We start from the raw sequence: 461,373 nt of genomic DNA, 5'->3' as shown, positions 1-461,373 counted from the left end.
GAGCTTGCAGGATTAGCCGGAGACTATGTTTAAAAAACTTCGTGGCATGTTTTCTAATGACCTGTCCATTGACTTGGGTACCGCCAATACCCTGATTTATGTTAAAGGCCAGGGCATCGTTCTTGATGAACCATCAGTGGTTGCGATCCGTCAGGATCGTGCCGGAGCAACTAAAAGTGTGGCCGCTGTCGGTCATGAAGCCAAGCAGATGCTGGGCAGGACTCCGGGAAATATCGCGGCAATCCGTCCAATGAAAGACGGGGTTATCGCAGATTTCTACGTCACTGAGAAAATGCTGCAGCATTTCATCAAGCAGGTTCACGACAACAGTCTGTTACGTCCAAGCCCACGAGTTCTTGTTGCTGTTCCTTGCGGTTCTACTCAGGTGGAGCGTCGTGCTATCCGTGAATCGGCGCAAGGTGCCGGTGCTCGTGAAGTGTACCTGATTGACGAGCCAATGGCGGCGGCAATCGGTGCGGGTATGCCTGTATCTGAAGCAACCGGTTCGATGGTGATCGATATCGGTGGCGGTACTACAGAAGTGGCCGTTATCTCGCTGAACGGTGTGGTTTACTCATCGTCTGTCCGCATCGGTGGTGACCGTTTCGATGAAGCCATTATCAATTATGTGCGCCGTAACTACGGTAGCCTGATTGGTGAAGCAACGGCTGAGCGTATCAAACACGAAATCGGCTCGGCGTACCCGGGTGATGAAGTGCGTGAAATTGAAGTGCGCGGTCGTAACCTGGCTGAAGGTGTACCTCGCAGCTTTACGCTGAACTCGAATGAAATTCTGGAAGCCCTGCAAGAGCCTCTTACAGGTATCGTTTCTGCGGTGATGGTTGCCCTTGAGCAATGTCCGCCGGAACTGGCTTCAGACATTTCTGAGCGCGGTATGGTACTGACTGGTGGTGGTGCGCTGCTGCGTGACCTTGACCGTCTGCTGACTGAAGAAACCGGTATTCCTGTTGTGGTTGCCGATGAGCCGTTAACATGTGTTGCCCGTGGGGGCGGTAAGGCTCTTGAAATGATCGACATGCACGGTGGCGATCTCTTCAGCGAAGATTAATGCCCGTTCGGGCATGTCAACAAACAGGTTATAGCGTTACATGAAACCTATCTTTGGCAGGGGGCCTTCCCTGCAACTGCGCCTGTTTCTTGCCATTTTACTGTCGGTTGGCTTAATGCTGGCCGACAGTCGTCTTGATGCTTTTGCCAATGTCCGCTATTTGCTTAACTCTGCGATTGCACCGCTGCAATACGCGGCCAATCTGCCCAGAGAGCTGTTGGGTGGGCTGTCAGGCCAACTGAGCTCTCATCAGCGTTTGCTGGCAGAAAACAAAGCGTTACAGCGGGATCTGCTGGTTCAGCAAAGTGATGTACTGCTGCTCGAGCAACTGAAGCAAGAAAACCAGCGTTTGCGGGAGTTGCTTGGCTCGCCGTTTGTTCGTGATGAAAAGAAGCTGATTGCCGAAGTGATGGCGGTTGACTCGGACCCTTACAGTCATCAGGTGATGATTGATAAAGGCCGGGTGGACGGTGTATATGAAGGCCAGCCGGTGATCAACGAAAAAGGGATCGTCGGTCAGGTTGCATACGTAGGTGCCCATAATAGCCGGGTGCTGCTGCTGATTGACCCCACTCACGCCATTCCGGTTCAGGTGGTGCGCAACGACATTCGGGTTATTGCCTCCGGCAGTGGCCAAATCGATCAAATCCAGTTGGAACATGTGCCGAGCAGCACCGACATCGAGGTCGGGGATCTGCTGGTCAGCTCCGGGCTGGGCGGTCGCTATCCGGAAGGGTATCCGGTTGGCCGTGTCACGGAATTCTCATTCGACAACAAACGGCCGTTTGCGCAGATCAAAGCCCGCCCGACGGTGCAGTTTGATCGCCTGCGCTACTTACTGCTGGTCTGGCCGACGCCGCGCGAAACCTTGACTGAAGGAGAATTCGACATTGGTAAACAGTAGAGCCAATGGCCGGCTGTGGATATGGCTGTCTTTTATTGTTGCCCTGATCTTGCAGGCTGCACCGTGGCCGGGGGAGCTGGAGCCGTTTCGTCCGTCCTGGGTGATCCTGATTACCTTTTACTGGGTACTGGCGTTGCCGCACCGGGTCAACGTCGGCACTGCACTGGTGCTGGGCTTGCTATGGGACCTGATGCTGGGCTCCACGCTCGGGGTTCGTGGCCTGATGATGGCCGTGCTGTGCTATATCGTCGCGCTGAATTTTCAGGTTCTGCGTAACCTGTCGCTCTGGCAACAGGCGATGGTGGTGGCGCTGCTGACGCTGGGCGGGAAACTGGTGGAATTCTGGGCCGAATATCTGGTCTCTGTAGTGGCGTTTGAACCGGACCGGCTTTGGTCTGTGTTGCTGAACTTCCTGCTGTGGCCATGGCTGTTCTTATTGCTGCGACGCATGCGTCGTAAGCTCTCAATTCGTTGATTTAGTTTCCCATTACGATCTGTTCAGTGCTAGTGTGTAACCATATCCATCGAGCCTGCCTGAACAGATCGCATTGATTTATCTGACTAAACCATAGACCGAAACGAAAGACCGAAAAATCAAAAAAGATTGCTAACATGTCGACACCGCAACTGTATTTAGCTTCCGGCTCACCTCGCCGTCAGGAACTTCTCACTCAACTGGGCTACCGCTTTGAGCGTGTGATTGTTGATGTGGAAGAGCAGCACCAATCTGGGGAATCACCCGCTGAGTATGTCTGCCGTTTGTCGCTGGACAAGGCGATGGCTGGCGTTGCAGAAGCCGCCCAACCTTTGCCGGTACTGGGGGCGGATACGATTGTGGTGGTGGATGACACCATTCTGGAAAAGCCGCGTGATATTGACGACGCAAAGCGGATGTTGGCACTGTTGTCAGGCCGCAAGCATCAGGTCATGACTGCGGTGACACTGGCAACCGCGCTGCGTCAGCAAACCCGTCTGGTGGTGACGGACGTCTGGTTCAAGCCATTGTCGGAGCAGGAAATAGAGGCCTATTGGGCCAGCGGTGAGCCACAGGATAAAGCAGGAAGTTATGGCATTCAGGGAATTGGCGGCAAATTTGTCGAACGCATCGATGGCAGTTATTACGCTGTGGTGGGGTTACCCTTGATGGAAACCGACATCATGGTTCAAGAGTTTTTAAGCTTAGCATTGTAGAGGCAACCATGAGCACAGAGCTGCTGATTAACGTCACGCCCAGCGAAACCCGCGTGGCAATGATTGAGGCGGGCGTCCTGCAGGAAGTCCATATCGAGCGTGAATCCAAGCGCGGAATTGTCGGTAATATTTATAAAGGCCGGGTCAGCCGGGTTCTGCCCGGGATGCAGGCGGCTTTTGTGGATATCGGGCTGGATAAAGCCGCGTTCCTGCATGCCTCCGACATTGTGCCGCATACTGAGTGTGTCGCGGAAAACGAAAAGCAGCAGTTTCAGGTGCGTGATATTTCTGAACTGGTCCGTCAGGGCCAGGATCTGGTGGTGCAGGTGGTGAAAGATCCGCTGGGCACCAAAGGCGCCCGCCTGACCACCGATGTCACCTTGCCTTCCCGTTACCTGGTGTTTATGCCGGGGGCCAGCCACGTTGGTGTCTCGCAGCGTATCGAAAGTGAAGATGAGCGCGAGCGCCTGAAGTCGATTGTCAGCGAATATTGTGATGAGCTGGGCGGTTTTATCATCCGTACCGCCGCCGAAGGGGCCACCAATGAAGAGATGGCTCAGGATGCGGCCTTCCTTAAGCATCTGTGGCGCAAAGTGCTGGAACGCCGGGCCAAGTACAAGCCAAAATCTATGCTCTACGGTGAGCTGGGACTGGCTCAGCGTATCCTGCGTGACTTTGTCGGCACGGAGCTGGACTCGATTCTGGTGGATTCCCGCCTTGGCTATGAAAAGCTGAAGGAGTTTACTGACGAGTTCGTGCCTGAGCTGAGCGACAAGCTGGAATACTATGCCGGTGAGCAGCCGATTTTCGATCTGTATGACACTGAAAACGAGATTCAGCGCTCGCTGGACCGCAAGGTAGAGCTGAAATCAGGCGGCTACCTGATTATCGACCAGACCGAAGCCATGACTACCATCGATATCAATACCGGTGCGTTTGTAGGGCGTCGTAATCTGGAAGAGACCATTTTCAATACCAACATTGAAGCGACCAAAGCGATTGCCCGTCAGCTGCGCCTGCGCAACCTGGGCGGAATTATTATCATCGACTTTATCGATATGGCGCTGGAAGACCATCGCCGCCGAGTCCTGGTGGCGTTGGAGCAGGCGTTGTCCTATGACCGGGTGAAAACCAATATCAACGGCTTCACGCAGTTGGGGCTGGTGGAAATGACCCGTAAGCGGACCCGTGAGAGTATCGAGCATGTGCTGTGCGATACCTGCCCGACCTGCGAAGGACGCGGCACGGTGAAAACGGTCGAAAGCGTGTGTTACGAGATCCTGCGTGAAATCACCCGGGTCAACCGTGCCTACGACGCCGATCGCTTTGTGGTGTATGTGTCTCCGGCGGTCGCCGAAGCGCTGGCGGGGGATGAATATCACGCACTGGCTGAGCTGGAAGTGTTCATTGGCAAGCAGGTGAAGATCAAGGCGGAACCACTGTATGTCCAAGAGCAATTTGACGTCGTCATGATGTAAACGAGGCGTTTGAGTGATCCCGCTTTCTGTTCGCCTGGCGCGGAGTATCATGTGGCTGGTGCTGGTAATACTGGTGCTGGCCGCTTTTGCTATCAGTGGCCTGCGTTTTGTGCTGCCTCATTTGAATGAGTATCGCGAGCCCATTCGGCAATGGGTGTCAGCCCAGGCCGGCATGCGGATCGAGTTTGACCACGTTGAAGGGCAATGGCGGAGCCTAGCACCGTCGCTGGTGTTGCAGAAGGTTAGTGTTAACTTACCTGATGAGCCCGATTCCGTGGTGAAAATGGGCGACATTTCTCTTCAACTGGATATGCTGGGCTCGGTCATGGCATTGAGCCCGGTATTCAGTGACATGCGCATTGACCGCATGAGCCTAGATCTGACCGCTCTGGGCAATCTGTCTGCGCCCGCTGCGGGCGACAACAGCAAACTGGCCACCATTTCCCGTCTAGAAGACATTCTCTTCGTGCAGCTGGGGCAGTTTTCACTGCGCAATTCTGACATCACCATCATGTCTCCGGCCGATGAGCGAATGACGCTGGCTATCCAGGAGCTCAAGTGGGTGGCGAACAGCAAAGAGCGCCGTGCCGAAGGCATTGTCAGCGTGCGTGACACCCATTTCAGCCAGATGCAAGTGATGGCTAACCTGTCAGCAGCCCACTCGCTGCGCGATCTGACTGGCCAGGTGTATGTGCAGACCCGCAACCTGTCGATGACGCCTTGGCTCAACAAGGTGCTGTTGCAGGAAGGCAAAATTCTCAGCAGTAATTTAAATACCCAGGCCTGGCTGACGCTGCAGGAAGGGCAGCTGAAACAGGCTCGGGTAAAACTGGACGACAGCTACCTGCGCTGGCAAAAAGGTGACACGAAACACCGTTTCCGGGTGCGCAAAGGACTGGTGGATCTGAAACCTTATCCTCAGGCTGATGGCCGGGCTGGCTGGCGCCTTGATACCGACCAATTTGTGTTCCAGACGGATAAGCAGCAATGGCCAGCCTTTGACCTTGCCGCAATCTGGCAGCCTGACGGCTGGCAACTGGCACTGAACCAACTGTCACTCACCCAGCTGCGGCCTTTCCTGGACTTTCTGCCGCCGGATTTTGCCGGTACCGAAGTGCTCACTGCGCTGCAACCCGGTGGTCTGGTGCAAAACCTGCGTATTGCTGCGACAGCCCAGAATTCCCCCCGTTTTTCTTTCTCGCTGACCGATTACACGATGAACCAGTGGGAGTTGCTTCCGGGTGTCCATAACCTTCACGCTGACGTGGCCGGGGATTTGGGCGGCGGAAAAGCCGTGCTGTCACTGCAAGATGATGACCTGCCATACGGGAATGTCTTTCAGGCACCGTTGAACATCGGGCAAGGAGAGGTAACCGCCTATTGGCAAGTGGGCAAAGACGGCTGGCGTTTGTGGAGTGACCATCTGAAGGTTTCGAACCCGCATCTTGAAGCCGCGGGTCAATTCCGGTTGGACTTTCCGGCCAATGCGCCGGCTTGGTTGTCATTTTACGGGGAAGCGACGGCTAAGCGGGCTGGCGAAACCTGGCGCTACCTGCCTACGCTGGCACTGGGCGATGCCCTGACCGATTACCTGTCAGCCGCGATCCGGGGTGGGCAGGCAAAAGATGCGCAGCTGCTCTGGTATGGCGAGCTGGCAGATTTCCCGTATGCCGATCATAACGGGGTGTTTCAGGCCAAGGTTCCGCTGCGCAACGGCAAATTCAGTTTTGACACCGCCTGGCCGGAGCTGACAGATCTGACGCTGGATTTACTGTTTGAAAATGACTGGATGTACCTTGATGCCAGCCAGGCCCACACCATGGGAGCGAGAGCCTCCCGGGTCAGCGGCGCGGCAGAGCTGAGTGACAAGGGACACCTGAAGCTGGCCATTGATGTGGCGGCTGATGGCGAGCAGGTCCGGGATTATATGCTGGCCACTCCGCTGGTGGATTCCGTGGGGGCGGCGTTGACCACGGTACAGGTGAGCGGGCCGGTAACGTCGAGTTTTCAGCTCGATATCCCCTTTGATGGCAGTGATGTGCGCGCCTGGGGTAAGGCATCGCTGGCTGACAATCAGGTCATGCTGGATGCGCCGCCTATTCCGCTCGAGCGGGTCAGCGGGGATGTTCAGTTTGACAATGACATCGTGCAGGGCAAAAACCTGACCGCGACCATGCTGGGCCAACCGGTGACGCTGGGCTTTGACGGCCATAGTGTAGCCAAAGGATATCGGGTTGATGTGAATTTTGGCGGTGACTGGGACATAGCATCGCTGCGTAAAGCCGTTCCTCATCCGTTGCTCGACCAGGTATCCGGCACCAGCCGCTGGGACGGAAAAGTCGGTGTCGATTTGCATGACACCGGGTTTGATTATCAGGTGGGCCTGACCGCCGGGCTGGGTCGAATCACCAGTACGCTTCCGTACCCGCTTGGTCACCCGTCCTTGAAAAGCCCGTCTCAGAAAAATCCGTCTCAGAAAAATCTGACCCTGAGCGCTCGGGGGAATCAGCAAAGCCTGACCGGGACGCTGAAAATGCAAGACGCCGCTTATCAGGCGCGCATCAAACTGCAACCGCAGAAAGTGAGTATTGCGGCCAGCGAGCTGGTGGTGGGCCGCGCGCCGATGCCACCGCTAAAAAATGGCGAACATGGCGTCACAGTGATGGCCGATCACTTTGATGCTGACCGCTGGATTGCCCTGCTGGATACGGCGTCCACTTCGGGCAGCTCAAAACCGGCTGTGTCAGCCACTGTCGCAACTACTGCGAAAACCACAACTGGGACAACCACTGCTGCGAAAACCACTGCTGCTACAAGCCTCGCCACCGGCACGGCCACGGCACCACCCAGCAATCAGACTGCCAGTGTCGCTACGCCGGTCAATCAGGTGCCTGTAAAGACTGCCACCGCAAGTGCGGCGTCTGGCAATGGGATGCCTGAGCTGCCGGTGCCAAATCGAGTAACGGCAGAGATTAAACAGCTTACGCTCGGCACGCTGGACTGGAACCGGGTTAGCCTGACGGCGCTGCGTCAGCAAGCGGCTCAAGCGTTAAGTAAACAGTCAGGTCAACCGCCAGCGAAACCGTCGGCTAGAGGGGCGGCGATGAATGAGTGGCAGGTGACGGTCGACAGCCGAGAGCTGAAAGGGAAGGCCGTGTGGCCGACAGGCCAACCAATCCGGCTGGATCTGGATGAATTCCACCTGAATCTGCCGATACTGGCTGAAGATGCTGCTTCGAGCGAAGTGCCTTCGTCCGGAGAGCTACTGACCGCGTCCGCAAACGCGCCAGCGACAGTGAAGCCCCGGCAACCTTATCAGCCGCAGCCAGTGATTCCGACGGCAACGGCGCTGGATCGCCGTCTGATGGCCAGTATTCCGGAAGTCGACTTGACTCTGCGTGATGGCTGGCTGCAGGGGTATCGTTTGGGCAAAGTGTCCGGCCAGCTGCGCCGCGGAAAAAACATGCTGGAGCTGGTGAATTTCACCATTGATTCCGGTACCACGACCCTGAATCTGGATGGCCACTGGAGCTTGCGGGGAGCCCGCAATGAAACCCAGCTGGCTTTTGATATTGATGGCAAGAACAGTTCGGATCTGATGGGGCGCTTCGGGATCTCCGGCGGTATTCAGGGGGCGGAGTTCAGCACCTATGCCTCGATTCAGTGGCAGGGCGCGCCGTGGTCCATGCACCGGGAGACCCTGAGCGGGGAAGTGAAATCAGAAACCGGGCAAGGGGTGATCAGTGATATCGGCGGTGCCGGTAGGTTACTCGGCCTGTTCAGCTTAGATTCCATCATCCGCAAGATGAAATTGGACTTCTCCGGCATTTTCGATGACGGGCTGGCCTTTAACTATATTCGCGGTACCGGTCGCATCGAAAATGGCCTGTTTACGACGTCAGACATCAGAATGGAAGCGTTGGCCGGGGATATGTTTATTCAAGGAAGTGCTAATCTTGTCAAAGAGACCGTTGATGCCAAAGTGAAGTTTATTCCGGACTTCACCTCAGGCATTCCGGTGCTGACTGCCTTTGCGGTCGCCCCACAGACAGCGCTGTATGTTTTTGCCATATCCACGGCTCTCTCACCGGTTCTGGATGTCTTTACCCAGGTGAACTATGTCGTTCAGGGACCAATTGATGCACCACTGGTGACTGAGCAGTCTCGTTTTACCGGCGAATATAAAGTGCCGGAGGCAGTAAAAAGCCAGGAAAACCAATAATCAGCAATGGAAAAGCGGCAGAGCCGGAAACGTTGGGCTCTGGTGTCAGGAAGGAGAAAATGATGGCAAAGATTGGCGTGGTACAGATGAACTCGGGAGCGGATCCCGAGCAGAACCTCAAACATCTGGAACGCAAACTCAAGGGGCTGCAACTGCAGGGAGCCAAGCTGGTGGTGACACCGGAGAACTGCCTTGTTTTCGGCACACGTGAGGATTATCACCGCCATGCAGAGCCACTCGGGCAAGGCCCGATACAAGAGACGGTCGCGGCGCTGGCCAAGCGACTGGGACTATGGGTACTGATTGGCTCTATGCCGGTTCGCCAGTCGGACGGCTCGATTACCACCACCGCAATTCTGTTTGATGATCAGGGTGAGATTCGCGGCCATTACGACAAGCTGCATATGTTTGATGTGGAAGTCGCGGATTCGCACCACAGCTACCGTGAATCCGCCACGTTTCGTCCCGGTCAGGACGTGAAAGTGATAGCGACCCCGTTTGGTAACATCGGTATGTCGATCTGTTATGATATCCGGTTTCCGCAGCTTTACAGTGCCTTGCGTGAGCAGGGGGCCGACATTATTGTCGTGCCGGCAGCGTTCACCAAGGTGACAGGCAGGGCCCACTGGGAACTGTTGCTGCGTGCCCGGGCGATTGAGACCCAGTGTTGGGTAGTTGCACCGGCGCAATGGGGAGAGCACAATGAGTCACGGGAAACCTGGGGCCATTCCATGGTTGTGGATCCCTGGGGGCAAGTGGTTGCCTGCCAGCCTGAGGGAACCGGGGTCTTGCTGACAGAAATTGATCTGTCCCTGAATCAGACTGTAAGAACAAACATGCCGCTGGCTGAACATGCCAGATTCAGTGTTCAGCCGCGTGACAACTGATCGGTAACGGCCGGTCGGTAACGAAGACAAGAGCAGAGTAAATGACGCTGGAAATTGTAGAAAACACCATGCTGGCCCAGTCCGGGCTAAGCCGTGACGATCTCAACCGCACACTGGGGCTGATTGCCACCCGTGATGTGGATTATGCCGATATTTTTTTCCAGTCATGCTGGCATGAATCCCTGATCCTTGAAGACAGCATTATCAAGGACGGCTCCTTTAACATTGACCGCGGGGTCGGTGTCCGGGCGGTATCGGGTGAGAAAACCGGTTTCGCTTATGCTGACCAGATTGACGAGATTGCGCTGAAGCAGAGCGCTAAGGCAGCCCGTGGCATTACCCGCAATGGCGGCAACGGGAAAGTGCAGGCGTTTTCACCAATGTCAGCCTCCGGCATTTATGCCCCGATTAATCCGTTGGACAGCCTGGATAAACACCAGAAAATTGCCCTGCTGAAAGAAATCGACACTTACATTCGTCACAAAGAGCCACTGGTCAAAGAAGTGTCCGTCAGTATCAACGGCGTGTACGAGCAGGTGCTGGTCGCCGCGCTGGACGGTACTTATGCCGCAGATGTTCGTCCGTTGGTACGTCTGTCGATCAGCGTGCTGATTGAAAAAGACGGCAAGCGTGAGCATGGCAGCGCCGGTGGCGGTGGCCGCTTTGGCTATGAATATTTTCTGACCGAACAGGACGGCAAATCCATTGCGCTGCAATATGCTGATGAAGCCATTCGCCAGGCGCTGATCAACGTGGACGCTGATCCGGCACCGGCTGGCACCATGCCGGTCGTACTGGGTGCGGGCTGGCCGGGCGTGCTGCTGCATGAGGCGGTGGGACATGGCCTGGAAGGTGATTTTAACCGTAAAGGCTCGTCCATGTTCTCTGGTCAGATGGGGCAACAGGTGACCTCCAGCCTGTGTACGATTGTGGATGACGGCACATTGGAAAACCGCCGTGGCTCCCTGAATATTGACGATGAAGGTGTCGCCAGTCAGTACAACGTGCTGGTGGAAAACGGCAAGCTCAAAGGCTACATGCAGGATAAGCTCAATGCCCGTCTGATGGGTGTGGCACCAACCGGTAACGGCCGTCGTGAGTCCTATGCGCATCTGCCGATGCCGCGAATGACGAACACTTACATGCTGCCGGGTGAACACTCGCCGGAAGAAATCATTGCCAGCGTTAAGAAAGGCATTTATGCCCCGAATTTTGGCGGTGGCCAGGTAGACATTACTTCCGGGAAGTTTGTGTTCTCGGCTTCAGAAGCGTATCTGATTGAAAACGGTAAAATAACCCGACCTATCAAGGGCGCAACCCTGATTGGCAGCGGCATTGAAGCGATGCAGCAGGTGTCAATGGTGGGGAATGATCTTGAGATTGACCGCGGGGTAGGCGTGTGCGGCAAAGCCGGACAGAGTGTGCCGGTTGGCGTGGGCCAGCCAACCCTGAAACTGGAGTCCATGACTGTCGGCGGTACCCAGTAAAACCGGGTGGCGACAGAAAGAAAAATGCCAGCATGATGCTGGCATTTTTTTGGGTTCTTCCCGCTCCGGTCAGGAGGACGGGCAGCGCCTGATCAGTCTTTAAGGTACAGCTCTTTCAGGTACTGGAAAATTTCGCGGTAAGCTTTGGCTGGCTTTTCCTGCTCTTTTTCCTTCTTCGCCTGGCGAACCAGCTGACGCAGACGCTGGCGGTCCGCATTCGGGTGATCGGCCATGATCTCATTGATCATGCTGTCGCCCTGAGCGATCAGATCGTCGCGTCTGTTCTCTAGCTTATGTAGCTGGGCAGTCGACTGCGCGTGCTTGTTACGCAGTTTATCCAGAGCAATCTGGATCGGTTCGATGTCAACCTGACGCATCATTTTACCGATGAACTGCAGCTGACGACGGCGGGCTTCGTTTTTGAAGCGCTGGGCATCTTTCACAGCAGCACGCATGTCATCATCCAACGGGATTTTGGCCAGCGCGTTTGGTTTCAGGTCAACCAGCTCTTCCCCGAGCTTTTGCAGCGCTTCCATGTCGCGTTTCATCTCGGTTTTGCTAACCCAGATGATTTCTTCTTCCTCTTCCCATGGGGCTTTTTGATTTTTACGGCTCATAACAGGCTCATCATCAATTCATTTGGGATTTATTTTACCAGTTTAATCATGATTTGGGGCGCAAATTCGCGCGTGCCAGTGTTATCCTAAGAGTAATACGATTATCACGAATCTTCACTGGCTCTCTTGGTGTGATTTGCCGGACCGCAGTTCTGGGGCGGCAAATTGGTGGCGGGAAAGGCGGCGGAGCTTCTCCATAAAATGATGACAGACGTCTGGCGGCGGGCAGTGATGGCCGGGGCAGCCAGTATCGAGACGATAACAATGATGGACGTGAAAGAACAGGTGGCTCAACAGCGCGTTGAGCTGGAAGCCGCTGTTGCCAGGGCTTTGGAGCTGGCTGGCCAGCAGGCTGACGCGGCAGAAGTCGCGATCAATAAGACGACCGGGATCAGTGTCTCGACCCGTTTGTGTGAAGTTGAAAACGTTGAGTTCAACAGTGACGGCGCTCTGGGGATCACAGTGTATCGCGGCCAGCGTAAGGGCAGTGCGTCGACTTCGGATCTGAGTGAAAAAGCGATTGCCCAGACTGTGGCTGCTGCACTGGATATTGCTCGCTATACCTCGGAAGACCCGTATGCAGGTCCGGGGCCGGTCGAGCTGATGGCCAAGAACATTCCTGATTTGGATCTGTTCCACCCGGATGAGCCGGAGCCGGATCATGCCGCGGAAATCGCCGCCCGTGCCGAGCAGGCCGCGCTGGATTTTGACCCTCGCATCAAACAGAGTGACGGGGCCAGTTACGACAGCCATTACGGTATCCGGGTTTACGGGAACAGCCACGGTATGCTGGCAAGCTATGCCTCCAGCCGCCACAGCACCAGTTGCTGCGTGATTGCCCAGGGTAAAAACGGCGATATGGAGCGCGATTACAGCTATACCACATCTCGCCGGGTCAGTGACCTGTGGACGCCGGAAAAAGTCGGAGAGCTGGCAGCCAAGCGGACGGTTGAGCGTGTTGACCCGCGTAAGCTGTCGACCCGCGAAGCACCGGTGATGTTTGCTGCCGATGTTGCGACGGGGCTGTTTGGTCATCTGGTGATGGCGATCAGTGGCTCGAACCTGTACCGCAAGTCTTCTTTCCTGCTGGATAAGCTGGACGAGCAGATTTTTCCGGAGTGGCTGTCTATCAGCGAGCGCCCGCATATCCTGCGTGGTATGGCGAGTACCCCGTTCGACAGTGAAGGTCTGGCGACGTATGACCGTGAAATCATCGAGCAGGGCATTTTAAAAACGTACCTGATGACCAGCTATGCTGCCCGTAAACTGGGACGTCAGCCAACCGGCCATGCTGGCGGGATCCACAACTGGCTGGTTAACTCGACCGGCGAGAGTTTTGAAGCACTGCTTAAAAAGATGGATCGCGGCCTGCTGGTGACTGAGCTGATGGGTCAGGGAGTGAATGTGGTGACTGGGGACTATTCCCGTGGTGCTGCCGGTTTCTGGGTGGAGAATGGACAAATCCAGTATCCGGTCAGTGAGATCACGATCGCCGGTAACCTTAAAGACATGATGATGAACATGGTGGCGATTGGTACGGATACAGAAACCCGCAGCCAGATCCAGACGGGATCGATTCTGCTGGATACCATGAAGATTGCCGGTGAGTAATCACGTCACTGATGATTGCGTCTGAAAAAAAAGCGAGAGCCTGGCTCTCGCTTTTTTGTGTGTGAGTGTGTCTGTTTTCTCTGGTGAGAGGTAGCGTGAACGTGAAATGGTTACTGCTTTGATTACACCAGAAAAACCGTAGCCAGCCCCAGAAACACGGACAGGCCGACAATATCGGTGATGGTCGTCAGCGCCATCCCGCCCGCTAGTGCCGGGTCGATTTTCATCTTCTTTAGCATGATGGGGATACACACGCCGGCAATCCCGGCAACCAGCAGGTTGGTCATCATCGCACTGGCGATAATGGCGCCGAGTAATAAGTTGCCTTTCCACAGTACGACCACGCCGCCGATGATCAGGGCCCAGAGAATCCCGTTCAGCAGGCCAACCCGGGCTTCTTTACTGAGCAGCCAGCGGGTGTTGGTGTCACCGATGTGCCCTACGGCCAGACCACGGATCACCAGTGCCACGGTCTGATTGCCCGCAACACCGCCCATGGACGGCACTATGGTCATCAAAATCGCAATGGCAGCCATCTGTTCAAGGGTATCTTCAAACATGTTGGAAACAGAGGCGGCAGCCAGCGCTGCGAGAACATTGACACCCAGCCAGATGCTGCGGCGTTTGGCGGATTTAATGACCGGGGCAAAGGTATCTTCGTCATCATCCATACCGGCCATGCTCATCATCGAGTGCTCGGCATCTTCTCGGATGATATCGACCACGTCATCGATGGTAATCCGCCCGACCAGCTGATTATTGCTATCCACAACAGGCGCTGACAGCCAGTTACGGCGCTCAAACAGGTTCGCGACTTCGCCATCGTCCATATCGACCGGGATCGCTTCGTCGGCATCGTCCATCACATCGTGGATTTCGATATCCGGCTGTGTGGTGATCAGGGTGGCAAGCGACAAGTGACCAATCAGTTTGTCATCCTGGTCAACAACGTACAGGGCGTCGGTAGCTTCCGGCAGCTCACCTTTCATGCGCAGGTAACGCAGTACCACGTCAGCCGTGACATCGCCGCGGATGGTGATGAAGTCGGTACTCATCATGCCGCCGGCGGTTTCTTCCGGATAAGCCAGGGCTTTCTCGACCCGATGACGATCCATCGCGTCCATCTGGGCCAGTACTTTTTGGTATTTGTCATCAGGTAGGCTACGCAGGACGTAGGCGACGTCATCGCTCTCCATGCCCTCTGTCACGGCGGCCAGTTTATCTGGTGCCATCTGGGCGACGATCCCGTCTTTGACGTCCTCAGACAGCTCGTCGAGGATTTCCCCTTGATCTTCCGGGTCGGTCAGTTGCCAGAGGACCTGACGTTCTTTGGGGGGAGAGGCTTCCAGCAGGTGAGCGATGTCTTCCGGCTCCATGTCCTGCAGCAGACGGCGGACATGGACAAACATGCCGTTTTCGAGGGCCTGATTGACTTCCTGAAGAGTTTGGTGCGTGTTGTCTTGTTCTATGACATCGGCCATTACTTGCGATACCTCTAATGACTCAGATGCGAAATACCGTCGCTAGTCGTACGTATGTATTACTGTGAGGTATAACACGATGCAATAAGTTGAATTTTAACGCAATAGATGGGCCGTTGTCTCATCAGATCTGATAAATCAGCACAAGGTCAGCTTTCTTCGTCAAATCCGGACTCAATCAGTTCGCTGACCGCCGTTAATGCCTGCTCGGCATCGGCTCCTTCAGCGCTGACCTGCACTCTTTGTCCCTGAGCCGATTCCAACATCAGTAACCCCATGACACTGTCGGCCGTGGCGTCTTTCTCGCCATTGCTGATGGTAATTACGGATTCAAAGCTCTGAGCCAGCTCAACCAGTTTGATGGCCGCCCGGGCATGAAGGCCCAGGCGGTTTTTGATAAAGAGTTCCCGTGACAGTAAGCTCATGACTTACTTTCCAGTGTTCGGTGGCGAACCTGCACCTGATGGCCTTCGTAGCGGAAATGCTCGGCCAGTTTCTGCGCCACATAGACTGAGCGGTGCTGACCGCCGGTACAGCCGATGGCCACGGTGAGGTAGCTGCGGTTATTCTTTTCCAGCATTGGCAGCCAGGTTTCAATGAAATTGCGGATCTGGTTGATCAGCTGATTCACTTCGGGATGACTGGCAAGGTATTCCTTGACGCCCTGATCCAGACCGGTCAGTGGTTTCAGCTCCGGAATCCAGTGAGGATTTGGCAGAAAACGAACGTCGAAGACGAAGTCGGCATCGGTCGGCAGGCCGTGCTTGAAGCCAAACGACTCGAACACCATGATGAGCTCGCGGGCATCGCGACCCAGCACCCGGGAGCGTACCGTTTCACTCAGGTCATGAATGGACTTGCTGGTGGTATCTATCACCAGGTCGGCCCGTTCTTTGATGGGGGTCAGCAGAGCGCTTTCTGACTGAATCGCTTGTTCCAGACTCATGTTATCGCGCGAAAGCGGATGCAGGCGGCGGGTCTCGCTGTACCGTTTGACCAGCGCCTTATCGTCCGCATCCAGAAAGATGACATTGACGTCGACATCTTCACTCAGCGAGTCGAGGGTATTGCGGATATCTTCCGGCTCGGCGGGCAGGTTACGGACATCGATACTGACCGCGACATTCTGCTGACGGCCTTCCAGCGTTTCCACAAATTGCGGCAACAGGCTGACCGGCAGGTTATCGACACAGTAGTACCCGAGATCTTCCAGTACCCGAAGGGCGATGGATTTACCTGAGCCCGAGCGGCCACTGACGACCATTAGCATCATGGCTGGCATTCCTTAACAGTCTGGGTGAGTGTGATCCTCATTATGAATCACGGGTAAGGATTTGATAAAGCTCTTCGTCGCTTTTTGCGGTACGAAGCTGCTTACAAATCTGCTTGTCGCTCAGTTTTTCTGCAATACAGGAAAGGGTTTTGAGGTGCTCTTTACACTGGGCATCAGGGACCAACAGGGCAAATAGCAAATCGACCGGCTGATTGTCGATGGCATCAAATTGGATGGCGTCCTGGCATTGGATCAGGACAGCGATGGCTTGATCGCTATTGCTGATTCGACCGTGAGGGATGGCGATTCCGTTACCTATCCCGGTACTGCCCATTTTTTCCCGGTTTAGCATACACTCAAAAAGTGGTTGCGGGTTCTGATCCAGATGACGGGCAGCGATTTCACTGATGATTTCCAGAGCGCGTTTCTTGCTGGAGCAAGGGACTGCACTTTTAGTGCAGTCCAGGCTCAATACGTTACTCAGTTGCATGATTCAGTGGCTATTGAGTTTATCTTTGTGTTTGTTTAGTTGACGCACCAGTTTATCAGTTAATGCATCGATAGCGGCATACATATTTTCCGAATCCGCTTTAGCGTGGATTTCCCCCGCGTTAATGTGCAACGTTGCTTCGGCGATTTGCTGAAGCTTTTCGACATTCAAGACCACATGCACATTATTAATTTTATCGAAAAACCGCTCTAGCTTATCGAACTTCGTCTCCACGTAATCACGCATGGCTGGAGTAATTTCAACATGGTGCCCAGTTAGATTAATTTGCATAGACATCTTCCTTCTGTTGTCGCCTGTTAGAGCAGACGTTTTCGCTGATTAGAAGGCGGAATACCCAGTGACTCACGGTATTTGGCGATAGTCCGTCTCGCCACCATGATGCCTTGTTCCGCCAATAATGTCGCTATTTTACTGTCACTCAGCGGTTTGGCCTGGTTTTCGGCCGCGACCAGCTTTTTCACCAGAGCGCGAATTGCAGTGGACGAACATTCGCCACCGTTATCGGTACTGACGTGACTGGAGAAGAAGTATTTCAGTTCGAAAATCCCGCGAGGGGTATGCATGTACTTTTGGGTGGTTACCCGAGAGATTGTCGATTCGTGCATATCAACCGCCAATGCAATGTCATTGAGCACCATTGGCTTCATGGCTTCTTCGCCATATTCAAAGAAGTCCTGCTGGTGTTCAACAATGCAACGAGCGACTTTCAATAACGTTTCGTTCCGGCTTTCGAGGCTTTTGATCAGCCACTTGGCGTCTTGCAAATGGGTACGGATAAACTGGCTGTCTGCCGTATTGCGCGCACTTTTGCTCAGCGCGGCATATTGTTCGTTGACGCGGATGCGCGGGACACTGTCCGGGTTGATGGTCACGACCCATTTGCCGCTGTCTTTGAAGACCGAGACATCCGGCACCACGTATTCGGTTTCGGAGGCCACTACGCGGTTGCCCGGACGCGGGTCTAGCCCGTGGATCAGTTGCATAACCTGCTTGAGTTCGGCTTCCTTCAGCTTGGTGTCGCGCATCAACTGGCGAAAATCGCGGTTGGCAAGCAAATCGATATAGTCGGTCAGCAGCATGCGCGCTTCTTTGAGCCATGGGGTGGCCGGATCGAAGGTTGCCAGCTGCAGCATCAGGCATTCCTGCAGGTTACGGGAGGCCACGCCCAGCGGGTCAAATTGCTGGATGCGCTTGAGCACGGCTTCGACCTCGTCCAGCTCGACTTCTTCGTCGCCCAGACTTTCCAGAATTTCTTCGGTAGAGCAGGTCAGGTAGCCTTTCTCGTCAATGGCATCAATGATCGCGGTGGCGATAGTCCGGTCCGTTTCGCTAAATGGCGTCAGCTGAACCTGCCACATCAGGTAGTCCTGCAGGCTTTCGGTGGTTTCGCCCTGGTAAACCGGCATGTCATCATCCATAGCCAGGCCGGTGTTGCCGGTGCTGGCGCTGTAGACATCGTCCCAGGTGGTATCAACCGGCAGATCTTCCGGCATTTCCCGTTGTTCAATGACATCGGAGGTATCATATGCGTCCGCATCGTGCTCGCCCAGCTCATTGTCGCTGTCTGCACTCTCTGAGGCGTCCGTTTTGCTGTTGCCGTCCATGTCCTTCGGCTCCGTGTCGCCATTGAGGGAATCATGTCCGGTCTCATCCAGCTCCAGCAGCGGGTTGGCATCCAGTGCCTCTTGGATTTCCTGCTGGAGATCCAGGGTGGATAACTGCAGCAGGCGAATCGCTTGCTGAAGTTGCGGCGTCATTGCCAATTGTTGGCCGAGTTTTAGCTGGAGCGAGGTTTTCATAGATTCATATGTACCTTGTTGTTATCGTTGGTGTTCGCTTTAAGGCGCCGGGTGAGAAACGTCCTCTTTCACCGTGGCGCTCGCGTCTGGTACGTCCTTACTTCTAACTATAGACGGAACTGGTCGCCCAGATAGACCCGTTTCACATGTTCATCGTTGAGTACTTGTGTCGGGGTGCCATGGGCAATCAAACGCCCCTGACTAACGATATAAGCCTGCTCACACACATCCAGGGTTTCCCGGACATTATGGTCGGTGATCAGTACCCCAAGCCCGCGATCCCGCAGGTGTTCAATAATCTTTTTGATGTCGATCACTGAAATCGGATCGACCCCGGCAAACGGTTCATCCAGCAGGATGAACTTCGGGTTGGCCGCCAGTGCCCGGGCTATTTCGACCCGGCGGCGTTCCCCCCCGGACAGGGCCATGCCAAGGCTGTTGCGAATATGCTGGATATTGAATTCATCCAGCAGTTCTTCCAGCTTGTCCTGACGCTCTGCCTTGTTGAGATCGGCGCGGGTTTGCAGAACCGCCATCAGGTTGTCATGGACAGAAAGGCGGCGGAAAATCGAGGCTTCCTGCGGCAGGTAACCGATACCCATTCGGGAGCGGTTGTGCATCGGCTGCAGGCTGATATCCGTCCCGTCAATGGTAATACTGCCTTCATCACGGGCCACCAGGCCCACAATCATGTAAAACGAGGTGGTTTTACCGGCACCATTTGGCCCAAGCAGGCCGACGATCTTGCCGGACTCTACTTGCAGGCTGACGTCCGAGACCACTTTGCGGCCGTTATAACTTTTTGCCAGATGCTCTGCTTTCAATACTGCCATATCGGGCTTACTTCTTACTCTTGTTCAGCTGGTTAGGCTGCAAAATGGTGGTGACACGTTTCTTCTCGCCACTTTCTGCGACCAGCTTCTGCTCGTCAATCTTGTAGCTGATCATCTTGCCCTGAATCTCGCTGCCTTCCTGAACCAGAACGGCGTCGTCAGTCATCCTCAGGTATTCGGTGTCAGTTTCATAGCGCATTTTTTTCGCCGCGCCGTCAATCGGTTTACCGTTGTCCATCAACTGGTGGAACGTGGCCGGATTGCCGTAGGCATCGATGGTCTCTTTACCTTCCTGACCGTTTGGCCGGGTCACAACAATTCGGTCCGCACGGATATCAATGCTGCCCTGGCGAAGGACCACACTGCCGGTAAAGGTGACGATATTCTTTTGTATATCAAGCTCTTGTTTTTCAGAGTTGATATAGATTGGCTGCTCTGTATCGTTGCTCAGGGCCCAGCTTGGGCTGCTGAGGCAGAGACATAGCAAAGTCGTCAATTTATAAAGCTTCATATCTACCTTTTACGTTCTTCAGTAAGGTGGCGATGCTACGGTCCATGTTACCTTGCAAACCCGTTCCTTCATTCTGGAAGGCGTCACCGGTAATGGTGACATGGTCTGGGGTATCGAAATCTTTGCTGACCAAATCCAGGCGCAGGGTCTCTGTCTGGATCACCTTGATCGCGGATGCGGGCAACAGGTTAAAAATGCGTACGTTGCCGGTCATTTGCAAGACGTGGTCTTTGTCCAGACGGGCCTCGCTGGCGCTGATCCGCCACTCGGTCTCTGTGCCTTCACGATAGACCCAAAGTACCGGTTCGACAAAATTGGTATTACCGCTCTGGCTGAAATGCTCCAGGTAGCTGGCATCAATCTGGTAACTGCGCTGGCCGGACTCGTTATAGGTGGTGTTTACCACTGCGCTGCCGGTGAACAGCGGCTTTTCGGCATCCGGAGTAACCTGTACGTCTTCCTGCCAGTGTTTATCCAGCAGGTAGTAGCCGGCCCAGCCGCAAACAACCAGCAGTGCTACATACAGCAGCCGTTGTAAGGTCATATACTCAAGCCTTTATGTTTATCTAATTCCCCTTTGGCTTCAAGGATAAGGTCGCACACTTCCCGTACGGCCCCATTGCCACCCGGGATGCGGGTGACAAAATCTGCGCGGCGGGCCAGCAACGGGTGGCCATCAGCCACACAGACGGACAAGCCGACTTTTTCCATGACCGGCCAGTCGATCAGATCGTCACCGATATAGGCGGTGTGAGCCGGGTCAATGCCAAGATTGGCGTGGATATCCTCGTACGCCGCCAGTTTGTTATCCTGCCCCTGATAGACATGGCGGATACCCAGCGCCCGCATACGGTTTTCCACAATGGCTGATTTGCGGCCGGTGATAATGGCCACTTCAATCCCGGCATTCATCAAGGATTTAATGCCATAGCCATCTCGGGTATGGAACGTTTTCAGCTCTTCGCCGTCGTTGCCCATATAAATGCGGCCGTCGGAAAAGACCCCGTCCACATCACAAATCAGCAACCGGATGTGCTGTGCACGCTCAAACAGGCCGGCGTCCACCGGGCCGTAAAGGGTATCTACCTGCATCACATCACCCCGGCTTTTAGCAGGTCGTGCATGTTGAGCGCTCCCACTAATTTACCTGCATCTGTTACCAGCAGGCCATTGATTTTTCTGTCTTCCATCATTTTCAGCCCTTCGGCTGCCAGCACGTCGGCGGAAATGGTGGCCGGATTTCGGGTCATCACATCGCCAATTGTGGTGTTATGGATGTCAATGCGCTTATCCAGAAGACGGCGCAGGTCACCATCGGTGAAAATGCCGCTTAGCTGCTGATTACTATCAATGATAGCCGTCATTCCCAGCCCCTTGCGAGAGACTTCCAGCAGGGCGTCTTTGATGCTGGCTTCCTCATATACCATCGGCAGCAGATCCCCGGTGTGCATGACATCGCTGATTCGCATCAGCAGTTTTCGGCCCAGAGCGCCACCCGGGTGGGAGAGGGCAAAATCATCAGCCGTAAAACCACGGGCTTCCATCAGGGAAATAGCCAGTGCGTCGCCCATCGCCAGTGTGGCGGTGGTGCTGGATGTGGGAGCCAGATTCAGCGGACAGGCCTCTTTGGCCACCGTGATCTGCAGATGGATCTGCGACAGTTTGGCCATACTGGATTCCGGTTTCCCGGTCATGCTGATCAGCGGGATGCCCAGACGTTTGATTACCGGCAGCAGCGTCAGAATTTCCTGCGCTTCACCGGAGTTGGAAATGGCCAGCACCACATCCCCTTTTTCGATCATCCCCAGATCGCCATGACTGGCTTCCCCTGGGTGCACAAAAAAGGCCGGGGTTCCCGTGCTCGCCAGCGTGGCGGCAATTTTGTTCCCGATGTGGCCGGATTTGCCCATCCCCATCACAATCACTTTCCCGCTGGCGGCGGCGATCAGTTCGCAGGCGCGGGTGAAATCCCCATTAATATATTGGGTCAGTGTGTGCAGGGCGTCGGCTTCAATTTCTATTACTCTGCGGCCAATGGCGCAGTAATCAAACGTTTCAGACATATCTTGGCTCTCCGTTAAGCCCCCAGATTATAAAATAGATAACCTTGATAGGCGACAAAGCATACCAGCAGAATCAATCCTTCCACACGATTGATTCGACGGCGTTTTCCAAGAGCCATCACAACCAGTAATACAGAAATACCCAGCATGACGTAATAGTCACGCCCCATCGCCAGCGGGCTGAGCTGCGACGGGTTCAGCAGGCCCGGCAGACCCATGACCGCCAGGATGTTAAACACGTTGGAGCCAATGATGTTACCGACCGCCATGTCATCTTCGCCTTTAAACAGGCTGGCAATAGAGGCGGCTAGCTCCGGCAGGCTGGTACCCACGGCAATGATCGTCAGGCCGATCACCAGATCGCTCATGCCGAAGTGCTTGGCAATGATGACGGCGGAATCAACCAGCATACTGGCGGCGTAAGGCAGCAGCAGCAGACCGACTACGGTCCAGATCCCGGCTGCCATGTTACTGACACCCTGCGGGATTTCGGATTCTTGCTCATCAACCAGTGGATCGCCCGTTTCTTTGGCGCTGCGGCTGATTTTTAGCATCGCCAGCAGGAAAATCACGAACAGCGCGATCAGCAGTACACCTTCCATGAAGCCCAGGTGGCTGTCCCACAACAGCAGGCCCGCTACTAGTGTGACACCCATCATCAGCGGCAGTTCACGACGAATGATCGCAGAACTGATCGACAGCGGCTTGATGAGGGCGGTCAGACCCAGAATCAGAGCGATGTTGGCAATGTTGGAACCCAGTACGTTACCGACTGCGGTATCGGTTTTGCCTTCCAGTGCCGCAGTTGCTGAAACCATCATTTCTGGGGCGGATGAACCCATGGCCAGGATTGTCATACCAATGACCAAAGGGGTAACCCCCAGATTTTTTGCAAGCGCCGCAGCGCCAAAAACAAGTCGATCTGCACTCCATACCAGTAACGCCAGACCAATACAGAGCAACACGATGGCTTCGAGCATTGTTATCCCTTTTATCTTCAGATAGTGGATTTAACCGCCGTACCATGTCGGGCTGGCAACGACGGAAGTGTAATAGTGTGAATTGTTTAAAGGGCTAATTTTGACGGTTCAGGCTGTAAAAAGAAAGCAAAAGGCGAGATAAATTAGTCTGACTTGGCGGAATTGGACGGGGACTATCCGTACGTGACAAAAGCTGACAAATTCGACACAAAATAGGGCGGAAAATAGACGGTTTTCCGTTATTATTGCGTCCTAAAGGAGCGAGAAATAACAGACTTCTAACAGTTATTTCCTTGAGTTGGTTGCATAATCTTCCTATCATCAAGGCAACATTCAGGTAATATCTTAAATATTTCATTCTATACAAATACATCGGTTTGCGGCGAATAGGGCGGCAGACCAGTATGGCTTTTGCGCCAAATTAGGGTAGCTATGAAGCAAACTGAATCGCTGGTATCAATCCGGCATATGACTTTTTCCCGCGGCGAGCGAAAGATTTTTGACGATGTCTCGCTGGATGTACCCAAGGGAAAAATAACGGCGATCATGGGGCCGTCGGGGATCGGTAAAACCACCCTGTTGCGCCTGATTGGCGGCCAAATTCTGCCAGATAGCGGGGATATCTGGTTTGAAGGCTGGAATATCCCGACGCTGGGTCGTCAGGAACTGTACCAGGCACGAAACAAGATGAGCATGCTGTTTCAGTCCGGTGCGCTGTTCACGGATATGACGGTGTTTGATAATGTGGCGTTCCCGCTGCGTGAACACACGGATTTGCCGGATGACCTGCTGCGTACGCTGGTGCTGCTGAAACTCGAGGCCGTGGGCCTGCGAGGCGCGGCACAGCTGATGCCAGCAGAGCTGTCTGGCGGGATGGCACGGCGTGCCGCACTGGCAAGAGCGATCGCGCTGGATCCCGACCTGATCATGTATGATGAGCCTTTTGTCGGCCAGGACCCTATCAACATGGGGGTGCTGGTGAAGCTGATTCGGGATCTGAATCAGGCGCTGGATATCACCTCGGTGATTGTGACTCACGATGTCCATGAAGTGATGGGGATCGCTGACCATGTTTACCTGCTGTCGGGCGGTAAGATTATTGGTCAGGGCTCGCCTTCCGAACTGCAGCACAATGCTGATCCTAGGATTCGCCAGTTTCTGGACGGCAAGGCGGATGGTCCGGTGCCGTTTAAGTTCCCTGCGGGTGCAATAGAAGATGAATTGTTTGATGTTAATAGTAAGGGGCGCTAACACATGATTGCGGATTTTGTCGCGCGTCAGGGGCGTCTCGCACTGGATAAATGCCAGACCCTGGGACGAGCCTCGCTCATTTTGTACGGGGCGCTGGTCAGCCAGCCGCAGCCGGGGAAAATGTTCCCGCTGCTGCTGCGCCAACTGTACTCCGTCGGGGTGCTGTCGGTCGCGATTATTCTGGTTTCCGGCCTGTTTATCGGGATGGTACTGAGCCTGCAGGGCTACATTGTCCTGGTGGATTTCGGGGCAGAGACCAATCTGGGGCAAATGGTGGCACTGTCGCTGTTGCGGGAACTCGGGCCGGTAGTGACAGCCTTGCTGTTCGCGGGCCGGGCGGGATCGGCGCTGACGGCGGAAATTGGCCTGATGAAAGCCACCGAGCAGTTGTCCAGCATGGAAATGATGGCCGTTGACCCGCTGCGCCGGGTGATTGCGCCGCGCTTCTGGGCTGGGGTGATCTCAATGCCGCTGCTGGCGATGCTGTTCTGTGCCGTGGGCATCTGGGGCGGCCAGCTGGTAGGGGTCGACTGGAAAGGGATCGACCACGGCAGCTTCTGGTCGGTCATGCAATCGTCAGTGGATTTGGGCTACGACATTGGTAACAGCCTGATCAAATCACTGGTGTTCGCGATCACAGTGACCTGGATAGCGGTATTTAACGGGTACGATGCCGTACCTACTTCGGCGGGAATCAGCCGGGCCACGACCCGCACTGTGGTGAATTCATCACTGGCGGTACTTGGATTGGATTTTGTATTGACGGCTCTGATGTTCGGTAGCTAGGGCGAAACGGGAAATTTCTGATGCAGCAAACAAGAAAACTAGAATTATGGGTAGGTAGCTTTGTCCTGGCGGGCATTGCTGCCATCCTGGTGCTGATTTTTAAAGTCGCGGATGTGCAGAACATCGGCGGCAATGAGACTTACACCCTGAAGGCGAATTTTGACAATATCGGCGGGCTGAAAGTCCGCTCACCGATCAAAGTGGGCGGTGTGACCGTAGGTAAGATTACCAGCATCACGCTGGATACCGAGAGTTACCTGCCGGTAGTGACAATGGCGATTGAGAAAAAATACGGCTACTTTCCGGAGACCAGTTCGGCGTCAATTCTGACATCCGGTTTGCTGGGTGAGCAATATCTGGGGATTTCTCCTGGGTTTGTGGATGACGACGTTGCCATGCTGCAGGACGGTGATCTGATTGAAGACACCAAGTCTGCACTGGTACTGGAAGATATGATCGGCCAGGTGCTGTACAGCATCGGCGGTGACAGTAAATAAGAGGACAGGCTAATGAAATGGTTGAAATACGCATTCTTTTTGCTGGTGAGCTTGCCAATGGTCAGCCAGGCAGCCGTGGATCTGAAAGATCCGTACCGCATGATTGATCAGGTCTCACAGAAGACATTTAGCCGACTGAAGTCGGAGCAAAACCAAATTCAGCGCAACCCGGAGTTGCTGCGCCGAGTGGTGCGCGAGGAATTACTGCCATACGTGAATACCCGTTATGCAGCATACAAAGTGCTAGGTCCGCACCTGAAACAAACGTCACCGTCACAGCGTGACAGCTTTGTGTCTGCGTTCTCTGACTACCTGGTTGCGTCTTACGCGCAAGTACTGACTCAGTACACTAATCAGGATATTCAGGTTGAATCGGCCAAGTCAGTACCGGCTAACCGTAATATCGTATCGGTTCGCGTCGATATTCTGGACACCAAACGTCCACCAATCCGCCTGGATTTTAAACTGCGTAAAAACAATAAAACCGGTGAGTGGCAGGGCTATGACATGGTGGCCGAAGGGGTCAGCATGATCTCAACCAAGCAGAGCGAGTGGAGCGGACAGCTGCGCAGCGAAGGGGTAGAGGCCGTCACTAAATCACTGCGTGACCTGGCTGCCAAGCCAATTCGCCGCGAGGCCGAAAAACAATGAGTAAGCCCAAGATTGAGTGGCGAGTTCAGGAAAATGGGTATTACTGCTTGTCAGGGGCGTTGGAACGTGACACAGTTCCCGCCTTTTGGCAGCGAAGACAAGAGTGGATGCCGCGTGATGGCTCGGTCACTATCGATCTGAAAGCGGTCAGCCGGGTGGACTCCGCAGGCATGGTTATGCTGTTGCATGTCAATCAAGTGCTCAGCCAGAAAGGGACTGAGCTAAAACTATTAAATGTGCCGGAACAGCTGATGACGCTGTTGCGCCTGAGCCACGTTGAATCAATGTTCGCTGCTTGCTTGGCGTGAGTAGTAAAGAGGATAGCTTGTGGAAATCTCTGAAATCAAAAACATCCTGGAAAATGCCGTAGAGCTGGATGAAGTCATCGTGAAAGGCGATGGCAGCCACTATGAAGTGATTGCAGTTGGCGCCCTGTTCGAAGGCATGAGCCGAGTGAAAAAACAGCAGACTATTTATGGTCCGCTGATGGGACATATCGCGACCAATGCAATTCACGCCCTGAGTATTAAAACGTACACACCGGAAGAGTGGGCGCGAGACAAAAAGTTAATGTCGCTGTCCTAAGAGGTAAATGATGCAGAAGTTTCGAATCCAGGGCGGTGGCCCACTGAGCGGCGAAGTCTCCATTTCTGGTGCTAAGAATGCAGCATTGCCTATTTTGTTCGCCTCCCTGCTGGCCGAAGAGCCGGTAGAAGTGGCGAATGTGCCAAAACTGCGTGATATTGATACCACCATGGAGCTGCTGAGCCGACTGGGTGCGAAAGTCACCCGTAATGGTTCTGTCCATGTTGATGCCGGCCCGGTAAACGAATTTTGCGCGCCTTATGATCTGGTGAAAACCATGCGCGCGTCTATCTGGGCATTGGGCCCGCTGGTCGCTCGCTTTGGTCAGGGACAGGTTTCCTTGCCGGGCGGTTGTGCCATTGGTGCCCGTCCTGTGGATTTGCATATCCACGGTCTGGAGCAGCTGGGTGCAACCATCGCGCTGGAAGAAGGGTACGTGAAGGCGTCGGTTGACGGTCGCCTGAAAGGTGCTCACATTGTCATGGATAAAGTCAGTGTTGGCGCGACCGTGACTATCATGTCTGCGGCGACGCTGGCTGAAGGGACGACCGTGATTGAAAACGCAGCCCGTGAGCCAGAAATTGTCGATACGGCGATGTTCCTGAATACACTGGGTGCGAAAATCACTGGTGCTGGCTCTGACACCATCACCATCGAAGGTGTGGAACGTCTGGGCGGGGGCTATCACAAAGTTGTGGCTGACCGTATTGAAACCGGGACATTCCTGGTAGCAGCAGCGGTTTCCGGCGGCAAAATTGTGTGTCGTAACACTAAGCCTGCGTTGCTGGAAGCGGCACTGGCGAAGCTGGAAGAGGCGGGAGCCGCCATTGAAACCGGTGACGACTGGATCAGCCTGGATATGACCGACCGTGAGCTGAAAGCCGTGAATATCCGTACTGCGCCGCACCCGGGTTTCCCGACAGATATGCAGGCTCAGTTCTCATTGTTGAATCTGGTTGCCAAAGGTACCGGGATCATCACCGAGACCATTTTCGAAAACCGTTTCATGCACATCCCGGAACTGATTCGTATGGGAGCAAAAGCGGAAATCGAAGGTAACACCGTGATTTGCGGCGATACCAAAGGTCTGAGCGGCGCTCAAGTGATGGCGACTGACCTGCGCGCATCAGCCAGTCTGGTGATTGCCGGCAGCATCGCGAAAGGTGAGACGATTGTGGATCGTATCTACCATATCGACCGCGGCTACGAGCATATCGAAGATAAGTTCCGCGCGCTGGGTATGAATATCGAGCGCTTCAGCGAGTAATCTCTCTGAAAGTGACCCAACAAAAAGCGAGAGCCAAGGCTCTCGCTTTTTTTATGGGGAATGCTTTGAGTGGCGACCAGATCAGTAATCCTGCGGGTCATCCCCAATCAGCACACTGAGCTTGGTTGGTTGACCATTTCGCAGCACGGTCATTTCCACCCGGGTTCCTGGGCGTAACTCGGTCACAATATCCAGCACATTACGGCGGTCAGTCACCGGCTTGCCGTCTATCTCCACCAAAATATCTTGCACCTGGAAGCCGGCTTTGGCTGCCGGGCCATTCGGGTCCATGCCCATTACAATGATGCCGCTAATCTGGTCTGCATCGTACAGGCGAGCCATCACCGGGTTGATATCTCTGGCTTCTAGACCGATATAACCGCGAATTACCCGGCCATCCGCAATCAGCTTGTTCATGATCTTATGGGTCAGCTCATACGGAATCGCGAAAGAGATCCCATAGGTTTCGATATCGGTCGCTTGTTGGAAAGAGGCGGTATTAATACCAACCAGCTCGCCGCGCGTATTGACCAGCGCGCCGCCGGAGTTCCCCTCGTTGATGGCGGCATCCGTTTGCAGGAAGTCCTGCCGACCATAGAAGCTCATGCCGGAACGCCCGGTGGCAGAAATGATGCCGTAGGTGGTGGTCTGGCCGAGGTTGTAAGGGTTACCGATAGCCAGAACCACATCCCCTACCGCGGGTTGGTAATCGGTGCTGAGCGGAATGACCGGTAGATTCTCGGCCTGAATTTTCAGTACCGCCAGATCTGTGCGCTTGTCTTTACCAATGAGCTGGGCAGTCAGAATGCGTCCGTCCTGAAGGGCTACAATTACCTGATCGGCTTCCGCGACGACATGATAGTTCGTCACGATATAGCCTTTATCGCTCATGATGACGCCGGAACCCAGTCCCTGCGTGCTGAGCTGAAGGCGATCGTTGGCGTTATACCGGCGGTTGTAAATATTGACGACAGCAGGAGATGCTCGCCGGACAGCGTAGTTGAAGGATACCTGAGTTTGATCATGCTGTGCCGGAACCAGAACCTGAGGGGTTTCTAGCATCTGGGTTCGAAGATCAGGAAAAACGGCCAGCAGAGCTGCGGCCGTGACCACACCAAGCAGAATGGATCGGCTAAAAAAAGCCAGCATGTATGCTCCCCTGAACACGAAACGGCAAACTTAGCCGATGAGAGTATCACTACCTCAGTGAGATACCAAATTTCGATGTTATTTTGTTGAATATAGCGGTAATTGCCGTAGGCGCAAAGCAGCCGGACACTGCCGGCTGCTTGGGATGTTGCGAGGGGAGGGAATCAGCGGATGATCAGATACAGGATGTTGTCACCGCGTTTGACTTCAAGCGCCATGACACCAGCGCTGCGGTCAAGCGCTTTACGCAGTTCACCCAGGTTACGGATGGCCTGACGATTCACGCCCAGGATAATATCCCCTTCCTTCAGACCGTAACGTGCCGCCAGCGAATTGGCCTGCAGGCTGGTAACTTTCACGCCTTTCACACCATCGTCGGCGGTGGTGTTGGCAAATTCAGCCCCGGCAAGATTCTGGTGCAGGTTGTCCGCCTTCACTTTATTCAGTGACGCTTCCTGAAGGGTCACGTTGACGCTTTGTTCTTTACCGTCGCGCACGATACCCAGGCTCACTTCTTTACCTGCGCCTAAGGTTGCAATTTTTGCTCTCAGCTCGGCAAAGCTGCGGATCTTCTTACCGTTGACCGTAGTGATGATATCCCCGGCTTTGAGTCCGGCTTTGGCCGCCGCAGAATCCGGCATTACCTGATTCACGAAGGCGCCGTAATTTGTGTCATAGCCGAACGCTTCGGCCAGCTCAGCGGTCAGTTCGCCCCCCTGAACTCCCAGAACACCACGTTTGACTTCGCCGTATTCAAGAATTTGCTGGGTCAGGTTCTTGACCATGTTGACCGGAATGGCAAAGCCAATCCCGACGTTGCCGCCGTTAGGGCCTAGAATGGCGGTGTTGATACCTACCAGTTCGCCGTTCAGGTTGACCAGTGCGCCACCGGAGTTACCGCTGTTAATGGCGGCATCGGTCTGAATGAAGTTTTCGAAGTTTTCGATATTCAGACCACTGCGGCCCAACGCTGAAATAATACCGGAGGTGACCGTCTGGCCGAGGCCGAATGGGTTACCGATCGCAACGGCAAAGTCACCGACCCGCAGTTTGTCGGAATCCGCCAGTTTGATTTCAGTCAGGTCGTCGGTTTTCTTGAGTTTCAACAGGGCAATGTCAGACATTTCGTCACTGCCAATCAGTTCGGCAGCCACTTCGCGGCCATCATGCAGCTGCACCATGATTTTATCGGCACCGCCGATCACATGGTGGTTCGTAACCACATAGCCTTTATCCGCATTAATAATGACCCCGGAGCCCAGGCCGCGGAACGGACGCTCACGAATTTGCTCTTCCGGAAAGTCCGGGCCAAAGAAGAAGCGGAATGTTTCCGGAAGGCGTTGCTTCGAAACCTGCTTGCCTTCGACAGCAATACTGACAACGGCAGGGGTCACTTGCTCAAGCATCGGGGCGAGGCTTGGCAATTGTTGGCTATTCACCGATTGAGGAAGGGCGGCAGACGCAGTTACAGGAGAAAGAACAGAACTGATGCCTAGTGCCAGAGCACTTAATACAAGCAAAGGTTTTTTCATTATCACTAAACTCCGATTTTCAAGTCCAATGGCAGGCATGGGCCTATTGTGTTGATATGCCTGCTTTATCTCAGACTTGAAAATCAGTGTTTAGTTCCTGAGAAAATGATTAGCCGGCTTTGGGCGCCTCAACCACTGGCTCAGGGATGTCTTTCAATAGGCCACTCGCACCGTTGGCGTAATCGCGAGGCTGATCTTGCGGAGCCTCCACGTTTTTTACGGCTTCCAGCGTGCTGATGCGGCGGGCAAACGGATTATCCTGCTCCGGCAAGTTCGGCATTAGCTCTGTCGAGGTTTTCGCCATATGCTCGTACAGCTTGCTGTAGTCTTTCGCCAGGTTATCCAGCAACTCAGAGCTTTGGGCGAAGTGATCAACCAGCTCCTGACGAAACTGCTCGAGTTCGTATTTTGATTTGTCGAGCTCTTTTTTCAGCTCCTTCTGATTTTTAAGACTCTTGGTGCCCAGGCGAGCCGCAAAAGCCCCGACTGCCGCACCGGCGATAAAGATAAGAAGCGCGTAAATCCAAGCCATGAAGTACTCCTTTTGACTTAAGTAGCAGGGCCGCGACGGGTCTGGCAGGTTACATTGTTCCTGCAGTCTTGGAACATCGTGACACCGTTTATAACTGGCCGTTGTATAACAAAAAGATTAATTGGCGCTGAATCGTGACCAAGTTAATCAGATTCGTATAGATACTATACATGGTCACGCGCTGGCATGGTACTATCTCGGTCACTGAAGGGAGATGATTAGGTCTAGTTAGAAGGATGACGCCGCTACAAAAATACCAGGAAGATCTTAAACGGGACGACTTTATGGCTGACCCGGCTCAGGCAATGGCCGTTCGTCACCTTGATGATCTTTATCACCGGCTGCTTAAGCCGAAACCGGTCGCAGAACGAACCATGATGGATCGGGTGCTGCGCCGCTCACCGCCGCCTCCGCCGCCTGAAAAAGGGCTTTATTTCTGGGGTGGGGTTGGTCGTGGTAAAACCTATCTGGTGGACACGTTTTATGACTGTCTGCCGACCCAGCGCAAGATGCGGGTTCACTTCCATCGCTTTATGCAGCGGGTTCATGATGAATTGAGAACCCTGGAGCAGCAGGCCGACCCGCTGCAGGTTGTGGCCGATCGGTTCAAGCAAGAAGCTGACCTGATTTGCTTTGACGAATTCTTCGTCTCAGATATTACCGATGCCATGTTGCTTGGCACCCTGTTTGAAGCCCTGTTTAAACGCGGTATTACGCTGGTGGCCACCTCTAACATTCCACCTGATGAGCTGTACCGAAATGGCTTGCAGCGCGCGCGCTTCCTGCCGGCCATTGCCCTGATCAAAGCGAACTGCGAGGTGGTGAATGTCGATTCCGGGGTGGATTATCGGTTACGTACCCTGGAGCAGGCCGAAATCTACCATGCTCCGCTTGATGCGGCGGCCGAGCAGAATATGCTGCGGTATTTCGAACAGCTGAGTGTGGCACCACGTTTCAGTGGCAAGAACATTGAAATTAATCATCGGACGTTGCCGACGTTGCATGAGGCGGAAGGGGTCGTGCATTTTAATTTTGCCACTCTGTGTCAGACCGCGCGCAGCCAGGCCGATTACATGGAGTTGGCCCGGCTTTACCATACGGTTTTACTGTCTGAGGTAAAACAAATGGGTGAGGCAGAAAGTGATGCCGCACGGCGCTTTATCGCCCTGGTCGACGAGTTCTATGAACGTAACGTCAAATTGATCATTTCTGCCGAAGTAAACTGGGAAAACCTGTATCAGGGACAACGCCTTGCATTTGAGTATAAACGCTGTTGCTCACGGCTTGTCGAGATGCAAAGTCACGACTATCTGGCTCGTCCTCACCTTGCCTGATGTGGGGCTTTTCCTGCCGTAAAACAGGGGAAATCCCGAAGTAAAATGGTGAATTTGAGGCAAAAATGCTCAGAGAGAAAAAATCGCAATTTTTTTTCAAAAAAAGGTGATTTTTTCTCCACCCTTCCCTATAATCTTGCGACCCACCGTACCTGTAACGGCAAAAGCCGGGAGTGCCAACCACTCGAAGGGGTGATGACTGGGCTCTGTACAGAGATGGAGCAATATGCTCCAGTGAAGTGAAACTATTTAATTTTGGGTAAGAATTAGCATGAAAACTTTCGTTGCTAAACCAGAAACTGTAAAACGTGACTGGTATGTTGTAGACGCTGAAGGTAAAACACTAGGCCGTCTTGCAACTGAAATCGCATCTCGTCTACGTGGCAAGCACAAGCCTGAGTACACTCCACACGTTGACACTGGTGACTACATCGTAGTTATCAATGCTGAGAAAGTTGCGGTAACTGGTGCTAAGCGCACTGACAAGATGTACCACCACCACACTGGCTACATCGGTGGTCTGAAGTCAATCAGCTTCGACAAGCTGATCGCTAAGAAACCAGAAATGGTTATCGAAATTGCTGTTAAAGGCATGCTTCCTAAGGGTCCTCTAGGCCGTGCAATGTACCGTAAGCTGAAAGTTTACGCTGGTGCTGAGCACAACCACGCTGCACAGCAGCCTAAAGTTCTAGACATCTAATTGGGGAAGATGACAATGGCAGAGAATCAATACTACGGCACTGGCCGTCGCAAAAGCTCAGCTGCTCGCGTTTTCATTAAGCCGGGTACTGGTAACATCGTAATCAACAAGCGTAGCATCGAAGAATACTTCGGTCGCGAAACTGCTCGCATGGTTGTTCGTCAGCCACTTGAGCTTGTTGAAATGACAGAGAAACTTGACCTGTACATCACTGTTAAAGGTGGTGGTATCACTGGTCAATCAGGTGCGATCCGTCACGGTATCACTCGCGCTCTGATGGAATACGATGAGACTCTACGTCCTGCTCTACGTGCAGCTGGTTACGTTACTCGTGACGCACGTCGCGTTGAACGTAAGAAAGTTGGTCTGCGTAAAGCACGTCGCCGTCCACAGTTCTCTAAGCGTTAATTTCAACGCTCCAGATTTTATCTGGTTTCTGTGGTCAAAAAGCTCAGCCTTCGGGTTGGGCTTTTTTTATATCTCAAAGCTTTCCCGCCTCCGCTATCACTCTTATCAGTAATAACCAGATATTTGTTTTAGGAATGTGTTAGCTTGGTCACACCTAAGCAACAAACTTATCTGAATCAGATAATTATCAACCTAGTTTTTTGTTTGGTTGAAACCCGGAAATTTCCCATATAACAGCAATTTGCATGATGGCAAGTAACAAAAAGAACATACCTCTCACATTTGTTGCGAAAAGGTAGCTTTATCTTGTCATAAAGTAGGGTTTTCTTTATCATTTGGCGTGATAAGCAACAGCTTTAAAATGAATTAATTCTGCCGCTTGGGCAGGAGTAACTGTTGTTTCTTTCCGTTGAAAGTTAGCCGTAAGCTCCAGGGACGCAAAAGGACATAATAATAATCCAGAGCGGGAGCACATGGGAGAATGTTGGATGAGCAATGCGCCAGTAAGTAACGGCCGACGCCGCTTCCTGACTGCGACGACTTCGGTTGTTGGAGGCTTAGGTGCAGTCGCTGTAGCCGTGCCTTTTATCAAATCATGGAACCCGAGCGCGAAAGCAAAAGCCGCCGGTGCGCCAGTTGAAGTTGATATCAGCAAGTTGGAAGTAGGCCAGATGGTTCGCGTCGAGTGGCGTGGTAAACCTGTCTGGGTTGTCCGCCGTAGCGATGCGATTTTGAAAGAATTGGGTGGCCATGACGGCCAGCTGCGTGACCCTTCATCAGAAGAGCCACAGCAGCCGATGTATGCCCAGAATGAATATCGTTCTGTTAAGCCTGAAATTTTTATAGCCGTAGGTATCTGTACCCACCTTGGCTGTTCCCCTACCTATCTGCCAGACAGCTTCAGTGAGCAGGTCAGTGGTGTGTCGGCAGGTTTCTTCTGCCCGTGTCACGGCTCGAAGTTTGACATGGCGGGTCGTGTCTTTGCTGGGGTTCCGGCACCACTAAACCTGGTTGTGCCGCCTCACACGTTCCTGGACGACAACACCATTCTGGTTGGTGAAGATGGGGAGACTGCCTAATGGAAGCCTTACTCGGTTGGATTGAAAAACGTCTGCCTGCGATGAATGCTTATCGCAAGCATATGTCTGAATACCCGATGCCGAAGAACTTTAACTTCTGGTATATCTTCGGTTCGTTGGCAATGCTGGTACTGGTTAACCAGCTACTGACGGGTATCTGGCTAACCATGAACTACGTACCTTCTGGTGATGGTGCGTTTGCGTCTGTTGAATACATCATGCGTGATGTGGAATATGGCTGGTTGCTGCGTTATATGCACTCAACCGGTGCTTCAGCATTCTTCATCGTGGTGTACCTGCACATGTTCCGTGGGCTGATCTACGGTTCTTACCAGAAACCACGTGAGCTGCTGTGGTTGTTCGGTATGCTGATCTTCTTGGTACTGATGGCTGAAGCCTTCATGGGCTACCTGCTGCCATGGGGTCAGATGTCATACTGGGGTGCTCAGGTAATCATCTCGCTGTTTGGTGCTATTCCTGTTATTGGTGATGACCTGACATTGTGGATCCGTGGTGACTACGTTATCTCGGGCGCTACACTGAACCGCTTCTTTGCCCTGCACGTGATCGCTCTGCCGATTGTTCTGCTGCTTCTGATTGTGCTGCACATTCTGGCTCTGCACGAAGTTGGTTCGAACAACCCGGACGGTATCGAGACCAAACTGCCGAAAGGCAGCAAAGGCGAAGATTACAAAACGCAGTTCAAGTTCCACGAGTACTACACCAAGAAATACGACATCATCGACTCTATCCCGTTCCACCCTTATGGTACGGTGAAAGATCTGGTTGGTGTGGCGGTGTTTGCATTCCTGTTCAGCTACGTGATCTTCTTCAACCCGGAAATGGGCGGCTACTTCCTTGAGCCACCTAACTTTGAAGCGGCGAACCCGCTGAAGACTCCTGAGCACATTGCTCCGGTTTGGTACTTCACACCGTTCTACGCCATCCTGCGTGCGGTTCCGGATAAGCTGCTGGGTGTTATCGCAATGGGTGCGTCGATTGTTGCGCTGTTCCTGTTGCCATGGCTGGATCGTTGTAAAGTTCGTTCGTACCGTTACCGTAGCAAGCTGCACTTGGGGAACATTGTTCAGTTCACCATCTGTTTCATTGCTCTGGGAATTCTGGGTGCTCTGCCTGCCACGCCGGTGTATACACTGATGGCACAGATCTTCAGCTTCGGCTACTTCATGTTCTTCGTCCTGCTGTTCTTCTACAGCAAGAACGAAGCAACTAAGCCATTACCAGAGAGGGTAACATTCAAATGAAAAAGTTGATTGTCATGTTATTTGCCCTGCTGCCATCTCTGGCTATGGCAGCGGGTCCTGCAGTACCACTGGATGCAGCCAATAACGATCTGAGCGATAAAGCATCGCTGCAGAACGGGGCTCGTACGTTCATGAACTATTGTTTTGGCTGTCACGCCACGCAGTACCAGCGTTATGAGCGTGTCGCGACCGATCTGGGTATTCCGGCAGAGTTGATGAAAGAGAACCTGATCTTCGATCCTAATGCGAAGATTGGTGATCTGATGACCAACGCGATTCCAACGGAATATGCGGCGGCATCATTCGGTGCGCCGGCACCAGACCTGACAATGGTTGCCCGTGTCCGTGGCGCTGATTGGATCTACACCTACCTGCGTTCATTCTACGCGGACCCAAGCCGTCCGTTTGGCGTGAACAACGTTGTCTTCCCAAGTGTTGGTATGCCGCACGTTCTTGAAGAGCTGCAGGGTGTGCCAAGCAAGGTTTACGAGACGCGTCTGGTTGACGGTAAAGAAGTTCAGGAATTCGTTGGTATTGAGGCTGATGGCAGCGGTGAACTGAATAAAGAAGAGTATGATGCAGTGGTTCGCGATCTGGTGAACTTCCTGGCGTACTCTGCTGAACCGATGAAACTGGAACGTCAGCGTATGGGTTACTGGGTGATGGGCTTCATCGTCGTATTCTTTGTACTAACCTTACTGTTGAAGAAAGAATATTGGCGTGATGTCCACTGATCGGGTAATCTAGTGGGTTAGAATCTCGCAATGGGGGCAGAGGCCCCCGTTGCTTTTTGTGTATTGCTATAATACTGGAGGGGTTAATGGCTGTTGCTGCCAATAAACGCTCTGTGATGACTCTGTATTCTGATGCTTCTGACATCTACAGCCATCAGGTGCGTATCGTACTCGCGGAAAAAGGTGTGAGTGTTGAAATTGAGCTGGTTGATCCAAACAACCTGCCGGAAGATCTGCTTGACCTGAATCCGTACAACTCCGTGCCGACCCTGGTTGATCGTGAGCTTGCTCTGTATCAGGCAAGTATCATTATGGAGTATCTGGATGAGCGTTTCCCTCATCCGCCGCTGATGCCTGTATATCCGGTTGCCCGTGGTAACAGCCGCTTGATGATGTACCGTATCGAGCGTAACTGGTACAGCCTGGCTGACAAGATTAAGGGCGGCTCTGCCGACGAAGCTGACAAAGCTCGTAAGCAGCTGCGTGAAGAGCTTCTGGCTCTGGCACCAGTGTTTGCTGAATTCCCGTACTTCATGAGCGAAGAGTTCAGCCTGGTCGATTGCTACCTGGCTCCACTATTGTGGCGTCTGCCTGAAATGGGCATCGAACTGGCTGGTGCCGGTGCGAAGGAAGTGAAAGCGTACATGACCCGTGTGTTTGAACGTGATTCATTCCTGGCTTCTCTTACCGAAGTTGAGCGTGAAATGCGCCTGGCTGGTAAATAATGGATATGGATCGCATGACGCCACGCCGTCCGTATATTCTTCGGGCGTTTTACGACTGGTTGGTGGATAACGATTTGACCCCGCATTTGGTGGTTGATGCGACCCAGCCTGGCGTGCAAGTTCCGATGGAATTCGTGAGCGATGGTCAGATCGTGCTGAATATTGCCCCGCGTGCGGTAGGCAATCTGGAACTGGGCAACGAGGCGATCAGCTTCAATGCTCGTTTCAGCGGTCGTCCTCATTCGGTCATTGTTCCACTGTACGCAGCACTGGCAATCTATGCCCGTGAAAATGGTGCAGGGACGATGTTCGAGCCAGAACCGGCTTATATGGCTGACATTGAAGAGCTGGATGACATCGAGCTTGAAGATGATGCGCCGATGGCATTAAGTTCTGTTGAGGTTGATGAAGAGCCTGAGCTGGTGAGTGAGTCAGATTCTAATGATGAGCCGCCTCGACCTCGTGGTCGCCCAAGCCTTCGTGTCGTCAAATAACGCGAAACCAATCCACAAAAAACGCAGCTCAGGCTGCGTTTTTTTATATATGTGTTTTGGGATGGGCGCTGAACCAAACTGCCGGGCAGGGAGAATATCCGCGGTTTATTGCGGCGGGTACTCAAAGACTTTCACGACCTTTTTCACGCCAGATACATTGCGCGCGATTTCGGCGGCCACATTTCCCTGCTCTGGGGTGACATAACCCAGCAGGTACACTTCCTGCCCCGCGGTATACACCTGGATGGTTGCATCGCGAAGTTTCTTGCTGCCAATGAGCTGAGTTTTGACTTTGGTGGTCAGCCAACTGTCTTGGCTGACTTCGCTCAGAGCGGCAGGCGGACGAATTTGCAACTGGTTAAAGACGGTTTTCACCCGTTTGAATTCGCGAACCTTACTTTCCAGTTGCTGGCTGGTGGCCTGATCCGCGGCCTGACCAATCAACAGTACCTTGCCATCTACCGCGATGGCATTGGCTCGTACTTGTTCGCGAAACGGCGGCTTGTTAACCAATCCGCCGATTTCCATCTCAATCTGTTGGTCATACCATTGTTGCGTAGTGGTACGGGTATCTGCCGGGTTGGTCAGGGCGCACGCCTGAAGAGCCAGTGACAAACACGCAATGAACAGGAGGCGACGCTTCATGAATATATCTCCCCTCATTAGGCTTCGTGATGAGGGAACAGGACTTTATCAATCAGATCGCACAGGCAGTGTACGGCCAGCAAGTGGCCTTCCTGGATGCGTGCGGTACGCTGGGAAGGAATGCGGATTTCAACATCCTGCGGGCCAAGTAGGCCGGCCATTTCACCGCCATCCATACCGGTGAGGGCTACAATGGTCATGTCACGGGTCAGGGCCGCTTCCATCGCTTTGATGATGTTTTTGCTGTTACCGCTGGTAGAAATCACCAGCAGGATGTCGCCGCCTTGTCCCAGTGCTCGTACCTGTTTGGAGAAGATTTCATCCTGGTGGTAGTCGTTTGCGACAGCGGTCAGGGTTGTGGTATCTGCGGTCAGGGCAAGGGCTGGCAAACTCGGACGCTCAGTTTCAAAACGGTTGATCAGGCAAGAAGCAAAATGCTGGGCGTTCGCTGCTGACCCGCCGTTGCCACAGCAGAGGATTTTGTTACCGTTAAGCAGGCTCTGGACCATGAGCTGGGCCGCTTGAGACAGCGCGTCGGGCAGAGCCTCGGCGGCGGCAATCTGGGTTTGGATGCTTTCGGTAAAACTTTCTTTGATGCTTTCTAGCATGGATCAACCTTCAACTAGGATGTTGGTAAACCATTCGATTTGCGGTGGGGTTCCTTCCAATGACACCACGTCAAACCGAAACTCAGTATGCTCAATGGCATGGCCCTGTTGTTGGAGCCAGAACAGCGCGGCGCGTTTGATTCGCTGTTGCTTGCGCCAGTTTACCGCTTCTGCGGCCGAACCGTAATGGTTGTGTTGCCGGAATTTGACTTCAATGAAGACCCAGCAGTGACGATCGCGCATGATCAGATCGATTTCACCGCCCCGACACTGGAAATTCCGGGCAACGGCAACGAGGCCATGGCGACGCAGATGCGTCTCAGCCATGACCTCGTAGGTTTTGCCTTGCTGGCGTTTATTGAACAGGTTCAATGCCTTCGCCAGAGAAGACGCCCCAGCTCAGCTCGCGCTGGACGACACACTGATCATTCAGGCTCAGCTGGCCGGTATGACCGGTAATGGAGTAGTGTTCAACTACCCGCATCTGAGGCAGTTCAGTGATCATCTTGTACGCATCCATTCCGAACGCGTGTAGGCGCATATCTGTATTGCTGGCGTTAGGCCACTGTGTTTCAAACTGGCTCATGAACCCCGGGTCCGCATTGACCAGCATCGGGATATCGCTGAACTCGACGCCTTTAATGTCCATGTGGCTGATATTGCGATCCGGGTAGCTGCGTGAGCTGGCGTACAGCTTCGGCGGTGTCACGCCCGGGTCGACGGCCACATCCACAAACGGCTTCAGCAGCTTCAGCTCGTTGACATTGCCGATCACATACACGGCATCGGTATCACGACGGCTGCGGGATTCGCTTTGGGTATCGCTACCCAAGATTTGCTCCATCTGACGGATACGGGCTTTGCTGTCATTCTGACCAAACACTTCCGTCATGACCTGTTGGATGTTTTTGCGCGAGCTAAACTGGCGGGAGGTCGGGGTGTGACCGGTCAACTGTTCCCATTGCTTAACAAAGGCATCACTGACCCGGCGGCCATAGCTGTTCGCGGGTGCCAGGACGATAGGGAACTGGTGGCCATTGGCAAACAGATGCTTGGCTGCTTGTTCTGCTTCCTGCTCCGGTGACAGCGAGAAATAACAGGTGTTGGCTTGGCTTACGCTGCCGGCATCCGGTTCGTTCAGGGCCAGTTGCGGGATCTGATCGCTGTTCATGCGCTGGAATTCCGTGATCTTCTCTTTGCGCAGCGGACCAATCACCAGCTCAACATTGTTTTGCTTCAGCTTCGCCAGAATGGCTGGCATTGGCTCGGCATCGGTATCGTACAGGGTCAGCTCGGTGTTGGCATCGCGGCCGGAATCGTCCAGCATCGCGTTAAGGAAGCCGTCACGCACCGCTTTCCCGGACTGCTCGAAGCGACCACTAAGTGGCAACAACAGTGCCACATTGTTCAGCTGGGTGATCTCCAGTGACATGATGGCCGTCAGATCGGCAGGCAGGTACTGGTTAGCCGGGTGGTACGGATTTTTGGCCAGCCAATCTTCAACCATGGTTTTCAGTTTGGCCGGGCGTTGCCCATACGTGTTTTTCAGTACGGCCAGCTGTACCCAGCCGCGCAGCACCTCTTCGTTGCTGCCCAGAGACAGTGACTGCAGTTGGCTGTTACTGTAATGGCTTAGATCCTGCCACAGGTTCTGCCAGTTCGCTTGTTTTTGCTCGGCGATCAGCAATTGATCCAGAGCCGTGCGCTCACGGGCCGCCAGCAGATACTGGTTGGTTTGCCCAAGCAGTTCGGCGCGCAGCATGTGATAGCGCAGGTACTGGCTGTCAGCCAGCGTCCACCATGGCTGGAAGTTCAGGGTATCCAGCGCTGCCTGAGGCTGGCCTTGCTGGTAGCGCAGTGTCGCGTTGGCTAGCTGCCATTCCGCCATCTGAACCGGATCCAGGTTCATGCGGCTCAGTCGGTTAGACTGCTGCTCGGCCTGTTCCCAGCGACCTTCTTTAATGAATGCTTTTAAGGCAAGGATGTGCCAGTTGATACTGGTGGCACCTTCGGTAGATTCGGCTTTAATCAGATAATTGGCCGCGGTATCGGTAGCAGCGACAGTGATATCCGTGCCCACGACCTGTTGCTGATTAGGCGCACTACAGCCAGCTAGGATGACAGCAAGGGCTACAGGGGCTAACAGTCGTGATACACTTTTACGCTTATGGGTAAAATTGATCATTGAATTCATTCAACTATGACAAATTACTCTCTATATTAATTGCAGATGAGATCTTAAACAAATGAGTGAGACCAATTCATGCACGGTAGATGCCGCAACTTTGTACATCGTACCTACACCCATCGGTAATCTGGCAGATATTACACAGCGTGCATTGGACGTGCTGGCCAAGGTGGACTTGATTGCTGCGGAGGATACTCGCCATACATCACGCCTGCTGACCCATTTTTCGATCTCGACCCGCACCTTCGCGCTTCACGATCACAACGAACAGCAGAAAGCTGACTTCCTAATCGAAAAACTTCAGGCAGGTAACAGCATTGCATTGGTTTCTGATGCCGGTACGCCGCTGATCAGCGATCCAGGATATCATCTTGTCAATCGTTGTCGTCAGGCGGGTGTTAAAGTTGTTCCGCTTCCGGGACCTTGTGCGGTGATTACTGCACTCAGTGCTGCCGGTCTGCCTTCAGACCGATTCAGCTTCGAAGGCTTTTTGCCACCGAAAAGCAAGGGCCGTCGGGATTGTTTTCAGGCGTTGGCTGAGGACGAACGCACTCTAATTTTCTATGAATCACCACACCGTATTATGGAATCGCTGGCTGATATGTTGGCGGTACTGGGGCCGGAGCGGGATGTTGTCCTGGCGCGTGAGCTGACCAAAACCTACGAGACCATCCACGGCGCGCCGCTGGCGGAGCTGATTGAGTGGCTGAAGCTGGATAGTAACCGCATTCGTGGTGAGATGGTGCTGCTGGTGGCCGGTCATCGGGCAGAGAAAAATGCGCTGCCGGCCGAAGCGTTGCGTACTTTGGCGCTGTTGGTCAAGGAACTGCCGCTGAAAAAAGCCTCGGCACTGGCGGCGGAAATCCACGGTGTGAAGAAAAACGCGCTGTATAAGTGGGGGCTGGAAAATCTGGAGTAACCGGTGCGCGTTGCTGGCTTTTTAAGCGTTATCACGTCGGGCAGGATATTTCACTGGTAACCGCGTGCCAACTTCTATACAATCGCTCGCCTGAGTTGGCCAGGTAATCGCTGCTTCGTTGATGTCCTTAGGGAGACTGACGAGGGGGAGGAAAGTCCGGGCTCCATAGGGCAGGGTGCCAGATAACGTCTGGGGGGCGCAAGCCTACGACCAGTGCAGCAGAGAGCAAACCGCCGATGGCCCATTCTTCGGAATGGTGCACAGGTAAGGGTGAAAGGGTGCGGTAAGAGCGCACCGCGCGGCTAGTAATAGTTCGTGGCACGGTAAACTCCACCCGGAGCAAGACCAAATAGGTCCCCAGTGGCGTGGCCCGCGTTGGGGACGGGTAGGTTGCTTGAGCCTGTGAGCGATTGCAGGCCTAGAGGAATGATTACCACCGCGCAAGCGGTACAGAACCCGGCTTATCGGCCAACTCACCTCTTTCCGCATAAAAGGTGATGAGAGACGCCTCCTGGCATGTCCCTCATCACCTTTTGTCGTTTATGCCTCCCCGTTGCCTGTCTGGCAAAGCATTCTGAGGTCATTGAAAATTATCAATTGATTGTCAGAAAACGAGACCTTGGCTTGACATCTTTTTTGCCAAATACGTACACTTTGCGATGGGAATTTGCAGTAAATGCTTTTAAAACAGTGTTTTAATTGCTTAACTGAATGAATTCCTTCACGAATCAAATTTATCCCGCAGACGTCACCAGTCACGCTGACGTACGGGCAGCTTTTTAAGAGCCAATTAAATTATTATGTCTGAACAGTTTGAGCACGTTTCCGTGCTGTTGCACGAGTCTGTAGATGGCCTGGCGATTAAGCCTGATGGTATCTACATTGACGGCACGTTTGGTCGTGGCGGTCACAGCCGGTTAATTCTTTCACAGCTCGGAGAAAACGGGCGTCTGTACAGTATTGACCGTGATCCCCAGGCTATCGCTGAGGCTCAAAAAATTGATGACCCGCGTTTTACTATTATCCATGGCCCGTTTTCTGGCATGGAAAAATACATGGTTGAGCGTGATCTGATTGGCCGCATTGACGGCGTGCTGCTGGATCTTGGTGTCTCTTCGCCGCAGCTTGATGATGCCGAGCGCGGCTTCAGCTTTATGCGTGACGGCCCGCTGGACATGCGGATGGATCCAACATCCGGTATTTCGGCCGCTGATTGGCTGGCGACAGCGGAAGCGGACGACATTGCCTGGGTTCTGAAAGAGTTTGGTGAAGAGCGTTTCGCCAAGCGTATTGCCCGTGGCATTGTGGCGCACCGTGAAAATCCGGAGAACGAGCCACTGACCCGTACCACTCAGCTGGCCCGCTTGATTGCTGAAGTGTCGCCGTTTAAAGACAAGCATAAGCACCCGGCGACCCGTAGCTTCCAGGCCATCCGTATCTACATCAACAGCGAGCTGGAAGAAATCGAGACCGCGCTGAATGGCGCGCTGCAGGTGCTGGCTCCGGGTGGTCGTCTGTCCGTGATCAGCTTCCATTCGCTGGAAGACCGCATGGTGAAGCGTTTCATCCGTAAGCAGAGCAAAGGGCCGGAAGTGCCTGCTGGTCTGCCGCTGACCGATGAGCAAATCAAGGCGCTGGGCTCGGCGAAGCTGAAAGCGGTAGGTAATGCAATTAAACCATCGAATACCGAAATTAACGTGAACGCCCGTTCACGCAGTTCGGTTCTGCGTTTGGCTGAGCGTCTATGAAGTCTGCGCCGGAACCGACAGACAATCTGGCCCGCCTGATTGGGCGGGACCTACTCTCTGTAGGACGGTTTCCGCTGTTCCTGCTGGTTCTGGTGCTGATTTCTGCATTGGGGGTTGTTCTGATCACCCATCATTCCCGTCAGTTAATTGCCGAACAGGAGCAACTGTTGATCGAGCGTGATCAGCTGGATATTGAATGGCGTAACCAGATCCTGGAGGAGAACTCCCTTGCCGAACACAGCCGGATTGAACGGCTGGCTGAAAAGGACATGGAAATGAAACGCCCATCCCGTGATAACGAAGTCATTGTTCACGAATGAAGTTGATGAAGAATATCAAGCGCGATAATACGCCCAATCAACGTCGACAAAAAGCGCCACCGGCTTTTATCCCGTGGCGCTTTGGCGTTATTTGCGGCTTTGTAGTACTTGCGCTCGGGGCACTGATTGCCCGTGCCGCTTATATTCAAGTCCTGGATCCCGGCAAGCTGATCCAGGAAGGCGACATGCGCTCACTGCGAGTGAAGGCGCTGCCGTCAGCCCGAGGCATTATTTCGGATCGCAACGGTGAACCGCTGGCGGTCAGTGTGCCGGTTCAGGCGGTGTGGGCCGATCCGGTTCAGATTTTCAAAAACGGTGGCCTGGCTCAGGTGGATCGCTGGCACGCGCTGGCGGATGTGTTGGGGCTCGATCGTAAAGCGCTGCTCAATCGCCTGGAGCAAAATCAATCCCGCCGTTTTATCTACCTTCAGCGTCAGGTCAGTCCGGCCATGGCGGCATATGTCAATAAACTTAAACTGCCAGGCATTGGCCTGAAAGACGAATCCCGTCGCTTTTATCCTTCCGGCGAAGTCAGCGCGCACCTGATCGGGGTGACCGGTATCGACAGTCATGGCCTGGAAGGGGTTGAGCGTACCTACGACGGCTGGCTGACCGGTGAGCCGGGACGGCGCACCGTGCGTAAAGACCGTTACGGCCGGGTAGTGGAAAATATCTCTCTGAAACAGCGTGAACCGGGTAAACCGCTGAGTTTGAGCATTGATCAGCGCCTGCAGGCGGTGGCCTATCGTGCCGTGAAGCAGGCCGTTGCGGATTATCAGGCGACCTCAGCCACTGTCATTATGGCGGATGTCCGGACCGGGGAAATTTTGGCGATGGTGAATGCCCCGTCTTATAACCCGAATAATCGCGATCAGCTGCAAAGCTTCCGAATGCGTAACCGCTCCATAACCGATGCGATGGAGCCGGGTTCAACAATTAAGCCCTTTGTGGTTCTGGCCGCCCTGGAAAATGGGGTGGCGGATGAAAATACAATAATCGACACCGGCAACGGCCTGATGCAAATCGGGGGCAGCCGGGTGCGAGATGTGTCCCAGGTTGGTAAGGCGGATCTGGCGCAAATCCTGAAAAAGTCCAGTAACATCGGCGTCAGTAAATTGTCGCTGGCGATGCCGGTGGATGCGGTGCTGGGCATGTACAGCGGAGTCGGGCTGGGGGATGCTTCCGGCATCAACCTGATTGGCGAAGCGCAGGGCTTTTTCCCTGACCGCCGCCGCTGGTCTGATTTCGAACGTGCCACGTTGTCATTTGGCTACGGCATTTCGACGACCCCGATCCAGTTGCTGCGGGCGTATGCCACTCTTGGAGGGATGGGGGTCAACCGTCCGCTGTCAATCCTGAAGACTGAGCAGGTGATCCCGGGGCGTCAGGTTGCCTCGGTGGAAAACACCCGCAAGCTGCTCAATATGCTGGAAACCGTTACGCAGAAAGGTGGTAGTGCCTTCCGCGCGGGTGTGCCCGGCTATCGGGTTGGGGCAAAAACCGGTACGGCGAAAAAAGCCGTGGCGGGCGGATACAGTGATGAATACATCGCAATGACAGCCGGCCTGGCGCCGATCAGCAACCCGCGTCTGGCGATGGTTGTGGTGGTTAACGAGCCCCAGGGCGACAAATACTATGGCGGTCTGGTCGCCGCACCGATTTTCGCGGAAGTGATGGAAAGCGCCCTGCAAATTTTGAATATCCCGCCTGACGCGGGAACCCGAGAAGAATTAAAAGTAGTAAGTCACAGGGGCAAAACGCATGCCGGAACTTAATCAGAATACTTCAGTTGGCGCCTTGGTTGCGCCGTGGCGTGATGCCCTCTCGTTACCGGAGCGCCTGGCGGCGTTGACGGTCACGGGAATGACTCTGGACAGCCGCAAGGTTCAGGCCGGTGATCTTTTTGTCGCGGTCAACGGACACCAGGTGGATGGTCGGCGTTTTATCTCATCGGCCATTGAATCCGGCGCTGCGGCAGTGCTGGCTGAAGCCGACGATGGCAACCCGGCGCTGTGCTGGCAGGATGAGGTGGCGGTTATTGCGCTGCCGGAGCTGGGCCAGAAGCTGTCGGCGATTGCCAAGCAGTTTTACGGCGCGCCGGATCAGGCTCTGGAGCTGATCGCGGTGACCGGAACCAACGGGAAAACCACCATCAGCCAGTTACTGGCGCAGTGGGCACAGTTACTGGGCCACACCAGTGGCGTGATGGGAACCACCGGTAACGGGCTGCTGGCGAACATTCAGCCAGCCGCCAATACCACGGGCAGCGCGCTGGACATTCCTTGTGAGCTGGCGACGATGCACCGTCAGGGCGCAGATTATGTGGCGATGGAAGTGTCCTCACACGGTCTGGTTCAGGGGAGGGTGAAGGCGCTGCAGTTTGCGGCCAGCATTTTTACCAATCTGAGCCGGGATCACCTGGATTACCACGGTGACATGGCAAGCTATGCGGCGGCGAAGCAGACCCTCTTTACTGAGCACCACAGCGGGGTTGCGGTCATTAACGCTGACGATGAGGTAGGCCGTCAGTGGCTGGCAGGATTGCCTGATGCTGTTGCCGTGGCCACTGATGCTGCCGGTGTGGCGGAACATTCTGGCCCTAAACTGTGGCTGGATGAGGTGGCGTACAGCACCCAGGGCGTTAAGATTGCGTTTGACTCCAGCTGGGGAGCCGGACAGTTTGAGGCTCCGCTGGTCGGGGCGTTCAATGTGATGAACCTGATGCTGGCACTGGCCACGTTGCTGGCTACCGGGCGTGATAAAGCTGCGCTGCTGGCTGCCGCACCGCAATTGCGTGCCGTGACCGGGCGGATGGAAGTTTTTCAAGCGGCTGACAAACCTATGATGGTTGTTGATTATGCTCACACCCCCGATGCGCTGGAAAAAGCGCTGCAGGCACTGCGCGTACACTGTGAAGGCCGCTTGTGGTGTATTTTCGGCTGTGGCGGCGATCGCGACAGCGGCAAGCGCCCAATGATGGCAGCTGTGGCGGAGAAGATGGCTGATCGGATTGTGCTGACTGACGATAATCCGCGCTCTGAATCGCCGGTACAAATCGTGGAAGACATGCTGGCCGGGCTGGCACAGCCAGCGCAGGCGATAGTGGTTCATGACCGCCGTGCTGCCTGTGAGTGGGCACTTACCCAAGCCGGGGCTGACGACATCATTCTGGTGGCGGGAAAAGGCCACGAAGATTACCAGATTCTTGCGGATCGGACGATTCATTACTCTGACCGTGAAACCGTACAGGCGTTACTGGAGGCACACGCATGATAAATGTTCAACTTTCCCAGCTGGCCGAAGTGCTCGATGCTGAGTTGGTCGGTGAGGATATGGTTATCAGTGCGGTGTCGACCGATACTCGCCAAATCGGGGCAGACACCTTGTTTGTCGCCCTGATTGGCGAACGTTTTGACGCTCATGATTTTGCGCAGAATGCCTGTGAACAAGGGGCTAAGGCATTGCTGGTAAGCAAACACTTACCGATTGCCTTGCCTCAGCTGATTGTGGCAGACACACATGCGGCACTGGGCCAGCTGGGCGCCTGGCTCAAAGCCCTGATGGAGCGCGAGTACGGGTTACAGACTGTGGCCCTGACCGGCAGCTGTGGGAAAACCACCGTGAAAGAGATGACGGCAGCCATTCTGGCGGAAAAAGGCAAGGTGCTGGCGACCGGTGGCAATTTTAATAATGACATCGGCGTCCCTCTGACCTTATTGCGTTTGGAACCTCAGCATGAATATGCGGTCATTGAACTGGGTGCAAACCATCAGGGTGAGATTGCCTACACCACTGATTTGGTGAAACCGCAGGTCGCGCTGATTAACAATCTGGCCGCAGCGCATCTTGAAGGGTTCGGCTCGCTGCAGGGCGTGGCCAAAGCCAAGGGTGAGATTTTCCAGGGGCTGGCAACCGGTGAAGCCGGTACTGCCATCATTAACCTGGACTCCAACGATCGTACATTGTGGCAGCCGCTTCTGGACGGGCATCCGGTGATGACTTTCTCTGCAACCCGAGAGGATGCGGACTATTACGCCACTGATATAAATATTAACAATTTGGGGCGTGCTTGTTTTACAATGCGCACCCCCGCCGGGGAGTTCCCGGTGTCGCTGACGCTGGCAGGGGAGCATAACGTTGCCAATGCTCTCGCCGCCGCGGCGCTGGCCATGGCGCTGGGCGCCACGCCTGCACAGGTTCAGGCCGGACTCGGCCAGGTGGCAAACGTCAAAGGCCGGGTGGATATCACCGAGCCGCGAACCAATCTGCGGCTGATTGATGATACCTACAATGCCAGTGTGGCCTCAGTGAAGGCGGCGATTGACCTGCTGGCCGGTTTTGCCGGACAGCGCTGGTTTGTACTGGGGGATATGGCTGAGCTGGGTGATGACAGCGCTGCTCTGCACCGGGAAGTGGGTGAGTATGCGCAAGGCAAAGCACTGGATCAGGTGCTGACCTTCGGCGTTGCCAGTGAAGTCGTGAGCTCGCTCAACGGCGGCAAACATTTTAATAACAAGACAGCATTGATTGAGACGCTGAAACAGCAACTCGAACCATTGCTCAATGACGATAACATCCAAGTGACAGTGCTGGCGAAAGGGGCTCGCAGCTCCCGCATGGAAGAGGTAATTGTCGCACTGCAGGACAACAAAGAATGATTTACTGGTTAGCCGAATTACTAGAACCCACGTTTCCATTTTTTCGACTATTTGAATACCTGACGTTCCGGGCCATCATCAGCATCCTGACGGCTCTGGTGATTTCGCTGTGGATGGGGCCACGTCTGATTGCCCGTCTTCAGATGCTGCAAATTGGTCAGGTGGTTCGCCACGACGGTCCGGAGTCTCACTTTAGCAAGCGTGGTACGCCGACCATGGGCGGGATCATGATCCTGGCCGCGATTACGATCACAGTAATGCTGTGGACGGATCTGAGCAACCCGTATGTCTGGGCCGTGCTGACGGTCATGCTGGGCTACGGGGCTGTTGGCTTTGTGGATGACTACCGCAAAGTGGTACGCAAGAATACGGACGGTCTGATCGCCCGCTGGAAATACTTTTGGCAGTCAGTGATCGCGCTGGGTGTGGCGTTTGCCTTGTATGTACATGGTAAAGACACGGTGGCGACTCAGCTGGTGGTGCCATTCCTCAAAGACGTGATGCCACAATTGGGGCTGTTCTATATCGTCTTTACCTATTTTGTGATTGTCGGTACCAGTAACGCCGTTAACCTGACCGATGGTCTGGACGGCCTGGCTATTATGCCAACGGTTATGGTGGCCAGCGGCATGGCGTTTATCGCCTGGGCAACCGGCAACGTGAATTTCGCGAACTATCTGCATATTCCTTACCTGAAAGATGCTAGTGAACTGGTGGTCGTCTGTACTGCGATAGTCGGAGCCGGACTAGGCTTTTTGTGGTTCAACACCTACCCGGCACAGGTCTTTATGGGCGATGTCGGCTCTCTGGCACTGGGCGGTGCGCTGGGTACAATTGCGGTGCTGGTGCGTCAGGAACTGCTGCTGGTACTGATGGGCGGTGTGTTCGTGATGGAGACCGTTTCGGTGATCCTCCAGGTAGGCTCGTACAAACTGCGTGGCCAGCGTATTTTCCGCATGGCCCCGATTCACCACCATTATGAATTGAAAGGCTGGCCGGAGCCGCGAGTGATCGTCCGTTTCTGGATCATCACCCTGATGCTGGTTCTGATCGCGCTGGCAACACTGAAGGTACGATAAATGAAAGGCTTGGAAGGCGTACAAAATGTTGTGGTAATTGGCCTGGGGATGACCGGTTTGTCGGTTGTGAACCACTTATGCCGATTGGCGCAGCCGTTGGATATCAAAGTGATTGATACCCGGGAGACGCCTCCGGGCCGAGAGCAGCTGCCACCAACCGTTGCGCTGTGCAGTGGTGAGTGGCAGATGGACTGGCTACTGGCCGCCGATTTGATTGTGGCCAGCCCGGGGATTGCCCTGGCAACGCCGGAGTTGGTGCAGGCCGCACAGGCTGGCATTGACATTGTCGGCGACATTGAGCTGTTTGCCCGGGCGGTTACCAAGCCGGTGGTTGGGATTACCGGCTCTAACGGCAAAAGTACGGTAACCAGTCTGGTCGGTGAAATGGCGAAGGAAGCCGGTATGAATGTCGGCGTCGGAGGCAACATCGGCTTTGCAGCGCTCGATATGCTGGCCGAAGATCATGACGTCTATGTTCTGGAGCTGTCCAGCTTCCAGCTCGAAACTACTGCTTCGTTGCCGCTCAAAGCCGCGGTCTACCTCAACCTTTCTGAAGATCATATGGATCGCTACACCGGGCTGGATGATTACAGCCTGGCAAAAATGCGTATCTTCCGTCATGCCGAACTGGCAGTGTATAACCGCAATGATCTGGCAACCCGTCCGGAATTTGCAGGCCCGATGACCAGCTTTGGTCTGGATGCCGGTCCATATGGGCTGGTCGAGTTGGATGGCCGGGAGTGGCTGGCGGTGAACGGTGATGCTGTGATGCCAAGTGATGAGATTGCGCTGGTGGGCCGTCACAATGTCGCCAACAGTCTGGCGGCACTGGCGCTGGCCGATGCCTTGGGCGTCGATCGTGGCGCTGCCTGCCGAACACTGCGTCGTTATACCGGACTGGCACACCGTTGCCAGTTGGTTGCCGAGCAGCACGGCGTGAAGTGGGTCAATGACTCCAAAGCCACTAACTTGGCGAGCACGGTCGCGGCCCTGAGTGGTCTCACCCTGCAGGGCAAGTTGCATCTGCTGATGGGCGGGGATGGCAAAGGCGCTGATTTCTCTGAGCTGGCGCCCGTACTGGCGGCGCTGAACGTTCAGCTGTACTGCTTTGGTCGCGACGGCCACCTGATGGCTGAGCAGGTATCAGGTGCGGTGCAGGTTGAAACGATGGCACAGGCCATGACAATGGCTGCCGCTTCAGCAGCCTCTGGCGATATGGTGCTGTTGTCTCCTGCCTGCGCCAGCTTTGATCAGTTTGCCAATTTCATGGCGCGCGGTGAGGCGTTTGCCGCACTGGCCGGTGAGCTACAGCATCAGGTCGGTGGGGCTGGATAATGCTGGGCGTACTGAGAGACAGTGTGGAGTCGCTGTTTGACTGGCTGACCCGACCGGCCGCACAAAGCAGTTACGATCGTCAGCTGGTGTGGATTGCGCTCTCTTTGATGGTAACCGGTCTGGTGATGGTGACTTCCGCCTCGGTGCCGGTGGCGACCCGCCTGACGGACATGCCGTTTTATTTCGCCCTGCGCCATGCATTCTTTTTGGCCGGGGCTCTTGTGATCGCTGGCTTCGTGGTCATGGTGCCGCTGGAAAAGTGGCGGCAGTACAGCGTACCGATGCTGATCACCTCGTTGGTGCTGCTGGTGGTTGTGTTGCTGATTGGCCGTTCGGTCAATGGTGCTTCCCGCTGGATCCCGCTCGGGATCTTTAATTTGCAGCCAGCCGAAGTGGCCAAGCTGTCTCTGTTTCTGTTTTTGTCCGGCTATCTGGTTCGTCAGTATGAGCAGGTACGTGAAAGCTTTCGTGGCTTTCTAAAGCCGCTGGTCGTACTGGGCGTGCTGGGCGTGCTGCTGCTGGCGCAGCCTGACCTCGGCTCCTTCGTCGTGATGTTTGTTACGACAGTTGGCATGCTCTTTATTGCCGGGGCCAAGTTGTGGCAGTTCATTGCCATGCTGGTGATGGCGATTGGCGGCATCGGCCTGTTGATCCTGCTGGAACCTTACCGGATGCGCCGGGTAACGTCGTTTCTTGACCCGTGGGAAGACCCGTTTGGCAGTGGTTACCAGCTGACGCAGTCACTGATGGCGTTTGGCCGCGGTGACTGGCTGGGACAAGGGCTGGGGAACTCCATTCAGAAGCTCGAATACCTGCCGGAAGCTCACACGGACTTTGTATTTGCGGTATTGGCGGAAGAAGTTGGCCTGATTGGCGTGACAGTCGTCCTGCTCCTGATTTTTGCTCTGGTGTTCAAATCACTGATCATTGGCCGCCGTTGTCTGCAGACCGGGCAACTGTTTGGCGGTTTCCTGGCGTTTGGTTTTGCCTTCTGGTTTGCGTTCCAGACGCTGGTTAACGTGGGGGCTGCTGCCGGTATGGTACCGACCAAAGGTCTGACCCTGCCGCTGATCAGTTACGGTGGCTCCAGTCTATTTATTATGGCAACCGCTGTTGCCATCCTGATCCGGATTGACTTTGAGCAGCGCCTGGCTGCCCGTTATGCCCCGGATCCTGAAAAAGAAGATACAGAGAATGAACAAGAATAAACGCTTGCTGGTGATGGCTGGCGGAACCGGTGGCCATGTATTTCCCGGGCTGGCGGTAGCCAAGAAGCTGCAACAGGAAGGCTGGGAAATTCGCTGGCTGGGTACCGCGGATCGTATGGAAGCGGATCTGGTGCCGAAACACGGTATTGATATCGATTTTATTAAAGTCAAAGGCCTGCGCGGACAAGGGATCCTGTGTTTGCTGTCGGCGCCGTTTAAAATCGTCGGGGCGATTCTGCAGGCCAGACAATACATCAAAGCCTGGCAGCCGGATGCGGTGTTGGGCATGGGTGGTTACGTGAGTGGCCCGGGCGGCGTGGCAGCCTGGCTGTCGGGCGTACCGGTGATTTTGCATGAGCAGAATGCCGTGGCCGGGCTGACAAACCAGTGGCTGTCCCATATTGCCAGTGGCGTGCTACAGGCGTTCCCGGGAGCGTTTAAAGGGCGTGATGTTGTCGGTAACCCGGTGCGCGAAGATGTGACGGTGCTGCCAGCGCCGGCAGTACGTTTTGCGGAGCGCCAGGGGCCAGTGCGTATCCTGGTGATGGGGGGAAGTCAGGGGGCACGTATCCTGAATCAGACTCTTCCTCAGGTGGCAGGGATTCTGGGTGATAAAGTCACTATCTGGCATCAGGCCGGTAAAGGGGCGCAGGCCGAAACCCAGGAGGCCTATGAAGCTAACACCACGGTGCCACATAAAGTAACCGAGTTTATCGACGATGTGGCCGCGGCTTACGCCTGGGCCGATTTGGTGGTATGTCGCTCCGGTGCACTGACAGTCTCTGAGCTGTCAGCGGCGGGACTGGGGGCCATCTTTATTCCGTTCATGCACAAGGACCGCCAGCAGGCGCTGAATGCCGACCATTTGGTAGCCTGCGGTGCCGCAAAAATGATTGAGCAGCCGGATCTGACCGTTCAGGGGCTGGCTGATGAGATTGCACAACTAGACCGTAGTCAGCTGACGGCGATGGCCGAGGCGGCACGGAATGCAGCGATTCTTGACGCGGATGTCCGTGTCGCAGAAGTGATTAAATCGCTGGCAAAACAATAACAAGACGAGACAAAGTGATGAGTAAACTGGATAACCAGCAGCTAGCTAAAATTCGTACCATGGTACCAGAGATGCGCCGCGTAGAGCGTATTCACTTTGTTGGTATCGGCGGCGCCGGAATGAGCGGAATCGCTGAAGTACTGGTTAATGAAGGCTATCGGGTCAGCGGTTCTGATCTGGCGCCGAATGCGGTGACAGAGCGGCTGACCAGCAAGGGTGCTGAGATCTTTTTTGGTCATCAGGCATCAAATGTTCAGGGCGCGAGTGTGGTGGTGGTGTCGACCGCAATCCGTCAGGACAACCCAGAGTTAGTTGCAGCCCGTGAGCAGCGTATTCCGGTGGTGCGCCGTGCCGAAATGCTGGCCGAGCTGATGCGCTATCGCCATGGGATTGCAATTGCGGGAACGCACGGCAAAACCACAACGACGGCCTTGGTCACTCAGATTTATTCTGAAGCGGGGCTGGATCCGACGTTCGTCAACGGCGGTCTGGTGAAAAGCGCAGGAACCAATGCCCGTTTGGGTTGCAGCCGTTACCTGATTGCTGAGGCGGATGAAAGCGACGCGTCTTTCTTGCACCTGCAGCCGATGGTTTGTGTTGTGACGAACATTGAAGCGGACCACATGGATACCTATGGTGGTGACTTTGAAGTTCTGAAGCAGACGTTTATTGATTTCCTGCATAATCTGCCGTTCTACGGGCTGGCTGTAATGTGCATTGACGATCCTGTGGTTCGTGAACTGCTGCCGCGGGTCGGCCGTCCGGTGATCACGTACGGTTTCTCAGAAGATGCTGATGTTCGCCTGGTGGATTACACGCAAACGGGTCAGCAAGGCCACTTCTCGATTCTGCGCAAAGGCAAGCCTGCACTGAAAGTTACCCTGAATATTCCGGGGAAACACAATGCGCTGAATGCAACAGCGGCAGTGGCTGTTGCCAGTGAAGAAGGCGTAGAGGAAGATGCCATCATTCGTGCATTGGTAGAATTCCAGGGCACCGGTCGTCGTTTCGACCATTTGGGTGAGTTTGAAACCGGTAACGGCAACGTCATGCTGGTGGATGATTATGGTCATCACCCGAGCGAAGTGGATGTCACCATCAAAGCTGCGCGGGCCGGTTGGGCGGATAAGCGCCTGGTGATGGTGTTCCAGCCACACCGTTACAGCCGTACCCGTGACTTGTATGAAGATTTCGCCAATGTGCTGGAGCAGGTTGATGTTCTGGTAATGCTGGATGTCTATTCTGCCGGGGAAGCACCGATTGCCGGAGCGGATGGGCGCTCTCTGTGCCGCACTATTCGCGGGCGCGGCAAAATTGATCCGATTTTTGTGCCCAACGGTGAAGCATTGCCGTCAGCGTTGGCCAATATTCTACAAAATGATGATTTAGTTCTGACACAAGGCGCCGGTGATGTTGGCAAAATTGCACGCCAACTTGCTGAAATGAAACTGAATATTGACATGATGCGTCAGAAGTAGTCAGCGGAGGCGCAAGTCTGGCGTAAATCTTGCCTGAGTATCAGGTTCAGTGATGTTTGCCGTGATGTTTGCCGTAAAAAGCTGTGCAATAGGTCTCTTAAGTGTCTTATTGCTATCAGTAATTGCAAGGAATCATGAGACAAGTGTTGGAGTGCCAGAGCTTGCTCGGTATAATCTGTCAACTTTGCTCGCAAGATGCGGTCTGATTTAGAGCGGTTTAGGCTGCCAGTTCCGTATCTTGCCGGTAAATGTCGGCTATTAGGGTTTTGAATGTATGGCTGATACGGTTTTAAATCGCATACCGCTACCTTCCCCTGTGGCCAGAAAACACTGGGGTGGGTTGGCTTTTTTTCTTTTTGTCATCAGCTTTATTGTCTGGCTGTTCAGTGCCGCAATAGACTGGATGACCGATGCCAACCGGTTGCCATTATCGCAGCTCATTATTCAGGGGGAGCTGCATTACCTGACGCCGGATGATGTCCGAAACGGAATACTCCAGCTTGACAGTCTGGGCAGCTTCATGACGCAGGATGTGGATGATATTCAGCATACGCTGGAAGCCATGCCCTGGGTAGCCAGAGCGGCAGTCCGCAAGCAGTGGCCGGATACGGTGAAAGTGTATCTGGTTGAACAGGAGCCCGCGGCCTTTTGGGATGATGAGTTTCTGCTGAATACGTCTGGTGACGTATTTTATGCCCCGAAAGAGCAGGCCGGACAGGCGTTTGTCGCGCTATCCGGACCGGAAGACAGCAGCCGACAGGTATTGGCTGCGTTGCATGAAATGCAACCCAGATTACAGCGAGCCGGCTTTGAAATTGCTAGGCTGGTATTGAACGAACGTCGTGCCTGGCGCGTGTGGTTAACCAACGGCATCAGGCTCGAATTAGGGCGCAAGGAAAGAATGGAGCGGCTGGAACGTTTCATTACCTTGTTCCCGGAGATAGAGCAGCAGGGAAAGGCCATCGAGTACGTAGACTTGCGCTATGACACCGGGGCTGCTGTAGGCTGGACTACAGATCCAGAGTAAGCGAAACCAAATGGGACGGCATCGCCGCTTTCTGTTTGGCTTGGTAGAACTATAAGAGCGTGCGCTAATGACGAAGGCAGCAGATAAAAAACTGATAGTGGGCTTGGATATTGGTACATCCAAAGTCTGTGCTTTAGTCGGGGAAGTGTTGCCGGATGGTGAAGTAAACGTCATCGGTGAGGGTAGCAGTCCTTCTGGCGGAATGGACAAAGGCGGCGTGAACGATCTTGAGTCCGTCGTAAAATCGGTTCAGAGCGCTGTTTACAAGGCCGAACTGATGGCTGACTGCCAGATTTCCTCGGTTTTCCTGTCTTTATCAGGTAAGCATATTCGTTGCCAGACAGAAGAAGGTATGGTGCCGATTTCTGATAAAGAGGTGACACAAGACGACGTTGATAATGTTATACATACAGCGAAGTCAGTAAAAATTAGTGATGAACATAAAGTTTTGCATGTTATTCCTCAGGAATTTGCTATTGATTACCAAGAGGGGATAAAAAATCCTGTTGGTTTATCAGGGGTGCGCATGGAAGCCAGTGTTCATCTAATCACTTGCCATAACGACATGGCGCGCAACATCGTGAAAGCGGTTGAGCGCTGTGATCTGAAAGTCGATCAGCTGATATTCTCTGGTCTGGCTGCCAGTTATGCTGTTCTGACACCGGACGAGCGCGAGCTCGGCGTGTGTGTCGTGGACATCGGTGGCGGTACAATGGATATCGCGGTCTGGACCGGTGGCGCACTGCGCCATGCTGCCGTCATCCCGTATGCCGGCAATGTGGTGACCAGCGATATTGCTTATGCCTTTGGTACACCGCTCGGTGATGCGGAAGAAATCAAGGTCAAATATGGTTGTGCACTGAGTGAAATGGTCAGCAAAGATGCGAAGGTCGATGTACCGAGCGTCGGCGGACGGCCTTCACGTAGTCTGCAGAGCCAGACATTGGCGGAAGTGATCGAGCCTCGTTACAGCGAATTGCTGGGGCTGGTGAATCAGAAGCTAATCGAAGTACAAGAACAACTGCGTAATGCGGGCGTCAAGCACCAACTGGCAGCAGGTATTGTCCTGACCGGTGGTGCGGCTCAAATGGAAGGGCTGGTTGAATGTGCCGAACGGGTATTCAGCAATCAGGTCCGGGTAGGATTGCCGCTGGATGTGACTGGACTGACAGAACATGTCCAATCACCGCATTACGCGACAGCAGTCGGTCTGCTGCATTACGGAAAGGATAGTCAGACATTTGACGATAGTGAACTGGAGCCGAAACGGTCTGTCTCCAGTATTTTCACTAGAATAAGTGGTTGGCTTAAAAAAGAATTTTAAAACCTGATGCGAACAGGATGAACGGAGAGAACACATGTTTGAACCGATGATGGAAATGTCTGACGAGGCAGTAATTAAGGTCATTGGCGTTGGCGGCGGTGGCGGTAACGCTGTCGATCACATGGTACGTGAATCTATTGAAGGCGTTGAGTTCATCAGTGTAAACACTGACGCTCAGGCACTTCGTAAAAGCAGTGTCAGCACTGTAATTCAGATTGGCGGCGCGATCACTAAAGGTCTGGGTGCCGGTGCCAACCCACAGGTTGGCCGTGATTCGGCGCTGGAAGATCGTGAAGCAATCAAAGCTGAGCTGGAAGGTTCGGACATGATTTTCATCGCTGCCGGTATGGGCGGCGGTACCGGTACCGGTGCGGCCCCGATTATTGCGGAAGTCGCGAAAGAGCTGGGTATTCTGACGGTTGCTGTAGTTACCAAGCCATTCAGCTTCGAAGGTAAAAAGCGTATGGCTTTTGCCGAGCAAGGTATCGAAGAACTGTCTAAGCACGTTGACTCGCTGATCACGATTCCGAATGAGAAGCTGCTGAAAGTGCTGGGCCGTGGCATCACTCTGCTGGACGCTTTTGCGAAAGCGAACGACGTGTTGAAAAACGCGGTACAGGGTATTGCCGAGCTGATTACTCGCCCGGGCATGATCAACGTCGACTTTGCAGACGTACGTACAGTGATGTCTGAAATGGGTCACGCGATGATGGGTAGCGGCGTTGCGACCGGTGATGACCGTGCAGAAGAAGCCGCTGAAATGGCGATTTCCAGCCCACTGCTGGAAGATATCGACCTGGCGGGTGCTCGTGGCGTACTGGTTAACATCACCGCGGGTATGGACATGCGTCTGGATGAGTTTGAAACCGTTGGTAACACCGTCAAGGCATTTGCTTCTGACAACGCGACCGTGGTTATCGGTACATCACTGGATCCGGAAATGTCTGACGAGCTGCGTGTAACAGTAGTGGCAACGGGTATTGGTAAAGACACCAAGCCTGATATCACTCTGGTTACAACCAGCAAACCAGCACCAGCAGTTGCACAGGAAAAAACGGTTCAGCCTACGCCTGTGATGGAAGACACGAAGCCAGCTCCGCTGACTCAGTCTGCCCCAGCCGCTGAAGGTAACGCTCAGGCAGCAGCGAAAGCTAAACCACAAGCGGACCACGACTACCTGGACATCCCGGCGTTTTTGCGCAAGCAAGCAGACTAATTGCTTAGCTGTTGCAAATTATTTGGGAAACAGGTAACAAAGTGGTATGATGTCTGTCCTTGTCCTATTTTTGAACAAGGATAAGGGCCGACATTAGGCATTTAAACAGTTGAGAAACGCAGATGATCAGACAACGTACATTGAAAAGCATTGTCCAAACGACCGGGGTGGGTTTGCACTCTGGACGTAAAGTCACGCTGATCCTTCGTCCTGCTGCGGCAAACACCGGTGTGATTTATCGTCGTACGGACTTGAATCCACCTGTTGATTTTCCAGCGAACGCCGACTCAGTGCGCGATACAATGTTATGCACCGCTCTGGTGAACGAAGAAGGTGTGCGTATCTCGACTGTGGAACACCTGAATGCCGCATTGGCAGGTATGGGTATCGATAACGTGATTATCGAAGTGGATGCGCCGGAAATTCCTATTATGGACGGCAGTGCCAGCCCGTTTATTTACCTGCTGCAATCAGCCGGTATTGAGACGCTGAATGCGCCTAAGCGCTTCCTGCGTCTTAAGAAAACTGTTCGCGTCGAAGATGGTGACAAATGGACCGAGCTGCGTCCATACAACGGCTTCCGCCTGGATTTCACTATCGAGTTTAACCATCCGGCGATTGATGCGGATCAGCAGCGTTTGGTTCTGGACTTCTCAAGCCAGTCATTTGTAAAAGATATCAGCCGCGCACGGACCTTTGGTTTCATGCGTGATATCGAGTACTTACAGTCACAGAACCTGTGTCTGGGTGGTAGCTTTGATAATGCCATCGTACTGGATGATTACCGTATCCTGAATGATGACGGCTTACGTTTCGACAATGAACTCGTGACTCACAAAGTACTGGACGCCATTGGTGACCTGTACATGTGCGGCCACAACATCATTGGTGAGATGGTGGCTTATAAATCAGGCCACGCGCTAAACAACAAATTGCTGCGTGCTGTTCTGGCTGACCAGGAAGCTTTTGAATGGTCGACCTTCGATAATGAACAGCAGGTGCCTGTTACTTTTGCCCAGCCGGGCATGGTACTTGCTTGATACCCAATCAGATTGAAAAACGCCGGACTCTGTCCGGCGTTTTGCTTTTCTGGCTTCGTGAATCTTGCCTCGAGAAATACTTTACTATTTTCGGCAATAGCCACTCTCAGTATTCGCTTCTTTAAGCAATAGCTACTTTAAACAATAGCTACTTATGCCGTGTTATTTTGAACGATTTCGGGCTTCAGCCATAGCGGCGATACGTTCCAGCCGGGCCTTAATTTTATCGGGGGCATCTGCTGCGGTTTGACGCAGGTAACCTGCTGCCTTATCCGAGATGGGCTTGCGAACGATATCCGGGGTCTTTTCTGACGGTGCCGGAGCGACCGCAGCTAAAGCCGGATTGACCCGAATGTCAATTTGACTGAGATTCGGGAGTAGTTTTTCCCGGAGCTTCTGCATCAGCGTATTGCGCTCGTAGTTCAGGCGCATTGACCAGGCCGCTGAGGCCGTTTCAATAATCAGGACTCCCTGGCGGTAGTTACTGACTCGACAGTGTTCAGCACAGTTCAGGTGTGCCTTCACCGCTTTATCCAGCTTACTCAAGGCGATAGCACGCTGCTGAATATTCCCCATCTGGCTGTTGTCCAGCAAAGTCGCGGGTGTTTGAGGGCGGTGATCACGCATGTCTGGCAATTCCTGGCTCTGAATTAGGGGATAAGTTCTAATTTTTCGGATATGGTAAACATCGCCGGGGGATTTGCCATAGGCGACACTGTCAATATGGCTTATTATATCAGGCTTGGGAACCTAATGAATAACACGACATAACTGTCTTGTGGCTCCCAAAATGAACACCGGTGAGCGGAAAATGTGGGTATTTTACGGTTTCGACTTGAAATGGCGGAGATAGGCCACAATATCTTTCTTAACCACTATTTTCCGGTCGGCTTGTTTCGCCACTTGTGTGGTGGATTGAAACGGGACAGGGACGAAGACGTTCAGGCCATGACCTCGATTCCGTCTGGTAGTATCCCGGTGAAATATTCAGATTGAGTCATCAGCCCGACCTACTGGCTGACATAACAAAGAGAAAACGGCAACGCCATGTTATCAAAACTACTGACTAAAGTTATCGGTAGCCGTAACGACCGCACACTGCGTCGTATGCGCAAAATCGTTGACCAAATTAACAAGCTTGAACCGCAATTTGAAAGCTTACAAGACGAAGAACTGAAAGCCAAAACGGTTGAGTTCCGTGAGCGTTTGGATCAGGGCGAAAACCTGGATCAGCTGTTGCCAGAAGCGTTTGCCACGGTTCGTGAAGCGTCGAAGCGTGTGTTTGGCATGCGCCATTTCGATGTTCAGCTGATTGGCGGTATGGTACTGAATAACTGCCAGATCGCAGAAATGCGTACGGGTGAAGGTAAAACGCTGACGGCGACGTTGCCGGCTTACCTGAATGCACTGACCGGTAAAGGTGTGCATATCGTTACGGTGAACGACTACCTGGCTGCCCGTGACGCCGAAACCAACCGACCACTGTTTGAATTCCTGGGGATGACCGTTGGGGTGAACATCCCGAATATGCCTCCGCATGCGAAGAAAGAAGCGTACGCGGCAGACGTACTGTATGGTACCAACAACGAATTCGGTTTTGACTACCTGCGTGACAACATGGCTTTCCGCCCGGAAGACCGTGTACAGCGTGAGCGTTTCTTTGCGGTTGTCGATGAAGTCGACTCCATCCTGATCGATGAAGCCCGTACCCCGCTGATTATTTCTGGTCCGGCTGAAGACAGCTCTGAGCTGTACATTAAGATCAATGCTCTGATTCCTCAGTTGGTGAAGCAGGACAAAGAAGATAGCGAAGAATACCGTGGCGAAGGCCACTATACGGTTGATGAAAAATCCAAGCAGACTTACCTGACGGAGAACGGTCAGGAATTTGTGGAAGAGCTGCTTAAACAAAACGGTATGATGGACGAGGACGATACATTGTACTCGCCAGCCAACATCAGCCTGCTTCACCATGTGAATGCCGCATTGCGTGCCCATGTGCTGTTTGAGCGTGACGTCGACTACATCGTGAAAGACGGCGAAGTGATCATCGTTGATGAGCACACAGGCCGTACGATGCCGGGCCGTCGCTGGTCTGAAGGCTTGCACCAGGCTGTTGAAGCCAAAGAGGGTGTGAAAATTCAAAATGAAAACCAGACTCTGGCTTCTATCACTTTCCAGAACTACTTCCGCCTGTATGAGAAGCTGTCAGGTATGACAGGTACTGCGGATACTGAAGCCTTTGAATTCCAGACAATCTACGGTCTGGAAACCGTGGTTATCCCAACCAACAAGCCGATGGTTCGTGATGACATGGGTGATTTGGTTTACATGACAGAACGTGAAAAGTTCGCGGCGATCAGTGAAGACATCAAAGCGCGCGTCAGCAAAGGTCAGCCGGTGCTGGTGGGTACCGTCTCGATTGAAAAATCAGAAATGCTGTCAAACGCCCTGAAAAAAGAAGGGATTAAGCATCAGGTTCTGAATGCGAAATTCCATGAAATGGAAGCTGAAATTGTGGCGCAGGCGGGTAAAGCCGGTGCGGTGACAATTGCTACCAACATGGCGGGCCGTGGTACGGATATCGTGCTGGGCGGCTCCTGGCAGAGCGAAGTGGCGAAGCTGGATAACCCGACAGAAGAACAAATTGCCGGCGTGAAGGCCCAGTGGAAAGAAGCCCACGATGCGGTACTGGCAGCCGGTGGCCTGCACATTATTGGTACAGAGCGTCACGAATCCCGTCGTATTGATAACCAGCTGCGCGGCCGTTCAGGTCGTCAGGGTGACCCGGGTTCCTCGCGTTTCTACCTGTCGATGGAAGATGGCCTGATGCGTATCTTCGCGTCTGAGCGTGTTTCCGGGATGATGAAGAAACTGGGCATGGAAGAAGGCGAGGCCATTGAGCACCCATGGGTGACGAAGGCGATCGAAAACGCCCAGCGTAAAGTAGAAAGCCGTAACTTCGACATCCGTAAACAGCTGCTGGAATTCGATGATGTGGCTAATGATCAGCGTAAAGTCGTTTACGAACTGCGTGACGAGCTGATGAATGCCGAAGACATCAGCGATATGATCGAGCAGAACCGTGAGGATGTGCTGCAGGCTGTGATTGACGAGTTTATCCCGCCTCAGTCTCTGGAAGAAATGTGGAATATTGCGGGCCTGGAAGAGCGCCTGAAGAACGATTTCGATCTTGAACTGCCGATTCAGGAGTGGCTGGACAGCGAAGAGAAGCTGTACGAAGAAGCGCTGCGTGAACGTATTGTCGAGAAAGCGGTGGAAGTTTACCGTCACAAAGAAGAAGTGGTTGGCGCGCCTGTGCTGCGTAACTTCGAGAAGACGGTCATGCTACAAAATCTGGACATGCTGTGGAAAGAGCACCTGGCTGCCATGGATCACCTGCGTCAGGGTATCCACCTTCGTGGTTATGCACAGAAAAACCCGAAACAGGAATATAAGCGTGAATCGTTTGAGCTGTTTGAGGGCATGCTGGAAAGCCTGAAGTCTGATGTGATTGCCATCCTGAGTAAGGTTCGCGTCCAGCAGCAAGAAGAAGTCGAGCGAATGGAAGCGGAGCGTCGTCGTCAGGCCGAAGAACTGGCCCGCCGTCAGCAGTTCCAGCATCAGGAAGCCGAAAACCAGGTGGCGGACGAGAGCCATGAAGATGGTGTTCCACACCGTGCTGAGCGTAAGGTAGGTCGTAATGAACCTTGTCCTTGCGGTTCAGGTAAGAAATACAAACAGTGTCACGGTAAAATCAGCTAACAACTGACCGTGTTATAGAATAAAAGGCCGCCAACGCGGCCTTTTGTTTATGCGCACAATGAGGCAAGATAACACAGAGACGCAGCATTACCGTTTGATGATAGGGTGAAGAGTGGATAAAAAACGCGTGTGGATCTCTGCGGGGATCATTCTAAATGACAGTAAAGATTCGGTCTTTATAACCCGACGTCCGGCCAAGGCGCACAAAGGCGGCTTCTGGGAGTTTGCCGGCGGCAAAGTCGAGCAGGGCGAAACGGCAGAGCAGGCGGTGATTCGTGAATTGCATGAAGAAGTCGGCATTGAAGCGACGGCCCTGGAGCATTTCATGGCTCTTGAGCATGACTATCCGGAAAAGGCGTTGAAATTTGATTTCTTTCTGGTGACTGCGTTTGAAGGGGAAGCCTTTGGTAAAGAAGGTCAGCCCGGGGAATGGGTCGCTCTCTCAAACTTGCGTGACTATACCTTTCCGGAAGCCAATGAGGTGGTTCTGGACAAACTGATGGGTCTGTAGTGCTGCTGGTTATAAGCGTATGACAGAGCCTATGCTCGGTGTTCTGTGGATTGAGATACGATAAGGCCCGGCGAGATGCCGGGCCTTATGCTGTCAGTATCCCATGTCTTCTGACCAGCCATCAGAATCGGACATGTCCGGAGCGCCGGGAATGGATTTTTCCTCGTCCGCCCACTCACCCAAATCAATCAGTTGGCAGCGCTTGGAGCAAAAAGGTCGGAATGGGCTTTGCTCTCCCCATACCACGTCGGTGCGACAAGTCGGGCACTTGACCACGGTGAGATCAGATTGGGTGGATTTGGCTTGTGTCATGGTGAACCTCAGCATATCGCCAGTTTAAACTCGAGCAATTCCGCGATGCCGGTTCCTTCCTCAAAAGGTAGGAAGCGAACAGCAAAGCGGCTGCGATGGCCCGATATCATAGGGTATACCCCATGGCTTGAGCAAATATCAATCCTCAGCATGTTAGCCGCTTCGGCGTCATGCTGGAAGAAGCCGCCCCGAGCGACCTGCGGGCGGAATTGCCCTGACTCCCTGATCAGCTTTAGCCACAAGTGCAGCGCCACGCTCAGTTCGCTGATGTGATTGAGCCAGTTTTGCATATTGCTTTGTTTGTGCGCCAGCGGCAGGTGCAGCCAGTGATGCAGTGTCGGCAAGTCAAAGCTGCAGCTCCCGCCGGGAATTGACAGGCGCTGTTTAATACTGCTCAAGAAGCGATCTTCACGCAGCTCCTGCCCCAGCCGGGTGGCTGTCAGCAGTTGATGGTGAGCAAGATCCAGCTTATCCAGCAGCTCCAGCAGTGCGTTTTGGTCCACTCCGTCAATGTTCAGCCACTGCTTGAGTTTACCGCGTTGTTTTTCTAGATCTTTGGCCAGCTCTGATTTCAGCTGTATTTGATCCAGGATTTCCAGCATATCAAACAGGGCACGAAAAAAGATCTGATGTTGCCAGGGGTCAGTAAGCTGGCTGGCATGCGTCATTTGGCGGATCAGGTATTCCAGCCGCAGGTAGATCCGGACTTTCTCGCTGAGAGGGTGTTCATAGCGAATCATTTGCATATCGACTTACCCAAAAATGTTCGGTTAATTTGATGCCGCCGGAGACTGGCTTAATGTCAGGTAATAGGCGTGCAGTTCCGCCACTTTTTGTTGCAGGCTCTCTGCGTCACCGTTATTGGAAATCACATCATCGGCAGCGGCCAGACGCTGCTCCCGGGTTGCCTGTGAAGCCAGGATTTTACGGACCTGCTCTGCTGCAACATTGTCGCGTTGCTGTGTACGTTGGACCTGTACCGATTCATCCACATCCACCACCAACAGACGATCTGTCATGGTTTGCAGGTTATTTTCCACCATCAGGGGGATGACCAACAAGCAGTAGGCGGATGTCGTCTTTTCAATGTCGGCTTTCATCTTTTCCCGAATCATCGGGTGCAGCAGATCGTTGAGCCATTGTTTGAGTGAGTGGTCATTGAAGATGGCCTCTCGCAGCTTACTGCGGTTGAGAGAACCATCTGTCAGTAAGATGTCAGATCCCAGTTTGTCAGCGATAGCCTGAAGGCCGGGCGTTCCCGGTTCCACGACTTCCCGGGCAATAACATCAGCATCAATAATATCAATATGGTAGGCGGCAAACAGATTGGCAACGGTTGTTTTACCGCTGCCGATGCCGCCAGTCAGGCCAATCACCATGGTCATAGCATTACATTCCCAGATATGAAGTCAGGTACCAGTTGAGCAGTGGCTCACCCCACAAGATGGCTATCCAGCCTGCAATCGCCAGATAGGGGCCAAATGAAAACGGTGTTTGGCTGTCGGAACGCTGCACCCGCATCAGAATGATGCCGCAGATTGCCCCAACCAAAGAAGAAAGCAGTACGACAAAAGGCAGCAGTTGCCAGCCAAGCCAGGCTCCCAGTGCGGCGAGAAGTTTAAAATCCCCGTAGCCCATTCCTTCTTTGCCGGTCAGCAGCTTAAACGTCCAGTACAGGCTCCACAGCGACAGGTAGCCCGCCATGGCACCGATGACGGCATCGGTCAGGCTGACTGGCGAAAAGCCAAGCAGCGCCATCAGCAAGCCAGCCCACATCAACGGCAGCGTAATTTGATCCGGTAGCAGCATTTTGTCAATGTCGATAAACGTCAGGGCAATCAATGCAAAGCTGAAAAAGATAACGGCAAGCGCCCATTCAGAGTGCGGTAGCGTCAGCGCCACTGTCGTAGCAATGGCGGCAGTAAACAGCTCGACCAGCGGGTAACGGATGCTGATTTTTGCCTGGCAATTCTTGCAGCGCCCCTTGAGCAGCAGCCAGCTGACAACCGGGATATTTTCCCACATGCTGATGGGATGCTGGCAATGTGGACAGCGCGAGCGGGGAATGCTGAGGTTGAATGGGCCGGTTTCTTGAATAGAACCAAATTCCGGAAAACACTCGGCGCAGTCGGCTTTCCACTGCCGCTCCATCATGATAGGTAGGCGATAAATGACGACATTCAGGAAACTGCCGACAAGCAGTCCAAAAACAGCCGCAAAAACAGGAAAAAGCCAAGGATAGAGGATCAGCAGTTCCATGAAAACATTCTCATATCAGTCAATGGGATTATTGTAGGGGATTCGCAGTTCGGATCATAGCGGTCGCTGGAGGAGTGAGTCACAATGGTGCTCGCGTGCCGCGAAACGCCAGACCCGTACAGCGCAAAGTGATGTCAATAAAAGCTAAGCAAAGGCAAATGGGGCAAAGGTAATGAGGCAGAAGCAACAGCTTGTGGCAGAAAGCAGGGAAAGCTGATTTGGCCATGGCTTTCCCTCTCCCTTTCAGTTGTGTATAACAAGCCCACAGGTACTCAATCCACAGCTGCCCAATCCACAACTACCCAATCACACTCATCAGTTTGAATATCGGCATATACATGGCTACGAGTAATCCGCCAACAACCGTTCCCAGGAAAATAATGATCAGGGGCTCAAGAATTTTTCCCAAGTTGTCGACGGTATTATCGACATCATCTTCATAAAACATCGCCATTTTATTGAGCATATCGTCCAGAGAGCCGGACTCCTCGCCAATCATCGTCATTTGCAGCATGAGTTCAGGAAATACATCGCTCTGGCGTAACGCAATATGCAAAGGCATGCCTGAAGCTGTGCTGCTGTGGGCCTCCATCGCGGCTTTTTCGATATACAGGTTACCGGCAGTTTTTGCCGCGGACTGTAACCCGCTGAGCAATGGGATACCTGCACTGAAAGTGGTTGCGAGGGTGCGGGCAAACCTTGCGACTGTGGCTTTCAGTAATACCTCGCCAATCACCGGAATCTTGAGCATAGAGCGGTGCCAGCGATAGCGCAAAGGGGCAGAACGCTGGTAGCTGTAACGTAACGTGATAAATCCCAGCAACATCAGGATGGCCAGGTATTTCCCGGAATCAACCAACCAGTCAGAAGCCGCAATGACCTGACGGGTAAACCACGGCAACTCTGCACCAAAGCTATTGAAAATACCAGCGAACTGCGGAATGACAAACAGCAGCATCATGACCGTTACGCCGACGGCTGTCAGCGTGACGATGGATGGATAGATCATGGCTTTGATGACTTTTTTACGCATGGCTTCATTTTTTTCCCGATAGGTCGCGATCCGGTCAAATACCTGGCCCAAATGGCCGGTTTGTTCGCCGGTGCTGACAAGGTCGCAATAGAAGGTATCAAACAGTGGGGAGCTGTTTCGCATCGCCCGGGCGAGAGAGGAGCCAGACTCGACCTGGACGGATACCTGGGTCAGTGTGGCGCGTGCTTCTGCTTTGTGATGGCTGTCGGCCATGAGCTTGAGCGCCTGAACGACGGGAACGCCGGCGTTGATCATGGTCGCCAGTTGACGGGTAATGGTCGTAACATCGGTTGGCTTCAGCTGATTTTTTAGTTTACTGAACGTAGACGGGTTACGATGGCGAATTTTTTTTACCTGGATCATCTGCTCTGTGAGCTTGGCCCTGACTTCCTGATCCTGGAAACCAAGGATCACCCCGGAGAGCTTTTTGCCTGACGGGTTAACTCCCCGCCAGTGGTAGTAACGGATTTTTCCGGCTTGCGCCATGGTAAGGTCCCTCAGATGGTTCAATCGGTCTGACGCAATCAGGCCCGGTGGTCTTAACTAAAGTGCAGTACGCGTTGTAACTCTTTTAAACTGGTGATGCCTTCGCATAGCTTCTCGATACCTGACTGTTGCAGGGTTCTCATGCCTTGCCGACAGGCAATGTCTTCCAGCTCCAGTGTATTGGCTCCTGCCATTAAGGCTTCGGCGAGCTCTCGTGAAAAGGGCATGACCTCGTAGATACCGACCCGTCCCAGATAGCCTTTGTTACACTCATCACACCCTGTTGGGCTGGCTTTGAAAATGGTGGCATTGTCGGGAATCGCGAGGGTATCTCTGATAAAACGATCCGGGTCATCAGGCTGCTTGCAATGTCCGCAAAGGCGGCGGGCCAGCCGCTGAGCAATGATCAGGCTCAATGACGATGCCAGGTTGAAGTTCTCGATCCCCATATTGGTCAGGCGGGTAATGGTTTCTGCCGCCGAGTTGGTGTGCAGTGTCGACAACACCAGGTGGCCAGTCTGAGCTGCTTTCACGGCAATAGAGCCGGTTTCCAGATCCCTGATTTCCCCGACCATGACGACATCCGGATCTTGGCGCAAGAATGAGCGCAGTGCTTCGGCAAACCCAAGCCCGACGGTTGGGCGAATCTGTACCTGATTTATGCCCGGCAGGTTAATTTCCACCGGGTCTTCGGCGGTGGAGATATTGCGTTCCTCGGTGTTCAGGATCTTGAGGCCGGTATACAGGGAGACAGTTTTGCCACTGCCCGTCGGTCCGGTCATCAGAATCATGCCCTGAGGGCGCTGAAGGGCACTCATGTATGCGGCTTTTTGGGGCTCGGTATAACCCAAAATATCGATATCCAGATTGGCACTGGAGCTGTCAAGAATCCGCAGCACCACCTTTTCACCCCACAGGGTCGGCAGTGTGGAAACCCGCAAATCCACGGCCACATTTTCGGACAATTTGAGCTTGATCCGGCCATCCTGAGGCTGGCGCCGCTCGGCAATATTGAGCCTGGACATGACCTTCAGCCGGGTGGATAAGCGACGGGACAAATTGGCCGGTGGGGAGGCGTGCAGATGCAAAATCCCGTCGCAGCGAAAACGGATCCGATAGCTCTCTTCATAGGGTTCAAAATGGATATCGGAAGCGCTTTTACGCAGGGCGTCCAGCAGCACCTGGTTGATATAGCGGGTTACCGGGGCGTTATCACTGGTGAGATCTGTGGCGTTGTCAGCCAGTTCAGTGTCGGTCAGATCCACCAGCTCCATCAGATCCGCATCACTGACACTGCGCTGTGTTTTGTTGGAGCCAGCCCCTTTAATGTCACTGCCGTATACCCGGCGGATCGCCGCTTCCAGCTGCTTATGATCCAGCAATAGCGGCTCAATGTTTTTGCCGGTGGCAAAGCGGAACTCATCCAGCACATCAATGCGGGTTGGATCGCTCAGGCCAATAAAAATACTGATGTCCGTGTTGTACAGCGGCAGCACTTTGTGGCGTAACACCAGATCCCGTAGGTTTAGGCTTTTGCAACATTCCGTGTAATCGTACTGATGGACATCAACCAAAGGCAGGGCGAACAGCTGTTCCAGTTGCCGGGCCAGTTCGGCGCTGCCGATGATGCCCAGTTGTAACAGTGCAGAGGGCACCGAAATGCCCTCTGACTGAACCTGATCCACCACTTGTTGTTGCTCCACCAGACTGAGCAGGTCTGCCTGATGAAGGATGGAGGCTAGGTTGGTGTGCATTAGTTACCTGAACAGTCAATACTACGGCCAGCGGCTGTACAGCCAGTACCTGCTAAGTTCCAATCGACAACACCATTGGCAATAGTAGGAGTTAAGGTGACTACTAAGTTGGTACCAGCGCCATCATTTCCTGTTGAAGTAACCGTAATCACGCCATCGGCAGTTGCAACGCCATCGACAAAAGCAATTGTTGCACCGTCGTTACCTGCGCCTACATCAGCAGGAATATCGTTACTTGAACCATTACAGCCGGTCAGGGTGCCTAGATCTTGAGCACATAACGCAACAGCTGTTTTAAAACCTGTTACACCAGCTACAGCTCCAGCAACACGGGTACGCTGGGTATAGTCAGAGTAAGCCGGGATCGCGAAGGCTGAGATAATCCCGATAATCGCCACCACAATCATCAGTTCAATCAGCGTAAAGCCGTTTTGTTTTTTCATTTCTGTTTCCTTTCAAAATAAAGAGATGCAAATAAGCCCAAATAATTGGTGGAGCGAGGATATGCCGATTGCGCAACGTGCTGAATTGGCTACAAATGATTGCTCGGCCCAGTCGAAAAAAAATTCAGGAGACTTGCATGGTTTTCAGTGGCTTTGCGAGTGAGTAGACGTAATGTCATTGGGGATTTTGTCAGTGAGGGATAGGGGATCGGCTCAGCGGCATTTTTATCCGGAAATACAGGACTTGGGCTTTGCCTGGTCAACAAGGTAAAACCGGGTGGGAGAGGTGAGAAAATGGTATGTGGAATAGAGGGTGCACAAAAGCGCAGGGAAAGGGTGTATTGGTGTGGATATGGTCACGGGCTGCTTATCTGAACAAGCTGCTCAAACAAGTTATTCACACAGGTAAAGCAAAAAAGGCAGCGGATACTGCCTTTTTGTATGAACAGATTATGAAGAGTTACGCTGTATTATTTGAAACGCATTGACAAGTCCAGTGCCTTCAGGTGCTTGGTCAGTGCGCCGACCGAGATATAGTCCACGCCGGTTTCAGCATATTCCCGGATGGTGTCGAGCGTGATATTGCCGGAGTTTTCCAGTGCCGCACGGCCGGCGTTGAGCTTGACAGCGTCACGCATCATGTCAGTGGTAAAATTGTCGAGCATGATGATGTCTGCACCGGCATCAATGGCTTGTTGCAGTTCATCCAGGCTTTCGGTTTCCACTTCAACCGGTTTACCGGGAGCCAACTGCTTGGCGGTTTCTATCGCCTGACGAATCCCGCCACAGGCGATGATGTGGTTTTCTTTGATCAGGTAGGCATCAAACACCCCGATACGGTGGTTAAAGCCGCCGCCGCAGGTCACGGCGTATTTCAGGGCGCTGCGCAGGCCCGGAATGGTCTTGCGGGTATCCAACAGGCGGCATCCGGTGCCTTCAAGTTGCTTGGCATACGCTGCCACTGTGGTCGCACAGCCAGACAACGTCTGAATAAAATTCATGGCGTTGCGTTCACCGGTGAGCAGAATGCGCGATGGTCCGCGCAGGGTGCAAAGCGTCTGATTTGGCTCTACCTTATCGCCGTCCTGGACATGCCAGGTAATGTCCACTTCGCCACCCAGTTGTTTAAATACCTCGTCCGCCCACAGTTGGCCGCAGAAAATACCGTGTTCACGGGTAATGATAGTGGCTTCGCCCTGGCTATCGACCGGGATCAGATTGGCGGTGATGTCGCGGTTCGGATCAACCTCGCCACCGAGATCTTCTCTGAGGGTATCGGCGACCATGCGGGTAATTTCGGTCGGAAGCTGTTGCTTGAGGTAGTTCAGGCGCGACGCGCTGTCGTGCATCTTTTCCATTTGAGTCATCACACGTCCATACAAGTGAGCATATATTGGGCAAAGCGAAAGCACGGTTCTGGGCGGCTTTCGGGGCCGTCTGGGCTGGCCGACGGTCACATAAGGATCATACCTTGGCTTTTCCGGAGATCCTAGGAGGGAGATCGGAGTTCTGGTGTTCGCTTTGTCGCTAAGCCAATTTGGGCAGTAAAAAAATGCTTCATCTATATATAAAGAAGAATAAGCCAGGTGCTTGACCTGACGGCAGTTCACGCTACCCTTGCGACATTATGGTAAACCGGGATCGCACAGATGCTCACGATTAACGCACAACACTGGCTGGAAGGTGTCCGGCATGTTCCTTCTCCCTTTCATGATCCGCGTCCGGATCCGGCAGATATTTCGCTGCTGGTGGTGCACAACATCAGTTTGCCGCCGGGGCAGTTTGATGGTCCGTACATTGAGCAATTGTTTACAGGGACGTTAAATCCGACAGATCATCCCTATTTTGAAGCAATTTCAGGCATTCGTGTTTCGGCCCACTGTTTAATTCGGCGTAACGGCGATATCATCCAGTTCGTTCCCTTCGACAGCAGGGCCTGGCATGCCGGAGTATCCCAGTTTGCCGGACGCGATAAGTGCAATGACTACTCGATTGGTATTGAGTTGGAAGGAACCGACAATCTGCCTTATACCCAGGTTCAGTACGACGTTCTGGCCGAGTTAACACGGGTTTTATTAAACCGCTATCCGCGATTGGACAGCCAGCGCATCACCGGGCATGAGTTTATTGCTCCGGGACGGAAAACCGATCCGGGGTTGGCGTTTGACTGGTTGGCTTATCGACAAAAGCTGCAAGCCGACATTGAATCGTGAAATGGATATGAAGTGGCGAGATTGTGACCGATCAAATTGGTCAGACCATTGATTTTTTTCTTGCCGCTCCTTGCCCACAAGTCAGTTGACGACTATTTTTCATCTTGTTTTAACAAGTTTTCATATCTTGAAATTTTTGTTAAATCCCCCTTCGTTCTATGATTTCCATCAAGTTGTCGGTGGACATCTTCAATTATTTCTGTAAACTTTGCTGCTATCGTTAAATTGGTAATACCAATTGTCCGAACACAGACTGTCCAGAAGCGCGATAAGTACTCAGAAGAAATAATAAAAAAATGACTTATAAACGAATTCGCCAGCCCAAACTGTCTGATGCGATCGAGCAAGAGCTTGAGCATCTGATCCTCGAGGGCATTCTGTCTCCGGGACAGCAGCTCCCCCCTGAGCGTGAGCTGGCTAAGCAATTCGATGTTTCTCGCCCGTCTGTTCGTGAAGCTATTCAGCGTCTTGAAGCCAAACATTTACTGACGCGTCGCCAGGGCGGCGGCACATTTGTAACGGAAAAACTGTGGCAGAGCTTTTCCGAGCCGTTGTTGGATCTCTTGTCCGCCCATCCTGAAACCCAGCTAGACTTGCTGGAGTCTCGCCACGCCCTTGAAGGACTGGCTGCGTATTATGCAGCCCTGCGAGGCACCGAAGAAGATTTTACCCGTATCCGCGACTGCCACGGTCGGATACAGGACGCTCAGCAGCAAGGTGATTTACCGGCAGAAGCTGCCGCTGTTATGCAGTACCTGATTGCGGTCACCGAGTCCGCACACAACGTGGTTCTGCTTCATATCATCCGTAGCCTTGCCCCATTGCTAGAGCAAAACGTATTACAAAACTTTGAGCTCCTGAACCGTCGCCCTGAGGTGGTGGAAAAGGTGCGAAATCATCGAGCCAACATTGTCCAAGCGATTGTTTCTGGCGAGCCGGAGCAGGCCCGAGAAGCATCGCATGCACACCTGGCTTATATCGAGGAAACCTTGTTGGATTTATCGCGTGAAGATAGCAGACGTGAACGCTCTCTTCGTCGTATTCAACAACGCAAGGATGGGCTGGATTAGTACCCCTCATATAAGCCTGGGGCGCTAGTGAACAGTCGCGACATTGTTAGTTTTGTAGATTATCAACGAAAGGATAGATCGCATGTCTGAAGTCATGAAAAATGACGTGGACGCACTAGAAACTCAAGAGTGGCTTGAAGCTCTTGAATCAGTCGTTCGTGAAGAAGGTGTAGAACGTGCCCAGTACCTGCTTGAGCAAGTAATGGAAAAAGCGCGTCTTGATGGCGTAGATATGCCAACTGGCATCACTACTAACTACATCAACACCATCCCTGCCGCACAGGAACCAGCATATCCTGGTGACACGACTCTTGAGCGTCGTATCCGTGCTATTATCCGCTGGAACGCAGTAATGATCGTACTGCGCGCGTCTAAGAAAGACCTAGACCTGGGTGGCCACATGGCATCATTCCAGTCTGCGGCAGCGTTCTACGAGACCGGTTTCAACCACTTCTTCCGTGCGCCAAATGCGAAGGACGGCGGTGACCTGGTTTACTACCAAGGCCACATCTCTCCGGGTATCTATGCACGTGCCTTCGTTGAAGGTCGTCTGACTGAAGACCAACTGGACAACTTCCGTCAGGAAGTCGACGGTAAAGGTATTCCTTCATACCCTCACCCTAAACTGATGCCTGAATTCTGGCAGTTCCCGACCGTATCTATGGGTCTGGGTCCAATCTCTGCTATCTACCAAGCTCGCTTCCTGAAGTACCTGGATGGCCGTGGCATGAAAGATACGTCTGAGCAGCGCGTGTACGCGTTCCTGGGTGATGGTGAGATGGATGAGCCAGAATCACGTGGTGCGATTTCTTTCGCTGCGCGTGAGAAACTGGACAACCTGTGCTTCCTGATCAACTGTAACCTGCAGCGTCTGGACGGCCCGGTAATGGGTAACGGCAAGATCATCCAAGAGCTGGAAGGCCTGTTCAAAGGTGCTGGCTGGAACGTTGTTAAAGTTATCTGGGGTAACAACTGGGATTCTCTGCTGGCGAAAGATACCACTGGTAAACTGCTGCAGCTGATGAACGAAACCATCGACGGTGACTACCAGACGTTCAAGTCGAAAGACGGCGCTTACGTTCGTGAGCACTTCTTCGGTAAGTACCCAGAAACTGCTGCTCTGGTTGCAGACATGACTGATGACGAGATCTTCGCGCTGAAGCGTGGTGGTCACGAAACATCTAAGATCTTCGCTGCGTACCAGAATGCGAAAGAAACCAAAGGCAAGCCAACTGTAATCCTGGCCAAGACCGTTAAAGGTTACGGCATGGGTGACGCTGCCGAAGGTAAGAACATTGCGCACCAGGTTAAGAAGATGGACATGACTCATGTTCTGCACCTGCGTGATCGCCTGGGTCTGCAAGACCTGATCTCTGACGAAGATGTGAAAGCTCTGCCGTACCTGAAGCTTGAAGAAGGTTCAAAAGAGTACGAATACCTGCACGCACGTCGTCAGGCTCTGCACGGCTACACGCCACAACGTCTGCCTAACTTCACTCAAGAATTCATCGTTCCTGAGCTGGAAGAATTCAAACCTCTGCTGGAAGAGCAGAAGCGTGAAATTTCTTCAACTATGGCTTACGTTCGTGCACTGAACATCCTGCTGAAGAACAAGAACATTGGTAAGAACATTGTTCCTATCATTGCTGACGAAGCGCGTACTTTCGGTATGGAAGGTCTGTTCCGTCAAATCGGTATCTACAACCCACACGGCCAGACGTACACGCCTGAAGACCGTGGCGTTGTGTCTTACTACAAAGAAGACACTGCGGGTCAGGTACTGCAGGAAGGTATCAACGAACTGGGTGCGATGTCATCTTGGGTTGCAGCAGCAACTTCATACTCGACAAACGACCTGCCAATGATTCCGTTCTACATCTACTACTCTATGTTCGGCTTCCAGCGTGTTGGCGATATGGCGTGGATGGCGGGCGACCAGCAAGCACGTGGTTTCCTACTGGGTGCAACAGCCGGTCGTACTACGCTGAACGGTGAAGGTCTGCAGCACGAAGACGGTCACTCGCACATCATGGCGGGCACGGTTCCTAACTGTATCTCTTACGACCCAACATTTGCTTACGAAGTTGCGGTAATCATGCAAGACGGTATCCGTCGCATGTACGGCGAACAAGAGAACGTGTTCTACTACCTGACGCTGATGAACGAGAACTACGAGATGCCAGCAATGCCAGAAGGCGCTGAAGAAGGCATCCGTAAGGGTATCTACAAGCTTGAGTCTTACGCGGGCGACAAGTCTAAAGTTCAGCTGATGAGCTCTGGTACGATCATGAACGAAGTCCGTAAAGCTGCTCAGATCCTGAGCGAAGAATACGGCATCGCTTCTGACGTTTACTCAGTAACCTCGTTCAACGAACTGACTCGTGACGGCCAGGATGCAGAGCGTTTCAACATGCTGCACCCAGAAGCAGAGCAGAAAGTACCTTACATCCAAACTGTAATGGGTACTGAGCCTGCAATCGCTGCGACTGACTACATGAAGAACTACGCTGACCAAGTTCGCGCATTCATCCCAGCTGAATCTTACAAGGTTCTGGGTACAGACGGTTTCGGTCGTTCTGACAGCCGTGCGAACCTGCGTCGTCACTTCGAAGTTAACGCTGGCTACGTAGTTGTTGCTGCACTGACTGAACTGGCTAAGCGTGGTGATGTTGAGAAATCTGTGATTGTTGAAGCAATCAAGAAATTCGACATCGACGCTGACAAGATCAACCCGCTATACGCGTAAGAGGCATAGAAACAATGGCAATCGAAATTAATGTACCTGACATCGGTGCGGATGAGGTTGAAGTAACTGAAATCCTTGTAAGCGTTGGCGACAAGGTTGAAGAAGAGCAGTCTCTGATCACTGTAGAAGGCGATAAAGCTTCTATGGAAGTGCCAGCTTCTCAGGCGGGTATCGTTAAAGAAATCAAAGTTGCAGAAGGCGACAAGGTTTCTACCGGTTCTCTAATCATGATTTTCGAAGCCGAGGGTGCAGCAGCGGCTGCACCTGCTCCTGCGGCAGAGGCAGCTCCAGCAGCTGCATCTGCTCCAGCAGCAGCGGCTCCTGCTACTTCTGAACTGAAAGAAGTTCACGTACCGGATATCGGTGGCGACGAAGTAGAAGTGACTGAAATCATGGTTGCTATCGGTGACAGCATCGAAGAAGAGCAGTCACTGATCACTGTGGAAGGCGACAAAGCGTCTATGGAAGTACCAGCACCTTTCGCTGGCGTTCTGAAAGACATCAAAGTAGCGGCTGGTGACAAAGTGTCTACTGGCTCTCTGATCATGGTCTTCGAAGTAGCAGGTTCAGGTGCTCCGGCAGCGGCTCCTGCAGCAGTTGAAGCTCCAGCAGCAGTGCCTGCGGCAGCAGCTGATAAAGAAGTTAACATTCCAGATATCGGTGGCGACGAAGTAGAAGTGACTGAAATCATGGTTGCAGTTGGCGACATGGTGGAAGAAGAGCAATCTCTGATCACAGTGGAAGGCGACAAAGCTTCTATGGAAGTTCCTGCTCCATTCGCAGGTAAAGTAAAAGAAATCAAGATCGCAGCGGGTGACAAAGTGTCTACCGGCTCTCTGATCATGGTCTTCGAAGTAGCGGGCGCAGCGCCTGCGCCAGTTGCAGCAGCTCCGGCGGCAGCAGCACCTGCTCCGGCAGCGGCGCCAGCGGCAGCGCAAGTAGCGGCTCCGGCAGCGAGTGATTTCGTTGAGAACAACGAATATTCACACGCTTCTCCGGTTGTTCGTCGTCTGGCTCGTGAATTCGGCGTTAACCTGGCGAAGGTGAAAGGTACTGGTCGTAAGAACCGTATCCTGAAAGAAGACGTACAGAACTTCGTGAAAGACGCGCTGAAACGTCTTGAGTCTGGTGCTGCGGCATCTGGCAAAGGCGACGGTGCAGGTCTGGGTCTGCTGCCTTGGCCGAAAGTTGACTTCAGCAAGTTCGGTGAAACTGAAGTTAAACCACTGTCTCGCATTAAGAAGATCTCTGGTGCGAACCTGGCACGTAACTGGGTAATGATCCCTCACGTGACTCAGTGGGATAACGCAGACATCACTGAGCTGGAAGCATTCCGTAAAGAGCAGAATGCTATCGAAGCGAAGAATGACTCTGGCATGAAGATCACTCCACTTGTGTTCATCATGAAAGCGGCTGCTAAAGCACTGGAAGCGTTCCCGTCGTTCAACTCTTCTCTGTCTGAAGACGGTGAGAGCCTGATTCTGAAGAAATACGTGAACATCGGTATCGCAGTAGACACGCCAAACGGCCTAGTTGTTCCTGTCTTCAAAGACGTGAACAAGAAAGGTATCTACGAGCTGTCTGAAGAGCTGATGGTTGTGTCTAAGAAAGCACGTGCCGGCAAACTGACTGCTGCTGACATGCAGGGCGGCTGTTTCACCATCTCTAGCCTGGGTGGCCTGGGTGGTACTGCGTTTACTCCAATCGTAAACGCGCCAGAAGTAGCAATCCTGGGTGTATCTAAGTCTGAAATGAAGCCTGTGTGGAATGGTAAAGACTTCACTCCACGCCTGCAGCTGCCACTGTCTCTGTCATACGACCACCGTGTGATCGATGGTGCTGAAGGTGCACGCTTCATCACTTACCTGAACGGTTGTCTGTCTGACATTCGCCGTCTGGTGCTTTAAGGTATCCAATCGCAACGTCCATGCCTGCAACAGCAGGCATGGATTCTGTTGTGTAGCTCACAGGCTCCGGGAATTTACTTTTCAGTTTGTTAACACCTCTGTAAAATCGTTGGCCAGCTGAAACAAAAAGAAGAACATACCCGATAGCCTGAAAGGGATAAAAGACTTACAACGAGGTCATGATGAGTAAAGAAATTAAAGCCCAGGTAGTGGTGTTGGGTTCAGGCCCTGCTGGTTACTCTGCGGCGTTCCGTTGCGCTGACTTAGGTCTGGACACGGTACTAATCGAAAAATACAGCACCCTGGGTGGTGTATGTCTGAACGTGGGTTGTATCCCATCTAAAGCTCTGCTTCACGTAGCGAAAGTTATCGAAGAAGCTAAAGCGATGGCCGACCACGGCGTAGTATTCGGTGAGCCTCAAACCGACATCAACAAAATCCGTGTTTGGAAAGAAAAGGTTATCAACCAGCTGACTGGCGGTCTTGGCGGTATGGCTAAGATGCGTAAAGTTAACGTTGTTAACGGTTACGGTAAGTTCACTGGCCCTAACTCTATTCTGGTTGAAGGTGCTGACGGTGAGCAAACTACCGTTAACTTCGACAACGCGATCGTTGCTGCGGGTTCTCGTCCAATCGAGCTGCCATTCATCCCGCACGAAGACCCACGTATCTGGGACTCAACTGACGCACTGGAACTGAAAGAAGTTCCTGAAAAACTGCTGGTTATGGGCGGCGGTATCATCGGCCTGGAAATGGGTACGGTTTACCACGCACTGGGTTCTCAGATCGACGTTGTTGAGATGTTCGATCAAGTTATCCCTGCAGCGGATAAAGATATCGTTAAAGTCTTCACTAAGCGCATTCAGAAGAAATTCAACCTGATGCTGGAAACGAAAGTGACCGCGGTTGAAGCGAAAGAAGACGGTATCTACGTGTCAATGGAAGGCAAGAAAGCACCTGCTGAGCCTGTACGTTACGACGCGGTTCTGGTTGCAATCGGCCGTGTACCAAACGGTAAGCTGATTGACGCTGAGAAAGCGGGTATCGAAGTTGACGAGCGTGGCTTCATCAACGTTGATAAGCAAATGCGTACCAACGTTCCTCACATCCACGCTATCGGCGACATCGTAGGTCAGCCAATGCTGGCTCACAAAGGTGTGCATGAAGGTCACGTAGCGGCTGAAGTTATCTCTGGTAAGAAGCACTACTTCGATCCTAAAGTGATTCCTTCAATTGCATACACTGAGCCAGAAGTGGCATGGGTTGGTCTGACTGAGAAAGAAGCAAAAGCACAGGGCATCAACTACGAAGTAGCGACGTTCCCATGGGCAGCTTCTGGCCGTGCAATCGCTTCTGACTGTGCTGACGGTATGACGAAGATGATCTTCGACAAAGACACTCACCGTGTGATTGGTGGTGCAATCGTTGGTACTAACGGTGGTGAACTGCTGGGTGAAATCGGTCTGGCGATCGAGATGGGTTGTGATGCCGAAGATATCGCGCTGACTATCCACGCTCACCCAACACTGCACGAATCTGTTGGTCTGGCTGCTGAAGTGTTCGAAGGTTCGATCACTGACCTGCCTAACCCGAAAGCAGTGAAGAAGAAAAAATAATTGTCGTCTCGGAATCACTTCCGCTACGAATTGCTGAAAGCGCCCCTCGGGGCGCTTTTTTTATGTCTGAGATCTTCCGGTTAAACCGATAGCACGCATTGTGGTCTCAAGGTTTTAAGCCAACCAGGTCTCAAGTCAACAAAGTCTCAAGCAAACAAGGTTTCAAGCCAAAACGAGCTGTATTTCACATTGGGCTCTCTCTGGGCCGGTGCTGGCTAAAATTTGAACCATGTCACACAGTGGTACGATGAGAATGTCTTCCGATCTGCTGAAAACGAGATTTTGATATTATGCAGAACGGTGTTATGCAGGCACATTCTGTCACAGCGTCTCAGATTGGCAGGCTGCATATCACCGACTGACTGTATTGACCCTTATTTTGAACCTGCTGTTAAGCATGGAATCCATCGCCAATGACCCGAACCCTGCGATTACAACCACTGTTTCTCTTACGCTCATTGCTGGCTGCGCCAGTCCGTTCACTCGCTGGGTGTAAGTGGGCCACTTGCATGTTCGTGACCTGTTTGCTGACGACCTGTTTGTTGGCAACTCAGGCTGTACAGGCGGCGGTCCCCAACCTGGCGGCGTCTCAGGAAAGGCCGAAGATCGGTCTGGTATTGGGGGGCGGGGGGGCCAAAGGGGCTGCCCATATCGGTGTGCTGAAAGCGTTGGAAGAAATGCAGATCCCGGTCGATTACATTGCCGGGACCAGTATGGGCGCCTACGTGGGGGGACTGTATGCCACCGGCATGAGTGCCGACGAAATCGAGTCGCTGCTTAACACCGTCAACTGGGATAAAGGCTACAAGGACAGGGTTGAGCGCAGCGAGCGGCGGGTCAGGGAGAAGCAGCAGGAAGATCGATTCCAGATCAGCAGTGAAATCGGTTTTGACTGGTGGGAGATCAAAGCGCCGAAAGGGTTTGTACAGGGCCAGACCATGGGAGAGATCCTGCGCTCGACGTCCGGCAACCTGCCGGTCTTTGACAGCTTTGATCAGCTGCCGATTCCGTTCCGTGCGGTGGCGACGGATATTGAGCATTTGGTGCCAGTCGTGCTGGATCACGGCGATCTGGCGGCCGCCATGCAGGCCAGTATGTCGATTCCGGGCCTACTGCCGCCGATGGCACTCAATGATCGGCTGTTAGTGGATGGCGGTATTACCAATAACCTGCCGATTCAGGTGGTACGTGAGATGGGGGCTGACATCATCATTGCGGTGGATATCAGTAATGAATTTCGCCAGCGGGATGAGCTGGACAGCTACTTTTCGGTGATGGATCAGCTGACCGACTACATGGTACGTGATAACGCCAACCGGCAGATCGAGACCCTGACTGATAAGGATGTACTGATCCGGCCGAATATCAAAGGGATCCGGACTGCCGACTTTGCTCAAATGCCGTTAGCGTTTGAGCGCGGCTATATTGAGACCAAAGCCCAGTCAACTAAACTCAGCGCGTTGGGGCGTTCGACCTGGTATCAGCGCTATATCGATCATAAACAGAAACGCCGGCGTCACATGCAATATCTCGACGAGCTCAGCGTGGAAGAAATCCGTCTGGTTAACAACAGCGCTTATTCGGACGATGTGTTGCTGGACAGGCTTGAGTTGGAAGCCGGCTCGCAGATTACGTCGGAACAGCTATCGTCGAGTATTCGCAGCCTGTATGCCCTGGATCGGTTTGAGCGTATCGATTACCACATCGAAAATGATGACGGCCACAATGCAATTTTTCTGAATGTCCGGGAAAAAAGCTGGGGACCTAACTTCATCGATTTGCGCTTCGCGCTGGAGGATGATTTTGAAAGTAATACCGATTTCTCTATTGGGGCGGCATTTAATGTGACCGGCTTGAGCCGGGCGGGGGCTGAATGGCGGACCGAGCTGGAATACGGCTCTGACAAGCGTATTGCCACCGAATTCTACCTGCCGTTCTATCAGAATCAGGACTGGTTCAGCCTGCTTTCGGCGGAGTACAAGATTGCGGATAAAAACGTGCGCCTGTTTTTCGGCGAAGAGCCGGAGCTGGAATTTATTGATAACTTCCTGCCTGCTACTTATACCGATGTGACTCTGGATGCCTCGTTTGGCTGGCAGCCTCAACTGTGGCAGGAGTTTCGGGTGGGGATGCGGTACATTACCGGTGAAACCGAGTACATCGGGTTTCCTGATGCCGGCCGGGATAAGCGGGAGAACAGGGTGGGATACCTGCATTACAGTCTGGATACTCTGGATAACCTGATGCTGCCGTCAACGGGGAATCTGCTGGAAATTGAACTGGCGGCGTCAGACGACAACATCCGCAACTTCGGCATTGAGTATAATGGTACCTCGATTCATCTGGATGCTTCCTGGAAAGGGGCGTACACGTTCGGACGCCACACCCTGATGGGGAAAGCGGAATACGGCAGGGTCGATTCGGATCTTGAATTGCGTCTGGATCCCAAAGAGCTGGGCGGTTTTTTAAACCTGTCCGGTATTCCGAAGAACAGCCTGACGGGCAACAACAAGCTTTTCACCGCCGGGATATACCGTTATCACCTGACGGATCAGGACTTTGGGTTGTTTAAATCGTCGATATATCTGGGCGGCTCCATGGAATACGGCGGGGTATACAACAACACCAGCCTGAGTATCAGCGATCTGCCGCTGTATTTTGCCGGCAGTGCATTCACCGGGATGACCACCCCGATTGGCCCGTTGATCCTGGCATATGGGCAGACCGAACAAAATAACAAGACCTTCTACGTCTTTTTTGGCGGGGCATTGTAGGTGGATTTTGAGAATACCCTCGATATTTATTCGAAATTTGTGAATGTTGTAAAAAACGGGCTGATTTTAATTTTACGTTAAAACTGGTATGCTGAGCGGACGGTTTTGGTCTCCCTTGACGAAAATTGAGGCAGCTACTGTCTGGTCTGCACAGCACCCGTCGCCTCATTGTAGCGTTCGAGAGATCAATCACTTCCAAGGATGTTCGGTCAGTGCGGCCGAACCAACAATGAGGAATATGTCGTGCTTGAAGCCTACCGTAAACACGTCGAAGAACGTGCCGCTGAAGGAGTGGTGCCTAAGCCCCTGGATGCTGAGCAGGTTGCCGCTCTGGTTGAACTACTGAAAAACCCGCCAGCAGGCGAAGAAGCGTTCTTGCTGGATCTTCTTGAAAACCGCATTCCGCCGGGGGTTGACGAAGCAGCATACGTGAAAGCCGGCTTCCTGGCCGCGGTAGCGAAAGGGGAAGCCCAGTCACCGCTGGTCAGCAAGGAAAAAGCGGCAGAGTTGCTGGGCACCATGCAAGGTGGCTACAACATCGAGCCTCTGGTTTCTCTGCTGGACGATGCCGAGCTGGCTCCGATCGCCGTTAAAGCTCTGTCTCACACACTGCTGATGTTTGATTCTTTCTACGATGTGGAAGAGAAAGCCAAAGCCGGTAACGAAGCGGCGAAGCAGGTGATCCAGTCGTGGGCGGATGCCGAATGGTTCCTGTCTAAGCCTGAACTGGCTGAAAAAATCACCCTGACAGTGTTCAAAGTAACCGGTGAAACCAACACCGATGACCTGTCTCCAGCCCCTGATGCCTGGTCGCGTCCGGATATCCCGCTACACGCCCTGGCGATGCTGAAAAACGAACGTGAAGGGATCACACCGGATCTGCCGGGAACGGTCGGCCCAATCAAACAAATCGAAGCCCTGAAAGAAAAAGGTCACCAGCTGGTTTATGTTGGTGATGTTGTGGGTACCGGTTCATCACGTAAATCGGCGACCAACTCCGTCCTGTGGTTCATGGGTGAAGATATTCCGCATGTACCAAACAAGCGTGCCGGTGGTTTCGTACTGGGCGGCAAGATTGCTCCAATCTTCTTTAACACCATGGAAGATGCCGGTGCATTACCGGTTGAGCTGGATGTGTCCAAGCTGAGCATGGGCGATGTTATTGATGTGTACCCACATAAAGGCGAAGTGCGTCGTCATGACAGCGATGAAGTGGTTTCCACCTTCAAGCTGAAAACCGATGTACTGCTGGACGAAGTCCGTGCCGGCGGCCGTATTCCTCTGATCATCGGTCGTGGTCTGACTGACCGTGCGCGTCAGGCGCTGGGTCTGCCGACATCTGACGTGTTCCGCCGTCCTGCGGGTGTTGCTGACAGCGGTAAAGGTTACACCCTGGCTCAGAAAATGGTTGGTAAAGCCTGTGGCGTGGAAGGTATCCGCCCTGGCACTTACTGTGAGCCTAAGATGACGACCGTTGGTTCTCAGGATACCACGGGCCCAATGACCCGCGATGAGCTGAAAGACCTGGCGTGCCTTGGTTTCTCGGCTGATCTGGTGATGCAATCATTCTGTCACACGTCGGCGTATCCGAAGCCGGTTGACGTGAACACGCACCACACCCTGCCTGATTTCATCATGAACCGTGCCGGTGTCTCACTGCGTCCGGGTGACGGCGTGATCCACTCATGGCTGAACCGTATGCTGCTGCCAGATACCGTCGGTACGGGCGGTGACTCGCACACCCGCTTCCCGCTGGGTATTTCGTTCCCGGCCGGTTCTGGTCTGGTGGCGTTCGCGGCAGCGACTGGCGTTATGCCACTGGATATGCCGGAATCTATCCTGGTGCGTTTCAAGGGCGAAATGAAGCCGGGCATCACCCTGCGTGACCTGGTACATGCGATTCCTTACTACGCGATTCAGCAGGGTCTGCTGACGGTTGAGAAATCTGGCAAGATCAACGAATTCTCTGGTCGTATCCTGGAAATCGAAGGTGTTGAACACCTGACCGTTGAGCAGGCGTTCGAGCTGTCTGATGCCTCTGCAGAGCGTAGTGCTGCGGGCTGTACTGTGAAGCTGTCTGAAGATTCAATTGCCCAGTACCTGAAGTCAAACATCACCATGCTGAAGTGGATGATTTCTGAAGGCTACGGCGATGTACGTACCATCGAGCGTCGTATCAAGGCGATGGAAGCGTGGCTGGAAAATCCAGAGCTGATGAGAGCGGACAACGATGCAGAATATGCTCACGTGATCGAAATCGATTTGGCGGAAATCAACGAGCCAATTCTGTGTGCACCTAACGATCCGGATGACGCGCGTCTGCTGTCTGATGTACAAGGTACAGAAATTGATGAAGTCTTCATCGGTTCTTGTATGACTAACATCGGTCACTTCCGTGCGGCCGGTAAACTGCTGGATAAATTCAAAGGCCAGCTGGAAACCCGTCTGTGGGTGGCTCCGCCAACGAAGATGGACCGCGATCAGCTGACTGAAGAAGGCTACTACGGCATCTTCGGTCGTGCCGGGGTTCGTATTGAAACTCCGGGATGTTCACTGTGTATGGGTAACCAGGCTCGCGTGGCTGACAAAGCAACGGTTATGTCGACTTCTACCCGTAACTTCCCGAACCGTCTGGGTACGGGCGCGAATGTCTTCCTGGCTTCGGCTGAGCTGTCTGCGGTTGGCGCTATTCTGGGCCGCATTCCTACGGTTGAGGAGTACATGGAATACGCGAAACAGATCGATGCCACGGCAGCCGATACGTATCGCTACCTGAACTTCCACCTGATGGAGCAGTACACCAAAAAAGCGGACACGGTTATTTTCCAAGAGCCGGCATAAGCACTGCTTTGAATCATCATTAGCAAAACGCCTCCAGACGGAGGCGTTTTTTATGGCTGATTGCTGCACCTGAATCCTGTCGGAGTCAGGCACCTCTGGACTCAGGCCGAAAACTGGCGGGCCAGAGCAAGTGATGCCGCGACATTGCGCGCCGTCTGACGTACGTTGAACGCGGCTTCCTGCAGGGCTTCAGATAAAGGCATCGCTCGCGGTACCACACTAAACACTGCATCAATACCGTGCTGGTGGACCACATGGCAGTCCGGTGCGACGCAACCGGCAATCCCGATAACCGGCAGCTGATACTGCTTGGCGATCCGGGCAACCCCCATCGGGGTTTTACCGTGAATGGTCTGGCTGTCGATACGCCCTTCACCGGTGATCACCAGATCTGCATCTTGCACTGCGGCTTCCAGTCCGGCTGCTTCAGTGACGATCTCAATCCCCGGACGCAGGCTGGCATTCAGCAGACCCATCAGCGCCGCGCCCAGTCCTCCGGCGGCACCGGCTCCCGGGATATTTTTCACGTCACGTCCAAGTTGTGAATGGATGACTGCGGCATAGTGCGCCAGATTGGCATCCAGCTGTGCCACCATCTCTGGTGTAGCCCCTTTCTGCGGACCAAACACGGCTGAGGCGCCTTTGAGCCCGCACAGCGGGTTATCGACATCGCAGGCCACTTCCAGTTTCACTTGTGCCAGACGCGGGTCGACTTTTTGGGTATCGATTCGGTTCAGGGTTGCCAGTTCGCCACCGCCGAACCCCAGGCTGCGGTTGTCGGCATCCAGCAGCTGAAAGCCGAGTGCCTGGGCCATCCCAATCCCGCCATCATTGGTGGCACTGCCGCCAATCCCGATAATGATGTGCTCGACGCCGCGATCCAGCGCCGCGGTGATCAGTTCACCGGTGCCGTAGGTCGTGGTCAGCAGGGGATTGCGCTGATCCGGCGCGACCAGGTGCAGGCCGGATGCCGCCGCCATTTCAATCACCGCGGTTCGGCCATCGCCCAGCAGGCCATAAAACGCTGAAACCGGTTCGCCTAACGGTCCGGTGACCGTGTGCTCGACGATGGTGCCCTGGGTCGCGTCGACCAGTGACTGAACCGTCCCTTCGCCACCATCGGCCATCGGCAGCTTCAGGTACTGTGCATCAGGCCAGATGTCCTTGAATCCTGCTTCAATGGCATCAGCGACTTCCATCGCGGTCATGCTTTCTTTATAAGAATCAGGGGCAATCACAATTTTCATACATTTATCCTTACACGAAGAAACCGAAGACACCGAAAATCAGGGTCGACACAAAAGCAATGATCAGACCTACCGCAGATTCGTAAGGGATCAGCTTCAGTCGTTCTTTAATGTCCATGTGCAGCGCGCCGCCGGTGGCGTGGAAGAAGCTGCCATGCGGCATGTGATCCATCACCGTGGCACCGGCGTGGATCATGGCTGCGCCAGCCAGAGCAGGCACACCCAGCTCCAGGATGGTATGGCTGAACACGCCAGCTGCGACCGCGGTACCAGCGGTCGTGGAGGCGGTGGCCAGTGACATCAGGGCACCCGAGATTGGCGCCAGCAGGTACGACGGCAGACCGGAAGCCGTCAAGACATCAATCAGACCTCCTTTCAGCCCGGAGTTAGCGATGATCCCTGCCAGGGTTCCGGTACCGAGCAGCATCACGGCGACCGGCGCCATGCGCGTCAGGCCGGAGACGGCAAAATGGTTGGTATCGCGAAAACGGCCCATGGCCAGAGCGCCCATCAGGCCACCCAGCGGCAGGGCAATCAGCGGATCGACCTGAATCCCGGCCAGCGGACGCAGCGCCAGCAGGGCAATGGCGACCAACGGAGCCACGATGGCGGCACCAAAGCCTGGAAGACGGCTGTGATCAACGGCAACCACTTCGTGCTCTTGTACTTTACTGCCGCGGTTCACCAGTTTTTTGGCGATCAGGTAGGCGACTGCCATGCCGCACAGACCGGGAATCACCCCGGCAGCCATCACGGATGTCAGCGGCACGTTGAAGGCATCGGCCGCGGCAATTGCATTCGGGTTCGGCGACATCACGTTACCGGCTTTGCCGCCACCGACCATGGCCAGCAGGATCGCCATCTTGGACAGATCGGCCCGGCGGGCAATTGCCAGGGCAATCGGTGCCACGGTGATCACCGCCACATCCACAAACACCCCCACGGCGGTCAGGATCATGGTTGCCACTGCCAGCGCCAGCAGGGCACGGGTTTCCCCCACTTTTTTCACGATGGTTTCGGCAATTGAGGTTGCCGCACCGGATTCAATCAGCACCCCGGCCAGCACCCCGGCCGCGAGAATACGCAGGACGGCGGTCACAATGCCCTGGGCACCGCCAATCATCAGGCCGACGGTGTCGCTCAGCGAAACACCACCAATCACCCCGCCGACCAGTGCACCTATGATCATGCCGTAAGCGGGCGGGACTTTTCTTAATATCAGGAATATCGCGACGACCAGTGCCGCTAATGCCCCGAGGGTAGAGACTTCTGCCATGTTTTGTTCCACGTAAAATTATAAAAAGAAATTATCAGCAGGCAGGAATGTACTGCGGGGCGGCAGGTTTGGCTTTAGGCGAGATGACAAAAAAGCCTGCCGAGAGAAAGGTTGATTTGTGCAGATGCACAAAATCAGAGTTTTTCGGGGAGACAGGTCACCGCCAGGTATAGCCGGGTCTTGTCATTTATATTGTTGATTTTTAATTGAGTTATCTGTTCTATCCGCTCCAGGCGATAACGTAGGGTGTTACGATGAATATGAAGGGTTTGGCAGATTTGCGCCAAATCACAATTCTGAGCAAAAAATGCCTGCAGGGTTCGCATCAGGACACCCCGCGGATCCTGACTGCGCAGTGCCTGTATTGGCTGCATCAGTTGTTCATGACGCCAGCTGTCCTGTTTCAGGCCGCTAAGCAGGACTTGCAGGATATGATCCTGATAGAACACAACTCGGGTGGTATCCAAGGCCGCTGCCGGAGTAGCATCGAGCGTGGCTTCGAGGGTCGCTTTGGCGGTCTGGTACGAGCGGGATAATCCCTGCAGACCCGGAAAATAGTCACCAATGGCAATCCGTATGGAAAACTGGCGTTCTCTGGCAACCTGACGCATCAGCTTGTCGAGCCGTTTCTGAGTCCGGGCTTTCGACCAGCCATCAGAGGTCAGGGTGATGGGTTTCAGTACCACGATTTCATTATGGGAAACGGAGACGATGCCGACCAGGTTATCCCGTTCCGGGTGCTCCAGCAGGTGAACCATCCGTTGCAGGTGTTCCAGCGATAGGCTGGCACCTTCTGCGGGCAGCACTTTGACGATGGCGGCGACGCGGGGCTGATCCAGATCCAGTGCCAGTTTCTGGGCGATGGACAGGCGCTGGGACTCACTCAGTTCGGTGCCGTTGATCAGTTGCAGCACCAGCTCTTCACGGTGGCGCTGGTTCCATTGTACCTGCGCCATCAGGGCTTCCTGCTCGATGATCAGCTCGGCAGTCATTTTGACCAGCTCACCGTAGTTGCGCACTTTGTCGGGCTCGCCGGAGATCCCCACCACGCCGATCACCCGGTGCTGAAACACGATCGGCAGGTTGATACCGGGTTTGACGCCCTTGAGTTGCTGCGCAGTCCCCGGATCGATCTCAACCACCCGATTTTCATTGATGGCAAGGATTGCACCCTCATGGCGTTGGTTCAGGCGGGTCGGATCGCCGGACCCGATGATCCGGCCATACTCATCCATCACGTTGACAGAGTAGCGAATGATTTTCATCGCCCGCTCGACAATTTGACGGGCCAGTGTGGCATTGAGTTGCATTTCTGAATCAGATCCTGACAATGTGCGCTCCGGCGTGCGGCTGTCTGTGACAGTGCAGCCATCTTATTGGTCGCCAGTGTATCACCAAGATGAACGAATGAGTGAAAGAGGATAGCTATGGATTACGAGTTTAAGAAAAATACCCTGGATGGTAGCTATCATGCCAACTTCTCAATGGGCCACGAGGCGCTGGGGCGCTGGCTGACGGAGGAGGTGGGCAAGAACTTCGCACTGATGGACGAGGTGGTGTCCCAGCTTGGTGCACTAAAAAACAGCACCCGGGAATGGCGGCGGATTGGTGAGGAGCTGACCCTCAGCCTGCAGGAAAATGAAGCGCTGATTCAGGCTAACTACCTGTTTTCTGAAGACGATACTGAGCTGGAAGAAAACATGGATTTTTATGATGAAGAAGCCGTAGCCATCTGCGGATTTGAAGATTTTGAGCAGGTTCTGCAAGCCTGGCGTGCATTTGTGACCCGTTTTTAGGTCATTATGCTGTTCTAAGAGCAAATTTGCTTCGTTTTAGTGAAAGGGCTGCACCCAATTGGTGCGGCCCTTTTTGCATTTTGGCGCGGATATTTATCAAGTTAATGAAAATTAAGAAATAAAAAAATTGGCACAGTGCTTGTTTATTCATCAGTGGTGACTGAGAAGGAATTCTGAATTGAGGAGCAGGCAATGAAAATAATTAGCGCAATCATTAAACCGTTCAAGCTCGATGATGTTCGTGAAGCACTGGCTGATGTCGGCGTCGAAGGGATGACGGTCTCGGAAGTGAAAGGGTTCGGGCGGCAGAAGGGCCACACCGAACTGTACCGTGGCGCGGAATACCAGGTCGACTTTCTGCCAAAGGTAAAGCTGGAGATCGCGACTCAGGCTGACAACATGGAAGCCATTATTGAGGCGATCACCAAGGCGGCCCAGACCGGCAAGATTGGCGACGGCAAGATTTTTGTGTACGACCTGGAGCATGCGGTTCGCATCCGTACCGGGGAAACTGATTTAGAAGCCTTATAACAAACAGGATTGAAGTAGGGGACAAAGATTATGGAATTATCAACTACCGTTACCGAGCTGCGTTATGCGCTCGACACCTTTTTCTTCTTAATGTCAGGTGCCCTTGTGATGTGGATGGCCGCCGGGTTTGCCATGCTGGAAGCAGGGCTGGTGCGGTCGAAAAACACCACCGAAATCCTGACCAAGAACTTCTGTCTGTACGCGATTGCCTGCACCATGTACCTGATTGTCGGTTACAACATGATGTATGTCGACAACGGGGAAGGTGGCTGGCTGCCTACGTTCGGCACATTGATCGGCACGCAGGCGGACGGAGCTGATCACTCGCTGGAATCGGATTTCTTCTTCCAGGTGGTGTTTGTCGCGACGGCGATGTCGGTGGTATCCGGTGCCGTTGCTGAACGCATGAAGCTGTGGTCGTTCCTCATTTTCTCAGTCATTCTGACGGCCTTTATCTATCCAATGGAAGGGTACTGGACCTGGGGCGGTGGCTTCCTGTCTGAAGCCGGTTTCAGCGACTTTGCCGGCTCTGGCATCGTCCACATGGCGGGTGCGGCTGCAGCGCTGGCCGGGGTACTGCTGCTGGGCGCTCGTAAGGGGAAATACGGTAAGAACGGCGAGATCTACCCGATCCCGGGTTCTAATATGCCGCTGGCGACAGTAGGGACCTTCATCCTGTGGTTCGGCTGGTTTGGTTTTAACGGCGGTTCACAGCTGATGTTGTCTGACTTTGAAAACGCCACCGCTGTCGGGAAAATTTTCCTCAACACCAATGCCGCGGCGGCCGCGGGGGCGATTGCGGCACTGGCGGTGTGTAAAACCACGTGGGGCAAAGCGGATTTAACCATGATTCTCAATGGGGCGCTGGCTGGCTTGGTTGCCATCACGGCAGACCCGCTGTCACCGTCACCAATGGCGGCAGTGATTATCGGGGTAGTGGCTGGTTCACTGGTGGTATTTAGCATCATTGGTCTGGATAAAGTGAAAATCGATGACCCGGTAGGAGCGATTTCGGTCCACGGTGTGTGTGGCTTCTTTGGCCTGATGGCGGTGCCATTTAGTAATGCCGATGCCAGCTTTGGTTCACAGTTGCTGGGCGCGGCGGTGATTTTCGGTTGGGTATTTGCGACCAGTCTGGGTGTCTGGGCGGCACTGAAATACACCGTGGGCATTCGCGTGACCGAAGAAGAAGAGCTGGCAGGGATGGACGTACACGATTGTGGTATTGATGCCTACCCAGAGTTTGTCAGTGTGAAATAGTTAACATATATATAGATCACAACTTTACAAAAAACGCTGCCAATAAGGCAGCGTTTTTTTATCTCAACGGCAATGACGCATTGTATTGATGAACTGCTACAGTATAATTGAGCGAAACTGATAACTGTTATCATTCTATTTTGCGTTTAAGGGAAGTAAAAATGAAAAAGCTGTTGGCATCGGCAATTCTATTGGGTCTGGCTGCTCCTCAGGCGGCAATGGCGGCGGAAGAAGTGAACGTTTATTCTTACCGTCAACCTTTCCTGGTTGAACCTATGTTCAAAGAGTTCACTGCAGAGACCGGTATCAAAGTAAACGTGAAGTTTGCAAAAGAAGGTCTGGCAGAGAAACTGCAGCAGGAAGGCGAATACAGCCCGGCCGATGTCCTTCTGACAACAGATATCAGCCGTCTGGTTGAACTGGCTGACAAGAAGCTGGTTCAGTCCGTTGACAGCAAAGTGATTGAGCAAAATGTTCCGGCTCAGTTCCGTGATAATGAAGACGAGTGGTTTGCGCTGACTATGCGTGCACGTAACGTGTATTCGTCTCGTGACCGTGTGGGCAAACTGCCAGCGGAATTTGATTACAAAGATCTGGCCAAGCCGGAGTGGAAAGGCAAGATCTGTACGCGTTCAGGTAAGCACCCTTACAACATCTCGCTGGTTTCTTCGATGATTGCTCACTACGGTGAAGCAGAAACGAAAACCTGGCTGGAAGGCGTGAAAGCGAACCTGGCTCGTAAGCCACAAGGCAACGACCGTGCGCAAGTTAAAGCGGTGAAAGAAGGTCTGTGTGACCTGGCAATCGGTAACAGCTACTACCTGGGTAACATGCTGAACGATGAGAGCCAGAAAGCATGGGCAGAGTCGGTATACATCAACTTCCCAGGCCAGCAAGCAAACGGCACACACGTAAACGTGAGTGGCATGGCAATGGCTAAATACGCGCCAAACAAAGCTAACGCGCAGAAGCTGATGGAATTCCTGACAGGCGACAAAGCCCAGCACATGTATGCAGAAGTGAACTACGAATACCCGGTTAAAGAAGGCGTAGAGCGCTCTGAGCTGGTAGCTTCATGGGGGGACTTCAAGTCCGATACGCTGTCACTGGAAAAAGTGGCTGAATACCACACTGCCGCCATCAAGCTGATGGACGAAGTGAAATTCGACCTGTAATACACCAAAAAATGGGGCCACAGGCCCCATTTTTGTTTAAGGATCGGGGAGCAGACAATCGGGCTTGATGTTGGAAAACGAATGAAAAATCCTTAGATCCTTGTACTTTTTCCAATGACTTGTGGTAGCTTCACTTCCCTACTCAGAGAAAGGATTTATCAGGCTCTGACAGTGGTATGGCGTCGTACCAGGGTTAAGTTGCAAAAGGTACTAAGTTGTAAGCAATGAAAGAAAGATATCTTTGTTGGCAAACCAGTGGCTGGGTGTTTTCCCTGCTGCTGGTTTTGCCTATTCTGGCCATTTTTTACACCGCAGCCGGTGAGAGCGATGAAGTCTTCTCTCACCTGATGGACACGGTGATGGCCACCTATACCACTAATACCTTCCTGCTGGTGGTCAGTACCAGCGTGCTGGCCTTGCTGTTTGGCTTGCCTGCGGCCTGGATCATGGCGATGTGCCGGATTCCGGGGGAGCGGGTGCTGCAGTGGGCGATGGTACTGCCTCTCGCCATGCCGGGCTACATTGTCGGGTACATCTACACGGACTGGCTGGACTATGCCGGGCCGGTGCAGATTATGCTGCGTGACTGGTTTGGCTGGCAGAATTACCAGGACTACTGGTTTCCGGATATCCGCTCACTGGGCGGTGCCAGTCTGGTACTGGCTCTGGTGTTGTATCCCTACATTTATCTTCTGGCCCGGGCAGCGTTTATGGAGCAGAGCACCAGCTTGCTGCAATCAGCCCGTCTGCTGCGCTGCTCACCGTGGGAAAGTTTCCGCCGTATTTCTTTGCCATTGGCTCGCCCGTCCATTGCGGTCAGCCTGTCGCTGGTGGCCATGGAAACTCTGGGGGACTTTGGTACGGTCAGCTATTTTGCCGTGAACACGTTGACCACCGCGGTTTACGATACCTGGCTGGGTTACTCCAACCTCAATGCTGCCGCGAAAATTTCCGCCATTATGCTGCTGGCGATCTTCCTGCTGATCAGTGCCGAACGGTTCAGTCGGCGTAAGCAGAAGCTGTTCCAGCAGGAGTTTGAACACGGTGATGACATTCGTTACCCGCTCAACGGCGTGAAAAAGTGGGCAGCGGTGATTTGGTGCTGGGGACTGGTCGCTTTTGCCTTCGTCCTGCCGCTGCTGCAACTGAGCTATTACGCCTGGCATTACTTTGCTGCAAGCTGGACGCCGGAATTTCAGCAATACGGTCTGAACAGCCTGAAAGTGTCGTTGATGGCAGCGGCTGTTGCCGTCGTATTGGCCTTGATCTTTAACTTTTACCGCCGTCTTGACGGGCGCCGTACCACGGTTGTGCCGTCGCGGATTTCCTCGCTGGGGTATGCGGTGCCGGGTACCGTGCTGGCAATTGGGGTGATGATTCCGCTGACGGGGGCTGACCACTTGCTTAATGATACGACAATCGCGCTCGGTTTAGGGCGTCCTGGGCTGGTGTTCTCCGGCACCATGTTTGCCATTATTTTTGCCTTTGTGGTGCGTTTTGCTGCGGTGGCTGTCGGCAGTATTGAAAGCAGCCTGGCCAAGATTCCGCCGTCACTGGATATGGCTTCCAAGACTATGGGGTATGCCTCGATACAGATGCTGCGTCGGGTTCACCTGCCGCTGATCCGCCGCGGTTGCCTGATTGCCGGTCTGTTGGTGTTCATTGAGTCGATGAAAGAGCTCAATGCCGCGCTGCTGTTGCGCCCGTTTAATTTTGAGACGCTGGCAACCTACGTATTCAATTTCGCGTCTGATGAGCAGCTGGAGATGGCCGCTCTGCCGGCGATACTACTGGTCATTGTTGGCCTGATCCCACTGGTGATGGTTAACCGTTCTTTGGAGCAGAAACACTGATGAGTCATGCATTATCCGTAACCAACCTGACCTGTAAGTACAATGGCCAGGCCGTGCTGGAGAATCTGTCGCTGCCGGTTCAGGACAACGAAATTGTGTGTCTGCTGGGGGCCAGTGGCTGTGGCAAGACGACCCTGCTCAAAGCTATTGCCGGTCTGCTGCCGCTCGACAGCGGTGAGATTCACATTAACGGCCGGGTGATCGCTGATGGCAAAACCTGGCTGCCGCCGGAGAAGCGTAACATCGGTATGATCTTCCAGGATTACGCCCTGTTTCCGCATCTGACGGTGGCGGAGAACATCGCCTTCGGCCTGAGAAACTGGGACAAAGCCCGGGTTCAGAGCAAGGTGCAGGACATGCTGGAACTGGTGCACCTGAGCGGACTGGATGACCGCTATCCGCATCAGCTGTCAGGTGGTCAGCAACAACGGGTGGCGATTGCCCGGGCCCTGGCGTGCGAACCGGATCTGATCCTGCTGGATGAACCGTTTTCAAATATTGATACCCAGGTGCGCTACAGCCTGATCCGTGAAATTCGCCGGATTTTTAAAGCGCAGGGTGTGACAGCTATTTTCGTGACCCACAGCCGCGAGGAAGCGTTTGTGTTTGCCGATCGGATGGCGGTGATGAACCACGGTGTGATCGAGCAGTTTGGTTCTGCCACGGAGCTGTATTACCGACCGAGCAGCCGATTTGTGGCGGAGTTTCTCGGAACCGGTACCTATCTGCCGGTGACCATGGGGAATGACAAAACGCTGGCCACCCCGTTTGGCCCGATTAATGTCGGCAGCCCGATCATGATGGAAGCGGGCAGCAGCAACGTGGAATGGCTGCTGCGCCCTCAGAATCTGAAGGTGATACCGGCAGCAGAAGGGGCCGGGGTGATCATTGATCAGCTGTTTATGGGAGACAGCTGCCGGTATACCGTCGATTATCAGGGACACCACCTGATGGTCTACTCTCACCTGATTCTGCAGATGGGTGAGCGGGTAGAGGTCAGTGTTGAGCCTCATGAGCCGGTGGTGTTTGCTTCTGCCTGCTAGCGCAGGGTTTTTGATACTGAACCTGGTGCAGCGGCTTAGTACTGGATTATGCCGAGCAGCAGGACAGAGATAGCTGTTGGCGCTAAATAATCAGGCCGGCATATTGCCGGCCTGATTGGTTTGGATTATTTTTCCAAGAGTGCCTGGATATGCAGGGTGGCTTTTTCCTGCATTGCATCGCGATCCGGATTAATATTGGTCTGCAGGTACAGCACGTAGCACAGGCCCTGAAACTGCCAGGCACGCTCCTGGCCAGACAGGGCACCGTCAATCTTCGCGGCTTCAAACTGTTCAGAGATGAAGGCAAAATTCTGTTGGTTGTTACTGACAAACTGTGGCCAGATCTCGTCGCGAACTGAAGTGCTCCACTCGAACCAGACTTTGACCCAGTCCTGCTGCTCGATCACTTCGTCGATCAGTCGATGGGAGATCTGAGTCAGTTGCGCCTGGAACGGCTGGTCGTTGTCAAACGACTCGGCCAGCATGGACTTGAAGCATTGTTCCACTTGTCCCAGTACTTCTTCAACCAGTGCTTCGCGGGTAGGAAAGTAATTGAATACCGTCGCGACCGAGACATTCGCCATTTCCGCAATATCAGCGTGCCCGGCACGACCGATGCCGCGACGGGCGAAAACGTCCATAGCAAAGTTGAGTAGTTGTTCCTTCCTTTTTTCCGGTGACAGGCGTGTTCTGGTTTTTTTTAGGATGGTATCCATATCACTGATTCCCTAGCTCCAAAGTATTTGTTTTGGTTATCATTTGTTCTTGCGGGATAACTTTACAGGAGCAATCGGTTGTATTCAAACCAGTTTTTAATCAATGTGTATCATATCATTGACAGGGCGGATAAAATAACCATTACAATTGAAGGAATGCTAGAATAGGCGTCCGTTTTACCGCAAGCCGACAGCCGACGAAGACGGTCGGACTGATGGAGAATAAAATGAAACACACTATTGAAGTAATGATTTCTGAGCAGGACGTTCAGGCACGTGTTAAAGAGCTAGGAAAGCAGATCACAGAACACTATAAAGATTCAGAAAACCTGGTAATGGTTGGCCTGTTGCGCGGCTCCTTTGTGTTCATGGCTGACCTGGCCCGTGCCATTGAACTGCCGCATGAAGTCGACTTCATGACCGCATCAAGCTATGGCAACACCATGGAAAGCAGCCGTGATGTACGTATCCTGAAAGATCTGGATGACGACATCAAAGGTAAGGATGTCCTGCTGATCGAAGATATTATCGATACAGGTAATACGCTGAACAAAGTGTGTGAAATCCTGGCGCTGCGTGAGCCAAACTCTATCCGTATCTGTACCCTGCTGGACAAGCCTGAACGTCGCGAAGTGAAGGTAGATGTCGCTTGGATCGGTTTTGAGATTCCTGACGAGTTCGTGGTCGGTGTGGGTATCGACTACGCCCAGAAATACCGCCACCTGCCGTTTATCGGCAAAGTGGTGCCGCAGGACGGCGAATAACCAATAGGAAAAAGCGACTGATTTCAGTCGCTTTTTCTTTATGGCATCAATTTACTTGTGGGTGTTGCCCGGCAGGATTTCTGCCATGGCTGCCTGATACGCCACTTCCAGGCTCTCGCGGCTGGTCGCTGTCACGCCCAGGTTCCGCAGCTTGCCGTCACCGATACCATAAATCCAGCCGTGCAGTTTCACCTGCTGACCGCGCTCCCAGGCACTCTGCATAATGGTCGAGTTACCCAGGTTGTAGACCTGACTGGCGACGTTAATTTCGCATAGCTTGTTGTCCCACTCTTCGCGAGGCAGCTGGCCCAGGTCTGAGCGATACTTCATGAACAGGTCGCGGATGTGTAGCAGCCAGTTGTTGATCAGGCCCAGCTGAGGATTATCAATCGCGGCACTGACCCCACCACAGCCGTAGTGGCCGCAGACAATCACGTGGCGAACTTTCAGCACGTCTACGGCGTACTGTACAACCGAGAGACAGTTGAGATCGGTGTGGATGACCTGGTTTGCCACGTTACGGTGGACAAACAGTTCACCTGAGTTGAGGCCGGTCAGGCGTTCTGCAGGAACTCGGCTGTCTGCACAGCCAATCCATAGGTATTCCGGGTGCTGGGCTTTGGCGAGATGAGAAAAAAACTCCGGGTTTTCATCCTTAATGTTCTCTGACCAAGCCAGGTTATTTGCAAATAGCTGTTTGATATCTGCCATTGTTGTGCCTTTCTCTGATACATTCGTATACCCGCAACGGCGGTGCCATTGCGTCTGGTGTCATATGGTATGGGTTACCATTCACATATCTGTCAGCACTGTAGCAATACTGGCAGATATACGAACCCGGCATCACTATACACAAGTTAACAACTTATCAAATCGGAGTAGTTATCCGACGAAAGTTTCTAACATAAAGATCGCATTTTATGAACGCATTGGAAATAAAAAATTTAAGCAAAACCTACAAGGGTGGTGTTAACGCCCTGAAAGATATGAGCTTATGTGTCGAAGAAGGTGATTTTTTCGCACTACTGGGGCCAAATGGTGCTGGTAAATCAACCACAATCGGGATTATCAGCTCTTTAGTCAATAAGAGCGCCGGGGAGGTTAAAGTCTTCGGCTATGACTTAGATACTCAGTTGGTGGACGCCAAGCGTCAGCTCGGTCTGGTGCCGCAGGAATTCAACTTTAACCAGTTTGAGACCGTGGAGCAGATCGTGGTCAATCAGGCCGGGTACTACGGTGTACCGCGTCTACTGGCCAAAGAGCGGGCCCGTAAATACCTCAGTCAGCTCGACCTGTGGGAAAAACGCAACGAGCGTGCCCGTAACCTGTCAGGCGGGATGAAACGCCGTCTGATGATTGCCAGGGCGCTGATGCATGAGCCAAGACTGCTGATTCTCGATGAGCCGACGGCCGGTGTTGATATCGAGCTGCGCCGCTCAATGTGGGCGTTCCTGCGCGAGATTAACCGTCAGGGCGTCACGATTATCCTGACCACGCACTACCTGGAAGAAGCGGAGATGCTGTGCCGCAATATCGGTATCATCAACCACGGTGAATTGATTGAGCACACCTCGATGAAAGCTTTGCTGAGCAAGCTGGAAATGGAAACCTTCATTCTGGATATCAAGCTCAACGGCAATCATCCCGAGCTGGAAGGGGTGAACTGGCGGCTGCCGGACAACCATACCCTGGAGGTGGAGATCAACCGGGGATCGAGCCTGAATCAGGTGTTTGTCCAGCTGACCCGTCAGGGGATCGATGTGATATCAATGCGTAACAAGGCCAACCGCCTGGAAGAGCTGTTTGTGACGCTGGTATCGAACAGTAAGCGAGCCAAACAAGGAGAGCAGGCATGAACCCGATTTACTGGATTGCTTTTAAAAGCCTGATCACCAAAGAAGTGAGCCGCTTTGCCCGGATCTGGATCCAGACCATGGTGCCGCCGGCGATCACCATGACCCTGTATTTCATTATTTTCGGTAACCTGATCGGGAGCCGGATCGGGGAGATGGGCGGTTTCAGCTACATGGAATATATCGTACCGGGACTGATCATGATGTCGGTGATCACCAACTCGTATTCGAACGTCGCTTCGTCGTTTTTCAGTGCCAAGTTCCAGCACAACATTGAAGAGCTGCTGGTGGCGCCGGTGCCGAACTATGTGATCATCGCCGGTTACGTGGGCGGCGGGGTACTGCGTGGACTGGGCGTCGGATTCATTGTTTCCGTGGTGTCGTTGCTGTTTGTCGACTTGCAGATTGCGCATCTGGGCATTGTGGTGGCGACGGTGGTGATGACCTCGGTGGTTTTCTCGCTCGGCGGCCTGATCAATGCGGTGTTTGCCAAGACATTTGATGACATCAGCATCATTCCGACTTTCGTGCTGACGCCGCTGACCTACCTGGGCGGGGTGTTTTATTCGCTGAGTCTGTTACCGGAATTCTGGCAGGGCGTGTCGAAGCTGAACCCGATTGTCTACATGGTCAATGCGTTCCGCTATGGCTTCTTAGGTGTGTCGGATGTGGGTATCGGGACGTCGTTTGCGGTGCTGGGACTGTTCACGGCGATCCTGTACGGGATCTGCTATTACCTGATCTCCCGTGGGATCGGTCTGCGCTCATAATCGACCCGTCACGTTGTAGCCCTTCTTGCGGCAAATAATGACGACAAATTAGGTATAAAAAATCCCGGCACAGGCCGGGATTTTTTGTTTTTCGTCTCACTCGTTGCGGATACCTGCGGTGGAGATCGGTGCAGGATTTATTCTTCGGTCGCTGCTGTTGGCGGGTTCAGATCCACAACCTGATTATCGATCAGGCGGGCTTTACCAAGGAACGCCGACATCAGGATCACCGCTTGCTGTGATTCGTCGCTGACCGGTAGCAGAGAGGCGGCGTCGCGAATGTAGATTTCATCCGGCTGCAGACCGGCGGCACGCAACTGATCATTAGCATCCATCACCAGCTCGGCATAGTCGTTACGACCACCGCGCATCTGGCTGCTGATCCAGCGCATGGTGCGGGCAAGGACCGGGGCACGCTGACGTTCGTCAACGGTCAGGTAACCGTTGCGGGATGACATGGCCAGGCCGTCCATTTCGCGTACGGTCGGTACGCCAATGATCTCGATGTCCATCGCCATATCGGCCACCATCTGGCGGATTAGTGCCAGCTGTTGATAATCTTTTTCGCCGAAACAGGCGACATCCGGCTGAACAATGTTGAACAGCTTGGTCACTACGGTGGACACCCCACGGAAGTGGCTCGGGCGCAGGGCACCCTCCAGCATGGTCGACAGGCCCGGTACGTCCACGAGCGTGTGGCGATCCAGTCCTTGCGGGTACATGATGTCCGGGGTCGGAGTAAAGACCAGATCAACGCCTTCGCTGTTCAGCTTGGCCAGATCGTCATCCATGGTGCGCGGATAATTGTTCAGGTCATCGGCTTTATCAAACTGCATCGGATTGACAAAAATGCTGACCACAACCACATCGGCGACTTCGCGGGCTTTGCGAACCAGAGTCAGGTGGCCATCATGCAGGTTGCCCATGGTTGGCACGAAAGCAATCCGGCGGCCTTCACGGCGCCAGACGCGAATCTGCTCGCGGATTGGGGCAATCTCAGCGAATGTTTGCATCTTTATTCCTTATTCAAAGGTATGTTCTGGGCCAGGGAAGGTTCCGGCCTCAACATCTTCTAGATATTTAGTGACGGCTGCGCGCATGTCGCCGGTTTCTGCCAGATAGTTCTTGGAGAAACGTGGCATATAGTTTGCGGAAATCCCAAACATGTCGTGCATGACCAGAATCTGGCCATCGGTAACATTACCGGCACCAATGCCGATAACCGGGACTTCAACGGCTTTGGTGATACGTTCTGCCAGACTGGCAGGTACACACTCCAGCAAAATGATCTGCGCACCGGCATTTTTCAGCAGAATAGCATCTTTCACCATCTGCTCAGCGTGGTCGGAATCACGTCCCTGCACTTTGTAACCGCCAAAAATATTGACGGATTGCGGCGTCAGGCCAAGGTGCGCACAAACCGGTACGGCGCGCTCAGTCAGTTTGCTGACCGTTTCTGCCAGCCAGGCTCCGCCTTCCAGTTTCACCATGTTTGCCCCGGCACGCATCAGGGTAGCCGCGTTTTCACACGCTTGCTCTGGCGTGCTGTAGCTCATGAACGGCATGTCAGCCATCAGCAGCGAATTCGGGCTGCCGGCACGGACGCAGCGGGTGTGGTACGCCACATCGTCAACGCTGACTGGCAGGGTGTCAGGTTTACCCTGCAGCACCATCCCCAGCGAGTCACCGACCAGCATGACCGGCACGCCCTGTCCTTCGAACAGTTGGGCGAAGCTGGCGTCATAGGCGGTGACGGAGGCAAATTTACGACCTTCTTTCTTCCATTTCATCAGGTCGTTAATCGTGATCTTTTTCATTTTCTCTCCCTCTGGTGCCTGAACGTCGGGATCAGTTAGACCAAACGGTCAAACCGTTGCGATCGACCTCAGCCAGCAAGGATTGCAGGCGGGTGTGATCGGGCAAAATCAGTTCAGGCGCAATTTCTGCAAGTGGGTATAAGACAAACTCACGCACCTTCATGCCATAGTGAGGCACGGTCAGGCGTTCACACTGATGGATCAGATCGCCATACAGTATGATGTCGAGATCCAGCGTGCGGGGTCCCCAGCGCTCGGCTTTACGGACCCGGCCATGTTCCTGCTCGATGGCCTGCGTGCAGTCCAGCAGTGCCAGCGGCGCCAGTTCGGTGTCTACAGCGACCACGGCATTGATGTAATCCGGTTGATCCTGCGGGCCCATCGGGGCGCTGCTGTACAGGGACGAAACCGCCACCACCGTCAGATCCGGATGCTGTTGCAGGGCATCAATCGCACGGCGAGCCTGGCTGACGGGATCAGCCAGGTTGCTGCCAATGGCAATGTAGGCGCGGATCATGACGATTTGGCCTGTGGTTTCTTACGGCGCACCGGACGACGACGGCGACGGCGGGTCGTTGCACTTCCGCCATCGTTGATGATCTGCACCATCTTGTTGCGTTGGTTGCGATCGCCCTGTTGGAACTCGTCCCACCATTGGGCCAGTTCGGTCACTTCCGGTCCTTCGAAATGCCCTCGCATTTCCAGGAAGTCGAAAGCCGCGCGGAATTTCGGATGTTCCATCATCTTGAACGCACGTTTGCCGGTACGGCGGCTTAAGCGCATCTGTTGCTGCCAGATATCCCGGATCGTGGTGGTGAAACGACGCGGAATCGCGATGTTTTTCACCTGCTCGTCAAGAATATCGTTGGCCGCCACCATGAAGGCGTCGTAGTAGCCCAGGCCGCTGGCAAATGCAATTTCCTCGGCACGGGTCATGGCCGGGTACCATAGCATAGCTGCGTACATGAAGGCCGGGTTGACCCGCTTGCCTTCCTCGATTCGGGCGTCGGTTGCTGCCAGAATATGCTCAAGCATTTTCTCGGTCAGGCTGCTCTCGTCTTCGGTAAAGTGCTCCGCCAGCAACGGAAAGAGTTGCTGGAACAGGTTGTACTGACGCAGCAGCTTATAAGTTGCCAGACCATTGCCGGATTGAAGCAGCTTGAGGCTTTCTTCAAACAGGCGGGCCGCCGGAATATCCTGAAGCAGGCTTGCCAGCAGCTTGATCGGCTTGGCGGTCTCCGGCTCGATGGTCATATCCAGCTTGGCGGCGAAACGCACGGCACGCAGCATCCGTACCGGGTCTTCGCGGTAACGGGTTTCCGGATCACCAATCAGACGGATCACGCGATTGTCGAGATCTTCAACACCGTGGGCATAGTCTGCTACGGTGAAGTCCTGAATATTGTAATACAGGGCGTTGATGGTGAAGTCACGACGCTCGGCGTCTTCCTCGATGGTGCCGTAGACGTTATCACGCAGCAGCATGCCTTCCTGGCTTTGCGCCGAGATCTGCTTCTTGTCGTTCAGCGGCTGGGTATCAGCGTGGTGGCCCCTGAATGTGGCGACTTCAATGACATCGCGGCCAAACAGGATGTGGGCCAGACGAAAACGACGGCCAATCAGGCGGCAGTTACGAAACAGCTGCTTGATTTCTTCCGGAGTGGCATTGGTGGCAATGTCAAAATCTTTGGGTTGTTTTCCTAACAGGAGATCGCGAACCCCGCCTCCCACCAGATACGCGTCGTAACCGGCTTTGTTTAGGCGGTAAAGGACTTTCAGCGCATTTTCGCTGATATCTTTACGTGAAATACCGTGCTCTTGGCGCTGATAAACTTGCAAAGCGAGTTCCTCGGTGTCGAGCGTACTACTATCGCGATTCAATACCTTACGGCAAAAGCTGGCGACTCGATTAAAGATAATACACCTCATTTATGTGGTTCGGATTCGATAAACGGCCGCTTATGATATATCACGGCAAGGAATTTTAGAATCCTATGACCTGTTTCGTCTGTTTTACCCGCAGATAGGGCTGATGTCGGCCAACATTCAGGCTGGTTGAATCCTGGTTTGTGCTCAGTTCTGCAGCGCCGCTCCGGATTTCTCGGCCCGGATGAAAGAAGTAGACCTAGTGGCCGGAGAGATGGCCCACCGGGCGGCGGCAACTTCCGGAGCGAGCACTACGGGATGCCCGCTTCGTGACGCAGAGTGATCGCCGTGGTGCGGGGGAGCTGTTCGACCTGCCAGTGTTGTGTTCCCCAGCGCAGAATCTCGTCCAGCGAGCAGGCGGCCAGATCGGCCGGCGGCTGCAGGCCGAGAAAACGCATTGCGGCGAGCAGGGCCGGTTTCGGGGCGGCCTTGTCGATCGCTGGCGCGTGATTCTGTTTTGACAGCTTGTTGCCGTTATCGGTTACCGCCAGCGGCAGGTGCAGGTAGCGGACTTCCGGTTGCCCCAGCAGGCGGTACAGACCAATTTGGCGGCCGGTCGGCTCTATCAGATCTGCGCCACGGACAATTTCTGTTACGCCCTGCTCAATATCATCCAGTACCACAGCCAGGTTATAGGCGTACAACCCGTCGCGGCGGCGGATAATAAAATCTTCCTCTGCCAGTGCCTGAGGGATGGACATGGTGCCATGGAGCTGGTCGGTAAAAGAGGTGACCGGTTGATCAACCCGGATCCTCACTGCGCTATCCTGAGCCGACAGCCGTTTATCACGGCAGGTGCCGGGGTAAAAACCACCGGCTTCTTTAATTTGCTTACGGCTACACTGGCAGTAATAGGCCTGCCCGTCGGCCAGCCAGGTATCAATCCAGTGCTGATAGGCCGCATAGCGGGTACTCTGGTACATCACCTCACCGTCCCAGTGCAGGCCGTAGGCATCGAGCGTACGCAGAATATCGTCTGCGGCACCGGGCATTTCGCGCGGCGGATCGACATCTTCCATCCTGACCAGCCAGGTGCCCTGGTGAGAGCGGGCCTGCAGGTAGCTGCCGAGCGCGGCAATCAGTGAACCGAAATGCAGCGGACCGGACGGTGAGGGCGCAAAGCGGCCAATGTAATGTTCGAGTGTACTCATAAGCAAATCAGTGAAATGAAAGAGGGAGCGTCTGCTCCCTCTTCGGTAGAATGGTGTGGTTTAGGGGATTAGCCTGCCATCTGTTTTTCTTTGATTTCTGCCAGTGTCTTGCAGTCGATGCAAAGTTCTGCTGTTGGGCGAGCTTCCAGGCGACGGATGCCGATCTCAACACCACAAGAATCACAAAAACCAAAGTCATCGTCTTCGATGCGTTGCAGCGTTTTTTCGATCTTTTTGATCAGCTTACGCTCGCGGTCGCGGTTACGAAGCTCCAGGCTAAACTCTTCTTCCTGGGCTGCACGGTCAACAGGATCTGGGAAGTTTGCTGCTTCATCCTGCATGTGGTTTACGGTGCGGCCAACTTCTTCGCGTAGCTGGTTGCGCCAAGCTTCAAGAATTTTACGGAAGTGAGCCAGTTGCGCTTCACCCATATATTCTTCGCCAGCTTTTTCCTGGTAAGGCTCAACCCCAGCAATAGCCAGGATGCCCAGCGATTTTTTAACTTTGCTCTCTGGCATATAGCATCTCCTAATATACCTACATTAACCGTCACTGGTTAATTTGGGGCGGTATCTATAGCAGAAAGGGTGTGGAGTGGCAATTGCTGCATATATTCAATTTTATACCAATGTGAAGAAAGCATCACTTTGGGAAAACTAGCGATTGAATTTTATGCAGTGGCCCAGATAGAGCTCTTCCTGGGTCAATACCGCTTTGTAACACAGGATCTCTACGCCTGCCCTTTCTGCTTCCCGGATTAATGAAAAATAGTCCGGGTCTATATGGTGCGCCGCCGAAACATTTTCAATCCCTGAATGCAAAATTGCGAAAAAAAGTATGGCACGCTTTCCGCTTTCTGCTATTTCCTTGAGCTCTCTCAGGTGTTTTTGTCCCCGAGTTGTGACGGCATCCGGAAAATAGCCTCGACCATCCTGCAGCAGGGTCACGCTTTTTACTTCAATGTAGCAGTCGGGCTTACTTTCGTCCTGAAGAAGCACGTCTATCCTGCTGTTTTCGCTACCATACTTGACTTCGGTGCGAAGTGAGGAATAACCGGTCAATTCTGTGACGATCCCCTTGTTTATCGCCTCAACCACTAATCGGTTAGCCTGCGCGGTATTGACGCAGATGGTGTGGCCGGCTGCGGTTTCACTGAGTTCCCAGCTGCAAGGGTACTTGCGCTTGGGATTATCCGAGGTGGAGTACCAGACGCGGTTGCCCGGCTCGGCGCAGCCGGTCATGGCCCCGGTGTTGGCGCAATGAATGGTGGTGACTGACCCGTCAGGCAATTCAATATCGGCCAGAAAGCGCTTATAGCGCTTAATCAGCGTGGCGGGTTGCAGCGCCGGGGAAAACTTCATGCGGTGTCCTTTGTCGTGTTGTGTTGGGTGGTTCGGGGCCCTGGCTCTAATCTGGGGCTCAGATCTGGGATTCAGTTCAGGCACTCAACTCAGAGACTCTGTAAAGCTATGGGGACAGCGGCCATTGCCGAAGGCAGCGGTACACAACCCCCTGGCGGCCAGGCTGGCTGACAGACTGGGAAATATACAGGCCAAAGTGAGCAAAATGAAAGTGCAGCGGCGAGATTGCCGGAAAAGGCGCTGGTCTGACCGGAACCGATTTGGCCAGTGTCAGGTGGGGGCGGTAGGGCCGTTCTTCCTGTGGAATCCCGCATCCGAGAGCCATATCGCGCAGCAGGGTGGCCAGCAGCGGCAAGTCCGGAGGGGGCGTTTCCGGCGCCAGCCAGATCACCTTGCTGCGCTTCCAGTAACCGAGTTGATCAAACCCGATGGAAAAAGGCGCGACGGTCGGCAGGTGAGCGGCAGCGTCCAGCAGCTGATCCCGTTGGTTAGCGGTGACGTTGCCCAAAAAAGCCAGAGTCACGTGGAGATTCTCGGGTGGCACGGTGCGGCCATAGTGCCGACACTGGCTCACCAATTGGCAGAGGCGGTGGAAATCGGCGGTGTCGTGACGCAGGCCAAGGGCAAAAAACAGGCGCTGTTTTTTCTCTTTCATAGCAGTCATGTACAATAGCTCAGCGTAAATTGAATATGACACAAGGTGTTTCCATTGTCACAGCTGCCTATCGATGAAGTGCTGACTCCGCTGCTGGATAAGCTGGGTTCCAGCTCTCAACTGATCCTCAAAGCCCCGCCGGGGGCGGGTAAATCAACCCGCCTGCCGCTGGTGCTGCTGCAACAAAAGGTGGTGCCAGGGCGGATTGTGATGCTTGAACCTCGCCGCCTGGCGGCCCGCAACATTGCGACGTACCTGGCCAGACAGCTGGGGGAAAAGGTCGGCGAGACCATCGGGCTGCGGGTACGCGGAGAAACGCTGATCAGTCGGCAGACCCGGCTGGAAATTGTGACAGAAGGGGTGATGACCCGGATGCTGCAGCAGGATCCGGAACTGGACGGCATCGATCTGCTGATTTTCGATGAATTCCATGAGCGCAGCATTCATGCTGATACCGCGCTGGCACTGGCGCTGGAAGTGCAGGAAGCGTTGCGTGACGATCTTAAACTGCTGGTGATGTCGGCGACCCTTGATGAAGCGGCACTGTGCAGCCTGCTGCCTGCTGCCGGTTACCTTGAATCGGCTGGCCGCTGTTTTCCGGTGGCCTATCGCTATCAGCGCCTGACAGACAACAGCCACTGGCTGGATGAGGCAGCCAAAGCCATTCTGCGTTTACTGGCCCAAGAGCCGGGTTCGATGCTGGTTTTCCTGCCCGGCGCCGGGGAAATCCGTCGTCTGACCGAACAATTAGCGCATTCGCTAGCGACTCAGGCCGGGAGTGTGGGGGAGGTGGAGCTGTGTCCTTTATACGGTCAGCTGTCACCGGCACAGCAGCAGCAGGCCATCAGCCCGGCCCCGCCGGGCAAGCGTAAAGTGGTGCTGGCCACCAATATCGCGGAGACCAGCTTGACCATCGAAGGGATCCGGCTGGTGGTGGATGCCGGGCTGGAGCGGATTGCTCGCTGGGATCCGAAAACCGGCATCAGTCGGTTGGAGTCGGTTCGTATTGCCCGTTCATCGGCCGAGCAGCGGGCGGGGCGGGCCGGTCGTCTGGAGCCGGGGATCTGCCTGCGTCTTTACAGCGAAGAGCTGTTGGCACGGCAGCCTGCGACACCTCAGCCGGAAATTTTGCGGGCTGACCTGACTGCGCTGGCCATGGAGCTGGCACAGTGGGGATGCCAGTCTGCGACCGAGCTGCGTTGGCTCGATGTACCGCCGGATACCGCGTTGCAGCAAAGCCGCCGCCTGCTGACCCTGCTGGGAGCGCTGGATGAGCGAGGACAGCTGACGGACATCGGCCGGGCTATTCAGGCGCTGGGCGCGGATCCGCGCCATGCGGCGATACTGGTGATGGCGCGGGATCAGGGGCGCGAGGCGATGGCGACAGCGGTGATGCTGGTCGCGTTGCTGGAAGACCCGCCGCGGGGGATGGATAATCCGGATCTGCATTTTCAGCTCAACCTGATGGAAAACGGCAAGTTACCACGCAGCCAGGCTTACCTGCAGCGTGCCCGGCAGCATCTCGCTAAACTGGGGGCGCAGAATGTGCCGTTACAGGTGGCCGGAACATGGCTGGCACCGCTGATGGCGGCCGGTTTTCCGGATCGCATTGCGCTTTCCAGAGGACGAGACAGCCGCTACCAGCTGGCAAACGGGCAAGGGGCGATGCTCCTGCCGGATGAACCGTTGGCGGACAATGAGCTGCTGGTGGTTGCCGATATCGTGAAGACCCGTCAGGGAGACAGCCGGATATTCTCGGCGGTGGCGGCGGAGCTGCATGCCCTGCGGGATGTCTTACCGCACCTGTTCGCTGAGCGGGAATGGCTGGACTGGGATGATCGGAAAGGTCGGCTGACGGCGGAGAAGCAACTGTGTTGCGGCAAGCTGGTCTTGTCTCGTCAGCTGATGGGCGAGCCTGATCCGGCCAAAGCCAGCGAAGCGCTGCTCAATGCCGTGGTCCGAAAAGGACTGGCGGTGCTGCCGTGGTCTGATAAAGCAGTCAACCTGCTTGAGCGGGCGCGTTGTGCCGCGGAATGGCTGCCGGAGCTGGCGCTGCCGGCCATGGATGATGACAGCCTGCTGGCTGATGCCGCGGACTGGCTGCAGCCGTATATGAACGGTATGACAAGCCTGAAAGCGCTGGAAAAGCTGGATGTGCTGGCGGCCTTGGAGGCCCGGCTGGGCTGGGACAAGGCGCAGGCGCTGGATGCGGCATTGCCGACCCATTACCAGGTACCGACCGGCTCGCGCTACGCCATTCGTTACCAGCAGGGCCAACACCCTGTACTGGCAGTCAAACTGCAGGAAATGTTCGGGGAAAAAAGCTCTCCGCTGATCGCCAACGGGAAAGTGGCGCTGGTGCTGGAATTGCTTTCTCCGGCCCAACGTCCGTTACAGATTACCCGGGATCTGGCCGCATTCTGGCAGGGATCCTACCGGGAAGTACAGAAAGAGATGAAAGGGCGCTATCCGAAGCATCCGTGGCCGGATGATCCTGCGAATCACGCCCCGACTCGTAAAACTAAAAAATACATGTAGATAAGATAATAATGATGAAAATGTTGCCTGTCCGCCAAGCGGCACCAGCTTCCCAGAGACCCGAATCGGGCAAAGGGGACGGGAAAAGAGGGGACGGGAAAAAAGCCCCTGTTCGCCGCAAGTCGACCACGGCGAAAAAGCGCCCGACGAAGACTACGCGGAAGCGCAAAAGCACCAAGAAATCACCGGGATCGGGCTTGCCGTCCTGGCTGAAATGGCTGCTGGCGTTTGGGGTCAAAGTTGCGATTGCGGTCCTCGCCGTGCTGGTAGTGGTCGGGATTTATCTCGATACCATTGTCCGCGATAAGTTCGAGGGCCAGCTCTGGAACCTGCCTGCCGTAGTCTACGGGCGGGTGCTGGACCTGCAGCCGGGCCAGGCGATTTCGCTCAATGAAGTGCGGCGCGAGCTGGATTTGTTGCAGTACCATAAGGTGCGAACACCGCAGCGAATCGGCGAGTACTCATCGTCGTCTACCCGGATTGAACTGATCCGCCGCCCGTTTGAGTTTGATGACGGCCCAGAAGGGGCGCGTCACATCATGCTGACTTTTGACGGCAACGAGCTCAAGCAGATCGAAGAAGCCGAGACCAAGCGTGCGCTGGGCTTTCTGCGGATCGAGCCGAAAATGCTGGGAATGCTCGGGACCAATGAAGCAGAACAGCGGATGTTCATGCCGCGCGAGCAGTTCCCGGAAGTGCTGGTGGATGCCCTGCTGGTAACAGAAGATCGCGACTTTTATCACCACGACGGCGTTTCTCCGCTGGCGATCATCCGGGCCATGGCGGTGAACCTGCGTGCTGGCCGGACCGTGCAGGGTGGCAGTACCCTGACTCAGCAGCTGGCTAAGAATATCTTCCTGACCCGTGAGCGAACCCTGTGGCGTAAGCTCAGCGAGGCCTATATCGCGGTGATTATCGATTACCGCTACAGCAAAGATCGTATCCTCGAAGCGTACCTGAATGAAATCTACCTGGGCCAGAACGGCTCACAGGAAGTGCACGGATTTGCGCTTGGGGCACGCCTGTACTTTGGCCGTCCGCTGCAGGAGTTGCGTATCGATCAGCAGGCACTGCTGGTGGCGATGGCAAAAGGGCCATCTTATTACAACCCGTGGCGTAATCCGGAGCGGGCCCGCCAGCGCCGGGATCTGGTTCTGCGCCTGATGATGGACAATGGGATCCTCGACGGCGCTCAGTATGAACAGGCCGCTTCCCGTCCGCTTGATGTGCAGGACAGGCCGATGATTTCCAGTCGCCAGCCTGCATATTTCCAGCAGTTGCAGCGTGAACTGCAGGATAAGGTCGGTGATAAATTTACCCCGGGCGTGGGGCTGCGGGTATTCAGTACCCTGGATCCTCTGTCTCAGCAGGAAGCGGAACAGTCAGTGCTCAGCATGGTGCCGCAGCTGAGCAAGAAGGCCGGGCTCAGTGTTGAGACGGCTCTGGTGGCAGCTGATCGCCACAGCGGGGAAATCCGTGCCATGATTGGTGGCAGCCGACCGGGTTATGCCGGATTTAACCGGGCACTGGATGCCAGCCGTCAGATTGGCTCGCTGGTGAAACCGGCAGTTTACCTTGCGGCGTTACGCCATCCGGAAAAGTTCTCACTGGCGACCACGATTGATGACAAGCCGATTGCCCTCAAGGGCAGCAATGGTAACCAGTGGAAGCCGCGCAATTATGACCGCCGCTTCCGGGGGGAAGTGCCGCTTTATTACGCTCTGGCCAAGTCGCTCAATGTGCCGACGGTCAATCTCGGGATGAAGGTCGGACTGGATGAAGTGATCGATACCATGGTCGAGCTGGGCGTCAAGCGGGATGAAATTCCCCGTCTGCCGTCGATTCTGCTGGGCGCGTTCACTCTGTCGCCGCTGGAAGTGACCCAGATGTACCAGTCGGTTGCCAGTGGCGGTCGCCGTGCTGAGCTGACTGCGCTGCGCAGTGTGGTGGATCTCAATGGCAGCGTCCTGTACCGGGCGATTCCCAAAGCGCGTCAGGCGGTGCCGGAGCAGGCAGCGTGGCTGACGACGTATGGCATGAAGAATGTTGTGTCACAAGGTACCGCACGATTCCTTCAGCCGCAGTTTGGCTGGGCGGCCCTGGCCGGTAAGACCGGGACGACAGACAAGGCGCGTGACAGCTGGTATGTCGGGATCGACGGACGGGAAGTGGTGACGGTGTGGATGGGACGCGATGATAACAAACCGGTCAACCTGACTGGCTCGGCCGGTGCCCTGCGTCTGTACAGTGACTACCTGCAACGGCGTCAGCCTGAGCCGCTGCGTCTGGCCTGGCCGCAGAAGCTGACAACAGCCAAGTTTAATCAGCTGCCAAATGGCACACTGGTGCGCGACTGTGGCGGCAAGCACTCTTTGCCGATGTGGGACAAGGACGGTTCGGTGAAAGCATACTGTGACCGGAAGCAACCGGCTGGCTGGATTAAAGACATGTTCAGCTGGTAGCGCTTTGTCGAGTACCCGACTGCAAAAGCAGACTGCAGCAAAAGGATCCTGAAGTAAAAGGATCCTGCAGAAAAGGGATTCGCTTACTCGTTCCCACTTCGAAATCCCCCGGTTACCGGGGGATTTTTTTATCCATGCGGTAACGATCAGTCGTCCGGGTCGAAATAATAGGAAATTCGCACCCGCGGGTTGAGGTAGGTATAGATCTTTTCCGGCAGTTTGTTCGGGGCGATTGCCTGCTCAATCCGCAGATCACTGCCTTCCAGCTCAATAATCGGGGCTTCATTGGATGGAACGGTCGGATCGTACAGCAGCACATTGGGGTACAGCAGGCTGTCCGTGTTCACGGAAATCACCAGCCCCAGCTGCTGATTCGACAACTGTACCACGCTGCCGGGAGGATAAACGCCAAGTAGGCGGATCAGCAAAGCCAGATAGTCATTGTTGTACGCCTCTTTCTTGTGTTTAAACAAGTAGGAGAGGGCGCTGTACGGAATTCTGGCTCGGGCCGGGTCCTGCGGGTGGCAAAGATTGTCATACGCGTTCACCACGGCGACCAGCTGCGCCATCGGCGTAATCTGATCGCCTTGCAACTGCTTGGGATAACCACTGCCGTCCAGCAGTTCATGATGCTGAGCAAGAATCGATTTAGCGTCTTCCGGAAAGTCTGCAGTCAGGTTGGCCAGATCGGTGCTGTAGCGGGTGTGCATCCGCAGATAGTTTTCTTCCGGCTCGGTCAATGGCGTGGTTTTGCGCAGGATTGCCGTCGGAATTTTCAGTTTACCCATGTCGTGGAATAGCGCACCCATGGCAATGGTTTTGATATCTTCGTGCGCCATGCCACACGAACGTGCCAGCATCATCGACAGAACGGCCACGTTCAGTGAATGGCAGTAGATATCCTCGTTCTCCTTGCCTTCATTCATCAGGTGCAGTGCCACGTTGTCGGATTCCAGCAAGGCATCGACCATTTCCTCTACCAGCATTTCAGCTTCGCGAATTGCGGTGACCGGGCGGCTTTTGATTTTGCCGGTGATCGAGCGCAGCTGCGCCATGGAGCGATTGAAGTTTTTCTCGCAACGTTGCAGCTTGCGTTTGTAATTCTTCAGCCGGGCGATGCGTCCTTGTTTCTCTTGCCAGAGCTTTTCGGCCTGTTGTTCGAGAAACTTGCTTTCCTGTGAGCTGATGACTTCCTGTTCGGTTTCCGGTTCCAGAGGCGGATTGTCACTTTTTTCCGGGATCAGGTAGACATAGCGGATACCCAGATTCCGGATCAGGCGAATCTGCTGTTGGTCTTTGATTTTGAAGTGATTCAGCAGAAAAGGATGGTCTGTCCATTGCAAGGGGAGCTTAACATATAGACCTTCGGTTAAGCGCTCTACTGAAAGTTTGATACTGGCCATATGTCAGCTCAACCTGTTGTTTTTATTCTTACTCATGAGGTCGTCCAAGACCTGAAACACAAATCCAGACACAGTGCATGGCGGTGGTCTGGGAAAAATACCGGCCGGTTAAGTAACTGACTGGTAATAGAGGCTTTTTATTGTAACCATAATTGAGTAAACACCCAATATGAAAGGCGGAGAGTAGTGAACAACAGGCGAAAAAAAACCTCATCATGTGATGAGGTTTCAAAGATGGTGCCGACTACCGGAATCGAACTGGTGACCTACTGATTACAAGTCAGTTGCTCTACCTACTGAGCTAAGTCGGCAATTTATTCTTATTATTCGAGATTAAGCGGTGAAGCTTAAACTGAAAGTGGCTCCCCCTGCTGGACTTGAACCAGCGACATACGGATTAACAGTCCGCCGTTCTACCGACTGAACTAAGGGGGAATTGTTTGCTATCGGACGCGATAATTACGCATCTGATGAAATATGGTGCCTCGAGGCGGAATCGAACCACCGACACGAGGATTTTCAATCCTCTGCTCTACCGACTGAGCTATCGAGGCAAAAGTAAAGCGTTGCTTTACTTTGCAAATAATGGTGCCGACTACCGGAATCGAACTGGTGACCTACTGATTACAAGTCAGTTGCTCTACCTACTGAGCTAAGTCGGCACACGTTATTTTTTGTCCATCAGGGTAAACCTGATTGGAAATTTGGCTCCCCCTGCTGGACTTGAACCAGCGACATACGGATTAACAGTCCGCCGTTCTACCGACTGAACTAAGGGGGAATTGTTTGCTATCGGACGCGATAATCACGCATCTGATGAAATATGGTGCCTCGAGGCGGAATCGAACCACCGACACGAGGATTTTCAATCCTCTGCTCTACCGACTGAGCTATCGAGGCAAAAGTAAAGCGTTGCTTTACTTTGCAAATAATGGTGCCGACTACCGGAATCGAACTGGTGACCTACTGATTACAAGTCAGTTGCTCTACCTACTGAGCTAAGTCGGCACACGTTATTTTTTGTCCATCAGGGTAAACCTGATTGGAAATTTGGCTCCCCCTGCTGGACTTGAACCAGCGACATACGGATTAACAGTCCGCCGTTCTACCGACTGAACTAAGGGGGAATCAACTTTTTACGTTATGTTGCTACCAGAGCACCACAATCAGAATTCATGGTGCCTCGAGGCGGAATCGAACCACCGACACGAGGATTTTCAATCCTCTGCTCTACCGACTGAGCTATCGAGGCAACGGGGCGCATTAAATAGTTTTTGCCGCTGTGCGTCAATGGTTTTTTCTGAAATCCAAACCAAAGTGGCTTTTTTTGTTCTGATTGCTGTGTTTTTAAACTTTTCGCCGTCAGGACGGTGCTCTGTGATACGCAATTCTTGCCGTTTCAGGTGTTACCAAGGGCGCGGGTTTCCCGCTCAAGCGCCCGGGAAAGAGCAGGACGTCGGCTGACATACTGGCGGTATTTTTCTAGCTTCAGAGGCAGTTTCTGATCAAATTTGACGGCCCAGTTGAGGGTGTGTGCCAACAGAATATCGGCGACGGTAGGGAAATGGCCAAATAAGTACCCCTGCTCCGGGATTCGTGCCTCGGCCGTTTGCAGGGCTTTCTTGAATTCCCAGCTGGCGACGGGGAGCATTTCCGGCAGGCGGATCGATTCCGGCAGGGCAAAACGGTGTTTTCCCATGGACCACAGCGGCTGCTCCAGTTCGGTAATGATAAAGCTGGTCCATTCATGGTGAGTGGCGGACTCAGCCGTGCCGGGCTCTGGCAGCCAGTGATGGCCATAACGCTCGGCCAGGTAAAAGCAAATGGCGGCCGATTCCGTGACCACGGTATCGCCGTCAATCAGACAGGGGACTTTCCCTTGCGGGTTGAGTGCCAGAAACTGGCTGGAGCGGTGCTCGCTTTTATTAAAGTCAACCAGATGGTACTGCCAGTCGACACCCAGTTCTTCCAGTAGCCAGGAAACACGTAGTGAGCGAGTACGGGGATAGCCATAGAGTGTAATCATTCGTCATCCTTGAAACGTGACCAGGGGATGTCATTAAAGTTAGCTCAAAAAACACCGCCCGGCAGTGCCGGGCGGGAGGCTTATTGTTGTTGCCATGGGCCGCCTGAGGTGGGCTGATCCCCCTGCGTCCACCATCTGGCTTTATAGGACTGGCCGGAAAAGGTCACGATGGTACCTGCCTGATAGGCTTGACCGGTCTGCCACGCCGGGATGCTGTCGTTGTGTTGGGCTTCCCACACGGTTGACTGACCGGGTTGTTCGCCTTTGGTCCACCATTTGGCCACATATGTCACCCCCTCATACACCACGCTATCACCGGTATTGTAGACACGGCTGGCTTCCCAGGTCGTTGTCTCGCCCGGCAGTGTTGGCGGGATCGGCTCTTCAGCCTTCACCTCCAGCCGGAAGGTGTAACCGGACTGCTGGAGGTACACCTGATTGGCATACAGATCGGCAGGATCAAAGGCGATCGTGCGGTCTGTGCCCTCGCGACCGATCCGACCACTGTCACTGGCGTGGCGATTAACGATGTCTGCCAGAGCGGCTGCCCACACTGCTTCATCCTGATTTGCCACTGTAATTGCCATTTTTTCAAAGAGTTGCTCTTGGCCTTGGGCATTGAAGATGCGGAACCACACGGTATCACCAGCACTGGCATCGGTGGTGGCTTTCAACAGCGGACCGGCTGATGTCCAGATTGGTGCGGGCACTTCCGGCTGGGCTGGTCCTTCACCAAATGAGATATCACTGCAGTTATAGAAGCCTTCACCGGCCGGGTCATGGCGTTGCCAGCGGGAATAAAGCACGGCATCGCCCTGACGGTCTGTCGGCAGGGTAATGGTGATTTCATAGTATTTCAGGCCGTTGATCGTGGTCACCGGGACATCACCGGCCTGATCGACCAGCGTCAGATCGGCCCAGGTCAGTGGCTGGCTGGCAGCATCAAAGCCGGGTTTGGTGAGGTAAAACTGCCAAAAACTGGGGTTGTGCGGGGTTTCTGCACGGTAGCGAAGGGTCAGCTGACCATGAGTGTCGAGGGTTATCGGGGTTTTTTGCCAGTCAGGGGAGGGAATGTCCATCCCGGCTTTTTTCTTGTCGGCGGCTGAACACAGGCTGCCGTCAGGAATGGCCAGTTCGACGGCGGCCTGATTCTGATAGTCAGAGACCAGACGGGCGAACTCCGGCTGCTGGACGAAGGGATACCAGCCCGACTGAATAAAAGCCGCGCGGCAGGCAGCATTTGGGATCTGGGAACCGTCACTGGCTCCCCAGTATCCGCCGTCCAAATGGCAGACGTGCTGACGGGCCGGGGGATATTCCATGTAACCGTGGCTAAAGGCTTGTGGGGCAATGCTGAGCGCGAGCAGGCCTGCGGTACTGGCCAGCCCGAGAGAATTGAGTTTGCGCATGACGATCTCCGTTGTAGTTGCTCAAGGTGTGAGGGCAAGGTGTCACTGTGTGGATGTCGCTCAATATGTGTGTGCTTGCAATGAGAAGGGACAGGGTTTGCGGTCGGCTTCTAGGCCGGAAATGAATGTTTTCATCAGCCTCACCGGAAATGAGATGCGCCTTCGGATGTTTTCGTGTGTTTTTTAGCCATGTGGTAAAGGGATGTTCACCTTGTTGCGTGATCAACATCACAAAATGTCGTTATCACAATCAGGTTGATGATATTGATAATTGATCTCATTTTCATTTGGTCGCATGATTGCGGCCACTTTACGGGTAGAATTTTGCTCTGCCTTTTCTTCTCTGGCCGGATAGTGCTGTGTTAAATGAACGCCTAAGTCTCATTTAAGACTGGATTTTTGCGGCGTTTGGTTTTTGTCTCTGGCGAGTTCGAACGCAATCGCGATGGAAATGAGCGCTTTGTTTGCTGAATGCCGGGGTTGGTTGCGGTGCGTTGCCATGGTCATGAGCATGGCCATAGCCAAGTGGTGTGGTGGTGTGGTGGTGAAAATGAAAACCGGAATGCGGACGTTGATTGGAATGCTGATCATTGTCGGCTGCGTGCAGGTAAAGGCCGCAGATTCTGATGTTCGCGTTGTGACGGATACGACAGGCACAATACCCCTGAAAGGCGGGCCAGCAGACCCCACCTACCAGTGGCTGCGTGATGACAGTCGCCAGTCGCTGGCGGTGCGTCATTTTCTGGAGCAGGAGAACAGGCATACCGAGCAGGTTTTGCTGGAGCAGGCGAGTCTGGAGCAGACGTTGCTGACCGAATGGCAAGCCAGAACTAAACAGCCTGCGGAGCAGCCGTGGAGCCTACAAGGCCGTTTTGAATACCGCCTGGAGGTGGGGCATGCGATTGTGCGCCGGGAGGTGGGTTCCGCGCAGGCGCCACAAATTCTGGTGGATCTGGCGCAACGTGCGGCTACATCGGCGTATTACCAGCTTGGCAACTGGTCGGTCAGTCCGGACCATCGTTATGTGGCATTGGCTGAGGACCGGCGCGGCGATCGTCACCACAGGATCACGCTGCTGGATACCCATACCGCACGGATGATCGACACACCGCTACAGCAGGCGGCGACGGATCTGGTCTGGGCCAGTGACAGCCGGTCTTTATATTGGATCGCAAACGAGCGTGAGACCTACCGACCTTATCGTGTGATGCGCTGGGATCTGGGGACAAAGCAACAGCAGGAAGTGTATCGTGAGCAGGATCCTGCCTGGCTGGTGTCGCTATACCATACCAGCGACACCGGTTTGGCGATCATTCAAAGCAACAGTCATAACGCCAGTGAACAGTTTCTGTTGGATCTGACTACTGGCCACCGTGGTACGTCGCTGCGTCCGCGTCAGGCCGGGATGGAATACTACGCAGATGTGCGCCACGGTCGCATGTACCTGTCGAGTAACTTGCACGGCGAGTTTGCCTTGTATCAGCGCAAGCTGGAATCAGTCACCCTCAACAGGAATGACGGAGATGAAGAGTCGGCCGGACCGACCGCCCAGGACTGGCAGCTTATCTGGCAGCCCGCGGTCGGTGAAGAGATCCGCAACTGGTATCTCTACCCGCAGCACATTGTGATCGAGACAGCCGTGCAGCAACACCATGATGTGGTGGTGCTGGATTATCAGGGGCGGGTGTGTTTTCGGCAGCGTATTACGCCGGAAGGCGGCGTGGCTTGGGTGTCAGGCAGCAAAACTCCGCACGATACCAAAGTGTGGATCCGCCGTATGTCGCTGTCTCAGCCCGCGCAATGGCTGACGCTGGATCTGGCCAGTGTGTCGCGGCCAGTGGTTCCGGGAGAGTCGGCGCCGCAACTGCGCCTCGAAGCTGAAGACCATTATGCCGGGCTTGATCCCCGTCTGTATCACAGTGAGCAGATCGTGGTGCACCATGCTGGTGTCGCCGTGCCTGTCTCGCTGGTTTATCGGGCGGATGCCCTCACACCGACCTCCGCAGTTGTGTTGTACGGGTACGGCGCTTACGGAACGCCGATGCGGCCATATTTTATGCCACAGATTCTTAGCCTGCTGGATCGCGGTATGGTTTATGCCATCGCTCATGTACGAGGCGGCGGTTATCTCGGAGAAGAGTGGTATCGGCAGGGGCGTGGCACCCTCAAACAGAATGGCATTGATGATTTTCGCGCGGTGGCCCAGACACTACGGCATTACCAGGCTGGTCGGCAACGTCCGGTTCTGGCAATCGGCGGCAGTGCCGGTGGCACACTGGTGGCGGCCGCATTGAACCAGGCTCCGGCGCTGTTCCGTGCAGCGGTACTTCAGGTGCCTTTCCTGGATGTGGTCGCGACCATGTCGGATCCGGCTTTGCCGCTGACCCGACAGGAATACGCCGAGTGGGGCAACCCGGCCGATCCTGAGCAACGCCGTGCCATGCAGGCGTACAGTCCGCTCGACAACATTAAGCCGCAGGCGTATACGCCGATGCTGGTCAGTGCCGGGCTGTATGACAGTCAGGTGCCGTACTGGGAAGCGGCCAGATGGGTCGCCAGAGTTCGCGAGCTGAGCCTGACGAAAGCGCATTATCTGCTGAGTACCAACATGCAGGGCGGGCACCAGCAGGACAGCCGTAAGGCGGCCGGCCAGCAGGCGCGGGAGTATGCCTTTTTGATCCGTCAGGCGGCAAAAGCCGCGCCACACACTCAGTAAAACACATTTATCCCTTTATTTGCTTATCTGGCTGCCTTGGCAGCCGGAGGGGGCTGTTTTGTCCCATTTTCTGTTTATCCACGATATTGAATTCACCTGGAGAACCACCATGCAGTTGAAGCCTGTCCCTCTGGCTCTGATGTCGATTTTTGGCTTGTCAGGCCCGGTTATCGCCGCCGGGGACGTTGTTGAGATCGCCCCTGTGATCGTTACCGCCAATAAAATTGAGCAGCCGCTGTCGCAAACACAGGGGTCAGTCGCTGTGCTGACCAGTCAGGACATTGAGCGGGAAGGCGCCACTGAGCTGTATGACGCGCTCAGCAATGAGCCGGGAGTGAGCGTAACCGGGGGAGCCGGCCGACCGCAGAACATCGTGATCCGCGGTATGACGGGGAACCGGATTGCGGTGGTGAAAGACGGTGTGCGGGTCGCCGACGGCTATGGCGCAAATGACATTAACGATGTCGCCGGTCGCAACAGTTTCGATCTGGGCGATATCCGGCAGGTGGAAGTGGTCAAAGGGGCGGGCTCATCTTTGTACGGCTCGGGCGCGATCGGCGGTGTGGTTGTCCTGACGTCCAAATCACCGCAGGACTATCTGGGCAAAGAGGACGGTTACCTCAGTGCTGAGGCCGGTTTTGCCGGGATCAGCGACAAGTACACCACCACGGTCACGGCAGCCAAGCGTCTGGGCGACACGGAGCACCTGGCGCGGGTCAGTTACTGGAACGGCAACGAAACCAAAAATTTTGCTGAGGATCTGTACCTGCGTGATATCGAGGGGTACAGCGCGGCGTTGACCAGCGAATGGTTCATGACGGATGCCTGGCTGCTGACCGGAAAGATCAACGTGTTCCGCGAAGAGATGATCCGTAACGAAGGGATCCCGCCGGTTCAGGAAGACGGCAATGGCTGGTATTCCAAGTCTTTCCACGAAGAAGCCGTGACACGGTCAGTGGAAGGTCGGATGGGCGCTGAATGGGAAGGTGACAGCCTGCTCGCGGATACTGCGGCTTTCAACATCTATTACCGCCGGACCGAGAGTCGGGATGATCTGGACGTTGCAATGAGCCGCCAGAGCCAAGATCTGGAGTATAAACGTCGTCTGAATGATTCCCGTCAGTTTACCGATACCCTTTACGGTAGTTCGGCGACGATGCAGAAGCAGTTTGAGACCGGTGCGGTCAGGCACAATCTGGCATGGGGGGTAGAGCTGGAGTGGCTGGAGCATGAACGCCCGATCAATAAGACCGTGAGTGACTCGAATGGCGTCAATACCAAAGTGTACAGCCCATTTGCGGGAGCCACGACGCAGCGGGGCGGTGCGTATCTGCATGACGTGATCGAGCTGGGCCAGTGGCGTGTTACCCCCGGTCTGCGCGTTGACTATCAACGGGTAACGGCAACGGATGCCAAGGATATCGGTGGTTTCTCGCTGCATGATGCGACCAGCAGCGAGGTCTCTCCAAGCCTGTCAGTCGGATACCTGTGGACCGACACTTTCAACACCTACCTGAGCTATACCCATGGCTTCCGGGCGCCATCGTATGACAAAGCCTACGGTTACGTGCCGCATTTCAGCAGTGGCCTGAACAACTTCGTCATTATCCCTAACGCCGATCTGAAGGCGGAAACCAGCGATAACCTTGAGCTGGGGGCGAAATACGATGACGGTGTGCTGTCGTTGTATGGCGCGGTGTTTTATTCCCGTTTCGATGATTTCATCGGCCATAAGACCGTCAACTGGGATGATGAACTGAAAGCATCACAGGTGCAGTACGTCAATCTGGATGGAGTGAAAACCTATGGTGCCGAGCTGATGGCCGGTTACTGGTTTAACAACCACTATCAGTTGGTGAGCAAGCTGGGGATTGTAGATGGGGAAGATGATAACGGTGAGCCGATCCGTTCGCTGACTCCTCTGGAAGGCAATACCCAGCTGAATTATCACAGCGACAAGCTGGATGCATTCGTGCGGGCGAATTATTCCGGCGCCATGAGCCGGACACCGACCTGTCAGGACAGCGCTAAGGTGGAACAGGAGTGCGCCACCACGTCCGGCTGGCTGACTATGGATCTGGGTGTCGGGTATCACTTCACGCCGGATTTGCGAGTCAACCTGACCGTGCACAACGTGCTGGACGATGAATATACCCGATACCAGGATGTGGCAGGCCTCGCCAAGAGCAACACGCTCTATTCCTCTGAACCAGGGCGCTATTTCAACGTAAATGCCCGATACAGTTTCTAGGAGATGCCGTGATGAGAACCTTTTTCCTTGCGGCAGCCGTTGCCGCCAGTTACCCGGCCTGGGCCAATGACGCTCAACCGCACCTGATTTACCCGACAGAGACGCCGGTCATTCTCAATGCAGAAGATGCCCTGCGTCTGGCACAGAGCCGTTTTCCCCACACGGAAACCCTGGTGCATCGCTACACCCGCACCAGCCTGCTGGGGACTCATTATAACTTTGTACAGCACAACAGCGCCGATCAGCCATGCGTTGGCGCCCTTGTTGTCACCACTGATCAACAAGGGCAGCTGTACCGGATTTTCAACAACCTGATTGACGATCCGGACGGCTGTGAACTGAATCTGCCGTTGCTGCCACGAGCACATCAGCTGGTGGCACCGCCGACCGGAGAGCCGGTGACGGCCTCAATGCGGGTGTTCGATCCGGATCCGCGTACTGCAACCGGTCAGGCCCTTGAAGCGCAAGCAAGCAGCTCTGCGGATGAGGAAAGCCAGGGCAACCTGGAAGGGATCGCGATCCCGGCGCACGCCTACCATCAGGCTGACGGGGTCGAGGTGACCCAGCGGGACGGCAGGCTGTATCTTGCCAACAGCCGGGTGATAGCCGTTGACCTGACGGAGCTAGCCGGCGAGGCGCAGACGCCGCTGCAAGGGCTGATCTCGGTTACTGAGAATGAAGATTTCCTGTTTAACCGTGAACAGGCGGCATTTCGTGACGTTAATGCTTTCTTTCATCTTGATCACTCGCTGCAGTATCTGAATGAGCTCGGTTTTAGCGGGGAGAGGGCGCTGTTTAGCGCGCCGCTGAAAGTGGATGCTCAGGGGGAATCGGGCAACAGCTCGACCTACCTGACGGATATCGGCGTCCTGACGATGGGGATCGGCGGGATCCCGGACAGTGAAGACGCGGATATTGTGCTGCATGAGCTGGGCCACGCGATCAACCATCAGCTAGTGCCGGACTGGAAAGACGGTGACAGTGACGGGATGGGCGAAGGATTCGGGGATTACTGGGCCGGTGCTTACAGCTTCTGGGCCCAGCGCGATCGGGCTGACAAGTTTGAACTGGATGTGTTTGCCAACTGGGACGGGTTGTCTGGTGTGCTCAAATCGCAGCGCTCACTCAACGATCAGGAGGCCCGTTATTTTCCGGCGTTTGATTATCGAGCCCATGTCTCGGTAATGGGGACGCTGAGCGATCAGCTGTGGTCAACGCCTCTGTTCCAGGCCCTGAAGCAAGCTGTGGCGCAGTACGGTGAACCCGCATTCGATGAGTTTAACCGGATTGTGCTCGAAGGAATGGCGGGCATGGGATACGGCGTGAAGATGTATGACCTGGCGCAATCGACCGTGGACGCTGCCAACCGCCTGTATCCGGGAAAAGCCTACGCCCGTTTGCTGAGCGCGCAATTTCAGTATCACCAAATCCTGCAAGATGACGTGGTTGTCGCGCAGCGCTCCACACTACTGAGCAGCGAGGAGGGGCACACGGCGGTGTTGCCGGTGTCACTGGCAAACGTCAGCGGGCAGCCATTGGTCAGCTACCGCGCCGAGTTGTCGCTACCTTCGCTTGGCTGGCGGCAGGTGATTGAGCGGGAACATATTCCGACGGATGCGAGCGAGGCGCTGGCACTGGATATCCCGCTGCCAGTCGGGTTGCGGTGTGGCAGCCCTCTGGTGCTGGACGCCGAGATCAGGGTCAGCAAAAACGCCGATCAGCAACCTCTAAACCTGCACCAGCAGCTCTCGTTTATTTATGGGCAACCTGTCTTTGCCTTGCCGCTGCAGACACTTAATCGGCCTCTGACCGATGCCCGGCTGTCAGCGCAACACGACAAGTTACTGCTGGGCGAAGATTTCTTTGTCATGACGGTTCCGATGACGGTACCAGGGGAAAGCAGCGTGGTTGACGACCACTTTGCGATTTATCTGGATCTCGCCCACCCGCAGTTTGCCGATCTGAAAGTGGTGGTGCGAACCCCGTCGGGACGCAGCCTCACGCTGTTGGATTATCAGCGCAAGCCTGTTGCTCAGCATGAACAGCTTTACACCCTGGCCAATACCCCGGAGCTGGAGAACTGGCTGGGCGAGCCGCTGAGCGGCAACTGGACGCTGGAGGTGACCGATCGGGTTGCCGGTCACCAGGGGCAGATTCACCGCTGGGGGATTGGACCTGTAACCACGTTCCGCTGCCCGGAAGCGGACAAAAAAGAAAGTAAAGAGCCCACACCGTCAGTATCGGGCTTCTCCGGTGGCAGTGTCGGACTGTACAGCCTGCTGGCTGGCCTGGTTCTGGCCGGGGTACGACGCAAGGCCAGACATCATCGATAACGACAGAGAGATTTTTATGAAAACAATGCAATTTGCGTTACTGCCGGTTGCCATCACCTTCGCCCTGGCGGGATGTGGTGGTTCGGGTGGTGGCAGCAGTGATGACAGCAACCAGAGCGGGAAAGATCATGGCGCGCCGACCTACGAGGTAGCCGGTGTGCTGCCATCGGCGGTGCTATCAGCACCGTTCACCGCTTGTGCGGATTTCAACCGCAACTGGGAGTGCGACAGTAACGAGCCAACTGTCCGTTCGGAACAACCGACGTTTACGCTGGTAAGCACAGATATCAAAGTGAAAGCTTCACCGCTGCTGGTGAAGGCAACTATGAACCAGGCCACGGACCATGCCGGAGCGGCGGTGCTGCTGGTTACTCCGGCGGTGGGTGAGCGGCAGTCTAATCCGGTGAACGGCATTACAACCCTGGTAATGGGCGAGATGCTGATGGGCAGTCACAAAGAGCAGGCCATCGCCTCGGTGGCTGCCAGTCTCACCGCGTTGGGGCTGACGCCACCGGCTGATTTACTCGGAAACAGCGATGATGCGGCATTGGCGGAACTGGATGAGCAGCTGGTGACGGTGCTGGCGAAAATGGCGATGCGTACGGAGCCTTACGACAAACTGGTCGGCAATGTGGCCAAGGGGCTGGCGATGTACGGCCGGGATATTCTGGCCGGTACTCTGACTGATGCGCAGTATGACGAGCTGGCGAGGCTGGGGGTTACTGCCGGTCAGGCCCTTAATGATACCGGTTTGAGCCGGCATTTGAATCTGGCGACGGGGCAGATGACCGCAGAACCGGATCCGGGGGCGCCGGGACAGGATGCCAGTTATGGTCTGGATGTGACGGATGGCGGTTTTCAGTTCACCAAGCTGGACAGCAAGGGTCAGCCATTGCCCGTCAGCAGTACAACCTGGCAGTGCGTCAGAGATGAGCGTACCGGACTGATCTGGGAGCATAAAGCTGATGACGCACGTTCCTACCGCGATAAAAACCGGATGTTTGCGTTTGAGACCGCCAGCCATCAACCGCACCAGAAAGAGATCGCGGCGGCTTCATGTCAGACCGATGGTGTGAGTGTGTGTACAACGCAGGAATATGTCACCCGGCTGAATCAAGACAACGTCTGTGGTAAGAGCAACTGGCGCCTGCCCACGCTCAACGAGCAGTACGACCTGCTGGATTTTGGTGAAACGGCGAAGGATGAACACGGTAACGTATACGGCCTGGACGTGGCCTATTTTGATGATCTGGTAACAGGGGCTGGTGATTTGCCGTACAGCATTTACTGGTCAGCAACAACCATTCACTCCGATCCGTCTTATACCAGTGGCAGGCAGATTCCGTTGTTATCGCAAATGTCCCTGATAGAAGACCAGACAATGCTGGGGGATATCAATGCTGGCTACTCAGTGTGTGACGCTGGCCAGACGGATGATGAATGCTCGTCGCCGACTGTGATTCTGGCTCGTATGGTTGCTCAATAGGAAATTGAATATGATGAAGAAAACGTTGATTGTACTGTCCTCTTTCCTCGCTGTCGCCGGACAGGCCAGTGCAGCCATGCAGTCTTGTTATACCGATGAGCCGGGGAGTGCGGCAGATATCCGTTTTCAGGATAACCGCAATGGTACGGTAACCGATTTAAAAACCCGCCTGGTTTGGCGTCGTTGCTTGGTTGGCACCACCTGGAATCAGGCAGACCAACGCTGTGAAGGCGAACCGACCGGATTTAAATGGAAAGCGGCGTTGTTCCATACTGAATACAATGAGCGAAATACTCAGTATGGCGGTTTGAATAACTGGCGTATCCCCAATATCAAAGAACTGGTTAGCCTGCGTGAAGTGGCCTGTATTGCACCGGCGGTCAACCTCAAGGCGTTCCCAAGTTTTATCAATACAGATAATGATAAGTGGGATCCCAAGCGAACCGTATGGTCAGCAACGCCGAATCAGACGAGTCAGGAAATTGCCACATTTGGCCTAAGTGAGGGGCTGGTGGTGCACTACGGTTTTCAGGATCATGAACTGGGTGTGTTGTTGGTCAGCGATGGGCAATAAAGACGGGCAATAAACAACGAATAAGCCGCAGCAATACGCTGCGGTTTTTTTGTTCTCTGGCGTTGGCTCTCTTTCGCCATTTATATTTATGATTTCTAGGCTTCTTTCTTGAGGCATCTTTTTCTGGGTTATTCAATTGTGTGGAGACGGCTGCAACTGAGGAGGAGAGATGGGCAGAAGTGAGGATATCACTGAGTGGTTGTTAACAGGCATAAAAAAAGCCTCGTCCGAAGACAAGGCTTTTTAAAGTGGCTCCCCCTGCTGGACTTGAACCAGCGACATACGGATTAACAGTCCGCCGTTCTACCGACTGAACTAAGGGGGAATTGTTTGCTATCGGACGCAATAATCACGCATCTGATGAAATATGGTGCCTCGAGGCGGAATCGAACCACCGACACGAGGATTTTCAATCCTCTGCTCTACCGACTGAGCTATCGAGGCAAAAGTAAAGCATTGCTTTACTTTGCAAATAATGGTGCCGACTACCGGAATCGAACTGGTGACCTACTGATTACAAGTCAGTTGCTCTACCTACTGAGCTAAGTCGGCACACGTTATTTTTTGTCCATCAGGATAAACCTGAGTGGAAATTTGGCTCCCCCTGCTGGACTTGAACCAGCGACATACGGATTAACAGTCCGCCGTTCTACCGACTGAACTAAGGGGGAATTGTTTGCTATCGGACGCGATAATTACGCATCTGATGAAATATGGTGCCTCGAGGCGGAATCGAACCACCGACACGAGGATTTTCAATCCTCTGCTCTACCGACTGAGCTATCGAGGCAAAAGTAAAGCGTTGCTTTACTTTGCAAATAATGGTGCCGACTACCGGAATCGAACTGGTGACCTACTGATTACAAGTCAGTTGCTCTACCTACTGAGCTAAGTCGGCACACGTTATTTTTTGTCCATCAGGGTAAACCTGATTGGAAATTTGGCTCCCCCTGCTGGACTTGAACCAGCGACATACGGATTAACAGTCCGCCGTTCTACCGACTGAACTAAGGGGGAATCAACTTTTTACGTTATGTTTAAGAGTTGAATCAGCGAAAGGATTGGCTGCTCGAGGCGACTGAATCGAATCACACGATCAACTTTTTACGTTATGTTGCTACCAGAGCACCATAATCAAAATTCATGGTGCCTCGAGGCGGAATCGAACCACCGACACGAGGATTTTCAATCCTCTGCTCTACCGACTGAGCTATCGAGGCAACGGAGCGCTATTAAACGGGTTTTCACTCTTTTCGTCAACCTCTTTTTCAGAAATTTTTGTGTTTATGTTTCGTTTGGTTGTTTTCTGAACGTTGTGGCCGATTTGTTGCTATTTCCTTGTCTATTAATCAAATTTTTCCCTGATTGAACTCTTTCTGAAAGCGCGTCACTTTCTGTAAATACCGCCTGGCTTCGGCTTTGGGATGCTTGTTGGTCAGTGCCCAATAAACCTGATTGGGTTGCAGGCGGTTTAAGTCGTTCATCGCCCGTTGCCGATCGCGGTGGAACGTATTTAAGACGCCGCCGGTACCACCGTTATAGGCGGAAATCATGCTGTAATGGAGCGACAGGGGATCGTTGACCGCTTTCAGGTACCGGGTTTTCAGCAGGTAAAAATAGGCCGTGCCGGTATCAATGTTTTTCGCCGGATCAAACAAATAGGCCGGGGTGGGTTTGCCCGATTTGTTCTTGACCAGCTTGAAGACATCAGCGCCTGCGGTATTCGGTACAACCTGCATCAGGCCATAAGCATTGGCATGGCTGACAGCATAGGGGTTGAAACTGCTCTCCGTTTTGATGATGGCGTAGATCAGATCTTCGGCAATGCCATAGCGGCGAGAGGCATCGCGAACTATGCTCGCGTACTTGTAACCGCGCTGATTGACGTGATCCGCGACCATCGGAATTTCCACATAGTAGACCTGATGAAAGCGCTCGGATCGTTTCTGCAGTTTGGCGTCGATCAGGTAGTCAGCAAACCGGTTCGCGCGCCAGCTCCATTCGATCGGTTTGCCTTCCTGATCGAGGATCTGGCCATAAAGGAATGGTTTTCCGTGCAGATCAATGGCGGAATCGGAGTACAGATCGACCCCGGCAGGATCATCCGGAGTCAGCAGGGTCGTCGCAATAGCGTCTTTCAGATGGCGGGTCGGATCTGTTTTGGCCACGGTTTCGACGATCACCACGCCGCGTTCAAAATCGACATGGGCCCGGCTCTGGTAGCCGTCGGTATATTTGACGTACTGACGCTTACTGGCGATGAGTGAATCATTGTCACCCCAATGGCGTTTGACCTGGCCACTGAACGAGTTGATCAAGCGGTCCAGAGCCGCCTCGTCCTTGGTGAACTGGCCGGGCAGCGGAGCCAGATTTTTAGCAAACCGGTTTGTGGTGGTGTAGTCGACGTCGTAAATTTTCTCGACAAACTCCCGGCTACAGCCGCTTAACAGCAGGACAGACAGAATTAGCGCGCGTACTTTCATGACACCCTGAAAATAAAAATGGCACCATTTGGAGATGCAAATGATGCCATTATCAATATGTTAGCGATGTTTGGCGAGCGAAAATGCCCGCCAAGGGCTTCAAATGTGACGCGATTTACTCGCTTGGCGGAGTGTAACCGTCGATGATCACATCCTGGCCTTCAAACAGAAACTTCACCATCTCAGTTTCCAGCAGCTTACGGTGCTCCGGATCCATCATGTTCAGCTTCTTCTCGTTGATCAGCATAGTTTGCTTGCCTTGCCACTCGGCCCAGGCTTCTTTCGAGATGTTGTCGAAAATACGCTTGCCCAGTTCGCCCGGGTACAGTTGGAAATCCAGGCCATCCGCTTCTTTCTTCAGGCGGGCGCAAAATACAGTACGGCTCATCGGGAAGCTCCTTAGTTAAATCTTTTTGAATTCGTCGCTCTTTATACCAGAGTGCAGCGACAGCATCTAGTTTTGCTGCCTGAGCTCGTAGCGCAGGCTTTCCAGGATCTGTTGCACCGGTGCCGCCAAGCCGATTTCGGCGGGTTGATTCAGGTTATACCACTGGCCGTGATACGCTTCGCTGACCATGTCAGGCAGTTGCGACAGGTGCATGCGAACCGGGACGATATCCAGGTGATAGTGACTGAAAGTGTGGCGGAAAGCGTGCAGTTGCTCGCTGGCACTGATCAGCGTGGTTTGCTGGCCTAAGCGCTGATCGACGATCTCATTCAGCTCATCGCTGTCATGCTGCGGGAAACACCACAACCCGCCCCAGATACCCGCCGGCGGACGTTTCTCCAGCCATACCTGTTCGCCATGCTGAAGAATGGCAAACCAGGCCTGTTTTTCAGGCAGGGTCTTCTTGGGCTTTTTGCCCGGAAAATCAGCCTGACGTCCCTGAACTTTAGCCTGACAAAGGTGCGCGACCGGGCACAGCTCACATTTGGGCTTGCTGCGGGTACAAATCATCGCCCCCATGTCCATCATCGCCTGGTTATAGCGTTCGACACCCGCCGCCGGGGTGTTGGCTTCCGCAATTTCCCACAGGCGATTCTCAACCGGTTTTTTGCCCGGCCAGCCTTCTACCGCGTAACAGCGGGCGAGGGTGCGCTTGACATTGCCATCAAGGATCGGATGGTGCTGCTTGAGTGACAGTGACAACACGGCCCCGGCGGTAGAGCGTCCGACACCGGGAAGTGCCATCACCTCTTCCAGCGTGGTCGGGAATTGGCCCTGATGGTGGTCAACGATATGCTTTGCGGCTTTGTGCAGGTTACGCGCCCGGGCGTAGTAGCCCAGCCCCGTCCACAGGTGCAGCACTTCGTCCTGCTCTGCCGCCGCCAGATCGGCTACCGTCGGGAAGCGTTCGAGAAAGCGTTCAAAATAGGGAATGACCGTCGCTACCTGAGTCTGCTGGAGCATAATCTCCGACAGCCACACTTTATACGGGGTTTTATTCTGTTGCCAGGGCAGGGTCTTCCGGCCGAATTTGTCATACCACGTTAAAATGGCATCTGAGAAGGTTTTGGTCACAGTTTCAAGCTCACTTTACTGACAGGCATGTTGGTCTGCCTTATTTTGAGCGTGATTGCACCACAAAGTCAGGTCGGCCGCAAACGATAGACTTGCACTTGCGCGATATCTTTGGATAATGCCGACGCTTAGTTTCTTTTCAGTTCTAGTGTAGGTATTACGATGAGCAAAGTTTCAAAAACCTCAGGCGAAGTCACCGTGTCTGAATTTAACGAAGACGGCAAGCTGATACGCAAAGTTCGTAGCTTTGTTCGTCGTGAAGGTCGACTGACAAAAGGGCAGGAGACGGCGCTGGAAACCAACTGGTCAGCAATGGGTATTGATTTTGCCAAGCAAATGCTGGACTGGAAAGAAGTCTACCACCGTGAAGCGCCAGTTGTACTGGAGATCGGTTTTGGTATGGGCGCATCGCTGGTAGAAATGGCGAAGAACGCACCGGAAAAGAACTTCATCGGCATTGAAGTGCACAGCCCGGGCGTGGGCGCATGCCTGATGGGTGCAGAAGAAGCGGGTCTGACTAACCTGCGCGTGATGTGTCACGATGCAGTAGAAGTGTTTGATTACATGATTCCGGACGGCAGCCTGGATACCGTTCAGCTGTTCTTCCCTGACCCATGGCACAAAGCTCGTCACCACAAGCGTCGTATCGTTCAGCCTGAGTTCGTTGAAATGGTGCGTAAAAAGCTGAAAATTGGTGGCATCTTCCACATGGCGACGGACTGGGAAAACTATGCCGAGCATATGGTGGAAGTGATGAACGTTGCGCCGGGTTACCGCAATACGGCAACCGATGGCGATTACATTCCGCGCCCGGAAGACCGCCCGCTGACCAAATTTGAAGCCCGTGGCCACCGTCTGGGTCACGGTGTGTGGGATATGAAGTTCGCGCGCACCGAATAAGCCGTAGAATGCTATTCCCGCCCGATAGTAGCGGGCGTACAATGATGAAAGAAGCCAACCTCGGGTTGGCTTTTTTAGCCTTGGAGAACCTGTAATGAAGCCTACTGAGCAGTTGCTTGATGAAATTCTGGATGAAGTTCGGCCGTTGATTGGTCAGGGGAAGGTGGCGGATTATATTCCGGCGCTGGCCGAGGTACCGGCGAATAAGCTGGGCATCGCGGTGTGTTATAACGACGGGGAAATTATCCAGGCAGGCGACAGTGAAGAAGGTTTTTCAATTCAGTCAATCTCTAAGGTGCTGAGCCTGACGCTGGCCATGACCCTGTACGAGCCGGAGGAAATCTGGCGCCGGGTCGGTAAAGAGCCGTCCGGTCATGCGTTTAACTCCATGATTCAGCTGGAGCTGGAAAACGGCATTCCGCGTAATCCTTTCATTAATGCTGGTGCCCTGGTGGTGTCGGATTTGCTGCACAGCCGCTTGTCGGCGCCACAATACCGCATGTTGGAGCTGGTACGCAGCCTGGCGCAGAACCCCTGCATTGTGTACGACAAGGTGGTGGCCAATTCGGAGATGCAGCACAGCGATCGCAACGCTTCGATTGCCTATCTGATGCGCTCGTTTGGTAACTTTGACAATGAAGTGATGCCGGTACTGACCAATTATTTCAGTTATTGTGCGCTGAAGATGAGTTGTGTCGATCTGGCGCGAACGTTCAGCTATCTTGCCAACAAAGGGCTTCCTTTAGGCGCAAAAAAAACGATCATCACCCAGACTCAGAGTAAGCAGATCAATGCGCTGCTGGCGACCTGTGGGCTGTACGACGGCGCAGGTGAGTTTGCGTACCGGGTCGGGATGCCGGGCAAATCCGGGGTCGGCGGCGGGATCATTGCGGTGGTGCCGGGCGAGATGACGATTGCTGTATGGTCGCCGGAGCTGGACCCATCCGGCAACTCGCTGGCCGGAACGGCGGCACTGGAGCTTCTGGCTGAACGGATTGGCCGTTCTATTTTCTGAGTTCAGTCACCTTGGCTGAACCTGTTTGGGGGATGCCTATGCTGTGTCTGAAACACGTCTGTTGTTCTGTTAACCAGCCTGAAAACCTGCGGCATGGACTGTCGCGCCGCGGGTTCTGTCTTTATCCTGTTTTCTCAGTTTTTGCATCGACTTTGGGCTCTTTCGGCCGCTGTGCTGAATTGCGTCCTGCTGCGGATGTAAGAGCTGGCTTGGCTGTGGTATCGCTGGTACTGGCTTTGTTTTCTGTTCCTGCAACGGCTCAGGGCGCAGAGGCGCTGGAAGACAGTCGCCAACCTGCTCTGAAGAGCAAGGTTGAGGACAAGAGCAACCCCCCGCTTTGTCAGTTGCAGTGGCACAATCCCGTTAGCCTGCAGGACGACAACCTGACTCTCGAACTGGGTGGGGAAACCTTCAAGATCACATCCACTGGCCAGCTCTATTTTGGTATCCATCCGGTTAAACTGAATCCGCAGCAAACGACGGTACTGGCTGAGTATCACCGACTGATGCAGGATGATTTGCCGTTTGTTCTGTCACATTCGCAGCTGATAGACGACGAGCTGTGCACGCGGATAGCGGCCAGACAAGCCAAAGAAGGGGAAATTCAGTCACTGATTCCGGCGCTCAGGCGCTGGCAGAGTGTTTCGCTCGGGGAGTAACAGAGCGGGTATTGCAGCTGAGCACACGCATCAGCTGCAATGATCCAGAGAAAAGTCCCTGAAAGGGATTACGCGTCGTCTTCGTCGTCGACAAAAGCGGCGAGCAGATCATTGAGGAACAGTTTTCCTTGTTCCGTGATTTGCCAGCTGTCGCCGTGATCCGCCAGATAGTTTTTCTCCAGCGCCCACTCAATCGGTCCGGCAATGCTTGCCAGCGGCAGGCCGGTTCGCTCCACGTAATCTTGTTTCGGGCACGCTTCAAGCAGCCGGAAACGGTTCATAAAGAACTCAAAGGGACGCTCGCCGGCGGCAACCTGAGTCTCCTGATCCAGGTATGGCTTGGCCTGATTCAGGTAGCCGCGCGGGTGCTTCACCTTGACCGTACGGGTAATCGTGCCGTCAGGGAAACTGATCTTCCCGTGGGCCCCACAGCCAATCCCCAGATAGTCACCAAAGCGCCAGTAATTGAGGTTGTGGCGGCATTGCACGCCCGGCTTGCTGTAGCCGGAAATCTCATATTGCACATAGCCAGCTTCGCGCAGCAACTCATGGCCCTGCTCGAAGATATCCCACAGATCATCATCATCCGGCAGTACCGGAGGCTTGGAGTAGAACAGGGTGTTCGGCTCAATGGTCAGCTGATACCACGACAGGTGCGGCGGGTTGAGTGCGATCGCCTGGCGCAGATCCGACAGGGCGTCTTCGACACTCTGATCCGGCAGGCCGTGCATCAAATCGATGTTGAAGCTGTTGAGCCCGGCCTCTTCGGCCAGCCCTGCCGCCCGAATGGCTTCCTGGCTGCCGTGAATGCGACCCAGGCGTTTGAGCTTCTCATCCTGAAAACTCTGCACCCCGATAGAAATGCGGTTGACCCCCGCTTGGCGGTAGGCCGTAAACCGTCCGGCTTCCACCGTCCCCGGGTTGGCTTCCATGGTGATTTCAATGTCGTCACTGAACGGAATGCGCGCTTTAACCGCCTCAAGTAACCGGCCGATTTCAGCCGGTGCGATCAGGCTTGGCGTGCCGCCACCAATGAAGATTGAGTGCAGCGGGCGCGTGCTGTTCTCCAGCCCGTACGCGGCCAGATCTGTGTCCAGATCGTCGATCAGGGCGTCGATGTAATCCAGCTCCGGAATGTCAGCCTTGAGGGCGTGGGAGTTGAAATCACAGTACGGGCATTTCTGCACACACCATGGAATGTGGATGTACAGGCTCAGTGGCGGTGGAACAAGCATAGCGTCAGGCATCCTTCAGGGCAGCGAACAGCTTCGACAGAGCCTGGCCGCGGTGCGAAAGTTGTTTCTTGCGTGCCGGAGCCAGCTCGGCTGAGGAGCACTGATCTTCCGGTACCCAGAAAATCGGGTCGTAGCCAAAACCGTTTTCGCCGCGGGTCTCGGTCAGGATGCTGCCTTCCCAGGTTCCGTGGCAAACCAGCGGTGTTGGGTCGTCAGCGTGACGCATCATGACCAGCACGCAATGGAAACGGGCGGTGCGCTGCTCTTCCGGCACGCCGTCCATTGCTGCGAGCAGCTTTTGCAGGTTGTCTTCATCAGAGGCCTCTTCTCCGGCAAAGCGCGCGGAGTAGATCCCCGGTGCACCCTGCAGGAAGTCGACTTCCAGGCCAGAGTCGTCGGCAATAGCCGGCAGGCCGGTTTCTTTGGCAGCGTGACGAGCCTTGATAATGGCATTTTCGATAAAGGTGGTGCCGGTTTCAGCGACTGATGACACGTTGTAATCGCTCTGGGCAACAACATCAAAACCAAAGTCTGCCAGCAGGCTGGCCATTTCTCTGACTTTGCCCTGATTCCCGGTAGCCAGTACCAATTTGCTCATCACAGTTCCTCGCAAGGGTTGAAAGAGGCGCTATCTTATCTTACTGCCCGGAAATTGAAAGGGGCCGTTGCGGCCCCTGTCGTGGATGTGGTTCAGTCAACAAAGAAGGTTTGCTGGAAGGCCAGGTTGCCGCTGGCGCCAGTGGCATGAATTTCAATCGAGAAATTAAAGCTTTCCTCGTTGGCGTGCTTGATTTCCGCGATGTAGTAAATGGCCTCGCCCTCGCGCACTTCGCGGAAAGAGAGATTTTTCACGCTGCCCAGTAGGTTTTTGGCAGTCCCGCTCAGGACGGCCTGAACCGCGGGTTTACCCGGCTGGCTGCTGTCGAGCACGGTAATGTTGATGACGGCAGAGTAGCGGCTGCGCTGAATCTTGTAAGTGCTGGCGATATCCGGTGTGAGGAAGGTGGAAGGAAAGCTGGAGTAATGCACTTCCAGATTACGGATTTGCTTGGTTTGTTCGGCACTGGCTGGCAGGGCAGTGAGTAGAGAGGCCAGTAAAAGTGCCATCAGGCTGAAAAATCGAGTCATATTATTATCCTTCTTGAACGCCACAGGTGGGAACCGAACCCTACCAGCCATGTGGGCATGTGTCCTTTAGTATAGTTGAGATAGCAGTCAGCCCGGCGCCGAAACGGCCGCCGGGCTGACTGGATAAGCAGTGTTACAGCAGGGTGGTGATGGTGTCGGGGATTTCTCGTGGCGCTTCAATCAGCACCTGCTTATGGCGTCCGAGTTCCCCTTTCTCGATAACGACCTGTCCCTTGGCGACGCGGAACAACTTGGCCAGGTACTTGGTCAGGTGGGCGTTGGCCTTACCATCAACCGGTGGTGCTGTAATGGCCACTTTCAGCTCGTCGCCGTGCAGGCCAACCAGCTGATCGCGGCTGGCTTTCGGCTGAATATACAACCGAAGCCGCAAATCATCACCACTGCGTGTTACTGCCTGCGTGGTCATAGTTGGTACCAGATTGGCCCCACCATGTCACCAATCAGCATATTGGCGAACTGCAGACCGATAAACAGAATCAGTACACTTAGATCCAGGCCGCCCATCGACGGAATCACCCGGCGAATCGGTGCGGTCATTGGTTCTGTCAGCTGGTGCATGACGTATTCGATCGGGCTGCGGCCCTGGCTTACCCAGCTCAGGATTGCGCGTAGCAGCAATACCCAGAACACCAGGCCACCGGCTGCTTTAAGGAGCGACAGCGCGCCGACCCACAGGTATTCGGGGGTCAGGAGCAGACCACCGCCGAGCACCAACTGGAGCACCACAAATTTCGCCATACTCAGGAGATAAGCCAGCAGCAGGGTTGCCATATCCAGCGAGCCGATAGACGGGATCAGGCGGCGCAGCGGGCCGACAATCGGCTGAGTTGCTTTCACGATGAACTGGGAAAACGGGTTATAGAAGTCCGCTCGTACCCACTGAAGCCAGATACGCAGCAGGACCACCATGATAAAGAGGTCGAACAGAGTACTGACGAGAAAACCAAGTGCATTCATAATTTACTAAACCTTAAAATAGCTTTTCCATCTCTTGGGCGCGGGCTACCGCAGCACGCATTGCTTTGGCTACGGTATCACTAAGCTGCTCTTCATTAAATGTGCGGATTGCTTCCGCCGTGGTGCCGCCTTTTGACGTCACCTGCTCACGCAGGGTCGACAGTTCAATATCCGGATTCGCGACGACCATTTCAGCGGCGCCCAGGGCTGCTTGCTGAACCAGCAGGCGGGCTTGCTCAGAACTGAACCCTTGCTTGACGGCTTCAGCCTGCATCGCTTCCATGAACAGGAAGAAATAAGCCGGTGCACTGCCTGCAGCAGCAATAATACCGTTGATTGCTGATTCTTGCTCTACCCAACAGATCTCACCGACAGCTTTCATTAAGTTACCGGCAAATTGGCGATCGTTCGGATTCAGATCCGGTGAGGCGTACAGGCCGCTCATGCCTTTGCCGATCAAAGACGGCGTGTTTGGCATCACACGGACCAGATTCAGACGGGTGGCCAGCATCTCATTGAGACGTGCTGCGCTGATCCCGGCGGCGATCGATATCACCAGCTTGCCGGAAAAGTCGAGGATCTGAAGTGGGCGGCAGACATCTTCCATCAGCTGCGGTTTCACGGCCAGAACAATCACGTCGGCCTCAGAAGCCGCCTGCAGGTTATTGTCAGTGGTGTGAATTCCATAATCGCGGGCCAGCGGCTCACGTCGCTCAGGGCTGGGTGCTGTCGCGGTGATTTTCTCCGGTGCGTAACCGCTAACCACCAGACCGGCAATGATAGAGCGGGCCATGTTACCGGCGCCGATAAAAGCAATGGTGCGTTGTTCCATGTTCATTCCTTATGAGGGTGCTGGACCGGGAAGGGTAAAACGGGTGTCCTTCCTGGACGAATTATACCTAGATTGTTTCTGATACGGTTTGCGGATGCGACGGCGTGTGACCTTTGTCCTTTCCCGTTTGGCTGACGGTGCCGCTTGGCATCTGCTGTTCCATCCTTTGTTTGCATCAGAGCTTGCGGGAACACGTTCCTTTCAGCCGTTTTTGTCTGTGGCGTTTCACAGTAAAACGCCACAGTCAGGGCGTTACTGGGACGTCTTCTCGCCGTAGTCACGAGCGCCGAAAATGGCGGTACCGATACGCACTATGGTACTGCCGGCCGCCACGGCGGCGTCCAGATCGCCGCTCATTCCCATCGACAGGGTATCCATCTGCGGATGGCGCGTTTTCAGGGTCTGCATGGCATCCGCCAGGCTCTGGAACGCAGTCAACTGGCTGTCATAGTCATCCGCTTTTTCCGGAATCGACATCAGACCGCGCAGCACCAGATTCGGCATGGCGGCCACTTCATCGGCCAGGGCGGCCAGTTCAGCAAAGGCCAGGCCGGACTTCGTGGTTTCACCGCTGGTGTTAACCTGCAGCAGGACATTCAGCGGAGCCATGTCAGCCGGGCGTTGTTCACTCAGGCGGCGGGCAATTTTGGCGCGATCGACGGAATGGACCCAGTCAAAATGCTCGGCAATCGGCCGGGTTTTGTTGGACTGAATCGGCCCGATGAAATGCCAGCTCAGTGCCGCTGCGTTCTCGCTATCGGCAAAATGCTGAATTTTTTCAACACCTTCCTGGACATAGTTTTCACCAAATGCCCGCTGACCGGCGGCAATGGCTTCTTCGATTGCGGCAATAGGTTTGGTTTTGCTTACCGCCAGCAGTTGCACGGAATCGACTGGTCGACCGCATTTTTCTGCCGCCAGGCCAATCTGAGAGATGACCTGTTCAATGTTTTGTTTGATACTACTCATAATTGATTCTGTTGGGAAAATTTATGGATATCACCGAACTACTGGACTTTAGTGTAAAGCATAATGCCTCGGATCTGCACCTCTCTGCGGGAGTTCCGCCGATGATTCGGGTAGATGGCGATGTTCGTAAACTGAGCTTGCCATCACTGGAGCACAGTGAAGTACACCGCTTGGTGTTTGACATTATGAACGATGCCCAGCGGCGCGAGTTTGAAGAAAAGCTCGAAGTCGATTTCTCGTTCGAGCTGCCGGACGTCGGGCGGTTTCGTGTGAATGCCTTTCATCAGTCACGGGGATGCGCAGCGGTTTTCCGAACCATCCCGGTGCATGTGCCGACACTGGAATCACTGAAAGTGCCGGACATATTCTATCAGATCGCCCAATGCCAGCGCGGGCTGGTGCTGGTTACCGGGGCAACCGGCTCCGGTAAATCCACCACGATTGCTGCGCTGGTCGATTACATCAATGAAAACTATAACCGCCATATCCTGACGATTGAAGATCCGGTGGAGTTTGTTCACCACGGCAAACGTTGCCTGATTAACCAGCGTGAAGTACACCGCGATACCCACAGTTTCCACAATGCACTGCGATCTTCCCTGCGTGAAGACCCGGATGTGATTGTGGTGGGGGAATTGCGCGATCAGGAAACCATCAGTCTGGCGCTGACCGCGGCAGAAACCGGCCACCTTGTGCTGGGCACTCTGCACACCAGCTCGGCGGCCAAAACCGTCGATCGGATCATTGATGTCTTCCCGGGGAACGACAAGGCGATGGTGCGTTCTATGTTGTCTGAGTCGCTGCGGGCGGTGGTATCGCAGAGCCTGCTTAAATGTACCAGCGGAGGCCGAATTGCGGCTCATGAAGTCATGATGGCGACCCCGGCTATCCGTAACCTGATCCGCGAAGACAAAGTGGCCCAGATGTATTCCATGATCCAGACCGGCTCATCCGTCGGGATGCAGACCATGGAGCAAAGTGTCCGGATGCTGGTGGCTCAGGGGCAGGTTGAGGCGGAAGAAGGACGCCGGGTCGTCGACAACGCGTTTGCGCAGTTTTAATCATTTCGTTTCCCGGGAGGGGATATGACATTACAGGATGCGCTGAATGAAATGGTCAGCAGCAAAGCCTCCGATTTGTACATCACGGTGGAAGCGCCATGTCTGCTGAAAATCGACGGTAACCTGCACCCGCTGGGGCAGGCGCTGGATCGCCCGGCGATTGACCGGATGTTCAGCGAAGCCATGGACGATGCGTTGTATCAGGAGTTTTGTGCCACTAAAGAAGCAAACTTTGCGCTGGTACGCGGCGAGTATCGGTTCCGGGTCAGTGCCTTCTGGCAGCGGGAACTGCCGGGCATGGTGATCCGGCGGATTGAAACCGATATCCCTGACATTTTTGCCCTTAACTTGCCGATGGACATGCAGAAGATGGCACTGGCGAAACGGGGGCTGGTGCTGGTGGTCGGGGCGACCGGCTCGGGCAAATCTACGTCACTGGCGGCGATGACCGGCTACCGTAATGCCAACCGTAGCGGTCACATTCTGACGGTGGAAGATCCGATTGAGTTCGTGCACAAGCACAATAAGTGCATCGTGACCCAGCGCGAAGTCGGCCTGGATACGGAGAGCTACGAGGTGGCGCTGAAGAACTCGCTGCGCCAGGCTCCTGACATGATTCTGATTGGCGAAATCCGGACCCGGGAAACCATGGAATATGCCATGAACTTTGCCGAAACCGGGCACCTGTGTATGGCGACCTTGCATGCCAATAATGCCAACCAGGCGTTGGAGCGTATTCTCCATCTGGTTCCGAAAGAGCGGCGGGATCAGTTTCTGTTCGATTTATCACTGAACCTGAAATGTATTCTGGCTCAGCAGCTGATCCCGGATGCCCACGGTATGGGACGGCACGGTGCCTTTGAGCTGTTGATCAACACGCCACGGGTTGCGGATCTGATCCGTCGGGGTGAGCTGCACGAAATCAAGGACACCATGGCGAAATCAGCCCAGTCGGGGATGATGACGTTTGATCAGTCTCTGTATGACCTCTATAGCGCCGGCAAGATCACGGAGCAGGACGCTTTGCACCATGCCGATTCGGCCAACGATCTGCGACTGATGATTAAAGTCGGCAACAAACATCATCAGGCAAACAGCAGCTTGGATGGGGTCACGATCGATATGGACTGAGTCGGTATTAAAAAGCTTACTATGTGCAAAAAGCTTTAGGGTTACTATGATCCTAAAGCTTTTTTTATTGCCATGATGTTTTTAATTATCTGATTTTAAAGATTTTGTGTTGTTTTTTATTTTGGCTGTACAGCTTGTGGAGCTTTTGGGTTCCTGTAGTCAAAAAGCTGTACAGGCTGATCAGGCCGCAGAACACGCGGGATCAGGATGATCGGTGCAGATCCATTTTTTCGCTGTGTGGCTAGAGGGTGAGCAAAGTGAGAAAAGCTGTACACTGGGGTTTGTGCTCGATCAACCCGCGTTTGAGATTGAACATCAAAGACGAGTATTTGAAGACGAGCTGACTGTTGCGATTAGGCTGAGACTGGGTGAGTAACCATTTGGGTAGGGCGTAATCTGGGAGTGAGAGAAGTGGTGGCCGCTGAGCGCAGCGATAACAAACAGGCCCTGATGGGCCTGCAGATAGTCAGTGTTAGCGGGGAGTGCGAAAGCAGAATGCGGGGATTAGCCGTACTGTTGTTCAAACCAGCTTTCGAGGATCACGACCGCTGACTGAGAGTCGATATTTCCTTTGCTCAGGTTACGATAGCCGCCACGATCGAACAGATCCGAGCGGGCTTCAGCGGTGCTCAGGCGCTCATCGTGTAACTCGACCTGGCAACCGAATCGGCCGTGCAGGCGGTTAGCAAATTTTTTCGCGCGCGGTGTAATGGCTTCCAGTTCGCCACCGTGCATATCCAGCGGCAGGCCGACGACCACTAAATCCGGTTGCCACTCCTTGAGCAGCTTTTCAATGTCATCCCAATTAGGGATGCCGTCGCGAGCCTTTAGAGCTGCCAATGGATTGGCAGTACCGGTCAGTTCCTGGCCGATAGCCACACCGATGCTTTTGGTGCCGTAGTCAAATGCTAAAACAGTACGAGACTGGCTCATGCATGTCCTTTATCTGTCGAGAGGTGAGTAGAGGTAATGCCCAGTTTGGCAATGGCTTTATTCCAGCGCTCATGAATCGGGGTGTTAAATACCAGATCCGGATCGGCTTCAATGGTCAGCCAGGAGTTGTCAGCCAGCTCTTGTTCCAGCTGACCGGCATCCCAACCGGCATAGCCGAGGGCAACCAGAAAGTTGTCCGGCGATTCGCGGGTACCCAGCAGCGACAGGATGTCTTTGGAGGTCGTGACGGACACCTGATCGGTAATGTTTATGCTGGAGCTGAGATCGTCGCCAATCCGGTTGTGCAACACGAAGCCACGGTCAGCCGCGACCGGACCGCCGTTGAAAACCGGTTGTTCCAGGCTGGCCGGGTTCTGAACAGGCAGCTCGCGGTCAATGTCAATTTGTTCAAGCATGTTGCCCACGGAAATCTCAATAGGCAGGTTGATCACAATCCCCATCGCGCCTTCATCGTTATGCTCGCAGATATACACGACGCTGCCTTTGAAGTTTGGATCCTGTAGTTGGGGCATCGCAACCAGAAAGTGATTGGTCAAATTCATTGGAGTACCTATTACTTAAGCTGCTTCTTTAAAGTATGCCGAGTAATTGACAGAAATGGTATTTAAATGACGAGGTGAGAGCCGGCCTCACGCAGCCCGTGGGCTGCGTGGGAGTGCGAAAAGGAGGAGCTTATGCCTGGTTCAGGCGGCGCTCAATCGCATCCATCAGTTTGCCGGTGATGGAGATATCAAAGGCCGCTTCGATTTCTCGAATACAGGTCGGGCTGGTCACGTTGATTTCTGTCAGCTTGTCGCCAATCACGTCCAGACCGACAAAGATCAGGCCTTTTTCTTTCAGCACCGGTGCAACGGTTTCCGCAATCTTGCGGTCTGTGTCGCTGATTGGACGTGGTTCGCCACGACCACCGGCGGCCAGGTTGCCACGGGTTTCGCCTTCGGCTGGAATACGCGCCAAGCAGTATGGCATTGGCTCACCGTCAACCACCAGAATACGCTTGTCACCGTTACTGATGTCAGGCACGAAAGTCTGCGCCATGCAGTAGTTCTGACCGTGGTTGGTCAAGGTTTCGATGATCACCGACACGTTCGGGTCATTTTTCATGACGCGGAAGATGGATGAGCCACCCATGCCGTCCAGCGGTTTCAGGATCACGTCACCGTGCTCCTGCTGGAATGCACGAATCTTGTCGGCGCGACGGGTTACAATGGTGGTCGGGGTTAGTTCCGGGAACCAAGCGGTGAACAGCTTTTCGTTGCAGTCACGCAGGCTTTGCGGTTTGTTGACAACCAGTGTGCCTTGTTCTTCTGCTCGCTCCAGAATGTAGGTCGCGTAAATGTATTCGGTATCGAACGGCGGATCTTTACGCATCAGTACCACATCCAGCTCAGACAGGGCAATTTCCTGCTCGCCGTGGAATTCGAACCAGCCGTTCGGATCTTCTTTCAGGCTAACCACACGGGTACGGGCAATGGCCTTGCCTTGTTCCAGCGACAGGTCGTTCATTTCCATGTAGTGGATTTCCCAGCCGCGGCGCTGGGCTTCCAACATCATGGCAAAGCTGGAATCTTTCTTAATGTTGATGGACTCGATAGGGTCCATCACGATACCCAGTTTGATCATTGGTTTCTCCTAAGTTTGTCTTCCCGAGGGTTAGCCGAGATCGCCGAAGCGAACCTGCAGGGCTGTAATGGCGGTCATGGCAGCCGTTTCAGTGCGCAGGACACGAGGACCCAGCAGGATTTCATCAAATTGGTAGGTTTCTGTCATGCTGATTTCTTCAGCGGACAGACCGCCTTCCGGACCAATCAGCAGGCGTACCTTACTGACAGGTGCTGGCAGGGTGTTAATTGAGTAACTGGCTCGTGGGTGCAGGTTCAGCTTCAGGCCGTCGTACGGCTCGCTGCACCAGTCTTCCAGTTTCATGATCGGGCGGATTTCCGGCACGCGGTTACGGCCGCACTGCTCGCAGGCGCTGATGGCGATCTTCTGCCATTGCTGCAATTTTTTATCGAAGCGATCGGCGTTAAGTTTGACGCCGCAACGTTCAGAAATCAGCGGGGTAATCGTGTTGACCCCCAGCTCGACAGATTTCTGAATCGTAAATTCCATTTTTTCACCACGAGAAATCACTTGGCCGAGGTGGATATCCAGCGGGGATTCCACGCTGTTTTCACGACGTTCCTGAATGTCGACTTCCACACTTTTCTTGCTGGCGTTACTGATAATGGCTGGAAACTCAGCATTGCTGCCATCAAACAGCAGGACTTCCTGGCCAACTTGCATGCGCATGACCCGGCCAACGTGGTTGGCGGCTTCTTCACTGAGCATGATGATACCTGAAGCCGGCAGGGTTTCAGGGTGATAAATTCGTGGGATTCTCATGGCTGATTGGTCATCGTTTTCATCTAGTCTGGCAGCATTATACGAAGGATTGCTGCCTCATGGTACAGAGATGGATGCCGTGCCTCGGAAAAACAAGGGCAAAGTGGATTTGTTTTTGTTGTCCGCCATCTCCCGTGCCATCAGCAGGAAAAAAGGCCAGTGTATTCACGACGCTGGCCCTGATGCGGTTTTTCGACTCGCCAAAGGCGGTTTCAGTCTCGCTGAGCGCTGGCGGAGCGGGCGGTTACAGTCCTTTTGCCTGACACAACGGCTGAACGTAAGGGTTGTGGTTACTCTGGATTTTGGCAATTCGACGGTCGCGTTCACATTCCCATTCGGTCACGGCGTACTGTCGGTTCCAGGCTTCCATCAACTGGCGCTGCTGGCGGGACAGACGGAACGGGTAGGTGTCACTCATATAGAGATAAGTGCGGGCAATCGGCCCCCGACTGGCTGGTGGTGGATCGGCTCGTTTCTGGCTGAAGTCCACCTTCATCTCACACTGGCCGTAATTGGCGCCGTTGGTACCGTTCCAGGGCATAAAGCTGAAGTTGGAACGGTCACCGTTCACTTCGCCGATTGCCGGAGTCAGGTTATGCAGATCGGCTTCCATCCGGCGGAACTGGGCGCTGCTCTGGCAGGCTTTGCGGCCGCCTTCTTGCCAGCACTGAAGCTGGTGGCCAAATTGCCAGGCCGGCACCACGTGTTCCCATTCGATACGGTTTGCCCGGTTGGGTTGTTTGCGGACTTCATAGCCGCAGCTGGCTAGATCCGGAATCCCTTTTTTGCCCTGCCAGGTGATGTCACAGCCGCAGTAAAAGCTGACCGGATGATCCTGATAAATGCCGATAGCCAGTTTTTTGGCTTGGCTGAATGAGGTTGGATGGGCTGCCAGTGCGGAAACTGGCGCAAGCAGGCTGATCAGCAGCCAGGAAGAGGGACGACGCATGCCTTTCCTTATTCTGAAAATGAGGGCGACAAGCCTATCATCTGGCTGATTTTTTGGAACTACTTCACAGTAAGTTTTGTGTTATTTACATTCGGCAATAGCAATAGCAATAGCAATAGCAGCAGGGGGGCTGAGTGGCAGAACATCCGCGGTGGTTTGTATACCTACGCTTATCGGAATTACGGAATAACCGGAAGGGATAGCTTAATGCTGTCACAGACGGCTTTTGACACCAGGTGTGATAACGACAACTTTTCAGCTCAGGCGCAGTTGGCTGCCGCATCGGCGACAGTGATATACCGCCTGACCGCGGACGATTTTGTTGTGGCGGCGAACGGTCATCTGGTGCTCGCTGCACTGACAGCGGTAGATAAAAGTCTGCCCCTGCAAGGAAGAAATATCAAAGCTGTGTGTGGTGCGGGGGGCAACGCCAAACACGTTGTGCATGACGCCTTGCCATTCCCGGCCATGCGGACGGACCCGGCCAAACAGCTTAAAGACCACCAGATGAGCCACTTCGTGCGGAACGACTTCATCAAGAAAAGCCTGTGGATTTTCAGCCAGCAGCACAGGGTTAAACCTGACTTCCCAACCCTGTAACCTCGCACTTCCTGCGATTTTTCCCCGTTGTTTGAAATTGACGACGGGCAGGGGGAAATGCTGGTTAAGGTGCCGGTTGGCCTGATGGATACAGGACTCGACCTTGGCGATCACCGTTTGCTGTAATGGGGTCATAACAATGGGCTATTAGGCGGTGTGCGTTAACGAATCTACGCGGGAGTATAGGGGAGAGGATAACAAAAAAGGAAGCCTAAGCTTCCTTTTCGTATCTTTCCTGTGTCGGAGACTGCTGGCTCCGGAGTGACATGCTTATTTGATGTTTGCGAACTCGCGCAGCATCTCAGCTTTGTCAGTTTTTTCCCATGGGAATTCTTCACGACCGAAGTGGCCGTAAGCCGCCGTTTTCTTGTACATTGGCTTCAGCAAATCCAGCATTTCGATCAGGCCGTATGGGCGCAGGTCGAAGTGTTGACGTACTGCTTCAACGATGATGTCGTGAGCCACTTTCTCAGTACCGAACGTTTCGACCATGATCGATGTTGGATCTGCGACACCGATAGCGTAAGACAGCTGGATTTCACAACGGTCAGCCATGCCGGCCGCAACGATGTTCTTCGCCACATAACGAGCCGCGTAAGCTGCAGAACGGTCAACTTTCGATGGATCTTTACCAGAGAATGCGCCGCCACCGTGACGAGCTGCACCGCCGTAGGTATCAACGATGATCTTACGACCAGTCAGACCACAGTCACCCATTGGACCACCGATAACGAAACGGCCGGTTGGGTTAATGAAGTATTTGGTGTCTTTCGTCAGCCACTCGCTTGGCAGAACCGGCTTGATGATTTCTTCCATCACCGCTTCCTGCAGCACTGGCAGTTCGATGCTGTCACAGTGTTGAGTTGACAGAACAACGGCATCAATACCCACGATTTTGCCTTGGTCGTAGGCAAAAGTGACTTGGCTTTTTGCATCCGGACGAAGCCATGGCAGGGCGCCGTTTTTACGCACTTTCGCCTGACGCTCTACCAGACGGTGGGCGTAAGTAACCGGTGCTGGCATCAGCACGTCAGTTTCGTTACAGGCATAGCCAAACATGATGCCCTGGTCGCCAGCACCCAGTTCACGTGGGTCTTCACGGTCAACACCCTGGTTGATATCCGGAGACTGTTTGCCGATTGCGCTCAGAACGGCACATGAGTTTGCATCGAAGCCCATGTCAGAGTGAACGTAGCCGATTTCACGTACGGTATCACGGGTCAGTTCTTCGATATCAACCCAAGCAGACGTTGTGATTTCACCAGCAACCATTACCATGCCGGTTTTTACGTAAGTCTCACACGCAACACGTGCTTTTGGATCTTGTTCTAAGATCGCATCCAATACTGCATCCGAAATCTGATCGGCAATTTTATCTGGATGGCCTTCTGACACAGACTCAGAAGTAAACAGGTGCTTCGCCATGAGCGCTCCCACAAAGTAATGTTAAAAATGGATGATGTTGGGCTCTATACCGCAGGTTGGAGATTGACATCGTATAAGGATGTACGTTCGTATGTATAGAGCTACCTCCGTCTAGACGTCTATGATACCTCTGCTCGCCGTAGAAAATCAACAATACGAAGGGTATGGGTTTGCGTTTATTCGCAGGCAAACGTTTCCGTGTTTAGGGTGAAATTACAGGTGGTTGGCCATTAGTATCGCCCATTTTGTTGATATTCGTGTTTATTTTGGCAGGAAATCGTTTGCAGATAGCCGCCAGACTTTGCGACAATACATGCCCGCCGAATACCGGTTAGTCTGGTTACCCTAAAACCAGGCTACTCCATCATAACGTCTACGAATTTCTGGAGCAGACATGTCTTCTCGTAAAGAACTTGCCAATGCAATCCGCGCCCTGAGTATGGATGGTGTGCAACAAGCTAACTCTGGCCACCCGGGTGCCCCAATGGGGATGGCTGATATTGCTGAAGTCCTGTGGCGTGGCCACCTGAACCACAACCCTCAGAACCCTCAGTGGGCTGATCGCGACCGTTTCGTCCTGTCGAACGGCCACGGCTCGATGCTGATTTACTCTCTGCTTCACCTGACCGGTTACGATCTGTCTATCGATGATCTGAAAAACTTCCGTCAGCTGCACTCGAAAACCCCGGGTCACCCTGAGTACGGTTACGCACCGGGTATCGAAACGACGACTGGTCCGCTGGGTCAGGGCATCACCAACGCCGTAGGTATGGCGATTGCGGAAAAAGCACTGGCTGCGCAGTTCAACAAAGACGGCCATGACATCGTTGACCACTTCACCTACGTGTTCATGGGCGACGGCTGTCTGATGGAAGGCATCTCTCACGAAGCGTGCTCACTGGCCGGTACTCTGGGGCTGGGCAAACTGATCGCATTCTGGGATGACAACGGCATCTCTATCGACGGTCACGTGGAAGGCTGGTTCTCCGACGACACACCAAAACGTTTTGAAGCATACGGCTGGCACGTTATTCCAGCGGTTGACGGTCACGATTCTGACGCGATCAACGCGGCAATCGAAGCGGCGAAAGCCGACCCTCGTCCAACCCTAATTTGTACTAAGACCATCATCGGTTTCGGCTCACCAAACAAAGCAGGCTCACACGACTGTCACGGTGCACCACTGGGCCACGACGAAATCGCGGCTGCCCGTGAATTCCTGGGCTGGAACCACGGTCCGTTTGAAATCCCGGCAGACATCTACGCTGAGTGGGATGCAAAAGAAGCGGGCGCTGCCAAAGAAGCAACCTGGAACGACAAGTTCGCGGCGTACCAAGCGGCTTACCCTGAGCTGGCTGCCGAGTACAAGCGCCGTGTCAACGGTGAGCTGCCAGCGAACTGGGAAGAAGCGACCAGCGCAATCATTGCTGAGCTGCAAGCCAACCCAGCGAACATCGCATCCCGTAAAGCGTCTCAAAACGCGCTGGAAGCGTTCGGTAAACTGCTGCCGGAATTCATGGGCGGTTCTGCAGACCTGGCACCGTCTAACCTGACCATGTGGTCTGGCTCGAAGTCTCTGGAAGCGGGTGACTTCTCGGGTAACTACATCCATTACGGTGTACGTGAATTCGGCATGACTGCGATCATCAACGGTATCGCCCTGCACGGCGGTTTCGTGCCTTACGGTGCCACCTTCCTGATGTTCATGGAATACGCCCGTAACGCAATGCGCATGGCCGCTCTGATGAAAATTCAGAACATCCAAGTGTACACGCACGACTCTATTGGTCTGGGTGAAGACGGCCCGACGCACCAGCCGGTTGAGCAAATGGCGTCTCTGCGCCTGACGCCGAACATGAGCACATGGCGTCCGTGTGACCAGGTTGAATCTGCGGTTGCCTGGAAACTGGCTATCGAGCGTAAAGACGCGCCATCAGCGCTGATCTTCTCGCGTCAGAACCTGGCGCAGCAAGAGCGCTCTGAGGTTCAGGTGGCTGACATCGCGAAGGGTGGTTACATCCTGAAAGATTGTGCCGGCAAACCTGAGCTGATCCTGATCGCGACCGGCTCTGAAGTGGAGCTGGCTGTGAACGCAGCAGCGGAACTGACTGCCGAAGGCAAGCTGGTTCGCGTGGTCTCTATGCCATCGACTGACACGTTCGACAAGCAAGACGCGGCATACCGCGAAGCGGTGCTGCCATCTGACGTGACAGCACGTATCGCTATCGAAGCGGGAATCGCAGATTTCTGGTACAAATACGTCGGTTTCGACGGCCGCATCATCGGTATGACCAGCTTCGGTGAATCTGCACCGGCTGGCCAACTGTTCGAAATGTTCGGCTTTACCACTGAGAATGTCGTCAGCACAGCGAAAGAGCTACTGGCGTAATTTAGCGGGTAAATATACGGTGGCTTAAGGGCTACAGTATTTATTTCGAAGGATGAAAAAAAGACCTCTTCACGAGGTCTTTTTTTATATGAATTGAGATCTCACTCACAGTGGATTGTGTTGAAAAAGTCATCACGCCAAGCGTGGGAATTATCTTAACGTTTTGTTTTATTTTGGGTTTGTAAGTCAGGGTGATGCCCTTCACAATTATCGTGATTCTCACAATCGCTTGGTATACACTAACCCCGCTTAATAATTTTGTAGCACGGATATGACACTAAGAGTCGCAATTAATGGATTTGGCCGTATCGGACGCAGTGTGCTTCGCGCCCTGTATGAAAGCGGCAAACACCACCACATTCAAGTCGTGGCAGTCAACGAGTTAGCTGAGCCTGAAGCCATGGCTCATTTGCTGCAGTATGACACCAGCCATGGCCGCTTCCATAAGTCTGTCAGCCATGACCAGGAGCATCTGTTCATCGGCGGGGCGGATAATCAGGATCAAATCCGGATCCTGCACCAAAGCGACATCCACTTGCTGCCTTGGAAAGACTTAGCCATTGATATCGTGCTGGACTGTACCGGCATCTTTGGCTCCCGAAGCGACGGCGAAGCCCATATCAAAGCTGGCGCGAGAAAAGTCCTGTTTTCCCACCCTGCTGCAAACGACATCGACAATACAATCATATACGGTGTTAACCACCAGACCCTGACCGCCGACGACCTGATTGTGTCCAACGGTTCCTGTACCACCAACTGTATTGTCCCGGTTATTAAAGTGCTGGATGAAGCCTTTGGCATTGAGTCCGGCACCATTACCACCATTCACTCGGCGATGAATGACCAGCAGGTCATCGACGCCTACCACACTGACTTACGTCGTACCCGAGCTGCCAGCCAGTCAATTATCCCCGTTGATACTAAACTTCATCTGGGCATCGGTCGTATCTTTCCGGAATTTTCTGACAAATTTGAAGCTATTTCTGTGCGTGTACCGACAATTAACGTCACAGCGATGGATTTAAGTGTCACCGTGAAAACAAATGTGAAAGTTAATGACGTAAATCAATCACTGGCAGAAGCGTCTCGTTGTACATTAGACGGTATTGTGGACTATACCGAAGCGCCCCTTGTCTCCATTGACTTCAACCACGATCCACACAGTGCGATCGTTGACGGGACGCAAACTCGGGTCAGTAACCAGCATTTAATCAAGTTGCTGATCTGGTGCGATAATGAATGGGGATTTGCCAACCGGATGCTTGATACCGCGTTGGCAATGCAGGCGGTTGATGACAGCCGTGCTGCCTGTAACACAACTGAGCAGTAAGAATTAGCGGGCCTGGCAGTGACGCCGGGCCGACAAAAACTTTGACTTTAAATTAATCACTGTTGAGAGGACAAACCATGTCTGTAATCAAGATGACTGATCTGGACCTTGCAGGTAAACGCGTATTCATTCGTGCGGACCTGAACGTGCCAGTAAAAGACGGTAAAGTAACTTCAGATGCGCGTATCCTGGCATCTCTGCCAACGATCAAGCACTGCCTGGAAGCGGGTGCCAAAGTAATGGTTACTTCTCACCTGGGTCGTCCGACTGAAGGCGAATACGCTGACGAGTTCTCTCTACAACCAGTAGTGAACTACCTGAACGACGCTCTGGATTGCGAAGTGAAGCTGGTAAAAGACTACCTGGACGGCGTGGAACTGAACGCTGGTGAACTGGTTGTTCTGGAAAACGTTCGCTTTAACAAAGGCGAAAAGAAAAACGAAGAAGAACTGTCTAAGAAATACGCCGCACTGTGTGACGTATTCGTGATGGATGCATTCGGTACAGCTCACCGCGCACAAGCGTCTACTCACGGTGTAGGTATGCACGCACCGGTTGCTTGTGCGGGTCCTCTGCTGGCTAACGAACTGGAAGCGCTGGGTAAAGCGATGGACAAACCGGCTCGTCCGATGGTCGCTATCGTTGGTGGTTCTAAAGTTTCGACTAAACTGACAGTACTTGAGTCACTGTCTAAAATTGCCGACCAACTGGTTGTGGGTGGCGGTATCGCTAACACCTTTATTGCGGCGGCTGGCTACAATGTAGGTAAGTCTCTGTACGAAGCTGATCTGGTTGATACAGCGAAGAAACTGATGGATGAGTGCGCAATTCCGGTTGCTACTGACGTGGCATGTGCAAAAGCCTTCGACGAGAATGCGGAAGCAGAAATCAAACACGTTTCTGAAGTACAAGACGACGACATGATCTTCGACCTAGGCCCTGAATCAACAGAAGCGCTGGCGAAAATCCTGAAAGACGCGAAAACTATCCTGTGGAATGGTCCGGTTGGCGTTTTCGAGTTCAAGAATTTCGAAGCGGGTACGAAAGGCATCTCTGAAGCGATTGCTGCGTCTGACGGTTTCTCTGTTGCAGGTGGCGGTGATACGCTGGCTGCCATCGACAAATTCGGCATCAAAGCTGACGTATCTTACATCTCTACTGGTGGTGGTGCGTTCCTTGAGTTCGTTGAAGGCAAAAAACTACCAGCAGTTGCTATGCTGGAAGAGCGTGCTAAAGCTTAATCAAACAGGGCGGGAGCGTATGGCTCCCGCGCTTTAATTGTTTGTTAACAAGGTGCCGTTTTTGTAGAATACGGCGGTAGCAAACGATTGCAAAGATTTCCATTTATACAGACAACAAGGCAAATAGGACTATTGTTATGTCTAAGATCTTCGATTTCGTAAAACCTGGTGTGATTTCTGGCGACGACGTACAGAAAGTATTTGAAGTTGCAAAAGAAAACCAGTTTGCACTTCCAGCGGTAAACGTAGTTAACACTGACTCTATCAACGCTGTACTGGAAGCGGCTGCGAACGTTAAAGCTCCAGTTATCGTTCAGTTCTCTAACGGCGGTGCTGCATTCTTCGCTGGTAAAGGTCTGAAACTAGAAGGTCAGGAAGCACAAATCAAAGGTGCGGTTGCTGGCGCGAAATACGTACACGCTATCGCTGAATCTTACGGTGTGCCTGTTATTCTGCACACTGACCACGCAGCGAAGAAACTGCTGCCATGGATCGACGGTCTGCTGGATGCGGGTGAAGAGTACTTCGCTCAAACTGGTAAGCCTCTGTTCTCTTCTCACATGATCGACCTGTCTGAAGAGTCTCTGGAAGAAAACATCGAAATCTGTGCGAAGTACCTTGAGCGCATGGCGAAGATGAACATGACTCTGGAAATCGAACTGGGTTGTACTGGTGGTGAAGAAGACGGCGTAGACAACTCTGACATGGATCAGTCTGAGCTGTACACTTCTCCAGAAGACGTTGCTTACGCTTACGAAAAACTGAGCGCAATCAGCCACCGTTTCACTATCGCAGCATCTTTCGGTAACGTACACGGCGTTTACAAACCAGGTAACGTTGTTCTGACTCCGACCATCCTGCGTGACTCTCAAGCTTACTGCTCTGAGAAATTCGGTCTGCCAACTAACACGCTGAACTTCGTATTCCACGGTGGTTCAGGCTCTACACTGGAAGAAATTCGTGAGTCTATCTCTTACGGTGTAATCAAAATGAACATCGATACTGATACTCAGTGGGCAACTTGGGACGGCGTTCGTAAATACGAAGCGGATAACCACGATTACCTGCAAGGTCAAATCGGTAACCCAACAGGTGAAGACGCGCCGAACAAGAAATACTACGACCCACGCGTATGGCTGCGTGCTGGTCAGGCTTCTATGGTTAAGCGTCTGGAGCAAGCGTTCTCTGACCTGAACGCGATCGACGTACTGTAATCTGTCGTTCTTTCTCCAAAGATTTAAAAAGCCCGCAATCGCGGGCTTTTTTATATCGTCAAAAAAATGACGTGATCTATGTCATATTTTTGTTGGTCTTTTTTGCACCCGCAGGTATTATCGCGGCACGGCGATACTTGGGAATGACTAACCAATTCAATGAAATCACTGTTATAGTGGTAGTTGCATAAGTCATTTATCTGAGTACTGCACGATAATAATTATGCTCCCGGACGATGTGGTATCGCAACGGGAACCACGTAGATAACCTATTTAGCAGAGTAAGATACGTATGAGTGAAAGTGTCGCAAATAGTGTCGTAGAGACGATTACGGATAACGATTTAACTAATGGTGTGCTGAATGCTGGTACATGGATTTCTGATAACCAGGATTTGCTGATTCAGTATGGGGTTAACCTTTTATCTGCCCTGCTGATCCTGTTTATCGGTAACATTATTACTAAAACTATCGCCAATGGCGTAGCGCGCATGCTGCGTAAAAAGCAGATGGACGATGCAGTGGTGGAGTTCCTGCATTCACTGGTTCGTTACCTGCTGTTTGTGATCGTACTGATTGCCGCTCTTGGCCGTGTTGGCGTTCAAACGGCGTCTGTGGTTGCTGTTATCGGTGCCGCGGGTCTGGCCGTTGGTCTGGCCCTGCAAGGTTCTCTGTCTAACTTTGCGGCTGGTGTGCTGATTGTTGCTTTCCGCCCGTTCAAATCTGGTGACTACGTAGAAGTCGGCGGTGTGGCTGGTTCGGTAGAATCCATTCAGGTGTTCTCTACGGTTCTGAAAACGCCAGACAACAAGATGGTTGTGGTTCCTAACGCATCGGTGATCGGTGGCCCAATCACAAACTACTCACGTCATGAGACCCGCCGTATCGACTACGTGATCGGTGTGTCGTACAAGTCTGATCTGAAGAAAACCAAAGCGGTTCTGGAGCGAGTGGTTGCTGCTGAAGCGCGCGTTCTGAAAGACCCAGCGCCAACCATCGGTGTGGTAGCACTGGCTGACTCTTCCGTTAACTTCGTGGTACGTCCATGGGTGAAAACGTCTGATTACTGGGGCGTGTACTTCGACCTTTTGCAAGCGATCAAAGAAGAGCTGGACAAAGAAGGTATCGAGATCCCATTCCCACAAATGGATGTTCACCTGAACAAGATCGAAAAGTAATCACCGATTTGGTATTACTGACTGATTAAAAAAAGAAAATGGAGCCGATTGGCTCCATTTTTTATGGCGGGTGCTGTGCGGCTGAGTTATGCGCTGTGCACCTCAGGCAGCGGGATCACTGTGTTCGGCAGGGCCGCCAGCAGCGTATCAAGGTCCGCACTGGCAAAGGCGAAAGTAAACTCCGGTTTGCCCGGGGTATACATCAGCTCAGGGTGCTGATACAGCACCGGGTCGACCAGCAGGGTAATCTCTTCGGGCAAGCCGAACGGGCAGACTGCACCTGGCACACAACCTATCGCGGCAGCCATTTCATCATGGGTGCACACGGATACCCGTTTCCCCAGCGCTTGTTTGACTAGCTTACTGTCCAAGCGGCTGTCTTTATGTGTCAGGAGCAGGCTGTGGCCGCCTCCCTTCATTTTCATAAACAGACTTTTGGTGGGTGCCGCTGTCCAGCCCAGCTCATCGGCCAGTCTGGCATCTGTCTCATAATCCAGTACCGGTTCGTGTTCCCATGCCTGATAAGCAATCCCAGTATGGCGGAACAGCGCCAGGTTACTCTGGTAAATTGTGTCTACGTTTTTCCCTAAAGCTAAAATTTCCTGCTGCATAAAGACTACCCCAATGTTTTTGTCCAGAGTTCCTGGCTGAGATGGAATGCAATGAAGAACATCATACCGGCAACGGCCAGATCGATTCCGCGCTTGACCTTTGGTTGGGACAGTGTGGGCCCGAGCTTGGCAGCGCCGATGGAAAGGGTATAGAACCAGACGAAAGATGCCATGATCGTACCCAGGGCAAACGCGATTCTGTCATGTCCTTCAAACTGACCGCCAATCGACCCGAGAATCACCACGGTATCCAGGTACATGTGCGGGTTCAGCACTGTCACAGCCAGGGCGCCGAGAATAACGGCACGTCGACCACGCGCCAGTACCTGCGTCGAGGCTTCCTCGGCGGATGCTGAACGCAGCGCGCTGCTGAGTGACAAAGCGCCGTAAAAAGTCAGAAACAGAATACCGCCAATGGTGACACAGGTCAGCAGGGTTTCATTGCTGGACAGCAGGGCACCGCCGCCGAAAATGCCCAGGCTGATGAACAGGGTATCAAGCAGACTGCAGATCGTCGCCGTGGTCAGGTGATGGTTACGCTTTATTCCCTGATTCAGAACAAACGCGTTTTGCGCACCAATCGGGATGATCATCGAAGCGCCCAGTCCAAATCCTTGCAGTAAAACCCAGATACTCATTGTTTTGCGATTCCTGTCATTATTACAAACACCGAGTGGGCTTTGCCCACGTGATGGCGTGGTGAAAAAGATGGAGGCAGCATACAATCGCCATATAGCCTGGGTACAACTAATAATATTTATTGATTATTAGAGTTTCTAATAATAGTGGGCGCGGTGTGCTGAGCTTGAGAGTGTCAGCCTGTAGGTCTGCCGCCAAGGCTGGACCGCAATGGAGAAACTCAGTAACGCAGACACCGCGCTGAAGTCGACCACCCAGCCGGAACGACAGGAGAAAGGAATGCGGGGACTGGATTATCGCTGGATTGAAGCACTGGATGCGGTGATTGCTCAGCGCGGGTTTGAACGGGCCGCTGAGCATTTGTGCATCACCCAGTCAGCGGTCTCGCAACGGGTGAAACAGCTGGAAAAACTGATGGCTCAACCAATGCTGGTGCGGGGACAGCCCCCAAGAGCCACCCCGGCCGGTCAGAAAATGCTGGGCTTATACCGCCGGGTTCGCTTGCTGGAGCAGGAGCTGCTGCCGGCGCTGGCGACCGATGCTGACGATCAGCCGATGTCGGTTGCCATCGCCACGAATGCAGACAGTCTGGCGACCTGGCTGCTACCGGCACTGAGCCCTCTACTGAAGTCGCGTCGCATTGAGCTGAATTTGCTGGTGGAAGATGAGGCCCGAACGCTGGATAAACTACGCAGCGGTGAAGTGGTCGGGGCGCTCAGTATGGAAAGCCGCCCGCTGCCGGGATGCGTCGCTGAGTACCTGGGGCGGGTTGACTATCTGTGCGTAGCCAGCCCTGAATTTGCCGCCCGGTATTTTGCTGCCGGGGTAAGTCGTGACAGCCTGCTGGCGGCTCCCGGCGTGACCTTTGACCAGCATGATGATATGCATGAGCAGTTCGTCCATCAGCATTTTAACCTGCCGCCGGGCAGTGTGATGAAGCATACCGTCCGTTCGTCGGAGGCCTTTGTACGGCTGGCGCTGGAAGGGATTGCGTTCTGCCTGATCCCCCGAGTGCAGATAGAGCAGGAGCTGGCGCAGGGGGTGTTGGTAAACCTGACCCCCGAGATAATGCTCAGTCGACGGATGTACTGGCATCACTGGGCACTGGAGAGTGGGGTACTGGCCGAGCTGACCCGGCAGCTGACGGAGTATGCCCGGCGTATACTGCCGCAATAGCGGCTGTGCAGGACGATCGTTAGTGATAAATAAAACAATGTACAAAAAAATTCACTCGAATGGGAATTTTTTGTGGTGACGTGTTGTCGAAAGGATATATTTCGTAAAACGAACAGGAAATCACGATGAAAAAACCACTAGTTGCTGCAATGCTGGGTATGAGTTTGATGGGGATGAGCGGCGTGGCATCTGCCAACGTTTCGGTTCCTCACCTACAAACCACCGGTCACGGTGAAGTGACGGCACAGCCGGATATGGCCGTTTTTTCTGTCGCGGTGGAAGAGCTGCGTCCGACAGCTAAAGCAGCCAAAGAGGCCGTAGATAAAGCGGTAACCGCATTTGTGGATCGCCTGCTGAAAGAAGGTCTGGATCGCAGCCAGATCCAGAGCGCCAATATTAATCTGCAGCCGCAGTACCATTATCCGAAAGACCAAGAGCCAGAACTGAAAGGCTACCGTGCCAGCCGTTACATCACGGTCACCGTGAACTCACTGGATAAGCTGAATACCTATCTCGACAATGCGTTGGGCGACGGCATCAATCGCATCAATAATATCGAGCTGAAAGTCAGCAATGAAAAAGAGTATCAAGATCAGGCGCGTCAGGCTGCGGTGAAAGATGCGATGGAAAAAGCCAAGTCTCTGGCTGATGGATTTGGCGAGAAGCTGGATGGCGTTTGGCAGATTAACTACCAGACCAGCTACCCGCGTCCAGTGATGATGCGCATGGCGATGGATGCTCCGGCAATGGAAAAATCCATGGGCTATCAGGATACTCAGATCGTGATCCGCGATCAGGTGGATGTCACCTTTAAGCTTCAGGATTAATTACGTTGCTGACATGCTGCTAAAGCGGGGCTGAAATGCAAAACACGGAGTGATGGCTGACGGACTCTGCGTCGTCAGGTAACAGAATCAAAAAGCGAGAGGCTGGCCTCTCGCTTTTTTGTTTCAATCGCTTGTCGGACGGGGCTGGTTGTCGCGTTTATCCCCGTCACGCAACTCAGTCTCAGTGACTTAGTGCAGGATACGGGCGCGGATTGTGCCGTCGATCGCTTTCAGTTTCGTCAAGGCTTCTTCTGCGCGCTCGGTTTCGACATCAATTACCACGTAGCCGATTTCCGGCCCGGTTTGCAGGTACTGCGCGGCAATGTTGATGCCGTCTGAAGCAAAGATCGTCGTGATCTGGTTCAGGATACCCGGACGGTTTTCGTGAATGTGCAGCAGGCGCGAGCAGTTGCGGTGTTCAGGCAGCGATACTTCCGGGAAGCCAACGGCCGACAGGGTCGAACCATTGTCTGAGTATTTCGCCATCTTACCGGCAACTTCGATACCGATATTGGCCTGGGCTTCCTGAGTGGAACCGCCGATGTGCGGCGTCAGCAGTACGTTGTCAAATTTGCTCAGTGGCGTTTCGAACGGATCGTTGTTGGTCTTCGGCTCTACCGGGAAGACGTCGATCGCCGCACCAGCCAGGTGGCTGCTTTCCAGCGCAGAGCACAGCGCGTCGATGTCGACAACGGTGCCGCGAGCAGCATTGATAAAGATTGAGCCCGGCTTCATCAGTGCAAATTCTTCCGGCCCCATCATATTTTGAGTATCGTGCGTTTCCGGCACATGCAGGCTGATCACGTCACACATGTTCAGCAGTTCAGTACGGGACGCCACCTGTGTTGCATTACCCAGCGACAGCTTGTTTTCGATGTCGTAGTAGTACACGTGCATACCCAGGTTCTCCGCCAGAATACCCAGCTGTGTACCGATGTGGCCGTAGCCGATAATACCCAGGCGCTTACCACGTGCTTCGTAAGAGTTATCCGCTGATTTCAGCCACTCACCACGGTGAGCTTTGGCATTTTTCTCCGGCACGCCGCGTAGCAGTAGCAAAATTTCACCCAGTACCAGTTCTGCGACACTACGGGTATTAGAGAACGGTGCGTTAAAGACCGGAATACCGCGCTTGGTCGCTGCATCCAGATCTACTTGGTTGGTTCCGATACAGAAACAGCCTACCGCGGTCAGTTTCTTCGCCGCTTCGAAAACTTCGTCAGTCAGCTGAGTGCGGGATCGGATCCCGATAAAGTGAACGTCTTCAATGGCAGTCAGCAGTTCCTCTCCGGAGAGGGAGCCTTTGTGGTACTCGATGTTGGTGTAGCCAGCCTGCTGCAACACTTCGATTGCTGAAGGGTGGATGCCTTCGAGCAGCAGAATTTTTATCTTTTCTTTATCCAGTGAAACTTTTGCCATTGATACTCATCCTTAACAACACTTGGGGCGAAGGGAGGGGCTCATGGGAGCGAGGCAGAGGCAGGAAAAGGAAGGAACAGATTTCCTGTATGCGGGCCATCCATGAGCGCCACAAATTACAATTGCTTACATGCAGGCTTTTACGTTACCAAAAAATGCGCAGGAAGGGTAAGAATATTACAGGATTGATAAGAAAAAACGGCATATATTATGCCGTTTTGAAACTCAATAACGAGATGAAAGCCAAATCGCTTATTTTTCGAAAGTTTTCACGCCTTCCGGAGAACCAACCAGCAGGACATCAGCGCCGCGGTGCGCAAACAGACCGACCGTAACGACACCCGGCAGGGCGTTAATTTGGTCTTCCAGCGTTTTCGGGTTAGTGATCTGCATGTTGTGCACATCCAGAATGATGTTGCCGTTGTCGGTAACACAACCTTCACGGTATACCGGATCGCCGCCCAGCTTCACCAGCTCACGGCCAATGAAAGAACGGGCCATCGGAATCACTTCAACCGGCAGCGGGAACTGGCCCAGCACATCGACCTGCTTAGTGTCATCGACAATACAGATGAACTTCTTGGCAATCGCGGCAACAATTTTTTCACGGGTCAGAGCGGCACCGCCACCTTTGATCATGTCGAACTCGCCGTTGATTTCATCTGCGCCGTCAACATATACGTCCAGGCTGGACACTTCGTTGGCATCGAAGACAGGAATCCCGATTTTTTCCAAACGCTCTGTCGAAGCGACGGAGCTGGATACTGCGCCCTGAATTTCTTCTTTACGGGTCGCTAACGCATCGATGAAGTGATTAACTGTCGAACCGGTGCCGACACCCACGATACTGCCTTTTTTGACATATTCCAGAGCAGCCCAGCCGGCAGCTTTTTTCATTTCATCTTGTGTCATGCTTTTCTCCTAATGATGACAAACGTTGCGCGGAGCGACGATTATAGCCAAATGATGGCCTGCCGTCAGTCCTTATCTCCCAAGCGATATGCTGTGTTATTCGCCGAAAAAAGATAATTCTTTTAATAACATAGATTTAAATTTTGACCAGGGGCCGTCTGTCCCACAATGAGGAGCCAATCGTTTGCCTGATGCGGCGTGAGCGGACAGTGATAGTTGCCAGGTACTACCAATGAAAATGGTAAGAGGGGGTGATGATCTCCGGCAACGGCACGTCCCAGGCCTCAACGGGCAGGGTGTCGACCTGCTGGCAGTCGTGGGCAAGGCCTATCGGGCGGGGCCCTTGGCGCTCCTGGTGCCAGCGGTTTAAGGTGCGGTCGTAGTAGCCGCCGCCCATGCCCAGACGCTGGCCGGTGTTGTCAAACGCGACCAGCGGGGTCGCAATCACATCCAGTTCGGTAATCGGCTTCACCAAGCGAATATCCAGCATCGGCTCTCGGATCTGGTAGCGGTTCGCGGTCATTCGGGTGTCCGGGGTGTAGTGCAAAAACAGCAGATTGCCTTTGCTGAAGGGGTGCAGGACCGGCAGGTACACCGATTTTCCCTGATGCCAGAGCCAGTCAATGACCGGTTGGGTATCGAGTTCGCCGTCGTTGGCCAGATAGAGGGCAATGTGCTGCGCGTGGAGCAGGGTGGCAGACTGCTGACAATGCTCAAGTAAATCTTGTGCGGCTAGTTGCTGCTGGTCGGGAGTAAGTGCCCGGCGATGTTGGCGAATAATCTGGCGAATGTGCTGACGGGTAGCATCCGGGTGAATTGCTGATCGCATAGGTCATCCATTGACGTTGTTGGAGAGCGATCGTTAAGAGTGACAGAAAGTGACTCGCGACGCTCGTCACAAAATGTGGAGGTACCCCAAGGTGCCGTTGCGAATTGTGGCCCTTGAACCAGATGTTCAAGGTGGATCAGCAACATTAACCGTAGGCTTCTCGGTACATGCCGAGCATGCTCAATAGCTAATAAAAGCAGATCCTGGTTTTTTGCTTATCGGCTCGGGGACGTTAATCCGCTGACGCACACCCCAGGGTCAATTCATTATCAACGCTCAGGCTGATATTGCAATGCTTTCTCCAACAAATCTTCCATCTCGTTGATTCTGTTGGTTAGTTTTTCTTCATTGCGCTGCTGTTCATGGCGTTCGTTATGCAGTTCGTTACAGACATTCAGGCCGGTAAACATCAGCAGCTGCTCAAGATTGCTGATTTTCGTTCGCTCAGACAGATCATGCAGGCGCTGATCAAAGTCGGCGGCCGAAGCACGCAGCGCATCTTCTTGCCCGGAAGGACAATTAACTTTAAAGACACGACCATAAACCTTAATTTCTACTGCCTGGTTACTCATAACCTTTTCATCTGCTCCGTGCCAGTCATAAACATGGCATTCCGCTTGCGATACACGTGTGGGCTCAATATAGAAAAAGCCCGAGAAACATGCAAGTTGGCGCATCACGCTTTGCCCTGAAAGGTGATTAACTAATCAGATCTTAACCAGATTGGGGCAATCCTGTCCCAGAGGCGGGAAATGCCGAGTGACTGCGCTTTCGTATAAGTGGTAGCATACCACAATTAAGATTGACACCCATGACATGAAGGCGAACAACGCATGAGCGAAGTAAAATTGCCCACCTATGAATCCCTTGAGCCAATGCTGAAAGAGCATGGGCTGACCGCCACCCCGGCCGAACTTCACGGTCTGCTGAGTGGGATGATCTGCGGCGGTCTCGAGCTGGACGGCGAACAATGGCTGGCTCCGGTGTGCGATTATGCCAATCAGGGCGAACCGCTGACCGATGGCGCGAAAACGCTGGTGCGTGCGGTGTACGATGCTGCGGCTCATGAACTGAGTGGCTTACTCAATACTCTGTTTACCTCAACAGGCGCAGAGCTGAACGAGGTCGAACTCACTGTGTCGCTGTTGCTGCCGGAGCAGGACGGCGATCTGATGCTGCGTGCCGAAGCCCTGAGTGAGTGGGTGACGAATTTTATTTCCGGCCTGGGATTGATGGGGCTGGATAAGAAAGCCTTATCGGAAGATGTGACCGAAGCAATTGAAGCGCTGGAAGAAATTGCCAAGCTCGGGATTGATGATACGGAAGATATGGATGAGCAGGCGATGCTGTTCGATAACATTGCGGCATATGTGCCGGAGTGTGTGATGGTGTGCCTGATTGGCCTCAGCCAGCGCCGCGATGCGAGCGAGGCGGGCAGTGATGAGCCGGTGAATGGCGACCTGGCTGATGATGCCGCATCAGCGCAAAAACCGACCTTGCACTGAGGGGCGGGGCAGTAACATAAGGGACAGGATGTGAAGCAGTACGATGTCGTCATTGCGGGCGGTGCGATGGCCGGGGCAACCCTGGCCATTGCGCTGCACAAGCTGACCGCCGGTCAGCTCCGTGTCGCGGTGGTTGAAGCCGTGGCGCCAAATCTGGTGGATCACCCGGGTTATGATGCCCGAAGTATCGCCCTTTCTCAGGGGTCAGCGAACCTCCTTGAAAAGATCGGCTGCTGGGACACGCTGGCACCGGTGGCCACCCCGATCGAGCATATTCATGTGTCGGATCGCGGCCATGCCGGACTGGTTCGGATCGATCGGCGGGATATCGCCGTGGATGCGCTGGGCTATGTGATTGAACTGGCTGATGCCGGGCGGGTGTTTCACCATCAGCTGGCTGACCTGACAAACGTGGACTTGCTTTGCCCAGCCATGATCACCGGCATTACCCGTCATCAGGATGCAGTGGATCTGGTGCTTGATAATGGCGACAGCCTGCAGGCCAAACTGCTGGTGGCGGCGGATGGCGCGTTGTCCGGTTGTTGCGAGATGCTCAATATCGGTCGCAGCGAGTATGATTTTGACCAGATTGCGGTGATTGCCAACATCACCACTGCCGAACCGCATCAGGGGCGGGCGTTTGAGCGCTTCACCCCACAAGGACCATTGGCCCTGCTGCCGATGACCGAAGGACGCAGTTCACTAGTGTGGTGTATCCGCCCGGAAGCCCGTGACGAAGTGATGGGCTGGGATGACGAGACTTTTCTGGCACAGCTGCAACAGGCCTTTGGCTGGCGTTTGGGCGAGCTGGTGAAAACCGGTCGCCGCAGTGCCTATCCGTTGCTGCTTCGCCAGTCTGAGCGCCTGACATCACACCGGGTGGCCGTGGTGGGCAATGCCGCGCAAACCTTGCACCCTATCGCGGGACAGGGTTTTAACCTCGGCCTGCGTGATGTCATGAGCCTGGCCGAAGAAATCGCAACGGGTGTGGCTGCCGGTGAGGATGCCGGGAGCGCAGCCGTTCTCAGCCGTTATCGTCAGCGCCGGGAGGCAGATCGTGATGCCACGGTGGCTATGACCACAGGGCTGGTCGGGCTGTTTGCCAATGATAGTTTTCCTCTTGTGGCCGGTCGCAATGTCGGCCTGATGGCCATGGGAGCGATGGATGTAGTGAAAGGCCCGCTGGTTCGCCGGGCAATGGGACAGGTAGAAAGATAACCATGATGCAGAGTGTGGATGTTGCCATTATCGGCGGCGGAATGGTCGGGCTGACGCTGGCGGCGGCCCTGGCTGAGACAGAATTACGAGTCGCTGTCATTGAAGGGCATCAGCCTGAACCGGAACTGTCGGCCCTGCCGGACGTGCGGGTCTCTGCGCTCAGTCGGGCGAGTGAGCGAATTCTGCGTCGTCTGGGAGCCTGGGAAGGCATCGCCGGACGCCGGATGGCGGCATATGACAAAATGCAGGTCTGGGAGCAGGACAGCTTTGCCCGTATCTCGTTTGACGCTGCCCGTCTGGCACAGCCTAACCTGGGACACATCGTGGAGAACCGGGTGATTCAGCTCGCTTTGCTGGAGCGGGTGAAACAATTACCTATGGTCAGTCTGATGATGCCGGAGCGCTGTCAAAGCATCGCGTTTGGGGAAACCGAAGCATGGCTGACGTTGGCTTCGGGCAAACACCTGACGGCCAAACTGGTGGTCGGGGCTGACGGCGCTAATTCCTGGTTGCGCCAGCAACTGGATATTCCTCTGACTCACTGGGATTACGGACACAGTGCCATTGTGGCCAATATACGCTGTGAAGAACCGCATCAGCAGACCGCGCGACAGATTTTCCGCCCGCAAGGCCCGCTGGCCTTCCTGCCGCTGTCAGACAGCCATCTGTGCTCGATTGTTTGGTCAGTTGCCCCGGAAGAGGCAGAGCGCTTGTGTGCACTGTCTGACGAAGCATTCAATCGGGAGCTGACTTCGGCGTTTGACGGCCAGTTGGGGCTGTGCCGGGTTGAAGGCGAACGTCAGGCATTTCCGCTTAAAATGCGCTATGCCCGGGATTTTGTTCGTGATCGAGTGGCACTGGTCGGCGATGCCGCGCACACCATTCATCCACTGGCGGGGCAGGGCGTCAACCTTGGCCTGCTGGATGCGGCCAGTCTGGCCCAAGAGCTGAAACAGCTCTGGTTGGCGGATCAGGACATCGGCAAAAAGGCCAAGTTGCGTCCGTATGAGCGTTGGCGTAAGGCCGAGGCCGCGAAAATGATCACTGCGATGCAGGGCTTCCGCGACCTGTTTGACGGCAGCCATCCGGCCAAGAAACTGGTGCGTGATTTGGGCATGTTGCTGGCTGACAAAGCCCCGGGGCTGAAAGACGAATTTATGCGCCGGGCGCTGGGTTTATCCGGCGAGTTGCCGGAGCTGGCCAGGTATTAATCCCTCGCGGTCTCTTCTGAGATCACAAACGCCGTGAAAAAACCGCTCTATGAGCGGTTTTTTTATTGGGTTGTTTCTGTATAAAAAACCACCCGTTTTTTGTATTCCTTTTTCGGATTTTTCTCCTACAGTAAATATCAGGAAAAAATTGAGTCTATGTCACTTATTGCAGGATCTTTTTGACCGGGCACTCCTGACTCCAGGCTCATAACCTGAAATTAACGATGCTGCACGGTGCGACCGGAAGGCGACGCTTTGCAGGCTTTCATAAGGAAGTTTCGTCATGAGCTATATTCCGTCTGAACTGAAGTTTACCAATACCCATGAGTGGGTCCGCCCGGAAGGGGACGGTATTTATACCGTAGGGATCACCGATCACGCGCAGTCGCTGCTGGGTGATATGGTGTTTGTTGAGCTGCCGGAAGTGGATGCAGCGACCGAAGCCGGGGAAGACTGCGCTGTGGCAGAATCGGTGAAGGCGGCGTCGGATATCTACGCCCCGCTGACCGGCTTTGTGGTGGCGATCAATGAAGAATTAGAGGGGGCGCCTGAGCTGGTCAATAATGATCCGTACGGGGATGGCTGGCTGTTTCAGATTAAAGTGGATGACGAGAGCGAATTTGAGGATCTACTGGACTCTGACAGTTACATGGATCTGGTGGCCGACGAAGACGATTAAGCCGGTTGTCAGTATTGCTCTCCGTGGCCAGACTGTCTGGCGTTGTCATTAAAGCCCACCGGTTGCACCGAAGGTGGGCTTGTTTTGCCGACGGGAACGGCTTTGTTATCGTTGATTATTTTCCCGCATCCGCCGGATTTCACCGTTAATTTCGTTAACGGTGTCGTAGTGACGTTGCTGTGCTTTGACCGGCACCAGCAACTGGCCGTTGTCAAATTCATACCCGCCCCGGCCGTCAATGTAGATCCTTCCACTGAATAAACGACTGACGTGCTTTGCAATCATTTTAGGCACGTAGCGTTTGAACATTCGCATAATTAGCCAACCTTTCCTTATGTTTTTGACGGCCTGAAGTATAAAACAACATGCATGACGCTTTTGTGATAGCTTCAGCATAATAACAAAGTTAAATAGATCTTCATTTTGAAAATCTGTTGCATATATGGTCAGTGTTGGAGTTTTATTCTGTTTATTATCAATGGTAATTAAGTTTTCTGACAGTGGGTTGGCGGTTCCTGGTTTGCATTTCTTATAAATATTTCTGCTTTATTAGTAAGTTATCGCGAAATTTGGAAAAAGAGATGGGTATTGAGTTTATGCGCAGCAGTATCAGGCGATTACAGGATTGATAGAATTCCTATCAGATTTTTATACCGGACAGAAGAAAATGCTGAAAATGTAAAAAGGTCTGATCTCTCAACCGGTTTCCTGCGCCAGATCAAAGCTGGTTATTGGCATATGCCAATAATAATGGCGTTGATTAATGACGGAGTGCCAATGCCCAGACCTTTGAAACCCCGCCGGATCGGTTGTCGTCCGGCTTACCAGTGCTTTAAACCCAATGGCGTCCCGATGTCGGCGCTGGCCTGTTTGCCGCTGGCGGCTGATGAACTGGAAGCGCTCAAGTTAGTGGACTTGCAGGGACTGCAACAGCAGGCTGCTGCCACTGAAATGGGCATTTCCCGGCAGACCTTGGGGAACATTCTGGCCAGAGCGCGCCACAAAGTGGCCCAAGCGCTGGTACAAGGAATGGCATTAGAGCTGACTCCGTCTCATTGTGAAAAGGAATAAGCCATGTCAGTAGCAATAGCATTAACCGCTCATTCAGATGTTGCCGGCCACTTCGGTAAAGCCGCCGTTTTTGTCATTGTCGATGAGCAGAACCGGGAAGTCGCACGGCTGGAGAATCCGCAAGGGCGAGCCATGGGCTGCCGCCATAAAAAGCAGCTTCAGCAGGCCTTACTGGCGCAGGGGGTGACGACGCTGATTTTAGGCAATGTGGGACAACGCTCGCTGGCGAGGTTGCTGCAGGCCGGATTGACCGTGATCCGCGTACCGGCCCGCTCGTCGCTTGCGGCTGTGCTCAATGGTGAGGTGCCAAAAGAGACGCTGACTGAGCCGTCTCAGGGGCGTCCCTGCAAGCGGGAAAAAGGCAGTTGTGGCTGCGGTTGTGGTAAACCCAAAGGCGCAGTAACCGCTAAAATTGGTATGACAGGAGCGGCAACCATGACAGGACTGACGCGTCTGGGAGGTGTGAAGTTATGACCTATCTGCTGACTGTACTGATTTTTTTTGTGGTGATAGGGGCGATGGCGATTGGCTGGATCGTGAAGAAAAAAACGATTCAGGGGAGCTGTGGCGGCTTGGCCAACGTCGGCATCGAGAAAGAGTGCGATTGTGACTCGCCCTGCGACGAGCATAAGCTGTATCAGATTCAGGAGCCGGGCAGCCACGACAAGCCGTAGCCCAAGTCGGGGTTGAGCCTTGATTGTTAAGCGTTGATTGTTAAACGTTGAAGCCAATCTGGCTTAACGTTTTTACAGCGAAGAGCAAAGCAATAAGGCTCTGGCCACTACGCCTCGTAATTGAGTCAGTCTGGTTGTCTGAGCTCTGTGACCCGCGCTGTGATGGTCTGACGCACACACTGACGCAGCCAGGCGAGGCGCGGATGGCTGGCATTGCGCTTCAGCCATACCATATTGATGTCAAAATCGGGAATGGTGACCGGTGGCGGGCACTGGCTGAGGCTGTCATTGAACATATCCAGCCGGGCCATCAGGGTCGAGACGACACACAGCAGGTTGCGGCCGGTCAACAGGTGGCGGATCGTCAGAAAATTACTTGAGCCAACGGCAATGTGGCGCTGAAAACCTTGCTGCTGCAGTTGCTGGTCAACCTGGCTGGCCAACTGCCCATCCGGAGACACCAGCGCCTGCGGGGTCTGGATATAACGCGCTAGATCAATCGGAACTGACAACCCGGTCGCCTTGGCATCAAACAGGCACACATGATCTTCGGTATAGAGATACTGTGAGTCAAACTCTCGGGGCAGGTTGGTCATCGAGCCGATCAGCACATCGATGCCGTGGGTTTCGGCCGCTTGCTGATAATTGTTGCGATCGACGTGATAAAAGCTGAGTTGGCTGCGGGGGGCAGCCTGCTGAATGGCATCAAACAGGGCCGGTGCAAACAGCAGTTCGGCGTAATCGGTCAGGCCAATTTTGAACAGCCCGGTGTAGTGCTCGGGATCAAACGCCCCCGGCTGGAGTATTTCTGTCGTGATCAACTGCAGGATCTGATCGACCACGGGAGCCAGCTCCAGCGCTTTGGCCGTGGCGATCATCTGGTGGCCGTTTCGTTCAAACAGCGGGTCATCGAGCAGAGTGCGCAGCCGTGACAGGTTGTGGCTCATGGCCGACTGGCCAATCGACAGCTTGTTCGCGGCCTTAGTGACACTGCGGGTTTCCATCAACGCTGAGAATGCGATCAGCAGGTTGAGGTCGACACCGCGCCAGTTAATATTGCTCATGCCCGGCACTCCTAGCGGCAAATATCCGCAAACAGGGGATCGCAGAGCAGGAGCAGATCTTCGGTATCGAGTTCGATCCCGGCCATCCGGTCACCGCTACTGATATTGACCCGTTGCAGGCGGGTGATACTGTGATCAAAAATCACCGGCAGCGGTTGTTTCAACCCAATGGGGGCAACTGTCCCGATCACCAGTCCCGTGACTTTTTCGACATCCCTCGCATCAGCACAGGTCATCCGGCGGCAGCCGAACATGGCCCGGACTTTTGTCGGGTCGACCTGAGCCAGCCCCGGAACACAGGCCAGCACATGAAAGCCGCTCATATCCCTGAGCAGGATAGACTTAACCATATGGCGGGGATCAACCCCGCGCTCGCGGGCGGCTTCCTCAATGGTTTTGGCCGGCTGCTGGTGGGGCAGCAGCCGGTATGCCACCCCTTCGTGATCCAGAAAAATGGTGACGGGGGTTTGCATAACTTACGCGTTTTCTTCCAGTGAGTAAGGCAGTGGCAGTTTATGCCAGATACCCTCTTGTTCCGCCAAACGGAACTGCGTGTCTTCTTCCAGATCGTTTGGCAGGCCAACCAGGGCAATCGCGGTACCGTTATTGAACAGGTAACCCGCGATAATCGTGCCGCCTTTACGCCAGTTCTCACCCACACTGCGCTCCAGCGCATCGCCTGCCTGCGGACAGCGTGCAGCCGGGCCACTGACGATGTACATCGCACGTTTGTTGATGCCGCGGTATTTGGCGCGTGCTACGGTTTCCTGGCCTGTGTAACAGCCTTTCTTAAAGCTGATGCCGTCCAGCGCCTGCAGGTTCACTGCCTGCGGGATAAACTCCAGTTCTGTGGCGCCGTCAACCCGAGGGATCGCGGCACGAATGTCGTACAGATCCCACAGCGTATCATCACTCAGGATTGCGTCGCTGAGCTGCTCCGCAAGGGTCTGTGCCTGAGCTGGTTCCACGGCCAGTAACCAACGCTGGTCATCAACTTTGACGGCGGTACCGCCAGGGATTGGGCGCACATCACCGCTACTGCCAAACAGGCTGTCGATGCGGGCCGTTGCGTCGCTACCGGTCAGGCCGAGCAGCACATCATTACTTTCGGCAATGTCTACTTTCGAAAATACCGCGTACTTTTTCAATTCCGGCAGTTGCGTGGCCATGACGCTACGGCGCTGAACAAAGCCATAACCATCATGATGATGGAACAGACGGAAAATGGTGCGCATTTTGCCTTTGGCATCACAATGGCCGCCCAGCGTAGACTGATCCGCAGCCAGAGAGACCACATCGCAGGTAACTTGACCGTGCAGGTAAGATTTCTTGTCGTCGCCGACCAAAGTCACCAGAGCCCAGCTGGCCAGATCAACCAGTGCCAGGGCCGGCAGAGGATCGGCTGGGGCCAATGAAAGCGTGTCAAAATGTAAGGTTTCAGACCAGGTGCTCATAGGATATCCGTGATTTGCTGCACCGACGAAAACAGCCTGAAATGCGGCTTCGGCGGTGGGTGAAATTGACAAGTATAGGTGACCCCAACTGCCTGCCCGTAAGATCTTCAGACGGCCCGGGCTGGCACAGATCATTTCTGGCTATGTTAAAGACCTTATTGGCATTTGTCAGCATCAATACCTGAGGTTATTGGTCGGAATTGGTTTACTGGCTGGATGAAATGTCGCGAATGCTGCCGGAAAATTGATCCTAGCTCTCAACTTGGCGGTTTGCTTGCGCTGGCGCATAGTCGGCGGCGGGGCTGGCTGCTAGTATTGGGCGCATTGTTAACGACCGGCTAGGCGGGGGCCACACCCTGTTGTTGTGGTGCTGCAGGCCGGCTCAGAAAATCAGCTTGAGGTTGTAACATGTTGAGTGCAGATGAAAAAGCACGAGTAAAGTGGGCATGCCGCCGTGGTATGCTGGAGCTGGACGTGATCATTATGCCGTTTTTTGAAGAGTGTTTTGACGCACTTACCGAGCAGGAGCAACTGGACTTCGTTTCTCTGCTGACCTGTGATGATCCGGATCTGTTTAACTGGGTTATGCAGCACGGCCGCAGTGATAACCCGGCACATGCTGCCATGGTGGACAAGATTGTTGCCCACAACAACAGCAAGCTTCGCTGATTTTACGCTGAGACCTTCCGCGTTACTGATGACCGCACTGGCATTGTTGTATGCCAGTGCGGTTTTTCTTTTGCTGCTTTCTGCCTGGTGGCTGTCGGTGCCGCACTCACTGGTTGTGGCATGGCTGCTGTTGCTGTTTCACGAAGGGTGGCACCTGGCACTGGCACACAGTCAGGATTCTGGCCGGATACAGCTTTTTGCTGGACGTAAGCTGCATTGGCAGGGGCAAGACTGGCTGTTGGTGAATGCCAAAATCTGTACCGCCTGGATCATGGTGTTTAAGGTTCGGGGCGCGGCCGGTAGCCGCTGGCTGGTCATCGCGCCGGATCGCTGCGATTTCGAAGCCTATCGCAGCCTGGCCCTGTTCGGCCGTTATCCGGATGCGCTTGACGGCTGAGCGGCAACATCCGGAGGTTCGCGGCAGGTACTCTCCGTGCGCCGACTGTTTGGTCTTTAAGCCGTCGGCGGCGGCTTCTCATCATTTTTGCCTGCATCGTTTTTGTCTTATATCGCTTCCTGTTTAATCTGTTTCCTTTTTCGTCAGTCTTTCCTGCCTGTCTTTATTTTCAGCTGTTTTTGTCCGCCTTTCACTGCATCCTGATGGATAAATGTGCGTTCGGAGCAGGCTAAGCGAATAATCGTCGCTTGGGTGCTTCAGGATTTGCGGCGCAGGCCGACACTGGGAGCAGGCGCAATGTTGTGGACGCGTCAGACGGAGTAGAAAGGGTAACAATGAAAATAAAACATAAATTGGTCGGGTTGACAGTACTGTCAGCTGTCGCCCTGACGGCTGTGCTGTTTATGAGTTGGCTGGCCAATGAACAGGTTGTGCGTATCAACCAGTCTGTGACAACCGTCAGTGAGATGGAAGTCTCGCTGCTCAACCTGCGTCGGAACGAGAAAGATTTCCTGATGCGGATGGACACCAAATACCGTACCCGGTTTGAAGAAAATCTGGCGAATTTTCAGGTGCTGGAACAATCATTGCTGCAGGATGTGCGCGAGCTGGATCTGGCGTTGCCGGAACAGTCAACGCTGACTTCGGCGATGCAAAGCTATGCCACGGGCATGATGAACCTGATCGCGGCCTATCAGCAACTGGGGCTGAGTCATGAGCAGGGCATGCTGAAAACGTTTTTTGCTTCCGCTTCTGCGCTGGTCAATGCTGCCGGGGCCTATCCTGAACACTATGACACGGTTTTTCGCCTGACTTTGGCGGGCAAAATGCTGGTGTTGGATGCCAGCCCGCAAAATGCCGATGAATTCCAGACCCTGCTGACTCAGTTGCAGCCACGTTTGATGCCGGCAATGGGCACCGCGTTTACCCAGTATGAGATGGTTGCCCGCCGTGTTCTTGATCAGTTGCGTATGATTGGCCTCGACCATAACAGCGGACTGCGCGGAGAAATCCGCAGCCACTCCCATCAGGTCGAAAGTACCTTTGCTGGTCTGAAAACCCATTTGCGCGAAGAAGTGGTCACCGCGCAGCGGACAACCGTCACTGCGACCCTGGCAGCGGTTGTGCTGGTGGTCATTGCTTTGCTCGTGCTGTCCGGTTGGATCAGTCGTTCGATTCAGCAACGGCTGTCTTCACTGGGCGATTTGATGCGTGAAATTGCTGCCAGCCACGACCTGCGTAAAACGGCTGACACCCAAGGTAACGATGAATTGGCGGACATTGCTGCGAATTTCAACTACCTGCTGGCAAACCTGCGCAAGTTGATAGGTGAAGTGCAAACCGCGATCACGGAACTGGGCCCGGCGTCAGTGCAATTGCAGCAACGCAGTCAGGACTCGGAGCAGGCAATGCTGCAGCAACAGGGTGAAACGGACTCTGTCGCAACGGCAATCACCGAGATGGGGGTGACAATTCGTGATATCGCGGCCAACACTGAAACGGCCGCGGCCAATGCCGATAACTGCTATCGCGGAGCGGAAGCCGGGCTGGCAGAGGTCAGTGCGACCAAACAGCAAATCGGTGTGCTGTCTCAGGATTTAAGCCAGGCCAGTGACGAAGTGGCCAGCCTGTCGACCCTGTCGGATAACATCGGTTCAGTGCTGGATGTGATCAAAGCGATCGCCGAGCAGACTAACCTGCTGGCCCTGAATGCCGCGATTGAGGCGGCCCGAGCCGGTGAGCAGGGGCGGGGTTTTGCCGTGGTGGCTGATGAAGTTCGCTCGCTGGCACTGCGTACCCGCCAGTCGACGGAAGAGATCACCACTATTATTGGCTCGCTGCAAGGGCAAACGGATCAGGTGGTCGAACATATCAACCGCTGCCGTTCGCTGGGCGAAAGCAGTGTGTGTCAGGCGGACAGTGCCGAGCTGAAAATTCAGCAAATCATGGCCGATATTCAGCAGATCATGGATACCAGTACCCAGATTGCCACAGCGGTGGAGCAGCAGAGCATGGTATCGGAAGAGATTGGCCAGAACGTCACGGCGATTCGGGATATCACCAGCCTGAATTCCACGGTAGCCCATGAAAATGCCCAGGCTGCTGAGGCGGTAGCCAGTCAGGCGCACGGACTGGAAAAAGCCATCGAGGTTTACCGCGTCTAGCGGGTTCCGCACGGTTAAACGGCTATCAGGTGTGAGATCGCTGCTTGGTATGAGATAGCGGTTTGGTATGAGATAGCGATCTGGCATGAGATAGTGGTGACGGAAGCCAGAAAGTAACAACAGAGAGGGGCCTTGAGTGCCGGCCTCCCGCTGCGGATAGCAAAAAGTAAAAAGCGAGAGGCAATGCCTCTCGCTTTTTTATTGGTCATCATCGACGGGTGTATCAGCAAGGCTGATCCGGGATCAGAATGGTCGGAACTGGCGTACCGGACGCTTCCGGGTAATCCAGGGTGTAATGCAGCCCCAGACTTTCTTTTCGTTCTAACGCACAGCGAACCATCAGCTCGGCAACTTGCAGCAAGTTACGCAGCTCCAGCAGGTTGTTCGACACCCGGAAGTTGCTGTAGTACTCGTGGGTCTCATCCTGCAGTAACTGAATCCGGCGCATCGCCCGCTCCAGACGCTTGGTGGTACGGACAATCCCCATGTAGTCCCACATGAACAGGCGCAGTTCGTGCCAGTTGTGCTGAATCACGACTTCTTCATCAGAGTTGCTGACTTTACTTTCATCCCAGCCTGGCAGGCTGTCCGGCAGGCTGACCTGATCGAGTTGCTCGGCGATGCTGGTTGCCGCTGCCCAGGCATACACCACGCATTCCAGCAACGAGTTGGAAGCCATGCGGTTGGCGCCATGCAGACCGGTGTAGCTCACTTCCCCGATCGCGTAGAGGCCATCCAAGTCGGTTTTGCCGGATTTATCCACCACGACACCCCCGCAGGTATAGTGTGCAGCCGGAACGATAGGGATAGGCTCTTTGGTAATATCGATGCCAAACGTCAGCAACTTCTCGTAAATGGTCGGAAAATGCTTGGCCACGAAATCAGCCGGTTTGTGGCTGATATCCAGGTACATGCAATCGGCACCGAGACGTTTCATCTCAAAGTCGATAGCCCTTGCCACCACATCACGCGGGGCCAGCTCGGCGCGTTCATCGAAGTCCGGCATAAAGCGGCTGCCGTCCGGACGACGCAGATAGGCACCTTCGCCGCGCAGGGCTTCGGTCAGCAGGAAATTACGGGCTTCCGGGTGATATAAGCAGGTTGGGTGGAACTGGTTGAATTCCAGGTTGGCGACCCGGCAGCCTGCGCGCCAGGCCATTGCGATGCCGTCACCGGATGAAACATCCGGGTTAGAGGTGTACTGATAAACTTTGGAGGCACCGCCGGTCGCCAGCACGACGAATTTAGCGCGCACGGTTTCAACCGCTTCCCGATTCCGGTTCCAGATATAGGCACCCAATACCCGGTTAGGCTGCTCTGTGCGGCCCAGTTTCTGGTTGGTGATCAGATCCAGTGCATTGTGGCGTTCAAGCACTTCAATATTGGGATGGTTGAGGACATTTTCCTGCAGAGAGGTCTGCACTGCCATGCCGGTGGCATCTGCGGCATGCAGAATACGGCGGTGGCTGTGGCCGCCTTCGCGGGTGAGGTGATAGCGAGGCTGGTCGCTGTCGCCGCTGTCTTCACGATCAAACGGTACTCCGCCGTCAATCAGCCATTGCACACAGTGCTTGGCATTTTCGGCGATAAACCGCACCACGTCCTCGTCACACAAGTGGGCGCCGGCAATCTGGGTATCCTCAACGTGAGAATCAACGCTGTCATCTTCATCAAAGACAGCGGCAATGCCGCCCTGGGCATAATAGGTGGCTCCTTCACTGCGCGGTCCTTTGCTCAGCACAATCACTTTGCCCAGTGGCGCCAGACGCAACGCCAGTGAAAGTCCTGCAGCACCACTTCCGATCACAAGCACATCACATTGATGTTCGCGGTTTTCGTTCATAATGATTTCATATCCCTGTGGTAGTCACGCCATCTTAGCAAATTCTGTCCAAATTGTTCATTTTTGACCAGTGATTCACACATCTAAGCAGTGAAACGCTATAATGCCCGTTTTGGCCGAATGGCCAATATTGCTTTATCACAGTCAAAAAATCGCGCACTATTGATGAGAAATAATTTCTCGCCGGGGAACTTTGCTTTGTCCTCCGTGTCTTACATAGTGCTCACGCTCATAGTGTTTTATCAAAAGTTTTGGAATGGGCATGCAGGCTTTCCCCTTGCTGAGTCGAGGCGGTTGCCGCATCAGGCATGGGGAAGTTAACGCAGTGCAAACGACCAATACGGATGAAATATCGAGTGAAACAGATATAGGAGTACACGCTCGGATGAGCGAGCAGCAAACTGATCAGGTATTAATCGAGCGGGTACAGCGAGGCGACAAGCAGGCTTTTAATTTGCTGGTTATGAAATACCAGAATAAGGTTTGCAACTTAGTGGCCAGATATGTCGGTAACTCCGGTGATGTGCCGGATGTTGCTCAGGAAGCCTTTATTAAAGCGTATCGTGCTCTGCCGACGTTTCGCGGGGAAAGTGCTTTTTATACATGGTTGTACCGTATCGCCGTGAATACGGCTAAAAATTATTTGGTGGCCCAGGGGCGCCGTCCGCCGGCAACGGATGTGGATGCTGACGACGCGGAATATTTCGAAAATGGCAATGCCCTGAAAGAAATTTCGAACCCTGAGAATCAAATGTTGTCTGATGAATTAAAGCGGGTTGTTTTCAGTACCATTGAGGCATTACCTGACGATCTGAAAACAGCGATTACGTTGCGCGAGCTTGACGGCCTGAGCTACGAAGAAATCGCTGAAGTGATGGATTGCCCGGTTGGAACTGTGAGATCTCGGATATTCCGTGCGCGAGAGGCGGTCGAGAAACGTATTCGTCCCCTTTTACAGCGTTAGTGTTGGGCCAAACGGTGAACAAGATGGCTGATAAAGAAAAGATTTCGGCATTATTAGATGGCGAAGAGCTGGATCAGAGCATTATCAATGCATTGGCAGTCGATGACGACAGCCAGCAGACCTGGCAGCATTTCAACCTGATTGGTGATGTGATGCGCGGGGAAGCACCGCAAAACAAGGATTGGGATATTTCGGCAAGGGTTGCACTGGCACTGGATAACGAGCCAGCCCACACCGGCGTAGCTGAATCTGTTGCAGAACCAGCACCTGTGGTGCAGATCGCAACGGCACGTCAGGCGCGGGAAGTCGAGACTCAGCCATCTCCTCAGCAGGCAAAACGTACCTTGCCAGCCTGGTTTACTCAGGTAGGGCAAGTGGCCGTCGCCGCGTGTGTGTCGCTGGCGGTGATTGTTGGGGTGCAGCAGTACAATGGCGGGGAAGAGAACCTGAGTGCAGGTGATTCTCAGCTATCTGTGCTGGAAACCATCCCGTTTGCCGGTACAGCCGAACCGGTTAGCCTGACAGCGGATTCAGTAAACCGTCGTCACGCAGGTCCGACAGAAGAGCAGGTCATGGAACAGCGCCGTCGTATCAACGCTATGCTTCAGGATTATGAGCTGCAATTACGCCTGAATGCGGAAGACGGTACCATTGACCGTACATTGCTTGAATCGAATTAAGCTTGAACCGAATTAAATTGTTGGCGGGTAAATGAAAAGATTTCTGGTCGGTGTGATGACACTGGTCAGCCTTGCGATGCCATTGCAAGCCTCTGCTGAAGAAACCGCTTCTTCGGCCGAGGCTTTGTTGCATCAAATGGATGAGGCTAGCCGTGAACTCAGCTATGAGCTGTCGTACATCCTAATCAAGAAAAACAGTATTGAACCTCTGCGCTATCGTCATGCGCTGGAAGATGGCGAGGTTTTTGCGCATCTGGTGTACCTCAGCGGCCCGCCGCGCGAAGTGATTCAGCGTGGGCACGAAGTCAGCTACTTCGAGCCCGGACTGGATCCTTTCACGATCGAAAGCAACAAAATGGTGGCACCTCTGCCGCCGATCATGCGTACCAACATTGACGAACTGGCCAGTTACTACGATTTTATCTCTATGGGACGGGCCCGTGAGGCCGGTGTCGCCTGCGATGTGGTGCGAATTGCGCCGAAAGACGGGGCTCGTTACTCCTACCTGTTGTGGATTGATACCCGCAGTAAGCTGGTCATGCGTGCCGACTTGCTGGACCGTGACGGTGAGCCGCTGGAGCAGTATCGCGCGGTGTCTTATGTGATCAATTCCAAAGTGGGCGACGTATTGAAAAGCTTGAAGACGGTGGAACTGCCTGCCGTGGTTCAGTTGCCGCCGCAACCTCAGGCGGAGCTGGACTGGAAAGTCAGCTGGCTACCGCAGGGATTTGAATCCGTGTCCCGCAACCGCCATCGTCTGATGATGACCGAGCGTCCGGTTGAGAGCAAAATGTACAGCGACGGGCTGTTCAGTTTCTCGATTTATATTTCAGCCGCTGACCATTTTACCGTGCGTGAGCAACTGGTTCGTCAGGGGCGTCGCACCTTGCACAGCTACATGCTGCAGGACAAAGAAGTCACTGTGGTGGGAGATATTCCCCCTGCGACGGCCCGGCGGGTAGCAGAATCCGTAGTCTTTGCCGACGGCGGTAAAGCACAATGATGCGCTCTCTGGCGACGGTAGTGGCTGTCGAGACCGGGCGGATCACCGTTAGTTGCCAGCAGCAGACCAGCTGCGGCAGTTGCGGGTCCCGTGACAGTTGCGGAACCGGCATCGTCTCCAAGGCATTGCCGGGGCGGCGTCACGAAATTACGATCGCCACCCGGGAAAAAGTCAGCGTCGGGGATACGGTTGAAATCGGGCTGTCTGAGCGCAGTATGCTGCAGTCGGCTCTGTTAGTGTATGTGTTGCCGCTGCTCGGTCTGGTACTGGGTGCCATTCTCGGGCAGTGGTGGTTTGTGTCGCTGGCCGGCGGCGGTGAGCTGGGTGTGATTGTGACTGCACTGGGATTTGCCGGGGCCGGGTTATGGCTGGCGCGTCGTCAGGCCACCCGCCTGGAAGGCGACAGTGCCTATCAGCCGACCCTGATTCGCGTGTTGGGGACACCGGTTTCAGCCAGCCTGGCGATAAATGCTATACCGAAAGATAGCGACTAGCGGCGAAATTCTGTAGAATCCTCCAACTTGATCGTAGGGTCGGTTTACCTTTGGGGTTATGGAACGAAGCCAAAGGTAAACGGACTCTATGTCTCATTCATTTTAATCACGAGTTAGTCACGCCAATTCATGAAGCACATTCGTAACTTTTCGATTATTGCACATATCGACCATGGTAAGTCGACCTTATCCGACCGTTTGATTCAAGTCTGCGGTGGCCTTTCCGATCGTGAAATGGCAGCCCAGGTTCTTGATTCCATGGATCTAGAACGTGAACGTGGTATTACCATCAAGGCCCAGAGCGTGACGCTCGATTACAAGGCCAAAGATGGTGAGACCTATCAGCTGAACTTTATCGACACCCCAGGACACGTTGACTTTTCATACGAAGTATCGCGTTCGCTGGCAGCCTGTGAAGGGGCTCTGCTGGTGGTGGATGCAGGCCAGGGGGTGGAAGCCCAGACATTGGCGAACTGCTACACCGCGATTGAAATGGATCTGGAAGTTGTGCCGATCCTGAACAAAATCGACCTGCCAGCGGCGGATCCTGATCGTGTAGCCGAAGAGATTGAAGAAATCGTCGGCATTGATGCGATGGAAGCGACCCGCTGTTCCGCTAAGACCGGCCTGGGTGTAGAAGATGTACTTGAGAACATCGTTTCTGCGATCCCGGCACCGGAAGGCGACCCGGATGCACCACTGCAGGCGCTGATCATCGACTCCTGGTTCGATAACTACCTGGGCGTTGTTTCTCTGGTTCGCATCAAGAACGGCGCACTGAAGAAGAACGACAAGATCAAAGTCATGAGCACTGGCCAGACCTGGGGCGTTGACCGTCTGGGTATCTTCACACCGAAGCAAGTAGACAAAGACGTGCTGAAGACCGGTGAAGTGGGCTGGGTGGTTTGTGGTATCAAAGACATCCTGGGCGCTCCTGTAGGTGATACCCTGACGCTGGCGAAAAACGGTTGTGACAAACCGCTGCCGGGTTTCAAAAAAGTGAAGCCGCAGGTTTATGCCGGTCTGTTCCCGGTTTCGTCTGATGACTACGAGAACTTCCGTGACGCACTGGGCAAACTGAGCCTGAACGATGCCTCGCTGTTCTACGAGCCAGAAAGCTCGGCGGCACTGGGCTTTGGTTTCCGTTGTGGTTTCCTTGGCATGCTGCACATGGAAATCATTCAGGAACGTCTGGAACGTGAGTACGACCTGGACCTGATCACCACGGCTCCAACCGTAGTGTACGAAGTGAAGAAAACGGACGGCACAACGATTTACGTCGACAGCCCGGCGAAATTGCCAGCGGTGAATGATATCGATGTAATCGGTGAGCCAATTGCCCGTTGTAATATCCTGGTGCCGAGTGAATACCTGGGTAACGTCATCACGCTGTGTGTTGAGAAGCGTGGTATGCAGGTAGACATGGTTTACCACGGTAACCAAGTGGCACTGACTTACGACATTCCAATGTCTGAAGTGGTACTGGACTTCTTCGACCGCCTGAAATCGACCTCTCGCGGTTATGCGTCTCTGGACTACAACTTCCAGCGCTACGAAGAATCCGACATGGTACGTGTGGATATCATGCTGAACGGCGACCGTGTTGACGCTCTGGCAATTATCACGCACAAAGGTAATGCGCAGAATCGCGGTCGTGATCTGGTTGAGAAAATGAAGGAATTCATTCCTCGTCAGATGTTCGATATCGCGATTCAGGCCGCTATCGGTAACCATATCATTGCTCGTTCAACGGTTAAGCAGCTGCGTAAGAACGTTATCGCCAAGTGTTACGGCGGTGACGTGAGTCGTAAGAAGAAACTGCTGCAGAAGCAGAAAGAAGGTAAGAAACGTATGAAGCAGATCGGTAACGTCGAACTGCCTCAGGAAGCTTTCCTGGCAATTCTGCACGTGGGCAAAGATAAGTAATACTCGTAACCCATTGTTATTGGTGGACGCATATTCTAAACGATTGCTACCATTAGCGGTGTACACTAGTAACAATGACAATGCAGCAGGCTCCTCTGCTGCATTGTCGTATCGAGCGGACGCGTGCGTTCTCATCACACGCGGCAGCCTGATAGCAAGTTAAGTAGGGAATAGAATGGCAAATATTTTTTCGCTTATTCTGGTGCTGGCGACGCTGGTAACCGGAATCATCTGGGCTTTGGATAAATTTATCTGGGCGCCGAAACGTCAATTAAAAATTGAGGCAGCGGCGGTCAATGCCGGCGGACAGGTTGATGCTAAAACCCTACAGACCGTGGCACCGCAACCGAGCTGGGTCGAATCTGCCAGCTCTATGTTTCCGGTGATCGCGCTAATTATGGTATTTCGCTCATTTATTTATGAGCCGTTCCAGATCCCATCCGGTTCAATGATGCCGACATTATTGGTCGGGGACTTCATCCTGGTTGAGAAATTTTCTTACGGTCTGAAAGATCCGGTCTTCCGTCACCAACTGGTGGAAACCGGTGAACCTGAGCGTGGGGACATTGTGGTATTCAAATTCCCGCCTCAGCCGAATATCGACTACATCAAGCGTGTTGTTGGCCTGCCTGGCGATACCGTGCGCTACAGTGCTCACAAGCAACTGTGCGTGGCGGTGAAAGGCTCTGCCGAATGTCAGCCGGTACCGCTGACTGACATGACCGACAGTGAATTCAGCCAGGGCATGACTCGTCTGGTCCAGTTCGATGAAAAGCTGGGTGAACACGAGCACAAAATTCTGGTGCATCCGCTTAAGCGTGATCGCACGCTGGCTTACCAGCCACGTCCGGGCGTGAATGAGTGGGTGGTGCCTGAAGGACACTACTTTGTGATGGGTGATAACCGCGACAACAGTGCTGACAGCCGTTACTGGGGCTTCGTGCCTGAAGCGAACCTGGTGGGCAAAGCGGTCGGGATCTGGATCAGCTTTGAGTTTGAACGAGGTGCGGACAGTGCACTTCCATCTTGGATTCCTACCGGTGTGCGATTCAATCGCATCGGTGGCATAAACTGATCGGGAAAAAATGACCACTCCTGTAAACAGACTCCAGCGCAAGCTGGGCTATGAATTTAACAATCTTGATTTACTGACTCTGGCACTGACACACCGCAGTGCCAACGGAACACACAACGAGCGTCTGGAATTTCTGGGTGACTCGATCCTGAGTTTTGTGGTGGCTGATGATCTGTATCACCGTTTTCCGGCGGTAGACGAAGGCGACATGAGCCGGATGCGTGCCACGCTGGTACGCGGCAAAACCCTGGCCGAGCTTGGACGCGAGTTTGAGCTGGGCGATCACCTGCTGCTGGGCCCGGGCGAACTGAAGAGTGGCGGTTTCCGCCGTGACTCGATTCTGGCGGACTGTGTGGAAGCCATTATTGGTGCGATTTACCTGGACAGCGACATTGAAAATGTCCGTGCGATTGTCCTGCGCTGGTATCAGTCTCGTCTGGAAACGATCAAGCCGGGCATCAACCAGAAAGATCCGAAAACCCGCCTGCAGGAATGCCTGCAAGGCCGTCGTCAGCCCCTACCGGCTTACACGGTCACTAAGGTACAGGGCGAAGCTCACAATCAGGAATTCACGGTACAGTGTGAAGTGGCAGGCCTGGATAAGCCTGTTATCGGTAAAGGCGGCAGTCGGCGCAAGGCAGAGCAGGCAGCGGCAGAAATTGCGCTTAAGCAGTTGGAATCATGACAGAGAAGACACATTGCGGCTTTATTGCCATCGTTGGCCGGCCGAATGTCGGTAAATCAACGCTTCTGAACCGTCTGGTAGGACAAAAACTGTCTATTACCTCTCGTAAGCCTCAGACGACGCGCCACCGTATTATGGGGGTGGACACTCGTGACGGCTATCAGGCTGTCTACGTTGATACTCCCGGGCTGCACATCGAAGAAAAGCGTACCATTAACCGTCTGATGAACCGGGCGGCCAGCAGCTCGCTGACCGACGTGGAACTGGTCCTGTTTATGGTGGATGGCACCATCTGGACCCCGGACGATGAAATGGTGCTCAACAAGCTGATGAAGTCTCAGCTGCCGACCGTGCTGCTGGTCAACAAGGTTGATAACGTCAAAGAGAAATACGATCTGTTCCCGCACCTTCAAGAGCTGGCGAACAAGATGGAATTCGTTGACGTAGTACCGGTTTCTGCCAAGCATGGCACAAACATTGAGGCGGTCGAGAAGATCGTGCGTAAGCACCTGCCGGAATGCGAATACTACTTCCCTGAAGAATACGTGACGGACCGTTCACAGCGCTTTATGGCGTCAGAGATCATCCGTGAGAAACTGATGCGTTTCACCGGTGACGAGCTGCCGTATTCGGTGACGGTGGAAATCGAGCGCTTTGACTACAACCCAGATACCGATGGCTTTGATATCAATGGCCTGATCCTGGTTGAGCGCAAGGGCCAAAAGAAAATGGTGATCGGCAAAGGTGGCGATAAAATCAAAACCATCGGCCGTGAAGCCCGTCTCGATATGGAAGATCTGTTCGAGCGCAAGGTGTACCTGGAACTGTGGGTGAAAGTGAAGTCCGGTTGGGCGGACGACGAACGCGCACTGCGTAGCCTGGGCTATATTGACGATCTGTAAGGGCCGCTATGGAAGGGCTTCAGCGCTGTTTTGTCCTCCACTCTCGTCCTTACAGTGAGACGAGCCTGATCCTTGATGTCTTCAGCGAGGACTCAGGCCGAATTACCCTCCTGTCAAAAGGGGCGCGCCGTAAGCGCTCCAACCTCAAAGGGGCGTTACAACCGTTTACGCCCCTTTTTATGAAATGGTCGGGACGCGGCTCCATGCCCGTACTGACCTACGCCGAACCTATCAGTATCGGTTTGCCGATGCGCAGCTATATCCTGTACTCTGCGATGTACGTCAACGAGTTACTGGCTCGCGTCTTGGAAACCCATACACCATACCCGGTGCTGTTTCTGGATTACCTGAATGTGCTGCGTGAGCTGGCACAGGCGGAGAATCCAGAGCCAGCATTGCGACGCTTTGAATTGGCCTTACTCGATCATCTGGGCTATGGCATCGATTTTCTGCATTGTGCTGGCAGCAGCCTGCCGGTTGAAGATACGATGACGTATAACTACCGCGAGCAGCGGGGCTTCATTGCCTCATTAACTATCGGGCAACTGACCTTTACCGGCGAACAGCTGAAAGCGATTGCCGCCCGGCGGTTTGAAACCCCGGAACAGCTGCGCGCGGCCAAGCGTTTTACCCGCATAGCCCTGAAGCCATATCTTGGCGGCAAACCATTAAAAAGCAGGGAATTGTTTATCCCTAGAGGAAGGAGTACCGGAAAATGAACAACATCTTACTCGGCGTGAATATTGACCATATTGCGACCTTACGTAATGCCCGTGGTACCCGTTACCCGGATCCGGTGCATGCGGCGGAAGTCGCAGAGCGCGCCGGGGCTGACGGGATCACGATTCATTTGCGTGAAGATCGCCGCCATATTACCGATCGCGACGTACGCATTCTGCGTGAAACCATCCAGACCCGCATGAACCTGGAAATGGCCGTGACCGACGAGATGGTGCAGATTGCGCTGGAAACCCAGCCGGAATTTGTTTGTCTGGTACCGGAAAAACGTGAAGAGCTGACCACTGAAGGCGGTTTGGATGTGGCTGGCCAGCTGGAAAAAATCAAAGCTGCGACCGAGAAACTGACTGACGCAGGGATCAACGTGTCACTGTTCATTGATGCTGACCGTACCCAGATTGATGCGGCGGTAGCCTGTGGTGCTCCTTATATCGAGCTGCATACCGGCCACTATGCCGATGCGGAAACCGAAGCTGAGCAACAGGCGGAGCTGAAGAAGATCGCTGCCGCAGCCAGTTATGCGCACGATCAGGGCATCAAAGTGAATGCCGGTCATGGCCTGACTTACCACAACGTGAAGCCGATTGCGGCGCTGCCTGAGCTGTATGAACTGAACATCGGTCACGCGATTATTGGCCGTGCGGCGTTTGATGGCCTGCAAAAAGCTGTCGCTGACATGAAAGCGCTGATGCTGGAAGCTCGCGGCTAATGGCGATTGTCGGGCTGGGAACGGACATTGCTGACATTGCGCGCATCGAGGCGGTGTATGCCCGCAGTGGTGCGCCGTTTGCCGAGCGTGTGCTGACCCAGTCTGAGTTGGCGATTCTCAGTGGCTTGAAACAGCCTGCGCGCTATCTGGCCAAGCGGTTTGCGGTGAAAGAAGCTGCCGCCAAGGCGCTGGGAACCGGGATTGCCTGCGGTGTGTCGTTTCAGGATTTTACCGTCAGTAACGACGAGCGGGGCAAGCCGGTGCTGACCCTGTCCGGTAAAGCGGCGGAACTGGCGGCACGGATGGGGGCTAACCATGTGCACCTGACTATTGCTGACGAAAAGCAATATGCCGTGGCAACCGTCATTCTGGAGTCCTGAATCACTCCCGTCTGCCAACAACGGCAATATGCCACGAGCAGCCAGCCAACAGCATGGCAACCCCAATCAAAAAGAACCCCAAACAAAAAGCGAGCCCTCGGGCTCGCTTTTTTATATCACGGCTGACAGAGGCCGGGTTCAGTCGGCTGTCTGCCAAATGTGGCCAATGGCGACGCGCTACGGCCGGTAGCGCTTTGACGCTTTGACAACGTTGTTCATTTCATCCACCAGTTCAAACAGCTCAGGCTCGATGTCTCTGATGCTGGCTCCGGCTTTCAGCTCCGTCTCAATCCTATGGCACAGGTTCTTCAGGCGCGGAACCCCGCTGTAGGCGCAGCTTCCATGCAGTTTATGAATAGGCGGCCAGAGGTCGATTTCCTTGCCGTCCAACGCCTCGTTGACCAGCATTTCCACTTCCGGCATGAAATCCAGCAGCATCTGGAGCATGTCTCGCGCCAGATCTTCTTTGCCAGCCGCTTGCTTGAGGGCCAGATCCCAGTTCCAGCTGATATTGGGGTCTGCGGTGACTGCTTGTTCGGTACTGCTTTCCGGATGGTGCGCTTGCGCTTCCGTCAGGCCAGTGCCGTTAGCCAGCCCGTTGTCTGGGTGGCTATCGTGCGCGCTGGTCCATTTGGCCAGCATCTGCTCCAGAATCGGCTCTTCAATAGGTTTGGTGAGGTAGTCGTCCATCCCGGCTTTAATCAGGCGTTCGCGCTCCCCGGCCATGGCATGGGCGGTAACTGCAATCACCGGTGTTGTGTGGTTAAGCTCTGTCTTGTGAATTTCCTGGCAGGCGGTCACGCCGTCCATCTCCGGCATCTGGATATCCATGAAGACCAGATCAAAATGCTTCTGGTGGGCATACTCAACGGCTTTTCTGCCGCCGGTGGCAGTGATCACTGTCTCGACCCGCTCGCTCAGCAGGGCAGAGATCAGCTTCAGGTTCGCCGGGTTATCATCCACCGCCATGACCGTGATCGGCAGAATGCGCGGGGCCGCCTGTGGAATCGGCAGGCCTTCCGGCTCGCCCAGCATATCCGGCTCGGTCACCAGGGTTTCGTACAGCTTGCGGTGGCCCAGCGGTTTCGGCAGGCAGGCGGTCACCCCGGCATTGAGCAGCCGCTCGGACAGAGCCAGCTCGGTAGTTGGCAGGGTGACAATCACTTTGTCACTGATTTGCTCAGCTTTGAACACCATGTCCAGCACACTGGCCAGCGGAGGCTGTTCACCCGGCGACAGGTTCAGCAGGGCAAAATCGTGGTGCTCAGCCTCGTCCGGCATGGTCGAACGATAGGTTACATGGATGCCGGCACGGATCAGGCGTTGCTGAATCACCGAGGCCGCCTGCATGTTAGGCTCGATCAGCAGCAGCTTGCGGTTCATCAGTGAGCTGGTGTCGATAGGCTGCGAGACCGGCAGATCGGTCTTGGTCAGACGCAGGCTGAACCAGAACGTGGAGCCCTGGTGCAGGCGGCTGGTCAGGCTGATCTCGCCGCCCATCTGGGTGACCAGTTTCTGGGTGATTACCAGCCCCAGACCGGTTCCGCCGTAACGACGGGAAATGCTGGCATCGGCCTGGCTGAATGCCTGGAACAGCTGGGCCTGCTGGCGTTCGGAAATCCCGATCCCGGTATCCCGGACCATAAACTGCAGATCGATGTTTTCTTCACGGTCAGCTTTCACTTCTACCGCGACATCAATGTTGCCGCGTTCGGTGAATTTCACGGCGTTACCGATCAGGTTGGTCAGAACCTGCTGAATACGCAGCGGATCGCCAATCAGGCCGGTCGGAATCCGGTTATCGACTTTCAGGGTTAGTTCCAGACCTTTCTCATGAGCACTTGGAGCCAGCAGTTTCATGACTTCATCAAGCGCATCGGTGAAGTCGAACGGAATGTTTTCTAGCAGCAGCTTACCTGCCTCAAGTTTCGAGAAGTCGAGGATGTCATTGATAATGGTCAGTAGATTGTTAGCTGATTTTTCAATGGTTTGTAGGTAGTCCTGCTGGCTGGTGCTGAGCCGGGTCTTGAGCATCTGACGGGTGAAGCCGATGACCCCGTTCAGCGGGGTACGCAGCTCGTGGGACATGTTAGCAAGGAATTCCGATTTAACCCGGGCGGCCTCCTGGGCACGTTTTTTGGCAATATCCAATTCGACGTTCTGGATTTCCAGCTGCTCCAGGGTTTCCCGTAAATCCGAGGTCGCCTGGTCAATGCTCTGCTGCATTTCAATGTGGTATTCCGACAGCGAAATGGCCATCGCATTGATCCCGTTTTTCAGGGTATCGAGTTCGCCCAGCAACTGGCCTTCAATCCGGACATCAAGGTGACCGCGGCGGATCCGGTCGACCACGCTCACCATGTGGGAGATAGGCCGGGTCACGTCTTTCATCAGCCGGTAGGCAAACAGCGACGAGAGAGTCAGGCCGAATAGCAGTACCATCAGCGCGGTGAAAATTTCCTGGTATTGCTGCAGGCGCAGGGCGCTGAGATCCAGCTCCAGCGCGATATAGCCCAGCGTTTCTGCCTGATAGCCCGGCAAGGAGGAGTTGTTAAACTGGCCCTCGCGCAGGATCGGTGCCCGCAGAATCAGGTTGTTCTCATTGAGCTGGGTTTCAAGCAGCATCGGGAACGGCTGGTCGTCAGGGTACATCAAGGCTTCGAAATTGCGGTGAAAGTTTGAGGTGACAAACAGCTCGTTATTGTTGGTGAAGACCGCAATGCTGCGCACAATCTGGGAATGCTTGCGGTGGGCGTAGCTGATCAGGCGACGAACTGCCTCTCGGTTGTGATCGGCCATGCCGTATTCCGTGGAGATCGCCAGGGGTTCGATGATGCTGGCACCGGTTGAGATCAGCTGATGCTCCAGATCGCGATAGCGGCTCATGGTAAAAAAGGCACTCAAAAGCAGGCCAATAATCAGCGTCGGTGCTAATGTCAGGGTGAATACCCTGGCACGAAGTCCATATTTGGTCATGGTTCTCTTAATTACAAGAATGCGATTCTGTGGGAGAATTGTCGCCCAACTATGGTCGTTAGCTTAATGAAACCAAGGCTGTTCGACAATCAACGAATTCCAAACTGTCGGAAATATCACTCAGTTTGGCGAATCTGATCCGTGAGTCCGAAACAATGGCACGCTTTTTCAAGCCTCAGAAACGAAAATTAACTGATACCAAACACAAAGAAATCACTATCAGCCGTCTGGATCACCTGGGGGCGGGTATCGGCCACCTCGATCGCAAGCCGGTGTTTGTTCCCGAAGCCCTGCCGGGCGAAAAGGTGGTTATTCAGTTAACCGAGGACAAAAAACAGTTTGCCCGCGGCAAAGTGATGCGTCGGCTGAATGACAGTGCGTCTCGGGTGAAACCGGCCTGTCCGCTGTATGCGCAGTGCGGTGGCTGTAATCTGCAGCACCTGTCCCATGAGGGGCAAATCGCGGCCAAACAGCAGGCGCTGGGTGAACTGATGGGCAAATTTGCTAAGGCGGGTAGCATTGAGCAGGTTGCGCCGATTGTCAGCCAGCCGTGGCACTACCGCCGTTGTGCCCGGTTTAGCGTGATGCCGGCGGGTAACGGCCTGCAAATCGGGTTCCGTAAAAAACAGAGCAAAGACATTGTCGATGTGGCGCATTGTCCGGTTCTGGCTGAATCTCTCAACGCGCTGTTACCGGCGCTGCGCGAACTGCTGACGTCGCTTAAAGGGCGCAGGCATCTTGGCCATGTGGAACTGGTGGAGGCCGACAACGGCCGGGTTGTGTTGATTCGTCACCTGCAGCCATTTTCTGACACAGACATGACGGCACTCCGTCAGTTTGCTGATCAGCACCAGCTAATGTTATACCTGGCACCAACGTCCGATGCTGTAGATAGCATTTCTGGCCCGGTTCCGTATTATGAACTGGACGGCCAGCAGCTCTTTTTCTCACCGAAAGACTTTATTCAGGTAAACCGGGATGTGAACCAGCAGATGGTGGCACAGGCGATTGACTGGCTGGATCTTCAGCCGGGTGACCGGGTGCTTGACCTGTTTTGCGGGCTGGGGAACTTCAGTCTGCCGCTGGCCAAGCGGGCCCGGGCGGTCGTCGGGGTTGAAGGTATCGATGAAATGGTGGAAAGGGCAGGGGAGAACGCGGCGCGCAATCAGTGCGACAATGCTGCATTCTACCAGGCCAATCTGGAAGACGACGTGACTACAAAGAGTTGGGCGCAAGAACAATTCAATAAAATTCTGCTCGACCCTGCGCGTGCCGGTGCAGCCGGTGTGATGCAGCATGTCGTTAATCTGCACCCGGAAAAGGTGGTGTACGTTTCTTGTAATCCGGCGACGTTGGCCCGAGACAGTCAGGTCTTGCTGGAGCAAGGTTATCAGTTGGAAAAACTCGGTATGATGGACATGTTTCCGCATACCGGGCATTTAGAATCAATGGCGCTGTTTACCAAGCGGTAGCCGCCATTCACGTAAAACACAGGATAGAAAAATGGTCGCAGTTCGCGGTGCGCACTTAAAGGAAAATGATACATTTGAGCTTTCATCTTGGGTCGAAAGCCTCAAGCAGGACGCCGGTGTGGCGGAGCGGATCAAGCAGACTTATCAGCGTTGTACCGATCTGACCGCTAACATCGAGTCAGCGCCACTGCTGTTATGGCGTGGCCGTGAGATGGTGGAGATCCTGGTGACCCTCAGCATGGACAAGGATACCCTGACAGCGGCATTGCTCTTCCCGCTGGTGGAGGCGCGTGTCTATCCTCTGGACAAGTTGAAGGAAGATTACAGCAGCACGATTTTACAGATGGTGACCGGGGTCCGTCAGATGGCGGCGATCGGTCAGCTCAACGCGACTAAGGATGGCGCGGAGCAGTCGGTACAGGTTGATAATATCCGCCGGATGCTGCTGTCGATGGTGGATGACTTCCGTTGCGTGGTCATCAAGCTGGCTGAGCGAATCTGCCACTTGCGCGAAGTGAAAGATGAGCCGGAAGAGGTTCGCCGTGCTGCGGCGAAAGAGTGCGCCAATATTTATGCCCCGCTGGCTAACCGGCTGGGTATCGGTCAGCTCAAGTGGGAGATCGAAGATTACGCCTTCCGCTACCAGCACCCGAATACTTACAAGCAAATCGCCAAGCAGCTGTCGGAGCGCCGCATTGACCGCGAGCACTATATTGAGCATTTCGTGACGGATCTGCGTGAGTCGATGAAGGCGTCGCACATCAAGGCTGAAGTGCAGGGGCGCCCAAAGCACATCTACAGCATTTGGCGGAAGATGCAAAAGAAAAACCTGGCCTTTGATGAGCTGTTTGACGTCCGTGCGGTGCGGATTGTCGCGGATGAAATCCAGGATTGTTACGCCGCGCTGGGTATTGTGCATACCAAATACCGTCATCTGCCGAAAGAGTTTGATGACTATGTCGCCAACCCGAAGCCGAACGGTTACCAGTCTATCCATACCGTGGTGATCGGCCCGGAAGGCAAAACCATTGAAATCCAGATCCGTACCAAGCAGATGCACGAAGAGTCGGAGCTGGGGGTAGCGGCGCACTGGAAGTATAAAGAGAGCGGCTCTTCATCCGGCGGTGCGCGTTCTGCCTATGATGAGAAAATCAACTGGTTGCGTAAACTGCTGGCGTGGCAGGAAGAAATGTCCGATTCCGGCGAAATGCTGGAAGAGCTGCGCAGCCAGGTTTTTGATGACCGCGTTTACGCCTTCACCCCGAAAGGGGATGTGGTGGATCTGCCGCTGAACGCTACCCCGCTGGATTTCGCATACCATATTCACTCGGAAGTGGGCCATCGCTGTATCGGGGCCAAGGTGGAAGGGCGTATCGTACCGTTCACCTACCACCTGCAGATGGGCGATCAGGTCGAAATCATTACCCAGAAAGAGCCGAACCCCTCGCGGGACTGGCTGAACCCGAACCTGGGCTTTGTTAATTCCAGTCGGGCGCGGGCCAAGGTACATGCCTGGTTCCGTAAGCAGGATCGCGATAAGAACATTGCCGCCGGACGGGAAATTTTGGAAACCGAGCTGGTGAAAATCGGCGCGACTCTGAAAGATGCCGAAGCCTATGCCCTGAAGCGCTTCAACGTGAATTCGCCTGACGAGTTGTATGCCGGGGTCGGCAGTGGTGATCTACGTATTAATCAGGTGATCAATCACATCAATGCGCTGGTCAACAAGCCGACGGCTGAAGAAGAAGATCAGCAGTTGCTGGAGAAGCTGGTGGAAGCCGGTAACAAAACCAGCAAGAAACCGCGCCGTGATGCGGTGGTGGTGGAAGGGGTGGATAACCTGATGACCCACCTTGCCCGCTGCTGTCAGCCGATTCCGGGCGATGACATCCAGGGCTTTGTGACTCAGGGACGTGGCATTTCGGTGCACCGCAGCGACTGTGAACAGCTGGAAGAGCTGCGCCATGTGGCGCCAGAGCGTATCATTGACGCGGTCTGGGGCGGCGGTTTTGTCGGCAGTTATAACATTACCGTCCGGGTTGTGGCTTCTGAGCGCAGCGGTTTGCTGAAAGAGCTGACCAACACCTTCTCTAACGAAAAGGTCAAGGTGGCCGGCATGAAGAGTCGGGTCGACTTCAAGAAACAGCTGTCGATCCTCGACTTTGATTTGGAACTGACCAATATCGACGTCCTGGGCCGGGTGCTTAAACGCATCGAACAGGTGAAGGATGTGGCTGAAGCCAGACGTCTGCACTAACACTCAGCAATCAAAAGCGGGAAGCCACGGCGGCCCGCTTTTGTTTTTAACCGTTCCGCCGTCCCAGGGCCATGTGAGCGGCGCTTTATGACGCGAACCTGCTCACTCAGCGCTCTTCGGTTTAGTCAACGGAGCTATGTTACGGAGCTATGCTACTGATCGTTCTATTGAGTTATTCCACCGATTTATTTAACAGCACCGTTCCACTGAACCATTCAACTAAACCATTCAACTGAATCATTCAACCGAGACTCCAGCTACCATGAGTAACGTAAAACCTGCTCCGATCGAGCAACTGATTGACATTATGGCCACCTTGCGCGACCCGCAGCAGGGATGCCCGTGGGATCTGAAACAGACCTTTGCCACCATCGTGCCGCACACACTGGAAGAAGCATACGAAGTGGCGGACGCCATTGCCCAGCGAAACTGGGATGACGTGCGAGAGGAGCTGGGCGATTTGCTGTTTCAGGTGGTGTTTTACAGCCAGTTGGGCAAAGAGCAGGGGTTGTTTGATTTTGACCAGGTTGTGGCCGGCATTAACGATAAACTGATCCGCCGTCACCCTCATGTGTTCAGCCAAACCGAGTTTGCTGATGAGTCGGCCATTCATGCTAACTGGGAAGCGGAAAAAGCCAAAGAGCGTGCTGCCAAAGGTGAGGATCACAGTGTGCTGGCAAATATTCCCCTGGCGCTGCCGGCGCTGAGCCGGGCAGAGAAAATCCAGAAGCGCTGTGCCAGTCATGGCTTTGACTGGGAGACACTCGGGCCGGTAGTCGACAAAGTGCGTGAAGAGATTGAAGAAGTGATGGAAGAAGCCGTTCAGGCCTCGCGGGATCAGGATCGCATTGAAGAAGAAATGGGGGATCTGTTGTTCGCGGTGGCCAATTTAAGTCGCCACCTCAAGGTCAAACCGGAGCAGGCGCTGGCCCGAGCTAACCAGAAATTCGAGCGCCGGTTTCGCCAAGTTGAGCAAACTGTGCTAGAACAAGGAAAGCAACTTGACGACTGCAGCCTGGAGCAACTGGATCGCATCTGGGATGAGGTAAAAGTGCGGGAGAAAAAGGGCACACGGTAAGTGCAAACAGGGCTTGCCATACGGGGAATCAGGGCGTTATCTGATCAACATAGTTATTATTAACGCCCCTGACAGGCAGAATTGATTTGAAACAAAAAAAAACCAATCCTGCTGTGATAGTTTTCACGTTGTGGCGATAAAGTGTGTCTGGTATACTAATTTCCCGTCCAGATACTTTTTATATCCTCTATACCAATCTTCCAGGTAAAACATGACAACGAATTACATTTTTGTTACGGGCGGGGTCGTATCCTCACTAGGTAAAGGTATTGCTGCAGCCTCTCTTGCGGCTATTCTAGAAGCTCGTGGTCTGAAAGTGACCATGATGAAGCTTGACCCTTACATCAATGTTGACCCAGGCACAATGAGCCCAACTCAACACGGTGAAGTATTCGTAACGGAAGACGGTGCAGAGACTGACCTAGACTTGGGTCACTACGAGCGTTTCATTCGTACCAAGATGACGAAACGCAACAACTTTACAGCAGGTCGCGTGTATGCCGACGTACTGCGTAAAGAGCGTCGTGGTGACTACCTGGGCGCCACTATTCAGGTTATCCCTCACATTACCAATGCCATCAAAGAGCGCGTGATCGCAGGTGCGGAAGGCCACGACATCGCAATCGTTGAAGTTGGCGGTACTGTTGGTGATATCGAATCACTGCCGTTCATGGAAGCAATTCGCCAGTTGGCGGTTGAACTGGGCCGTGAGCGCGCCATGTTCACTCACCTGACACTGGTGCCATACCTGGCAGCAGCAGGCGAAGTGAAAACGAAACCAACTCAGCATTCTGTAAAAGAACTGCTGTCTATCGGTATTCAGCCAGATGTGCTGATCTGCCGTTCTGACCGTATGATCCCAGCCAACGAACGTGCCAAGATTGCACTGTTCTGTAACGTGCCGGAGAAAGCGGTTATCTCAATGAAAGACGTAGATTCAATCTACAAGATCCCACAACTGATTAAAGCTCAGGGTCTGGATGATCTGGTATGTCAGCGTTTTGGCATTACAGCACCAGAAGCCGATCTGTCTGAGTGGGAACAGGTTATCTACGAAGAAGCCAATCCGACCGCTGAAGTGACCATCGGTATGGTGGGCAAGTACATCGAACTGCCAGACGCGTACAAGTCAGTGAACGAAGCGTTGAAGCACGCCGGCCTGAAAAACCGTCTGTCAGTGAAAATCAAATACATTGATTCTCAAGACGTAGAATCAAAAGGTACTGAAGTACTGGAAGGCCTGGATGCAATCCTGGTTCCGGGTGGCTTCGGTAACCGTGGTATCGAAGGCAAGATCATGACTGCCAAGTATGCTCGCGAGAACAAGATCCCTTACCTGGGTATCTGTCTGGGCATGCAGGTTGCTCTGATCGAGTTCGCTCGTAACGTCGCTGGTCTGGAAGGTGCGCACTCAACCGAGTTCAACCCTGAATCAGCGAACCCTGTTGTTGGCTTGATTACTGAGTGGGTTGATAACGAAGGTAAAGTTGAAGAGCGTACTGAGAAGTCTGATCTGGGCGGTACAATGCGTCTGGGCTCACAGCTGTGTCACCTGATTGATGGCACGAAAGCGCGCGAGCTGTACGGTAACGCGACGATTCACGAGCGTCACCGTCACCGTTATGAAGTGAACAATCACTACATCCCGCAGTTGGAAAAAGCGGGTCTGAAAATTTCTGGCCTGTCGGCGGACAAGAAGCTGGTGGAAATTATCGAGAACCCTAACCATCCTTGGTTTGTGGCTGCTCAGTTCCACCCTGAGTTCACTTCAACCCCTCGCGACGGTCACCCGCTGTTTGCCGGCTTCGTAAAAGCCGCTGGCGAAAACCAGCGCGGTGAGCTAAACAAGTAAGGATTACGGATAGCTGTAGCGGTAAGAGCTACAGCTATTTTTTTAGCTTTTAAATTGAAGATAAAGCAAGAGGAAACACAATGTCTAAGATCGTTAAAGTTCTAGGTCGTGAAATTATCGATTCACGTGGTAACCCTACTGTTGAAGCGGAAGTTCACCTGGAAGGCGGTTTCGTAGGTATGGCGGCTGCACCATCTGGTGCATCAACTGGTTCTCGTGAAGCTCTTGAGCTGCGCGACGGTGATAAGTCTCGTTTCCTGGGTAAAGGTGTACTGAAAGCTGTTGAAGCAGTTAACGGCCCAATCGCTGAAGCCCTGATTGGTAAAGACGCGAAAGCACAAGCTGACATCGATCAGATCATGATCGACCTTGACGGTACTGAAAACAAATCTAACTTCGGTGCGAACGCAATTCTGGCTGTTTCTCTGGCGAACGCTAAAGCAGCAGCTGCTGCTAAAGGCATGCCTCTGTACGAGCACATCGCTGAGCTAAACGGTACTGCTGGTCAGTTCTCTATGCCTCTACCAATGATGAACATCATCAACGGTGGTGAGCACGCAGACAACAACGTAGACATCCAAGAGTTCATGATCCAACCAGTTGGCGCGAAAACTCTTAAAGAAGCTCTACGTATCGGTGCTGAAGTATTCCACAACCTGGCTAAAGTTCTTAAGTCTAAAGGCTACAACACAGCTGTTGGTGACGAAGGTGGTTTCGCTCCTAACCTTAAATCTAACGCTGAAGCTCTAGAAGTTATCGCAGAAGCTGTTGCAGCTGCTGGTTACGAGCTAGGCAAAGACGTTACTCTAGCTATGGACTGTGCGGCTTCTGAGTTCTTCGACAAAGAAGCTGGCATCTACAACATGAAAGGTGAAGGAAAAACTTTCACTTCTGAAGAGTTCAACCACTACCTAGCTGGCCTAGTTGCGCAATTCCCAATCGTATCTATCGAAGACGGTCTAGACGAGTCTGACTGGGATGGTTTTGCACACCAAACTCAACTTCTAGGCGACAAGATCCAACTAGTTGGTGACGATCTATTCGTTACAAACACTAAGATCCTAGCTGAAGGTATCGAGAAAGGCATCGCTAACTCTATCCTGATCAAGTTTAACCAGATCGGTTCTCTGACTGAAACTCTGGCTGCAATCAAGATGGCGAAAGACGCTGGCTACACAGCGGTGATCTCTCACCGTTCAGGCGAAACTGAAGATGCAACTATCGCTGACCTGGCGGTAGGTACTGCAGCGGGCCAAATCAAAACCGGTTCTATGAGCCGTTCTGACCGTGTTGCTAAGTACAACCAGCTGATCCGTATCGAAGAAGCACTGGGCGAACGTGCTCCTTTCAACGGTCTGAAAGAAGTGAAAGGCCAGGCGTAATCGTCTGTCTCTGACACCCGGGCATCTTGCCTGAGATGGAAACCGCCTCACTGAGGCGGTTTTTTTATGGGCGAATAAGAGCCAGGCGCTAGAGTCAAAGTGCGCTTTGTGGGATTATTACAGGCTGACTGCCTGTCTGATGAATCGTATGAAGCAACCGCATTTCAGGCTGTTAGCTGAGAGGGGTTGCTTCATATTCTGATTTAACAATCGTTGCCGGAGAGAGGAATGCGTCTGTTTACCTTGCTGCTGCTGATGGTTCTCGGCTGGTTACAGTATGATTTCTGGCTGGGTAAGAACGGGATGATGGACTACCTGGCGGTACGGGATAACGTTGTACTGCAAAAACAGGCGAATGCTGAGCTGCAACAGCGTAATCAGCAGATGTATGTCGAAATCCATGATTTGAACCGCGGTCAGGAAGCCATTGAAGAACGTGCCCGTAACGAGCTGGGCATGCTTCGACCGGGAGAAACCTTCTTCCGAATCGTGAGTCCGTAATCGGTGCCGCCGTTCTGGCAGTGCCTGCGTCAGTGAAAGATACCCATGAAAGAAAGTTTGATTGCAGTCGTACCGGCTGCCGGGGTCGGGAGCCGGATGGCCGCTGACCGTCCGAAACAATACCTGCAGATTGCCGGTAAGACGATCCTGGAACACACGGTTGACCGCCTGCTGCAACATCCGCAAATCACTCGCGTGGTGATTGCAATCAGCAAAGATGACCCTTATTTCCCAACGTTGCCGCTGGCAACGGACCCGCGTATTGAACGTGTGAACGGTGGGGCTGAGCGGGCCGATTCGGTGTTTGCCGGATTAGCCTCCGTGGCAGATCCAGCGGCATGGGTACTGGTGCATGATGCTGCTCGCCCGTGTTTGCATCCGGAGGATCTGCAGCGCCTGATTGATAAAGCTCAGGCCAGCCCGTACGGGGCGATTCTGGCCGCGCCGGTACGCGATACCATGAAACGGGGCAATGGCGATGGCGCGATCTCGTCAACGGTCGACAGGGCTGATCTGTGGCATGCCCTGACGCCACAAATGTTTCGGGCCGGTGTCCTGAAGCAGGCGCTGGAACAGGCTTTAGCGGCTGGTGCCGTCGTGACGGATGAAGCGTCGGCGTTAGAATATTGCGGTCAGATGCCCATCCTGGTGAAAGGGCGCGCCGATAACCTGAAGGTCACCCAACCTGAGGATCTGGCACTGGCGGAATTTTATTTAGCAAAACTACTGGGGGATCCAGCATGATGCGAATCGGACATGGCTTTGATGTACACAAGTTTGGTGGCGAAGGGCCGGTTATCATTGGCGGGGTGGCGGTGCCTTACGAGCAGGGGCTGATTGCTCACTCTGACGGTGATGTCGCCTTGCACGCTGTGTGTGATGCACTGCTGGGCGCAATAGGGGCCGGAGATATTGGTCGCCATTTCCCGGATACAGATGCCGAGTGGAAAGGGGCGGACAGCCGTTTTCTGCTGCGTGATGTATACAGTAAAGTGAAGGCCAAGGGCTATCGCCTTGGCAACCTGGACGTCACTATTATCGCCCAGGCACCCAAAATGGCACCGCATATTGACGCGATGTGCCAGGCAATCGCTGACGATCTGGAAACGGATATCAGCAACATCAATGTGAAAGCGACCACTTCTGAGCGACTGGGTTTTACCGGGCGCAAAGAGGGTATTGCCTGTGAAGCAGTGGTTCTGATCATTCAACAATAATGACTGTAATGAGGGGGTCGCTGATTGGGTGGCCGGCGCCTCATTGCAACGCGATGGTATTACTATGTCTGGTATTATGGACAACTTCAGCTGGCTTTACGGTAAACCCAGCTGTCAGGGTCGGATCAAAGTTGAACCTGAAGACTTTATCGTAAACGAAAATCTTGGCTTTGATTTCGCTGGTCACGGCGAGCACTTCATGGTGAAAATCCGTAAAACCGGTGAGAACACCAAATATGTTGTGAACGAACTGGCAAAAGCGTGCGGCGTGAAGTCGCGCGATGTCAGCTGGGCGGGCCTGAAAGATCGCCACGCCGTAACGGAGCAATGGCTGAGTGTTCACCTGCCGGGCAAGCCGGATCCGGATCTGACTCAGTTTGTGGCTGAGCACCCGGGAGTCGAAGTGCTGGAAACTGCCCGCCATGATAAGAAACTGCGTCCAGGCGATCTGAGCGGCAACTGGTTCCAGTTACGCCTGCGCGATTTGGATCAGCCAGAGGCGGTGCTTGAGCGCCTGACGCACATTGCCGCTCACGGGGTTCCCAACTATTTTGGTGAGCAGCGCTTTGGTCATAGCGGCAATAACGTAGTTAAAGCCCGTGCCTGGGGTAACGATGAGTTCCGGGTACGCGATAAAAGTAAGCGCAGTTTCTACCTGTCTGCAGCACGCTCCTGGCTGTTCAACATGATTCTGTCGGCGCGTATTGAACAGAAACTGGTACATACTGTTATGGCAGGCGACTGGCTACAGCCGGGCTCTGATGCCGGGCTGGAAAGCGGTATGACGGGTCACTTAGTGGAAGACGTGGCCGCTGCGCAGCAGGCTGTTGATGACAGCAGTTGGCTGCTGACCGCCCCAATGATGGGAGATAATGCCCTGCCGACAACAGGCGAGGCTGAAGCGTTTGAAATGGCGCTGGTCGAACAGGAACCACTGTTGCTGAAACTGATCCGGGATAACCGGATGCGCCATGAGCGTCGCCCATTGTTGCTGAAGCCAACGGATATGGCTTGGGCGCAGGAAGGCGATCAGGTGACAGTCTCATTCTCTCTGCCTGCCGGTTGCTTTGCCACGGCGGTTGTCCGGGAATTGATGCTGGAGCCGGAGCTGGAGGACAAGGAAAATAACAATGAGAATTCTGATCAGTAACGATGACGGGATTTTTGCCAGGGGAATTAATACCCTGGCATCAGTGCTGAGTGAGCTGGGGGAAGTGACAGTTGTGGCCCCGGATCGCAATCGCTCGGGGGCGTCTAATTCGCTAACCCTGGATTACCCGTTGCGTATTCGCGAAGAGGGAGAGCGTCGGGTGTCTGTGGAAGGCACCCCGACCGACTGTGTGCATTTTGCCCTCAATGAGTGGTTGGCATACCGGCCTGACGTTGTCGTGGCCGGAGTCAATCACGGTGCCAATCTGGGGGATGACGTCCTCTATTCCGGTACCGTTGCGGCGGCAACCGAGGGGCATTTCCTCGGGGTGCCGGCGATTGCGGTTTCACTTGTCGGCGATACACATTTTGAAACGGCAGCGCAGGTCGTCAAACAGATATTGCAGAACATGCAGACGCGCCCGCTGCCGACCAATAAAATTCTTAACGTCAATGTTCCTGACGTACCGATGAATGAACTGGGTGATTGGCAAGTGACTCGCCTGGGGGCTCGCCACCGAGCGGAAAACATGGTTAAAGGTGTGGATCCTCGCGGCAAGCCGCTGTATTGGCTGGGCCCGCCGGGAGCCTGCCAGGATGCCGGGCCGGGTACCGACTTCTACGCGATCGAACAACGGTGTGTATCGATTACTCCATTACAGGTAGACCTGACGGCGCATGATTCGCTCGGGGCCATCCGGGAGTGGATTCATCAGGAGAAAAATTGAGGATGCGCTATGTGGAAAAGCGGAGTTCGCTGCTGAATTATTTGCGCCAGCAGGGAATCCGTAATGACAATGTGCTGCGTGCAATGGCAGCCGTTCCCCGTGAGCGGTTCATTGACGAAGCACTGTCACACAAAGCCTATGAAAATAATGCCTTGCCGATTGGCAGCGGGCAGACGATCTCACAGCCCTACATTGTGGCCAAAATGACGGAACTGCTGGCGCTGACCCCGCATAGCCGGGTGCTGGAAATCGGCACCGGTTCGGGTTATCAGACCGCTGTTCTGGCCCACATGGTGGATCAGGTGTTTTCCGTCGAGCGCATCAAGGCACTGCAATGGCAGGCCAAACGTCGACTCAAACAGCTGGAGCTGCATAATGTCGCCACCAAACACGGTGACGGCTGGCAGGGCTGGGCCAGTAAAGGGCCGTTTGATGCTATTATCGTCACCGCTGCGGCCTCGGATGTTCCGGCTGCGTTACTGGCGCAACTGGCGGAAGGCGGGCGGCTGGTGATCCCGGTTGGGGTACACAGTCAGGTGCTCAAAGTCATCACTCGTGAGGGTGAACATTTTTCATATCAGGATGTCGAACCAGTCCGGTTTGTGCCGTTGGTGGCGGGAGAGTTACGGTAGAAAATTATGGGGATGGAGAATAACCAAGCGAAATGGTGGCAATGGGTGACGGTGGTCGCCAGCTTGTCGCTGTCAGCATGCAGCAGCCATCCTCCGGCTCCCGTAACCAGTCTTGGTAAGGATTACAGTAGCATTGAGCGGGGCAGCTATCGGGGCAGTTATTACGAAGTCAGGAAGGGAGATACCCTTTACTTTATTTCGTATATTACCGGCCGTAATGTTGATGAAATTGTCAGCGCGAACAAGCTGAAGGCACCTTACACCATTTTTCCGGGGCAAAAGCTGACTTTGTGGAAGCCTAAATATGATGCTCCGCAATATGGCAAAGGTGCACCGAATGTGATCGCCGCGGGTTCCACAGGCTCACAACGCACATCCGGTACCACTTCTGTAACATCTTCGAAACAAGCTGCTGCAGGCCAAACGACAAACAAAACGGCTGCCCAGAATCAGCCGACAGCGAAACCTACCACAAATACGCCGTCTCAGTCCCAGAAGACAGCGTCTACGCCTAAAGTTGAACAAAAAAACAGCGATAAAAACGTTGATCCGTCTCGCACAAAAGGGTACTCTCAAGACACTAAAAGTAACAAAGTTGTTACAACTCAGCCGAGTTCCAGTAACAACAAAGTTGCCGAGTGGGCATGGCCGGCGAAAGGTCGCATCATTGCCAAGTTCTCAAATACTGAAAACGGGAACAAGGGTATAGATATTGCTGGAAACAAAGGCCAGCCTGTGACTGCGTCAGCCAGCGGTGTTGTGGTGTACGCTGGTAACGCATTGCGAGGGTATGGCAACTTGGTCATTATCAAGCACAGCGAAGATTACCTCAGCGCCTATGCCCACAATGACCATTTATACGTCAAGGAGCAGCAGAAGGTTGTGCTGGGTCAGAAGATAGCTGCCATGGGTAGTTCTGGTTCCAGTAACGTGAAGTTGCATTTTGAGATTCGTTACAAAGGTAAATCCGTCGATCCGATGCGCTATTTACCGCGATAGTCAACATGGCATAGTCAGGTTGGTAATGTTTTTTTGCTAACTCGCCATCTGGGAGGCGCTATGAGCAGAAGCAATACGGCTACAGATATCGAAGACTTTGATTTTGAAGAAGATATGGAGATTGACTCCGAAGATATCGACGTCAAGGCCGAAGAGGTAGAAGTTGGCGATGAGGAGATGGATATCTCCCACTACGGAACATCGCAAAAGGCACTGGATGCGACGCAACTCTATCTGGGCGAGATTGGTTTTTCCCCACTGCTGACCGCTGAGGAAGAAGTGCTGTACGCACGGCGTGCCCTTCGCGGAGATGAAGTGGCTCGCAAACGGATGATCGAAAGTAACCTGCGACTGGTGGTGAAGATCTCCCGCCGTTACAGCAATCGTGGTCTGGCACTGCTGGATCTGGTTGAAGAAGGTAACCTCGGCTTGATCCGTGCGGTTGAGAAATTCGATCCAGAACGTGGATTCCGCTTCTCGACCTATGCGACTTGGTGGATCCGCCAGACCATCGAACGTGCAATCATGAACCAGACCCGTACTATTCGCTTGCCGATCCATGTGGTCAAAGAGCTGAATGTGTACCTGCGTACCGCCCGTGAACTGGCACAGAAGCTGGATCATGAACCGACGGCGGAAGACATCGCCCTGAAACTGGATAAATCCGTCGATGACGTCAACCGGATGTTGCGCCTCAATGAGCGTGTCGGCTCTGTCGATAATCCGATTGGCGGGGATTCTGAAAAAGCCCTGCTGGATATTATCCCGGATGAGAAAGGTGGTGGTCCGGAAACCTCTACCCAAGATGACGATATCAAAACCTCGATCGTACACTGGCTGCAAGAGCTGAATCCGAAACAGCGTGAAGTGCTGGCTCGACGTTTTGGCCTGCTGGGGTATGAAGCCTCGACCCTGGAAGATGTCGGTCGTGAAATCGGTCTGACCCGTGAACGAGTCCGCCAGATTCAGGTAGAAGGTCTACGTCGCCTGCGCGATATGCTGACCCATCAGGGGCTGAATATCGAATCTCTGTTTAACCATGGCCAGCTTTAAGTCAGCTTTAAGTTTTTGTTGAGCAACCTTTTGGGACAGTATTGTCCAAGCTGAACAGCAATGGGTTAAGTAGAATAAATCAGACAGAAACAACCAGAACGTTTTGATACGACATTGATGAAAAAAGGGAGATGCCTGGCATCTCCCTTTTTTGCGTCTGAAACCAATCTCCGTAGCTTACAGCAAGGCCTTCAGGCGATACAGCTCATCCAGTGCCTGACGCGGTGTCAATTCATCCGGGTTCAGGTTGGCCAGTGCTTCTTCGACTTCGCTTGGCTCAGGGATCAGGCTCAGTTGCTGTTCGGCACGCGGTGCATTGCTGGCCGGTGCCAGAGCCTGCTGATGGCCGCTGGCTTCCAACTGCTGCAGCTTGATTTTAGCCCGCTTAATGACCGACTTCGGTACCCCGGCCAGACTGGCGACTGCCAGACCGTAGGACTTGCTCGCGGCCCCTTCCTGCACGGCGTGCATGAAGGCGATATCGTCGCCGTGTTCAACCGCATCAAGGTGAACGTTCGCTAAGCCGTCAATCAGCGATGGCAGTTCGGTCAGCTCAAAGTAGTGGGTCGCGAACAGGGTCATGGCCGCAATTTTGTCTGCCAGCCACTCGGCGCTGGCCCAGGCCAGTGACAACCCGTCATAGGTGCTGGTACCCCGGCCAATTTCATCCATCAGGACCAGACTGTTCTGGGTAGCATTATGGAGAATATTAGCGGTCTCAGTCATTTCCACCATGAAGGTCGAGCGACCGGATGCCAGATCGTCCGACGCGCCGATACGGGTGAAAATGCGATCCAGCGGGCCGATTTTCACGGCTTCTGCCGGTACAAAAGAGCCCACATGCGCCAACAGGGCGATCAATGCCGTTTGCCGCATATAAGTGGATTTACCGCCCATGTTCGGACCGGTAATGATCAGCATGCGGCGATCGCGGTGCAGGGAGATTGGGTTGGCAATAAACGGCTCGTCCAGGACCTGCTCAACCACGGGGTGGCGGCCGGCAGTGATTTCAATGCCTGTGGTGTCCGTCAGCTCAGGACGGCAGTAGTTAAGGGTGTCAGCCCGCTCAGCCAGGTTGGTCAGGACATCCAGCTCTGACAGGGCGCTGGCGGTATTTTGCAACTGCTCCAGGTGCGGCAGCAGCTGATCGAACAGCCCTTCCCACAGCTGTTTTTCCAGAGCAAGTGCCTTAGACTTGGAGTTCAGAACCTTGTCCTCGTGCTCTTTCAGCTCAGGAATGATGTAGCGTTCGGCATTCTTCAGGGTCTGACGGCGTACATAGTGGCTTGGCACCAGGTGGCTCTGACCGCGGCTGACCTGAATATAAAAACCGTGCACCTGGTTGAAGCCCACTTTCAGGCTGTCAATGTCATGGCGTTCGCGCTCACTGGCTTCCAGCTCTTCGAGGAACTTGGTTGCCCCGTCTGCGAGATCACGCCATTCGTCCAGCTCGGCATTGTACCCCGGTGCCAACACGCCGCCGTCACGGATCACGACCGGCGGATTTTCAATAATGGCACGTTCCAGCAGTTCACACAGTTCATCCATCGGGGCTGCCAGGGTGGCCAGTTCACTGATGCGTGACTGGTTCAGCTCGGCCAGCAGTTCGGCCAGCTCCGGCAGGTGTTGCAGAGCCGTACGCATTCGTGCCAGATCGCGAGGACGGGCAGAGCGCAGGGCAAGACGGGCCAGAATCCGCTCCAGATCGCCCATATGGCGCAATACACCCGCAATATCCAGGAACATGCCGGTATCTTTCAGTGTCCCAATGGCATCCAGGCGGCCATTGAGTTGCTGGCGATCACGAATCGGCTGATGTAGCCAGCGTTTGAGCAGGCGGCTGCCCATTGGGGTCGCAGTTTTATCCAGCACCGCGGCCAGGGTATTGTCGAAGCCTCCGGCCAGGTTCTGGGTCAGCTCCAGGTTGCGGCGGGTTGCGGCATCGAGGATGACCGCATGATCTTTGCGATCCAGAGTGATCGCGCGGATGTGCGGCAGGGCGGTACGCTGGGTATCTTTGACGTATTGCATCAAACAGCCGGCTGCGCACAGGCCACGCTCGGCATGTTCGACACCAAACCCGACCAGATCTCGGGTGCCAAACTGCATGGTTAATTGCTGGCGCGCTGTTTCCAGATCAAATTCCCAGACCGGACGGCGGCGGCTGCCTTTGTAGCCTTGCAGCAATCCCGGCAGCGCAAAGTCTTCCGGGTACAGGATTTCTGCCGGACTGGTACGCTGTAGTTCGGCTTGCATGGCTTCTTCGGTCTCTGGCTCGGTCAGCATGAAACGCCCGGACGTAATATCCAGCGTGGCGTAGCCGAATGTTTCGCCATTGTAGTAGATAGCTGCGATCAGGTTATCGTGGCGTTCATTCAGCAGCGCTTCATCACTGACAGTACCCGGTGTAATGATCCGCACAACTTTTCGCTCAACCGGCCCTTTGCTGGTTGCCGGATCGCCAATCTGCTCGCAAATCGCGACCGACACCCCTTGCTGAACCAGACGCGCCAGGTAACCTTCAACGGCATGATACGGCACGCCCGCCATAGGGATTGGCTGACCGTTGGATGAGCCCCGTTTGGTCAGGGAAATATCCAGCAGTTGTGATGCCCGCTTGGCGTCGTCAAAAAATAGTTCGTAGAAGTCACCCATCCGGTAAAACAGCAGGACGTCAGGGTTTTCCGCCTTGATCCGTAAAAATTGCTGCATCATTGGGGTGTGCTGTTCTATGCCTTTTACTGTCACGATTATGCCTGCTACATTGTGCCGGTCGGAGTGAGTTATTCCGCACTGTCCGGAGAAATTTCTGGTCGCCTAGGATACGTGAATCATGCCGGTCGGCAAAGGGTCAGCCGTGAATTTTCCCGCGTTGAGGTGCGGGGAATTCGGGGGTTGAACTGACGGTCTGTACAAGGTGAATACCTGTCCGGCGAAGGGCTTGCAAGGCAGAACACGGGGAGATGAAGATGGAATTAGCAACAGAAGTGGGACAGGCGTTAGCCCGCCAGCAATGGATGGCGACAACCGCAGAATCATGCACCGGTGGCGGCGTATCGACAGCCATTACCGATATTGCCGGCAGTTCCGGCTGGTTCGACCGGGCATTTGTTACTTATAGCAACGAAGCCAAGCAGCAAATGCTGGGGGTGCAGGCTGATACACTGGCCACTTACGGTGCCGTCAGTGAGCCGGTGGTACGGGAAATGGCAGCAGGCGCACTGGCAAATTCGGCCGCCAATATCAGTGTTGCGATCAGTGGTATTGCTGGCCCGGGGGGCGGCAGCGCAGAAAAACCGGTTGGCACCGTGTGTTTTGCCTGGGCCGATGATAGCGGTTGGATGACGGTTAAAACCTGCCATCTGCCCGGAGATCGGCAGCAAGTCCGGCAACAGGCTGTTGAGATCGCACTGACGGGGTTATTGGATCGTCTGAATCAGCTGACCGATTAGGGCGGGTGCGATAGAGCGGTCAGGCTCGTAAAAAAATTTCATCCAGTGCTAGACACTGTATGAATAGACAGTATACTAGTCATCATTATCAGTACTTAATTGAAGCATCCCTTGGAGAGTCGAATGGACGACAACAAGCAGAAGGCACTTGCCGCCGCGTTAGGTCAAATTGAGAAGCAATTCGGTAAAGGCTCGATCATGAAATTGGGCGACAACCGCGCAATGGATGTAGAAACAGTGTCTACTGGTTCTCTGTCTCTCGATATCGCCTTGGGTGCTGGCGGCCTGCCGATGGGTCGTATTGTTGAAATTTACGGTCCGGAATCATCAGGTAAAACCACACTGACTCTGGAAGTGATTGCCGCGGCGCAACGTGACGGTAAAACCTGTGCGTTCATTGATGCTGAGCACGCCCTGGATCCGGTATATGCGAAAAAACTGGGTGTTGATATTGACCAGCTGCTGGTATCCCAGCCGGACACCGGTGAGCAGGCCCTGGAAATCGCTGATGCACTGGCGCGTTCAGGCGCGGTAGATATCCTGGTGGTTGACTCCGTTGCAGCCCTGACGCCGAAAGCGGAAATCGAAGGTGAAATGGGTGACTCGCACATGGGTCTGCAGGCACGTATGCTGTCTCAGGCGATGCGTAAGCTGACCGGTAACCTGAAGCAGTCTAACTGTATGTGTATCTTCATCAACCAGATCCGTATGAAGATTGGTGTGATGTTCGGTAACCCGGAAACCACCACCGGTGGTAACGCCCTGAAATTCTATGCCTCTGTTCGTCTGGACATCCGCCGTACCGGTGCGATTAAAGAAGGCGATGAAGTGGTGGGTAACGAAACCCGTATCAAAGTGGTGAAGAACAAGATCGCGGCACCGTTCAAGCAGGCTGATACCCAAATCCTGTACGGACAAGGTTTTAACCGTAATGGTGAACTGGTGGATTTGGGCGTTAAGCACAAGATGATCGAAAAAGCCGGTGCCTGGTACAGTTACAAGGGTGACAAGATCGGTCAGGGTAAGGCGAATGCCTGCAAATATCTGGCTGAGAACACTGAAATTGCGGCGGAAATCGAGAAGCAACTGCGTGATATGCTGCTGAACACTGAAAACGTGCAAGGCGGCGAATCTGCTCCAGCGTCTGAAGACGACGTACTGGAAAACATGGATGCAGAAGATCAGGCGTTCTAAGTCCGTCTGGCCGAAAACTAGCAAACCAGTGTCAATCTATTGAGAATTAGCAAAACGGGCGGGTAGCAGTACCTCGCCCGTTTTTGTTTATCACCCGTTTGCCGAGGGGAAGAACATGAAGAGCAAGCAACCACCCAGACAAAGTGCCAAAGAAGCGGCGGTCGGCTACTTGTCGCGGCGTGATCATGCCGAAAAAGAGCTGCGGCTGAAGCTGAAAAACCGCGGTTACAGCGGTGCGGATATTGATGAGGCCGTGGCATTCTGTCAGGACTATAACTGGCTGGACGATGCCCGCTTTGCCGCACTGATGCTGCGTAATGGGATTGCCAAAGGCTGGGGGCTGATGCGCATTCGGCAGGAAATGAAAATGAAAGGGGTGCACGACGCTATCGTCAGTCAGTTGCTGGAGCAGGATGAATTCGACTGGTTTGAGCATGCCCGCGAAGTGGCGCAGCGAAAATTCGGTGGCAGCCCGATGGATACCCCGAAAGAGCAGGCCCGCCGGTTTCGCTTTATGCAGTACAGGGGGTTCGACTTCGAGCAAATTAAATACGCGCTGAATGCCGAGGAAGAATATTAACGCCTGTGCGTGACGGTCTGTTGACGGCAGCGCCGGACAACGACCGGATGCGCAGCAAACAGGGCGCTCAAAGCACAGAAAACACCCCATTTTTGAACATAACATTTCCAGTTATGCCTACCGTTGTTTTACAATAGCCGCCAAAGAATTTATGTTAGTTTCATTATCCCTGCTTATTCTGTCCGGCCAAGGGCATGGCGGCTATTGCACAGGCAGGCGATTCAACAGTTAATTCGATTATTCCGTTTACAGAAAAGCATTATTCAGGATTTGCCAATGTACATGAGCACTGATGAGATTCGCCGTGCGTTTCTTGCGTTTTTTGAGAGCAAAGGTCACCAAATCGTCCCGAGCTCGTCTCTTGTACCTGCTAACGACCCAACGTTGTTGTTTACAAACGCAGGTATGAACCAGTTTAAAGATACTTTCCTCGGTCTAGAGAAGCGCAGCTACACTCGAGCGACCACAGCTCAGCGCTGTGTGCGTGCAGGTGGTAAGCACAACGACCTGGAAAATGTAGGCTTTACAGCTCGTCACCACACGTTTTTTGAAATGCTGGGTAACTTCAGCTTCGGTGACTACTTCAAGCAAGACGCCATCAAGTACGCATGGGAATTCCTGACTGACGTACTGCAACTGCCTCAGGATCGTCTGCTGGTCACCGTGTATGAAACCGATGACGAAGCATTTGACATCTGGAACAAAGAAGTGGGTATCCCGGCTGATCGCATCATCCGTATCGGTGACAAGAAAGGCGGCAAAGCTTACGAGTCTGACAACTTCTGGCAGATGGGCGATACCGGTCCATGTGGTCCATGTACTGAAATTTTCTACGATCACGGTGAGCACATCTGGGGCGGTCGTCCGGGAACACCGGAAGAAGACGGTGACCGTTTCATCGAGATCTGGAACAACGTATTCATGCAATTCAACCGCCAGGCTGACGGCACGATGGAGCCACTGCCGAAACCGTCGGTTGATACCGGTATGGGTATTGAGCGTATCTCTGCCATCATGCAGGGCGTTCACTCAAACTATGAAATTGATATTTTCCAGACTTTGATCAAAGAAGCGGCAGCAGTGATCGGTCACGATGACCTGAGCAATCAATCGCTTCGTGTTGTTGCAGACCACATCCGTTCATGTGCCTTCCTGATTGCCGACGGTGTGATGCCATCCAACGAAGGCCGTGGTTATGTACTGCGCCGTATCATCCGTCGTGCTGTTCGCCATGGTAATAAGCTGGGCGCGAAAGGTGCCTTCTTCTACAAACTGGTTGGCCCGCTGGCTGAGGTGATGGGCACGGCCGGTGAAGAGCTGAATAAACAGCAGGAAATGGTTGAGAAAGTACTGAAGATCGAAGAAGAAAACTTCGGTCGTACGCTTGACCGCGGTATGACGATTCTGGCGGAAGCGCTGGATAGCCTGGACGGTAAAGTACTGGACGGCGAAACCGTATTCAAACTGTATGACACCTACGGCTTCCCGGCTGACCTGACAAACGACGTTGCGCGTGAGCGTGGTTTCACTATCGATGAAGAAGGCTTCAACGATGCAATGGAAGCCCAGCGTCAGCGTGCACGTGAAGCAGGCCAGTTTGGTGTTGATTACAACGACGCGATCAAAGTAGACGCTGACACAGAATTTTGTGGCTACAGCGCGACTGAAGGCGAGTCGACGGTAGTGGCGCTGTACCGCGAAGGTGAGCAGGTTGATACCGTGAATGCCGGTGAAAATGTGCTGGTGGTTCTGGACAATACGCCGTTCTACGCAGAGTCAGGCGGCCAGTGTGGTGATACTGGTGTGATGCAGGCAGACGGTGTGCTGCTTAACGTCACTGACACGCAGAAATTTGGAGCGGCAATTGGTCACTACGGTGTGGTGAGCGAAGGCTCACTGAACGTGGGCGACAAAGTGGCGGCGAAAGTGGATGCCAAACGTCGTGAGGCAATCAGCCTGAACCACTCAGCGACTCACCTGCTGCACGCGGCACTACGTCAGCTGCTGGGCGAGCACGTGACTCAGAAAGGCTCCCTGGTGAAGCCGGAAGGTCTGCGTTTTGACTTCTCTCACCTGGAATCGGTGAAGCCGGAGCAACTGCGTGAAGTTGAGCGCCTGGTGAACGAGCAAATCCGTCGTAACCACGCGATCAAGACCGATCTGATGGACATTGAGTCTGCCAAACAGAAAGGTGCCATGGCGCTGTTTGGTGAGAAATATGACGATGAAGTGCGCGTGCTGAGCATGGGCGACTTCTCGACTGAACTGTGTGGTGGTATCCACGCCAAAAATACCGGCGACATCGGTCTGTTCAAGATCGTATCGGAAGGCGGTATTGCAGCCGGTATCCGTCGTATCGAAGCGGTGACTGGCGAAGCGGCGATTGACGCCCTGCACGCACAGGAAGCCCTGCTGACAGAAACGGCGGGCCTGGTGAAATCTGACGCGGCTTCCGTAGCCAGCAAAGTCAGTGCCCTGGTTGCACACAGCAAGCAGCTGGAAAAAGAAATTCAGCAGCTGAAAGACAAACTGGCCGCACAGGAAAGTGCGGGACTGATCAATCAGGCGAAAGACATCAACGGTGTGAAAGTCCTGATTGCGAAACTGGACGGTGCCGACAACAAAGGCCTGCGCGGTATGGTTGATGAAATGAAGAACCAGCTGGGCAGCGGCATTGTGGTTCTGGGTAATGTCAGCGATGACAAAGTCGGCCTGATCGCCGGTGTCACCAAAGATCTGATCGGTAAGGTGAAAGCCGGTGACCTGATCAACATGGTGGCACAGCAAGTTGGCGGTAAAGGCGGCGGCCGTCCGGATATGGCTCAAGCGGGTGGTACAGATGCTGCGGCATTGCCAGCAGCACTGGAATCTGTCACCCCTTGGTTGGCAGAGAAGCTGTAATACTTGGAGTGGTGATGTGGCACTATTAGTGCAGAAATTTGGTGGAACATCGGTCGGCAGCATTGAGCGAATTGAAGCTGTCGCCGATCGCGTGATTCAATCACGCCTGCAGGGTCATCAAATTGTTGTCGTCGTTTCGGCAATGGCGGGGGAAACCAACCGCCTGCTGGGATTGGCAAAACAGATCGATGAGGTGCCAACACAGCGAGAGCTGGATGTGTTGCTATCGACCGGGGAGCAGGTAACCATTGCGCTATTGGCAATGGCCCTGAATAAACGTGGCTATCCTGCCACCTCCCTGACTGCCGATCAGGTCGCCATCCGCACGGACAACGCATTTAATAATGCCAGCATCACCCAAGTTGATACGGACACGTTGCAACATTTTCTCAGCCGCGACCACATTGTGGTGGTGGCTGGGTTCCAGGGGCGTGATAGCCTGAACAATATCACGACACTGGGACGTGGCGGCTCTGATACAACGGCTGTGGCAATTGCCGGGGCGTTGAATGCAGACGAATGCCAAATCTTCACTGACGTTGACGGTGTCTATACCACAGACCCCCGTCTGGTCAGCGAAGCGTGCAAGCTCAGCGCCATTCATTTCGATGATATGACGGCAATGGCACGGCACGGAGCAAAAGTGCTACAATTACAGTCAGTTGAATATGCTGAGTCACACCGGGTGCCTTTGAGGGTGGTGTCATCGTTTGATGACGGCGAAGGAACTCTGGTGAACTTTGAGCCATCTTCGGCGGCGGGAGCTGTCGGCGTGGCGATCAAGGCACAGCAATCACTGCTGAATGTGGAACAGCCGATCCATGAGGTTGAGCAACGATTGCAGTTGCTCGGGTTTGATGTTTGGTGTTATGCCGGCGACAATCACTCCACCTGGATGGTGACGGCGGCGGATGCACTGGCCAGACTGAAACTGATAATGGGTGACCTAGCGGTAGTGGAAGAAAACGTCGCTACCGTTACCATTGTTGGGGAAGGGAGCGGGCAGATGTGGCCACATGTAGAAACACTGTTGCTCGAACATGAGCTGGCTGTGTATCAACAGACGTCAACCGTGCGATGCTTGTCACTGTTAGTGCAGGGACAGGATGTCCAGCGGGCCACAGCGATCCTCCATAAAAAATTTGTGGTCGAGGCAGAAAGTCTGGATAATCGGCCACTTCTCGCTGTTTCTTGAGCAGTGACCATTTACGATAACGTAAAATTTGTTGGATAATTAACCGTAACTCTTATAAGACAGAGATTACTCAAGGAGCACACGAATGCTAATTTTGACACGTCGCGTAGGTGAAACGCTGATGATCGGTGATGAAGTAACTGTTACTGTTCTGGGCGTTAAAGGTAACCAGGTTCGTATTGGTGTAAATGCACCAAAAGAAGTTTCTGTGCACCGCGAAGAGATCTACATGCGTATCCAAGCTGAAAAAGAAACGGGTACCCAAGGTTCTGGTAACTACTAATTCGAAGAAGGTCGGCCTGATGAGCTGGCCTTTTTTGTAGTCAGACAATTTTGCCATTTTATTGAAATTAAGTGCTTTCCTGTGCTTGTGCGTCCGATAATGTGCCGAGTTGGCTACTTAGTGCGCACACGCGCAGCTGATGTCGTTTTTTGATAATAAAGTGTTTGACTTATTTTGGGGGCGAAGTAATATGAGCCCCCGCAAGACGGTGAGGTGGCCGAGAGGCTGAAGGCGCTCCCCTGCTAAGGGAGTATACGGTTTATAGCCGTATCGAGGGTTCGAATCCCTCCTTCACCGCCATTCTTTCTTAACATAGTTTAAGTAAAGAGTTCTCTTGCAAATAGAAATGCCTGCGCGTCCGTAGCTCAGCTGGATAGAGTACCTGGCTACGAACCAGGCGGTCGGAGGTTCGAATCCTCCCGGACGCGCCATGATTGATTTGCATTGCCCAAATGGCGGTGCGAAATAAAAACCGAATTAAGTGTGCGCTCGTAGCTCAGCTGGATAGAGTACCTGGCTACGAACCAGGCGGTCGGAGGTTCGAATCCTCCCGAGCGCGCCATTATTCGTGTGGTGAGGTGGCCGAGAGGCTGAAGGCGCTCCCCTGCTAAGGGAGTATACGGTTTATAGCCGTATCGAGGGTTCGAATCCCTCCTTCACCGCCATTCTTTCTTAACGTAGCTTAAGTAAAGAGTTTTCTTGCAAAAGAAAAGCCTGCGCGTCCGTAGCTCAGCTGGATAGAGTACCTGGCTACGAACCAGGCGGTCGGAGGTTCGAATCCTCCCGGACGCGCCATTATATTGATTTACATTGCCAGGTGGGCGATGTGAAATAAAAACCGAATTAAGTGTGCGCTCGTAGCTCAGCTGGATAGAGTACCTGGCTACGAACCAGGCGGTCGGAGGTTCGAATCCTCCCGAGCGCGCCATTATTCGTGTGGTGAGGTGGCCGAGAGGCTGAAGGCGCTCCCCTGCTAAGGGAGTATACGGTTTATAGCCGTATCGAGGGTTCGAATCCCTCCTTCACCGCCATTCTTTCTTAACGTAGTTTAAGTAAAGAGTTTTCTTGCAAAAGAAAAGCCTGCGCGTCCGTAGCTCAGCTGGATAGAGTACCTGGCTACGAACCAGGCGGTCGGAGGTTCGAATCCTCCCGGACGCGCCATTATATTGATTTACATTGCCAGGTGGGCGATGTGAAATAAAAACCGAATTAAGTGTGCGCTCGTAGCTCAGCTGGATAGAGTACCTGGCTACGAACCAGGCGGTCGGAGGTTCGAATCCTCCCGAGCGCGCCATTATTCGTGTGGTGAGGTGGCCGAGAGGCTGAAGGCGCTCCCCTGCTAAGGGAGTATACGGTTTATAGCCGTATCGAGGGTTCGAATCCCTCCTTCACCGCCATTCTTTCTTAACGTAGTTTAAGTAAAGAGTTTTCTTGCAAAAGAAAAGCCTGCGCGTCCGTAGCTCAGCTGGATAGAGTACCTGGCTACGAACCAGGCGGTCGGAGGTTCGAATCCTCCCGGACGCGCCATCATTCCTTAAGTATCAACGGACTGTTACTTAAGCCAATGTCTACAAGGCATTGGCCGTTAGGTGTTCCTGACGATTGAAAACAGATTCTGCGCGCTCGTAGCTCAGCTGGATAGAGTACCTGGCTACGAACCAGGCGGTCGGAGGTTCGAATCCTCCCGAGCGCGCCATTAATCCCGTATTCTGGATCATAAAGAATACAGCCTGCGCGTCCGTAGCTCAGCTGGATAGAGTACCTGGCTACGAACCAGGCGGTCGGAGGTTCGAATCCTCCCGGACGCGCCATTATTGATAAGCATTGCCTCGGCAGTGTGAAACACCCGGAATTAAGCGTGCGCTCGTAGCTCAGCTGGATAGAGTACCTGGCTACGAACCAGGCGGTCGGAGGTTCGAATCCTCCCGAGCGCGCCATTATTTCCATATTCTGCATTGTCAGAATATAGCCTGCGCGTCCGTAGCTCAGCTGGATAGAGTACCTGGCTACGAACCAGGCGGTCGGAGGTTCGAATCCTCCCGGACGCGCCATTATTGAAAAGCTCAGCTTCGGCTGGGCTTTTTTCATTTCTGCGTCCTGCCTTCTAATGACTGTGACGGGGACCTCTCCTCTCGGCTTTTGGCTACAGCCAGAATTGCCGCTGTTGGACAACACCTAATTCCCGCAACCTTTATCCATCCGCTTTGTCGTTTCCCCGCGTTGTCTGTTACCAGCCCTTCAAACTTAATCTGTGTGCTTACGTTGCTGTCTGCGTTGCTGTGTACCTGGCTTTGGCCGTAGCTTTGGACTTAGCTGTGGATTTAGCAATGTACAAAACGGTTTCGGTTTCGTTAGCTTGCTGCGTGTCTCATTCCCTTTGTTCGCATCTGGGTTAGATTAAGAATGAGAGAAAGGGGTAGAGACGGGTCGCCCAATCTCTTTTTTGATGTGATTTGTTATGCTTTAAATGTAAATACATATCTCACTGTGGGTGATGAGTGAAATGCGGCGCAACATCGGATCTTTTGCTGGGAACTGTTTCACTTTCCTGTCACTAATGTTTCTTTTTGATTTTAATGATCTTACCTTTACGTAAGCGATAAGGTTTTAGTTAAAAATTAGGATATTCAAGGATCTACAACCTCCAAAATGAGAGGTGGCGCGCTGCATACAGTGGAATATCCAAGCAAAATACAGGCAAATTTTGCTGATTGAGTAAATTTTTGCTTTCAGCGTGCCAAAAGCAAGAGACAAAATTTGCTGGTGTGTCGCATTGTTAATCAATTTGACATGATTTTGTGCGGCGTGATATTTGTTACATCGCCTATTACATCATCAAGGAAAGGAAGCATTATGGCCGATTTAGGAAGTTTGCTGTGGGAGGCCGCCACGATTATGGTCACCGGGATGGTGGTCGTGTTTTTATTTCTCAGTGTGCTGATTGTCCTGGTACAGCTGTTGGCCAAGATAGCCCCTGAGGACGCACCACCCATTCAGAGTACTCTGCGCCAGGCCCCTCCCGCACCGGGCAATGGCGTTCAGCCTGAAGTCATCGCAGCTATAACGGCTGCCGTTCATCAATATCGCAGCCAAAAAACCTAAAGTTGTACCACAAAGCCTGCTTACAGGGGGCTCTGTACCGAGCCAGCAGGACATTGTGGTAATTAGGACCTATATTAAGACAAGGAGTTTGAGAGCATGTCTAAGCCATTAGCCATCACCGACGTCGTGTTACGTGATGCCCACCAATCTTTATTCGCTACCCGTTTACGTATCGAAGATATGCTGCCTATCGCAGAGCAGCTGGATAACGTCGGCTACTGGTCACTGGAAACCTGGGGCGGTGCCACCTTTGATGCGTGTATTCGTTATCTTGGTGAAGATCCCTGGGAACGTCTGCGTTTACTGAAACAGGCAATGCCTAAGACCCCGATGCAGATGTTGCTGCGCGGGCAGAACCTGCTGGGATATCGTCACTATGCGGACGACGTGGTCGAAAAGTTTGTGGAGCGCGCCCATGCTAACGGTATGGATGTGTTCCGTATTTTTGATGCCATGAATGATGTCCGCAACTTTGAAAAAGCCGTCAAGGCGACGGTGGATGTCGGCGCACATGCTCAGGGTACCATTTCTTATACGACCAGCCCGGTACATAACCTGGATACTTGGACGGATCTGGCCAAGCGTCTGGAAGATCTAGGCTGTCACTCTTTGTGTATTAAAGACATGTCTGGCCTGCTTAAGCCGTATGAAGCGGAAGAGCTGGTGAAACGCATTAAAGCGTCCTGTGATATTCCGCTGGCCCTGCATTGCCATGCGACAACCGGTCTGTCGAGTGCGACGGCAGTGAAAGCGATTGAAGCCGGACTGGATATTCTGGACACCGCGATTTCTTCCATGAGTCAGACCTACGGGCACACTCCGACAGAAACTGTGGTCGCGATGCTGGAAGGCACACCGCGCGATACCAACCTGAATCTGCAGCAACTCGAACCTATCGCATCCTACTTCCGTGATGTCCGTAAGAAATACGCCAAGTTTGAAGGCAGTCTCAAAGGGGTGGATGCCCGTATTCTGCTGGCTCAGGTGCCGGGCGGTATGCTGACGAACATGGAAAGTCAGCTCAAAGAGCAGGGTGCTGCAGATCGCTTTGATGAAGTGCTTGAAGAAATCCCGCGTGTGCGCGAAGACCTCGGTTACATTCCTCTGGTCACCCCGACCTCTCAGATTGTCGGTACGCAGGCGGTACTGAACGTCCTGACCGGTGAACGCTACAAGAGCATCAGCAAAGAAACCGCCGGGGTGCTGAAAGGTGAGTACGGGGCCACTCCGGCACCGGTTAACACGGCGCTTCAGCAGCGTGTACTGGAAGGACAGTCACCGATTACCTGTCGTCCGGCCGATCTGCTGACTGCCGAGTTGCACATTCTGACGGACGAACTGCTGGCCAAGGCTAAAGCAGAAAACATCGCCCTGGCTGAAGCGCAAGTCGATGATGTTCTCACTTACGCCCTGTTCCCACAGGTCGGGCTTAACTTCCTGAAAAACCGCCATAGTGCCGAAGCGTTCGAGCCAGTACCCGGCAGTGAGCCGGTGGCAGCGGCTGCGCCTGTGACGACAGGGTCAGCCAATGGCACAGAAGCTTACAGCGTGAAAGTGAATGGCCAGATGTACCATGTGGAAGTGGGGCCGGGTGGCGAATTGGCATCGGTTGAGCCGGTGGCAGCAAATTCTGGCGCGGCAACCGCTCCTGTGGTTCCGGTTGCTTCCAGTGCCGAACCGGTGGCGGCACCGCTGGCTGGTAATATCTTTAAAATTAATGTGCAGCCCGGCCATCAAGTAGCAGAAGGGGACGTTCTGGTGATCCTGGAAGCGATGAAGATGGAAACCGAAGTGCGTGCCTCACGCAGTGGGGTGGTGCAGGATCTGCATGTGAAAGAGGGTGATTCGGTCGCCGTCGGCTCGCCAATTCTCAGTCTGGCGTAAGAGGGGACCATGGAAGGTTTGTTAATACTCTGGAGTGAAACCGGACTGGCGAACTTTGAGTTCGGCCAACTGGTGATGATGCTGGTCGGTGCCGGTCTGCTGTTTCTGGCCATTCGCAAGGGATTTGAGCCCCTGCTGCTGTTGCCGATGGGCTTTGGCGCGATTCTCGCCAATATCCCCAATGCCGGTTTTACTGAGCCGGGGGGATTGCTCTATTACATCTACCACATCGGGATCGAAACCGGGGTTTTCCCGCTGTTGATCTTTATGGGGGTCGGGGCGATGACGGACTTTGGAGCCCTGATTGCTAACCCGAAAACCCTGTTATTGGGGGCGGCGGCGCAGTTTGGGATCTTCTTTACCCTGTTTGGTGCGATTTTGCTGAATGTCGTGCCGGGAATGGAGTTCACCCTAGCCGATGCTTCATCCATTGCGATTATCGGCGGTGCCGATGGCCCGACGGCGATCTTCTTGGCAAGCCGGTTGTCGCCGGATCTGCTGGGGGCGATTGCGGTCGCCGCTTACAGCTACATGGCGCTGGTACCGATCATTCAGCCTCCGATCATGAAAGCATTGACCACCCCGGAGGAGCGCAAGATCCAGATGCAGCAACTGAGGCATGTCAGCAAAGGGGAGAAGATCCTGTTTCCGCTGGCAGTGTTGCTGATGACTATACTGTTTCTGCCGTCGGCCACCCCACTGGTCGGGATGTTCTGCTTGGGTAACCTGATGCGGGAATCCGGCGTGGTGGATCGTTTGTCCAACACGGTGCAGAATGAGCTGATTAATATTGTCACCATTATGCTGGGACTGGGAGTGGGCTCCAAGCTGGAAGCTGACAAGTTCCTGCAGTTTGAAACCCTGGGTATTCTGGTGCTTGGTGCTGTGGCCTTCGGGGTCGGTACCGGCGGTGGTGTACTGATGGCCAAGCTGCTCAACCGCTTTAGCAACGAGGATATCAACCCATTGATTGGTGCCGCCGGGGTGTCAGCGGTGCCTATGGCGGCGCGGGTCGTGAACAAGGTCGGGCTGGAAGCAAACCCGCAAAACTTTCTGCTGATGCATGCTATGGGACCAAACGTCGCTGGCGTGCTGGGTTCGGCGGTTGCGGCGGGTATTCTGCTGGCTCTGGTCGGCGGCTAAAGGTGCCTGGCACGATAAGCGTTTACCGGACCTTATTACATCCGGTAACAGACGGTAACGGGTAGCCATTCGGCTACCCGTTCTTTTTGGCCGGAAATACGCTATTGTACTTATTCACAAACCAGCATGATAAAAGGAAAAGGAAATGACTTATCAGCAACTTGCTATCACCGAGTTTGGCCCGCCGTCAATGCTGGCGCTGCAGTGCGCCAATTTACCGGAGCCGCAAGCCGGGGAGGTCGTGGTGAAGGTGCACTTTGCCGGAGTGAATCCTATTGATGCCAAGACCCGGGCGGGATTGGGCTGGGCTGCACAGCAAAATCGCGACAAGTTGCCCTGGGTGCCTGGGTATGACATCGCCGGTGAAGTGGTCGCCTGTGGCGAAGGGTGTGAATTGCCGGTCGGTGCGCGTGTTGCTGGGTTTATTGGTTTTCCTTTGCAAGGTGGCGGTTACAGCGAATACTGCCAGGTTCCGGAAACCGCACTGAGCCTGGTGCCAAAAGGCGTGGAGCTGGCGCAGGCTGCCGCATTACCGCTGGCCGGACAAACGGCTTGGCAGGCACTGGATAAAGCCGGTGTCATGGCAGGCCAGCGCGTTCTGATTCTGGCCGGTGCCGGTGGTGTCGGCCATATCGCGGTGCAGCTCGCCGCCGCTCGCGGGGCGGAAGTGTTCGCCACTTGCTCGGCAGACAACAAAGCCTTTGTTGCTGCGATGGGAGCGCAGGCCGTGGATTATCGTGCCGGTGCCCTCGACAGCCAGATTGCGCCGGTGGATTGCCTGATTGATCTGATGGGGGGCGATGTTGGTTTGCAGGCTCTGACTTGCGTGAAGCCCGGTGGCATGGTGGTTACGGTGCCGACGATCACGGCCGAAGCGGTGTGTGAGAAAGCGATTAGTCTGGGATTGCAAGCGGAAGGCATGCTGGTGTCACCGAGTGTGGCGCAGAACGGTGCGATGTTGACCATGCTGTCCGAAGGGCAATTGGTCCTGAAGGTGGCTGCTGTTTTCCCACTTGACGACGGTATCGCCGCCCATGAGCAGATTGAATCGGGCCATACTCAGGGTAAGTTGCTACTCATGATGCCGGCTGCGGCAGTCGAGGCATAAAGTGAGGCACAGATCAGGGCAGATGTCATGATCAGTCTCAGCCAGCCGCGATAAAGGATGACGGACAAAACAGAACACAGGCGATGTTGTACTCATGCAAGCATTATTAGAGGGAGGATCAGCCTTATGGGTGCTGTTTTCAACCGGATTTTTAAGCGCCACCTTGCTGCCGGGTGGGTCGGAAGCCAACCTGATTGCGGCACTGAAGCTGGGAGATAACCCGGTCTGGCAGCTGGTTGGCGTGGCGACGTTGGGCAATACGCTGGGCGGAATGACCAACTATTGGCTGGGACGTATCCTGCCGGATAAAACTTCTGACCAAAAACACGGTCATAAAGCATTGCAATGGCTAAAAAAATACGGTTATTGGACGCTCTTGTTCAGTTGGCTCCCTGTCATCGGGGATCCATTGTGTCTGGCGGCCGGGTGGCTGCGGATGAGGCAGGGGCTCTGTCTGATGCTGATCCTGATCGGAAAAGCGATCCGGTACACCGCGCTGACACTAATCGTAACAGGATTACTATAAGGATGGCTCTAGTGCATAAATGGTTTGTAGGGGTTGCGCTGTTCTCGCTGGCAGGTTGTAGCCAGTTTGCAACGCAATCGGAATCGCCCGTCTTGCCCCAAGGGGTAACGTTTGTCGAGCAACTGAAAGCGGATCCAACGGCTGACACGCCGGTGATCCCGTATCAAAAATACCGGCTGGCCAATGGCTTGACCGTGATACTGCATGAAGATCATTCAGATCCGCTAGTGCATGTGGATGTGACCTACCATGTAGGATCGGCGCGTGAGGAGCTCGGGAAATCCGGCTTTGCCCACTTTTTTGAGCACATGATGTTCCAGGGCTCGGAAAATGTCGGGGATCAGGAGCATTTCCGTCTGATCACCGAAGCTGGCGGCACCCTGAACGGCACGACCAACCGCGATCGCACCAACTATTTTGAAACCGTGCCGGCCAATCAGCTGGAAAAAATTCTGTGGTTGGAGTCTGACCGCATGGGCTTCCTGCTGGGCGCGGTGTCGCAGCGTAAGTTTGAAATCCAGCGCTCGACCGTGAAAAACGAGCGTGCCCAGCGCTACGAAAACCGTCCTTACGGATTGGTCTACGAACAGATTGGGGAAGCGCTTTTCCCACGTACCCACCCGTATTCGTGGCAGACCATCGGTTATGTTGAAGATTTGGACCGGGTGGACGTTAATGACTTGAAAGCCTTCTTCTTGCGCTGGTATGGCCCGAACAATGCGACCCTGACTATTGGGGGAGACATTGATGCGGCGCAGACGCTGGAGTGGGTGAATCAGTATTTTGGTTCTATCCCTCGCGGGCCGGAAGTGGCCAAACCGTCTAAACAGCCGGTCACGCTGGATCAGAACCGGTTCATGACGCTGGAAGATAATATCCAGCAGCCGATGCTGCTGATGGCATGGCCGACGTCGTACAACGGAGCCGAAGATGAAGCCTCGCTGGATCTGCTGTCACGAGTGATTGGCGGCGGCAAGAACAGTCTGCTGTATCAGGATCTGGTGAAAACCGGGGAAGTGGTGGACGCCGGTGCCTTCCATGATTGTGCGGAGCTGGCCTGTACTTTTTATGTGTACGCTATTGGTCAGAGCGGCGACAAAGGCAATCTGAACACCCTGCGCGGTAAAGTCACCGGTATCCTCAAGGGGCTGGAACAGCGCGGCGTAAACACCAAAGAGCTCAATGAGATCAAAGGTACCGTGGAAGCCAGTGCAATTTTCGGTCTGCAAAGCGTAAGCGGTAAGGTGTCTCAGCTGGCAGCGTACGAAACGTTCTATGATGATCCAAGTTACCTGAAAACCGAGTTGGGCAAACTCCGGGCGGTGACGACCGACAGCATGGAGCAGGCTTACATGCGCTATCTGAAGGGCCATCCGTCTGTGACCCTGAGCGTAGTGCCAAAAGGCCGCCCAGAGCTGCAGGCCGCGGTACCGAACTATGAGCCGGCGCCACGCATTATTCCTGAGCACAAAAAGATGAGTGAAGCGGAGCTGCAAAAGCAGATGCGTATCGCCAAGGACGACTTTGATCGTACCGTGATGCCGCAGCCGTCTTCGCCGGTAGAAGCGGTAATGCCATCGCTCTATCGCTTTGAACTGGCAAACGGCATCAAGGTGCTGGGAACCGAGTTCCGCGAAACACCAACGGTTGAGCTGCAGCTGGTGGTACCGGCCGGACGCCGTTTCGAGCCTGCGGGCAAAGACGGTCTGGCTCGTCTGACGGCCAGTATGATGGAAGAGGCCTCGCAGAAATCGACTGCCGAAGCCCTGTCTTCGCGTCTGGATACCCTGGGCAGTACCATCGGCTTTACTGCCGGTCAGTATGGCACTGTGATTTCCGTGACGTCACTGACCAAGAACCTGCCGCAGACACTGGCAATTCTGGAAGAGCGTCTGTTCCATCCGGCGTTCAATGCCGACGACTTCGCGCGAGTGAAGCAACAGGCGCTGGAAGGCATCATTTATGAGCATCAGCAGCCATCTTGGCTGGCAGCGCAGGCAACCCGTGAAGTGCTGTATGGCGGAACCACGTTCAGCCGTCCGCCGGAAGGCACCAAAGCGTCACTGGAAGCGATTACACTGGGTGACGTGAAAGCCTTCTATTCGCGTTACTACACCCCGAATGGGGCGGATATCGCTGTCGTGGGTGATATTGATCAGGCGCAGCTGACGCCGCAGCTGGGTTTCCTGGCTAGCTGGCAGGGACAGCCTGCGCCTGTGTACCAGACGCCGGCCCTGCCTGAGCGGAACTCGCAGACAGTATGGCTGGTCGACAAGCCGGGAGCGCCACAGACGGTGGTACGTCTGGTGCGTCAGGGACTGCCTTATGATGCTACCGGAGAGTTGTACCAGACCCAGTTGGCGAACTTTAACCTGGCCGGTAACTTTAACAGCCGGATCAACCTGAACTTGCGTGAAGACAAAGGCTTCACTTACGGTGCGGGTGGTTACCAGAGCGGTGGTAAAGAAGTCGGTTTATCCGTGTTCTACGCCCAGGTGCGTGCTGATGCCAGCCTGGCATCGGTGAAAGAGTTCCTCGCTGAAATGCAGAGAATCGCCACGGAAGGGGTCACCGATAAGGAAATGGACTTTATGCGTTTGGCGGTAGGTCAGAAAGATGCCCTGAACTATGAAACCCCGGGCAAAAAAGCCCAGCTGCTGGGCCAGATCCTGACCTATTCGCTGCCGGATAATTTTGTTGAGACCCGCAACGACATCGCAGCCTCGATCTCTAAAGCGGAGATCAATGAACTGGCGGCGAAATGGTTCAATCCGGATGATTATCAAATCATTGTGGTGGGAGATGCCAAGACGCTGCAGCCTCAACTGAAAACGTTGGGACGGCCGGTTAAGCGCCTGACACCGGCGTTGTAAGGCCAATAAAAAAAGCCGGCAGACGATGCCGGCTTTTTTGTCACTGACGGCGGCGCGTGATCCTGTAATCTGCGTTTTTTTCAGTGCAATAATCGTGGTAATCGCAAACAATTATGTTTACCCTACCGGACTAAGTTGTTACAAATTGAGAAGCACCTTGATGGATTTTTCACAAAGGTTGCAGCAAATTGCTGCGAATCCCGATGCCCTGACCCAAATGGGACGTGGCCTAGAACGTGAAGCGCTGCGTATTACGCCTCAGGGGCAGTTGTCGGCCAAGCCGCACCCTGCCGGGTTGGGTTCGGCGCTGACCAATAAGTGGGTGACCACTGACTTTGCTGAGCCGCTGCTGGAGTTTATTACCCCGGTATCGCATGATGTCGAGCAATTGCTGGCGCAACTGAGTGATATCCATCGGTTTACTTACACCAAACTGGGTGATGAAAGCCTGTGGCCGATGTCGATGCCGTGTTTCGTTGGCTCGGAAGATGAAATCAACCTGGCGCAGTACGGCAGTTCAAACACCGGCCGTATGAAAACCCTGTACCGTGAAGGTCTGAAGCACCGTTACGGCAGCGTGATGCAGGTGATTTCCGGCGTTCACTTCAACTTCTCTTTCCCAAATGCATTCTGGGACCAGTTGTTTGGTGAGCAGTCCGAAGAAGCCCGTCAGGCCGCTGTGTCGGACGCCTATTTTGGTCTGATCCGAAATTACTACCGTTTCGGCTGGCTGATCCCTTATCTGTTTGGTGCCTCTCCGGCACTGTGCGGATCGTTCCTGGATAAATCGGCGTCACCGCTGAACTTTGAGCAAGTCGGTTGCGGAACCTATTTCCTGCCGAATGCCACGGCATTGCGCCTGAGTGATCTGGGCTACACCAACCATGCCCAAAGCTCGCTGAAAATCGGCTTTAACAGCCTGTCGGAATACCTGGATGGCGTACGTCGTGCTATCCGTACGCCGTCTGAAGAGTTTGCCGCAATTGGGGTGAAAGTAGACGGCGAATATCGTCAGCTGAATGCCAATGTCCTGCAGATTGAAAACGAGCTGTATGCACCGATCCGTGCCAAGCGTGTGACCCGCAGCGGTGAAAAACCGTCGGAAGCGCTGGAGCGTGGTGGCGTGGAATATATTGAAGTACGCTCGCTGGATGTGAACCCGTTCAGCCCGGTAGGGGTGACGGCGGAGCAAATCCGGTTCCTGGATCTCTTCCTGACCTGGGCTGTGCTCAGCGACTCGGCACCGATGGATGAATCAGAACTGGCTTGCTGGCGCGACAACTGGAACCGCGTGGTACTGGATGGCCGTAACCCGGAGCTGCTGCTTAAGATTGGCTGTGACGGTGAACGCCTGACAGTGCAGCAGTGGGGTAACCGAGTGTTTGCTGAGCTGGCTCAGGTCGCTGACGCGATGGATAACGCCTCTGGCACCAGTGATTACCGGGATACGTTGAGCAAGCTACAAACCTGGATTGACGATCCGTCATTGACCTTGTCAGCGCAGCTACTTAACCAGATCCGTGAACAGCAGGGGATCGGCAAAACCGGGCGGGCACTGGCCGAGCAGCACACCTCGGCATTGCAAACGCAGGACTACCTGTTCTATCAGGAGCAGGAATTTGAGCAGGAAGCCCGTGAATCGGTGGCTCGCCAGCAGGCAATCGAAGCCGCTGACACGATGAGCTTTGATGCATTCCTGGATAGCTATTTTGCGGATATCCGGTAACGTAAAAGAGAAATAAAAAAAGGGCAGCTACCATGCTGCCCCATAAGTCATTTCGCAGGGATGATGGCAGCGCATAATCGCTGCCAGTCATTCTTTAAGACCATAAGGATGGTGAAGAGTTCCATGGCTTCCGGAAAAAAGCGACGTCTTTCCCGTCTGCTCGGGATGTTAGCCGCAGGTGCTTTGCTCGCCGGTTGTGCGACCCCCCCTCCCAAAGATCAAACTAACCTGTGCAATATTTTTCGTGAACACCCTAGCTGGTACGAAGCGGCGGTGGATATGGAAAAGGAATGGGGGACACCGATTCAGGTGGCCATGGCCATCGTCAAACAGGAAAGCAGCTTTCGTCACGATGCCCGCCCGCCCAAAGACTATGTGCTGGGGTTTATTCCCTGGGGCAGGGTAAGCAGTGCCTATGGTTATGCCCAGGCGCAGGATCCGGCCTGGGATGACTATAAAAAGGCAACCGGGAACGGCGGCTCGCGCAGCGATTTTGCAGACTCACTGATGTTTGTCGGGTGGTACACCCATGAAACTCAGCGTCAGCTCGGAATCTCGAAATGGGATGCCTATCGCCAGTATCTGGCGTATCACGACGGCCGGGGAGGCTATCGTCGCGGTACCTATAAAGCGAAACCGACGCTGCTGAAAGTGTCGCGCAAGGTTGATCAGCAAGCCAAAAATTATGGCTGGCAACTGAAGCAGTGCCGGCAGGAGCTGGAAGATAACCGCAGCTGGTGGCCGTTCTAGCTGTGGCCCCTTGCTCACCAAGCTGGTTGCAGGATAAGCAGGGGCTATATAAGGTTTATGTACGTATGTGCTTCCGACTGTGAGTGGAGGGATTACCTTCTGTCTGTCGGGAGTCTGACCAAGGAGTAAGGAAACATGCCACTGTTAGATAGCTTTACCGTAGATCATACCCGTATGCATGCACCGGCGGTGCGGGTCGCGAAAACTATGCAGACGCCAAAAGGCGATACCATTACGGTGTTCGACCTGCGTTTCTGCCGCCCGAATGCCGAAATCCTCAGCGAGCGTGGTATTCATACCCTAGAGCACTTGTTTGCCGGCTTTATGCGCAACCACCTCAATTCCGATCAGGTGGAGATCATCGACATATCACCGATGGGGTGCCGGACCGGTTTTTACATGAGCCTGATTGGCACGCCAACTGAAGCGCAGGTCGCACAAAGTTGGCAAGACGCCATGGCTGATGTACTCAAGGTCGAATCGCAGGATAAAATTCCGGAACTCAATGAGTACCAGTGCGGGACATACAGTATGCACTCCTTGGAAGAAGCGCAGGCAATTGCCAAGCATATTCTTGAGCAGGGCATTGCGGTGAATAAAAACGATGAGCTGGCGTTGCCGGAGTCGATGCTGAAAGATCTGAGTGTGAAATAATCCCAGCGAATGCTGCAGCCGTTAAGGTTGGCTGCCTGTACAATCCGCCGACATTAAAAAAGCCGACATTGCTTTGATTGCAGTGTCGGCTTTTTCGTTTAGGGCCGGTCATTGGCGATGGCCAGTCCCGTTTGTAACTGTTAGTCGAGGCTTAAGGTTGGTGACAGTTGCGCACCGGGTGCCGCGATTGTTGTGGCGCATGTCGCTTTGGTGACAGTGGACTCGGCGACAGCGGAATAGGCATGTTCAGCACAACCGCTCGTCTGAATCATGCCGATCAGCCGGTCTTTTTCAGCCGGCTGGGCAGAACCCGAACCAGCTTAATCATGTTGTCTGAGATCTCCATGATTTCCATCTTATATCCGGCTACCCGAATGCTGACCCGGTTTTCCGGAATGTCTTCCAGATGCTCTAGAATCAGGCCGTTCAGCGTGCGAGGGCCGTCAGTCGGCAAGACCCAGTTCAGGCTCTTGTTCAGATCGCGGATGTTGGCGCTGCCTTCAATCAGCAGGCTGCCGTCGTTCTGCGGGGTGATCTCTTCTGCCAGCGTCGGGCTGATCGAAGTGGTGAACTCACCGACGATCTCTTCCAGAATATCTTCCAGCGTGATGAGACCCTGAATATCACCGTATTCATCGACAATCAGGCCAATACGCTGCTTGTTGCGCTGGAACTTGAGCAGCTGGACATTGAGTGGTGTCCCCTCCGGGATAAAGTACACTTCGTCGGCCGCGCGCAGCAGGTTTTCTTTACTGAAGTCATTTTTGTCCATCATCAGGCGGTATGCTTCCCGCACCCGCAGCATTCCGACGACTTCATCAATGTTGTCGCGGTACAACACGATCCGACCGTGCGCTGAGTGGCTGAGCTGGCGGACAATCGACTTCCAGTCGTCGTTGACGTTGATACCGGCAATCTCGTTGCGCGGTACCATCAGATCCTCAACGGTGACGTTTTCCAAATCCAGAATCGACAGCAGCATGTCCTGGTGGCGTCGAGGGATCAGCCCACCCGCCTCGTTCACAACGGTACGGAGTTCGTCGGAACTCAGTTTGCCGTCGTGTACGTTATCGACTTTCAGGCCGAGCAATAGCAGGAATCCGTTGGTAATGCCGTTGACAAACCAGACCAGCGGGTAGAGCAGCTTCATCAGGATTTGCAGCAGGACGCTGCTGGTGTAGGACACCCTTTCAGGGTACAGGGCAGCCAAGGTTTTCGGCGTAACCTCGGAAAATACCAGAACTACCAGGGTCAGGGCACCGGTGGCGATTGCGACCCCCATATCACCATAGAGGCGCATCCCGAGGATAGTTGCGATAGCAGAAGCGAGAATATTGACCAGGTTGTTGCCGATAAGAATCAGGCCGATCAGGCGATCGGGGCGCGAAAGTAATTTTTCGACCCGTTTTGCCCCCCGGTGTCCCTGGTTGGCGAGGTGTCTCAACTTATATCGGTTGAGGGCCATCATGCCGGTTTCTGAACCGGAGAAATATCCCGAAATGACGAGAAGTAATATCAGGAGGGAGAATAAAATCCCCGTAGATATATCGTCCAAAAAGCTCTTTCCTTCATGTTCCGGTTACTTGAACTTTGTACCCAGAGTGGCTGGGTGTCAATGAAATAGGCAACCTAATTACGCACCAATAATGATTTCTTTGACAAAGCGACTGCCAAAGTAAGCCAGTGTCAGCAGGAAAGCGCCGACCAGGCTGAACCAGATGACCCGACGACCTCGCCAGCCCTTCTGATAGTGTCCCCACAGCAGGACGCTGTACACACACCAGGCCATGAAAGAAAGCACGGCCTTATGGGTTTTTCCCTGAGCCAGCATATCATCAATAAAGATGAAACCGGTGATCAGAGTTAGGGTTAACAGAGAGTTTCCGACCAGAATTATCTTGAAAAGCTGACGTTCCACCATCATTAATGGAGGAATGTTAGGGTTTATCAGCAGGCTTTTCTTATGCTTTAGTTTGTGATCCAGCCAGGCTAGCTGAATGGCATAGAGCGTGGCGATCATCAACGTCGAATAGGAAAATAGAGCCAGCGATATATGCAGCAATACCTGAGGGTGTGCCTCAAGGTGCGTAATAAATGCACCAGACAGCAAGGTTGCCGCAGATAAGTTTATGGCGGCAAAGCTGTAAACTACGGGCAACAGGAACCAGACCCGCATCCGCAGCATCGCACCTGTGGTTATCGCCGCAATCAGCAAGCTGATAAGTGATGCGACGTTGAGAATACTCAGGTTTTGCCCGGTACCGCCAAGGATTAAGTCCTTCAGTAACAGGATATGCAGCACAATGGCAGCCAGCGCGGCAAAAAATACCGGCTTGGTTTTGATGCCATTACTGTTGGTCAGCCCGGGAATAACCAGTCCCAGAGCGAGAAAATACAGGCAAGCAGCCATCAATGCGATCAACATATCCATAGCAAACTTAACAAATTAAGATGGTAAGAACAGGCAATTATACCCTGCAACTAGGCTCGCTGCTATGCCAAACCCGGGTTTCAGTGACTGCTGACAACGGTTTTGTCAGGTCAGGTCACAGTGAAAGTCATGGTGAGGGCATGAAAGCAGACTAAGGATTGCGGTATACTAGCCAAATCTGACAGTTTTTATCGATTAGTTGCGTAACGAGCGAGTAGCACATGTTCGAAAATTTAACGGAGCGTTTATCAAGAACGCTTAAGAATGTCAGCGGTCGTGGCCGCCTGACGGACGACAACATCAAGGATACGCTGCGTGAAGTACGTATGGCGTTACTTGAGGCGGATGTTGCGCTTCCCGTCGTTCGTGAATTCGTCAAGCGTGTTAAAGAGCGCGCTGTTGGCACTGAAGTTTCTAAAAGTCTGACTCCGGGGCAGGAGTTCATTAAGATCGTTCAGGCTGAACTTGAAGCCGTTATGGGCGAGTCGAATGAAGACCTGAACCTGGCCAGCCAGCCGCCAGCTGTTATTCTGATGGCTGGTCTGCAGGGTGCCGGTAAAACGACCAGTGTCGGTAAACTGAGTAAGCTGCTGAAAGAGCGCAAGAAGAAAAAAGTGCTGGTGGTGTCGGCGGACGTTTACCGCCCTGCGGCGATCAAGCAGCTGGAAACCCTGGCCAGCGATCTGGGCGTGGATTTCTTCCCGTCAACAGCGGATCAGAAGCCGGTTAACATTGCTAAGGATGCGCTGGCCCATGCGCAGCGTAAATTCTACGACGTACTGATTGTCGATACCGCAGGTCGCCTGCACGTCGACAGTGAGATGATGGACGAAATTAAAGACGTCCATAAAGCGATTGATCCGGTCGAAACCCTGTTTGTGGTCGATGCCATGACCGGTCAGGATGCGGCGAATACCGCGAAAGCTTTCGATGAAGCGCTGCCGCTGACCGGTGTGATCCTGACCAAAGTAGATGGTGATGCCCGAGGTGGTGCGGCACTGTCTGTTCGTCATATTACTGGTAAGCCAATTAAATTCCTGGGTGTTGGTGAAAAAACTGATGCGCTGGAACCGTTCCACCCGGACCGTGTGGCATCCCGTATTCTCGGCATGGGTGACGTCCTGTCGCTGATCGAAGATCTTGAGCGCAACGTCGACAAAGAGAAAGCGGAAAAACTGGCGCAGAAGTTTAAAGATAAGAAAGGCTTTGACCTGGAAGACTTCCGCGGCCAGCTGCAACAGATGAAAAATATGGGCGGTATGATGGGCATGCTGGACAAACTGCCGGGCATGTCACAGCTGTCGGACGACGTGAAGAATCAGGTCGACGATAAAATCTTCGTGCAGATGGAAGCTATTATTAATTCCATGACGGCGGCAGAACGCGAGCGTCCGGAAATCATCAAAGGTTCGCGCAAAAAGCGTATTGCTATGGGTTCCGGTACTCAGGTACAGGATGTAAACCGTCTGCTTAAGCAGTTCACCCAAATGCAGAAAATGATGAAGAAAATGCAGAAAGGCGGCATGAAGAACATGATGCGCAACATGAAAGGCATGATGCCTGGCGGCGGTATGTTCGGCCGTTAATCGCGGTTTCTTCTGTCTCGCCGGGGGCTCTCCGGCGGGCTAAGTGGCGGGAAAGGCTTATTACTGGTGAAAAATTAGCTAAAGCGGTTGCATTCGTCAGTTTTAAGAGTAAAATTCCCGAGCTTAATTTGGCACGGGCCCCGTTATTTTGGCGGGGCCAATTTAATTTACAGTAATGCAAAGAGGACGATATGGTAACCATTCGTTTGGCACGTCACGGCGCGAAAAAGCGTCCATTTTATCACATCGTTGTTGCTGATGCTCGCGCTTCACGCGACGGTCGTAACATCGAAAAAGTTGGTTTCTTCAACCCGCTAGCTAAGGGTCAGGAAGAGCGTCTACGTCTGGACCTAGACCGTGTTAATCACTGGGTAGGTCAAGGCGCAACTGTGTCTGACCGTGCAGCTAAGCTAATCAAAGACGCTGCTAAAGCGGCTTAATTGGCATGTCAGGTAATAGAGAAGCTATGAGTAATCAAGACCATGTCGTCGTTGGCAAACTCGGTTCGTCATACGGTATCAAGGGCTGGCTCAAAGTTTTTTCTTATACCGAGGACGCTGAAAGTATTTTTGCCTATCAGCCTTGGCTAATTAAAGTCAAAGGCGAGTGGAAAGCGTTCCATGTTGAATCATGGAAACGCCACGGGCAAGGGTTAGTCGCGAAGTTGGAAGGCTTGAACGTCCGCGAGGACGCTCAGAAATACACAAACGCGGAAGTCGCTGTCATGGCTGAACAACTACCAGCCCTGTCAGATGACGAATTCTACTGGCGCGAACTGTACGGAATGACGGTGGTGACAACTGAAGGTTACGACCTGGGTAAAGTCACTGACATTCTGGAAACAGGCTCTAACGACGTGCTGGTGGTAAAAGCTAATCTTAAGGATGCTTTTGGCCAGAAGGAACGTTTAATCCCGTTCCTCGATGAGCAGGTTATCAAGTCGATTGATCGCTCTGCTCAGCGGATCGAAGTTGACTGGGATCCTGGATTTTAATCCCCGGTAATAGGTAGACAAATGAAGGTAGGCATTATAAGCCTGTTTCCTGACATGTTTAACGCCATTACCAATTTTGGGGTGACAGGCCAGGCGGTAAAAAAAGGCCTTTTGTCGGTAGAAACGTGGAATCCTCGTGATTTTACGCACGACAAACATCGTACGGTTGATGATCGACCATACGGTGGCGGACCGGGCATGTTGATGATGGTACAGCCTTTGCGCGATGCCATTCATGCTGCCAAAGCGTCTGTTGAAGGTCAGGCTAAAGTCATTTATCTCTCGCCTCAGGGCCGTAAGCTTGATCAAGCGGGTGTTGAGGAGCTGGCACAGAACGAGAACCTGATTCTCATCTGTGGTCGCTATGAAGGGGTCGATGAGCGCATTATCCAACAAGAGGTAGACGAAGAATGGTCTATCGGGGATTTTGTGCTGACGGGCGGTGAATTGCCGGCCATGACGCTGGTTGATGCGGTCGTTCGGTTTGTTCCGGGCGTACTGGGTGACTTTGCTTCGGCAGAAGAAGATTCTTTTGCCAATGGTCTGCTTGATTGTCCGCATTATACGCGTCCAGAGGTTTTGGACGGGCAGGAGGTCCCTAAGGTCTTGCTGTCTGGCAACCACAAGGACATTAGCCGCTGGCGGTTGAAACAATCGCTGGGCCGCACTTGGTTAAGAAGACCAGAGCTCCTGGAAAACCTAGCTCTGACTGACGATCAGGAATTCTTGCTGGCGGAGTTTATCCGTGAACATAAAGCAAGCAATTAATTTATTTAGTATCAGTTTATTCTAGGGTATTTACCAATGAGTAATATCATCAAAGCTCTTGAGCAAGAGCAAATGAAACAAGACCTGCCAACGTTCGCACCAGGTGACACTGTTGTTGTTCAGGTTAAGGTTAAAGAAGGTGACCGCTCACGTCTTCAGGCTTTTGAAGGCGTTGTTATTGCTAAGCGTAACCGTGGTCTACATTCTGCATTCACTGTTCGTAAGATCTCTAACGGTGAAGGCGTAGAGCGTGCGTTCCAAACTCACTCTCCAATCGTTGACAGCATTACTGTTAAACGTCGCGGTGCAGTACGTCGTGCCAAACTGTACTACCTGCGTGAGCGTTCTGGTAAAGCGGCTCGTATCAAAGAGAAGCTTTCTAAATAATTACGCCTGGCGTAAGACGTTTATGAAAAAGCCCACCGCAAGGTGGGCTTTTTTTATGCCTGTTAAACCGTCCAGAGTGTTACGGAAAGCCGTTATGCTCAAGCAGGCGAAAGCGAAACCACTCGTGTTGACAGTCTGTGGCTTGAACACGACAACTTAGAGACGGAGTGTGTGTTGAAAGCGCATCAGCCTTCGTTCCTCCCAATGTTTACCCATTTCTGTTGCTGGCCTTGGCCTATCGATTTATTGCTTTGTGATGTTTATTTTCGGTTTGTCTGTCTTCGCCGCAAGCGTCGGAAGAGCGCTGACAATTGTGTATTAGCATGCATTAGTTCAGGCGACTGTATAATCGCCTTGGGTCAGCCTGCGGCAAATCAGGGGGCAAGGTTACGTGACATGAGCCCCGGAGAGGTTATCACCCTGACATTGCCATAAAGGATATGGCCTTTATGACATCCCCTCATGGCCTAGCTCTTATGACATAGCTCTTATGACATAGATTTTATGACAAAGCTCTTATGACAAAGCCGCATGGCACCGTTTTAAAGATACAGGGTTATGAAGCAGCGTCAGTCGTTGAACATGCTGTTCGATCGTTTGAAAAGGTAAAGCACTGCCCGCTTTAAGACTCAGAGTAGAAGGTACAAGATAAGTACGATATACAGCAATGAGTATATCGCTCTTGGCTTTATCAGCCAGAGGATTTGGCTAAGCCGGGGAGAGATTGAAAGGGGAAAACAATAATGAATGGTGGTAAATGATGGGAAACTGGGCTGGAGTATGGCTGGTGATAAACAAAAAGAAACCAGCCCGGAGGCTGGTTTCGTTATACAAGGCGCTGCGATTAAGCTGTTTCAGCGTTCGCGTTGACGTCGCCATCTTCGTCGGCCAGCTCGGTATCTCCTTTGCCTTTCGAGATTTTAATGACGTAGCCAGTAATAGCCAGGGTTGTCACGATACCGGCAATGGTTGATACCATCATTGGCAGGCCAAAGCCCAGCTGTGCGTTGTTCAGGATGAAAGTAATACATACTGTGGTCATGAACATCGCAGGAATCGTGGTGATCCAGTGCAGTTTGTTGTGGCGCAGCAGGTAAGCCGACGCAGTCCACAGCATCATTACCGCAGTTGTCTGGTTGGCAAAGCCGAAGTAGCGCCAAATCACACCGAAGTCTACCTGAGTCAGGATGCCGCCGATAACGAACAGTGGTACAGCCATCAGCAGGCGGTTACGCAGTGATTTCTGCTCCATGTTGAAGTATTCAGCCAGAATCAGACGACTTGAGCGGAACGCTGTATCGCCTGACGTGATAGGCAGGATAACCACACCCAGGAAGGCGATGATACCACCGAACACACCCAGTAGACCGACAGATGAGCTGTAAACCACGTTACCTGGGCCACCGTTAGCAACAGCGTCAGACAGACCTTCCACAGAGCCGAAGAAAGATAGGGCAACCGCACACCAGATCAGGGCAATCACACCTTCCCCAATCATTGCGCCGTAGAACACGAAGCGGCCGTTCTTCTCGTTTTCCATACAACGTGCCATCAGCGGAGACTGAGTGGCGTGGAAGCCGGAAATGGCACCACAGGCGATGGTGATGAACAGGGCAGGCCACAGAGGCATGTCTTTCGGGTTCATGTTAGTCAGCATTTGGCTAACTTCGTAGTCGCCCAGCAGCGTGTGCTCGCTTGAGAAAGCAATCGCCGTGATCAGGCCAACAGACATGAAAATCAGCAGGGCACCAAACAGCGGGTAGAAACGACCGATGATTTTATCAACCGGAACAATGGTCGCGATGATGTAGTAAGCGAAGATAATCACTACCATGGTTGTCATCGACAGACCAATGTTGGTTTGCTCGTTAACCAGGTTAGTGATCATACCCGCCGGGGCAGAAACGAATACCACACCAACCAGCAGCAGCAGGACAATTGCAAAAATGTTCATGAAATGTTTTGCGCCGTTGCCCAGGTAGCGACCGGTAATGGTTGGTACGGATGCACCGCCGTTACGCACTGACAGCATGCCAGAGAAGTAATCGTGCACCGCGCCGGCAAAGATACAGCCGAGAACAATCCACAGCATGGCCGCAGGACCATACAGCGCACCCATGATTGGACCGAAGATTGGGCCAACACCGGCAATGTTCAGCAGCTGAACCAGATATACTTTTTTGTTCGACATTGGCACGTAGTCAACACCGTCCTGCTTGGTAAACGCAGGGGTTTGACGTTTTTCATTGATGCCAAAAATTTTTTCAATGAAAGCACCGTAGATGAAGTAGCCACCAATCAGTGCTGCAACGCACGTCAGAAACCAGACCATAACTTGTCTCTCTATTTCTATTGGAGTGAGTAGGGTTGCTTTGCGTTCCTTGCTTTAACACCCTCAGCAATCGTCGCAAAACTTTTATCAATGGGTGCCATCTTAACCTTTCGCTGACCAGATTCACCTTCTATTCAGGTCAGTGGTTGTATGGCGTGGTGAGTGGTCAATAATCGGATTAAGTGGTTTTTCCTTCCCCTGAGTGGTCATAGACCGGCCTGAATGGTGGGCCGGGAAAATAATCAAACTGTGACCCCGGCACGGAGGCGGTGTGATCCGTGTTGGCCTATTAGTGTCTGGCTTTTCGTATTGTAGGTCATGGCAATCAGGCAGAGGTGAAGGATGAACAACAAAATAAGGCTGGGCGCTAAGGGAAGTACGCTGGGGTGTGGCGGTCAGCAGGCAGTGATGCCAGTCAGACACCGCGTCATTGTTGCCGGACTGCTGACTTGGCTAATAGGAGTGGCAGCAGGGTGCGCAGCGGTGGTCACAGAGGATGAGTTGATTCGGGCAGAAAACTGGTATCAGCTTGGATTTAATGACGGCAAATGGGGAGAAAAGGCAATTTCTCCGCCAACGCTGGAAGCGCAGGTCAGTAATGTGAGTAAAGACTTACAACCTGATTATTCGCTGTACCAGGAAGGGTATCAGGTCGGGATCGAAAAGTATTGCAATCTGGATCGGGTGGAGCAACTGGGACTGGAAGGGAAAACGGATTGGGGAATCTGCGCATTTCGCCAGGCTGAAGGCGGTTTGTACCAGAGCTTCTGGCAGCAGGGATTCAACAGGCGCATGCATGTGGATGGCCCGGGCGATTTCTGACCGGGCCGACTGGCTTAGCTTAGCCCAAAGCGGTCCTTGAGCTCTTTCAGATACCGGCGACTGACTGGCACCTGGTAGTGATTCAGCGTGGTGATTTCGGCCAGGCCGTTTTCCAGCAGCTTGATTTCCCGTATGGCCTGTGGGTGGATCAGGTACTGGCGATGACAGCGAATCAGCGGTGTCTTTTCCTCCAGGGTCTTGAGGGTGAGTTGGGTGGTGGCTTTGGTGTCTTTGGTTACCACGTGTACTCCGCTCAGGTCAGAAAATGCCGTTTCAATTTCCGCCGGGCTGAGCAGCAGAATCCTGTTGTGGCCACTGCAGGGGATCAGCTCCAGCATTTCGTTGACCAGCGGTGAATAGTCGGCAGGTTGGCACTCGCGGCTCAGGCGTTTGATGGTTTTGTTCAGGCGCACGGTTTCCACAGGTTTGAGCAGGTAGTCAAACGCATTGTCCTCAAATGCCTTCAGGGCGTATTCATCATAGGCTGTTACGAACACCACTTTGGGCATGGTTTCAGGATCCAGCATGCTGAGCAGCTCGATGCCGGTAATCTGTGGCATCTGGATATCCAGGAAAATCACATCCGGTTTCAGACTGTTGATTTTCTTCAGGCCTTCAATGGCATTGCTGCATTCGCCGATGACTTCAACCTGACCCGTTTCTTCCAGCAGGTCGACTAATTCTTCACGGGCGTAGCGTTCATCATCAATCACGAGCGCCTTTATCATGCGGCGTGTTCTCCGTTATTTTTACTGTATTTCTGAGTCTCAAAGGGCATTCTGATGGTTGCCCTGGTCCATTGTTGTGGCTCAGAGGTCATGGTCAGGCCGTACTGACTGCCGAACATATTTTTCAGTCGTTTATCGACAATTTTCATCCCGAGACCGGTTTCCTCGCCGATCGGCGCATAATTGCCGGCATTGTCTTCCACTTCCAGAATGACCTGACGATGGGCAACCCGGCCTTTGATGGTGATTTTACCATTTTCGAGCAGGGACGAGGTGCCGTGCTTGATCGCATTTTCCACCAGTGGTTGCAGGGTGAAGGTTGGAACCTGTAATTTCAACAGCTCAGGTTCGACATCGACATCGACACTGAGCCGATCGGAAAAGCGCGCCAGCTCGATTTCCAGGTAGGAATGGACGTGTTCCAGCTCTTCCTTAAGTGTCACGGTTTCGATATTTTGCTTCAGGTTGCGGCGGAAAAACTGCGACAGATGCTGAATCAGTTGGCGGGCTTTGTCTGGGTCCCTGCGCACCACTGAGTTGATGGTATTGAGGGCGTTAAACAAAAAGTGCGGGTTCACCTGAGCCTGCAGCAACCTTAACTCCGCTTGAGTCAGCAGGTTTTGCTGCTGGTTGAAACGACCGGTCAGAATCTGGTTGGACAGCAGCTTGGCGATCCCTTCCCCTAGTGTCAGGTTCACGGTCGAAAACAGCTTGCGCTTGGGTTCGTACAATTTGATGGTGCCCAGGACTTCCTGATTCCCGCCAACCAGCGGGATCACTAGGGCCGAGCCCAGCTTACACTTATCATGCAGGGAGCAGCTGTAGGGGATGTCGTACCCGTCGGCATAAACCAGCTCGCAGTTATCAATTGCCCGGCGGGTATAGCCGGATGAGATCGGGGTGCCAGGCAGGTGGTGATCATCCCCGATACCGATGAACGCCAGAATTTTATCCCGGTCAGTAATGGCAACGGCTCCGACGCCGGTTTCTTCATAAACGATTTCAGCAATCTTCCGGGTGCTTTCCTCATCGAACCCCTGGCTCAGGATTCCCACCGAACGCTGGGCAATTTTCAGGGCCCGGCTTGAAAAGGCGGCTGAATACTTTTCATAAATGGTTTTTCGATCCTGAATAATGCTCATAAAGAACGCCGCGCCCACCGAGTTGGCAATGACCATCGGCAGCGCGATCGCACTCACCAGTTGCAGGGCTTTATCGTAAGGTTCGGCGACGGCCAGGATGATCAGCATCTGGATCACTTCGGCGACCAGAGTAATGCTAAACACCACGATCGGCCGGAAAATCTGATCCGCCTGTCCCCGACGGACAAAGTAGCTGTGCATCAGGCCGCCAATCAGTCCTTCTGCCGTGGTGGAGATCGCACAGGCCAGATCGGTAAAGCCGCCAAGCGAGTAACGGTGCAGCCCACCGGTCAGCCCCACCGCCAGCCCGACCACCGGGCCGCCCATCAAGCCACCCATCACGGCACCGATGGCGCGGGTATTGGCAATGGCATCATTTATGTGAAGACCAAAGTAAGTGCCTAAAATACAGAAGAGGGAGAACAAAATATAACAGGTAAAGCGCTGTGACAGCCGGCCAGATATAGAGGTAAGCGGCATGAACAGCGGTGTCTTACTAAGAAGGTAAGCCAACACCAGGTAAACACTGAGTTGTTGTAACAGGGAGAAAATCAGTTCCATCGCGGTAATACGGCAAGTCGGTATTGCCATTATGGTAACTGGGTTTTGATCTGAGTACCAAAAAATACACGGTGTAAATTTAAATTTACAAGTGGTGTTTTTTCTTTACGTGGTGTTGAAATTCACAATGGAACCCTGTTATTGTCGGGTTGTAACAGGGCAGCTCCTGTTCTACCTCAAACTAAATCGTATTAAAAAATTTACAGGGAAGCCCTTATGCAAAAAGATCAGTTGAACAATGTCCATATTGAAAATGAATCAGTATTGATCACCCCTCGGGAGTTGCGCGAAAAGTTACCCGTGAGTCAGTCCGGACTGGAGTTTGTTCGTCAGTCACGACAAACCATTGCTGACATCATTCACAAACGTGATCACCGACTGCTGGTAGTGTGCGGCCCATGTTCCATTCATGATATTGAAGCCGCCAAAGAATATGCGGTGCAGCTCAAGCGTTTATCTGATGAGTTAAGTGATCAGCTGTACATCGTGATGCGGGTGTATTTTGAAAAGCCGCGGACGACTGTCGGCTGGAAAGGCCTGATCAATGACCCTCATCTTGACGGCTCCTTTGAGGTAGAAGAAGGTTTGCACATTGCCCGTCAGTTACTGATTGATCTGGTTGAAATGGGGATCCCGCTGGCGACTGAGGCGCTGGATCCAATCAGCCCGCAGTACATCGGCGATTTGTTCAGCTGGGCTGCAATCGGCGCGCGAACCACTGAATCACAAACTCACCGCGAAATGGCCAGTGGCCTGTCGATGCCGGTCGGGTTTAAAAACGGCACAGACGGCAGCCTTGCCACTGCCATTAACGCGATGCAAGCTGCCGCATCCGGCCACCGTTTCATGGGGATTAATCCGGATGGTCAGGTCGCGTTGCTCAATACTCAGGGCAACCCGGATGGCCACGTTATTTTGCGTGGCGGTAAGCAAACCAACTATGACTCAGTATCGGTCAACGAGTGTGAAAACGAGATGAAAGCGTCAGGTCTTTCACCGTCTCTGATGGTAGACTGTAGCCACGCTAACTCCCGTAAGGATTACCGCCGTCAGCCGCTGGTGGCTGAAGATGTGATCCATCAAATTCGGGAGGGGAACTCATCGATTATCGGTCTGATGCTGGAAAGCCACCTGAATGAAGGGAATCAGAGTGCGGAACTGCCGCGCAATGAGATGGCTTACGGCGTATCGATCACCGATGCATGTATCAGCTGGGACAGCACGGAGGAACTGCTTCGTCACGCCCATCAGGAGCTGACGCCGTTTTTGCAGCAACGCAATGTCCGATAATGTCCGAGATTACAGAGAGCCATAGATGGTTGCTGAACTGAGTAAATTACGAGATCAAATTGATGACGTTGACCGCCAGATGGTCGAGCTGCTGGCTCGCCGTCTGTCACTGGTCGAAGAAGTGGGCCATGTGAAAAGTCTGCATGGTCTGCCAATTTATGCGCCAGATCGGGAAGCCGCGATGCTGGCTTCCCGCCGCCAGGAAGCGGAAAGTAAAGGGGTACCGCCCGATCTGATTGAAGATATCTTGCGCCGCACCATGCGTGAATCATATGCCAGCGAAAATGATTCGGGTTTCAAATGCCTGAATCCTGAGTTGCGCCCGATTGTCGTTGTCGGTGGATACGGTCAGCTGGGCGGGCTGTTCTGCCGTCTGTTCGAGCTGTCGGGCTACCAGGTGCGTAAACTGGGCAGTCAGGATTGGGAGCGTGCCGATGAAATGTTGGCGGATGCCGGTATGGTTGTGGTGTCGGTGCCGATTAATCTGACGGAACAAATTATTGCCAAGCTGGATAACCTGCCGGAGGACTGCATTCTGGCGGATCTGACGTCAGTGAAAAGCGGGCCGCTGCAGGCGATGCTGGAAGTGCATAAGGGGCCGGTGGTGGGGCTTCACCCGATGTTCGGCCCTGATATTGCTAGCCTTGCTAAGCAAGTGGTTGCTTACTGCGATGGTCGTCATCCGGAAAGCTACCAGTGGCTACTGGAGCAGATGCAGATCTGGGGCGCCAGCCTGAACCGGATCAGTGCAATTGAGCATGATGAAGGCATGACCCTGATTCAGGCGCTGCGCCACTTTACGTCGTTTGTGTATGGTGTCCATCTGGCGGAAGAAGACCCCAAGCTGGAACAGCTGCTGGCGCTCAGCTCGCCGATTTACCGGCTGGAACTGGCAATGGTGGGCCGTTTGTTTGCGCAGGATGCCCAGCTGTACGCTGACATTATCATGTCCTCGCCGCAGAACCTGGCGATGATCAAGCGTTTCCATCAGCGTTTTGGGGAAGCGATTGAGATTCTAGAGGGGCAGGATAAGGCGGCCTTTACGCAGGCGTTTGCCCAGGTAGAAAGCTGGTTTGGAGATTATGCCCAGCATTTTTTAACCGAGAGCCAGGGATTACTTAGACAGGCGAACGATTCTACTCACCGGAAATAATGGTATCGCTCAAAGAGCTGTACGGTTAGATAAACAAAGCCCACGCTATGCGTGGGCTTTGTGTTTTCGCATTCTGCTTCCTGATGTTGGCAGCTTAGCCTTCAATCTCAACTTCAGTTGGCTTGACGTTTTCGATCGGGTAACAGCCCAGCACTTTGATGAAACGGGTCAGGCGGGTCAGCTCTTCCAGTGCCTGCTGCATCACCTCCGATTTGAGGTTCACTTCGACATCCACATAGAACATCTCTTCCCATGGGTTGCCGATGACCGGACGGGATTCCAGCTTGGTCATGTTGATATTGAGGTTACGCAATACCAGCAGACATTCCACCAAAGAACCGGCTTGTTGCGCAGTGGACATGATCAGCGTGGTTTTGGCCGGAATGAGTGAAGTAACATCCACGGGCTTGCGGGCAACCACGATAAAGCGAGTGAAGTTCTCTTGCTGGTTGGCAATGCCGCTTTTCAGTGGTGTCAGCCCGTACAGCTCGCCACTGGAGGCATTGCCAATGGCGGCCACGTTCGGCAGTTTCAGTTCGGCCACTTTCATCATGGCTTCCGCGGTGCTGGAGCAGTACTCCTGGGTAATGTTGCCCATAGTGTGCAGGTACTCACTGCATTGCTGATGCGGTTGAGGGTGTGAGTACAGGGTGTCAATGTCTTCCAGGCGGGTATCCACTGCTGTCAGTAGACAGTGCTCAATCGGCAGGGTGATTTCCCCTACAATCGACAGGCTGGTGTGCTGCAGTAAGTCGTACACTTCATTGATTGAGCCGGAGCTGGTGTTTTCAATAGGTAGCACGCCGTAATCGGCCTGCCCGGTTTCGACCAGGCTGATGACATCACGGAAGGTCGAACAACTCATTTCTACCAGCTTGGTTTGCTTCTTACTGAAATAGCTGCGGCTGGCCAGATTGGAGTAGGACCCTTTCGCTCCTAGGAAGGAAACCCGCGCGACAGGTTGCAGGCTGTCAGGATTCGCCAGTTTTTGCAGGTAGGCTTGTTGAAACAGTACAGAGTCTTCAATGATGGTATGGAAAATCTGGGTGACGTACTGGGCATCCAGCTGGTGGGACTTACCCACCTCAATCAAACGCAGTAGCAAATCCTGCTCGCGTTCCTGATCCCGGACTGGTTTCGCTGTCTGAATTTTGCTTTTAGCCACTTCAAGGCTGAGCTGGCGGCGTTCAGCCAGAAGTTTGAGAAGCTCGTTGTCGATACGGGTGACATTTTGTCGAATGTCGTCCAGTGAATATTGTGGCTCGGTCATTGTCGCTCCCTGTCTGTCTGCAACCCATACAAAAAAGCCCCCGGTGAAGGAGGCTTTCTGTTCGTCATTTGCTGTTTTTTCGCGTAACGAATTGCCTCCACTAAAGTGAGGTAAAAAAGAAACGAAAGAAAAACAGCTGAGTGACGGTCATAGGAATATATTGAATATTTTGTGTCTGATATGGTTCCACATTATGCAGGTGGTGTTGGCTTGTCAAGCAGAAAGTCAAAGCCCCGCCTGGGCGGGGCTTTGACTAAAAATCCTCTGGTATTATTCAGTTTCTTCTTCGAGTTCTTCCAGCTCAGGCTTATCGCAGTGACTTGCACGGCGAGAAGTTGGCTTGTGCGCTTGTTTATTCAGTTGTCTTTCCAGTTTCTGGTACACTTCTGCAATGGCACCGTACATGTCTTCATGCTCTGCTGAGGCGACGAGTTGACCTCCTGGAATGGCAGCAGAGGCTTCTACTTTGAACTGCCGGTTTGGCTCGGTGCTGATGACTGCGTGTTTGCTGATAAAAGGTACCTGATACTTCTCCAACTTCTTGAATTTGTACTCAATGCGCTCACGGATAGCAGGGGTGATTTCAAGGTTTTTGCCTGTGATATCTACTGTCATATTAGCTTTCCTTCTTTTGCTACCCTTCGTTGGGTTGACTTCAGATTACTAAAACCAGTAACTATTAATGTGATACAGATCACGTTTGTGTTGTTAAGAAAAGAATGGAAATGATTCTGTGATCAGGTTTTATTTGTTGCAAAAAAAGTCACAGAAAGTGCTTGTCGAGCCTGACATGGGTAGGGCAGTATGGAGGAATAGTGTTGACTGGCGGCCAGTGCTGTTCAGGGGACAAGTTCGGTTTATATTTCGGGCTAGTGTGAATTTTCACCACTTGTTTTATGCAGCGTTAACAAAAGGTTGAATATCACCAAGTGGTCATCTGAGCCAAAACAACAACAGAATACATAAAAAAACAGCAGCCTTAAGGCTGCTGTTTTTTTTAATGCTTGTCTTTAAATCGGGTTGAGCGTTTTCAGCTTCTGAGTGTGTTCAAGAGGTGCCGCTAATCCCAGCTCTTTATAAGCGCTTTCCATGATAGCGATCGATTTACGCGCGGCTTGGGTATCAGCATATTCACGCTGGATCAGCTGTGAGCGATTAACCGCTGCCACCCAGGCTTCTCGACGCAGATAAAAGTCGGCGACAGCCAGTTCGTAATCCGCCAGGCGGTTTTTCAGGAACACCATGCGAGCTTTCGCATCATTGGCATAGCGGCTGTTCGGGTAACGTTCCAGCAGACGTTTAAAATCACGGAATGCTTTGCGGGCCGGTTCAGGATCACGATCGAAACGATCGATGTTGAAAAGATCGTGCATAAAGCTGCGATCCTGAGCCATGCTGGTCAAGCCACGCATATACAGCACCCAGTCTGATTTTTCATGCGCAGGATTGAGGCGATTGAAGCGGTCAATAGTGGCTTCACCCAGTGCCAGGTCATCGTTTTTATAGTACGCGTAGATCAAATCCAGTTGTACTTGCTCGGAATACGCCCCAAATGGGTAACGGGAATCCAGTGTCTCCAGCCGCTCAATGGCGGTGGTCCAGCTGCCGTTTTGTAGCGCTTTCTGAGCGGAGGCATACAGTTCTGCCGGTGGAATGTCCGGGACCACCTCTTCCGTGCTTGAACAGCCTGAAAGCAGGGCAACGGCAAGAAGAGTCGTAAGAGTCAGGCGTTTCATTGCGGCGTTAGTTTCCTTGCTTAAAATTTTATTTCGATAGATCCATTACGGTCAGAGCCGTTAACAGATACAATGACACTAATCGGTTATTGTACGCAGCGTTTGACGTTTAGTCCCACGCTTTTTAAAAAAGTTCGCTATGGCACAGCAGATAGAGTTAACAAATACAGTAAATGATAGCCAATTAGGTCTTCGTCTGGACCAGGTTATCGCTGAGTTATTCCCAGATTACTCCCGCTCACGGATTAAAGAGTGGATTCTTAATGGTATGGTATCGGTCGACGGAGAGGTGATCACCAAGCCACGTACCAAAATGATGGGCGGTGAGGAGCTGCTGGTAAAAGCGGAGATTGAAGATGAAGTGCGCTGGGTTGCGCAGGACATCCCGCTGAACATTGTCTATGAAGACGAATACATTCTGGTGATCAATAAGCCGCGCGATTTCGTGGTTCACCCGGGTGCCGGTACGCCGGACGGGACGGTACTGAACGCCTTGCTACACCATTGTCCGACGCTGACTGAGGTTCCTCGGGCCGGTATTGTTCACCGTCTGGATAAAGACACGACCGGTCTGATGGTGGTGGCGAAGACAATTCAGGCGCAAACCCGTCTGGTTCGTGCACTGCAAAAGCGCAAGATCACCCGTGAATATGAAGCTATTGCAATTGGTAAGATGACGGGCGGCGGCACGGTTGAAAAACCAATTGGTCGTCATCCGACTAAGCGTACTTGCATGGCAGTCAATGAACTGGGTAAGCCGGCGATCACCCGTTTTCGTGTGGCTGAGCACTTCCGCGAGCATACCCGTATTGTGCTGCGTCTGGAGACCGGTCGTACGCACCAGATTCGTGTGCACATGGCCTACCTGAATCACCCGCTGGTGGGTGACATTATCTATGGTGGCCGTCCGCGTCCACCACGCAATGCGTCAGATGAATTGGTCATGGCACTTCGTGCGTTCGATCGTCAGGCGCTGCATGCGCGTATGCTGCGTCTGGAGCACCCGATTACCGGTGAGCTTATGGAATGGCGTGCGCCGATGCCAATTGATATGATCGCGATGATTGATATTCTGCGCAAAGATAAAGAAGCGCACCAAGAGGAAGATTACTGACATGTGGATTGTCCCTGACTGGCCGGCACCGGCCAATATCAAAGCCGTTTCCACCACCCGTAGTGGCGGGATCAGTGAGGGGCCTTATCTTGGCCTCAATCTGGGTGCGCATGTCGGGGATAAATCAGAGCATGTTGAGCACAATCGGGACTGGTTGCAACAGCAGCTGGGGCTGGATGTGGCTCCGGTCTGGCTGAACCAGATTCACAGCACGCGCGTGATTTCCCTGCCGCAAGCGGAGTTGTCTCCGGCACAGGCCTCATCGCCGGATGCCGATGGCAGCATGACCGAGCAGCCGGGTATTGCCTGTACTGTCATGACAGCTGACTGCCTGCCGGTCCTGTTGTGTGACCGTGCCGGACGTCAGGTCGCCGCAGTCCATGCCGGCTGGCGTGGGTTGGCTGATGGCATTCTGGAAGAGGCTGTGGCTCAGTTTCATGTTAAAGGCCGGGAGATACTGGTTTGGATGGGCCCAGCCATTGGCGCGTCGGCGTTTGAAGTCGGCGGCGAAGTGCGCGAGCAGTTTATGGCGCAGCACGCTGATGCCTCCGAAGCGTTTCAGCCTTATGGCGACAAGTGGCTGGCTGATTTATACCTTCTGGCCCGCCAGCGTCTGGCGCAAGTGGGGGTAGAACACGTCTTCGGTGGCGATTTGTGCACATTTAGCGACCCGGCTCGTTTTTACTCGTACCGGCGCGACGGCATCACCGGACGTCAGGCGACGCTAATCTGGATCGAATCCTGATAGCTTCGCTCCCGATGCGCCTGAAAGCAGGTTGAACTGGCTCGGAGCGGATAAGCATTACAGCATCCGAACCTGGCCATTTTTCCTTTTCTACACAGAGCCCGACGGCTAATCCCGTCGGGCTCTGTTTCATTTCCGTTGCATAGCATCTGCAATTTGCTTAATCAATATTGAGCGTCAGCAAGGCTTAAAGGCATTGCGTGATGTCGAGAGAGTCATGTTCCTTTTCCTGAAATAGCAAAGTCACGGCATCGTAGCCGCCCGAAAAACGGGCTTGCAGGGTAATTACCAGGTTTTCTCTTTCCTCCTCCGCGTCTGCCCGGTAGCGGGACAATGTTGCTTTGATCGTGCTGGTTTCTTCAAAGGCCGGATGGGACATGATTGCCTTTAATTGGCTGACCCGGTGTTTCAACTGTGTTCCCGCGGGATGTTCTGCTGTCATATGGTCAACAAAAATCAGGGTGGCCTGGGTCGTGAAATCTTTCGACGGACAACCGGCGGCAAATGCTGAGTGACTGACCATCAATGACGTGCTTACCATAAACCAGGCTGTGATAGCGCCTCTCCAATTGATCTTCATGTGTGCCTGCTGAACTTGCTGAAAAGGATGTGTGGTGCCCCATATTGTCCATTCAACAGCTGTACAGGCCGATTACAACGGACACGTCCTGTGAATCGTTTCGCCTGAATACGTGAGCCCGCAGAAAAATGCGACAGGAAAAACCGACTAAAATCACACTGTTTAAAGGGCTAATGCACCGTGCTCATCAAGGCAAAAAGCGGCGATGACAGTGGGCTAGTGCATTAAACCAGGCTGGGGGTACCAATGGGCGGGCCACCGCTACCGGTGGCAAAAAGCAGAGTTCAGTGACTGTCATTGGTTGAAAATTTCTCGATTAACCACCATATCTGAACCTGAGAGATGATTAGGAGGACTTATGCGTCTTGACCGTTTTACTAGCAAATTCCAGATGGCTATCTCTGATGCGCAATCGCTAGCATTAGGACGAGACCATCAGTATATCGAGCCGGTTCATTTAATGACGGCGCTGCTGAATCAGGATGGCAGCACAATCCGGCCGCTCCTGACATTATTGAATGTGGATGTGGCCCAGTTGCGTTCAGGACTGGCTGAACAATTAGATCGTTTGCCGAAAGTCAGTGGTATCGGCGGAGACGTCCAGCTTTCACATGGCCTTGGCGTGCTGCTGAACATGTGCGATAAGCTGGCGCAGAAACGAAAAGACAAATTTATCTCGTCTGAGCTGTTTATTCTGGCGGCGGTGGACGACAAGGGGCCGCTCGGGAAATTGCTCAAAGATATGGGCATGACGGCTGACAAAATTGAAAAAGCGATTGAGAAAGTGCGCGGCGGCCAGAATGTGGATGATCAAAATGCCGAAGAGAACCGCCAGGCACTGGAAAAATACACCATTAACCTGACGGAGCGTGCCGAGCAGGGCAAGCTGGACCCGGTTATCGGTCGTGACGATGAAATTCGCCGTACTATTCAGGTACTGCAGCGTCGTACTAAAAATAACCCGGTGTTGATTGGTGAGCCCGGGGTGGGGAAAACGGCCATTGTTGAGGGGCTGGCGCAGCGAATTATCAATGGTGAAGTACCGGAAGGACTGCGCAACAAACGTGTTCTGTCACTGGATATGGGCGCACTGATTGCCGGGGCAAAATACCGTGGTGAATTTGAAGAGCGGTTGAAAGCGGTACTCAATGAACTGGCGCAGGAAGAAGGCAGCGTCATTCTGTTTATTGATGAGCTGCACACCATGGTGGGTGCCGGTAAAGGTGAAGGTGCCATGGACGCCGGTAACATGCTTAAACCGGCGCTGGCTCGGGGTGAGCTGCACTGTGTCGGTGCGACAACCCTGGACGAATACCGTCAGTACATTGAAAAAGATGCCGCTCTGGAGCGTCGTTTCCAGAAAGTGCTGGTGGATGAGCCGAGCGTGGAAGATACCGTGGCAATTCTGCGTGGTCTGAAAGAGCGTTACGAGCTGCACCACCATGTCGAAATTACTGACCCGGCCATTGTGGCGGCTGCCAGTTTGTCACACCGCTACGTGTCCGATCGCCAGCTGCCCGACAAAGCAATTGACTTGATTGATGAAGCGGCATCCAGTATCCGGATGCAGATCGATTCCAAGCCGGAATCGCTGGATCGCCTGGAGCGCCGAATTATTCAGCTCAAGATTGAGCAGCAAGCCATTGCTAAAGAAAGTGATGAAGCCAGTAAAAAGCGCCTGAGTGATCTGCTTGAAGAACTCGACAGCAAAGAGCGTGAATATGCTGAGCTGGAAGAAGTCTGGAATGCAGAAAAAGCGGCACTGTCCGGTACGCAGCATATTAAAGCGGAATTGGAGCAGGCACGTACCGACATGGAAATTGCCCGCCGGGCTGGTGACCTTAACCGGATGTCGGAACTGCAATACGGCAAGATCCCTGAATTAGAAAAACAGCTGGATCTTGCAGCGCAGGCTGAAATGCAGGAAATGACACTGCTGAAGAACAAAGTCACTGATGCTGAAATTGCAGAAGTGCTGTCGCGTCAGACCGGTATTCCGGTGGCAAAAATGCTGGAAGGTGAGCGTGATAAGCTGCTTCGTATGGAAGAAGCATTGCATAAACGAGTGATTGGTCAGAATGAAGCGGTGGATGCAGTATCCAATGCGATTCGTCGTAGTCGTGCCGGTTTGTCTGATCCTCATCGTCCGATTGGGTCTTTCCTCTTCCTCGGGCCGACCGGGGTTGGTAAGACCGAGTTGTGCAAAGCGCTGGCGCATTTCATGTTCGACAGTGACGATGCCATGGTACGTATCGATATGTCAGAGTTCATGGAGAAACACTCTGTGGCTAGACTGGTGGGTGCGCCTCCTGGTTATGTCGGTTATGAAGAAGGGGGTTACCTGACCGAAGCGGTTCGCCGTAAACCTTATTCAGTGATCTTGTTGGATGAGGTGGAAAAAGCCCACCCGGATGTCTTCAATATTCTGCTGCAGGTACTGGATGATGGCCGTTTGACGGATGGGCAGGGCAGAACGGTCGATTTCCGTAACACCGTCGTTATTATGACCTCGAACCTCGGATCCGATCGTATTCAGGAGCACTTTGGTGAACTGGATTACGAAGGTATGAAGCAAACGGTAATGGAAGTTGTCACTCATCACTTCCGTCCGGAGTTCATCAACCGGGTGGACGAGACAGTGGTCTTCCATCCTTTGGGTGAGGAGCACATTAAGAACATTGCTTCGATTCAGGTTACTCGTTTGGTGAAACGTCTGGAAGAGCGTGACTACCAGTTAGATATGAAAGACAGCGCGCTAGAGCTGATTGCCGAAGCTGGGTTTGATCCTGTCTATGGGGCGCGTCCGCTGAAACGGGCTATCCAGCAGTATGTGGAGAACCCTCTGGCGCAGGATATCCTCTCTGGGAAGTTTGTACCGGGTAAACCGATCATCCTGGAAGCGGTAGACGGCAAGATTTCGGCGCACCAATAAGGTTGCGGGAATGCGACAACCTTCGCCGTCAGTGTCTAACGCTAGCTATATACACTAACAGGTAATGGCAACATCACGCCGCTCTTTTCAAGAGCGGCGTTTTTTTTCTCAATTGTGACACTACGTTTTGCCTCACCCTTATCGCTTTTCGGCTGCGGTTTTGATCTCTCAGGATAATCACAGGAGAGAAATGATGGGAGATAAGGTGAATCCCTTTATTTTTCTGCGAAAGATTATTTGCCTTATCGGCTTCTATTGCTCATGAGACACAAAAGATAAGAATGTTGGGTGGAATAAATGACCGTTACTGGGTGTTTTTGGCGAAATAATATTCAGTTGGATCGGTTTTATGAAAATAATGCATTTTGCCTATTGCGATGCTGAGCCAGGTCTCTATAATGCCGCCTCACTGACACGGAGCGCGGCGAAATAAGCCAGCGACGTGAAAGAAAAGTTCTTTAACAATTTGACCATGCAATCTGTGTGGGCACTCGTGAACTGATAGTCAAAAAGATTTATCGATGAACTGAGTGACCAATTCAAAATGACTTCGGTTATTTTGGCACAGTCAATTTAATTCAGTATTCATCGAGCCAAAACTTTAATTGAAGAGTTTGATCATGGCTCAGATTGAACGCTGGCGGCAGGCCTAACACATGCAAGTCGAGCGGCAGCGACAACATTGACCCTTCGGGGGATTTGTTGGGCGGCGAGCGGCGGACGGGTGAGTAATGCCTGGGAACATGCCTTAGTGTGGGGGATAACCATTGGAAACGATGGCTAATACCGCATAATCTCTACGGAGCAAAGAGGGGGACCTTCGGGCCTCTCGCGCTAAGATTGGCCCAGGTGGGATTAGCTAGTAGGTGGGGTAACGGCTCACCTAGGCGACGATCCCTAGCTGGTCTGAGAGGATGATCAGCCACACTGGAACTGAGACACGGTCCAGACTCCTACGGGAGGCAGCAGTGGGGAATATTGCACAATGGGGGAAACCCTGATGCAGCCATGCCGCGTGTGTGAAGAAGGCCTTCGGGTTGTAAAGCACTTTCAGCAGTGAGGAAGGCGGTATCGTTAATAGCGGTATTGTTTGACGTTAGCTGCAGAAGAAGCACCGGCTAACTCCGTGCCAGCAGCCGCGGTAATACGGAGGGTGCGAGCGTTAATCGGAATTACTGGGCGTAAAGCGCATGCAGGCGGCTTGTTAAGCCAGATGTGAAAGCCCGGGGCTCAACCTCGGAATCGCATTTGGAACTGGCAGGCTAGAGTCTTGTAGAGGGGGGTAGAATTTCAGGTGTAGCGGTGAAATGCGTAGAGATCTGAAGGAATACCGGTGGCGAAGGCGGCCCCCTGGACAAAGACTGACGCTCAGATGCGAAAGCGTGGGGAGCAAACAGGATTAGATACCCTGGTAGTCCACGCCGTAAACGATGTCTACTTGGAGGTTGGTGTCTTGAACACTGGCTTTCGGAGCTAACGCGTTAAGTAGACCGCCTGGGGAGTACGGTCGCAAGATTAAAACTCAAATGAATTGACGGGGGCCCGCACAAGCGGTGGAGCATGTGGTTTAATTCGATGCAACGCGAAGAACCTTACCTACTCTTGACATCCAGAGAACTTAGCAGAGATGCTTTGGTGCCTTCGGGAACTCTGAGACAGGTGCTGCATGGCTGTCGTCAGCTCGTGTTGTGAAATGTTGGGTTAAGTCCCGCAACGAGCGCAACCCTTATCCTTGTTTGCCAGCACTTCGGGTGGGAACTCCAGGGAGACTGCCGGTGATAAACCGGAGGAAGGTGGGGACGACGTCAAGTCATCATGGCCCTTACGAGTAGGGCTACACACGTGCTACAATGGCATATACAGAGGGCAGCAAGACCGCGAGGTGGAGCGAATCCCACAAAGTATGTCGTAGTCCGGATTGGAGTCTGCAACTCGACTCCATGAAGTCGGAATCGCTAGTAATCGTGGATCAGAATGCCACGGTGAATACGTTCCCGGGCCTTGTACACACCGCCCGTCACACCATGGGAGTGGGCTGCACCAGAAGTAGATAGCTTAACCTTCGGGAGGGCGTTTACCACGGTGTGGTTCATGACTGGGGTGAAGTCGTAACAAGGTAGCCCTAGGGGAACCTGGGGCTGGATCACCTCCTTACCTAAAGACTGCGCTTTGCGTAGTGTCCACACAGATTGCTTGGTCGAAATGTAAAAGACAGATGTGTCCCATTCGTCTAGAGGCCTAGGACACCGCCCTTTCACGGCGGTAACAGGGGTTCGACTCCCCTATGGGACGCCACTTTCTAACTGCACTTGTGAGTGTGATTAGAAAGTGGCTGCCGAAAGGCAAACACATGCTCTTTAACAATCTGGAAAGCTGACTAGTAATTCGATTCATACGAATCGAAATTATTGTTTCTCGAAAGAGAAACGAGTTCTCAAGCAATACACATTCAAGTGTCTTGTGTAAGAAGAGTCCGGCAAAACAAACTAACCATCTTAACTCAGATGGAAACCTTGGTTGTTTGCCATACGAAACCTCTTGGGGTTGTATGGTTAAGTGACTAAGCGTACACGGTGGATGCCTGGGCAGTCAGAGGCGATGAAGGACGTACTAACTTGCGATAAGCGTAGATGAGGCAGTAAGAGCCACTTGAGTCTACGATTTCCGAATGGGGAAACCCAGCTGCATAAGCAGTTATCATCAAGTGAATACATAGCTTGATGAGGCGAACCGGGGGAACTGAAACATCTAAGTACCCCGAGGAAGAGAAATCAACCGAGATTCCGGCAGTAGCGGCGAGCGAAACCGGATTAGCCCTTAAGCGCTTTAGGTGTCAGGCGAATGAGCTGGAAAGCTCAGCGATACAGGGTGACAGCCCCGTAGCCGACAACACATTTGGCGTGAAAACGAGTAGGACGGGACACGTGTTATCTTGTCTGAAGATGGGGGGACCATCCTCCAAGGCTAAATACTCCTGACTGACCGATAGTGAACCAGTACCGTGAGGGAAAGGCGAAAAGAACCCCTGTGAGGGGAGTGAAATAGAACCTGAAACCGTGTACGTACAAGCAGTAGGAGCAGGCTTTGTCCTGTGACTGCGTACCTTTTGTATAATGGGTCAGCGACTTAATTTCAGTAGCAAGGTTAACCGTATAGGGGAGCCGTAGGGAAACCGAGTCTTAACTGGGCGTGCAGTTGCTGGGATTAGACCCGAAACCGAGTGATCTAGCCATGGGCAGGTTGAAGGTGCGGTAACACGCACTGGAGGACCGAACCGACTAATGTTGAAAAATTAGCGGATGACTTGTGGCTAGGGGTGAAAGGCCAATCAAACTCGGAGATAGCTGGTTCTCCCCGAAAGCTATTTAGGTAGCGCCTCGGACGAATACTACTGGGGGTAGAGCACTGTTAAGGCTAGGGGGTCATCCCGACTTACCAACCCTTTGCAAACTCCGAATACCAGTAAGTACTATCCGGGAGACACACGGCGGGTGCTAACGTCCGTCGTGGAGAGGGAAACAACCCAGACCGCCAGCTAAGGTCCCAAAGTTATCGCTAAGTGGGAAACGATGTGGGAAGGCTCAGACAGCCAGGATGTTGGCTTAGAAGCAGCCATCATTTAAAGAAAGCGTAATAGCTCACTGGTCGAGTCGGCCTGCGCGGAAGATTTAACGGGGCTAAGCGATACACCGAAGCTGCGGCAATGCGCATTAGCGTATTGGGTAGGGGAGCGTTCTGTAAGCCGCTGAAGGTGTCCTGTAAGGGGCGCTGGAGGTATCAGAAGTGCGAATGCTGACATGAGTAACGATAAAGGGGGTGAAAAACCTCCTCGCCGGAAGACCAAGGGTTCCTGTCCAACGTTAATCGGGGCAGGGTGAGTCGACCCCTAAGGCGAGGCCGAAAGGCGTAGTCGATGGGAAACGGGTTAATATTCCCGTACTTCTTGCTATTGCGATGGGGGGACGGAGAAGGCTAGGTGGGCCTGGCGACGGTTGTCCAGGTTCAAGGGTGTAGGCTGATGGTTTAGGCAAATCCGGACCATCTCAAGGCTGAGACCCGATGTCGAGGCACCACGGTGCTGAAGTCATTGATGCCATGCTTCCGGGAAAAGCCTCTAAGCTTCAGATAGCAAGAAATCGTACCCCAAACCGACACAGGTGGTCGGGTAGAGAATACCAAGGCGCTTGAGAGAACTCGGGTGAAGGAACTAGGCAAAATGGTACCGTAACTTCGGGAGAAGGTACGCTGCCGGCGGTGAAGAGACTTGCTCTTGGAGCTGCTGGCAGTCGCAGATACCAGGTGGCTGCAACTGTTTATTAAAAACACAGCACTGTGCAAAATCGAAAGATGACGTATACGGTGTGACGCCTGCCCGGTGCCGGAAGGTTAATTGATGGGGTTATCCTTAGGGAGAAGCTCTTGATCGAAGCCCCGGTAAACGGCGGCCGTAACTATAACGGTCCTAAGGTAGCGAAATTCCTTGTCGGGTAAGTTCCGACCTGCACGAATGGCGTAATGATGGCCACGCTGTCTCCACCCGAGACTCAGTGAAATTGAAATCGCAGTGAAGATGCTGCGTACCCGCGGCTAGACGGAAAGACCCCGTGAACCTTTACTACAGCTTGGCACTGAACATTGACCCTACATGTGTAGGATAGGTGGGAGGCTTCGAAGCAGGTACGCCAGTATCTGTGGAGCCGTCCTTGAAATACCACCCTTGTAGTGTTGATGTTCTAACGTCGCCCCCTTATCGGGGGTGCGGACAGTGCCTGGTGGGTAGTTTGACTGGGGCGGTCTCCTCCCAAAGCGTAACGGAGGAGCACGAAGGTGGGCTAATCACGGTCGGACATCGTGAGGTTAGTGCAATGGCATAAGCCCGCTTGACTGCGAGAATGACGGTTCGAGCAGGTGCGAAAGCAGGTCATAGTGATCCGGTGGTTCTGAATGGAAGGGCCATCGCTCAACGGATAAAAGGTACTCCGGGGATAACAGGCTGATACCGCCCAAGAGTTCATATCGACGGCGGTGTTTGGCACCTCGATGTCGGCTCATCACATCCTGGGGCTGAAGTCGGTCCCAAGGGTATGGCTGTTCGCCATTTAAAGTGGTACGCGAGCTGGGTTTAGAACGTCGTGAGACAGTTCGGTCCCTATCTGCCGTGGGCGTTGGATGATTGAGAGGGGCTGCTCCTAGTACGAGAGGACCGGAGTGGACGAACCTCTGGTGTTCGGGTTGTGTCGCCAGACGCATTGCCCGGTAGCTAAGTTCGGAATCGATAACCGCTGAAAGCATCTAAGCGGGAAGCGAGCCTCAAGATGAGTCATCCCCAGAGCTTTAAGCTCTCTGAAGGGTTGTTCGAGACTAGAACGTTGATAGGCAGGGTGTGTAAGCGCTGTGAGGCGTTGAGCTAACCTGTACTAATTGCCCGTGCGGCTTAACCATACAACACCCAAGGGGTTTTACGGACTCCACGAGCACTTGAATGGTGTGCTTGAACTTTAGTCAGTTTTTTCCAAGATTGTGATTTACGGCCTGCGGGCGGTGAATCAAAGAATTTGCCTGGCGACCATAGCGCTGTGGACCCACCTGATCCCATGCCGAACTCAGACGTGAAACGCAGCAGCGCCGATGGTAGTGTGGGGCCTCCCCATGTGAGAGTAGGACATCGCCAGGCACCCAATTTAGGTTAGCGTTCTGAACAAACGTTAATCCTGAGTGGAGCGGTAGTTCAGTTGGTTAGAATACCGGCCTGTCACGCCGGGGGTCGCGGGTTCGAGTCCCGTCCGCTCCGCCACTCTTCAATAAGCCCAGTCGAAAGACTGGGCTTTTTTACATTTTACGCTCCCGAAAGTGCTATGCACTTTTTCGCGAGCCGGAATGCCGGACCATCGATTCCCGTCCGCTCCGCCACTCTTCAATAAGCCCAGTCGAAAGACTGGGCTTTTTTACATTTTACGCTCCCGAAAGTGCTACGCACTTTTTCGCGGGCCGGAATGCCGGACCATCGATTCCCGTCCGCTCCGCCACTCTTTAATAAGCCCAGTCGAAAGACTGGGCTTTTTTACATTTTACACTCCCGAAAGTGCGTAGCACTTTTTCGCGGGCCGGAATGCCGGACCATCGATTCCCGTCCGCTCCGCTACTCTTTAAGAATCCCAGTCGAAAGACTGGGCTTTTTTACGTTTAAATACAATGTGTTCGCCCTGCGGTCGAATGTGTCCCGTGGATCGACAGCCCGGTAGCTCCGCCACTTATCTGACTCCTAAATTGAAAACAGCCGGTTTTTGCTCGTTTAAAGCTTTTCTGTTTGACCTCAGGCCAAGTGGATTCTGTAGATACGCTAGCCATGCCGCTACTCTATGGTCATTGGAGCCGTCTTAATCAGAGATGCTTCCCTGCTTAGAAACATTGTGTTCGTCACACCCATTTACAACTCTTTGAGATTAAGCAGTGATTGAAGCTTGAGTGAGACTGCTGGCTGTGAGAGGGTAGGCAGCATCTGAAAACTGTTGAGAATGCTGATGAAATTCTTTTTTGAACGAACTGAAACTGAGCGCGAGATTGCGATCACGCTGAAACCTCATTCACTGTATTTGATGTTGTTGATGCTGGCATTCTGGCTGGTTAATGATTTTGTCTTACAGTCAGCATCGATAGCACAGTTCATGATGCCGATTTTTATGGTGTTTATTGTGATTCGTTTCTTTTCGCTCATCCGGGTACAGAAAGAGGTTCTGGTTGCGATGAAGCAAGGCAAAGTGAAAACGCAGGGCAGCAAATTTTCATTTGCGAATCCGTTTACTTACACCATCTCGAAGTAATTCAAACTTTATTTCCCAAATGGAAAGAATCTCTGAAGCTAATGCTGCTTATTGTCTCTTCACATCCAGTGCATAATAAGGCATTGATGCGGAGGCGTAGGAGAAACAATGGCAGCATTTCAATGGAAACCTCTTTTACTGGCGTGCATGATCGTAAGTATCGGTCAGCTGAGCCTGGGTCTTATCTTCCCGTCTCTGCCATGGATCGCACAGGATCTTTCTTTATCGACTGAACAGGTACAACTTCTGGTTTCCGGCTACCTGTTAGGATTTGGCACTTCGCAACTCGTGTACGGACCACTGTCTGATGTGTTTGGGCGGCGGCCGGTACTGCTTTCTGGTCTATTGATTGCGCTGTTTGGCTTGTCGCTGGCGATTCTGCATGCTGAATCCTTCTCCTGGTTACTGGCCGGACGGGTGATTCAGGGGATGGGAGCCGGAAGTGTGGCTGTCATGGCCAGGGCGACAATCCGTGACAGTTATCAGAGTCATAACCTGGTGCGGGCCATGACCTGGCTGGCGATTGTCGCGGCACTGACGCCAATTGTTGCACCGGTCATTGGCGGAATGGTCAATCACTATGCCGGTTGGCTGGCTGTCTTTATACTGCTGCTGGGCTATATCGCTGTGATCTGGCTGGTTTTGTGCGTTAATTTCCCGGAAAGTTTATCAGTGACTTGCCGTGCGCCGTCAGTGATAACACTGATGAAGGACTATTCGTCGCTTGCGCGATCCAGCCATTTTCTCTCGTTTGCCGGTGTGGGTTGGGTGAATTTCTCACTGGTGGTTTTGTCCATCTCCCTGATGCCTTTCATCATGCAGGTACAAATTGGGATGACATCGGAAAAGTATGCGCTCTGGGCGATGATTCCGGCGTTCGGCCTGATGTGTGGCGGGCTGCTCTGCCAGCGGATACGCCCAAAAATTGGCACCCGACGTATGTTGCTGATCGCCCCTTGGCTGCACCTGCTGGCAGGAATGATTTATATTTTTTCGCCGGTAGAACCAGCGTGGATGATCGGTGGTAACTTTGTACTGGCCATGGCCAACGGGATCGCATTTCCGTGTGCTCAGTCTTTGTTGCTTGTGCCATATGGTGACAAAGCCGGCACTGTGTCTGCTTTGTCTGGAGCTTGCCAGATGGTGTTTGCTTCATTGTTCAGTAACACTTTGCTGAAAATCGGAATCAGTCAGCCGTGGCAACTGGGTGGCGTGATGCTGTTGGGAGCCGGGATCGGATTCGGGCTGGCATTTTTTGGGACGCAGACGGAAAGTGGTCGTCAGGCAGTGGCGACCCTTAACGGATAAACCATACTTAGAATCAGTGGGTTTACCGGAGAAGCGAACATGTGGGAATGTAACTGGCGCTCTTTAATCTGTGGATTACTGATTGCAGCCTGTGCGGCCTGTACGAGTCCTTATGAAGAAAACCTGGCGCACGACAGGCAATGGGACAAGCTCGGCAGCTATCATGGTGAGCAAGGCTACCGTGAGTGGGATGAAAAAGAACTCACCCGGCGTGGTGCGCTCAGTGAAACGGATTATGAAGCTTACCGGGCCGGTTACCTCAAAGGTCGATTCGAATATTGTAGCGAAAAACACACGGTAGATACGGTGATCAATCCCGGTTACCCCAACGATTGCCGGGAAGGTAAATCCAGCAGCAGTTACGGACTGGTTGAGCGGGGTTACTAGCGTCTGCTGTTTTTGTTTTGGATATCGGCTTGCTGACAACAATTCCCCAGCAAGCGGGAAAGAAAAAAGGCTGCCTGAATGGCAGCCTTTTGGCTATTTCACAGGGAGCACAATCAGTTATTGCTGTGCAGCTCGCTGTTCAGCTCAACCGCCGTTTTGTTGGTCAGGCACTCAATCTGGCCTGTAACAGAATTGCGGCGGAAAAGCAGATCCGGCTTACCGGCCAGATCACGTGCTTTCACGACTTCTACTTCCTGGCCGCTGGCATCCAGCATGCGCACTTTTGAACCTGCGGTCACGTACAGACCTGATTCGATGGTACAACGGTCACCCAGCGGGAAGCCCAGACCGGCATTTGCACCCAGCAGGCTGTTTTCACCGATAGATACAACGACTTTGCCGCCACCGGACAGCGTACCCATAATAGACGCACCACCGCCGATATCAGAGCCATTGCCGACAACCACACCAGCAGAAATACGGCCTTCAACCATGCTCACGCCGGTGGTACCTGCGTTGAAGTTGATAAAACCTTCATGCATCACGGTCGTGCCTTCACCCACGTGTGCACCCAGACGTACGCGAGACGTATCAGCGATACGCACGCCCGCTGGAACCACGTAATCAACCATTTTCGGGAACTTGTCGACACAGTCAACCGTCAGCACTTCACCGTTCAGGCGTGCTTCCATTTGGCGGTCAGCCAGCTCTGGCAGATCGATTGGCCCCTGGTTTGTCCAGGCGATGTTGTGCAGTAGACCAAAAATACCGTCCAGTACCAGTCCGTGTGGCAGAACCAGACGATGAGAGATCAGTTGAAGTTTCAGGAAACCTTCGGCTACCGAGGCTGGCGCTTCATCGCTTGCCAGTACCACCAGTACCAGAGGCTGCGCAGACTCAGCCGCTTTCGTCGCGAACTGAGCGCTGGCTGCTTCCCCAGCCGCTGCAAATGCAGCCGCAAGATCCGTACATTGGGCCGCTGTGACTTCAATGGCCTGATTACCTTCTTTGTACTCAACGACCGCTGCAATTGCGCTGACCAGCGCATCAGCCGGATTCAGAATTGGGGTTGGGAAGAAAGCTTCGATGATTTTGTTATCGCGGTTTTTGGTCGCAGTACCTAGGGCGAGTGCAAAGCTGGCCATGATTGATCGTTCTCCATGTAAAATGATTGAGCCCGGTCCGGCAGTACCGTCAGGTTCCCGCTACTGGGGCTCAATAAGAAAATGCATAAAACCCATCATAATGACACTTGTCACGATATTGAAGACCTAACCGAAGATTCGGGTAAAAATGACCAAATATTTGCCGGTAGCCGGGGTGGAGAGTCAGTTGCCGGGTGGAACGGGGAATGAACTTGCATAAAAAAACCTCCAGGAAGGAGGTTTATTCGAAAATGCGCCTGTGAAAACAGAAATTATGCAGCTAGCTTAAGCCGCTTCGTCAGCATCTTCCTGGTCGGAATCGGCATCAGCAACGATTTCCGGTTTAGTGGCTTTCTTTTTTGGAGCGGGTTTCTTTTTCGCCCCCAGTGCAACCAGCACTTCTTCGCGTTTCTGCGCTAGGAACAGTGATAGTTCTTCCTGTTTGGCTTCATCTTCGAACAGCTCGCTTTCACCCAGTAAAGCAAACATATCGTCAGCCATATCCAGCATCTTGTCGTATGCGTCGGCTTCGGACTTAGAGGTGAAAGTCATCTTTTCTTCTCCGTTGCGCTCAACCACATATTTGACGATAACAGCCATGGTCACCCTCTCCGAAATTGATTTACTGGCTGTTTATACAGTAGCATGGTAGGCATTGTCCAGTGATAAGCGTGTGAATGTGATGGCGAGAGAAAAATTTGCCCAGATCTATGCCAGGGCGGCAGAGCGAAAAGGCGGGGATGCGGCGCTGGAGAGTTTGCTGACAACTCCCCTGACAAATGAACAACTTAAGCAAATCAGCGATGACCGCTGGTTATCTGCTTTTTCGCAAAAGGTGTTCCAGTCAGGCATGAGCTGGAAAGTGGTACGCAGCAAATGGCCGAACTTTGAAGAGGTTTTCTTTGGCTTCGATATCGAGAAAATGCTGCTGATGCCGACGGATATGTGGGAGCGAAAAGCCACAGACCCGGCCATTATTCGCCATTTGGGGAAGGTTATGACCATTCCGGCCAATGCCCATATGATCCACGACGCGGCGACGGAGCATGGCTCTTTTGCGGCCATGGTGGCGGACTGGCCAGCCAGTGACATTGTGAGCCTGTGGCAATACCTCAAAAAGCATGGTCAGCGGCTCGGCGGCAATACCGGCCCGTACACGCTGCGGATCATGGGGAAAGACACTTTTATCATCAGTCAGGATGTTGAGGCATACCTGCGCCAGACAGGGGTCATTGATGGTGGCCGCGATACCCGTAAATCGCTGACCGCGGCTCAGGAGGCTTTTACCGCCTGGCAGCAAGAATCAGGCCGACCGCTGTGCCAGATCAGCCAAGTGATTGCGTTTAGCTCAGGTGATAACCGGGTCTGATACTTTGTCTGGCCAGCGCTGACAAAACGCCAGAAACAGTTTCAGCAGCGGGCTTTGGTATTTTTCCCGGTGGTAGAGCAGCCAGTACTGGCGCTGCATATCCAGTGGCAGGTCGAGAATCACCAGGCGCTGATCTTTTACGGCGTGAGACACGGCCCGGCGAGATAGGCAGGTAATGCCCAGTCCGGCTGCGGCACAGTTAATGATGGCTTCGGTATTGTTCAGCTCAAAGGCCTGGTGCCAATGCTCTAATCGCGGCGACAGGCGGCTGAGAAAATATTCCCGGGTGCCGGAGCCCGGCTCGCGCAGGATCCAGTGGCTGTGCTCCAGGTCAGCCAATGTCAGCGACGGGCTCTGTGCCAACGGGTGGGCAGGGTGGCAGGCCACGACCATTTCATCGCCCAGCCAGGGAATAGCATGGAGCTCTTTGAGGTGCACCTTGCCTTCGACTAACCCGACATCGAGTTCAAATTCTGTCAGCATCTGGCAGATCTGCGCTGTGTTGGAAATAAAAAGCGACTGGTCTGTGTGGCCAGATTCGGCGCGGAAATCTCGCAGTAAAAACGGCGTCACCTGATTGCCGACGGTATCGCTTGAGCCGATTTTTAGCTTTCCGGTAACCGGCCCTTCCTGACAAAACAACTGCTCTATATCCTGACTGCGGGCCAGCAGTTCGTCCGCCAGCGGTAGCAAACGTCGTCCCTGATCGTTGATCAGCAATCGGTTATTGTTACGGTCAAAGAGTTTATGCCCCAGCTGTTTTTCCAGCTCTGACAGCGCCATGCTGACTGCGGGTTTGGATAAAAACAGTTTCTCCGCCGCGGCGGTGATAGTGAGTTCCTGGGCTACTGTCACAAACACTTTAAGCTGGCGCAGCGCAATGTTCATAAAGCGTCCTGTTAAGTCATTCTTAAAATAAGATTCAATCCTTTCAAATATCCTAAACCTTTTTCCAGCGATACACTACGTCTGTTGTTGATGAACACATCGGAATACAGGCAGTGACGGATTTTTAACTGCGTTGCTGTACGTGGAGATAACATCATGATTCAGGCTACAAAGAAAACTGTGTTGGGCGCGCCAACGCAAATGGCGGGACTGGCGCTGGGTATTGCGTCGCTGGGCTGGTGCTGGGAAAACGCCGCTGATCTTAACGGGCTGGGACAGTTGACCGGGGCCGGGATTGCCAGCCTGCTGCTGGTGATCCTGCTGGTGAAATTCATCTGCCATCCGGGCTCGCTGTGGCAGGATCTGCGTCATCCGGTCGCGGGCAGCGTGGTACCAACTTTTTCGATGGCTACCATGGTGGTGTCAAAAGCGCTGGGGATGTATGCCCCGCAGGCAGGTCAGGCTCTGTGGTTGCTGGCGGTTATGCTGCATCTGGTGTTTCTGGTTTTGTTTGTTTATCACCGGGTGGTGGATTTTGAGCTGCACCACATGGTACCCAGTTGGTTTGTGCCGCCTATTGGGATCATCGTCGCTGATGTGGCCTTTCCGGGCGGGGCTCTGCGTCCATTGGCCGAAGGCTTGCTGGTGTTTGGTCTGATGGTGTACGCCGTGATGTTGCCGCTGATGATTTATCGCCTGATCTTCTGCCATGAGATCCCGGATGCCGCTAAACCGACCATCGCGATTCTGGCCGCACCAGCCAGTCTGTCGCTGGCAGGGTATCTGACAGTGGCCGAAACGGTTTCGCCGCTGGTGGTGAGCCTGTTGGGCGGGATTGCCGTTCTGATGACCGGGATCATTTATGTGGCATTTTTCCGCCTGCTACGGCTGCCGTTCAGTCCGGGCTATGCTGCGTTCACGTTCCCGATGGTGATTGGCGCGACGGCCTTGTTCAAGGTGGTCGGCTGGATGGCAGCGCGAGGCTTTGCCGGACAGGATATTGCCTGGGTCAGCGGGCTGGCGTATCTGGAGCTGGCCGTGGCGACGCTGGTGGTCAGTTATGTGGCCATCCGTTATCTGGCCTATTACCGCCCGGTTACTCGCTGGTTCAGACCGCGGATGAGCGAAGCGTAACAGCCGTAAAATAATAAAAAGATTAATAAAAAGCCGTTCGGTGATACCGGGCGGCTTTTGCTTTATTTGAATTTGCAGCGATGCAGTGGATGGTAGACAATCAGAGCATGTCCTCAGCCTGCGAGAAAGCTGCGTGTTTACTGTTTATCACTCGAACCAACTGGACTTGCTCAAGTCCCTCCTTGTTGAACTTATCCGCCTCGATCCGCTCGATAATCCGTTTGAACAGGAATGTATCCTGGTACAGAGTCCCGGCATGTCGCAATGGCTCAAGCTGGAGCTGGCTAAATCGCAGGGTATTGCCGCGAATCTCAAATTTCCGCTGCCAGCGACGTTTATCTGGCAGATGTTTACCCAGGTGCTGAGTGATGTACCGGTGCGCAGTGCATTTAACAAAGAGGCGATGACCTGGAAACTGCTGCAGGTGTTGCCGGAACAGTTGCACCGTCCGGAATTTGCCCCGCTGGCCAGTTATCTGGAAGACGATGAGCATCAGGTTAAGCGCTATCAGCTGGCGGAGAAAATTGCCGATATTTTTGACCAGTATCTGGTGTACCGGCCAGAGTGGATTCAGGCATGGGAAGCCGATGAGATTGATCCTGAGCTGGTGGCCGAGCACCCGTGGCAGCCGCTGTTGTGGCAGGCGCTGTACGACCATACGCTGGCGCTGGGGCAATCGCCGTATCACCGTGCCAATCTGTATGAGCATTTTATTGAGACCCTGAACGGGTATCTGCAAAGCGGCTCGTCGTTGCCGATCCAGTTACCCAAGCGCCTGTTTGTGTTTGGTATTTCGGCGCTGCCGCCGCGCTATCTGGATGCCCTGGCGGCACTCGGCAAACACATTGATGTTCATCTGATGTTTACGAACCCGTGTCGCCACTATTGGGGAGACGTGCGCGATCGTAAATACCTGGCTCGTCTGGCAGCCAAGCAGCGTCAGCAGCTCCAGTGGTGCGCAGATCACAGTGAATTGGGCGGGGTGATCTCGCCAATCAAAGGGGAGCTGGAAGACAATATTGTCGACGAAACCCACGAAGGCGCGGTCGGCAATACGCTGCTCGCGTCCCTCGGTAAGCTCGGGCGTGACAACCTGTATCTGTTATCGGAAATGGAAGCCTACGAAGTAGAGGCGTTTGTGGATATTGAGCCGAACAGCCTGCTGCATGCGATTCAGGCCGATATTCTGAACCTCGAAGATCGGGTAAACGATGACATCACCGAATCGAGTGAGCATAAGTTTGCGATTGCCAAAGACGATCGCTCACTGACCCTGCATGCCTGTCATTCACCCATGCGTGAAGTCGAAGTGCTGCATGACAACCTGCTCGCTATGTTGGACGCCAATCCAAAGCTATCGCCGCGGGATATCGTGGTGATGGTGGCGGATATCAACAGCTACAGCCCGTACATTCAGGCGGTGTTCGGCAATGCGCCAGGGGATCGATTTATTCCGTTTTCAATTTCTGACCGCAGTGCGGATCAGGAGAATCCGGTTCTGCTGGCCTTCCTGCGTTTGCTGGGGCTGCCGGAAAGCCGCTGTCAGGCATCGGAGCTCTTAGAGTTGCTGGAAGTCCCGGCTGTCATGGCTCGGTTTGGTTTTGACAGTGACCGCTTTGAGCGGGTGAAGCAGTGGATTGAAGAGGTAGGTATTCGCTGGGGGTTGGATGACGATACGGCGGCGCAGTTTGCTTTGCCGCGCCAGCAACAGAATACCTGGCTGTTCGGTTTGCACCGTATGTTGCTGGGATATGCCATGCCGCAGGAGGCCGGGTTGTATCAGGGCGTGCTGGCCTATGACGAAGTACAGGGACTGGAAGCGGAACTGGCTGGTCAGCTCGGTCTGTTTGTTGAAACCCTGATGCACTACCGTCAGGCACTGGCGGTTGAGCAGCCGGTAGAGGGCTGGATCCGAGTGCTGAATCAGCTGCTGGATGATTGCTTTGCCGTTGATACTGATGGTGAAATGGTGCTGCGGATGATTCGCGATAAGCTGCACCAGCTTGAGCAGCAGCTGGCAGATGCCGGTTACCGTTCCCCGTTGACCCCGGCGGTCATGCGTGACTACCTGCGCGCTAAGCTCTCCGGAGAGCGGGTCAGTCAGCGTTTTCTTGCCGGTCAGGTGAACTTCTGTACCTTGATGCCGATGCGTTCGATCCCGTTCAAAGTGGTGTGTCTGCTGGGAATGAATGACGGGGTTTATCCGCGCTCCATTGCACCGGAAGGGTTTGACCTGATGGTTGGCCGTGGCAAGCACGGCGATCGTTCCCGTCGCGATGATGACCGCTACCTGTTCCTGGAAGCGCTGCAATCTGCGCAGGAAACCCTGTATATCAGTTATGTCGGCCGTTCGATTCAGGACAACAGTGAGAAAGTGCCATCCGTTCTGGTCAGTGAACTGCTGGAATACTGCCAACAGGGATACTGTCTGGAGGGTCATCAGTCGCAACCGGCGGACGAATCTGCCAAAGAATTGCTAACAGCACTGACTTTTGAGCACCCGCTGGTTCCGTTCAGTCCCAAGGCTTTTGAGGGCGATCAGCCCAGCTATGCCATTGAATGGCTGCCTGCGGCCCGGCGGGATCCGCTGTCGGTAGCGCCGTTTATCAGCCAGCCATTGCCGCCGCAGGTGGATGATAATGGCGGGATACTGGAGCTGGCTGAACTGCTTCGTTTCTGGCGACTGCCGGTGCAGTATTTCTTCAACCGTCGACTGAAAGTGTTCTTCGATGCCGGGCCGGGCGCGGTCGAGGATGACGAGCCGTTTGCTCTGGATAATTTGGAACGTTATCAGCTGCGTGAGTCCTTGTTGAACACCTTCCTGCAGGATAGCAGTGCCTTGTCCCCTTCGGGACAGCATCCGTCACCGGATCGGGAAGCACTGTTTGCGCAGTTTACCCGTTATCAGCAAGCGGCGGGGCGTCTGCCGGTGGCGCAGTTCGGTGAGCTGGAGCTGGTGGAAGAGCGCGGCGTGATTGAAAGCCTGGCGCAAACCATCGCGGAACATATGACTGATCGCCGACCGGATCAGGAAGTCGACTTGCCGCTGACGATTGATGGCCGTGCCCTGCGTCTGCAAGGCTGGCTCAAGCATCGTACATCGCAGGGACTGGTGCGTTATCGTCCGGGGAAAATTCGCGCTCAGGATATGCTGTCGGGCTGGATTGAACACCTTTGTGCCTCGGCTGAGCTTAACGGCCCGACCACCACACTGATTGGACTTGACGGAGCGTGGCAGTTTGAGCCGGTCAGTGCCGAGACAGCGCTGCAATACCTGGAAATCCTGGTACAGGCTTATTACCTGGGGCAATGCCAGCCGCTGCCGTACCTGCCCAAAACCGCGTATGAAGGGATCCTGGCCGGGCGCGATAAGCAGGGGGACTGGTGTGAAGACAGTGAGGCACTGGAGAAAGGTGCAGACAGTATGCAGGCCATGTTTAACCCGGCATACATGCGCAGCGGAGAAGGTGAAAACAGTTACATTGCGCGGGTCTGGCCACAGTGGGATGAAGCGTTAGCCGCCGAGGTCATGCATTGGGGTACACAAGTGCTCAAGCCTGCACTGCTGCGCTTGCAGCCGGTTGAATAGCGGTGGTGGTGTAAGCTGGAGGGCGGTGGAAACGTCGCGGTAAAACCAGGAAAGGTGTAGTGTGGCCGCCAGCAAAGTAATTATTTTATGTAGGGCTTGCTGTACGGCCACCGGTCCAGAGGTGACCCGATTTCGTGGCCGGGATAATAACGAAGCCGATGTTACAAAACCGTGAAACATCTCTCATATTGATATAAGACATAGTGGCGATATTCGATATTTTTATTTGGATATGGGCCAGTTCACAAAAAAATATCTGGAACGGGCACGGCTTTGTTTACAAAACGTGGCTGGGTTCCAGCACGGGAATCTGCGTATTCTATGACTCAACAAACGATGACAACGACACCGGAGCCGTTGGAAGCGATGACCTTTCCGCTTCACGGCAACCGGCTGATTGAAGCCTCTGCCGGTACCGGTAAAACCTTCACCATTGCCAGCCTGTACCTGCGCCTGCTGCTGGGACATGGGGACAGTCAGAGCCGTTTTCCCCGTGAACTGACAGTGGATCAGATTCTGGTGGTGACGTTTACCGAAGCGGCGACTGCCGAGTTGCGAGATCGTATCCGTCGCCGTATTCATGATGCCAGAGTGGCGTTCAGCCGTGGTACCAGCCAGGATCCGGTGATCGCTCCGCTGCTGGAAGATCTGCCGGATCATAAGGCGGCTGCAGCGATCCTGTTGCAGGCCGAGCGCCAGATGGACGAAGCTGCTATCTATACCATTCACGGTTTTTGTCAGCGGATGCTGACACAAAATGCGTTTGAGTCCGGCAGCCTGTTCAACAACGAATTTATTACCGAAGAGAGCCAGTTGCGGGCGCAGGTGGTGGCCGACTACTGGCGCCGGAACTTTTATCCGCTGCCGCGCACGCTGGCAGAAGAAGTACGTCGGCACTGGAAAACACCGGCCGCTCTGCTGGGGGCGATCAACACCTTCCTGTCCGGTGCGGAAGTTGAAGTCCGGGCACCGGCGCTCGGCGACAGCTTGCAGGCTCTGCATGACAGCAATCTGGCGCGGATCAATCAGGTGAAGCAGCTCTGGCGGGAGCATGCCGGGGACTTTCACGACCTGATCGCCAACTCCGGCGTCAATAAACGCAGTTATACCAAAACCAGCCTGCCTAAAGCCCTGGCGGAAGTCAGTGAGTGGGCGAATCAGGATAACACCGGGTACGCCCTGCCCAAGGCGCTGGCCAAGTTTGATCAGCAAGAGCTGGCGGAGAAAACCACGAAAGGGGAAGTGCCGACCCATGCGGTTTTTGAGGCGATCAGTGCGCTGCTTGCTAACCCACCGACCATCCGGGATCCACTGCTGGCTCACGCTATTCAGGAATGCCGTCAGCTACTGACTGAAGCCAAGCAGCGCAAAGGCTGGCTGGCGTTTGACGATCTTCTGACCCAGCTGGCTGCTGCGCTCAGCAATGATGAGATGGGGATGCTGGCGAGCCGGATCCGGCGTCAGTACCCGGTCGCGATGATCGATGAATTTCAGGATACCGACCCCCTGCAATACAGCATTTTCAATACCGTTTATGGTGATTCCGCTCAGGCCGCCGGGGAGTCAAGCGCCGAGTTTGCAAAAACAGCATTGCCCGCAGAACCTGATGTCTGCGGCCTGTTTATGATCGGCGATCCCAAGCAGGCGATCTATGCCTTCCGGGGAGCCGATATTTTTACATATATCAAAGCGCGGCGGCAGGTGTCCGCCCATTACACGCTGGGCATCAACTGGCGTTCCACTGCCGAAATGGTGGCGGCGGTCAACCGGATTTTTGAGCACCCGAACAAGCCGTTTATTTACGATCAGGACATCACCTTCCTGCCGGTCAGCCACAGCCCGAAAGCGGCGGAGCGCGGCTGGGCGCTGGACGGACAGCGACAGCCGGCGGTCAGTTTCTGGCACCAGCAGGCCGACCAACCGGTGTCGAAAGGGGAATACCAGCAGGTAATGGCGCGAGCCACCGCTGCGGAAATTCAGCGTATCCTGACCCTGGCTCAACAACACAAAGCCACGTTGATTGACGGTGGCGAGCCTTCGCGCGCCATTGAAGCCTGTGATATTTCGGTGCTGGTGCGCACCGGTACGGAAGGAGCGCTGATCAAAGAAGCGCTGGCCCAACAGGGGATCGCCAGCGTGTACCTGTCTAATCGCGACAGTGTCTTCGCCTGTAATGAAGCGGCGGATGTGCAGCGTCTGCTGCAGGCGGTGCTGACCCCGGAAGATGATCGCGCCCTGCGCGCTGCCTTGGCCTCCGGGCTGTTCGCGCTGACCATCGGTGAACTGGATGCGCTCAATGCCGATGAAGGCAAGTGGGAGCAGTATGTTTCTGAGTTTCGTGAATACCGCAAACTGTGGCAGCGCCGGGGCGTTTTGCCGATGCTGCGCCATCTGCTGACGGCGCGGAAGATCCCGGAGCGGCTGTTGAGTGAAAACGGCGGTGAGCGTCGGCTGACAGACTTGCTGCATATTGGTGAACTGTTACAGCAAGCCAGCCAGACCCTCGACAGCGATCATGCGTTGCTGCGTTGGCTGGCCGAGCACATCGAAGCCCCGAACGGCAATGTCGATGAGCAGCAGGTGCGATTGGAGTCGGAGCGTAAACTGGTGCAAATCGTCACGATTCACAAATCAAAAGGTCTGGAATATGACCTGGTGTTCCTGCCGTTTGCCTGCAGCTATCGCGAAACTGACACCGCGCTGTTCCACGATGAACAGACTCAGCAGGCCGTGCTGGATATTACCGGTGCGGAAGAGAGCCTGACGCTGGCGAAAAAAGAGCGGCTGGCGGAAGACCTGCGCCTGATCTACGTTGCCCTGACCCGGGCTGTGTACGGCTGTTATATCGGCATGGCACCGGTTCGCAACGGCCGCAGTACTAAAGCGCCTACCGGTCTGCACCACACCGCCATTGGCTGGCTGGTGCAAAACGGTGAAGAGGGAGGCCCGGCTGAGCTGGCGGCGGCACTGGCGACCGTGTGCGGGAAAAATCCGGCCATGGCGGTCGTCTCGCCGCCGGAGCGGCCGGAGGATATCTGGCAGCCGAGCGACGACACCCCGCCGGTTCTGGAGCCAAGAACGTTCACCAGCCAGTTTGAGAAAAACTGGTGGATCACCAGTTATTCGGGGCTGATCAAGCAGGGCCACAGCCATGTGGATGCCTCGTTTGAGCTGCCGGGGTTTGATACAGACTCGTCCGGGGATGAAACGCTGGCAGACGGTGAGCTGGCGGCAACACCCGCACGATCCATTTTTACCTTCCCGAAAGGCGCGCGCCCGGGAACCTTCCTTCATAGCCTGTTCGAAAACATCGAGTTTACGGCACCGGCAGATAGCGCGGAAACCCGCGAGGCGATTCTTGAACTGCTGCGCCTGGAGAACTATGACGAAGAATGGCTGCCGGTTCTGCAGACCCTGATTGCGGAAGTGATGAACTGTCCGCTGGATGGCGACACCCTGCGGCTTGGTGCTCTGGGGCCATCGCAGCGGCTGACTGAAATGGAATTTATGCTGCCGATTACCCTGCTTTCGGCACCGCTGCTCAATAAAGTGATTGCCCGCCATGACAGCCTGTCTGCCAAAGCGGGAGAGCTGGGTTTTGCCACCGTTAGCGGGATGCTGAAAGGATTTATTGACCTGGTGTTTGAGCATGATGGCCGTTATTACGTGCTTGACTGGAAATCGAACTGGCTGGGAGATGATCCGGAGCGTTACCGTGGTGCGCAGCTGGCAGAAGCCATGGCTGAGCACCGTTATGACTTGCAGTATCAGCTCTATGCGCTGGCGCTACACCGGTTCCTCAAATCCCGGAAGCCGGACTATGACTACGACACCCACTTCGGTGGCGTGTATTACCTGTTCCTGCGTGGTGTGAAAGCCGACAGTGACAGCGGTATTTTCCATGCCCGGCCTAGCTTGGCGTTGCTGGCTGACATGGAAGCCCTGATCGACGGAGAACCTCTGGATGCTTAACCGCCTAGAAAAACTGGCCCGGCAGGGTCACCTGCGGGCGCTGGATTATCAGTTTGCCAAGTTTGTCTGCCAATCCGCCGGGCGGCTGGATGATGCGCTGCTGGCCCTGGCGTCAGCACTGACCAGCTACGAGCTGGGTCAGGGGCATGTCTGCCTGATGCTGGATAAGGTGGATGTCCAGCGGTTGTTTGGTCTGCCGACCGAACACAGCCAGCAACTGCTGGGGGACGTGGCTTCGCCTGACTCCTGGGCGGTACAGCTGGCCGATTTACCGGCCGTCTCTGACGGCAGCGCGCCGACACCGCTGGTGTTGGCGCAAAACCGTCTTTACCTCAATCGATATTGGCAGTTTGAGCAACGTGTGGCCGCTTATCTTCGCCATGCCGCTGCCAGTGCGGCAGATCACGTGGTGGTAGATCAAGCGCAGGCTGACTCAGCCTCGCAGGCTTTGGCTGCGCCAATGGCGGCACAGCTGAATGAGTTGTTTGCCAGGGATTACCGTTTTTTGCATCAGGCACTGAGCGCGCTGGACGGGGAGGCGAATACTCCACAGGCGCGTCAGCAGGAAGTTTGCGACAAACTCGATGTGGTTGTCCCCGAAATGCTTGACTGGGCGGCGATTGATCAGGTGTTGCAGTCCGCTACTGACGTGGCGGCGCTGGCCCGGCTGGATACTTTAGTGCCGCTGGCTGCCTGCCTGAACTGGCAGAAAGTGGCGGCGGCGGTGGCGTTGACCCAGCAATTTGCGGTGATTTCCGGCGGACCGGGTACTGGTAAAACTACCACCGTAGCCAAACTGCTGGCAGCATTGGTGGCGCAGGCGCTGCACCGAGATGAGCGGGACGAACAGGGCAATCTGGTGATGCCGGATATCAAGTTGGTGGCGCCGACGGGCAAAGCGGCCGCCCGCCTGACCGAGTCCATCGGTGCTGCGGTGAAATCGTTGCCAGTCGGTGAGAATGTCAAATCTCATATTCCGACGCAGTCGAGTACGATTCACCGATTACTGGGCGCGATTCCGAACCGGGTTGGGTTTCGTCACAACCGTGATAACCCGCTCCATCTGGATGTGCTGGTGGTGGATGAAGCCTCGATGGTAGATCTGCCGATGATGGCACGGCTGCTTGAATCGCTGCCGCCTCATGCCAAACTGATTCTGCTCGGAGATCGGGATCAGCTGGCTTCGGTCGAGGCCGGCGCGGTGTTGGGGGACATCTGTGCGTTTGCCGGACAGGGCTACAGCCAGACCCAGAGTCAGCAGCTGAGTGCCCTTACCGGTTTCAGATTTGCGGCGGGAAACGTGCAGAGTGTGGTGAACGACAGTTTGTGTATGCTGCAAAAAAGTTACCGTTTCCATGCCCAGTCCGGGATTGGGCAGTTGGCAAAGGCCATAAACAGCGGCCAGCCGTCGCAGGTCGAAAAAGTCTGGCAGCAGGGATTTCGTGATATCAGCTTTTATCCGCTGAGTAGCGAGAGCTATCAGACGCTGCTCAACCGGACGGTGACCTTTTATTACGACTACCTAGATGCCATCGCTGAGCGCCAGACACCGGATGTGGTGCTGGCGCAGTTCGCCAAAGTGCGGTTGCTGTGCGCCCTGCGCGAAGGGGACTTCGGGGTGACCGGCCTGAATCAGCGCATCGAACGGATGTTGGAGAAGAACAACAAAATCAAGTGCGGCTCCGAAGACGTCTGGTACGAAGGGCGCCCGGTGATGATCACCCAGAATGATCACGGTCTGGGGCTTTATAACGGTGATATCGGGATCACGATGCTGGAGGCCGAGCCGGAGGCGGGCAGTGAACCGCGTTTGCGGGTGTATTTTGAGATGCCAGATAAAACGATTCGTTCGGTGTTGCCAAGCCGTTTGCCGGATCATGAGACGGTATATGCCATGACCATCCACAAATCGCAGGGCTCGGAGTTTGCGGATACCCTGATGGTACTGCCGCCGGATTACAGCCCGATCCTGACCCGTGAACTGATCTATACCGGGGTTACCCGGGCAAAAAGCCGCCTGGCTCTGTTTGCGACGCCGGAAGTGGTGCACCGGGCGGTGCGGCTGCGTACCGAACGGGCAAGCGGGCTGGCCACTTTGCTGAGTGTGCCCCAGCGATAATGTGAAAAGCCGGCGTAATGCCGGCTTTTTTATTTGGGGTGTTCTGGTTCTGACATGGCTTGATTTAGTACGGCAGCGTCCGTGGTCGCCTTACAGATCCAGAATCAGGATTTTGGAGCGGCGCTGGAAGTTATACAGCGCTTGTTTGGCCATCGGCAACTGATCGACATTGGATTCGGTGAACCCCTGCTCCCGGAACCAGTGTACGCTGCGGGTGGTCAGCACAAACAACTGGCGCAGTCCGAGCTGGCGGGCTTGCAGCCGGATCTGGCTGAGCAGGATGGCGCCGCGATCACCATCACGGTAATCAGGATGAACCGCTACGCAGGCCATTTCTGCCATTTTCTCATCCGGGAAAGGATAAAGGGCCGCGCAGCCGATGATCAGGCCATCCCGCTCAATAATGGTGAACTGACTAATTTCCTGTTCCAGTTGCTCTCGGGAGCGGCGGACCAGAATGCCATCTTGCTCCAGCGGACGGATCAGAGCCAGGATGCCGCCAATATCATCAATACCGGCCCGGCGCACCTGTTCGGCACTTTCCATGACGATCTGGGTACCGATGCCGTCAAACGAGAACAGCTCCTGGATCAGGGCACCGTCTTCTTTGTAGCTGATGAGGTGGCTGCGCGGCACGCCGGCCCGGCAGGCGGTAATGGCGCCCCGCAGGAAGCGGCCGGTGCCTGAACTGTCAGTCTGTTCGGCAATGAGCCGTTGCAGAACCTGCTCGGCTTGGGCTGGCAGCATTTCGGAGATCACATCGCCTTCGGTGCTGAGGACGCCCTGTTCGGAACAGAACCCGATCAGCTTGTCCGCATTGAGCTTAATGGCTAGCTGGGTGGCGATCTCCTCCGAGGTCAGGTTAAAGCATTCACCGGTCACTGAGCTGGCAATCGGACCCATTAGCACAATGGCATCCTGATCCAGCTGGCGGTGAATGGCATCAATATCAATCCGGCGCACTTTGCCGCTGTGGGCGTAGTCAATCCCGTCATCAACCCCCAATGGCTGGGCGATGATAAAGTTGCCGCTGATCACGTGAATCTGGGCACCTGCCATAGGGGTATTATTCAGGCCCATCGAAAAGCGGGCGGTAATATCCAGCTGCAGTTGACCGGCAGCCTGTTTGGCAATTTCCAGCGCCCGCTCGTCGGTAATGCGAATGCCTTTATGATAAGGAGTCGGATAGCCGACCTGCTCGGTCAGTGCGGAAATCTGGGGACGAGCGCCATACACCAGAACAATCCGTAACCCCAGGCTGTTCAGCAGGGCAATGTCGTTGACTATATTGGGGAAATTGCTGTCAGCAATGGCTTCCCCGCCCAGCATAATGACAATGGTCTTGCCAATATGGGCATGCAAATAGGGGGCTGACTGGCGAAACCCTTTCACCAGGGCGGTACTTCTGATCTTCACGGTGACTTCCTTGCGGCTGCGTGACAGCCATAGCCGGTATGATGGACGTAGTATTCAGGTACGATTAGCGAATCGGTATGTCACCAATTTATTAATGATTATGCGTTTTAAGTCAATAAAAATTCCATTGGTGGCATGTGTACCGTCGTTGTTCTGTTGCGCTTTGTCAGCCTCCGAAAGGAAGGTTTATTGACAGAGTTCGTCATTCATGCCGGAAAATTACGTTATAGTGAGAGCAGATTAGTAAGAAGTTTGTCAGTATGTCCGAACCGCGTCCGTCTTCATCGCCCGTGCCCCAAAAAACAACATCCCGCCGGTATTGGATAGGTGGGCTGATTTTGTTGGGTACGATGGTATTTGGCGTAGAGCTTGAGCAAAAAATGTTTCAGCCTGAACCACTGCCGGATATTTTCGGGGTGTGGACAGAGCAAGAGGTCGCTCCCTATGCCGCAGACAGTTTTGAAGTGCGTCCGAGTGGAATTTTTGTTGATGGCCGTCAGGTGAATACCCATTATCAGTGGGATGGCCATGTGCTGGAATACACACTGGGTGAACAAACGTACACTTATACCTTTCTGGCTGATCAGCTGATTCGTCAGCGACCGGCACATTACACTTCTGCTTTTTCTCGTCAGGCGCTGATGCTGCGCCACACTCTCTGACGATGCCTGAACTTATGGGCGCTCCGGCATGGCGGTCAGGCAACGGAGCAGTTGATTGATTGGCACCTGGCGCATAGCCACCTGGCGCATCGTATCGGCCAGATCCGGATTTCCTCCCAGACAGCGCTGAATCACATCATTGATTTGTCCCGGTGAGTTACCGTCGCTGGCGAGACTGCGAATCCACTGATACTCGACAGAATTAATGTCCAGAAGGGTATCTTTCCCTATTTTGAGCGGTTGGTTCATGGTGCCTTCCCTGTTGGTTCAGATGACGTTTGTGTGACGTTTTTATTAAAGCTGACAAATGTGACACAAATATGACAGTAGTGTCATATTGGTCAAGATGCAAGCACGAAACGCGTGGCACAGCAAATGAACCGAAAACCAACAGAAGGCTGACATTTTCTGCAGCCGGATCCGCCACAATCAGACATCTGAGCAAAGTGCCTTGGGTTTCACCTGCGAGCTGGGTAAACTTGGGGACTCGCTACATTTATTATCAACTCTGTATCATAGGTTTCACAGTGTTTCGTAAAGCAACCATTGCGCTTTTAATATTAGGGCTGGCCGGGTGTGCCAAGCCGACAGAACGGGGACAGCAGTATCTTGACGGTGAGTTCAATCAGATACTGAACCGGGTTGAAACTGTGGAATCGGATAAATCCCGCGACTACAGCCAGTTCCAGGCTCAGGCGGAAAAGGTGATGGAACGCTCACCGCGCATGGCATCCAAGTACCAGTCGCTGTATCACCAGATTCAGCTGTGGGTTGCACAAGGCGGTGATCCGAAAGAGCTGGCGAATTACGGTATTCAGATCGCTCAGATGGGCGGTGGGGACAGCCAGGGGAATGTGATGTTCACCGGTTATTTTTCACCGGTGATTGAATTACGCCATACGCCGGACGAAACCTACCGTTACCCGGTGTATGCGATGCCTGAGTGCCCGTCCCGCTGTCCGAGTCGGTCGGAAATCTACGCCGGGGCTCTGGCAGGACAGGGGCTGGAGCTGGGCTACAGTGCTTCCATGCTGGATGTCTTCATGATGGAGGTGCAGGGCAGCGGGTTCGTCCATTACGAGGACAACGATGAGCTGCAGTATTTTGCGTACAGCGGTAAGAATGGCCACCGCTATGTCAGTATCGGTCGTATTCTGATCGAGCGGGGCGAAGTACCGAAAGAGAAAATGTCCCTGAAAGCCATTGCTGACTGGGTGAGCCGTCAGGATGAAGAGACAGCCCGTGAGCTGCTGGAGCAAAATCCGTCGTATGTGTTCTTCAAACCGAAAGACAACCTGGATGTGATTGGCTCGGCAGGCATTCCGCTGCTGGCACATGCCTCGGTCGCCGCTGATCGTGACTACCTGCCGATGGGCAGTGTCTTGCTGGCCGAAGTGCCTCAGTTGGATGAAGAAGGGAACTGGAACGGTAAACATGTGCTGAAATTATTACTGGCGCTGGATACCGGCGGTGCGGTGAAGAAAAACCACCTCGACCTGTACCACGGGATGGGGAATCAGGCAGGCATTGATGCCGGTCATTACAAGCACTTTGGCCGGGTCTGGAAGCTGGGTCTGCAGGACACGGCTACTGAGCAACCGTGGCAGACAAACTAGCGACGGCGTTCAGTCGTGTCACTGGTCCGGCGGCGCTGGACAATTCCAGAAAGAGTGCGTATAAATCGCACTCTTTCTGTATGAACGATTGAACAGAGCGCGAGCAGGCCATGCGAGAACTAGATACCCCAGCATCAGACAGTTATAACCAGCGGTTCGGCGGAACACGCCGTCTCTACGGTAACAGCGAAGTGGAAATTTTGCGGGCGGCGCACGTCTGCGTGATCGGTATCGGTGGCGTGGGTTCCTGGGCGGCAGAAGCGCTGGCGCGTTCTGGGGTCGGTGAACTGACCCTGATTGATATGGACGACGTGTGTGTGACCAATATTAACCGTCAAATCCACGCGATGACAGGCACTGTCGGCCAGAGCAAGATTGAAGTCATGGCAGATCGCATCAAGCTGATCAACCCGGAGTGTCAGGTGAACCTGATTGATGATTTCATTACCCCGGAAAATATTCCGGAGTACATCGACAGCCGTTTTGACTATGTACTGGATGCGATTGACAGCGTGAAGCCGAAGGCGGCGCTACTGGCTTACTGTAAGCGAAACAAGATCAAGGTCATCACGACAGGTGGTGCCGGTGGCCAGGTTGATCCGACCCAGATTCAGGTGGCTGACTTGTCTCGTACCATTCAGGATCCGCTGGCGGCAAAAATCCGTAACATGCTGCGCCGCTTTTATAACTTCAGCAAAAATACCGATCGCAAGTTCGGGATTGAGTGCGTGTTCTCGACGGAGCAGCTGAAATACCCGCAGGCGGACGGCACGGTTTGCAATGCCAAAGCCTCAGCGGAAGGGCCTAAGCGCATGGATTGTGCCAGCGGCTTCGGCGCAGCCACCATGGTAACGGCTACATTTGGTTTTGTGGCGGTATCCCGAATTCTGCAAAAGCTGATTGAAAAGCACCGCTAATCAGTGGCTGCGGTAAAGTCAGGTGGCCAAGGATGAAGCCGCAGGAATGAAGCGGCAGAAATGAAGCTATAGAAATAAAAAAAGCGAGCGCCCGAGGTGCTCGCTTTTTTGTATCCAGAGATCAGTACCGGCGGTCAAGGGCCAGGTGCCAGGGAGTCCCTGTGAGCGATAGCCCTTATGAGTGAGAGTCCCCGATTGTGTTAATTACGCTGCGGCCAGCGCTTTGATCTGCTCAACGATGGCTTTCAGGCCGTTGCCGCGTGACGGGCTCAGGTGCGCCATTAACCCAAGGCTGTCAAAATAGCTGTCGATGTCGAATGCCTGGATCTGCGCGGCTGTTTTTCCGTCATAGGCGGCGAGTACTACGGCAATCAGACCCCGCACGATACGTGCGTCGGAATCAGCAGCAAAGTGAAAAACGCCGGCTTCCTGCTGGTGGGCCAACCAAACCTGGCTTTCACAGCCACTGACTTTCAGCTGATCCTGCTTGAGCGCTTCCGGCAGCGCCGGCAGTTGTTTACCCAACTGAATCACGGTCCGGTAGCGATCTTCCCAGCCACTGGCTGCCGCCATCTGGGCGCTGATGCTATCCGCAGTGATTTCGCGGCCAAAAGGGTGAGTCGGCAAAGTCATGGCATTCTCCTACAGCAGGCTGCACGCTTTGTGCAGCGCAGCAATAAAACGTTCTACATCTTCTTCAGTATTATACAGCGCCAGTGACACTCGCAGTGTTCCGGACAGTCCGAGTGCATCCATCATCGGGTGGGCGCAGTGATGACCAGCACGCAGCGCGATGCCCTGCTGATCAAGGAGGGTGGCGATATCCTGATGGTGGACGCCGTCGACCACAAACGAAAACAGGCTGGCATGTGGTTGCAGGCCGATAATTCGCAGGTCTTCTATATCCTTGATGCCATCGAGTGCTTTCTGGCGTAAAGCCTGAATATGCTGCTCGGCGGCGTCGCGATCCAGGTTATTCAGCCACTTGATCGCTGCGGCCAGCGCCAGGCTGCCTGCTACGTTAGGGGTACCGGCTTCAAATTTGCCCGGCAACGCGGAGAAGGTCGTACCCTCAAACGTGACTTTTTCGACCATCTTGCCGCCGCCATGCCAGGGGGGCATGGCTTCCAGCAGGGCCTGCTTGCCGTACAGCACGCCGATACCGGCCGGAGCAAACATTTTATGGCCGGAGAAGACGTAAAAGTCAGCATTGAGTGCCTGCACATCAATGGTTTCGTGAACCACGGCCTGCGCGCCATCGACCACGACCACAGCCCCGACCGCATGAGCCGCAGTAATCATCGCCTCGATTGGATTTCGGGTGCCGGTCACATTGGTGACATGGGCAACCGCAACTATTTTTGTTCGCGGGGTCAGCAGCGTGTGGTAGGCCTCAAGATCCAGGGTACAGTCCGGGCGCATCGGAATTTTGACCACCCGGGCACCGGTTTGCTCGGCCACAATCTGCCACGGCACGATATTGGCGTGGTGCTCCAGCTCGCTGACCAGAATGTCATCGCCCGGCTGCAGGGTATTGCGGGCATAAGTCTGCGCGATCAGGTTCAGCGCCTCGGTTGCGCCGCGGGTCCAGATGATCTCTTTGCTGCTGGCGGCATGCAGAAACTGCTGAACCGTTTCGCGGGCCTGTTCAAACTGGGCGGTCGCAGCCGCGGTCAGGGAATGACTGCCGCGATGAACATTGGCATTGTGGCCACTGTAGTACTGCCGGATGGTTTCGATAACAAGGTGGGGTTTCTGGGCCGTCGCCGCGCTGTCGAGGTAAACCAGCGGCTGACCGTTACACTCCTGGGCAAGCGCCGGGAACTGCTGACGGATGTCATTGATATCAAATTGGGCAGTCATGGTGTGTCACATTGCAATTAGACAAGGGGGGAGATCATGCGGTTAAATCACAGTAAGAGCAAGTGTTTCTCCCGTTGCTTACAGTATAACGGGTCGTGATTCGGATCTGAGGATCAAAAAAAAGCACTGCGTTGGGGCGCAGTGCCAAGAATGAATTTTGACAGACAGGTCAAAAATACAGGAAGTAAAATCGGTAGATTGACTACCCATCCGGAACAACCCGGATAATATGCAAACACAACATCGCAACTATGCTGAGGCCAAAGTGCCTGAGGGCGAAAAACTTGGCCTCCCTCACCGTTGCGGGGTGAATCATATGGTTTATGTAGCACTTGAACAATGGACAATTTATAATGTTTCTCATAAAAAAAACTAATGCAGGAAAAGTATGTCTAGACGTCTGCCACCGCTCAACTCCTTAAAAGTCTTTGAAGCGGCTGCCCGCCATCTCAGTTTTACCCGCGCCGCGGAAGAGTTATTTGTCACACAAGCGGCGGTAAGCCACCAAATTAAAGCCCTCGAGGAGTTTTTGGGGCTCAAATTATTCCGTCGTCGCAACCGCTCACTCCTACTGACCGAGGAAGGCCAGAGTTATTTCCTCGACATCAAAGATATCTTTTCAGCCATTTCAGATGCGACCGACAAGGTTTTGGAACGTGGTGCAAAAGGCGCATTAACCATTAGTTTACCTCCTAGTTTTGCGATTCAGTGGCTGGTACCTCGACTGGCCGATTTCAATGAGCAACATCCTGATATTGATGTCAGGATTAAAGCGGTGGATCTGGATGAAGGTTCGCTGACTGAAGATGTGGATGTGGCAATCTATTACGGGCGTGGCAACTGGCCGGGTTTGCGTGCTGATAAGCTGTATCAGGAGTTTCTGCTGCCGGTGTGTTCGCCGATGCTGCTCAACGGAACCAAGCCGCTGCGTTCACTTGACGATCTGAAATACCATACCCTGCTGCACGATACGTCCCGCAAAGAGTGGAAAAATTTTGTTCGTCACCACGGCATCCACGGCACCAATGTGAATCAGGGGCCGATTTTCAGCCACTCTACGATGGTGTTACAGGCGGCGGCCCATGGTCAGGGGATTGCGCTGGGGAACAATGTGCTGGCGCAGCCGGAGCTGGAAGCCGGGCGTCTGGTTTGCCCGTTTGATGAAGTGCTGATGAGTAAGAATGCGTTCTACTTGGTGTGTCAGGAGCGTCAGGCGGAAACCGGCCGGATCCAAATTTTCCGTGACTGGGTACTGGCGAAAGCGGCCCGCGAGCAGGAAGACCTGCCGGACGTCGCGGAAGCTGAATAATCAAAAAACCAAGTACAAAGACACAAGTACAAAGACACAAAAACCAAAAATAAAGCTCAACGCAATTAACTGAAAGTATTATGTCAGAGTATTTAATCGATTTGCCCGCCGACGGGCAGTATGAAGCGACGTTTCTGTTTGCCCATGGCGCGGGAGCTGGGATGGATCATGCGTTCATGACGACTATTGCCAAGGGCCTGACTCTGCACGGGATTCGGGTCGTCCGGTTTGATTTTCCTTACATGGTGAAACGGCGTGACGACGGCAAGAAGCGGCCACCGGATCGCCAGCCTAAGCTGTTGCTGGATTTTCAGCGCCATATCCAGGCTTTCGCTACGGATGGTCCGCTGGTGATTGGTGGAAAGTCGATGGGCGGGCGTATGGCCAGCCTGATGGTGACTGAGATTGCCGCCGAGACTCCGGATGTGAGTGACTGCCGGGCGCTGGTCAGCGGCGTGGCGTGTCTGGGCTTTCCGTTTCATCCGCCGGGGAAACCGGAAAACTTCAGGGGGGATCACTTGCAGACTATCGCGATCCCGACTCTGATTTTGCAGGGAGAACGCGATACCTTTGGTACCCGCGAAGAAGTGGAAGGCTGGCAGTATGCCGAATGTGTCCAAACCGCTTTTCTGCCGGACGGCGACCACAGCTATAAACCGCGCAAGGTATCGGGTCACACTGAAGCCGGTAATCTGGCGCAGGCGGTGGGTGTGCTGGCAAAATTTATTAAGGAATGTGTTGCAGGGAGAGGATAAATGAACAATCAATTCAGTCGCTGGATCTTGGTGCTGGCGGCGCTGAGCGGTGCTGTCGCTGTGGCATTGGGGGCATTTGCGGCCCACGGGTTAAAAGCGCGTCTGGACCCGTATCTGCTCGATATTTTTAAGACAGGCGTACAGTATCAGGCCTGGCACAGCCTGGCTGTCATCGGGTGTGTAATATTGGCACGCATTCTTCCTTCAAAAGCGGTATTATACGCGGCCCTGTTTTTTATCGCGGGTATTCTGATGTTCAGTGGCAGCCTGTATGGCCTGGCGCTGACCGGAATGAAGTGGTTGGGGCCCATCACGCCGATGGGAGGAGTCTGTTTTATAATTGGCTGGGTGGTGCTTGCTGTGGCAGCCTGGCGATCAGCGTAAGGGGTGAATGTGAATCACGTTCTGTTGTACTGCCGTCCCGGTTTCGAGAAGGAATGTGCCGGTGAAGTTCAGGATAAAGCCAATGCATTGGAGCTGTTTGGCTTTCCGCGGGTAAAGAATAACTCCGGTTTTGTTCTGTTCGAGTTTTATCAGCCGGGCGATGCGGATGCGTTCATTCAGCGCCAGCCTTTTTCTGAGCTGATTTTTGCCCGTCAGATGGTAGCCGTCATGCCTCTGCTTGAAGCTTTGCCATCGGATGATCGTATTTCGCCGATCCTTGAGCAGGTCGAAGCGTTCCCGCGTTGTGGCGATCTGCGGGTGGAAACACCGGATACCAATGAAGCGAAAGAGCTGCTTAAGTTCTGCCGTAAGTTTACCGTGCCGCTGCGTCAGGCACTGCGTAAGCAGGGCGTGCTGTATACCAAGGACAATCCCAAGAAACCGGTTCTGCACTTGTGCTTTATCGCTCCGGGCTGCTGTTATGTCGGGTATTCCTACTCGCACAATAACTCTCAGTTCTTCATGGGCATCCCACGCCTGAAGTTCCCGTCAGATGCGCCAAGCCGTTCGACGCTGAAGCTGGAAGAAGCCTTCCATGTGTTTATTCCGCGTGAAGAGTGGGATGAGCGTCTGGCATCCGGCATGTGGGGGGTGGACTTGGGCGCTTGTCCGGGCGGTTGGACTTACCAGCTGGTGAAACGCTCAATGTTTGTCCATGCGGTGGATAACGGTCAGATGGCACAGAGCCTGATGGATACCGGACAGGTCAAACACCACGAAGCTGACGGGTTCAAGTTTGAGCCACCGCGTAAGAACGTGACTTGGCTGGTGTGTGATATGGTGGAAAAACCGGCTCGCGTGGCGCACCTGATGGGTGACTGGCTGATTAAAGCCTGGGCCAAAGAGACGATTTTCAACCTGAAGCTGCCAATGAAAGGTCGCTACGATGAGGTACTGCAGGACATCGAAAACCTGAAACTGTACCTGATCCAAAACGGGGTGAAATTCAAGCTGCAAGCCAAGCACCTGTATCATGACCGTGAAGAAATCACGGTGCACATCCAGCGCCTTGATAACCGCGCGCCGTATTAACGGCCCGGTTGGTCACGGCAGCATTGTGTCTCGTGGCCAATCGCTTGCAAACAGGCGGTTGGGTCGGACACATGATGTTATGAGCTGAGTCTGAACCTGAAAAAAACGCCATCATTGTGATGGCGTTTTTTTGTGCGAGGGAAAAGCCAGGCAGAGGTGGATTTCAGCGTCAGCCTGTTAAGCGTCTTTTTTACGTTTCCGCATCTGCCGTGGTAGCAGGCTGAAAGCGAATGTCTTGCAGGTTAAAACCCAGCTGCAGGTCTGTTTTCAGACTTGCCACCTGTTTACAGGCCAGAGCTTGCTCACCGTGGGCCGCTATTTTTTTTTGCCATTTCGTCGGCAGGTCATTGGCAGCCAGAATGGCTTCTAGATTCGGATACTGGGTAAGCAGTTCCACCGCAGCTTTTGGCCCGATACCCGGCACGCCGGGAATTTTGCTGGAGCTGATCCCGGCCAGTCCCCAGTAATCGGTTAATTGCTCCGGCTTTACGCCGAACTCTTTTTCAATAAACGGGCTGTCGAGCCAGCGCTGTTGAAAGTAATCCCGAATGCGCAGGGTAGGCTGCAGTAGCTGGCAATAGCCTTTATCGGTCGAGACAATGGTTACCTGATGGCCGCCAGACGCCACTTTCAGCGCCAGAGTGGCGACCAGATCGTCCGCTTCGTCCCCGTCTGACAGTAGGGAATCAATGCCCATCGCCATGAAGGCATCCTGAATCAGCTCCATGCCGTGCATCAGCTCTTCCGGCATGGGCTTGCGGCCTTCTTTGTAGTTCGGCAGCAACTGTGCCCGCCATCCCCGATCGTCACCGTGGTGATCAAACACGGCAACAATGTGAGTCGGCTGGCTCATCTGGATGATTTTTCCCAGTGCCTGACAACAGACATTGGCAGTATTCCGGACATCCGGCTCGCCCGGTTGGGCGGCGTGAACCCGACGGATCAGGTTGAGGGCATCAATAACGACAAGGTGGATCGACGACATGCGTTAACCATTTGAATAGAAAAAAGGGCCTTCAGGCCCTTTATTGTACGCATGGATGGCGGGTGGTCTCAACCGCAATGCCGCCCGAGCGGTTAAACGGACGGGGGATGCGGGTGATGACACCGGCTTACCGACGATCATTTGGCAATCGGCGGGGCGGCGGTGATGATGTCATAGCAGGGTTCATAACGGCTGCCCGGCAGCTTCATCCGTTGCTGCTCCACAAATTGTTTCAGCAATTTGTCCATGCGTTTCATCAGTGACAGGTCACCGTTAATCTGGAACCGGCCTTTGCGCTCAATTTCCCGGATCCCTTCTTCCTTGACGTTACCGGCAACGATACCGGAGAACGCCCGACGCAGGTTCGCGGCCAGATGCTCCGGACGTTGGTTCATGTGCAGATCCAGGCTGGCCATGGATTCATGGGTCGGCTCAAACGGCAGCTGGAATTCCGGCGGAATGGCCAGTGACCAGTTGTAACCGTAGGCATCGCCGGTGGCCAGACGGTGCTCTTTGATGATCGGCATAGCCGATTTCATTACTCGGGCAACCCTGGCCGGATCATCAATAATGATCTGGTAGTGCTTGGTTGCGGCTTCGCCCAGCGTGTCACGGACGAAACTGTCCAGGGTGCGGAAGTAGGCCTCACTTTCCTTCGGCCCGGTCAGCACAACCGGGAAAGGCTGATCCGCATTGGCCGGTTCCATCAGGATCCCCAGGATGTAGAGCAGCTCTTCCGCCGTACCCGCCCCGCCGGGGAAGATCACGATCCCGTGGCCGAGCCGGACAAAGGCCTCCAGACGTTTCTCGATATCTGGCATGATCACCAGTTCGTTCACAATCGGGTTTGGCGGCTCGGCGGCGATGATCGACGGCTCGGTCAGACCGATAAAGCGGCTGTTTCGGTAGCGCTGTTTGGCGTGGCCGATGGCAGCGCCTTTCATCGGGCCTTCCATTGCACCCGGGCCGCAGCCGGTACAGATATTCAGTTCGCGCAGCCCCAGTTCACTGCCGACTTCCCGGGTGTACTGATATTCCACTGGGTTGATGGAGTGCCCGCCCCAGCATACGACGATGTTCGGGTCTTCACCTGAGCGGATGGTTTTGGCGTTCCGCAGTACGCTGAACACAAAGTTCGTAATGTGCGGCGAGCTGGTCAGGTTCAGATCGCGTCGTTGCTGGATGTGTACGTTCACATACACGATGTCACGCAGTACCGAAAACATATGTTCCTGGATACCGCGAATAATTTTCCCGTCGACAAATGCATGTTCCGGCGGGTTGGTCAGTTCGAGCTTGATGCCGCGCTCACGTCGCATGACGTTCACATCAAACGATTTATGTTTTTCCAGCAGCTCTTTCGAGTTATCGGTATGGCTGCCGGAGTTTAGTACGGCCAGCGAGCAGTTACGGTACAGGCGATAGATATCGCTGGAGGCGGTCGCTTTCAGCAGGTCGACTTCGTGTTGTGACAGCAGGTCCATGGTACCTACTGGGTTGATATGTGTGATCATGGTTACCTCCCTGGTCATGATGAGGCGGCGGTCATCACAATTAATTCATTGTAGGAAGAAAGGGTGAAGACTGCCGGAAGAAAGCAGATGGCTTACCGGAGGGTACGGACATTCTGTTTCCAAGGGATCAGTCGTGTTGTGTGCCTGACGTGCAGGGGTAATTAAGTGACTGATATATAAACAACCATACACAGTGTTGCCCGATTTTGCCAGAAATGACAAGCAGGATGCTGATTTAGCAGAAGAAAAATGTCAGGCAATCCACAAGATCCGGTTATTTCCGGCACTGCGGGCACTGATCAGGGCTTTTTCTGTCCGCTCGATAATATCCGGCGGCGTATCATTGGCCTCAAACAGCGTCGCGCCAATTGATACGCTGATGGTGACGTTTTTGTCCCGGAAGCGGAAGGGAAGCTTGACGATCGCTTCACGTATGCAACCCAACCGTTTATTACGGGTTTCTTCGTCGGTTTCCGGCAGGATAAGCATGAAAGCGTCATCGGAAAAACGGGCGATGAAATCCGTCGGCGACAGTTGCTGGCGGATGGCGCGGGCGATGATTTTCAGGATTTTGTCACCGGCAGCATGGCCGAAGGAGGTGTTGATCTTCTTGAATTCATCAATGTCGACCAGCGCAACGCACAGCGGGTGCTGATTGCGCAGCCAGCGCTGGTATTCGTGGTTCAGCCGGTCGTGGAAAGCTGCCCGGTTGTACACCCGGGTCAGGTTATCCAGAAACATGCGCTGTTCCTGATCCTGCAGGCGTTTCCGGTAATCCTGGGTTTGCTCGTACAGGCTGATGATCTTGGATTCGTTGTAGTGCAGTTGCTCCAGCAGCGCCTGCTCCCGTTTTTCCAGAGCCCGGTTACGTTCCGCCAGAATCAGCAGTTCCTTAGTCATAGCCGTCAGCTCCGGCCGCCAGCTGTCCAGACTCTGCCGTTCTTTCAGGCCGGTACGGATCTGTTGGGCGAGATCGGCCAGCTCCGTGGTCATGCCGCTGCGGTGCTCGTAAATGGTCTGGCTTTGCTCTGCGCTCTGCTGGGTGGTTTTTTGCAGGGTGGCCAGCTCGCCGTGAACATTGTCGAGGAACTGTTGCGACGCACGACGTTCCTGATGGGTGCCATCAAGCACTAGCCGTAGGATATCCAAGACAATTTCCAGCAGTGCAGATGGAGTCACGCCAGTCAGCAGACGATTGCGGATGGTTTGTAGCTTGTCACCGGCTTCACCGTCGAAGTCCAGTTCAGTGATCAGATGTTGAAGGTCATGCGTGAGTTTGAGCTGAACATCCAAATCCACCGCTGTCTGGCTGGCATCTGACTCCTGAGTCGACAGTAACTTAACGGCGCGTTCATAAAACGCCAGCAGGCGATAGACTTGCTGGTGGGTCTGGCTGAGGGATTCTCCCGGTTGCGACAGCGCCTGGGTCAGTTCCCGTTTGAACTGGGCCGGCAGGCTGTGCATCTGATGCAGAACTTCACTGCTGCGGCTGATATGGCGGCTGAGATCCTGGTTTTCGCGCTCGGCAAAATTGGCCAGGCGGGAAACCAGACGCTCGACCACGGCCAGGCGCGGTAAAATTTTGCTGATGTCCTGATTTTGCTCGAGTTCCTGACGCAGCGCGATGAGCTTCTGATCCAGCTCGTGATCCAGCCCGCGACAGGCGGCGGAGAGGCGGCTGATCAAACGTTTTAATATGACAATTTCCCGGCGTGATTTTAAAGCAGCATCCCGGTAGGAGAGTTGAGCTTGGTCTAAACGTAGCTTTAATTTACTCACTTCAGAAGCTACGGCATTCAAATCAGTCACGGTGGTCGTCACATTGTACTCAATGTCAAACTCATTGCTTATCATGGGGTTAATTGTGGTCAAGCAAGTATCATGCTAGCAAATCCACTTTTCACTGCCATGATTTATCGGCCATTGCGCTGGAAAATTCACACCCTTAACTGACATTTTTGTCAGAAACGTGATCATCATTCCAGCATATTTCGTGCCGGGATGAAGATTGCACTTTTACCAGCCCATTATCAATACCTTGGATGCACGCCCGGCGAATATTATCGCTGGCAAAACTGGCGGCCGGTGCGGCGTTGATGGCACTGAGGTGAACCCACTGGCTGCCGGACTCCAGTTTACTCAGTTCGCGCGCGGCATTCGTGGCCATCAGCAGGATATCTAGCAGCTCATGATCGTTGATTGCGGTGTAGGCGCGGGGCAGGAACGGGTACTCCGCCATACCGATGCGTACCCGGTTATCAATGTGTCGTTGCTCGACAAACCGGTCAACCAGTTCTTGCAGGGAATTGGCCAGTTGCTCCGGTGCTGAGTCCAGGCGTGAATTGGGCTCGATGTAGAGGAACATGGCATCGGAGAAGTGGTACAGCCTGGCAGGTTCACACACCTGTTTTTTAAGGTATTCGCCGAACTGACGTTCCAGCTCCAGTCCCTGTTGGTAGCCGTGCTTGAGGTAGATATGCTTGAGGAAAGGCACCTCAAACAGGGCAAAGCGCAGGCGGTCACTCAGCGGTTCGCTGATGATTTCCCCCAAGTGCCACTGTTCGAAGTTGGCACTGCTTTGCTGCAGCGAATTCGGCAGCTTAACGGTTAACATCCGCAGATTCCGCAGCCCGCTGCGGGGATGGGTGTAAAACTCGGTACGCAGCCGCATCAGCCGTGAGGTCAGCAGTTTCGCCGTGCGGTGACGGCGCAGCAGGATAATGATGGTAATGGCCAGCACCGACAGCAGAAACACGGTCACTTTCTGTTGTTTGTAAAGGGCTTTCTCACTATCAAACTTCTGGCGTTCCAGCTCTTCGAGGTGCAGCGCCCGCTCAAGCATGCGTTGCTGCTGCTTGAAGACTTCCACGTTGCTTTCAACCTGAGCCAACTGCTTGGTGCTGAACAGCTGTTCGTAGCGGCGCTGGCTGAGCAGGGCATTGTAGTAGTCTTTTTTCTGTTCAAAGGCCTGTGACAACAGCTGTTCGCCTTCCATTTGCAGCTCACGGTTGCCCAGACGGCTGGCGGCGATCAGGCCGTTTTGCAGGGTGGAAATGGCATTGTCTGTTTTGCCTTCGGCCAGCTCCAGCCGCCCCTGCAGCAGCTGGGCATCCGTCAGGATGCTGTCGTTGCCGCTTTGGGTCGCCATCAGACGGGCATGGTGCAGGTATTGCTCTGCCTTCGGGTAGTTGTACAACTGCAGGTAAACCCGAGCGATACTCAGGCGCAACTGCGCCGAGCGCACTTCATGCTTGAGCTGGTTTTCCTGATCCAGTGCGTTGAAATAGTGCACCAGTGCCAGATTGTAGCGCCCTTGCTGCTCGTAGATGTCGGCAATCAGCCCCAGGGTTTGTGCTAACGGCAGGGTACGCTGGTAGTGCTCAAAGAAGTCTCCGGCCTGAGTTGCGTGTTCGAGCGCTTTGTCGAACACCTTGCGTTGTTCAAACAGGGTGGCCAGCTCGTAGTTCGCCATCGCGATCTGCGGTTTGTCGTCGAGCTCCACAGCCAGCCAGTAACCGCTCAGCAGGCGATCCAGCGCCAGCTCGTAATGGTCGTGCTCAAGGTAGTGTCTGCCGACGACCAGCTGGTAGTGGATCTGCTCGGGTTTATCATCCAGCTCGGTCAGAAAGCGTTTGGCTTTCAAAAAGCGCTTTTCGGCTTCGGTTTCCAGTCCGGTGTGAGATTCGATCACCGCGCGCTGCATCAGCGAGTCGTATTGCAGCCGTTTGATCTGGCTGTCCATCATCAGGTGGCGGCTATCTGTCAGCTGTTGATCAATGGCGTCGAGTGTCTTGAGCGCCAGAGTACTGTTTTTCAGGTTTTCCCAGAAAATTCGGGCGTGGATCAGCTGGCTTTCCAGGCTGCTGAACGTCAGGGCGTGCTCGTTGGCCAGCGCTTCCGCGGCTTTGATGGTTTGCATCGCCGCATCGATCTGGTTGAGCAGGGAGTAGGCCTGCGCTTTGATTTGCAGGGCATTGACGGTGCTCAGTGGGGTGCGAATCGTGTGATCGGTTTCATCATTGATGTGTACGCGCGAGGTTTCTTTGGGCGTACTGAGACGGCGCTGGGCAAGATAGCGGTCGGTGATCTCAAGGGATTGCTCCGGGCTCAGCGGCAGCAAATCGTTGGCCTCCGCCAGTAATGGCGTAGTGAAGATTTTGGCCTGTGCACCCAGAGATGTGACGCAGAGAAACAGGTAAGGAATCAGCCAACGGCGAGGAAACATACTTTCAGAAACCCAGTGAAACAGTTCACTCCATATTAATGGCTTAGCATAGCAAGTCCAGCAAACTCTTCGAGTTTGCCGGACTTATCGCCGATCTCACCGCTTATTGGCGAGCCATGCGGAAGTTGTCGCTTGGGGTTTTGCCCATGTTGGTGCGATATGGGTTGATATCCAGCCCACCACGGCGGGTGTAGCGAGCATAAACCGTCAGCAGCTCTGGCTGGCAGTATTTCATGATGTCAGTGAAGATGCGCTCAACACACTGCTCGTGGAACTCATTGTGGTTACGGAAGGACACAATGTAGCGCAGCAGCTTTTCACGGTTGATTTGCTTACCTTTGTAAGAAATACGCACGCTGCCCCAGTCCGGCTGGCTGGTGATCAGGCAGTTGGACTTCAGCAGGTGGCTGTGCAGCTCTTCTGTCACGATTTCGCCCTCGGCTGCTCCTTCCAGATACGCCGGGTTAAAATCGAAGCTGTCGATTTCGATATCCTGCTCATCGATGCACTGGCCGCTGAAGTTGACGATTTGCTGATCATCAAAATCAGTCAGTGGCTGGATGGTGACATCAACATCAGCCCCGGCACAGTTGCTCAGGTCTTGCTGAAGCTGATCTGCCACTCGCTGCCAGCTCTCGAAGCGCGTCTGGTTAAAACTGTTCAGATACAGCTTGAAAGATTTGGATTCAATCAGATTCGGGCTGGAGGCAGGCAGGCGAACTTCACCGATAGCGACTTGTGGCAGACCTTTGCTGTTCAGCCAGGACAGCTCGTAAAGCGTCCAGATATCGTAGCCGGTAAACGGCAGGCTGTCGCCAAGGGCCAGGTCATCACGGTTCAGGCTACGCGGTACCGGTTGCAACAGGCTTGGGTCATACTGATCTTTATATTCCGTCGTTTTACCTAGGGTCAAACCGGCTAATTCTTTTGCGTCTTGATATTTGCTCATACTGTCCTGGACACACTTGGATTAGAATAGCCAAAGTTTACTGAATCTTTTGAGAGGTTGCGAATGAATCATCCGGTTGCGGAGGCGTTATCTGAGTTTTCTTCCCGGTTTTTACAAGCATGGTGTGACGCCGATCAAGGTTTTCCCCGGAGCGAGGATCTGGTCGGGCTCGCTTCACCGTGTACGCGGGCTGATGACGGCTATGAAGTATCCTGGCAACCGGTCGCGCGTCAGCCTGTAGGCGATTTGGCCGCGGTCGAAAAAGGTATCGAATTGCGCCTGCACGAAGACATTGTTGCATTTTACGGCGCGCAATTCAGCGGAGACATGGCTGCCCGTTTTTCGGCGGTCGGTGGTCCGGTCGAGTTTGATTTGCTGCAGGCCTTTAATGACGACGATGTACTGCGCCTGCAGGAAAACATTTTGGGGCATCTGGTGACACAGCGTCGCCTGAAATTGAAGCCGACGGTTTTTATTGGGGCGATGGAGGCCGAAAATCAGGTGATTTCGGTGTGTAACCTGACCGGGGAAGTGGTAGTCGAAACCCTGGGCAAAGATGAACGCGAAGTGCTGGCCTCTGACTTAACCAGTTTTTTGCGTGCACTTGAGCCGGTAGTAAAGGCAGGTTGATCGATGTACGTAGTAGAGCTGCAGTTTGAATGTTTCGATAACACGACCGTGTCTGCGGTCGATATGGCTATCAATGGCCTGATGGATGCCCTGCGCTACAATGGTCAGGTATTGGGGCGGGAGTTTCCGATTGTGATGGATGACGGCATTTTTAAAGTGCGCGCCGTGTGTCCGGAGCAGGACAGTATGCATTCGAATTTCCACAGTCCGCAGGTCAAAGCCAGCCTGAACCGCCTCAGTCAGGCCAGTTTGCTGGCCCCGAAAGTGAAATTGCTGGGGCGCGATCTCAATTCCGAAGCTGCTGCAGAGAATTTCACGCCGTCATGGCAGGTGATTTACACCACATATGTTCATACCTGTTCGCCACTGCGCTGTGGCGAGACACTGATGCCGATCCCGCTGTACCGGCTACCGGACGCCACGCTCAACGGTGACCATAAAGCCGTGGTGAAATGGCAGACCGAATGGCAGGCCTGTGATGAACTGCAAATGGCCGGCGGGTGTAAAGCGGAGCATGCGGCCTTGCATGAGATTCGTGATGCTGACAGCGATCTGTTCCGGCGCGGCTGGGATATTCGCGGGCGTATTGAATTCATGACAAAGATCCCGACCTATTACTATCAGTACCGGGTGGGAGGAGTCAGCCTCGAAAGCGAGCTGAGCCGCCGGTGTCCGAAATGCGATGGCGAATGGCGTCAGGCTGAGCCACTGCATGGTATCTTCCTGTTTAAATGTGATGACTGCCGGATTGTTTCAAATCTGTCGTGGGATTTTCAGTAGCGCCGTTCGGGCAAAAGAAGCCAAAAGAAAAGCGCGGTTAACCGCGCTTTTCCAGTTTTTCCAGTCGGGCTGTCAGTTCAGCCACTTGTTGTTCCAGTTGGCTGATGCGAGCATCAGCACTTTGCGGTGCCGCGAGCTTTTCAATTTTCGGCACCCGCGCGCTGGTTTTCCAGCTTTGCAGGGCCTTGATGATCAATGGCATGGGCAGTGGGTCTGCCAGCCGGGCTTTGATCAATGCGACCGAGGGCTCTTTCCCTTCCTGAATCAGGCTATCAATGACGTTTGTCAGCGTCTGCGTGATGTTCTCTGACATTGTGTATCCTTTCTGTGTAGCCTTAGCTCTGTAGTGTATTGTTCAGTACGGTGATGCTCTGTGCTGGCTTGGACCGTGTTAGCGGCTATTGTCGCTGATTTCGTGTCAGCTGCCCAGCTTCATTCCGGAAGGCGTTATCCAGAGAGAAGGTCTTTTTGATAAGGGGCTGTTCAGCGATTTCAGTTCTGAGTGAGGCAATTGGCGGTAAACACTCCACATAGGCGAAAGCCCCCGCCAATGCCTTTTAGTTCAGGGCTATTTGCGCAGCATGGCATCAAGCTGGTCGATGACTTCACACCAGTCGGCATCCTGTTCATAGGATTCGCGCAGGAATTTTTGTTGCGACGGCTCCCAGAACCGGGCCTCCGTTAATTGTTCATGCTGCTCCAGACAGTGCTCCTCGAGAAAGTTATCGATGTATTCTTTAGAATTATTCAGCCCTAACTGGCTGAAAAGCGAAGCGAGGTTATGTTCAAACGTTTCCATTGTGTACTCCATGGCAAAAATGCGACGGGCGCAAAGAATGGTTGAAAGGCGTCATCCACTAAGTATAGAGAAAATTGATCTTGGGTGAGGTCAGGAGACATCGATTTCCATTTTGTCGATTCACTTTGTAAGAGATCTCTCACAAGCGTGTGGGAAATATGGTTAAAATCGCGGGTAAACCTCCCTTTAAATGAAGATAAGTAACTGATTTTTATTGTTTTAACCTGTCTCATTCTGATGGTGCGATATATCGGTGTAAAAAAGTGAGTCATCGATCACTGGTTTTGGCCAGTGAAAAACGTAATCTTACTGGTGTCGGAAGGAACTGACGGAACGGAACAGGAACATAGCCAAGGATTTGGGTAGTCTCAGGATGAGGCCGGTGTGCCAGGAAGGTATATCGAACAGGGACTGTGAAGGGAATGCCGAGGAACGGCAAAACAGTAAACAGGATGTTTGCTGGTCAGGACGACGAAAAGGACCCCTTCAGGAAGAAGGTATGGACCCCTCCAGGATGGATGTTGAGAGTCAGGACAGGATGAACTGACGGGTCAGGAAGGCCACAGGACAACTTCAGGATGAAGTCACAAGGACAATGCTGACGGATACAGCAGTCAAAGGAATGATGCAGGGAGCACCTTAGTAGCGGGAATGCTGCAAGTAAGACCTAAGGGCGCAACGCAAGTTGCGCCCGTTCTTTTTTCTGGCCCCTGAACCTGTAGGCAAGGTTACTTCTTACTCGCCAAATCTGCCTTTCGGGTACAAATTGCGTGGCGTTTATACCTGACACGAGTCCCCCGTTTTCTTCTTCACTTTTTCTCTGTGTCAGTCTCTTCAATCCGTTTCCCAGAACGCGGCTCTTGCCATCGTTTTCGGAATATTCAGGTTTTCGGAATATTCAGGTTTTCGGAATATTCAGTTACATTCTCGCATTGATTAATCAGCAATATTTTAACTTTCTGTTTTGCCTTGTTTTTACGGGACTGAAATCGATTACTGTTTTTTCCCGATGCTTTGTGAGAGATCGCTTACAAGCGTGTAAGACTAAATCCGTTTATAACGCAGTGAAATGCGATGCATAATTTATCTTTTCCTTAATTTACAGAGTCTTGCGTTTTAATGGTGTTTTGAAGAGCCAAACAGCGTCAGCGAACGGAATCACGTTATCTTGTTCCGGTTTGGAATCGGCGTAATATGGGCCTTGTCGACAGGGAGACGACGCAGGAATTCAGAAAATCGGTAGGACGCCGAAACCTCAGGATGAGGTGTAGTTGACTGGAGGTCAGCTAACCAGGAAGGTTGGACAGGGTAAGGAAACCTTAAAGCAGGCAGGATGTCTGCTGGTCAGGATGACAAAGGACAGTTTCAGGAAGAGACAGGGACACCCGAAGGAATCGGGCTAAGGAAGTGCTCCGGGAAGGAGTCGGACCTCTCAGGATGAGTCATCAGGAACTCCTTCAGGATGAAGGGAAAGGACACCTCCAGGACGGATTGAGAGCGTGAGTTCAGGATGAACTGACAGGTCAGGGAACCACCGAAGGACAGTCCAGGACGGGACTTAGGGATTGCTGCAATAGGGATATTGTATAACAAGGATGACAGCAGGGAGCCATCAAGTAGCCGGATGCTGCATGTAAGACCTAAGGGCGCAACGTAAGTTGCGCCCGTTCTTTATTTGGGGGTAAAAACACCCGAGCTAATTTCCCCTTCCTTTATATTTCATCTGCTTATCGCTAGCCTTGGCACTCCACCTCCGATTCACCCCGGGCCTTTGTGAGAGATCTCTTACAAACTTGTAAGACATTACGCGTTTTTAACCTGGCTATCGGCCTAAGCATCTTGTTTAAAATATTGAATTTAAAGTATTTTTGTTTTTGTTTGGTGCAAATTTCATGCATTGAGACGAAAATTTCTGTCCGAGTATGCTCCCAATCCGATGGGAAAATCGTATTCTTAGGGTGTCGGAAGGAACTGACGGAACGGAACAGGAACATAGCCAAGGATTTGGGCAGTCTCAGGATGAGACCGGTGTGCCAGGAAGGTATATCGAACAGGGACTGTGAAGGGAATGCCGAGGAACGGCAAGACAGTAAACAGGATGTTTGCTGGTCAGGATGACTAAAAGGACCCCTTCAGGAAGAAGGTATAGACCCCTCCAGGATGGATGTTGAGAGTCAGGACAGGATGAACTGACGGGTCAGGAAGGCCACAGGACAACTTCAGGATGAAGTCAAAAGGACAATGCTGACGGATACAGCAGTCAAAGGAATGATGCAGGGAGCACTTTCGTAGCGGGAATGCTGCAAGTAAGACCTAAGGGCGCAACGCAAGTTGCGCCCGTTCTTTTTTGGGCACCGTAAAAGTTTGCTTGCCTGCTTACGGTACTTGCACTTTTCGGTGTGCTACCTTTTCTCACTAACCAGCCAAACCAGCCAAACCAGCCAAACCAGCCAAACCAGCCACAAAACAATGTCACAGTCAGAACTGCCTGCTATCTGGTAAATGATTGAGGTGAAAGCGTCGGCGACGCCTCAGCCCATACTGAATCTCATGCTCTAACATATTTGGCGTGATTTTCGCGTTGCCATGGAGGGGCATGCTGACAAGCGCCGCACGCCATTGACGTTTGTGTCGCTGGAGTTTATGTGGCGGTGAAGGAGCGATGGGGGCGTTAGCCGGGCATTCGGTGCGGCGGAACATGAAACTGCACCGGTCGGAACCCTTTCATGACCACATAGCCCTGATAGGCATCTTCTCCGCTGGCTGAGAATTCGAATAAATAAACGGTGTGCCAGTGCCATTGCCCCTGAGAATCGCGCAACTTGTGGCTGCCACTGGCAACGGTCAGTAACTGCAGACCTAAATGTTCACAGCGTTGGTGAATGAAAGTCTGAGCCAGCTCCGCCTGACGACGTTGTTGCCAGAACAGAAAGCCCGCCACGGCCAGCAGCAGTATTCCCAATAAATTATCCATGTTTTTTCCTGTCGACATCCTTGATGTTGCCTGTCCATCTATGTGTATTTTCGCCAGCCTGACGACGTGATGTGTCAGGCCGGCAAACGGCACAGTGGTGTCGGCAAGCCGCTCTCACGGGTAGGCTAAAAGAGGAGAACCGTCTGGCGATTCAGTCTTCTCCCCGGGCGTGTTGCTGCAGTTTGGTGATGGCTTCAATCAGCGCCGTATTTGCCGGACTGTGCAGCAGTTGCAGCATGATTCCGCGCAGGTTTGGTAGCATCACCAAATCGGCAAAGAGCTGATTAAACAACGTCTGATCTTCGGTTTCGGCCAGACGCAGCAGGAACAGCCCGGCCAGTTCACTGTCCGTCAGTCCTTGCCAGCAGCGACCGGCAATTGCCACCAGGATTTCAGGATGGCTCAATGCTGACTGCGCCAGCAGATCACGCAATGCCTGACTCAGGGTTGCGGTATCGGCACCGGACAATGCCCGGATCAAGGCTGAAACCAGGAACAAATCCGGAGTGTCGACAGCGGCTTCTTCATCGAGGCGCTCTTTCAGGCGTGTCGCCAGGGCTTCCGGCAGAGTGCAGTGCTCAAGGCAACCCAGCAGGGCGTAGAGCGGAGTCAGCGGCAGGTTGTTGACTGCTTTACGCAGCTGAGTGGCGTTGTTTTCCTGCTTCATCCGGGCACAAACATCGGCCAGTCCCTGCAGGCCTACGCCCTGCCATTTATCCCAGCCTAAATCGCCGGTCAGGTAGTGCTGGGCGTGCTCATAATAGTGACTGGCAGGAAGATGCAGGCGTTCACGTAACTGGGCGTGGAAGATCGCCATCTTGTCGTCGTTAGGTTTGAAGGTGTACGGGTTTGCCGCCAGCTTTTCCTGCTCTTCTTCGGTTGGGGTCGTGTTCAGTGTCGCCCCCATGGCTTCAATCACGTACTTGATAAAGTCACCGACCGCTGCTTGCTTGAGCAGGCCACGCTCATCCAGTGGCAGACGAAGGAACCAGATCCAGGGTGGGTTCCCTGGCTGCCAGAAGGAAATAGAAAGGTGGGCGTGCTGTTTCAGCGGCCATGGATACGGCTGACGGTTTTCCTCAACAGCCTTGAAGTGTTCAATGTCGATTTCACACACACGGCGGCCGAGGTCGAAAATTTTATACTGGCAACCGGCGTTATCTAACAGTTGGGTAAGGTGATGAAATTTATCCATGGTCAGGTTCTGTGCTCCTCAATCAGAAGCGGGAGTATAGCACGTTCACCACGCTCGGCGATGGGCGGGGCGACAGTCTGAAGCGGTTGTCGTCTTCATTTCCGGCTTCCCTGACTGGGGCCATGTCACACTTGGGTGTCCTTGGGCAAGATGGTATCCTTCGCCGCCAGACTTATTGGCCGGGCCTGTTCGGGCTTGGTATCAGAGAGATGAGGGTATGACAGACATGCACCAGCAATGTCGGCTGCTGCTTGAGCAGCTTGAAGCAACCATGAAATCGGAAGGGATGTGGGAAATCATACCGCCCAGCTCGTCTGCGTTGCAAAGTACAGAGCCGTTTGCGGTCGATACCCTGCATTGCACGCAGTGGCTGCAATGGATTTTTATTCCGCGTCTGCTCTGGATCCTGGCAGAGAACATGCCGCTGCCTGCCGCCATGGCGATTTCCCCTTACGTTGAGGAATCAATGAAAGGACTGGCTGGGCTGCCGGCGATTTTGTCGGTGACCCGCCAGCTGGATGAACTGTTTAAGAAGTGAGTGCTATGGAACTTGAAATCCTGTATCGCGACGAATACCTGGTCGCTGTCAATAAACCCGCCGGAATGCTGGTTCACCGTTCCTGGCTGGATCGCCATGAAACGCGGTTTGTGATGCAGACTTTGCGCGATCAGATTGGTCAACATGTGTTTCCCCTGCATCGCCTCGATCGCCCGACGTCGGGTGTTTTGCTGTTTGCGCTATCAAGCGAGATGGCCGCACAAATGATGCCGAAGTTTGCCGGACGCGACATAAAGAAAACCTACCATGCGGTTGTCCGGGGCTGGATTCAGGAAGCCGCAGTGCTGGATTATCCGCTCAAGGAGGAACTAGATAAAATTGCTGACAAGCAGGCTAACCAGGATAAAGAGGCGCAGGAAGCTGTCACTGCGTACGCCCCTTTGGCTCATGTTCAGACTGACATTGCGATCGGCCGTTATCCGACCAGCCGTTACACGCTGGTGGAAATGAAGCCGGAAACGGGGCGTAAGCATCAGCTGCGTCGTCACATGCATCATCTCAGCCACCATATTATCGGGGACGTGAATCACGGTGATGGCCGTCATAACCGTAGTTTCCGGGATAACTATGACTGCCACCGCCTGATGCTGCATGCTTCGCGATTGCAGTTGCTGCACCCGGTCAGTGGCGAGATGCTGGATATCCGGGCCGAGGTGGATGCGCCCTGGCGCCGGGTCATGGCTGCTTTTGGGTGGGCGGAATCCCTGATGGAAGGCGCATAATCAGATAAAAGTTGCACCAATTCCGTCTGCCAGCCACAGTTATGTTATCGTGGATTCATGGATTTTCTGTCGCAAAGGAAGGTATTGAAATATGGCAAAGATTGGTGTTTTTGTGGGAACCGTATTCGGCGGCGCGGAAGAGGTGGCTGAGGAAGTCACACGTTTTCTGGTTGGCAGTGGGCATCAGGCCGAACTGTTTCTGGAATCCTCATTGGAGGAATTTCTGGCTTATCAGCAGGACATCGCGCTGGTGATCACCTCAACCACAGGTCAGGGAGAAATTCCGGACAACTTGCTGCCGTTGTTTCTGGCGCTGAATGATACCTTTCCGATGCTACCTCAGCTGCGTTACGGAGTGGTAGCGATGGGCGACTCCAGCTACGGCGAAGATCGTTTCTGCGGTGCCGGGCGGCAGTTTGATACGTTGTTGCAGGAGCTGCAGGCACGACCCATGGTTGAGCGGTTGGATGTAGATGCCAGTGTTAACTTTGATGCGCTGGAAGTGGTCATGCCCTGGCTGAAAAGCTGGGCCAAGCAGGCTGATGCGGCCTGAGCCGAATGACTCTTCAGCCGCAGAAACTGGGCGGGTTACCGCACCTGAATAAAAGGTTCCGGTAAATGCGGGTGTTTGAAGCGCGATTTCTCTGAGATAGCCGCCTTTATGCTGAGGGCCGATACGGGGATTCACGCTAAACAGAGATACACCGGGCAGCACAAAATGTGCTGCCCGGTTTTTTTATGGCAAGAAAGGGCGAAGCGGTTATTTCAGTTTTTCCAGATCGGCTTCAATTTCAGCGATTTTGTGGCTGACCACCTGCTCCAGGTGGCGCAGGTCGCCCAGGATCTTCTTCTTAATATCGATCTCAGTGTGCTTTTTGTTGGTGATACGATCCAGCTCATCAATGATGAACGTCAGCGTGCGGTTGATCTCGGTAATTTCTTTGTATTCCCGGTTACCGCTGTTGACCACCACCGATTTACGTTGGCGCGGGAACTTAAATTTCACACTTTTGGCAAAAAGTTCACCTTTCTGCTTGGTGAAATAGATCTTCAGGATATCGTTGGCCGCTTCCTGACGCAGGCTGTAACGTTCGATTGTTTCTGGGTGTTCGATGCCGATGGCAGAGAGGTTTGGGTACATATACGCCTCATGTTAACTACAAGTTTAAAAACAGGGGGGCAGTCACTGGTTATTGTTTTTCCAGACGGGCAATCAGTGCGTCTTTCAGACGCGTTTGCTCATCTGGGGTTAACTGCTCACCGTCCTGGTTTGTGACAATGAAAAAGTCTTCCGCGCGTTCACCTATGGTGGTGATTTTGGCCGCCTGCAGGCTGATCCCCTGACGGGCAAATTCGGAGCCGACCCTTGCCAGCAGTCCCGGCATGTCGAGGGCTACCAGTTCCATCAAGGTTTTCTTACCGGATTTGGTCGGCAGGAAATCAACCTGGGTCTTGACCGTAAAGTGGCGCAGCTTGTGCGGTGGCCGTTTGCGTTTACGCTCTGACTTCATGTGGGTCAGGGCGTTGATTAGCGACCGTCGCACTGCATTCTGGCGCATATCGCTCAGGGCCTCGCCGTTGTGGTCCAGTACCATAAAGGTATCCAACGCATAGCCGTCTTTGCTGGTCATGATCTGGGCATCGTGGACGCTGAGGTTTTTCTTATCGAGCTCGGCAACCACAATGGCAAACAGTTTGGCTTTGTCCTGGCAGTAGACGAACACTTCCGTGCCGCCACGGGTGGCTTTTTTGCTGACCAGAATCAGCGGCTTGTCCTGTTCTTCATGGGTCAGAATGGCTTCTGCGTGCCAGGCAATTTGCTTGTGGGTATGGCGCAGGAAATAATCGGCCTTGAAACGCTGCCACAGTACATCAATATCCCGCTGCGGGAATCCCTGACTGCGTAGCAGGGCAGAGGCCATTTGTTGGTTGTGGCGGATGCGCTCGCGCATATCCGGCGGGTTTTCCAGCCCGCGCCGCAGGGCTTTCTGGGTGGAGTAGTACAGCTCGGCCAGCAGGGTCCGCTTCCAGCTGTTCCACAGCTCCTGGTTGGTGGCACAGATATCGGCTACGGTCAGGCAGATCAGGTTATCCAGCCGCTCTTCGTCGCGGACTTCTTTGGCAAACGCGGTGATCACTTCCGGATCATAAATATCCCGGCGCTGGGCGGTGACCGACATCAGCAGGTGCTGATTGACCAGCCATTTCACCAGATTGGCCTCCGGTTTGGACAGGCCGTGCAACAGGCAGAAATCGTAAGCATCTTCACCGCCTAGCTCGGAGTGATCACCGCCTCGTCCCTTGGCGATATCGTGGAAGATGGCCGCGAGCAGCAACAGCTCTTTTTTCGTCACTCGCGGATAAACCTCACAACAGATCGGATGCTGCTGGCGGTTTTCCGGGTTGCTGAACTTATACAGATTCTTCAGCAGCCGAATAGTGTGTTCATCCACGGTGTAGACGTGGAACAGGTCAAACTGCATCTGACCGACGATCTGGCTCCATTGCGGCAGATAGGTCGACAGCACGCCGTGCCTGTGCATCAGCGGAAAAGCGCGATGCAGGCAGTTGGTCTGGCGGATCAGCTCCATGAATTTTTCCCGCGCCTCGGGAATATCGACCAGGAAGCGGTTGAGCCGCCGCCGCGCGGTGCGCAGCTGGCGCAGGGTCGGGGCGGCAATGCCTTCGATCTGCGAGTTGCGGGCAATGTGCAGGAACATATCCAGAATGGTTTCCGGCCGGGCTTGGAACAGCGCCGGTTTGGTTGCCTCAATGAGCGGCCCCCGTAGCTGGAAGTCTTCATCCAGGATAATTGGCTCCGGCGCCGCCCCTTTGTTCAGGATGGCCTGATCAAACAATTGCAGCAGCATCTTGTTGAGTTCAGCCACCCGGCGCAGGGTACGGTAGAAATCTTTCATCATCATTTCAACCGGCCGGTTACCCTCACCCTGGTAGCCGAGCAGTTCAGCTACGGAAGCCTGATGGCCGAAGGTCAGCCGGTTGTCATAACGGCGCAGCTCGACATGGAGCGCGAAGCGGATACGCCACAGGGCGTCCTGGCATTCGACCAGCTCGCGGTATTCGGCATCGGTCAGAAAGCCAAAACGGCTCATTTCCAGCAGGCTGGTGGCCCCGAAGTGGCGGCGTGCGACCCAGCTCAGTGTGTGAATATCGCGCAGGCCGCCCGGGCTGGATTTAATATCCGGCTCCAGGTTGTACGTGGTGTCGTGATACCGGGCATGTCGGGTACGTTGCTCTTCCAATTTGGCCTGATAAAACGGTTTGCTGGGCCAGAAATGACCGTCGTTCAGGCGCTCTTCCATATGCTGATAAGTGTCATGGTTACCACACAGCCAACGTGATTCGAACAGGTTGGTAGCAACGGTCAGATCCTCGCGGCCAAACGAAATACATTCGTCGACAGTGCGCACGCTGTGGCCGACATCCAGCTTCAAATCCCACAATAAGGTGAGGAACGTACTGATGGTGTTGCCGGTGGCTTCATCAACCGGTTCTTCGCTCAGCAGCAGGATGTCGACGTCGGAGAGCGGGTGCAGTTCGCCGCGGCCATAGCCGCCAACCGCGATCAGGGCCAGGGTCGGGTGCTGATGCAGGTTAAAATGGTGCCAGAGCGATTCCAGCAGATTGTCGATATAGCGAGAGCGGGCTTCCACCAGAGCCGTCACCGGGACTCGGTCGATAAACTGGCTTTTCTGGTGAGCAGTAAACTGTTCCAGCGCCTGACGCAGGCGATCCGGGGTTTGCGTGTTGTCTTCTGGCAGTACGGAAGAGATTGGATCTGTCATTGCTGTCCGTGCAAAGTTGGAAGTCTTATCCATAACCCTATCATGACCGTGAGCAAACGCCCAGCCTGCTTTCTCACGGGATTGAGCATCAACACGGCGAAGATTCAGGCATAAAAAAAGCCGACGCAATGGTCGGCTTCAATTGGCTTAGGCGTTGTGCATCAGGCGAGGAATCGATTCTTCCTCGCGCAGGGTCAGCACTTCGCAGCCGGTTTCGGTAACCAGCAGGGTGTGTTCCCACTGAGCCGACTTTTTACCGTCTACGGTGTAAACCGTCCAGCCGTCTTCGTCATCAACCAGGCAACCGAATTTACCGGCGTTGATCATTGGCTCGATGGTAAAGCACATACCGGCTTTCAGCACGGTACGGTCGTTGTTCTTGTAGTGAACAACCTGTGGCTCTTCATGGAACTCGTTACCGATGCCGTGGCCACAGAAATCTTTAACGATAGAGAAACGGCTGTTGCCGTTCTTCACGAATTTTTGGATAGCCGTACCGATTTCACCCAGCTTGGTACCCGGCTTCACTTTTTTCATGGCCAAGTACAGGCTTTCTTGCGCCACGCGGCACAGACGTTTGTCTTCCAGAGACACTTCGCCCACTTCGAACATCTTCGATGTGTCGCCGTGGTAGCCGTCTTTGATTACTGTGATATCGATATTGATAATATCGCCGTCTTTCAGTACCGCCGGTTTGTTGAACTTGTCGCTGACCGGCTCATCGTTTTCAGCCGGAATACCGTGACAAATCACGTGGTTGATAGAGGTACAGATAGACTTAGGGAAACCATGGTAGTTCAGAGGCGCAGGAATCGCACCTTGCTCTTTGGTGATGTACTCATGGCAGATACGGTCCAGCTCTGCGGTGGTCACACCTGGCTTGACATAAGGCTCGATCATTTCCAGCACTTCTGCCGCCAAACGGCCAGCAACGCGCATTTTTTCAATTTCTTCAGCCGTTTTGATCTTGATGCTCATTCGCTCTTCTCTGCAATGAAAATTTGCTCTCCCCTACATGGTAACAGTGAGGGCGCTGGATGGAAACCCGATTCACGGTTGTACCGCGGTCACGGCAATATTTAAACTGGATTTTAGTGGCGAAATTATGGTATAAAGCGCGCCGTAATTGGGTAATGTCATCTCGATGTTGTTGCTCACATTACACAAACACTTTTATTAATCACTCACACATATCGGCACGTCTTCCGGGGTGCCCAGCGACTTTTCGCGAAGTTGTAACGCACAGGCGTTAATCTGGGTCGGTAAGATGGGGTATGTGGACGCCTAACCCCATAGAGGAATATTCAATGGCAACTGTATCAATGCGCGACATGCTGAAGGCTGGTGTTCACTTCGGTCACCAAACTCGTTACTGGAACCCTAAGATGAAGCCATTCATCTTCGGTGCTCGTAACAAGGTGCACATCATCAACCTAGAAAAAACTGTACCAATGTTCAACGAAGCTCTGGCTGAAATCACTAAGATTGCTGGCCGTAAGGGTAAAGTTCTGTTTGTTGGTACTAAGCGCGCAGCCAGCGAATCAATCAAAGAAGCTGCAATCAGCTGTGACCAGTACTACGTAAACAACCGTTGGTTGGGTGGTATGCTGACTAACTGGAAAACAGTTCGTCAGTCAATCAAGCGTCTGAAAGATCTGGAAACTCAGTCTACTGACGGTACTTTCGACAAGCTGACCAAGAAAGAAGCGCTGATGCGTACTCGTGAAATGGAAAAGCTTGAGAAGTCTCTGGGCGGTATCAAGAACATGGGTGGTCTGCCTGACGCTCTGTTCGTAATCGGCGCTGATCACGAGCACATTGCAATCAAAGAAGCAAACAACCTGGGTATCCCAGTATTTGCAGTTGTAGATACTAACTCAAGCCCAGACGGTGTTGACTTCGTTATCCCAGGTAACGACGACGCAATCCGTTCTATCCAGCTTTACACTAACGCTGTAGCTGCTTCTGTAACTGAAGGTCGTAACCAAGACATCGTTGCACAAGCTGAGCAAGACGGTTTCGTAGAAGCTGAATAATAGCCGGCTCCTTTGAGCATCTTAAGTTACCTTGTGTAAACTAAGAATGGTTACCAGGGGCCGATCATGGCCCCTGATTTTTACACCAAGTATTCAAAACTGAGGATATAACAATGGCAACAGTTACAGCTGCCCTAGTTAAAGAACTGCGTGAGCGTACTGGCGCAGGCATGATGGAATGTAAAAAAGCGCTTGTTGAAGCGAACGCTGACATCGAGCTGGCGATCGAAAACATGCGTAAGAGCGGTGCTGCTAAAGCTGCTAAAAAAGCAGGTAACGTAGCCGCTGAAGGCGCAATCATCATCAAAGAAGGTGAAGGTGTAGCTGCACTTGTGGAAGTTAACTGCCAAACTGACTTCGTAGCGAAGGATGGTAACTTCCTGGCATTTGCAAACGAAGTAGCTGAAGCTGCTGTTGCAAACAAATCTGACGTTGCTGCTCTGCAAGCTGACTTCGAAGAGAAGCGTGTTGCTCTGGTTGCTAAAATCGGTGAAAACATCTCTATCCGTCGCGTAGAGTACATCCAAGGTGAAAGCATTGCTTCTTACCGTCACGGCGACCGCATCGGTGTTGTTGTTGCAGGTAACGGCGACGCTGAAACTCTGAAGCACATCGCAATGCACGTTGCTGCATCTCGTCCAGAATACGTAAACCCAGAAGACGTACCAGCTGACGTAGTTGCTAAAGAGCGCGAAGTTCAAGTTGAAATCGCGATCAACGAAGGCAAGCCTAAAGAAATCGCTGAGAAGATGGTTGAAGGCCGCATGAAGAAGTTCACTGGCGAAGTGTCTCTGACTGGCCAGCCATTCATCATGGAACCTAAGAAATCTGTTGGTGAAATCCTGAAAGAGAAAGGCGCAACTGTTTCTACTTTCGTCCGCCTGGAAGTGGGTGAAGGTATCGAGAAACAAGAAGGCCTGAGCTTTGCTGAAGAAGTAGCACTGGCGCAGAAAGGTTAATCTTTCGCGAATTGCTTAAAAAGAAGACCGTGGCCAAGGCTGCGGTCTTTTTACAACTCCATATCTCTATTTTGTAAGCCTGGAAGGTATCACTAATGACCACGAATCCTAAACCGACTTATCAACGAATTTTGCTTAAGCTGAGCGGTGAAGCACTGCAGGGCGAAGAAGGTTTTGGTATTGACGCACAAGTTCTTGACCGTATGGCTCAGGAAATTAAAGAACTGATTGAGCTGGGTGTGCAAGTTGGCCTGGTTATTGGCGGCGGTAACTTGTTCCGCGGTGCTGGCCTTGCAGAAGCAGGTATGAACCGAGTTGTAGGCGACCACATGGGCATGCTGGCAACAGTCATGAACGGCCTGGCAATGCGTGATGCGCTGCATCGTGCCTATGTGAACGCCAAAGTGATGTCAGCAATTCCTCTGAACGGTGTCTGTGACAATTACAACTGGGCTGATGCGATCAGCCAGCTGCGTCAAGGCCGTGTCGTGATTTTCTCTGCAGGTACGGGTAACCCATTCTTCACCACCGACTCTGCAGCGTGTCTGCGCGGTATTGAAATCGAAGCTGATGTTGTACTGAAAGCAACAAAAGTTGATGGCGTGTTCACAGATGATCCAGTTAAAAACCCAGATGCAGTGCTTTGTGATAAGCTTAGCTATCAAGATGTTCTTGAGAAAGAACTAAAAGTGATGGATCTGGCTGCATTTACCCTGGCTCGTGATCACGGCATGCCAATTCGTGTTTTCAACATGAACAAGCCTGGTGCTCTTCGCCGTGTGGTGATGGGCGAGCAGGAAGGCACGCTGATCAACAACCTGTAAGTTTCAATGGCAAGGTTGCGGCCTTGCCCTGTGGGAGCCAGACTCCCTCGTCAACCGAATTATTAAGGGTTTAAATCGTGATTGATGCAATTAAACAAGACGCTAAAGAGCGTATGGGCAAAAGCGTTGAAGCGCTTAAAAACCAACTGGCAAAAGTACGTACTGGCCGTGCCCACCCAAGTCTGCTGGACGGTATCCAGGTTGAGTACTACGGCTCAAACACGCCGCTGCGTCAGGTTGCGAACGTAATCGCTGAAGACTCACGTACGCTGGCAATTACTGTGTTTGACAAAGAGCTGACTCAGAAAGTTGAAAAAGCGATCATGATGTCTGACCTGGGTCTGAACCCAATGTCAGCAGGTACAGTTATTCGCGTTCCACTGCCACCGCTGACAGAAGAACGTCGCCGTGACTTGGTGAAAATCGTACGTGCTGAAGCAGAACAAGGCCGTGTTGCAATCCGTAACATCCGTCGTGACGCTAACGCAGACGTTAAAGGACTGCTGAAAGACAAAGAAATTTCAGAAGATGATGATCGTCGTGCACAAGACGACATTCAGAAGCTGACTGACGCAGCAGTGAAAGAAATCGATCTGATCCTGGAAACGAAAGAAAAAGAGCTGATGGAAGTTTAAGGCGCTCGCCTTTCCATTTGCTTGAAACTGATCTGAGCGCTGTGCGGGCAGCACAGCGCTTTTTTTTGAGGGAGATGTATGGCAGATCATACAATCGATACTGCACTTTGTGCTGAGAGCTTGCCAAAGCACGTCGCTATCATCATGGATGGTAACGGGCGGTGGGCAAAGGCCAAAGGAAAGCCTCGAGTGTTCGGCCACAAAGCTGGCGTGGAAGCCGTACGTAAGACTGTCTCGACTGCCAAACGCCTCGGCATCCAGGTGGTGACCCTGTTTGCGTTCAGTAGTGAAAACTGGCGACGTCCTGAAGACGAAGTCTCACTGCTGATGGAGCTTTTCATGACGGTGTTGGGCCGTGAAGTGAAGCGGCTGCACAAGAACAATATCCGCCTGCGTATTATTGGTGATACCTCTCGTTTCAGCCCTCGTTTACAGCGCAAGATTGCCGAAGCCGAAGTGCTGACCGAAGGCAATACCGGTATGATTCTGAATGTTGCTGCCAACTACGGAGGGCAGTGGGACATCATGCAGGCGACTCAGCGTTTATTACACAAGATGGCTGAGCAGGGACTGACAGCGTCCGATATTACGGAAGATATGCTGGCGAGCGAATTATCGACTGCCGGGCAGCCGGATGTTGACCTGTTGATCCGCACCAGTGGTGAGTGCCGGGTCAGTAACTTTATGTTATGGCAAACCGCTTACGCAGAAATGTATTTTTCTGAGCAGCATTGGCCGGACTTCGATGAAGCCAGTTTTGCAGATGCTGTCGCGTGGTTTGTAAACCGTGAGCGTCGCTTTGGCTGTACAGGTGAACAGATCCAGGCATTACTGGAACGTTAAATATTACAACGCAATAATTTGGAAGTATTTTTAGGCATCTGGTTAATGGTCATCAGACCCTGGATGCCTTTTTGCTGGTTACCAGGTATGGGAACCACGCGGCCAACAAACACAACTCAGGCCGACCGAATTACAAAAAGAATTGAGAGGACGCAGTTTGCTGAAGCAACGTATTATTACCGCCCTAATCCTCGCCCCTCTGGTAATCGCAGGAATCTTTCTTCTGCCTTTTCCTGCCTTTATAGCTGCGCTGGCAGTGATCACCTTGCTGGGGTTTTGGGAGTGGACACAATTTCTGGACACAAAATCTAAGTGGATGGCTATGTTGGTGCCGGTTGCGGCACTGGGGGGAACATTGGCCGCCATGCCGACAGAGCCGGCAGCCCTGGCTGCATTGGCATCATCGCATCAGTACATGCTGCTGGCCGGTGGTTTGTGGTGGCTGAGCGCATCAGCGTTAACGATCAGCTATCCGCGTAGTACAAAATTGTGGTCGACTTCCCCTTCTTTAAAATATCTGTTTGGCCTTTTGACCCTGCTCCCGTTTTTCTGGAGCGTTTTGATGCTTCGTGCGGTCCAGTACACAGACAATCCTTACCACGGTGCTAAGCTGGTGCTGCTGGTGTGTGTCTTGGTCTGGGCGGCGGATACCGGCGCGTATTTTTCCGGCAAACGCTTTGGTAAGCATAAGATGGCCCCGGCAGTCAGCCCGAATAAAACCATTGAAGGCCTGATTGGCGGTGCCTTGCTGGCGGTACTGGTAACTTGGGGCGGCGCGTTTGTGCTGGATATCCCGTTTGTCAGTGTTGGCAGCCTGCTGCTGATTGCTGTCGTGACTGTGATTGCCTCCGTGATGGGGGATCTGGTCGAAAGTATGTTTAAGCGCGTTTCCGGAATCAAAGACAGTGGCAATATCCTGCCTGGTCACGGTGGTATTCTGGACCGTATTGATAGCCTGACGGCTGCCCTTCCTGTATTCGCCCTGCTATACCTGTGGCTGGTGTAAAATAGCAGGTCCTTTCCGGCCGGTATCAGTAAGCGATATCTTGCTTGTTGCCGGCCGGAATGCCATGCTCCACTGGCCCGATGAAATTTGAACTGCTGTAAAGTGAGACTATGCGTAAGTTAACAATTCTTGGTGCAACCGGCTCAATTGGTAGCAGCACCCTGGCGGTTGCTGCTCAGAACCCTGATCTGTTTGACGTTGTGGCCCTGGCGGCCGGAACGAACACAGAGAAAATGTTTGAGCTTTGTCTGCAATGGCGACCGAAGTATGCCGCTATGGCTTGCGAAACGGCTGCACAAGAGCTGTCGGCACGATTAAAGCAGCATCAGATTACCACTGACGTGCTGGCCGGTGAGGCCGGTCTGTGTCAGGTGGCGGCGCTGGATGAAGTGGATACGGTGATGGCCGCGATTGTCGGTGCTGCCGGTCTGCTGCCGACCATGGCCGGGGTAAAAGCCGGTAAGCGAATTTTGCTGGCGAACAAAGAAGCGCTGGTCATGTCCGGCCAGATGTTTATTGATGCCTGCCGGGAGTATGGTGCGGAGTTATTGCCAGTCGACAGCGAGCACAATGCCATTTTCCAGAGCCTACCAGCTGAGGTACAGCGGGCAATGGGCTACTGCGATCTTGATGCCGCCGGGGTCAGTAAAATTTTGCTTACTGGGTCAGGCGGGCCGTTCCGTTACACCGACGTCAAAGATCTGGCTGCTGTAACACCGGAAATGGCAATCGCGCACCCGAACTGGTCCATGGGGCCAAAGATTTCTGTTGATTCTGCCACCATGATGAACAAAGGGCTGGAATACATTGAAGCCCGCTGGCTGTTCAATGCTCGGCGCGATCAGATGGATGTCATCATCCATCCGCAATCGGTGATTCACTCTATGGTGCAGTATAAAGACGGTTCCGTGCTGGCGCAGATGGGATTGCCGGATATGAAAACCCCGATTGCCTGTGCCATGTCCTATCCTGAAAGGGTAGATGCCGGAGTGGCACCCCTTGATTTCAGCCAAGTGGGCGAATTTACGTTCCTGAAACCGGATTTTGCCCGCTATCCGTGCCTCAAGCTGGCGATGGATGCCTGCTATACCGGTCAGGCTGCCACCACCACACTGAACGCCGCCAATGAAGAGGCGGTTGCCGCGTTCCTGGCGACACAGATCGGGTTTACTGATATAGCCCGTATCAACCGTCAGGTACTTGAACAAGCCGCCTTGCGCGAGCCAACTGACTTGGAAAGCGTGATTGAGCTAGATAGAATGGCTCGAGGCTTAGCGCAGGAAATCATTCGTAAGGTATCGTTATGATGGGAGTTTTGTGGAGTCTTGGAGCTTTTTTACTGGCTCTCGGGATACTGATTGCGGTTCATGAATTTGGTCACTTCTGGGTAGCGCGACGTTGCGGTGTTTACGTTGAGCGCTTCTCCATCGGCTTTGGCCGCCCGTTGTGGCGTAAGGTCGGTAAAGACGGCACCGAATATACCCTGGCGATGATTCCGCTGGGTGGGTACGTCAAAATGCTGGATGAGCGGGTCGAGGATGTTCCGGCAGACCGTCGCCATCAGGCATTTAATAATAAAAATTTGTGGCAGCGCAGTGCCATTGTCGCCGCTGGGCCACTGGCTAACTTTCTGTTTGCCGTGGTGGCTTACTGGGTCGTTTACCTGATTGGGGTACCGGCGGTACGCCCGGTGATTGGTGAAGTTGCGCCTCAGTCTATTGCGGCAAATGCCGGAATTACGAGCGGAATGGAACTTAAAACCATTTCGGGAATCAAAACCGCAGATTGGGAATCGGTTAATATGGCCATGATTTCCCATATTGGTGATAAAGAGATGGTGCTGACCGTCACCGCACCAGATGCCGACTACGAAGTTGAAAAGCGTCTGGAATTGCGTGGCTGGTCGTTTGACCCGGAAACCGAACGGGTACTGACGACACTTGGTATCACGCCTTACTCACCGAAAATAACCTTAACCATCTCACAACTTGTTGAAGATGGCGCAGCAATCGCGGCAGGTTTACGGTTAAATGACGAAATTATCGCGATTGATGGTCAGCCTGTTACGCAGTGGCAAGAAGTTGTGCAGGCGGTTCGCTCACACCCTGCTCAGGCCATGCAGCTTGATGTTAAACGTGACGGTGAAGCTGTTACCCTGACGCTGGTGCCTGGCTCAAAGCTGGCCGACAACGGCGACATGATTGGTTATGCTGGCTTTGCCCCGAAAATTGAGCCTTGGCCAGAGTCGTACCGCATCAACCTGCAGTATGGACCGGTTGAAGCTGTCGGCAAAGCAGCAGAGAAAACCTGGCAGCTGGTTACCCTGACATTTGATATGGTAACTAAGCTGGTGACCGGGGATGTGGCAATTAAAAACCTCAGTGGCCCGATTTCGATCGCCAAAGGGGCGGGGATGACAGCGGACTACGGTCTGGTGTATTTCCTTGGCTTTCTGGCGCTGATCAGTGTCAACCTGGGGATAGTTAACTTGTTACCGCTACCGGTACTGGACGGAGGCCATCTGATGTTCTTCGCCATCGAAGCGGTAACCCGTCGTCCTGTTTCTGAACGAGTTCAGGATATAGGCTACAGAGTGGGATCAGCCATTTTGGTTGCGTTAATGGCGGTTGCGCTATTCAATGATTTTACCCGCCTTTAATAAGTGCGTTTAGCAAGGAATAATCAGAACACTAATGGCGATGAAAAAACTGTTGGTCGCATCGCTGCTGCTCGGAAGCAGCGTTGCGCAGAGTGCGGAACAATTTGTAGTAGAAGATATCCGCTTTGAAGGCCTTCAACGTGTCACGCTGGGTGCGGCGTTGCTGAAAATGCCCGTTCGGGTTGGCGACAATATTGATGACCGGGATGTATCAGAGATTATTCAGTCTTTGTTCGCGTCCGGTAACTTTGAAGATATTAAGGTATTCCGTGACGGCAATGCCCTATTGATTCAGGTACAGGAACGGCCGACCATTGCCAGCATCACGTTTTCTGGCAACAAGGCGATCAAAGAAGAGCAACTGCGCGAGAACCTGGACGCTTCACGCATCCGGGTAGGCGAGTCGTTGGATCGTACAACCCTGAGCAAGATCGAAAAAGGGCTGGAAGATTTCTACTACAGCGTCGGTAAGTACAACGCCTCGGTGAAGGCCGTTGTCACTCCGCTGCCACGTAACCGTGCAGACCTGAAATTCGTCTTTACCGAAGGGGTATCGGCGGAAATTCAGCAAATTAACTTTATCGGCAACGAAGTGTTCTCCGATGAAGAGCTGCTCGACAAGTTTAACCTGCAGGCCGAAGTATCCTGGTGGAACTTCCTGGCGGACAAAAAGTACCAGAAACAGGTACTGGCCGGAGACTTGGAAACCCTGCGTTCCCTGTACCTCAATAACGGTTACCTGAAATACCGTCTGGATGCGACTCAGGTGGCGATCTCACCGGATAAGAAAGGGGTTTATATCACCCTGAAAATCGATGAAGGTGAGCAGTACAGCGTTAAGGATGTCCAGCTGCGCGGTGAGCTGTTGGGTAAACGTAGTGAGCTGGAGTCGCTGATCAACATTACCGGTGGTGATATCTACAACGGTGCTCAGGTTACAGCGCTGGAAGAGGCGTTGAAACGTAAACTGGGCGAGTTGGGCTATGCGTATCCGCAGGTTAACACCCTCCCTGATTTTGACGACGACAACAAACAGGTGTCGCTGATCATCAACGTTGAGCCGGGCAAACGAATCTACGTGCGAAATATTGCCTTCTCTGGCAATACCTCCACTAAAGATGAAGTACTGCGTCGCGAAATGCGTCAGATGGAAGGCAGCTGGTTGAACTCTCGCATGGTTGAACGCGGTAAAGAGCGTTTGAGCCGGACCGGTTTCTTTGAAACCGTGGATGTTCAGACCGTGCGTGTGCCGGGTACCGATGATCAGGTGGATGTCAAATACACCGTGAAAGAAGCCAATGCCGGTAACGTAAACTTCGGTATCGGCTACGGTACAGAATCTGGCATCAGCTTCCAGGCGGGTATCCAGCAGGACAACTTCCTGGGAACCGGTAACCGTTTCGGTATCAATGCAATGATGAACGACTACCAGAAGAACATCAGCATGGAATACCGTGACCCTTACTTTACCCTGGATGGTATCAGCCTGGGTGGTAAGGTGTACTACAACGAGTTTGAAGCGTCAGACGCGAACATCTCGGATTATACCAACCAGAGCTATGGCGCAAGCCTGACCTGGGGTTTCCCGTATGATGAACTCAACTTCTTCGAGTTTGGCCTGGGCTACGATCACAACAAGATCTCCAATACCCAGGAATACTACCAGATCGAGAAGTTCAAGCTGATCCATGGCTTCAACGTGGGTGATAACGTAATTGAACTGGATGATTTCAACTGGTCGGTGTCGTGGACCCGTAACAACCTGAACCGGGGTTATTTCCCGACGGCCGGCAACCATCAGCGTGCTTCGTTCCGGATGACGATTCCGGGGTCAGACGCCCAGTTCTTCAAAGCTCAGTATGATGTTCGTCAGTACTTCCCGCTGACGCAGGATCATGATTACAGTTTGTTGCTGCGTGGTCGCTTAGGTTATGGTAACGGCTATGGTACAACAGACAACGGTAGTGACCAGTTGCTGCCATTCTATGAGAACTACTATGCCGGTGGTTTCTCAACGCTGCGTGGCTTCCGTTCAAACACGGTAGGTCCGAAAGCGGTTTACCTGAACTACTCTGGCGGTAACAACCCTGAACTGATTGGTTCAGATGATGCTGCCGGTGGTAACGCCGTGGCGCTGGCCAGTATGGAACTGATTGTGCCGACGCCGTTTGCGTCGGATGAGGTACGTAACCAAATTCGTACCAGCTTCTTTATCGATGCTGGTTCGGTCTGGGACACGGAGTATGATTTGGATGACAGCGATGGCAAGTACATCCAGGATTACTCTGATCCGTCTCTGATTCGTGCGTCATATGGTGCCGCGTTACAGTGGATGTCACCAATGGGACCACTCGTTTTCTCAGTCGCTCGTCCGATTAAGAAATACGAAGGGGATGATGAAGAATTCTTTACCTTCACCATTGGCCGAACATTCTAAAATTTATGAGGAGATACCTTTTGAAACAGTGGATTAAAGCGGCAGGTCTGAGCCTGGTCATTCTGTCTTCATCAATGTACGCCCAGGCTGCTCAAGCGGCACAGAAAGTGGGTTATGTCGCAACGGGCCAGGCGATGGCCCAGTTGGCGAAGCGCTACAATGTGCCAGAGAAGCTGCGCAATGAGTTCAAAGATCGTATCGACGAGCTGCGTGGTATCGAAAACCGCATGAAGACGAAAGTCGACAAAATGAAGCGTGACGGTGAGCTAATGAGCGCAGCGGATCGTACTAAGCTGCAACGTGAAATGGCTTCGCTGGAATCAGACTACAAACTGAAAGCGAAAGCCCTGGCGGAAGACCAACGTCGCCGCGGTTCAGAAGAAGAGCAGAAACTGGTACAGAAAATCCGTCAGGCCATCCAGGACGTTGCTAAGCGTGAAGGGTATGACTTGGTGGTAGATGCAAACGCAGTACTGTATGCAAATCCGAAAGATGATCTGTCATCGAAAGTGATTTCTGCCGTTAAGTAAGGCTTGTGCCAAATCGGCAATAAAAGTCTGAACATAAGTCGAAAGGATGGGGATTACTTTGGTAAACTTCAGACTTTCGACTTGTTTTATATTGGAGTATTGCCAGTTTCACTGGTCTTACCAAATATCATGCTAGTCTGGCGATAGCCGGCAGTATGACAGGGGATCGGTCTTGGCCGTACTGACAGAAGATAAAGATAACGATAGGTTAAGAATGGCTGCATTTACTCTTGCTGAATTAGCAGACAAACTGGGCGCAGAGCTTCGAGGGGAAGGTTCTGTTGAAGTACATTCGATTGCCAGCATGAGCAAGGCGGGCGAAGGACAAATTACGTTCCTTTCTGATAGCAAATACCGCAAGCTGCTTGCTGACTGCAATGCGTCTGCAGTAATGCTACGAGAAGGGGATGTAGAGCACTTTCAGGGCAATGTTCTGATTGTGAAAGACCCATATCTTAGCTACGCCCTGGTGGCTCAGTTGCTGGATTCAACGCCAGCCGCTGCTACCGACATTGCGGCTTCGGCTTATGTGGACCCGACGGCGGTCTTGGGCAAAAATGTGGCCATCGGCCATAACGCGGTGATTGAAGCCGGAGCCCAGATTGGCGATAACGTCCAAATCGGTGCCGGTTGTTTCATCGGCAAAAATGCCCGCATTGGTGCTGGTACTAAGCTGTGGGCGAATGTGACCATTTACCATGAAGTGGTACTGGGCGAGCAGTGCCTGGTGCAATCGAGCACCGTGATCGGGGCTGATGGTTTCGGCTATGCCAACGACAAAGGCGAGTGGGTGAAAATCCCGCAAGTGGGTACAGTGCGTATCGGTAACCGTGTGGAAATTGGTGCCTGTACAACCATTGACCGCGGCGCACTGGATGACACCATCATCGAAGACAATGTGATCATCGATAACCAGATGCAGATCGCCCACAATGTGCAGATCGGATATGGTACGGCCATGGCTGGTGGTACTATTGTCGCGGGCAGCACCAAAATTGGTAAATACTGTATCATTGGCGGTGCGTCTGTGCTCAACGGCCACATTGAAATTGCCGATGGCGTGACCATTACCGGTATGGGAATGGTGATGCGCAGTATTGAAGAGAAAGGCATGTTCTCTTCCGGCATCCCGCTGCAGCCAAACAAAGAGTGGCGTAAAACAGCGGCACGTGTCATGAAAATTGACGAGATGAATAAACGTCTTAAGTCAGTTGAAAAGAAATTGGCGGAAAAAGGCGAATAACGCCTGAGCCGTCATATATGATTTAAATGGCCTGCATGCGATATGCAGGCCAGTTTGCGTTTCAACTGAACGCCATTTTAAATTTTTATCAGACAGGAATTCAGTTTTGACTAGCGAAAATAAAACGCTGAATATCACCGAGATTCAAGAGCTACTTCCACACCGTTACCCGTTTCTGATGATTGATCGCGTAACTGATTACGAAGAAGGCAAAACACTGACCGCCATTAAAAATGTGTCGGTGAATGAGCCACAGTTTACCGGCCACTTTCCGAAACTGCCGGTATTCCCGGGTGTGATGATTCTGGAAGCTATGGCTCAGGCAACCGGCCTGCTGGCATTTAAGACCTTTGGCGCTCCTGCAGAAAACGAACTGTATTACTTTGCGAGCATCGATAATGCCAAGTTCCGTAAGCCGGTTGGCCCTGGTGATCAAATGATCATTGAAGTGGAATTCCTGAAAGAGCGTCGCGGTATTGCTATGTTTAACGGTGTAGCGAAAGTTGACGGCGAAGTCGTATGTTCAGCTGAACTGAAGTGTGCAAGACGAGAGTTTTAATGATCCACGAAACAGCACAAATCCACCCGTCTGCGGTCATTGAGGAAGGCGTTAAAATCGGCGCCAATGTTACTGTCGGTCCGTTCACTTACATCGCAAAAGATGTGGAGATTGGCGACGGTAATGAAATCATGTCGCATGTGGTCATCAAAGGGCCTACCAAGATCGGTAACGATAACCGTATCTTCCCGTACGCCATCATTGGTGAAGAGTGCCAGGACAAGAAGTACAACGGTGAGCCAACGCGCCTGGAAATCGGTGACCGTAATGTGATCCGCGAAAGCGTGCAGATCCACCGTGGTACGGTTCAGGACAAAGGCGTTACGATTGTCGGCAACGACAACCTGCTGTGTGTGAATGCCCATATTGCCCATGACGTTGTGGTCGGTAACCATACCCACATCGGAAATAACTCCATTCTGGGCGGCCATGTCACGGTTGGCGACCACGCCGGTGTGATGGCATTGTCTGCGATTCACCCGTTCTGTACTGTGGGTGCTTACAGCTACGTGGGTGGTTGTTCGGCCGTTGTGCAGGATGTGCCACCTTATGTGCTGGCGCAGGGTAACCATGCCACACCGTTTGGCCTGAACCTGGTCGGTCTGCAGCGTAATGGGTTCGAAAAGCCGGAGCTGCATGCTCTGCGTCGTGCCTACAAAGAAATTTACCGCTCAGGTAAAACGCTGGCAGAAGTGAAGCCGGTTCTGGAAGAAATGGCAAAAGACTGGCCGTCAGTCGGCTTGTTCCTGGATATGTTGAATAACACAACACGCGGTATCATTCGCTGATGACGAAGCCACTTCGAATAGGAATTGTCGCCGGAGAAATCTCCGGCGATATTTTAGGTGCCGGTTTTATGAAAGCGGTCAGGGAGCAATACCCTGATGCGGAGTTTGTCGGTATTGCCGGTCCCCGTATGCAGGCCGAAGGCTGTGACACCCTGTTTGATATGGAAGAACTGGCCGTCATGGGGATTGTTGAAGTCCTGGGCCGACTGCCGCGCCTGTTCAAAATCAAGGCCGAGCTGGTTAAGTTCTTCACCGATAATCCTCCTGACGTGTTCGTCGGCATTGATGCTCCGGACTTCAACTTGCGCCTTGAGCGCGATTTGAAGCTGGCCGGCATTAAGACCGTACACTATGTCAGCCCGTCGGTCTGGGCGTGGCGCCAAAAGCGGATCTTCAAGATTGAAGCCGCCACGAATCTGGTGCTGGCTTTTCTGCCGTTTGAAAAAGCGTTCTACGATAAATTCAATGTCCCGTGCGAGTTTATCGGCCATACCATGGCCGATGCCATTCCGCTCGAAACCGATAAGGTCGCGGCTCAGCATCTGCTGGAGCTGGACAGTAACAAACGCTGGCTGGCAGTGTTGCCGGGCAGCCGCGGCGGTGAAATGGAGCTGTTGGCAGCGCCGTTCATAGAAACCTGTCGGTTGCTGAAACAAACGCATCCTGAGCTGGGGTTTGTGGTCGCGCTGGTGAACCAGAAGCGCCGTGAGCAGTTCGAAAAAGCGTGGCAGGAAACGGCTCCTGATCTGGATTTTGTCCTGGTCGACGATACTGCCCGTAACGTGATGATCGCCTCTGATGCCGTGCTGCTGGCATCCGGCACCGTAGCGCTCGAATGCATGCTGGTGAAGCGGCCGATGGTAGTCGGTTACAAAGTGAAACCGCTGACCGCCTGGCTGGCCAAACGCATGCTGAAAACCAAATATGTGTCGCTGCCTAATATTCTGGCGGATCGGGAGTTGGTACCGGAGTTGTTGCAGGATGACTGCACCCCGGAGAAACTGGCGGCGGAAGTTAACCGTTTTCTGGAGGCTGATAATCAGGCTCTGATGGAAGAATTTACCCGACTGCACCAGCTGATTCGTTGTAATGCCGACGACAAAGCGGCGGCAGCGGTACTGAAATTGCTGGAGAGCCAATAGGCGACCGGCTGAAAAGATCGAAAAGTAAAATGGCAACAGAATTTGAACCTTTTGAGTACCCGGCCGCGACATGTATCGCCGGGGTGGATGAAGTTGGCCGTGGCCCGTTGGTCGGCGCCGTGGTGACCGCCGCCGTGATTCTGGATCCCGCCAATCCCATTGCGGGATTAACGGATTCCAAAAAACTGTCGGAGAAAAAGCGCAATCTGCTGTTCGATGAGATCAAAGAAAAAGCGCTGGCTTGGTCACTGGGTCGCTGCGAGCCGGAAGAAATTGATCAGCTGAATATCCTGCAGGCGACCATGGTGGCGATGCAGCGTGCCGTAGCTGGTCTGGCCGTGCAGCCTGACTTTGTGCTGGTGGATGGCAACAAGGTACCGCAACTGCCGATGCCGGCTCAGGCCGTGGTCAAAGGTGACCTGCGAGTGGCTGAAATCAGTGCCGCTTCTATTCTGGCCAAAGTGACCCGTGACCGGGAAATGGAAGTGCTGGATGCCGAGTATCCGCAGTATGGCTTTGCCAAACACAAGGGCTATCCAACCAAGGCACACTTTGAAGCGCTCGCCGAGCACGGGGCGATTGAGCAGCACCGCAAGAGCTTCAAACCGGTCAAACGTGCATTGGGGCTGGACTAGCACCTCATTGGCCTTAGCTGCCTTCAGGGTTACTGAAGGCGGTAAGGCTTCACCCGTGTTTAGGCGTCTATTGTGTTGCCGTTGCAGCCGGGTTTAAGTTCTTGCTGTGTTTAAGTTCAAGCTGCGCTTAAGTTTCCGCAGGGTTTACGTTACCGCCCCGTTTAAGTGGTGGTGTTTTACGCAGGTGGCCAAGCACTAACGGCGTTGTCAACAGTGATGCGGTGAGTGCTTTGGGCTATAATCATCACTTTGTTTTACAATCCTCAATTGCTGGTTAGTCATGGCAGAACCTCGTTTTATTCATCTTCGCGTCCACAGTGATTTCTCTATGGTTGACGGCCTGTCCAAGGTGCCACCGCTGGTTAAAGCTGTGGCCCAGATGGGCATGCCGGCGATGGCACTGACGGATTTCACCAACCTGTGTGGTCTGGTGAAGTTTTACTTTGCTGCCCACGGTGCCGGGATGAAGCCGATTATCGGGGCTGACTTTAAAGTTCAGTCCGAAGAAATGGGCGACGAGCTGTTTGACCTGACCATTTTGGCGGCCGATAACGACGGTTACAAAAACCTGACTCTGTTGATCTCGGAAGCCTATCAGCGTGGCCATGTGCAGCACATGCCGGTAATTGACAAAGACTGGCTGGTGAACCACAAACAGGGGCTGATTCTGCTGTCCGGCGGGAAAACCGGTGATGTGGGTAAGGCGCTGCTCAAAGGCAACCAGCAACTGCTCAACAAATGCGTCAGCTTTTATCAGGAGCACTTCCCGGATGCGTATTACCTTGAGCTGGTGCGGACCGGCCGGCCGGATGAAGAAGCTTACCTGCACTTTGCCATTGAGCTGGCGGAAAATGTCGGCTTGCCGGTGGTGGCCACCAATGACGTACGTTTCCTGACCCCGGATAAATTCGATGCCCACGAAATTCGGGTGGCGATTCACGATGGCTACACGCTGGCAGATCCTAACCGGCCGAGACTCTACAGTGAGCAGCAGTATCTGCGTAGTGAAGAGGAAATGTGCGAGCTGTTTGCCGACATTCCTGAGGCGCTGGAAAACTCCGTAGAGATTGCCAAGCGCTGTAACGTCACCGTGCGTCTGGGCGAATATTTCCTGCCGAATTTCCCGACTGGCGATCTCAGCACCGAAGATTTCCTGGTGAAAAAATCCAGAGAGGGCCTGGAGCGCCGTCTAGAGTTCCTGTTCCCGGATGAGGAGGAGCGGGCCAAGCGCCGTCCGGAATATGATGAGCGTCTGGAAATTGAACTGGACGTTATCAACCAGATGGGATTCCCGGGCTACTTCCTGATCGTAATGGAGTTCATCCAGTGGTCGAAGGACAACGGGGTGCCGGTGGGGCCGGGCCGGGGTTCAGGTGCCGGTTCGCTGGTGGCTTATGCGCTGGACATCACCGATCTGGATCCGCTGGAATTTGACCTGCTGTTCGAACGCTTCCTGAACCCGGAGCGGGTATCGATGCCCGACTTCGATATCGATTTCTGTATGGACAAGCGGGATCTGGTCATCGATCACGTGGCCGAAATGTACGGCCGTGATGCGGTATCCCAGATCATTACGTTTGGTACCATGGCTGCGAAGGCGGTTATCCGTGACGTGGGCCGGGTACTGGGACACCCGTACGGCTTTGTGGATCGGATCTCCAAACTGGTACCGGCAGAGCCGGGGATGACGTTGGCGAAGGCGTTTGAAGCTGAGCCGCAGTTACCGCAGATTTATGAGTCTGACGAAGAGGTCAAAGACCTCATCGACATGTGCCGGGTGCTGGAAGGGGTGACCCGGAACGCCGGTAAACACGCCGGGGGGGTTGTGATTTCGCCTACGGCGATCACGGATTTTGCGCCGCTGTACTGTGACGCAGAAGGTCATCACCCGGTGACCCAGTTCGACAAGAATGACGTCGAAACTGCCGGTCTGGTGAAGTTCGACTTCCTCGGCCTGCGTACCCTGACCATCATTGACTGGGCGTTGGGGATGATCAACCCGCGTCTGGAGCTGCTGGGGCAAGAACCCATAAACATAGCCGCGATTCCGATGGACGATGCCAAGTCGTTTGCCATGCTGCAGCGTTCGGAATCCACCGCGGTATTCCAGCTTGAATCCCGTGGGATGAAAGATCTGATCAAGCGCCTGCAGCCGGACTGCTTTGAAGACATGATCGCACTGGTGGCCCTGTTCCGTCCGGGTCCGTTGCAATCGGGCATGGTAGATAACTTTATCGACCGTAAGCACGGCCGGGAAGCGATTTCCTACCCGGATGAAAAGTGGCAGCACGAGTCGCTCAAAGAAATTCTCGATCCGACCTACGGCATCATCCTGTACCAGGAACAGGTGATGCAGATTGCTCAGGTTCTGGCGGGCTATACCCTGGGTGGCGCGGACTTGCTGCGTCGTGCTATGGGTAAGAAAAAGCCGGAAGAGATGGCCAAGCAACGGGCGATCTTCGAAGAGGGGGCGATCAACAACGGCATCGACGGTGAGCTGGCGATGCGTATTTTCGACCTGGTGGAAAAATTTGCCGGCTACGGCTTTAACAAATCCCACTCCGCAGCGTACGCCCTGGTGTCATACCAGACGCTGTGGCTGAAAGCCCATTATCCGGCCGAGTTCATGGCTGCGGTAATGACCGCGGATATGGATAACACCGATAAAATCGTTGGTCTGGTGGACGAGTGCCACCGGATGAAACTCCAACTGCTGCCACCGGATGTGAACAAGGGGCTGTACCGTTTCAACGTCGATGACAACGGGGCCATTGTATACGGTATCGGTGCGGTGAAAGGGGTTGGTGAAGGCCCGATTGAAAATATCATATCGGCGCGGGAAAAAGGCGGTCACTTCAAGGATCTGTTCGATTTCTGTGCCCGTATTGACACCAAGAAGGTGAACAAGCGAGTACTGGAGCGGCTGATCAAATGTGGCGCGATGGATCGTCTGGGACCGAACCGTGCCGCGATGATGGCCTCGTTGGATGACGCCCTGCGAGCAGCCAGCCAGCACCATCAGGCGGAAGCTTTTGGTCAGGCTGACATGTTCGGCGTACTGACCGAAGCGCCGGAAGAAGTCGAACACGCTTACGCCAATATCCCGGAATGGCCGGATAAAGTCTGGCTGGAAGGCGAGCGGGAGACGTTGGGTCTGTACCTGACCGGCCACCCGATCAATGCCTATCAGAAAGAGCTGAAGCATTACACGACCTGGCGTCTGAAAGATGCTCAGCCGACCGGGCGTGATAAAGTTGCCACCGTTGCCGGGCTGGTGATTGCTGCCCGGGTGATGACGACCAAGCGTGGAACGCGCATCGGGATTTTAACGCTTGATGACCGTACCGGACGGATGGAAGTCATGTTATTCTCTGAAGCGCTTGAACGGCACCTAGATCTGATTGAAAAAGATAAGATTCTGGTGGTATCCGGACAGGTCAGCTTTGATGATTTTAATGGTGGCCTTAAAATGTCCGCCCGTGAAGTGCTGGATATCTCAGATGCCCGAGAAAAGCACCTGCGTGGACTTGCTATCTCAGTCACTGAGAGGCAAATTGATGAACAGTTTTTTGAGCGTTTCAGCAAAGTGCTGGAACCCCATCGGGCAGGGACTGTCCCTGTTAACGTGTATTATCAGCGCTCGAACGCGCGTGCCAAGCTGACCCTGGGGACAGAGTGGCGCGTTACCCCGGCAGATCAACTCATTACCGATCTAAAAATATTGCTGGGTGAGAAGCAAGTCGAGCTTGAGTTTAATTAATGAAGCCATAATTATTGGCATTTGAATAATTATGAGCAAAAGGATTGAAGTGGTATGAGCCTGAACTTCCTTGAATTTGAACAGCCGATTGCTGAGCTGGAAGCGAAAATTGAAGCACTGCGTGACGTGTCACGCCGTGATGAATCAGCATCGGTTGATTTAGATAAAGAAATTGAGCAACTGGAATCAAAAAGCCTGGAGCTGACCAAAAAGATTTTTGGTGATCTGGGTGCATGGCAGGTTGCCCAGCTGGCGCGTCATCCACAGCGTCCGTACACGTTTGATTATGTCGAGCACATGTTCACCGAGTTCGATGAGCTGGCGGGTGACCGTGCGTTTGCTGATGACAAAGCGCTGGTTGGCGGGTTGGCTCGCCTGGACGGCCGTCCTGTGATGGTGATTGGTCACCAGAAAGGCCGCGAGACCAAAGAAAAGGTACTGCGTAACTTCGGCATGCCAAAGCCGGAAGGTTACCGTAAAGCCCTGCGTCTGATGAAAATGGCTGAGCGTTTCAACATGCCAATCATCACCTTCATTGACACCGCGGGTGCTTACCCGGGTGTAGGTGCGGAAGAGCGCGGCCAGTCTGAAGCGATTGCCAAAAACCTGAAAGAGATGGCTGGCCTGACCGTGCCGGTGATTTGTAACGTGGTTGGTGAAGGCGGTTCCGGTGGTGCACTGGCGATCGGCGTGGGCGATTGCGTGAACATGCTGCAATACTCGACTTACTCTGTGATTTCACCGGAAGGCTGTGCGTCTATCCTGTGGCGTGACTCCGACAAGGCCCCACAAGCGGCGGAAGCGATGGGTATGACAGCCCCTCGTCTGAAAGAGCTGGAGCTGATCGACAACGTGATCGAAGAGCCTCTGGGCGGTGCGCACCGCAACGTGGTGGCGACGGCCGAAAGCCTGAAGCAGCAAATTCTGGCGACGCTGGAGGAGCTGGATCAGATGGATACCGAAACGCTGCTGGAGCGTCGCTACCAGCGTCTGATGAGCTACGGCTACTGCTGAGTGTCATGAGTGGCAATCTGAGCCACTCAGGGAGTGCATTCATTTCGGTTGATGTAACTTCAAAAGTGAATGCGCCCTCATAAACAGAATCGACGTAAACGGGTCAGCCTGAACAGGCTGGCCCGTTTTGTTTTGTGCTGCGGCTAACTGACCGGGCTTGGTATACTTCCCCGCAGGTATCAGGCTGGCAAATTATCAGGCGGAAAATCAGATATGTTGTATTCCAGGCTCAGAACCCGGCTCAAGGCCAGGTTGCAGGCTAATGATGGCGCTGCCTCGCGCATCGTTCTGGCATTTAGTGGCGGGTTGGACTCCCGGGTGCTGCTGCATCTGCTCGGCCGCTTTCAAACGGAGCATCCCGACGTTGTCTGCCTGGCTGTTCATGTCCACCACGGATTAAGCCGCCATGCCGATGACTGGGCGCAGCAATGCTTAAACTGGGCGGATGACGCCGGGATCGCCTGCCGGATTGAGCGGGTAACATTGCAGCTGGGCAACCGACTCAGCCTTGAACAACAGGCCAGAGAGGCACGCTATCAGGCGCTGGCTCACCACCTTCGACCGGGAGATTTGCTGCTGACGGCGCAGCATGCCGATGATCAGCTGGAAACGGTATTACTGGCGCTGAAACGGGGGAGTGGCCCAGCGGGACTGGCGGCGATGCCTGAGGCGATGACATTTGCCGATGGTATCCATTTACGCCCCTTGCTCGATTGCCCGCGCGACGAACTGGCTGTGTATGCGTACCGCCATGGTCTGGAGTGGGTTGAGGACGAAAGCAACCAGGATGAACGCTTTGACCGGAATTTCTTGCGCCACCAGATCGCCCCGAAGCTGACTGAGCGCTGGTCGGGCATCCGCAAGGCTGTGGCCCGCAGTGCGGCGCTGTGTGGCGAACAGGAAGCGCTACTGCAAGAACTGCTGGCAGATAAGCTGAATGCGGCGCTGGCTCCCGATCACAGCCTCTGTGTGGCCGGTTTAGGCAGTGCACTGCAGGGCAAAGCCCTGATTCGCCAGTGGCTGGCTGGTCAGAAAGTCAGAATGCCGAGCAAAGCCCAGCTTGATCAAATCTGGGAGAGCGTGGTGCAGGCCAGGGAAGATGCCAATCCGTGCCTGAAAACGGAGGGCTATGAGGTGCGTCGTTTCCAGCAGCGTCTGTACCGGGTTGCGTCTTGGCCTGAACTGACGGATAGCCGGATACCATGTTCATTGGGAACGCCTTGCCAGTTGCCACAGGATTTGGGCTCGTTGACGCTGAGCCCGGCGGCCAATGGCTGTTTGCGCCTGCCGCGTGCCGATGAGCCGGTTTCGGTCCGGTTTGAGCCTGCCGGACTGCATGTGCAACCGCTTGGGCGAGTCGGCAAGCGCAAGCTCAAAAAGCTGTTTCAGGAATACGGTGTGCCAAGCTGGAACCGGCGCCGGACACCCTTGGTGTTTTACGGTGAAGAACTGGCGGCAGTGGCCGGGCTGTTCGTGGTGAGCGGTTTTGAAGGACGGGAGTGTGACCTGAAGTGGCACAATTGACCATTCTATATGCAATGCAAGCTGAAAAAAGGCACAATGAAAATGCGTTTTCTGGCAGTGGTTTTCAGAAAACAGTATGGATATCAGAAAAATAAGAAGAGGACCTGATGAAGAAAGTTCTTGCATTGACCCTGTTAGCAACTGTGATGTCTGCCCCGTCCCTGGCGGCTGGTGATGCCGAGGCCGGGAAAGCTAAGGCTGCCGTGTGTGCGGCCTGCCACGGTGCCGATGGCGTAGCCATGATTCCGGGATACCCGAACCTGAAAGGCCAGAATGAGCAGTACCTGGTCAGCGCCCTGAAGGCGTATAAAAACAAGGAACGCAACGGTGGCATGGCGGCAGTCATGCAGCCTCAGGCTGCGATGCTGAGTGACACCGATATGGTTAACGTAGCGGCTTATTTCTCGCAAATGAAGTAACGCTGGCCCGGTAGGCACATAGCTTGCCGACCCAATCTGGAGCGCACTGCGGATCGTCGTGATCTTCAGTGCGTTTTTTTATAGCTGCAAGGTGGCACGCGATTTCCTGCTGGTTGGTTATCTTTTGTCCAATCAGATTTTCTGCAGTTGCGAAATAACGCAGTTAATATTATTGTACTAGCACGCTGATACATTAGGTGCGAGTTTATGGCAGGAAACAGAGAACATTTTGGCTCACGGATGGGGTTTATTCTGGCGGCAGCTGGTGCCGCTGTTGGGCTTGGAAACATTTGGGGGTTCCCAACCCAAGCCGCGAGCAATGGGGGCGGGGCATTTTTGTTGGTGTACCTGCTGATGATCCTGGTGGTGGCTTTCCCGATGCTGATTGTGGAAATGGCTATCGGGCGTCACGGTCAGGCCAACCCGATTGACAGTATGCGCAGCCTGTCTGCCAATCCGCTGGCCAAGAAAGCCGGCGCGGTGGTGGGCAGCATCGGGTTAATGGTGCCATGTCTGGTGCTGGCGTTTTACAGTATCGTTGCCGGATGGCTGATCACGTTTCTGCTGGCAGCCATTACCGATATTATCGGTCTGCAGGCGGCGACTGAGTGGCTGAAAGGATTCTCTGTTTCCCGTAATCTTTTTGGTGCGGCCATCTTTTATCTGCTGACGATTCTGATCGTCCAGAGCGGGGTAAAGCAGGGAATTGAAAAATGGTCAACCCGACTGATGCCGGCCTTGTTTGTGCTGTTTGGCCTGATGTTCCTTTACATCATGACACAGGATGGCGCGATGGAAGGACTGAAGCATTACCTGGTACCGGATTTCAGCAAAGTACTGGAGCCGAAACTGTTGCTGGCCGCGATGGGGCAAGGTTTCTTTTCACTGACGATCGGTGGCTGTTCCATGCTGATTTACGGCTCATACCTGAGTAAACAGGAAAACCTGCCGAAAATGGCTATGAGTGTGACGCTGGTGGATACCGCGGTGGCGTTCATTGCGGGTCTGGTTGTGCTGCCGGCGATGTTTGTCGCGATGCAGAAAGGCGTGGCGATTTACGCTGAAGATGGGTCACTGCTCAGTTCAGATACACTAGTGTTCACTGTGCTGCCGATGCTGTTTGACAGCTTGGGATTTGTCGGCCAACTGCTGGCGGTCGTGTTCTTTGTGCTGATGACGATTGCGGCGCTGACCTCGTCCATCTCGATGCTGGAATGCCCGGTGGCACTGGTGAGTGAACGTTTTAACACAGCCCGTAAACCGACCAGTTGGGTGTTGGGCGGTGTGATTGCTCTGTTCAGTGCGGTAATCATCTTTAATTTCGGCGCACTGTTCGGCTTGGTTGCTACCGTAGCAACCCAGTACTTCCAACCGGTTGCGGCACTGTTGTTTACCTTATTCGGTGGCTGGGTATGGTCTCGCCACAGCAAGCTGAAGGAACTCAGCGAAGGCTGTCCAGATCTGGAGCGTAGCCTGTTCTGGAAAATCTGGCCGCTGTACCTGAAAGTGGTGTGTCCGATTTTGGTTGCTACCGTCCTGTACGCCTCTTTCAGTTAGACGCTCTGGGCAGTTAGCCGCCCTGAATAGTTAGCCGCCCTGAACAGTTGGCCACTCAGGGGAGTGAGCTAGCTTGAGACGGCGGGTTAGTACGAGAGTTAATGCATTAAAAATTGACTATCAAAAACGGAAGCCTTGGCTTCCGTTTTTTGTTGGGGAATTGCCTGCCGAGCCGTATGCGGTAGCTAAATGCAACCTACTGCAGTGATGGTCGGTGGTGTGGCTAGTTGGGTCTTAGCGAAACTGTTTTGCTTCTGGCAGATAATCAAACCCGGCCGCTGCCAGCTTGGCGACCAGCAGGTCTTTATCAATGTCGTAGTAGCGGACCAAGGCATCAAGATCACCGAATTCGTCGCGGATTTTCATGTTCACGATGCTCATCAGCATCACCGGATCCATCTTTTCAAAGTTACTCAGGTTCATTACGCGTCCTCGTGATCACTCATCAGAAGATTTGCCGCCGCAAAGGCCGCTTTTTCCCGCATGTCCTGCGGCAGTGTTTCATTGGCCGCAATGTCATTCAATGCCAGTACTGCACAGTGGATGGCATTCGGGATATAGCCCAGCTCGCCGCCGCCAATCTGGGCATAGGTCATTCGAACCAACTCGCAACACTCATAGACTTTCATGGTTTGTACCTTAATCAAATGCATCGAAAATAGGGTTTTCGTCTGCCAGCGCTGCCTGAAGGAAGAGGAAAGCCCACTTTGATTGGATTCTCTCACTATACCAAACTCGGTTTGGGAAAGTCAGTGGGGTTATTTGCCGCGTTTATGGGCGTAAAGCTGGCGATCGGCACGATCGACCAGAGTGGTGCTGCTATCGCCATGACGGTAGGAGGTGTAGCCGCATGAGCAGCCAATATTCAACGGGCGCAAAATCGGGTCGTCGCTGATCATTTGCTCGACGCGGTAATAGACCTGAAGCGCGGACTCGTCGGTGGCCGGTTGCAGCAGCACCGCAAACTCGTCACCGCCGATTCGGTAGCAGCGGTCAGAGGCACGGACGGATTTTTTGAGTAGCTGGCTGAACTGTCGAATCACTTTGTCGCCATCAGGGTGGCCAAACCGATCATTAACCTGCTTGAAGTTATCGAGGTCAAACAACACCAGCACCAGGCCGACATTACGGCGTTCGCTCATCGCAATGGCCTGACTGACATCCTGCTCGAAGCAGCTGCGGTTGCCCAGACCTGACAGGTAATCCTGCAGGGCCATGTTTTTTACGCGGCGGTACTCAATGGCATTCATCAGTGGCCCGGCAAACAGGCGGTGATAAGTATGCAGCAGGCTGATTTCATCGTTGTCCAGCGGGTAGGGCGTAATGTACTGCAACTTGCCCAGTTCGTGCTGACTAAAACGCAGTAAAAAGGTTTTTCGGTGCTCGGTGGCGGGGCCTCGTCGGATCGGCAAGGTGGTGTTGTCACACTCCCATACCAGACGGCTGATATCGATCTGTTTCTCGACTTCCCGGGTGAAGATTTCAAACAGCAGCGCTAAATCCAGTTTTCCCTGCAGCTTCTGCAAGATCAGCAGACGTTGATCAGCACCAAGTGGTTTAGCCCTTGGTTTGCTGTGTTGTTCTGCGATCAGTTTCTTCCGTAGGATCGGATCCATATCAGCGCTATAGAGGAGTTAAGAGGCTTACTATAGGCAATAATGAGCCTATTTCAATAGGTTAAGCGAAAAATCTCTTATCAATTCACTGAGTTAGTTTAAAAAATTGCGCAAGATCGCTTCTTTTTCCTGGGCGTCCTCGTACCCCATTTTGATCAGGGCGCGCACGTAGGCGGGTTCGAACAGAATATAGCTGGTGATCGCAGCGTCATCCCGCGGACTGAGTCCGGTCAGCCGCATCAGGGCCCGAGCCATGGGAGGTAAGTGACTGTAATAGCGGCGGGCTAACGGTTCAAACGACTCGCTGGGATAGAGATGGACGTGTTCTATCACGCGCATTCCCTGTTCGCGGCGGGCGTCTTGAGGCAAGCTGGCCAGCAGGGAGTTCGTCCGTGACAGGTTTTCCAGATCTGCCGTCAGGGTATCACTGAAAATGGTGTCCATCAGGTGGCCGCCCAGAGCGGCCAGCCCCGGGGCACTGGTTTGATCCGCTTGCTGCAGTTTCTGGTTGATCAGGTCAATGATCAGGATTTTATCTGCTCCCATTTTCAGTGACGGGCGCAGCGGTGCCAGCTGGTGGATGGAGCCGTCACCGTAGTAAGCGCGGCCGATCCGGGTAGCGGGAAACACCAGCGGGATCGCAGAAGAGGCCATCAGGTGATCGGTGGTCAGCATCGCTCGGCGGCCTTTCGATTTGGCTCTGTCCCACTCGCGAATTTCCTTCTGACCCTGAAAAAAACTGACAGAATGACCGCTCTTGTAGCTTGAGGCTGTGATGGAAATACCGTGCAGATTACCGGCTGCGATCTGGGTTTCCAGCCGCTGATAGTTATTGACCTGATTGAGCAGGTGGCGCAGCGGACGGTTGTTGAGCAAGCCAAACGGCGGGCGTTCGTGATAGGACGATTGCAGTCGGGCCATACCTTGCCCCAGCAGATAGCTACTCATGCCAAGCGAGCTGGCGGCAAAAATGCGGCGGCTGTGCAGACGCGACCAGATCCACTCCAGCTTTTTGACTCCCAGCCGAAAGCAGGAAGCATAGCTGGCAATAGAAATGGCGTTAATGGCCCCGGCTGAAGTGCCGCAGTAAATGGCAAACGGGCTGTGGTGAACACGGGGATACCACTCCGAAATGGCTTTCAGCACCCCGACCTGATACGCCGCCCTGGCTCCACCGCCAGTCAGCAATAAACTGATTTTTGGCTTATCCTTTGCCATGGCAATCCCTTTGTTACTGCTTTGCTATAACTATATCCCTTTTTGTTCTAATGGGTAACCCTACCTGTCCGGAATGGGGCCGCGGAAGCAGAAACAAAAAAGCCTCCCGTTCGGGAGGCTTAGCAACAGACCCTGAAGATAAACAGGGACAATCAGAACCGGATTAAGCCAACTTCTGTTTTATGAACTCAACGATGTCAGTCACAGCCACACCTTCTTTGGTGCCGGCACGACGGTCTTTGTATTCCATCTCGCCGTTTTCCAGGCTGCGGTTACCGATCACGATGGTGTGCGGAATACCGATTAGCTCGTGGTCAGCAAACATAACACCCGGACGTTCGTTACGATCGTCGAACAGGACTTCGATACCGGCTGCGGTCAGTTCCGCGTACAGCTTCTCAGCGGCATCGCGTACTTCTTCAGACTTCGCCATGTTCATCGGAACGATAGACACATGGAACGGTGCAATGGCGTCAGGCCAGATGATGCCGTTTTCGTCATTGTTCTGCTCAATCGCAGCGGCAACCACACGGGTACAACCGATACCGTAACAGCCCATTTCCATGATGACGTTTTTGCCGTCCGGACCAAGCACTGACGCGTTCATCGCTGCTGAGTAGTTGTTACCCAGCTGGAATATGTGACCTACTTCGATACCGCGTTTCAGCATCAGGGTACCCTTACCGCATGGGCTTGGATCACCTTCAACAACGTTGCGCAGATCTTCAACCTGACCCAACTCAACATCACGGCCCCAGTTGATGCCGAAGTAGTGCTTACCGTCAATGTTCGCACCAGCACCGAAGTCGCTCATTACCGCCACAGAGCGGTCAACGATGAATGGGACTGGCAGGTTTACCGGACCCAGTGAGCCAGGACCTGCGTTAACCAGGGCACGGATCTCTTCTTCAGTCGCGAATTCCAGCGGAGATGCTACGCAAGACAGGTTTTCTGCCTTGATTTCGTTCAGCTCGTGGTCGCCGCGGATGATCAGGGCAATCAGCTCAGCTTCAACGTCATCCGATGCTTTCACAAACAGAGTTTTAACGGTTTTCTCGATAGCAATATCGAATTGCTCAACCAACTCAGCGATGGTTTTCGCGTCTGGCGTGTCAACCAGCGTCATTTCCATCGTTGGTGCCGCACGCTCGGTGGCCGGTGCCAGGGCTTCAGCTTTCTCGATGTTGGCCGCGTAATCAGACTCGGTCGAGAATGCAATCAGGTCTTCACCGCTCTCAGCCAGCACGTGGAACTCGTGTGAGCCGGAGCCACCGATAGAACCGGTGTCAGCCAGTACCGGACGGAAGTCCAGACCCATGCGGTTGAAGATATTGCAGTATGCCTGATGCATGGTTTCGTAAGTTTCAACCAGGCTTTCTTTGTCCAGGTGGAAAGAGTAGGCATCTTTCATGATGAACTCACGAGAACGCATCACACCAAAACGCGGACGGACTTCATCACGGAATTTGGTCTGGATCTGATACAGGTTCAGCGGCAGCTGCTTGTATGAGCGAACTTCGTTGCGAACCATGTCGGTGATCACTTCTTCGTGCGTCGGACCCAGCACAAACGGTCGGTCGTGACGGTCAGCAATACGCAGCAGCTCGGGGCCGAATTTGTCCCAGCGACCTGTTTCTACCCACAACTCTGAGGGCTGAACCACGGGCATTAGCGTTTCGACTGCACCTGCTTTGTTCATTTCGTCACGAACAATATTTTCGACCTTACGCAGAACACGCAGACCTGTAGGTAGCCAGGTGTATAGACCTGAAGCCAGCTTACGGATCATACCTGCACGTAGCATCAGCTGATGACTGACGATTTCTGCGTCGTTTGGAGTCTCCTTCAGTGTTGAAAGAAGATATTTACTGGTACGCATTGATGGTATCCGTTGGTTGAGATGAAAATAAAGTGATTCGGGAATGCCCCGAACGCCAGTATTGGCGGTAACCGCATATACTACCAGCCATTTGCCGGTTCGCCAAAGAGAACAGCCGTATTGCCCGTTATTTTCGGATGGGTTTATCCAGGGCTGTGACCGTCACCCGATCGTTTTGGACGATAAATTTAACGTTATAGTCGAAAAGGTGAACCGCGTACTCTTTTTCGTCCTGTTTGCCTTTTTTATAAGCCGGACGCGGATCCTGCGCCAGCACTTCTTCAATGACCGCACGCTGTCGCGCCAGTTGTTTTCCCGTTAGCTGGCGTTCCGCCTGTTCACTGAACTCGACGGCCAGAGTGTCTGGTTGATCATGGGCAAATCCCCCGCGAGCCTGAGTCAGGCTATCGGAGTAGGGGATGTAGGGCTTGATATCAATGATTGGCGTGCCGTCGACCAGATCGACGCCGCCGAGATCAAGGATCACATCACTGCCTTTCTGGCGAACGCCCAGCAGCTCCACCGCGGACATGCCAATGCCATTCGGACGGAAGGTGGCCCGGCTGGCAAACACGCCGATACGCTCATTTCCGCCCAGACGCGGTGGCCTGACGGTCGGCCGCCAACCGGCTTCCAGATTCTGATCAAACAGGAAAAGCAGCCACAAGTGGCTGAATTGCTCAATCCCTCTGACAGCCTCAATGGCGTTGGCTTCCCCTTGCAGGATCAGCTCGGAGCGGGCACTGGGTACCAGACCTGGCTGACGCGGGACGGCAAATTTTTCTTTGTATGGAGAGCGGATCACTCCGACTGGGGAAATCTGATAGTTCATAGATTGCTTGGGTTGCACAACATGAAGCAGACGATAGCACAAAATAGTACTTGATCTTTTGTTGAGAATTGATGTCAAATATTATGTTATAACATAACAATTATTGATGGGGACAAGCTAACTCGTTTGGTCACCAGCAAGCTGCGTTACTACCAGTAGCGCTAATCGCTGTAGCGCCAATACCGGTTTGCTAATACAGCCTCGTCAAATAAGCGTTGTGGAATTCGTTGACTAACAGGAGAACAACATGAAACCCGGCATCCATCCGGAATACCGAAAAGTGGTATTTCACGACACCAGTGTTGATCAGTACTTTGTGATTGGCTCAACCCTGAAAACTGATCGCACTATTGAATGGGAAGACGGCAACACCTATCCGTACTTCACACTGGATGTGTCTTCCGCTTCGCATCCGTTTTATACCGGTAAGCAACGTGTGGTCAGCAGTGAAGGGCGCATGGCGCACTTTAACCGCCGTTTTGGTCGTTTCGGGGCGAAACAGGAGAATCAGGAATGAAAGTGCTCAGCTCACTCAAAAGTGCGAAACAGCGCCATCGTGATTGTCAGGTCGTGAAGCGGCGCGGGCGTATTTATGTGATTTGTAAATCCAACCCACGCTTCAAGGCTGTGCAGGGACGCCGTAAAAAGCGCTAGTGGCCAGTGACAAATAAAAAAGCCCCTGTCAGACAGGGGCTTGATTCGATGGGAGGTTTTGACTGGCGATATTACCAGCCTTTAACGATCCCGCCGTTGAAGATTTCCATCGCTGCGTTGTAAACCGCATCAGACTGGTAGGCTTTCACGAAAGTTTGCACGTTCTCTGCATTGACGTTGTCTTGACGCGCCACAATCAGGTTGACGTATGGTGATTCTTTGTCTTCCACAAAGATGCCGTCTTTTTCCGGCGTCAGATTGATGCTGCTGGCATAAGTGTTATTGATAATCGCCAGTTGAACGTCATCCAGCGAGCGCGGCAGTTGCGCGGCTTCCAGTTCAACAATTTTCAGGTTCTTAGGGTTTTCAACAACATCCAGTACCGTGGCCGTCAGGCCAACACCGTCTTTCAGCTTCAGCAGCCCTTGTTGTTGCAGCAGCAGCAGAGAGCGGCCCAGGTTTGTTGGATCGTTTGGCACAGCCACCTGATCACCGTCGTTCAGCTCCGCAATGGACTTGATTTTGCTTGAGTAAGCCGCAATCGGGTAGACAAAGGTGTTACCGGCAACGGCGAACTTGTAGCCGCGGTCGGCAATTTGCTGATCCAGGTATGGCTTATGCTGGAAGGCGTTGGCGTCAATTGATCCTTCTTCCAGTGCGGCGTTTGGTGAAACGTAATCAGTGAAAGTGATTAGCTCAACATCCAGACCGTATTTGTCTTTGGCTTCTTTTGCTGCCACTTCAGCCACTTGGGCTTCGGCACCGGCCATCACCCCAATTTTCACTTTGTTTGTAGCGGTGGCTTCTTTTTCGCCACAACCGGTCAGCACCAGCGCAGAGGCAAGGCCGGCAACGGCAAACAAGTTCTTCAAATTAAACGCCATGTTACTTCTCCTTAGAATTGGGGTTTTCCGTAATACTAGTTGTTAATTATGTTTGGTGTTGATTGTGTGCTTGGTGTTGATCGTGTGGCTGTGATGATTAACGGTGGTCCACGCGTTTCACCAGGTGATCGCCCAATGATTGAATGAGCTGCACTAAGATGACCAGTAGTACAACCGTAATCAGCATGACCGTGCCGTCAAAGCGCTGGTAACCGTAGCGAATACCGACATCGCCCAGGCCGCCACCACCCACGGTACCTGCCATGGCAGAGTAGCTGACCAGTGTCACCAGGGTTATGGTCACAGCATTGATGATGCCAGGCAAAGCTTCCGGCAGCAGCACTTTGCTGATGATCTGGCGCGGTGTTGCCCCCATTGCTTGGGCGGCTTCAATCAGGCCCGATGGGACTTCCAACAGCGCTCCTTCAACCAGACGGGCGATAAACGGAATCGCGCCCACGGTAAGCGGAACAATCGCGGCGGCGGTACCGATGGAGCTGCCGACCAGAAAACGGGTAAATGGTATGATCGCTACCAACAGGATAATAAAGGGGATAGAACGACCAATATTGGTAATGGTGCCCAGCACTTTATTGAGGGTTGGGTTGGCCAGCAGGCCGCCTTCTTTGGTCAGGTGGAGCGCGACACCGACCGGAATCCCGACCAGAAAGCCAATCAGACCAGAGGCAAAGACCATAACCAGAGTTTGGCCCAGCGCCTGAATAAGCAGATCAATCAGACGCTCGTTAGTCGTCCACCATTGTGCAATCGATTCAAGCAACATAACCCAGTACCTCTACATTCACTTTGTGATCACGAAGGAAGGCAATGGCTTGTTCCGCTGCCTGCTCGGTGCCGAAGATCTCGGCCAGCATCAATCCAAATTTGACGCCTCCGGCGTAATCCATGTCTGAGCTCATGATGCTGATATCGATGTTGAACTCACGGGCAATCTGGGAAATCAGCGGGGCATCAACAGACTCGCCAGTAAATTCCAGACGTACCAGCGGGTAACTGTTTTCAACCCGATGTTCTACCAGGCGAGTGCGATATTCTTCCGGAATGGACAGATCCAGCGTGGAACGGATGAACTCACGCGCCAGGTCGGTTTTCGGATGGGCAAAGATGTCACCCACCGGGCCTTTCTCAACCAGCTCACCGCCGCCGATGATAGCCACTTCAGAACAGATATTTTTCACCACGTCCATTTCGTGTGTAATCAGCAGGATCGTCAGGTCCAGCTTACGGTTAATTTCTTTTAGCAGAGCCAGAATAGATTGTGTTGTGGCCGGGTCCAGGGCGCTGGTGGCTTCATCACACAGCAGCACTTTCGGATCGGAGGCCAGAGCCCGGGCAATCGCCACACGCTGTTTCTGACCACCACTCAGGTTGGCCGGATACACATCTCGTTTGTCTGTAAGGCCAACCAGTGCCAGCAATCCTTCCACTTTGGCTTTGATCTCGGCTTTTGGGGTGCCAGCCAGCTCCAGAGGAAGGGCTATATTGGCAAAAACGGTGCGCGAGGCCAGCAGGTTAAAATGTTGGAAGATCATGCCGATTTTGCGGCGTGCCTGAGTCAGTTCCTGATTCGAAAGTTGGGTAAGATCAACGCCGTCGACAACCACGTGTCCGCTGGTTGGCTTTTCCAGCAAGTTGACGCAACGGATCAGGGTACTCTTGCCGGCACCGGATGCGCCGATGACCCCAAAAATAGTGCCTTGTTCAATCTTCAGGTTGATATCACGCAGGGCGTGGATCTCCCTTTCCCCTTGATAGAACACTTTGTTAACTCTGCTTATTTCTATCATTCTTCTTCCTGAATCATATTGCGTCAGTCGGTAAACTGATGCTGACGACGACCAATATTTTGTTATGTTATTTGCTGTCTTTGCATCATGTTAACGAGGTGTGTCATAAAATGACTAATCGTATCGTTTGACTTGATGCTATGGGTTAACATAAATGAAGTCAATAGATATTTTTACGTCTGGACGGCTAAACGGCTTTATTTCTGGATTTCCCAATTTTGGCAGCAATTCCGGCGTAAGAAGGATGGCTAAAATGGGGATAAAGCAGATGAATCCCGGTGCCAGCCGTGCCATAATTCGAGACATTGACACAAACTTCGAATAACAGAGGGCTGACGCTTGGCCAAACCAGCAGTTTTTATCGACCGTGATGGCGTAATTAATATCGATCGCGGTTATGTTCATACCGTAGATGATTTCGAATATGTCGAAGGCGTATTTGAGGCCTGTAAGAAGCTGAAAGCGATGGGCTATCTACTTGTGCTGGTGACGAACCAGGCGGGCATTGCTCGCGGCATGTATACCGAAGATGAGTTCCTGACCCTGACTGAATGGATGGACTGGAACTTTGTGGACAACGGGGTAGAGTTTGACGGTATTTACTATTGCCCGCATCACCCGACCGAAGGTCAGGGTGACTACCTGCAGGACTGTAACTGCCGCAAGCCAAAACCGGGTATGTTCATTTCTGCGCGCGATTTTCTGAAAATCGATATGGCCAACTCTGTCATGATCGGTGATAAGACCGACGACATGCTGGCAGCACAGGCGGCTGACGTAGGAACCCGAGTGCTGGTACGCACCGGTAAACCGGTCACGGAAGAAGGCACTCAGTTGGCCGATGCCGTTCTGGACAGTATTGCCGATGTGCCTGCCTGGCTGGCAGCACGCTAACGAAAGTATTCTCTGGTTGGGCTTAGCCCGCTGTAAAAGGTCGCTCAGGCGGCCTTATTTGTTTTCTAAGGCGGAAAAAAAGGCATTCGCACCGGCGACAGGCTGTGACGAAATGGCGCGCCGGATTCAGGGTAGTGGGAGAGCGTATTGGTTGCAGCGATACATTCGGCACTGAAATCATGCCGGGTTAGCGGCAGATGTTTTCTTTATTTAGGAATCAGGGATAGGTGTATCGGGTGCCAGAGTCAGTGAGTTAGTGAGTTAGTGAATTTGGCTAAAATGCGTACAAATTTGCCATCTTGAAATAACAAAATAATGCTGCGTTTAAAGGGTTTTTATTAAGCTATTGAAAAATGTTGAAATAAATTTTGGCACGCGAGCTGCAATACCTGTTTAGCACCACCAAGCCATTCGGGCTGACACCACAAAGCATAAGTACAGCATAAACAGGAGAACACTATGAATACGATCGCGAAGCACTTATTGGCCACTCTGTCTTTGGTACTGGCATGGCAAGCGTATGCAACCGAACAAGAGGCTGGGCCATCCGGTGTTCTGACGTTGGATAAAGCACAGTGGCATGCTGAACTGGATGAGACCATGCAGGCCCAGAAGCGCAGTGTTCTGAATTCGCTAACCCATGAACAGTCTGCCCAACTGAAAGCTTCAGCCTTGGACAGCAACAGTATGATGATTGCCGATGTTGAGCAACTTCACTTGCAACAGCAGCTGAGTCAGCCGGACGCACACAGCGAAACCAAAGCGATTTTGGTCAGTACCCGTAAACTAATGCCGGAGCAGACACCCTAACTTGGCCTCTGCTGTCGGTAGCAGTGTGAAGGCGGTAGGCCTTGTGAAATCGCATGAGCGCATGGTGTTAAAGATGAAACGGCTTGGTGGGGCTGTCCGGTCGTGACATCAACCGCGCGGAGAGAAAAAAAGGGAAGCGGATGCTTCCCAAAACCGTGTGACTGACTCACACATAGATCACAGGTTAGAGTGGGTAAGCCCGCCCCGAGCGAGACGGGCAAAAAAGTAAAACGTATGAATATCAGCTTTGCTCTTGCAGGAAGGCAATCCACGGACTGGCCATGGCTTTCATTTCCTGAGACTGCGCTGCAGTTTTCATGGCTTGCAGGGCATTACCCGGCTGGTTCAGCTCGAAATATGCCATGCCTTGCAGGTAGGCCAGCTCAGCACGATCATTGCCAGAGGCATTGCCTGCCGCACTCTGGGTAAACTGCGTTGCTTGCTTAAACTGTTTAGCCTGAAGCATCAGACGTACAATCATCAGCTGGTTTTTCGCCGTTGGCTTAAAGTCATAGGCTTTACGATAAGCCATAATGGCTTCGTCCAACTCTTTGGCCTGATGCCAGAAGCTGCCTAGTCGTTCCAGATTATCCTGCGTGTTGGCGATTCTGCCTTTGGCCATTTCCGTTTCAAGCAGTTTGGCAGCCCGGTATGGAATACCACGGTAGGCCAGGAAGTTGACCAGACGCATCAGCTCTTTTTCATCTTCCAGCAGGCCCATTTTGTACGCCATTTCCAGTGTTGCCAGAGAGTTACGCTCTTGGTTCAGTTCCATGTACACCCCAGACAGCTGCATCCAGTACTGTTTCTTGGCTGGATACTTCGTCGTCAGGGTTCTCAGGACTTCCGCCACACTTTTCAGCTGGCCCAATTCATAATGAGAGGCCATCAGTAGCAGATACCAGGACTCACTGGGCGTTTTGCTCATCGCGATGGCTTGCTTCGTCGGCGGAATCGCATTGCGATAATCTTCCAGCTGAACATAAGCACTGGCCAGGGTGATGTAAGCATGTGCCTGTGGTTTTTCACCGGTTGTCTTGGCAACATCAAACCACTCTTTCATGGTCTGGACTGACTGCTTGTACTTTTCCTCGGCCAGATACAGCTGTGCGAGGCTGTAACGAACTTGTTGTGCGACCGGTACCGGCAGCGCATCCATCTTCAGGGCGTCGGAGAAGTACTTGGCGGCTTTGGGATAGTTATCCTTCAGCGAGTACAGAAAGCCCATCTGCTGAAGCAGCACAGCACGATCGTATTTACGCGAATTCGTGCCTTCCAGTGCGCCGTTCAGTTTTTCGATAGCCTCACTGTAACGTTCCGTAGCAATCAGTTCCTGTACTTTATTGACCGTTCGGAAAGTGCGATCACTGAGCTCCGGGCTCTCTGCGGCCATAGCCGGTGCCGCAAGGGCACCGGTTACCAGAATCAGCGAAGCCAGCAGGTGTTGATAATATTTTGGCATTGTTGACTCCTTAGTTAACAGAGAACTCGATTTCCTGAGCTAAGCGGGCACTGATAGGTTTTCCGTCAACTTGCTTAGGTTTGAAGGTCCATTTGGAAACCGTATGAACTGCCGCTTTCCCCAGACCGAGACGACGAGGGTCTTCTTTCAGCACCTTGACGTCTTCCACTCCACCCCGAGCGTTAACCGTAAACTCCAGCAGTACCACCCCGCGCTCAAGCCCAGCCTTAGCCGCTTTACGAGGCATTTGTGGCTGGAACGTGGCCAAAGGAACCGGGCCTCCGCTACCTGCCATCTGAGCCCCGCCTCCCTGACCGTAATGGCCAAGCACGGAACCGCCGGTCACGTTGACAGGCAGATCCAGTTTGGGCATGTCCATCGGGATCTGCTCCATCACCGGTTTGACTGTCGATGCCACTTTCATTTCAGGTGGCGGTGGCGGCCGTTTCGGTGGCGGCGGCTTAGGCAGCTCGCGTTTTTTCTCCTGTACTTTTTCTTCCGGTTTGACGCGAATGAAGTCCACCATGCGGAGGTCATCATTCGACGCCAGTTCGTGGCGCTCTTTGTTTACCAGCTTGTCCATCCCCCAGAACAAAGCCAGGGAGACAACGAGCGCCAGTGCTATTGAGGCCAGATACCGCATAGGCTTAATCCTTATTGGTTGCGGCGATGGAGATGCTCTGAACACCAGCCATACGGATCTGGTCCATGACCTTCACGACAACACCGGACTTCGCTTCTTCATCCGCCTGAATCACCACGGCACCATCCGGGCTCTCCGCACGCAGACGTTCGATATTTGCACGAACGGCATCCACTTCAACACGACGTTTGTCGACCCACACATCACCGGCGGCGCCAACGGCAACCATGATGTTACCTTTCTTGACCGTCTGAGCCGTGTTGGCGCTCGGACGGTTAACGTCGATACCCGCTTCTTTGACAAACGACGTCGTAACAATGAAGAAGATCAGCATGATAAATACGATGTCTAGCATCGGGGTCATATCGATAGCTGCTTCGTCGCTGCTGTCGCTGCTGTAGCGTCTTTTCATGACCTATACCTCTAAATTCCGTTTACTCAGGCAATATGTTTCAACTTGTCTTCCAGCTTCTGCGTGGAGACTTTGGCCAGATGGTCCAGTCGCGAGCTGAAAAACAGCCCCGAGAGGGATGCCACCATCCCGGCCAGCGTTGGGATTGTTGCCTTTGAGATCCCCGATGCCATGGCTCGGGGGCTTCCTGTTCCGATCACAGCCAAAATATCGAAGACCTGGATCATCCCGACAACTGTGCCGAGCAGACCCAGTAGCGGACACAGGGCGATCAGCACTTTGATGATCGGCAGGCCGCGTTTGTTTTCGATATCCTGCCGGGAGATGATTTCCTGGCGGATCATTTTGGCGTTCCAGCTTTGGTGATCCGGGCGTGCCGACCATTCAGCAACGGCTTTTTTCATCGCCCGGGGCAGGACTGCCGCATAGTAGAACCAGCGTTCCAGCAGCACAGTCCATAACATAAAGCTGAGGACGAAGATGGCCATCAGAACGTCTCCCCCCATTCCGAGGAAGCGTCTGATTGACTCTAATTCTTCAAGTAACCACCACATAGTGCCTCCTTAGCTGTCGGCAGCGTGCAGTTTTTCCTGGTAGCGAGCGATAAAGCCTGCACTTTGCTCTTCCAGCGTCTGCACCAGACGGCGGCTCTTACTGTGAACAAGGGTGTAGAAGAACAGCAGCGGGATAGCGACAACCAGACCCAGCATGGTGGTGACCAGTGCCTCGGAGATACCGCCGGCCATCAGTTTTGGATCGCCGGTACCAAACAGGGTAATCGCCTGGAAGGTGCCGATCATACCCATTACGGTACCCAGCAGACCCAGCAGCGGTGCCACTGATGCGAACAGCTTGATGGAGCCGACGAAACGCTCAATGCTTGGTGCGTTACGCAGAATCACTTCATCCAGTTTGGCTTCCAGATCTTCCAGGTTATTGCCTTTATGACCCAGGTACGCTTCCATGATTTCGCCCAGCGGGTTGCCTTTGATCACCGTGTCGGACTTAGCTTGCTTACGCATCTTGCCGCCAATCAGTGTCAGGCGCAGGTAGCAGAACAGGGCAATCAGTGCACCCACGGCACCCATGGCCAGAATGACGTAACCCACGATACCACCCTGGTCGATACGCTCTTGAACGGTCGGGCTCTGTACCAGCAGAGACAGGATGACGCCGCGAGACGGGTCGATAAACAGTGGTTCGTAAGTACCAGACGCGGCTTCGAAGCCTGGAACATTTGCCATGATGGTGTTTGATGGCTGACGGGACAGCTCTTCAAACTTACCGGTCTGCGGAACATAGGTGACGTACTTGCCGTCAGCGATAGCATTGAACTCACCGATCAGAGTGACGTTGCGCACGTCTTCTTTACCTTCACCATAAACCACGGTAGCAGGCGTTGAAGTGGTGTTACCGGAGACAACGATCTGCTGCAGGATGGTGTGCCAGAAGGCTTCCAGTTCTTCCGTCGAGGGCAGTTCTTTACTCTCGGCCAGTTTGGTCAGGGTTGCATCTCGCTCAGGAAATTGCACCGCATTCTGAGAGGCGGAAAACAGCCCTTTAAATTCGCCTGCATACTGACGAACGACACCGAACATTTCACCCAGCGTACCGGAGCGCTGACGCAGTGTTTCTGACAGATCGGTCAGCTCTTTATCATTTTCGTCAAAAGTGGCTTTAAGCTGATCACCTTGTTCAGTGACTGACTGCAGCTCGGCACGGGCTTTTTGCAGCAGTGCGGCTTGTTGATCGCGGTTTGCGCGAAACTCTGCTTCACGCTGTTTGTTTTCTTTTGATTCGACAATACTTTCAGATTTTACTGATTTCAGTAATTCAGACAGCGAAGCCGGTGATTCAGCCTGAGCCGGTGATGCCATCACTAGGCCGGCCAGCAGGGCTGCTGCCAGTGTTTTGAATCCGTTCATTATCCTTCCTCCCCGGCAAATACTGGTAGCTTAATCAACGCTGGTGGTGCCTGTTTCTTCGCAATACGCAGACCTTGCTGGACGGCGATACGGTAGCTTTGCGGCAGGGTTTCCCACTGGCGGGTTTGCTGGTTCCACATACCTGTGTCACCACCGTCCGGAGACTGGTAAAGCAGCGCGGTGCGGCCAATGCGCAGGAAGTCGTAAGTCACGGTTTCACCATTACGATCCAGGCTGGCTTTGTAAGATTCAATGGAGCGAGAGAAGCCTTCTTCAATCTGGTAGGCTTCCATCACTTTCCGGAATTTTTCTGACGTGGTGACATCGGCGCGATCCATCAGCTGTCGCAGCTCCGTAATACGCTTGGTACGTTCGTCATGCTGGAACGGAACGTCCAGGGCAACGAACTCATCCAGCGAGTCGACCATCTTCAGCATCAGCGGCACGATTTCCATCGCGGTCTGATCGATCTGGGCGATCTGGCGGTTCAGGGAATCCAGCTCATCTTTTTGAGAATTGACCATACGGCCGATTTGCTCGTTGTAGACCTTCAAGCTGTCAATTTGACGCAGTAAACCTTTGTATTCAGCAAGCATCGACTCAGTACTGTCAGCATATTTGTCGACTTGGACCTGAGAGGCTTCCGCTGATTGGTCAGTTTTGGCTTGGGTCGCAATGACAGTGCCCGAGTCAGCAGCCACAGAGGCTGCACTGATAGTGAGCATGGCGGCAGTGAGTGCACTTACGCCAAAGTCCTTTAACGTCATAGTTGCATCCTTGTATTTGTGTTAGTCAGTCGGGAAAAGGCGCGGGCTGAACCCGCGCCTGGATTGTTATTAGAAGTCGTAAGAACCTTCGATGTATAGCTGGCGACCGATAGGATCGTCATACTTGTTCGCGTAGAAAGGCGAAGTATCACTTAGCGGATCTGCTGGCGGAGTCTTATCAAACATGTTGATAGCACCCAGCGTGACACGGCCGTTCTCGTTGAACTGGTAAGATGCTGTCAGGTTCCAGGTCGTCATGCTGGCGATTTCCGCCTTGTAGCCTGCATCTTTGGCTTCCTGACACGTATCGAAGTAGTAACGGTTCGCATACTCAGAACACATGCGATCACGGTACTTACCGAACAGGTTCAGAGAGTAGTCGTCATAGGTCCAACCAAGGTTCAGAGTGGCGGTGTACTCAGGCATGAAATCCGTTTCATCGATAACTGCTTCACCTTTGTTTTCCTGGTACTCAGCAACCAGAATCTTGGTCAGCGACACACGCGTCGAGAACGAGCCCAGAGAGTTGGTGTCGTAGGCATATGCCACAGACAGGTCGATACCCGAACGTTTCTCTTTTGCCTGGTTTACCGGGCCGTAAGATACAGTGTTAATGGTGCCGTCGGCATTACGGGTAACTTCTGCGCCCGGGTATTTACCTGGTGCATTGATAACATCCTGGTAGGTTGGTGCTGTGACCACGTCTTCCATTTCGATGTGGTACCAGTCAACAGTAATGCCCAGATCATCAACCGGCTCCCAGACCAGACCCAGGTTAATATTGGTACTGGTTTCTTCTTTCAGCTCAGCGTTTGGACCGTTAGAAATGTCGAAGTACTGAGTATCACACTCTGGAATGCTGGCATTCGGACCCGTACCCCCCACAGAGGCACACAGTTGCGGGTCAAAACCGGAGCCAAAGCCACGGGTTGCGTTACCGAACAGACGCTTCAGATCCGGCGCTCGGAAGCCCAGACCGTAGCTACCGCGCAGCAACAGGTCGTCTGTCGGGCGATAAGCCAGAGCGACTTTCGGGGTAAATGCACCGCCGGTTGCAGAATCATCAAAGTAGTGGTCGTAACGGCCAGCGATTGTCATTTCGAGTTGTTCGAAAATTGGCACCATTACCTCGACACCCAGGCCGACCTGATCACGGTCACCACCGCCAGAGGTACCGCCAAGACCGGCAAATCCGCCAGCTGCGGTGATTGCATCAATAGATTCATCGTACTTGGTGCGGTTCCACTCACCGTAGATGGCAAAACCTGAAGTCCCGGCAGGCAGCTCGTACAGATCACCGGAGAACGAGCCGTTCAACGAGATCAGTTTTGAGTAAGCGTCTTTTTTGGATACGCCGGAGTATTTATCGACCACCGATTGAGGAATAGTATTCAGCAGATCCACTTCACCGTTCTGAACGGCTTGTTCCAGAGTGGCGAGAACGGCAGGGTTATCTGTTTTGACTCTCTGCTCAGAGTAGCTTGCGTAGATTTCCCAGTCGTAGGCATTGTTCAGTGAGCCGTATAGACCGGTGGTCAGGCCGTAAGACTGTGCTTCAGTGTTACTTTCACGCGGTCCGAACTCGACCAGGCGTCGTGTGTACTCACCGGCGCCACGGAAGTGGTTGGCATCCACTTCAACTGATAGTGGGTTTGGTTCGAACGTGGAGTCTGTTGACTTGTAACCGTAACGGGCTTCAGCCATCGCGGTCAGGCCATCGTTGATGTCCATTTCACCACGCAGCAACAAGTCAGCTTGCTTGTTTTCCGGTTTCAGGGCACGGTCGCCTGAGCGGTTATAGCCACATTTGCCGTCAGCACGATCCAAACCGTTGCTGCCAACCACTGCCTGACAGTCATCAGGGCGCAGAAGTGTGCCGTTTTCACCGACGAAGTTGGCTCCGTAGCTAGAGCTGGCGCTAAATTGAGAGCGGTTTGAAGTATCATCGCCCGCCCAGTTGCGGTCTTGCTGCATCAGCATTTCGTTACCCGCGAACTGGCCGACAAACAGCACGCGCTTGTCTTCGAAGTCTTTACCGGCAACGATATCGACACGACCGTTTTGGAAATCGCCATCAGTGGCATCACCATAACGGGCTTTCACTGATACGCCGTCGAAATCTTTCTTCAGGATAAAGTTAACTACACCGCCGATAGCATCGGAACCGTAGATCGCAGAGCCGGAGTCCGTCATGACTTCTACACGCTCAATGGCGGCAACCGGAATCTGGCCGATATCCTGAAAGTTTGAGGTGCCGTCTTGTGCCAGTGGGTACTGAGGCATACGTCGACCGTCGATCAGAATCAGGGTACGTGATGCACCCAGACCACGAAGGTTGACTGACTGTGCGGCAGGGGTAAAGGTAAATGAGTCTGTTTGGGACAGTGTACCACCGGTGTTCTGAGTCAGACTGCCGAGAATGTCCTGTGCACTGTTAAAGCCTTTTGACTCAATGTCTTTGCTGGTGATGACGGTAACCGGCGACGGACCTTCCATATCCGTAGTCGAAATACGAGAGCCCGTTACTTTCATCTTTTGAAGTTGTTCAACTTGTTGTTCTTCAGCGTGTGCTGCCGAGGTCAGGAACCCGGTTCCCAACGCAAGACTAATTGCAACAGATAGCGCTGTTGTCTTTCTATTCATCCTTGCTGCTCCATTATTCTTCTTCCTGTTATTCGGCTGAATACCGAATCGAACATTAACTTTTTGTTAACGTCCGAGTCCGAAGGTATACATGAAGCAAAAAGATGAAGTCAAACCAGTGACTTTTATGTGTTAGAAAATTTAAAACGGAATAAAAAACTAGCTTTGCTGTGAATTTGTTTTTTTATTCTTTGTAATTGATTTGGATCAAATCAATTGACTGAGTTAGTGTCAGTTTTTATTTGAAATGCGTGAGTGCGCATATGTGTTGTGATTGAGTGGTCAATAAGATGAATAAACCAATATAACTAAAAATAACCGGTTAAATATTCTAAGTTTGCAGGTGGTGAAAAAGTATGCTGTAAAATGCCAATTAGGTATTATCAGATTTATCTCATCCGGCCACTTAATAAAAGAAAGTGAGCTCTTTTTATTCCAAAATGGAATTTGACGGAGGGGGCTGAATATTCATATTTGGGTGATAATAATGGTAGGGGAAGGGGAGCAGAAGGCTGCTATATTGTGTTGAATTTTCGTGCAAATTGGATTTTTATCATTTTTTTTTGTGTGATATCCCATATTTGAAAAATGTGACAATCCTGGGTCAAAATCGTTAACCGTGCTTGATGGTAGGCAGATTTAACTGTAATTATGATGTTACAAAAAATAATCGGTGTCTTAACTAGGACATCTATAAAGTGAAAATGTTCAGGACGAACAAGAATATTCGCTTTTGGTGACAACGAAGTGGCAATTACAGCAGTAATGGCCTTTTGCTTTTACCATCCTGACGAATGGACATGGAGTTGATTGAGACATGTTGTCATATTTTTTACGTCGTATGGCGTTGGTTGTTCCAACGTTTCTGGGTATTACGGTACTCATCTTTGCCATCACCCGGTTTGTGCCTGGCGGCCCGGTTGAACGGATGCTGGCCAATATGCAGGCTCAGGGAGACGGTGGCGGTGCTGCGATGACGTCTGCTGGCGGTAACTCCGCCTTGTCAGAAGAACAGATGGCAGAGCTGAACGCGTTCTATGGCCTGGACAAGCCTGTGGTCGAAGCCTACACCGAGTGGTTAAGCCGACTGATGGTGCTCGACTTCGGCGAATCCACCCGTTACTACGAACCTGTCTCAGAGATGATTGCTGAACGGTTGCCGGTCTCTTTGTTTTACGGCGGCATGACGTTTTTTATCAGCTATTTTATCTCTATCCCACTTGGTTATTACAAAGCCCTCAAGCACGGTTCGGTGTTTGATTCGGGCTCTTCAATATTAATTTTCGTTGGTTATGCATTGCCCGGTTATGTGGTCGGCGTTTTGCTGATCACGTTATTCAGCTATCACCTTGAATGGTTCCCGATGGGCGGTTTTGTCGGTGACGAGTTTGACGATTATGAAACCTTCTTCGAGCGGGCGAAAGATGTGATGTGGCATGCGGTGTTACCGTTGATCTGTTATTTGATTGGTGACTTCGCCACATTAACCATGACCATGAAAAATAATTTAATGGAGAACTTGTCATCGGATTATATCCGGACCGCGATTGCTAAAGGGTTACCTTTCCGTAAAGCCGTTCGTAAGCATGCTCTGCGTAACAGTTTAATTCCTATTGCCAGCCACTTTGGTAATTCATTGTTATTTTTCATGACCGGCTCTTTCCTTATTGAAGTTATTTTCAATATCGATGGTATTGGTCTGCTGGGTTATGAATCCATTATTGAACGCGATTATCCCGTGGTGATGGGTATTGTTGCCATTAATGCTGTGATGTTGCTTATCGGAAATATTCTTTCAGATATTTGTGTTGCCATCGTGGACCCGCGCGTGAAGTTTGGAGCCTGATATGTTGAATCTAAATCCTTTAACACTGAAAAAAATAAAACGCTTCAAAGAAATAAAACGTGGGTACTGGTCATTTTTAATTTTGTCTGTGCTGTTAATTTTGTCACTGTTTGCTGAGTTGCTTATTAACAGCAAAGCGCTGGTGGTGAAATATAACGGTCAATACAGTTTCCCAGTCATTTCTGATGTTCGTCTGGGGCATGAATTCGGTCAGTCATCTTCCAGCGAAGCTGACTACCGTCTGTTGCAGAGTACCTTTGCCCAGGAAGGCGGCGACAATTTCGTTATTATGCCGTTGGTTCCCTGGAATCCGTACGAGCAGGATTTTTCTGGTAATTATCCGCCTAACCCGCCGAGCACGGCTGATAAACATTATCTGGGAACCGATGTGATTGGCCGCGATATCCTGGCGCGTTTGGTATACGGCTTTCGTACCGCGATGGGTTTTGCCCTGATGACTATGGTGATCTCTTATGCGATAGGGACCGCGGTGGGCTGTGCGATGGGGTTCTTCGGCGGTAAGTTCGACCTGTTCGTTCAGCGCCTGATTGAAGTGTGGTCAATGGTGCCTTTCTTGTACGTGATCATGATTCTGGTCTCGATTACTCAACCAACCTTCATGCTGTTTGTCGCGATTAACGTGCTGTTCGGCTGGCTCTCGATCACCTGGTATATGCGAACCATGACCTACAAGGAATCGGCCCGTGAATACGTGATGGCGGCCAAAGCGCTGGGCGCTTCCACCCCGCGGATCCTGTTTAATCATATTTTGCCTAATACTATGGTTATGATTGTGACACTGGCACCGTTCACGATTGCGATGAATATTACTGCCCTGACGGCGCTGGATTACCTAGGGTTGGGGCTGATGCCGCCGACGCCGAGCTGGGGTGAGTTGCTGCAGCAGGGCAAAGCTAATCTTGATTCGCCATGGATTGTCACCTCGGTGGTTAGCTCCATTGTCCTGGTACTGGTCATGGTCACCTTTATAGGTGAAGCGATTCGGGCCGCGTTTGACCCGAAAAAATTCACACGGTATGTCTGATTGTCTGCCGCAATTGTTGGAATAAGGATATTAAAACAATGAATATGAAGTTCACTTTTCCGGCCTTAGCGGTCATGGCCGCGCTGACACACTCAGCCTATGCCGCTGATTTGCCGGCCGACCTGGAATGGATCTCGAACATGAACGAGCCGCTGTTTGCTTCTCCAGAAGCGAAGTTTGGCGGCACGTTGCGTACTTACATGGCCAGCTTCCCGCAGACTCTGCGTAGCGTGGGGCCGGATGCTAACTCAGGCCTGCGCCATTATTTTATGGATGGGGTACCGAAACTGGCCGCCCGCCATCCCAATACCGGTAAATGGATTCCTCAGCTGGCTGAGTCCTGGGCGTTTGATGAGGACAACCAGACCGTCTACTTCAAGCTGAACCCGAAAGCCAAGTGGTCTGACGGTGAGAAGGTAACCGCGGATGATTACCTGTTCATGCTGAAATACTACCGTTCGAAAGACATCATCGACCCGTGGTACAACGACTTTTTCACAGAGAAAATCGAAGATGTGGTGAAGTTTGATGAGTACACCATTGCGATAAAATCTGCCGTGAAAAAATCGCATGATGAGCTAATGGTGCAAATCAACCTGCCAAGCAATGGCCTCCAACCTCGTCCTGAGCATTTCTTTAAACCGCAGAAAGATGACAACAAAGACGGAATCGATGATAACTTCGTCCGTCGTTACAATTTCAAAGGCGAGCCGACTACCGGTCCATACTTCATGGACAAGGTTGAGAAAGGCAAGAGCGTGACATTTAAGCATGTCGGGCAGGACTGGTGGGGATACGGCAATCCTTATTACCAGCACCGCTACAATGTGGAGAGAGTGCGTATTACCGTGATTCGCGACAGTGATATCGCGATGAAGCATTTCGAAAAGGGCAACCTGGACGTATTTGGCGTTATCTTGCCGAACCTGTGGCATGACAAGACCAATACACAGCCTTATAAAGATGGCTATATCGATAAGTTCTGGGGCTATAACCAGGTGGTGCAAGGCGCGGGCGGCCTGTGGATGAACACTGCGCAGCCGTTGCTGAATGACCGGAATGTTCGAGCCGGGATCACGTATGCGACTGACTTTGATGGCATGATTTCCAATGTGTTGCGCGGCGATTATGTCCGTAAACCACACGGTTTGGGAAGCGGGCACGGTGGCTATGATTTGCCTGACGTGAAAGCGCCTAAGTTTGATCCTGAGCTGGCAGCGAAATACTTTGACCAGGCTGGCTTTACCCAGATTGGCCCTGACGGCATCCGGATGAACAGCAAAGGTGAGCGCCTGAGTTTTGGTATCACTTACGGTTACCAGCCGAATACCCCGCGTATCGCGTACCTCAAAGAACAGGCCAAGCAGGCTGGTCTGGAGTTTACGCTGAACCTGGTTGATGGGTCTTCTGCGTTCAAGTACGTGCTGGAGAAAAAACATCAGCTGGCATTCCTGACCATGGGTGGCGGTGAGATTCCGGCATATTGGGAATACCTCCATTCTGACAACGCCAAGCCACAAACCAATAACCATACGAACTACCAGTCACCGGAAATGGACAAGCTGATCAATGCGTATCTGGCCGAATTTGACGTGGCGAAGAAGCAGGACATTTCACACGATATTCTGAAGAAGGTCTCGGATGAGTTCCTGATTGTACCGGGATACATGGTGCCTTATACCCGTGAAGCCTACTGGCGCTGGATGAAATACCCGACGCCGGGGATGACCAAGCAAACTGAAGTGATGTTCTCGGTTGTGGATTTGGCGACATTCTGGATTGACGAGAAAGTCAAAAAAGAAACCCTGGCAGCAATGGATAAAGGTCAGACGTTTGATCCGGTGACCGTGATTGATGATACCTACAAGCTGTAAGGTCGGTTGATATGCAAGATGATGTAATTCTGAGTGTTCGCGATCTGGAAACGGAGTTCGCTACCGATGACGGTGTAGTGAAGATCCTTCATGGTGTCTGTTTTGATGTGCGAAAAGGGCGGACGCTGGGGCTGGTGGGGGAATCCGGTTGTGGTAAGAGTGTGACCTCCATGTCGATCATGGGGCTGTTGCCAAAGCCCTATGGCCGAGTAACGAAGGGACAGATCCTGTACCGCGGTACGGATCTGGTAACGCTTCCGCCGGAAGAAATGTACGCGATGCGTGGCGATCGGATCTCAATGATTTTTCAGGATCCGATGACAGCTCTGAATCCGGTGCATACTGTCGGTCGTCAGCTAAATGAAGTACTGGAGCTGCATCGCCCGGATTTAGACAAACAGGCTCGCACGGCCTATTCGCTGGAGATGCTCAAGAAAGTCAAAATCCCGATGCCGGACAAGCGACTGAAAGAGTACCCGCACAATTTATCCGGCGGTATGCGGCAGCGCGTCATGATTGCGATGGCACTGGCTTGTAAACCTGACATACTTATCTGTGATGAACCGACCACAGCGCTCGATGTGACTGTTCAGGCATCCATTCTGGAATTGATGAATGAGCTCCAGGAAGAAACCGGGATGTCGATGATTTTTATCACCCATGATTTGGGGGTTGTTGCGGAAATTTGTGACGATGTTGCGGTGATGTATGGCGGTAAAGTGGTGGAGCATGCAGACGTGTTTGATCTGTTTGATAATCCGCAACACCCTTATACCGAACGTTTGATGGGGCTGATGCCAAGCTTGGACAATGAACCTAAGCAGCCGATCGAAATTAAGCCGATTGATGTCACCTTATTCCCTGAGTTCAAAGGGTAATCATCGCTGAGGTCGAGAAAGAGGACGCTATGACAGAAGTATTACGGATAGAAAACCTCAAGCAGCATTTTGTCTCTGGCAAAGGCATTTTCAAAAAAGGCTACACGGTGAAAGCCGTGGATGGCGTGTCGTTTTCCGTTTCAAGAGGCGAGACCCTTGGGCTGGTGGGTGAATCAGGCTGCGGTAAAAGTACCCTGGGACGTACCATTCTTAAACTGTACGAACCGACAGACGGGAAGATTATCTTTGAGGGACAGGACATTACCCGACTCTCCACCAAAGAAATGCGGCCGTTGCGAAAAGATCTGCAGATTGTTTTCCAGGATCCAATGGAGTCGCTGAATCAGCGTCATACCATCGGAATGATTCTGGAAGAGCCTTATATTATCCATAACATCGGAACTCCGGCAGAGCGCCAGCTGTGGGTCAAAGAACTACTGGTCAAAGTCGGCTTGCCGGAAAACGCGGTGAACCGTTACCCCCATGAGTTCTCCGGTGGCCAGCGTCAGCGTATTGGTATTGCGCGGGCAATCGCGCTGAAACCTAAGCTATTGATCTGTGATGAGTCTGTTTCAGCTCTGGACGTGTCGGTACAGGCTCAAATCCTCAATTTGCTGTTGCAATTGCAGAAAGAAATGAATCTGGCGATTATCTTTATTTCCCATGACCTGTCGGTTGTTAAACATATCTCTGACCGGGTGGCAGTGATGTATTTCGGCAAAATTGTGGAGATGGGGGAATCGAAGGACATTTACGCCAATCCGCAGGCTGATTACACCAAGACGCTGCTTTCCGCGATACCGATCACTCACCCGAGGGATCGAAAGAAGAAGCGACCAGCCGAAAAGAAGACTCAAGTAGCTTAACCACAAGAAGCACTGCCTCGCAGTGCTTCTTTGTTTTTGGCTCGCCCATACTTAATGGAACGTAGATCAGGTAAACGATTATCAAGGACGAAAAATGAAGAAAGTAATCACGTTGGCACTGTCTTTAATACCGATGGTTTCTGATGCCGCGTTGCCACCGGATGTGAGCTGGCAAACCAATAATCATGAACCCTTGTTTGCTTCCCCTGATGCCAAATTTGGCGGCACATTTCGTACTTCAATCGACAGTTTTCCGCAAACATTCAGAACCGTTGGACCGGATGGAAATGGTCGTTTTCGCACCTGGCTGTTAGACGGTCAGCCGCAATTACTGCAACGTCACCCGGACAGCTTGGCCTGGATTCCAGACATTGCCACGCACTGGGCTTTTGGTAACGACAATAAAACCATTTATATGAAGCTGAATCCGGCAGCAAAATGGTCAGACGGCGTACCGCTGAAAGCAACAGATTTTAGCTACATGCTGAAGTTTTATCGTTCCAAAGACATTTTTGACCCATGGTATAACACCTTTTATACCGAAATGTTTGATCAGATTAATGCTCTGGATGCCCATACGATTGAAATTGTTTTTGGCAAAGAAATGGATAAGGAAGACTTACTCTATTTCAGTCATCGTCTGAAACCGCGGCCTGAACACTTCTATAAGCCAAATCAAGATGCAAACCAGGATGGCGTTGATGATAACTTCGTCCGCCTTTATAACTTCAAGCCTGAGCCGACACTCGGGGCCTATCATGTCGGTGACATCAAGAAAGGCAAATCCATCACCATGGAACATGCCGGGAAAGAGTGGTGGGGGTATAGCAATCGCTATTATCAGCATCGCTATAACCCGGAGAAAATTCGGATTCGTGTAATTCGCGATCAGGATATTGCCTTTAAGCATTTCGAAAAGGGCGATTTGGATGCCTTTGCTTTGGGGCGGCCGGAATTATGGTATGACAAAACTAATTCAGCGCCTTTCCAAAAGGGGTACATTCATAAGTTCTGGGGATATAACCAGACTGAAATCGGAGCGGGTAGCTTTTGGCTGAATACCGCCAAGCCTCAACTGGGTGATCGGAATGTACGAAAAGGGATTGCGTTGGCTTTAGATATTGATGGCCTGAACCAAAATGTATTCCGAGGCGATTTTAGTCGTAAGCCTCAGGGGCTGGGAGTCGGTCTGGGAGCGTTTACTAATGAGAGCCTCAAACCGTTACCTTATGATCCACAGGCTGCAATCTCGTCATTTACACAAGCGGGGTTTGATCGTGTGGGAGCCGATGGTATTCGGGTGAATGCGAGGGGCCAGCGCCTGAGTTTTGCTGTCACCTACAGTAATCAGGTCATGACACCACAACTGGCTTATTTGAAAGAACAGGCTAAAGCGGCGGGCCTTGAACTGACATTGAATCTGGTCGACGGCTCATCGGCGTTCAAATATGTCCTGGAGAAAAAGCACGAAATTTCCTACCACAGTATGGGCTCGGCACCTCGTCCACAATACTGGGAATACTTCCATAGTGAAAATGCGAATAAGCCGCAGAACAACAATTTTACCAATTACAGTACCCCGCAACTCGATGAGTTGATCATGAAATACCGCAGTGTTTTTTCAACCAAAGATAAAGAATCCTTGTCGCGCGAGATTCAGCAGGTAGTCCATGACGCAAACGTGATAGTACCAGGAGTGATGGCACCATATACCCGGGAAGGGTACTGGCGCTGGATTAAATACCCTGACCAGCCGATGCAAAAGAAAATGGAGCAACTCATGACGATAAGTGGGTTATACGATCTTGGTCTGTACTGGATAGATGCTGATGTGAAGAAAGAAACACAGAAGGCGATGAAAAAGGGACAGACCTTTGAACCTGTGACTATCATGGATACCCAATATAAGCCCAGATAAAGCTGTTTCTAACGGTACAAAGGAAGGCACCCAATGTGGTGTCTTCTTTTTTTATACGAAAAACCCCAAAGTAGATTGATTTTTAATCGAACGGACTGGCTTTCTGCGTTTTTCTGTTTTTAGGGGTTGTCAGCGTGGCGGAAGTCTCTATAATCCCGCCTCACTGACACGGAGCGCGGCGAGATAAGCCAGCGACGTGAAAGAAAAGTTCTTTAACAATTTGACCATGCAATCTGTGTGGGCACTCGTGAACTGATAGTCAAAAAGATTTATCGATGAACTGAGTGACCAATTCAAAATGACTTCGGTTATTTTGGCACAGTCAATTTAATTCAGTATTCATCGAGCCAAAACTTTAATTGAAGAGTTTGATCATGGCTCAGATTGAACGCTGGCGGCAGGCCTAACACATGCAAGTCGAGCGGCAGCGACAACATTGACCCTTCGGGCGATTTGTTGGGCGGCGAGCGGCGGACGGGTGAGTAATGCCTGGGAACATGCCTTAGTGTGGGGGATAACCATTGGAAACGATGGCTAATACCGCATAATCTCTACGGAGCAAAGAGGGGGACCTTCGGGCCTCTCGCGCTAAGATTGGCCCAGGTGGGATTAGCTAGTAGGTGGGGTAACGGCTCACCTAGGCGACGATCCCTAGCTGGTCTGAGAGGATGATCAGCCACACTGGAACTGAGACACGGTCCAGACTCCTACGGGAGGCAGCAGTGGGGAATATTGCACAATGGGGGAAACCCTGATGCAGCCATGCCGCGTGTGTGAAGAAGGCCTTCGGGTTGTAAAGCACTTTCAGCAGTGAGGAAGGCGGTATCGTTAATAGCGGTATTGTTTGACGTTAGCTGCAGAAGAAGCACCGGCTAACTCCGTGCCAGCAGCCGCGGTAATACGGAGGGTGCGAGCGTTAATCGGAATTACTGGGCGTAAAGCGCATGCAGGCGGCTTGTTAAGCCAGATGTGAAAGCCCGGGGCTCAACCTCGGAATCGCATTTGGAACTGGCAGGCTAGAGTCTTGTAGAGGGGGGTAGAATTTCAGGTGTAGCGGTGAAATGCGTAGAGATCTGAAGGAATACCGGTGGCGAAGGCGGCCCCCTGGACAAAGACTGACGCTCAGATGCGAAAGCGTGGGGAGCAAACAGGATTAGATACCCTGGTAGTCCACGCCGTAAACGATGTCTACTTGGAGGTTGGTGTCTTGAACACTGGCTTTCGGAGCTAACGCGTTAAGTAGACCGCCTGGGGAGTACGGTCGCAAGATTAAAACTCAAATGAATTGACGGGGGCCCGCACAAGCGGTGGAGCATGTGGTTTAATTCGATGCAACGCGAAGAACCTTACCTACTCTTGACATCCAGAGAACTTAGCAGAGATGCTTTGGTGCCTTCGGGAACTCTGAGACAGGTGCTGCATGGCTGTCGTCAGCTCGTGTTGTGAAATGTTGGGTTAAGTCCCGCAACGAGCGCAACCCTTATCCTTGTTTGCCAGCACTTCGGGTGGGAACTCCAGGGAGACTGCCGGTGATAAACCGGAGGAAGGTGGGGACGACGTCAAGTCATCATGGCCCTTACGAGTAGGGCTACACACGTGCTACAATGGCATATACAGAGGGCAGCAAGACCGCGAGGTGGAGCGAATCCCACAAAGTATGTCGTAGTCCGGATTGGAGTCTGCAACTCGACTCCATGAAGTCGGAATCGCTAGTAATCGTGGATCAGAATGCCACGGTGAATACGTTCCCGGGCCTTGTACACACCGCCCGTCACACCATGGGAGTGGGCTGCACCAGAAGTAGATAGCTTAACCTTCGGGAGGGCGTTTACCACGGTGTGGTTCATGACTGGGGTGAAGTCGTAACAAGGTAGCCCTAGGGGAACCTGGGGCTGGATCACCTCCTTACCTAAAGACTGCGCTTTGCGTAGTGTCCACACAGATTGCTTGGTTAAAATGTGAAGAGCGAAACGATGCTGGGTCTGTAGCTCAGGTGGTTAGAGCGCACCCCTGATAAGGGTGAGGTCGGTGGTTCAAGTCCACTCAGACCCACCACTTCCTGCCCAAAGGAAGCTGGTGAGGCATCGGAAACGTTGGGGCTATAGCTCAGCTGGGAGAGCGCCTGCCTTGCACGCAGGAGGTCAGCAGTTCGATCCTGCTTAGCTCCACCACTCTTTAAGGGTTTTCCCTGAGAATCTTTAAACAGTGGTGTTATCTCGTTGGAGATAACGACACATGCTCTTTAACAATCTGGAAAGCTGACTAGTAATTCGATTCATACGAATCGAAATTATTGTTTCTCGAAAGAGAAACGAGTTCTCAAGCAATACACATTCAAGTGTCTTGTGTAAGAAGAGTCCGGCAAAACAAACTAACCATCTTAACTCAGATGGAAAAACCTTGGTTGTTTGAACATACGAAACCTCTTGGGGTTGTATGGTTAAGTGACTAAGCGTACACGGTGGATGCCTGGGCAGTCAGAGGCGATGAAGGACGTACTAACTTGCGATAAGCGTAGATGAGGCAGTAAGAGCCACTTGAGTCTACGATTTCCGAATGGGGAAACCCAGCTGCATAAGCAGTTATCATCAAGTGAATACATAGCTTGATGAGGCGAACCGGGGGAACTGAAACATCTAAGTACCCCGAGGAAGAGAAATCAACCGAGATTCCGGCAGTAGCGGCGAGCGAAACCGGATTAGCCCTTAAGCGCTTTAGGTGTCAGGCGAATGAGCTGGAAAGCTCAGCGATACAGGGTGACAGCCCCGTAGCCGACAACACATTTGGCGTGAAAACGAGTAGGACGGGACACGTGTTATCTTGTCTGAAGATGGGGGGACCATCCTCCAAGGCTAAATACTCCTGACTGACCGATAGTGAACCAGTACCGTGAGGGAAAGGCGAAAAGAACCCCTGTGAGGGGAGTGAAATAGAACCTGAAACCGTGTACGTACAAGCAGTAGGAGCAGGCTTTGTCCTGTGACTGCGTACCTTTTGTATAATGGGTCAGCGACTTAATTTCAGTAGCAAGGTTAACCGTATAGGGGAGCCGTAGGGAAACCGAGTCTTAACTGGGCGTGCAGTTGCTGGGATTAGACCCGAAACCGAGTGATCTAGCCATGGGCAGGTTGAAGGTGCGGTAACACGCACTGGAGGACCGAACCGACTAATGTTGAAAAATTAGCGGATGACTTGTGGCTAGGGGTGAAAGGCCAATCAAACTCGGAGATAGCTGGTTCTCCCCGAAAGCTATTTAGGTAGCGCCTCGGACGAATACTACTGGGGGTAGAGCACTGTTAAGGCTAGGGGGTCATCCCGACTTACCAACCCTTTGCAAACTCCGAATACCAGTAAGTACTATCCGGGAGACACACGGCGGGTGCTAACGTCCGTCGTGGAGAGGGAAACAACCCAGACCGCCAGCTAAGGTCCCAAAGTTATCGCTAAGTGGGAAACGATGTGGGAAGGCTCAGACAGCCAGGATGTTGGCTTAGAAGCAGCCATCATTTAAAGAAAGCGTAATAGCTCACTGGTCGAGTCGGCCTGCGCGGAAGATTTAACGGGGCTAAGCGATACACCGAAGCTGCGGCAATGCGCATTAGCGTATTGGGTAGGGGAGCGTTCTGTAAGCCGCTGAAGGTGTCCTGTAAGGGGCGCTGGAGGTATCAGAAGTGCGAATGCTGACATGAGTAACGATAAAGGGGGTGAAAAACCTCCTCGCCGGAAGACCAAGGGTTCCTGTCCAACGTTAATCGGGGCAGGGTGAGTCGACCCCTAAGGCGAGGCCGAAAGGCGTAGTCGATGGGAAACGGGTTAATATTCCCGTACTTCTTGCTATTGCGATGGGGGGACGGAGAAGGCTAGGTGGGCCTGGCGACGGTTGTCCAGGTTCAAGGGTGTAGGCTGATGGTTTAGGCAAATCCGGACCATCTCAAGGCTGAGACCCGATGTCGAGGCACCACGGTGCTGAAGTCATTGATGCCATGCTTCCGGGAAAAGCCTCTAAGCTTCAGATAGCAAGAAATCGTACCCCAAACCGACACAGGTGGTCGGGTAGAGAATACCAAGGCGCTTGAGAGAACTCGGGTGAAGGAACTAGGCAAAATGGTACCGTAACTTCGGGAGAAGGTACGCTGCCGGCGGTGAAGAGACTTGCTCTTGGAGCTGCTGGCAGTCGCAGATACCAGGTGGCTGCAACTGTTTATTAAAAACACAGCACTGTGCAAAATCGAAAGATGACGTATACGGTGTGACGCCTGCCCGGTGCCGGAAGGTTAATTGATGGGGTTATCCTTAGGGAGAAGCTCTTGATCGAAGCCCCGGTAAACGGCGGCCGTAACTATAACGGTCCTAAGGTAGCGAAATTCCTTGTCGGGTAAGTTCCGACCTGCACGAATGGCGTAATGATGGCCACGCTGTCTCCACCCGAGACTCAGTGAAATTGAAATCGCAGTGAAGATGCTGCGTACCCGCGGCTAGACGGAAAGACCCCGTGAACCTTTACTACAGCTTGGCACTGAACATTGACCCTACATGTGTAGGATAGGTGGGAGGCTTCGAAGCAGGTACGCCAGTATCTGTGGAGCCGTCCTTGAAATACCACCCTTGTAGTGTTGATGTTCTAACGTCGCCCCCTTATCGGGGGTGCGGACAGTGCCTGGTGGGTAGTTTGACTGGGGCGGTCTCCTCCCAAAGCGTAACGGAGGAGCACGAAGGTGGGCTAATCACGGTCGGACATCGTGAGGTTAGTGCAATGGCATAAGCCCGCTTGACTGCGAGAATGACGGTTCGAGCAGGTGCGAAAGCAGGTCATAGTGATCCGGTGGTTCTGAATGGAAGGGCCATCGCTCAACGGATAAAAGGTACTCCGGGGATAACAGGCTGATACCGCCCAAGAGTTCATATCGACGGCGGTGTTTGGCACCTCGATGTCGGCTCATCACATCCTGGGGCTGAAGTCGGTCCCAAGGGTATGGCTGTTCGCCATTTAAAGTGGTACGCGAGCTGGGTTTAGAACGTCGTGAGACAGTTCGGTCCCTATCTGCCGTGGGCGTTGGATGATTGAGAGGGGCTGCTCCTAGTACGAGAGGACCGGAGTGGACGAACCTCTGGTGTTCGGGTTGTGTCGCCAGACGCATTGCCCGGTAGCTAAGTTCGGAATCGATAACCGCTGAAAGCATCTAAGCGGGAAGCGAGCCTCAAGATGAGTCATCCCCAGAGCTTTAAGCTCTCTGAAGGGTTGTTCGAGACTAGAACGTTGATAGGCAGGGTGTGTAAGCGCTGTGAGGCGTTGAGCTAACCTGTACTAATTGCCCGTGCGGCTTAACCATACAACACCCAAGGGGTTTTACGGACTCCACGAGCACTTGAATGATGTGCTTGAACTTTAGTCAGTTTTTTCCAAGATTGTGATTTGCGGCCTGCGGGCGGTGAATCAAAGAATTTGCCTGGCGACCATAGCGCTGTGGACCCACCTGATCCCATGCCGAACTCAGACGTGAAACGCAGCAGCGCCGATGGTAGTGTGGGGTCTCCCCATGTGAGAGTAGGACATCGCCAGGCACCCAATTTAGGGTAGCGTTCTGAACAAACGTTAATCCTGAGTGGAGCGGTAGTTCAGTTGGTTAGAATACCGGCCTGTCACGCCGGGGGTCGCGGGTTCGAGTCCCGTCCGCTCCGCCACTTATTTGAAGGGTTCGCCCTTCGGTCGAATGAGTCCCGCTGGATAGCCAGCCCGGCCGTTCCGCCACTTATTCAGACAAAGTTAAGTCTTAAAAATAACTACAGGGGTGTAGCTCCAATTGGCAGAGCAGCGGATTCCAAATCCGCGTGTTGGGAGTTCGAATCTCTCCACCCCTGCCACTATCTAAGCCTCAGCAGAAATGCTGGGGCTTTTTTGCATTTTTACCTCCTAGGAAAGAGCCGCCGATTCTCCTGAAATTAATAAACAGTGCGTATTGGAAGCTGGATTCGCCAGCCAGGCCTAATCTCTTCACTCCTGCCATTTTCGAAGCCTTAGACAAGGCGCCCCCGAAGAAATGCTAGTGCTTTTTTCGTTTCTAGCTTTATGGAAAGAGCCGCCGATTCCCTTGAAATTAATAAACAGTGCATATTGGAAGCTGGAGCACCAGCCCGGTCTAATCTCTCCACCCCTGCCACTTTCGAAGCCTCAGACAAGGCGTCCCCGAAGACATGCTGGGGATTTTTTGCATTTTACCTCCTAGGAAAAAAGAGCCGCCGATTCTCCTGTAATTAATAAACAGTGTGTATTGGATGCTGGATCGCCAGCCCGGATTAACCTCTCCCCCTACCACTTCCGAAGCCTCAGACTAGGCATCCCCGAAAAAATGCTGGGGATCTGATTCGTTGGTGCTTACCACTCTTGCCTAAATAATGCCGTGTCTTAAGGAGGCTGCGTCTCAATGAAGCATACACCTCGAAGATCGTGATTTTCCCCAACTGAGATATAAAGATGTGATGATAAAAGTCAGTGTTATGACTGGCTGATGGCTAACCTAACCCTCAAAATTGTAAGGTTTTCTTTAAAAGTGAGAGATCTCGTGACGGATAGAAGCCAAATTGGTGAAAAGAAAAGGCATAGACTTTTGCTGAATCGCACGGCAAACTTGGCGCTTTTAATGAGCACATTATGAGTGGTGGTTCGAGGTTTGATACTTCTCTGACAGTAGGTGAGTAGCTTAAACTGTCAGAAAACACCGCTTGAAGGGAGACGCTATGCCACACCTACGATTCAGAGCCGTTGAGTTTGATCACGTAAAATCGTTGTCGACCAAGCTGGTTGATGAACTGGAGCCTTTAATGGTGTGCCCTCGTGAAGATTTTACGCTGGAGCATATTTCTACCACGTTCATTTTTGACGGGGAAGTGTCTGATGCTTATCCGTTTGTCGAAGTACTGTGGTTTGACCGGGGCCAGGATGTTCAGGATAAAGTTGCTCAAAGTATTACCGCTGCGGTGCGGGCTGAACTTGAAGATCCGGAACTGGATGTTGCGGTGATTTTTACGGTGCTGACACCGTCGGCGTATTATGACAACGGCAGTCATTATTGAGTTATCAACGGCCTTTGGGCCGTTTTCCTTTCGGGGCTGAAGTCGTTTTTAGGTAGGGTCAATGTCACGCTATACCAAGGTTGTTGCAGGATTAGGTGCGGTCGCAGGAGCGTTGGGGATCAGTGCCTTCAACTGGTCATTTGATGTTTCGGATGTTCCGGAGGTCAGTGCAAATGTGCTGGCTCCGCAATTTTCGTATAGCTGCGTTCATAGTGAAGTGGCTCTGCCTTTGGATCAGCAGGGGGAATTCTCTGTATCGGTCTGGAATATCTATAAACAGCAGAAAGAAAACTGGCGTGAGGCGTTGGCGCAATTCTCTGCGCACAGTCAGCTGGTGCTTTTGCAGGAAGCCAGCCTGACGCCCGGCTTGAAAGATTATCTGGATGACACCGAATGGAAAGTCCGGATGGCCAATGCGTTCAAGTTTTTGAATACCCCGGCTGGCGTAATGAACCTTTCCAGTGTCAATGCCAAGACGACCTGCGCCTATCTGGCTATGGAGCCCTGGCTGCGTCTGCCGAAATCTGCATTATTGTCTGAGTTTGTGCTGTCGGATGGACAGACATTGGCTGTGGTGAACCTGCACGGGGTGAATTTCGCGCTTGGGCTTGAAGAGTACAAAGAGCAATTCAATACCTTAAAGAAGGTGCTGGACAAGCACATTGGCCCAATCATTCTGGCGGGAGATTTTAATACCTGGCGTCAGGCTCGGGTTGAGGTGGTAGAGCATTTTGCGCAAAGTTTGGGTCTGAAAGACGTGGTGCTTGAGCGGGATCGTCGAATCAAGGTGTTCGGTAAGCCATTGGATCATCTGTATTATCGCGGGGTTCGTCTGGTAAATGCAGAGGCACCCGTAACGGATGCCTCAGATCACAATCCGATCATTGCCAGATTCAGGCTGCAATAATCAGCAATGGCCAGATCAGCAGTGTCATTAGCCAAGGCAGGGCGGCAACAATAATGCATTTAGCCCGGTCGTAATCGGTCCAGGCACTGACAACGGCATAGCTCAGTGCAATATACCAAGGCATCAGTAACGGTATCGTCGTGGTAAATGGCGACCATGGGCTGTTGAGAGGGAGTTTCAGCAGGCCATTAAGGCTATTCAGATCCGCTGCATTCGGCAGAATCTGGCTGGTGTTAAAGACAGCATTCAGGTAACTGGCTAAATCACCAATGACAGCCGGTAACATGATAAAGCAGGCCGCGGCCAACCATTTGCCGAAGCTGTGGGTATAAGTGCTGCTTTTGGTTGACAGGTTCAGCCACAGAGCCAGCACAAACAGCGCTGCGGTACGGCCAATCACATCACTGAATACTTCACCAGCCAGCAGTACTTCTTTACTGAGCCAGGCTTCCTGGACTTCTTGTTCCACATTACCGAGCTGAGACATCAGCGTTTGCTGCAGCCAGGGCAGATCCACATGATTAAAGTACGCTCCCCAGAAGAAAAACGGGCCGAGAATAATCAGCAGATACGGTACAAACGCCCACTTTGGACGTTCGTGGATGGCTGCAAAGCATTCAATTGGTGAGCGGAATGCATCCACAACGGCAATAAACGGATTGGATGACGGTGTCATGCACTTACCTTAGTGACATCAATGTACAGTTTCAGTTTTTGTCCCGGCTTCAGGTATTTTTGACTGCCGATTTGATTCCATTTCACTACATCAGCTACTTTCACATTGTAGCGTTTAGCAATGGTGCTCAGGTTATCGCCAGACTGCACTTCATAATAGACGGTTCGCAAAGCATTGCTGGTGTCTTTGTCTTTCCACAAGGTGAGCTTTTGTCCGATACGCAGCGGTTTGCGCTGGGTAATATCATTCCATTTCTGGATATCTTTCACCGAGACATTATTGCTGCGTGCAATACTCCACAGGCTGTCACCAGAGCGGACGGTGTAGCTGGTGCGATAGCCGTTTCCGTGGGTCGCCTGGTTTTTCCGGGCCAGACTTACCGCCGGAGCGTCCGGCCCCTGTGAGGCAACCGGAATCAGCAGGTGGCGACCAACTCGGATATTGGTACCGGTCATGTTGTTGGCACGTTGAATCTGTTTAGTCGTGGTTCGGTGTTTTTTGGCGAGCGCACTCAGGCTGTCACCGGATTTAACCTGGTAACGAATGACCTTCATGCCACGACGACCATTTTTGGCAAATGTGGTGTTGAATCCATCAACTTTATTAATCGGAAGCAGGAGGTGACTTGGGCCATCTGGAGCGGTTGCCCAGTGGTTGTAGCCGGGATTAAGGCTTTGCAGTGTTTCTACACTGACACCGGCAAAGGATGCCGCCATCGCCAAGTCCATCTGAGTGCCAGGTTTTACCAGTTTCACCGCCGGTTTATTAGCGATTACCGGAATGTCGAGACCGTATTTTTCGTGATTACGGATCACATCGGCGACAGCCAGCAGTTTCGGTACGTAGCCACTGGTTTCTTCAGGCAGATTCAGCGACCAGAAATCCGTAGGCTTGCCTGCAGCCTGGTTTTGGCTGATGGCTCGGAAAACCCGGCCTTCGCCAGTATTGTAGGCTGCCAGAGCATGAAGCCAGTTCCCATCGAATTTGCGGTTCAGGTACGTCAGTAAGTCCAGAGCCGCACGGGTTGATTCCACCACGTCACGGCGGCCGTCATACCACCAGTCCTGTTTTAGTCCGAAGGTGCGTCCTGTCGGCTGAGTGATCTGCCACAGCCCGGCCGCATGCCCGTGTGAGTAGGCAAACTGATCGAAAGAGCTTTCTACGATAGGGAGTAACGCGAGTTCCAGAGGGAGGTTACGTTTTTCAATTTCTTCGGTGATCAGGTACAGGAAGGGCTCGGCACGTTGTGCGACAACTTGAAGGTGACCCGGGTAGCGGCGGTACCAGTTGCGGTAGTAATTAACGCGTTGGTTTTCAGGTATCTCGAGAGACATCTGCATACTGATCCGCTTCCAGACATCGTCTTGTTCCTGCGGTGTCACGGTCACGACTGGCGGGACATTCTGCGGCGTTGCCTTTATTGTTGGTTTGGTAGCAACCTGGGCCGCAGACGGGTTAAGGGGGGTTGTGTTTGTCGTTTCTTCTACTGTATCTGTCGTTTTAGTAATTTGGCAACCAGCCAGTAATAGCGCACTTGCCAAAAAAATTCGGGATTTCATGTGTCCAGCCCATAGCCAAAATAGCTGGAAATGATACTTGTCCTACCACCTCAGTGACAAGTGACAGATGTCAAAATTCGTCCTTCCAACGACGCAGCGCGGCAAAGGTTTCAACATCGCTGTTGCCCGTCGCTTTGTTTGCAACGGATTTTTTGATGCTTGGCTGATCGCAGCGCAGGAAAGGATTAATCAGTTTTTCCTGTTTCAGAGTGCTCGGAATCGTGCTGATTCCCTGGGCACGCAAGCGGCTGACTTCTTCGCGGTAACGTTGCAGATGGGGGTTATCCTGCTCGGCTACCAGGGCAAAGGCCAGGTTGCTGCTGGTGTATTCGTGGGCGCAGTAGACTTCTGTTTCGTCCGGTAAGGCGGCCAGTTTTTGCAGGGAATGGAACATTTGCTCTGGCGTGCCTTCGAACAGGCGGCCACATCCAGCCGAAAACAGCGTGTCACCGCAAAACAGTTTGCCGTCTCCGACATAGGCGACATGACCGGCAGTGTGCCCCGGTACACCCAGGACCATAAAGCGTTCACCGAAAATTTCGACCTGATCCCCGTCTTCAACCGAACGGGAAATTGCCGGAATGGGCTCGTCAGCCGGTGCAACTATGTTTATATTTGGATAACGACGCTTCAACTCGCTAAGACCACCGACGTGGTCGTGGTGGTGGTGGGTGATCAGAATGGCATCCAGATGCATTTGTTCTTCTTCCAGCACCTTGAGAACCGGAGCGGCCTCGCCGGGATCAACCACTACACAATGGTTATCCGGACTGTGAATCAGCCAGATGTAATTATCATTGAATGCAGGTATGCTTTTTACTGTCAGCATGATGTTGTTCTCCGGCCTGTTTCTGTTTTGTTGAGCATGGATTGAGTTTGGTGTCGCTTATGAAGCCAGCCCGCATATTAAAACACATCGATCCACCCCATACCTGGTCGCAGGTCGTTAATGGCGAATGGGCCGCTGAGTTGCTTCAGGCCCAGCTGGACGAATGGTGGCCTAAGTTGTTTGGCTACCACATGTTGAAGCTGGGCGGGCTAAGTTGTGAATTAGCCAGTGGCCATTGTAACATCCAGCACCAAATTTGCATCGACAAGTTCAATCCACTGCATAACGTCGTGGCTGACCCGTTTGCATTACCATTTGTCGAAAAAGCCTTTGACGTTTGCCTGATTGCCCATCAGCTTGATTATTGCTCGGATCCTCACCGTTTGCTGCGAGAAATCGACAGAGTGACCATGGATGACGGTTATCTGCTGCTCAGTGGCACGAACCCAATCAGCGTGGTGGGGCTGCGGGTATTATTGCCCTGGAATCGCAAGCGTTATCCCTGGAAGGGGAGAATGTTTATGCCGATGCGGATCAAAGACTGGCTGAGTGTGCTGAATTACGAAGTGGTTTTTCATGAAAACTTTGCCATTTTACCGGCCACTCATCATCAGGCTTGCTCTGCCTGGATGGAGGGGATGTTATCTGAAAGCTGCGCCGGTATCGGCAGCATGTATCTGATTGTGGCTCGTAAGCGTACTGTGCCCCTCAAACCGATTAAGCCGACCTGGAAAGTGCGACGGCAGTTGGCACCGTTGGGGATGAACTGTCGAACGAAGGCCAGTTCAAAGCGGCAGTGTTAACAATAACACGGCACTACCCAAAAACACCGATTTCCAAATTAACAGAGGCGGCCCGATTGCCGCCTTATATCCGCTTAGGGTCAGGAGGCTTGGTACCCGGTGTCTTCCTGAGTCGGGGCATTGGCCGCGGTACGAGCCAGTTCGTCACAACGTTCATTCTCAGGGTGACCCGCGTGACCTTTCACCCAGTGCCAGTTCACGTGATGGCGTTGGGTCTCGGTATCCAGCCGTTGCCATAAATCGGCGTTTTTCACTGGTTTTTTGTCAGCGGTTTTCCAGCCGCGCTTTTTCCAGTTGTGGATCCACTGGGTAATGCCTTGTCTTACGTACTGACTGTCTGTCGTCAGGTCTACCTTGCAAGGTTCTTTCAGAGAGGCCAGGCCAACAATGGCGGCCAGCAGTTCCATCCGGTTATTGGTGGTCATGAAAAAGCCTTCGCTAAGCTCTTTTTCATGCTGTTTATAACGTAAAACCGTGCCGTAACCGCCGGGCCCCGGATTGCCGAGGCAAGATCCATCCGTGAAAATTTCTACCTGCTTGGTCATATTTGGTAGTATTCGTCTTAGTTGAAAACTTTAGTCTGACACAATCGCTGCTATGAAAGCCACTAATGAACGCATAATCGTCTTTGATACCGAAACAACCGGTATGAATATGACCGGTCCTCACTATGAAGGGCACCGTATTGTAGAAATCGGTGCCGTGGAGATCATTAACCGTAAACTGACCGGGAACAGTTTCCATGTTTATATCCGGCCGGATCGTAATATCGATGTGGAAGCCATTGATGTTCACGGTATTACGGATGAATTTTTGCGCGACAAACCGACTTACGCTGACATCCATGATGAATTCATGGAGTTTATTCGTGGCGCCGAGCTGGTTGCCCACAACGCGCCCTTCGATATCGGCTTTATGGACTATGAGTTCAGCAAGCTGGATGCGTCGATAGGAAAAACGACCGATTTCTGTAAGGTCACCGATACCCTGGACATGGCCAAGCGCCTATTTCCGGGGAAACGGAACAACCTTGATGTGCTCTGCTCGCGCTACGGGATAGACAACTCGCACCGTACGCTACACGGGGCCTTGCTCGATGCCGAGATTCTGGCTGATGTCTACCTGATGATGACAGGTGGCCAGACGTCGCTGGCGCTGAATGCCGGGGGCGAAGAAAGTGATGCTGGTACCGAAAATGAAATCCGACGCTTGGCGTCCGGGCGAAAAGCGCTAAAGGTTATTCGAGCATCTGCCGATGAATTATCTGCGCATGAGCAGCGTCTGGATATCATAGGTAAAAAAGCCGACGTTATGTGGCGTCTATAAGAGGTACAATGAAGCGATTATCTTGGCTAATTGGATTATTGCCGGTGTTGTCGTGGGCAAGCGACGATGCGGCTATGTCATGGCTGGATAACCGCTTCCGCGTTGACCCGACCATCAAGCAGGTCTCATTTGTGGTCAAACGTGAACAGAGTAGCCATTCGGTTGTACTGGTTCGCCCTGACGGGCAAAAATATTATGCCTGGCGCCATCCGGATAATGTGTCCTGGTACGAAGAACCCGGCATGGATATCATCTCCATTGAAAACCCGATGCCCGGCCCCTGGCAGGCTGTCGGTAAAGTCACGCCTACCAATCAGGTAAAAGTGCTGTCAGATCTGCAGTTGCAGGTTGCCACGTTACCTTCCCGTCTTTATCAGTCGGAAACCCTCAAATTTACGGCACGCTTAACCCAGAATGGCCAGCCATTGACGATGCGGGACTTTCTGGATCGGGTGAAGTTATCGGTGGTGTTCTACGAATACATTGAGAATGTCGAGTCGCTGCCGAAAGAATCCCAGCCGTCGCCAATTCCGTTAGGGGAGTTTGCTGACGATGGCTTAGGCTTTGACGAGGTGCCGGGAGATGGCGTGTTTACGGTGGCATTACCGGTGGAATTGCAGCCGGGGAAATACCGGGTTAGCCTGAGCTCTGGCAATGGCATCTTCTTACGGACGGTTGAGCAGGAAGTACTGGTTTATCCACCACCACTGCGCGCCAGCTTTATTCAGGGGCGTGGGCGGCATGAGTATCACCAAATTGTGGTGGATGCCGAGGAAGGTGCCATCAAGCCGGGATCGCTTGCCGCTCATATCGAGCAGGTCAGCTTTGACGGTACCCGGACTATCAGCCAGCAGGCGGCGTTAAGCGATGAGGTTGATCTGAAGGTCTGGCTGCCAAACGGAAAAAAACCGGGGCGTTATACCTGGTCTGGCTGGCTTTATGCGACGGATAACTTCAATAACCGTGAACTGATTTTTAAACTGCCGGAGAGCCATTTTGCCGTGATGGCTGAACTTCAGCTGGATCGCAACCTGGAGTCATTCCGGGAGCAGCAGGAAGCTAAAGCCAAGCAGGCTGAAATTGCTCAGATGGAAGCGGAACGTGAAGCGGCGCGCAGTAAAGCGTGGAAGATGATTGCCGCAGCAAACCTGGGCGTGATCGGACTGGTGGCGTTGCTGGTGGTGCTATGGCGCAAATGGCGAGCCAAGAAAGCCGTGAATGATGCGGGGCTGGATATTCCTGAAGCCTGAGGGCTGCCCCCGACAGATGGAGTCGCGCAAGCAGAACAAAGAAAAGGGAAGCCACTGGCTTCCCTTTTTTCGTCAGGGTTCCCCCCTAACTGACGTTTTTGTCTGTAGCAGATGGTTTAGGCCGCAATTTCTTTTGGCGAAGCCTGGTAAGCCTTCGCTGCCAGATCGCGCGGGTCGAAGTCATCAACATTGATGGTTTCGAGACGGCCGGCTTCAGCACGGCGCAGTAACTCTGCTTCTTCCGCGTTAATCACCTTCAGCTCCAGACCGGTATCTGCGACTTTATCCAGCTGCATGAAAGGCATTTTCTTGCCAGCGGCCTGACAGACGCGATCATAGATCGGCTCTGCCGCCAGAATGTCTTTCAGTGCTCGCTCGATTTTGCCGACCGCGGAATTCTCGGTGTCTTCCAGGAACTGGTTCCGGCCGATACGGTTACGGCTGTCACATGGCGTTTGCAGAATACGGGCAACCTGGTGGTCCAGTTTGTCAGAAGGACGCACTCGGCTCATTCCCAGCGGGAACACAATGGCACGCAGTACGGCTGCAATCGGACGATTCGGGAAATTACGCAGGAATTCATCCAGCGCTTCCTGAGTCTGGTACATGGCGTCCTGCAGACCCCAGTGCAGCAGCGGCAGGTCGTCTTTCTGGTAGCCCTCATCCTGGTAACGCTTCAGGGTGGCAGAAGCCAGGTAAAGCTGACTCAGCACATCGCCCAGACGGGCAGAGAGGCGCTCTTTACGTTTCAGCGAGCCACCCAGTACGGCCATCGACATATCCGCCAGAAGCGCCAGGTTGGCACTGTAGCGGTTGATTTGCTGATAGTAACGTTTGGTTTCATCTTTACGCGGTGACTTTGAGCCACGGCCGTCGCTCAGACCCAGCCAGAAAGATCGAACCAGGTTACTGATCACGAAGCCCACATGACCGAACAGTGCGCCGTCAAACTCATTCAGGGCTTTTTCGGCGTTGTCATTGTAAGCGGCATTCATTTCTTCCAGTACGTAAGGATGGCAGCGGATCGCCCCCTGACCGAAGATGATCATCGAACGGGTCAGAATGTTGGCCCCTTCAACGGTCACGGCAATCGGAGCACCCTGATAACCGCGAGCCAGGAAGTTACTTGGCCCCATACAGATACCTTTACCGCCCACGATATCCATTGCATCGATAACGCCACGCTGGCTGCGGTGAGTACAGTGATACTTCACGATGGCAGAGATCACGGATGGTTTCTCACCCAAATCAATCCCGGCAACAGTCAGGCTGCTGGCCGCATCCAGCACGTAAGCATTACCGCCAATCCGTGCCAGTGGCTCTTCAATCCCTTCCATTTTACCGATTGGCAGTTTGAACTGGCGACGAATACGGGCGTACGCCCCGGTTGCCAGCGCCGCGCTTTTCAGTCCGCCGGTTGAGTTCGACGGCAGCGTGATACCACGGCCGACTGACAGGCACTCAACCAGCATACGCCAGCCTTGACCCGCCATGTCCTGACCACCGATGATGAAATCAATCGGCACGAACACTTTATCGCCCTGAGTCGGACCGTTCTGGAACGGAACGTTCAGTGGGAAGTGGCGACGGCCAATCTCTACACCGTCAATATCTGTTGGGATCAGGGCACAGGTAATACCGAGATCCTCCTGATCACCCAGCAGGTGCTCAGGGTCATAGAGTTTGAAGGCCAGACCCAGAACGGTGGCGACCGGTGCCAGCGTGATGTAGCGCTTGTTCCAGGTCAGCTCCATCCCCAGCACTTCCTCTCCCTGCCAGTGACCTTTTTTCACAATACCGAAATCAGGTATTGACCCGGCATCAGACCCGGCTTCCGGGCTGGTCAGAGCAAAACAGGGAATTTCTTTACCTTCAGCCAGACGCGGCAGGTAGTAATCTTTTTGATCCTGGGTGCCGTAATGTTGCAGCAACTCACCGGGACCCAGAGAGTTTGGGACGCCAACGGTTGACGACAGCACGCCGGAGACACCGGTCAGCTTCTGCAGAACCAGCGATTGCGCGTAAGCGGAAAACTCCAGACCACCGTATTCTTTTTTGATGATCATGGCGAAAAATTTATGATCTTTCAGGTACTGCCACACTTCCGGCGGTAGATCTGCCAGCTCATGAGTAACCTGAAAATCGTTCACCATGCGGCACACTTCGTTGACCGGACCGTCGAGAAATGCTTTTTCTTCCGGGCTCAGACGCGGAGCCGGGATGTCATGTAGCTTGTCCCAGTTCGGTGCGCCACGGAACAGATCGGCTTCCCACCAGACCGTCCCGGCATCGATCGCTTCTTTTTCCGTGCGCGACATTTCCGGCATTACGCCTTTGAAAGCTTTCAGTGCAGGGCGGCTGAGCAGGGAACGACGCAGCGTAGTCATGTTTAACGGTACGGCAACCAGCAGGAACAGCAACCAGCTGTACTGACCGACGATATCCAGCAGGGTTCCCAGAATAAGGGCTGCGGCGATCGCGATAGTAAAGGTTTTCAGGTTGGCGCGGTGGTATGCGAGTACACCGGTCAGACCGAGCAGCCCTAGCAGGTACACAAGTGTTACCATGTTCAATCTCCTTATATGGGCGTTTCATTATTATTGTAGCGGGTACGTTTTTATTAAGGTAAGAGGTCTTACCACTTGTGATAAGTGTAATTTGATTTTTAATGAAATGTAAAATGTTTTTCTGTTCTGAAATTGACCGGTTACGTAAAGATGTCTTGTCAGCCCTTGCAGAGCCTCGGTTTGATCAAGATCAGTCCGGGGCAAATTACGGCTTGAGAAAATTCCTCATACAATTAACATATGGTGATGTTGATCACGTATTTGCTCGTTTTTTCTCCGCTAGAGCGGGTAAACTATGAGCAGGGCATGCCTGCCAGAGGCGGGATTTGCCCAAATGTTGCCTTTCCCGAATTCCGACTGACATCTACTTGCCGGGTCCCTATCTCGGGATGACAGCTTCTCGTTTTCTTATCTAGATCTGAACCAGACTCCCCATGAGTGTGGTTTTTTGCGTTTCCGTTTAGTCTGCAAGGGGTTAACCGTGTTGGTATTTAATGCGATGAAACAGGCCTGGCGGGAAGGATTCTCCTTCTCGACCTTACGTTCAGATGTCATAGCCGGTATCACGGTCGGGGTGGTGGCGATCCCGTTGGGGATGGCGTTGGCGATTGCCGTTGGCGTACCGCCGCAGCACGGCCTGTACACTGTTATCGTCGCGGGGTTACTGGCGGCATTGCTGGGGGGCTCTCGTTTTAATATCACCGGCCCGACGGCCGCGTTTGTGGTGATTCTGCTGCCGATCACGCAGCAATACGGGCTGTCAGGGTTGATGCTGGCTACATTGATGTCCGGGGTGATCCTGCTGCTGATGGGGCTGTTGCGGCTTGGTCAGCTGGTGGCGTATGTGCCTTATCCGGTGACAACCGGCTTTACGGCGGGTATCGGTCTGACGATTGCCTTCTTGCAGCTGAAAGATCTGCTTGGCCTGACCGTAGCAACCAATCCGATCCACTTTCCGGAAAAAGTTGTTGCTTATGCCAGTGCAATGCCTTCCATTAACCTGGCCGATGCCCTGGTAGGCGGGTTGACCATCGCTGCCTTTATCCTGTGGGCGAAGCTCAAAACGAAAGTGCCTGCGCATGTGGTGGCGCTGTTGACTGGTACTGTGGTGGCATTGATTGTTAATGCGTCAGGGCAGGGCCACGTTGGCCTGCTGGGCGAAAAATTCCAGTACCAGATTGGTGATTTGATCGGGCAGGGGATTCCGCAGGTGCTGCCGCAACTGGTGTTGCCTTGGCAGGAAGGCCAGTTCAGCTGGTCGCTGGTGGTGGAACTGCTACCAGCCGCGTTCACCATTGCCATGCTGGGTTGTATTGAATCGCTGCTGTGTGCGGTTGTCGCGGATGGGATGACCGGCACCAAGCATAATCCGAACTCTGAGCTGGTCGGCCAGGGGCTGGCAAACATGGTGGTTCCGTTCTTTGGCGGGATTCCGGCCACTGCCGCCATTGCCCGTACCGCGACGAACATTCGCGCCGGGGCATTTTCGCCTATTTCAGCCATTGTGCATGCCTTGTTTGTCCTGGCTGCGATGATCGCGCTGGCGCCGGCGCTGTCGTTTGTGCCGATGAGTGCCCTGGCCGGTCTGCTGATCATGGTCGCCTGGAACATGTCTGAAGCACCCCATTTTGTGCATACGCTCAAGGTGGCGCCTCGCCGCGATATTGCGGTGCTGATGACCTGCTTCACCCTGACGGTTGTGTTTGACATGGTTGTCGCAGTGGTCGTCGGGCTGCTGCTGGCGGGTTTGCTGTTTATTCAGCGTATAGCCTCGCTGACCACCGTCGAAAAAGTGGGAAGTACTCACTCACACCTGAATTTTGGGGAAGATGTGGTGGTGTATGACATTAACGGCCCGCTGTTTTTTGCCGCCAGTGAGAAAGCGTTGTCAGTGATTGAACGGGCGGCGCCTGAGACCCGTGCGGTGGTGATGGATTTGAGCGATGTGACCACCATTGATATCACCGCGATTCACGCGTTGGAATATGCCCTTGAGCGAGTGCGTGACTACCCTGTGTACCTGTTGGGTGTGGCACCGCATATCGAGCAAAAGCTGACCTCGGCCGGTGTGCTGGCGCTGGAAAATGTGGCGCTCTACCACAGCACAGAGTCATTACGTGAGCATTTGGCGAGTCAGACTCACAATGTTCTGGGTCAGGAGTCGACACCTCCGGCGGTTTCTTTGTACACTGCAAGCTAAGGCCATGTATCTGCGGGGCATCATGCCCCGCTTTTAGTATGTGAATAACCAGAGTAGAGCCTATGTACCAAGATATTATCCGCGCAGAGTTGACAGAAGCGGCCGAAGTGCTGAACCGCTTTCTGAGCGACGAGAAGAACATTGCTGATATCGAAGCTGCAGCCAAGCTGCTGGCCGAATCATTCAAACAGGGCGGTAAGGTACTGTCATGCGGTAACGGTGGATCCCACTGTGATGCCATGCATTTTGCGGAAGAGCTGACAGGGCGATACCGTGAAAACCGTCCGGGTTATCCCGGCATTGCGATTTCTGATCCCAGCCATCTGTCCTGTGTCAGTAACGACTTCGGCTATGAACATGTGTTCTCGCGCTACCTTGAAGCGGTGGGAATGAAAGGGGATGTCCTGTTCGGGCTGTCAACGTCCGGCAACTCCGGCAACATCCTGAAAGCCATTGACGCGGCGAAAGCCAAAGGCATGAAAGTGATCGCCCTGACCGGCAAAGACGGCGGCAAGATGGCCGGACTGGCGGATGTGGAGATCCGTGTCCCACATTTTGGCTATGCTGATCGTATCCAGGAAGTGCATATCAAGATTATCCACATCCTGATCATGCTGATTGAAAAAGAGATGGCGGCATAACACCACTTGGTGTCTGAGCGATTTAGGACATAGCGGAAGATGTGTGAACTCCTTGGCATGAGTGCCAATGTACCGACTGACATTTGTTTTAGCTTTACCGGCCTGATGCAGCGGGGCGGTAAAACCGGCCCGCACCGTGATGGCTGGGGAATCACCTTTTACGAAGGAAAGGGATTCCGTACGTTTAAAGATCCGTCTCCGAGCTTTGACTCGCGTATTGCTGAGTTGGTTCAGAACTATCCGATTAAGAGCTGCGCGGTGGTCAGCCATATTCGGCAGGCTAACCGGGGCGGGGTGAATCTGGAAAATACTCATCCGTTCACGCGGGAACTTTGGGGGCAGTACTGGACGTTCGCCCACAACGGACAACTGACCGGTTATGATCAGCTGGAAACCGGACGGTTCAAGCCGGTTGGCGAAACGGACAGTGAAAAAGCGTTCTGCTGGCTGCTCAATCAGCTGGATGCCCGGTTTCCGGAAATCCCGCAGGATTGTGATGCGATGTTTGCGCTGGTGGCCGAATGTTGTGACACCCTGAGACAACTGGGGGTTTACAATATGCTGCTGAGTAATGGTGAGTATGTACTGACTTATTGCAGCAATAACCTGCACTGGATTACCCGACGTGCACCGTTCGGTAAGGCGTCACTGATAGATGAAGATGTGACGATTGATTTCCAGCAGGAAACCACCCCGAATGATGTGGTGACGGTGATTGCGACCCAGCCGCTGACCAATGATGAGCGTTGGCACAAAATGGGCGTAGGGGAATTCAGTGTGTTCCACCTGGGTGAGCCGGTTTACAGCCGGGTATTAGAGTCTGATACCTCCGGCGAGAAGAAAAAATAAAAAACGCGACCATGGGTCGCGTTTTTTATTTTGGAACACAGAGAAAAGGGATTAAATGTTACTCAGTCCTCTGCCGCGTAACCGTTCGCTGGCAGGATATCCCCTTCAAACACCGCATTGTTTCCTTGCATAGTGACTCGCTGCTGTAAGCACCAGTTGGCAACAACCGGATAGATACGGTGCTCTTGCTGCTGTACGCGTGCCATGACATCCTCGGCGGTATCATCCTCGAAAATCGGCACTTTGGCTTGCAGGATCACCGGGCCACCATCAAGCTCTTCCGTGACGAAGTGCACGCTGGTGCCATGTTCGGTATCACCGGCATCAATGGCTCTCTGGTGAGTGTTCAACCCGGTGTACTTTGGCAGCAGGGAAGGGTGAATATTGATCATTCGCCCCTGATAGTGACGAACGAACTCGGCACTCAGAATCCGCATGAAGCCAGCCAGAATGATCAGATCCGGTGAGAACTGATCAATGTTGTCGGCCATAGCCCGGTCAAAGGCTTCACGATCGGTGTAATCACCGGCAGCCAGGTGCAGCGTATCAATACCTGCCTGATGAGCCCGTTCCAACCCGTATGCATCCGCTTTGTTCGAGATAACGGCCGCTATGCGCGCGTTCTCAATGATGCCTGACTCGCAGGCATCAATAATGGCTTGCAGGTTGGAGCCGTTACCGGAGATCAGAACGACAATATTTTTCATACGATTACAGGATCTCCACCTGTGCTTCGTTAGCGCCGGCTTCAGCAATGTGACCCAGTAGCCAGGCGTTTTCACCTTCTGCGTTTAAAATGGCAATCGCTTGTTCAGCCTGAGCTTGTGGCAGCGCAATCACTAGACCCACGCCGCAGTTGAAAGTGCGGTACATTTCGTAGGTTTCGACATTACCGGCTTGCTGCAGCCAGTTGAACACGGCTGGCCATTCCCAGCTGTTACCGTCAACCACAGCTTTGGTCCCTTGCGGCAGAACGCGAGGGATATTTTCCCAGAAACCGCCGCCTGTGATGTGAGAAATCGCGTGAACATCGCAGCTTTCCATCATCTTCAGAGTCGATTTCACATAAATTTTTGTTGGCTCCAGCAGGTGGTCAGCCAGAGGTTTGCCTTCCAGATCCTGGCTCAGGTCGGCGGCAGACACTTCAATGATTTTACGAATCAGTGAGAAGCCGTTAGAGTGAGGGCCGCTTGAGGCAACCGCAATCAGGGCATCGCCGGCTTGTACTTTACTGCCGTCGATAATCTCTTCTTTTTCCACCACACCCACGCAGAAGCCTGCTACATCGTAGTCTTCGCCGTGGTACATGCCCGGCATTTCAGCCGTTTCACCGCCGATCAACGCACAACCAGACTGCACACACCCTTCACCGATACCGGCAACAACCTGAGCGGCAGTGTCGACATCCAGTTTGCCTGTTGCGTAGTAGTCCAGGAAGAACAGCGGTTCAGCGCCCTGTACAATCAGGTCGTTGACACACATGGCCACCAGATCAATCCCGATCGTGTCATGTTTGTTCAGATCCATTGCCAGACGCAGCTTGGTACCCACACCGTCTGTACCGGACACCAGCACTGGCTCCTTATACTTAGTCGGCAACGCACACAACGCACCAAATCCGCCGATACCGCCCATCACTTCAGGACGGTGGGTGCGTTTTACCACCCCTTTAATACGATCAACTAATGCATTACCTGCATCGATATCAACACCAGCATCTTTGTAACTAAGAGAAGAGTTATTGCCGCTCACAGGAGGTCCCTCAACGTATTAAAGTAAAAAAGCGGGGGTATGATAACAGCACTCAGGGCGGAAAGGAAAACGTTTGCGTCAAATATTGTGAGAGGGTATTTCCTGACCAAACGCAAGGCTAGCCCCTACCAGAACCGTATTGGTCTAGTGTATAATAGTGCGATTTTTTGAAATTTTGTTAGCTTAGGAGTCAGAAATGAAAGTCGTTGAGGTAAAACACCCACTGGTAAAACATAAGATTGGTCTTATGCGCGAAGGTGACATCAGCACTAAGCGTTTCCGTGAGCTAGCAACAGAAGTCGGCAGCCTGCTGACTTACGAAGCGACGGCAGACTTCGAAACAGAAAAAGTGACTATTGAGGGCTGGAACGGTCCCGTTGAAGTTGACCAGATCAAAGGCAAGAAAGTTACCGTTGTGCCAATTCTGCGTGCCGGTCTGGGTATGATGGATGGCGTGCTGGAGCACATGCCAAGTGCTCGTATTTCAACCGTCGGGATTTACCGCGACGAGGAAACGCTGGAACCTGTTCCTTACTTCCACAAACTGGCTTCTAACATTGATGAGCGTATGGCGCTGGTCGTTGACCCAATGCTGGCAACAGGTGGCTCAATGATCGCGACGATCGACCTGCTGAAAGAGCACGGCTGTAAATCCATTAAAGTGCTGGTACTGGTTGCGGCGCCGGAAGGCATTGCGGCGCTGGAAAAAGCTCACCCGGACGTTGAGCTGTACACGGCAGCTATCGATGAGAAACTGAATGACAAAGGCTACATCGTTCCTGGTCTGGGCGATGCTGGTGACAAGATCTTCGGTACGAAGTAATTGTCAGACGGAGAATTCAGAAAAAGCCGGCGATTGCCGGCTTTTTTATGTCTGTAATTTTTGCGCTATCGAGATATAGGCATAAGCGGGATGGGAAAGTGAGTCAGGGTATCCTGAGCCTGAGTGAAACCGCGTCGAGCTATACCATGTCGCTACAACTACAACTACAGCTCCGTCATACCGCTCTATCATATAGCTCTATCTATTATAGCGACATCTTCACTGAGTGTGACCGTGGCAATGTTACACGCGGTTTATCCGCCATACACGACAACTTCTCGCGTTGCTGCCCTCAGTGTCAATTTTGCTGTAAACAAAAAGAGCTGCCCGAAGGCAGCTCTTATGTACTAGCGAACGCTAGTGTGAAGAATTATTTCGAGTCTTGCGCGCTGTCCAGCTGCGCATTATCAACCACGTGATTTTCACCCAGGTCCGCAGGCAGAATCAGGTTTAGTATAATGGCGACAATACCACACAGGCTGACACCTTGCAGGCTGAACTCGCCGATCCCAAAGGCCATACCGCCAATCCCGAATACCAGAGTAACGGCAACAATCACCAGGTTGCGTGATTTATGCAGATCCACCTGGTTTTTGATCAGCGTGTTCAGGCCGACGGTTGCGATTGAACCGAACAGCAGAATCATGATGCCGCCCATTACCGGTACTGGGATGGTTTGCAGAATGGCGCCCAGCTTACCGACAAAAGCCAGTACCAGCGCAGTGACTGCGGCCCAGGTCATGATTACCGGGTTGTAGGCTTTGGTCAGCATAACGGCACCGGTAACTTCAGAGTAAGTGGTGTTTGGCGGCGCACCGAACAGCGAAGCAGCCATGGTTGCCACCCCGTCACCGGTCATGGTGCGGTGCAAACCCGGCTTCTTCAGGTAGTCTTTACCGGTCACGTTAGAAATAGCCAGCATATCCCCGACGTGCTCAACGGCCGGCGCAATTGCTACCGGAATCATGAACAGCATGGCATTGATATTAAACTCAGGGTATGTGAAGTTTGGCATGGCCAGCCAGGAGGCCTGTTGTACCGCAGTAAAGTCAACCACACCGTAGACCAGTGCCGTCACGTAACCGGCGACGATACCCGCCATAATCGGCACAAGCTTCAGGAAGCCACGGGCGAACACGCTGAAGAAAATGGTCACCAGCAGCGAGACAGAAGAAATCCACAGCGCAGCATTGCCGTCGATCAGTTGAACCGCACCGTCACCGGTTTTACCCAGCGCCATGTTCACCGCCGCAGGTGCCAGACCCAGCCCGATGACCATAATGACTGGCCCGACCACCACTGGTGGCAGCAGCTTGTGAATAATACCGACACCGCGCACTTTGATTATGCCACCCATACAGATGTACACCACACCGGCCATCATCAGGCCACCCATGGTTGCCGGGATACCCCAGGTTTGAACACCGTACATGATAGGAGCAATAAACGCGAAAGAGGAAGCGAGGAAAATAGGGACAGAGCGTTTAGTAATGACTTGGAACAGGAGGGTACCTAGACCGGCACCGAAGAGCGCAACGTTGGGGTCCAGACCGGTAAGTAGCGGAACCAGAACCAATGCCCCGAATGCAACAAAGAGCATCTGAGCACCTTGTAATATCTGCATCATTTGTATATTTCCCATCCTAGCTGTAAAAAAATCGCGGAATGTTAGCACAGAAGAAATCGTTTGCCTAATTCTCCACTGAGAAAGTAGTGAATAAAGGCAAAATGTCGCTGGGTGGGTGTTTGGGGAAAGAATAACTGACGCAGCCTTGACGTATTTGTCGCCATTTTGGCTAAATATGAATAAAAGCGATGGCATAAAAATGCCGTCATGTCCGGATTTTTCCTACAATTGGTTGCCGAATTTAATGGGATCAATTTATCATCGTGCAACAATCAATCTAAATGATAAATGAGTTTATTATGCTGCGTCTTACCTTCCTTCTTATGGCCTTGCTGGCCGGGACTGTGCAGGCTGCAACAGTCACAGACCTTTACCAGGCCAGGATTGTGTTGCCCGATACTGACAGCCAGTCAGAGCAAAATGCCCGCCGCGATGCCCTTGCACAGGTGCTGGTGAAGGTCTCGGGACAGAGCCGAGTGGTGAACAATGACGTCGTGACCAAGGCGCTGGCTAACAGTAACCCGTTTGTCAGCCAGTATGGTTACGGCAACCTGAAAGGGAAGCGTACCCTGGATCTGACTTTCGATCGGAACCGTGTGCGCCAGTTGCTGACTCAGGCTCAGGCAACCTTCTGGGGTGAACAGCGCCCAAATGTGCTGGTCTGGCTGGTTGAAGACGCGGAAAGCAACCGTAACATTGCCTGGGATCAGTCGGGGAACCCGCTGCTGGCCGGGATGAAGAGTGAGGCAGACCGAAGAGGTGTGCCGACCATGATGCCAATCGGGGACTTTGAGGACGTTACGGCGATCAGCGTCCCGGATTTGTGGGGCGGTTTTGTCGGGCCAATCGTACAAGCCAGCCAGCGCTACCAGCCGGAAGCGGTGCTGGTGGTTCGCGCCCGCCGTAAAGGGCCGGATGACTACGTCATGAACTGGCAGCTGTATGCAGAAGGCCCGGAAAAAATGGCGGCGACCAAGGTGACGCCATCTGAAGGACAGGCATCCGGTACGTCGGAGGCAACGCTTCGTCGGATGATGGATCATGTGGCCGATCAGCTGGGAGTGAAATATGCCGTGCCGCTGGGGGGGGATGAGAGTGGCCAACTGGCCGTGGTGGTCAGTAATATTCGCAGTGCCAAAGATTTCTTTACCCTTGAGCGCATGATGACCAACCTGAGCTCCGTGGCCGGAATCAATGCTTATCGCATTCAGGGGGAGCAGGTGGAGTTTTCCGTAAAACTATTGAGTACGGAAGCAGCCTTCCAGCGTGAACTGAGCCAGAACAGCCGCCTGTCAGAAGTCACAGCGCCTGTGATGCCAGCAGAGCCAGAGGTTCAGCCAACAGAAGCCGTACTGGACGGGCAGACAGACTCATCTGAGACGCTATCTGCCCCCGCGAAACCGGTGAAGCAAGTCAGCATGTATGAATGGCGTGCGCCACAGGCCTGATTGCGCCAGTGGTTCATTGACCCTAAAAGTAATAAAAAAACGGTGGCTGATGCCACCGTTTTTATTTTTCATCTTTCGCTAAGTCGCTAAGTCGCTAAGTCGCTAAGTCGCTAAGTCGCTAAGCTACTAAGCCGACGGCCCCTCATGACGGGCTTTTTCTTCTTTCTCGACTTCCGACAACTTTTTCAGTTTGATGCCGAGTTCGCGGCCGCGATGGCGGGCAAACATGGCATTGGCGACGAAAGCACAACTGGTGATCAGCAGTTCAACCAGAGCGAGCCAGCGTTCCCCTTCATCTACCCACAGCATGGTCAGTGCGTGGAGAAAGTAGAACATCAGAATAAAATTGGCCCAGGCATGGGTATAGGGTTTCCCTGCCAGAATGCCTTTGAGCGGCAGCAGTAGCGGAACAATCCAGACACCGGCCATGATCAGGCTATTCAGGTGCGGGTGCGGCGAAAGCAGGCTTTGCCACAGCCCAACCCAGACCATCAGTGACAGGTAAGCGGTTAAGGCGCCCAGGCGCAGGCGGCGAGTGTGTTGACTCATGGGGGTCATGGTACGCATCCTTCAGTATGACCGTGTTGTCCCTAACGGGACGGCTTACATTAGTTTCAGGGCCGCTTCGGCCAGGCGTTTGCCACAGGCCTGAGCCAACTCGCATTCTTCCCGGCTCAGCTGACGGCTTTCCCCGGTGTTGAAGTGGGATGGTCCGTAAGGAGTTCCGCCTGACTGGGTGGTATGCAGCGCCGGCTCTGAATACGGGATCCCGACGATCAGCATGCCGTGATGCAGCAGGGGCAGCATCATCGACTGAAGTGTCGTTTCCTGCCCACCGTGCATTGATGATGACGAGGTAAACACACAGGCAGGCTTGCCGATCAGTGTCCCACCAAGCCATTCCCGGCTGGTCGTGTCCCAGAAATGCTTCAGGGGGGCGGCCATGTTACCAAACCGCACCGGACTGCCCATCGCAAGGCCGATACACTGTTGCAGATCGGCCTGACTGACCAGCGGATCACTATCGGAATCCTGCGCACTGTTACCCTGACTGTCGATGTCAGCCACGGTGCGAAGCATGGCTTCACAGCCGTCAACCTGTTCTATCCCACGGGCAATCTGGCGTGCCAGTTGGCGGGTATTGCCGTGACGGCTGTAGTAAAGAACCAGAAGGCTTTTCATACTGGCGCTTACAGGATGTCGAGCACTTGCTCTGGCGGACGGCCCATTGCCGCTTTGTCACCATTGACCACGATTGGACGTTCAATCAGTTTCGGGTTGGCGGCCATGGCTTCAAACAGTTGCTGCTCGGTCACGTTGTCGCCGTCCAGGTTCAGCTCTTTGTACAGGCTTTCCTTGGTACGCATCATCTCACGTGCTGATCCATAGCCCAGTTGGCTAAGCAGCGTCTGAAGCTGCTCAATCGACGGCGTTTCATCCAGATATTTCACGATAGTCGGAGCGATACCTTTTTCTTCCAGCAGGGCCAGAGTTTCACGGCTCTTAGAGCAACGTGGGTTGTGATAGATAGTGACTGACATAGTTATTCTTCCTTTTTGAGGCTTATCCGCTCCCGCGTTCAGGCCGGGAGCCGAGCAGATTTTGAGGCGTATTGTATACCGAATCAGGGGGAAGCGGCAGGGGAGCAGGGCTTGAGGCCAGCGCAATGCCAGGCGGATCACATCTCCTGCCGGGTGGCAGGAGATGAGGGGAATCACTCAGAGTTCCGCGGCACGCTGGCGAGCCAGACGGAGCTGGTCTATCCGGGCGTCATAGCGGGCCTGATCCAATGAGTCCACATCAACAATTTGACTGGCCTGAATATAAAGCTGAATTGCCTCTTCCCAGGAGCCGCGCAGGGCCAGCACTTCCGCTCGGGCAGCCAGTTCGGCATCACGACGTCCCAGCGTAGCTTGTGCCTGAGACAACATATGCCAGCCGTTGGAGTCGTCCGGGTTGTCATAGGTGTAGCGGGTCAGAATCGGCACACTGTCGTTCATTCTGCCGGCTTCCTGAAGGGCATGAGCCAGGTTAAGGCGTAATACCTTGTTATCTGGGTTAGCTTTCAGGGCTGTTTCCAGGCGTCTGATGGCTTTGTCGTACTGCTTTTGCTTCAGATCCAGATCGGTAGCCGAATCGATGAAAAACCGGTTTCCCGGATCACTGGCCAATAACGGATCCAGCAAAGCGTGGGCCTGAGGGTAATTATCGTTGTCGATGTACACTAGCGCCTTGCCGTAATTGAGAGCAGTACGTACCACCGCATCGGCACTTTTCATTTCACGGTCAAACCAGCCAAGGGCAGCTTTGCTGTCCAGCCCGGCGTAACGAGCGACAATACGGGCGCGCGCCAGATGGTAGCGCTCAGATTCGCTCATCTGACGGCTGGGATACTGATTGGCTCGGCTGCGGCTGTCGGTGATCCGCGATTCCGGCAGGGGGTGGGTCAGCAGCATGGGTGGCGGTTTGCTGGCATAGCGGTATTGATCTGCCAAGCGACCAAAGAAACGCGGCATAGCCTGCGCCTCAAAACCGGATTTGGCCAGCGTCGCGATACCAATGCGGTCAGCTTCCTGTTCATTGCTACGGGTATAGTTGATTTGCCCCTGCGCCGAGGCGGCTGTTGTGGCATGAATGGCAGCCATTCCGGCTTCCGGTGAGGCGATGGCCAGCATCATGGAGCCAATCAGAGCTGCCAGGGTCGCCGGTGATTTCTTGGCCTGATCTTCCATGCTGCGCGCCAGATGGCGCTGAGTCACGTGGGCTATTTCGTGCGCCATAACAGACGCCAGCTCACTTTCGCTACGGGCATACAAGAACAAACCGGAATGGATGGCGACATGACCGCCAAAGAATGCGAAAGCATTAATGGCGCGGTTTTGGATCATAAAAAAGCTGAACGGGGTACGGACGTCACTGGCATTGGCGACCAGGCGATGGCCAAGATCCTGAATATACTCAGAGAGCAGCGGATCGGTAATCACCGGCATTTTGGCTCGGATCATACGCATGTAGGCGTCGCCGTACTGGAGCTCTTTTTCAATGCTCAGGGTGGAGGCGGCTGCCGTCCCGATTTCGGGAAGGTCATTAAATTCGTTGGCCGGGCTTGGCAGGCTGGTGCCCAGCAACGTACCGATCAGGAGACAGGCTGGCGCCTTGGCGAATCGAAACATAGTAATAATTCGTACTGCCTTCTTTAACGTAGAGTTGCACTCGCGGTGATCGCGAGGTTCATAAAACCTGAATAAGGACTGTATTACAAGGTAATATGACCGTTAAACCTGTCACAGGTTTCTTTTTTGTCGCCTACTTGTCATTTACAATAACCCGATGGAAGATAATTGTCAGTATACCGGAATGGAAAGAGCCTTGCTGAATCTGACGGCAGAAAGGTGCCCGATGGCATTATTATTGGCCAAACGTGCTGTACAAAACCTGCACAGCGGCGAGTCAATGGAAATTCATGTGACTGACACGGGGGCAAGGCAAGATATACCCCGCTACCTATCTAATCATGGTTTTACTATCGAGGTCCGGGTGGATAATCACCAGGTACTGGAAATCATTGTGACCAAAGGGTTGTAATCAAATTTATGCTGGATATGTTGAATCGCTGGTATCAGCGACGATTTTCTGACCCCCATGCCGTTAGTCTGGTAGCTATTCTTCTGGGCGGGTTTCTTACCATTTATTTCTTTGGCAATCTGATTGCACCGCTGTTGGTCGCTATTGTTCTGGCATACCTGCTGGAGTGGCCGGTCATGAAATTGGTGCGTCTGGGGTTGCCTCGCACACTGGCCGTGATGGCTGTGCTGTTGGTGTTTGCCGGTTTGATGGTGATGGCCGTATTCGGCCTGGTACCGACCATCTGGCATCAGGTCAGTAACCTGATTGCTGACGTGCCAAACATGTTCAACGGCTTACAGAGCTTTGTCTCCAGTCTGCCGGAACGTTACCCGGATTTTGTCCAGCCGCATCAGGTCTCAACCTTCATGGTCACCCTGCGTGAAAAAGTGCTGGGGATGGGGGAAAGCGTGGTGAAAGGCTCGCTGGCCTCTTTGATCAGCCTGGCCACACTGGCCGTCTACCTGATTCTAGTTCCATTGCTGGTGTTTTTCCTGCTGAAAGACAAAGAGGAAATGATCAGCACCTTCAAGCGGGTATTGCCACAGAACCGTCGCCTGGCGAGTAAAGTCGGCGAAGAGATGAACGAGCAAATCTCCAATTATATCCGCGGTAAGGTCACCGAAATTTTTATCGTCGGTATTGTCAGCTATGTCACCTTTGCGGTGATGGATCTGCGTTATGCCGTCCTGCTCGGGGTGCTGGTGGGCTTCTCGGTACTGATCCCGTACATTGGCGCGGCAGTCGTGACGCTGCCGGTGGCGATGGTGGGTTTATTCCAGTGGGGGATTGGCCCTGATTTCTGGTGGCTGCTGGTGGCATACGGCATTATTCAGGCGCTTGACGGTAACGTACTGGTGCCGATTCTGTTCTCTGAAGCGGTGAACCTTCACCCGGTGGCGATTATTGTTGCGGTACTGGTGTTTGGCGGCTTGTGGGGATTCTGGGGCGTCTTCTTTGCCATCCCTCTGGCGACACTGGTCAAGGCGGTATGGAATGCGCTGCCGCCGACTCAGGAGCCTGTACCTGCCGAATCGGTGGAAGAGTAAGCATCAAAACCGACGTTCAATCAAAAAGGCCGCTAAACGCGGCCTTTTTGTTTTTTTAGAGGTGTTGGCTTAGGCCAGTGACACGGGCGAAAGGTACTTTGCTCCGGCAAGCTCGGAGAACCGCTTTACTTAACGGTTTTCGTTGAGGAATTTCAGCACCACCTCGTGGTGGTCTTTGGTTTTGAACTTGTTGAAGACATGCTCAATCACACCGTCTTTATTGATCAGGAAGCTGATGCGGTGCAGGCCGTCATACACTTTGCCCATGAATTTCTTTTCACCCCAGACACCAAACTGCTCAGCCACGGCATGGTCTTCGTCAGACAGCAGCGTGAAGTTCAGGTTGTCGCGCTCAATAAATTTAGGCAGGCGTTTAACCGGATCGATACTCACCCCCAATACTTCCACATTCAGCGCATCCAGCTCGGCTTTACTGTCACGCAGGCCGCACGCCTGAACAGTACAGCCCGGCGTCATGGCTTTCGGGTAGAAGTAAACCAGCACTTTTTTGCCTTTAAAGTCAGCAAGGCTGACTGGCTCATCGTTCTGGTTTTGAAGGGTGAAGGCTGGCGCTGGCGTACCGGCGGTCAAAGTCTTCATAGTGTTTTCCTTATTGATTATGGCCGATGAATGTCACGCTGCCGGTAACAACCAGGTCGTGGCAGAGTGCTTCAAATTCTTCTTGCAGAGTCATTAGGTTACAGCCATCGGGCAAATTGGTGCCGATCTGGAGCTGGAACCGGTTAGGCACCCCAGGCTCTGTACTGTCGTGGGTATGTGCGCTGAGCGAAGCGATATCAATCTGCCGGGAGGCAAAGAACCGGGTAAATTGCTCAATCAGTCCCGGACTGTCGTCAGCTTCGATATGAAAATCAGCTGTATAGGGGAAATAACGGTATTCATGTTTGCTGGTACGTTTCATCACCGTCAGCAGGTCATGTTCATGCGCTTTCAGCGGCAGCGTGGACTCAACCCGGGAGATGGCATTGGCATTGCCGGACAACAGCATCAGTAGGCTGAATTCGCGCCCGAAAATAGCCAGGCGACTGTCAACAATGTTACAGCCACACTGGGTGATGAGTCGTGTTATTTCATCTGAAATACCGGGGCGGTCCGTCCCAATTGCGGTCACAACGAGATAATGTTCCATATTTATTACATCACTTTATGAATACCTCTAGCATGGTAGCACACACACTGACTCAGCCAAGTGGCAGCTGCTGCAAAATCAGTCTTTCGACAGGCAGTTAGCCTTCCTGCATTTACATAACTCTGTCTTGAGTTTACTGTTACTGAAAAGTAGTATGGATTTTCCGGGCTGCCTTATTATTCGGTTCATCGGCATAAATTCCAGGCCGGGAGCCGTCTTTATCTTCATCGACCAATTGTGACTTGCTTTCTTTTCTGCTGGCGGCACCCAGCGGAGCTCTTCGGATCTGCGCTCTGCTCTGATGAAAGAATTTGTTGCAATTTCTTGTTCAGGTATAACCTGAAAAATGTTCAGTTATACGCATTATCAATGCGTGACATCCCACTGAGTGCTTTTCAGGAATTACACGACAATGTTGATGATTACCAGACTCTGGGCCCCGAAGATAAGGATACCGGGTCAACAATAATTATGGGGAGATGGACATGTTTTCAGGAAGCATGGTAGCACTTATTACACCATTGGATGACAATGGTGAAGTCGATTACGCCAGTCTGGCGTCTCTGGTTGAATATCATATTGCTGCCGGTACCGATGCCATTGTGGCTGTCGGCACAACGGGCGAGTCTGCGACACTGACGGTGGACGAGCATGTGAAAGTGGTACTCAAAACCGTTGAATACGTGAACGGGCGTGTGCCTGTGATCGCCGGTACGGGCGCGAATGCCACCCACGAAGCCATCACCTTTAGCAAACTGTTTAGTGGCACTGGGGTGGCGGGTTGTCTGACGGTCACGCCATATTACAACAAGCCAACGCAGGAAGGGCTGTACCAGCACTTTAAAGCCATTGCGGAAGCGACCGAACTGCCGCAGATTCTGTATAACGTACCGGGACGTACCGGTGTGGACATGCTGCCGGAGACCGTGGCGCGCCTGGCGAAGATTGATAATATTGTCGGCATCAAAGATGCGACCGGCGATCTGAGCCGAGTGAAGAAAACTCGGGAACTTTGTGGTGACTCTTTCATCCAACTGAGTGGTGATGATGCCACCGGGTTGGATTTTGTGCTTGAAGGTGGCCATGGCGTGATTTCGGTTACAGCGAACGTTGCCGCTGCCGATATGGCACAGATGTTTAAGCTGGCATTGTCCGGTCAGGCTGATGCCGCGCATGAAATCAATCAGCGTTTAATGCCTTTACATAAGCATTTGTTTGTTGAATCCAACCCAATCCCGGTAAAATGGGCAGCTCATAAGCTTGGTTTGATTCAGCATGGTACGCTTCGTCTGCCGCTGACCGAGCTGAGTGAATCTGCCCAACCAGTAGTTACGGAAGCCCTCAAGGATGCGAACGTACTGCTGTAAATAGCGAGAGCGTAGGAGCGCAGAAGCGGAATGAATTACAAATACAAGCTGGTGGCGGCTGCAATTGCAGTGGTAACACTGGCGGGCTGTTCTGACGGGGCGGATCGCCGCCGTCAGGCCAATCAGGATTTCAATTACCTCGAAACCGCCCCGTTGGGGACATGGACGCAACCGGCAGGGGCGATTCCTGCTCAGGTTAGTGATTACAATATCCCAGCGCGGAGTTTCCAGGGCGGGCTGGGGCCTTCGGTCGATATTCGTCCGCCGCAGCAAGTGCTGGCGCTGATCCCGGGTGCCCGGGCGGTGAAAGGCGAAGATGGCGTGAGCCTGTTGCTGGCCAAAGAAGAAGAGTTGAACAAGGTCTGGGCGTTAACCCAGAAGTTGATTGTTGAACGAAATATCACTTTGCGCAGCAATACCGCGAACGCGATGGAAACCGACTGGGTGACCTGGAACAATGACGATGAAGATCGTCAGATTGGCAGCCGTTACCGTATTGAGCGTTCTGCAGAGCTGGGTCGTTATACCTACCAGATTTCTCTGATTGACTGGCGGGAAGACGGGGTTGAAATGCCGGTGTCGGTTGACAACAAAGAGCGCTACAGCACCATCATGACCAACGTGGTGACCGCGCGTTATGATCAGCTAGAGCGTGATAAAGCCCGTGAACGTGCCCAGCAGCTGGTGAAACAGATCCCTATTTCTATGGGACAGGATCGCAGTGGCTTGCCGGTGATCATCGCCCGTGCTCCTTACAATGTGTTCTGGGAACGTCTGCCGTTGGTGCTGAATGAGATTGGCTTTACGGTTGAAAGCCGTAACCGCTCGCAGGGTCTGGTTGAGGTGAAATACCGTTCTCCGGATGATGAGTTCTGGACTGAGCTGGGTACCAAACCAATCATGCTGGACAGCCGTTCTTACAATGTTCAGCTGGGCGATCTGGGTAACCGGACGTCAATCAACATTACCAATGATAAAGGTAAGCCGGTGAATGAAGAGGCGTTGAACAGTCTGGCGCCGGTGCTGGCAGCTGCGATTGAGCGCGCGCAATAATCGGCGTACCTGTACCTGAGTAGTGCAATTCGCAATCCTGCGTAGTGCAATCGTAATAACGCTGAATCAGCGACGAGTGCGATATGCATCCCTAAACGAAATGCTGCGGTTTTCCGCGGCGTTTTTTTTTGCTGATGGCTTTGTCTGGTGAAATTTTGTTTGTGAATGATTGTTTGTGAATTTTTGCCTGGTGATTTCCGGCACCCGAAGAGTGCCGGTGTCAGACTCAAATCGGATGAGCTGTGTCACGAGGCAGCAACGTTGTGGCAAAGTGCAAAGTGCTTAGTGCTTAGGGCAGAGCAAGCTAGGCAGTTGATGAAAATCAGGCATAAAAAAAAACGGTGAGCCAGGCTCACCGTTTTTATGAAAAAGAAGCAGCGTTTTTATTTCACTTCTTCGCCACGCGCCTGTAGGTCGGCGTGGTATGAAGAGCGAACAAACGGACCACAGGCTGCATGGGTGAATCCCAGTTCCAGCGCGATTTCTTTTAGCTCATCGAACTCTTCAGGCGGCACGTAGCGCTCTACCGGCAGGTGGTGACGGCTTGGTGCAAGGTACTGGCCCAGCGTCAGCATGGTCACACCGTGCGCACGCAGATCCTTCAGCACTTCAATGATTTCTTCTTTGGTTTCGCCAAGACCCATCATCAGACCGGACTTAGTTGGTACCTCAGGGTGCATCTCTTTGAATTTCTTCAGCAGATCCAGTGACCACTGGTAATTCGCACCCGGACGCGCTTTACGGTACAGACGAGGTGCAGTTTCCAGGTTGTGGTTGAATACATCCGGCGGGTTATCACGCAGGATGTCCAGCGCACGATCCATACGGCCACGGAAATCAGGGACCAGAGTCTCAATGCGGATTTCCGGGCTTTTCACGCGAATTTCACGGATACAATCGGCAAAGTGCTGAGCACCACCATCACGCAGGTCATCACGGTCAACTGAAGTGACAACCACATAGCGCAGCTTCATGTCAGCAATCGTTTGTGCCAGGTGGACCGGCTCTTCTGCGTTAGGCGGAAGCGGACGACCATGAGCAACGTCACAGAACGGACAACGACGGGTACAGATTGCCCCCAGGATCATAAAGGTGGCAGTGCCGTGGTTAAAACATTCTGCCAGGTTTGGACAAGATGCTTCCTCACACACAGAGTGCAGGTTGTTCTTGCGCATTGCCGACTTAATGTCCTGGATACGCTGACTGTCAGCCGGAAGTTTGATTTTCATCCATTCCGGTTTACGCAGCACTTGCTTTGGTGCTTCTTCAGCCACAGTACGAACTGGGATCAGCGCCATTTTGTCGGCATCACGGTATTTGACACCTTGTTCAATTTTGATTGGTTTACTCATGAATTGCTTTCCATTTTCCACTCAACGCTCTGATAATCGAGCAGGTTGATCAGCTCTTCTACCAGTACAGGCTGAACTTCCGCTAGTTCAGAAGGCCCATTCAATGACACAGTTTGAGTCATTTCCATTCCTGCATAACCGCATGGGTTAATACGCAGAAACGGAGCCAGATCCATATTGATATTGAGTGCCAGACCGTGAAAAGAGCAGCCGCGTCTGATCCGCAGGCCAAGTGAGCATATCTTCTGGTGGTTGACATACACACCCGGTGCATCGGGACGGGCGTTAGATTCAATCCCGTAACGGGACAGGGTGTTGATGACAGTGTTTTCGATGTGGGTGACCAGCTCACGCACGCCCAGTTTGCGACGACGTAAATCGATCAGGATATAGGCGACCAGCTGGCCCGGACCATGATAGGTAACCTGACCACCGCGATCACTTTGCACAACCGGAATGTCACCGGTGTTGAGCAGGTGTTCGGTTTTGCCCGCCTGACCCTGTGTGAACACGGGATTGTGTTCAACCAGCCAGACTTCGTCGGTCGTGTCCGGAGTGCGTTCGTCAGTAAACTGATGCATCTCCTTCCAGATCGGTTCGTAGTCCTGGCGGCCAAGGTTCCGAATAATTATCTTATTGTCCAATGTCACACCCATATATTGTCGTTTGGTAACGCCTGATACACGGACACCCCGGTAGGGGGTACGAGATTGAGGGTATTATAAAACTTGGCGACTGACTTTACAGCCGCCAATTTTGTAGGGGTATGCGGAACGCTTACAGAACGACGCGTACAATCTCAATTTCACTCAGTTCTTTGTACAGAGTTTCTACCTGTTCAATCGAGGTCGCTGTAATAGATACCGAAACGGCGCTGTAGGTGCCTTTACCACTTGGCTTCACGACAGGGCTGTAGTCACCTGGGGCGTGGCGCTGGATCACTTCAACAACCAGATCAGGCAGCTCAGGTTTGCTATAACCCATAACCTTGTACGTGAACTTACAAGGGAACTCCAAGAGATCTTTCAGTTTTGGCTGTTCTTGCTGCTGCATGCGGTACTCCGAGGTATTGCATTTATTGCGATTTAAGCCGTGCATATTAAAGGCTCAGACTCATTTTAACAAGTTCTGTGGGAATGCGAAAAGAGTCACAAAAAAGGGGCTGCAGATTCTGCAGCCCCTTTCTGTTGTATATCTGACTGTTACCCTAACCAGCTTTTAAACAGCAGCATGATGTAATCAATCAGACGGCTGAACATTCCGCCTTCGTTAACATCATTCAGTGCCAGCAGCGGGTACTCAGCAATGTCTTCTTCGCCAATACGGTAGTACAACTTACCCACGACGTCACCTTTTTGGATCGGCGCTCGCAGCTCTTTTTCCAACACAAAGCTGGCTGCCAGATCTTTGGTCTGGCCGCGTGGCAGAGTCACAAAGGTATCTTCGCTGACGCCCAGTGAGACTTCATCGGTGTCGCCCATCCAGACTTTTTCGGTCACGAAGGTTTCGTTGGCTTTGTGTGGTGATACTGTTTCATAGAAACGGAAACCGTAGTTCAGCAGCTTCTTGCTTTCCGCTTTACGGGCGTTAGGGCTCTGAGTCCCCATCATTACCGCGATCAGGCGCATCTTGCCTTCCGTCGCTGTACTGACCAGGCTGTAACCGGCATTGTTGGTGTGACCGGTTTTCAGGCCGTCAACATTCAGGCTCTTATCCCACAGCAGGCTGTTACGGTTGTACTGAGTAATGCCGTTGTAAGTGAACGACTTCTCTTTATACAGCGCAAACTCTTCTGGGACATCGCGGATCAGGCCCTGAGCCAGCAGTGCCATGTCATACGGGGTGGTGTACAGGTTCGGGTTATCCAGACCGTGTACGTTGGCAAAGTGGGTGGAGTTCATGCCCAGGGTTTTTGCCCAGGCGTTCATCAGATCGACGAATGAATCTTCTGAACCGGCTACGTGTTCAGCCATGGCCACACACGCATCGTTGCCGGACTGGATAACAATCCCGCGGTTCAGGTCAGAAACTTTAACCTCACTGCCCACCTCAATGAACATTTTTGAGGAACCCGGGAAGTTTTTGGCCCAGGCGTTTTTGCTGATCACGACAGTATCATCCATCGAGATGTTGCCGCGTTTGATTTCCTGGCCGATGACGTAGCTGGTCATCATTTTGGTCAGGCTGGCAGGCGGGATTTGTTCGTATTCGTTGTGACCAGCCAGAATTTTACCGGAATGGTAGTCTACAAGGACGTAACCCTTGGCAGCAATCTGTGGAGCTTCAGGGACAACCGCTGGTGCAGCAACCGCAGTTGCTGAAGCCAGCAGGGTGGCCGAGATTGCTACAGAGCGGAAAAGTGCAGCAGATTTCTTCATGATGGTTGTAACTTAATTTGTCGATTGCAAAAAATTGTACACACTATAGCAGATTGACAATAGCAGACCAGTGTTGGCGGTTGATATGACCGGTCATCCTGGTGACGATTGACGAATTTTGACAATACTGTGCGGAAATTTACCCGAGAGAAAGCACAAAAGTGCGGTCTCGGGCATCAAAAAGTCTGTTACTCAGAGTACAAATTACGATTTAGGTTCCAATTCCCTTTTCGAGGAAATGATGAAAGCCTGTGGGTAGCGGCTGGCTCGTGCCTTATCCCGCTGCGTCATGGCTTCTTCGCGATCCAGGTATGGCCCCAGGCGCAGGCGGTAAATATTACCGGTGTCGGCCTTTTGGGTATCGACCTGAGTGTTGAACTCTTTGGCCAAAGTCGTGGCAACTTGTTTGGCCTTGTCGCTGTCTGTGACGGCAGCCAACTGCACGAAGTACTGGTTCGGATTGGCGCTCTGCCATTCGTCAGGATTGGCCGGTTTGTCAATGTTGATCAGCTCAATCTTTACCGGGGCAGTACCGTACTTGATCACATCCAGCCGGGCTGCAGCAGCCATACTCAGGTCAATAATGCGCCCGTCATGAAACGGACCGCGGTCATTAACCCGGACAACCACGGAGCGGCCGTTGTTCTGGTTGGTGACTTTCACATAGCTCGGTAACGGCAGAGTTTTGTGGGCTGCTGTCATCGAGTACATGTCATAAATCTCACCGTTCGACGTGCGATGGCCGTGGAATTTTTTGCCATACCAGGAGGCATAGCCTTCTTCGGTGAACGGCTGCTGACCGCGAATGATTTTGTAGTCATTGCCGCGCAGCGTGTAGTCCTTGTTGCCAGCCAGGCTCTGCGGTTCGTAGCGCGGCTGGGCATCTTCAATGTGATCCAGCGTTGGCGATGATTCCGGCGCCTTATCATCGGCGATATCATAGCGCTCGTTGTTGGACGTGGAGCTACAGCCAGCAAGGATAAGAAGTAACAATAATGGAGATATGCGCATTTAGGTCGCCTTGGACAACATTTTTCTATGGGTGTGGATAGACATCAGAATACCGAAACCGGCCATCAGGGTTACCATGGAGGTTCCGCCGTAGCTGACCAGCGGGAGAGGAACCCCCACCACCGGCAGCAGGCCGCTCACCATACCGATATTCACGAAAATATAAACAAAAAAGCTGAGCACGATACTGCCGGCCATCATCCGGCCAAAAGCGGTCTGGGCTCGGCTGGCCAGCATCAACCCGCGGCCGATGATGAATAGGTAAATTGTTAGCAGGCAGCAGACCCCAATCAGTCCCCATTCTTCGGCGATGACCGCAAAAATAAAGTCAGTATGGCGTTCAGGCAGAAATTCCAGCTGGGACTGGGTGCCCTGCATCCAGCCTTTGCCGTTGAGCCCGCCGGAGCCAATGGCAATTTTTGACTGGATGATGTGATAGCCCGCGCCTAGCGGGTCTGACTCTGGATTGAACAGGGTCAGCACCCGGGTACGCTGGTAATCCCGCATCAGGAACAGCCAGAGGACCGGTATGAACGCAGCCAGCATCAGCGCGGCAGCAATAATAATGCGCCAGCTGATCCCGGACAGAAACAGGACAAAGATCCCGGAGGCGGCAATCAGGATAGAGGTGCCCAGATCCGGCTGCTTGGCGATCAGAATTGTCGGGACAAAAATCAGCACCAGAGCAATCGTGATGTTCTTCAGGCTGGGCGGTAGCGGGCGGTTACCCACAAAGCGCGCGACCATCAGCGGCACGGCCAGCTTGATCAGCTCAGAGGGTTGAAACCGGACGATACCCAGGTTCAGCCAGCGCTGCGCCCCTTTTGAGACTTCCCCGAACAGCAACACCCCGAGCAGCAGTAACAGCCCGACCCCGAATAGATAAGGAGCCCAGGTTTCGTAATGCCGCGGCGCAATCTGAGCCAGAATAAACATGACACCCAGTGAGAGCAGCATGCGAACCGCCTGACGTTCCATCATTTCCAGATTCTGGCCGCTGGCGCTGTACATCACAATCAGGCCAAAGCCCATCAGAGTGAAAATGCCCAGTAACAGCGGAAAATCCAGATGTAAGCGGTCACTCAGCGTACGTTGATTCCCTGTCGCTGACATCATACTCATGGTGATACCTCTGCGAGTTTTTTATCGACGATCACCTGCAGCGGATCCGGTTCGGTGGGTTCCAGCAGCATGTGGTCAAAGATTTTACGGGCAACCGGGCCCCCGTTCGAGGAGCCGCCGCCGGCATTTTCCAGCACCATCGAAACAACGACTTCCGGATGGTCAAACGGTGCAAAGGCCGTGAACAGAGCATGGTCGCGTAAATGTTCTTCCAGCTCCTCGGCGTTGTACTTCTGGTCTTCCGCCAGGCCAAAGACCTGAGCCGAGCCGGATTTTCCTCCGGCCTTGTATTCCGCCCCGTAGAAAGCCCTGCGAGCAGTCCCTCGGTTACCAAACAGTACGCGGAACATGCCGTCTTTGGCGACTTCCCAGGTGCTGTCGCTGACGTTATCGATCGGCGGGAAGTCATCAAAGTTGGCCGGCTTGCCGCCTTCATCATCAATGACATCCTTGAGCAGGTGAGGTGCCTGTACCCGGCCGCGGTTGACCAGTACGGTCGTCGCCTTGGCGATTTGCAGCGGCGTCGCTGTCCAGTAGCCCTGACCGATCCCGACCGGAATGGTGTCACCCTGATACCATGGTTGGCGGAAACGCGCCTGTTTCCATTCGCGGGTCGGCATGTTGGCCTTGCTCTCTTCGTAGATATCAATGCCAGTGTATTCGCCGTAGCCAAAGCGGCTCATCCAGTCCGACAGGCGGTCGATGCCCATGTCGTACGCCACCTGATAGAAGAAGGTATCAACTGATTCTTCAATGGCTTTGTGGATATTCACCCGGCCATGGCCCCAGCGCAGCCAGTCGCGAAACGGTCGGCTGTTGGTGTTAGGGATACGCCAGTAGCCCGGGTCATTTCGCGTGGTGTTGGTGGTGATCACGCCTTCCGTCAGTGCGGCGACAGCGATCATCGGTTTCACCGTGGAAGCCGGCGGATAAATGCCCAGCGTGACGCGGTTTACCAGCGGACGGTCTTTGTCATTGAGCAGATCGCGGTACTGTTTGCCGGAAATGCCGTGGACAAATAGGTTCGGGTCGTAACTCGGGCTGGATACCATAGCCAGGACTGACGAGTCACGCGGGTCGAGCACCACAACCGAGCCGCGCTTCGGTTTGACGATCTCTTCGCCGGTTTCCGGGTCAGTCGTGCGCACGGTCAGCAGCTCCTGCACATACAGCTGGAGGCTGATATCTATATTCAGCTTGATGTCTTTGCCTGGAATCGGCGGGACATATTTCAGAGTGCGGATGATCCTGCCGCGGCTGTTGACCTCGACTTCCTGATAGCCGGAGGTGCCGTGCAGCAGATCTTCGTAATATTTTTCAACGCCCAGCTTACCGATGTCGCGGGTCGCTTTGTAGTTATTCAGCTTGCTTTCGCGATCCAGCTTGTCGAGATCCCGATCGTTGATTTTTGCGACATAACCCAGCACATGGGTCAGGGCCTCGCCGTACGGATAGAAGCGCTTGAGGTAAGCTTTCACTTCCACGCCGGGGAAGCGGTGCTGGTTAACCGAAAATAACGCGACTTGCTCTTCGGTCAATTGGTTCATGATAGGCACGGACTTAAACCGGCGGGTACGGCGTCGTTCACGCTCAAACCGCTCGATTTGTTCGTCGGTGACGGCCATCATTTCTTTCAGGCGTGCAAAAGTGTCCTGCAGATCAGGCACTTTTTCTGAGGTGATTTCCAGGGAGTAGACCGGCCGGTTCTCTGCCAGCAGCACACCGTTACGGTCGTAGATCAGCCCCCGGTTCGGGGCGACGGGAACCACTTTAATCCGGTTATCGTTCGATCGTGTCTGGTAGTCTTCATGCTCGCGGATCTGTATGTGGTACAGATTCACCAGCAGAACACTGACCAGCACGATGATACCGATAAATGAGACAAGAGCCCGGCGAAAAAACAGTGCCGACTCAGCCCGGTGATCGCGGATCTGTGTACGCTTTTGCCTCATTCTCACTTATTCCCTGTGATATGGATGGTTAGCGGTGATGCTCCAGGCCCGGTAAAGGCTTTCTGCCATTACGATACGGACCAGTGGGTGCGGCAGTGTCAGCGGCGACAACGACCAACTCTGGTCGGCAGCTGCCTTACAGGCTGGTGCCAGACCTTCAGGTCCGCCAATCAGAATAGACACATCACGGCCATCCAGCTTCCAGCTTTCCAGCTGTTCTGCCAGTTGTTCGGTGTCCCAGCGTTTGCCCGGAATATCCAGGGTGACAATCCGGTTGCCTTTCGGAACAGCGGCTAACATCGCTTCGCCTTCTTTTTGCAGAATACGGGCGATATCGGCATTTTTCCCCCGCTTGCCAGCAGAAATCTCGACCAGTTCAAGCGGCATATCTTTAGGGAAGCGACGGCTATACTCTTTGTAGCCTTCCTCAACCCATTTCGGCATTTTGGTGCCAACAGCAATCAGTTGAAGCTTCATTCTTGGTTAGCCCCAAAGCTTCTCCAGTTGGTACAGATTACGAGCATCTTCCTGCATGATATGCAGGATCACGCTGCCCATGTCCACGATGACCCATTCGCCGTCTTCTTCACCACTGATGCCTAATGGCGGGTAGTTGATCTGCTTGGATTCTTTGCTGACATGATCGGCAATAGAAGCTACGTGGCGGTTCGAGGTACCGGTGCACAGCACCATGAAGTCGGTAATGCTTGATTTACCGCGAACATCCAGAGTCACGATATCTTGGGCTTTGATATCATCAACTTTATCAACAATAAAATCGTGTAGTTCTTGAACCTGCAAAAGGATCTCCCTCTTTCACTGTATCTGTGTTTACTGTAGACCCGGAATCGGCCGGGTCACAATGTAGCGGCGCAGTATATCACGCACAAGAGCCGGCAACATATTCTGGCTGTAACTTTACATAACCCGTCCGGCTGTTGGGCGAAATACTAGCTAAACGGGGTGAGATGGGTTTTTATTCCGCACATTTGTGCACATAACGCTGCCAGTTCATCCCATGGTTGGGCGTCATAATCGGTTTTGACCTGCACTTCGAGCCGGGCCAGCTGACGCATCAGGGTGATCAGCGTCGGCAGGGGCAGGCGATGCAGTGCGCCGATGTAGAGCTCGCGGCGGCTTTGCCAGACCCGGAAATTTTCGAAGATTTTACTGAGGGGCGTGCCGCGGCTGCCCATTTCCTGCATCTTGTACAGTTGGGTGAGCTCGCGCTGGAGTGTACGTAGCAATACCACCACTTCAACCCCTTCGCCTTCAAGCTGGCGCAGTACCCGCTGGCTGCGTTTGGCCTGTCCGGCGAGAATGGCATCAATCAGCTGGAACGGGGTGTAATGGTTGTGGCGGCTCAGGGCGTCTTCCAGCCGAGGTACCGTCAGTTCACCGTCAGGGTAGAGCAACACCAGTTTTTGCAGGCTTTGTGCCAGTGCCAGCAGGTTGCCTTCGTGCCATTGTGCCAGCATCAGTACCGATTCATGATCCGGCTTGAGGCCGAGCTGCTGGCAGCGTCCCTGAATAAAGCGGGGTAGATGGCGGGCATCCGGCGTGTTGCAGGGGACATAGAGCCCATGGTGATCCAGCTCCTTGAACCATTTGCTGGTTTCCTGCTTTTTATTCAGGCGTGGGCCCTGAAGCAGCAACAGAATGTCCGGGTGCAGATGAGCCGTGACCTCTTGCAGGGATTTGGTCTGTTGGGTATTGAGGCCGCTGTCTGGCAGAATGAGCTCGATGATCTGGCGAGCCGAAAACAGGCTCAGGGCCTGACAGCAGTCAAGCACCAGATTCCAGTCCAGCTGGGCATCAACGGTAAAGGTATGGCGTTCGTCAAAACCGGCTTGCTGAGCTGCCAGGCGAATCTGGTCGCAGGCTTCCAGCTTCAGCAGCGGTTCATTGCCGAACAGCAGATAAGCCTGACGCAGCCCTTTGCTGAGTTGCTGCGTCAGTTGTTCCGGGTAAATCCTCATTGTGTCGCAGTAACCTGACTGTTCTGGGTACGGTCGGCGTCAAACAGTTGCTCAGCGGCTTCCTGATCGGTCAGACGTTCAGTGGTGACTGTCACCTTGCCGTTAGCTGACGTGGCGTCGTTGGCGGAATCTTGCTCCAGCGTTTCCAGTGATTCTTCATCAAGCTGATTGAACTTGGCGGTCAGGCGAGCTAGCTGACGCATGATCTGACGTGACGCCTGTTGGCGCATTTCGTTTTCAATCATGTCGCGCTCTACCGACTTGGCCAGTGCCGTTAACGGGTTATCAAGGAAGGTACGGTTAACACGGGTCGTGAAGCTTTGGCTGCCTTTGCCCGGCACCACAATGCTGTAGCGTACGGTGTAGGTCAGTTCATATTCAGCAGCACGGGCGTTTTGGTAGAGCGATAGGGTTCGCTCATCGACCGATTCGCTGATCAGGTGCAGGTTGGGTACTTTGCTTGAGCTTGGGACCGCTTCAATACCGTGCATTTTGAACTGGGATTTTACCTGACGGTGCAGGGGGCCATACGGGTCAAAGCTGGTCAGTGACAGTTTAGCAATGTCGTCTGGCAGCATATAGTTACCACGCAGGTGGAAACCACAGGAGGCGGTGGCCAGCGCCAGAGTGGCAATTAAAAAAGTGCGGAAGATGCTTTTCAGAGAAAATATGGCTTTCACCGAGTCTGCTCCATGAAAGTGAGTGAAAACGGACCGGCTGACGCAGGTGTATCTGATGGGATAGTGAGCCGGAAAATCTGTGGCTCCACAAGGGAGCCACAGGTTAGGCACTGAGAAACGGCGTTAGTTCGCAACAATATTCAACAGTTTACCCGGAACGAAGATGACCTTGCGGATCGTCTTGTCGTCGGTGAACTTAGTAACGTTCTCATCGTTCAGTGCGATGGCTTCTACCTGCTCTTTCGTCGCGTCAGCAGCAACCGTCAGCTTAGCACGCAGCTTACCGTTCACCTGTACGATGATCAGTTTCTCGTCTTCAACCAGTGCTTTCTCATCAGCCATTGGCCATGCAGCGTGGTCGATATCTGATTCACCCAGTGCTTTCCACATTTCGAAACAGATGTGCGGTGTCATCGGGTACAGCATGCACACGATAGCTTTCAGCGCTTCGTCAAGCAGAGCACGGTCTTGCGCGCTGTCCTGCGGCGCTTTCGCCAGTTTGTTCATCAGTTCCATGATGGCCGCGATCGCGGTGTTAAACGTCTGACGACGACCCACATCATCGCTCACTTTAGCAATGGTCTTGTGAACATCGCGACGCAGCGCTTTCTGGTCGGCAGTCAGTGCAGCCGCATCCAGCGCTTCTGCTGCACCTTTGGCGGTGTGCTCGTGAACCAGTTTCCAGACGCGTTTCAGGAAGCGGTTAGCACCTTCCACGCCGGATTCCTGCCATTCCAGCGTCATATCAGCCGGAGAAGCAAACATCATGAACAAACGAACGGTGTCTGCACCGTACTTGTCGACCATTTCCTGTGGGTCGATACCGTTGTTTTTCGACTTAGACATCTTCGTCATGCCTGAGTGAACGACTTCGTTACCTTCCGTGTCGACCGCTTTAGTAATGCGACCTTTCTCGTCACGCTCAACCGTTACTTCTGTCGGAGAAACCCAGATTTTCGCGCCTTTGTCGCTGGTGTAGTAGTAGGCATCAGCCAATACCATGCCTTGACACAGCAGCTGCTTGAATGGCTCGTCGCTTTGTACCATGCCACAGTCGCGCAGCAGTTTGTGGAAGAAGCGAGAGTACAGCAGGTGCATACACGCGTGCTCGATACCACCGATGTACTGGTCTACTGGCAGCCAGTAGTTTGCTGCATCGGAATCCAGCATTTCGTCCGCTTTTGGCGAACAGTAGCGTGCGTAGTACCAGGAAGACTCCATGAAGGTGTCGAAGGTATCGGTTTCACGCAGCGCAGGCTTGCCTTCAAAAGTGGTTTCTGCCCACGTTTTGTCAGCTTTGATTGGGCTGGTTACGCCGTCCATGACCACGTCTTCCGGCAGGATAACTGGCAGTTGGTCAGCCGGTACCGGATGCACTTCACCGTCTTCTGTTGTTACCATCGGGATTGGTGCACCCCAGTAACGCTGACGGGAAACACCCCAGTCACGCAGACGGAAGTTAACGGTCTTCTTGCCTTTGCCTTCCGCTTCCAGTTTTGCCGCGATCGCATTGAACGCATCCTGGAAGCCCAGACCGTCGAACTCGCCGGAGTCGAACAGCACACCTTTCTCGGTGTACGCCGCTTCAGAAATGTCCAGCTCGCTGCCGTCTTCTGGTTTGATAACCGGCACGATGTCTAGGCCGTATTTGGTTGCGAACTCAAAATCACGCTGGTCGTGGGCAGGAACAGCCATTACTGCGCCTGTGCCGTAGTCCATCAGAACGAAGTTAGCCACGTAAACCGGTACTTCACGGCCATTCAGCGGGTGAATCGCAGTCAGGCCCGTTGCCATGCCTTTCTTCTCCATCGTTGCCAGTTCTGCTTCGGCAACTTTGGTGTTACGGCACTCGTCAATGAACTTCGCCAGTTCCGGATTATTTTCTGCCGCCGCGGCAGCCAGCGGGTGACTGGCAGCAATGCCCACGTACGTAACGCCCATCAGGGTGTCAGGACGGGTGGTGTAAACTTCCAGGTCGCTGTGACCTTTAACGGCAAAGCTCAGTTCAACGCCTTCAGAGCGGCCGATCCAGTTACGCTGCATGGTTTTAACCATTTCAGGCCAGCCTTCCAGCTGATCCAGGTCGTCCAGCAGTTCTTGAGCGTATTCAGTAATTTTAATGAACCACTGTGGAATTTCTTTTTGCTCAACCGGAGTGTCACAACGCCAGCAGCAACCGTCTTCTACCTGCTCGTTAGCCAGAACGGTCTGGTCGTTCGGACACCAGTTAACGGAAGAGGTCTTCTTGTAAACCAGGCCCTTGTTGTACAGCTTGGTGAAGAACTCTTGTTCCCAACGGTAGTATTCTGGCGTACAAGTTGCGAATTCGCGGTTCCAGTCGTAGCCGAAGCCCAGCAGTTTCAGCTGGTTCTTCATGTATTCAATGTTTTCGTAAGTCCAAGGCGCCGGAGCCGTCTTGTTCTTAACCGCGGCGTTTTCTGCTGGCAGACCGAATGCATCCCAGCCGATTGGCTGCATGACATTTTTGCCTTGCAGACGCTGGTAACGAGAAATCACATCACCGATGGTGTAGTTACGAACGTGACCCATGTGCAGACGACCACTTGGGTACGGGAACATGGAGAGACAGTAGAATTTTTCTTTATTAGGGTCTTCACTTACAACAAACGTTTTGTTGTTGTCCCAATGTTCTTGAACTTTCTGTTCAATGTCCTGCGGACGATATTGTTCTTGCATCGATGACATCCGGGGTTTTGTGAGTTGAGTACAAACACATTCAATATAATCGACATAGAATAACTAAAGGTAAAGGTGTCAACAATAGCTGAAAATCATTTCGGGCCGAATTGTTGACTGTTCGGCAGTGAAAGGCGGCTTAAGGCGTAAAAAGCCGGCAGAGTGACCGCGAGGAGGTGGCGAATGGCAAATCAGAAAAAGGATTATGAGACGCTGCTGGAGCAGGTAACCGAAACGCTCAAGCACAGTCCGGATGAGCTGAAACACTGGGCCGAAGTGACTGAAAAATACCGTCAGGCAGCCAGTGATATGACCAAAGATGAGCTGGCTTTGATCTCTGCATACCTGAAGCGGGATTTGCAGGAATTTGGGCAGAATGTGGAGGAAAGCCCGGCTCCGTTCAGCGAGAGTCCGTTTTATCAGGTCGTTAAAGAAACCATCTGGGAAGGGCTGGCGGAAGTCACGGATAAAACCCAGATTGAGTGGCGGGAGGTGATGGATGACATCAAACACCAAGGGGTGTACGAAGCCGGAGAAATTGTTGGGCTGGGCAATCTGGTGTGCGAGCAGTGCGGGCACAAGGAGTTGATCACCCATGTGAAAGAGATTTCCCCCTGTCTTAAATGCGGGCATACCCGTTTCACCCGTCAGCCGCTTTCTCCCTGAGAAGGGCGGTCATTTGTAACGGGTGAGTTGGAACTTGTCATCGATAATTGGTCATTAGCCATAGATAAAAAAACAGCGGGTCTTTGAGCCCGCTGTTTTTATTATGCGTCTTTGTTGCCTTCTCTGTAGTCTTTCCGACTCCCGCTTGTCGCTCTGAGTTTCATCAGAAGCTTATGGGCGCTCTAACGTCTCGACCACAACCGTGGTCGGTTCTGGCTCATACGGTTGGGTCTGCGGCTGGGCTGATTGTGCCGGTACCGCCGCTTGGGTGCTGAGCGGAGTATAGCTGAACTTCTGTCCGGCCAATGATGCCTCGACCATCATCCCGCCTTTGGCAAAGGTGAACACCGCAATCCCGTTGGTGTAGTTGGCATCAATGTATTTCTGACCGGAGCTGGCGCTGACGCCGGTGGTACCCGCTTTGGCCTGCGCGCCCTCGGTCAGGGCGACGGCAGAAGCCTGCGCATCCAGCTCAAAGCTGCCGCTGGTAAAGCGGTCATATGCCCGTTTGTCCTGGAAGAAAATAATTTCGCTGTAGGCCTGACCGCCGAACTGGAGGCCGATCGAGACTTGGTACAGTTTGGCATGGCCGGTGACCTGGTGCTGCTGGTACACAGTACCGCTGCCGTAGGCTCCGCCAATCCAGAAACCTCCTTTACCGACTGATGGGAAAACCGCATAGCCGTAAGCGGACTGAAAGAAGGGATGGGTCTGTGATGCGGCCTTGAACTGATTCAGAGCCGCCTGGGTGTCTAGATCTTCTTTGGCGATAGAGCCGGTGGCGACACACAGCAGCGCGAGTGCGCCTAGCATGGCAAACAGTTTGTGAATGACTTTCATGGAGGTTCTCCCTGATTAAGCTGCGCGTTGTGTTCGCAGTTTTCTTTTCCGATATCTTAGCAGGGTGAAAAAAAAGGCGAAGGGGAGACCTTCGCCATTCCGTCATTTCTTGGTGAATTTTCAGTGAAGATTCAGCAAGATTCACGCTCATCAGTCGTGATAGTTAATTTCCGGCTGGTGATCGCGGAATCGGCCGCCTTGGCGGCGAATCAGAATCCACGACAGGGTGACAGACCACAGCAGGTAGAAATACAGCGGCCAGCTGCCAAGGGCAGTGTAAGGTGTCATCCCTTTGGTCGGCACTACTTTGCTGCGCAGCACAGCGGTTTCAAACTGCGGGATCTGGGCGATGATTTTGCCGTGATGATCCACGATACCCGTCAGACCGCTGTTTGTTGCACGCAGTAATGGCTTACCCAGCTCCAGTGAGCGCATCTGGGCGATTTCCATGTGCTGGAACGGCCCGATTGACTTACCAAACCAGGTATCGTTCGACAAGGTCAGCAGAAACTCCGTGTTTTCATTCACATTGCGGCGCACCTGCTCGCTGAATGCCACTTCGTAGCAGAGTGCCGGAGCCAGCGAGTAACCGTTGGCTTCCAGGTTCGGCTGGATATAGTCACCGCGGCTGAACGACGACATCGGCAGGTTAAAGAACGGAGCCAGCGGGCGCAGTAAATCCCCGAACGGGACAAATTCACCAAACGGCAGCAGGTGGTGCTTGCTGTAACGCTCGGCAGATTCATACTGGTACGGGCCGGCATTGTTGACCCCGAGGGTCAGGATGTTATTGAAATACTGGCCGTGGGCGTCCTGATCCAGCACACCGGTGAGAATGGTGGTCTGGTTGTTGCGCGCCGCGGCATCGAGATTCTGGAGGAAAGTCGGCAGCTGGGCTTCCAGCGCCGGGATCGCTGCTTCCGGCCAGATGATCAGGTCTGCATCCCAGTTTTCACGGGTCAGATCGGTGTACTTCATCAGGGTCGGCCAGCGCTGGCTTGGCAGCCACTTCACCTCCTGCGCGACGTTGCCCTGAATCATGGCAACATCCAGGGTGTTGTCCGGATCCGGCACTACCCATTGTTTCTGGCCCGCCAGCAGGGAGAAACCCAGTATCAGGGCCGGTACCAGAAGAGGCTTCCAGTTACGGTACGCGACGGCCGCGACCAGTGCCCCGCAGCTCAGCACCAGTGCCAGGGTGATCCCCTCGACACCTAAAATCGGCGCCAGTGAAGCATAAGGGCTCTCAAGTTGGCTGTAACCCATCCACAGCCACGGAAAACCGGTCATCAGCCAGCCGCGGATCCAATCCAGCACCAGCCAGATTACTGGGCCGCTGAGCATCAGCTGGTGGAACGGTCGTCCCTGATTAAAGCGGTTGAACAGCGCACCGAATACCGCCGGGTAGAGGGCCAGGTAGCTGATCAGCAAGGCCATCAGCGTCCAGCCGGCCAGCCACGGCATCCCGCCAAAGTTGGCGATACTGACGTGAACCCAGCTTATCCCGGTGCCAAATAATCCCAGCCCCCACAGGAAACCTATGGCAGCAGATCGTTTAACAGATTGATTTTGGAGCAGGAAAAAGAGAATAAAGAGAGAAACTGGTGCGAGGTACCAGTATTGATACGGTGCAAAAGCCAGGGTGGCAAGAGCACCTGCTGGGACAGCCAGCGCAAGCTGTCCCAACTTCTTTAAGCGAATTGTTGTCATTCGTTATGGTGTCGTTGTCGGTTGATGAGCTTCGTGTGGTACGGTCACTTGCAGCTGGATCACCCGGCGGCTATCAGCTGCCGTTACTTTGAACGAATACCCATCCAGTTCAACCACTTCGCCGCGAGTCGGCAGGTGGCCAAAACTGGTCATGACCAGCCCGCCGACGGTGTCGACTTCTTCGTCACTGAAGCGGGTCTGGAACATCTCATTGAACGCCTCAATGGTTGTCAGGGCTTTCACTGAGTAGGTATGTTTGCTTAATTGACGGATATCCTGTTCTTCTTCGTCGTCGAACTCGTCTTCGATTTCGCCTACGATCTGTTCCAGAATATCTTCAATGGTAATAACTCCCGATACCCCGCCAAATTCGTCAACCACTATCGCCATGTGATAGCGCTCTTCGCGGAACTCTTTCAGCAGGCGGTCAACGCGTTTGCTTTCCGGTACAACTACGGCAGGACGCAGTATCTCGTCCATATTAAATGGCTCACTATCTGGGCGCAGGTACCGTAACAGGTCTTTCGCCAACAGAATGCCTTCAACATGGTCTTTGTCATCACTGATCACCGGGTAGCGCGAGTGTTGGGCATCGACAATAAGATCGATCAGATCCTCTAACTTCTGAGAACGTTCAATTGTGGTCATTTGGGAGCGTGGGATCATGATATCTCGCACCCGCATTTCAGAGATCTGCATGACCCCTTCCAGCATGTCCCGGGTGTCATGGTCGATCAGTTCATTTTCTTCCGAGTCACGGAAGACCTCGACCAGTTCCTCGCGGTTTTGCGGTTCGCCCTGGAACAGTTGACCAATACGTTCAAAGAAGGACTTTCTACTCGGACCTTCTGAATTCTGTGAGTTATCTTCGTTCATTGTTTGTAAGAATGGTTTCTCTAGCAATTAAGTGGCGAATGCCACGGAAATAAACAGGCTCGGCAGCAGACTGCCGTGCCTGTTTGACAATTTTATCGGGGAAAGGTTACAGCTTTTCGTCGGCATACGGGTCAGCAAAACCCATGTTTTGCATGATTTCCGTTTCCAGCGCTTCCATTTCCTCGGCTTCATCGTCTTCAATATGGTCATAACCTAGCAGATGCAGACTGCCATGTACAACCATATGTGCCCAGTGGGCGTTAAGCGGTTTGTTCTGATCTTCGGCCTCATTTTCAACGACCTGACGACAAATCACCAGATCACCGAGCAGATCGAGTTCCATGCCCGGCGGGGCTTCAAACGGAAACGACAGTACATTAGTCGGCTTGTCTTTGCCCCGGTACCCGTGGTTCAGGGCATGGCTTTCTTCTGCGTCGACCAGACGCACTGTCACTTCGGCATCTGCCTGAAACGGGGTAATGGCAGCATCCAGCCACTGCTGGAAGTCAGCTTCACTTGGCATACCGTCAGGGTTGTCGGTCGCCACCTGGAGATCAAGATAAATAGCCATTAATCGGTTTTTTCCGTTTCTGCTTCTGGAAGAATGACGGCACCTGGCGTCAGTGCGGCCTGTCTGGCCATCTGCTCTTCACGGCGGCGTTGTTCAGCCAGCTTTCGTTGTTTCTGGTCTTCGGTTTCCCACACTTCATACGCCTGAACAATTCGGGCAACAACCGGGTGACGAACCACGTCGTCAGCCAGGAAGAAGTTGAAGCTGATTTCATCCACTTCAGACAACACTTCAATCGCATGGCGCAGGCCGGAACGGGCGCCGCGCGGCAGGTCGATCTGGGTGACGTCACCGGTGATCACGGCTCGGGAGTTGAAACCGATCCGGGTCAGGAACATTTTCATTTGTTCCACGGTGGTGTTCTGGCTCTCATCGAGGATGATGAAGGCGTCGTTCAGGGTACGGCCACGCATGTAAGCCAGCGGGGCAACTTCAATCACGTTACGCTCAATCAGCTTCTCGACCCGCTCGAAACCCAGCATTTCAAACAGGGCATCGTACAGCGGACGCAGATACGGGTCGACTTTCTGGCTCAGGTCACCCGGTAGGAAGCCCAGTTTTTCACCTGCTTCTACCGCAGGGCGGGTTAGCAGGATGCGACGGATTTCCTGACGCTCCAGAGCGTCTACCGCGGCAGCAACGGCGAGATAGGTTTTACCGGTACCGGCAGGACCAATCCCGAACGTGATGTCATGGCGAACCATGTTGGCAATGTATTGCGCCTGGTTCGGGGTGCGCGGTTTGATGATTCCCTTTTTGGTCTTGATTGTGACTTCTTTACCGTAAGGGATACTGGAGTCAGTCGATTGCTCCAGCACACCGGATTCTTTGATCGCCAGGTGGATTTGCTCTGGTTCAATATCCGGGATCACATTGCGGACCGGGGCGGTGTCGACATACAGGGTCTTGATGATGTCGGCGGCGGCACCGGCAGTATGCGGTTGGCCAACAACACTGAAACTATTGCTGCGGTGGTTAATTTCGACACCCAGACGGCGTTCAAGTTGTTTAATGTTATCGTCGAAAGGGCCACAAAGGCTGGAAAGGCGCTGGTTATTGGCGGGTTCCAGATTAAATTCAATCGTAATGACTTTACTCAAGATTTGCCTCTCATGAGGGTTGCCCGTTTGGTCGGGCAACCTTTGGTTCAGGGCTCGTCTGTTTGTATTTAGACGGGCGTCTTACTATGGAGTATATACGCCTACACCCAATTCATCTTCTTTGCGTGTTTTCTCGATGACTTCAGCTGGAGACATCGCAACACGCAGGTTCATTTCGGCTTCGGTACGTACCAGTTCACCACGCAGGGAGTTCGCGAAGACATCCGTGATCTTGACATCAACGAACTGACCGATCAAATCGACCGGGCCTTCAAAGTTAACTACGCGGTTGTTCTCAGTACGGCCACGTAACTCCATGATGTTCTTCTTAGAAGGACCTTCCACCAAGATACGCTGTTCAGTGCCCAGCATCTGGCGTGAGTAACGCATCGCCTGAGTATTGATCTGCTGCTGCAGTTCGTACAAGCGTTGTTTTTTCACGTCTTCAGACAGGTCGCACGGATAGTCTGCGGCCGGTGTACCCGGACGTGGTGAGTAAATGAAGCTGAAGCTCATGTCGAAGTCGACATCACGGATCAGTTTCATGGTTTCCTGGAAGTCCTGATCGCTTTCACCCGGGAACGCGACAATGAAGTCAGAACTGATGGTGATATCCGGACGCGCTTTGCGCAGTTTACGGATTTTCGACTTGTACTCGATCGCTGTGTGCGGACGCTTCATCATCGCCAGAATACGGTCTGAACCGCTCTGTACTGGCAGGTGCAGGAAGCTCACCACTTCAGGGGTATCTTCATAAACCGCGATGATATCATCGGTAAACTCGATAGGGTGGCTGGTGGTATAGCGGATACGGTCGATACCATCGATGGCCGCTACCAGGCGCAGCAGCTCAGCAAAGCTCGCAATTTCACCGTCGTGGGTTTCACCGCGGTAGGCGTTTACGTTTTGTCCCAGCAGGTTGACTTCACGAACACCTTGTTCGGCCAGCTGAGCAATTTCAAACAGAACATCATCCAGCGGACGGCTGACTTCTTCACCACGAGTGTAAGGCACCACACAGAATGTGCAGTATTTAGAACAGCCTTCCATGATAGACACGAAAGCCGTCGGGCCTTCTGCACGAGGCTCAGGCAGGCGGTCAAACTTTTCGATTTCAGGGAAAGAAATGTCCATGACCGGTGCGTCAGAGCTTTGTGACTGCTTAATCATCTCAGGCAGACGGTGCAGGGTTTGCGGGCCAAAGATCACATCCACATAAGGTGCGCGAACACGGATAGAATCGCCTTCCTGAGTTGCCACACAACCGCCTACGCCAATCACCAGGTCAGGTTTTTTATCTTTCAGTGTTTTCCAGCGACCAAGCTGGTGGAACACTTTTTCCTGGGCCTTTTCACGGATGGAGCAGGTGTTAAGCAGCAGAACGTCTGCTTCTTCTGGTTCTTCCGTTAACTCGAAGCCATTGGCTGCATTAAGAAGATCGGCCATTTTTGATGAATCGTACTCGTTCATCTGGCAACCCCAGGTTTTGATAAGCAGTTTCTTAGCCATGTCTAACTCTTCACTCGTAGTGTTTATTCATTGCATTCAACATTGCTTCATTCGGCCAAGCGGCCGTGAACATGGCCGTCAGCTGTAGCAAGCCGCGTATTGTACTGCTTTAAACCTTGCCTGACCAGATCATCACCACCCCGAATACAATGTGGTTATAGCCTAGAGCTTCTCCAGGGTTTGCATCCCGAGTTGGCGCATTTGCTGGCGGATCCAGCGACTGTGTTTGGCGACATAATCGGTCATCGGGGCCGGATGAATCCGGTAAGGGTTTGGCAGTACCGCTGCCAGCTGGGCAGATTGCTGAGCTGACAGGCGCGCAGCCGGGATGCCAAAGTAGGTCTGGCTGGCGGCTTCGATGCCGTACACCCCAGGGCCGAACTCAACGATATTGAGGTACATTTCAAGGATGCGCGCTTTGTCCCACAGCCACTCCATCCATAAGGTGAAATACAGCTCGACCCCTTTGCGAATGAAAGTGCGGGACGGAAACAAAAACAGGTTTTTGGCCGTCTGTTGGGTAATGGTACTGCCACCGCGGCTCGGGCCGTCGCTGCCGCTTTGTTTCAAAATGGTCAGGACGGCATTAACGTCGATACCGCTGTGGTTCGGAAAGCGCTGATCTTCCGAAGCGATCACGGCCAGCTGGCTGTACGGTGAAATCGCCGATAACGGCTTCCAGTCATGGGCAGAGCGCGAAGGGTAACCGGCGGGCGGAAACAGGCTGCGGTGAAGCTGCCAGCCCCAGACCGGCGGATCGATGTATTTCCCGGCCATCACCAACAGGGGCGGGAGCGCCAGCAGAAGCAGTATAATGGTCAGCAAAAAGCGTTTCAGGCGGACGAACATAGGGGACGTAATCTTCCTCAAAATTGGATCAGCCCGCAGGATGCAGCGATTAAGCACTGATTGCGTAGCAGAAATTAGGTAAAATGATAGCAAACAGGTCGCTGTACCTGCCATAAATCAGAGTAGTGAGCATAACAAATGGAAACCGGAATGGAACAGTTTGATGTGGTTGTCGCCGGTGGCGGCATGGTCGGCGCGGCGATGGCAATAGGTCTGGCGCAGCAGGGACTGACTGTGGCGGTACTGGAAGGGGTTGCTCCCGCCACTTTTGCTGCTGACCAGCCGATGGATTTGCGGGTGTCGGCAATCTCACCCAGCTCGGTTGCCCTGCTGGAACGCCTGGGAGCCTGGGACAATGTGCGCGCCATGCGGTTGTGCCCGTACAAACGGCTTGAAACCTGGGAACACCCTGAGTGCCGGACCCGGTTCAGTGCCGAGGACATGCATCTCGATCAACTGGGCTTCATTGTGGAAAACCGTGTGATTCAGCTGGCGTTGTGGCAGCAGTTTGAACACTATCCGAATCTGACATTACTTTGCCCGGCGCGCATGGTATCGGCGACCCCACATGACGCCGGCTATCACATCAAGTTGGCCAGCGGAGAAGTATTAAGTGCGCGTTTACTGGTTGGGGCTGATGGGGCGAATTCTCAAGTTCGTCAGCAGGCCGGGATCGGAGTGACCGCGTGGGATTATCGCCAGCATTGTATGCTCATTAATATTGCGACCGCTTTGCCGCAACAGGACATTACCTGGCAGCAATTTACCCCAAGTGGTCCCCGCTCGTTCCTGCCATTGCCGGGCCATCAGGGCTCGCTGGTCTGGTATGACAGCCCTTCCCGCATCAAGCTGCTATCGACAATGGAACCTGAACAGCTGAAAGCGCAAATCGCCGCCCATTTTCCACCAGAGCTGGGCGATTTTTCAGTTATCGGCCAGGGCAGCTTTCCCCTCACTCGTCGCCATGCCCAGCATTATTTCAAGCCGGGTGTCGTGCTATTGGGGGATGCTGCTCATACCATTAATCCATTGGCAGGGCAGGGGGTGAACCTCGGCTTTAAGGATGTGGATACGTTGTTGCATGAAATGGAAAAGGCCGGCAATGATTGGGCCAGTTTGCGGGTCTTAAAAGCTTATGAGCGCCGTCGTCGTCCGGATAACCTGCTGATGCAAACCGGTATGGACTTTTTCTATACGACATTCAGCAATAATTTGCTGCCAGTCAAATTGCTGCGAAATGCGGGATTGAAACTGGCAGAGCATGCCGGACCGCTCAAACAGCAGGTGCTGAAATACGCGATGGGCATGTAATCGAGACAGTGAGCCTGAGGGCTCACTTTTTTGTGCCTTGGTTTTTTCCTGGGCTTTGCGGTATCTCGTTCTAAGCATGGTCGCACCCTAGGCACATTCTTCTTATATCATCTTATCCTGTCTCTCACCATCCGCTCTGATCCTGCCTGCCGTTTCATCTTCTTAAACACGCCAAATGCTTATCATCGACCTCCAGGCGCTTATCATTTACCGCTAGGCGCGTATGAGTCATCTCAATGGGGATTTGGATGGCCCGTCAACCCTATAGTGTTCCAATTCTATGTCGTGTTTTAGCCTGCCGGAAGCGATCAGGATTGATGTGCCGAGGCGTGATATGTCTAGGAGAAGTCAGCAGAGAAAGGTGTACAGAGAGAAGACGCTTGGTGCTCAAAACTGCTAGTCGCAGGTGCCTAATGGCCTGGTCAATGTAGATGAAAGCCGGTAGATAAAGCTACGTTGATAGAATTGGAGCTAGAAAAAGAAACAGCCGAATGTGACAGGCACATTCGGCTTAACAACCAGAGAGATACGATCATTGAGTAGGTTGTAAAAAATCGTTGCTCGCACCCTAGCCGGATGCCAGACAAAAGAAAACCCACCAAAGGTGGGTTTCTTAAAGGATGGTGCGGAAGGAGAGACTTGAACTCTCACACCTTGCGGCGCCAGAACCTAAATCTGGTGCGTCTACCAATTTCGCCACTTCCGCGTAACTTAGCGTGCTGATAAATTCAGTACGATAAGTGAAATAATGGCAGGGCTACCTGGATTCGAACCAGGGAATGGCGGCATCAAAAGCCGCTGCCTTACCGCTTGGCGATAGCCCTACAGGTGCTCTGTAACAGAGACTTTAATCAGAGAGAATGGTGCGGAAGGAGAGACTTGAACTCTCACACCTTGCGGCGCCAGAACCTAAATCTGGTGCGTCTACCAATTTCGCCACTTCCGCATTTTGGTTTGCTGTTACCAGCAGTATTCTCTGATTGTATTCTCAGACTGAAAAAACAATCTGAAAAATATGGTGCGGAAGGAGAGACTTGAACTCTCACACCTTGCGGCGCCAGAACCTAAATCTGGTGCGTCTACCAATTTCGCCACTTCCGCATATTTTGTTGCTTACGCCCGAAAGCCTAAGACTTGAATGTTGGTGCGGAGGGAGGGACTTGAACCCTCACGTCCTTGCGGACACTAGCACCTGAAGCTAGCGCGTCTACCAATTCCGCCACCACCGCACGTGGTTTATTTTTACATTCTCCGAGGAGAATGGTGGCTACGACGGGATTCGAACCTGTGACCCCATCATTATGAGTGATGTGCTCTAACCAACTGAGCTACGTAGCCACTTTAACGCTGCTGACATAAAAATCAACATCGAAAAGTAATGGCAGGTCTACCTGGATTCGAACCAGGGAATGGCGGCATCAAAAGCCGCTGCCTTACCGCTTGGCGATAGACCTGCAGTTGCTCTTTACAGAGACTTGAATAATGGTGCGGAAGGAGAGACTTGAACTCTCACACCTTGCGGCGCCAGAACCTAAATCTGGTGCGTCTACCAATTTCGCCACTTCCGCGTTGCTTACATCCCGAACGAGTCGGCAGATAAGTCAATAATGGCAGGTCTACCTGGATTCGAACCAGGGAATGGCGGCATCAAAAGCCGCTGCCTTACCGCTTGGCGATAGACCTGCAGGGCAACTCTTAAAATTAAGAGGTAACCAAAATGTTGGTGCGGAGGGAGGGACTTGAACCCTCACGTCCTTGCGGACACTAGCACCTGAAGCTAGCGCGTCTACCAATTCCGCCACCACCGCACGTGGTTTATTTTTACATTCTCCGAGGAGAATGGTGGCTACGACGGGATTCGAACCTGTGACCCCATCATTATGAGTGATGTGCTCTAACCAACTGAGCTACGTAGCCACTTTAACGCTGCTGACATAAAAATCAACATCGAAAAGTAATGGCAGGTCTACCTGGATTCGAACCAGGGAATGGCGGCATCAAAAGCCGCTGCCTTACCGCTTGGCGATAGACCTGCAGTTGCTCTTTACAGAGACTTGAATAATGGTGCGGAAGGAGAGACTTGAACTCTCACACCTTGCGGCGCCAGAACCTAAATCTGGTGCGTCTACCAATTTCGCCACTTCCGCGTTGCTTACATCCCGAACGAGTCGGCAGATAAGTCAATAATGGCAGGTCTACCTGGATTCGAACCAGGGAATGGCGGCATCAAAAGCCGCTGCCTTACCGCTTGGCGATAGACCTGCAGGGCAACTCTTAAAATTAAGAGGTAACCAAAATGTTGGTGCGGAGGGAGGGACTTGAACCCTCACGTCCTTGCGGACACTAGCACCTGAAGCTAGCGCGTCTACCAATTCCGCCACCACCGCACGTGGTTTATTTTTACATTCTCCGGGGAGAATGGTGGCTACGACGGGATTCGAACCTGTGACCCCATCATTATGAGTGATGTGCTCTAACCAACTGAGCTACGTAGCCATATGGGTTGCCGACTATACCTGATAATCACCAACCTTGTAAAGATGGCAGGTCTACCTGGATTCGAACCAGGGAATGGCGGCATCAAAAGCCGCTGCCTTACCGCTTGGCGATAGACCTGCAGGCGCTCTGTAACAGAGACTTTAATCAGAGAGAATGGTGCGGAAGGAGAGACTTGAACTCTCACACCTTGCGGCGCCAGAACCTAAATCTGGTGCGTCTACCAATTTCGCCACTTCCGCATTTTGGTTTGCTGTTACCAGCAGTATTCTCTGATTGTATTCTCAGACTGAAAAAACAATCTGAAAAATATGGTGCGGAAGGAGAGACTTGAACTCTCACACCTTGCGGCGCCAGAACCTAAATCTGGTGCGTCTACCAATTTCGCCACTTCCGCATATTTTGTTGCTTACGCCCGAAAGCCTAAGACTTGAATGTTGGTGCGGAGGGAGGGACTTGAACCCTCACGTCCTTGCGGACACTAGCACCTGAAGCTAGCGCGTCTACCAATTCCGCCACCACCGCACGTGGTTTATTTTTACATTCTCCGGGGAGAATGGTGGCTACGACGGGATTCGAACCTGTGACCCCATCATTATGAGTGATGTGCTCTAACCAACTGAGCTACGTAGCCATATGGGTTGCCGACTATACCTGATAATCATCAACCTTGTAAAGATGGCAGGTCTACCTGGATTCGAACCAGGGAATGGCGGCATCAAAAGCCGCTGCCTTACCGCTTGGCGATAGACCTACAGGGCAGCTCTTAATAATTTAAGAGATAACCGAAATTTTGGTGCGGAGGGAGGGACTTGAACCCTCACGTCCTTGCGGACACTAGCACCTGAAGCTAGCGCGTCTACCAATTCCGCCACCACCGCACGTGGTTTATTTTTACATTCTCCGGGGAGAATGGTGGCTACGACGGGATTCGAACCTGTGACCCCATCATTATGAGTGATGTGCTCTAACCAACTGAGCTACGTAGCCATCTTTTTGTTTTCCTTGCAGCTTGTCTTGCTGACCGCTGTCTCGGGAACGGGGCGCATTATGCTAATACCAGCCAATACCGTCAACAGTTTTTTTTAAGATCCCCCGAAAATTCGATTGTTCGATGGATATTTGGACGAAGTGGGCGATTGACGTGCTGATTTTGTGGTTTCTGAAGGGGATAGGCAGGAAATCCGCAGTCTCTCATGGGCCGGGTTCGTTTTTGATTTGATGTTACAGGCTGACAAAACGGCGCTGAAAATGAAATGTGTGTTGGTTTTTTATGCGTTGTTGTCGCATAGACGTCGAAACGCTAGCGCCAAAAGCAAAATGCCAACCCCAAAAAACAAGAAGCCAGCCCGCAGGCTGGCTTTTGGACAACAATTGTCAGCAGTAAGCTCAGGTGTCACTGCCGCGCTTGTTGGTGATAGGTTGAATAGCTTATACGTTGAAGCGGAAGTGAACTACGTCGCCGTCTTTAACGATGTACTCTTTACCTTCCAGACGCCATTTACCTGCGTCTTTTGCACCGTTTTCGCCACCAAACTCGATGTAGTGGTCGTAACCAATAACTTCTGCGCGGATAAAGCCTTTTTCGAAGTCAGTGTGGATTTTACCCGCCGCCTGAGGAGCTGTAGCACCTACAGGGATCGTCCATGCACGAACTTCTTTCACACCAGCGGTGAAGTATGTTTGCAGGTTCAGCAGCTCGTAGCCAGAACGGATCACACGGTTCAGGCCTGGCTCTTCAATGCCCAGATCAGCCAGGAACTCTTCGCGGTCAGCATCATCCAGCTCAGCAATTTCTGATTCAATGGCTGCACAAACCGGGACTACCACAGCATTTTCTTTTGCCGCGTGCTCACGCACCATTTCCAGGAACGGGTTATCTTCGAAACCGTCTTCGCTGACGTTTGCGATGTACATAGTCGGCTTCAGCGTCAGGAAGTTCAGGTAGCTGATAGCTGCTGCTTCTTCTTTTGTCAGATCGATCGAACGTGCCATACCACCTTCGGTAAAGGTCGGCAGCATTTTTTCCAGTACCGCGATTTCGAATTTAGCATCTTTGTCGCCGCCTTTCGCACGCTTCGCCTGACGCTGAATGGCGCGCTCACAGGTATCCAGGTCAGCCAGTGCCAGCTCCAGGTTGATAACTTCGATATCATCCAGAGGGTTGATCTTACCGGCAACGTGAACAATGTTATCGTTCTCGAAACAACGTACAACGTGACCAATCGCGTCGGTTTCACGGATGTTAGCCAGGAATTTGTTACCCAGGCCTTCACCTTTTGACGCACCCGCTACCAGACCGGCGATATCTACGAATTCCATGGTCGTTGGCAGGATGCGTTCTGGTTTCACAATGGCCGCCAGCGCGTCAAGACGCAGATCAGGAACTGGAACCACGCCAGTGTTTGGCTCAATGGTACAGAACGGGAAGTTAGCTGCCTCGATACCTGCTTTGGTCAGGGCATTGAAAAGTGTTGACTTGCCTACGTTTGGCAGGCCGACGATTCCGCATTTAAAACCCATGGTGTAAAACCCTTTTGGTAGTGTTCGGTAAAACAGTCTGACAGCGGTTCTGTCAGATCAAATTCATGGTTGGTGACTATTATTCAGCTTTGAATGAATGTAGTCGATTCTGCGCTTTATTCAGGCCGTCTTTGAGCAAAATATCCATGCAGCGTACCGCTTCATCAACGGCGGCATCGATTTGCTCCTGCTCTTTGGCGGGAGCTTTGCCCAGTACAAAACCGGCAACTTTGTTTTTATCTCCCGGATGGCCGATGCCGATGCGTAGACGATAAAACTCTTTGTTGTTGCCCATTTTACTGATGATGTCGCGCAAGCCGTTATGGCCTCCGTGACCACCGCCTTTCTTGAACTTGGCGACGCCCGGCGGCAGATCCAGTTCATCATGCGCCACGAGAATCTCTTCCGGTTTAATCTGGAAGAAGTTGGCCAATGCTGCCACCGACTTGCCTGAGAGGTTCATGTAGGTAGATGGGATCAGCAAACGCAGATCCTGGCCATTGGCTTGGATCCGGCCGGTCAGGCCAAAATATTTGGCTTCATCACGCAGGATCACATTGTGGACACGGGCCAGCTCTTCGACCACCCATGCTCCCGCATTATGGCGGGTTTTCGCATACTCGGCGCCCGGGTTAGCCAGACCGACTAACAGGCGAATATTATTACTCACGCTCGTCTCTCAAGTCTTAGGGGCTGAAAACGCGCGCTATGTTATACCAAACGCGGGGAAATTGATATCTTCACCCCAGCCGTGGTTAACAGGCCGCCTGGTAATCACGGTGGTGGCGCTGTCCGGACACGGTTGATACCGGCGGGAAAAACAAAAACGCCCCGCAATTGCAGGGCGTTTGAAAACGATCAGTGTCGAGATTAATGCTCGAACATCGCCGAAATTGACTCTTCGTTGCTGATGCGACGAATGGCTTCCGCCAGCATGCCTGATAGCGTCAGTACAGAAACTTTACCGGTTGCAGCCATTTCTGGAGACAGTGGGATAGAGTCGGTGACGATCACTTCGTCAATGACAGACTCTTTGATGTTCTGTGGGGCACTGCCAGAGAAAACAGGGTGGGTAGCGTATGCAAATACACGCTTCGCACCACGTTCTTTCAGCGCTTCTGCCGCTTTACACAGTGTACCGCCGGTGTCGATCATGTCGTCAACAATGATACAGTCACGGCCTTCCACGTCACCGATCAGGTGCATAACCTGAGAAACGTTCGCACGAGGACGACGCTTGTCGATGATAGCGATGTCAGTGTCATCCAGCAGTTTTGCTGTTGCACGGGCACGCACTACACCACCGATATCCGGAGAAACCACAACTGGATCTTCCAGGCTTTTCGCCAGCATGTCTTCCAGCAGAACAGGGCTGCCGAAAATGTTGTCTACTGGTACATCGAAGAAGCCCTGAATCTGCTCTGCGTGCAGGTCAACAGTCAGAACGCGGTCAACACCCACGTTAGACAGGAAGTCAGCAACCACTTTAGCAGTAATTGGCACACGGGCAGAACGGACGCGGCGGTCTTGGCGAGCGTAGCCGAAGTAAGGGATAACAGCAGTGATACGGCCTGCTGAAGCACGGCGCAGTGCATCGATCATAACAACCAGTTCCATCAGGTTGTCGTTAGTTGGCGCACAGGTCGATTGAATGATGAATACGTCGCTACCACGGACGTTCTCATTAATCTGAACACAGACTTCACCGTCGGAGAAACGGTTAACTGTTGCGTCTCCGAGTGAAATGTAAAGACGATCAGCGATGCGTTGGGCTAGCTCTGGTGTCGCGTTACCAGCAAACAGCTTCATATCAGGCACGGTGGAAACCTCAGGTTGCGTCCAAGTTGTAGTTACTGACAATCCGTAGAAAGTGCGTGCAAGGCTGTCAAAAGAGGCGATGTGTTGACACCTTTGGCAACAAATCCGTGGAGCCAGTCAGGTAATTTTTTGAGAGTTGCATTGGCTTCGTGTTGGGTGCTAAATTCAGCGAAAACACAAGCGCCAGTGCCAGTCAATCTCGACGGCGCGTATTCTAACAGCCACGAAAGTGCCTTATCAACCTCGGGGTGCAGTGATCTCACGATTTTTTCGCAATCGTTTTCGTAAACCCCCGTCAATAGGGCATTCAGTGAGCGTTTTTCGGTATCACGTTTTAACCCCGGATGGGTGAAAATATCCACGGTGGCGATATTTACCTCAGGTTTCACGATCAGATACCACTTTTCCTCCGGCTCTGCCGGTTGCAGTTGCTCTCCGACACCTTCGGCAAAGGCACTGAAACCGCGGACGAAGACCGGCACGTCAGCACCGAGCTTCAGACCAATCTCTGCCAGTTCATCCACACTGAGGTTGGTTTGCCACAGGTAGTTCAGCGCTACCAAGGTCGTCGCCGCATTTGAAGATCCCCCTCCCAGACCCCCACCCATCGGCAGAATTTTCTCAATATGGATGTCGGCACCGGCTTTGATTCTGGCATAGCGACGTAGGGCATCGGCCGCTCTGAAGATCAGGTTATCTTCGGTCGCCACCCCCGGAATCGCGGGTGTCAGGATCAGGTCATTACTGTTGTTGGCGGTAATGGTTAGGGTATCGCCATGGTCGAGAAACTGAAACAGGGTTTGCAGCTCGTGATACCCATCCGGGCGGCGGCCGGTAATGTACAGAAACAGATTAAGCTTGGCTGGCGCCGGCCAGCGGGTCGTGCGGGTGATCATAGTATGCTCAGTTAGTAGACCAGTTATTAATAACAAGGGTAATGGTAACCCCGGTAGTGCTCAGAACCAGACGCTTAGGTAAGGCCGGCGTTACCGAGTAATCATACTCGTTGTAATCAAGCTGCCATAGCTTGCCATCGATTTCTTTCGCCAGGTAGCTGACGCGTCCTTCCTTGTTCAGCTGGTAGGTATCGGCAGCGGTTGGCAGGCCAATCAGCCAGTCCCGCATTTGGGTTACCGGTAAATTCAGGCCGGTTAGTTGTTCAACCAGTTTCCCGGCATCGCGGCCCTGGAAGGTTTTCCCCTCGTTATTAACCAGCGTGACCGATGACGGCGTGGCATTGAGCTTCAGCAGGGTGCTGCCAAGGAAGTTGGTCAGCAGCAGCTTGTCTTCGCGCGGGCGGGTTTCCCAGTGCATATTGGCACTGAAACGTTGGCTGCCTTTATACCCAAGTTTCCCGGCTGCCTGATAGTGGGTCAGTTTAGTCAGCGCCTGTTCGTGGCTTTCCCAGCTGGTTTTGTGGTCGGTAGTCGGGGAGGTGGCACAGCCGCTCAGAAAGGCAAACAGGAAAAAAAGTACCGTTGTGCGATGGACCGGAACAGAAAGATGCCAATGGCGAAGCTCAAGAGTAGACAACATGGGTATCATTGTTTTTGTAAAGGATTATCGCCAAACAATAGCGGTAAAAAGGGAGGAATACCAATTTCTTAATGTTGATTTTGCAGTCTTTTTACTCGAACTTGATGAATTTGTTGTTAAAGAAAACACAGGTTTTGTGGTGTTATGCCATATTGATTAGGCTTGTGTTCTTTAATTAAGTTGGGGCATCAAGTAAAATCCCGCCCTACATCTTTTTTCATTGGCGAAGTGGTACACCGTCTCCATGACATTGCTTGCACTAGGAATCAACCATAAAACGGCCTCCGTAGACTTACGTGAACGGGTTGCGTTTTCGCCTGAAAAAATGAAACAGGCGCTGGCCCAATTGCAAGACCATCCCGATGTGAACAGCGGTGTTATCGTTTCTACCTGTAACCGTACTGAGCTGTACTGTGATGTGTCGCAGTCTGGTCCGGGGATCATGATTGACTGGCTGAGTAAGTTCCATCAAATCAGTACTGAAGATCTGATGCCGAGCCTGTATTTTCATGAAGAGCAGGCTGCTGTCCGGCACCTGATGCGGGTGTCCTGCGGGCTGGATTCGCTGGTATTGGGCGAGCCGCAGATTCTGGGCCAGGTGAAACAATCGTATTCTGACTCCCGGGAGCACGAGGTTGTGCACGGGATGCTCGAAAAGCTGTTCCATAAAACGTTTACCGTGGCGAAGCGAGTGCGCACCGAAACTGACATTGGCGGCAATGCGGTATCGGTGGCATTTGCGGCCTGTACGCTGGCCAAACAGATTTTTGAATCGCTCAGCGACGCGACTGTTTTGCTCGTCGGAGCCGGGGAAACCATTGAGCTGGTTTCCCGTCATTTGGCTGAACAGGGATGTAATAAGCTGATTGTGGCCAACCGTACCCGTGAGCGGGCGGAGAATCTGGCGAAGGAATTCGGTGCGGAAGTGATTACCCTGCCGGAGATTCCGGAGTACCTGCATCGGGCTGACATCGTGATCAGTTCAACGGCCAGTCCGCTGCCGATTATCGGCAAGGGGATGGTAGAGAAAGCCATTAAGCTGCGCCGTCACCAGCCGATGCTGCTGGTGGATATTGCCGTGCCGCGTGATATTGAGCCGGAAGTCGGCGATCTTAGCGATGCTTATCTGTATACGGTCGATGATCTGCACAGCATCGTCGAGAAAAACCGTGAGCAGCGCAAGATGGCCGCTATTCAGGCGGAAGCGATTGTCAGTGAGGAAAGCGCCGCCTTTATGAGCTGGATGCGATCCCTTGAAGCGGTAGACAGTATCCGGCAGTACCGGTGCCAGGCTGATGATATCAAATCCGATTTGCTCAGCCGTAGCCTGCAGGCACTGGCAAATGGCAGCGATCCGGAAAAACTGCTGATTGAGCTGAGTAACAAGCTGACCAATAAACTTATCCATGCCCCAACCCGTGCAATGAAAGACGCGGCCCATAATGGCGAACCCGAAAAACTGGCCGTGATCCGAGAAGCCCTCGGACTGGACATTGCCAAAAATTAATCCGGCAGAGCACTGCGCTCTGTTATTAGTGGAACTCAGTAGATACCTATATGAAACCTTCGATTTTAGTGAAATTAGAAACGCTGGTTGAGCGTTATGAAGAAGTCCAGCACTTGTTGAGCGATCCGGCTGTAATTGGTGACCAGGACAAATTTCGTGCGCTGTCCCGCGAGTATTCACAACTGGAGGAAGTGACCAAGTGCTTCCAGGCTTACCTGCAGGCAAAAGACGATCTGGCCACAGCAGAAGAAATGGCGCAGGAAGACGATCCGGAAATGCGTGAAATGGCGCAGGAAGAAGTGAAGGAAGCGAAAGCGGAAATCGAGCGTCTGGAAGATGAACTGCAGGTACTGCTGATTCCTAAAGATCCGAATGATGATCGTAACTGTTTCATTGAAATCCGTGCCGGTGCTGGTGGTGACGAAGCCGGTATCTTTGCCGGTGACCTGTTCCGTATGTACAGCAAGTTTGCGGAATCCCGTGGCTGGCGCATTGAAGTGATGAATGCCAACTCGGCTGAGCACGGCGGTTACAAAGAAATGATCGCCAAAGTGGCGGGTGATGGGGCGTATGGTACGTTGAAGTTTGAATCTGGCGGCCACCGTGTTCAGCGTGTTCCGGCAACCGAATCGCAAGGCCGTGTTCACACATCAGCATGTACTGTCGCGGTACTGCCGGAAATTCCTGAAGCGGAAATCCCGGAGATTAATGCCGGTGACCTGAAAATTGATACCTTCCGGGCATCGGGCGCGGGTGGTCAGCACGTTAACACCACTGATTCTGCGATTCGTATTACTCACTTGCCAACCGGCATTGTGGTGGAATGTCAGGATGAGCGTTCTCAGCACAAGAACAAAGCCAAAGCAATGGCGGTGCTGGCGGCGCGTATTATCAAGGCTGAAGAAGAAAAACGTCATGCAGAAGAAGCCAGTACCCGTCGTAACCTGTTGGGTTCCGGTGACCGCTCTGACCGTATTCGTACCTACAATTACCCGCAGGGACGTGTGTCCGATCACCGTATCAACCTGACCATTTACCGTCTGAACGAGGTCATGGAAGGGGAACTGAATACACTGATTGAACCGGTGCTGCTGGAGTACCAAGCTGATCAGCTGGCGGCAATGGCCGAGCTGAACTGATGCAGCGTTCCATTGATGCCCTGCTGAAGCAGGCAGCATCAGCGTTAAGTGATGCGGGCTCAGACAGCCCGCATATCGATGCTGCCGTGCTGCTTTGCCATGTGCTCGACAAACCCCGCAGCTACTTACTGACCTGGCCGGAAAAAGAACTTGATGATTCGCAGCTGAGCGCGTTTAATGCGCTGTTAGCGCGCCGATTGACCGGCGAGCCGATTGCCTATATTGTCGGCGAGCGTGAATTCTGGTCATTGCCACTGAAAGTGGCACCCCATACTTTGATCCCACGACCGGATACTGAGCGCCTGGTGGAACTGGCATTGGATAAAATGCCGCCGCAAGCCTGTACCGTGTTGGATCTGGGAACCGGCACCGGCGCGATTGCCCTGGCCATCGCTTCGGAATGCCCGCAGGCTCAGGTTACCGGGATCGATCTGCGGCCGGAGGCTGCGGCGCTGGCGGAAGAAAACCGGATACGGCTGGGCATCGCGAATGCACGCTTTCTCAGTGGTAGCTGGTATAGCCCGCTGGACAGCCAGGAGCGTTTTGCTGTGATTGTCAGCAATCCGCCCTATATTGATGCGGCTGATCCGCATCTGGATCAAGGGGACGTTCGGTTCGAGCCGAAAAGTGCCCTGGTCGCTGATGACGAAGGGCTGGCTGATATTCGTATTATCAGTGAGCAAGGTCGTCTTCACCTGAATGCCGGAGGCTGGCTGTTGCTGGAGCATGGTTACGAGCAAGGACAAGCGGTGCGCGAAATTTTAACAACGCTTGGTTACCAGCAGGTTTCGACCGCGCAAGATTATGCCGGCCTGGATCGTGTTACTCTGGGTTGCTGGCAAGGATAGAGAGAGAAGAATAATGTACACTGCTGTAAAACACCTTCACATGTTGGCGATTGCCCTGAGCGTGCTGCTGTTTGTGGTACGTTACGGCCTGATGATGGCCGACTCCCCGCTGAACCAGAAGAAATTCCTCAAAATTACCCCGCATGTGGTGGACTCTGTGCTGTTGTTAACCGGTGTGGGCCTGATTTTTATCACCGGTTTTATGCCGTTTGCCCCGGGTGGCGAGTGGTTGACGCAGAAACTGACCTGCGTGTTGGCCTATATTGCCCTGGGTGTCTTTACCCTCAAAGTAGGTCGTAACAAAGTATTCAAGACATTCGCCTTCCTTGGTGCGTTGGGCTGGGTAGTGGCGGCTGCGCAATTGGCAATGACCAAAACTTCATTGCTGGGATAACCATGTTTCATTATACCGAACAAGAATTAGCACACATGCCTCTGGTTGAAGGGGCCATTGAAGTGACGGCGGCGGTGGATCCTTCCTTTCCTGCCGGTTGGGTAAAAGTGCAACTGGATCGGCTGGCTCAAGAGGCTGAAGAGGCACTACTGGATGAACCGAATGCCTCGCTGCGCCTTGATGGACTCATTCGCCTGTTTTACCGCGAGTGGGGATTCCGAGGCGATCACGAGCAGTATTTTTCTTCCGATAACGTCTTTCTGGATAAGGTGCTGGAGCGCCGGAAAGGGATCCCGGTCAGTCTGGGCGCGATTTTCCTGTATCTGGCGGATAAGCTGGAACTGCCGGTACGCGGCGTCGGATTTCCGACCCAGTTTGTCCTGAAAGTTGAGTGGTATGACGCGGAACCGCAGTTTATTAATCCGTTTGACGGTGAATACCTCAGCAAGCGAGTGATGGGAGCCTGGCTGAAGGGGCATCGCGGCCCGTTCAGCGAGCTGCGCAGCGAGTATTTCAATACCGCTGAGACCATTGATATTCTGGCCCGCTGGCTGACCGTTATGAAAAGCGCGTTGCTGCGTGAAGGACTGTTTACCGAAGCCCTGCGTTGCAGTGATGTGGTGCTGGACGCCTTCCGGCCGGGTGATCCCCATGAAATCCGTGATCGCGGCTATATTTATCAGCAGCTGGAATGCAGTCATGCTGCGGCCATGGATTATGAATATTTTATTGAGCAATGCCCTGAAGATCCGGCAGCAGAGCTGCTGAAGCTGCAAGTGGCAGAACTCCACAAAGAGCCGTTGACTCTGCACTGAGCAGGGTGGGCGAAGAGAAAAAAGAGAGATGATGATGGAACAGAAAGTTGTTCGCGTTGGCGATATTGATGTCGCTAATGACAAGCCATTTGTCCTGTTTGGTGGTATGAACGTACTGGAATCACGCGATTTAGCGATGCGAATCTGTGAAAAGTACGTTGAAGTGACGGACAAACTGGGTATTCCTTACGTCTTCAAAGCCTCGTTTGATAAAGCGAACCGTTCATCCGTTCACTCTTACCGTGGTCCGGGCATGGAAGAAGGCCTGAAGATTTTCCAGGAACTGAAGGATACCTTCGGCGTTAAAATCATCACGGATATTCATGAGCAGTACCAGGCGCAGCCTGTTGCCGACGTGGTTGATGTGATCCAGTTGCCTGCTTTTCTGGCCCGTCAGACAGACCTGGTGGAAGCGATGGCGAAAACCGGCGCGGTAATTAACGTGAAGAAACCTCAGTTCATGAGCCCGGGTCAAGTTGGCAACATCGTGGAAAAATTCGCAGAGTGCGGCAATGAGCAGATCATCCTGTGTGAGCGTGGGGTACTGCACGGATACGATAACCTGATTGTGGACATGCTGGGCTTTGGCGTAATGAAAAAAGCATCTAAGGGCAGCCCAATCATCTTTGACGTGACCCATGCTCTGCAATGTCGCGATCCTTTGGGAGCCGCGTCCGGTGGTCGCCGTGATCAGACTATTGATCTGGCGTTTTCTGGTCTGGCGACAAGAATTGCCGGTCTGTTTATGGAAGCACACCCGAATCCTGATCAGGCGCGCTGTGATGGCCCGTCTGCCTTCCCACTGGATAAGTTGGAAGCCTTCCTGTCTCAGGCAAAACAGCTGGATGACATGATCAAGAGCTTTGAGCCTATAGACATCCAATAAGTCGAGTGGCTATACCATATAAAATACCCCTGCGGTTACCGTCAGGGGTATTTTTTTGTCTGTTTGTAGTGAAATCTGCTATGCCATTGATTTAGATCAATGTGAAGCATAATGTGCATTTTGTTTGATAACTTTGCACTAGGCAGGATTTATTGTAAAAATTAAAAAGTGTAAAATTTCGTACTTTAACTCTGTTATATTTGGTTTTATTGGAGTTTTATTCTTATGAAATTCATTTAAATCGACATGAAAATCTATTTGTTAATGGTTTTTTAAGTGATATGTGTTAGCTTGTTGCTTTGAGAATTTCATACTGGATATGCATACTCACAGCCGATTAATATGCTGAATGGATAGGTGGTTGCGTGTCTATATCTCAAATTACGCAGGAAGCGATTTCTGAGCAACAAGTAAGCCGTTGGACGAAACACGATACAAGCTGGATGTTGAGCTTGTTTGGTACGGCTGTTGGAGCGGGAATTCTGTTCCTGCCAATTAATATTGGTATCGGTGGTTTCTGGTCACTGATTATTATGGCTGTTCTGGCCGGTCCGATGACGTTTCTGGCTCACCGTGGCTTGGCGCGTTTTGTACTTTCATCATCTCGTCGCGATGCAGATTTTACCGATGTGGTAGAAGAGCACTTCGGTAAAAGTGCAGGACGAATGATTTCAATGCTGTATTTCCTGTCCATTTTCCCGATTCTTTTGATTTACGGCGTGGGTCTGACTAACACAGTAGACAGTTTCGTGGTCAACCAGATGGGCTGGGAAAGCCCTAACCGTGTGCTGCTGTCTGGCGTACTGGTGTTTGGCATGATTTCGATCATGATGGCCGGTGAGAAAGTGATGCTGCGTTCGTTCGAGCTGATCGTTTACCCGCTGGCTGCAATTCTGGCTGGCTTGTCTCTGTATCTGATCCCGAACTGGCAGATGCCGCACATGGCAATGGATGTCGATTTGGGCCAGTTTACGCATACCCTGTGGTTAGCTATCCCGGTGACCGTGTTTGCCTTTAGCCACGCGGCCGCGATTTCGAGCTTCACCCACGCTCAGCGCCGTCAGTACGGTGATCAGGCGCAGCCTAAATCGGAGCAGATCCTGAAACGTACCTCGGTAATGCTGATTTCGTTTGTGCTTTTCTTTGTCTTCTCATGTGTACTGAGCCTGACGCCAGAGCAACTGACAGAAGCGAAAATGCAAAACGTGTCGGTACTGTCATATCTGGCTAATGTGAACGATAGCCCGTTCATTGTTGCCCTGGGTCCAATCATTGCTTTTATCGCGATCACTTCTTCTTTCCTGGGTCACTTCCTGGGGGCACGTGAAAGCCTGAACGGCATGATGCAAAAGCAGCTGTCATGGTCGGCAGGGACTATCGACAAAGTCGGCATCGTCTTTATGTTCCTGGCTATCTGGGGCGCGTCAATCATGAACCCGAGCATTCTGGGTATGATGGAAGCGCTGTCTGGCCCGGTTATCGCGATGATTCTGTTCCTGATGCCAATGATTGCGGTATTCAAGGTTGAGTCACTGAAGCGCTACCGCGGCAATGCCAGCACTTACTTTATTATGCTGATGGGGGCACTGGCGGTTACCGGTCTGCTGTTCAGCATGATCTAACCTGGCGCTACTGACTGCGATAAACGAAAAAGGCTTGCCGGTAGGCAGGCCTTTTTTATCATTTCTACTCAGTACTCAGTACTCAGTACTCAGTACTCAGTACTCAGTACTCAGCACTCAGCACCCCCGAATGTCTGTGGGTTGCGGTGCGGGGAGAAGATCAGGCGAGGGGCTCGCGTGAGTTTTTATTACTTGAATTCTTAATACTGAAGTAAAGCCTTTCGCCGTTTACAAGTGAGCAGATGATAAGGGCGCAACACAGGAACAACCCAATAGGCCATAGCTTCGGGGGTAAAACCGGCGCGGAGGAATAAACCTTCAGTGCAGGTGATGCATTCTGCAGGGGTATTCGAAATACGGTAAAAGGAACAGAGGCTGACGGTATGCATGGGGATGTTTCTTGCCCGGCAAAAGATAAAAAAACCGCCTTCGAGAAGGCGGTTTGTCCGTTGTTCATTGCTGCTGTTGTCAGCTGACGGCAGAAGTTACAGCTTAAAGCGGCTGATTTCCTGATGCAGCTGGTGGGATAGCTCCGACAGCTCGGCTGCTTGTTTCGCAGCTTCGCCAGCTTCCACGGCCAGTTCATTGGACACATCGCGGATCCCTTCGGTATTACGGGTGATCTCAGCGGTTACAGAAGACTGCTCTTCTGCCGCCGATGCGATTTGGGTGGCCATATCACTGATATTGGTCACTGCCGAGTTGATTTGCGACAGGCTGGCTGACGCGGCATTGGCATCATCCACACTGGTTTCCGCCAGACGACGACTGTCTTCCATAATGCCTACCGCACGCCCTGTGGTCTGCTGCAGGGTTTCAATCATCTGCTGGATTTCCTGCGTAGAGGCGTGGGTGCGCTGGCTCAGAACTCGCACTTCGTCTGCAACGACAGCAAAACCACGTCCCTGCTCACCGGCACGGGCCGCTTCAATGGCCGCATTAAGTGCCAGCAGGTTTGTTTGCTCTGCAATGTCCTGAATGGTCGACAAAATGGTGTTGATGCTCTGAGCGTGCGTGTTCAGTTCGCCAATCACACCCGTCGCCGTGTCCACTTCCGTCGCCAGGCTGGTGATAGAGTGCTGGCTTTGGCCGACCTGCGTGGCACCATGCTCGGAAACCTGCACGGTTTCACCCGCAGTGCGAGCAGTGTTGTCGGCATTACCGGCAATCTCCTGTGTTGCCGCCGCCATTTCGTTAATCGCAGTGGCAACCATATTGATCTCATCCTGCTGATGCTGGATGCGGGTGCTGCGCTCTTCCGCCTGCGAGGCGGTGACATGCGCCTGCTGGGTAAGGGCATTGGAAACGTCATTCAGGGTCGAAACCATGCTGTGCATGTTGCCTACGAAACGGTTGAAGTTATGTGCCAGCTGGCCGACTTCATCATCGCTGCGTGGCTCCAGACGCTGAGTCAGGTCACCTTCGCCAGTTGCAATTTCAGCCAGTGCGTCAGACACGCGTGCCAGATCCCGGAACAGGTAACCGACCAGTGCTGCGACTGCCCCTACCACAATCAGAGTGATTACGATGGAGGTAATAATCAGCTGGCGCAGCAGTGCCGTGTGTGCGGCTTCTTCTGTCGCACGATCCATTTCCAGGCCCAGAATCCAGTCAGTATCCGGAACTTGGCTGAAGTAGAATAGCTTCTCTTTACCATCAATGATGGCTGACTGGATTTCGCCGCTGCGGGTGGCCGCTTTGATCGACTCCATGGTCAACTGATTCGTGAAGCGGTTGATTGGCTGTAGGATCAGAGATTCATTCGGATGGGCAAGAAACGTGTTGTCCTGCTGATTGATCAGCATTGCGTAGGCGTTGGTGCCCACATCCAGGTTGATCACGTCGTTGATCAGTTGATCAATCAGAACGTCTGCGCCGACCACACCGACCATTGAACCTCGCTTCATTACAGGTTCTGCAATGGTAACCAGCAGGGCGTTGGTGATGGCATCGCGGTATGCGGTGGTGATGAGCTGTTTGCCAGCCGCTTGAGCATCACGATACCAGGGACGGGTGCGAGGGTCATAATCTGCGCGGTTACGTTCCGGATGTGAACGGTACATGGCACCGGCAGGAGTACCAAAGAAGATGTCGTCAAACCCACCGGCTTTGCGGGCCTGCTGCAGGTAAGGGACGACGTCAGCTTCTTCACTGTAATCATTAAATGCGCTGGCAATATCACGGCGGATATTAACCCAGTTAGCAATGCCGTCACGGGCGGCACTGGCCAGACTGTCGGCGCGGGAATAAATTCCGTTTCGGGTTTGTTCAAAAAGTTGGTCTGCGGCGAGCCAGGTCAGTGCTGTTGCCATAACAACGACAGCTGACAGACTGGCTCCAATGAGCTTTTGTTTTAAGGATAGTGACATTTTTAATGTTCTCAACGGGTCAGGATGAGTGATGCGTGGCGGATTTTATAGCGGTTTATTACATGTTGCACGAAAAAGTGACATGTATTAAAGAATTTTATAAAACCGTGAAAAAGAATGACTTTTTATTGGCGGTGTTGTCTTTTGGTGTCAATGAATTGACCATTTTCGTGTGTCATGGCCGTGATTTGAACGCACTGCATGATTTAATAGCGACCACCTTCTTTGGGTATTAAGTGCCGTTGTTAAAACGGTTGAAGGGCTCACAAAAAATAAATGCGAGCGACGGTGAAAAGTTTCACCTTACCCATCAGCTATCTCTCATTACTATGAAACAGGAGGTATTGCGCGGCGTGAATACAATCTTGCCGTGATATTCTGCACAATCGTCTTTTTCTGGATGTTTAGACGTCTAGAAGTTGACACTGCCAGAGTGAAGCCTTAGGCTAGGCAAAATTTTTAGAAAAGATGTCCTGTAGTCATCATGCCAAATACAACACAACATACTTCGACGGAGCCGACGCCCTCGGCACTGCCGCTACTCCCTCTGGGAATATTCCTTGCGCTATTTATTGGTGTGGGGACTTATTTGACTCTGCAAGGTGTGGACTTTGCCTTTTACCAGTTACCGGCTCCAGTAGCCGCGTTACCAGCTATTGTGGTTGCGATCCTGCTGAGTAAGGAAAAGCTCAATAAAGCGATTGAACAATTCCTGCGTGGGGTAGGCCATGGCGATATTATGGCAATGTGTATGATCTACCTGCTTGCCGGTGCCTTTGCGGCAGTCGCGAAAGCAACGGGTGGGGTGGATGCGACGGTTAACCTCGGACTTTCTATGCTGCCGGCCAGCCTGATTCTGCCGGGCATTTTTGTGATTTCTGCTTTCATCGCGACAGCGATGGGAACGTCTATGGGCACCATTGCAGCGGTGGCTCCGGTTGCGCTGGGGATTGCGCAGGCGTCGGGAATGGATATTGCCCTGACCGCGGGTGTGGTACTCAGCGGCGCCATGTTCGGTGACAACCTGTCGATCATTTCAGATACCACGATTGCGGCGACCCGCTCTCAGGGCTGTCAGATGAAAGACAAGTTCCGTGAGAATATCCGTATTGCCCTGCCAGCGGCGTTGGCAGCGATCGTTCTGTTCCTGCTGAGCAGCACCCCAAGTGAGTTGCCGGCAACCTCGGAAGTGGAATGGCTGAAGGTGTTGCCTTACGTCACGATTCTGGTGCTGGCTGTGTCCGGCGTGAATGTGTTTGTGGTGCTGAGCCTGGGCATTGTGCTGGCGGGCGGTATCGGTCTGGTTTCACTGCCGGAGTACCAACTGGCCACGTTCGGTCAGGATATCTACAGCGGCTTTGGTAATATGCAGGAAATTTTCCTGCTGTCGATGATGATTGGCGGTATGGGGGAACTGATGCGCCAGCAAGGAGGCCTTGCTTTCTTGACTCAGCTGGTCAGCAAGATTATCCGGGTGTTCAGTAAGCAGCATACTCAGGGGGAAAACCTGCGTGCCAGTGAGCTGGGGATTGCCGGTCTGGTCAGTATGACCAATGTGTGTACGGCCAATAACACCGTTGCCATCATTGTGTCTGGCGGTGTTGCGCGTGAACTGGCGGAAGAAAATGGTGTGACGGCCCGTCGTTCGGCCAGCCTGCTGGATATCTTCTCTTGTGTGGTACAGGGTATCCTGCCATATGGCGCACAGGCTCTGTTGCTGGGCTCGGTGTTTGGTTTGTCACCGCTGGAAGTGGTCAGCCACTCTTACTACTGTTTCTTCCTGGCTCTGGCGGCTGTTGTGGCGGTATTCCTTCGCCACCAGTCACGCAACCTGGTTGTTGCATAAGTGATTGCTACAGGCCTTCATGCGATAGCGTAAGTACGCAGAAAAAGACAGAAATGACTCAAGCCTCCCGTCGTGGAGGCTTTTTTATGCTTGCTCTCTCAATATTTCAAAATGGAATGAGTGGTATAGTGATCTGGTCAACATATTGATGAAATCTATACAACAAGATTCATTAATTATTTTAAACTGACGCTCGTTATCTCCCTGTTTCTCCTTATTTTGCAGGCTTTTTTGATGCCTGTGCTTTCGTTTGTCTGCGTGACTGGCGCCAGAGCGCCCAGATCCACCGGAAAGGGGAGGTAGCGCCACAAGTGCGGTGATAAACCAGAACACAATTAGGATAAGGGATGCCCTCATGAAGCAACATTTCTTCGTCAAGACAGCATTGTCTGCTGTGATTCTTGCCACGCTGGCAGGCTGTGCCGGCCAGACTGATACAGCGCAGGGTTGGCAGGCCGACCAGACATACAAGCTGACCATCCTTCATACCAATGACCACCATGGCCGTTTCTGGCACAACCAAAACGGTGAGTACGGCATGGCGGCGCGTAAGACGCTGCTGGATCAGCTACGTGCTGACGTGGCCGCTGAGGGCGGAACAAGCTTGCTGCTGTCCGGTGGTGATATCAACACCGGGGTGCCGGAGTCAGATCTGCAAAATGCCGAGCCGGATTTTAAAGGCATGAATATGCTGGGCTATGACGCAATGGCGCTGGGGAACCACGAGTTTGATAACCCGATTAATGTGCTGCGTCAGCAGGAAGAGTGGGCTGAGTTCCCAATGCTGTCTGCCAACATTTATGACAAAACAACTGGCAAGCGCATGTTCCAGCCATACCAGATTTTTGAGCGCCAGGGCATCAAAATTGCGGTTATTGGCTTAACGACCGAAGATACGGCGAAGATCGGTAACCCAGAATACATTGGCGGCATCGATTTCCGCGATCCGAAAGAAGAAGCCAAAAAGCTGATTGCAGAGCTGAAAAAGACGGAAAACCCGGATGTGATTATTGCTGCGACGCACATGGGCCACTACGAAAACGGTAACCGGGGCGTCAATGCACCGGGGGATGTGGCACTGGCGCGCTTTCTGCCTGAAGGCGAACTGGACATGATCGTCGGCGGTCACTCTCAGGAACCCGTGTGCATGGAAGGCCCGAACATGTACAACAAGCAGTTCAAGCCTGGCGACGTCTGTAAGCCGGATCAGCAGAACGGTACCTGGATTGTGCAGGCGCACGAGTGGGGTAAATATGTAGGTCGTGCAGATTTTGAATTCCGCAACGGCGAATTGCAGATGGTGAGCTACGATCTGATCCCGGTTAACCTGAAAAAGAAAGTGCAGTTGGCTGATGGCAGCTCAAACCGTGTGTTCATTCAAAATGAAATCGCGCATGACCCATCAGTGAAAGCCTTCCTGCAACCTTATCAGGAGCGTGGTCAGGAAAAACTGAATGTGAAGATCGCTCAGTCAAACGGTAAGCTGGAAGGTGACCGTAATGTGGTGCGTTTTGAGCAGACGAACCTGGGTCGCCTGATTGCGGCATCGCATATGCAGCGTGCCAAAGCCGACTTTGCCGTGATGAACTCCGGCGGCGTGCGTGACTCTATTGCTTCTGGTGATATCACTTACAAAGATGTGCTGAAAGTGCAGCCGTTTGGCAATATTGTGACTTATACCGATATGAGCGGTGCAGAAGTGATGGACTACCTGAATGCCGTCGCAACCAAGCCGGTAGACTCTGGTGCTTACGCACAATTCTACGGTATCTCTATGACGGTACAGAATGGTAATGTGAGCAAAGTGTCGATTGGTGGCAAGCCGCTGGACATGAAGCAAACCTACCGCTTTACGGTTCCAAGCTTTAACGCTGCTGGCGGTGATGGTTACCCGAAACTGGCCGATCATCCGGGCTATGTGAACACTGGTTTTGTGGATGCCGAAGTTCTGAAAGAGTTCCTGGAAAACCACAGCCCAATCGATGTGAATTCGTTCGCGCCAAAAGGTGAAGTGGTTTACCTGTAAGTTTGCTTGAATCATCCGAAGCCCCGGCGATAGCTGGGGCTTTTTTATGGGCGGCAGTTTTGTCTGTGCTCCGGTTGGGCTATAGTGAGGCTTTTGTGACGGAGCTAAAAGTTTATGACCCCAGCAATTAATCTGGCCAAGAAGAATAAAATTCCTCACACCATTCATCAGTACGATCATGATCCGGCGAATACCAATTTCGGGCTCGAAGCTGCCGAGGTCTTGGGGCAGGATCCTGATCGTGTCTTCAAAACGTTGCTGTTTGCCCTGAATGGCGATCAGAAAAAACTGGCGGTCGCGATTGTGCCGGTATCCGGGATGCTGGATCTGAAAGCGGCAGCAAAAGCGGCGGGCTGTAAAAAAGTCGAAATGGCAAATCCACAGATAGCAGAAAAAACAACTGGTTACATTGTAGGTGGGATCAGCCCGTTGGGCCAAAAGAAACGCTTACCGACGTTTCTTGATGCATCAGCCCAGGCATTTGACTCTATTTGTGTCAGTGCCGGACGTCGCGGACTGGAAATTGAGCTCGCACCGACGGATCTGCTGAGCCTGACCGGCGGCCAATTTGCCCCCTTGGGCAAAGATTGATCAGCTGAAGAGCAAACACGGCCAGTAAAAACGGAGAGCCAGCCATTGCTAAGCCAGATCAACCTGAATTTGTTGCGTACGCTGCAGGTCCTGATGGAAGAGTGCCATGTCAGTCGCAGCGCTGAGCGGCTGTGCCTGACTCAGTCAGCGGTCAGCCGCCAACTTAACCAACTGCGTGAGCTGTTTGCTGATCCGCTGTTAATTCGTGAAGGGAACCGGCTGTTACCCACGCCGAGAGGATTGCAGCTTAAGCTACAGGTGGATGCGATTCTGGAAGGTTGTGAGGCATTGCTGGCGGCTCCGAGTTTTGATCCTGAGCAGTGGCAAGGGCCGATGATCATGGCATCTTCCGACTATGTTGCTCAGTATATTCTGCCGGATATTGTTGAGCGGGTTCAGCGTCAGGCACCACGGCTGAACCTCAGCTACCGGCTTTGGTCTCCGGAACAGATCTCCCGGCTGGGAGAACTTGATATTCATTTGGTTTCGACGATGTTACCTGCCATACCAGACGGATTGTGCGGGGCCCAGATCGGTGCCGATTTTCCGGTGTGTGTGCTGCGCAGAGGCCATCCGCTAGCGTTGGCTCCTCGGCTGACACTCGATGACCTTGTGCGTTATCCGCACATGCGTGTCTCAGCCGGAGGTGACAAGGACAGCTTTGTCGAGCGGGAACTGTCCGCGCTGGGTTTGCAGCGTACCGTCAAATTTTCCGTTCCTTTCTTCAGTTCCGCTTTTCAGACCGTCAGTCGGACAGATATGTTGCTGGTGCTGCCTGAGCACATTGCCATGAATATGCAGACCTTATTTGATATTACCTACTGCCCGTTACCATTAACCACCCCCGAGCATCGGTACTGGCTGTTATGGCATCCTCGCTATGACGCCGACCCAGCGCATCGCTGGTTCCGTGAGCAGGTAATGGCAGTGATGCAAAGCTCGATGTATTCCATTCAGCCTCGCGTGTATTAACGCAAGCATTCAGTCATCCACAAGGGTTAAGTCTGTTTTTTCAAGCCGGTTTTTCACCTGGATATCTGGCCAGGGTAGCCTGAGAAAGTGAGCAAAACAGCGCTATGATTTGAAATCATAACCTTAATGATTTCTTTTGATTTCACAGAATACCTTGGCGTTGCTACATTTTTGGCAATACAAGGAGAATCTTATGACATTCAGTATCTGGCTTTCACTATTAATGATTTGCATGCTTGGTGCCATGTCCCCGGGCCCGAGCCTGGCTGTGGTGGCTCAGCACAGTCTGGCAGGCGGCCGCTTACACGGCGTGGTAACATCTTGGGCACACGCTGCAGGTGTCGGCATCTATGCGTTGTTGACCTTGTTGGGTTTGGCTGTGGTACTGAAGCAATCACCGACCCTGTTTCAGGTGATGACATATGCGGGAGCCGCGTATCTTGCGTATCTCGGTTTTAACGCACTGCGTTCAAAAGGTGGCGTGGCGGCGAAGCTGGCTGCCGGTGAGCCGAGCAGTTTGCTGGTAGCGGCGCGCGATGGAGCCATGATTTCTCTGCTGAATCCGAAGCTGGCTCTGTTTTTCCTGGCTCTGTTCAGCCAGTTTGTGGCTGTCGGGACAGAACTGTCCAGCCGGGCGATAATAGTGGCCACACCACTGCTGGTGGACGGATTGTGGTACACCCTGATTGCATTTGTGCTGTCTAACCCTCGGGTGCTGGATAAACTTCGCATGAAAGCGCAGCTCATTGACCGTCTGTCAGGGGTTGTATTGATTCTGCTGGCTATGCGGGTGGTTGTTCAGGCCTGAGAAACAACCCGGGGAATACCCAATGTATTAAAAAAGGAGCCACAGGCTCCTTTTGTTTTTCGCAATATGCACAAGAAATACGGATTAACCTTGGCGCTTGCTATGTCGCTCGCGGTTTTCCAGCTTACGCTCCGGGCTTTTTTTCAGCATCACGTATAAGGCACCATTGCCGCCATGCTGGCGGAGCGCTGAGTGAAAACACATCACATCCGTGATTTGTTCGAGCCAGGTGGCAACAAAGCTCTTCATCATGGCCGGTGGATTTGACTTTTCCCCTTTGCCATGAACAATGATGACTGTGCGAATGTCCATCCGCTGGCACTGACGCAGGAAATTCAATACTTCCTCGCGGGCTTCTTTCAACGATTTCCGGTGTAAATCCAGACGCGCCTGAAGATCGTACTTTCCTAAACGAAGTTTACGAAAAACGCCGTCCTGAACGCCGGAACGCTTAAACTCGACCATATCATCAGGTTTGAGCATTTTGGCATAATCTAGGGAAAGGTATTCAGGGTCACTATCGGATAGGGTTTGCGCGGCCAGTCGTCGGGCGAGTTGGGCCTCCGATACCTGGTGCTTTTGTGTGACCTGAACTTTGTCCTGCGCCAGCGGGGCAACGTCGGCCATCATCTCCCGAAAGAGATCAAATTCATTATTCTCTGACATGGTGTTTCAAGATTGGAGACTCATGACCTGAGTATACCAATTTCGAGCGGCGGGTATAGCGGGGAAAAGAAATCCAGGGTCATCACCGACTGTCTGACCCTGGCGCAAGCAAAAGACTTTGCAAATGGCTCTAGTGAGGAGATGGTGCAGTCAAGACTTTGTAAACAAAGTAACCGCCGTAAAACAACATTAATCCCAAGGCGCCGAAAATGACAATCATTGATGAAAGACCGACTGCATTACCAAATAAAAGCTCTAACCAGAAATCCATAGTCATTCCTTTTTGGTCGTGGGATAGTGGTTGTAAGATACTAATGCAACAGGGTTGTTATGATGATCTGGATCAATGGTGTTTTACATGTTTCACTCTTGTAGCCGCCTCTGCGTGTCTGATCACTTTTTCGGCGCAATTGCTAAATCAATAAGCAATTAAACAGGGAAACGGATAAAATTTACGGTTTCCCTCTTGCGTAATTTCTTGGCCTGAGTAATATAAGCCACCTCAGCAGCACAAGAGCTGTTGGCAAGTAAAGAGTTTACAAGGCTTTTTACTATGTCGGTGAATAGCGCAGTTTGGTGACGCATCCTGATTTTAGGAATAGCGGACCAGAGGGTCGGGGATTTCCCTAGACCTTGAATTGGCTTCTTCACCGACCACTTTTCAAGTGGCAGGTTTATGACGTGCCGCGACAATGTCGGTGAATAGCGCAGTTTGGTAGCGCATCTGGTTTGGGACCAGAGGGTCGGGGGTTCGAATCCCTCTTCACCGACCACTTTTCAAGTGGCAGGTTTATGACGTGCCGCGACAATGTCGGTGAATAGCGCAGTTTGGTGACGCATCCTGATTTTAGGAATAGCGGACCAGAGGGTCGGGGGTTTCCCAAGACCTTGAATTGGCCTCTTCACCGACCACTTTTCAAGTGGCAGGTTTTATGACGTGCCGCGACAATGTCGGTGAATAGCGCAGTTTGGTAGCGCATCTGGTTTGGGACCAGAGGGTCGGGGGTTCGAATCCCTCTTCACCGACCACTTTTCAAGTGGCAGGTTTATGACGTGCCGCGACAATGTCGGTGAATAGCGCAGTTTGGTGACGCATCCTGATTTTAGGAATAGCGGACCAGAGGGTCGGGGGTTTTCCAAGACCTTGAATTGGCCTCTTCATCGACCACTTTTCAAGTGGCAGGTTTTATGACGTGCCGCGACAATGTCGGTGAATAGCGCAGTTTGGTAGCGCATCTGGTTTGGGACCAGAGGGTCGGGGGTTCGAATCCCTCTTCACCGACCACTTTTCAAGTGGCAGGTTTATGACGTGCCGCGACAATGTCGGTGAATAGCGCAGTTTGGTGACGCATCCTGATTTTAGGAATAGCGGACCAGAGGGTCGGGGGTTTTCCAAGACCTTGAATTGGCCTCTTCATCGACCACTTTTCAAGTGGCAGGTTTTATGACGTGCCGCGACAATGTCGGTGAATAGCGCAGTTTGGTAGCGCATCTGGTTTGGGACCAGAGGGTCGGGGGTTCGAATCCCTCTTCACCGACCACTTTTCAAGTGGCAGGTTTTATGACGTGCTGCGACAATGTCGGTGAATAGCGCAGTTTGGTAGCGCATCTGGTTTGGGACCAGAGGGTCGGGGGTTCGAATCCCTCTTCACCGACCACTTATTTGAAAGCCTGCTCATAGAGCAGGCTTTTTTCGTTTCAGTGTTTAGGTCATAACGTTACAGCGTGCAGAGATAAATGTGCTAAACGTGTCTTTCGGGTTATGACGTGTATTTTTGTGTGGAAGGACAGATGGCCTTGGCGCTTTGAGTCAGCGGCTCAAGGGTAAACCCCTGATGACTCAGAAGGGCCGGGAGTCCCTGAGGGCCGAGTAAATGCATGGCACCGACCACGACCAGGTATTTGCCCGGCGGGTAGTACTCCGATGCCATCTGATTCGCCCAGTCTCGATTACGAGCATAGATCAGCAACTCATCCGTTTTGGCTGAGTAATGGCTGTCGTCAAAAATGCGTTGCAGCTGAGCCAGATCCCCCGCCTGCCAAGCCGAAATCATGCATTGCAATTGGCTTTCCAGTTGCTCCCATTCCCCTACGGTTGCCATTAACAGATCTTTGCCGTGGTCATCCAGCTGTTCCATCAGAGTGATTTGCTGCTGAACGCTTTCCAGTTCTTTGATGGGGAGTTGGTCTTTTTCTGCCCGACGTAACAACGTCATGTCGATACCGTGAGCCGGACTTAATCCTGCGTTGTCCGCCATTTTCATTTGCAGCTGAATGGCAGCTAGCCAGGGAGGGGATTTCAGCAGTGGCGTCACTTTCAATCCAGCTTTGCGGGCAGTGTCGAGCAAGGCCGTTTTTTCTTCGGTTGAGAGCAGGCTTTCAGTCAGAGGAATTGCGGGGTTAATCCGGGCCTGATTGGGAGCCAGAATGTTGGCTTCGACAACCAGAGCGTTGGCACTGCGCCAGTGGTTCAGGAAAGCTTGTGGCAGCGGGTACAGAGACGGGTGCCCGGCATGGATGGAACCCAGCAGGATAAACTGGCGTTGGGTATCCTGTGCCATCCAGACCAGAGGTTCAGCATGGCTCCAGCTACTGAAAACAGGCACAAGCAATAAGAGTTTAGAAAGTAACGACTTAAACATAGCAATCCTGAGGAAAAGGCGGATAACACAGTTATAACAGCTAACGAAGAGGCTCGCTAGACGAGAGCTTACTCAGAGAAAAACGGGGTTCAGGAAAGTAAATAGCCCTGTTCGGCAGTGGAAGCCGGACAGGGCCTGAAGGGACGTTATTGGCGGTCAGGATGGAGCCAGAACCACCAGATAATAAAAGCAATGGTTAGTATGCCGATGAGAGCGATCATTTGTGTTGCTCCTTATTGTCTGAGGTAGTACGAGGACGACCGTCCGGTGTGAACAATCGCAGTCGGTTGGCGTTACTGACCACCGTGATGGAAGACAGCGCCATCGCGGCACCGGCGATCACCGGGCTGAGCAAAGCGCCGGTAAACGGGAACAAAATACCGGCAGCAACAGGAATGCCCAAGGTGTTGTAAATAAAGGCACCAAACAAGTTTTGCTTCATGTTTTTCAGGGTGGCACGAGACAGCTGCAACGCATCGGCAACGCCGTGCAGCGAATGACGAACCAGTGTCAGCTGGGCACTTTCAATCGCTACATCACTGCCGCTACCCATGGCAATCCCGACTTCTGACTGGGCGAGGGCCGGAGCATCATTGATGCCGTCACCCACCATGGCCACTTTTTTCCCTTCAGCCTGAAGCGCTTGAATCTGGCTGGATTTACCATCCGGCAATACGCCCGCGATCACTGTGGTGATCCCTGCCTGAGCGGCAATCGCCTGTGCTGTCGATTTGATATCCCCGGTTAGCATGATGACCTCCAGCCCCATGGCCTGCAGGCGCTTGATCGCCTCGATGGAGTCATGGCGGAGCGGATCGCTGATACCAAGTAATCCTGCAAACTGATTCCCGACAGTCACAAAGATCGGAGTGATACCTTGCTGGCTGATTCGTTCGGCATCGTTAATGCCTGCCACGAAATCGACCTGATGTTGTTGCAAAAGCTTTTGATTGCCCAGCAGCAAATTCTGTCCGGCCACATCCCCTTCCACGCCAAAGCCGGGTTTGGCTGCAAAGTGGCCATGGGGCTGCAGAGGCAGGGAGTCTGCTTTGGCGGCATCCAGAATAGCCTTCGCCAGTGGGTGCTCGGAGCCTTGCTCTAACGATGCTGCCAGCGATAGCAGGGTCTCTCTGGTGTAGCCGTTGTAAGTCAGGCATTCCACCAGTTGGGGTTTTCCTTCGGTCAGGGTGCCGGTTTTATCCAGCACGACAGTGTCGACTTCAGCGGCCATTTGCAGCGCTTCAGCATTGCGGATGAGCACGCCGTATTCCGCAGCTCGTCCAACCCCGACGGTGACCGACATCGGAGTCGCCAGCCCCAGTGCACATGGGCAGGCAATAATTAACACCGTGGTGGCCGTAACCAGCATATAAATGGACGACGGCTCTGGGCCAAAGTAGTACCACACCATGGCCGTGATAACCGCGATGATCATTACCGATGGTACAAAGATCGACGAAATGGTATCAGCCAGTCTTGCCAGTGCCGGTTTACTGCTTTGGGCCTGACGGACCAAGTCGATAATGCGTGCCAGCATGGTGTCCCGGCCGATTTTTTCGGCCCGGAACAGCAGGGTACCGTTTTGGTTAATCGTACCGGCATGCAGGGTGTCCCCTTCGCGTTTGTGTGCGGGCAGCGGCTCACCGGTCAGCATGGATTCATCAATGTAGCTTTCGCCTTGTGTGATTGTTCCGTCTACAGGAATTCGGGCCCCTGGGTAGAGGCGCAGCAGCATCCCTTGTTGTACTTGCGCCAGCGGCACTTCCCGCTCTTCACCCTGCTCAACAATCACGGCGGTCTGGGGCTGGAGCTCCATCAGCTGTTCCAGCGCTTTTGAAGTGCGGCTGCGAGCACGTGCTTCCAAGGCATGTCCCAGAGTAATCAAACCGAGGATCATAGCAGAGGCTTCAAAATACACGTGACGTGCCTGATCTGGCAGTAAGTCCGGCACCAGTACAACAAACATTGAATACAGCCAGGCTGCTCCAGTACCTAATGCGACCAGAGTGTCCATGGTGGCACGGTGATGGCGAAACGCCTTCCAGGCATTAACGTAGAAATGGCGACCGGTGGTGACCAGCAGAGCAAGGGTCAGTAAGCCAATGGCTCCCCAGGCCAGTTGCTCAGAGGCTGAGGCGATCATCATACTGCCACCCAGTAGCCCCCATCCCATCATGGGAATACCAACAGCCAGGGCAATAAAGGCATTGCGCAGGTGGGTGCGATACAGCTGTTCGTTCTGAGCCTGCTGGCGCTGGCGGCGGGTTGCTTCATCTTCTGATAATTCGGCGCCGTAGCCGGCTTGGGTCACGGCTTCGATGATCTGTTCACTGTCCGCCGAGCCAGTGACCTGCGCCGTCCTCTCAGCCAGGTTGACCGTTGCCAGAGTGACGCCGGGAACGCTCAGAATGGCTTTTTCTACCGAGGCAACACAGCTGGCACAGGTCATGCCGGACAGCATGTATTGCTGGGCTGTTTGCAGGGATGCTTGCTGTGATGCTGGTTGAGCTGTTGGCGGTTTTTGTTGCTCTGACGGTTGAGCCATGGAGGCAGTGACAGGCTGTGAGTGTTCAGGTGCCGCCGCTTTCGCCGCATCAGCAACCGGATCTTGAGGAATGAAAGTAGGCGAAACCGAGTCAGCCGGCACAGCCTGGTAGCCTAAGGCTGTTATTAGTGAGATCACCGCTGGTGTATCCAGTGTGGTGGTAACGGTAGCCAAAGTTTTGGTGACGGAGAACTGGCTGATCTCAGGCTGCTCTGCCAGTGCTTTTTCAACTTTCGCGACACATTTACCACAGCTAAGCCCGCTGAGAGCCAAGGAGTGAGTGGCGGGGGCTGCATCGGAAGAGCCTTTTTCTGACCGTGGCACCTGATAACCAAGCGATTCGATCAGTGCAATTAATTCGTTTTCTGCCAAACGGGTGGTGGCTTTGAGGGATGTCTTGGTCACGTCGGCATTGCTCACCTGAGGATGCGCATCCAGGGCGGTCTTGACTTTGCTGACGCATTTTCCGCACGACAGACCGGCCAGTGGCAGGACAATTTCCCGGCCAGTGTCATAATCGACTTCGTACCCGAGTTGAGTAATCGCCTCGACAACGTCAGCCTCTTTCATCGAACCTCTGACCAACGCCTGTTGGGTATCAACATCAACAGATTCCACGCCGGGTAACTCGGTCAGCGCCGTTTTAATTTTGCCGGCACAGTTCATACACCGGACTTTTTTTAGGGGAAGAGTTAATTCAGCCATCATATAGCCTTGCTTGTCAGGTTAAAGCAATGCGTTTATCACAACACGCGCATTACTTGAGTCAATGCGTTTATCCATTACAAGTAATGATAAAGCTTCCATCAAGTGGAAGGTCAAGGAAGCGTGATAAAGAATTTTCATCATGGGTGCTTGAGGCTTTTTTCTGCGGTGTAGAGACAGTTTTTGCTGGTATGGTGACACTGACATTACGACTTGCGAACTGTCACAGTGAAGAGGCATACTGAATAAAACCTTCCATTAACTGTAAGGCAGAATGATGAACATCAGTGAAGTTGCTCAGCGTACGGGGCTGACCACCAAAACCATTCGATTTTATGAAGACAAAGGGGTGATATCGCCTCCGCTGCGGGCTGAAAATGGCTATCGCCAGTACAGTCGTCGGCATCTGGATGAGTTACTGCTGATCCGTCGCTCGCGGCTGGTCGGGTTTACGCTGGAAGAAAGCCGCGAGTTACTGGAGTTTTCCCGCGATCCCCATCGTCGCAGTGCGGATGTCAAAGCCAAAGCAGAGCAGAAGCTGCTGGAAATTGATGGAAAAATCCGGGAGTTGTTGGAAATGAAACAAACCCTGGAAGCATTGACCAAACAGTGTCCGGGCGATGAGGGCGCACGATGCCCGATTATTGATGGTCTGAGTCGTTGCGACGGCTAGCAAACAAGAAACAAACATCAGGAAAATAAAGATATCGCTTTAAGGGACAATAACCAAGAGCCGGGCTTGGCAAAGCGACCGGCTCAGGTTAGAACTGTCTTTGGTAAAGGGCTTCAGTCAGCCTTCAGGAGATGTCAGTCTCGGCTTTCGTCTGACCTGTTCAGCCGCTTAGTAAAGCAGGGCGTACAGCTGACGGCGGTACTTGCTGGCAATGGCGTTCCCCTGACCCAGAGCCGTAAGAATATCCATCATGGTTTTCTTGGCCGCGCCGTCGGCAAAGTTGATGTTTTTGCGTAGCAGTTTAAGCAATAATTCCAACGCCTCTTCGGTACGATCAACCTGGCTGTACTGAACGGCCAGTTCGAACGCAATCTCCTGATTCTCAGGCTCGGCTGCCAATTTTTCTTCCAACAGGCGAATTTCCGGGGAGTCACTGGCTTGTTTATGTAGCTCCAGCTTGGCAATCAGGCCTTTGAATTTAGCATCCTGATCCTGCATCGGGATGGTCGCCAGCAACAATTCAGCCTCATCAAACTGAGACGTCTCGAGCAGACACTCGGCCATCGCCAGATTGATCACACTGTTCTGCTCAAATTTCGCCGCCAGTTCGCGCAGAACCGGTAACGCTTCGTTGTATTGTTTTTCATCTACCTGTGCCAGGGCGTTTTTCAGTGCCAGCTCTTCCTGACTCGGCAGGTGTTTGCTCAGCATCTCACGCAGGCTTTGCTCCGTTTGCGGGCCGGCCGCGCCATCTACCGGCTGACCGTTTTTGAACAGGGCGACGGTTGGCAGGCTGCGCACGCCAAACTGACCGGCCACCATAGGTTGGGCCTCGCAGTTCAGGGTCACCAGCACGACTTGTCCCTGATAAGACGCCACAATGCGTTCCAGGAGGTGGTTTACTTCAGCCGTTTCCGGCATAGAGGATGCCCAGAAGCTGATTACAACCGGCGTCTGCATCGATTGCTCAATAACCTGGTGAAGGTTCTGCTCGTTCAATTCGATAGATACTTGTGGGTCATACATGGGTTCTTTTCACTCCCTGGGGAAAATGGCGATGCGCAGTGCTGAACACTATTCAGCTAACACGCTGTATTGAATATGTTATGGGGGAGTGACGTCAGAATTTCAAGGGAAAGAGAGCGGAAGATCACGTGGCGGAAGAGAAAACACACAAACTGAAAAGTGGAGAGCCTGGCTCTCCACTTTTCAGGAAAAGGTCAACAGCAGAGCGAGTGTCACACAGACACAGAGAAGATTAATTTGGCGCAATGTCATAACCACACCTTTTATTGTTCAAAACGCACTACAGACAAAAGTTCTTGGTAAGTCATTGGTACTAAGGGGCACTTCCTTTAACTTACCGGAACAGAATATCTGTATTCTGTGACACTAATATTACATTTTGTCTGTTTTTGATGTGGTTGGTACCCTTATTTTGTTTAATCCGGTGTTTTTAATGCTTAACTTTATAAAATCGCTGCCATTTTGTGCAGCGATGTCACGATATTGTGTGAATGAATATTCACTCAATTGCAATTCTGGGCTGCCCGGGCATTAAAGCGCTTGGTTAGGCACTTTTTTTCAGTAGGTTGTCGAGCCAACGACTGGGCAATACTCGCCGCAGAAAACCGAACAGATAGGTCGGCTGTGTGACGAAATAGCGGGCCTTGGGGGTGTCACTGTCGATGATGGCTTGCAAGGGTTTAAGCACGGCTTCTGCCCCCAGGGTGAAGCGGTTCGACGGTGAGGATTTGCCCAGCCGTTCCAGCGTTTGTTGATAGGTGCGATGGTGGCGGGAAGCAGTCATGTCGATGTGTTGTTCAAACTTGGCCTTGGCGTTGGCCCGGAACTGGCTTTCAATAGGACCGGGCTCAATCAGGCTGACATGCACGGGGGTATCGTCAAGTTCAAGACGCAGGGTATCGGTGTAGCCCTCTAATGCAAACTTACTGGCATTGTAGGCACCGCGGTATTTCATCGCGACCAGGCCCAGTACTGAGCTGTTCTGCACGATTTTTCCGCTTCCCTGACGGAGCATGACCGGAATAACAGCCCGAGTCAGGTGGTGCCAGCCAAACAGGTTGGTTGAGAACTGCTGGCGCAGGGCATCGGTCGGGAGATCTTCCAGGGCGCCGGGCTGGCCATAGGCGGCATTGTTAAACAGCACATCCAGTCGCCCTTCTGTAATCGCCAGCGTTTCGGCCAAACCTTGTTCAATTGACGTTTCGCTGTCCATATCAAGTTGGACACACTGTAGTCCCTCCTGTTTCAGACGCTCGACATCTTCCCGGCGACGGCAGCTGGCCACTACCTGATAACCTGCGCGATGCAGGGCATGGGCGCAGTGATAGCCAATGCCGCTACTGCACCCGGTTATTAAAATACTGATGGTCATGATTATTCCGTTAGGTCTGAAAGGTGAAACTTACTGGCAAAGCCGTACTCTGATTTACAGGTGCGGCGCGACTTCCTGCGCCATAAACTCGGCGATCCAGGGTTGGGCGGCGGCGGTCGGATGCAGCCCGTCCTCCATCATCCAGTCTGGTTTCAGGATGATGTGTTCCAGAAAAAAGGGCAGCAGCGGCACCTCATATTCTTTACTGATGTCCTGATACAACATCGCAAACTGCTGACTGTAGCGTTTGCCGTAATTAGGCGGGACATAAATCTGCATTAACAACGGCTTTGCCCCGCTGGCTTCGATTTGGGTGATCATCTCTGCAAGGTTATTGCGTATAGTTGAAGGAGGAAAACCGCGCAGGCCATCGTTGGCACCCAGCTCAATGATCACATAGGCGGGCTTATGGCGCGTCAGCAAAGCCGGTAGCCGGGCCAGGCCGTTCCCGGTCGTATCGCCGGAAATACTGGCATTGACGACGTCAAGACGGCGGCCTTTTTTGTCCAGCTCATCGGCCAGTAAGTTCGGCCAGCTTTGTTCGGCTGACATTCGGTAGCCGGCGCTGAGGCTGTCGCCCACCACAACCAGAGTACTGGCCAGGCTCAGGGGCGCTAAGAGTAACAATAAGATAACTGAAAGGAATCGTAACATGTCTACATCCGTGATAAAGGCTGTCTCAGTGTCCAAGCAGGTAACGACGGCATCGTCGTCTCTGACCATTCTGCAGGATGTTTCTCTCGAGGTCGAGCAGGGGGAGGCGATCGCGTTGGTCGGCGTCTCCGGGGCGGGTAAATCCACCCTGATGACATTACTGGCAGGACTGGACTTGCCGACCCACGGAGACATTGAGTTACTGGGAAATGCTCTGAGCCAGATGGATGACGAAGCCCGTGCAGCCTTGCGCAGTGAATCGGTTGGCTTTGTTTTTCAGAGTTTTCTTCTTATTCCCTCACTGTCGGCGCTGGAGAATGTGATGCTGCCTGCAATCATCAAAGGGGAGGTTTCGGACGAATCCCGGGCTCGCGAATTGCTGAATCAGGTTGGCCTCAGCGGCCGTGAAACGCACCTTCCCAGCCAGCTTTCCGGCGGTGAGCAACAGCGGGTGGCCCTTGCCAGGGCGTTTATGACCTCGCCCAAAGTACTGTTTGCTGATGAACCGACCGGGAATCTTGACCAGCACACGGCCGCAACCGTGATTGAGCTGCTATTTGCCCTTAACCGGGATCACGGTACAACGCTGATTCTGGTCACCCATGACCCGTATCTGGCGGATCGCTGCGACCGAACCCTAACACTGGAAAACGGCAAGGTGGTGGCATGACCGATATGAGTGACACCCGAGTGATCACGGCATCTGCCAACCACTCTCTGATGCTGAAATGGACCTGGCGGGAATTGTGGCAGGGGCAGTTGTGGCCGGTCGCTGTTGCGCTGACCCTCATCATAGCCTGTGTCTTTGCGCTGGCTGCACTGGTGGTGCGGGTGGAAAAAGTGATGGTGGCGCAAGGGCGCTCGATGATCGCAGCCGATTTGGTGCTCAGGGCATCCAACCCGATTTCGCCGGATCTGATTGCTCAGGCTCAGCGTCAGGGGCTGGTTATTTCCCGCCAGACCCGGTTTGGCACCATGGCGTTCAGTGATTCGGCTATGCAGCTGGTGAGTGTCAAAAGTGTTGAAGGAAATTTTCCGCTCAGGGGAGAGCTCAGCCTGAAAACGCCGACCGGGATGCATCACCAGGTGTTACCCGGCGAGCTGTGGCTGGATGAGCGCCTGTTCGGGCTGCTGAATGTGAAACCCGGTGACAGCCTGGCAATTGGTGATGCTGAGCTGGTGGTCAGCGGCACTATAGTTCAGGAGCCGGAGCTGTCGTTTAATCCTTTCAGCCAGATGCCGGCGGTGATGATCCATGCCGATGATCTGGCTCGCACCGGTGCCATACAACCTGGCAGCCGGGTCAGTTACCGCGCTTATTTCAACGGCGCTGACAATCAGCTGGCCGCCTTACAGCAAGCCGTGACGCTGACACCGGATCAACGCTGGATCAGTGAGACGACTCAGGGCCGTACCGGCGATATGCTGGACAAAGCCCGTCAGTACCTGTCTCTGACGTTGATTCTGGTGATCCTGATGGCGGCCGCTACGCTGGTGCTGACCTGCCTGCATTATGTTTCGACCCGCACTGAAACGGTAGCCATGATGAAAAGTCTCGGCGCCAGCAAGCGCTGGCTGTGGCGCTGGCTGGCACGTCAATTGGCCATGTTGTTTGCTGTTGCTGCAACCGCCGGCATTACTCTGGGATGGCTGTTGGAGTATCTGCTGCGGGTGCCGCTGCACGATATTTTGCCGGATCCTTTGCCGGACATGGGCTGGACGCCGGGAGTGGTCAGCTTGTTGGTGGCGGGGTTGGTGGCACTGCCTGGAATGGGGATCGCCTTGATGCGACTGGTTGACGCTCCGGCGATTTCGGTGATTCAGCAGCAGGTGGACTGGCCTGTACAAAAGCGGGGGTACTGGCTGCTGGTTCTGCCATTGGCGGCGGCACTGCTTTGGTTTGGCCAGAACACGTTGGTCTGGATGACCCTGGCCGGGTTGCTGGTGGTCTTAGCCGTGCTGGCCGGGCTTGGTGTCGCACTGGTGCTGTTGCTCAAGCGCGGGCAATGGGGGCCGGCAATGACGCTCGCCCTGAGCCGGATCAGCCGCAGCCGGATGGCAACCGGTGCGCAGCTGGCGGCATTGACCAGCTCGCTGATGCTGCTGACGGTTATCTGGCTGCTGCGGTCCGATTTGCTGGCTGACTGGCAACAGACGTTACCGCCGGATGCGCCCAATGTGTTTGCTCTCAATATCAGTCCTGAACAGCGTGAAGAGTACTTATCCACTCTGGATGCCGAAGGGGTGATTCGCTCGGACATCTACCCGGTGATTCGGGGGCGTCTGACCCATCGCAACGGCGAGGATTTGCTGGCCGGAGAGCGTGAAGAGCAAGACGATGCCCTGCGGCGTGAACTGAATTTTACCTGGCGTAAAGCCATGCCGGTCCATAATACGCTGATGGAAGGACGCTGGGGCGAACCGGGCAGTGTATCGGTGGAGTCGGGTATTGCAGAGCGGCTGGGCATTGTGCTCGGGGATACCCTGACGTTTTCCGTTAACAGCCAGCCGTTCACGGCCAACGTGTCCAGTATCCGCGAAGTGGAGTGGCGCAATATGCGGCCAAACTTTTTCTTTATCTTTGCCCCGGATGTGATGGAGACTCTGCCTGCGACCTGGCTGGTCAGTTACCGGGTTGAGGACGGGCAGAGTGCGTTGGTCAACCGGTTAGGACGGGATTTCCCGACCGTCACCTTGCTGGACCTGCGGACCATGGCGACCCGGATTCAGGGCATCATGCAGCAAATTTCCCTGTCGCTGTCGGTGCTGGCGGCGCTGGGGGTGATCAGCGGTTTGCTGCTGGTTCTGACCCTGTTACGGCTGAGTATGGCGCAGCGGCGCCAGGAAATTCGGCTGTACCGGACCCTCGGCGCCAGTAAAAAACGGATTGCCGCAACGGTATGGGGGGAGTTTGGCATTATGGCATTGCTGGCCGGCGTGCTGGCTGCGGCAGCCGCGGAAGTGGTTGTAGCCGCTCTGGTCAAGTGGGGATTCGAGCTGCCGGTGCAGGGGCATCCGGTGATCTGGCTGGTCGTGCCTGTGTTGTCATTGCTGCTGGTGGTCGTGATTATCCGCAGTATGCTGCGGGATTTGTTGGAGCCGGTACGAAGCTAGCTGCCAATGGCTTATATTATCCAATGCGTAAGCAGAAACAAAAGCATAAGCAGTGCAGCAAGGCCGCCTGAACAGGCGCAAGAAGTTACGGGCTGATATGCCATGGCTTTGAATGAACACGCCCGAACAGGAGATAATTTCCGGTCGGGCGTGGGAGGCATCTGTTTATGTCCCTTGGTCTTGCTTTCTCAGCGGCGAAAACGCGCGACATGCCGTTGTCGCAGGACAGATTTGGATCGAAATCCGAACAAGTCAGTGGCTCAGTAAATCGGTCAATGCCTGCGATAAGTGTCGGTGGTGAAATTCAAATCCCAAAGTGGTCAGCTTCATCGGAATCGCGCGTTGCCCTTCCAGCAGGAGTGATGCCGATTCACCCAAGGCCAGTTTAAGGGCAAACGCCGGGGTAAACAGGAAATGCGGCCGGTGCAGGGTACGGGCTAACGTGCGGCTGAAGACCTTATTGGGTATCGGATCCGGCGCGGTCATGTTAAACGGTCCCTGGGCATCCTGAGTGTGGAGCAGAAATGTAATGGCGCGCACCATATCATCCAGGTGAATCCACGGAAAATACTGCTTACCATCGCCAATCGGCCCGCCGAGTCCGAGTCGGTATGGCGGCAGCATTTTGGCCAGTGCACCGCCGTGTTTGGCCAGAACGATCCCAGTTCTGAGCAGGCAAACCCTTGTGGCATCACTTTCGGCTTCACGGGCGATGTTTTCCCATTGCTGACACACGTGGTGGGCAAAATCGTCAGCTGCGACGTGAGCCGGGATGTCAAAATGTTCGTCAATGACGGTATCGTGCTGATCGCCGTAAATGCCCACGGCGGAACCGCTGATAAAAGTATGAGGTGGCTGCGCACTGGCCTGTATTTTTGCGACCAATTGCCGGGTGATTTGCCAGCGGCTTTCACAGATCAGTGCTTTTTGTCGGGGTGTCCAGCGTTTATTGATGATGGGTTCACCGGCCAGGTTGATGACGGCATCATAACTGTCGAAGGATGCCAGTTGATCCAAATCGCCGATCGCCTGAACATGGCTACCCAATTGTTCACTGGCTCGGGCGGGGTCGCGGCTTAAAACCGTAATGCGGCAATCGCGCAGTTCACTAATCAGTGCCGAGCCAATAAACCCGGTTCCGCCGGTAATGAATATCTTCATGGCATCCTCTCAAACCTCGCCCATAGACTGTCCTCTACAAGTATATCCAAACCAATAGGTTGCGACACTATCTGTCACCGTTCGTTCTCCACATCAGGAATGTGGGTCAGTTCTCGTGACGGCAAAAAAGTTGTGTCAATTTGTAACCGGCGGATTACTGTTAATTGATAGCAGTGTTTTTTGTATGGCTATGTTTAACGCCAGAAAGATCGGTGACCGCGGGCGGTTGGTTCAGGGAGGGGGAATGTCAGCATTGTGGGTGTTAATGAAGTCCCTGCTTGCCAGTTTGCGAGATCTGATGCCGATAGTTCTGGTGGTCGCGTTTTTTCAGCTCGTCGTGTTACAGCAGCCATTGCCGCACCTTGGCTCAATTTTGCTTGGGTTGGGATTTGTGGTCATCGGTCTGACGCTGTTCGTGCTGGGACTCGAAATGGGGCTGTTCCCGATTGGTGAATCGATGGCCAGAGCCTTTGCGAGCAAAGGTAGCCTGGTGTGGCTGATGGTGTTTTCATTTTGTCTGGGATTCGGCACCACGATCGCTGAACCGGCACTGACGGCAGTAGCCTCGGAAGCGGCTAATGTGGCCTCTGAGGCCGGAATCTTACAGGATGGTGCACAGGCCCGGGAAGATTACGCAACCGGACTGAGGCTGACAGTGGCGGTGTCTGTGGGTCTTGCCATCATGCTGGGGGTGATCCGTATCCTTAAAGGCTGGCCGATTCATAGGGTGATTATCGGCGGGTACATTCTGGTGATGATTATGACCTGGTTTGCCCCGCCCAGCATTGTCGGAGTGGCCTATGACTCCGGCGGAGTCACGACGTCGACGATTACCGTGCCGCTGGTGACCGCGCTCGGGGTGGGGTTAGCTTCGTCCATCAAGGGACGCAACCCGATGGTTGACGGGTTTGGCCTGATTGCCTTCGCTTCGCTGACCCCGATGATTTTTGTCATGGCCTATGGCATGTGGGTGCACTAACGGGAGCCGAAGAAAGTCATGACGGAAACCACAGCCCTGAGCATCCACTTCTTTGAAACGCTGCTATCCACCCTGCGGGATGTACTCCCGATTGGCATTATTATTTTTGGTTTTCAGCTGGCGGTATTGCGGCGACCGGTCGCGAACTGGCCGCGGGTGGGGCTGGGTTTTGTGTATGTGATTCTGGGGCTGTCGCTGTTTCTCATGGGATTGGAGCTGGCGTTGTTTCCGCTCGGGGAATCGATGGCCCGGCAACTCACGGCTCTGGATTTTCTGTTTGGTGCCGGGGAGAGTGTGCCCGCGACTGTTCATTGGCAGGATTACTACTGGGTGTACCTGTTTGCCGCTGCCATCGGCTTTAGTACCACAATCGCGGAGCCATCCCTGATTGCCGTTGCGATTAAAGCCAATCAGGTCTCGGGGGACACCATCAGCGTGACCGGTTTGCGAGTGGCCGTGGCACTGGGGGTGTCGCTGGGGATTTCGCTGGGCAGTTACCGGATTGTCGCAGGCGATCCGTTGCATTATTACATCCTGACCGGGTACGTAGTGGTCGTGATCCAGACGCACTTTGCCCCGAAAGCGATTGTGCCGCTGGCTTATGATTCCGGCGGCGTCACAACATCGACCGTGACAGTGCCGATAGTGACGGCGCTGGGGCTGGGACTGGCATCGACCGTTCCGGGGCGCAACCCGATGCTGGACGGGTTTGGGCTGATCGCGTTTGCCAGCTTATTTCCGATGATTACCGTGATGGGCTATGCCCAGCTGTCGCAATGGCACTCTGCAAGGAGACAAAAAGATGCGCTTTAAGCTGTTGATTGCCTTCGTGGAAGACACGAAAACGGACGCCGTGCTGGATGCCGCCCGAAAGGCGGGAGCAACCGGCGCGACGGTGATTAACAATGCCCGTGGTGAAGGGCTGTTCCAGAAGAAAACCTTTCTGGGACTGGGGTTGGATGTACAGCGGGATGTGATCCTGTTTGTGGTGGAGGAGCATCTGGCGCGTACCATACTGGAGACAATCGAAGAGGCGGGCGATTTTGATACCGAATCGGGACAGGGGATCGCCGTTCAGCTGGATGTGGAAGATGCCGTAGGGGTCGCCCACCAGGTGCGGACATTGACCAAAGTGGTGGAGGAAAAACTATGAGTAATGACAAGGTCGTACGGGTAAGGGATGTCATGATGAACACTTATGCCATGGTTGAAGGGGTGACCACCGTGGCAGAAGCCATCAGGATTGCCAAGCGCCGGCAAATCAAAGCGCTGATTGTCGATAAGCGGCATGAAGATGATGAATACGGTATTGTGCTGATGAATGACATCGCCAAAAAAGTGCTGGCGCTGGATCGCTCACCGGAGCGCACGAATGTGTATGAGATCATGACCAAACCGGCGCTGTCGGTCAGTGCCGATATGGATGTGCGCTATTGTGCCCGCTTGTTCGAACGGTTTGGCATCAGCCGGGCCCCGGTGATCGAAGACGGCGAAATCCGCGGTATGGTCAGTTATAACAATATTGTTCTGAACGGCATGCTGCGGGAAGAGTAGCCGCCGTGACATGACTGGCGTGTCTTGGTGGTGAGTCATGGCATTCCCGGGTGGCAAGGTGTAGGATCTGGCTACCTGTTCCAAAAAAGAAGATACATGGCATGAAACTCTTTTTTGCCTCCGATATTCACGGCTGTGCTGACAGCATGCGTCGTGCCCTGACTGCTTTTGAACAAAGCGGTGCCGAGCATTTTATTTTGCTGGGGGATGTGCTGAACCACGGCCCACGTAACCCGTTGCCAGCGGGTTATGCCCCGACCGAAGTGGCTGAGATGCTGAACCAGTACGCAGAGCGTATTACGGCTGTTCGCGGCAATTGCGACAGCGACGTTGATCAAATGCTGCTGGATTTCCCGATGATGGCCGATTACAACCTGGTGTTACTGCCAAATGGCCGTCGGCTGTTTCTGACCCACGGCCACCTGTACAACGGCGACAAGCATCCGCGTCTGCGCGACGGCGATGTGATTGTATCCGGGCATACCCATTTGCCGGTTGCGGAGCAACGCGGGGCGCTGTATCTCTTCAACCCTGGCTCCATTACCATTCCTCGTGGTGAGCATCAGGCCAGTTACGGTCTGCTGGAAGATAACACGCTGAAAGTGGTAACGTTCGAAGGCGAGGTGATTTGCCAGGTCGAGCTGCGTTAAGTTCGTCACTCCCTAAACCGAACTAGCCTAATGTACCGTCTTGCGCTGTTTTGCGTTGTCGCGCACAGTTCGCCGCAATGGCGAAGGCCATTCTTGTGAAGAAGCTCCGTGTTGTGAAGAAGGTCAGTGTAGTGAAAATGATGCTTGCGAAGGTGGTACTTGCTGGGGTGATGCGAAAAACGGAAACAGGCTGCTCAGGCTGCCTGTTTGTTTTTGGATAATCCTTGCAAGTTGGCTTAAACCTGTTTGTGGCGCGATATATCTGCTTAGACAGCGCCCCTCAAACCGTGTCTCTCAGAAGATGAGAAGATGCCGCTTTGCAGGGAACCGTTTCAAACAGTGCCGTTTCAAATAGCATTGTTCCAATTAGTGCTAATCATACCGCACCTTTCATTTAACCCGCTTCAGATTGCGCTGCCTTACATCCCCAGTAGCAACTTGAAGCCAATCAGGAACGTCAGTACCTCAAAGCATCGTTTGATCAGCCGGTTACTTTTCTGGGTTGCCAGATGAGCTCCCAGATACCCTCCCAGCAGCGAGCCGGCCAGTAGAACCGGAATCCACGGCCAGTATATCTCGGCCCCTGCCACATACATGGTAACCGCCCCGATTCCATTCCAGAACAATCCGACACTGACCAGTGTCAGGGCGACGGCCTGCTTGTAATCAAAACCGAACCAACGGATCAGAAACAGGGTGACAAATAGCCCTGTGCCCGCAGTCAAGGAGCCATTCAACACCCCAATCGCCGCCAGTCCGATGCCGCCGATCACCATGCCAGCCAGATCCCGGTGGCGTGGCTGGGTGTCCTGCCCGAGAGATGATTTCGTCAGCGAGTAGATCCCCAGCCCGAGAATGAGCGCGCCAAGCAGCGCTTCTGCCACTCTGCCCGGGATAAACAGGATCAGGTTGGCACCGGCAATGACCCCGACCATCCCGGCCAGAATGACATAAATCGTTAAGGTCCAGTCGAGCGTGCCGGCCCGCACATGTTTGAGGGCCGCTCCAAGTCCCAGGGCCACGCTGGCAACTTTATGGGTAGCCAGTGCAATGGCAAAAGGTAGCCCGAGAAAGATCAGCAGCGGAAATTGTATGAGTCCGGCCCCGCCGCCGGACAGGGAAGCGAGTGTGTTTGATAAAAGCGAGCCGATAAAAAGGCCCATTGAGCTCAGAAAATCCATCGTGGAAGGTTTCGCCTGCGTCCTGCAAAAACATTCACCTTAGCGGCTTTTACCATCGGAATCTACTACGGCCTCACGCAGGTGACAGCGGGGCATAGTCCGACAGGAGAGCGGAATCGGCAAAACTAAATGTGGCTTAATATTTATGCGTGTGATTGCAAGATTGATGGTTTGAGAGGATCTGGTCAAGGAATTGTTCCCGGATGTTTACATTTTCTGTTGATTCGGGATATCCGAAATATCTGTTCGTATATTTCGAGTTTTTGTTGATCTGAGTGCTTGAACTTTCGATGCATTCGGTTCAATATCGCGCCTCACCTTTTTATATGTGTTACAAATTGTGTCAGGTGCTCATCACCATGTATCAAAATCAGTTTGATGCGCTGTTACCGCCTCAGATGGCGGAACGAGCTGCGGAAATCGGGGTCGGCAAGGCAACCAAAGACCCTGTGAAATCGCTTCTGCTGGCTATTACGGCCGGGATGCATATCGGGATTGCCTTTGTCTTTTATACCGTCGTGACCACTGGTGCCGGTGACATGCCGTGGGGGATGTCGCGGTTCGTGGGCGGGCTGGCTTTTAGTCTGGGGTTGATCCTGGTTGTGATCACCGGTGGAGAGCTGTTTACCAGCTCGGTGCTGACGCTGGTCGCGAGGGCGAGCGGTAAGATTAGCTGGAAAAGCCTGTGGCTCAACTGGGGGGTCGTTTACGTCGGCAACCTGATTGGCGCTCTGCTGCTGGTGGTGATCATGCTGATGACCAAGCAGTACATGTCAGCAAACGGCGAACTGGGGATCAATGCCATGCATATTGCCCAGCATAAGCTGCATCATGATTTCTGGCAGGCCGTTGCGCTGGGCGTTATGTGTAACGTGCTGGTGTGCGTCGCGGTCTGGATGACGTTCAGCGGCCGTACGCTGACTGATAAGATTCTGGTTATGATCCTGCCGGTGGCGATGTTTGTCTCATCCGGTTTTGAGCACTGCATTGCCAACATGTTTCAGGTGCCGATGGCGATTGGTATCAAGCATTTGGCCAGCCCTGAATTCTGGCAAATGACCGGAATGAATCCGGCCGACTTTGCCGATCTGACGTTCAGCAACTTTTTCATTAATAACCTGATCCCAGTGACCATCGGTAACATTATCGGTGGGGGAGTCTTTGTCGGGATGGGTTACTGGATTATTTACCTGCGTGGTCACGACAACTGATGGCGTGATGCCGCGGGTAAACAACCGTGTTCTACATTGCTGACTTACCCTTTGTGAGTCAGATATCTCTTGCTTGTATTGAGTCTAACCTTTGCCGCTGCGGAAACCCCCAGCGGCTTTTTTTTGTAACCGGCAGGCTTAGCGACATGGAAAGGGGCGCCTGAAGGTAAAAGCATGCGGCGAGTCAGCATGCTGGCGTAAGTACAGTAAGCGGGATTTGGCTTCCTCGACTGTCGGAATATAGCCGTCCGGCACCCACCACAACACATACGTATCCTCGGTCAGAGGATAAAACCATTCGCTCTTACGTCGCATGAAATCCCGATGGTGTGTCCGGAACATGAAGTCTTTGAGCGCATCGACGGATTCCCAGACCGACATATTGACGAGCATATCGGGGTCGCTGAATGCCTTAATGGACGTCGCATCACCGGAATCATCTTTAAGTCGCCAGATAAAGCCATCGCTGCGTTCGGCAAGGCGATTAATGGTATCAAGGTTATCGACAAAATCCTTGAGTTCAAGGGAATCCAGCGGATACCGGGCTTTGGCGATATTCAGTTGAGCCAGCTTCATGTTTCCTCCATCTGTCGAAACCGGGTGGGCCAAGGTTATTGTTCAGTTATGGCATGGGGTGGGGGCTATGGTTAGCATTGAGGCGGACGCACCGCGGAGGAATTGTAAAAGTGAGGAATATCGCAAACTTTTGCGGTTTTCATGGTTGCAGCGTGTAATGTGGCTTTTCTGTTTACTGGCTGATCAAATCTAAAAAGATAGATGTTGTTTTTTGGTGGAAAATAGTACCGATGAGTGCCGTAGCATAAAAAAACGCCCCGGCATTGGCAGGGGCGTTTCATCATTCAGACTAACCGGCAGTAGGCCGATAGGTACTGTGATTAGGCTTTAGCATCTTCAGCTTGTTTCGCCTGAATCGCTGTCAGTGCAACGGTGTAGACGATGTCGTCAACCAGTGCGCCACGAGACAGGTCGTTTACAGGCTTACGCATGCCTTGCAGCATTGGACCGATAGAAACCAGGTCAGCAGAACGCTGTACCGCTTTGTAAGTGGTGTTACCTGTGTTCAGGTCAGGGAATACGAATACTGTCGCTTTACCCGCTACCGGAGAGTTCGGTGCTTTAGAAGCGGCAACGTTTTCCATGATAGCTGCGTCGTACTGCAGAGGACCGTCGATCACTAGGTCAGGACGTTTTTCCTGAGCGATGCGAGTCGCTTCACGTACTTTCTCAACGTCTGCACCCTGACCAGATGTACCAGTAGAGTAAGAGATCATTGCAACGCGAGGCTCGATACCGAACGCTTTTGCAGAGTCAGCAGACTGGATAGCGATTTCCGCCAGTTGCTCAGACGTTGGATCCGGGTTGATCGCACAGTCACCATAAACCAGAACCTGGTCAGGCAGCAGCATGAAGAACACAGAAGACACCAGAGATGCACCCGGTGCCGTTTTGATCAGCTGTAGCGGTGGACGGATAGTGTTTGCCGTCGTGTGAACCGCACCAGATACCAGACCGTCAACTTCGTCACGCTCAAGCATCATAGTACCCAGTACCACTGTGTCTTGCAGTTGCTCACGCGCAACCACTTCAGTCATACCTTTGTTCTTACGCAGCTCAACCAGACGTGCTACGTATTGCTCACGTACCACTTCAGGGTCGATGATTTCAACGCCAGCACCCAGAACAACGCCTTGTTGTTCTGCAACACGCTTGATTTCAGCCGGGTTACCCAGCAGCACACATTCCGCGATACCGCGTTCAGCACAGATAGCTGCTGCTTTAACGGTACGTGGCTCGTCACCTTCAGGCAGTACAACGCGCTTAGCCGCGGCACGGGCAAATTCAGTCAGCTGGTAACGGAATGCTGGCGGGCTCAGGCGACGCTCGCGAGTTGAACCTTCAGACAGAGATTCAATCCACTGGCCGTCGATGTGGCTAGCCATGTATTCGTTAATCAGTTCAACGCGCTCTTTGTCGTCTGCTGGTACTTCCAGGCTGAAGCTCTGCAGGTTCAGAGATGTTTGCCAAGTGTTACCTTGTGCTGTCATCACTGGCAGGCCAGTGTCAAATGCACGCTTACACAGATCCATCACAGCTTTAGGCAGTTCATAGCCGCCAGTCAGCAGCAGGGCACCGATTTCCACGCCGTTCATCGCTGCCAGACACGCTGCCACGATAACGTCAGGACGGTCTGCTGAAGTTACCAGCAGAGAGCCTGGGCGGAAGTGCTCAACCATGTTCGGGATAGAGCGTGCACAGAACGTGATGCTCTTGATGCGGCGAGTTTTGATTTCACCCGGGTTAACGATTTCAGCGTTCAGGTGCTTCGCGATGTCAGTGGCACGCGTAGCGATCAGCTCAGCACTCCAAGGCGCACAACCCAGTACGCGGATTGGGCTTGAGTTGAACACCTGCATCACTTCTACGTGAGAAGGTACAGTTGCTTCTGCATCATCAAAAATTTCAGACAGATCAGGACGAGTACGGCCTTCAGCGTCAACCGGTGCGTTCAGTTTGTTAACGATAACACCAGCGATTTGCTTGTTCTTGATGCCGCCGAAGTTAGAGCATGCAACTTCGATACGCTCTTTCAGCTGAGAAGGGTTGTCAGTACCTGGTGCAACAACGAACACGATTTCCGCGTCCAGTGTCTTTGCCATTTCGAAGTTGATTTGGTTCGCGAACGGATGCTTGCGAGTTGGAACCAGACCTTCGATCAGGGTAACTTCAGCACCGGCAGTCGCTTCTTTGAAACGAGCAACGATGTCTTCCAGCAGCACGTCGCTCTGATCGTTACGGATCAGCTCTTCAGCGCTAGCCATTGAGAACGGCTCAGCCACTTTCATGTCGCTGTTTGCAGTGATGATAGTGGTTGTCAGATCTGGCTGCTCACCGCCGTGACGAGGCTGCGCGATAGGCTTGAAGAAAGAAACGCGAACACCTTTGCGTTCCATGGCACGAAGCACACCCAGGCTAACGCTGGTCAGACCAACTCCGGCGCCAACCGGAACAAGCATGATAGTACGGGACACTATAGATTCCTCAACTATTCAGGAAACAACTGTGCTGTTCAATAACGATGAATCACCGGTATTGGACAGCACCTCAAAAAGCGGATAACTCAGTCTGTGGCACGTTGCCGGGGCAGACTGGTTATGTGAAAACGGCCGGCCCAGGCCAGCCGTCTTCAGACTCATGTCGCGGATTAGATGTCAGCCAGACGAGCTGTATCTTCAGCGATAACAAGTTCTTCGTTAGTAGAAACAACCATTGCAGGAACACGGCTGTTTGCAGTAGTGATCACACCTTCACCACCGAAGCGAGCTTTCAGGTTAGCTTCGCTGTCTACTTCTACACCCAGGATAGCCAGACGGTTCAGAACCATCTCACGGATTGGTGCAGAGTTTTCACCGATACCACCGGTGAAAGTGATTGCGTCCAGACGGCCTTCCAGAGTTGCAGTGTAACCAGCAACGTATTTCGCCAGACGGTGGCAGAACACGTCCATTGCACGCGTTGCTTCTTCTTTCTGACCGTAGTTGTCTTCAACAAAACGGCAGTCAGAAGTCACTTCAGTCAGACCCAGCAGGCCAGACTCTTTAGTCAGCATCGTGTTGATTTTCTCAACAGAGTAGCCCAGTGTGTCGTGCAGGTGGAAGATGATTGCAGGGTCGATGTCACCACAACGAGTACCCATTACCAGACCTTCAAGCGGAGTCAGACCCATAGATGTATCTACAGACTTACCGTTCTTGATTGCACAAACAGACGCACCGTTACCCAGGTGGCAGTTGATGATGTTCAGTTCTTCTTCTGGCTTGTTCAGCAGTTTCGCAGTTTCGCGAGTGATGAACAGGTGAGAAGTACCGTGCATGCCGTAACGACGGATACCGTGTTCTTTGTACAGGTTGTATGGCAGTGCGTACAGGTACGATTCTTCTGGCATAGTCTGGTGGAACGCAGTGTCAAATACCGCTACGTTCTTCAGGCTTGGGAAAGATTTTTGTGCCGCTTTGATACCGATGATGTGCGCTGGGTTGTGCAGCGGAGCCAGAGTAGAACACTCTTCGATACCTTTCAGTACGTCTTCACAGATCAATACTGACTGAGTGAACTTCTCGCCACCGTGTACTACGCGGTGACCGATAGCTTTCAGGTTTTCTGCTAGTTCAGGCTTAGATGCAAGGATAGTATCTACCATGAATGCCAGCGCTTCTTCGTGCGCAGCGCCTTCGCCCAGTTGTGCTTCGTGCTTACCGTCAAGTTTCCACTTGATACGAGCTTCAGGAAGGTGCAGACATTCTGCAAGACCTGTCAGGTGCTCTTCACCAGATACCGCGTCAACAACAGCGAACTTTAGAGAAGAACTACCGCAGTTAAGTACTAAAACCAGCTTAGACATGAGTGACTACCTATAATCTGTCTGAAAGTTGATATTCAACCGTATAAAAATTACCCATAGGATAGACGACTTTTCGATAGTCGGTCTCATCAGGGTCAAAATCGAGTTATGTCCGTATTATGTAGGAAGCGTGTAAATCAGCTCCTGGGGCCATCCATGGGGGTGCCTCTAGTTGCCAGAACAGAGATTACAGGCAACAATGAAAAGTAGGCGTGCCTAGGATAGCGATTGTTACGCAATATAACAAAAAGATTTTTAGAAAAATTTAATTTGAATCAAGTTTGTTATCCGTACAGTTTAAGTTTTACTGTTTTTTTTGAAGTTTGGTGATTTATGAGTCAACAAAATTCTATCTGGCGGGCGTTTCGCCATGGTCAGGATTACATGGCGGTCTGGCCGATACGCAAAGAGCTGGCCATCCTGTTTCCGGAGCAGCGTTACATCAAGGCAACCCGTTTTGCGATGCGGGTAATGCCGGCTGTTGCGGTAATGAGTGTGTTGAGTCAGATGGCCTTCAATAACTATCAGGCCCTGCCGCAGGCCATTGCGGTGGCTTTGTTTGCTCTGAGTATGCCATTGCAGGGGCTGTGGTGGCTGGGTAAGCGCAGCCGGACGGTGTTGCCGCCTTCTTTAGCCGGCTGGTATCGCGAAATTTACGACAAAATTGTCAGCGAGGGGTATGCATTGCAACCGCCTAAATCTCAGCCGCGTTATCTCGAACTGGCTCAGGTGCTCGATCGCGCGTTTAAGCAGCTCGACAAAGGGGCCCTTGAACGCTGGTTTTGAGCGCCGGTTTTTGACGTGCCGACAGGGGGGCTGGCACTGAAAGAGTCATATACAACAGACAGAGCCCAATAAAAAAAGTAGCCGCCTGGCTACTTTTTTTGGACGAGCTTTTGATGAATCAGGCGCTGTGCTGGCTGCCTTATTCTTCAGTTTCGTCAAGGTCGGAAACGACTTTCTTATTGCGAACACCTGGTTTTGCCAGGATCTCAACATAACAAGACGTTAGAGCCAGAGCTTCGGCTTCGTCCAGATTTTTGTTGATTTCTTTGACATGAATAACCTTTGCTTCCTGCTCGGTATGGCCGAAACGGCAGTCAAAATCCCAGTAGTCAACACCTTCCGGCAAGCGTTTGTTGCGCTCACGCTTCAGGTATTTTTTGATCTCATACTTTACGGCTTCTACAACACGTGGAACCGCTTTCTTCGGGTGAGTTAAAGCAAATGTCTTTTTCATCGTATTCCTAAAATAAAAGGCCCGGACCATGCCGGGCTCAGTCAGTATTTTACTTTAATTCTGCCGCCGTCGCGAATACCGCGTGCGTACCGAGTGCTTTGGGGCTTAGCTCAGCAGCAAACTGTCGTCGGCCAGCTCTTCCCCACGCACTTTGCTGAACATTTCCAGCAGGTGTTTCACGTCCATATTGGCCCGCTCTTCACCTTCCACATCGAGAACAATTTGTCCCTGATGCAGCATCACCGTGCGATCGCCGTAGGCCAGGGCATCTTTCATCGAGTGGGTGACCATCATGACGGTGAGGTCGAATTCTTCCACCACCTTTTTGGTCAGCGCCAGGACGAAAGCAGCCATGCGCGGATCCAGCGCAGCGGTGTGCTCGTCGAGCAGTAGCAGTTTACTGTCGGCCAGTGTGGCCATCACCAGACTGACCGCCTGACGTTGACCACCGGACAGCAGCCCGATGCTGTCGCCGAGGCGATCTTCCAGACCCAGCCCAAGAATGCTGATCCGCTCCTGGAACAACTTACGGCGCTTGGAGGACAAAGCCAGCTTCCAGCTGCGCTTTCCGCCCCGCTTGTAGGCTAGCGCCATGTTTTCTTCGATGGTCAGGGCCCCACAGGTCCCGGCCAGCGGGTCCTGAAATACCCGGGCGGCATACTGGGCGCGTTCATGCACCGACTGACGGGTTACGTCGATGTTGTTGATCAGCACCTGACCGCCAACCATCGGGGTTTCACCGCTGACGGCACCCAGCAGGGTTGACTTGCCCGCACCGTTGGAGCCAATGACCGTCACAAATTGTTTTTCCGGGACGGTCAGGTTGACGCCTTTCAGGGCCTGATTTTCCAAAATGGTGCCTTCGTTGAAGGTCACGCGAATATCGTTTAGCTCAATCATGGTACATCCTTATCCCACTCAGGCCATTTTCTTAGCGGCGACGGAAGACTTCTTTTTTCCGCCACGTTTCAACTGGGTTTTCATGCGAGGTGCGATAAGAGCAACCGCTACCAGCAGAGCCGTGATCAGGTTGAGATCCGACGCCTGCAGGCCGAACATGCCGCTACTCAGGGCAAAGGCAACCGCCAGACGGTACAGGATTGACCCCAGAATCACGGCGACAACCGCGACCCAGATTTTGCGTCCCGGAATCAGGGTTTGCCCCAGGATCACCGCCGCCAGACCCACCACAATGGTGCCGACCCCAGATGTGACGTCAGCAAAGCTGTTAGTCTGGGCAAACAGGGCACCGGAGAAACCCACCAGGCCATTGGACAGTGCCAGACCGAAGTAGGTGTACAGTGCGGTGTTACCGCCCTGAGCACGCACCATGCGGCTGTTGACCCCGGTCGCGCGCAGGCCCAAACCGAAATCACTGGCCAGCAAGCGGGTGATGAACCAGCCACTGAGTATCACCAGCAGCAGCACAACCACAAGACGGAATACGCTACCGTCCATGCCGGCATCAAACGCCAGCGTTTCAAACGGAGTGAAAATGGTATCTTCACCCAGCAGCGCGATGTTAGGGCGACCCATGATACGGATGTTGATCGAAAAGGCGGCGATCATTGTCAGGATACTCGCCAGCAAATGGAGGATCCCGCAGCGCACGGCGAGAAATGCCGTCACCAGGCCACACAGACCACCGGCCATAATAGCCAGCAGGGTCGCAACCCAAGGGTTGACACCGGCCACAATTGCAGTTGCGGCAACGGCGGCCCCCATAGGGAAACTGCCATCCACGGTCAGATCCGGAAAATCCAATACGCGGAAAGTAAGGTAGACCCCGAGCGCCACCAGGCCGTAAACCAGCCCGATTTCCAGGGTGCCGAGAAAGGCAAAGAAAGACATCCCAATTCTCCTTGTCTTTTGTCTTGCAGGGAATGGCGTGTAACGAAGTCGGCAAACCTAACACTGTCAGATAGCAGGGGAGACAGACAGCGCCCGCGAGCGCTGCCGCGTGTCCCAGCCTCTTGTCCTGACGGTGAATGGGTCAGGACACAGCCGTGTGATATCACGGCTGTGTCATGTCATGGTGAAAGGTCACTCAGTGCCGGACTGCGTCGGTCACGCAAAATGGTTTATTTCGCAACTGACGTCGCACGTTCCAGGACTGACGCCGGGAAGGTGATGCCCAGTTTGTCTGCCGCTTTTTGGTTTAGCGCTAAGTCGGAGCCACGCGCCACTTTGACCGGTAACTCAGACACTTTTTTACCTTTAAGGATAGCGTCAACGTAGTCGGCGGTCTGGATGCCTACCTGGTAGTAGTCAAAGCCCAGTGCTGCCAGCGCACCGCTTTCAATGTAGGTGGTCGATGCCCCAATAACCGGGGTATTGTTCTGGTTACCCGCATTGACCAGACCATCAATAGCACTGGCGACGGTATTGTCGGTTGGCGCGTAAATCACGTCAGCTTTGGCGGCAACAATCTGTGCGGCAGCCTGAACATCGGCGCTCTTTAGTGCCGTGCCTTCTACGACCATCAGCCCACGTTCTTTCGCCGCGTTACGAAGCAGTTCGACCAGTGCTACGGCATTAGCTTCACCCGGGTTGAAGATCACGCCCACGCTCTTCATGCCAGGCAGCAGCTCCTGCATCAGCTCAATATGCTGGGCGACCGGAGACAGGTCAGACAGGCCAGTCACGTTGCGGTTGGGTTTATCCGGATTGCTGACCAGCTTCGCGCCGACCGGGTCGGTTACGGCAGTAAAGACGATAGGAATAGAGCGGGTCGACGCCGCCAGCGCCTGAGCCGTTGGTGTTGCAATGCCGACCAGAACATCCGGATTTTCACCAACAAACTGTTTGGCGATCTGAACTGCAATGGCCGGATTACCTTGAGCAGTCTGATACGTAAACTCCAGGTTTTCCCCTTCGACGTAGCCTTTTTGCTTCAGGCCATCAAGCAGACCGTTACGGGCCGCATCCAATGCCGGGTGCTCTACAATCTGAGAGACAGCGACTTTGGCCACATCAGCGAGGACTGCCGGTGAAGACAGTGCCAGTGACGCTGCCACTGCGGCAGCAGTAAGTAGTTGTTTGCTCTTGAATACCATATCTGAACACGCTCCCTGTAGTAATAGTACTGAGGTCTGACAGCGCTAAATCAGCAATCGGAGGTTGACTGCGCGGCTGTCTGGGGTCGATTCGCATCCGGTGCGAATCCCTCTTGGCATAAAGTTTTAGCGCAACGGGCTATAAAAGAACATAAGAATTTTAACAAGGTTGCAACATGGTGGTGGTGGTTCGTGCTGGCAGGTGGTGGATTGGGTAGGGGATTACATGGTGATACTGAGGGTATCCATATTAGTGTAAGGTTTATTGTGTAAAAAATAGCCTTGCATTCTTATTTGGTATTTTTATTGGTGGCACAGGAATTGTGCGCCAAAGCAGTGTTTCTGCTAGAGGATGACAGGGCAATACACCGCGCTAACCGGGTGGATATTTCGTCATACCATTAATTACAGATACAGCATAATTGGCTGCAAAAGGCAGGCTACCCGGGCTACCGGCGCATTCTCTGGTGGGATTCTCCCTCTTCTGGCCGAATGAAATCGTTCAGACCAGAAGGGGGAATCAGTATGTTACGTCAGGGTGAGGCGTCAGGTTGAAGGGTCAAACCGGTATGGCTCAGGAACACCGTTTTCAGTGCAGGCACTCACCCATTATTAATTTATGAGAACGTATTGAACTGAGAAAACGTATTGACCACAGATAACGCGTTAATCCCTCATTGCGAATTAGGCGAATAGCACTGTAATGACAGGTTGCGGCTGTGGATTGTCTTCATCGCTGCCATCATTTTGGCCTCATCCACGTAACCCGGCGGCAGAGGCATGACCGTGAACGTGTAGTCTGGCGCGCCTTCTGCCAGTGGCGATTCCGTAGTGACTGGCGTGACCATCATGACCTTCAGATTCGGGTTACGTGCCAGAATGCGTGATGCGGTGCCCAGCCCTTCGGCCACATGGAAACGTCCAGCGGTATGGATGATTTGGGTGCCGGGATGGCGGGTGAGGTAGCTCACCATGCTTTCTGCCATTGTGTCATCCCACGCGGTTTGCGCGGCAAACTGGCGGCTGGTCTTGGCCTCATCGCCGTGGTGCATTGAGGCATTGAAGGTTTGGCGGTAGGCATCATCGTTCAGGGTCAGAGACTGTGCGACCCACTGGCGTTCCTCTGCCGGTAGCAGGGAGAGATAGGCGGGGCCTTGCTGGCCGATGCAGCGCACGATGCTTTTCGGAGCATTCGCCGCGATCACATCCAGCTGATGGGT

At 53.2% G+C, this 461,373-nt stretch carries 401 protein-coding genes, 70 tRNA genes, 6 rRNA genes, 2 other RNA genes and 1 other annotated feature (1 of these 480 only partly in view); of the genes, 262 read left to right on the top strand and 217 right to left on the bottom strand.

What is annotated here, in order from left to right:
* Positions 1 to 25 precede the first annotated feature (25 nt).
* The 8 genes from PGW97_RS14690 (at position 26) to tldD (ending at position 11,238) form a co-directional block, all read left to right on the top strand.
* Positions 26 to 1,069: a rod shape-determining protein gene (locus PGW97_RS14690; protein ID WP_047887006.1), complete on the top strand. Its 1,044-nt coding sequence runs from the start codon at positions 26 to 28 to the stop codon at positions 1,067 to 1,069.
* 40 nt (positions 1,070 to 1,109) lie between these two features.
* Entirely contained in the window at positions 1,110 to 1,973 is an 864-nt protein-coding gene (gene mreC / locus PGW97_RS14685; protein WP_047887005.1) for a rod shape-determining protein MreC, read from the top strand.
* Positions 1,960 to 2,448 (top strand): rod shape-determining protein MreD, encoded by a 489-nt coding sequence (gene mreD / locus PGW97_RS14680; protein ID WP_047887004.1) that lies wholly within the window; start codon positions 1,960 to 1,962, stop codon positions 2,446 to 2,448. Before mreC ends, mreD begins: the two co-directional genes overlap by 14 nt.
* Before the next feature lie 137 nt (positions 2,449 to 2,585).
* Positions 2,586 to 3,164, top strand: coding sequence for a Maf family protein (locus tag PGW97_RS14675; RefSeq protein WP_273857567.1), 579 nt, complete (start codon positions 2,586 to 2,588; stop codon positions 3,162 to 3,164).
* A gap of 8 nt (positions 3,165 to 3,172) precedes the next feature.
* Positions 3,173 to 4,642, top strand: coding sequence for a ribonuclease G (rng, locus tag PGW97_RS14670; RefSeq protein ID WP_047887002.1), 1,470 nt, complete (start codon positions 3,173 to 3,175; stop codon positions 4,640 to 4,642).
* 13 nt (positions 4,643 to 4,655) lie between these two features.
* Positions 4,656 to 8,864, top strand: coding sequence for a YhdP family protein (locus tag PGW97_RS14665; protein WP_273857566.1), 4,209 nt, complete (start codon positions 4,656 to 4,658; stop codon positions 8,862 to 8,864).
* 62 nt (positions 8,865 to 8,926) lie between these two features.
* Positions 8,927 to 9,751: a carbon-nitrogen hydrolase family protein gene (locus tag PGW97_RS14660; RefSeq protein WP_273857565.1), complete on the top strand. Its 825-nt coding sequence runs from the start codon at positions 8,927 to 8,929 to the stop codon at positions 9,749 to 9,751.
* A gap of 41 nt (positions 9,752 to 9,792) precedes the next feature.
* The gene (tldD, locus tag PGW97_RS14655; protein WP_047886999.1) at positions 9,793 to 11,238 is read left to right on the top strand and encodes a metalloprotease TldD; all 1,446 of its coding nucleotides are present in this window, start codon (positions 9,793 to 9,795) and stop codon (positions 11,236 to 11,238) included.
* Between the two features lie 92 nt (positions 11,239 to 11,330).
* Here tldD and yjgA read toward each other — a convergent pair whose 3' ends face one another.
* Complete coding sequence (gene yjgA / locus PGW97_RS14650) at positions 11,331 to 11,855, bottom strand: ribosome biogenesis factor YjgA (protein WP_047886998.1); 525 nt, start codon at positions 11,853 to 11,855, stop codon at positions 11,331 to 11,333.
* A gap of 267 nt (positions 11,856 to 12,122) precedes the next feature.
* Here yjgA and pmbA point away from each other — a divergent pair, with 267 nt between their 5' ends.
* Positions 12,123 to 13,466, top strand: coding sequence for a metalloprotease PmbA (gene pmbA, locus PGW97_RS14645; RefSeq protein ID WP_207103671.1), 1,344 nt, complete (start codon positions 12,123 to 12,125; stop codon positions 13,464 to 13,466).
* Between the two features lie 122 nt (positions 13,467 to 13,588).
* Here pmbA and mgtE read toward each other — a convergent pair whose 3' ends face one another.
* From mgtE to PGW97_RS14585, 12 genes are all read right to left on the bottom strand, one after another.
* Positions 13,589 to 14,947 (bottom strand): magnesium transporter, encoded by a 1,359-nt coding sequence (mgtE, locus tag PGW97_RS14640; RefSeq protein WP_047886997.1) that lies wholly within the window; start codon positions 14,945 to 14,947, stop codon positions 13,589 to 13,591.
* 149 nt (positions 14,948 to 15,096) lie between these two features.
* Positions 15,097 to 15,372 carry an HPr family phosphocarrier protein gene (locus tag PGW97_RS14635; protein ID WP_047886996.1) on the bottom strand — a complete coding sequence of 92 codons (276 nt, stop codon included), beginning with the start codon at positions 15,370 to 15,372 and terminating at the stop codon, positions 15,097 to 15,099.
* A complete protein-coding gene (gene rapZ, locus PGW97_RS14630; protein ID WP_217391866.1) occupies positions 15,369 to 16,220 on the bottom strand; it encodes an RNase adapter RapZ in 852 nt (283 codons plus the stop codon). Before rapZ ends, PGW97_RS14635 begins: the two co-directional genes overlap by 4 nt.
* A 40-nt stretch (positions 16,221 to 16,260) precedes the next feature.
* On the bottom strand, positions 16,261 to 16,710 hold the full coding sequence (gene ptsN / locus PGW97_RS14625; RefSeq protein ID WP_047886994.1) for a PTS IIA-like nitrogen regulatory protein PtsN: 450 nt from the start codon (positions 16,708 to 16,710) through the stop codon (positions 16,261 to 16,263).
* A 3-nt stretch (positions 16,711 to 16,713) separates the two neighbouring features.
* Positions 16,714 to 17,001: a ribosome hibernation promoting factor gene (hpf, locus tag PGW97_RS14620; RefSeq protein WP_047886993.1), complete on the bottom strand. Its 288-nt coding sequence runs from the start codon at positions 16,999 to 17,001 to the stop codon at positions 16,714 to 16,716.
* A gap of 26 nt (positions 17,002 to 17,027) precedes the next feature.
* A complete protein-coding gene (locus tag PGW97_RS14615; protein ID WP_217391867.1) occupies positions 17,028 to 18,530 on the bottom strand; it encodes an RNA polymerase factor sigma-54 in 1,503 nt (500 codons plus the stop codon).
* Positions 18,531 to 18,637: 107 nt separating this feature from the next.
* Positions 18,638 to 19,363, bottom strand: coding sequence for an LPS export ABC transporter ATP-binding protein (gene lptB, locus PGW97_RS14610; RefSeq protein WP_047886991.1), 726 nt, complete (start codon positions 19,361 to 19,363; stop codon positions 18,638 to 18,640).
* A gap of 7 nt (positions 19,364 to 19,370) precedes the next feature.
* A complete protein-coding gene (gene lptA, locus PGW97_RS14605; RefSeq protein ID WP_047886990.1) occupies positions 19,371 to 19,874 on the bottom strand; it encodes a lipopolysaccharide transport periplasmic protein LptA in 504 nt (167 codons plus the stop codon).
* Positions 19,861 to 20,418 carry an LPS export ABC transporter periplasmic protein LptC gene (gene lptC, locus PGW97_RS14600; RefSeq protein ID WP_047886989.1) on the bottom strand — a complete coding sequence of 186 codons (558 nt, stop codon included), beginning with the start codon at positions 20,416 to 20,418 and terminating at the stop codon, positions 19,861 to 19,863. Before lptC ends, lptA begins: the two co-directional genes overlap by 14 nt.
* Positions 20,415 to 20,966, bottom strand: coding sequence for a 3-deoxy-manno-octulosonate-8-phosphatase KdsC (kdsC, locus tag PGW97_RS14595; RefSeq protein ID WP_273857564.1), 552 nt, complete (start codon positions 20,964 to 20,966; stop codon positions 20,415 to 20,417). The genes lptC and kdsC overlap by 4 nt, the downstream gene beginning before the upstream one ends.
* Positions 20,966 to 21,937 (bottom strand): KpsF/GutQ family sugar-phosphate isomerase, encoded by a 972-nt coding sequence (locus PGW97_RS14590; RefSeq protein WP_273857563.1) that lies wholly within the window; start codon positions 21,935 to 21,937, stop codon positions 20,966 to 20,968. The genes kdsC and PGW97_RS14590 overlap by 1 nt, the downstream gene beginning before the upstream one ends.
* Positions 21,938 to 21,951: 14 nt before the next feature.
* Positions 21,952 to 22,917 carry a calcium/sodium antiporter gene (locus PGW97_RS14585; protein WP_047886986.1) on the bottom strand — a complete coding sequence of 322 codons (966 nt, stop codon included), beginning with the start codon at positions 22,915 to 22,917 and terminating at the stop codon, positions 21,952 to 21,954.
* A 432-nt stretch (positions 22,918 to 23,349) separates the two neighbouring features.
* On the opposite strand from PGW97_RS14585, the gene mlaF reads away from it, so the two are divergent.
* Genes mlaF through murA form a run of 7 tightly spaced genes read left to right on the top strand, consistent with a single transcriptional unit; the run spans position 23,350 to position 27,954 of the window.
* The gene (gene mlaF, locus PGW97_RS14580; protein ID WP_047886985.1) at positions 23,350 to 24,168 is read left to right on the top strand and encodes a phospholipid ABC transporter ATP-binding protein MlaF; all 819 of its coding nucleotides are present in this window, start codon (positions 23,350 to 23,352) and stop codon (positions 24,166 to 24,168) included.
* A 3-nt stretch (positions 24,169 to 24,171) separates the two neighbouring features.
* Entirely contained in the window at positions 24,172 to 24,954 is a 783-nt protein-coding gene (gene mlaE, locus PGW97_RS14575) for a lipid asymmetry maintenance ABC transporter permease subunit MlaE (RefSeq protein WP_047886984.1), read from the top strand.
* Between the two features lie 20 nt (positions 24,955 to 24,974).
* Positions 24,975 to 25,451, top strand: coding sequence for an outer membrane lipid asymmetry maintenance protein MlaD (mlaD, locus tag PGW97_RS14570; RefSeq protein ID WP_047886983.1), 477 nt, complete (start codon positions 24,975 to 24,977; stop codon positions 25,449 to 25,451).
* A 12-nt stretch (positions 25,452 to 25,463) separates the two neighbouring features.
* On the top strand, positions 25,464 to 26,102 hold the full coding sequence (gene mlaC / locus PGW97_RS14565) for a phospholipid-binding protein MlaC (protein WP_047886982.1): 639 nt from the start codon (positions 25,464 to 25,466) through the stop codon (positions 26,100 to 26,102).
* Positions 26,099 to 26,410 (top strand): STAS domain-containing protein, encoded by a 312-nt coding sequence (locus PGW97_RS14560; RefSeq protein ID WP_047886981.1) that lies wholly within the window; start codon positions 26,099 to 26,101, stop codon positions 26,408 to 26,410. The genes mlaC and PGW97_RS14560 overlap by 4 nt, the downstream gene beginning before the upstream one ends.
* Before the next feature lie 19 nt (positions 26,411 to 26,429).
* Positions 26,430 to 26,687, top strand: a complete 258-nt coding sequence (gene ibaG / locus PGW97_RS14555; protein ID WP_047886980.1) for a BolA family iron metabolism protein IbaG — start codon at positions 26,430 to 26,432, stop codon at positions 26,685 to 26,687.
* A 10-nt stretch (positions 26,688 to 26,697) separates the two neighbouring features.
* Positions 26,698 to 27,954 carry a UDP-N-acetylglucosamine 1-carboxyvinyltransferase gene (gene murA / locus PGW97_RS14550; RefSeq protein WP_047886979.1) on the top strand — a complete coding sequence of 419 codons (1,257 nt, stop codon included), beginning with the start codon at positions 26,698 to 26,700 and terminating at the stop codon, positions 27,952 to 27,954.
* Positions 27,955 to 28,035: 81 nt separating this feature from the next.
* Here murA and degS read toward each other — a convergent pair whose 3' ends face one another.
* The 3 genes from degS to zapG form a co-directional block, all read right to left on the bottom strand.
* The gene (gene degS / locus PGW97_RS14545) at positions 28,036 to 29,103 is read right to left on the bottom strand and encodes an outer membrane-stress sensor serine endopeptidase DegS (protein WP_047886978.1); all 1,068 of its coding nucleotides are present in this window, start codon (positions 29,101 to 29,103) and stop codon (positions 28,036 to 28,038) included.
* Between the two features lie 164 nt (positions 29,104 to 29,267).
* The gene (locus PGW97_RS14540; RefSeq protein WP_217391871.1) at positions 29,268 to 30,635 is read right to left on the bottom strand and encodes a Do family serine endopeptidase; all 1,368 of its coding nucleotides are present in this window, start codon (positions 30,633 to 30,635) and stop codon (positions 29,268 to 29,270) included.
* Between the two features lie 109 nt (positions 30,636 to 30,744).
* Complete coding sequence (gene zapG, locus PGW97_RS14535) at positions 30,745 to 31,167, bottom strand: Z-ring associated protein ZapG (RefSeq protein ID WP_047886976.1); 423 nt, start codon at positions 31,165 to 31,167, stop codon at positions 30,745 to 30,747.
* Between the two features lie 236 nt (positions 31,168 to 31,403).
* Between zapG and zapE the strand changes: the two genes are divergently transcribed.
* The 8 genes from zapE to sspB all read left to right on the top strand — a co-directional run bounded on the left by zapE (position 31,404) and on the right by sspB (position 37,906).
* Complete coding sequence (gene zapE, locus PGW97_RS14530; RefSeq protein WP_273857562.1) at positions 31,404 to 32,501, top strand: cell division protein ZapE; 1,098 nt, start codon at positions 31,404 to 31,406, stop codon at positions 32,499 to 32,501.
* 271 nt (positions 32,502 to 32,772) lie between these two features.
* Complete coding sequence (rplM, locus tag PGW97_RS14525; RefSeq protein ID WP_047886974.1) at positions 32,773 to 33,201, top strand: 50S ribosomal protein L13; 429 nt, start codon at positions 32,773 to 32,775, stop codon at positions 33,199 to 33,201.
* A gap of 15 nt (positions 33,202 to 33,216) precedes the next feature.
* Positions 33,217 to 33,609 (top strand): 30S ribosomal protein S9, encoded by a 393-nt coding sequence (gene rpsI / locus PGW97_RS14520; RefSeq protein WP_007464367.1) that lies wholly within the window; start codon positions 33,217 to 33,219, stop codon positions 33,607 to 33,609.
* A 488-nt stretch (positions 33,610 to 34,097) separates the two neighbouring features.
* Positions 34,098 to 34,688, top strand: a complete 591-nt coding sequence (gene petA / locus PGW97_RS14515) for a ubiquinol-cytochrome c reductase iron-sulfur subunit (protein ID WP_047886973.1) — start codon at positions 34,098 to 34,100, stop codon at positions 34,686 to 34,688.
* The gene (locus PGW97_RS14510) at positions 34,688 to 35,953 is read left to right on the top strand and encodes a cytochrome b (RefSeq protein WP_047886972.1); all 1,266 of its coding nucleotides are present in this window, start codon (positions 34,688 to 34,690) and stop codon (positions 35,951 to 35,953) included. The genes petA and PGW97_RS14510 overlap by 1 nt, the downstream gene beginning before the upstream one ends.
* Complete coding sequence (locus PGW97_RS14505; RefSeq protein WP_047886971.1) at positions 35,950 to 36,687, top strand: cytochrome c1; 738 nt, start codon at positions 35,950 to 35,952, stop codon at positions 36,685 to 36,687. The genes PGW97_RS14510 and PGW97_RS14505 overlap by 4 nt, the downstream gene beginning before the upstream one ends.
* A gap of 86 nt (positions 36,688 to 36,773) precedes the next feature.
* Positions 36,774 to 37,412: a stringent starvation protein SspA gene (gene sspA, locus PGW97_RS14500; protein ID WP_047886970.1), complete on the top strand. Its 639-nt coding sequence runs from the start codon at positions 36,774 to 36,776 to the stop codon at positions 37,410 to 37,412.
* Positions 37,412 to 37,906, top strand: coding sequence for a ClpXP protease specificity-enhancing factor (gene sspB, locus PGW97_RS14495; protein ID WP_217391873.1), 495 nt, complete (start codon positions 37,412 to 37,414; stop codon positions 37,904 to 37,906). The genes sspA and sspB overlap by 1 nt, the downstream gene beginning before the upstream one ends.
* Before the next feature lie 105 nt (positions 37,907 to 38,011).
* Here the strand turns inward: sspB and PGW97_RS14490 are convergent, their stop codons facing one another.
* From PGW97_RS14490 to PGW97_RS14475, 4 genes are read right to left on the bottom strand one after another with little or no spacing between them, the layout of a single operon-like run.
* Positions 38,012 to 38,551, bottom strand: a complete 540-nt coding sequence (locus PGW97_RS14490; RefSeq protein ID WP_047886968.1) for a BON domain-containing protein — start codon at positions 38,549 to 38,551, stop codon at positions 38,012 to 38,014.
* A gap of 17 nt (positions 38,552 to 38,568) precedes the next feature.
* A complete protein-coding gene (locus PGW97_RS14485) occupies positions 38,569 to 39,159 on the bottom strand; it encodes a phosphoheptose isomerase (protein ID WP_047886967.1) in 591 nt (196 codons plus the stop codon).
* A 3-nt stretch (positions 39,160 to 39,162) separates the two neighbouring features.
* Positions 39,163 to 39,486, bottom strand: a complete 324-nt coding sequence (locus tag PGW97_RS14480; RefSeq protein ID WP_053061926.1) for a YraN family protein — start codon at positions 39,484 to 39,486, stop codon at positions 39,163 to 39,165.
* A 28-nt stretch (positions 39,487 to 39,514) separates the two neighbouring features.
* The gene (locus PGW97_RS14475) at positions 39,515 to 41,344 is read right to left on the bottom strand and encodes a penicillin-binding protein activator (protein ID WP_273857561.1); all 1,830 of its coding nucleotides are present in this window, start codon (positions 41,342 to 41,344) and stop codon (positions 39,515 to 39,517) included.
* Positions 41,345 to 41,405: 61 nt separating this feature from the next.
* On the opposite strand from PGW97_RS14475, the gene rsmI reads away from it, so the two are divergent.
* The 16 genes from rsmI to lpxC all read left to right on the top strand — a co-directional run bounded on the left by rsmI (position 41,406) and on the right by lpxC (position 59,750).
* Positions 41,406 to 42,266, top strand: a complete 861-nt coding sequence (gene rsmI, locus PGW97_RS14470) for a 16S rRNA (cytidine(1402)-2'-O)-methyltransferase (protein WP_047886964.1) — start codon at positions 41,406 to 41,408, stop codon at positions 42,264 to 42,266.
* A gap of 91 nt (positions 42,267 to 42,357) precedes the next feature.
* Positions 42,358 to 42,746: RNase P RNA component class A (gene rnpB, locus PGW97_RS14465), an RNA gene on the top strand.
* Between the two features lie 320 nt (positions 42,747 to 43,066).
* Positions 43,067 to 44,014, top strand: coding sequence for a 16S rRNA (cytosine(1402)-N(4))-methyltransferase RsmH (rsmH, locus tag PGW97_RS14460; protein WP_273857560.1), 948 nt, complete (start codon positions 43,067 to 43,069; stop codon positions 44,012 to 44,014).
* Complete coding sequence (ftsL, locus tag PGW97_RS14455) at positions 44,011 to 44,334, top strand: cell division protein FtsL (protein ID WP_047886962.1); 324 nt, start codon at positions 44,011 to 44,013, stop codon at positions 44,332 to 44,334. Before rsmH ends, ftsL begins: the two co-directional genes overlap by 4 nt.
* Positions 44,335 to 44,339: 5 nt before the next feature.
* Complete coding sequence (locus tag PGW97_RS14450; RefSeq protein WP_415719988.1) at positions 44,340 to 46,109, top strand: penicillin-binding transpeptidase domain-containing protein; 1,770 nt, start codon at positions 44,340 to 44,342, stop codon at positions 46,107 to 46,109.
* Positions 46,096 to 47,607, top strand: a complete 1,512-nt coding sequence (gene murE, locus PGW97_RS14445; protein ID WP_273857559.1) for a UDP-N-acetylmuramoyl-L-alanyl-D-glutamate--2,6-diaminopimelate ligase — start codon at positions 46,096 to 46,098, stop codon at positions 47,605 to 47,607. The genes PGW97_RS14450 and murE overlap by 14 nt, the downstream gene beginning before the upstream one ends.
* The gene (murF, locus tag PGW97_RS14440; protein WP_273857558.1) at positions 47,604 to 48,992 is read left to right on the top strand and encodes a UDP-N-acetylmuramoyl-tripeptide--D-alanyl-D-alanine ligase; all 1,389 of its coding nucleotides are present in this window, start codon (positions 47,604 to 47,606) and stop codon (positions 48,990 to 48,992) included. Before murE ends, murF begins: the two co-directional genes overlap by 4 nt.
* On the top strand, positions 48,989 to 50,071 hold the full coding sequence (mraY, locus tag PGW97_RS14435; RefSeq protein ID WP_273857557.1) for a phospho-N-acetylmuramoyl-pentapeptide-transferase: 1,083 nt from the start codon (positions 48,989 to 48,991) through the stop codon (positions 50,069 to 50,071). Before murF ends, mraY begins: the two co-directional genes overlap by 4 nt.
* A complete protein-coding gene (gene murD / locus PGW97_RS14430; RefSeq protein ID WP_273857556.1) occupies positions 50,072 to 51,406 on the top strand; it encodes a UDP-N-acetylmuramoyl-L-alanine--D-glutamate ligase in 1,335 nt (444 codons plus the stop codon).
* Positions 51,406 to 52,614: a cell division protein FtsW gene (ftsW, locus tag PGW97_RS14425; RefSeq protein WP_047886956.1), complete on the top strand. Its 1,209-nt coding sequence runs from the start codon at positions 51,406 to 51,408 to the stop codon at positions 52,612 to 52,614. Before murD ends, ftsW begins: the two co-directional genes overlap by 1 nt.
* Positions 52,601 to 53,665: an undecaprenyldiphospho-muramoylpentapeptide beta-N-acetylglucosaminyltransferase gene (gene murG / locus PGW97_RS14420; RefSeq protein WP_273857555.1), complete on the top strand. Its 1,065-nt coding sequence runs from the start codon at positions 52,601 to 52,603 to the stop codon at positions 53,663 to 53,665. The genes ftsW and murG overlap by 14 nt, the downstream gene beginning before the upstream one ends.
* Before the next feature lie 17 nt (positions 53,666 to 53,682).
* A complete protein-coding gene (gene murC, locus PGW97_RS14415) occupies positions 53,683 to 55,143 on the top strand; it encodes a UDP-N-acetylmuramate--L-alanine ligase (protein ID WP_217391882.1) in 1,461 nt (486 codons plus the stop codon).
* Between the two features lie 274 nt (positions 55,144 to 55,417).
* Positions 55,418 to 56,170: a cell division protein FtsQ/DivIB gene (locus PGW97_RS14410; protein ID WP_047886953.1), complete on the top strand. Its 753-nt coding sequence runs from the start codon at positions 55,418 to 55,420 to the stop codon at positions 56,168 to 56,170.
* Between the two features lie 67 nt (positions 56,171 to 56,237).
* A complete protein-coding gene (gene ftsA, locus PGW97_RS14405) occupies positions 56,238 to 57,494 on the top strand; it encodes a cell division protein FtsA (RefSeq protein ID WP_273857554.1) in 1,257 nt (418 codons plus the stop codon).
* A 34-nt stretch (positions 57,495 to 57,528) separates the two neighbouring features.
* Positions 57,529 to 58,710: a cell division protein FtsZ gene (ftsZ, locus tag PGW97_RS14400; protein WP_047886951.1), complete on the top strand. Its 1,182-nt coding sequence runs from the start codon at positions 57,529 to 57,531 to the stop codon at positions 58,708 to 58,710.
* 122 nt (positions 58,711 to 58,832) lie between these two features.
* Positions 58,833 to 59,750, top strand: a complete 918-nt coding sequence (gene lpxC, locus PGW97_RS14395) for a UDP-3-O-acyl-N-acetylglucosamine deacetylase (protein ID WP_273857553.1) — start codon at positions 58,833 to 58,835, stop codon at positions 59,748 to 59,750.
* A gap of 162 nt (positions 59,751 to 59,912) precedes the next feature.
* Here the strand turns inward: lpxC and PGW97_RS14390 are convergent, their stop codons facing one another.
* A complete protein-coding gene (locus tag PGW97_RS14390) occupies positions 59,913 to 60,377 on the bottom strand; it encodes a DUF721 domain-containing protein (RefSeq protein ID WP_047886949.1) in 465 nt (154 codons plus the stop codon).
* A gap of 420 nt (positions 60,378 to 60,797) precedes the next feature.
* On the opposite strand from PGW97_RS14390, the gene secA reads away from it, so the two are divergent.
* Positions 60,798 to 63,515 carry a preprotein translocase subunit SecA gene (gene secA, locus PGW97_RS14385; protein ID WP_047886948.1) on the top strand — a complete coding sequence of 906 codons (2,718 nt, stop codon included), beginning with the start codon at positions 60,798 to 60,800 and terminating at the stop codon, positions 63,513 to 63,515.
* A 112-nt stretch (positions 63,516 to 63,627) separates the two neighbouring features.
* Positions 63,628 to 64,026 (top strand): 8-oxo-dGTP diphosphatase MutT, encoded by a 399-nt coding sequence (mutT, locus tag PGW97_RS14380; RefSeq protein ID WP_047886947.1) that lies wholly within the window; start codon positions 63,628 to 63,630, stop codon positions 64,024 to 64,026.
* Positions 64,027 to 64,119: 93 nt separating this feature from the next.
* Here the strand turns inward: mutT and yacG are convergent, their stop codons facing one another.
* The 8 genes from yacG to nadC all read right to left on the bottom strand — a co-directional run bounded on the left by yacG (position 64,120) and on the right by nadC (position 71,671).
* Entirely contained in the window at positions 64,120 to 64,353 is a 234-nt protein-coding gene (gene yacG, locus PGW97_RS14375) for a DNA gyrase inhibitor YacG (RefSeq protein WP_373689493.1), read from the bottom strand.
* Entirely contained in the window at positions 64,347 to 65,084 is a 738-nt protein-coding gene (gene zapD, locus PGW97_RS14370; protein WP_047886946.1) for a cell division protein ZapD, read from the bottom strand. Before zapD ends, yacG begins: the two co-directional genes overlap by 7 nt.
* Before the next feature lie 24 nt (positions 65,085 to 65,108).
* A complete protein-coding gene (gene coaE, locus PGW97_RS14365; protein WP_273857552.1) occupies positions 65,109 to 65,723 on the bottom strand; it encodes a dephospho-CoA kinase in 615 nt (204 codons plus the stop codon).
* Between the two features lie 4 nt (positions 65,724 to 65,727).
* Positions 65,728 to 66,597, bottom strand: coding sequence for a prepilin peptidase (locus PGW97_RS14360; protein ID WP_273857551.1), 870 nt, complete (start codon positions 66,595 to 66,597; stop codon positions 65,728 to 65,730).
* A 298-nt stretch (positions 66,598 to 66,895) separates the two neighbouring features.
* Positions 66,896 to 68,116 carry a type II secretion system F family protein gene (locus PGW97_RS14355; RefSeq protein WP_273857550.1) on the bottom strand — a complete coding sequence of 407 codons (1,221 nt, stop codon included), beginning with the start codon at positions 68,114 to 68,116 and terminating at the stop codon, positions 66,896 to 66,898.
* 53 nt (positions 68,117 to 68,169) lie between these two features.
* Entirely contained in the window at positions 68,170 to 69,870 is a 1,701-nt protein-coding gene (pilB, locus tag PGW97_RS14350) for a type IV-A pilus assembly ATPase PilB (protein ID WP_273857549.1), read from the bottom strand.
* Positions 69,870 to 70,313 (bottom strand): pilin, encoded by a 444-nt coding sequence (locus PGW97_RS14345; protein WP_217391891.1) that lies wholly within the window; start codon positions 70,311 to 70,313, stop codon positions 69,870 to 69,872. Before PGW97_RS14345 ends, pilB begins: the two co-directional genes overlap by 1 nt.
* Positions 70,314 to 70,783: 470 nt before the next feature.
* Positions 70,784 to 71,671, bottom strand: coding sequence for a carboxylating nicotinate-nucleotide diphosphorylase (gene nadC / locus PGW97_RS14340; protein WP_273859675.1), 888 nt, complete (start codon positions 71,669 to 71,671; stop codon positions 70,784 to 70,786).
* A gap of 291 nt (positions 71,672 to 71,962) precedes the next feature.
* Here nadC and ampD point away from each other — a divergent pair, with 291 nt between their 5' ends.
* The 7 genes from ampD (at position 71,963) to acnB (ending at position 85,480) form a co-directional block, all read left to right on the top strand.
* Entirely contained in the window at positions 71,963 to 72,526 is a 564-nt protein-coding gene (ampD, locus tag PGW97_RS14335; RefSeq protein WP_273857548.1) for a 1,6-anhydro-N-acetylmuramyl-L-alanine amidase AmpD, read from the top strand.
* 296 nt (positions 72,527 to 72,822) lie between these two features.
* Positions 72,823 to 73,596, top strand: coding sequence for a pyruvate dehydrogenase complex transcriptional repressor PdhR (pdhR, locus tag PGW97_RS14330; protein WP_047886938.1), 774 nt, complete (start codon positions 72,823 to 72,825; stop codon positions 73,594 to 73,596).
* Positions 73,597 to 73,678: 82 nt separating this feature from the next.
* Complete coding sequence (gene aceE, locus PGW97_RS14325) at positions 73,679 to 76,342, top strand: pyruvate dehydrogenase (acetyl-transferring), homodimeric type (RefSeq protein WP_047886937.1); 2,664 nt, start codon at positions 73,679 to 73,681, stop codon at positions 76,340 to 76,342.
* A 14-nt stretch (positions 76,343 to 76,356) separates the two neighbouring features.
* A complete protein-coding gene (gene aceF, locus PGW97_RS14320; protein WP_273857547.1) occupies positions 76,357 to 78,249 on the top strand; it encodes a pyruvate dehydrogenase complex dihydrolipoyllysine-residue acetyltransferase in 1,893 nt (630 codons plus the stop codon).
* Positions 78,250 to 78,431: 182 nt separating this feature from the next.
* On the top strand, positions 78,432 to 79,865 hold the full coding sequence (gene lpdA, locus PGW97_RS14315) for a dihydrolipoyl dehydrogenase (protein WP_273857546.1): 1,434 nt from the start codon (positions 78,432 to 78,434) through the stop codon (positions 79,863 to 79,865).
* A 413-nt stretch (positions 79,866 to 80,278) separates the two neighbouring features.
* Positions 80,279 to 82,639 carry a patatin-like phospholipase family protein gene (locus PGW97_RS14310; RefSeq protein WP_273857545.1) on the top strand — a complete coding sequence of 787 codons (2,361 nt, stop codon included), beginning with the start codon at positions 80,279 to 80,281 and terminating at the stop codon, positions 82,637 to 82,639.
* A gap of 243 nt (positions 82,640 to 82,882) precedes the next feature.
* Positions 82,883 to 85,480 carry a bifunctional aconitate hydratase 2/2-methylisocitrate dehydratase gene (acnB, locus tag PGW97_RS14305; protein ID WP_273857544.1) on the top strand — a complete coding sequence of 866 codons (2,598 nt, stop codon included), beginning with the start codon at positions 82,883 to 82,885 and terminating at the stop codon, positions 85,478 to 85,480.
* A 101-nt stretch (positions 85,481 to 85,581) separates the two neighbouring features.
* On the opposite strand, the gene PGW97_RS14300 is transcribed toward acnB, so the two are convergent.
* The 3 genes from PGW97_RS14300 to PGW97_RS14290 form a co-directional block, all read right to left on the bottom strand.
* The gene (locus PGW97_RS14300; RefSeq protein ID WP_273857543.1) at positions 85,582 to 86,727 is read right to left on the bottom strand and encodes a glycerate kinase; all 1,146 of its coding nucleotides are present in this window, start codon (positions 86,725 to 86,727) and stop codon (positions 85,582 to 85,584) included.
* 10 nt (positions 86,728 to 86,737) lie between these two features.
* On the bottom strand, positions 86,738 to 88,003 hold the full coding sequence (locus tag PGW97_RS14295; protein ID WP_047886933.1) for a GntP family permease: 1,266 nt from the start codon (positions 88,001 to 88,003) through the stop codon (positions 86,738 to 86,740).
* A gap of 134 nt (positions 88,004 to 88,137) precedes the next feature.
* Positions 88,138 to 89,313: a sugar diacid recognition domain-containing protein gene (locus PGW97_RS14290; protein WP_273859674.1), complete on the bottom strand. Its 1,176-nt coding sequence runs from the start codon at positions 89,311 to 89,313 to the stop codon at positions 88,138 to 88,140.
* 117 nt (positions 89,314 to 89,430) lie between these two features.
* On the opposite strand from PGW97_RS14290, the gene PGW97_RS14285 reads away from it, so the two are divergent.
* The 6 genes from PGW97_RS14285 (at position 89,431) to PGW97_RS14260 (ending at position 95,661) form a co-directional block, all read left to right on the top strand.
* Entirely contained in the window at positions 89,431 to 89,799 is a 369-nt protein-coding gene (locus PGW97_RS14285; protein WP_047886931.1) for a YacL family protein, read from the top strand.
* 192 nt (positions 89,800 to 89,991) lie between these two features.
* A complete protein-coding gene (locus PGW97_RS14280) occupies positions 89,992 to 90,330 on the top strand; it encodes a P-II family nitrogen regulator (RefSeq protein ID WP_047886930.1) in 339 nt (112 codons plus the stop codon).
* A gap of 30 nt (positions 90,331 to 90,360) precedes the next feature.
* Positions 90,361 to 91,590: an ammonium transporter gene (locus tag PGW97_RS14275; RefSeq protein ID WP_047886929.1), complete on the top strand. Its 1,230-nt coding sequence runs from the start codon at positions 90,361 to 90,363 to the stop codon at positions 91,588 to 91,590.
* 161 nt (positions 91,591 to 91,751) lie between these two features.
* Positions 91,752 to 92,765, top strand: coding sequence for a Fe(3+) ABC transporter substrate-binding protein (locus PGW97_RS14270; protein WP_273857542.1), 1,014 nt, complete (start codon positions 91,752 to 91,754; stop codon positions 92,763 to 92,765).
* 224 nt (positions 92,766 to 92,989) lie between these two features.
* Positions 92,990 to 94,618 carry an ABC transporter permease gene (locus PGW97_RS14265; RefSeq protein WP_273857541.1) on the top strand — a complete coding sequence of 543 codons (1,629 nt, stop codon included), beginning with the start codon at positions 92,990 to 92,992 and terminating at the stop codon, positions 94,616 to 94,618.
* On the top strand, positions 94,618 to 95,661 hold the full coding sequence (locus tag PGW97_RS14260) for an ABC transporter ATP-binding protein (RefSeq protein WP_047886926.1): 1,044 nt from the start codon (positions 94,618 to 94,620) through the stop codon (positions 95,659 to 95,661). Before PGW97_RS14265 ends, PGW97_RS14260 begins: the two co-directional genes overlap by 1 nt.
* A gap of 125 nt (positions 95,662 to 95,786) precedes the next feature.
* Here the strand turns inward: PGW97_RS14260 and PGW97_RS14255 are convergent, their stop codons facing one another.
* Entirely contained in the window at positions 95,787 to 96,377 is a 591-nt protein-coding gene (locus tag PGW97_RS14255) for a TetR/AcrR family transcriptional regulator (RefSeq protein ID WP_273857540.1), read from the bottom strand.
* Between the two features lie 227 nt (positions 96,378 to 96,604).
* On the opposite strand from PGW97_RS14255, the gene hpt reads away from it, so the two are divergent.
* Entirely contained in the window at positions 96,605 to 97,141 is a 537-nt protein-coding gene (gene hpt / locus PGW97_RS14250; RefSeq protein WP_047886924.1) for a hypoxanthine phosphoribosyltransferase, read from the top strand.
* 51 nt (positions 97,142 to 97,192) lie between these two features.
* Here the strand turns inward: hpt and can are convergent, their stop codons facing one another.
* Positions 97,193 to 97,852 (bottom strand): carbonate dehydratase, encoded by a 660-nt coding sequence (gene can / locus PGW97_RS14245; protein ID WP_047886923.1) that lies wholly within the window; start codon positions 97,850 to 97,852, stop codon positions 97,193 to 97,195.
* Between the two features lie 209 nt (positions 97,853 to 98,061).
* On the opposite strand from can, the gene PGW97_RS14240 reads away from it, so the two are divergent.
* Together PGW97_RS14240 and PGW97_RS14235 are read left to right on the top strand one after the other, a co-directional pair.
* Positions 98,062 to 98,997, top strand: a complete 936-nt coding sequence (locus PGW97_RS14240; protein WP_047886922.1) for an ABC transporter ATP-binding protein — start codon at positions 98,062 to 98,064, stop codon at positions 98,995 to 98,997.
* Positions 98,994 to 99,764 carry an ABC transporter permease gene (locus PGW97_RS14235; RefSeq protein WP_047886921.1) on the top strand — a complete coding sequence of 257 codons (771 nt, stop codon included), beginning with the start codon at positions 98,994 to 98,996 and terminating at the stop codon, positions 99,762 to 99,764. The genes PGW97_RS14240 and PGW97_RS14235 overlap by 4 nt, the downstream gene beginning before the upstream one ends.
* Before the next feature lie 137 nt (positions 99,765 to 99,901).
* On the opposite strand, the gene panC is transcribed toward PGW97_RS14235, so the two are convergent.
* From panC to thpR, 8 genes are all read right to left on the bottom strand, one after another.
* Positions 99,902 to 100,777, bottom strand: coding sequence for a pantoate--beta-alanine ligase (panC, locus tag PGW97_RS14230; protein WP_273857539.1), 876 nt, complete (start codon positions 100,775 to 100,777; stop codon positions 99,902 to 99,904).
* 9 nt (positions 100,778 to 100,786) lie between these two features.
* Positions 100,787 to 101,581, bottom strand: coding sequence for a 3-methyl-2-oxobutanoate hydroxymethyltransferase (gene panB, locus PGW97_RS14225; RefSeq protein WP_047886919.1), 795 nt, complete (start codon positions 101,579 to 101,581; stop codon positions 100,787 to 100,789).
* Between the two features lie 31 nt (positions 101,582 to 101,612).
* Positions 101,613 to 102,098: a 2-amino-4-hydroxy-6-hydroxymethyldihydropteridine diphosphokinase gene (folK, locus tag PGW97_RS14220; RefSeq protein ID WP_273857538.1), complete on the bottom strand. Its 486-nt coding sequence runs from the start codon at positions 102,096 to 102,098 to the stop codon at positions 101,613 to 101,615.
* Positions 102,095 to 103,462 (bottom strand): polynucleotide adenylyltransferase PcnB, encoded by a 1,368-nt coding sequence (gene pcnB / locus PGW97_RS14215; RefSeq protein WP_047886917.1) that lies wholly within the window; start codon positions 103,460 to 103,462, stop codon positions 102,095 to 102,097. The genes folK and pcnB overlap by 4 nt, the downstream gene beginning before the upstream one ends.
* A 296-nt stretch (positions 103,463 to 103,758) precedes the next feature.
* Positions 103,759 to 104,658: a tRNA glutamyl-Q(34) synthetase GluQRS gene (gene gluQRS / locus PGW97_RS14210; protein WP_217393312.1), complete on the bottom strand. Its 900-nt coding sequence runs from the start codon at positions 104,656 to 104,658 to the stop codon at positions 103,759 to 103,761.
* Positions 104,659 to 104,726: 68 nt separating this feature from the next.
* Positions 104,727 to 105,176, bottom strand: coding sequence for an RNA polymerase-binding protein DksA (gene dksA, locus PGW97_RS14205; RefSeq protein ID WP_047886915.1), 450 nt, complete (start codon positions 105,174 to 105,176; stop codon positions 104,727 to 104,729).
* A 138-nt stretch (positions 105,177 to 105,314) separates the two neighbouring features.
* Positions 105,315 to 106,019, bottom strand: a complete 705-nt coding sequence (gene sfsA, locus PGW97_RS14200) for a DNA/RNA nuclease SfsA (protein WP_047886914.1) — start codon at positions 106,017 to 106,019, stop codon at positions 105,315 to 105,317.
* 106 nt (positions 106,020 to 106,125) lie between these two features.
* The gene (thpR, locus tag PGW97_RS14195) at positions 106,126 to 106,716 is read right to left on the bottom strand and encodes an RNA 2',3'-cyclic phosphodiesterase (protein WP_053061923.1); all 591 of its coding nucleotides are present in this window, start codon (positions 106,714 to 106,716) and stop codon (positions 106,126 to 106,128) included.
* Positions 106,717 to 106,728: 12 nt separating this feature from the next.
* Here thpR and hrpB point away from each other — a divergent pair, with 12 nt between their 5' ends.
* Positions 106,729 to 109,212, top strand: coding sequence for an ATP-dependent helicase HrpB (gene hrpB, locus PGW97_RS14190; RefSeq protein ID WP_273857537.1), 2,484 nt, complete (start codon positions 106,729 to 106,731; stop codon positions 109,210 to 109,212).
* Between the two features lie 11 nt (positions 109,213 to 109,223).
* Entirely contained in the window at positions 109,224 to 111,674 is a 2,451-nt protein-coding gene (mrcB, locus tag PGW97_RS14185; protein ID WP_242551844.1) for a penicillin-binding protein 1B, read from the top strand.
* A 146-nt stretch (positions 111,675 to 111,820) separates the two neighbouring features.
* On the opposite strand, the gene PGW97_RS14180 is transcribed toward mrcB, so the two are convergent.
* The 12 genes from PGW97_RS14180 to PGW97_RS14125 form a co-directional block, all read right to left on the bottom strand.
* Entirely contained in the window at positions 111,821 to 113,077 is a 1,257-nt protein-coding gene (locus PGW97_RS14180; RefSeq protein WP_047886911.1) for an HD-GYP domain-containing protein, read from the bottom strand.
* 235 nt (positions 113,078 to 113,312) lie between these two features.
* Positions 113,313 to 113,388: transfer RNA gene (locus PGW97_RS14175), tRNA-Thr, on the bottom strand.
* 48 nt (positions 113,389 to 113,436) lie between these two features.
* Positions 113,437 to 113,512, bottom strand: a tRNA-Asn gene (locus PGW97_RS14170).
* 43 nt (positions 113,513 to 113,555) lie between these two features.
* A tRNA-Phe gene (locus tag PGW97_RS14165) sits at positions 113,556 to 113,631 on the bottom strand.
* Between the two features lie 32 nt (positions 113,632 to 113,663).
* A tRNA-Thr gene (locus tag PGW97_RS14160) sits at positions 113,664 to 113,739 on the bottom strand.
* 43 nt (positions 113,740 to 113,782) lie between these two features.
* Positions 113,783 to 113,858: transfer RNA gene (locus PGW97_RS14155), tRNA-Asn, on the bottom strand.
* A gap of 43 nt (positions 113,859 to 113,901) precedes the next feature.
* Positions 113,902 to 113,977: transfer RNA gene (locus tag PGW97_RS14150), tRNA-Phe, on the bottom strand.
* Between the two features lie 32 nt (positions 113,978 to 114,009).
* Positions 114,010 to 114,085: transfer RNA gene (locus PGW97_RS14145), tRNA-Thr, on the bottom strand.
* 43 nt (positions 114,086 to 114,128) lie between these two features.
* Positions 114,129 to 114,204: transfer RNA gene (locus tag PGW97_RS14140), tRNA-Asn, on the bottom strand.
* A gap of 49 nt (positions 114,205 to 114,253) precedes the next feature.
* A tRNA-Phe gene (locus PGW97_RS14135) sits at positions 114,254 to 114,329 on the bottom strand.
* A gap of 147 nt (positions 114,330 to 114,476) precedes the next feature.
* Positions 114,477 to 115,103: a glutathione S-transferase family protein gene (locus tag PGW97_RS14130; protein WP_047887870.1), complete on the bottom strand. Its 627-nt coding sequence runs from the start codon at positions 115,101 to 115,103 to the stop codon at positions 114,477 to 114,479.
* Positions 115,104 to 115,183: 80 nt separating this feature from the next.
* Entirely contained in the window at positions 115,184 to 116,512 is a 1,329-nt protein-coding gene (locus PGW97_RS14125) for a lytic polysaccharide monooxygenase (RefSeq protein WP_273857536.1), read from the bottom strand.
* Positions 116,513 to 117,023: 511 nt separating this feature from the next.
* On the opposite strand from PGW97_RS14125, the gene PGW97_RS14120 reads away from it, so the two are divergent.
* From PGW97_RS14120 to PGW97_RS14100, 5 genes are all read left to right on the top strand, one after another.
* A complete protein-coding gene (locus tag PGW97_RS14120; protein ID WP_273857535.1) occupies positions 117,024 to 119,228 on the top strand; it encodes a prolyl oligopeptidase family serine peptidase in 2,205 nt (734 codons plus the stop codon).
* A gap of 109 nt (positions 119,229 to 119,337) precedes the next feature.
* Positions 119,338 to 121,479: a TonB-dependent hemoglobin/transferrin/lactoferrin family receptor gene (locus PGW97_RS14115; RefSeq protein ID WP_273857534.1), complete on the top strand. Its 2,142-nt coding sequence runs from the start codon at positions 119,338 to 119,340 to the stop codon at positions 121,477 to 121,479.
* A gap of 11 nt (positions 121,480 to 121,490) precedes the next feature.
* Positions 121,491 to 123,812 carry a proprotein convertase P-domain-containing protein gene (locus PGW97_RS14110; protein WP_273859673.1) on the top strand — a complete coding sequence of 774 codons (2,322 nt, stop codon included), beginning with the start codon at positions 121,491 to 121,493 and terminating at the stop codon, positions 123,810 to 123,812.
* A gap of 16 nt (positions 123,813 to 123,828) precedes the next feature.
* The gene (locus PGW97_RS14105) at positions 123,829 to 125,298 is read left to right on the top strand and encodes an Lcl C-terminal domain-containing protein (protein WP_273857533.1); all 1,470 of its coding nucleotides are present in this window, start codon (positions 123,829 to 123,831) and stop codon (positions 125,296 to 125,298) included.
* Between the two features lie 10 nt (positions 125,299 to 125,308).
* Positions 125,309 to 125,872: an Lcl C-terminal domain-containing protein gene (locus PGW97_RS14100; protein ID WP_217393458.1), complete on the top strand. Its 564-nt coding sequence runs from the start codon at positions 125,309 to 125,311 to the stop codon at positions 125,870 to 125,872.
* A 249-nt stretch (positions 125,873 to 126,121) separates the two neighbouring features.
* On the opposite strand, the gene PGW97_RS14095 is transcribed toward PGW97_RS14100, so the two are convergent.
* The 11 genes from PGW97_RS14095 to mutY form a co-directional block, all read right to left on the bottom strand.
* A tRNA-Asn gene (locus tag PGW97_RS14095) sits at positions 126,122 to 126,197 on the bottom strand.
* 43 nt (positions 126,198 to 126,240) lie between these two features.
* A tRNA-Phe gene (locus PGW97_RS14090) sits at positions 126,241 to 126,316 on the bottom strand.
* 32 nt (positions 126,317 to 126,348) lie between these two features.
* A tRNA-Thr gene (locus tag PGW97_RS14085) sits at positions 126,349 to 126,424 on the bottom strand.
* Between the two features lie 43 nt (positions 126,425 to 126,467).
* Positions 126,468 to 126,543, bottom strand: a tRNA-Asn gene (locus PGW97_RS14080).
* Between the two features lie 43 nt (positions 126,544 to 126,586).
* Positions 126,587 to 126,662: transfer RNA gene (locus PGW97_RS14075), tRNA-Phe, on the bottom strand.
* A gap of 32 nt (positions 126,663 to 126,694) precedes the next feature.
* Positions 126,695 to 126,770, bottom strand: a tRNA-Thr gene (locus PGW97_RS14070).
* Between the two features lie 43 nt (positions 126,771 to 126,813).
* Positions 126,814 to 126,889, bottom strand: a tRNA-Asn gene (locus PGW97_RS14065).
* Positions 126,890 to 127,016: 127 nt separating this feature from the next.
* Positions 127,017 to 127,092, bottom strand: a tRNA-Phe gene (locus PGW97_RS14060).
* A 129-nt stretch (positions 127,093 to 127,221) separates the two neighbouring features.
* Entirely contained in the window at positions 127,222 to 128,355 is a 1,134-nt protein-coding gene (mltC, locus tag PGW97_RS14055; protein ID WP_047887456.1) for a membrane-bound lytic murein transglycosylase MltC, read from the bottom strand.
* A 115-nt stretch (positions 128,356 to 128,470) separates the two neighbouring features.
* Positions 128,471 to 128,743, bottom strand: a complete 273-nt coding sequence (locus PGW97_RS14050) for an oxidative damage protection protein (RefSeq protein WP_047887455.1) — start codon at positions 128,741 to 128,743, stop codon at positions 128,471 to 128,473.
* Between the two features lie 66 nt (positions 128,744 to 128,809).
* Positions 128,810 to 129,877: an A/G-specific adenine glycosylase gene (gene mutY, locus PGW97_RS14045; RefSeq protein WP_273857532.1), complete on the bottom strand. Its 1,068-nt coding sequence runs from the start codon at positions 129,875 to 129,877 to the stop codon at positions 128,810 to 128,812.
* 162 nt (positions 129,878 to 130,039) lie between these two features.
* Between mutY and trmB the strand changes: the two genes are divergently transcribed.
* The 3 genes from trmB to PGW97_RS14030 all read left to right on the top strand — a co-directional run bounded on the left by trmB (position 130,040) and on the right by PGW97_RS14030 (position 132,451).
* Positions 130,040 to 130,777: a tRNA (guanosine(46)-N7)-methyltransferase TrmB gene (gene trmB, locus PGW97_RS14040; RefSeq protein WP_047887453.1), complete on the top strand. Its 738-nt coding sequence runs from the start codon at positions 130,040 to 130,042 to the stop codon at positions 130,775 to 130,777.
* Between the two features lie 94 nt (positions 130,778 to 130,871).
* The gene (glsB, locus tag PGW97_RS14035; RefSeq protein WP_047887452.1) at positions 130,872 to 131,792 is read left to right on the top strand and encodes a glutaminase B; all 921 of its coding nucleotides are present in this window, start codon (positions 130,872 to 130,874) and stop codon (positions 131,790 to 131,792) included.
* 209 nt (positions 131,793 to 132,001) lie between these two features.
* Positions 132,002 to 132,451, top strand: a complete 450-nt coding sequence (locus PGW97_RS14030; protein WP_273857531.1) for a hypothetical protein — start codon at positions 132,002 to 132,004, stop codon at positions 132,449 to 132,451.
* A gap of 68 nt (positions 132,452 to 132,519) precedes the next feature.
* On the opposite strand, the gene hemW is transcribed toward PGW97_RS14030, so the two are convergent.
* The 7 genes from hemW to PGW97_RS13995 all read right to left on the bottom strand — a co-directional run bounded on the left by hemW (position 132,520) and on the right by PGW97_RS13995 (position 137,593).
* Positions 132,520 to 133,686 (bottom strand): radical SAM family heme chaperone HemW, encoded by a 1,167-nt coding sequence (hemW, locus tag PGW97_RS14025; protein ID WP_273857530.1) that lies wholly within the window; start codon positions 133,684 to 133,686, stop codon positions 132,520 to 132,522.
* A gap of 4 nt (positions 133,687 to 133,690) precedes the next feature.
* A complete protein-coding gene (locus PGW97_RS14020) occupies positions 133,691 to 134,284 on the bottom strand; it encodes an XTP/dITP diphosphatase (RefSeq protein WP_217394154.1) in 594 nt (197 codons plus the stop codon).
* A 92-nt stretch (positions 134,285 to 134,376) separates the two neighbouring features.
* Complete coding sequence (locus PGW97_RS14015) at positions 134,377 to 134,814, bottom strand: DUF4426 domain-containing protein (RefSeq protein WP_047887449.1); 438 nt, start codon at positions 134,812 to 134,814, stop codon at positions 134,377 to 134,379.
* Between the two features lie 133 nt (positions 134,815 to 134,947).
* Positions 134,948 to 135,241, bottom strand: coding sequence for a DUF167 family protein YggU (yggU, locus tag PGW97_RS14010; protein WP_273857529.1), 294 nt, complete (start codon positions 135,239 to 135,241; stop codon positions 134,948 to 134,950).
* The gene (locus tag PGW97_RS14005; RefSeq protein WP_047887447.1) at positions 135,238 to 135,792 is read right to left on the bottom strand and encodes a YggT family protein; all 555 of its coding nucleotides are present in this window, start codon (positions 135,790 to 135,792) and stop codon (positions 135,238 to 135,240) included. Before PGW97_RS14005 ends, yggU begins: the two co-directional genes overlap by 4 nt.
* A 13-nt stretch (positions 135,793 to 135,805) precedes the next feature.
* Positions 135,806 to 136,624 (bottom strand): pyrroline-5-carboxylate reductase, encoded by an 819-nt coding sequence (proC, locus tag PGW97_RS14000; RefSeq protein ID WP_273857528.1) that lies wholly within the window; start codon positions 136,622 to 136,624, stop codon positions 135,806 to 135,808.
* 252 nt (positions 136,625 to 136,876) lie between these two features.
* A complete protein-coding gene (locus tag PGW97_RS13995) occupies positions 136,877 to 137,593 on the bottom strand; it encodes a YggS family pyridoxal phosphate-dependent enzyme (protein ID WP_273857527.1) in 717 nt (238 codons plus the stop codon).
* A 23-nt stretch (positions 137,594 to 137,616) separates the two neighbouring features.
* Here PGW97_RS13995 and PGW97_RS13990 point away from each other — a divergent pair, with 23 nt between their 5' ends.
* On the top strand, positions 137,617 to 138,654 hold the full coding sequence (locus tag PGW97_RS13990; RefSeq protein ID WP_217394146.1) for a type IV pilus twitching motility protein PilT: 1,038 nt from the start codon (positions 137,617 to 137,619) through the stop codon (positions 138,652 to 138,654).
* A gap of 24 nt (positions 138,655 to 138,678) precedes the next feature.
* Positions 138,679 to 139,785 carry a PilT/PilU family type 4a pilus ATPase gene (locus PGW97_RS13985; RefSeq protein WP_047887443.1) on the top strand — a complete coding sequence of 369 codons (1,107 nt, stop codon included), beginning with the start codon at positions 138,679 to 138,681 and terminating at the stop codon, positions 139,783 to 139,785.
* Between the two features lie 504 nt (positions 139,786 to 140,289).
* Here PGW97_RS13985 and ruvX read toward each other — a convergent pair.
* From ruvX to metK, 7 genes are all read right to left on the bottom strand, one after another.
* A complete protein-coding gene (ruvX, locus tag PGW97_RS13980) occupies positions 140,290 to 140,718 on the bottom strand; it encodes a Holliday junction resolvase RuvX (protein ID WP_217394142.1) in 429 nt (142 codons plus the stop codon).
* Entirely contained in the window at positions 140,715 to 141,281 is a 567-nt protein-coding gene (locus tag PGW97_RS13975) for a YqgE/AlgH family protein (RefSeq protein WP_047887441.1), read from the bottom strand. Before PGW97_RS13975 ends, ruvX begins: the two co-directional genes overlap by 4 nt.
* A gap of 130 nt (positions 141,282 to 141,411) precedes the next feature.
* Entirely contained in the window at positions 141,412 to 142,362 is a 951-nt protein-coding gene (gshB, locus tag PGW97_RS13970) for a glutathione synthase (RefSeq protein ID WP_207103469.1), read from the bottom strand.
* Positions 142,363 to 142,392: 30 nt separating this feature from the next.
* Entirely contained in the window at positions 142,393 to 143,124 is a 732-nt protein-coding gene (rsmE, locus tag PGW97_RS13965) for a 16S rRNA (uracil(1498)-N(3))-methyltransferase (RefSeq protein WP_047887439.1), read from the bottom strand.
* 244 nt (positions 143,125 to 143,368) lie between these two features.
* Complete coding sequence (gene endA / locus PGW97_RS13960) at positions 143,369 to 144,073, bottom strand: deoxyribonuclease I (RefSeq protein ID WP_217394135.1); 705 nt, start codon at positions 144,071 to 144,073, stop codon at positions 143,369 to 143,371.
* Between the two features lie 255 nt (positions 144,074 to 144,328).
* The gene (locus PGW97_RS13955) at positions 144,329 to 144,808 is read right to left on the bottom strand and encodes a SprT family zinc-dependent metalloprotease (RefSeq protein ID WP_273857526.1); all 480 of its coding nucleotides are present in this window, start codon (positions 144,806 to 144,808) and stop codon (positions 144,329 to 144,331) included.
* A gap of 135 nt (positions 144,809 to 144,943) precedes the next feature.
* Complete coding sequence (metK, locus tag PGW97_RS13950; RefSeq protein WP_273857525.1) at positions 144,944 to 146,098, bottom strand: methionine adenosyltransferase; 1,155 nt, start codon at positions 146,096 to 146,098, stop codon at positions 144,944 to 144,946.
* Between the two features lie 394 nt (positions 146,099 to 146,492).
* On the opposite strand from metK, the gene tkt reads away from it, so the two are divergent.
* The 5 genes from tkt (at position 146,493) to mscS (ending at position 153,449) form a co-directional block, all read left to right on the top strand.
* Positions 146,493 to 148,487 carry a transketolase gene (tkt, locus tag PGW97_RS13945; RefSeq protein ID WP_107193909.1) on the top strand — a complete coding sequence of 665 codons (1,995 nt, stop codon included), beginning with the start codon at positions 146,493 to 146,495 and terminating at the stop codon, positions 148,485 to 148,487.
* Between the two features lie 271 nt (positions 148,488 to 148,758).
* On the top strand, positions 148,759 to 149,817 hold the full coding sequence (gene epd / locus PGW97_RS13940; RefSeq protein ID WP_273857524.1) for an erythrose-4-phosphate dehydrogenase: 1,059 nt from the start codon (positions 148,759 to 148,761) through the stop codon (positions 149,815 to 149,817).
* Between the two features lie 77 nt (positions 149,818 to 149,894).
* Complete coding sequence (locus PGW97_RS13935; protein ID WP_047886825.1) at positions 149,895 to 151,058, top strand: phosphoglycerate kinase; 1,164 nt, start codon at positions 149,895 to 149,897, stop codon at positions 151,056 to 151,058.
* 137 nt (positions 151,059 to 151,195) lie between these two features.
* Positions 151,196 to 152,272 (top strand): class II fructose-bisphosphate aldolase, encoded by a 1,077-nt coding sequence (gene fbaA / locus PGW97_RS13930; RefSeq protein WP_047886826.1) that lies wholly within the window; start codon positions 151,196 to 151,198, stop codon positions 152,270 to 152,272.
* 292 nt (positions 152,273 to 152,564) lie between these two features.
* Complete coding sequence (gene mscS / locus PGW97_RS13925) at positions 152,565 to 153,449, top strand: small-conductance mechanosensitive channel MscS (RefSeq protein WP_047886827.1); 885 nt, start codon at positions 152,565 to 152,567, stop codon at positions 153,447 to 153,449.
* Positions 153,450 to 153,535: 86 nt separating this feature from the next.
* On the opposite strand, the gene PGW97_RS13920 is transcribed toward mscS, so the two are convergent.
* Together PGW97_RS13920 and PGW97_RS13915 are read right to left on the bottom strand one after the other, a co-directional pair.
* Complete coding sequence (locus PGW97_RS13920; RefSeq protein WP_273857523.1) at positions 153,536 to 154,060, bottom strand: YbaK/EbsC family protein; 525 nt, start codon at positions 154,058 to 154,060, stop codon at positions 153,536 to 153,538.
* 5 nt (positions 154,061 to 154,065) lie between these two features.
* A complete protein-coding gene (locus PGW97_RS13915) occupies positions 154,066 to 154,698 on the bottom strand; it encodes a LysE/ArgO family amino acid transporter (protein WP_273857522.1) in 633 nt (210 codons plus the stop codon).
* A 280-nt stretch (positions 154,699 to 154,978) separates the two neighbouring features.
* On the opposite strand from PGW97_RS13915, the gene PGW97_RS13910 reads away from it, so the two are divergent.
* Positions 154,979 to 155,875, top strand: a complete 897-nt coding sequence (locus PGW97_RS13910) for a LysR family transcriptional regulator ArgP (RefSeq protein ID WP_273859672.1) — start codon at positions 154,979 to 154,981, stop codon at positions 155,873 to 155,875.
* A gap of 125 nt (positions 155,876 to 156,000) precedes the next feature.
* Positions 156,001 to 156,702, top strand: a complete 702-nt coding sequence (locus tag PGW97_RS13905; protein WP_273857521.1) for an oxidative stress defense protein — start codon at positions 156,001 to 156,003, stop codon at positions 156,700 to 156,702.
* A 189-nt stretch (positions 156,703 to 156,891) separates the two neighbouring features.
* Here the strand turns inward: PGW97_RS13905 and serA are convergent, their stop codons facing one another.
* The 5 genes from serA to zapA form a co-directional block, all read right to left on the bottom strand.
* The gene (gene serA, locus PGW97_RS13900) at positions 156,892 to 158,121 is read right to left on the bottom strand and encodes a phosphoglycerate dehydrogenase (RefSeq protein ID WP_047886831.1); all 1,230 of its coding nucleotides are present in this window, start codon (positions 158,119 to 158,121) and stop codon (positions 156,892 to 156,894) included.
* A 252-nt stretch (positions 158,122 to 158,373) separates the two neighbouring features.
* On the bottom strand, positions 158,374 to 159,033 hold the full coding sequence (rpiA, locus tag PGW97_RS13895; protein WP_273857520.1) for a ribose-5-phosphate isomerase RpiA: 660 nt from the start codon (positions 159,031 to 159,033) through the stop codon (positions 158,374 to 158,376).
* A gap of 226 nt (positions 159,034 to 159,259) precedes the next feature.
* Complete coding sequence (locus PGW97_RS13890; protein ID WP_047886833.1) at positions 159,260 to 159,862, bottom strand: 5-formyltetrahydrofolate cyclo-ligase; 603 nt, start codon at positions 159,860 to 159,862, stop codon at positions 159,260 to 159,262.
* A 79-nt stretch (positions 159,863 to 159,941) separates the two neighbouring features.
* Positions 159,942 to 160,124: non-coding RNA, 6S RNA (gene ssrS / locus PGW97_RS13885), on the bottom strand.
* Positions 160,125 to 160,131: 7 nt separating this feature from the next.
* The gene (gene zapA, locus PGW97_RS13880) at positions 160,132 to 160,434 is read right to left on the bottom strand and encodes a cell division protein ZapA (RefSeq protein ID WP_047886904.1); all 303 of its coding nucleotides are present in this window, start codon (positions 160,432 to 160,434) and stop codon (positions 160,132 to 160,134) included.
* Positions 160,435 to 160,695: 261 nt separating this feature from the next.
* Between zapA and PGW97_RS13875 the strand changes: the two genes are divergently transcribed.
* The 4 genes from PGW97_RS13875 (at position 160,696) to gcvH (ending at position 164,475) form a co-directional block, all read left to right on the top strand.
* Positions 160,696 to 161,367 (top strand): UPF0149 family protein, encoded by a 672-nt coding sequence (locus PGW97_RS13875; protein WP_273857519.1) that lies wholly within the window; start codon positions 160,696 to 160,698, stop codon positions 161,365 to 161,367.
* A gap of 30 nt (positions 161,368 to 161,397) precedes the next feature.
* Complete coding sequence (gene ubiH, locus PGW97_RS13870; RefSeq protein WP_273857518.1) at positions 161,398 to 162,585, top strand: 2-octaprenyl-6-methoxyphenyl hydroxylase; 1,188 nt, start codon at positions 161,398 to 161,400, stop codon at positions 162,583 to 162,585.
* A 2-nt stretch (positions 162,586 to 162,587) separates the two neighbouring features.
* Entirely contained in the window at positions 162,588 to 163,796 is a 1,209-nt protein-coding gene (locus PGW97_RS13865; protein ID WP_273857517.1) for an FAD-dependent 2-octaprenylphenol hydroxylase, read from the top strand.
* Between the two features lie 283 nt (positions 163,797 to 164,079).
* Complete coding sequence (gene gcvH, locus PGW97_RS13860; protein WP_047886835.1) at positions 164,080 to 164,475, top strand: glycine cleavage system protein GcvH; 396 nt, start codon at positions 164,080 to 164,082, stop codon at positions 164,473 to 164,475.
* A gap of 105 nt (positions 164,476 to 164,580) precedes the next feature.
* Here the strand turns inward: gcvH and PGW97_RS13855 are convergent, their stop codons facing one another.
* Complete coding sequence (locus PGW97_RS13855; protein WP_047886836.1) at positions 164,581 to 164,790, bottom strand: DUF1107 domain-containing protein; 210 nt, start codon at positions 164,788 to 164,790, stop codon at positions 164,581 to 164,583.
* Between the two features lie 462 nt (positions 164,791 to 165,252).
* On the opposite strand from PGW97_RS13855, the gene PGW97_RS13850 reads away from it, so the two are divergent.
* Genes PGW97_RS13850 through nqrM form a run of 3 tightly spaced genes read left to right on the top strand, consistent with a single transcriptional unit; the run spans position 165,253 to position 166,220 of the window.
* Positions 165,253 to 165,546 (top strand): DUF134 domain-containing protein, encoded by a 294-nt coding sequence (locus PGW97_RS13850; protein WP_047886837.1) that lies wholly within the window; start codon positions 165,253 to 165,255, stop codon positions 165,544 to 165,546.
* 3 nt (positions 165,547 to 165,549) lie between these two features.
* Complete coding sequence (locus PGW97_RS13845; protein WP_273857516.1) at positions 165,550 to 166,020, top strand: NifB/NifX family molybdenum-iron cluster-binding protein; 471 nt, start codon at positions 165,550 to 165,552, stop codon at positions 166,018 to 166,020.
* The gene (gene nqrM, locus PGW97_RS13840) at positions 166,017 to 166,220 is read left to right on the top strand and encodes a (Na+)-NQR maturation NqrM (protein WP_273857515.1); all 204 of its coding nucleotides are present in this window, start codon (positions 166,017 to 166,019) and stop codon (positions 166,218 to 166,220) included. Before PGW97_RS13845 ends, nqrM begins: the two co-directional genes overlap by 4 nt.
* Positions 166,221 to 166,345: 125 nt before the next feature.
* Here the strand turns inward: nqrM and PGW97_RS13835 are convergent, their stop codons facing one another.
* Genes PGW97_RS13835 through ygfZ form a run of 3 tightly spaced genes read right to left on the bottom strand, consistent with a single transcriptional unit; the run spans position 166,346 to position 168,738 of the window.
* Positions 166,346 to 167,284 (bottom strand): LysR family transcriptional regulator, encoded by a 939-nt coding sequence (locus PGW97_RS13835; protein WP_217391940.1) that lies wholly within the window; start codon positions 167,282 to 167,284, stop codon positions 166,346 to 166,348.
* 11 nt (positions 167,285 to 167,295) lie between these two features.
* Positions 167,296 to 167,757: an aminoacyl-tRNA deacylase gene (locus tag PGW97_RS13830; RefSeq protein ID WP_273857514.1), complete on the bottom strand. Its 462-nt coding sequence runs from the start codon at positions 167,755 to 167,757 to the stop codon at positions 167,296 to 167,298.
* Positions 167,758 to 167,760: 3 nt separating this feature from the next.
* Positions 167,761 to 168,738, bottom strand: a complete 978-nt coding sequence (gene ygfZ, locus PGW97_RS13825; RefSeq protein ID WP_273857513.1) for a tRNA-modifying protein YgfZ — start codon at positions 168,736 to 168,738, stop codon at positions 167,761 to 167,763.
* Between the two features lie 408 nt (positions 168,739 to 169,146).
* Between ygfZ and PGW97_RS13820 the strand changes: the two genes are divergently transcribed.
* The 3 genes from PGW97_RS13820 (at position 169,147) to PGW97_RS13810 (ending at position 171,969) form a co-directional block, all read left to right on the top strand.
* Positions 169,147 to 169,407, top strand: coding sequence for an FAD assembly factor SdhE (locus PGW97_RS13820; RefSeq protein WP_047886842.1), 261 nt, complete (start codon positions 169,147 to 169,149; stop codon positions 169,405 to 169,407).
* Positions 169,379 to 169,804 carry a protein YgfX gene (locus PGW97_RS13815; RefSeq protein WP_273857512.1) on the top strand — a complete coding sequence of 142 codons (426 nt, stop codon included), beginning with the start codon at positions 169,379 to 169,381 and terminating at the stop codon, positions 169,802 to 169,804. Before PGW97_RS13820 ends, PGW97_RS13815 begins: the two co-directional genes overlap by 29 nt.
* Before the next feature lie 335 nt (positions 169,805 to 170,139).
* Positions 170,140 to 171,969, top strand: coding sequence for a methyl-accepting chemotaxis protein (locus tag PGW97_RS13810; RefSeq protein ID WP_273857511.1), 1,830 nt, complete (start codon positions 170,140 to 170,142; stop codon positions 171,967 to 171,969).
* A gap of 223 nt (positions 171,970 to 172,192) precedes the next feature.
* Here the strand turns inward: PGW97_RS13810 and nadB are convergent, their stop codons facing one another.
* On the bottom strand, positions 172,193 to 173,812 hold the full coding sequence (nadB, locus tag PGW97_RS13805; RefSeq protein ID WP_047886845.1) for an L-aspartate oxidase: 1,620 nt from the start codon (positions 173,810 to 173,812) through the stop codon (positions 172,193 to 172,195).
* Between the two features lie 385 nt (positions 173,813 to 174,197).
* Here nadB and rpoE point away from each other — a divergent pair, with 385 nt between their 5' ends.
* From rpoE to acpS, 11 genes are all read left to right on the top strand, one after another.
* Positions 174,198 to 174,776, top strand: a complete 579-nt coding sequence (gene rpoE / locus PGW97_RS13800; protein WP_047886846.1) for an RNA polymerase sigma factor RpoE — start codon at positions 174,198 to 174,200, stop codon at positions 174,774 to 174,776.
* Between the two features lie 23 nt (positions 174,777 to 174,799).
* Positions 174,800 to 175,456 (top strand): RseA family anti-sigma factor, encoded by a 657-nt coding sequence (locus tag PGW97_RS13795; protein WP_273857510.1) that lies wholly within the window; start codon positions 174,800 to 174,802, stop codon positions 175,454 to 175,456.
* 31 nt (positions 175,457 to 175,487) lie between these two features.
* A complete protein-coding gene (rseB, locus tag PGW97_RS13790; RefSeq protein ID WP_047886848.1) occupies positions 175,488 to 176,459 on the top strand; it encodes a sigma-E factor regulatory protein RseB in 972 nt (323 codons plus the stop codon).
* Positions 176,456 to 176,953 carry a SoxR reducing system RseC family protein gene (locus PGW97_RS13785; RefSeq protein WP_273857509.1) on the top strand — a complete coding sequence of 166 codons (498 nt, stop codon included), beginning with the start codon at positions 176,456 to 176,458 and terminating at the stop codon, positions 176,951 to 176,953. The genes rseB and PGW97_RS13785 overlap by 4 nt, the downstream gene beginning before the upstream one ends.
* Before the next feature lie 129 nt (positions 176,954 to 177,082).
* A complete protein-coding gene (lepA, locus tag PGW97_RS13780) occupies positions 177,083 to 178,879 on the top strand; it encodes a translation elongation factor 4 (RefSeq protein WP_047886850.1) in 1,797 nt (598 codons plus the stop codon).
* Between the two features lie 175 nt (positions 178,880 to 179,054).
* On the top strand, positions 179,055 to 179,954 hold the full coding sequence (gene lepB, locus PGW97_RS13775; RefSeq protein ID WP_047886851.1) for a signal peptidase I: 900 nt from the start codon (positions 179,055 to 179,057) through the stop codon (positions 179,952 to 179,954).
* Between the two features lie 10 nt (positions 179,955 to 179,964).
* Positions 179,965 to 180,639, top strand: coding sequence for a ribonuclease III (gene rnc, locus PGW97_RS13770; RefSeq protein WP_047886852.1), 675 nt, complete (start codon positions 179,965 to 179,967; stop codon positions 180,637 to 180,639).
* Complete coding sequence (gene era / locus PGW97_RS13765; protein WP_047886853.1) at positions 180,636 to 181,541, top strand: GTPase Era; 906 nt, start codon at positions 180,636 to 180,638, stop codon at positions 181,539 to 181,541. The genes rnc and era overlap by 4 nt, the downstream gene beginning before the upstream one ends.
* Positions 181,542 to 181,549: 8 nt before the next feature.
* Positions 181,550 to 182,260: a DNA repair protein RecO gene (gene recO / locus PGW97_RS13760; RefSeq protein WP_217391947.1), complete on the top strand. Its 711-nt coding sequence runs from the start codon at positions 181,550 to 181,552 to the stop codon at positions 182,258 to 182,260.
* On the top strand, positions 182,257 to 182,988 hold the full coding sequence (gene pdxJ / locus PGW97_RS13755) for a pyridoxine 5'-phosphate synthase (protein ID WP_047886855.1): 732 nt from the start codon (positions 182,257 to 182,259) through the stop codon (positions 182,986 to 182,988). The genes recO and pdxJ overlap by 4 nt, the downstream gene beginning before the upstream one ends.
* Positions 182,988 to 183,368, top strand: coding sequence for a holo-ACP synthase (gene acpS, locus PGW97_RS13750; protein WP_273857508.1), 381 nt, complete (start codon positions 182,988 to 182,990; stop codon positions 183,366 to 183,368). Before pdxJ ends, acpS begins: the two co-directional genes overlap by 1 nt.
* 177 nt (positions 183,369 to 183,545) lie before the next feature.
* On the opposite strand, the gene barA is transcribed toward acpS, so the two are convergent.
* Positions 183,546 to 186,344 (bottom strand): two-component sensor histidine kinase BarA, encoded by a 2,799-nt coding sequence (gene barA, locus PGW97_RS13745; protein WP_273857507.1) that lies wholly within the window; start codon positions 186,342 to 186,344, stop codon positions 183,546 to 183,548.
* Between the two features lie 155 nt (positions 186,345 to 186,499).
* Here barA and rlmD point away from each other — a divergent pair, with 155 nt between their 5' ends.
* From rlmD to rpoS, 13 genes are all read left to right on the top strand, one after another.
* Positions 186,500 to 187,816 carry a 23S rRNA (uracil(1939)-C(5))-methyltransferase RlmD gene (gene rlmD / locus PGW97_RS13740; RefSeq protein WP_273857506.1) on the top strand — a complete coding sequence of 439 codons (1,317 nt, stop codon included), beginning with the start codon at positions 186,500 to 186,502 and terminating at the stop codon, positions 187,814 to 187,816.
* 31 nt (positions 187,817 to 187,847) lie between these two features.
* On the top strand, positions 187,848 to 190,073 hold the full coding sequence (relA, locus tag PGW97_RS13735) for a GTP diphosphokinase (protein WP_047886859.1): 2,226 nt from the start codon (positions 187,848 to 187,850) through the stop codon (positions 190,071 to 190,073).
* A 262-nt stretch (positions 190,074 to 190,335) separates the two neighbouring features.
* Positions 190,336 to 191,151, top strand: coding sequence for a nucleoside triphosphate pyrophosphohydrolase (gene mazG, locus PGW97_RS13730; RefSeq protein WP_273857505.1), 816 nt, complete (start codon positions 190,336 to 190,338; stop codon positions 191,149 to 191,151).
* Positions 191,152 to 191,362: 211 nt separating this feature from the next.
* Positions 191,363 to 193,003: a CTP synthase gene (locus PGW97_RS13725; protein ID WP_047886860.1), complete on the top strand. Its 1,641-nt coding sequence runs from the start codon at positions 191,363 to 191,365 to the stop codon at positions 193,001 to 193,003.
* Positions 193,004 to 193,083: 80 nt separating this feature from the next.
* On the top strand, positions 193,084 to 194,385 hold the full coding sequence (gene eno / locus PGW97_RS13720) for a phosphopyruvate hydratase (RefSeq protein ID WP_047886861.1): 1,302 nt from the start codon (positions 193,084 to 193,086) through the stop codon (positions 194,383 to 194,385).
* A 228-nt stretch (positions 194,386 to 194,613) separates the two neighbouring features.
* Complete coding sequence (gene ftsB / locus PGW97_RS13715) at positions 194,614 to 194,886, top strand: cell division protein FtsB (protein ID WP_047886862.1); 273 nt, start codon at positions 194,614 to 194,616, stop codon at positions 194,884 to 194,886.
* A gap of 45 nt (positions 194,887 to 194,931) precedes the next feature.
* On the top strand, positions 194,932 to 195,630 hold the full coding sequence (ispD, locus tag PGW97_RS13710; RefSeq protein ID WP_273857504.1) for a 2-C-methyl-D-erythritol 4-phosphate cytidylyltransferase: 699 nt from the start codon (positions 194,932 to 194,934) through the stop codon (positions 195,628 to 195,630).
* A complete protein-coding gene (gene ispF, locus PGW97_RS13705; RefSeq protein WP_047886909.1) occupies positions 195,630 to 196,103 on the top strand; it encodes a 2-C-methyl-D-erythritol 2,4-cyclodiphosphate synthase in 474 nt (157 codons plus the stop codon). The genes ispD and ispF overlap by 1 nt, the downstream gene beginning before the upstream one ends.
* A gap of 64 nt (positions 196,104 to 196,167) precedes the next feature.
* A complete protein-coding gene (gene truD, locus PGW97_RS13700; RefSeq protein ID WP_047886864.1) occupies positions 196,168 to 197,253 on the top strand; it encodes a tRNA pseudouridine(13) synthase TruD in 1,086 nt (361 codons plus the stop codon).
* Positions 197,234 to 197,980, top strand: coding sequence for a 5'/3'-nucleotidase SurE (gene surE, locus PGW97_RS13695; RefSeq protein ID WP_047886865.1), 747 nt, complete (start codon positions 197,234 to 197,236; stop codon positions 197,978 to 197,980). Before truD ends, surE begins: the two co-directional genes overlap by 20 nt.
* A 2-nt stretch (positions 197,981 to 197,982) precedes the next feature.
* Positions 197,983 to 198,612, top strand: coding sequence for a protein-L-isoaspartate(D-aspartate) O-methyltransferase (locus PGW97_RS13690; RefSeq protein WP_047886866.1), 630 nt, complete (start codon positions 197,983 to 197,985; stop codon positions 198,610 to 198,612).
* A gap of 12 nt (positions 198,613 to 198,624) precedes the next feature.
* Entirely contained in the window at positions 198,625 to 199,611 is a 987-nt protein-coding gene (locus tag PGW97_RS13685; protein ID WP_242551845.1) for a peptidoglycan DD-metalloendopeptidase family protein, read from the top strand.
* Positions 199,612 to 199,671: 60 nt separating this feature from the next.
* On the top strand, positions 199,672 to 200,664 hold the full coding sequence (gene rpoS, locus PGW97_RS13680) for an RNA polymerase sigma factor RpoS (RefSeq protein ID WP_047886868.1): 993 nt from the start codon (positions 199,672 to 199,674) through the stop codon (positions 200,662 to 200,664).
* Positions 200,665 to 200,841: 177 nt separating this feature from the next.
* Here rpoS and mutS read toward each other — a convergent pair whose 3' ends face one another.
* Positions 200,842 to 203,379, bottom strand: coding sequence for a DNA mismatch repair protein MutS (gene mutS / locus PGW97_RS13675; protein WP_273859671.1), 2,538 nt, complete (start codon positions 203,377 to 203,379; stop codon positions 200,842 to 200,844).
* Between the two features lie 254 nt (positions 203,380 to 203,633).
* Between mutS and pncC the strand changes: the two genes are divergently transcribed.
* From pncC to luxS, 30 genes are all read left to right on the top strand, one after another.
* The gene (gene pncC, locus PGW97_RS13670) at positions 203,634 to 204,116 is read left to right on the top strand and encodes a nicotinamide-nucleotide amidase (RefSeq protein WP_273857502.1); all 483 of its coding nucleotides are present in this window, start codon (positions 203,634 to 203,636) and stop codon (positions 204,114 to 204,116) included.
* Between the two features lie 123 nt (positions 204,117 to 204,239).
* Positions 204,240 to 205,310, top strand: a complete 1,071-nt coding sequence (recA, locus tag PGW97_RS13665; protein ID WP_047886871.1) for a recombinase RecA — start codon at positions 204,240 to 204,242, stop codon at positions 205,308 to 205,310.
* A 115-nt stretch (positions 205,311 to 205,425) separates the two neighbouring features.
* Positions 205,426 to 205,890 (top strand): recombination regulator RecX, encoded by a 465-nt coding sequence (gene recX / locus PGW97_RS13660; RefSeq protein ID WP_047886872.1) that lies wholly within the window; start codon positions 205,426 to 205,428, stop codon positions 205,888 to 205,890.
* A gap of 276 nt (positions 205,891 to 206,166) precedes the next feature.
* Positions 206,167 to 208,791, top strand: a complete 2,625-nt coding sequence (gene alaS, locus PGW97_RS13655; protein ID WP_217391954.1) for an alanine--tRNA ligase — start codon at positions 206,167 to 206,169, stop codon at positions 208,789 to 208,791.
* A 16-nt stretch (positions 208,792 to 208,807) separates the two neighbouring features.
* Positions 208,808 to 209,986, top strand: coding sequence for an aspartate kinase (locus PGW97_RS13650; RefSeq protein WP_273857501.1), 1,179 nt, complete (start codon positions 208,808 to 208,810; stop codon positions 209,984 to 209,986).
* An 85-nt stretch (positions 209,987 to 210,071) separates the two neighbouring features.
* Positions 210,072 to 210,269: a carbon storage regulator CsrA gene (gene csrA / locus PGW97_RS13645; protein ID WP_036800069.1), complete on the top strand. Its 198-nt coding sequence runs from the start codon at positions 210,072 to 210,074 to the stop codon at positions 210,267 to 210,269.
* Between the two features lie 207 nt (positions 210,270 to 210,476).
* Positions 210,477 to 210,569, top strand: a tRNA-Ser gene (locus PGW97_RS13640).
* Between the two features lie 54 nt (positions 210,570 to 210,623).
* Positions 210,624 to 210,700, top strand: a tRNA-Arg gene (locus tag PGW97_RS13635).
* 54 nt (positions 210,701 to 210,754) lie between these two features.
* Positions 210,755 to 210,831, top strand: a tRNA-Arg gene (locus tag PGW97_RS13630).
* A gap of 10 nt (positions 210,832 to 210,841) precedes the next feature.
* Positions 210,842 to 210,934, top strand: a tRNA-Ser gene (locus PGW97_RS13625).
* Between the two features lie 53 nt (positions 210,935 to 210,987).
* Positions 210,988 to 211,064 (top strand) — tRNA-Arg (locus PGW97_RS13620).
* A 56-nt stretch (positions 211,065 to 211,120) separates the two neighbouring features.
* Positions 211,121 to 211,197: transfer RNA gene (locus PGW97_RS13615), tRNA-Arg, on the top strand.
* A 10-nt stretch (positions 211,198 to 211,207) separates the two neighbouring features.
* Positions 211,208 to 211,300 (top strand) — tRNA-Ser (locus PGW97_RS13610).
* 53 nt (positions 211,301 to 211,353) lie between these two features.
* Positions 211,354 to 211,430 (top strand) — tRNA-Arg (locus PGW97_RS13605).
* A gap of 56 nt (positions 211,431 to 211,486) precedes the next feature.
* A tRNA-Arg gene (locus PGW97_RS13600) sits at positions 211,487 to 211,563 on the top strand.
* Positions 211,564 to 211,573: 10 nt separating this feature from the next.
* Positions 211,574 to 211,666: transfer RNA gene (locus tag PGW97_RS13595), tRNA-Ser, on the top strand.
* 53 nt (positions 211,667 to 211,719) lie between these two features.
* Positions 211,720 to 211,796, top strand: a tRNA-Arg gene (locus tag PGW97_RS13590).
* 92 nt (positions 211,797 to 211,888) lie between these two features.
* Positions 211,889 to 211,965, top strand: a tRNA-Arg gene (locus PGW97_RS13585).
* Between the two features lie 38 nt (positions 211,966 to 212,003).
* Positions 212,004 to 212,080 (top strand) — tRNA-Arg (locus PGW97_RS13580).
* Positions 212,081 to 212,129: 49 nt separating this feature from the next.
* A tRNA-Arg gene (locus tag PGW97_RS13575) sits at positions 212,130 to 212,206 on the top strand.
* 37 nt (positions 212,207 to 212,243) lie between these two features.
* Positions 212,244 to 212,320: transfer RNA gene (locus PGW97_RS13570), tRNA-Arg, on the top strand.
* 802 nt (positions 212,321 to 213,122) lie between these two features.
* Positions 213,123 to 213,371, top strand: coding sequence for an oxaloacetate decarboxylase subunit gamma (locus tag PGW97_RS13565; RefSeq protein WP_047886875.1), 249 nt, complete (start codon positions 213,123 to 213,125; stop codon positions 213,369 to 213,371).
* A 96-nt stretch (positions 213,372 to 213,467) separates the two neighbouring features.
* Positions 213,468 to 215,255 (top strand): sodium-extruding oxaloacetate decarboxylase subunit alpha, encoded by a 1,788-nt coding sequence (oadA, locus tag PGW97_RS13560; protein WP_273857500.1) that lies wholly within the window; start codon positions 213,468 to 213,470, stop codon positions 215,253 to 215,255.
* A gap of 9 nt (positions 215,256 to 215,264) precedes the next feature.
* The gene (locus PGW97_RS13555) at positions 215,265 to 216,398 is read left to right on the top strand and encodes a sodium ion-translocating decarboxylase subunit beta (RefSeq protein WP_047886877.1); all 1,134 of its coding nucleotides are present in this window, start codon (positions 215,265 to 215,267) and stop codon (positions 216,396 to 216,398) included.
* A gap of 145 nt (positions 216,399 to 216,543) precedes the next feature.
* The gene (locus PGW97_RS13550) at positions 216,544 to 217,506 is read left to right on the top strand and encodes an NADP-dependent oxidoreductase (RefSeq protein ID WP_273857499.1); all 963 of its coding nucleotides are present in this window, start codon (positions 216,544 to 216,546) and stop codon (positions 217,504 to 217,506) included.
* A gap of 94 nt (positions 217,507 to 217,600) precedes the next feature.
* Positions 217,601 to 218,032: a YqaA family protein gene (locus tag PGW97_RS13545; RefSeq protein ID WP_273857498.1), complete on the top strand. Its 432-nt coding sequence runs from the start codon at positions 217,601 to 217,603 to the stop codon at positions 218,030 to 218,032.
* Positions 218,033 to 218,043: 11 nt separating this feature from the next.
* Entirely contained in the window at positions 218,044 to 220,905 is a 2,862-nt protein-coding gene (locus PGW97_RS13540) for a M16 family metallopeptidase (protein WP_273857497.1), read from the top strand.
* 160 nt (positions 220,906 to 221,065) lie between these two features.
* A complete protein-coding gene (gshA, locus tag PGW97_RS13535; RefSeq protein WP_273857496.1) occupies positions 221,066 to 222,631 on the top strand; it encodes a glutamate--cysteine ligase in 1,566 nt (521 codons plus the stop codon).
* Positions 222,632 to 222,796: 165 nt separating this feature from the next.
* On the top strand, positions 222,797 to 223,381 hold the full coding sequence (locus tag PGW97_RS13530; protein WP_107193939.1) for a transglycosylase SLT domain-containing protein: 585 nt from the start codon (positions 222,797 to 222,799) through the stop codon (positions 223,379 to 223,381).
* Positions 223,382 to 223,516: 135 nt separating this feature from the next.
* A complete protein-coding gene (luxS, locus tag PGW97_RS13525) occupies positions 223,517 to 224,035 on the top strand; it encodes an S-ribosylhomocysteine lyase (RefSeq protein ID WP_217393284.1) in 519 nt (172 codons plus the stop codon).
* Between the two features lie 277 nt (positions 224,036 to 224,312).
* Here the strand turns inward: luxS and PGW97_RS13520 are convergent, their stop codons facing one another.
* On the bottom strand, positions 224,313 to 225,590 hold the full coding sequence (locus PGW97_RS13520) for an HlyC/CorC family transporter (RefSeq protein ID WP_047886884.1): 1,278 nt from the start codon (positions 225,588 to 225,590) through the stop codon (positions 224,313 to 224,315).
* Between the two features lie 78 nt (positions 225,591 to 225,668).
* Complete coding sequence (locus PGW97_RS13515) at positions 225,669 to 226,466, bottom strand: cytochrome C assembly family protein (RefSeq protein WP_047886885.1); 798 nt, start codon at positions 226,464 to 226,466, stop codon at positions 225,669 to 225,671.
* Positions 226,467 to 226,687: 221 nt separating this feature from the next.
* Between PGW97_RS13515 and ffh the strand changes: the two genes are divergently transcribed.
* The 5 genes from ffh to rplS all read left to right on the top strand — a co-directional run bounded on the left by ffh (position 226,688) and on the right by rplS (position 230,201).
* The gene (gene ffh / locus PGW97_RS13510) at positions 226,688 to 228,052 is read left to right on the top strand and encodes a signal recognition particle protein (protein ID WP_217393285.1); all 1,365 of its coding nucleotides are present in this window, start codon (positions 226,688 to 226,690) and stop codon (positions 228,050 to 228,052) included.
* 191 nt (positions 228,053 to 228,243) lie between these two features.
* Complete coding sequence (rpsP, locus tag PGW97_RS13505) at positions 228,244 to 228,492, top strand: 30S ribosomal protein S16 (RefSeq protein ID WP_047886887.1); 249 nt, start codon at positions 228,244 to 228,246, stop codon at positions 228,490 to 228,492.
* A gap of 26 nt (positions 228,493 to 228,518) precedes the next feature.
* Positions 228,519 to 229,046 (top strand): ribosome maturation factor RimM, encoded by a 528-nt coding sequence (rimM, locus tag PGW97_RS13500; RefSeq protein WP_047886888.1) that lies wholly within the window; start codon positions 228,519 to 228,521, stop codon positions 229,044 to 229,046.
* Positions 229,047 to 229,067: 21 nt separating this feature from the next.
* A complete protein-coding gene (gene trmD, locus PGW97_RS13495) occupies positions 229,068 to 229,814 on the top strand; it encodes a tRNA (guanosine(37)-N1)-methyltransferase TrmD (RefSeq protein WP_047886889.1) in 747 nt (248 codons plus the stop codon).
* A 36-nt stretch (positions 229,815 to 229,850) separates the two neighbouring features.
* On the top strand, positions 229,851 to 230,201 hold the full coding sequence (rplS, locus tag PGW97_RS13490; RefSeq protein WP_047886890.1) for a 50S ribosomal protein L19: 351 nt from the start codon (positions 229,851 to 229,853) through the stop codon (positions 230,199 to 230,201).
* A gap of 844 nt (positions 230,202 to 231,045) precedes the next feature.
* On the opposite strand, the gene PGW97_RS13485 is transcribed toward rplS, so the two are convergent.
* Positions 231,046 to 232,533: a carbon starvation CstA family protein gene (locus tag PGW97_RS13485; RefSeq protein WP_047886891.1), complete on the bottom strand. Its 1,488-nt coding sequence runs from the start codon at positions 232,531 to 232,533 to the stop codon at positions 231,046 to 231,048.
* A gap of 342 nt (positions 232,534 to 232,875) precedes the next feature.
* Between PGW97_RS13485 and PGW97_RS13480 the strand changes: the two genes are divergently transcribed.
* Positions 232,876 to 233,355 carry a DUF2799 domain-containing protein gene (locus PGW97_RS13480; protein WP_273857495.1) on the top strand — a complete coding sequence of 160 codons (480 nt, stop codon included), beginning with the start codon at positions 232,876 to 232,878 and terminating at the stop codon, positions 233,353 to 233,355.
* A gap of 14 nt (positions 233,356 to 233,369) precedes the next feature.
* On the opposite strand, the gene btsR is transcribed toward PGW97_RS13480, so the two are convergent.
* Together btsR and PGW97_RS13470 are read right to left on the bottom strand one after the other, a co-directional pair.
* Positions 233,370 to 234,083, bottom strand: a complete 714-nt coding sequence (gene btsR / locus PGW97_RS13475) for a two-component system response regulator BtsR (RefSeq protein WP_217393548.1) — start codon at positions 234,081 to 234,083, stop codon at positions 233,370 to 233,372.
* Positions 234,080 to 235,786: a sensor histidine kinase gene (locus tag PGW97_RS13470; protein ID WP_047886893.1), complete on the bottom strand. Its 1,707-nt coding sequence runs from the start codon at positions 235,784 to 235,786 to the stop codon at positions 234,080 to 234,082. Before PGW97_RS13470 ends, btsR begins: the two co-directional genes overlap by 4 nt.
* Before the next feature lie 216 nt (positions 235,787 to 236,002).
* Here PGW97_RS13470 and PGW97_RS13465 point away from each other — a divergent pair, with 216 nt between their 5' ends.
* Entirely contained in the window at positions 236,003 to 237,076 is a 1,074-nt protein-coding gene (locus PGW97_RS13465; protein ID WP_047886894.1) for a 3-deoxy-7-phosphoheptulonate synthase, read from the top strand.
* A 25-nt stretch (positions 237,077 to 237,101) separates the two neighbouring features.
* Positions 237,102 to 238,229: a bifunctional chorismate mutase/prephenate dehydrogenase gene (tyrA, locus tag PGW97_RS13460; protein WP_047886895.1), complete on the top strand. Its 1,128-nt coding sequence runs from the start codon at positions 237,102 to 237,104 to the stop codon at positions 238,227 to 238,229.
* A gap of 94 nt (positions 238,230 to 238,323) precedes the next feature.
* Here the strand turns inward: tyrA and pheA are convergent, their stop codons facing one another.
* From pheA to bamD, 3 genes are all read right to left on the bottom strand, one after another.
* On the bottom strand, positions 238,324 to 239,499 hold the full coding sequence (gene pheA / locus PGW97_RS13455; RefSeq protein ID WP_273857494.1) for a prephenate dehydratase: 1,176 nt from the start codon (positions 239,497 to 239,499) through the stop codon (positions 238,324 to 238,326).
* A 27-nt stretch (positions 239,500 to 239,526) separates the two neighbouring features.
* Positions 239,527 to 239,648 (bottom strand) — a sequence feature (Phe leader region).
* Positions 239,649 to 239,769: 121 nt separating this feature from the next.
* Complete coding sequence (gene hpf / locus PGW97_RS13450; protein WP_047886897.1) at positions 239,770 to 240,114, bottom strand: ribosome hibernation-promoting factor, HPF/YfiA family; 345 nt, start codon at positions 240,112 to 240,114, stop codon at positions 239,770 to 239,772.
* Between the two features lie 395 nt (positions 240,115 to 240,509).
* Entirely contained in the window at positions 240,510 to 241,235 is a 726-nt protein-coding gene (gene bamD, locus PGW97_RS13445) for an outer membrane protein assembly factor BamD (RefSeq protein WP_207103481.1), read from the bottom strand.
* 139 nt (positions 241,236 to 241,374) lie between these two features.
* Here bamD and rluD point away from each other — a divergent pair, with 139 nt between their 5' ends.
* Positions 241,375 to 242,349: a 23S rRNA pseudouridine(1911/1915/1917) synthase RluD gene (gene rluD / locus PGW97_RS13440; RefSeq protein ID WP_217393550.1), complete on the top strand. Its 975-nt coding sequence runs from the start codon at positions 241,375 to 241,377 to the stop codon at positions 242,347 to 242,349.
* A gap of 1 nt (position 242,350) precedes the next feature.
* Positions 242,351 to 243,094 (top strand): peptidoglycan editing factor PgeF, encoded by a 744-nt coding sequence (gene pgeF, locus PGW97_RS13435; protein ID WP_273857493.1) that lies wholly within the window; start codon positions 242,351 to 242,353, stop codon positions 243,092 to 243,094.
* A gap of 187 nt (positions 243,095 to 243,281) precedes the next feature.
* Here the strand turns inward: pgeF and PGW97_RS13430 are convergent, their stop codons facing one another.
* Complete coding sequence (locus PGW97_RS13430) at positions 243,282 to 243,674, bottom strand: hypothetical protein (RefSeq protein WP_273857492.1); 393 nt, start codon at positions 243,672 to 243,674, stop codon at positions 243,282 to 243,284.
* Positions 243,675 to 244,032: 358 nt separating this feature from the next.
* Here PGW97_RS13430 and clpB point away from each other — a divergent pair, with 358 nt between their 5' ends.
* From clpB to PGW97_RS13385, 9 genes are all read left to right on the top strand, one after another.
* Positions 244,033 to 246,606, top strand: a complete 2,574-nt coding sequence (gene clpB / locus PGW97_RS13425) for an ATP-dependent chaperone ClpB (protein ID WP_047886902.1) — start codon at positions 244,033 to 244,035, stop codon at positions 246,604 to 246,606.
* Between the two features lie 602 nt (positions 246,607 to 247,208).
* Positions 247,209 to 248,760 (top strand): 16S ribosomal RNA (locus PGW97_RS13420).
* Between the two features lie 65 nt (positions 248,761 to 248,825).
* A tRNA-Glu gene (locus PGW97_RS13415) sits at positions 248,826 to 248,901 on the top strand.
* Between the two features lie 255 nt (positions 248,902 to 249,156).
* Positions 249,157 to 252,048, top strand: a 23S ribosomal RNA gene (locus tag PGW97_RS13410).
* Between the two features lie 116 nt (positions 252,049 to 252,164).
* Positions 252,165 to 252,280 (top strand): 5S ribosomal RNA (gene rrf, locus PGW97_RS13405).
* The 16S, 23S and 5S rRNA genes sit together here with 2 tRNA genes alongside, the layout of an rRNA operon.
* Positions 252,281 to 252,323: 43 nt before the next feature.
* Positions 252,324 to 252,400, top strand: a tRNA-Asp gene (locus PGW97_RS13400).
* A gap of 727 nt (positions 252,401 to 253,127) precedes the next feature.
* Positions 253,128 to 253,427, top strand: a complete 300-nt coding sequence (locus PGW97_RS13395) for a hypothetical protein (RefSeq protein ID WP_217393605.1) — start codon at positions 253,128 to 253,130, stop codon at positions 253,425 to 253,427.
* A gap of 108 nt (positions 253,428 to 253,535) precedes the next feature.
* Positions 253,536 to 254,735 carry a multidrug effflux MFS transporter gene (locus tag PGW97_RS13390; protein WP_047883218.1) on the top strand — a complete coding sequence of 400 codons (1,200 nt, stop codon included), beginning with the start codon at positions 253,536 to 253,538 and terminating at the stop codon, positions 254,733 to 254,735.
* A gap of 39 nt (positions 254,736 to 254,774) precedes the next feature.
* Positions 254,775 to 255,122, top strand: a complete 348-nt coding sequence (locus PGW97_RS13385; protein WP_047883217.1) for a DUF2799 domain-containing protein — start codon at positions 254,775 to 254,777, stop codon at positions 255,120 to 255,122.
* A gap of 113 nt (positions 255,123 to 255,235) precedes the next feature.
* Here the strand turns inward: PGW97_RS13385 and dapD are convergent, their stop codons facing one another.
* Together dapD and PGW97_RS13375 are read right to left on the bottom strand one after the other, a co-directional pair.
* Positions 255,236 to 256,267 carry a 2,3,4,5-tetrahydropyridine-2,6-dicarboxylate N-succinyltransferase gene (dapD, locus tag PGW97_RS13380; RefSeq protein ID WP_273857491.1) on the bottom strand — a complete coding sequence of 344 codons (1,032 nt, stop codon included), beginning with the start codon at positions 256,265 to 256,267 and terminating at the stop codon, positions 255,236 to 255,238.
* Positions 256,268 to 256,552: 285 nt separating this feature from the next.
* The gene (locus PGW97_RS13375) at positions 256,553 to 256,867 is read right to left on the bottom strand and encodes a YebG family protein (RefSeq protein ID WP_047883215.1); all 315 of its coding nucleotides are present in this window, start codon (positions 256,865 to 256,867) and stop codon (positions 256,553 to 256,555) included.
* A gap of 82 nt (positions 256,868 to 256,949) precedes the next feature.
* Between PGW97_RS13375 and PGW97_RS13370 the strand changes: the two genes are divergently transcribed.
* The gene (locus PGW97_RS13370) at positions 256,950 to 257,636 is read left to right on the top strand and encodes a DNA-3-methyladenine glycosylase I (RefSeq protein ID WP_273857490.1); all 687 of its coding nucleotides are present in this window, start codon (positions 256,950 to 256,952) and stop codon (positions 257,634 to 257,636) included.
* On the opposite strand, the gene PGW97_RS13365 is transcribed toward PGW97_RS13370, so the two are convergent.
* On the bottom strand, positions 257,616 to 258,524 hold the full coding sequence (locus PGW97_RS13365; protein WP_047883214.1) for a LysR substrate-binding domain-containing protein: 909 nt from the start codon (positions 258,522 to 258,524) through the stop codon (positions 257,616 to 257,618). The genes PGW97_RS13370 and PGW97_RS13365 overlap by 21 nt on opposite strands.
* A 156-nt stretch (positions 258,525 to 258,680) precedes the next feature.
* Here PGW97_RS13365 and PGW97_RS13360 point away from each other — a divergent pair, with 156 nt between their 5' ends.
* The 4 genes from PGW97_RS13360 to recD all read left to right on the top strand — a co-directional run bounded on the left by PGW97_RS13360 (position 258,681) and on the right by recD (position 269,338).
* Positions 258,681 to 259,658 carry a TDT family transporter gene (locus tag PGW97_RS13360; RefSeq protein ID WP_273857489.1) on the top strand — a complete coding sequence of 326 codons (978 nt, stop codon included), beginning with the start codon at positions 258,681 to 258,683 and terminating at the stop codon, positions 259,656 to 259,658.
* A gap of 133 nt (positions 259,659 to 259,791) precedes the next feature.
* Positions 259,792 to 263,247 (top strand): exodeoxyribonuclease V subunit gamma, encoded by a 3,456-nt coding sequence (gene recC / locus PGW97_RS13355; protein WP_273857488.1) that lies wholly within the window; start codon positions 259,792 to 259,794, stop codon positions 263,245 to 263,247.
* A 321-nt stretch (positions 263,248 to 263,568) separates the two neighbouring features.
* Positions 263,569 to 267,219, top strand: a complete 3,651-nt coding sequence (gene recB, locus PGW97_RS13350; protein ID WP_273857487.1) for an exodeoxyribonuclease V subunit beta — start codon at positions 263,569 to 263,571, stop codon at positions 267,217 to 267,219.
* On the top strand, positions 267,212 to 269,338 hold the full coding sequence (gene recD / locus PGW97_RS13345) for an exodeoxyribonuclease V subunit alpha (protein WP_273857486.1): 2,127 nt from the start codon (positions 267,212 to 267,214) through the stop codon (positions 269,336 to 269,338). Before recB ends, recD begins: the two co-directional genes overlap by 8 nt.
* A 90-nt stretch (positions 269,339 to 269,428) precedes the next feature.
* Here recD and argA read toward each other — a convergent pair whose 3' ends face one another.
* A complete protein-coding gene (gene argA, locus PGW97_RS13340) occupies positions 269,429 to 270,754 on the bottom strand; it encodes an amino-acid N-acetyltransferase (protein ID WP_217393623.1) in 1,326 nt (441 codons plus the stop codon).
* Between the two features lie 380 nt (positions 270,755 to 271,134).
* Between argA and PGW97_RS13335 the strand changes: the two genes are divergently transcribed.
* A complete protein-coding gene (locus PGW97_RS13335) occupies positions 271,135 to 271,416 on the top strand; it encodes a DUF2850 domain-containing protein (RefSeq protein ID WP_249037527.1) in 282 nt (93 codons plus the stop codon).
* 12 nt (positions 271,417 to 271,428) lie between these two features.
* On the opposite strand, the gene PGW97_RS13330 is transcribed toward PGW97_RS13335, so the two are convergent.
* A complete protein-coding gene (locus PGW97_RS13330) occupies positions 271,429 to 271,665 on the bottom strand; it encodes a hypothetical protein (RefSeq protein WP_047883207.1) in 237 nt (78 codons plus the stop codon).
* A gap of 278 nt (positions 271,666 to 271,943) precedes the next feature.
* Between PGW97_RS13330 and mltA the strand changes: the two genes are divergently transcribed.
* Positions 271,944 to 273,032, top strand: a complete 1,089-nt coding sequence (mltA, locus tag PGW97_RS13325; protein WP_217393625.1) for a murein transglycosylase A — start codon at positions 271,944 to 271,946, stop codon at positions 273,030 to 273,032.
* Between the two features lie 110 nt (positions 273,033 to 273,142).
* On the top strand, positions 273,143 to 273,949 hold the full coding sequence (tcdA, locus tag PGW97_RS13320; RefSeq protein WP_047883205.1) for a tRNA cyclic N6-threonylcarbamoyladenosine(37) synthase TcdA: 807 nt from the start codon (positions 273,143 to 273,145) through the stop codon (positions 273,947 to 273,949).
* Between the two features lie 204 nt (positions 273,950 to 274,153).
* On the opposite strand, the gene csdE is transcribed toward tcdA, so the two are convergent.
* Together csdE and csdA are read right to left on the bottom strand one after the other, a co-directional pair.
* Positions 274,154 to 274,582 (bottom strand): cysteine desulfurase sulfur acceptor subunit CsdE, encoded by a 429-nt coding sequence (gene csdE, locus PGW97_RS13315; RefSeq protein ID WP_217393629.1) that lies wholly within the window; start codon positions 274,580 to 274,582, stop codon positions 274,154 to 274,156.
* 9 nt (positions 274,583 to 274,591) lie between these two features.
* Positions 274,592 to 275,812, bottom strand: coding sequence for a cysteine desulfurase CsdA (gene csdA, locus PGW97_RS13310; protein WP_273857485.1), 1,221 nt, complete (start codon positions 275,810 to 275,812; stop codon positions 274,592 to 274,594).
* Positions 275,813 to 276,200: 388 nt separating this feature from the next.
* Here csdA and PGW97_RS13305 point away from each other — a divergent pair, with 388 nt between their 5' ends.
* The 4 genes from PGW97_RS13305 to rlmM all read left to right on the top strand — a co-directional run bounded on the left by PGW97_RS13305 (position 276,201) and on the right by rlmM (position 279,352).
* Positions 276,201 to 277,121, top strand: a complete 921-nt coding sequence (locus PGW97_RS13305; RefSeq protein WP_047883202.1) for a transcriptional regulator GcvA — start codon at positions 276,201 to 276,203, stop codon at positions 277,119 to 277,121.
* 80 nt (positions 277,122 to 277,201) lie between these two features.
* Complete coding sequence (locus PGW97_RS13300; RefSeq protein ID WP_273857484.1) at positions 277,202 to 277,876, top strand: alpha/beta fold hydrolase; 675 nt, start codon at positions 277,202 to 277,204, stop codon at positions 277,874 to 277,876.
* Positions 277,877 to 278,260: a DUF423 domain-containing protein gene (locus tag PGW97_RS13295; protein WP_217393635.1), complete on the top strand. Its 384-nt coding sequence runs from the start codon at positions 277,877 to 277,879 to the stop codon at positions 278,258 to 278,260.
* 9 nt (positions 278,261 to 278,269) lie between these two features.
* Positions 278,270 to 279,352 carry a 23S rRNA (cytidine(2498)-2'-O)-methyltransferase RlmM gene (gene rlmM, locus PGW97_RS13290; RefSeq protein ID WP_217393637.1) on the top strand — a complete coding sequence of 361 codons (1,083 nt, stop codon included), beginning with the start codon at positions 278,270 to 278,272 and terminating at the stop codon, positions 279,350 to 279,352.
* Between the two features lie 190 nt (positions 279,353 to 279,542).
* On the opposite strand, the gene xni is transcribed toward rlmM, so the two are convergent.
* The 5 genes from xni to queF all read right to left on the bottom strand — a co-directional run bounded on the left by xni (position 279,543) and on the right by queF (position 287,025).
* Positions 279,543 to 280,337: a flap endonuclease Xni gene (gene xni / locus PGW97_RS13285; RefSeq protein WP_273857483.1), complete on the bottom strand. Its 795-nt coding sequence runs from the start codon at positions 280,335 to 280,337 to the stop codon at positions 279,543 to 279,545.
* A 137-nt stretch (positions 280,338 to 280,474) separates the two neighbouring features.
* Positions 280,475 to 281,851: a nucleotide 5'-monophosphate nucleosidase PpnN gene (gene ppnN, locus PGW97_RS13280; protein WP_047883197.1), complete on the bottom strand. Its 1,377-nt coding sequence runs from the start codon at positions 281,849 to 281,851 to the stop codon at positions 280,475 to 280,477.
* A gap of 252 nt (positions 281,852 to 282,103) precedes the next feature.
* Positions 282,104 to 283,723 (bottom strand): sensor domain-containing diguanylate cyclase, encoded by a 1,620-nt coding sequence (locus PGW97_RS13275; RefSeq protein ID WP_254463264.1) that lies wholly within the window; start codon positions 283,721 to 283,723, stop codon positions 282,104 to 282,106.
* A 73-nt stretch (positions 283,724 to 283,796) separates the two neighbouring features.
* Complete coding sequence (locus tag PGW97_RS13270; protein WP_047883196.1) at positions 283,797 to 286,076, bottom strand: tetratricopeptide repeat-containing diguanylate cyclase; 2,280 nt, start codon at positions 286,074 to 286,076, stop codon at positions 283,797 to 283,799.
* A gap of 103 nt (positions 286,077 to 286,179) precedes the next feature.
* The gene (gene queF / locus PGW97_RS13265) at positions 286,180 to 287,025 is read right to left on the bottom strand and encodes an NADPH-dependent 7-cyano-7-deazaguanine reductase QueF (protein WP_047883195.1); all 846 of its coding nucleotides are present in this window, start codon (positions 287,023 to 287,025) and stop codon (positions 286,180 to 286,182) included.
* Between the two features lie 63 nt (positions 287,026 to 287,088).
* On the opposite strand from queF, the gene syd reads away from it, so the two are divergent.
* Together syd and PGW97_RS13255 are read left to right on the top strand one after the other, a co-directional pair.
* Positions 287,089 to 287,655: a SecY-interacting protein gene (gene syd, locus PGW97_RS13260; protein WP_047883194.1), complete on the top strand. Its 567-nt coding sequence runs from the start codon at positions 287,089 to 287,091 to the stop codon at positions 287,653 to 287,655.
* Positions 287,656 to 287,658: 3 nt separating this feature from the next.
* Positions 287,659 to 288,435 (top strand): Zn-ribbon-containing protein, encoded by a 777-nt coding sequence (locus PGW97_RS13255; protein WP_047883193.1) that lies wholly within the window; start codon positions 287,659 to 287,661, stop codon positions 288,433 to 288,435.
* A 37-nt stretch (positions 288,436 to 288,472) separates the two neighbouring features.
* On the opposite strand, the gene PGW97_RS13250 is transcribed toward PGW97_RS13255, so the two are convergent.
* The 4 genes from PGW97_RS13250 to PGW97_RS13235 form a co-directional block, all read right to left on the bottom strand.
* Positions 288,473 to 288,748 (bottom strand): hypothetical protein, encoded by a 276-nt coding sequence (locus PGW97_RS13250; protein ID WP_047883192.1) that lies wholly within the window; start codon positions 288,746 to 288,748, stop codon positions 288,473 to 288,475.
* Between the two features lie 255 nt (positions 288,749 to 289,003).
* Entirely contained in the window at positions 289,004 to 289,234 is a 231-nt protein-coding gene (locus tag PGW97_RS13245) for a DUF2789 domain-containing protein (protein ID WP_047883191.1), read from the bottom strand.
* Between the two features lie 2,671 nt (positions 289,235 to 291,905).
* Positions 291,906 to 292,208 carry a DUF3301 domain-containing protein gene (locus PGW97_RS13240; protein ID WP_217393973.1) on the bottom strand — a complete coding sequence of 101 codons (303 nt, stop codon included), beginning with the start codon at positions 292,206 to 292,208 and terminating at the stop codon, positions 291,906 to 291,908.
* Positions 292,209 to 292,359: 151 nt separating this feature from the next.
* Positions 292,360 to 293,403: a DUF3549 family protein gene (locus tag PGW97_RS13235; protein WP_273857482.1), complete on the bottom strand. Its 1,044-nt coding sequence runs from the start codon at positions 293,401 to 293,403 to the stop codon at positions 292,360 to 292,362.
* 217 nt (positions 293,404 to 293,620) lie between these two features.
* Between PGW97_RS13235 and PGW97_RS13230 the strand changes: the two genes are divergently transcribed.
* The 3 genes from PGW97_RS13230 to PGW97_RS13220 all read left to right on the top strand — a co-directional run bounded on the left by PGW97_RS13230 (position 293,621) and on the right by PGW97_RS13220 (position 295,237).
* Positions 293,621 to 293,941, top strand: a complete 321-nt coding sequence (locus PGW97_RS13230) for a YqcC family protein (protein WP_273857481.1) — start codon at positions 293,621 to 293,623, stop codon at positions 293,939 to 293,941.
* A 5-nt stretch (positions 293,942 to 293,946) separates the two neighbouring features.
* Positions 293,947 to 294,684, top strand: coding sequence for a tRNA pseudouridine(65) synthase TruC (gene truC / locus PGW97_RS13225; RefSeq protein WP_273857480.1), 738 nt, complete (start codon positions 293,947 to 293,949; stop codon positions 294,682 to 294,684).
* Positions 294,685 to 294,775: 91 nt separating this feature from the next.
* Positions 294,776 to 295,237 carry a flavodoxin gene (locus PGW97_RS13220; protein WP_047883184.1) on the top strand — a complete coding sequence of 154 codons (462 nt, stop codon included), beginning with the start codon at positions 294,776 to 294,778 and terminating at the stop codon, positions 295,235 to 295,237.
* Positions 295,238 to 295,444: 207 nt separating this feature from the next.
* Here the strand turns inward: PGW97_RS13220 and PGW97_RS13215 are convergent, their stop codons facing one another.
* From PGW97_RS13215 to map, 3 genes are all read right to left on the bottom strand, one after another.
* Positions 295,445 to 295,825: a DUF3461 family protein gene (locus PGW97_RS13215; RefSeq protein ID WP_047883183.1), complete on the bottom strand. Its 381-nt coding sequence runs from the start codon at positions 295,823 to 295,825 to the stop codon at positions 295,445 to 295,447.
* Between the two features lie 49 nt (positions 295,826 to 295,874).
* Complete coding sequence (gene glnD / locus PGW97_RS13210) at positions 295,875 to 298,490, bottom strand: bifunctional uridylyltransferase/uridylyl-removing protein GlnD (protein WP_273859670.1); 2,616 nt, start codon at positions 298,488 to 298,490, stop codon at positions 295,875 to 295,877.
* A 147-nt stretch (positions 298,491 to 298,637) separates the two neighbouring features.
* Positions 298,638 to 299,468, bottom strand: a complete 831-nt coding sequence (gene map, locus PGW97_RS13205; RefSeq protein WP_047883182.1) for a type I methionyl aminopeptidase — start codon at positions 299,466 to 299,468, stop codon at positions 298,638 to 298,640.
* A gap of 329 nt (positions 299,469 to 299,797) precedes the next feature.
* On the opposite strand from map, the gene rpsB reads away from it, so the two are divergent.
* The 20 genes from rpsB to PGW97_RS13105 all read left to right on the top strand — a co-directional run bounded on the left by rpsB (position 299,798) and on the right by PGW97_RS13105 (position 323,060).
* The gene (gene rpsB, locus PGW97_RS13200) at positions 299,798 to 300,526 is read left to right on the top strand and encodes a 30S ribosomal protein S2 (protein WP_047883181.1); all 729 of its coding nucleotides are present in this window, start codon (positions 299,798 to 299,800) and stop codon (positions 300,524 to 300,526) included.
* 113 nt (positions 300,527 to 300,639) lie between these two features.
* Positions 300,640 to 301,485, top strand: a complete 846-nt coding sequence (gene tsf, locus PGW97_RS13195; protein WP_047883180.1) for a translation elongation factor Ts — start codon at positions 300,640 to 300,642, stop codon at positions 301,483 to 301,485.
* Between the two features lie 95 nt (positions 301,486 to 301,580).
* Entirely contained in the window at positions 301,581 to 302,309 is a 729-nt protein-coding gene (pyrH, locus tag PGW97_RS13190) for a UMP kinase (protein ID WP_047883179.1), read from the top strand.
* A 77-nt stretch (positions 302,310 to 302,386) separates the two neighbouring features.
* Positions 302,387 to 302,944, top strand: coding sequence for a ribosome recycling factor (frr, locus tag PGW97_RS13185; RefSeq protein WP_047883178.1), 558 nt, complete (start codon positions 302,387 to 302,389; stop codon positions 302,942 to 302,944).
* A 78-nt stretch (positions 302,945 to 303,022) separates the two neighbouring features.
* Entirely contained in the window at positions 303,023 to 303,787 is a 765-nt protein-coding gene (locus tag PGW97_RS13180) for an isoprenyl transferase (RefSeq protein WP_047883177.1), read from the top strand.
* Between the two features lie 160 nt (positions 303,788 to 303,947).
* Positions 303,948 to 304,793, top strand: a complete 846-nt coding sequence (locus PGW97_RS13175; protein ID WP_047883222.1) for a phosphatidate cytidylyltransferase — start codon at positions 303,948 to 303,950, stop codon at positions 304,791 to 304,793.
* A gap of 110 nt (positions 304,794 to 304,903) precedes the next feature.
* Entirely contained in the window at positions 304,904 to 306,100 is a 1,197-nt protein-coding gene (gene ispC, locus PGW97_RS13170) for a 1-deoxy-D-xylulose-5-phosphate reductoisomerase (protein ID WP_047883176.1), read from the top strand.
* On the top strand, positions 306,097 to 307,452 hold the full coding sequence (gene rseP / locus PGW97_RS13165; protein ID WP_273857479.1) for a sigma E protease regulator RseP: 1,356 nt from the start codon (positions 306,097 to 306,099) through the stop codon (positions 307,450 to 307,452). The genes ispC and rseP overlap by 4 nt, the downstream gene beginning before the upstream one ends.
* 34 nt (positions 307,453 to 307,486) lie before the next feature.
* Complete coding sequence (gene bamA, locus PGW97_RS13160; protein WP_273857478.1) at positions 307,487 to 309,889, top strand: outer membrane protein assembly factor BamA; 2,403 nt, start codon at positions 307,487 to 307,489, stop codon at positions 309,887 to 309,889.
* 20 nt (positions 309,890 to 309,909) lie between these two features.
* Entirely contained in the window at positions 309,910 to 310,419 is a 510-nt protein-coding gene (locus tag PGW97_RS13155; RefSeq protein WP_047883173.1) for an OmpH family outer membrane protein, read from the top strand.
* 214 nt (positions 310,420 to 310,633) lie between these two features.
* Complete coding sequence (gene lpxD / locus PGW97_RS13150; protein WP_273859669.1) at positions 310,634 to 311,662, top strand: UDP-3-O-(3-hydroxymyristoyl)glucosamine N-acyltransferase; 1,029 nt, start codon at positions 310,634 to 310,636, stop codon at positions 311,660 to 311,662.
* A 106-nt stretch (positions 311,663 to 311,768) separates the two neighbouring features.
* Positions 311,769 to 312,221, top strand: a complete 453-nt coding sequence (fabZ, locus tag PGW97_RS13145) for a 3-hydroxyacyl-ACP dehydratase FabZ (protein ID WP_047883171.1) — start codon at positions 311,769 to 311,771, stop codon at positions 312,219 to 312,221.
* Positions 312,221 to 313,009, top strand: coding sequence for an acyl-ACP--UDP-N-acetylglucosamine O-acyltransferase (gene lpxA / locus PGW97_RS13140; protein WP_047883170.1), 789 nt, complete (start codon positions 312,221 to 312,223; stop codon positions 313,007 to 313,009). The genes fabZ and lpxA overlap by 1 nt, the downstream gene beginning before the upstream one ends.
* Entirely contained in the window at positions 313,009 to 314,151 is a 1,143-nt protein-coding gene (gene lpxB / locus PGW97_RS13135; protein WP_273857477.1) for a lipid-A-disaccharide synthase, read from the top strand. Before lpxA ends, lpxB begins: the two co-directional genes overlap by 1 nt.
* Before the next feature lie 29 nt (positions 314,152 to 314,180).
* Positions 314,181 to 314,786 (top strand): ribonuclease HII, encoded by a 606-nt coding sequence (gene rnhB / locus PGW97_RS13130; protein WP_273857476.1) that lies wholly within the window; start codon positions 314,181 to 314,183, stop codon positions 314,784 to 314,786.
* 280 nt (positions 314,787 to 315,066) lie between these two features.
* Positions 315,067 to 318,546 carry a DNA polymerase III subunit alpha gene (gene dnaE, locus PGW97_RS13125; protein ID WP_217392025.1) on the top strand — a complete coding sequence of 1,160 codons (3,480 nt, stop codon included), beginning with the start codon at positions 315,067 to 315,069 and terminating at the stop codon, positions 318,544 to 318,546.
* Between the two features lie 54 nt (positions 318,547 to 318,600).
* A complete protein-coding gene (gene accA, locus PGW97_RS13120; RefSeq protein WP_047883166.1) occupies positions 318,601 to 319,560 on the top strand; it encodes an acetyl-CoA carboxylase carboxyl transferase subunit alpha in 960 nt (319 codons plus the stop codon).
* Positions 319,561 to 319,773: 213 nt separating this feature from the next.
* On the top strand, positions 319,774 to 321,084 hold the full coding sequence (tilS, locus tag PGW97_RS13115; protein ID WP_273857475.1) for a tRNA lysidine(34) synthetase TilS: 1,311 nt from the start codon (positions 319,774 to 319,776) through the stop codon (positions 321,082 to 321,084).
* Between the two features lie 107 nt (positions 321,085 to 321,191).
* A complete protein-coding gene (locus PGW97_RS13110; protein ID WP_047883165.1) occupies positions 321,192 to 321,503 on the top strand; it encodes a c-type cytochrome in 312 nt (103 codons plus the stop codon).
* A 207-nt stretch (positions 321,504 to 321,710) separates the two neighbouring features.
* Positions 321,711 to 323,060 carry a sodium-dependent transporter gene (locus PGW97_RS13105; RefSeq protein ID WP_273857474.1) on the top strand — a complete coding sequence of 450 codons (1,350 nt, stop codon included), beginning with the start codon at positions 321,711 to 321,713 and terminating at the stop codon, positions 323,058 to 323,060.
* Between the two features lie 234 nt (positions 323,061 to 323,294).
* Here PGW97_RS13105 and PGW97_RS13100 read toward each other — a convergent pair whose 3' ends face one another.
* The 6 genes from PGW97_RS13100 to tsaA form a co-directional block, all read right to left on the bottom strand.
* On the bottom strand, positions 323,295 to 323,483 hold the full coding sequence (locus PGW97_RS13100) for a DUF4250 domain-containing protein (RefSeq protein WP_047883163.1): 189 nt from the start codon (positions 323,481 to 323,483) through the stop codon (positions 323,295 to 323,297).
* The gene (locus PGW97_RS13095) at positions 323,483 to 323,689 is read right to left on the bottom strand and encodes a YaeP family protein (RefSeq protein WP_273857473.1); all 207 of its coding nucleotides are present in this window, start codon (positions 323,687 to 323,689) and stop codon (positions 323,483 to 323,485) included. Before PGW97_RS13095 ends, PGW97_RS13100 begins: the two co-directional genes overlap by 1 nt.
* Positions 323,690 to 323,818: 129 nt before the next feature.
* The gene (locus PGW97_RS13090; protein WP_047883161.1) at positions 323,819 to 324,676 is read right to left on the bottom strand and encodes a GGDEF domain-containing protein; all 858 of its coding nucleotides are present in this window, start codon (positions 324,674 to 324,676) and stop codon (positions 323,819 to 323,821) included.
* A 93-nt stretch (positions 324,677 to 324,769) separates the two neighbouring features.
* On the bottom strand, positions 324,770 to 325,894 hold the full coding sequence (locus PGW97_RS13085) for a patatin-like phospholipase family protein (protein ID WP_273857472.1): 1,125 nt from the start codon (positions 325,892 to 325,894) through the stop codon (positions 324,770 to 324,772).
* 163 nt (positions 325,895 to 326,057) lie between these two features.
* Positions 326,058 to 327,773, bottom strand: a complete 1,716-nt coding sequence (locus PGW97_RS13080) for a proline--tRNA ligase (RefSeq protein ID WP_207103484.1) — start codon at positions 327,771 to 327,773, stop codon at positions 326,058 to 326,060.
* A gap of 127 nt (positions 327,774 to 327,900) precedes the next feature.
* Positions 327,901 to 328,605, bottom strand: a complete 705-nt coding sequence (gene tsaA, locus PGW97_RS13075; protein ID WP_047883158.1) for a tRNA (N6-threonylcarbamoyladenosine(37)-N6)-methyltransferase TrmO — start codon at positions 328,603 to 328,605, stop codon at positions 327,901 to 327,903.
* 247 nt (positions 328,606 to 328,852) lie between these two features.
* Between tsaA and PGW97_RS13070 the strand changes: the two genes are divergently transcribed.
* Complete coding sequence (locus tag PGW97_RS13070; protein WP_047883157.1) at positions 328,853 to 329,122, top strand: type B 50S ribosomal protein L31; 270 nt, start codon at positions 328,853 to 328,855, stop codon at positions 329,120 to 329,122.
* Positions 329,119 to 329,259: a type B 50S ribosomal protein L36 gene (gene ykgO, locus PGW97_RS13065; protein WP_047883156.1), complete on the top strand. Its 141-nt coding sequence runs from the start codon at positions 329,119 to 329,121 to the stop codon at positions 329,257 to 329,259. The genes PGW97_RS13070 and ykgO overlap by 4 nt, the downstream gene beginning before the upstream one ends.
* A gap of 71 nt (positions 329,260 to 329,330) precedes the next feature.
* Here the strand turns inward: ykgO and PGW97_RS13060 are convergent, their stop codons facing one another.
* The 3 genes from PGW97_RS13060 to metN all read right to left on the bottom strand — a co-directional run bounded on the left by PGW97_RS13060 (position 329,331) and on the right by metN (position 331,951).
* On the bottom strand, positions 329,331 to 330,143 hold the full coding sequence (locus PGW97_RS13060; protein WP_207103486.1) for a MetQ/NlpA family lipoprotein: 813 nt from the start codon (positions 330,141 to 330,143) through the stop codon (positions 329,331 to 329,333).
* Between the two features lie 97 nt (positions 330,144 to 330,240).
* Entirely contained in the window at positions 330,241 to 330,927 is a 687-nt protein-coding gene (locus PGW97_RS13055; protein ID WP_047883154.1) for a methionine ABC transporter permease, read from the bottom strand.
* Positions 330,917 to 331,951 (bottom strand): methionine ABC transporter ATP-binding protein MetN, encoded by a 1,035-nt coding sequence (gene metN / locus PGW97_RS13050; protein ID WP_047883153.1) that lies wholly within the window; start codon positions 331,949 to 331,951, stop codon positions 330,917 to 330,919. Before metN ends, PGW97_RS13055 begins: the two co-directional genes overlap by 11 nt.
* Positions 331,952 to 332,290: 339 nt before the next feature.
* Between metN and gmhB the strand changes: the two genes are divergently transcribed.
* Positions 332,291 to 332,845 (top strand): D-glycero-beta-D-manno-heptose 1,7-bisphosphate 7-phosphatase, encoded by a 555-nt coding sequence (gene gmhB, locus PGW97_RS13045; RefSeq protein ID WP_217392023.1) that lies wholly within the window; start codon positions 332,291 to 332,293, stop codon positions 332,843 to 332,845.
* Positions 332,846 to 333,304: 459 nt separating this feature from the next.
* Positions 333,305 to 333,655, top strand: coding sequence for a hypothetical protein (locus PGW97_RS13040; protein WP_273857471.1), 351 nt, complete (start codon positions 333,305 to 333,307; stop codon positions 333,653 to 333,655).
* A gap of 241 nt (positions 333,656 to 333,896) precedes the next feature.
* Here PGW97_RS13040 and PGW97_RS13035 read toward each other — a convergent pair whose 3' ends face one another.
* The 7 genes from PGW97_RS13035 to PGW97_RS13005 all read right to left on the bottom strand — a co-directional run bounded on the left by PGW97_RS13035 (position 333,897) and on the right by PGW97_RS13005 (position 341,507).
* Positions 333,897 to 335,117, bottom strand: coding sequence for a tetratricopeptide repeat protein (locus PGW97_RS13035; RefSeq protein ID WP_273857470.1), 1,221 nt, complete (start codon positions 335,115 to 335,117; stop codon positions 333,897 to 333,899).
* A 10-nt stretch (positions 335,118 to 335,127) separates the two neighbouring features.
* Positions 335,128 to 335,760 (bottom strand): energy transducer TonB, encoded by a 633-nt coding sequence (locus PGW97_RS13030; RefSeq protein ID WP_273857469.1) that lies wholly within the window; start codon positions 335,758 to 335,760, stop codon positions 335,128 to 335,130.
* Positions 335,761 to 335,764: 4 nt separating this feature from the next.
* Positions 335,765 to 336,172 carry an ExbD/TolR family protein gene (locus PGW97_RS13025; RefSeq protein ID WP_047877572.1) on the bottom strand — a complete coding sequence of 136 codons (408 nt, stop codon included), beginning with the start codon at positions 336,170 to 336,172 and terminating at the stop codon, positions 335,765 to 335,767.
* 26 nt (positions 336,173 to 336,198) lie between these two features.
* Entirely contained in the window at positions 336,199 to 336,726 is a 528-nt protein-coding gene (locus tag PGW97_RS13020) for a MotA/TolQ/ExbB proton channel family protein (protein ID WP_047883148.1), read from the bottom strand.
* Positions 336,727 to 336,735: 9 nt separating this feature from the next.
* The gene (locus PGW97_RS13015; RefSeq protein WP_217392020.1) at positions 336,736 to 338,097 is read right to left on the bottom strand and encodes a MotA/TolQ/ExbB proton channel family protein; all 1,362 of its coding nucleotides are present in this window, start codon (positions 338,095 to 338,097) and stop codon (positions 336,736 to 336,738) included.
* The gene (locus PGW97_RS13010; RefSeq protein WP_047883146.1) at positions 338,097 to 338,864 is read right to left on the bottom strand and encodes a DUF3450 domain-containing protein; all 768 of its coding nucleotides are present in this window, start codon (positions 338,862 to 338,864) and stop codon (positions 338,097 to 338,099) included. The genes PGW97_RS13015 and PGW97_RS13010 overlap by 1 nt, the downstream gene beginning before the upstream one ends.
* A 69-nt stretch (positions 338,865 to 338,933) precedes the next feature.
* Positions 338,934 to 341,507, bottom strand: a complete 2,574-nt coding sequence (locus PGW97_RS13005) for a TonB-dependent receptor plug domain-containing protein (protein ID WP_047883145.1) — start codon at positions 341,505 to 341,507, stop codon at positions 338,934 to 338,936.
* Positions 341,508 to 342,324: 817 nt separating this feature from the next.
* On the opposite strand from PGW97_RS13005, the gene PGW97_RS13000 reads away from it, so the two are divergent.
* The 15 genes from PGW97_RS13000 (at position 342,325) to PGW97_RS12930 (ending at position 357,912) form a co-directional block, all read left to right on the top strand.
* On the top strand, positions 342,325 to 343,353 hold the full coding sequence (locus tag PGW97_RS13000) for an ABC transporter permease subunit (RefSeq protein WP_047883144.1): 1,029 nt from the start codon (positions 342,325 to 342,327) through the stop codon (positions 343,351 to 343,353).
* Position 343,354: 1 nt separating this feature from the next.
* Positions 343,355 to 344,398 (top strand): ABC transporter permease subunit, encoded by a 1,044-nt coding sequence (locus tag PGW97_RS12995; protein WP_217392018.1) that lies wholly within the window; start codon positions 343,355 to 343,357, stop codon positions 344,396 to 344,398.
* A 38-nt stretch (positions 344,399 to 344,436) separates the two neighbouring features.
* A complete protein-coding gene (locus tag PGW97_RS12990; RefSeq protein WP_273857468.1) occupies positions 344,437 to 346,272 on the top strand; it encodes an extracellular solute-binding protein in 1,836 nt (611 codons plus the stop codon).
* A gap of 11 nt (positions 346,273 to 346,283) precedes the next feature.
* Entirely contained in the window at positions 346,284 to 347,150 is an 867-nt protein-coding gene (locus PGW97_RS12985) for an ABC transporter ATP-binding protein (protein ID WP_273857467.1), read from the top strand.
* Positions 347,151 to 347,179: 29 nt separating this feature from the next.
* Positions 347,180 to 348,016 carry an ABC transporter ATP-binding protein gene (locus PGW97_RS12980; RefSeq protein WP_084712411.1) on the top strand — a complete coding sequence of 279 codons (837 nt, stop codon included), beginning with the start codon at positions 347,180 to 347,182 and terminating at the stop codon, positions 348,014 to 348,016.
* 94 nt (positions 348,017 to 348,110) lie between these two features.
* Positions 348,111 to 349,934, top strand: coding sequence for an extracellular solute-binding protein (locus PGW97_RS12975; protein ID WP_273857466.1), 1,824 nt, complete (start codon positions 348,111 to 348,113; stop codon positions 349,932 to 349,934).
* A gap of 356 nt (positions 349,935 to 350,290) precedes the next feature.
* Positions 350,291 to 351,842: ribosomal RNA gene (locus PGW97_RS12970) — 16S ribosomal RNA — on the top strand.
* Between the two features lie 70 nt (positions 351,843 to 351,912).
* Positions 351,913 to 351,989: transfer RNA gene (locus tag PGW97_RS12965), tRNA-Ile, on the top strand.
* Positions 351,990 to 352,029: 40 nt separating this feature from the next.
* A tRNA-Ala gene (locus PGW97_RS12960) sits at positions 352,030 to 352,105 on the top strand.
* A gap of 267 nt (positions 352,106 to 352,372) precedes the next feature.
* Positions 352,373 to 355,264 (top strand): 23S ribosomal RNA (locus PGW97_RS12955).
* 116 nt (positions 355,265 to 355,380) lie between these two features.
* A 5S ribosomal RNA gene (gene rrf / locus PGW97_RS12950) occupies positions 355,381 to 355,496 on the top strand.
* Positions 355,497 to 355,539: 43 nt separating this feature from the next.
* Positions 355,540 to 355,616 (top strand) — tRNA-Asp (locus PGW97_RS12945).
* Between the two features lie 103 nt (positions 355,617 to 355,719).
* Positions 355,720 to 355,796 (top strand) — tRNA-Trp (locus PGW97_RS12940).
* Positions 355,797 to 356,669: 873 nt separating this feature from the next.
* A complete protein-coding gene (locus PGW97_RS12935; RefSeq protein ID WP_273857465.1) occupies positions 356,670 to 357,005 on the top strand; it encodes a DUF1904 domain-containing protein in 336 nt (111 codons plus the stop codon).
* A 61-nt stretch (positions 357,006 to 357,066) separates the two neighbouring features.
* Entirely contained in the window at positions 357,067 to 357,912 is an 846-nt protein-coding gene (locus tag PGW97_RS12930; RefSeq protein ID WP_273857464.1) for an endonuclease/exonuclease/phosphatase family protein, read from the top strand.
* Here PGW97_RS12930 and PGW97_RS12925 read toward each other — a convergent pair.
* The 3 genes from PGW97_RS12925 to gloB form a co-directional block, all read right to left on the bottom strand.
* The gene (locus PGW97_RS12925) at positions 357,899 to 358,588 is read right to left on the bottom strand and encodes a YIP1 family protein (RefSeq protein WP_273857463.1); all 690 of its coding nucleotides are present in this window, start codon (positions 358,586 to 358,588) and stop codon (positions 357,899 to 357,901) included. The two genes, PGW97_RS12930 and PGW97_RS12925, sit on opposite strands and share 14 nt — an antisense overlap.
* Positions 358,585 to 360,147 carry a lytic transglycosylase gene (locus PGW97_RS12920; RefSeq protein WP_273857462.1) on the bottom strand — a complete coding sequence of 521 codons (1,563 nt, stop codon included), beginning with the start codon at positions 360,145 to 360,147 and terminating at the stop codon, positions 358,585 to 358,587. Before PGW97_RS12920 ends, PGW97_RS12925 begins: the two co-directional genes overlap by 4 nt.
* Positions 360,148 to 360,217: 70 nt before the next feature.
* Positions 360,218 to 360,976 (bottom strand): hydroxyacylglutathione hydrolase, encoded by a 759-nt coding sequence (gene gloB / locus PGW97_RS12915; RefSeq protein WP_273857461.1) that lies wholly within the window; start codon positions 360,974 to 360,976, stop codon positions 360,218 to 360,220.
* Positions 360,977 to 361,035: 59 nt separating this feature from the next.
* Here gloB and PGW97_RS12910 point away from each other — a divergent pair, with 59 nt between their 5' ends.
* Positions 361,036 to 361,779: a methyltransferase domain-containing protein gene (locus PGW97_RS12910; protein ID WP_273857460.1), complete on the top strand. Its 744-nt coding sequence runs from the start codon at positions 361,036 to 361,038 to the stop codon at positions 361,777 to 361,779.
* An 80-nt stretch (positions 361,780 to 361,859) separates the two neighbouring features.
* Here PGW97_RS12910 and rnhA read toward each other — a convergent pair whose 3' ends face one another.
* Positions 361,860 to 362,324: a ribonuclease HI gene (gene rnhA, locus PGW97_RS12905; protein WP_047886812.1), complete on the bottom strand. Its 465-nt coding sequence runs from the start codon at positions 362,322 to 362,324 to the stop codon at positions 361,860 to 361,862.
* A gap of 52 nt (positions 362,325 to 362,376) precedes the next feature.
* Here rnhA and dnaQ point away from each other — a divergent pair, with 52 nt between their 5' ends.
* Positions 362,377 to 363,105, top strand: coding sequence for a DNA polymerase III subunit epsilon (gene dnaQ, locus PGW97_RS12900; protein ID WP_273857459.1), 729 nt, complete (start codon positions 362,377 to 362,379; stop codon positions 363,103 to 363,105).
* A gap of 8 nt (positions 363,106 to 363,113) precedes the next feature.
* The gene (locus PGW97_RS12895) at positions 363,114 to 364,355 is read left to right on the top strand and encodes a TIGR03503 family protein (protein ID WP_273857458.1); all 1,242 of its coding nucleotides are present in this window, start codon (positions 363,114 to 363,116) and stop codon (positions 364,353 to 364,355) included.
* 116 nt (positions 364,356 to 364,471) lie between these two features.
* On the opposite strand, the gene fadE is transcribed toward PGW97_RS12895, so the two are convergent.
* Positions 364,472 to 366,922, bottom strand: a complete 2,451-nt coding sequence (fadE, locus tag PGW97_RS12890; protein WP_273857457.1) for an acyl-CoA dehydrogenase FadE — start codon at positions 366,920 to 366,922, stop codon at positions 364,472 to 364,474.
* 481 nt (positions 366,923 to 367,403) lie between these two features.
* On the opposite strand from fadE, the gene dauA reads away from it, so the two are divergent.
* The 3 genes from dauA (at position 367,404) to PGW97_RS12875 (ending at position 370,612) form a co-directional block, all read left to right on the top strand.
* Positions 367,404 to 369,122: a C4-dicarboxylic acid transporter DauA gene (gene dauA / locus PGW97_RS12885; RefSeq protein ID WP_207103489.1), complete on the top strand. Its 1,719-nt coding sequence runs from the start codon at positions 367,404 to 367,406 to the stop codon at positions 369,120 to 369,122.
* Positions 369,123 to 369,184: 62 nt separating this feature from the next.
* The gene (lpcA, locus tag PGW97_RS12880) at positions 369,185 to 369,763 is read left to right on the top strand and encodes a D-sedoheptulose 7-phosphate isomerase (protein WP_047886806.1); all 579 of its coding nucleotides are present in this window, start codon (positions 369,185 to 369,187) and stop codon (positions 369,761 to 369,763) included.
* 39 nt (positions 369,764 to 369,802) lie between these two features.
* A complete protein-coding gene (locus PGW97_RS12875; RefSeq protein WP_047886805.1) occupies positions 369,803 to 370,612 on the top strand; it encodes a class II glutamine amidotransferase in 810 nt (269 codons plus the stop codon).
* A gap of 62 nt (positions 370,613 to 370,674) precedes the next feature.
* Here the strand turns inward: PGW97_RS12875 and purN are convergent, their stop codons facing one another.
* Positions 370,675 to 371,319 (bottom strand): phosphoribosylglycinamide formyltransferase, encoded by a 645-nt coding sequence (gene purN, locus PGW97_RS12870; RefSeq protein WP_217391837.1) that lies wholly within the window; start codon positions 371,317 to 371,319, stop codon positions 370,675 to 370,677.
* Between the two features lie 4 nt (positions 371,320 to 371,323).
* Positions 371,324 to 372,364 carry a phosphoribosylformylglycinamidine cyclo-ligase gene (gene purM, locus PGW97_RS12865; protein ID WP_047886803.1) on the bottom strand — a complete coding sequence of 347 codons (1,041 nt, stop codon included), beginning with the start codon at positions 372,362 to 372,364 and terminating at the stop codon, positions 371,324 to 371,326.
* A 196-nt stretch (positions 372,365 to 372,560) separates the two neighbouring features.
* Between purM and upp the strand changes: the two genes are divergently transcribed.
* Positions 372,561 to 373,187: a uracil phosphoribosyltransferase gene (gene upp / locus PGW97_RS12860; protein WP_047886802.1), complete on the top strand. Its 627-nt coding sequence runs from the start codon at positions 372,561 to 372,563 to the stop codon at positions 373,185 to 373,187.
* 370 nt (positions 373,188 to 373,557) lie between these two features.
* On the opposite strand, the gene PGW97_RS12855 is transcribed toward upp, so the two are convergent.
* Positions 373,558 to 374,814, bottom strand: coding sequence for a uracil-xanthine permease family protein (locus PGW97_RS12855; protein WP_047886801.1), 1,257 nt, complete (start codon positions 374,812 to 374,814; stop codon positions 373,558 to 373,560).
* A 299-nt stretch (positions 374,815 to 375,113) separates the two neighbouring features.
* Between PGW97_RS12855 and PGW97_RS12850 the strand changes: the two genes are divergently transcribed.
* Positions 375,114 to 376,262, top strand: a complete 1,149-nt coding sequence (locus PGW97_RS12850; protein WP_273857456.1) for a DUF2066 domain-containing protein — start codon at positions 375,114 to 375,116, stop codon at positions 376,260 to 376,262.
* 126 nt (positions 376,263 to 376,388) lie between these two features.
* Here the strand turns inward: PGW97_RS12850 and PGW97_RS12845 are convergent, their stop codons facing one another.
* The 4 genes from PGW97_RS12845 to PGW97_RS12830 form a co-directional block, all read right to left on the bottom strand.
* Positions 376,389 to 376,820 (bottom strand): DUF2069 domain-containing protein, encoded by a 432-nt coding sequence (locus tag PGW97_RS12845; RefSeq protein ID WP_047886800.1) that lies wholly within the window; start codon positions 376,818 to 376,820, stop codon positions 376,389 to 376,391.
* Positions 376,821 to 376,865: 45 nt separating this feature from the next.
* On the bottom strand, positions 376,866 to 377,444 hold the full coding sequence (gene wrbA, locus PGW97_RS12840; RefSeq protein WP_047886799.1) for an NAD(P)H:quinone oxidoreductase: 579 nt from the start codon (positions 377,442 to 377,444) through the stop codon (positions 376,866 to 376,868).
* A gap of 8 nt (positions 377,445 to 377,452) precedes the next feature.
* The gene (gene arsC / locus PGW97_RS12835) at positions 377,453 to 377,803 is read right to left on the bottom strand and encodes an arsenate reductase (glutaredoxin) (protein WP_217391841.1); all 351 of its coding nucleotides are present in this window, start codon (positions 377,801 to 377,803) and stop codon (positions 377,453 to 377,455) included.
* A 177-nt stretch (positions 377,804 to 377,980) separates the two neighbouring features.
* Positions 377,981 to 379,435 (bottom strand): tetratricopeptide repeat protein, encoded by a 1,455-nt coding sequence (locus PGW97_RS12830; RefSeq protein ID WP_273857455.1) that lies wholly within the window; start codon positions 379,433 to 379,435, stop codon positions 377,981 to 377,983.
* Positions 379,436 to 379,661: 226 nt separating this feature from the next.
* Here PGW97_RS12830 and PGW97_RS12825 point away from each other — a divergent pair, with 226 nt between their 5' ends.
* Entirely contained in the window at positions 379,662 to 379,847 is a 186-nt protein-coding gene (locus PGW97_RS12825) for a sulfurtransferase TusA family protein (RefSeq protein ID WP_443147104.1), read from the top strand.
* Between the two features lie 8 nt (positions 379,848 to 379,855).
* Positions 379,856 to 380,935 (top strand): AI-2E family transporter, encoded by a 1,080-nt coding sequence (locus PGW97_RS12820; protein WP_217391843.1) that lies wholly within the window; start codon positions 379,856 to 379,858, stop codon positions 380,933 to 380,935.
* A 129-nt stretch (positions 380,936 to 381,064) separates the two neighbouring features.
* Here the strand turns inward: PGW97_RS12820 and bcp are convergent, their stop codons facing one another.
* Positions 381,065 to 381,535, bottom strand: coding sequence for a thioredoxin-dependent thiol peroxidase (gene bcp, locus PGW97_RS12815; RefSeq protein WP_273857454.1), 471 nt, complete (start codon positions 381,533 to 381,535; stop codon positions 381,065 to 381,067).
* A gap of 10 nt (positions 381,536 to 381,545) precedes the next feature.
* Entirely contained in the window at positions 381,546 to 382,085 is a 540-nt protein-coding gene (locus PGW97_RS12810; RefSeq protein WP_047886765.1) for an ACT domain-containing protein, read from the bottom strand.
* Between the two features lie 485 nt (positions 382,086 to 382,570).
* On the opposite strand from PGW97_RS12810, the gene dapA reads away from it, so the two are divergent.
* Both dapA and bamC read left to right on the top strand, forming a co-directional pair.
* The gene (dapA, locus tag PGW97_RS12805) at positions 382,571 to 383,452 is read left to right on the top strand and encodes a 4-hydroxy-tetrahydrodipicolinate synthase (protein WP_047886820.1); all 882 of its coding nucleotides are present in this window, start codon (positions 382,571 to 382,573) and stop codon (positions 383,450 to 383,452) included.
* 30 nt (positions 383,453 to 383,482) lie between these two features.
* Positions 383,483 to 384,505 (top strand): outer membrane protein assembly factor BamC, encoded by a 1,023-nt coding sequence (gene bamC / locus PGW97_RS12800; protein WP_273857453.1) that lies wholly within the window; start codon positions 383,483 to 383,485, stop codon positions 384,503 to 384,505.
* A gap of 383 nt (positions 384,506 to 384,888) precedes the next feature.
* On the opposite strand, the gene lipA is transcribed toward bamC, so the two are convergent.
* From lipA to leuS, 12 genes are all read right to left on the bottom strand, one after another.
* Complete coding sequence (gene lipA / locus PGW97_RS12795; RefSeq protein WP_047886763.1) at positions 384,889 to 385,857, bottom strand: lipoyl synthase; 969 nt, start codon at positions 385,855 to 385,857, stop codon at positions 384,889 to 384,891.
* A complete protein-coding gene (lipB, locus tag PGW97_RS12790; RefSeq protein ID WP_207103491.1) occupies positions 385,854 to 386,501 on the bottom strand; it encodes a lipoyl(octanoyl) transferase LipB in 648 nt (215 codons plus the stop codon). Before lipB ends, lipA begins: the two co-directional genes overlap by 4 nt.
* Before the next feature lie 133 nt (positions 386,502 to 386,634).
* Positions 386,635 to 386,910, bottom strand: a complete 276-nt coding sequence (ybeD, locus tag PGW97_RS12785) for a DUF493 family protein YbeD (RefSeq protein ID WP_047886761.1) — start codon at positions 386,908 to 386,910, stop codon at positions 386,635 to 386,637.
* 149 nt (positions 386,911 to 387,059) lie between these two features.
* On the bottom strand, positions 387,060 to 388,235 hold the full coding sequence (locus PGW97_RS12780; RefSeq protein WP_047886760.1) for a serine hydrolase: 1,176 nt from the start codon (positions 388,233 to 388,235) through the stop codon (positions 387,060 to 387,062).
* A 204-nt stretch (positions 388,236 to 388,439) separates the two neighbouring features.
* Entirely contained in the window at positions 388,440 to 389,246 is an 807-nt protein-coding gene (locus tag PGW97_RS12775) for a septal ring lytic transglycosylase RlpA family protein (RefSeq protein WP_047886759.1), read from the bottom strand.
* A complete protein-coding gene (mrdB, locus tag PGW97_RS12770; protein WP_047886758.1) occupies positions 389,247 to 390,368 on the bottom strand; it encodes a peptidoglycan glycosyltransferase MrdB in 1,122 nt (373 codons plus the stop codon).
* The gene (gene mrdA, locus PGW97_RS12765; protein WP_273857452.1) at positions 390,365 to 392,320 is read right to left on the bottom strand and encodes a penicillin-binding protein 2; all 1,956 of its coding nucleotides are present in this window, start codon (positions 392,318 to 392,320) and stop codon (positions 390,365 to 390,367) included. Before mrdA ends, mrdB begins: the two co-directional genes overlap by 4 nt.
* 6 nt (positions 392,321 to 392,326) lie before the next feature.
* On the bottom strand, positions 392,327 to 392,797 hold the full coding sequence (gene rlmH, locus PGW97_RS12760; protein WP_047886756.1) for a 23S rRNA (pseudouridine(1915)-N(3))-methyltransferase RlmH: 471 nt from the start codon (positions 392,795 to 392,797) through the stop codon (positions 392,327 to 392,329).
* Positions 392,798 to 392,803: 6 nt separating this feature from the next.
* Positions 392,804 to 393,121, bottom strand: coding sequence for a ribosome silencing factor (rsfS, locus tag PGW97_RS12755; protein ID WP_047886755.1), 318 nt, complete (start codon positions 393,119 to 393,121; stop codon positions 392,804 to 392,806).
* A gap of 149 nt (positions 393,122 to 393,270) precedes the next feature.
* Positions 393,271 to 394,299 carry a DNA polymerase III subunit delta gene (gene holA / locus PGW97_RS12750; protein ID WP_273857451.1) on the bottom strand — a complete coding sequence of 343 codons (1,029 nt, stop codon included), beginning with the start codon at positions 394,297 to 394,299 and terminating at the stop codon, positions 393,271 to 393,273.
* Entirely contained in the window at positions 394,296 to 394,979 is a 684-nt protein-coding gene (locus PGW97_RS12745; RefSeq protein WP_273857450.1) for an LPS-assembly lipoprotein LptE, read from the bottom strand. The genes holA and PGW97_RS12745 overlap by 4 nt, the downstream gene beginning before the upstream one ends.
* A gap of 123 nt (positions 394,980 to 395,102) precedes the next feature.
* Complete coding sequence (leuS, locus tag PGW97_RS12740; RefSeq protein ID WP_273857449.1) at positions 395,103 to 397,676, bottom strand: leucine--tRNA ligase; 2,574 nt, start codon at positions 397,674 to 397,676, stop codon at positions 395,103 to 395,105.
* Positions 397,677 to 397,859: 183 nt separating this feature from the next.
* Here leuS and PGW97_RS12735 point away from each other — a divergent pair, with 183 nt between their 5' ends.
* The gene (locus PGW97_RS12735; RefSeq protein WP_047886751.1) at positions 397,860 to 398,342 is read left to right on the top strand and encodes a zinc ribbon-containing protein; all 483 of its coding nucleotides are present in this window, start codon (positions 397,860 to 397,862) and stop codon (positions 398,340 to 398,342) included.
* A gap of 171 nt (positions 398,343 to 398,513) precedes the next feature.
* Here the strand turns inward: PGW97_RS12735 and PGW97_RS12730 are convergent, their stop codons facing one another.
* From PGW97_RS12730 to mtgA, 7 genes are all read right to left on the bottom strand, one after another.
* On the bottom strand, positions 398,514 to 399,182 hold the full coding sequence (locus PGW97_RS12730) for a YSC84-related protein (RefSeq protein ID WP_047886750.1): 669 nt from the start codon (positions 399,180 to 399,182) through the stop codon (positions 398,514 to 398,516).
* Between the two features lie 150 nt (positions 399,183 to 399,332).
* Positions 399,333 to 400,892 carry an apolipoprotein N-acyltransferase gene (gene lnt / locus PGW97_RS12725; RefSeq protein WP_273857448.1) on the bottom strand — a complete coding sequence of 520 codons (1,560 nt, stop codon included), beginning with the start codon at positions 400,890 to 400,892 and terminating at the stop codon, positions 399,333 to 399,335.
* Positions 400,893 to 400,895: 3 nt separating this feature from the next.
* On the bottom strand, positions 400,896 to 401,768 hold the full coding sequence (gene corC / locus PGW97_RS12720; RefSeq protein ID WP_047886748.1) for a CNNM family magnesium/cobalt transport protein CorC: 873 nt from the start codon (positions 401,766 to 401,768) through the stop codon (positions 400,896 to 400,898).
* A gap of 106 nt (positions 401,769 to 401,874) precedes the next feature.
* A complete protein-coding gene (gene ybeY, locus PGW97_RS12715) occupies positions 401,875 to 402,339 on the bottom strand; it encodes an rRNA maturation RNase YbeY (protein ID WP_273857447.1) in 465 nt (154 codons plus the stop codon).
* Entirely contained in the window at positions 402,339 to 403,439 is a 1,101-nt protein-coding gene (locus tag PGW97_RS12710; protein ID WP_443147103.1) for a PhoH family protein, read from the bottom strand. The genes ybeY and PGW97_RS12710 overlap by 1 nt, the downstream gene beginning before the upstream one ends.
* 84 nt (positions 403,440 to 403,523) lie before the next feature.
* Complete coding sequence (gene miaB, locus PGW97_RS12705; protein ID WP_047886745.1) at positions 403,524 to 404,948, bottom strand: tRNA (N6-isopentenyl adenosine(37)-C2)-methylthiotransferase MiaB; 1,425 nt, start codon at positions 404,946 to 404,948, stop codon at positions 403,524 to 403,526.
* Between the two features lie 162 nt (positions 404,949 to 405,110).
* Positions 405,111 to 405,797, bottom strand: coding sequence for a monofunctional biosynthetic peptidoglycan transglycosylase (mtgA, locus tag PGW97_RS12700; protein WP_273857446.1), 687 nt, complete (start codon positions 405,795 to 405,797; stop codon positions 405,111 to 405,113).
* 150 nt (positions 405,798 to 405,947) lie between these two features.
* Between mtgA and PGW97_RS12695 the strand changes: the two genes are divergently transcribed.
* Entirely contained in the window at positions 405,948 to 407,108 is a 1,161-nt protein-coding gene (locus PGW97_RS12695) for a 2-octaprenyl-3-methyl-6-methoxy-1,4-benzoquinol hydroxylase (RefSeq protein WP_273857445.1), read from the top strand.
* 621 nt (positions 407,109 to 407,729) lie between these two features.
* On the opposite strand, the gene PGW97_RS12690 is transcribed toward PGW97_RS12695, so the two are convergent.
* From PGW97_RS12690 to lolB, 29 genes are all read right to left on the bottom strand, one after another.
* Positions 407,730 to 407,814: transfer RNA gene (locus PGW97_RS12690), tRNA-Leu, on the bottom strand.
* Positions 407,815 to 407,857: 43 nt separating this feature from the next.
* Positions 407,858 to 407,932, bottom strand: a tRNA-Gln gene (locus tag PGW97_RS12685).
* A gap of 37 nt (positions 407,933 to 407,969) precedes the next feature.
* Positions 407,970 to 408,054: transfer RNA gene (locus PGW97_RS12680), tRNA-Leu, on the bottom strand.
* A 70-nt stretch (positions 408,055 to 408,124) separates the two neighbouring features.
* Positions 408,125 to 408,209, bottom strand: a tRNA-Leu gene (locus PGW97_RS12675).
* A gap of 41 nt (positions 408,210 to 408,250) precedes the next feature.
* Positions 408,251 to 408,337: transfer RNA gene (locus tag PGW97_RS12670), tRNA-Leu, on the bottom strand.
* 32 nt (positions 408,338 to 408,369) lie between these two features.
* Positions 408,370 to 408,446, bottom strand: a tRNA-Met gene (locus tag PGW97_RS12665).
* Positions 408,447 to 408,487: 41 nt separating this feature from the next.
* Positions 408,488 to 408,562, bottom strand: a tRNA-Gln gene (locus PGW97_RS12660).
* 29 nt (positions 408,563 to 408,591) lie between these two features.
* Positions 408,592 to 408,676: transfer RNA gene (locus tag PGW97_RS12655), tRNA-Leu, on the bottom strand.
* A gap of 40 nt (positions 408,677 to 408,716) precedes the next feature.
* Positions 408,717 to 408,791: transfer RNA gene (locus PGW97_RS12650), tRNA-Gln, on the bottom strand.
* Between the two features lie 38 nt (positions 408,792 to 408,829).
* Positions 408,830 to 408,916, bottom strand: a tRNA-Leu gene (locus PGW97_RS12645).
* Between the two features lie 32 nt (positions 408,917 to 408,948).
* Positions 408,949 to 409,025, bottom strand: a tRNA-Met gene (locus PGW97_RS12640).
* Between the two features lie 41 nt (positions 409,026 to 409,066).
* Positions 409,067 to 409,141 (bottom strand) — tRNA-Gln (locus PGW97_RS12635).
* 29 nt (positions 409,142 to 409,170) lie between these two features.
* Positions 409,171 to 409,255 (bottom strand) — tRNA-Leu (locus tag PGW97_RS12630).
* A 40-nt stretch (positions 409,256 to 409,295) separates the two neighbouring features.
* Positions 409,296 to 409,370, bottom strand: a tRNA-Gln gene (locus PGW97_RS12625).
* Positions 409,371 to 409,408: 38 nt separating this feature from the next.
* Positions 409,409 to 409,495: transfer RNA gene (locus PGW97_RS12620), tRNA-Leu, on the bottom strand.
* Positions 409,496 to 409,527: 32 nt separating this feature from the next.
* Positions 409,528 to 409,604: transfer RNA gene (locus tag PGW97_RS12615), tRNA-Met, on the bottom strand.
* Between the two features lie 45 nt (positions 409,605 to 409,649).
* Positions 409,650 to 409,724 (bottom strand) — tRNA-Gln (locus PGW97_RS12610).
* Positions 409,725 to 409,761: 37 nt separating this feature from the next.
* Positions 409,762 to 409,846 (bottom strand) — tRNA-Leu (locus PGW97_RS12605).
* 70 nt (positions 409,847 to 409,916) lie between these two features.
* Positions 409,917 to 410,001 (bottom strand) — tRNA-Leu (locus PGW97_RS12600).
* 41 nt (positions 410,002 to 410,042) lie between these two features.
* Positions 410,043 to 410,129, bottom strand: a tRNA-Leu gene (locus PGW97_RS12595).
* A 32-nt stretch (positions 410,130 to 410,161) separates the two neighbouring features.
* Positions 410,162 to 410,238 (bottom strand) — tRNA-Met (locus tag PGW97_RS12590).
* Between the two features lie 45 nt (positions 410,239 to 410,283).
* Positions 410,284 to 410,358, bottom strand: a tRNA-Gln gene (locus tag PGW97_RS12585).
* A 40-nt stretch (positions 410,359 to 410,398) separates the two neighbouring features.
* A tRNA-Leu gene (locus PGW97_RS12580) sits at positions 410,399 to 410,485 on the bottom strand.
* 32 nt (positions 410,486 to 410,517) lie between these two features.
* Positions 410,518 to 410,594: transfer RNA gene (locus tag PGW97_RS12575), tRNA-Met, on the bottom strand.
* A gap of 441 nt (positions 410,595 to 411,035) precedes the next feature.
* Positions 411,036 to 412,127 (bottom strand): redox-regulated ATPase YchF, encoded by a 1,092-nt coding sequence (ychF, locus tag PGW97_RS12570; protein ID WP_047887635.1) that lies wholly within the window; start codon positions 412,125 to 412,127, stop codon positions 411,036 to 411,038.
* A 79-nt stretch (positions 412,128 to 412,206) separates the two neighbouring features.
* Positions 412,207 to 412,797, bottom strand: a complete 591-nt coding sequence (gene pth, locus PGW97_RS12565) for an aminoacyl-tRNA hydrolase (RefSeq protein ID WP_047887636.1) — start codon at positions 412,795 to 412,797, stop codon at positions 412,207 to 412,209.
* A gap of 200 nt (positions 412,798 to 412,997) precedes the next feature.
* Entirely contained in the window at positions 412,998 to 413,945 is a 948-nt protein-coding gene (locus PGW97_RS12560) for a ribose-phosphate pyrophosphokinase (protein ID WP_146149710.1), read from the bottom strand.
* A 32-nt stretch (positions 413,946 to 413,977) separates the two neighbouring features.
* Entirely contained in the window at positions 413,978 to 414,841 is an 864-nt protein-coding gene (ispE, locus tag PGW97_RS12555; RefSeq protein ID WP_047887638.1) for a 4-(cytidine 5'-diphospho)-2-C-methyl-D-erythritol kinase, read from the bottom strand.
* A gap of 7 nt (positions 414,842 to 414,848) precedes the next feature.
* Positions 414,849 to 415,481 carry a lipoprotein insertase outer membrane protein LolB gene (gene lolB / locus PGW97_RS12550; protein WP_273857444.1) on the bottom strand — a complete coding sequence of 211 codons (633 nt, stop codon included), beginning with the start codon at positions 415,479 to 415,481 and terminating at the stop codon, positions 414,849 to 414,851.
* Here lolB and PGW97_RS12545 point away from each other — a divergent pair.
* The 8 genes from PGW97_RS12545 (at position 415,480) to PGW97_RS12510 (ending at position 422,692) form a co-directional block, all read left to right on the top strand.
* On the top strand, positions 415,480 to 415,641 hold the full coding sequence (locus tag PGW97_RS12545) for a hypothetical protein (protein WP_157038333.1): 162 nt from the start codon (positions 415,480 to 415,482) through the stop codon (positions 415,639 to 415,641). The genes lolB and PGW97_RS12545 overlap by 2 nt on opposite strands.
* A gap of 84 nt (positions 415,642 to 415,725) precedes the next feature.
* Complete coding sequence (gene hemA, locus PGW97_RS12540; protein WP_047887639.1) at positions 415,726 to 416,988, top strand: glutamyl-tRNA reductase; 1,263 nt, start codon at positions 415,726 to 415,728, stop codon at positions 416,986 to 416,988.
* A gap of 50 nt (positions 416,989 to 417,038) precedes the next feature.
* Positions 417,039 to 418,127, top strand: coding sequence for a peptide chain release factor 1 (gene prfA, locus PGW97_RS12535; RefSeq protein ID WP_047887640.1), 1,089 nt, complete (start codon positions 417,039 to 417,041; stop codon positions 418,125 to 418,127).
* Positions 418,127 to 418,975 carry a peptide chain release factor N(5)-glutamine methyltransferase gene (prmC, locus tag PGW97_RS12530; protein WP_273857443.1) on the top strand — a complete coding sequence of 283 codons (849 nt, stop codon included), beginning with the start codon at positions 418,127 to 418,129 and terminating at the stop codon, positions 418,973 to 418,975. The genes prfA and prmC overlap by 1 nt, the downstream gene beginning before the upstream one ends.
* A gap of 13 nt (positions 418,976 to 418,988) precedes the next feature.
* Positions 418,989 to 419,369 carry a SirB2 family protein gene (locus tag PGW97_RS12525; RefSeq protein ID WP_273857442.1) on the top strand — a complete coding sequence of 127 codons (381 nt, stop codon included), beginning with the start codon at positions 418,989 to 418,991 and terminating at the stop codon, positions 419,367 to 419,369.
* 2 nt (positions 419,370 to 419,371) lie between these two features.
* Positions 419,372 to 420,184 (top strand): SirB1 family protein, encoded by an 813-nt coding sequence (locus PGW97_RS12520; RefSeq protein ID WP_047887643.1) that lies wholly within the window; start codon positions 419,372 to 419,374, stop codon positions 420,182 to 420,184.
* A gap of 31 nt (positions 420,185 to 420,215) precedes the next feature.
* Positions 420,216 to 421,070, top strand: coding sequence for a 3-deoxy-8-phosphooctulonate synthase (gene kdsA, locus PGW97_RS12515; RefSeq protein WP_207103494.1), 855 nt, complete (start codon positions 420,216 to 420,218; stop codon positions 421,068 to 421,070).
* Positions 421,071 to 421,435: 365 nt separating this feature from the next.
* On the top strand, positions 421,436 to 422,692 hold the full coding sequence (locus PGW97_RS12510; RefSeq protein WP_047887644.1) for a serine/threonine protein kinase: 1,257 nt from the start codon (positions 421,436 to 421,438) through the stop codon (positions 422,690 to 422,692).
* Positions 422,693 to 423,177: 485 nt separating this feature from the next.
* Here PGW97_RS12510 and PGW97_RS12505 read toward each other — a convergent pair whose 3' ends face one another.
* Positions 423,178 to 425,061, bottom strand: a complete 1,884-nt coding sequence (locus PGW97_RS12505; protein WP_273857441.1) for a methyl-accepting chemotaxis protein — start codon at positions 425,059 to 425,061, stop codon at positions 423,178 to 423,180.
* 35 nt (positions 425,062 to 425,096) lie between these two features.
* Here PGW97_RS12505 and PGW97_RS12500 point away from each other — a divergent pair, with 35 nt between their 5' ends.
* The 6 genes from PGW97_RS12500 to PGW97_RS12475 all read left to right on the top strand — a co-directional run bounded on the left by PGW97_RS12500 (position 425,097) and on the right by PGW97_RS12475 (position 431,304).
* The gene (locus tag PGW97_RS12500) at positions 425,097 to 425,297 is read left to right on the top strand and encodes a hypothetical protein (RefSeq protein ID WP_273857440.1); all 201 of its coding nucleotides are present in this window, start codon (positions 425,097 to 425,099) and stop codon (positions 425,295 to 425,297) included.
* A gap of 248 nt (positions 425,298 to 425,545) precedes the next feature.
* A complete protein-coding gene (locus PGW97_RS12495; protein WP_273857439.1) occupies positions 425,546 to 426,907 on the top strand; it encodes a Na+/H+ antiporter NhaC family protein in 1,362 nt (453 codons plus the stop codon).
* A gap of 355 nt (positions 426,908 to 427,262) precedes the next feature.
* Positions 427,263 to 428,933: a bifunctional UDP-sugar hydrolase/5'-nucleotidase UshA gene (gene ushA / locus PGW97_RS12490; RefSeq protein ID WP_273857438.1), complete on the top strand. Its 1,671-nt coding sequence runs from the start codon at positions 427,263 to 427,265 to the stop codon at positions 428,931 to 428,933.
* 114 nt (positions 428,934 to 429,047) lie between these two features.
* Positions 429,048 to 429,524 (top strand): Cys-tRNA(Pro) deacylase, encoded by a 477-nt coding sequence (ybaK, locus tag PGW97_RS12485; protein WP_047887649.1) that lies wholly within the window; start codon positions 429,048 to 429,050, stop codon positions 429,522 to 429,524.
* Between the two features lie 45 nt (positions 429,525 to 429,569).
* Positions 429,570 to 430,496, top strand: a complete 927-nt coding sequence (locus PGW97_RS12480) for a LysR family transcriptional regulator (protein ID WP_273857437.1) — start codon at positions 429,570 to 429,572, stop codon at positions 430,494 to 430,496.
* Between the two features lie 193 nt (positions 430,497 to 430,689).
* Positions 430,690 to 431,304 carry a LysE family translocator gene (locus PGW97_RS12475; RefSeq protein WP_273857436.1) on the top strand — a complete coding sequence of 205 codons (615 nt, stop codon included), beginning with the start codon at positions 430,690 to 430,692 and terminating at the stop codon, positions 431,302 to 431,304.
* Between the two features lie 84 nt (positions 431,305 to 431,388).
* Here the strand turns inward: PGW97_RS12475 and smrA are convergent, their stop codons facing one another.
* A complete protein-coding gene (gene smrA, locus PGW97_RS12470) occupies positions 431,389 to 431,970 on the bottom strand; it encodes a DNA endonuclease SmrA (RefSeq protein ID WP_047887651.1) in 582 nt (193 codons plus the stop codon).
* A 130-nt stretch (positions 431,971 to 432,100) separates the two neighbouring features.
* On the bottom strand, positions 432,101 to 432,241 hold the full coding sequence (locus PGW97_RS12465; protein ID WP_047887652.1) for a DUF3149 domain-containing protein: 141 nt from the start codon (positions 432,239 to 432,241) through the stop codon (positions 432,101 to 432,103).
* A gap of 425 nt (positions 432,242 to 432,666) precedes the next feature.
* Here PGW97_RS12465 and PGW97_RS12460 point away from each other — a divergent pair.
* From PGW97_RS12460 to PGW97_RS12425, 8 genes are all read left to right on the top strand, one after another.
* Positions 432,667 to 432,743: transfer RNA gene (locus PGW97_RS12460), tRNA-Pro, on the top strand.
* Between the two features lie 39 nt (positions 432,744 to 432,782).
* Positions 432,783 to 432,882, top strand: a tRNA-OTHER gene (locus PGW97_RS12455).
* A gap of 40 nt (positions 432,883 to 432,922) precedes the next feature.
* A tRNA-Pro gene (locus PGW97_RS12450) sits at positions 432,923 to 432,999 on the top strand.
* Positions 433,000 to 433,038: 39 nt separating this feature from the next.
* Positions 433,039 to 433,138 (top strand) — tRNA-OTHER (locus tag PGW97_RS12445).
* A gap of 40 nt (positions 433,139 to 433,178) precedes the next feature.
* A tRNA-Pro gene (locus tag PGW97_RS12440) sits at positions 433,179 to 433,255 on the top strand.
* A 39-nt stretch (positions 433,256 to 433,294) separates the two neighbouring features.
* A tRNA-OTHER gene (locus tag PGW97_RS12435) sits at positions 433,295 to 433,394 on the top strand.
* A gap of 40 nt (positions 433,395 to 433,434) precedes the next feature.
* Positions 433,435 to 433,511: transfer RNA gene (locus PGW97_RS12430), tRNA-Pro, on the top strand.
* Between the two features lie 40 nt (positions 433,512 to 433,551).
* A tRNA-Pro gene (locus PGW97_RS12425) sits at positions 433,552 to 433,628 on the top strand.
* 102 nt (positions 433,629 to 433,730) lie between these two features.
* Here PGW97_RS12425 and PGW97_RS12420 read toward each other — a convergent pair.
* On the bottom strand, positions 433,731 to 434,612 hold the full coding sequence (locus PGW97_RS12420) for a TraB/GumN family protein (RefSeq protein WP_273857435.1): 882 nt from the start codon (positions 434,610 to 434,612) through the stop codon (positions 433,731 to 433,733).
* A gap of 217 nt (positions 434,613 to 434,829) precedes the next feature.
* Positions 434,830 to 437,862: a cation transporter gene (locus PGW97_RS12415; RefSeq protein ID WP_273857434.1), complete on the bottom strand. Its 3,033-nt coding sequence runs from the start codon at positions 437,860 to 437,862 to the stop codon at positions 434,830 to 434,832.
* A gap of 277 nt (positions 437,863 to 438,139) precedes the next feature.
* Between PGW97_RS12415 and cueR the strand changes: the two genes are divergently transcribed.
* On the top strand, positions 438,140 to 438,535 hold the full coding sequence (gene cueR, locus PGW97_RS12410) for a Cu(I)-responsive transcriptional regulator (RefSeq protein ID WP_047887429.1): 396 nt from the start codon (positions 438,140 to 438,142) through the stop codon (positions 438,533 to 438,535).
* A 168-nt stretch (positions 438,536 to 438,703) separates the two neighbouring features.
* Here the strand turns inward: cueR and PGW97_RS12405 are convergent, their stop codons facing one another.
* The 3 genes from PGW97_RS12405 to tesA form a co-directional block, all read right to left on the bottom strand.
* Entirely contained in the window at positions 438,704 to 439,561 is an 858-nt protein-coding gene (locus PGW97_RS12405; protein ID WP_273857433.1) for a co-chaperone YbbN, read from the bottom strand.
* Between the two features lie 544 nt (positions 439,562 to 440,105).
* Positions 440,106 to 440,933: an SDR family oxidoreductase gene (locus tag PGW97_RS12400; protein ID WP_047887427.1), complete on the bottom strand. Its 828-nt coding sequence runs from the start codon at positions 440,931 to 440,933 to the stop codon at positions 440,106 to 440,108.
* Positions 440,934 to 440,987: 54 nt separating this feature from the next.
* Complete coding sequence (gene tesA, locus PGW97_RS12395) at positions 440,988 to 441,587, bottom strand: multifunctional acyl-CoA thioesterase I/protease I/lysophospholipase L1 (protein WP_047887426.1); 600 nt, start codon at positions 441,585 to 441,587, stop codon at positions 440,988 to 440,990.
* On the opposite strand from tesA, the gene PGW97_RS12390 reads away from it, so the two are divergent.
* Together PGW97_RS12390 and PGW97_RS12385 are read left to right on the top strand one after the other, a co-directional pair.
* Positions 441,586 to 442,257, top strand: coding sequence for an ABC transporter ATP-binding protein (locus tag PGW97_RS12390; RefSeq protein ID WP_047887425.1), 672 nt, complete (start codon positions 441,586 to 441,588; stop codon positions 442,255 to 442,257). The two genes, tesA and PGW97_RS12390, sit on opposite strands and share 2 nt — an antisense overlap.
* Positions 442,254 to 444,701 (top strand): ABC transporter permease, encoded by a 2,448-nt coding sequence (locus PGW97_RS12385; protein ID WP_273857432.1) that lies wholly within the window; start codon positions 442,254 to 442,256, stop codon positions 444,699 to 444,701. Before PGW97_RS12390 ends, PGW97_RS12385 begins: the two co-directional genes overlap by 4 nt.
* 252 nt (positions 444,702 to 444,953) lie before the next feature.
* Here the strand turns inward: PGW97_RS12385 and PGW97_RS12380 are convergent, their stop codons facing one another.
* Positions 444,954 to 445,862 carry a TIGR01777 family oxidoreductase gene (locus PGW97_RS12380; protein ID WP_273857431.1) on the bottom strand — a complete coding sequence of 303 codons (909 nt, stop codon included), beginning with the start codon at positions 445,860 to 445,862 and terminating at the stop codon, positions 444,954 to 444,956.
* Between the two features lie 244 nt (positions 445,863 to 446,106).
* Here PGW97_RS12380 and PGW97_RS12375 point away from each other — a divergent pair, with 244 nt between their 5' ends.
* From PGW97_RS12375 to yfcE, 5 genes are all read left to right on the top strand, one after another.
* On the top strand, positions 446,107 to 446,841 hold the full coding sequence (locus tag PGW97_RS12375) for a DUF1538 domain-containing protein (RefSeq protein WP_047887422.1): 735 nt from the start codon (positions 446,107 to 446,109) through the stop codon (positions 446,839 to 446,841).
* Positions 446,842 to 446,859: 18 nt separating this feature from the next.
* Entirely contained in the window at positions 446,860 to 447,654 is a 795-nt protein-coding gene (locus tag PGW97_RS12370; protein ID WP_047887421.1) for a DUF1538 domain-containing protein, read from the top strand.
* On the top strand, positions 447,644 to 447,994 hold the full coding sequence (locus tag PGW97_RS12365) for a P-II family nitrogen regulator (RefSeq protein ID WP_047887420.1): 351 nt from the start codon (positions 447,644 to 447,646) through the stop codon (positions 447,992 to 447,994). The genes PGW97_RS12370 and PGW97_RS12365 overlap by 11 nt, the downstream gene beginning before the upstream one ends.
* Positions 447,991 to 448,395 carry a CBS domain-containing protein gene (locus PGW97_RS12360; protein ID WP_217392720.1) on the top strand — a complete coding sequence of 135 codons (405 nt, stop codon included), beginning with the start codon at positions 447,991 to 447,993 and terminating at the stop codon, positions 448,393 to 448,395. Before PGW97_RS12365 ends, PGW97_RS12360 begins: the two co-directional genes overlap by 4 nt.
* A 101-nt stretch (positions 448,396 to 448,496) precedes the next feature.
* Positions 448,497 to 449,045 carry a phosphodiesterase gene (gene yfcE, locus PGW97_RS12355; protein ID WP_047887418.1) on the top strand — a complete coding sequence of 183 codons (549 nt, stop codon included), beginning with the start codon at positions 448,497 to 448,499 and terminating at the stop codon, positions 449,043 to 449,045.
* A 419-nt stretch (positions 449,046 to 449,464) separates the two neighbouring features.
* On the opposite strand, the gene PGW97_RS12350 is transcribed toward yfcE, so the two are convergent.
* Positions 449,465 to 450,226, bottom strand: a complete 762-nt coding sequence (locus PGW97_RS12350; protein WP_273857430.1) for a sulfite exporter TauE/SafE family protein — start codon at positions 450,224 to 450,226, stop codon at positions 449,465 to 449,467.
* A 359-nt stretch (positions 450,227 to 450,585) separates the two neighbouring features.
* Here PGW97_RS12350 and focA point away from each other — a divergent pair, with 359 nt between their 5' ends.
* Positions 450,586 to 451,437 carry a formate transporter FocA gene (gene focA, locus PGW97_RS12345; protein WP_047887433.1) on the top strand — a complete coding sequence of 284 codons (852 nt, stop codon included), beginning with the start codon at positions 450,586 to 450,588 and terminating at the stop codon, positions 451,435 to 451,437.
* 138 nt (positions 451,438 to 451,575) lie between these two features.
* On the opposite strand, the gene PGW97_RS12340 is transcribed toward focA, so the two are convergent.
* The 3 genes from PGW97_RS12340 to PGW97_RS12330 all read right to left on the bottom strand — a co-directional run bounded on the left by PGW97_RS12340 (position 451,576) and on the right by PGW97_RS12330 (position 455,857).
* A complete protein-coding gene (locus PGW97_RS12340; RefSeq protein ID WP_273857429.1) occupies positions 451,576 to 452,013 on the bottom strand; it encodes a DUF3291 domain-containing protein in 438 nt (145 codons plus the stop codon).
* A 320-nt stretch (positions 452,014 to 452,333) separates the two neighbouring features.
* Complete coding sequence (pta, locus tag PGW97_RS12335; protein ID WP_047887414.1) at positions 452,334 to 454,487, bottom strand: phosphate acetyltransferase; 2,154 nt, start codon at positions 454,485 to 454,487, stop codon at positions 452,334 to 452,336.
* Between the two features lie 173 nt (positions 454,488 to 454,660).
* Complete coding sequence (locus PGW97_RS12330; protein ID WP_217392716.1) at positions 454,661 to 455,857, bottom strand: acetate kinase; 1,197 nt, start codon at positions 455,855 to 455,857, stop codon at positions 454,661 to 454,663.
* Between the two features lie 333 nt (positions 455,858 to 456,190).
* On the opposite strand from PGW97_RS12330, the gene yfbV reads away from it, so the two are divergent.
* A complete protein-coding gene (gene yfbV, locus PGW97_RS12325; protein WP_047887412.1) occupies positions 456,191 to 456,643 on the top strand; it encodes a terminus macrodomain insulation protein YfbV in 453 nt (150 codons plus the stop codon).
* Between the two features lie 139 nt (positions 456,644 to 456,782).
* Here yfbV and PGW97_RS12320 read toward each other — a convergent pair whose 3' ends face one another.
* The 5 genes from PGW97_RS12320 to PGW97_RS12300 all read right to left on the bottom strand — a co-directional run.
* Positions 456,783 to 457,097, bottom strand: a complete 315-nt coding sequence (locus PGW97_RS12320) for a DUF6172 family protein (RefSeq protein ID WP_273857428.1) — start codon at positions 457,095 to 457,097, stop codon at positions 456,783 to 456,785.
* Between the two features lie 105 nt (positions 457,098 to 457,202).
* Positions 457,203 to 457,997, bottom strand: coding sequence for an ABC transporter ATP-binding protein (locus PGW97_RS12315; RefSeq protein ID WP_047887410.1), 795 nt, complete (start codon positions 457,995 to 457,997; stop codon positions 457,203 to 457,205).
* Between the two features lie 18 nt (positions 457,998 to 458,015).
* Positions 458,016 to 458,948, bottom strand: a complete 933-nt coding sequence (locus PGW97_RS12310; RefSeq protein WP_047887409.1) for an ABC transporter permease — start codon at positions 458,946 to 458,948, stop codon at positions 458,016 to 458,018.
* 230 nt (positions 458,949 to 459,178) lie between these two features.
* The gene (locus tag PGW97_RS12305; protein ID WP_047887408.1) at positions 459,179 to 460,153 is read right to left on the bottom strand and encodes an ABC transporter substrate-binding protein; all 975 of its coding nucleotides are present in this window, start codon (positions 460,151 to 460,153) and stop codon (positions 459,179 to 459,181) included.
* A 674-nt stretch (positions 460,154 to 460,827) separates the two neighbouring features.
* Positions 460,828 to 461,373, bottom strand: partial view of a ChaN family lipoprotein gene (locus tag PGW97_RS12300; RefSeq protein ID WP_273857427.1) — the 3' portion only. 417 nt of this gene lie beyond the right edge of the window; 546 of the gene's 963 nt are visible here — the last part of the coding sequence; the start codon falls outside the window, past its right edge; it ends in the stop codon at positions 460,828 to 460,830.

The sequence above is a fragment of the Photobacterium sp. GSS17 genome (genome assembly GCF_028621875.1).
GTDB lineage: Bacteria > Pseudomonadota > Gammaproteobacteria > Enterobacterales > Vibrionaceae > Photobacterium > Photobacterium ganghwense.
Note: the sequence above shows the minus strand (reverse complement) of the source record. Positions and strands in the feature narration are given on the sequence as shown.

Coding starts and splice junctions, on each gene's coding strand:
- PGW97_RS14690 (WP_047887006.1), top strand. CDS start 26: ATGTTTAAAAAACTTCGTGGCATGTTTTCTAATGACCTGTCCATTGAC.
- mreC (WP_047887005.1), top strand. CDS start 1,110: ATGAAACCTATCTTTGGCAGGGGGCCTTCCCTGCAACTGCGCCTGTTT.
- PGW97_RS14675 (WP_273857567.1), top strand. CDS start 2,586: ATGTCGACACCGCAACTGTATTTAGCTTCCGGCTCACCTCGCCGTCAG.
- rng (WP_047887002.1), top strand. CDS start 3,173: ATGAGCACAGAGCTGCTGATTAACGTCACGCCCAGCGAAACCCGCGTG.
- PGW97_RS14660 (WP_273857565.1), top strand. CDS start 8,927: ATGGCAAAGATTGGCGTGGTACAGATGAACTCGGGAGCGGATCCCGAG.
- tldD (WP_047886999.1), top strand. CDS start 9,793: ATGACGCTGGAAATTGTAGAAAACACCATGCTGGCCCAGTCCGGGCTA.
- yjgA (WP_047886998.1), bottom strand. CDS start 11,855: ATGAGCCGTAAAAATCAAAAAGCCCCATGGGAAGAGGAAGAAGAAATC.
- pmbA (WP_207103671.1), top strand. CDS start 12,123: ATGGACGTGAAAGAACAGGTGGCTCAACAGCGCGTTGAGCTGGAAGCC.
- mgtE (WP_047886997.1), bottom strand. CDS start 14,947: ATGGCCGATGTCATAGAACAAGACAACACGCACCAAACTCTTCAGGAA.
- PGW97_RS14635 (WP_047886996.1), bottom strand. CDS start 15,372: ATGAGCTTACTGTCACGGGAACTCTTTATCAAAAACCGCCTGGGCCTT.
- rapZ (WP_217391866.1), bottom strand. CDS start 16,220: ATGATGCTAATGGTCGTCAGTGGCCGCTCGGGCTCAGGTAAATCCATC.
- ptsN (WP_047886994.1), bottom strand. CDS start 16,710: ATGCAACTGAGTAACGTATTGAGCCTGGACTGCACTAAAAGTGCAGTC.
- hpf (WP_047886993.1), bottom strand. CDS start 17,001: ATGCAAATTAATCTAACTGGGCACCATGTTGAAATTACTCCAGCCATG.
- PGW97_RS14615 (WP_217391867.1), bottom strand. CDS start 18,530: ATGAAAACCTCGCTCCAGCTAAAACTCGGCCAACAATTGGCAATGACG.
- lptB (WP_047886991.1), bottom strand. CDS start 19,363: ATGGCAGTATTGAAAGCAGAGCATCTGGCAAAAAGTTATAACGGCCGC.
- lptA (WP_047886990.1), bottom strand. CDS start 19,874: ATGAAGCTTTATAAATTGACGACTTTGCTATGTCTCTGCCTCAGCAGC.
- lptC (WP_047886989.1), bottom strand. CDS start 20,418: ATGACCTTACAACGGCTGCTGTATGTAGCACTGCTGGTTGTTTGCGGC.
- kdsC (WP_273857564.1), bottom strand. CDS start 20,966: ATGCAGGTAGATACCCTTTACGGCCCGGTGGACGCCGGCCTGTTTGAG.
- PGW97_RS14590 (WP_273857563.1), bottom strand. CDS start 21,937: ATGTCTGAAACGTTTGATTACTGCGCCATTGGCCGCAGAGTAATAGAA.
- PGW97_RS14585 (WP_047886986.1), bottom strand. CDS start 22,917: ATGCTCGAAGCCATCGTGTTGCTCTGTATTGGTCTGGCGTTACTGGTA.
- mlaF (WP_047886985.1), top strand. CDS start 23,350: ATGAAGCAAACTGAATCGCTGGTATCAATCCGGCATATGACTTTTTCC.
- mlaE (WP_047886984.1), top strand. CDS start 24,172: ATGATTGCGGATTTTGTCGCGCGTCAGGGGCGTCTCGCACTGGATAAA.
- mlaD (WP_047886983.1), top strand. CDS start 24,975: ATGCAGCAAACAAGAAAACTAGAATTATGGGTAGGTAGCTTTGTCCTG.
- mlaC (WP_047886982.1), top strand. CDS start 25,464: ATGAAATGGTTGAAATACGCATTCTTTTTGCTGGTGAGCTTGCCAATG.
- PGW97_RS14560 (WP_047886981.1), top strand. CDS start 26,099: ATGAGTAAGCCCAAGATTGAGTGGCGAGTTCAGGAAAATGGGTATTAC.
- murA (WP_047886979.1), top strand. CDS start 26,698: ATGCAGAAGTTTCGAATCCAGGGCGGTGGCCCACTGAGCGGCGAAGTC.
- degS (WP_047886978.1), bottom strand. CDS start 29,103: ATGCTGGCTTTTTTTAGCCGATCCATTCTGCTTGGTGTGGTCACGGCC.
- PGW97_RS14540 (WP_217391871.1), bottom strand. CDS start 30,635: ATGAAAAAACCTTTGCTTGTATTAAGTGCTCTGGCACTAGGCATCAGT.
- zapG (WP_047886976.1), bottom strand. CDS start 31,167: ATGGCTTGGATTTACGCGCTTCTTATCTTTATCGCCGGTGCGGCAGTC.
- zapE (WP_273857562.1), top strand. CDS start 31,404: ATGACGCCGCTACAAAAATACCAGGAAGATCTTAAACGGGACGACTTT.
- rplM (WP_047886974.1), top strand. CDS start 32,773: ATGAAAACTTTCGTTGCTAAACCAGAAACTGTAAAACGTGACTGGTAT.
- rpsI (WP_007464367.1), top strand. CDS start 33,217: ATGGCAGAGAATCAATACTACGGCACTGGCCGTCGCAAAAGCTCAGCT.
- petA (WP_047886973.1), top strand. CDS start 34,098: ATGAGCAATGCGCCAGTAAGTAACGGCCGACGCCGCTTCCTGACTGCG.
- PGW97_RS14510 (WP_047886972.1), top strand. CDS start 34,688: ATGGAAGCCTTACTCGGTTGGATTGAAAAACGTCTGCCTGCGATGAAT.
- PGW97_RS14505 (WP_047886971.1), top strand. CDS start 35,950: ATGAAAAAGTTGATTGTCATGTTATTTGCCCTGCTGCCATCTCTGGCT.
- sspA (WP_047886970.1), top strand. CDS start 36,774: ATGGCTGTTGCTGCCAATAAACGCTCTGTGATGACTCTGTATTCTGAT.
- sspB (WP_217391873.1), top strand. CDS start 37,412: ATGGATATGGATCGCATGACGCCACGCCGTCCGTATATTCTTCGGGCG.
- PGW97_RS14490 (WP_047886968.1), bottom strand. CDS start 38,551: ATGAAGCGTCGCCTCCTGTTCATTGCGTGTTTGTCACTGGCTCTTCAG.
- PGW97_RS14485 (WP_047886967.1), bottom strand. CDS start 39,159: ATGCTAGAAAGCATCAAAGAAAGTTTTACCGAAAGCATCCAAACCCAG.
- PGW97_RS14480 (WP_053061926.1), bottom strand. CDS start 39,486: ATGGCTGAGACGCATCTGCGTCGCCATGGCCTCGTTGCCGTTGCCCGG.
- PGW97_RS14475 (WP_273857561.1), bottom strand. CDS start 41,344: ATGATCAATTTTACCCATAAGCGTAAAAGTGTATCACGACTGTTAGCC.
- rsmI (WP_047886964.1), top strand. CDS start 41,406: ATGAGTGAGACCAATTCATGCACGGTAGATGCCGCAACTTTGTACATC.
- rsmH (WP_273857560.1), top strand. CDS start 43,067: ATGTCTGAACAGTTTGAGCACGTTTCCGTGCTGTTGCACGAGTCTGTA.
- ftsL (WP_047886962.1), top strand. CDS start 44,011: ATGAAGTCTGCGCCGGAACCGACAGACAATCTGGCCCGCCTGATTGGG.
- PGW97_RS14450 (WP_415719988.1), top strand. CDS start 44,340: ATGAAGAATATCAAGCGCGATAATACGCCCAATCAACGTCGACAAAAA.
- murE (WP_273857559.1), top strand. CDS start 46,096: ATGCCGGAACTTAATCAGAATACTTCAGTTGGCGCCTTGGTTGCGCCG.
- murF (WP_273857558.1), top strand. CDS start 47,604: ATGATAAATGTTCAACTTTCCCAGCTGGCCGAAGTGCTCGATGCTGAG.
- mraY (WP_273857557.1), top strand. CDS start 48,989: ATGATTTACTGGTTAGCCGAATTACTAGAACCCACGTTTCCATTTTTT.
- murD (WP_273857556.1), top strand. CDS start 50,072: ATGAAAGGCTTGGAAGGCGTACAAAATGTTGTGGTAATTGGCCTGGGG.
- ftsW (WP_047886956.1), top strand. CDS start 51,406: ATGCTGGGCGTACTGAGAGACAGTGTGGAGTCGCTGTTTGACTGGCTG.
- murG (WP_273857555.1), top strand. CDS start 52,601: ATGAACAAGAATAAACGCTTGCTGGTGATGGCTGGCGGAACCGGTGGC.
- murC (WP_217391882.1), top strand. CDS start 53,683: ATGAGTAAACTGGATAACCAGCAGCTAGCTAAAATTCGTACCATGGTA.
- PGW97_RS14410 (WP_047886953.1), top strand. CDS start 55,418: ATGGCTGATACGGTTTTAAATCGCATACCGCTACCTTCCCCTGTGGCC.
- ftsA (WP_273857554.1), top strand. CDS start 56,238: ATGACGAAGGCAGCAGATAAAAAACTGATAGTGGGCTTGGATATTGGT.
- ftsZ (WP_047886951.1), top strand. CDS start 57,529: ATGTTTGAACCGATGATGGAAATGTCTGACGAGGCAGTAATTAAGGTC.
- lpxC (WP_273857553.1), top strand. CDS start 58,833: ATGATCAGACAACGTACATTGAAAAGCATTGTCCAAACGACCGGGGTG.
- PGW97_RS14390 (WP_047886949.1), bottom strand. CDS start 60,377: ATGCGTGATCACCGCCCTCAAACACCCGCGACTTTGCTGGACAACAGC.
- secA (WP_047886948.1), top strand. CDS start 60,798: ATGTTATCAAAACTACTGACTAAAGTTATCGGTAGCCGTAACGACCGC.
- yacG (WP_373689493.1), bottom strand. CDS start 64,353: ATGCTGAGGTTCACCATGACACAAGCCAAATCCACCCAATCTGATCTC.
- zapD (WP_047886946.1), bottom strand. CDS start 65,084: ATGCAAATGATTCGCTATGAACACCCTCTCAGCGAGAAAGTCCGGATC.
- coaE (WP_273857552.1), bottom strand. CDS start 65,723: ATGACCATGGTGATTGGCCTGACTGGCGGCATCGGCAGCGGTAAAACA.
- PGW97_RS14360 (WP_273857551.1), bottom strand. CDS start 66,597: ATGGAACTGCTGATCCTCTATCCTTGGCTTTTTCCTGTTTTTGCGGCT.
- PGW97_RS14355 (WP_273857550.1), bottom strand. CDS start 68,116: ATGGCGCAAGCCGGAAAAATCCGTTACTACCACTGGCGGGGAGTTAAC.
- pilB (WP_273857549.1), bottom strand. CDS start 69,870: ATGCACACCAACCTAGCCTCCATCCTTCATCAGGCAGACCTGCTCAGT.
- PGW97_RS14345 (WP_217391891.1), bottom strand. CDS start 70,313: ATGAAAAAACAAAACGGCTTTACGCTGATTGAACTGATGATTGTGGTG.
- nadC (WP_273859675.1), bottom strand. CDS start 71,671: ATGGAAAAGATGCACGACAGCGCGTCGCGCCTGAACTACCTCAAGCAA.
- ampD (WP_273857548.1), top strand. CDS start 71,963: ATGCTCACGATTAACGCACAACACTGGCTGGAAGGTGTCCGGCATGTT.
- pdhR (WP_047886938.1), top strand. CDS start 72,823: ATGACTTATAAACGAATTCGCCAGCCCAAACTGTCTGATGCGATCGAG.
- aceE (WP_047886937.1), top strand. CDS start 73,679: ATGTCTGAAGTCATGAAAAATGACGTGGACGCACTAGAAACTCAAGAG.
- aceF (WP_273857547.1), top strand. CDS start 76,357: ATGGCAATCGAAATTAATGTACCTGACATCGGTGCGGATGAGGTTGAA.
- lpdA (WP_273857546.1), top strand. CDS start 78,432: ATGAGTAAAGAAATTAAAGCCCAGGTAGTGGTGTTGGGTTCAGGCCCT.
- PGW97_RS14310 (WP_273857545.1), top strand. CDS start 80,279: ATGACCCGAACCCTGCGATTACAACCACTGTTTCTCTTACGCTCATTG.
- PGW97_RS14300 (WP_273857543.1), bottom strand. CDS start 86,727: ATGAAAATTGTGATTGCCCCTGATTCTTATAAAGAAAGCATGACCGCG.
- PGW97_RS14295 (WP_047886933.1), bottom strand. CDS start 88,003: ATGGCAGAAGTCTCTACCCTCGGGGCATTAGCGGCACTGGTCGTCGCG.
- PGW97_RS14290 (WP_273859674.1), bottom strand. CDS start 89,313: ATGCAACTCAATGCCACACTGGCCCGTCAAATTGTCGAGCGGGCGATG.
- PGW97_RS14285 (WP_047886931.1), top strand. CDS start 89,431: ATGGATTACGAGTTTAAGAAAAATACCCTGGATGGTAGCTATCATGCC.
- PGW97_RS14280 (WP_047886930.1), top strand. CDS start 89,992: ATGAAAATAATTAGCGCAATCATTAAACCGTTCAAGCTCGATGATGTT.
- PGW97_RS14275 (WP_047886929.1), top strand. CDS start 90,361: ATGGAATTATCAACTACCGTTACCGAGCTGCGTTATGCGCTCGACACC.
- PGW97_RS14270 (WP_273857542.1), top strand. CDS start 91,752: ATGAAAAAGCTGTTGGCATCGGCAATTCTATTGGGTCTGGCTGCTCCT.
- PGW97_RS14265 (WP_273857541.1), top strand. CDS start 92,990: ATGAAAGAAAGATATCTTTGTTGGCAAACCAGTGGCTGGGTGTTTTCC.
- PGW97_RS14260 (WP_047886926.1), top strand. CDS start 94,618: ATGAGTCATGCATTATCCGTAACCAACCTGACCTGTAAGTACAATGGC.
- PGW97_RS14255 (WP_273857540.1), bottom strand. CDS start 96,377: ATGGATACCATCCTAAAAAAAACCAGAACACGCCTGTCACCGGAAAAA.
- hpt (WP_047886924.1), top strand. CDS start 96,605: ATGAAACACACTATTGAAGTAATGATTTCTGAGCAGGACGTTCAGGCA.
- can (WP_047886923.1), bottom strand. CDS start 97,852: ATGGCAGATATCAAACAGCTATTTGCAAATAACCTGGCTTGGTCAGAG.
- PGW97_RS14240 (WP_047886922.1), top strand. CDS start 98,062: ATGAACGCATTGGAAATAAAAAATTTAAGCAAAACCTACAAGGGTGGT.
- PGW97_RS14235 (WP_047886921.1), top strand. CDS start 98,994: ATGAACCCGATTTACTGGATTGCTTTTAAAAGCCTGATCACCAAAGAA.
- panC (WP_273857539.1), bottom strand. CDS start 100,777: ATGCAAACATTCGCTGAGATTGCCCCAATCCGCGAGCAGATTCGCGTC.
- panB (WP_047886919.1), bottom strand. CDS start 101,581: ATGAAAAAGATCACGATTAACGACCTGATGAAATGGAAGAAAGAAGGT.
- folK (WP_273857538.1), bottom strand. CDS start 102,098: ATGATCCGCGCCTACATTGCCATTGGCAGCAACCTGGCTGATCCCGTC.
- gluQRS (WP_217393312.1), bottom strand. CDS start 104,658: ATGAGTACACTCGAACATTACATTGGCCGCTTTGCGCCCTCACCGTCC.
- dksA (WP_047886915.1), bottom strand. CDS start 105,176: ATGCCAGAGAGCAAAGTTAAAAAATCGCTGGGCATCCTGGCTATTGCT.
- sfsA (WP_047886914.1), bottom strand. CDS start 106,019: ATGAAGTTTTCCCCGGCGCTGCAACCCGCCACGCTGATTAAGCGCTAT.
- mrcB (WP_242551844.1), top strand. CDS start 109,224: ATGATGAAAATGTTGCCTGTCCGCCAAGCGGCACCAGCTTCCCAGAGA.
- PGW97_RS14180 (WP_047886911.1), bottom strand. CDS start 113,077: ATGGCCAGTATCAAACTTTCAGTAGAGCGCTTAACCGAAGGTCTATAT.
- PGW97_RS14130 (WP_047887870.1), bottom strand. CDS start 115,103: ATGATTACACTCTATGGCTATCCCCGTACTCGCTCACTACGTGTTTCC.
- PGW97_RS14125 (WP_273857536.1), bottom strand. CDS start 116,512: ATGCGCAAACTCAATTCTCTCGGGCTGGCCAGTACCGCAGGCCTGCTC.
- PGW97_RS14120 (WP_273857535.1), top strand. CDS start 117,024: ATGGCCATAGCCAAGTGGTGTGGTGGTGTGGTGGTGAAAATGAAAACC.
- PGW97_RS14115 (WP_273857534.1), top strand. CDS start 119,338: ATGCAGTTGAAGCCTGTCCCTCTGGCTCTGATGTCGATTTTTGGCTTG.
- PGW97_RS14110 (WP_273859673.1), top strand. CDS start 121,491: ATGAGAACCTTTTTCCTTGCGGCAGCCGTTGCCGCCAGTTACCCGGCC.
- PGW97_RS14105 (WP_273857533.1), top strand. CDS start 123,829: ATGAAAACAATGCAATTTGCGTTACTGCCGGTTGCCATCACCTTCGCC.
- PGW97_RS14100 (WP_217393458.1), top strand. CDS start 125,309: ATGATGAAGAAAACGTTGATTGTACTGTCCTCTTTCCTCGCTGTCGCC.
- mltC (WP_047887456.1), bottom strand. CDS start 128,355: ATGAAAGTACGCGCGCTAATTCTGTCTGTCCTGCTGTTAAGCGGCTGT.
- PGW97_RS14050 (WP_047887455.1), bottom strand. CDS start 128,743: ATGAGCCGTACTGTATTTTGCGCCCGCCTGAAGAAAGAAGCGGATGGC.
- trmB (WP_047887453.1), top strand. CDS start 130,040: ATGAGCAAAGTTTCAAAAACCTCAGGCGAAGTCACCGTGTCTGAATTT.
- glsB (WP_047887452.1), top strand. CDS start 130,872: ATGAAGCCTACTGAGCAGTTGCTTGATGAAATTCTGGATGAAGTTCGG.
- hemW (WP_273857530.1), bottom strand. CDS start 133,686: ATGCTTGTTCCACCGCCACTGAGCCTGTACATCCACATTCCATGGTGT.
- PGW97_RS14020 (WP_217394154.1), bottom strand. CDS start 134,284: ATGAGCAAATTGGTACTGGCTACCGGGAATCAGGGCAAAGTCAGAGAA.
- PGW97_RS14015 (WP_047887449.1), bottom strand. CDS start 134,814: ATGACTCGATTTTTCAGCCTGATGGCACTTTTACTGGCCTCTCTACTC.
- yggU (WP_273857529.1), bottom strand. CDS start 135,241: ATGACCACGCAGGCAGTAACACGCAGTGGTGATGATTTGCGGCTTCGG.
- PGW97_RS14005 (WP_047887447.1), bottom strand. CDS start 135,792: ATGAATGCACTTGGTTTTCTCGTCAGTACTCTGTTCGACCTCTTTATC.
- proC (WP_273857528.1), bottom strand. CDS start 136,624: ATGGAACAACGCACCATTGCTTTTATCGGCGCCGGTAACATGGCCCGC.
- PGW97_RS13995 (WP_273857527.1), bottom strand. CDS start 137,593: ATGAGTAGTATCAAACAAAACATTGAACAGGTCATCTCTCAGATTGGC.
- PGW97_RS13990 (WP_217394146.1), top strand. CDS start 137,617: ATGGATATCACCGAACTACTGGACTTTAGTGTAAAGCATAATGCCTCG.
- PGW97_RS13985 (WP_047887443.1), top strand. CDS start 138,679: ATGACATTACAGGATGCGCTGAATGAAATGGTCAGCAGCAAAGCCTCC.
- ruvX (WP_217394142.1), bottom strand. CDS start 140,718: ATGAGCCAGTCTCGTACTGTTTTAGCATTTGACTACGGCACCAAAAGC.
- PGW97_RS13975 (WP_047887441.1), bottom strand. CDS start 141,281: ATGAATTTGACCAATCACTTTCTGGTTGCGATGCCCCAACTACAGGAT.
- gshB (WP_207103469.1), bottom strand. CDS start 142,362: ATGATCAAACTGGGTATCGTGATGGACCCTATCGAGTCCATCAACATT.
- rsmE (WP_047887439.1), bottom strand. CDS start 143,124: ATGAGAATCCCACGAATTTATCACCCTGAAACCCTGCCGGCTTCAGGT.
- endA (WP_217394135.1), bottom strand. CDS start 144,073: ATGCGTCGTCCCTCTTCCTGGCTGCTGATCAGCCTGCTTGCGCCAGTT.
- PGW97_RS13955 (WP_273857526.1), bottom strand. CDS start 144,808: ATGACCCCATTACAGCAAACGGTGATCGCCAAGGTCGAGTCCTGTATC.
- metK (WP_273857525.1), bottom strand. CDS start 146,098: ATGGCGAAGCACCTGTTTACTTCTGAGTCTGTGTCAGAAGGCCATCCA.
- tkt (WP_107193909.1), top strand. CDS start 146,493: ATGTCTTCTCGTAAAGAACTTGCCAATGCAATCCGCGCCCTGAGTATG.
- epd (WP_273857524.1), top strand. CDS start 148,759: ATGACACTAAGAGTCGCAATTAATGGATTTGGCCGTATCGGACGCAGT.
- PGW97_RS13935 (WP_047886825.1), top strand. CDS start 149,895: ATGTCTGTAATCAAGATGACTGATCTGGACCTTGCAGGTAAACGCGTA.
- fbaA (WP_047886826.1), top strand. CDS start 151,196: ATGTCTAAGATCTTCGATTTCGTAAAACCTGGTGTGATTTCTGGCGAC.
- mscS (WP_047886827.1), top strand. CDS start 152,565: ATGAGTGAAAGTGTCGCAAATAGTGTCGTAGAGACGATTACGGATAAC.
- PGW97_RS13920 (WP_273857523.1), bottom strand. CDS start 154,060: ATGCAGCAGGAAATTTTAGCTTTAGGGAAAAACGTAGACACAATTTAC.
- PGW97_RS13915 (WP_273857522.1), bottom strand. CDS start 154,698: ATGAGTATCTGGGTTTTACTGCAAGGATTTGGACTGGGCGCTTCGATG.
- PGW97_RS13910 (WP_273859672.1), top strand. CDS start 154,979: ATGCGGGGACTGGATTATCGCTGGATTGAAGCACTGGATGCGGTGATT.
- PGW97_RS13905 (WP_273857521.1), top strand. CDS start 156,001: ATGAAAAAACCACTAGTTGCTGCAATGCTGGGTATGAGTTTGATGGGG.
- serA (WP_047886831.1), bottom strand. CDS start 158,121: ATGGCAAAAGTTTCACTGGATAAAGAAAAGATAAAAATTCTGCTGCTC.
- rpiA (WP_273857520.1), bottom strand. CDS start 159,033: ATGACACAAGATGAAATGAAAAAAGCTGCCGGCTGGGCTGCTCTGGAA.
- PGW97_RS13890 (WP_047886833.1), bottom strand. CDS start 159,862: ATGCGATCAGCAATTCACCCGGATGCTACCCGTCAGCACATTCGCCAG.
- zapA (WP_047886904.1), bottom strand. CDS start 160,434: ATGAGTAACCAGGCAGTAGAAATTAAGGTTTATGGTCGTGTCTTTAAA.
- PGW97_RS13875 (WP_273857519.1), top strand. CDS start 160,696: ATGAGCGAAGTAAAATTGCCCACCTATGAATCCCTTGAGCCAATGCTG.
- PGW97_RS13865 (WP_273857517.1), top strand. CDS start 162,588: ATGATGCAGAGTGTGGATGTTGCCATTATCGGCGGCGGAATGGTCGGG.
- gcvH (WP_047886835.1), top strand. CDS start 164,080: ATGAGCTATATTCCGTCTGAACTGAAGTTTACCAATACCCATGAGTGG.
- PGW97_RS13855 (WP_047886836.1), bottom strand. CDS start 164,790: ATGCGAATGTTCAAACGCTACGTGCCTAAAATGATTGCAAAGCACGTC.
- PGW97_RS13850 (WP_047886837.1), top strand. CDS start 165,253: ATGCCCAGACCTTTGAAACCCCGCCGGATCGGTTGTCGTCCGGCTTAC.
- PGW97_RS13845 (WP_273857516.1), top strand. CDS start 165,550: ATGTCAGTAGCAATAGCATTAACCGCTCATTCAGATGTTGCCGGCCAC.
- nqrM (WP_273857515.1), top strand. CDS start 166,017: ATGACCTATCTGCTGACTGTACTGATTTTTTTTGTGGTGATAGGGGCG.
- PGW97_RS13835 (WP_217391940.1), bottom strand. CDS start 167,284: ATGAGCAATATTAACTGGCGCGGTGTCGACCTCAACCTGCTGATCGCA.
- PGW97_RS13830 (WP_273857514.1), bottom strand. CDS start 167,757: ATGCAAACCCCCGTCACCATTTTTCTGGATCACGAAGGGGTGGCATAC.
- ygfZ (WP_273857513.1), bottom strand. CDS start 168,738: ATGAGCACCTGGTCTGAAACCTTACATTTTGACACGCTTTCATTGGCC.
- PGW97_RS13820 (WP_047886842.1), top strand. CDS start 169,147: ATGTTGAGTGCAGATGAAAAAGCACGAGTAAAGTGGGCATGCCGCCGT.
- PGW97_RS13810 (WP_273857511.1), top strand. CDS start 170,140: ATGAAAATAAAACATAAATTGGTCGGGTTGACAGTACTGTCAGCTGTC.
- nadB (WP_047886845.1), bottom strand. CDS start 173,812: ATGAACGAAAACCGCGAACATCAATGTGATGTGCTTGTGATCGGAAGT.
- rpoE (WP_047886846.1), top strand. CDS start 174,198: ATGAGCGAGCAGCAAACTGATCAGGTATTAATCGAGCGGGTACAGCGA.
- PGW97_RS13795 (WP_273857510.1), top strand. CDS start 174,800: ATGGCTGATAAAGAAAAGATTTCGGCATTATTAGATGGCGAAGAGCTG.
- rseB (WP_047886848.1), top strand. CDS start 175,488: ATGAAAAGATTTCTGGTCGGTGTGATGACACTGGTCAGCCTTGCGATG.
- PGW97_RS13785 (WP_273857509.1), top strand. CDS start 176,456: ATGATGCGCTCTCTGGCGACGGTAGTGGCTGTCGAGACCGGGCGGATC.
- lepA (WP_047886850.1), top strand. CDS start 177,083: ATGAAGCACATTCGTAACTTTTCGATTATTGCACATATCGACCATGGT.
- lepB (WP_047886851.1), top strand. CDS start 179,055: ATGGCAAATATTTTTTCGCTTATTCTGGTGCTGGCGACGCTGGTAACC.
- rnc (WP_047886852.1), top strand. CDS start 179,965: ATGACCACTCCTGTAAACAGACTCCAGCGCAAGCTGGGCTATGAATTT.
- era (WP_047886853.1), top strand. CDS start 180,636: ATGACAGAGAAGACACATTGCGGCTTTATTGCCATCGTTGGCCGGCCG.
- recO (WP_217391947.1), top strand. CDS start 181,550: ATGGAAGGGCTTCAGCGCTGTTTTGTCCTCCACTCTCGTCCTTACAGT.
- pdxJ (WP_047886855.1), top strand. CDS start 182,257: ATGAACAACATCTTACTCGGCGTGAATATTGACCATATTGCGACCTTA.
- acpS (WP_273857508.1), top strand. CDS start 182,988: ATGGCGATTGTCGGGCTGGGAACGGACATTGCTGACATTGCGCGCATC.
- barA (WP_273857507.1), bottom strand. CDS start 186,344: ATGACCAAATATGGACTTCGTGCCAGGGTATTCACCCTGACATTAGCA.
- rlmD (WP_273857506.1), top strand. CDS start 186,500: ATGGCACGCTTTTTCAAGCCTCAGAAACGAAAATTAACTGATACCAAA.
- relA (WP_047886859.1), top strand. CDS start 187,848: ATGGTCGCAGTTCGCGGTGCGCACTTAAAGGAAAATGATACATTTGAG.
- mazG (WP_273857505.1), top strand. CDS start 190,336: ATGAGTAACGTAAAACCTGCTCCGATCGAGCAACTGATTGACATTATG.
- PGW97_RS13725 (WP_047886860.1), top strand. CDS start 191,363: ATGACAACGAATTACATTTTTGTTACGGGCGGGGTCGTATCCTCACTA.
- eno (WP_047886861.1), top strand. CDS start 193,084: ATGTCTAAGATCGTTAAAGTTCTAGGTCGTGAAATTATCGATTCACGT.
- ftsB (WP_047886862.1), top strand. CDS start 194,614: ATGCGTCTGTTTACCTTGCTGCTGCTGATGGTTCTCGGCTGGTTACAG.
- ispD (WP_273857504.1), top strand. CDS start 194,932: ATGAAAGAAAGTTTGATTGCAGTCGTACCGGCTGCCGGGGTCGGGAGC.
- ispF (WP_047886909.1), top strand. CDS start 195,630: ATGCGAATCGGACATGGCTTTGATGTACACAAGTTTGGTGGCGAAGGG.
- truD (WP_047886864.1), top strand. CDS start 196,168: ATGTCTGGTATTATGGACAACTTCAGCTGGCTTTACGGTAAACCCAGC.
- surE (WP_047886865.1), top strand. CDS start 197,234: ATGAGAATTCTGATCAGTAACGATGACGGGATTTTTGCCAGGGGAATT.
- PGW97_RS13690 (WP_047886866.1), top strand. CDS start 197,983: ATGCGCTATGTGGAAAAGCGGAGTTCGCTGCTGAATTATTTGCGCCAG.
- PGW97_RS13685 (WP_242551845.1), top strand. CDS start 198,625: ATGGAGAATAACCAAGCGAAATGGTGGCAATGGGTGACGGTGGTCGCC.
- rpoS (WP_047886868.1), top strand. CDS start 199,672: ATGAGCAGAAGCAATACGGCTACAGATATCGAAGACTTTGATTTTGAA.
- mutS (WP_273859671.1), bottom strand. CDS start 203,379: ATGATGCAGCAATTTTTACGGATCAAGGCGGAAAACCCTGACGTCCTG.
- pncC (WP_273857502.1), top strand. CDS start 203,634: ATGGAATTAGCAACAGAAGTGGGACAGGCGTTAGCCCGCCAGCAATGG.
- recA (WP_047886871.1), top strand. CDS start 204,240: ATGGACGACAACAAGCAGAAGGCACTTGCCGCCGCGTTAGGTCAAATT.
- recX (WP_047886872.1), top strand. CDS start 205,426: ATGAAGAGCAAGCAACCACCCAGACAAAGTGCCAAAGAAGCGGCGGTC.
- alaS (WP_217391954.1), top strand. CDS start 206,167: ATGTACATGAGCACTGATGAGATTCGCCGTGCGTTTCTTGCGTTTTTT.
- csrA (WP_036800069.1), top strand. CDS start 210,072: ATGCTAATTTTGACACGTCGCGTAGGTGAAACGCTGATGATCGGTGAT.
- PGW97_RS13565 (WP_047886875.1), top strand. CDS start 213,123: ATGGCCGATTTAGGAAGTTTGCTGTGGGAGGCCGCCACGATTATGGTC.
- oadA (WP_273857500.1), top strand. CDS start 213,468: ATGTCTAAGCCATTAGCCATCACCGACGTCGTGTTACGTGATGCCCAC.
- PGW97_RS13555 (WP_047886877.1), top strand. CDS start 215,265: ATGGAAGGTTTGTTAATACTCTGGAGTGAAACCGGACTGGCGAACTTT.
- PGW97_RS13550 (WP_273857499.1), top strand. CDS start 216,544: ATGACTTATCAGCAACTTGCTATCACCGAGTTTGGCCCGCCGTCAATG.
- PGW97_RS13545 (WP_273857498.1), top strand. CDS start 217,601: ATGCAAGCATTATTAGAGGGAGGATCAGCCTTATGGGTGCTGTTTTCA.
- gshA (WP_273857496.1), top strand. CDS start 221,066: ATGGATTTTTCACAAAGGTTGCAGCAAATTGCTGCGAATCCCGATGCC.
- PGW97_RS13530 (WP_107193939.1), top strand. CDS start 222,797: ATGTTAGCCGCAGGTGCTTTGCTCGCCGGTTGTGCGACCCCCCCTCCC.
- luxS (WP_217393284.1), top strand. CDS start 223,517: ATGCCACTGTTAGATAGCTTTACCGTAGATCATACCCGTATGCATGCA.
- PGW97_RS13515 (WP_047886885.1), bottom strand. CDS start 226,466: ATGGATATGTTGATCGCATTGATGGCTGCTTGCCTGTATTTTCTCGCT.
- ffh (WP_217393285.1), top strand. CDS start 226,688: ATGTTCGAAAATTTAACGGAGCGTTTATCAAGAACGCTTAAGAATGTC.
- rpsP (WP_047886887.1), top strand. CDS start 228,244: ATGGTAACCATTCGTTTGGCACGTCACGGCGCGAAAAAGCGTCCATTT.
- rimM (WP_047886888.1), top strand. CDS start 228,519: ATGAGTAATCAAGACCATGTCGTCGTTGGCAAACTCGGTTCGTCATAC.
- trmD (WP_047886889.1), top strand. CDS start 229,068: ATGAAGGTAGGCATTATAAGCCTGTTTCCTGACATGTTTAACGCCATT.
- rplS (WP_047886890.1), top strand. CDS start 229,851: ATGAGTAATATCATCAAAGCTCTTGAGCAAGAGCAAATGAAACAAGAC.
- PGW97_RS13485 (WP_047886891.1), bottom strand. CDS start 232,533: ATGGTCTGGTTTCTGACGTGCGTTGCAGCACTGATTGGTGGCTACTTC.
- PGW97_RS13480 (WP_273857495.1), top strand. CDS start 232,876: ATGAACAACAAAATAAGGCTGGGCGCTAAGGGAAGTACGCTGGGGTGT.
- btsR (WP_217393548.1), bottom strand. CDS start 234,083: ATGATAAAGGCGCTCGTGATTGATGATGAACGCTACGCCCGTGAAGAA.
- PGW97_RS13470 (WP_047886893.1), bottom strand. CDS start 235,786: ATGGAACTGATTTTCTCCCTGTTACAACAACTCAGTGTTTACCTGGTG.
- PGW97_RS13465 (WP_047886894.1), top strand. CDS start 236,003: ATGCAAAAAGATCAGTTGAACAATGTCCATATTGAAAATGAATCAGTA.
- tyrA (WP_047886895.1), top strand. CDS start 237,102: ATGGTTGCTGAACTGAGTAAATTACGAGATCAAATTGATGACGTTGAC.
- pheA (WP_273857494.1), bottom strand. CDS start 239,499: ATGACCGAGCCACAATATTCACTGGACGACATTCGACAAAATGTCACC.
- hpf (WP_047886897.1), bottom strand. CDS start 240,114: ATGACAGTAGATATCACAGGCAAAAACCTTGAAATCACCCCTGCTATC.
- bamD (WP_207103481.1), bottom strand. CDS start 241,235: ATGAAACGCCTGACTCTTACGACTCTTCTTGCCGTTGCCCTGCTTTCA.
- rluD (WP_217393550.1), top strand. CDS start 241,375: ATGGCACAGCAGATAGAGTTAACAAATACAGTAAATGATAGCCAATTA.
- pgeF (WP_273857493.1), top strand. CDS start 242,351: ATGTGGATTGTCCCTGACTGGCCGGCACCGGCCAATATCAAAGCCGTT.
- PGW97_RS13430 (WP_273857492.1), bottom strand. CDS start 243,674: ATGAAGATCAATTGGAGAGGCGCTATCACAGCCTGGTTTATGGTAAGC.
- clpB (WP_047886902.1), top strand. CDS start 244,033: ATGCGTCTTGACCGTTTTACTAGCAAATTCCAGATGGCTATCTCTGAT.
- PGW97_RS13395 (WP_217393605.1), top strand. CDS start 253,128: ATGAAATTCTTTTTTGAACGAACTGAAACTGAGCGCGAGATTGCGATC.
- PGW97_RS13390 (WP_047883218.1), top strand. CDS start 253,536: ATGGCAGCATTTCAATGGAAACCTCTTTTACTGGCGTGCATGATCGTA.
- PGW97_RS13385 (WP_047883217.1), top strand. CDS start 254,775: ATGTGGGAATGTAACTGGCGCTCTTTAATCTGTGGATTACTGATTGCA.
- dapD (WP_273857491.1), bottom strand. CDS start 256,267: ATGGCCAGCTTTGCACTCGCCCTAGGTACTGCGACCAAAAACCGCGAT.
- PGW97_RS13375 (WP_047883215.1), bottom strand. CDS start 256,867: ATGGCTGTTATCGTCAAATATGTGGTTGAGCGCAACGGAGAAGAAAAG.
- PGW97_RS13370 (WP_273857490.1), top strand. CDS start 256,950: ATGGCGAGAGAAAAATTTGCCCAGATCTATGCCAGGGCGGCAGAGCGA.
- PGW97_RS13365 (WP_047883214.1), bottom strand. CDS start 258,524: ATGAACATTGCGCTGCGCCAGCTTAAAGTGTTTGTGACAGTAGCCCAG.
- PGW97_RS13360 (WP_273857489.1), top strand. CDS start 258,681: ATGATTCAGGCTACAAAGAAAACTGTGTTGGGCGCGCCAACGCAAATG.
- recB (WP_273857487.1), top strand. CDS start 263,569: ATGACTCAACAAACGATGACAACGACACCGGAGCCGTTGGAAGCGATG.
- recD (WP_273857486.1), top strand. CDS start 267,212: ATGCTTAACCGCCTAGAAAAACTGGCCCGGCAGGGTCACCTGCGGGCG.
- PGW97_RS13335 (WP_249037527.1), top strand. CDS start 271,135: ATGTTTCAGCCTGAACCACTGCCGGATATTTTCGGGGTGTGGACAGAG.
- PGW97_RS13330 (WP_047883207.1), bottom strand. CDS start 271,665: ATGAACCAACCGCTCAAAATAGGGAAAGATACCCTTCTGGACATTAAT.
- tcdA (WP_047883205.1), top strand. CDS start 273,143: ATGCGAGAACTAGATACCCCAGCATCAGACAGTTATAACCAGCGGTTC.
- csdE (WP_217393629.1), bottom strand. CDS start 274,582: ATGACTTTGCCGACTCACCCTTTTGGCCGCGAAATCACTGCGGATAGC.
- csdA (WP_273857485.1), bottom strand. CDS start 275,812: ATGACTGCCCAATTTGATATCAATGACATCCGTCAGCAGTTCCCGGCG.
- PGW97_RS13305 (WP_047883202.1), top strand. CDS start 276,201: ATGTCTAGACGTCTGCCACCGCTCAACTCCTTAAAAGTCTTTGAAGCG.
- PGW97_RS13300 (WP_273857484.1), top strand. CDS start 277,202: ATGTCAGAGTATTTAATCGATTTGCCCGCCGACGGGCAGTATGAAGCG.
- PGW97_RS13295 (WP_217393635.1), top strand. CDS start 277,877: ATGAACAATCAATTCAGTCGCTGGATCTTGGTGCTGGCGGCGCTGAGC.
- xni (WP_273857483.1), bottom strand. CDS start 280,337: ATGTCGTCGATCCACCTTGTCGTTATTGATGCCCTCAACCTGATCCGT.
- ppnN (WP_047883197.1), bottom strand. CDS start 281,851: ATGATCACACATATCAACCCAGTAGGTACCATGGACCTGCTGTCACAA.
- PGW97_RS13270 (WP_047883196.1), bottom strand. CDS start 286,076: ATGTTTCCTCGCCGTTGGCTGATTCCTTACCTGTTTCTCTGCGTCACA.
- queF (WP_047883195.1), bottom strand. CDS start 287,025: ATGAGCAAATATCAAGACGCAAAAGAATTAGCCGGTTTGACCCTAGGT.
- syd (WP_047883194.1), top strand. CDS start 287,089: ATGAATCATCCGGTTGCGGAGGCGTTATCTGAGTTTTCTTCCCGGTTT.
- PGW97_RS13255 (WP_047883193.1), top strand. CDS start 287,659: ATGTACGTAGTAGAGCTGCAGTTTGAATGTTTCGATAACACGACCGTG.
- PGW97_RS13250 (WP_047883192.1), bottom strand. CDS start 288,748: ATGTCAGAGAACATCACGCAGACGCTGACAAACGTCATTGATAGCCTG.
- PGW97_RS13245 (WP_047883191.1), bottom strand. CDS start 289,234: ATGGAAACGTTTGAACATAACCTCGCTTCGCTTTTCAGCCAGTTAGGG.
- PGW97_RS13240 (WP_217393973.1), bottom strand. CDS start 292,208: ATGGATAATTTATTGGGAATACTGCTGCTGGCCGTGGCGGGCTTTCTG.
- PGW97_RS13235 (WP_273857482.1), bottom strand. CDS start 293,403: ATGGATAAATTTCATCACCTTACCCAACTGTTAGATAACGCCGGTTGC.
- PGW97_RS13230 (WP_273857481.1), top strand. CDS start 293,621: ATGACAGACATGCACCAGCAATGTCGGCTGCTGCTTGAGCAGCTTGAA.
- truC (WP_273857480.1), top strand. CDS start 293,947: ATGGAACTTGAAATCCTGTATCGCGACGAATACCTGGTCGCTGTCAAT.
- PGW97_RS13220 (WP_047883184.1), top strand. CDS start 294,776: ATGGCAAAGATTGGTGTTTTTGTGGGAACCGTATTCGGCGGCGCGGAA.
- PGW97_RS13215 (WP_047883183.1), bottom strand. CDS start 295,825: ATGTACCCAAACCTCTCTGCCATCGGCATCGAACACCCAGAAACAATC.
- glnD (WP_273859670.1), bottom strand. CDS start 298,490: ATGACAGATCCAATCTCTTCCGTACTGCCAGAAGACAACACGCAAACC.
- map (WP_047883182.1), bottom strand. CDS start 299,468: ATGAGCATCAAGATCAAAACGGCTGAAGAAATTGAAAAAATGCGCGTT.
- rpsB (WP_047883181.1), top strand. CDS start 299,798: ATGGCAACTGTATCAATGCGCGACATGCTGAAGGCTGGTGTTCACTTC.
- tsf (WP_047883180.1), top strand. CDS start 300,640: ATGGCAACAGTTACAGCTGCCCTAGTTAAAGAACTGCGTGAGCGTACT.
- pyrH (WP_047883179.1), top strand. CDS start 301,581: ATGACCACGAATCCTAAACCGACTTATCAACGAATTTTGCTTAAGCTG.
- PGW97_RS13180 (WP_047883177.1), top strand. CDS start 303,023: ATGGCAGATCATACAATCGATACTGCACTTTGTGCTGAGAGCTTGCCA.
- ispC (WP_047883176.1), top strand. CDS start 304,904: ATGCGTAAGTTAACAATTCTTGGTGCAACCGGCTCAATTGGTAGCAGC.
- rseP (WP_273857479.1), top strand. CDS start 306,097: ATGATGGGAGTTTTGTGGAGTCTTGGAGCTTTTTTACTGGCTCTCGGG.
- bamA (WP_273857478.1), top strand. CDS start 307,487: ATGGCGATGAAAAAACTGTTGGTCGCATCGCTGCTGCTCGGAAGCAGC.
- lpxD (WP_273859669.1), top strand. CDS start 310,634: ATGGCTGCATTTACTCTTGCTGAATTAGCAGACAAACTGGGCGCAGAG.
- lpxA (WP_047883170.1), top strand. CDS start 312,221: ATGATCCACGAAACAGCACAAATCCACCCGTCTGCGGTCATTGAGGAA.
- lpxB (WP_273857477.1), top strand. CDS start 313,009: ATGACGAAGCCACTTCGAATAGGAATTGTCGCCGGAGAAATCTCCGGC.
- rnhB (WP_273857476.1), top strand. CDS start 314,181: ATGGCAACAGAATTTGAACCTTTTGAGTACCCGGCCGCGACATGTATC.
- dnaE (WP_217392025.1), top strand. CDS start 315,067: ATGGCAGAACCTCGTTTTATTCATCTTCGCGTCCACAGTGATTTCTCT.
- accA (WP_047883166.1), top strand. CDS start 318,601: ATGAGCCTGAACTTCCTTGAATTTGAACAGCCGATTGCTGAGCTGGAA.
- tilS (WP_273857475.1), top strand. CDS start 319,774: ATGTTGTATTCCAGGCTCAGAACCCGGCTCAAGGCCAGGTTGCAGGCT.
- PGW97_RS13110 (WP_047883165.1), top strand. CDS start 321,192: ATGAAGAAAGTTCTTGCATTGACCCTGTTAGCAACTGTGATGTCTGCC.
- PGW97_RS13105 (WP_273857474.1), top strand. CDS start 321,711: ATGGCAGGAAACAGAGAACATTTTGGCTCACGGATGGGGTTTATTCTG.
- PGW97_RS13100 (WP_047883163.1), bottom strand. CDS start 323,483: ATGAACCTGAGTAACTTTGAAAAGATGGATCCGGTGATGCTGATGAGC.
- PGW97_RS13095 (WP_273857473.1), bottom strand. CDS start 323,689: ATGAAAGTCTATGAGTGTTGCGAGTTGGTTCGAATGACCTATGCCCAG.
- PGW97_RS13090 (WP_047883161.1), bottom strand. CDS start 324,676: ATGGATCCGATCCTACGGAAGAAACTGATCGCAGAACAACACAGCAAA.
- PGW97_RS13085 (WP_273857472.1), bottom strand. CDS start 325,894: ATGGCAAAGGATAAGCCAAAAATCAGTTTATTGCTGACTGGCGGTGGA.
- PGW97_RS13080 (WP_207103484.1), bottom strand. CDS start 327,773: ATGCGTACCAGTAAATATCTTCTTTCAACACTGAAGGAGACTCCAAAC.
- tsaA (WP_047883158.1), bottom strand. CDS start 328,605: ATGAACTATCAGATTTCCCCAGTCGGAGTGATCCGCTCTCCATACAAA.
- PGW97_RS13070 (WP_047883157.1), top strand. CDS start 328,853: ATGAAACCCGGCATCCATCCGGAATACCGAAAAGTGGTATTTCACGAC.
- ykgO (WP_047883156.1), top strand. CDS start 329,119: ATGAAAGTGCTCAGCTCACTCAAAAGTGCGAAACAGCGCCATCGTGAT.
- PGW97_RS13060 (WP_207103486.1), bottom strand. CDS start 330,143: ATGGCGTTTAATTTGAAGAACTTGTTTGCCGTTGCCGGCCTTGCCTCT.
- PGW97_RS13055 (WP_047883154.1), bottom strand. CDS start 330,927: ATGTTGCTTGAATCGATTGCACAATGGTGGACGACTAACGAGCGTCTG.
- metN (WP_047883153.1), bottom strand. CDS start 331,951: ATGATAGAAATAAGCAGAGTTAACAAAGTGTTCTATCAAGGGGAAAGG.
- PGW97_RS13040 (WP_273857471.1), top strand. CDS start 333,305: ATGAATACGATCGCGAAGCACTTATTGGCCACTCTGTCTTTGGTACTG.
- PGW97_RS13035 (WP_273857470.1), bottom strand. CDS start 335,117: ATGCCAAAATATTATCAACACCTGCTGGCTTCGCTGATTCTGGTAACC.
- PGW97_RS13030 (WP_273857469.1), bottom strand. CDS start 335,760: ATGCGGTATCTGGCCTCAATAGCACTGGCGCTCGTTGTCTCCCTGGCT.
- PGW97_RS13025 (WP_047877572.1), bottom strand. CDS start 336,172: ATGAAAAGACGCTACAGCAGCGACAGCAGCGACGAAGCAGCTATCGAT.
- PGW97_RS13020 (WP_047883148.1), bottom strand. CDS start 336,726: ATGTGGTGGTTACTTGAAGAATTAGAGTCAATCAGACGCTTCCTCGGA.
- PGW97_RS13015 (WP_217392020.1), bottom strand. CDS start 338,097: ATGAACGGATTCAAAACACTGGCAGCAGCCCTGCTGGCCGGCCTAGTG.
- PGW97_RS13010 (WP_047883146.1), bottom strand. CDS start 338,864: ATGACGTTAAAGGACTTTGGCGTAAGTGCACTCACTGCCGCCATGCTC.
- PGW97_RS13005 (WP_047883145.1), bottom strand. CDS start 341,507: ATGAATAGAAAGACAACAGCGCTATCTGTTGCAATTAGTCTTGCGTTG.
- PGW97_RS13000 (WP_047883144.1), top strand. CDS start 342,325: ATGTTGTCATATTTTTTACGTCGTATGGCGTTGGTTGTTCCAACGTTT.
- PGW97_RS12995 (WP_217392018.1), top strand. CDS start 343,355: ATGTTGAATCTAAATCCTTTAACACTGAAAAAAATAAAACGCTTCAAA.
- PGW97_RS12990 (WP_273857468.1), top strand. CDS start 344,437: ATGAATATGAAGTTCACTTTTCCGGCCTTAGCGGTCATGGCCGCGCTG.
- PGW97_RS12985 (WP_273857467.1), top strand. CDS start 346,284: ATGCAAGATGATGTAATTCTGAGTGTTCGCGATCTGGAAACGGAGTTC.
- PGW97_RS12980 (WP_084712411.1), top strand. CDS start 347,180: ATGACAGAAGTATTACGGATAGAAAACCTCAAGCAGCATTTTGTCTCT.
- PGW97_RS12975 (WP_273857466.1), top strand. CDS start 348,111: ATGAAGAAAGTAATCACGTTGGCACTGTCTTTAATACCGATGGTTTCT.
- PGW97_RS12935 (WP_273857465.1), top strand. CDS start 356,670: ATGCCACACCTACGATTCAGAGCCGTTGAGTTTGATCACGTAAAATCG.
- PGW97_RS12930 (WP_273857464.1), top strand. CDS start 357,067: ATGTCACGCTATACCAAGGTTGTTGCAGGATTAGGTGCGGTCGCAGGA.
- PGW97_RS12925 (WP_273857463.1), bottom strand. CDS start 358,588: ATGACACCGTCATCCAATCCGTTTATTGCCGTTGTGGATGCATTCCGC.
- PGW97_RS12920 (WP_273857462.1), bottom strand. CDS start 360,147: ATGAAATCCCGAATTTTTTTGGCAAGTGCGCTATTACTGGCTGGTTGC.
- gloB (WP_273857461.1), bottom strand. CDS start 360,976: ATGCTGACAGTAAAAAGCATACCTGCATTCAATGATAATTACATCTGG.
- PGW97_RS12910 (WP_273857460.1), top strand. CDS start 361,036: ATGAAGCCAGCCCGCATATTAAAACACATCGATCCACCCCATACCTGG.
- rnhA (WP_047886812.1), bottom strand. CDS start 362,324: ATGACCAAGCAGGTAGAAATTTTCACGGATGGATCTTGCCTCGGCAAT.
- dnaQ (WP_273857459.1), top strand. CDS start 362,377: ATGAAAGCCACTAATGAACGCATAATCGTCTTTGATACCGAAACAACC.
- PGW97_RS12895 (WP_273857458.1), top strand. CDS start 363,114: ATGAAGCGATTATCTTGGCTAATTGGATTATTGCCGGTGTTGTCGTGG.
- fadE (WP_273857457.1), bottom strand. CDS start 366,922: ATGGTAACACTTGTGTACCTGCTAGGGCTGCTCGGTCTGACCGGTGTA.
- lpcA (WP_047886806.1), top strand. CDS start 369,185: ATGTACCAAGATATTATCCGCGCAGAGTTGACAGAAGCGGCCGAAGTG.
- PGW97_RS12875 (WP_047886805.1), top strand. CDS start 369,803: ATGTGTGAACTCCTTGGCATGAGTGCCAATGTACCGACTGACATTTGT.
- purN (WP_217391837.1), bottom strand. CDS start 371,319: ATGAAAAATATTGTCGTTCTGATCTCCGGTAACGGCTCCAACCTGCAA.
- upp (WP_047886802.1), top strand. CDS start 372,561: ATGAAAGTCGTTGAGGTAAAACACCCACTGGTAAAACATAAGATTGGT.
- PGW97_RS12855 (WP_047886801.1), bottom strand. CDS start 374,814: ATGATGCAGATATTACAAGGTGCTCAGATGCTCTTTGTTGCATTCGGG.
- PGW97_RS12850 (WP_273857456.1), top strand. CDS start 375,114: ATGCTGCGTCTTACCTTCCTTCTTATGGCCTTGCTGGCCGGGACTGTG.
- PGW97_RS12845 (WP_047886800.1), bottom strand. CDS start 376,820: ATGACCCCCATGAGTCAACACACTCGCCGCCTGCGCCTGGGCGCCTTA.
- wrbA (WP_047886799.1), bottom strand. CDS start 377,444: ATGAAAAGCCTTCTGGTTCTTTACTACAGCCGTCACGGCAATACCCGC.
- arsC (WP_217391841.1), bottom strand. CDS start 377,803: ATGTCAGTCACTATCTATCACAACCCACGTTGCTCTAAGAGCCGTGAA.
- PGW97_RS12830 (WP_273857455.1), bottom strand. CDS start 379,435: ATGTTTCGATTCGCCAAGGCGCCAGCCTGTCTCCTGATCGGTACGTTG.
- PGW97_RS12825 (WP_443147104.1), top strand. CDS start 379,662: ATGGCATTATTATTGGCCAAACGTGCTGTACAAAACCTGCACAGCGGC.
- PGW97_RS12820 (WP_217391843.1), top strand. CDS start 379,856: ATGCTGGATATGTTGAATCGCTGGTATCAGCGACGATTTTCTGACCCC.
- bcp (WP_273857454.1), bottom strand. CDS start 381,535: ATGAAGACTTTGACCGCCGGTACGCCAGCGCCAGCCTTCACCCTTCAA.
- PGW97_RS12810 (WP_047886765.1), bottom strand. CDS start 382,085: ATGGAACATTATCTCGTTGTGACCGCAATTGGGACGGACCGCCCCGGT.
- dapA (WP_047886820.1), top strand. CDS start 382,571: ATGTTTTCAGGAAGCATGGTAGCACTTATTACACCATTGGATGACAAT.
- bamC (WP_273857453.1), top strand. CDS start 383,483: ATGAATTACAAATACAAGCTGGTGGCGGCTGCAATTGCAGTGGTAACA.
- lipA (WP_047886763.1), bottom strand. CDS start 385,857: ATGAGTAAACCAATCAAAATTGAACAAGGTGTCAAATACCGTGATGCC.
- ybeD (WP_047886761.1), bottom strand. CDS start 386,910: ATGCAGCAGCAAGAACAGCCAAAACTGAAAGATCTCTTGGAGTTCCCT.
- PGW97_RS12780 (WP_047886760.1), bottom strand. CDS start 388,235: ATGAAGAAATCTGCTGCACTTTTCCGCTCTGTAGCAATCTCGGCCACC.
- PGW97_RS12775 (WP_047886759.1), bottom strand. CDS start 389,246: ATGCGCATATCTCCATTATTGTTACTTCTTATCCTTGCTGGCTGTAGC.
- mrdB (WP_047886758.1), bottom strand. CDS start 390,368: ATGAGTATGATGTCAGCGACAGGGAATCAACGTACGCTGAGTGACCGC.
- mrdA (WP_273857452.1), bottom strand. CDS start 392,320: ATGAGGCAAAAGCGTACACAGATCCGCGATCACCGGGCTGAGTCGGCA.
- rlmH (WP_047886756.1), bottom strand. CDS start 392,797: ATGAAGCTTCAACTGATTGCTGTTGGCACCAAAATGCCGAAATGGGTT.
- holA (WP_273857451.1), bottom strand. CDS start 394,299: ATGAGGATTTACCCGGAACAACTGACGCAGCAACTCAGCAAAGGGCTG.
- leuS (WP_273857449.1), bottom strand. CDS start 397,676: ATGCAAGAACAATATCGTCCGCAGGACATTGAACAGAAAGTTCAAGAA.
- PGW97_RS12735 (WP_047886751.1), top strand. CDS start 397,860: ATGGCAAATCAGAAAAAGGATTATGAGACGCTGCTGGAGCAGGTAACC.
- PGW97_RS12730 (WP_047886750.1), bottom strand. CDS start 399,182: ATGAAAGTCATTCACAAACTGTTTGCCATGCTAGGCGCACTCGCGCTG.
- lnt (WP_273857448.1), bottom strand. CDS start 400,892: ATGACAACAATTCGCTTAAAGAAGTTGGGACAGCTTGCGCTGGCTGTC.
- corC (WP_047886748.1), bottom strand. CDS start 401,768: ATGAACGAAGATAACTCACAGAATTCAGAAGGTCCGAGTAGAAAGTCC.
- ybeY (WP_273857447.1), bottom strand. CDS start 402,339: ATGGCTATTTATCTTGATCTCCAGGTGGCGACCGACAACCCTGACGGT.
- miaB (WP_047886745.1), bottom strand. CDS start 404,948: ATGGCTAAGAAACTGCTTATCAAAACCTGGGGTTGCCAGATGAACGAG.
- mtgA (WP_273857446.1), bottom strand. CDS start 405,797: ATGTTCGTCCGCCTGAAACGCTTTTTGCTGACCATTATACTGCTTCTG.
- PGW97_RS12695 (WP_273857445.1), top strand. CDS start 405,948: ATGGAACAGTTTGATGTGGTTGTCGCCGGTGGCGGCATGGTCGGCGCG.
- ychF (WP_047887635.1), bottom strand. CDS start 412,127: ATGGGTTTTAAATGCGGAATCGTCGGCCTGCCAAACGTAGGCAAGTCA.
- ispE (WP_047887638.1), bottom strand. CDS start 414,841: ATGATCACCCGCACGACCCGCTGGCCGGCGCCAGCCAAGCTTAATCTG.
- PGW97_RS12545 (WP_157038333.1), top strand. CDS start 415,480: ATGGGTATCATTGTTTTTGTAAAGGATTATCGCCAAACAATAGCGGTA.
- lolB (WP_273857444.1), bottom strand. CDS start 415,481: ATGTTGTCTACTCTTGAGCTTCGCCATTGGCATCTTTCTGTTCCGGTC.
- hemA (WP_047887639.1), top strand. CDS start 415,726: ATGACATTGCTTGCACTAGGAATCAACCATAAAACGGCCTCCGTAGAC.
- prfA (WP_047887640.1), top strand. CDS start 417,039: ATGAAACCTTCGATTTTAGTGAAATTAGAAACGCTGGTTGAGCGTTAT.
- prmC (WP_273857443.1), top strand. CDS start 418,127: ATGCAGCGTTCCATTGATGCCCTGCTGAAGCAGGCAGCATCAGCGTTA.
- PGW97_RS12525 (WP_273857442.1), top strand. CDS start 418,989: ATGTACACTGCTGTAAAACACCTTCACATGTTGGCGATTGCCCTGAGC.
- PGW97_RS12520 (WP_047887643.1), top strand. CDS start 419,372: ATGTTTCATTATACCGAACAAGAATTAGCACACATGCCTCTGGTTGAA.
- kdsA (WP_207103494.1), top strand. CDS start 420,216: ATGATGGAACAGAAAGTTGTTCGCGTTGGCGATATTGATGTCGCTAAT.
- PGW97_RS12505 (WP_273857441.1), bottom strand. CDS start 425,061: ATGTCACTATCCTTAAAACAAAAGCTCATTGGAGCCAGTCTGTCAGCT.
- PGW97_RS12495 (WP_273857439.1), top strand. CDS start 425,546: ATGCCAAATACAACACAACATACTTCGACGGAGCCGACGCCCTCGGCA.
- ushA (WP_273857438.1), top strand. CDS start 427,263: ATGAAGCAACATTTCTTCGTCAAGACAGCATTGTCTGCTGTGATTCTT.
- ybaK (WP_047887649.1), top strand. CDS start 429,048: ATGACCCCAGCAATTAATCTGGCCAAGAAGAATAAAATTCCTCACACC.
- PGW97_RS12475 (WP_273857436.1), top strand. CDS start 430,690: ATGACATTCAGTATCTGGCTTTCACTATTAATGATTTGCATGCTTGGT.
- smrA (WP_047887651.1), bottom strand. CDS start 431,970: ATGTCAGAGAATAATGAATTTGATCTCTTTCGGGAGATGATGGCCGAC.
- PGW97_RS12465 (WP_047887652.1), bottom strand. CDS start 432,241: ATGGATTTCTGGTTAGAGCTTTTATTTGGTAATGCAGTCGGTCTTTCA.
- PGW97_RS12420 (WP_273857435.1), bottom strand. CDS start 434,612: ATGTTTAAGTCGTTACTTTCTAAACTCTTATTGCTTGTGCCTGTTTTC.
- PGW97_RS12415 (WP_273857434.1), bottom strand. CDS start 437,862: ATGGCTGAATTAACTCTTCCCCTAAAAAAAGTCCGGTGTATGAACTGT.
- cueR (WP_047887429.1), top strand. CDS start 438,140: ATGAACATCAGTGAAGTTGCTCAGCGTACGGGGCTGACCACCAAAACC.
- PGW97_RS12405 (WP_273857433.1), bottom strand. CDS start 439,561: ATGTATGACCCACAAGTATCTATCGAATTGAACGAGCAGAACCTTCAC.
- PGW97_RS12400 (WP_047887427.1), bottom strand. CDS start 440,933: ATGACCATCAGTATTTTAATAACCGGGTGCAGTAGCGGCATTGGCTAT.
- PGW97_RS12390 (WP_047887425.1), top strand. CDS start 441,586: ATGTCTACATCCGTGATAAAGGCTGTCTCAGTGTCCAAGCAGGTAACG.
- tesA (WP_047887426.1), bottom strand. CDS start 441,587: ATGTTACGATTCCTTTCAGTTATCTTATTGTTACTCTTAGCGCCCCTG.
- PGW97_RS12385 (WP_273857432.1), top strand. CDS start 442,254: ATGACCGATATGAGTGACACCCGAGTGATCACGGCATCTGCCAACCAC.
- PGW97_RS12380 (WP_273857431.1), bottom strand. CDS start 445,862: ATGAAGATATTCATTACCGGCGGAACCGGGTTTATTGGCTCGGCACTG.
- PGW97_RS12375 (WP_047887422.1), top strand. CDS start 446,107: ATGTCAGCATTGTGGGTGTTAATGAAGTCCCTGCTTGCCAGTTTGCGA.
- PGW97_RS12370 (WP_047887421.1), top strand. CDS start 446,860: ATGACGGAAACCACAGCCCTGAGCATCCACTTCTTTGAAACGCTGCTA.
- PGW97_RS12365 (WP_047887420.1), top strand. CDS start 447,644: ATGCGCTTTAAGCTGTTGATTGCCTTCGTGGAAGACACGAAAACGGAC.
- PGW97_RS12360 (WP_217392720.1), top strand. CDS start 447,991: ATGAGTAATGACAAGGTCGTACGGGTAAGGGATGTCATGATGAACACT.
- yfcE (WP_047887418.1), top strand. CDS start 448,497: ATGAAACTCTTTTTTGCCTCCGATATTCACGGCTGTGCTGACAGCATG.
- PGW97_RS12350 (WP_273857430.1), bottom strand. CDS start 450,226: ATGGATTTTCTGAGCTCAATGGGCCTTTTTATCGGCTCGCTTTTATCA.
- focA (WP_047887433.1), top strand. CDS start 450,586: ATGTATCAAAATCAGTTTGATGCGCTGTTACCGCCTCAGATGGCGGAA.
- PGW97_RS12340 (WP_273857429.1), bottom strand. CDS start 452,013: ATGAAGCTGGCTCAACTGAATATCGCCAAAGCCCGGTATCCGCTGGAT.
- PGW97_RS12330 (WP_217392716.1), bottom strand. CDS start 455,857: ATGTCTAAGCTGGTTTTAGTACTTAACTGCGGTAGTTCTTCTCTAAAG.
- yfbV (WP_047887412.1), top strand. CDS start 456,191: ATGAGTCAACAAAATTCTATCTGGCGGGCGTTTCGCCATGGTCAGGAT.
- PGW97_RS12320 (WP_273857428.1), bottom strand. CDS start 457,097: ATGAAAAAGACATTTGCTTTAACTCACCCGAAGAAAGCGGTTCCACGT.
- PGW97_RS12315 (WP_047887410.1), bottom strand. CDS start 457,997: ATGATTGAGCTAAACGATATTCGCGTGACCTTCAACGAAGGCACCATT.
- PGW97_RS12310 (WP_047887409.1), bottom strand. CDS start 458,948: ATGTCTTTCTTTGCCTTTCTCGGCACCCTGGAAATCGGGCTGGTTTAC.
- PGW97_RS12305 (WP_047887408.1), bottom strand. CDS start 460,153: ATGGTATTCAAGAGCAAACAACTACTTACTGCTGCCGCAGTGGCAGCG.